The sequence below is a fragment of the Paenibacillus riograndensis SBR5 genome, assembly GCF_000981585.1.
Lineage (GTDB): Bacteria > Bacillota > Bacilli > Paenibacillales > Paenibacillaceae > Paenibacillus_AQ > Paenibacillus_AQ riograndensis.
The window spans coordinates 4,050,867-4,512,239 of the sequence record NZ_LN831776.1 but is presented as its reverse complement, the minus strand read 5'-3'; the positions used below and the strand labels follow the sequence as shown (position 1 = coordinate 4,512,239).

The window sequence follows — 461,373 nt, the reverse complement described above, 5'->3', positions numbered from 1 at the left end:
GGCCAGGAATTGATCCACATATTTCTTCACTGTAGCAGCGCCTGCAGCTTCTTCTGGGGTAGCTTCGTACCCTTGAGCAGCTTTGTAGATCCCGGTAATCAATGTGTTGTCATAGTAAGGAAGCTGTTCAGCGAACAAATCAAGCTCTGTAATTTCATCTTGCGGATGAGTTTCCTTGTAGCTTGCCAGGAAGGTGTTGTAAAGCTGCACACTCACTGCTTGATCTGCCGGGCGGTTGTTAGCCTTAACGAAAAGTACTTTTGACATTATGATTTCTCCTTAAGTATCTAATATTTATTAACTATATTTAATATAGCATTTAATTATTTGTTTGTAAATATCCGTCGGATAAAAAAATTATCCGCTCGACACTGGTGTACTTTTCTTTGCGCAGCTACCATATCTCCGGGCAGTGGGCAGGTTTTTTACTTTGAATGATCAAGATGTAGTACCGCAGGTTTCGCAAGGTTATTTTTGTGTTTTTGGCCCGGGTTTAAGGTCGCAGGGACCCGGTTATATAGGTGTTACAAGGAATAAGGAAAGGATTTCCTCTCCGTTCCGGCTGCAACAGAATCCAATAATAAAAGGAGCGAGTGACATGTCCATTGACCGGTTCATCATTAAAAAATTGGACAGCTGTCAGGAAGAGCATACCCGGCGAAATCTGGTGAAGCTGTTCAAGCTGCGGATTCAAAAGGCGGAAAAGCAAGAGAATAAAACCCCTGAACGAATCAGCTAACCAGCCAGTTAGTGAAGCGGGCATTCGGCAATATATATAATGGGGCATTTTCCTTATGTAAGGGAGATGCTCTTTTTTCTGTGCAAAAAAATATCCCTCTATTAATAGAGGGATAACGCCAATGAATCATTTTCACTGTAACTGTGCAATATAGCTTCAGAGCCTTTAATTTCGATACTGATCAGAGAATTCAAACATTTCTGCAGGGCGCTTTTGCCCTTTTGAATTTTAAGTTCCAGCGTGTTGTTTAGCAATCGAAGCACTTTTTGTGTAGGCTGTTTATTTTCTGTAGTGAAGTACACAGGTACAATCTTGTTCTGAAATGTGATGAGCATTCTCATTTGAAATCACCTCGCTACAAGTATTTCATGATATAGATCATACCCTTACTTTCTTAATTTTACCTTAAAATTAGCTTATGATAACATAAAGATTACAAGTTTTATAGCTTGAAGCCTTTCCGGGAAGGAAACCTTGATGTGAATAACAATGATAAATTATATTTAGCGCATTTTCTGTTCCCTGAAACATCAGGTAATAAAAAAGTTGAAGGGATGCTGCAAAGGGCAGCCTCTGCGGACAGGATTTGCAGGTTGAAATTCAGCGAAGGGGAATATACGCAGGATTTATGCCTGCAGGTTTTTAAAGATACAATACTGTTATCCCACCTGATAGATACGGATGCCTCCGACTGTGAATTGAAGACACCGGAAGAGATCAAGCGTGCGTCCTTTTATCTGCTGAATTGCTTTCAGCTTACATACAGCACCCTTTCGGATTCACCTGCATTGCTGATGTCCAGACGCAAGTATGAAGAGCTCCGGGAGCAGGCGGACGCTTATACTTTGTACGTGTTGACTGAACGGCTGACAGCCGAGACGGGAGATGTTGTAAATTCCCCGCAGCTGGCCAGCGTGATGAAGAGCCCGACTGCAGAGGGAGAGCTTAAGCTCTGTTCCATGCATGAGGGGACCTGGTATTTTCAGCGCGCCTTGTATATGGAGAACAATTCCGGAGGCTGGCTGGTGCGCGTCAGCGGCAAGCCGGCAGAAGACTGGATGATCGCGGTGCCGCTGACCAGACCTCAGCTATGCTCTATCTTTTATAGATGGCTGCTGCAGCCGATAGAGGTATCTAATGGAGAATAACCGTTGAACAAGGTGGAAGTGTGGGTTCGCCTTGATTCATGGAGGCCTTTTTATGTAAGCGCTTTATAATTGTGCGTTTCAGACTGGATATGAGTAAGGTGCGCTGCACTTCATGTCAGTTAACCAATCTTTAGGCAGGAGCATATGCTTTAAGCAAGGGCGAAGACCCGGGAAGAAAGGAGAATGAAGGATGAATCTCAGGAAAAAAATCTCGCTGCCGCTCATGATCCTCACCATGTGCCTGTCTGTCCTTGCCGGTTGCGGCAGCGACTCGGCTGCGGTGAAGGTGAAGATCGGTGAAGTCACCCGTTCGGTCTTTTATGCGCCTGAATATGTGGCATTATCCCAGAATTTTTTTAAGGATGAAGGGCTGGAGGCAGAACTGCAGACGATCCCGGGCGGGGACAAAACGATGACGGCTCTGCTCTCCGGGGCCATTGATGTGGCGCTTGTTGGATCGGAGACTTCAATTTACGTGTACCAGCAGGGGGCAGAAGATCCTGTCATCAATTTCGCCCAGCTGACCCAGCGTGACGGCACATTCCTGTTCGCACGGAAGGCGGATGCGGATTTCAACTGGGACAAATTGAAGGGGAGTACCTTCCTCGGCCAAAGAAAAGGCGGTATGCCGCAGATGGCCGGCGCTTTTACGCTGCTGCAGAAAGGCATTGATGCCGGAAAGGATCTTACGCTGATTCAGAATATTGATTTTGCCAACATTGCCGGCGCTTTTGCCTCCGGCACAGGGGATTATGTGCAGCTTTTTGAACCCACGGCCTCCATCTTTGAGCGTGAACATCGCGGTAGTGTTGTAGCATCTTTTGGCGTGGAAAGCGGCTACCTGCCTTATACGGTGTTTATGTCCAAACAGAGCTATATCAGCAAAAACGGGGATACGGTACAAAAATTCACCAATGCCATCCAGCGCGCCCAGGTTTGGGTGAAGGAGCACAGCCCGGAGGAGATTGCCGATGCAATCCTGCCTTATTTTGAGAATACCGACCGGGATATTGTGATCTCTTCGGTTAAGCGCTACAAAGAGCAGGACACCTATGCAGTAGATCCGGTCATTGACGGCAAAGAATGGAACAATCTGCTGGATGTTATGGATAACGCCGGTGAATTAAAGGCACGTGTTCCGGAAGCCAAAATCGTCGACAACAGCTTTGCCGAGAAAGCAGAAGCCAGCGTGAAATGAGCGGATACCTGTAGTAGAGTTAGGTTCCATAAAACTTAAGCGAATGCTTCCGAAGCGAGTTTTGTACGGAGTGGTTCACTGAAGCGGAAGCTAACAAAACTTAAGCAAATGCTTCCGAAGCGAGTTTTATGACGAAGAGAATCAAGAAGTTATGCTCCATAAAACTTAAGCGAATGCTTCCGAAGCGAGTTTTGTACGGAGTGATTCACTGAAGCGGAAGCTAACAAAACTTTTAGGAGGGGCGATATGCTTCCCATTGTGCAGCTAAAGGAAGTGACGCATGCCTATCTGGGGGACCGCGAGGCGTCGCTTGCCGTCGAGAATTTCAGCCTTTACGTGGAAGCCGGCGAGTTCGTCAGTCTGGTCGGCCCCAGCGGCTGTGGCAAAACCACACTCCTGTCGATCATCGCCGGACTTCTGCAGCCCTCGCGCGGAGAGGTGTTCGTGAGCGGGCACACGGTCAGCGGCCCTTCGCCTGAGGTGGGCTACATGCTGCAGCAGGATTATCTTTTTCCGTGGCGGACGATTCTGGATAATGCCCTGCTCGGGCTGGAGCTCACTGGACGTCTGAACGAAAGCTCGCGGCAGAAAACCATCGGGCTGCTGGGGGAGATGGGGCTGGCCGGCAAAGAGCATGCCTACCCGGCACAGTTGTCCGGGGGCATGCGCCAGCGGGTGGCGCTGGTGCGGACACTATCCACAGATCCGGGCCTGCTGCTGCTGGATGAGCCTTTCTCAGCGCTGGATTACCAGATCAAGCTTCAGCTTGAGGACCTGGTGTCCGAGACGCTGCGCAGACGCGGCACAACGGCAATTCTTGTTACCCATGATCTGTCCGAGGCCATTGCTGTCAGCAGCCGGGTGATTTTACTGCAGCCGAATCCCGGGAAAATCCGGAAAATCTTTACCGTGCCCGAAGCGATCCGGAGCACACCTCCGCTATACGCGCGGGATTTGCCGGGGTTTGCGGAGCTTTTCCATGAGGTGTGGAAGGAAATGGAGCTGGCAGGGAGGGGTGAGTTGTGAAGTCGGTTGAACAAATTGAAACTGCAGCCTCCCGTGCGCTGTGGCTGGAAGAGAAGCATAGTGAACACCAGAAGAAAAAACGGCGCTGGCACAACCGGGTAACCGCTGTCCGCGGCAGTTTGCTGGTACTGTTCTTTGCGCTCTGGGAGGCCGGAGCCCGGCTGGGCTGGATCGATAAGCTGCTGTTCAGTTATCCCACCAAGGTCTTCGGGCAAATTTGGGGCGATATGGCCAGCGGCAGCCTGTGGCCGCATCTTGGCATGACGGTTGGGGAAACGGTTGTGGGTTTTCTGCTCGGGACACTGCTTGGCACCCTTCTTGCCATTGTCATCTGGTGGTCGCCGTTTTTGTCCGCAGTGCTTGATCCGTATATGGTCGTCTTTAACAGTATGCCGAAGGTAGCGCTGGGCCCGATTTTTATTGTGATGTTCGGTGCGGGCTTTACGGCGATTGTGGTGACGACGCTGTCCATCACGGTGATTATAACCACCCTGGTAGTGTACAACAGCTTTTGCAGTGTTGATCCGAATTTGGTGAAAGTGGCAAGGTCGTTCGGAGCTTCACGGGTGCAGGTATTCAACAAGGTAATACTGCCTTCATCTTTTCCCACTGTCGTTTCCACGCTGAAGGTCAATGTAGGCATGTCATGGGTAGGTGTGATTGTAGGCGAATTTTTGGCGGCCAAATCAGGGCTAGGGTATCTGATCATATACGGCTTTCAGGTGTTCAACTTCACACTGGTGATGTCCAGTCTGCTGATTATTGCGGCTGTGGCTACAGCTATGTATCAACTGGTGGTTTATGTGGAAAAGCTGATTTTGTCGCGGCGGTGAGAATGATGTCATATTGTGCCGGTCCGCAAAATCTTGTACCATGTCTATATCTTTACCTGAAAATTATAGACAACATTATAAGCCTGCTTTTCCAACGGGTGTATCGGATGAAGCTGCCGGAGGAGACAGGACTTATCAAGCTCGCAAGGAGAGGTATTACATGGGATTTCGAGTTATCAAAACGGCGGCTGCAACTCTGTTGTCAATCCTGCTGGCAGCCGCTGTGGGCATTCCCAACGCGCAAAGTGCGGGTCTGCTCGCGATTCTGGGGGTGGAAACCACACGAAAAAGGAGTCTGCGCACCATCACGGCGCGTTTTCTGGCCTCCCTTGTAGGACTTTTTTTCGGCTGCATTCTGTTTTTCTTCCTTGGATTTCATTATTGGGTGCTGGGCCTGTATGTGCTGGTCGGATTCCCCATGATTGTAAAATCGGGCTACAAGGAAGGAATCGTGACCAGCTCCGTTATTGTTTTCCGGGTTTTTGGACAAGCCGAGCTGTCTGTACATGTTCTGCTCCAGCAGATAGAGCTGTTGTTCATAGGCCTGGGATCGGCCGGACTGGTCAATCTGATCTATATGCCGCAGACCGGCGGCGTTATTGCCGGAATCCGCAAAGAAGTGGACGGTTATTTTTCGGTGATCTTTACGCAAATGGCGCGTACGCTGCGTGATCCCGGGTATCTCTGGGACGGCAAGGAACTGATTGGCGCAGGGGAGGCGGTCCAGCGGGGACTTACGGCTGCCTCCAGGGAAATGGAGAACCATGTTATTCATCCGGATGAGGCATGGAATGTGTATTTTTACATGCGCAAGGAACAGCTGGAATCGATCCAGAACATGATGCAGCTCCTCTCGCAGGTCTACCGCCAGCTCCCTCACGGGGACATGGTTGCGGATTTGTTCGACCAGCTGAGCAATGACGTGCTGGCTGAGGAATATACCGGCCGGACCGAAAAACTGCTTGAGGGGCTGGAAAAGGAATTTCAGGGGATGGAGCTCCCGGAAACCCGCGAGGAATTTGAGGTCCGTTCGGCTATTTTGCAGCTATGCCGCGAGCTCTCGTTATATCTCAACATAGCCAAGAGGTACAAGATGCCGGTCGATATCAAACCGGTAAAACGGCCTTTGCCGGCAAAAGGAAGTTCGCGTGTCTAGAAAAATTTAGGCGAGGATGGAAAGAAGGAAGAATTAGGTATTCATCTTTTCGTGTGAAATTACGATAAGAGATATATGAACAATATGTGAGTGTTTGTTTTGTGCTGCGTTCATATAGGCTTAAGGAAACCAGGATATACTATATTATCATAATGAATGGATCGGCACATATTCCAATTACAGCAGCTAATTCACGGGGTGTGAATTCTGCACTGGCAGGTGACGAAGGTGAACAACGGCAACGAACAATATATCGGCAAACAGCTAGTAGACAACCTCTTTAATCACAACGGCGTATTTGTACTGCCCGCAATGACGCTTCTGAGCTCGGAGCATGTCCGGTTAATTACCCAGCACCGGATTATCCTTCAGCCCCATGATGTCATTCAATTGGACAGCGAGGCATTCTATCAACTGGCCGTGGATGATTGTACGGCAGCTATGGAGAATATTTTTGATCAGCTGCGCTATACCAAGAGCAAGCGACTGCCGATGCTTGAGCTCAAAAATGAAGTTATTCCTTTTATCCAGCAAGTAAGCGAGAAGAATGACTTCTTCGGAATCCTGGCTGCACTGCAGACCAAAGATGATTATACATACAGACATAACGTTGCTGTAGGCATATTATCAACACTTCTGGGCAAGTGGCTTAAGCTGGACCCGGAGGAGCTGGGCATGCTGACCATTGCTGCAACCCTTCATGATATCGGAAAAATTATGATTCCGGCCGAGATTTTAACCAAGCCGGGGCCACTGACGGATGAAGAATTTGATATCATGAAAAAACACACGACGCATGGCTACGAGCTGGTCAGAGATACACCGGGTACGACGCATATGCAGGCGCTTGTCGCGCTGCAGCATCATGAACGCATGGACGGAAGCGGTTATCCGTTCGGAGTGCTGGGACACCGGATTACGGATTTCAGCAAAATAGTAGCCGTTACAGATATTTTTCATGCGATGACTTCAGACCGGTTCTACAGCGAGGCGGCGCCGCTCTATGAAGTTCTGACTCAGATGGAGGACTACTCCTTCGGAAAGCTTGATCCTTATATTTGCGGTGTTTTTATTAGTAAGCTTATGCAGTCAATGATAGGCAACGAGGTGCTGTTAACAGACGGACGGATGGGCAAAATCATTATGATTCTGGCGCATGATCCGCTTCGTCCTTTGGTGAACATCGGGGAGGATTTCATCGATCTCAGCAAGAACAGACATCTTGGGATTGTGCGTGTAATCCCGCAATAGCCCTGAACCGCAGCAGCCCCTGTAGAGGATCTACAGGGGTTTTTTTTTGCGGCAGGATTAACTGATCTATTCATATCCGGGGAAATTTCACAATAAAATGAACTATGACTCTTGTTAAAAAAGCTCCTCCGAGGGCTTACCCAAATTTATTTCTACTCTAACAATCAACAAATGCCCAGAACGTGCATACACTTGATAGTGAATGATTGTATGGAGGAGGTTCAAAGATGTCATTAAGCCATAAACGTCAAACAAGGGAGATCATTACGAAGGCAATTTGCGGCAAAGGTCGTAAGTTCTCTACAGCAACCCATACCGTGACTCCGCCACACCATCCGACGAGTATTCTGGGGGCTTGGATTATTAACCACCAGTACGAAGCGGTTGCCGCCGGGAACGGAATCGAAGTAATCGGTACTTACGATGTAAACATCTGGTACTCGTACGACAAAAACAAGCAGACGGAGGTTGCCAAGGAAACGGTCTCCTATGTGGAGCTTATTCCGCTGTCGTACCTGGACCCGAGACACCGTGCCGCCACGGTTGAGGTCTCTGCGGAGGCAACGCAGGAACCCAACTGTGTGGAAGCAGGTGTCTCTCCGGGCGGGGGCAGTGTGACGCTTCGGGTGGAACGGGAATTCGAGGCGGAATTGGTGGCTGAGACCAAGGTCCGCGTGTATGTCACCGATCAAAGTGATGATCCGGAAGACAAGGATTATGATTTTGATGGCGAAAGCTTCGATTATGATGATCTGGACCCTGACGCCCTGGATGATGAGTTGTAAGGAAGAGCATCGCCGCCGCCAACTGATACCGGGTGGGTTTTAATCCATTATATGTAGTAGGGGCGGCGGTGAAGAGGGCGAATGCCCTCCTTTTTTATTTTTTTTTATTTTTCCGCCAGGGCAGCGGTGCAATGAAAAAGAAGGTGCTGCCCTGCCCGCGGTACGAATCCGGGAGGAGAAGGAGTTATGAATGAGGGGCTCCCCACATACTTGCTATGGTCTGCAGCCCAGCGGGAAGACAGGCTTCGGCGCAGCGGACTGGAAGCTTTGCTGGTGCCGGCCGAAGGTTCAGGACTGGGGAAGGGGACAACCCGACAGTCTGCGGAGGCCCGTTCGTACAAGCAGTATTACCGGGTCCGTGTATATAACCTGGAGGTGCTGGAAATCCAGCCGCTCGGAACGGGGGCAGCGATGAAGCCGGCTACTTTGCCTCCTGTCATTCGTGCGGGGGCGGCGCGGGGAAATGCAGTGGGTGAGGGAACTGCCTTGGCGGATATCGCCTTGCACGGTCAAGAGCGGATGCCGCGTCCCGCTGGCGGAGGGGAAACCGCTGGAGGGCACAGCCGGTCCGCAAACCCGGCATCTTCCGGCCGCCAGCGCGGAGCGGCGGGGAAAATCCGGGATACAGCGGTGCGGGCGCTGTACACCCTTGGTCTGGACAGCGGCGAGGTGCTGCTGAAGACCCTGGGCGGCCGCCGCTACAGGGTCGACAAGGTCACGCCGCTCCGGGCAGGCTCCGGCGGGGTGCTGCCGGAGCCCTACCGCGCGGCCTCGCTGGCGCTGGCCCGCTCCCTGGCTCTGGAGCAGCCCGGCCGCCCCGGGCTGCTGATGGGCATGGACCCGGAGTTCCTCCTGCTCCGGGAATCCACAGGCCGCGCCGTGCCGGCGTCGCGGTACCTGCCCATGGACGGCGTCGCCGGCTGCGACGCCGGGCCTCCGGGAACGCGCGGCGCGTTCCCGGTCGCCGAGCTGCGCCCTGCGCCGCGCGGGGAACCGCGCGCGCTGCTGGCGCAGCTGATGTCCGCCGCGCGCACGGCGGACCGGCTCATCGCCGATCGCTCGCTGCGCTGGCGGGCGGGAGGTATGCCGCTGCCGGGCTGGGCCCTCGGCGGCCATTTGCACTTCAGCGGCGTGACGCTGTGCGCGCCGCTTCTGCGCGCGCTCGACAACTACCTCGCGCTGCCGCTGCTGCTGCTGGAGGACGCCCGTGCGGCAGCACGGCGTCCGAGATACGGGGTGCTCGGCGATTTCCGGCTTCAGCCGCATGGCGGCTTTGAATACCGGACCCTGCCGAGCTTCCTGGTGTCCCCGGTCATCGCGAAAGGCGCGGTCTTCCTGGCTCACCTGATTGTGAGCCGCTATGAAGACCTTACCCTGCGGCCGCTCGACCGGGAAGACCTGCATGCCGCCTACTATAGCGGCGACAAACCGCCGCTGCGCGCCGCGTTCCCTCCGCTTGCGGCGCAGCTCCGCGCACTGCCTGGCTATGCGCAGGCAGCGCGTTATATAGAGCCGCTGTTCAGCTGTATTGCCGCTGAACAGACCTGGGATGAGTCCCGCGACATCCGCGGGCTGTGGTGCGGCAAATTGCGCCCAAGTGAGCAGCATATGGCGCAATAAGGTGCCCAGACGCCCCGGGTGCAGAGGAATCAAAGGTATTTTTACCTTTGATTGCACCCCAGCGGTAGTGTCAAGAAGGTTGTGTATAGAGAAAAAGTTTCTTTACGACACTTCGTTTGCTGGTTAGGTGGAAAAAGTATCACTAATTTGTCTGAGCATCAAGCAACCCGGGCAGCTAAGTGGAAAAAGGTACACTAATTCACTCTATTTCGCTCCATATAAGGGAAAATTACCGAATTAAGTTCCCTTTTTCCACTTAAACCTCACGACTGTTTATTTCTGAGGAAATTAAGCTCCCTTTTTCCACTTGGCCATCCCTATTGCCGCAATCAAAGGTATTTTTACCTTTGAATGAGCTTTGACGCCCAGAGTGCAGTCGAATCAAAGGTATTTTACCTTTGACGCGTTTCTTCCAGACTATGGTAAGGTTAGAGGCTCCCCGGTATAGGCTGACTTTTGAAGACAGCCCCATTTTTTTAAAAACCAAGATTCACCGGCAATCAAACATAGAGCATCGTCCAGAACCCGATATCCTGATATCCAAGCTTGCGGTAGATCAGGGCGGCCTGCGGATCGTTGTAGAACAGGCAGGGGGTGCGGCCTTCATGCAGCATATCGGCACTTAGGCGGGCAACCAATCGGCTGGCCAATCCCCGCCCTCTGTATGCGGGATGTGTGGCAACGGCTACGACCATAGCCGACATCGAGCTTTCTGCTGCAGTAGAGGCTGTGGCGATTACTTTTCCATCCTGTTCCATATAGTAGGTCCTGCCCGTGCCGGTCTCCAGTGTTTTCCGCAGGCTGCTGCGCGAATCCTCCGGGTTGTTGTCGAACTCCTCAATCTGGTCGGTGAGCGAACAGATTGCATCGACATCGTCTGTGGTTGCTTGGCGGATGGCATGTGCGGATGCTGCGGTTGTGTCCAGTGTGCTGTTCAGCTCCCGCAGCTCGGCGAACCGCATTTGCTTTTCCTTGCGGATGTTCAAATGTTCCGCCACGGCCTGAACAGTTTCTGCTGAACCGGATACCATCTCAAATTTCGGGCCCGCCTGCATCAGCGCCGCGAATCCCGCCGCATCAAAAGGTCCGTCGGCGTAAGGAATAAAGCTTCCATAAAAGCGCAGCAATACAGCAATTAACTGGCCATCCTCCTCACGGAAGTCGCCCCACAGCTCCATAAACTCCTGTTCAAACCCAAAATTCTCCACATCCCCGATGATAAACAAATTCAATGCGGGGTCCTTGCTAACCAGCGTCATCAGCGGCGCATGGTCTGCTTCCCCAAGCTTACGGATCATCCGATCTCCCCCTTGTTTTCTCTGAATTCATTCTGGTTACGTTAAACTTCTGAATTGCACCGGACTTTGACGAGTCCGCCGTACTGCACGATACGCACAGTGGATCAGCACAACGCATGACAGGAGATACTGTGCGCATTGCAAAAAATCGTAAATCTATCCTGTTGAAATGATTTTATACACTAAGTTGAAATGAATTTATCCACTATATAGATTGAACTTGTGACTTTTTGATCTCGGGAAGGACCGTGACTCCAGAGAATGTTTGGACTTCCGGCCGTTGCCCATCTGCAGATTTCTTGATTGTAACCCGCTGTTCGAGGTGGAAAACCGCAGACAGCTTATGCTTCCGATGCTAGCTTTCCTAAGGAAAGCTTTTAGGCGGACGCTGCCGCTCCGTAAGTATCCAAACTTCTCCCCCGCCACTTTTCCCTTCATTGTAATATTTTCAAGTTCAATTTATATAAGTTGAAATGATTTTAGCCACTATATAGATTGAACTTGTGATTTTTCTATTTCGGGAAGGCTTGTGACTCCAGAGAACGTTTGGACTTTCGGCTGCTTCCCATCAGTAGATTTCTGGTGTTTTTTCCGCTGTTCGCGGTGGAAATCCGCAGCCTGCAGATGCTGAAGATAGCGAGTTTTTCTACGGAAAGCTTTTAGGGCAAACGCATCCGCTCCTTTACAGACAAGCTTTAGTGAGAAACGGTAATACGCGGGTTGATATGGAAGATTGCCAGTTCCAGCCTGCTCTTCTGCCGCTTTTCCCTGTTTGGATATTTACAAGTTCAATCTATATATTAGGACGGTGAGGCTGCTTCAGTTGGTCAATTATGGAAGTTTAGCTTACTTAGCGTACATAGTGATTTTACTGCATCCTGAATCAAAAGCACACCTTTAAACCTTAATGCATTGGGCTTCCGTTGATTTCACATGGTTTTCCAGCCGGTCCTTCATTAGGGCATTTCCGTTATGCAGCAAGGCAGCTCTTATGAAGAGCAGGCCGGGGTAACTTTGGCGGACCACTTTCTGCTATAATAGAGAACAGTATGAAGTAGGCATGGAGGTTAACGATGGCAAATTATACGCCGATGATACAGCAATATCTGAAAGTGAAGGAAGGAGCCAAGGATGCTTTCCTTTTCTTCCGTCTGGGCGATTTCTATGAAATGTTTTTTGAGGATGCGATCCTTGCGTCCAAGGAGCTTGAGATTACATTAACCGGCCGCGAGGGTGGGGGCGAAGAGCGCATTCCCATGTGTGGTGTGCCTTACCATGCCGCCGAGGGGTACATACAGCGCCTGATTGAAAAAGGCTACAAGGTCGCCATCTGCGAGCAGCTGGATGATCCGGCAGTAACGAAGGGGATGGTCCGGCGCGATATTGTCCGCGTAGTGACACCGGGAACGGTGATGGACGGGAAGATCATTGCCGACAAAAACAACAATTACCTCGTCTGTGTGACTGAAGTTGACGGGATGATGGCACTCGCTGCCTGTGATTTGACCACAGGTGAGCTGTATGTCACATCTGTGCTATCGGGTGCCGAATGGCTGAGGGATGAAATCGGCATTTATGAGCCGGCCGAGATTATCGGGGATGCCGCGCTGCTGGACATGCTGCGGAGTGAAGCATCGCTGCTGGCGAAGCCGGTTGTCTATACTCCGTGGGAGAAACGCGAAGAAGAGCTGGCCCGCCGCCAGTTCGGTGAAGCCGCCTGGGTGCGTCTTGAGAAAGAGCGCGGCCTGTGCCTGGCGCTGCTGATCTCCTATCTGAGCGAAACCCAGCGGCGCTCCCTGGGGCAGCTGAGCCAGATTTCGCCGTATGAACCGGGAAATTATATGATTCTGGACCCGTTCACCCGGCGCAATCTGGAGCTGACCGAAACCGTGCGCGAGCGTTCCAAAAAAGGCTCGCTGCTCTGGCTGCTTGACCGCACCGAAACATCGATGGGCGGCCGTCTGCTGCGCCGCAGAATTGACAAGCCGCTGCTGCAGCGTGCGCCGATTGAACGGAGGCTGGAGGCGGTCGATTATTTGTACAACCAGTTTATCGTGCGGGAGGATCTGCGCGGAGCGCTCAAAGAGATCTATGATCTGGAGCGGCTGGTTGGACGGATCGCCTTCGGCAGCGCCAACGGGCGTGACATGAATGCGCTGAAGCTGTCGCTCGCCCAGATTCCGGCGCTGAAGGACATGTGTATGGCATCCGGCTCGTCGACGCTGCGGGAGATTGGCGCCAGCATGGATGTATGTGCCGAGCTGCGCGAGGATATCGACCGGGCAATCGTTGAAGAAGCTCCGGTATCGGTGCGGGATGGCGGAATTATCCGGGCAGGCTACCATGAACGTCTGGATGAGCTGAGGGAGGCGAGCAGCAGCGGCAAACGCTGGATTGCCGAGCTGGAAGCCAAGGAGCGCCAGGCTACAGGCATCAAATCCCTGAAGATCGGTTATAACAAAATCTTCGGCTATTATATTGAAATCACCCGCTCCAACCTGTCTTCCCTGCCGGAAGGAAGGTATGAGCGCAAGCAGACGCTGGCGAACGCCGAGCGTTTCGTTACACCGGAGCTGAAAGAGAAAGAAGCCCTGATCCTGGAAGCACAGGACAAGATGACCGATCTGGAATACAGCCTTTTTATCGAGCTGCGTGACCGGATCAGTGCGCAGATCCCCCGGCTTCAGGCATTAGCCGAAAAGGTGGCTGAGATCGATGTGTACCAGTGCCTGGCGGCTGTCAGCGCGGAACACCGCTTTGTGAAGCCCAAGCTGACGGACGGCTACGATCTGCGGCTTGAGGGCGGGCGCCATCCGGTTGTGGAGGCGGTGCTGAAGGATGCGGCTTTTATTGCCAACGGCAGCACGCTCAGCAAGGAAGAAGGCAATATACTCCTGATCACCGGCCCGAACATGGCGGGAAAAAGCACTTACATGCGCCAGGTTGCCCTCATCTGCATCCTGGCCCAGATCGGCTGCTTTGTTCCGGCAGGCAGTGCGGAGGTTCCGCTGATCGACCGCATTTTTACGCGGATCGGTGCTGCGGATGATCTGATCGGCGGACAGAGCACCTTTATGGTGGAGATGGCGGATATCCAGGTCATGACCGAAAAAGCAACAGCGCGCAGTCTGATCATTATCGACGAGCTGGGCCGGGGCACTTCAACAAGCGAAGGGATGGCGATTGCCCAGGCGGTGATCGAATATGTGCATGACACCATCGCCTGCAAGGCCTTGGTCTCGACGCATTTTCATGAGCTGGCCCATCTGGAGCAGAGCCTCCAGGGACTGCGCAACTACTCGATGGCTGTCCAGGAAAGCGGCGACAAAGTCAACTTCCTGCGCAAGCTCGTGCCGGGAGCGGCAGACAGCAGCTACGGGATTTATTGCGCCCGTCTGGCAGGGCTTCCCGAAGGCATTATTGACCGGGCGTACGGGCTGCTTCAGAGTATTGAGCAGGCAGCCCCTCCGGGAACGGTATCGCTCAATTATGGCTCAGGCTATTCTGAACATGCCGGGCAGGGTATTCAGGAGAAGCAGGCACCCGCTGTGCCGCCGAATTCCGCAGAAGGCCCGGCCGCCGGAGGCCAAGCCTATGCCTCCACGCGCAGCGGTTCAGTCCATTTAGGCGGCGGTTCGTCCGATGCTTCCTTGGCGGCTGTCCGGTTAGAAGCAGCCGTTTCACTTGCCTCTTCCGCAGCGGAGGAGGACAATGAGGTTGTCCAGCTCTCCATTTTCGGGGAGGAAGAGCCGCGCAAGAACCGCAAGGGCGGGGCAGCCGCTCCGGCGGCCAAGGAGAATCCGCTGGTGAAAGAGCTGATCTCTGCCGTTCAGGGCGCAGACCTCATGAATATGACGCCGCTGCAGGCGATGGGCCTGCTGAACGAGTTGAAGATGAAGGCGAAGGAGCTTTAGGGCTGCGTGTTCGCTTAAGGGAATACTTGCGTGTTCACTTTGCGTTTCTCTGAGATGCTAACTGTATTTCATACAACTAAAAGGTGCTTTTTTTGCAATGAGACTCGTTTAATTGCAATCCGTGCAATTAATATAGAAAGTTCTTGCGTAAAAAGGCTTTCCACCAATTTTAACTGCATCGAGTACATTTATAACTGAAAATAATCAGTTTAAGCATCCTTTTAATTGCTGAAAATGCAGTTATCAGGTACCGCTGGGTGATACCAAAGAGATTTATAACAGCTTAATTGCGAGGTGAAATGAACATGGCCAAAATTCATGTGCTTGATGAGCATATTGCCAACCAGATTGCTGCGGGGGAAGTGGTGGAGCGGCCTGCTTCGGTCGTTAAGGAGCTTGTGGAGAACGCCATCGACGCCGGAAGCACCCGCATTGAAGTGTCTGTAGAGGAAGGCGGGCTGCAAAGCATCCGGGTGAAGGACAACGGCTCGGGTATTGATCCCGAGGATTGCGAAACGGCTTTCTACCGTCATGCAACGAGCAAAATCGTGAACGGCAGGGATTTGTTTCAAATCACCTCCCTCGGATTCCGCGGGGAAGCCCTGCCCAGTATCGCTTCCGTGTCTAAGCTGTCCCTGCTTACTTCAAGCAATGAGGACGGCAAGGGCAGGGCTTTGGACATCGAAGGAGGCAAGCTGATCCGCAATGAGGACGAGCCAGCGGGCAAGGGCAGTGATCTTGCGGTAAGGGAATTATTTTATAATACTCCGGCAAGGCTGAAATATATGAAAAGCGTACAAACGGAGCTGGGACATATTTCCGACACCATGTACCGCGTGGCGCTGGCGCACCCGTCCATCTCCTTCACGCTGCATCATAACGGCAATCAGCTGCTGCATACGCTTGGCAACGGGGACCTGCTGCAGGTCATTGCCGCCGTGTACGGCACCTCTGCGGCCAAGGCGATGCTGCCGCTTGCTGCGGAAGACCCGGATTACCGGATTTCCGGCTATGTCAGCCGTCCGGAGTGGACCCGTTCGAACCGCAATGCGGTCACTACGATTGTCGGCGGGCGCTACATCCGCAGCAACGGGCTGAATGCAGCGATTATGCGGGCTTATCATACGCTCCTGCCGATCAACCGCTACCCGCTGCTGGTTCTGCAGCTGGAGATGCACCCGTCGCTTGTCGATGTCAATGTTCATCCGGCGAAGCTGGAGGTCCGCTTCAGCAAGGAGGCGGAGCTCTATGCCTTCGTAGAGCAGGAAATCCGCAAGGTTTTGATGGGACAGAGCCTTATTCCCCGGCCAAGCAAAGAAATCATTGGCGCCAAGGGCAGCAGCTCCTTTATCCAGGAGCAGTTTGCTTTTTCCAAGGGCGCGGTTCCGCCTCCGCCTCAGGAAGAGGCCTTGGGCCGGAGCGCCGCAGAGCCCGGCTATCCGCAGACCGGGCAAGCTCCAGCGCCCGGAGGTGCTGTGCCTGTGAGCGGAGCGGGCGGCAGCGGGCCGCTCCGTTCCCCAGGGGCGCTCAGCGGCCTGACGCTGCCGCCCCTGGATGGGGGCCGCAGCGGCGGCAATGACGCGCCGCTGTACGGCGCAGCTGCGGCCGGAGCTGCGCCGTACAGCAGCAGCTCCGGCCTGAGCTCCCAGTCGCGGGAGCGGGCGGCTGCATACAGCGGCAGCGCTCCGCAGGCCGCTGCACAGCGGCGGGAAGGGGCGGGCAGCGAAAGCTACCGCCAATTCCCGTCGGTGAATCCCGCAAAGGGGCAGATGCCCTCGGCGGAGGAACTGTATGCTCCCCCCGGCACAGAGGATGCCGGACTGCCGCAGTTCCCGGAGCTGAACTATATCGGCCAGCATCACGGAACGTATATTATTGCCCAGAATGACAGCGGGCTGTATCTGATTGACCAGCATGCGGCGCATGAACGGGTGAATTACGAGTACTATTATGAGAAATTCGGACGCCCCGAGGACGCTTCGCAGGAGCTGCTGCTGCCGATTACACTGGAGTTCACGCCGTCGGAGAGCAAACAGCTCAGCGAGCGGCTGCACTGGTTCCAGCAGGCGGGGGTGTATCTTGAACATTTCGGGGGACAGACCTTCCTGGTCCGTTCTCTGCCCTACTGGTTCCCGGAGGGGGACGAAAAAGCTGTGATTGAAGAGATGGCGGAATGGGTCCTCAGCGAGCGGTCGATTGACCTTGCGAAGCTGCGCGAGAAATCATCGATTCTCTGCTCCTGCAAGGCTTCGATCAAGGCTAACCAGAAGCTGACAGAGCATGAAGTGGAGTCGCTGCTCTCACGGCTCGCTGCCTGCCGTCAGCCGTATACCTGCCCGCATGGACGGCCGATTGTAGTATCCTTTTCCTCCTACGATTTGGAGAAGCTGTTCAAGCGTGTAATGTAATTGATCTATCTGCGTTTGTTGTGAGCAGGAACGGAGGCAACATGATTATAACAACGGGCTTTGACCCGATCCCGGCCATCGAAATGCGGGCCAAAAGCCTTGCGGAGCGAACCGGCACAATCTATACGCCCCGAGGCAAATTGTCCATGTCCAAAATGGCGGAACGCTACAAAGACGGGGAGATTCTGGTTGTGCTGCAGGACGCAGTGCGGCTGATTACACCGGGCATGCCGCCGATGGAATTTCACCCCAGCATGGGTTTTGTCCGGGCTAAGCGGATTATCCGCGGGGAGCCGGACCCGATGCTGGAGGCCGCCCGGATGGTCCCAGGGGACAGTGTGCTGGACTGTACGGCAGGGCTTGGCAGCGATTCCCTGCTGTTTGCAGTGTACGGCGGAGAGGCATCCACCGTCACTGCGCTGGAGAGCTCCCTGCCGCTCTGTGCGCTGTTACTTGAAGGCATGAGCCACTATATCTCGGGACAGGAGAAGGTGAACGAGGCCCTGCGCCGCGTGCGTGTGGTGCACAGTGACCATCTTGCTTACCTGCGGGAGCAGCCGGACAACAGTATAGATATTGTCTATTTTGATCCCATGTTCCGTGTACCTTTGACGGATTCGGCAGCAATATCGCCGCTGCGCCAGTTCGCGAATGCCGCTGCCTTGAGGGCGGAGAGTGTCGCCGAGGCCGTCCGGGTCGCCCGCAAAACCGTGCTTTTGAAAGAAAAAGCCTTAAGCGGCGAATTCTCCCGGCTTGGTTTTACCGAGCTGCTGCGGGCCAGCGCCAAAACATCGTACGGGGTGATATCCATTGACAACTGAGACAAGACGCAGGGTTCTGGTGCTGCTTGGCCCGACTGCTGTCGGCAAAACCAGGTTAAGCCTTGAATTGGCTGAGGCCTATGACGCAGAGATTATTTCTGGCGACTCAATGCAGGTGTACCGGGGGATGGACATCGGGACAGCCAAAATCAAACCAGAGGAAATGATGGGAATCCCCCATCATCTGATCGATATCCATGATCCTCAGGATGCTTATTCCGCTGCTGAATTTCAGGAGCAGGGGACAAAGCTGATCGAAGAGATCAGCCGCAAAGGCAAGCTTCCTTTTATCGTCGGCGGAACCGGGCTCTATATTGAGTCCCTGTGCTACGGTTTCCGCTTCTCGGAGGCCGTAGCGGATGAAGCCTTCCGCAGCGAGCAGGACGCTTTTGCCGAGGCCCATGGAGCTGAGGCACTGCATGCCAGGCTGGCTGAAGTAGACCCGGAGAGCGCAGCCAGACTGCACCCCAATGACCGCCGCCGGATCATCCGCGCGCTGGAAATTCATCATCAGACCAAGGTAACTCTTTCGGCATCCCATGCAGACCAGAAAAAGGAATCTCCCTATGAACTCTGCCTGATTGGTTTGACAATGGACCGGAAAATACTATATAAACGTATTGAAGACCGAATTGACCAGATGCTGGCGGACGGACTCGTCGCAGAGGTGGAAGGACTGCTGCAACGCGGCTACAGCAGAAGTCTTGTGTCCATGCAGGGACTGGGCTACAAGGAAATTGCCGCTTACCTCGCGGGAGAAATGACGCTGGACGAGGCTGTGACGCTTCTCAAACGCGATACCCGCCGATTCGCCAAAAGACAGTTGTCATGGTTTCGCCACATGAAGGAGATTCAGTGGATCAACGTCGATGAGAGCCAAAACTTTTCAGAGAATTTTGAAAAAATCCGTGCTATAATAGCAGGAAAGTTTCTCTCAGGTCTTGAATATACTTCTGAACAATCTAATTGAACCATTGGGGGTACGTCATATGAACAAGTCCATTAACATCCAAGATACGTTCTTGAATCAACTGCGCAAAGAGAATATCCCTGCTACAGTATATCTGACCAACGGCTTTCAAATCCGGGGAATCATCAAAGCCTTCGACAACTTCACTATTGTCATCGACAGTGACGGCCGCCAGCAGATGGTGTACAAGCATGCGATTTCCACCTTTACACCGCAGCGCAGCGTATCGCTGATGCAGGACAGTGGAAGCGAAGAATAAGATTTACAGTCTTAAAGCGAAACCTTTTTGCTTATAAATCGTTTGAATAGAGAGTGCGAGAGAGCAACCTGTGAAGGTTGTTCTTTTCATTCGTGCACTCAATATCATGAACGTTCCGAAAGGGAGTCAGGAGGCACCATGTCCAGAGACGATATATCCAGGACGAACCGCAACAGAAACAGGGGAACCCAGTCATCAAGTTCGAGTTCAAATTCTAATTCTAATTCCAAAGGGAAGTCCAAGAAAAAGAAATTTCTTACCAAGAAGCGTGTGCTGTGGACGCTGTTTTTTACTACGGCGCTGGCGATTTTTTGCGCGCTGGGCGGTTACCTGTTCATCATGCTGAACGGCGAGAAGCTGCTGGATGAGAACATCGATAAGCTCACGGTTAATGAGACTACGAAAATTTACGACCGGAATGCGAAGCTGATCGGCGAGCTGGCTTTGGAGAAAAGTGAGCCGGTTGAGTATGAAGATATTCCTAAGCTGCTGGTCAACGCTTTTGTAGCTACAGAGGATAAGCGTTTCTTTGAACACAGCGGCGTTGATTTATGGTCGATCGGCCGGGCGGCAGTGAAGGATATTGCAGCGCGAAGCATGGTCGAAGGCGGGAGTACGATTACCCAGCAGCTGGCGAAGAACATTTTCCTTACCCGGGATAAGACCTTCTTCCGCAAAGCGACCGAGGTTTCGATTGCCGTGGCGCTGGAGAACAAATTCACCAAAGAAGAGATTATTACCAAATATCTGAACCGCATCAACTTCGGCGGCACCATTTACGGGATCAAGGCGGCATCCATCCGGTATTTTGGCCAAAGTAATCTGAACGATCTCAAGGTTTGGCAGATAGCCACGCTTGCTGCAATGCCTAAGGGGCCCTCCCGCTACAACCCGCTGCGCAATCCTGAGCTTTCGAAGGAACGGCGCGGTGTGGTGCTCCAGCTGATGTATGAGCAGGGCTACATTACCAAGGATCAGATGGACGAAGCCAAAGTGGTGAACTACAACTATAAGCCGCCGGAAAGCAAACAGCGTTACCAGGCCTTTATTGATTATGCGGTTGATGAAGCGGAAGACAAGTTCGGATTGACCGAGGACGATCTGAATATCGGCGGGTACAAAATCTATACGACCATGGACGCACATGCCCAGGAGACGGTGGAGAAAGCTTTTGCCGACAGCGATAACTTTGAGAAGAGCGCCGACGATGAGCTGGTGCAGGGCTCGATGACGATAATCAACCAGGAGAACGGCAGCATCGTGGCGCTCCTTGGCGGACGGAATTATGAGAAAAAAGGCTACAGCCGCGTGAACGGCAGCAGACGCTCACCGGGTTCATCCTTTAAACCGCTGGTTGCTTACGCACCTGCGCTCGAATCCGGAAAATTCACCAATAATTCCGTACTTAGCAACGAAAAGCAATGCTTCGGCACTTACTGTCCGAACAACCTGCACGGCTATTCGAAAACCATCAGCATGGCAGCGGCCTTGACGAAGTCGGAGAACATCCCGGCCGTATGGCTGCTGAATGAAATCGGGGTCAATACCGGCTTCCAGTTTGCCAAAAAGCTCGGGATCAAACTGAAGGACGAGGACAAAAACCTCTCGCTGGCACTTGGCGGGATGAGTGAAGGTACGAATACTCTGGAAATGGCTCAAGCCTACAGTGCCTTTGCCAATGGCGGTGAATTGCGCGAGGCCTATTCGATCAAATCGATAACCAATAGCGACGGAGATACCGTCTATAAGGCAAATACCAAACCGGAACGGGTTATGAGCGAGAATACAGCTTACCAGATGACAGAGATGATGCAGAAGGTCGTAGAAGACGGCACAGGTAAAAAAGCTAAAATTGACCGTCCAGTAGCCGGTAAAACCGGTACCACGCAAAGCGGATACGAGGGCATCAGCTCGAACCGGGACGTCTGGTTTGTCGGCTATACGCCGGAATGGACAGCTGCGGTCTGGATGGGCTATGACAAGCCAAACAAAAAACATTTGCTCAAAAACAGCAGTCCGCTTGCAGCGGCATTCTGGGGCAAGGTCATGGAGGAAGCTCTGGAAGGCGTTCCGAAGAAGTCATTCCCGCAGCCGGAAGGTACTAACCAGCCGGAACCGACGGCAACACCGGAAGCAGCGGAGCCAGTCAGCGGTCTGAATGCAGCCTATGATGCTTCAACCATGACCGTCAACCTGAGCTGGGAGCCTGCCTCTGCAAAAGGAGTGGAATACCGGATCTACCGCCGCGAAACCTCGGAAGCAGAGTTCAGCCCGCTTCTGAATACCGTTTCCGCAAATGTCGGGGATATCAGTGCAATGCCTGGCTTGACCTATGAATATTATGTCACAGCTTATTACCCGGCATTGGATGTGGAAAGCGAGCCTTCTGCAACCGTCACGGTTGAGGTGCAGGACGAACAACCGACACAGGAGCCGGAGCCAACGGTTGATCCGAATCTTCCAACCGATGGAACGGGTAATGGCGGCAATAATGGAAACGGGCAAAATAATGGAAATCCGGATGGAAACAATGGAAATGGCAACGGGAATGGCAACGGCGGGGAGAACGGAAATCAAGGAAACGGCAACGGGAATGGCAACGGCAACCCTGGTGGTAACGGCAGCGGCGGAGAGTTTCCTTCCGGTACTCCTGAAGCCTCACCGACACCTCCTCCGGCCACTATTCCGCCTACTGATCCGGCTGTCACGACCGGAGCAGGCGGCGGCAACGCGGGTACCGAGGGGGCTACAGATCCCGTCACTGATCCTTCCGCGGGTTTCGTGGATGAAGGCACTGTTACACAGTAGAAAAATCTCTTACTAAACAAATGAAATCCACCTGCCCCGGCAGCTGTGAATCTCCTGGATGATGCGGAGACTGCGGCTGGCGGGGCTTTTTACTTTGTCTTTTTCAAGAACATCATCTGCCGTAATTTACAAGGGATGTTTTGAGTGTATCTGGCAAATGTGTTAAGCTGAATACACCATTTCTTGAGAGGGTCATTCATATGAAACGTAAATTCGGAGACCGGGCCAACTGGCGCCGGATTACGCGCCGCCATTTTGCCTGCCGTTATGTGGAGAGCCGGGAATTCAGCGGATACATCACCCTGTATACCATTTATGGGCTGAAGGAACCGCTGTGGAAGAGCTACGGCAGGCATACATACCGCATAGCGGACAAAGGGTACTCATGGCTGCAGTATTTTCCCAAAGACAGCCACTATATTGTGACGGCAATGTTCGACGAGCGGCAAAACATCGTGCAGTGGTACATTGACACCTGCAAGGTTCAAGGGGTCACCGACCAAGGCGTGCCCTGGTTCGATGATCTGTATCTGGATGTTGTGGTGCTGTGGAATGGAGAGGTATTTCTGCTGGATGAGGACGAGCTGGAGGAAGCCCTGGAACGTGAGGATATTACGGACAGTGACTATAATTTGGCCTGGGCTACAGCAAGCAGTATTCTTCGCAGCATAGATGCTCATGCTTTTCCTTATTTCTCCCTTTCCTTGAAGCATCGTGCCGAATTGTTCCATCACGGAGAATTCAGGAGGAAATAAAAAATGGATTGGTATGTCTATCAAAGAGGTTCATCCCCGATTCGCAAAGTATCGCGCAAAGGCCGTCGTTCCCGGATGAAGCGCAATCTGCTCATTGTACTGGTGGTCTGTATCGCCGCAGGATTGCTCTGGTGCGCGTCAGTCTTTGGCCGGATCAACAGCGCAGCAACGACGAATCCTATGCAGGAAGCGGATGTGGGCATTATTCTTGGTATGGCGATGTGGGGAGACAAGCCCAGCCCCGGACTACAGGAAAGGCTTGACTATGGGCTGGAACTATACCGGGAAGGCAAATTCCCCCGGTTTATTGTATCTGGCGGTCTGGACCGGGTTGATTATAAATATACCGAAGCAGAGGGAATGAAGAACTATCTGGTGGAGCAGGGAGTTCCGGAGAACGCTATCATTCTGGAGGACAAGTCTACCAGCACTTATGAGAATCTCCGGTTTAGTCAAAAGCTGATGAAATCCAAAGACTTAAACACAGCAGTCATTATTACACATACTTTTCACGGACAGCGCGCGCTTGAGATTGCCCGGGAACTCAATTACAACCGTCCTGAGCTGGGGCTTACCGATTCACAGGTGATGTCGATGCTGAAGTACAAGACCCGTGAAATTCTGGCCTATACGAAATGGAAAATGCAGCAGCTTTTTCTGTGAAAAGTCAACACCGGCGCTGCTTTCCTGATTCCTGTGCCTCTATTTGTCCGGAAGTTTCTGAAACTGCTAATAAGACCTTAATTAGCGGAATAGACTTGATATAAGGTATAGATAAAGTCAGCCCTGGATAATGAGGTGAACAAGGTGAACGGACGCGTAGCGGCGGCAAGCGGACGGGAGGAAGGCAGACCGTCACGACAAATCAATATTGTACTGCGGAATCAGGATACACCAGCGGCAAGCCACGCGGCTGCAGACAGTCTTGCTCAGGCCGCACCCCCAAAAAACAACGGACACAGTGAATGGTTTCAGGAGCTTAACCGGGAACTGGATGCACTCGTAGGGTTGGAAAATATCAAGGAGCTGGTATTCGAGATCTATGCCCTGCTGCAGATCGCCAAGATGCGCAGCGATGCGGGACTTGCCAGCGGCGGCCAGGCGTATCATATGGTTTTCAAGGGGAATCCCGGAACCGGCAAGACAACGGTAGCCAGAATTGTCGCCAAGCTGTTCCAGCGGATGGGTGTGCTGACCAAAGGGCATCTGATCGAGGTGGAAAGAGCGGATCTGGTTGGCGAATATATCGGGCATACGGCTCAGAAGACAAGGGACCTGGTGAAAAAGGCGCTCGGGGGCATTCTTTTTATTGATGAAGCTTACAGTCTCGCCCGGGGCGGGGATAAGGATTTTGGCAAAGAGGCCATTGACACGCTTGTCAAATCCATGGAGGACCACCGCAGCCAATTCGTGCTGATTCTGGCGGGATACTCCAGTGAAATTGATTATTTTCTGATGAGCAACCCCGGTTTGCCCTCCCGGTTCCCCATTCAGGTGGAATTTCCCGATTACACCATAGACCAGCTGCTGCAGATTGCGGAGCTGATGGCCAAAGAACGCGATTATATTCTGATGCCGCAGGCCATACTCAAACTAAAGCAGCATCTGCTGCTGGAGAAGACAGAGAGCCTTCATGCCTTCAGCAACGCGCGTTATGTTCGCAACTCTATAGAAAAAGCAGTGCGGGCCCAAGCGGTACGGCTGCTGAATCAATATGAGAGCAACAGCCCGGGCAAGCAGGAGCTGATGACACTCCGCACAGAAGATTTTAAACTGTAGGCAGCTTTACACCACGGACGATACACAACTTAGTGTACAGGACAAGGAGCATGTAATTCATGGCAATCACCACCCACGATACCGAAACAGAAATACAGGACCGGGCGATTCTGGTCAGTCTGGTTACAGACAAAATCAAACGCACCGGCGTTGATCCCGAGCTGTCGCTGCAGGAATTGGTCCAACTGGCCGAGACAGCCGGAGTAATAGTGCTGGATGTCCTCCGCCAGAACAAGGAAACCCCGGATTCCAAGTGGTTCATTGGCAAAGGAAAGGTAGAGGAGCTGCGGATGGCTGCTGACGGACTCGGGGCCAATACGGCTATCTTTGACCAGGAGCTCTCGGGTGCCCAGGTACGGAACCTGGAAGAGGCGCTGGACCTGAAGATTATTGACCGCACTCAGCTGATTCTGGATATTTTCGCAGGCCGGGCCAAAACGCGGGAGGGCATTATTCAGGTGGAGCTGGCGCAGCTGTCCTACCTGCTGCCGCGCTTATCCGGCCATGGCAAGAATCTGTCCAGGCTTGGCGGGGGAATCGGAACCAGAGGTCCGGGGGAGAGCAAGCTGGAAACCGACCGCCGGCATATCCGTGACCGGATCAGCGAACTGAAACGCCAACTGGACGAAGTGGTCAAAACGCGTGAGCTGCACCGGGAACGCCGGCGGAAGAGCGGCGCTGTCCAGGTTGCGCTGGTCGGATATACCAACGCCGGCAAGTCAACGCTGCTTAAGCAGCTTACAGATGCCGATGTTTACATTGAGAACCAGCTGTTCGCTACTCTCGATCCTACTTCGCGTGTGCTGCAGCTGCCCGCAGGCAAAGAAGTAGTCCTGACAGACACCGTAGGATTTATACAGAATCTGCCGCATGACCTGGTAGCCTCCTTCCGTGCAACGCTTGAAGAGGTCAATGAGGCCAATCTGGTGCTGCATGTGGTGGATGCCTCTTCTCCCATGAGGGAGGAGCAGATGGAGGTTGTGCAGTCTATTCTGCAGGATCTCGGGGCCGCGGGGAAACCGCAAATCGTACTTTTTAACAAAAGTGATATTTGCCGGCCTGAGCAGCTGCAGATGCTGCCTTCGGGTCCGGGGTTTCTGAAGATCAGCGCCTTTAACCCGGACGATCTGACCCGGATCACGGAAATGATTGCCGACGAGCTGGCCGGAGATACGCTGACCTTCCGTATTCCCGGAGACCGCGGGGATCTTTCCTCACTGCTTTACCGGGTGGGAGAGGTGCTGGAACAGAATGTGGAAGACAATGATGTTTTATATCAAGTGCGTCTGAATAAAGAGGATTACGGAAAATGGAGCTACAAGCTTGCGGAATATGTGGAGCAGGAATAGATCCGGGCTTGTGTTGAATCAAGGGACTTACTTCAGAAACGGCTGGGTATCCGCCGTTTCTTCTTGCTGGACAGATATTGATTTCCATCGCTAGATAAGTTGAACTAGAAAAATTCATAAAAAGGGTAGAAGTGCGGAGGGGAAGTTTGGAACTGGAAGAGCGGTAGCGTCCGCCTTTGTCACCGGATTTCAACCGCAAAAGGCGGTTCCATTGAAGAAATCTGGGGACAACAGCGGCTGGAAGTCCAAACATTCCCCGCAGTTACGACTATACCCCACAATGTATAACTAAAGTTCAACTTATATAGATGGGTACAGATAAGGAGAGAACATTAGGAATGGCAGTGTTTGCGGAGGATATTTTACAGGCGGCAGAGGCCGCAGAGCAGGAAATTGAAAGTGCGGTGAAATCGCTTGACCGGATTGTGGATCATAATCAGTGGAAGGTCATTGAAGCCTTCCAGCGTCAGCAGGTAAGCGATTTTCATTTTGCCGGCTCCACGGGGTATGCCTACAATGACCGGGGCCGGGAAGTGCTGGATCTCGTCTATGCCGAGGTATTCGGAGCGGAGGCAGCGCTGGTGCGGCCTCATTTTGCTTCGGGCACACATACGATATCAACGGCGCTATTTGGCGTGCTGCGTCCCGGAGATGAGCTGCTGTACATCACTGGAAAACCTTATGATACGCTGCACAAGGTAATCGGTAAACCGGGCGACGGGACAGGCTCCCTGGCTGATTTCGGCATTGGCTACCGCGAAACGGCTTTGACGGCTGAAGGGAAGATCGATTGGGAAGGGGTAGCTCTGGCTGTTAATGACAAGACTAAGGTTATCGGCATTCAGCGCTCGCGCGGCTATGATTGGCGTTCCTCCTTCACGGTTGCTGAAATCGGTGAAATGGTGGAGAGAGTTAAATCCCTGAAACGGGATGTCATTGTTTTTGTGGATAACTGTTATGGCGAATTTACAGAAAAGCTTGAGCCGCCACAGGTGGGGGCCGATCTGGTAGCAGGTTCCCTGATCAAAAATCCCGGTGGCGGTATCGCTGAAACCGGCGGCTACATCCTCGGGCGGCAGGAGCTTGTGGAACTTGCAGCCTACCGGCTTACTGCGCCAGGCATAGGCGGCGAAGTAGGCGCCATGCTGGGAACGACGCGCGGCCTCTACCAGGGGCTGTTCATGGCCCCGCATACGGTCGGGCAGGCAGTGAAAGGCAGCATCTTTGCCGCTGCCGTTTTCCAGCGTTGCGGCTTTACGACTAAGCCGGCCTGGAATGAGCCGCGGACGGATTTGATCCAGGCCGTGTCTTTTGACGGGCCAGAGCACCTGATCGCTTTTGTCCAGGGAATCCAGCGTTCCGCAGCCGTGGACAGCCATGTCGTTCCCGAGCCGTGGGATATGCCGGGTTACGAGCATCCTGTCATCATGGCGGCAGGAACCTTCATCCAGGGCGGCAGCTTGGAGTTATCTGCGGATGCCCCGATCCGCGCACCCTATATCGGTTATATGCAAGGCGGATTAACGTATTCCCACGTTAAATATGGAGTTTTGATGGCGCTGCAGAGCATGAGGGACCGTAAATTGCTGTAATTTGTGCTGAATCGGATTTATATAATGCTTCATCTTTTATATCAAGAAGCATGAAACTTTAACCGCTGCATACAAAACTTTTTTGCGGAGTGACCAGTACATACCATCCCGTAATTTTGCTCACCGGCCAGCCTGGTGGGTACTTTTTTTGTCTTTTGAGTTATTGCTTGAACTAAGGTCATCGAAAGCGCTGTAACTTTTGCTTGTGCATCGCTCTCTGTGATATACTTCGGAGGTCGTGTTATGTTTTAGCTTACACTCACTTTACTTGAATTCTTAAGGTTACATAAAATCCTGTAAGAATATCTTACACACCATTGACACGTCATATAAGGAAATGTACAATGAGATGAGAAAAAGATCATTGGAAGGTTGGATGAGTCATGGGTGATGAAATCCGCAGAAATATGGCATTATTTCCTATAGGGATCGTAATGAAGTTAACTGATTTATCGGCAAGACAAATTCGTTATTATGAGCAGCACAGTCTGATCGTGCCCGCGCGCACATCCGGCAACCAGCGTTTATTTTCGTTTAATGATGTGGAACGCTTACTGGAAATCAAGGCATTGATTGAGAAGGGGGTTAATATTGCCGGCATCAAGCAGGTGATGAATCCCGTCTCGAAGGAATCCGAAGAAGCTACAGTCATTACCCCTGACACAGAGGTTAGACGTAGAGAGTTGTCTGATTCACAGCTGCACCGTTTACTGAAGCAGGAACTGGTTTCCGGTAAAAGACCGGGACAAGTGTCTCTTATTCAAGGCGAGCTATCCCGGTTTTTTAATAAATAATACAAAGAGACGTGAAAGGGAGAGGGTAAAGTGAGCTTCTCAAAAGAAGATATCCTGCGTATCGCTAAGGATGAAAATGTCCGTTTTATTCGTCTGCAATTTACCGATTTGCTCGGTACAATTAAGAATGTTGAAATTCCTGTCAGCCAGCTGGAAAAGGCGCTGGACAACAAAATGATGTTCGATGGCTCTTCCATCGAAGGTTACGTGCGGATCGAAGAATCTGACATGTACCTCTACCCTGATCTGAGCACATGGGTTATTTTCCCTTGGGTAACGGACAGCCGGGTAGCACGTCTGATTTGCGATGTGTACATGCCTGATGGAACACCTTTTGCCGGTGATCCGCGCGGCATTCTGAAGCGTTGTCTGCAGGAAGCCGAAGAAATGGGCTACACTGCAATGAATGTTGGACCGGAGCCGGAATTCTTCCTGTTCAAAACAGACGAAAGAGGCAATCCCACAACTGAATTGAATGATCAGGGCGGATATTTTGATCTGGCGCCGATGGATCTTGGGGAGAACTGCCGCCGTGAAATCGTATTGACTCTGGAGGAGATGGGCTTCGAAATCGAAGCATCTCACCATGAAGTTGCTTCCGGCCAGCATGAGATTGATTTCAAGTATGCTGACGCCATCAAGGCTGCCGACCAAATTCAAACCTTTAAGCTTGTCGTGAAGACGGTTGCCCGCCAGCACGGCCTGCATGCTACTTTTATGCCTAAGCCTCTTTTTGGGATGAACGGGTCCGGTATGCACGCGCACCAATCCTTGTTCAAAGGCAATGAGAATGTATTCTATGACGAAAGCGACACACTGGGTCTGAGCAAAACTGCGCGGTACTACATGGCAGGCATTCTTAAGCACGCACGTGCTTTTGCAGCCATCACTAACCCGACAGTGAACTCCTACAAACGTCTTGTTCCAGGTTATGAGGCGCCTTGCTACGTGGCATGGTCTGCCAGCAACCGCAGTCCAATGATCCGTATTCCAGCTTCCAGAGGACTCAGCACACGCATCGAAGTCCGTAACCCGGACCCTGCGGCTAACCCTTACCTGGCACTTGCTGTCATGTTGAAGGCAGGTCTCGACGGCATCAAGCGCCAGCTCGATCTTCCGGCTCCTATCGACCGCAACATCTATGTGATGTCCGAAGAAGAACGGATCGAAGAAGGTATTCCAAGCTTGCCGTCCGATCTGAAGGAAGCGCTGGGCGAAATGATCCGCAGTCATGTCATTACCGAAGCCCTCGGTGAACATGCCTTGGCTCATTTTTACGAGCTGAAAGAAATTGAATGGGACATCTACCGTACCCAGGTTCATGAGTGGGAAAGAGATCAGTACATGACGCTTTACTAGGATGAATCAGCCCTTGACGCTTTGAGCGTTGAGGGTTTTATTTTAGTTGAAAAGAAAAGCCCCGTGGCCGGGGCTTTTGCTGCGGATTATGAGTTTGCATACTTGATGATTTCGTCAGGAATCGCCGTTTCCCCAAGGATGGATTCTACTGCCTTCCAGGCTTCCCGGAACTGTTTTCCGCTATAATTGGTGCGGCTGCCGGCCGGATTAGACAGTGACATGTCAAAAACGATAAATTCGCCTGCTTCCTCACTCACCCTAAAGCTGACGGCGCGGTCCTTTTTCTGAATTCTTATTTCCTCCAAAGTGCTTCCTCCTTACAATTCAGTCTGTTCTCAACTAAATTAGTCTTACCAAATCCTGCAGGGAAAGGCAAGCCAAGTCATAAAAATGACACTTGCTAAAAAAATTGTTTTCATGCCAGATTCTAAATAATTAACAGAATGCCCTCTTTTTTATGGAAAATAAACAGCTTGACTCGTTTACATATCGTTCCGTACCGCTGTATACTACCTATGTATGGAAATGCTCCTCTCTGAAATGGAGAGTCTGTTAATTGGTTATACATAGATTCCAAAAAAAATCAGGGGATTGCCTGAGCGGGTATCAACCCGCCGATAAGGAGGTGCCTTTTTGAAGTCAACGTATAAAGTTCTGACGAGTGATGCCGATTTGTTCGCCGCTGCGCTTGCTCAAGTGAAGGTATACGTCGTTCAGTTAATCGAAGGCAAGCCGCATGTTATAGCAGACTATGCCGGACCTGTGCAGAGATGGACCCCGGATGATGTGCTAGTAGCCGGAATGTGTTACAGCCGGGATGGATTTGAGTTCAGAGTCCGTGTTCCGAAAAAACAGGAATAATCGATGGCCCGGCCTTGTTTTGGATGGGAGTATTCCCATTCTTCTTATGAGCTGCTGAGTAGCGGCTCTTTTGTTGTCTTCAATTTTGCTGCCTGATCGCACATGCCAATGTGGCATCAATTGCATCTCTTATACTATCAAACGTAAAAGAGGTGTAAAGATGACAGAACGCGAGCGTGCAAGAATCCGCAGAGCGCTGAATTTGCTGCTGACGCAAAGAGCTATTTTGCTGGAGAGACTGGAAGAAATCAATGAAAATTTGCGGCGGGTGCCAAATCCCAGCCGGGCGAGACGCGAGCTGCTGGCTGCGAGAGCTTCCATACGTGAAGCATTGCGCTTAAATACGGCTGCAATCCGGTTACTCCGCAGTGTTCTATAGTTAGCTTGGGGAGTGGCAGCAGAAGTTTCTGCAATTCAAGGCATCCTTCGGGGTGCCTTTTCAAGGTTGCGATGTATCATAACCTACATAACTGGAGGATGACGGGAATGGAAGAGAGTTTGCGGCAGCGATTGGGACTGCCAAAGCAGCAGGAAACTGGTGATATCGCTGTAACGCCTGCACTAAGTGCGGATACGGAAGGGATAACTGTGCTGAATGTGTCCAGGGAAGATGTAGAGAAGGGGCGGCTGGAGAATTATCTCCGGGAGTTCAAAAAGTATGAAAAGAAAAGGCTGCGCGGGAAGGTGACCCTGATCTTTAACGGGTATGAGCTAGACCGGAGAGAAATTTATCAGATCCGTGAGATCACGAACTGGGTGGATCGTTTGCTGAAGAATATCCCTTATTTGTTCTATTTTTTAAGCCGGGAGAATTACAGCATGCGGATTGCATTCTTCTGCTTAGCGGAGGTGGTGGGACGCTCTGGAGTAGAAGTGTCCATTACCAAAGAACAGGGGCGGCGGCTGATCGAAAAAGTGGTTAAAAGCGCAGTGGTTTATGCCAGAAAGCTGAAGGAACCCGAGGAGGTTCAGCTTGCGCAGGCAGAAGGCATATTGGATGAGCTCGGATACGAGCAGACGCAGCAATAAAGCTGAGTGCCTCCGTGATTTTAGTCTGTGGGCCATGGTGATGTTCACAGGAGGCACAAGCCGTTTATTGCTCCAATATGTAGAGATGTACTTGTACAGCTTTACAGGAAGTTAAAGGCCGTAATTTGATCCGCATAGACAATAAGCTGCTTATATTCAATTACAGTCCCATAACTGGCAAAAGGACGTACAATCACGTTGTCCAGGACAACAAAATTGTAGTTGAATGATTTTTCAGGATGCTCAGCACCCAGGTAGGAGATGTATTCGTCTACGATAACATCGTCCATCAGTGATTTGAAATTAAATACATCCTCTTTGCTGCTAGTATTCGTAGCTACATTGCCTTCGATGCTGCCGAACGCGGTAAGCAGATTGACTTTGCGTTCTCCATGATTATTGTTCAGCAAAAGGTTAGAGAGCTTACCCAGTGCTTCGACTTTAAAATCGACGTGGGTTCTGACTTTGGATTGATTCAAACCAGGCACTTCCTTTCAAGATTTAATTTTCCAATGTACAAGTTTCGACATATTACTGCACTTTTCCTGTTAGTGCGCAAAATAAATGTTAGAACATGAAGGACACCCTGCGGGGACGCTGCTGCGCGTCTGGCATAGGTGTCCTTTATGTTTGTTATTCCCGAATGGTGACCCTGGTTCCAACTGGAACAGTAGCTGCGAGCCACAATACATCCTCATTGTACATACGAATACAGCCGTGGGAGACCATTTTGCCGATAGAGGAAGGGTCATTGGTTCCATGAATCCCGTAATGGGGTTTGGACAGGCCCATCCAAAAGGCGCCGAACGGGCCTCCGGGGTTACGCTGTTTGTTGATAATGGTATATTCTCCAACCGGAGAGACCGTTAACATTTTACCAATCCCTACAGGGAAACCTCTAATAACAGTGTCATTGTCGAGCAGATACAGCATCCGTTGTGACAGATCAATAATGATTCGATAGGCAGGCATCGCGATCAGCACTCCTTTATGATCCAGGATATGAGCGGAGAGGAAGGAGTGTTCTGAAATAATTAGTATCGGCGAGCACGATGGAACAAATGTTCCTATCCGGTGAAAAGGGCATATGGAAAGAAACTGAATGGCGAACAAAATAGATTACGCGGGAAGGTCTAATAGGAGAAAAGGAAAAAGACTGTCCACCAATTCCAGTGGAGCAGTCTTAATAGAGGGGGAACTAATGAATATCGCGGAATAGGCCGATAACTCTGCCCAGAATCGTGACACGATTCAGGCGTAGAGGCTCGTATGCCGGATTCTCCGGCTGGAGGCGGATGTGGTCGCGCTCTTTGTAGAAGGTCTTAACGGTTGCTTCATCTTCTTCAGTCATGGCAACCACGATATCGCCGTTATCTGCAGTCTGCTGCTGGCGGACGATCACGTAGTCACCGTTCATAATGCCTGCGTCTATCATACTGTCACCAAGGACGGACAGCATGAACACTTTGTTGTCTCCTACATAATGAGTAGGCAGCGGAAAGTAATCCTCAATATTCTCAGTTGCTGTAATCGGTACCCCGGCAGTAACCTTCCCAACGACAGGAATGCGTGTTACCGTCTGAACGAACTGATGAACATTCTCGGAATCCTCTTGACCCAGCAATTCTATTGCACGCGGTTTCGTCGGATCGCGGCGGATGAGCCCTTTCTTCTCCAGCCGGTCCAGATGGCCATGTACCGTGGAGCTGGAAGCCAGTCCTACAGCTTCGCCGATTTCCCGGACAGAAGGCGGGTAACCCTTGCTGCGGACTTCGTTACGAATAAATTCCAGGATCGCCAGTTGGCGACTCGAAATCTTTGACATCGGAATCAACCCCATATACTATGTTTGGGAAAATTATAACATAGAACTTCCGTTCGTACAAACATAAGTTCTAAAACGTAGGCGGAAATAGCGGTGATTTGTGAATTAAGCGGTCATAATCCGCAAAAAAAGGGTTGTACATAAGAAGGGAACAATTGTTCGAAAAAACTATTGATCAAAACACATGTTCGTGTTATATTGATTTCGAAAGTAAGAACAAGTGTTTGGAGGTCGGTTAATATGTTAAAGTACAGCACATACCGCAGCATTTACGATGAGGTTCATGAAGACCGTACAGCTTCAATGGATAGACTAAATATTAAGAATCTGCTTTTATCTTTAATATCTCGCAATCGTACATTAATCCGGACAGATAATATTATAAAGCTGGCTTTGATTGTTCTGCTGGTGATCTCAGGGTTTACGGTGGTGGGCAATGTGTTTGCAGGATCAGTATCTTCGCCCAAGCAGGAAAAGAGAGTCGTAGTTGAACGTGGGGATACTCTATGGAGCATTGCACTGAAGAATAAACCGGCTGATATGAAAACGGCTGTATATATAGAAGGAATCAAACGAACAAGCGGCCTGGAGAACAGCAATATCCAAGCCGGAGATGTGCTTACTTTACCTGTATATTCATACTGAATCAGTACCTATAGATGGAGCTAAGAGCTTTCAGGGAGCAGACCTTGACAAGCTCTTTTTCTCATGGCACAGTTAGAATGAATTTATAGAGGAGGGAAACACATTGAATATTGATGAATTGGTCGCCCGCATCAATGAATTGGCGCGCAAACAGAAGAGTGACGGCCTGAATGAAGAGGAGCTTGCGGAAAGAGCCAAGCTGCGCGAGATCTACCTGGGCAATATCCGCAGCAACTTCCGCGCCCAGCTCGACAACATTGAGATTGTGGATAAATAAGAGCATGAACAAGGCAACAAGGCAGGAGTTAATGATGCTCTGTTCCTTTTCATAGATATTTTAGGATGACTAGGGGGAACTGACATGGCCCGTTCTTGGGAAAGAATGGTTCAACGCAACACACAGCAAGTAAACAAGCAACGCAAGAAGCAAGGGAAAGAATCCATCTATGCTTCAACCTCTTCTGCCGCTGCCAAGAGCAGCGATGTTTTCAAAGGCCGCAACATCGTATTTCCCGTTGTGTTAATGCTGCTGGGCATTATGTTCTGGGTAGTTGGCTCCATTGATGAAGCTAAGGGAAGCGGCATTCTTGCCAACTGGCTGGGAGTTGTGCTGTATTTTCTGCTTGCGGCACTGCTGTTTTTCCGCCGTCCGTATTTGAAGGTAGAACGCGCCAGACTGTCCACCATTAAATATAACCGGGAGCGTCTGCTGCCGGCGGCAGATATTGAGAAAATTACCGTTACGCGCGGTACAGTCTCTATCAAGTATAAAGGCAAGCGCACACAGTGGGTATTCTCAAGACTGATCAACCGTTATGACATTAAGGCTATGACTGAGCGTCTGGAGCAGTTCGCCAAGCAGAATCATGTGGAACTAGTGAACGAATAGTAAAGATATAGACCAGCATAGGGAGAGGGAGAACTACAATGCCGATTTCAGCCGTACTCTTTGACCTTGATGACACACTGCTCTGGGATGAGCGGAGCGTAGAAGAAGCATTCCGCTATGCCAGTGAAGCAGCAGGAGACTCCGTCGATCCCCGGGAGCTGGAAGCAGCGGTCCGCAGGGAAGCAAGGAATCTGTATGAATCATATGAGACATTTCCGTTCACCAAGCTGATAGGAATCAACCCTTTTGAAGCGTTGTGGGGAAATTTTACGGCCGGTGAACAGCTTGAATTCCGTCAAATGGAGCAGCTTGCCCCTGTCTACCGCAAGGAATCCTGGCGCCGCGGACTGGCCGCGCTGGGTGTGGAGGATGAAGCTCTTGCCGAAACGCTGGCGGCTAAGTTTGCCGCAGAACGCCGCAGCCGTCCGTATATATATGAAGAAACACTGCAAGTGCTGGATGAGCTGAAGGGGAAAGTGAAGCTGCTGCTCCTGACGAACGGTTGTCCGGCATTGCAGCAGGAAAAGCTTGACGGAGTTCCGGAGCTGGTTCCTTACTTTGACCATGTGGTGATTTCGGGGAACTTTGGCAAAGGCAAGCCGGACAAAGGAATCTTCACACATGCCATGAATCTGCTGGATATTACCCCCGAGGAAGGAATTATGGTGGGTGACAAACTGACAACCGATATCCTTGGCGGACTTGGAGCAGGCTTGACAACCGTATGGATTAACCGCACCGGCAAAGCATCCGACCCGGAGATTACACCGGATTATCAGATTGGACATCTCAGCGAGCTCCTGCCGCTTGTAGAAACTTTATAGCACCTCTTCCAAGAAGCCGTATCCTGATTTGGGATGCGGCTATTTTTATCGAAAAAAGATTTGTATGTGATCATTATCACGGTATAGTGCGGAAATATGGGTTTCTTTACTGATAATTCGAATATTATGTGTATAATAGATAAGAATGCTTCACAAGATGTCAGCATTATCATGAAATCTACCATTAACCTGGGAGGACTCCAAATGTTGAAACCAAGGAAACTGACTGCGTTGTTATCGTTAATCATAGCGGCAACTCTTTCTGGCTGCTCTGGTGGCAATGGGGATATGAATCATATGCATGCTGAGTCAAATATGTCCATGGAGCCTATAAAAGTAGAACTGTCCTGGAGTCCTCTGCAGGTTGCAGCGGGCCAGAAGGTGGTCTTTGAGGCGCTGGTTACACAAAACGGCCAACCGGTGGATGATGCGAAAGAAGTTCTTTTTGAAATCGTCAGCAACAATAATACAGAGTCAAAGCTTGAATTCACAGGCGAGTCATCAGGGGATGGTATATATAAAGCTGAAGGAACGATAGATGCCGAGGGGGAGTTTACTGTGACTTCCCATGTAACAGCACGGACACAGCATTCCATGCCCAGCAAAAAGCTAGTGGTTCAGCCCTAATTAGATAGAAACCTGGACGGAATCTGCCGTCAGCAATTACAGATAAAGCAGAGAGGAAAGGAAGGCTTTTCGAAATCCTTTAATTCTGCTAAACTTACTCTAATGTTTTACTGGGGGGATAGAGAGTGGCTAAATTCACACTTGCTGAAAGCTTACAGCAGCGCATACTGATTCTTGACGGAGCAATGGGAACGATGATTCAACAGGTGCCGCTAACCGGTGCCGATTTTGGCGGGGAGGAGCTTGACGGCTGCAATGAAATGCTGGTCCTTACCCGGCCTGAGCTAATACAGGGCATCCACGAGAAATATCTCGAAGCCGGTGCGGATTTAATTGAGACCAACACTTTCGGTGCTACCTCTGTTGTACTGGCTGAATATGATATTCCGCAGCGGGCGCGTGAGATTAATCTCGAAGCAGCCAGACTTGCAAGGAATGCTGTAGACAAATATGACACACCTGACCGGCCCCGCTATGTGATTGGAGCTATGGGCCCGACAACGAAGACCCTCTCAGTAACAGGAGGAGTCACCTTCCAGGAGCTTGTGCAGAGTTATGAGGAGCAGGCAGCTGCGCTGATCGACGGCAAAGTAGACGCACTGCTGCTCGAAACGTCCCAGGACACCCTGAATGTGAAGGCGGGAAGCATAGGTATCCGCAATGCTTTTGAACGTTCGGGTATTACCCTTCCGGTTATGATATCGGGGACAATTGAGCCTATGGGGACTACGCTTGCCGGCCAGAACATTGAAGCCTTTTACATTTCGCTTGAGCACCTGAAGCCGATCTCCATCGGCCTCAATTGTGCGACCGGACCGGAGTTTATGCGCGATCATATCCGTTCCCTCTCGGCGATCTCCTCCGCAGCGGTGAGCTGCTATCCGAATGCGGGACTGCCTGATGAGAACGGCAATTATCATGAGTCGCCGGATTCGCTTGCCCGCAAGCTTGCGGGATTTGCGGAGAAGGGCTGGCTGAATATTGCCGGAGGCTGCTGCGGGACAACGCCGGATCATATCCGCGCAATGGCTGAGGTGTTGGCGGAATATCCGCCCCGGGGACTCGACGGGCAGCATCCGCCTGCGCTTTCGGGGATAGAACCTGTATATATCGAGAGCGACAACCGCCCTTACATGGTCGGTGAACGCACGAATGTGCTCGGCTCGCGGAAGTTCAAACGGCTGATCGTGGAAGGCAAATATGAGGAGGCCTCTGAAATCGCCCGGGCCCAGGTGAAGAACGGTGCGCAGGTGATTGACGTCTGTGTGCAGGACCCTGACCGCGATGAGAGTGCAGATATCACGAAGTTTCTGGAGCTGGTAGTCAAAAAGGTCAAAGTTCCGCTAATGATTGATACCACCGATCCGAAGGTGATTGATCTGGCGCTGCAGTACAGCCAGGGTAAAGCAATCATTAACTCCATTAACCTTGAAGATGGCGAAGAGAAGTTCGAGCTGGTCACACCATTGATTCATAAGTATGGCGCGGCGATTGTTGTGGGGACCATTGACGAGTCAGGGCAGGCTATAAAAGCTGCAGATAAGCTGAATGTTGCCAAACGTTCTTATGAACTGCTGGTTAATAAATATGGACTAGCCCCGGAGGACCTGATTTTTGATACGCTGGTATTCCCGGTAGGTACCGGGGATGAGCAATATATCGGCTCCGCCAAGGAGACAATTGACGGTATCCGGCTGATCAAGGAAGCACTTCCTGAAGTGCATACGATTCTGGGCATCAGCAACGTTTCGTTTGGTCTGCCTGAGGCGGGGCGCGAGGTTCTTAACTCCGTGTTCCTCTATGAATGCACCAAAGCCGGACTGGATTATGCCATTGTGAATACCGAGAAGGTAGAACGCTATGCTTCCATTCCTGAACAAGAACGTTATCTGGCCGAGCAGCTGATCTATAATACGAATGATGATACACTCTCCGCCTTTGTAGCCGCTTTTCGCGGTAAGAAGGTGGAGAAGAAAGAGAAGATCTCCAATCTCTCTCTGGAAGAGCGCCTCGCATCCTATGTGGTGGAGGGGACAAAGGAAGGTTTGATCCCTGATCTCAACGAGGCTCTAACCAAGTCAGGACCGCTTGAGATCATTAACGGTCCGCTGATGGCGGGAATGTCCGAAGTCGGAAGGCTGTTCAACAACAATGAGCTGATTGTAGCGGAGGTGCTGCAAAGCGCTGAAGTGATGAAGGCGTCAGTCAGCCATCTGGAGCAGTTCATGCAGAAAGATGAAACCTCGGTTAAGGGCAAGATCATGCTGGCAACCGTTAAGGGCGATGTACATGACATCGGCAAAAATCTGGTGGAGATCATTCTCTCCAATAATGGTTACGAGATTATCAATTTGGGTATAAAAGTACCACCGGAGAGTATCATCGAAGCATTCCGGCGGGAAAAAGCCGATGCGATCGGGCTGTCCGGCCTGCTTGTGAAGTCGGCCCAGCAGATGGTGCTGACTGCCCAGGATTTGCGCACCGCCGGTATCGATGTGCCGATCATGGTTGGCGGTGCGGCGTTGACCCGCAAGTTCACCAAGACGCGTATCCGTCCGGAATATGACGGGCTGGTGCTCTATGCCAAAGATGCCATGGACGGTCTGGATATCGCCAACCGGCTGATGAATCCGGAGGAACGGGTCAAGATCGAAGAAGAGGTTCGCCTCGAAGCGGAGGCCGCTGTAGCTGTCGCTCCGCAGCAGGAGCTTCCAGTGCTGACCAGAGCCGTCCGTTCGAAGATTTCGCCGGATGCGCCTGTGTTTACACCTCCCGATCTGGAACGGCATGTCCTGCGCAATTATCCGCTCGGGCATATCATCCCCTATGTGAATATGCAGATGCTGCTGGGTCATCATCTTGGACTGAAGGGCTCCGTGGAAGCCCAGCTTGCCGCCGGTGACCCGCGCACAGTCGAACTGAAGGAGACTGTGGATGAAATTCTCCATCATGCCATGCTGGAGGGGACGATGACTCCGCATGCCATGTATCAATTTTTCCCGGCGCAATCCAAGGGGAATGATATTCTTATCTATGATCCGCAGGATACAGCCACGGTACTTCATACCTTCACGTTCCCGCGCCAGAATGTTGAGCCATATCTATGTCTGGCTGACTTCCTGAAATCCGTGGACAGCGGAATTATGGATTATGTCGGCTTCCTGGTAGTGACTGCCGGTCACGGTATACGTGAAATGTCAGCCGAGCTGAGGGATAAAGGCGATTATCTCCGCTCCCATGCCCTGCAGGCGGTGGCGCTGGAGGTCGCAGAAGGTTTGGCGGAACGTGTCCATCATATGATGCGGGATACCTGGGGATTCCCGGACCCGGCGGATATGACGATGAAGCAGAGACACGGAGCCCGCTATCAGGGCATTCGTGTATCCTTTGGGTATCCGGCTTGCCCGGATCTGGAGGATCAGGGGCCGCTGTTCAAGCTGATGTCGCCCGGAGATATCGGTGTCGAGCTTACCGAAGGCTTCATGATGGAGCCGGAGGCTTCGGTGTCGGCGATGGTGTTCGCCCATCCTGAAGCGCAATATTTTAATGTGGAGAAGCAGTAAGCTTCCCTTCCCATACACTCCTTCTGTAGGGACAACATCCTTCAGAGCGGAACCTCCCGTAACCGGGAGGTTTTTTGCTGGAGCTTACAGGGGACCGAAAGATGCTTTTTTGTCCTAAAAAGGGTAAAATTCTCTTCATGAGATTCAGTTGAAGGGAACATGAATGATTCCCGGGTAAAATGAAGAGAGGAGGAGCACTATGGAAATATACTTTTTGGGTACCAATGCCGGGGTACCGACGCTGCAGCGGAATGTAACCTCGGTTGCACTCCGCCTGCTGGAAGAGCGGCGCAGCTTCTGGATGTTCGATTGCGGAGAAGGTACACAGCACCAGGTTCTCCGTTCCCCGCTGCGGCTGGGGAAGCTGGAGAAGCTATTCATTACCCATCTGCACGGTGACCACCTGTTCGGCTTGCCGGGTCTATTGTCCAGCCGCGGGTATCAGGGCGGCACCGGCCCGCTCACTGTGTATGGACCGCCTGGTCTCAAAGCCTATCTGGACATCTCCTTGTCCGTCAGCCAGTCCCGCATTCCTTACCCGCTGGAGATTGTTGAGCATAGCGGGGGACTTATCTTCGAGGATGACGGCTTTAAGGTGGAGGCCGGACTGCTGGAGCACCGGATTGACAGCTACGGCTACCGGGTGACGGAGAAAGACAGCCCCGGCAATCTGAATAAGGAGCTGCTGCTGAGCTTTGGTCTGAAGCCGGGGCCGCTCTATGGCCTTTTGAAAAAAGGGCAGGATGTAACGACCGAGGAAGGCGTTCTGATCCGCGCAGCGGAGGTGGTCAATGCTCCAAAGCGTGGACGGATTGTAACTGTGCTGGGCGATACCAGACCCTGCCAAGGGACCTTGCCGCTTGCATTGGATGCAGATCTGATTATCCATGAGGCGACCTTTGGCCATGATCTGAAGGAGATGGCTCATCAATATCATCACAGCACAGCCCGGCAGGCCGCTGAGCTGGCGCGTGATGCAGGAGGGCGTGAACTGCTGCTTACCCACTTCAGTTCTCGTTATACTACGCAGGAAGAGCTGCTTCCGCTGCTGGCGGAGGCGCAGGAAATCTTTCCGCAGACATTGCTGGCCGAGGAATTCTGCACCTTTCCCGTGTACCGGAGAACGCCGGGAAATGACCCGGGAAAGTGAATTATTTTCCGGGAAAGCGCAGGAAATGACAGGGGCATGCCAAAAAAAGACGGCCCCGTCAGGGGTTCGCTAGCTTTCGACGAAGTGTGTTAAATTTAAAGGATTAGCTGGATGAAAAAGCAACGAAGCAGTAGAGAAATTGGCGAAAAATCAACGGTGTCTGCCCGTCGAGAAATGAGCATGAAGCCGGCAATAATTGATGAGCAGGTCATGGGCATTTTCCTGGGATAACTGCTGGTGAATAAATTTAATATCAATAATAATTAATGTGATTAAAAGAAAATCCGCTGTAATGGGGGCGAACACAATGGACCATGTTGGAGGATTGTTGATCGATTTGGATGGAACTCTATATCATGGAGGCCGGATGATTCAAGGGGCAGATCTGCTTGTCGCCGCACTGCGTACGGCAGGGATTCCTTTTATGTTCGTAACGAACAATTCTTCGCGGACCCCGGCGAGTGTGGCGGCGCATCTGTGCGCAATGGGCATCGAAGCAGAAGCTCAGGAGGTGTGCACTTCATCATTGGCTGCAGCCCGCTACATCGCCGGGGAATCGCCGGGAGCAACCGTGGCGATACTTGGGGAAGAGGGATTGATTCAGGCTTGCCGCGAAGCCGGACTCCGTTTGGTGAGCGAAGCACCGGAATATGTTGTACAAGGCATTGACCGGTCTTTTACATACGATTCCCTGGCAATGGCTTCCCGCTGGGTCCGCGAGGGGGCGAAGTTTGTACTGACGAATCCGGACCTGATGCTTCCTTCCGATGACGGTGTCATGCCAGGAGCAGGTTCACTGGGAGCTGCAATTGAAGCGGCAAGCGGGATTCCGCCCGTTGTCATCGGCAAACCCGAAGCGCATCTCATTGCGTATGCTACATCGCTGATGGGGATTGATCCGGGCGAGGCCGTTGTGGTCGGGGACAACATGCGGACAGACATTTCCGCAGGAGCCCGTGCAGGCTGCCGGACCATTCTGGTATTGACCGGGCTGACTACAAGGGATAATCTGGAGGACTATCAGCGCCTGACCGGAGTGGAGCCGGATGAAATTTGTGCTGATTTAGCTGAACTTATGGTAACACTCGGTGTATAATGTCAAAGGTGTGCTGTTTACTTATCTATGATACCTTCGAAGGGAAGATGCCAATATGCCGGAATTGCCGGAAATGGAGAATTACCGAAAGCTGCTCAGCCAGCATCTTATAAATGTTCCGATTACGGGCGTAACCGTAAACCGGGAGAAAACCATCAACATGGAGACCCCGGAATTCACCCAAGCTCTCCTTGGCGCACGCATTGTATTTGTGGAGCGCCGTGCCAAGCATATCCTGTTCCATCTTCACGATGGCCGCAGGCTGCTGCTGCATCTGATGCTGGGCGGATTGCTGTTTTACGGTACGGAGGCAGAGCGGCCTGAGCGCTCTACACAGGTTGAGCTTGCTTTTGGAGATCATATCCTGTATTTCATGGGATTGCGACTTGGATATCTTCATCTGCTGTCCGTCAAGGAAGGCGAGGCGGCAATGGGCAAGCTGGGACCGGAGCTGCTGGACCGCCGCATGACTCCTGAACGCTTCGCGGGTCTGCTGAAAGGGCGCCGTGGCGCACTGAAGAGCCTGATGGTCAACCAGCAGGTGATGGCGGGGATCGGCAACTGTTATGCGGATGAAATTGCTTTTGAGGCCGGGCTCCTGCCGACGACGCTGGTGCAGAACCTGACGCCGGAAGCAGTGGCACGGCTGTATGACAGTGTCCGCAAGGTGCTGACAGAGGCCACTGAAACCGGCGGGTATATGGAAATGCCGTTCATGACCGGAGATACAGTTACCGGTTCTTATAATGATAAGTGTAAAGTGTACGACCGTGAAGGCGAACCTTGCCTGCGCTGTGGGGGAACGATTGTCAAAATAGAGCTGTCCGGCCGTAAAGTGTTTTATTGCCCGGACTGCCAGCATGACGAGTAGTCCCAAAATCGGGGCACATGTCAGCATTCGCGGCGGATACGGGCAGGCTGCCCGGTTCGCCTGGGAGAGCGGTGCGACATGTTTTCAATATTTTCCAAAGAATCCGCGCAGTTTGCGCGTGAAGCCGCTCGACCGGCGGGATGCCGCCAGTTGTGCCGCTTTTTGCCGGGAGAAGGGAATGGTGTCCATTGCGCATACCCCTTATCCCACTAATCTGGCAGCGGCCAGTGAAGGGGCGACACCCCGGCCGGTAATGGTGGCATCGCTGCTCAACGACCTGGAGATTGCCGAAGCCTGCGGTTCGCTGGGCATTGTGGTTCATTTTGGACATTTCTCCGGGACCGAGCCATTGCAAGGCTACCAAAATATTATACAATGTATAAATGATACGCTGAAAGGCTGGGACGGGCAGGCCAAGCTCCTGATAGAAAACCAGGCCGGCAATCACGGCAAGGAAGGCATGACACTGGAAGAGCTGGTCAAAATCCGTGAGCTCAGCCGTTATCCGGAGAAAATCGGGTTTTGCCTGGACACCTGCCATGCGTTCTCCGCCGGAATATGGAACCCGCAGCATACGGGGGAATTCCTGCAGCGTGGGGAATCGCTTGGCTACTGGCCGCATCTTACGGCCGTACATCTGAACGATTCCATGTATGCGTTCGGCTTGCGCAAGGACAGGCATGCCCAGATCGGCAAAGGCTGTATCGGTGACGCGGGCTTGCGGACGCTGCTGACTGCGAAACCTTTTGGCCGGACGGCTATTGCCTTGGAGACCGGGAAGGGACCCGACGGAACACACCGGCAGGAAATTGCCGCAGTACGCAAATGGTATGAAGCAGAGGTGCAGCTATGATCAGCCTGTTCATATCCGGACTTCTGGAGATTGCCGACAAGGGGGGCAGGCGATGAAGGAGATGAATCAGCAGGAACTGCTGGAGGCGCTGGAGCGGAAGGGGGAGCCGCTGGTGGTATTTTTCTATACTCCGCTGTGCGGAACCTGTAAAGCTGCCCGCCGGATGCTGGAGGTCGCAGAGCATCTGCTGCCGAAAGAGCTGTTGATCGCTGCAGGCAACGTGAACATGCTGCCAATGCTGGTGAATACTTACCGGATCTCCAGTGTGCCTGCATTGCTGGTTGCCCCCGCAGACCGGAGCAAGGCTCCACACATTTATTATTCAATGGGCTCTGTGGAACGGGTGCTGGACTACATAAGGAGTGTGACCTCATAAATGATATCTTTACAACATCTGACCCTTCGCAGGGAGCAAAGCCTGATTCTGGACGATGTGTCGCTGGAAATGAAGCAAGGCGAAAACTGGGTGATTCTGGGCCGCAACGGCTCAGGCAAAACAACATTGCTGGAGATGATGACCGGCTACCTGTTTCCGAGCAAGGGTTCCGTCGAGGTGCTTGGTTATAAATACGGCCAGTGTGATCTGCGCGAAGTGCGCAAGGAGATCGGCTATATCGGACCGTCATTGATGGAAAAGCTATCGCTGACCGATCCCGTTTGGGAGGTTGTCGCTACGGGTGCCTACGCCTACCTGCGTTTCTACCAGGATATTCCGCGTGCCGTTCACGATCAGGCGATCCGGCTGCTGGAGGACATGAATCTTGGGGAGTTGGCTTACCATCCGTTTGGAACCTTGTCTCAAGGGGAACGCAAAAAGGCGATGCTGGCACGCTGCCTGATGGCTGAGCCGAAGCTGCTCATCCTGGATGAGCCCTGCGCCGGACTTGACCTGTATGAACGCGAAAAGATGCTGGCGGAGATTGACAAGCTGAAGCAGCGTGATGTATCTGTTGTATATGTCACACATCATGTTGAAGAGATTGTGCCGCTGTTTACGCATGTGGCTCTGATCCGGGACGGCAAGCTGGCCGGCTCCGGTCCCAAAGAAGAAGTGCTGACGAAAGAAATGATCTTGGCTACCTATGATATTCCAGCTGATATTGAATGGGATAGCGGTCGTCCCTGGATTAAAATAAGACCTGGAGGCTCAATCCTTTGAACGATTTTACTGAAGCAACTCCCGGGCAGGCCTCTGCCCCGGAAGGAAAAGCATATTCGCGGTATATTTGCACCGCTAACCACGGTTTTGCTCCATATGCACAGGAGGAGCTCCGCCGCCTGTTCGGTGCGGTGAAGAGCACGCTATTACTGCCGGGCGAAATTTTCCTGGCCACACTTGAAGCGGAGCCTGAAGAAGTGTCGCGGGTATTGGCCGGCCAGCCGCCGATCTTCCTGCGGCATATTCAGCCGGTGCAGTTTCAGGACCAGGGGGACCTGTCTGCGCTGGACCGGCTGGCTGTCTACCTGAGCCGGCGCAGCGGGCTTGAAGGTGAGAAGGTGGCGCTGCATGTCCGCAAAGGCCACAGCTCCTTCTGGCCGGACAGTCCGGGGGAGCTGCGCGAATGGCTTCAGGAGCGGCTGCAGGACCTGGGCGCTGAGTTCACCGTCCAGGACCCGGCCTGGGTCATTTCCGTTTATGCGGACGGCGGGGCGCTGTATGCGGGTGTATCCCGTCCAGAGGAAAATCTGTCAAGCTGGAATGGAGGCATGATCCGCTTCCGCAAAGAGGATGGACAGATATCCCGGGCGAAGTTCAAGCTGATGGAGGCGGAAAAGGAGTTCGCGATTCCGTTCTGCAGCTTCCGGAATGCTGTGGATATCGGTGCCTCTCCCGGCGGCTGGACCTCGTTTCTGCTGGAGCGGGGGCTTAAGGTGACTGCCGTGGACCCGGCGCTCATGCACGAGTCGCTCCGCAAGAATCCTGGGCTGAAGATCCTGCGCAAAAATGCCGGAGACGTGAAATTCCAGGATAATGAATTTGACCTGCTCGTCTGCGATATGAGCTGGAGCCCCAAGCTGATGGCCAAGCTGGTCACCGGGCTGCTGCACAGTCTGTCGCCCGGTGGAACGGCTATTGTCACTGTGAAGCTGATGCATAAGAAGCCGATGGCGGTAATCAAGGAAATTATCGCTATGTTCGAGAGTGAACGGATGCAAATTCAGCGGGCCAAGCAGTTGTTCCACAACCGGGACGAAATCACCCTTTATATGATTAAATATTAAGTATATAGAACGAAATTTGAAAAACTCAAAAGGGAAAAGGGATGGAGGGGAAGTTTGGAACTGGAGGAGCGAATGCGTCCGCCTTTGTCTGCGGATTTCCACCGCGAAGAGCGGTAATAATCAAGAAATCTGCAGACAACAGCGGCCGGAAGTCCAAACATTCTCCGGAGTCCCGACGAAGTCCCTAATGTAAAGATCTTAAGTTCACTCTTTATATATAAATCTTTGCCGACGGGAAAGCATCCCGTTATCCGCGCAGCCGGTTATGCCGCTGTTTGCATGGATAACGGGGAGCTTTCCCTTTTTTTGTTTGTAGCAGATCAGAGAATGGAGGAGTAGAAAATGAATTTTGAAACAAAGCTCAGGGCTGGAATGATACTAGGGGACAGATACAGAATTGCCCGTAAAATCGGAATAGGGGGAATGAGCCATGTTTTTCTCGCGGAGGATTTGCGTCTGCCGGGGAAATGCTGGGCGGTGAAGGAGAGTATCGATAGAGAGGGGTCCTATGGGGATATCCAAGCGGAGGCCGAGCTGCTGATATCGCTGAGCCATCCGCTGCTGCCGGGAGTTGTTGATTTTTTCCCGCCGGACGGGGAGGGGTATTGCTATCTCGTGATGGATTATATCGAGGGTGTCACGTTAAGCGAATATCTTCTGGCGAACCCCGGGCCGCTGCCGGCGATCCGAATCCTTCGTTATGCCAAGCAGCTGCTGAATGTGCTGCAATACTTGCACGGACATCATCCGCCCATTGTTCACCGCGACATGAAGCCCGGGAATATCATGCTGACCGGCTGCGATGAGCTGAAGCTGATTGATCTGGGCATCGCGCGCAGGCTTCGAAAAGGCGGGAATGAGGACACCGAAAAACTCGGGACAGCAGGGTTTGCCGCTCCGGAGCAGTATGGAGGAGGGCAAAGCGAGCCTGCCTCCGATCTCTATGGTTTGGGAGCTCTGCTGCTGTATATGGCAACAGGGGGCCAATTCAGCCGCTGGCAGCCCGGACTGGAGGATAAGCTGCGGCGAACCGGACTGCCGGATGCGCTGATTCCTGTGATCCGGCGCTTGCTGCGGCAGCATCCTGAAGAGAGGTATCCAAGTGCGGAAGCTGTCCTGCTTGCATTGGAGCCGATTGAAGTACAAGCTGAGCGGATATCCGGCACCAAATATAAGCTGAGCCCTTCTGCCGCACACCCTCCCAAACGGAAACCGGCGGTGGTTGCCCTGCTTGGGACGGCTCCGGGTCTGGGCACAACCCATACTTCTTTGGCCGCGGGCAGCTGCCTGTCCCGGTCCGGTGCTGCCGCCTGGGTGGATTATAATCCTGCTTCCGCTGTATATGATCGAATCTGCAATCTGCTGGACAGGCCAGAAGAAGTCCGTGCCCATGGAGCCGGCGGGAGCCCCGTGGCGTGGAAAGGGGTCCACTACTATAAGCGACCGCCTGAAGGGGATATTAGCTCCCTGCTGAGAGAATCGTACCGTTATGTGATTCTTGATTTAGGTACAGGCGGCTATGCGGGGGCGGTTGATGAGTTTGCGGCCAGTGATATCCCGCTGCTCGTGGCTTCCGGCGCAGACTGGCGGCTGGAGGACACCCTGCATTGGCTAGCCCGCAGCGGGCTGGCGCCCCAGCCGAACTGGAGGATCTGCCTGCCGCTCTCCGGCCAGGCCGCTGCCGGTCTGCTGGGAGCCGCCTTGGGTGGCATTACGGTACATATCTTGCCGTATCAGCAGGACCCATTTCAGCAAAAGGGCAGGCTGACTGAAACACTTGAACGGCTGCTGAAGGAACAAACAACGGGACGGATGTTTGCAAAGCGTAGTGTTTTTTTTCAGAAAAAGCTGAAAAACTAACCGTTTTTTCGCCGGGTCTGGCTTTTTTAAGCATATTCCTGTTTCAGGGTGGCGCTTACATGTGCTAGAATGAATCATTGTATGTGCATGTAGGAATGATTACCGCTACATTTAGAATATAGACAGGAGCCTATGGAGAATTTATGAGTTTACTTACAGTAGAAGACGTTTCGCATAACTTCGGAGACCGGCAGCTGTTCAAGAATGTATCCTTCCGGCTGTTGGCCGGAGAACATGTAGGACTGGTAGGAGCGAATGGCGTCGGCAAGTCTACGCTGATGAATATTTTGACCGGCAAGCTGCTTAAGGACAGCGGCAGAGTGGAATGGACCCCGAAAGTCCGCTATGGCTATCTGGATCAGCATACGCTTCTTACCCCCGGCAAAACTATACGAGACGTACTGAAGGATGCCTTCCTGCCGCTGCTTGAGCTTGAGAATGAAATGATGGCCATTACCGGGAAAATGGGTGAGGCTGATCCTGAGGAGCTTGAGCTGCTGCTGGAGCAGATGGGTGAAATCCAGGAACAGCTGGATATCGGTGATTTCTATCTGATTGATGTCAAGGTAGAAGAAATGGGCAACGGCCTCGGTTTGTCGGCGATTGGACTAGACCGTGATGTATCGACATTAAGCGGCGGACAGCGCACAAAAGTCCTGCTGGCCAAGCTGCTGCTGGAGAAGCCCAATGTATTGCTGCTGGATGAGCCTACTAACTATCTCGATGTGGAGCATTTTGACTGGCTGACGAACTATCTGAAGCAGTATCCGTATGCCTTCATCCTGATTTCCCATGATACTGAATTTATGAATAAAGTCGTCGGTGTGGTCTATCATCTGGAGTTTGCCAAGCTGACCCGTTATACAGCGAACTATGAGCGGTTCCTGGAAATGGCTGATATGAACAAAATTCAGCATATCGACGCTTATGAAAAACAGCAGGAGTTCATCAAAAAGCAGGAGGATTTCATCCAGCGCAACAAAGCGCGTGCCTCCACATCAGGGCGGGCCAAGAGCCGTGAAAAGCAGCTTGACCGGATGGAGCGGATTGACCGGCCTGAGGAAGCTGCGAAGCCTTCTTTCTCGTTCAAGGAAAGCCGGGCCAGCGGCAAAACGGTGTTTGAAGGCCTGGACTTCGAGATTGGCTATGACCGGCCGCTGCTGCCGAAGCTGAATATGACGATTGAGCGCGGCGAGAAAATTGCCATTGTCGGCTGCAACGGGATAGGCAAATCCACTTTGCTGAAGACCATTCTTGGTGTAATCCCTGCTTACAGCGGTAAAACCTATCTTGGCGACTACCTGAATGCCGCCTACTTCCAGCAGGAGGTTAAGGCTGCGAATCTCACGCCCATCGACGATGTATGGAATGAGTTCTCCAGTCTGAACCAGCATGAGGTGCGTGCCCATCTGGCCCGCTGCGGCCTAAAAAACGAGCATATCACCCGTCCGCTGAGCATGCTGAGCGGGGGCGAACAGGCCAAAGTGCGCCTCTGCAAGCTGATGATGCGCGAGAGCAACTGGATTCTGTTCGATGAGCCTACCAACCACTTGGACGTAGTGGCCAAGGCGGAGTTGAAACGGGCGCTGCAGGCATACAAAGGCACGATTCTGCTGGTTTCCCACGAACCCGATTTCTATGAAGATTGGGTCACCAAGGTGTGGGATGTGGAGCAGTGGTCGGCACAGACCGTTTAGTATGGGCTGAAGCCGGAGAAGAGCGGCCCCATGCCTCTCCTCTCGGGCTTTAAATATATGGGGGTGCCTTGAAATGAGCCAGATGGAAAAGGAAGAAGCTGCAGCTGCCCGGGAGCGCGGGCGGGACGGCCGCTATTCGCGCCAGGTAAGATTCACCCCGTTTGGAGCGGAAGGGCAGGCCGGGCTTGCCCAATCGACCGTGCTCATCATCGGAGTGGGGGCCCTGGGGACAGGGATTGCCGAGACGCTGGCCCGCTGCGGCACAGGTCGCATTATCCTGGCGGACCGCGATTATGTGGAGTGGAGCAATCTCCAGCGCCAGCAGCTTTATACGGAAGAGGACGCCCGGCAGCGCATGCCGAAGGCCGCAGCGGCCAAGGCGAGGCTGGAGAGCATCAACTCGGAAATTACGATTGAAGCCCGGGTGCTGGATGTGCGCGCCGAAGAACTGGAGAGCCTTCTTCCGGGTGTGGATCTTATCATGGATGGCACAGATAATTTTGACACCCGGCTGATTATTAACGATATGGCCCAGAAGCACGGCATACCCTGGATATATGGAGCCTGTGTCGGAAGTTATGGCATAACCTTTACGATTCTGCCGGGCGAAACGCCATGTCTGAACTGTCTGCTCGGTGCTGTGCCGCTTGGCGGAGACACCTGTGACACAGCAGGCATCCTGCCCCAGGCTGTGCAGCTGGTGACTGCGAATGCTACTGCAGAGGCGCTCAAGCTGCTTGGGGGCCGCCCGGAGCAGCTCAGGGGCAAGCTGCTGTCGTTCGATGTATGGCGCAATGAGCATCAGGAGATCGGCGTCAAGGCCGCCAAAAAGGACAGCTGTCCTTCCTGCGGCAGCCATCCGGTTTATCCGTATCTGACGGCGGCCAATACAGAGCGCAGTGATGTATTGTGCGGCAGGGATACCGTGCAAATCCGTCCCGCGCAGCGCCGCCAGCTGAATCTGCAGGAAACGGCTGCAAGGCTTGCAGGGCTCGGCAGCGGCAAGGTCGAGAGCAACCCGTATTTAGTATCTTTTACGGAAGAGCCTTACCGGATGGTCGTTTTTGGAGATGGACGGGCCTTGATTCATGGAACCAGTGATATTGCAGCTGCCCGCAGCTTTTATCACCGGTATTTTGGCTAATATAAATCATTCAAAATGTTTCAGGCCAATTGGGACCATTCCCCGGAATGGTCTTTTTGCATTAGGGGAACAATAAGCCCATTCTGCAGCAGCATGGCTGCAAGGCTGATTGGATGCGGGGGATCACCGTGAATGAGATTATTGCTTGGTTTATACCCCGGCAGCCCGCCGATGTCCGTGAAACCCTGGAAGCGAGCCGGGAAAGGGAAGAACGAATGAAGCTGCAACAGGCGCTGCAGGAGCTTGGCGTCCAAACGGCAATAAGCGAAGATCTCGAGGATCTTCGCTTACTGCTGTCCAGAGTGGAGCCTGCACTGCTGATTGCGGACCTGAATCATGCTGCAGCGTGGGCTGGATGGAGTTTGGTATCGGATCTGAGGGAACAGGGGAAACGGCTTACCGTAATGGTGCTCTCGGATGGCAGGTATGGCGAGGAGGCGGCAGCGGCTTTTGAGGCGGGTGGCAATGAGTATATGGTAAAGCCCGTACATACCGGTGAGTTCAAATGCAGAGTGGATAATCTAATGAGACTTACAGGCCGCCGCCGCGGCCTTTCATCTCTGCTGAAGGTAGATGGCCTGGTCCTTGATCCTACGCGCAGGCTGGTCCAGCGGGATGGGAACGAGCTGAAGATGACGCCCAAAGAGTTTGACCTGCTCTATTATCTGGCAATGCATCTGGGGGAGGTCTGTCCCCGGGAAGAGATTCTAAAGCAGGTTTGGGATTATCATTTTCATCCGGACACCAATGTAGTCGATGTCTATATCAGACATATCCGGCTAAAGGTGGACAAAGGCCATAAGAATAAATTGATTCATACGGTACGCGGAATCGGGTATGTACTGCGCGCGCCCGAAGGCGCGCCACATGCTGACACTATACTCTGAACCATGCAGGCCGCTTTTTTGAACCGCTGTAAAAGATCTGAAAGGGGTCTCTTACGAGCTGTTACAGTACGCGGCGTGCTTTCAGATAGGTTCTTTTCCAGTTGCCGGAGTTAAGATCGGAGATGGTTACACCCGGCGAGCCGTAAGTGTGAAGAATTTTACCATTTCCAATATAGACGGCCACGTGAGTTACATTTGAACCGTTAGCTCTGCTGCCGCTGGAGAAGAATACCAGATCGCCGACCTTCAAATTCGCTTTGGACACGGATTTTCCGACTTTGGATTGTGCTGAAGAAGTGCGGGGCAGGTTCACACCGTATTTGCCGAAAATATATTTGGTGAATGAGGAGCAGTCAAAAGTACGGGTTGATGAAGTAGGTGCCCCGAACTCATAACGCACGCCCATATATTTTTTACCGAGATTCACAATTTGTTGTCCTGTAGAGGAGGACACGGATGCGGCAGCAACCGGTGTTGTGCCGGCTCCAGTAGCCATCAGAGTGCTCAGGCCGATCGTGGTGCACATCCCTACTACAATTGCCTGCTTAAACCATTGCTGTTTCTTCATGTTGTAATTCCTCCTAATTAATATCTAAATGTCTATCTTCTTGCCTGTTCGTAGTATAGCAGGTTATGAATCTCCTATATTTTGGAGCATAGGGCTTAAAGCCGGGCGGGGACTGAACTGGAAACGCTTTATTAAAATCTCATTAAAAGTTACAAAATATTAATATTTTTAAGCATTTGCAAGTCAAAAAAAGCCGGAAAAGCCCCGTGGAGCAAGGGGATTCCCGGCTTTACACTTTTGAAACAAAGGTTACAGTGCTGTCTTCAAATGTATGTATCAATCCTTGCTTTGAATAATCAGGAGCAGTCCGCTTTCGATAGAGACCGTTCCTCGTTCTGCCGTCAGAATGTTGCTCACGCCGAGAGATTGCCCCAGTTTCAGAGTGGCACCTGTCAGCGGATATTGAAAGCCTTCAAGCGTAATGCCAGTCACTTCGGGTGTCAGCGGCAGCAGGGAAACATAGGTATATCCCAAGTCATGAATCTCTGTTTGGGAGCCGGTCAGTGTAATGTAGTTATGTGTATCCATCACCGAGCAGTGTACCTGGCGCTGAAGCGCTCTTGTCATCATTTGAATACTGGCGAGGGTGTGGTCAATCCGTGTTCCCGTCACTCCGAACAGCAGAATGGATTCCGGCTGGGTTCCGAGTGCCAGATCCAGCGCCATTTCACTGTCTGTTAAATCCTTGTCAACGGGATCGCAGGTGATGGTTTTTTTACTTCCCGCCTCGATTTGGTGAAGAGCCTCCGGAGGGACGGAATCGAAATCACCCACTGAAATATCCGGCTCAACCCCATGCGTAATCAGGAATAATGCTCCCCGGTCTGCTCCGATTACAAAATCCTCTTCATCTAATAGAGACAAGTACTCCGCCGACAGGTCTCCCCCGGCAAAAATAACAACCCGTTTGGTTGGCATTGGAACCTCCTTAATTGGTGACTGTATAGTTAGTTTTCCAAAGACCAAGTATAATGCAGATCGAAAAGTTGTACAATTGCGCCCCGCCGCGCTAAAATAAACACAGTACATATTATGTACATATAGGAAAAATAAAAAACGTTGCCGGAGGTGAGAAGAATCGTTAACGTGCTGTTTGTATGTCTGGGCAATATTTGCCGCTCGCCGATGGCTGAGGCTGTTCTTCGCCATAAGATCCTGAAGCTGGGATTGTCAGAACAAATCGCTGTAGATTCGGCGGGTACCGGGGACTGGCATGTTGGCAAAGGGCCGCATGAGGGAACCCGGCGTATTCTTGATCAGCAGGGAATCAGCTACGAGAATATGAAGGCGCGTCTTGTGAGCAGTGATGATTTCAGGGACTTTGATTATATAATCTGTATGGACCAGTCCAACGGAGAGAATGTGCGCAAAATTCCCGGCGGCCGGAACGCGGACCTGCTGTTTTTCATGGACCTGCTGCCTGAGGAGGAGCTGAGGGAAGTGCCTGACCCTTATTTTACCGGGAATTTCGAGGAAGTCTACCGGCTGATCTCTGCCGGCTGTGATGTGCTGCTGAATCGGATCATTAAGGAAAAGCTCTAGAAGAATACTTGTGGTCGTGCAAGGCGGATAAGAAGCCGTCCTTAAAAATAAAGGACGGGCACCTTGTGCCCATCCGTTATGAAAGCGCGAACATGCAGGAAAGATACATACGTCCTTAGGATGTTCACTTTTTTTATCTTTCAAAGCTGTTTTATTTGTTTAAGAAATAGAGTAGCGATTCCGGCAGCTCCTTCTGCCAGAATCCCCAGAGATGGCGGCCGTCTTTCTCCCGGTAAGAAACGGTTGCCCCGCGTGACTCCAGCAGCGACCTGGTATCCCGGTTCATCTGCACAAAATCGTAGACGTCTGTATCGGTGGTATATTCAGTTTCCTGCAGTCCAACCACCATGTTGATATCCAGCCAGGAGAGATCTTCTTCCTGTGCAAGGATTTCGCGTGTCTGCGGATAATAGGCGCCAGAAAGGCTCAGTACACGGCTGAACAGGTTGGGGTAGGCCAACGCGAGATGCAGCGAGACACTGCCGCCAAGCGAATCCCCTGCGATAATCCGTTCCTCCCGTGTGCGGCGGACCGGATAATTATGTTCAATGAAGGGAATAATCTCTTCGGCAAAGCATGAAAGGTACTGCTTGAACCGGTTCCCGAAGGGGGCGTATTCTTGAGTGCGCACAGCTACATTTACTTCAACGCCTACTATAATGAAGGGTTCAATATCCTGCTCCAGGATCAGCTGGCCGGCAAGGGTTGCGATCCGGCCGAAGTTGAAAAATTCTTCTCCGTCCTGGCAGTAGACCACAGGGTAACTCAGAACCTCATTATAACCGGGCGGAAGATAAATTCGCAGTTTGCGCTCTTCCTGGAGATGCTCGCTCCACAAAGTTTGTTTCACAATTGTACGTTTCAGAAAAACAGGCTCGTTCATCGCTCAATCGTCACCTTTCTTGTCGGATTTTGCATTAGTCTTCGGGTTGCGTTAAAATTACCCAAGCAGTAGATGTGTTAAATATCATTTACTTGCTGAATAAATGCCTATCTGTTATAGGATATTTCTAATCCTGTTATACATACAAAATTTATGGAAACATAAATTTTATGCGTATTTCTTTGACGAAACAGATAAAACAGGTGTATAATAATTCTATAACAGAGGACACTGATATTCAAATTTTTTTATTGAGGTGAAGATGATGACTAAAGTTCCTTACGAAGTGTACACAGAGGACGTGGAGGCCCTTTCGGTGCTTTCCCCCGACGGAGAAGTTATCAATAAGGATAAAATGCCTGCACTTACCGACGATCAACTGAAAGAACTTATGTATCGTATGGTGTTTACCCGGACTTGGGATGACCGGGCCGTTAATCTGGGCCGTCAAGGCCGCCTGGGTTTCTATGCGCCGGTGTCCGGCCAGGAAGCCACTATGATCGGCAGTGAATTTGCGCTTCAGAAGGAAGATTTTGTCTGCCCGGGTTACCGTGATATTCCACAGCTGGTGTGGCATGGACTTCCATTATACCAGGCTTTCCTATATTCACGCGGCCATCAGCATGGCGGACAGATTCCAGAAGGTGTTAATGTGCTTATGCCGCAGATTATCATCGGCGCGCAGATTTTGCACGCTACAGGGATTGCAATGGGCTTCAAGCTGAAGAAACAGCAGAATGTTGCCATCACCTACACTGGTGACGGGGGTTCCTCCGAAGGCGACTTCTACGAAGGCCTGAACTTTGCCGGACGCTTCAAACTGCCGGTAATCTTCTTCGTACAAAATAATGGCTATGCCATTACTACACCGTTTGCGAAACAGACCGCTGCCAAGTCGATCGCCCACAAAGCGGTTGCAGCAGGTATTCCCGGCATCAAGATTGACGGCATGGACGTTTTCGCTGTTATCTCCGCTGTTCAAGAAGCTGCAGAACGCGCCCGCAAAGGTGAAGGCGCTACGCTGATTGAAGCTGTAACTTACCGTTTCCGTCCGCATTCCCTGTCCGATGACGCCAGCAAATACCGTTCTAAGGAAGAAGAAGGCCAGTGGAACGAGAAGGACCCGATTGCCCGTCTTGCCAAGTATTTGGAGAAGAAGGGCCTCTGGACCGAGGAAGACACGCTGCGTGTCAGAGAAGAAGCGAAGGCTACTGTGAACGAACAGATCAAGAAAGCAGAGCAAACCGAAAAAATGACCGTTCCCGGCTTGATCGACAGCATGTTTGAGGTAACTCCGAAACATCTGGAAGAACAAAAAGCCGATTTTGAATAAGGGGGATATCAGGCAATGGCACAAATGAATATGAAAGAAGCAATTCGTGACGCAATGCGCGTTGAACTGAACCGTGACCCGGGCGTTCTGATCTTCGGGGAAGACGTTGGTAACGTTGGTGGCGTATTCCGTGTAACGGAAGGCCTGCAGAAAGAATTTGGCGAGGATCGCGTATTTGATACTCCGCTGGCTGAATCCGCAATCGGCGGTCTGGCTTTTGGTCTGGGGGTTCAAGGCTTCCGTCCAATTGCCGAAATCCAGTTCGTTGGTTTTATCTTTGAGGCACTTGACCAAATCGTCGTTCAGGCAGCCCGTCTGCGCTGGCGTTCCGGGGGCAGATTCAATGCTCCTGTAGTGTTCCGCACTCCATTTGGCGGCGGCGTCAAAGCGGCTGAGCTTCACACTGATTCCCTGGAAGGGCTAATCGCCCAAAGCCCGGGGATCAAGGTAGTCATTCCTTCCAATCCATACGATGCCAAGGGACTGCTGATCGCGTCAATCCGTGACAATGACCCTGTATTCTTTATGGAGCATTTGAACCTCTATCATGCATTCCGCGCAGAAGTGCCGGAAGGTGAATATACCGTTGAGCTGGGCAAAGCCAATGTGGTCCGCGAAGGCTCCGACGTCTCGATCATCACTTACGGTCTGATGGTACATACTGCTACCAAAGCGGCCGAACAGCTTGAGAAAGACGGCATCAAAGCCGAAATTATCGACCTGCGCACGGTCAGCCCGATTGACATCGACACCATTGTCGCTTCCGTGAAGAAGACGAACCGCGCCATTGTGGTTCAGGAAGCGCAGAAGAGCTCCGGTGTAGCCGCTGAGGTTATCGCACAAATCAATGAAAAGGCTATTCTCCATCTCGAAGCTCCGGTGCTTCGCGTTGCAGGTCCTGATACCGTTTATCCGTTCGCGCAAATCGAGGATACCTGGATTCCTACCCCTGCACGTGTAATCGCAGCTGTGAAGAAAGTAATGGAATTCTAAGAATACTTCTGCAGCCGTCCTTATGTAAGGGCGGCAGTGCTCATAAACTTTTAGGAGGTCATTAAGGTGGCAAAATTTGAGTACCGGTTCCCTGAGCTGGGCGAAGGTTTGCATGAAGGCGAAATTATCAAAATGCATATCAAAGCCGGCGACAAAGTAACCGATGACGATATCGTAATGGAAGTACAGAATGACAAGGCAGTAGTGGAAGTTCCTTGTCCGGTCAACGGCACAGTCCTGGAAGTGTTCACCAAAGACGGCCAAGTCTGCCGCGTAGGTGAAGTTGTAGCCATCATTGATGCTGAAGGCGACATTCCTGAGCAGGAAGGCGGCCATGCTGCAGCCCAGTCCACGCAAGAAGCAGATGCAGCCAAAGGCGGAGCAGACACTGCTTCTTCTCCAGCTACAAGCAGCCCGGCGAACTTTGAATATAAGTTCCCTGAGCTTGGCGAAGGTCTGCATGAAGGCGAAATTATCAAGATGCATATCAAAGCAGGGGACAAAATTACCGATGATGATATCATCATGGAAGTGCAGAATGACAAGGCAGTAGTGGAAGTTCCTTCCCCGGTCAACGGCACGGTGCTGGAAGTATTCGCCAAGGACGGACAGGTCTGCCGTGTAGGCGAAGTTGTAGCGATCATTGCCGCAGAAGGCGATGTGCCACAGCAGGAAGGCGGCCATGCTGAAGCTCCTGCTGCCCAGACAGCAGCTCCGGCAGCAGCTGCAGCACCAGCAGCAGTTCCAGCGCCTAACCGCGATGTGCTGGCTACACCAAGTGTACGCAAGTTTGCCCGTGATCAAAGCGTTGACATCTCCAAGGTGAACGGCACCGGCAAAAACGGCAAGATTACCCATGAAGATGTGGAAGCCTTCCTGAAGGGCGGCGCTGCAGCGCCGGCGGCGGATCCGGCAGCAGCGGCTTCTGCTCCAGCAGCAGCACCTGCAGCTGAAGCTCCAAAAGCCAAGACACCAGCGGCAGCAGCAGCTTCCGGCAACGTTAGCCTGGAAGAAGAACGCGTTCCGTTCAAAGGCATCCGCAAAGCGATTGCCAACGCCATGGTTAAATCGGCATACACTGCACCTCATGTTACCATTATGGACGAAGTGGATGTTACCGAGCTGGTAGCTTTCCGTGCCCGCATGAAACCAGTTGCCGAGAAGAAAGGCGTGAAGGTCACTTACCTTCCGTTCATCGTGAAGGCACTTGTTGCAGCTTCCCGTCAGTTCCCTGCGCTTAATGCCACTATTGACGAAGCGGCCAATGAAATTGTCTACAAGAAATACTACAACATCGGTATCGCAACTGATACAGACAACGGCCTGATCGTGCCTGTAATCAAAGACGCTGACCGCAAGAGCATCTGGATGATCGCCAGCGCGATTACGGATCTGGCTCTGCGCGGACGTGACGGCAAGCTTGCACCGAACGAGATGAAAGGCAGCACGATTTCGATCACTAACATCGGTTCTGCCGGCGGCATGTTCTTCACTCCGATCATCAACTTCCCTGAAGTGGCGATCCTGGGTACCGGACGCATCACCGAGAAGCCGGTTGTTAAGAATGGCGAGATCGTAGCAGCTCCTGTAATGGCACTGTCCTTGAGCTTTGACCACCGGATCATCGATGGCGCAACAGCACAGAACTTTATGAATTACATTAAGACCCTGCTTGCAAATCCTGATATGTTAGTTATGGAGGTGTAATAAATGGTAGTCGGAGACGCTTCAATCGAAATCGACACATTGGTTATTGGTGCAGGTCCCGGCGGGTATGTGGCGGCAATCCGTGCCGCCCAGCTCGGCCAAAAGGTCCTGATCGTGGACAAATCGGAACTCGGCGGCGTATGCTTGAACCGCGGCTGTATCCCTTCCAAGGCGCTGATCTCAGCAGCACATCAGTATGAAGCAGCACAGCACGGCGAGGTTTTCGGGGTTACTGCCGAGAACGTCAAAGTGGACTGGGCGAAAACGCAGGAGTTCAAAAACGGCGTGGTCAAAAGAATGACCACCGGCGTGACCAGCCTGATGAAAGGCAACAAAATTGAGGTGTTCAGTGGTGAAGCCATGTTCATCAGCGCAAACGAAGCCCGTTTGTTCAACGAGCATGAATCCCCGCGCTACAAGTTCAACAACTGCATCATCGCTACAGGTTCGCGCCCGATTGAGCTGAAGCCTTTCCCGTTCGGCGGACGTATTCTGTCTTCAACCGAAGCGCTTGAGCTGCCGGAAATTCCGAAGAGCATGATCGTGATCGGCGGCGGTTATATCGGTGCAGAGCTTGGTCAAATGTACTCGAAATTCGGCACTAAGGTAACTATCATTGAAGGTCTGGACACCGTTCTGCCAGGCTTTGACAAGGATATGACCCGTCTGGTTGCCAAAAACATGGCAAAAACAGGCATCGAGATCGTAACCAATGCCAAAGCTGAAAGTGCGGTTCAGAACGACAAAGAAGTTACTGTGAAGTACTCCGTAGGCGGGGAGTCCAAAGAAGTTACTGCAGATTACCTGCTGGTAACGGTTGGCCGCCGTCCGAACACGGACGGAGAACTGGGTCTGGATCTGATCGGCATTGAGCTGGACGAACGCGGACTGATCAAGGTTGACCATCAGGGCCGTACCAACATCCCTAACATTTATGCGATCGGCGATATTGTTCCAGGTCTGGCTCTGGCACACAAAGCCTCCTACGAAGGTAAAATTGCTGCAGAAGCCATCTCCGGACACAAATCCGTTGTGGACTACAAAGTAATTCCGGCCGTCGTGTTCACAGATCCTGAATGCTCCAGCGTAGGCCTGACTGAGAAAGAAGCGAAGGACAAAGGCTACACCGTAAAGAGCGGCAAGTTCCCGTTCGCAGGCAACGGCCGTGCGGTATCCCTGAACAGTCCGGAAGGCTTCATTAAGATTGTGGCTAACAGCGAGAACAACCTTGTACTCGGCGCGCAAATCGTCGGTATTGAAGCATCCAACCTGATTGCTGAGCTGGGGCTGGCGATTGAAATGGGCGCTACGCTCGAAGATATCGCACTCACCATCCATGCGCACCCGACCCTTGGCGAAATCGTCATGGAAGCTGCTGAACTGGTAGAAGGCCACCCGATTCACGTCGTAAAATAATAGTTTAACGCTTGTTCTGCAAGCATATTAAAGAGGATGTTCTCAAGAGCCGTGATTGGGCTGTTGGGAGCATCCTTTTTGTCAGGCGCACTCCATTCGCACCAGGCTAACCTTTTGGCGAAGAAGACTCATAACGATGAATAAACTGCCGGATTAACCCGTTCACTTTACCTGCTGCTTTTGTGGGGATCTGGTGTTTGGTTTTTTTGATAAAAACCAGCTCACTCTTTGGCAGCCGCTCTTGCAGCAGCTTGGCGTATGGATGGAACAGGGTGTCCTTTTCTCCGTAAACCAGTAAGACAGGGTGATGAATCCTGTCCAATTGAGCGGTACAGTTATATTGCATACTGTAATGATAATACTGTTCAGCGTTTTCAGCGTTTGCTCTTTTAGCACCGGTAAACAATGTCCGGAACAAGGACAGCCTGGCTTTTGCTTGACTCCACGAAATGGAAAGGGCAATGGCACCGATTGCGCCGATACGGGACAAGAAACGTCCTCGTGCTATTTTGTTTCTTAACTTTTTGTCGTTTACTTCCGACATCCCGCTGATCACAATTCCGCCGAATGCGCGCTCGGGACAGGTTAACAAAAAATCAAGGACAATCGAGCCGCCGGTGGAGTATCCGCACAAAAAAGCTTTTTCGATCTTCAACTGATCCATCAACTGCCTGATATCCTCAACAATTAACGGATAGGTAATCTCTTCCCTGGAAGATTTGCTGCTGCCGTGACCCCGGATGTCAAAAGAAATTGTCCGAAAATCCGCCGACAATGGCTTCATCTGATATAGAAAATTCAAGCTTGTCAGCACTGGAGGATGGATGAAAATTATCGTTGTTCCTTGTCCGCAGTCTGTGTAATGCATGCTGTATCCATTGATAAAGGCTTGCGGCATGGGATATCACCTTCTTTACATTTACGGGTTTGTCTTTATTTTGCGGATGATCCAATTCCCTCATACAGGGAAATAATGCCTGTTTTGTACCGAATGTATAAAGGAATTTGTATTTTCTAAGTGTTAACAAGTTACAAGGACCGTTAGGTCATGGTAAACTGATAAAAGAAAAAATAGTGGAGAGGGGTGCTGGACAATTGCGTAAATATTTGGATTTGCTTCAGGATATCTTAGACCACGGCGCCTCCAAAAGCGACCGGACAGGAACTGGCACATTATCTGTATTTGGACGCCAGCTCCGGTTCGATCTGGCCGAAGGGTTTCCGCTGGTAACCACCAAGCGTATCCATCTGAAGTCGGTAATACATGAGCTCCTTTGGTTTTTGAAGGGGGATACCAATACCTCCTATTTGAAAGAACATGGAGTTTCGATCTGGGATGAATGGGCCGACCCCAATGGCGAGCTTGGACCTGTCTACGGCTCTCAGTGGCGGGCGTGGGAGAGTGCGGATGGCCGCCACATTGACCAGATCGCCGCTGTGATCGATTCGATTAAGAACAACCCGGATTCGCGCCGCCATATCGTCAGCGCCTGGAATGTGGGTGAAATAGAGCAGATGAAGCTGCCGCCCTGCCATTTTGTATTTCAGTTCTACGTGGCAGACGGCAAGCTTTCCTGCATGCTGACCATGCGTTCCGTGGATACTTTCCTGGGATTGCCCTTCAACATAGCCAGCTATGCGCTGCTGACGCATATGGTAGCCCAGCAGACCGGGCTTGAGGTGGGAGAATTCATCTGGTCCGGGGGAGATGTGCATATATATACAAATCATCTGGAACAGGTGGCCACCCAGTTGGCGAGAGAGCCTTATCCGTTGCCGAAGCTGGTGATCCGCAGACAGCCTGAGAGTATTTTTGACTATACCTTCGAGGATTTCGAATTTGTCGGTTATGAGCATCATCCGGGAATTAAAGCCCCGGTTGCGATATAACCCTTTGCGGTGGGAAAAGAGATTCTTGAGTAGAGGAGGAGCTGCATGAGCATTAGCCTGATTTGGGCCATGGCAGCCAACGGTGTCATCGGCAAGGACAATGATATGCCCTGGCATCTGCCGCGTGACTTTGACTATTTCAAGTCGCAGACGCTGGGAAAGAGAATGCTGATGGGCCGCAAAACCTGGGATTCACTGGGCGGCAAGCCGTTAAAAGGCCGAACAAGCATTGTCCTCACACGAGACCGCAGCTTTGCTCCCGAGGGGGCTGAAATTGTCCACTCCCTGGAAGAAGCGGTGGCCGAAGGCCGCCGGGATGATGAACTGATGGTTATAGGCGGTGCAGAGATTTACAAAATGATGCTGCCCTATGCCGACAAGCTGCTGGTAACCCGGATTGCCCAGGACTTTGAAGGGGATACGAGGTTTCCGGAGGTCGACTGGAGCGGGTGGAGAGAAATCTCTAACAGCCCGGGAATCCGGGATGAAAAGAATCCGTATGATTACCGGTTCTATGTTTATGAACGTCCGGTTTGAAAAAAAGCGTTTTCTCTAACACAACATGTGAAATAGTACAAATAATCAGCAAATTAGTCCATTACAGTGCGAAAGTGTTGGATGCTACTATAATTATTAAAATTAGAAATGCTAAACGTTTAAGTAATATAGAATGTGCAGGTACTTCATTGCGCTGAAAAACATATGGATGCCGCAATATGCTACAATGTACTATACAATCAACACGAAGAGATCGGATGGGGGAATCGTAAATATGTCTACACCTACTGGATTTATGGAGTATAAACGCCAGCTCCCAGGTGATCGGGATCCTGCGCAGCGCGTAAAAGACTGGGAAGAGTTCCACCATCATTTAACCGAGGACGAGCTTCGGACACAGGGTGCACGGTGTATGGACTGCGGAACTCCTTACTGCCATACCGGCATTGATATGAGCGGCGGCACTTCGGGATGTCCGGTTCACAATCTTATACCGGAGTGGAACAATCTGGTATACCGGGGATTGTGGAAGGAAGCGCTGGAGCGGCTGCACAAGACGAACAATTTCCCCGAATTCACCGGCAGCATCTGTCCTGCGCCTTGTGAAGGCTCCTGTACCGTCGGTCTGATCGGGCAGCCGGTGACGATCAAGACCATTGAGCTGGCGATTATCGATAAAGGGTTCGAGGAAGGCTGGGTTGTGCCGAATCCGCCGGAGAAACGGACAGGTAAAACGGTTGCCATCGTCGGCTCCGGACCTGCCGGTCTTGCTGCTGCTGCACAGCTGAACAAAGCCGGGCATACCGTAACGGTATTTGAACGCAGCGACCGCATTGGCGGATTGCTCACTTACGGTATTCCAACGATGAAGCTGGATAAACGTGTGGTTCAGCGCCGGGTGGATCTGCTGGCTGCTGAAGGTGTGAAGTTTGTTGTGAACACCGAAATCGGCAAGGATATTCCCGCACAGCAGCTCGTCGATGAATATGACGCTGTGGTTCTATGCGGTGGAGCGACCAAGGCCCGCCGTTTCAATGTAGAAGGCAGTGAACTGAATGGCGTTATGTACGCAATGGATTATTTGAACGGAACGATCAAGAGCTACCTTAATTCCAAGCTGGAAGATGGAAATTATGTGTCTGCGGCAGGTAAGGACGTAATTGTGCTTGGCGGGGGCGACACCGGCTCTGACTGTGTAGCGACTGCGCTGCGTCACGGCTGCAGCAGCATCACCCAGTTCGGAACCCATGACAAGGCTCCGCTGGAGCGTGATCCCATCGCGAATCCGTGGCCGCAATTCCCGAATGTATATACCCTGGATTATGCGCAGCAGGAAGCCAAGGCTGTCTTTGGTGATGATCCCCGTGAGTTCTCTATCATGACTACCAAATTCGTTGGTGACGAAGAAGGGAATCTGAAGGAGCTTCACACCGTGCAAATCCAGCGTATGGTCGATGAGACCGGACGGAAGATCTATCAGCCGATTCCTGGAACTGAGGCTGTGTATCCGGCTCAGCTTGCGCTGATCGCCATTGGCTTCGACGGACCGGAGCAGGATATTATTGAAGAGCTGAAGCTTGACACGGACCGCCGCAGCAACGTGAAAGCCCGCTATGGAAAGTTCAACACCAATGTGGATAAAGTGTTTGCTGCCGGAGATATGCGCCGTGGGCAAAGTCTGGTGGTATGGGCAATCAATGAAGGGCGCGAAGCCGCCCGTGAAGTGGATAAATATTTGATGGGCTCGACTGTTCTGGTCTAAGCCGGATGCTGTAAACCAAAAGCCGTCTCCCCCGCTATACGCGGTTGAGACGGCTTTTTTAGGCGTGCATCTATTCTTCAAGCTTGAAACGCTCGATTTTGTGCTGCAGGTCGGCAGCCATTTTGGACAGCTCGGTTGAGGAAGCGGAGATTTCCTCCATCGAGGCCAGCTGCTGTTCCGTCGCTGCCGTAACGTTCTGGAAGGCATCGGAGGTCGAACGGGAGATGTTGGAGATCTCCTGTACAGAAGCTGCTACCTCTTGCGCTCCGGCCGACATTTGTTCGGTGATGGCTGAGATGTCATGGATCTGGCCGTTGATTTTTGCGGTCGACTGTTCAATGCTGATAAAAGCCTCTTTGGCTTCAGTCGTGGCCTGGATGCCAAGCTCCACATCGGCAGCCACGGTGACGTGAATGGCCTGATACGTGCGGTCAATGAGCTCGGTCATCTGCTCAATGGTATCCTGGATATTTCCGGCCGTTGTCTTCGACTGATCCGCCAGCTTGCGAACCTCAGAAGCTACCACTGCGAAGCCCCGGCCGTGTTCACCGGCCCGGGCAGCTTCGATGCCAGCGTTCAATGAGAGCAGATTGGTCTGGACGGCAATATTGGAAATGGCGCTGCTCATCTCCGAAACCTGGCTGTTCAGTCCGTTCAACTGGCTGATCAGCTCAGAGGATTGATGGGTAGATTGGCGGATCGCATCCATTTGAAGACTCATCTGTGCGATTTTCCGGCTGCCTGTCGATACATCGGCGTCGGTGTCTGCGGACGAATCAACGATAGAGGCGGCAGCCTCGGCAATTTTTTGAATGCCGGAAGACATTTCTTCCATCGCCCGGGCAGTTTCTGCCATCGCAGCGGTCTGGGTCTCGGCTTCCATTGAGGAATTCTGCACCAGCTCGGCAACATAGCCTGTCGCCCTGGAGTTTTCTTCGGTTGTAGCGGTCAATTGCTGGCTTGAAGAGGCTAGTACGCCGGAGGTATCCGAGATATCTACAACGATATTGCGGAGTGAGCCAACCATGAGATTATAATTCTGGGCCAGCTGGCCGATCTCGTCGGTACGGTTAATCCGGATCTCTTCGTTCAGATAACCTTCGCTGACCCGGCGGGCGGACCGGTTCAAGCTCAAAATAGGTTTTGTGATAGCCTTGATAATAAAGAACATCATGAGCAGGGCGATAACCAGAGCTGCACCCAATACGATCAGACCATTGTACAGAACCGGGAGGGAAGCATCCGAAAACTCTTTTGTGGAGAGTACTCCGACAATTTTGAACCCGGTGGTCTTGTCGGTGGTATAGTAACCGCGCATTTGCAGACCCGTATCCGGACTGGTGTATGACAAGTCTCCGCTGTCTTTGTCCAGCAGTTGGATTACGTCCTCAGCAACCTCATCTCCCGCTTTTTTAACCGGATGGGAGACGAACTTCTTGTTGCGGTCCACTACGAAAATATAACCGTCTCTGCCAAGCTTGACCTTGTTGATCATCTCACCCATATGCTTAAGTGCAAGACTTGTGGTTAAAGCTCCTTTGCCGTCCTTAAGCGACTCGGAAATGAACAGGTTGTAATTGCCTGTAGTCAGGGAGACAAAAGGATCAATAATAGTTACATTACCGGCATTAGCCATGGAGGCTTTGAACCAGTCGCGGGTCCGGGGGTCATAATCCTGCTGCCCGATATTGGGTGATTTCATCCATGCGCCGCTGCTGCTTCCCAGTGTTATGACTTCCAGCTCCGGGTGCTCCTTCATGAATAATTCAATCAGTGCCTTGGTCTCCGGGTTCTTGGCTTCAATGTCAGCGGTGGTTACCTGTTGGCTGAGCTGCCGGACATTCCGTTCGGCGGCGCTGATGGTTTCATTGATCGTTCCTTGCAGCATCTCTACGCTGGAATGCGTAGATTCCTGCATCTTCAGTTCCAATTGCTTCTTCGAACTGGAATAGGAGAAATAACTCACAAGGAGGATGGGGATAACCAGCATCAGGGTGAAGATTAGCATCATTCGCTTCTGGAGTGATCTGGATGCGGCTTTTTGGAATAGTCGTTGAATAATGTTCATAGTAGTGTCTCCCCCTTGGATACGGAGAAAATGATCGCTCCATCTTCTTCGCAGCCTTTCTTTGATAAACTCTACTGATATATTCGGTTGATTGACACAATAATTTCATATCTAATGCGGTAGATGAAAAATATTTAATTTGCGCATTGCTTTTTATGAAAACTATAGAAACTTGACGCAGCCCTGAAAATCGTATAGATTAAAAACACTATTTATACCGAACAGCATTGACCGAGGATCTATGTTTCAAGGATCGTTAGTACAGAGAAGGGATTCACCGGCTGAAAGGTCCCTCACAGAACGAGAGAAGCATATCCTGCCTTGGAAGCTGCAGCATTACGTGCTGCCGGAATCGGCCGTTATCCGAATGAGGACTGCCGGGTTTGGAGCGGCGGTTGAAACAGGGTGGTAACACGGCACATTCGTCCCTGGCGGATGTGTCTTTTTTGTGTTCATTCCAGGCACTGTCTTTCACTTGAATTTACTTAAGAGAGGTTGAAGAATATGCGCCAAAGTCATTTGTTAGCAACTACCCTGCGGGAAGCGCCTGCGGAGGCGGAGACCGTTAACCACCAGCTGCTGCTGCGTGCCGGTTATATCCGCCAGCTGGCAGCGGGAATTTATACTTATCTGCCTCTGGGGCGGAAGGTGCTGCGCAAGATTGAAGCTATCGTGCGAGAGGAAATGGACGCCGCCGGTGCGCAGGAACTGCTGATGCCATCGATGCAGCCTGCAGAGCTGTGGAAGGAGTCAGAACGTTACGAGGTCTACGGCAAGGAGCTTATGAAGCTGAGCGACCGTCATGACCGTGAATTTGTGCTGGGGCCGACACATGAAGAGGTGATTACTTCGCTAATGCGGGGGGAAATCAGCTCGTACCGGAAATTGCCAATTACCGTCTATCAGATCGGGACCAAATTCCGCGATGAGCGCCGTCCCCGTTCCGGGTTGATGCGGGGCAGAGAGTTTCTGATGAAGGACGCTTACTCTTTTGATACCGGCTGGGAAGGGCTGGATGACACGTATAGCAGAATGTACAAGGCGTATCAGCGGATTTTTGAACGCTGCGGTCTTGTCTACCGGGCTGTGCACGCCGATGCCGGGGCGATAGGCGGGCAAGGGGAAACCCATGAATTCATGGCTATATCGGGCATAGGCGAGGATACGGTTGCGGTATGTTCGGCTTGTGATTATGCCGCTAACCTGGAGCAGGCTGAAGTCCATACTGAGGCGGAGGCGGTGCAGCGGAACGTCAGCAATCTGCCTGCTGCTGAGAAATTCCACACCCCTGGCCTCCGGACGATTGATCAACTGGAGCAGGAACTGCAGATTGCACCGGACCAGGTGATGAAGACACTGATCTATCAGGGCGGCGGCAAAACCTTTGCCGTGCTCGTTCGCGGGGATCATGAGGTGAATGAGGTTAAGGTCCGGAATTATATCGGAGCCAGCGAGATTGCTCTGGCGGATTCGGAGACGGTACAGGCGGCGGCCTTTGTTGAGAGCGGTTATGTCGGGCCGGTTGGACTTCCTGTGACTTTACTGGTTGACCGGGCGGTGGCTGCAATGACTTCCGGGATTACCGGAGCCGGAGAACGGGATTTCCACCTGAGGGATGTCGTGCCTGGCCGGGATTTCGCTCTGGAACACGTGGCTGATTTCCGCACAGCAGAGGAAGGGGAGACCTGTCCTGTATGCGGAAAAGGCGTCCTGCATTTTCAACAGGGGATTGAGATCGGGCATATTTTCAAGCTGGGGACGAAATACAGCGAGAAGCTTGGGGCTTCGGTTCTGGACGCCAACGGCCGGAGCAAGCTGATGATAATGGGCTGCTACGGTATCGGAATTTCGCGGCTGCTGGCTGCAGTGGCTGAGCAGAACAACGATGGGCAGGGGCTTATCTGGCCTGCGGCACTGGCCCCTTACCGGGTTCATATCCTGCTGATGTCTATCCAAGACGAGGTGCAGACAGCGGCTGCGGAAGCTCTGTATGAACAGCTTGCCCAGCTTGGAATTGAAGTCTTGCTGGACGACAGGGATGAACGCGCAGGCGTGAAGTTCAAAGACTCGATCCTCATGGGGATACCCGTAACCATTGTTGTGGGCAAGGCTGCGGCCGAAGGGAAGGTGGAATTTATGGACCGGGGCTCGAACAGCAAAGAGGTTATTGGCATAGCAGAAGCGGTATCGCGGATTACTTCCGGGGGAACTGCTGAGGGGGTAAAGTTTCCGGGAATGCGTTAAAAAGTGGCGGAGTTGATGGTATAATAGACTACTGGACGTATTTTGGAAGATTGAGGCTAAGGAGCGATACTTTTTGAAGACACTTATTATTGCGGAGAAACCGGATATGGGGCGGAATATCGCCGCCGCAATAGAACCGAAGGCCAAAAACTACCGTTCTTATCTGGAAGGCGAGCAGTATATTATTACCTGGGCCATCGGCCATCTGATCGGTCTGGCCGAACCGGAAGCATATGATTCAAAGTACAAAAAATGGAACATTAACGACCTGCCGATCATTCCCGAGGAGTTCAAGCTGGTGCCGAATGCGCGTACGCTGGATCAGCTGAAGGTGATCGGCGAGCTGGCGAAACGCAGCGACCTGCTGGTGAATTCCTGTGATGCCGGGCGTGAGGGGCAGCATATCTTCTCGCTGATTCAGCGGCATCTGAAGCTCAGCCAGCCCGTGAAGCGCCTGTGGATCTCCGACCTGACGCCGGAAACCATCCGCAAAGGGTTTCAGGAGCTGAAGGACGGCTCGGAATATGAGAATTTGACCAAGGCCGCCAAGGCGCGCAGTGAGGCGGATTGGCTGATTGGGATGAATGGCTCGCGTGCGTTCACGACCAAGCATAATGTGCTGCTCTCGGTAGGCCGGGTGCAGACCCCTGTGCTTGCGCTGATCTATGACCGGCAGAAGACGATTGAAGCCTTCTCTTCGCTGAAATTTTTTGAAGTTGAAGGGCATTTTACCCAGAATGAAGTGGTCTACAAAGGGATGTGGCAGGGGGAGCGGATGACCGACGGAGCCAAGGCTGAAGCGCTCGCGGCCAAGGTCAAGGGCAAACCGGCCAGAATCGCATCCTATGAGGTGAAGGAGACCAAGGAATACCCGAACAAGCTGTATGACTTGACGCTGCTGCAGCGGGAAGCGAACGGCAAATATGCTTTTTCGGCTAAAAAAACGCTTGATCTTGCCCAGGCGCTTTACGAGAAGCATAAGGTGATTTCTTATCCGCGTACCAACTCGAACTATGTCACCGAACAGAATATTCCGGAAATGCATAAGACGCTCTCTGCGCTCCAGGGGACAACCTATGACGAGTGGGTCAAAGGGGCGAACCGGAATCTGGTGCACAAAGGAAACAAATTTGTCTGCAACCCCTCCAAGGTTGAGGATCACCATGCCATCCTGCCGACGAACCGCAAGGCTTCCGGACTGAGCACCGATGAGGCCAAGCTCTATGATCTGATTGTCCGCCGATTTCTCTCACAGTTCTATCCGGCTGCAGAGTATAAGGTGCATACAGTCATTACTGAGGTGGAAGGCGAAAATTTCAAGACAACGGTCAAGGAACTTCTGAGTCTGGGCTGGAAGGTCATTTACGGCGATCAGAAGAAGGATAAGAAGCCCGCCAAAGGCAAAGGCAAGGAGGAAGACGAAGAAGAGGAAATTGAGGTCAATGAGCCGTTCTCCATAGATCCGCATGCCGGTGTGCTCTGCAGCGATGCCGTGGTCAAAGAAAAGGACACCCAGCCGCCCAAGCATTATACCGAGGGTACCCTCTTGAAAGCCATGGAGAGTGCCGGCAAGCAGATTGAAGATGAAGAGCTGCGCGATGCCATGAAGGATTCAGGGCTGGGCACACCGGCTACCCGGGCGGCAACCATTGAACGGCTGAAGAATGTCGGTTATGTGGAGATGCAGGGTAAAAAAATAGCCATTACACAAAAGGGCCGCACGGCGATTGAACTGATCCGCGGTGCCGGCGTCGAGCTGCTGACCTCGCCGGAAATGACCGGGCAGTGGGAGCGGCGCCTGAATGAAATCGCCAGAGGAACAGCGGCAGACAGCCAGTTCATGGCGAATGTGAAACGCTTCGCTTCTATGATTGTGGATAAGGTCCGGGTGCAGTCCAGGGCGGACAGAACCTCCTTCGAAGGAGAGACGCCTTCACTCCGCGGCGGAGCCAAAGGCCGGAGTACCGCTGGTTCCAGCAAGCCGGCCGGAAAAGCGGCGCCGGGGAAGCGCAGCGGGGAAGGGGGGAAGACGGCTGCCGTGAAGCCTGCCCGCAGCAGGCAGGCTTCAGCCGGAAGCGCAGCGGATGCCGGACCCAAAATCATTGGAGCCTGCCCGCGTCCGGGCTGCGGCGGCATGATTTTTATGGGCCGCAAAGGTTATGGCTGCTCCCATTACAAGGAAGGCTGCAAATTCGTCATCTGGAAAGAAACGTATGGCCGGACGCTTACCGATGCCCAGGTGAAGGCGCTGATCGAGAAGGGGAAGACCGGCAAGCTGAAGCTTACTGCAGAGGATGGCTCACCGCTGGAGGGCAAGCTGGTGCTGAAGAGCAGCGACACCGGACAGCTCGGCATCGAGTAAGGGGATCTTCAGCTCTCCCTGTCTTGTCCTGGGCAGGCTGCCGATGCCATGACAAAAGAGGATGTGCCTGGCCATCAATATGAAGGCCGGGCACATCCTCTTTCATTTTGAATAATCTGACACATTCACTTGTCCTGCTCAGGCTGCTAGCGGGCTTTAGCCAGCCCGGCTTCAATCGCAGCGGTCAGCCCCTCATAAGAGGAGTCAGGCAGCAATACGCCGTCAACCATGAACTTAGGCGTGCCGTTCACACCATAGGAGCCGGCGATTTTGAAGTCTTCCTTCACATCATACATATAGGTCTGGTTCTTAAGATCCTGCTCGAACTTGGCGTAATCAATACCGTCAATGTTCTTTTTTACAAAGTTCAGGATGAATTTCCGGGTGGCCCATATTTTGCTCTCATCCCCTTGGTTCTCGTACAGCTTATGCAGATACTCCCAGAACTTCTCATTGCTCTGTTTGTAGATGGCTTCACCGGCACTGGCGGCAAGATAGGAGTCACGGTCGAGAAAGGCGAAATTCATGAAGTACAACTGCACTTTACCGGTATCCACATAATCCTTGATGAAGGTATCCAGATAGGCTTCGGTCCATTTTTTGCAGGCAGGGCATTTGAAATCAGCGAATTCGATGACCTTCACCTTGGCATTTTCACTGCCCAGATGCGGCTGCTTCTCGTATTTCAGCCCGTCAACAACGATGGTTCCTTTGACATCCGTGTAGTTCGGGAGATCGTCGAGTTCGGCAGTTTCACTGGCCGTGCCTCTGGTTGTGACAAAGACAAGGACTCCAATGAGCAGAACGACAACGGCGCCGAGCAGCATCGGCAATAATCGTCTGTTGCCTGCTGGGGTGTGGGGATTTGCTTTCTTATTCATTGCGGACCTCCTGCGTGATATGAAAATCTACTCAATAAAGTATAATCACACCCGCAGCAGGCTGCATATGTCATTTGTAACAAGCCATGAAGATGCGCATCACCCGTGATTTTTGTACAGGGCAGCGGAGCGGATGACCGGCGGCACCTCGCTAATGGAGGTGATCGTCTGGACGGACTGCTGCATCTCGCGCTGCAGCTCAATGAGGTTGTAGAGCCATTCATTTTGCTGCTTCAGGTAGATGCTGTTGATGCCCGCAGTCAAAGCTGGAAGCACATCCGTACGCAGGGAATTGCCGATCATCCATGTGTTTTTGCGGTCAAAGCTATGCGTGTTCAGGATATTCTCCAGTGCCTCCACATTTTTGTGCTGGCGGATGTAGATCCGGTCATCGAAATATACATCAAGCTTCATTTGTTCGATTTTGCGCTGCTGGATGGTATCGTCCCCGCCGGTGTAGAGGTACAGCGCATGTCCGTCCTGCTTCAAAGTGTCCAGCGTCTCCACCATGCCGGGGTAGGCCTCAACCTCCTGATCATAGACGCTCATTCCGAGTTTCATCAGCTGTTGTTCCTGATAAGGATCAGCCGGCCGGTTGTATTTGATGCAAAAGTAACGGTACGTCGCAATGAGGGATTTCGGAAAATTATCGCTGGCGAGTCCGCTTGTGCTTACGGTTTGCACATCAATTTCTACCTGTTTGCTGCGGAATTCGGCGGTTGTCCCGCCATATTCGCCAAACCATTCGGACATCAGCTCGAAATATTGCCCCAGAATGAGGTCAAAATATTTGTTGCAATGCACCAGGGTGTCATCAAGATCGAAAATCACTTGCTGTGTCAAATATTTCATAACGCTCACTCCTAATAAGTATCTATATCTGAATCATTATTATATACGAATATAAGACTCCAGGAACATCTGAAGTTCCGAGGCGCCGTCGGGTCTGATGCTGTAGCGCTCCGTGCCTTCTCCCCGCAAATGCACCCGCAGCAGGCCGGCGACGCGCAGAATGAGCAGGTGGTGCATCAGCATTTCCCGCGTTTGGCTCAGCTCCGACTGCATCTCCCACATCGTCTTGGGCTCATGGGCGATAAAACGCAGCATACGCAGCCGGGTCGGGTCGGAGAGGGCCTTGGTTAAGCGGAGCAGCACGATAGGCGGTTCATCTTCACTGTCCTGCGGCACATCGACGGGATATTGCACCAGCATCAATTTTTTATAGAAGCAATAGGTATTGATCGGCCGGTTGTGGACGGTTGGCAGCAGTACTATGGTCTCCAGCTCTGGAATATCCTCGATGACCATGCCGCCGGAGGCATATTCAATGAGGGCGACGATATCCATTTTGCTCTCCAGCATTTTTTTCTCCGAGGCGTCTTCGATCATCAGCGTCAGCATCTTTTGCTCCGTATGGCGGAAATACTGGTCGTACCACAGCCGCAGCAGCGGAGTGTAGCTGTATTTGATCCGGGCGCATTCTTCCAGGGTGAACGATTCGAAAAAAGGTGCAGTCCGCTCAAAGCATTCCTCCAGCGAGCAGGCCTCCAGCTCATCCAGGAATTGGGTGACTTTGGAAGCAGGGCCTCTGCTGTACGCCCAGGCGTAGAGCACATCATAGTCTTCAAAAGGCCACTCGGCAGCCTGGCGCAGTGCAGAAATCTGCTGCGGGGCGATGCGGCTGTCGACATCGCGGATCCAATCGGGTCCGATGTCCAGATTGGAGTTCCATTTTTTGGTTACATATAACATAAAACTGTCCAGCAGTTCGTATACGGGCGATACATCAATTTCTAATTTATAGTTCACGAGCTTGCACCCCCAGGAAATCGGTCACTTCTATATATTATCTCTTGTTTTGAAGAGGGTTGTCCACTATAATGTTCGGTGTTTGCCAGGGCGGTGTAAGTTTTCGTAATCTTAGAAATACATAGGAGGATTCATCCGTGCCAGATAGTACCGCTGCAACTGTGACTCAAAGCAGTAAACTGAATTACTTCATTCTGATTACCGTTATTATTGCCGCGGGGCTCAGCCAAGGCTTGCTGCTTCCGGTATTATCCATTCTTCTGGAGCAAAAGGGGATTTCGTCCTCGCTTAACGGCTTGAATGCCGCCGCACTGTACGTAGGCTCCTTCGCGATGACGCTGGTGGCGGAACGGATTCTCAGCAGGATCGGTTTTAAACAATTGATCGCAGCCGGAATTAGCCTTGTACTGGTATCGCTCATTTTATTTCCGCTGCTTCCTGGAGTCAAAGCCTGGTTCCTGCTGCGCCTGCTCGTTGGCGCGGGGGATTCGGCCATCAATTATGCTGCCCAGCTCTGGGTGCTGCTGATGACGCCTGCCGCGCACCGTGGCCGCAATCTCTCCCTGTACGGGATGTCGTACGGGCTTGGCTTCAGTCTAGGGCCGCTTGGCATAAGCCTGCTCCGGTTCGGGCAGGCGGCGCCATTTGCGGCCATTGCACTGCTGTTTCTCCTCGTGCTGCTCCTCGTCTTGCTCAAGCTCCCGGATTCCCGTCCGGACAAGGCAGAGCATGGGGAGGGCCAGGCCCGCCGCTTTGTCCGCAGCTACAGTCTGGCATGGTATGCGCTGATCCCGGCTCTTTTATACGGGTATATGGAAGCAAGCCTGAACAGCAACTTCCCGGTATACGGTCTGCGCATCGGCTTCAGTGCCAATGAGATCGCAGCGCTGCTGCCGTTCGCAGGGATTGGCGGACTGCTGCTGCAGATGCCGTTAGGCATATGGAGCGACCGCTACGGCCGAAAGAAAATTCTGATTGTCTCCGGGGTGGGCGGAGGTTTGGCGTTTGCGCTGCTGCCGCTGGCGGAAGACCGGTTCCTGTGGACCCTGGTTTTGCTCATGGCAGCCGGCGGGCTTGTAGGCTCTTTTTTCTCGCTCGGACTCAGCTATGCTGCAGATATCCTGCCGCGTAACCTGCTGCCTGCCGCCAATGTAGTTTCTTCTTTTCACTACAGCATCGGCAGTATTACCGGACCGGGCCTCGGCGGCCTGCTCCTGCAATTCGGCTGGGGCGGCGGGGTTTTTCTGCTAATGGGAATTTTATATATTTTGTTCGGCCTGGCCGGGTTATTATTCTCGCCACGGCAGACGATTTGAGGTAAGATAAGAACGAGTGCTCGCATGGAATTTGATCCCGCTTTCAGAGTACACTATAGAGTAGAGATGAAGACAGGGAGAGGCTGAACAATGATCACAGTTGAACATTTGGCCAAAGCAGTCGGGGAAGACAAAATTCCGGTGCTGCAGGATATTGGCTTTCAATTAGAAGAAGGCGAACTGGTAGTGCTGCTCGGAGCGAGCGGAAGCGGCAAGTCGACGCTGCTGCGCTGCCTGGCGCTTAAGGAGAAATGGGACCGGGGCAACTTCAGGGTAGATGGAATGGATATTATGAAAAGCGCCTTTGCCGGCAAACGCAAGATCAGCCGCGAATGGGCATACCTGGAACAGAATGCGGAGCTGAATCCGAACCGGACGGCGCTTAAGAACGTGCTGATTGGTCAGTCATCGCAGACTCCGCTGTGGCGGATGGTGACCGGCATGGTGCGGTCGGATGATTACATGGGCGCTATGGACCAGCTGGATTTGCTCGGCCTGCTCGACAAGGCTAAGCTAAAGACCAGCCAGCTCAGCGGGGGAGAACGCCAGCGTGTGGCCATTGCCCGCGCATTAGTGCATGGCGCCAAGGTTATACTGGCAGATGAGCCGGTCACCGGCCTTGATCCCAAAACAGCGGAGAATGTGCTGGAGACCCTGCGCAAACTGTGCAAGGAAACCGGGCTTACGGTGATTACCGTGATCCCGATTGAGCTGGCGGAGCGTTATGCGACCCGGATCTGGGTGCTCGAAGACGGAAGAATCAAACATGATGTGAAGGGCCGCAGACTGACCTCGCAGGAGCGGGCCCGGCTGTAATGAACCGAACTGAAGGCAACCGGGAAAGAGTGATGAAGTTGAATAGACAAGTTCTGAAGCGCCTGGCGGCGGTGTCATTGTCACTGTCTGTGCTGTCGGGCTGCACCTTCATCAGCGATCCTGTTTCGAAGATGAGGGCGCCGCAGCTGTCCGCCGATAAGGCGTCATTGAAGACAGCGATCAATACGCTGAAGCCTGCCGGCTCCACGCTGATTCGTCCGGCCAATAATGATGACAGCGCCATTTTTACAGAGGACCTGGACAAGGACGGCATCATGGAGACACTTGTTTTCTATCTGACGAAGAATGAAACGGTGCAGATTCACGGCATGATCCTGGAGAAGCACGATAAAGCCTGGGTGAAGAAGCTGGTGTTTGACGGCAACGGAACCGGGCTGGACTCTGTGAATATTCAGGATGTTACCGGTGACGGCAAGCTGGATATCATTGCAGGCTACTCGCGCGGTGAAGAAAAAGGCATGGTAGTATACAGTTATTCTAACGGGGTTCTGGAGGAAATGCTGACACAGCCGTACACCAAATATTTGCTGGACGATCTGAACGAAGATGGAATTCAGGACATTACCGTTGTAAATTTCAAACGCAATGAATTTGCCACGATTGCAACCTATCAGTACAGCGACGGGTTCAAGGTTCTGGATGAACTTGATGATCTGGATCCGTACTTTAATAATTATTACAATATTGTCTCAGGAAAAGTAGCCGAACATAAAGAAGGTATCATCTTGGATGCCGCGATTGATTCCCATTCGGCCTATTCAACCATGGTGGTGATGGAGAACAACAAGCTGCGTGTGGTTGTTCCGGGGGACGCCAGAACCTTCAAGGAGCGTAAGATTGTCAGTGAAGACATCGACGGGGACGGCATTTTGGAGATCGGTCTGCTTGAGCCTCCCAAGGGCTGGGAATACTTCGATCCGCAGACCATTCCGTATTTTAATTCATACTATAAGTGGGATGGCAAGAACGGGCTTACCTTCTCCGCTCAGCTGTACCAGGACCCGTCGGACCGGTTCACTCTTAACATTTTACCGAAATGGTATGAGAAGGTGACGGTTGACACCAAGTCTGTCCAGGATAAATATTTAAGATTCATTATGCTGGACACCGGGGAGACGGTTGCTGAGGTTTCTTTCTTTACTCCTGCGGAATGGGACCGGGAGAAAAATGAAGGCTGGGAGATGCTCGGAAGCGATTTGGACAAAATTATCGGCTACCGGGGAGAACTGGAGCAGAATACAAGCGGGGGAGACAGCAATAAAATCACCTCGCCTATTGAAAGGAAGGGAATCGATGAGTAAAGTACTGATCCTGGAGGATGAAGAATCCATCCGGAGTTTTATTGTGATTAACCTCAAGCGCAACGGGTTTGAGGTGCTGGAGGCCGCAGACGGGAATGAGGCGCTGCACAAGCTGACAACCGTGCCCGATATTGACATCGCGCTGCTGGATGTAATGGTGCCGGGGATCGACGGATTTGAGGTATGCAGACGAATCAGAGAGACCAATGAGCGGCTGGGGATTATTTTTCTGACCGCGAAGGTCCAGGAGCAGGACAAAGTCTATGCACTTTCAGTAGGAGCGGATGACCATGTAAGCAAACCGTTCAGCCCTACAGAGCTGATTGCCCGCATCCAATCCCTGCTCCGCCGGGTCAATGTGCACCGCGAGCAGTCAGCCAAGGTTTCTTTTCAATCCGGGCCGTTTACGCTCGACCTGATTTCCAAGCAGTTTAAGCGCAGCGGAGAGGCGATTGAGCTGACCCCGACTGAATTTTCACTGGTGCAATATTTCCTGGAGATGGAGAACACCCCGCTCAGCCGTGATTCGCTGCTCGATCATGTCTGGGGCAAGGAATATATGGGCGATCCCAAAATAGTGGATGTTAACATCCGCCGGCTGCGGCAAAAAATTGAAAATAATCCGTCGGAGCCGGAATATCTTCAGACCGTGTGGGGCCACGGCTATAAGTGGAAAGGCCAAGGACAATGATCAAGAAGGGGATGCGCAGACAGATTGTTTTGCACTATATTTTTGTCGTCTTTGTGGCGCTTCTCCTCGTTGAGGTTATATTCCTGCTGGCGATCCGGACGTATTATTACGACAGTGTCTACAGTAAAATCACAACGCATATCGGGACGGCAGAGGATTTCCTGAAATATGAGATTTCCGGAGAGCGTTCACCCAATCAACTGCAAAAGCTGCTCGATTTCTTCGAAATGGACTATACGGAACTGCAGGTGCTGACGCAGGATGGAAATATGCTGATCAGTTCCACCGGATTTCAGCCCGACCGCACCATTACGACCAGTGATGTTCCAGAAGCGGTGGGGGGAAGTGTCGGCCGCTGGGTAGGCCGCCAGCCGGGGACGAACGAAAGTGTAATGGCCGTCTCCAAGCTGGTGCATATCAACGGGCGCGAGACATATGTTATCCGTTACGTCACCTCGATGGAAAGAATCGACAGTGATCTGCTGAACCTGACGCTGGTATCCATTGGGATTGGCTCAGCGGTTATGGCGATTGTCGTTTTGTTCAGCTTCGGTCTGGCGAATTCTATTGTCAAACCGCTGAAGAATATCACCGCTGTCTCCGCGCAGATGGCGAAGGGCAAATTCACTACCCGCATCAAAGGCGATTACCGCTACGAAATCGGTGATCTGGCTTCGACGCTGAATTATATGGCAGATGAGATTATCCGCAGCAACCAGATCAAGGATGATTTCATTTCCTCCATCTCGCATGAGCTGCGGACTCCGCTTACCAGCATCAAGGGCTGGAGCGAAACGCTCGTTTCCGGGGGATATGATCCGGAGGAAACCAAGCTGGGCATGGGGATCATCTCCAAGGAAAGTGACCGGCTGATCGGGCTGGTGGAGGAAATACTCGATTTCTCCAAACTGCAGCAGAATGAAATGAAGCTGTCCATGGGACGTGTGGATATCAAAGTGCTGCTGCAGGAGACCATTCTGAATATCTGGGCCAAAGCAGAGAAAAAACGGATTCATTTGCTGTTGGAATGTGAAGAGACGTTCTTTATCAAGGGCGATGCCAACCGGTTGAAGCAAGTGTTCCTTAATCTGGTGGACAACGCTGTGAAATTTTCTCCCGAGGATTCAAGCATCGTCCTGTCTGCACAGCGGCTGACAGGCAGTGAATTGGCGGTCATTGTGCGGGACAGCGGGATCGGCATCAGTGAGGCCCATCTCGGAAGAGTACGCGACCGCTTCTTTCAGGTGGATGCCCTGAATGGGGGGACAGGTTTGGGGCTTGCGATCTCGCAGCAAATTGTCGAGCTCCACGGGGGCAAGCTGGAAATGGACAGTGAGCTTGGCAAGGGGACGCAGGTGACCGTAATCTTGCCGATGACAGAAGAGCTTCCGCCGGAGGCTCCGCAGGCAGAGAATCTGCTCTAGCTCTGGTGCAGGAATAAAGTGAGGGTAGGGGATGAAAGGATGGGAGAGGAAGAACAGAGACCGGAGCATTTCCCTGCTCTACAACACGGTTTTAGGATCCATAAGGGGACTTTCTCAAACAGTGGGCCGGCCCTTCATTCACCTATCCGCTGGACCATAAGCAGCTTACGAATGATTTGGAAGGTGCCCATCATCCGGCGGAATCTGACAAGCTGATCTATTGTGCGGTTGAAGGGGAAGAACATCAGGTTGTAGGGCATATCAGCCTGTCAATTCAACGTGAAGCGGCGTTGTTCGGGGAGAACTACACCGATTGTATACAACTGAGTATATTGGACAGGGAATGGCGGGCCAGAAAGGCCTAGAGAAAAAGGGATGCGCGCTATCCATAACAGCGCAGCATCCCTTTTTTGAAAGAATTTATATATTTTGGGAGAAGCGAAGCTTACCCCCTTCTTTGGCCGGTTTTGTAACGAGTAACGGCAGAAATACCGTTGTTGGAGTGCCGAAGGCCAGCTTGCCCGGAAACAACTAGCACTTACCTACCGGCTTCTTCGCAGGTGCTAGTTGGAAAAAGGGAACTTATTTTTCCGGAAATTAAGAAATCCTGAGAGTTAAGTGGAAAAAGTAAACCAAATTGGGCTACTTTTCCTGAATAATTGCGAAATGAGCTGAATTAGTGTCCCTTTTTCCACTTATATCTGCCGAGAATAGGGAACTCCGGCAAATTAGTTAACCTTTTTCCACTTAAAGAGTTGCCGTAGGGTTCACGGGAGGCCGTTCCCCAGACAACGCTAGAATCAAGACGGCTGCGCTGTCCCGTGGAGGACGGCACAGCCGTTTTGTTCCTTACAGCTTCCTTTAGGAAGGAAGCCCCTCCGCACGCAGGCGTCCGGTTTTCTCATAGACCTCCTGCAGCAGACGGGAAGGCTGGGTTTTAATGACCGGTTTGGCGGCAACGATCTCATGCGGGCCGACAACTACAATGTTGTCCGGACTGCCCTTGATCACGGCCCCGTCCTTAATGACAGCCCCTTCGCCTATAATGGCATTCTCAATCAGCACGCCCCGTCCGATTCTTACTCCGGGCATAATGACACTTTGTTTCACCAGGCTCAGCTTGCCGACTTCAACCCCGCCGAAGACGACCGAACGGTTCAGGCTGCCCTCCAGCAGGCAGGAATCATTCACAAGGCTGTCGGCAGAAGGCAGCTGTATGCGCGGTTTATGCGCAACCGGCTTTGTCCGGCGGGCCCGGCTGTACATCGGCCAGCGGGAGTTGTCGAGCTTGAAGCCGTTGCCTTCGTGCAGCAGATCCATATGCGCTTCCCACAGACTGCCAACCGTACCTACATCCCGCCAATACCCGTTGAAACGGTAGGCGAACAAATCTTCGTTGCCATCCAGCATCTTTGGAATGACATCTTTGCCAAAGTCATGGCTGGAGGCTGAATCGGCTGCATCCTGCAGCAGATGCTCTTTGAGGTATTTCCATTCGAATAAGTAAATCCCCATAGAAGCAAGGTTGCTCTTCGGAACCTTGGGTTTTTCGGCAAATTCTGAGATTTTAAGCTCATCATTCACGTTCATTACCCCGAAACGGCTGGCCTCCTCCCAAGGCACTTCCATCACAGAGATGGTGGCTTTTGCATTTTTGCTGAGATGATAATCGAGCATTTTCCGGTAATTCATATGGTAAATATGATCCGCCGACAGAATAAGAACATGTTCTGGGTGGTGGCTGTCAATAAATTCAATGTTTTTATAAATGGCATCGGCTGTTCCTGTGTAGCTGTCTCTGCCTTCAACGCCGGAGGGAAGCAGCTTTACCCCTTTGTTTGACTGAGTATGGAGCCCCCATGGCTCACCTTCGCCAATATGGTTATGCAAAGAATCGGCTTCATACTGGGTCAGTACCCCTACAGTATCAATATTGGAATTTACACAATTGCTGAGGGGAAAGTCAATGATTCTATATTGTCCTCCGAAAGGGACTGCAGGCTTAGCCATGGTGGAAGTCAAGGGGGCGAGTCTGCGGCCTTCCCCGCCTGCCAGCAGCATGGCGATACATTCTTTTTTACTCATTTGTTATCCCTCCCATTTTTTTGTCAATGCTTGTAATATACACGCTGCGCAAGCACTTGAAACGCATAGGTGAAATATATTGCCCCGCTTCTGTAAAAATTACATTAATTATTTTCTTTGTTTTTCAAAACCCGGAAATCTGCCCGAAATCATTTTCAAAACCTCCACATTCGGGTAATGTTAAAGGTGCATCCTATATAATAAGGTGGTGATGATTTGGCCAATACATCAACAACAGTTAACCTCCCGTCATCTGATGATATTTATCTGTTCCATGAGGGCACGAATTATCGCAGCTATACGATGCTGGGCGCGCACATTGCCGCTGAAGAAGGAATACCTGGCGTACGCTTTACCGTGTGGGCTCCTCATGCGACATATGTAGGACTGGCTGGTAATCATAACGGCTGGGATGGGACCGAAGACGTGGACTCGTTATATAAGATACCCGATTCAGGATTTTGGAGTCGTTTTTTTCCGGGAATGAAAGCGGGAACTTTTTACAAATACAGGATTGTGGGCCCAGACGGCTCAAACTTTCTCAAAGCAGACCCTTATGCCTTCCAGGCAGAGGTACGTCCGGCAACGGCATCCATTGTTGCTGATCTGGACGGCTATGTGTGGGGGGATGCGGCTTGGCGGCGGCGGAGCAGGGCTCCTTATAATGCACCTTTGAACATTTATGAAATGCATTTTGGAACTTGGCGCCAAAAGGAAGATGGCGGATTATACACTTATCGGGAGATGAGTGAGCTGCTGATACCCTACCTGGTGGAAATGAGCTATACCCATGTGGAGTTCATGCCGCTTGCCGAGCATCCCTACGATTTATCCTGGGGATATCAAGGCACGGGTTATTTTGCCGCAACCAGCCGCTATGGGGAACCGAAGGATTTGATGTTTCTGATCGACAAGCTGCATCAGGCAGGAATCGGCGTGCTGCTGGACTGGGTACCGGCTCATTTTGCCAAAGATGCCCATGGTCTGAGAATGTTCGACGGAACGCCGCTGTATGAATATGCCGACCCCATGCTGGCGGAGAAGCCGGGCTGGGGAACATTGTCTTTTGATTTCAGCAAACCGGAAATTTCCTCATTTCTGATCTCAAATGCGCTGTTTTGGTTCGAGATGTTCCATATTGACGGAATGCGTGTAGATGCGGTCACCAGTATGCTCAGATTGGATTTTGAGAAAAAAGGGCATGAATTCCGCAGAAATGCCAACGGGGGTCTGGAAAATCTGGAGGCCATCCGGTTTATCCAGCGTCTCAATAAGACCATTTTTCATTATTATCCCAAAGCGTTGATGATGGCAGAGGAATCCAGTGCCTGGCCGGGGGTTACAGCTCCGGTGCATGAGGGGGGACTGGGGTTCAACTACAAATGGAACATGGGCTGGATGAATGACACATTAGGTTACATAGAACATGATTTTGGGGCAAGACCCTACCATCACAATTTGCTGACCTTTCCCATCTGTTACGCCTATTCAGAAAATTACACCCTCCCGCTGTCCCATGACGAGGTGGTGCATGGCAAGAAGTCGCTGCTGGACAAAATGCCTGGCACCTATGAGCAGAAATTCGCCGGACTTCGCCTGCTTCTGGGCTACCATATCAGCCATCCCGGCAAAAAGCTGCTGTTCATGGGAGGAGAGTTTGGCCAGTTTATCGAATGGAAGGATCAGGAACAGCTGGATTGGCTGCTGCTCGATTATGAGAGCCACCGCCGGATGCTGGCGTTCACGGCAGCGCTAAACAAGCTCTACGTGAATGAAAGAGCGCTCTGGGAGCTTGACCATGAGATGGAAGGGTACCAATGGATCGATGCCGACGACAGCGGCCAGAGCATCGTTTCCTATATCCGCAGGGGCAAAAGGCCGGTCGATACCCTGCTGATTATCATCAACTTCCAGCCGGTGGAGCGTCACATGTACCGGGTCGGAGTCCCGCGGCCGGGGACGTATGAAGAGCTGTTCAGTTCCGAAAATACGGAATTCGGCGGCTCCGGTGTGCATAATGCCCCGATGAAGAGCAGCAAAAAAGAATGGCACAACCAGGTGAACAGCATTGAACTGACCATTCCTCCGCTTAGCTTCCTGGTGCTGAAAAAAGCAGGCCGCAAGGCGGTAAAATAGGAATCGCAGTCCATACACATAAGGGGGATTTCGAGAGATGAAGGTTTTATTTGCTGCAGCCGAAGCTCATCCGTTCGTCAAAACAGGAGGGCTCGCCGATGTCATTGGAGCTTTGCCCAAGGCGCTGAAAGGCGTTGGTGTGGATGTGCGGGTGATTCTGCCGAAATACAGGGGAATCCCGGAGAAATTTGTTTCGCAAATGGAGCATGTTGCTGCTCTGAGTGTGCCGGTTGGCTGGCGCAACCAATATTGCGGCATTGAACGGATTATATATGACGGCATTCCCGTTTACTTTATCGATAACGAATATTATTTTGGGCGGGACGGGATTTACGGCTACATGGACGATGGAGAGCGCTTTTCGTTTTTCAACCGGGCGGTGCTGGAGTGTCTGGAGACGCTTGATTTCCAGCCGGATGTGCTGCATTGCCATGACTGGCATGCCGCAGTGATTCCGATGCTGCTGCAGGCCCATTACCGCCATAACCCGTTTTACGCTGAAATCCGGACCGTATTTACCATTCATAATCTGCTGTATCAGGGAGTATTCCCTTATTCCGTGCTTGGTGAGCTGCTGGGACTGGATGACAGCTATTTCCTGGGTGTGGAGTATTACGGCAATGTGAATTTTATGAAGGCGGGCATCGTCTACAGCGATCACATCACTACCGTCAGCCCGACCTATTCTGAAGAAATCCGTACAGCCTATTATGGCTATGGACTGGATGGTCTGCTCTCTTCACGGGCGGACAGTCTGAGCGGGATTGTTAACGGGATAGACACGAAGATTTACAACCCGGCCAGCGATCCGCAGATCTATACCCGCTACCGTACCAATCTGGCCAAAAAAGCGGAGAATAAAATTGCACTGCAGCAGGAGCTTGGACTGCCGGTGGCTCCATACATTCCGCTGATAGCGATGGTCACACGTCTCGTCGATTCCAAAGGGCTGGACCTGCTAACCCGTGTGCTGGATGAGCTGCTCTATTATGATGATATTCAATTTGTCCTGCTGGGGACCGGTGATGAAGTCTATGAACGCTGGTTCCGTGAAGCCCAGTGGCGTTACCCGACCAAGCTTTCTTCGCAGATTCTGTTCAGTGACGCGTTGTCCCGCAAAATTTATGCGGCCAGCGACCTGTTCCTCATGCCGTCCAAATTCGAGCCTTGCGGAATCGGCCAGCTCCTGGCCCTGCGTTACGGCAGCATTCCGGTCGTCCGGGAAACCGGGGGGCTGAATGATACCGTTCATTCCTACAATGAAGAAACCGGAGAGGGCAATGGCTTCACCTTTAAGGATTACAACGCCCACGACATGATGTACACGCTCCGCCGGGCGGTGTCCTTCTACCACAAGCCCGAGCACTGGAAAAAAGTGACCAAAAACGCGTTTGCCGGTGATTACAGCTGGAATGTATCGGCACAGCAGTACATGGATATCTATAACCGCATTTTGGAACAGTCATAAAACAGCAGGATACAGGCAGCGAAAAAGGACGTTCGGCAGATCGGAGGATCTTGCAGAACGTCCTTTGTTCAAATATAAGAATTTATATGCTTCACGCTATAAATTTTCCTTCTATTTCTCGCTGAAACGGTACCGTCCTTAAAAAGGACGGCAAAGCCGTTTCTACTTGGATTTAACCCAGGTCCCGGCTGAGAATCCGGTATCCGTACGGGTCGAGCGAGATATGCATCATCCCGTCTTCGGGTGCAACCGGGTCTCCGGTCAAGGCATCCTGCCAATCATCCGTTTCCATCGGGTGGCTGAGGATGCGGGGCTCCGGCGAATTATTCATCCACACCGTAAAATGAATCACATCATCCGCACGCTCATAGACGATGCACGGATCATTCTCACAGGCCTGCAGAATACGGAAGCGGCCTTCACGCAGCGCTTTGTTGTGCTTGCGCAGGGCAATCATCATCTTATAGAAGTCATACAGCTCGCGGTCCTGGCTTGCTTCATCCCATTCCATACACTTGCGGCAATCGGGATCTTCATGGCCTGTCAGGCCGATTTCATCACCATAATAAATACAAGGAGTCCCCATAAAAGTAAAAAGAAAAACAACAGCCAGCTTAAGCCTCCGCTTGTCTTCACCCACCACCGTCAACAGCCGGGGGGTATCATGGCTGCCCAGCATATTGAAGACCACTTCATTGGTCTGCTGCGGATAACGCATGAGCAGGGCGCCGATCCGGTGTCCGAAGGTAATGCCATCCATCCCTCCGTTAAAGAATTCCAATACGGTCCCGGAAAAAGGATAATTCATCACGGAATCGAACTGGTCGCCCAGCAGCCAGGTTAAGGAATCACTCCATACTTCACCCACAATATAGGCTTCCGGATTGGCTGCTTTGACCACCTTGCGGAAATCGCGCCAGAAATGGTGATCTACCTCATTGGCAACGTCCAGCCGCCAGCCGTCCGCCTTGATTTCCCTGATCCAGTATTCGGCCACCTCCAGCAGGTAGGTTTTTACCTCATGATTGGCGGTGTTGAACTTCGGCATATTGCCAAAAAAACCGAAGGTGTCATACGTAGGAATACCGCCGACAATTTCGGCTGGAAAGGAGTTGACATGGAACCAGTCCTTATATACAGAGTACTCTCCCTTCTCCAGAACATCCTGAAATGGCGGAAACTTGTCGCTGCAATGATTGAACACGGCGTCCAGCATCACGCGGATTCCTCTTAAGTGGCATTCCTCGATAACGGTTTTGAGCAGCTCATTATCGCCAAAATGGGGATCGACTCTTTTATAATCCACGATATCGTATTTATGGTTGGAAGGGGAGACGAACAGCGGGGTAAAATAAATGGCATTGATCCCGAGCTCCTGCAGATCGTCCAAATGGTCCAGCACGCCTTGCAGATCTCCGCCAAAAAAATTATCCAGCTTCGGCGTTCCGCCCCATGGCTCCGTCCCCTCCGGGTCATTCGCCGGATCGCCGTTGGCGAACCGCTCCGTCATGATCTGGTAGAACACCGCATCCTTGGCCCAGTTCGGCACCTGGAACAAATCGATTTGGTGTATGTAGGGGAACTCATAGTAATGGTTGGGGGGAGCCGGATATTCCGTCTGGATACCGTTGTCCAGCAGATATACACTTTCATTGCCTTTGCTCACACGGAAGGTGTAGCTGAGGCGTTTATATTTGGGCCGGACCGCAGCCTCCCAGTAATCGAACTTGTCGTCCGAAGCCGCTTTGTCCATCATGATATCGTATGAGGTGTCTTGCCAATTGTATTTATCCCCGGTGAGCGCGACGACACAGTCCACATCATCCCGTTTGGTGCGAACACGCAGATGTATAGTCTTTGCATCGTAGGCATAAGCCCATTTGTCACGGGGAACGTGGTACATAGCTTCCAAAAGCATGATTGCACCTCCTAAAAGTGTAGTGGAGCATCACGTGAACGACTGCGAAATAAAATCCGCAACGTAAGCATAGGCTAATTTTTGTGAGCCCGTTAGCAAGTTAATACCACCCGAAGAGACAGCATGAACCATTTCTGCTATTCCGGGATCAATTGGAGATAGTACCTAGTATATACTTCTTTTAAAAGGATGTGCAAAATGAAGCGGCCCAAGCAGTCAAGCATCGGCGTGGATTTCTTCCGCATTTTTACAGTCTTTGTCACAAATTTGTCTTTGCATATTCATACGTGTTGATTTATAATAAATCGGTCAATGGAACAACTGGAGAACATGAACAGAACAGGGGAGATATACAGATGAACAAATGGGGTAAACTTTCATTAGGAATGCTGCTCGTGGCAGGTCTTATGACCGGATGCGGCAACAATAACAAGGAAAATAACGCAGCTACCGGCAACAGTGCGCCTACGAATAGCACCACTGCGACAAAGACACTTACACTGGGAACCAGTGCCGATTTTCCTCCGTATGAATTCCACAAAGTGGTGGACGGCAAGGATACCATCGTGGGCTTTGACATTGAGATCGCCAAGGAAATTGCAGCGGATATGGGAGCTAAGCTGGAGATCAAGGATCTGTCCTTCGATTCCCTGCTGAATGAGCTCTCAAGCGGCAGAGTGGATATGGTGATTTCGGGCCTGAGTCCAACACCGGAACGGGCAAAGGCGGTAGGGCTGTCCGATATTTACTACAAAGCCGAACAAGCGGTGGTTGTGCGTGAAGCCGACAAGGATAAGTTTGCGACCATGGATTCCCTGAAGGGCATCAAGCTGGGCGTGCAGACCGGATCGATTCAGGAAGACATCGCCAAGGGGATAGAAGGCGCGCAGCTGACTTCGCTGGGCAAAATTTCCGAAATCGTGCTGCAGCTGCAGTCGAACCGTGTGGATGCCTCGATCATGGAAGGTCCGGTAGCCAAATCCTTCGTAAAGAATGTCAAGGGGCTGGCCATCACTGATGCCAAACCTGAGGTAGAGGATGACGGATATGTGATCGGTGTGAAAAAGGGCAACGACGAATTGCTGGGTCAGGTGAACAAGACCCTGGCCCGTCTGAACTCCGAAGGCAAAATCGATGAGTATGTTGCAGCCGCAAGCGAGCTGGCCGAGAAGTAATTCTCAGGACCTGAAGTAGTCATAAGTAGTCCAATCCCTGCAGCCGCTGCTGCAGGGAAGACATAAATCATTGGGAATGATCTGAAAATGGCGGTGCTCCGCTGTTTTCTATTTTTTTGCAGACAGGAGGTTATGCCAAAAATGAATGTATTCGATATCGCTTATGAGTACCGCAATTTTTTTCTTTCCGGTTTGAAGTACACATTGCTGTTGGCAGTGCTGGGGGTATTCTTCGGTTTTGTGCTTGGGATCATTGTGTCCCTGCTTCGGATGTCCAAATTGTGGATTCTGCGTTTTATTGCGACGGCCTGGGTGGAATTCCTGCGCGGTACACCTATGCTGGTGCAGCTGTTCCTAATTCATTACGGGCTGCCGGAATTTGGCCTGGAGTTTACACCGATCCAATCCGGCGCTATCACTTTGACCATTAACAGCTCCGCTTATCTGGCTGAGATCTTCCGTGCCGGTATCCAGGGGGTGGACCGCGGACAGGTCGAAGCAGCGCGTTCGCTCGGCATGCGGCAGGGGATGACCATGCGCTATATTGTTCTCCCCCAAGCGATCAAAAACGTGCTGCCCGCCATCGGCAATGAGTTCATTACGATCATTAAAGAGTCTTCGATTGTGTCCATGATCGGGGTGGCAGATCTGCTTTTCGAGGCAAGATCCGTAACAACCATAACCTATGAGGGGCTGAATCCCTTAATTGTGATCGCCGTTATGTATTTTGTTCTTACCTTCACCTTGTCGAAGGTGCTGGGCTTATTGGAAAGGAGGCTGAACACGGATGATCGCCGTTAAGAACCTGCAAAAAAGTTTTGGCAAGCTGGAAATTCTGAAGGGGATTGATCTGCAGATTCACAAAGGGGAAGTTGTCGTCGTTATCGGCCCTAGCGGCTCGGGCAAAAGCACCTTCCTGCGCTGCCTCAATCTGCTGGAGCAGCCTACAGGCGGCGAAATTACCTTTGAAGGGGCATCCATTACAGACAAGAGGCATGATATCAACGTGACCCGGGAAAAAATGGGCATGGTCTTCCAGCAGTTCAACCTGTTTCCGCACAAAACCGTGCTGCAGAATATTATGCTGGCCCCGCTGAAAGTGAAAAAGCAGCAGCCAGCGGAAGCGGAAAAAATCGCCCTTGAGCTGCTGCAGACCGTCGGCCTTGCCGACAAACGCGATGCTTATCCGGCCCAGCTCTCCGGCGGACAAAAGCAGCGGATTGCCATCGCCCGGGCGCTTGCCATGCAGCCGCATGTGATGTTGTTCGACGAGCCCACCTCGGCCCTGGACCCGGAAATGGTCGGCGAGGTTCTGGAGGTCATGAAGAAGCTGGCGGAAGACGGCATGACGATGGTGATTGTTACCCATGAGATGGGCTTTGCCCGTGAAGTGGGCGACCGCATTCTGTTCATGGATGGCGGCATTATCGTGGAGGAAGGCGATCCTTCACAGGTATTCGGCAATCCGCAGCATGCACGGACCAAGGATTTTTTAAGCAAAGTCCTATAAGAACAGCCCTTTTACGGCCCCGGACCTGATTCGGCGGCCGTTTTGCTTTTGCCTGGGGGGAAATGGGTGATATAGTATATAGATGGCCAATCAACTTGAAAAGGAGTACATACAGATGAGAGATGATCTTCGCCGGATTGGCATCATTGATATTGGTTCCAACTCCATTCGCCTTGTGATCTATGATACGACGCCGGAAGGAGGCTACAAAATCATCAAGGAGTGCAAATACTCCGCTCGTCTGAGCGAGAAAATTACCAAGGACGGCAGGCTGGAGCGGAGGGACATGGATACGATTGTGCCTGTCCTGCATCAGTTCAAGGAGATTTGCAGCGAGTTTGAGGTCGACAGCATCCGTGCCGGCGCCACTGCGGCCATCCGCAATGCGGCGAATTCAGCGGAGATCGTCGCCTACCTTTCGGAGGCATCGGAGATTCATATTGAAGTCATCAGCGGACACCAGGAGGCCTACTTTGGATTTCTGGGCGTCATCAACGCCTTTGATATTCAGGATGGCTTTGTGATAGATATCGGGGGCGGAAGCACGGAGATCACCTTGTTCCGGGGACGGCGCTACCAGCAGAGCATCTCCTTCCCGTTTGGTGCGGTGAATACGAATCTGATGTTCGGCCACCATGGCAATTGGAACAGTGATCAGGTACGCAAGCTTCAGGCCTATGTGACCGGGAGGCTGGTGGAGCATGATTGGCTGAACAGCGGGCCGGGATTGCCGCTCTACGGGCTTGGCGGGACACTGCGCTCCCTCGGGAAGCTGGACCAGAAGCTGCGGGATTATTCACTGCCGAATTCACACGGCTACACACTTTCCGGCGAGACCATTGATAAATTCATGGAGACGCTGCCTGCCATACCGTATGAGAAACGCAAGGATTTGGACGGGCTCTCCAAGAGCCGGGGGGATATCATCGTCTCCGGCCTGATTATCTTTCACACGGTGTACCGGTATCTCGGGGCAAGCCAGGCCGTAATCAGCGGAGAAGGCCTGCGGGAAGGCATGCTGCATGATCTGCTTGATCCCGGGCAGCCTGTGCGCGACAGTGCCCTGGAATTCAGCCTGAACACGATTGTCCGCTTTGACATCCGTACCTCGAAGCGGCATCTGGACCACATCTACAAGCTGGCGCTGAGCCTGTTTGACGCCTTTGATGCTGAAGGGGACCGGGACGAACAGCGGATGCTGATCTATGTGTCCGTCATGCTGCACCGGACCGGCTCCAATATCAATTATTATCAGTCCAAGCGGCATACCCGCTACTGGCTGATGAATTCCCCGATCCGCGGGCTTACCCACCGCCAGCTGATTCTGGGCGCTTTGATTGCCTCTTACAGCACAAAAAGCCGGAAGCAGAAATTGTCCCAGACGCACAAGGACATTTTGCTGGCTTCCGACGAGGAATGGATTCATAAGCTCGGTACGCTGGTACAGCTGAGCATTGCTCTGGACAGTACCGAGATTGGCATTGTAAGCGGGCTGGAAGCCCGCCTGCACGGCAATACGCTTGATCTGGAGCTGCAGGGTGCAGGCGAGCTCCTTATCGGGCTGGAGGACATCGAGAACGCCCTCAAGGCGTTCAGGAATGTTTGGGGGCTGAAGGTAAAGCTCGGCTTCCCTTCCAACGCGTAACCTCCATAGCAGCGAACTGGCTCCGGAAAGGGGCCTTTTTGTCGTCAGCACGTTCATAATATCCGTTTGGCTGCAAAAAGCTGGATTTCACATTATCCTTGAGGGTGATCTCAAGAATTTTGACAATCTGCTTGCGGATTACCGGGTCCTTCACCGGGCACATCAGTTCAATGCGCCGCGTCAGATTGCGTGTCATCCAATCGGCACTGGACAGGTAGACCTCAGGATTGCCGCCATTCTCGAAATAATAGATCCGGGAATGCTCCAGGAAACGGTCTACAATACTGCGGACCGTGATCCGCTCGCTAAGGCCTTCTATCCCCGGCCGCAGGCAGCAGACGCCGCGCACTATCAGGTCAATCGGCACTCCTGCCTGGGCGGCGCTGTACAGATTGTCAATGACCTCCTGGTTCGACAAAGAGTTCATTTTGGCAATGATCCGTGATGGACGCCCGGCAGCGGCATGCTCGGCTTCGCGCAGAATCAGCTTTTGCAGCGACAGGCTCATGTTGGTCGGGGCCACAACGAAGGCGTTCCAGTCATAATTGGCCGAATAGCCTGTCATCTGGTTGAACAGCTCTGAAGCATCCAGACCAATCTCGCTGTTCGCCGTGAACAGGCTGAGGTCCGTGTAGGCCTTGGCAGTGCTGTCGTTGTAGTTGCCTGTTCCCACATGTACATAGCGGCGCAGTTCAGGCCCTTCCTGGCGGACAATAAGCGTGATCTTCGCATGGGTCTTCAGGCCAACCAGCCCGTACACGACATGGCAGCCGGACTGCTCCAGCTTGCGCGCCCAGGCGATATTGCGCTCCTCGTCGAAGCGTGCCTTCAGCTCGACAACGACAGTGACCTGCTTGCCGGATTCAGCGGCGACGGCGAGGGCACTGATGAGCGGAGAGTTTCCGCTGACACGGTACAGCGTCATTTTTATTGCCATGACCTGCTCATCCTCAGAGGCCTGCGTAATGAAATCGGTCATCGCATCAAAGGATTCATAAGGATGGTACACCAGCACATCGCGTTCGCGCAGCACCTCGAAGAAATCCTCATTCTCATCAAACTCAGCAGGGTAGAGCGGTTCAATCGGCGCATCATGCAGGTAGCTGAAGCCCTTCAGGCTGCCGGCGAAGCCGCGCAGGAAACCAAGATCCAGCGGTCCGTCGATCTCAAAGACAAAATCCTCTAGCTCAAATTCAGCCTGCAGCTGCTCCAAGGCATAAGGGTGGATTCCTTTTTGGACCTCCAGACGGGCAGGGACGCCCCGCCGGCGTTTGCGCAGCTCTTTTTCAATCTCCTCAAGCAGGTCCTCCGCACCTTCCTCATCAATCGTCAGGTCGGAGTTGCGGGTTAACCGGAATTCGCTTACGGCAACGGGATCATATCCGCTGAACAGAGTCTGGATATGATGGCGGATTACGTCTTCTATAAAGACAAACTGCCGTTTTTTGCTGTTGGAACGATGGGGAAGGGGAATGCATCTCGGCAGATTGGAAGGGATCTGCAGAATCGCAAAATATGGCTCTTCCTCTTGGCTGTCCTTGCGTGTCAGCACGACGGCAAGATAGATGAACTGGCTGTGCACCAGCGGAAAGGGACGGCTCTGGTCTACCGCCATCGGTGTCAGAACAGGGAATATAATGTCCCGGTAATACTGTTCAATGGACAACTCCTGTGCCGGTGTCAGGTCCTCATAATCCACAAACACGATGCCTTCCTTGTGCAGACTGCGGGAGATGTCACGGAATGTCCGGTATTGATCGGCAATAATTTTGCTGACCCGCTTGATGAGGCGTTTATAGAGACCGGAGGGGGTATAGCCGGTAAAATCCTTTTTGGTATAGCCGGCCCGGATCTGATCCTGAATTCCTGCCACGCGGACACTGATGAATTCATCCAGATTGCTGGACACAATCGCCAGGAACTTGGCCCGCTCCATCAGCGGGTTGTCCGGGTCCTGCGCCTCCTGGAGTACGCGGCGGTTAAACTCGATCCAGCTCAAGTCACGGTTCAGATAGGCGGTAGCCGGGCTGGTATGGTTATTCTTTTTTTCTTCTTCGTTCACGTTCATGGACCCTCCAAGTGCTTCAATGTCTTTGTGTTCTTATATCATTCTACTATTTGCTAATGAGAGAAATGTTAAATCTGTGTAAAATCTGCCGGGGATTTGTCCCGGTTTTTTGCAAAATGATGAAGGATTGAAATGATTCATTAAAAATATGTAATCATTTTCCCGGTTGGTAACGCTTCAAAATGCCATTTCTGTCAGTTTGGTAACAATTTCATAGGCATTGGTTACAAAATTGTGATATATTCATTACTGTTAGTTTTACAAAACAACACATCAGGGCAAATACAAGGTACATACGTCCGGAGTTACTGTGTAGCAGGAAGAGCGGGACACCCCCATCGGATTGCGATAATAATGAAGGAGGATTTTATGAAAATCAAATTTGGAGCGGTTGCAGCATTGGCTGCAGCCCTGGGAATCAGCACATTGGTGCAGGCCGCACCTGTTCAGGCTGACAGCGTACATATCGCAGGAGAAACTACTACCTATTATACCTTATCCAATCATTATGGCATAAGCATGGATAAGATTATGAACGCCAATCCCAATATTGCAGCCAATAATATTTATCCGGGCCTGAAGCTGGCCATTCCGGGCATTATGAAGACACAGGCCTTGGCTTCTGTCGAACCCGCAGCCAAGGCATCCGGAGAAGCCTCCCTTTTAAGTGTAGAGCCGCAGACCAACACTGTTCAAGCCTGGGGTAAGGAATACAGCTATGACAGAGTGCTTCAGGTCAAAGCAACGGCGTATTCTTCAGCGGCCAGCGAGAACGGCAAATGGGGGGCTGTGGATTATTTTGGCAACCCGCTGAAGCTGGGCACCATTGCAGTCGATCCCAGTGTGATCCCGCTGGGCACGAAAGTGCTCGTAACCGGCTATTCCCATCCGGGTTTGCCCAAGCAGGCGTTCATCGCAACTGCAACCGACATGGGCAGCGCGATCAAAGGGAACCGGATTGACATCTTTATCCCCGGCAGCCAAAGCTATGTTGCGGACTTCGGGTTCCAATATGTGCAGCTGTACATGATCGAATAGGCTATAGACTGAAAAGGAAACGAAGCATGCCGGTGTACGGCAGTCTCCGTTTCCTTTTTTTGAAAGATAAGAATTTAAAGGCTTCGCACTATAAATTATCCTTCTATTTCTCTTTGTTGATCTGAAGCAGCTGCGGGACGGTAACGAAGGTATAACCTCTATTACGCATGATGCTGATCACTTCCGGCAGTGCTTGTATAGTTCCCCGCAAATCGCTGCCCCGGCCGCCTCCGCCATGCTGCAGAATGATGGCCCCTTGGCCGGCATTGGCAATGATATTATTCCGCACCTGTGATTTGGACAGCCCCTTCCAGTCGAGCGAGTCCACATTCCAGTTCACCAGTTTGTAGCCGTGGGCTTTAGCCCATTTCAGCTGCGGTTCGCTGATGTCCCCATAGGGCGGGCGGATCAGCCGCGGTTTATAACCGGCCGTTGTCTTGATGATATTTTCCGTGCGGATAATCTGTGTGCGGAACGCATTTACGCTGATTTTGCCGAACTGCGGATGGTTGTAGGAATGATTGCCGACAGTGTGGCCTTCCCTGATCATCCTTGCCACAAGCCCCGGGTGCTTCTCTGCCCGGCTGCCTACAATAAAAAACGTGGCATGCACATGATACCTGCGCAGCACGTCCAGCACCTGCGGGGTGAACCGGGGGTCCGGCACATCATCGAACGTAAGGGCGATTTGTTTCCTATGAGGCCCCCGGGTCTTGATCGTTTCAGGATATTTGCGCAGCAATTGGCTGAGGGTAAGTGTTTTGGAGCGTTTTTGCGATTGTGCTGCGCTGCGGGAAGAAGAACCTGCCGGGATGGCCCGCTCATCCTTGGGATTGGCCTCCGGTTTTTGGCTGCTGCCCAGTCGGAGAATCGGCCCTGGAATCTCCGGAGAGGCGGCGGCAGGCTGAGCGGAGGACACAGGAATGTGCAGTGTTATACAGATACTCCCCAGAATGAGCAGCTTTAGGCTCATCTGCAGACATTTCATCAAGTTTCTCCTCCTTATTAATCTGAATGACTCCGCTGACTTCTTACTTTTATTGTTATCCCCTGACGCAGGGAGAATTATGCTGAATCTCCATGCCTCCAACGCCGAAAATACGTGTATACTACATTTGACGGGGAAAAAGCCCTGTCTATTATGAGAACGCAGCGGGAAGGAAGGAATGAAAATGCCGGATTTGTTTGCACCCTATGAATTGAAGGCCCTGTCCTTAAAAAATCGAGTGGTAATGCCCCCTATGTGCCAATACGCTGTAGACAAGCAGGATGGAATCCCGAATGATTGGCATTTCGTTCATTATGTCAGCCGGGCTGTGGGCGGTACAGGATTCATTATTGTAGAGATGACCGGAATCCATCCGGATGGCCGCATCACCAATCAGGATACGGGGATCTGGAGCGATGAGCATATTGCAGCTTACCGGAGGCTGACCGATGCAGTACATACTCAAGGTGCCAGAATTGCCATCCAGCTTGGTCATGCCGGCCGCAAGGCCCAGGATGCGGAGCCTCCCGTTGCACCGTCAGCCATTCCATTCGACGCCAACTCCAAAACGCCCCGGGAGCTCCGCACAGAAGAAATTGCCGGGCTGGTTGAGGCCTACCGTGAAGGGGCGCGGCGGGCAGTTGAAGCTGGCTTTGATACTGTTGAGCTGCACGGAGCACACGGGTATCTGATACACCAGTTCCATTCTCCGCTGACCAATGTCAGAGAGGACGAATACGGGGCAGACCCGGTTCTGTTCGGGGAACAGGTAACCCGTGCCGTACGTGAGGTTCTTCCTGTTGAAATGCCGCTGCTTATGAGAGTATCCGCCAAAGAATACGTCGAAGGCGGATATAATGAAGACTATGCGCTTGAATTCTGCCGCCGCTATAAGGCCGCTGGAGTGGATATGTTCCATGTGTCTTCAGGAGGCGAAGGACCTATTGGATCAAATGGCGGACCTGGTGCAGGACCGGCTTACCAGGTCGCTCTTGCCGAGTACATCCGCAGCGGACTTCAGGTTCCTGTGATTGCAGTAGGGCGCCTGGAATCCTATGAGGAGGCACAGTCGATTGTCACCGGGGAGAAGGCGGAGCTTGTCGCTGTGGGCCGCGGAATGCTGAGCGACCCCTATTGGGCGCTGCACGCCGAAGAGGCGCTTGGCGGCATAGATAAGGCGAATGTGCCAAAGCCATATGAACGCGGGGTCTGGAAGCGAAAATAGACAAAGAGGAATGTGAACTTTATCACAGATTTTAAGTTCCTTCTAAGGCATGGTTAATAAGATTAAATTTGAAGGAGCTTGATAACGTGGCGACGGTGATAAGTAACGAGCGGCTGGCAGATGGAGTGTATCACCTCCGGGTCGAAGGGGATTACGGTGGTGCAATGGGGCAATTCTACATGTTGCGGGCATGGGGAGCCTTTCCGCTGCTGTCCAGACCGCTAAGCATACATCAAGTGAACGATAACGGTGTGGAATTTCTGTATCATGTGGTGGGTGAGGGCACGAAGATTTTGGCTGAACTGGAGCCCGGGGATTCCCTGGAGCTCGAAGGTCCTTTTGGCAGCGGATTTCCGGTTGTAGACGGCAAGGTTGCATTGGTAGGCGGGGGAATCGGGATCGCCCCTTTGTACTATTGTGCGCAGGAACTGCCGGGCAGCGATATTTATCTGGGCTTCAGCCGTGAGGCGTTCCGCACTGAGGCTTTTCGTCCTCTGGCTGCTGAATTGACAGTCAACGTGGGCGGCCTGGTGCTTGACAGTGTCGATTTTACCAGCTATGACCATATCTTTGTCTGCGGCCCGCATCCGATGCTGAAAGCTGCGCAGCTGAAAGGGATAGCTGCACAGGCGGCTGGCAAAAGACCCAATGTGTATCTGTCCCTGGAGAACCGCATGGCTTGCGGAATCGGCGCCTGTCTCGTGTGCAGTGTCTCCTGCCGTGACGGACAGCGCAAGGCTTGCGCGGATGGTCCGGTATTCCTCGCGGAAGAGGTGATCTTCCATGATTAATATGACGGCTAATATAGCGGGTGTTCATTTCAAGAACCCGGTCATCATGGCCTCCGGAACCTTCGGGTTCGGCCGTGAATACAGCAAGCTGTACGATGTTTCACTGCTGGGGGGCATCTCCGGCAAAGGCCTGACCCTTCACCCCAAGGCCGGCAACCCCGGTGTGCGTGTCTATGAGACAGCTTCCGGCATGCTGAATAGCGTAGGGCTGGAGAATCCGGGGGTAGAAGCCTTTCTCGCCAAAGAGCTTCCTTATTGGGAGATGCTGGATACCGCACGTTTGGTGAACCTCGGCGGGAACACGCTGCCGGATTATGTGCTGGGGGCCGAGCTGATTCAGCGGGATGCCGATGCGCGCAGCGCTGCCGGCAAACCTGCGGTGGATATGATTGAGCTGAATATTTCCTGTCCCAACGTCAAGGAAGGCGGCATCGCCTTTGGTGTAAAAACGCCTGCCGCACAGGAAGTAGTGCGTGCTGTAAGAGCGGCAACCAAGCTTCCGCTAGCGGTGAAACTGTCCCCGAACGCCGAGGATATCGCGGAAATGGCCGTAATGTGCCAGGAGGAAGGCGCTGACGCCATCTCGCTGATCAATACAATCTCCGGCATGAAGATCGATGTCCGCCGCCGCCGCAGTGTATTTAATAATTTGTATGCCGGATTGTCCGGTCCTGCAATCAAACCGGTGGCGCTCCGGATGGTGCACCAGGTGGCGAAGCGGGTATCCATACCGGTGATTGGCATGGGGGGAATTACCTCCGCTACAGACATCATTGAATTCATTATGGCTGGTGCAACGGTGATTCAGGTAGGCACATATAACTTCATGAATTTGCGGGCAGGCAGTACGCTTGTAGATGAGCTGCAGCAGTTCATGATTGAAGAGAACATATCGTCGCTGGAGGAAATCCGCGGCATCATCTGAATCTGGTGGAGGATTTAGGCCCAGGTCTTCTCTTCCTGAGATATCTTCGTGTACTATGGTTAATATAATGGGAAAGGGGAGTATCTGATGTCTTCTTCACAGCTTCATCCGGCTGACATTGAATTCTCAGCAATCGAGGTAGGCCGGGACCTGCTGCTGGTGATTGGCGGAGGAGTCCGGCACATTGGCGCAGCCAGCACGGCTTATATGGAGGAAGGGAACGTTAAGGTATCAACGTCGGCGGTTCCTCACCATAAGGAGCATACGGTCTCCGAGTCAATTGCCACGCGGGTTGCCGAAGCGCTTGACCGGACGGTTACGGTGGTGATGGGCATTCATTACGACAATTTAAGCAAGGAAGGCATAGCCCGGGTTGTGGAAATTGTGAATCTCAAAGTAGATCAATATTTATTTGGGCAAAATTTGAAACGATGATGCCACTCCTTGCGTAGAAGATAACAAATAAGCAACTAACTTTTATTTTGGAGGAATGAACCAATGTCTATCTTTAAAAGATTACGTGATTTGACCATGTCCAATGTGAATGCGATCATCGACAAAGCGGAAGACCCGGTCAAAATGACGGACCAATACATTCGTGACATGACTGAAGATTTGGAGGATGCGGAAAAAGCTGTTGCAGCCCAGATCGCCATTGAGAAAAAATTCAAGCAGCTCTATGAAGAACAGGAAGCGCTGGTAAGCAAACGCAATCAGCAGGCGCATACCGCTGCTCAGGCAGGCAATGCCGATCTGGCCCGCCGTGCTCTGGAAGAGAAGAAGGCTGCGGAAGCCAAGCTGGTAGAATACAAAGCAAGCTTTGACCAGAATAAGGCATCTGCGGATAATCTGCGCGGCAAGCTGGAGGAAATGCGCAAACAGCTTACCCAGATGAAAAACAAACGTGAGACGCTGGTTGCCCGTTACAATGCCGCCAAGGCCCAGACGGAAATCAACAAAGCCATGAGCGGATTCAGCTCCGATTCCGCCTCCGCAGGACTGAAACGGATGGAGGACAAAATGCTGGCCGCGGAAGCACAGGCTGAAGCCAGCAACGAGATGAGCTCCGGCAACAAATCGCTGGATGACGAATTTGAGAAGCTGGGCAAGGATCAGGCGGTAGAGGATGAATTGGCCGCACTGATGAAGCAATACGACAAACAATAACATATTGGCATAGGCCCAGGCTTCAAGGCTAATGTCCACAGGCGAAGGGGAGACAGATCGGACGTTTCTTCTTCGCCTTCTCTATGCTGCCCGCAGCGGGCAGGCAAACTGATTATCGGGGGCTAAGCAATGGATTTCCATATTCTGGTGTCCATGGTGGTATGGACGGTGAGCGGCTCGGTACTGCTATGTGTGCTGATGTACGTGGATTCGCTTTTTACCCGTTATAACGACTTGGAAGAGATCAAAGCAGGCAATATGGCGGTTACCATGCGGTTTGTGCTTAAGCTGCTGGCGCAAGGCTATATTCTATCGTCCTCCATTGCTTCTTCCAACAGTTTGGGGGATGCACTGGTGGTCTCCATAGTTTCCTTTGTTCTTTTATTCTTCCTGGAAAAAATAGTACGTCTGCTCCTGTTCACCTGGGCGAAGCTGGATCTGGACCATGGCACCCAACTGGGCAAAATCGGCTACGGTGTACTGGCAGGCTCCCTTCATGTGACCGGAGCATTGATTATTGCGGCTTTTATTCGAGGTTAGAAAACCTTTAAAAGGAATGATGAGTTTGAGTATCTGGAAACGAATTGGTAATATTTTCTCCAAACCTGAGGCTCCGGCTGCACCCAAAAGCATGCTGGACCTGTCTCCGGGCGATATTTGCGAGGTGTCTCTGGTAACCTACGAGGTAACCGGGCGAACGCAAACCAGCGGCCGCAATGCTGTGGTATTGACTTTGCGCGACGGCAGCAGCATTGGGTATCTGTATATAGAACAAAGAGAGCAGCTCCAGTACGCATTGTATCAGCCGATTGACGGGCGTCTGGATAATCCTGCCGAGGTGCCGGCTACCCTGGAGCTGGATGATTACACGTATTATCTGGAAGAGGAATATGAAGGATATGCCTCCGTCACCGGACAGACTCCTTATATGAACGGCGGGCAGCAGCATGTCTGGCAATACCAGTCCGATGAGTCCCGGCTGCTTCGCGTAGAGTGGCAGAATGGCCGGTTTATGCTGTATGAAGGTGAAAAGGTCATTCCGGGAGACGTAAAAGTCATCCGGGCCTAGCAGGTACAGGAGCTTTGCGGCACGGCTGTATGGTCCTTGAAAGGGACGGTGCAGCCGTTTTTTGTGCCAAATATCTTTTATATGCTTCACGCAATAAATGTTTCTTATATTGCTGAAGTGATACAACGTTGTTAGAGTGCCTGAGGCCGGCCTGCCCGGAAACAACGGCAGAAATGCCGTTGTTGGAGCGTCGAAGTCCGACTTCCACTTATCTTGGAAACTATAAAGAGGTTTAAATGGAAAAAGTAAACCTCATTGGGGCACATTTCTTGTCTAATGGCGAAATGAGCTGAATTAGTGTCCCTTTTTTCACCCATGGAAAAATATTGAAACGGCCAGCGGAAATAAGCGTATACTGGTGATAAGACGTCTGAAGGAGGAACGGTTATGAAAGACAAGAACGGTAAGGCTGTAGAAGTCACGGCATTTTGCGGCAACGTCCTTAAGGGGTTCTTCTGCAGTTCAGTTTTTGACCCGGATATGACGGAGAAAAAAGCCGCGGGCACTCCTGAATTTTCGGCGAAGCAGCTTTTGGACCATGTTACAGGCAAAAAAAGTTTGCCTGCACCGGTGATTCAGCAGGCACAACGCACAGCCAAATACTGCCGTTTTATTTGAACTCAGCGGTCTTGTGAATTTTATAATGATAGATGCTTTCGCTTGATTGCGTGGCATCTATTTTTTTGAACTCTTTAAGGTCTGCCATGTTAAAATAGTCCTGTATGGCCAATGGATCAACTCAGAATAATTGATGACAAAACGAGATGAAGAGGTTGGGTACACATGAACAGTAAAGAGGAAGCAAAAGATTCTAAATTTCACCGTAAAGCGCTCCAGGTTGCAGAAGCCCAGTCGCGGATTATGGAATATGCCAAGCTGCTCCAGATGGAAAAGGTGCCTCTGGACCAGAGTGTGGGACGTTATTTGGCGGAGCCCGTCTATGCGCCTCATCCGTTTCCGGCCTTTAACCGTTCAGGTATGGACGGCTATGCGCTTATGGCCGCCGACACGGAGGAGGCGGGGGAAGGCAAGCGGGTCTGGCTGGACGTGGTGGACAACATTCCTTGCGGCGCCGTACCTAGCGTTGATATCCGGAGAGGGACGGCAGCCCGCATTATGACAGGAGCCCAGGTGCCGGCAGGCGCGGATACGGTGGTGATGCTGGAAGCTACGGAGAGCAGGGAAGAAGGCGGAAGACTTCAGGTGGGTATCCGCAAGCCGCAGGCAGCTGGCAAAAATGTGACACCGCGCGGCTTTGAGCTGAAGGAGGGGGAGCTGGTGCTTCCCGCCGGAAGGATGATTAAGGCTGGCGATATTGCAGTCCTGGCTGCTTTCGGAATCCCTTTGGTCCAAGTCATACGCAGACCGAGGGTAGGTATCTTTGCAACCGGAACTGAGCTGTTGGACGTTCACGAACCGCTTGTTCCCGGCAAAATAAGAAACAGCAATTCTCCCATGCTGGAAGCGCTGGTGCGTGAGTGTGGCGGGGAACCGGTGATGCTTGGGGCAATTGTGGATGATATTGAACAGGCGCGAAGTAAGGTGCAGATCGCTCTGGAAAGTTATGATGTGGTGATTACCACCGGAGGGGTGTCGGTCGGGGATTATGACATCATGGGAGATCTGATCCGCGAGAACAGCGGGGACATGCTGTTCAACAAGGTGACGATGCGTCCCGGAAGTGTGACAACGGCTGCTGTCCGGGGAGGAACGCTTTTACTGGCGTTGTCGGGCAATCCGGGTGCCTGTTTTGTTGGATTCCATCTGTTCGCCCGGCCTGCCATTCTGCAGATGCAAGGGGCTGACCAGCCATTCCTGCCGGAATGGACAGCGGTGCTGGGAGCAGATTATAACAAAGTGAATAATTACACCCGCTTTGTCCGTGCCCGGCTGGAGATTCATGAAGGGCAGCTTCATGCCTACCCGGCCGTCATTGATGAATCCTCTGTGATGGTTACGATTAAGGATAGTGACTGCCTAATCGTGATTCCACCGGAGGAACGGGGGGTATCTGCGGGAAATTCTGCGAAAGTACTCAAGCTGCCTGGTGAAATTCGGGGCTAAATCGGCCGGAGACAGGTAATGCTGGATGGGAGGCTGCTGGAATGAGGCGGCGCAGACAACAAAAGATGACAAGTAGAAACGGCTTTGCCGTCCTTTTTAAGGACGGTACCGTTTCAGCGAGAAATAGAAGGAAAATTTATAGCGTGAGGCATATAAATTCTCATATTTTAAAAAAAGGGAGCAGCAGACCTGCCGTGTGCCAGATCGTGGGTTATAAAAACAGCGGCAAAACAACCCTGCTTTGCGAATTGATTCCGCTGTTGCGAAAAAAAGGCTGCACAGTAGCGGTCATCAAGCATGACGGCCATGATTTTGAGATGGACCATGAGGGAACGGATACCTGGAAGCAGCGGCAGGCCGGTGCTTCAGCGGTTGCCATCACCAGCGCTGCCCGGACGTCGGTGATTCAGGAACGGACAAGCAGTCTGGCGGAGCTGATTGAAGCTTTTGCCGGCTATGATTATGTACTGGTAGAGGGCTTCAAACAGGAACCTTACCCCAAAATCGTCCTGCTCCGCCGTGAAGAGGATATCCCGCTGCTGGAAGAGGCAAGCAATATAGTCGCAACGGCATTCTGGGACTCCATACGGGGAATGGAATTGCCGGAGATCCCGGGCATTCACCGGTTTGCCGTTAACGATAGCCTGGAAATAGCCAACCTTTTGTGGCAGCAACGATTTTATTTTCAAAATTTCAATATATGAAAAATTCACAATAGAAATTCCAGAGTGTAACAATTCCCGTTAAAGTTACTTTATAATACCCCCCGTCACAAAGAACAGCGGCTCCGCTCTCCAGATGAAGGAGTGCGGAGCCGCTGTTCTGCTGCTGTATGGGCTTCCGGGAACGAAGAGCAGCAATTGCGGCGGTGCTTCTACACCACCATCCAGTGCTCAGGATGTACAAATCTATCGGGAAGCTTGGTTGAAGCATCGCCCTTCGCCGCATTAAGCTGCGATTGGGTCAGAAACAAGGTGCCTCTAAGGTCAGCGCCGCAAAGATTGGTGTCGCGGAAATCAGCCCCGATCAGATCGGCTCCCCTCAGATCTGCACCGCTGAGGTCTGCAGCAATCAGGTAAGCCCCACGCAGACTGACACAGCGCAGATCTGCCTTTTTGAGCTTGGCACCGATCAGGTCGGCGCCCCGATAGACTTTGGGGCGTTTGGGGACGTTGTGCAGCTGACGCCGTGCAGCTTCGCGTGCCAGCTCGCTGGTCCGCAGCAGCAGTTCATTGATCTCTGCACGGGTTGCATGGACGTCCACCTGGAGCAGTGCTTCAGCCGGCAACAGGGTGAGCCGCTCAGTCTGCTCAAGTGCGGAATGGAGCTGGCTGTGAATCGGCTGGGCAGCAGGCAGCAGCAGTGCCTCGGTCAGATAACACAGCAGCTCATGAAGATGACGCATCACCGGGAAGACCTCGAACATTGAAGCAGCGGTTTCCGGAGCCTCGCGCCAGTCCCTGCCGTTGAAGGTAATATGGGAAACCTTAGGACCAGCACCAAAGCATTCATACACAGTACAACCCTTGAAGCCCTTGGCTCTCAGTTCCGTATGAATCCCGCAGCGGAAGTCATTCCGCAGGTTAGGACAAGGCTGGCCGGCATTTTTATCGATGGCAAAGTCTGATGATACGGCAAAGGGCAATGCGGCACAGCATAGGCCGAAGCAGCTTTCACAATTGGACTGTAAATGCATGTGTTTTTGATCAGGTGAAGCAGACAGTAATTCTTGTGGGTAAGACATTTAAGACAATTACTCCTTTCAGGACAAGGGGATCAGCTCTCCAGACGCCGCTCAATCGCCTCAGACATCGTTTTGTCTGTAAGATGCGCATAAACTTCGGTAGTTTCTGTTGAAGCGTGTCCGAGCTGTTCCTTCGTTTTGTAGATATCATTTTGCAGATAATAGTCTGTAGCAAAAGAGTGGCGCAGCTTATGCACGGTAAGATAGGGCTTGCCGAACCGTTTGGCGTATTTGATAATCATCTCCTGAATCGCCCGCTTGGTCATCCTTTTGCCTTCATGGCTGCCGTTCGGCAGTGCAATGAACAGCGCTTTTTCTTTCTTGGGCGTTTTGTAGCGGGACTGCCGCAGGCTCAGATAGAGCGAGAGGTCATCCTTGGCTTGTTCCCTGAAGTAGACCGGGGTTTTGAACGTTTCATCGTTATTCCCCTTGCGGTAGACATACAGCAGCTTATTGTTCACATCCAGATCATCCACGTTCAGATTGACCACTTCTGAGACACGCAGGCCGGAGTTCAGAATGAGGCTGGCAATGCAGGCGTCGCGTTCACGGTTAAGCTGGAAGGAATAATAGGCCTGCTTGTTCGCTTCAACATCCCGCCCATACCCATCGTAAATATATCCTACGAACTCCAGCAGCTCTTCGTCTTCCAGAATTTTGCCTTTAAGCTTGGCCGCTGTATCCTTGGGCTTGTGAATGCGTTTGATCTCTACCTTGGCCATGATGTTGCGTTTGAGCAAAGGATAGAAATTCTCGTCTTCAGCAATCTGGCTTAAATAGTGGAATAATGAACGAAGTGCCGAAAGCTTGCGGGAGACCGTAACCCTGGTATTGGTTCCCTCAGCACGGGTGGTCAGGTGCAGACGGTAACCGACAATGCTGTCCATATGCAGCGTCTCCAGATCCAGTAAAGTAATCTCCGCCAGACTGGCGGCCTGGGTAAGACCCTCAGCACGAAGCCAGCCGAAGAACGATTCATAATCGCGAATGTACTCCAGCAGAGTAGAGGGGGAGAGGTCTGGGCGTTTGAAGTCAATGAACTGCTGTACGAACCAGGGCATGAGCAGCACTTTTTCGTCTAAAAGCTTGCGGTCGCTGTTTTTTTGAATACTCAAAAACTTGTTCACCTGCCTTATGGTTGCTGATCATCTGCGGAGTTGTCTTCCTTGCTGCTTCCTATTTTATCATGTTTCATGGCTTTTGGCCGGATTTCACAGTGGCATACAGGGTTGCCTTGCTCCTGAAGTGGCAAAGTTATAGAATGTGTAATAAAAGTGAATCCAAGAGGTGACCTAATGGAACTTGGAATCGAGCTGGTTCCCAAAGAGCAGCGCCATATCATCAGCAGGCTGATGCAGTTTTATTTATATGACTTTACCCGCTACCTGGAGCTTGAGGTGGACCGTGACGGCGCCTTTCCGGCCTATCCCGGTCTGGAGGCTTACTGGAACAGCGGTACTAATAAATTCGCCTATTTGTTTACCGTCGACGATAATATTGCCGGATTTGCGCTGGTGGACAGGCTGCTTCGCAGTTCAGAGGGACAATTCTATATGACCGAGTTTTTTGTGATGCAAAAATACCGCCGCAGCGGAGTAGGCACATGGGCGGCTCACCGGCTGTTCGATATGTTCCCCGGCGACTGGAAGGTTTCGCAGATCCGGGCCAACACCCCTGCACGCAATTTTTGGCACCGGGTCATTGGTGCGTATACGGGCGGAGAATTCAAAGAACGCTTTAATCCCAAGCAAGGCAATCCCAGTCAATATTTCAGTACATTAAGTATTAACAGAGTGAATAAATAAAAAAATCCAGCTGAATCAGGGACGGAGCTTTATTTTTTCTTTAGATTTATGCCGCTTTTTTCTCCATATTGCCGCTGTATCATGGACCCATAAGGCGTTGAAAGAGACAGGAGTGGGAGCATGAGAATGAGACAATGGATGAAAATGGGGCTGGCGGTGGCAATTGTGGCGCAAGCGGCGGTGATGCAGCCAGAGCCTGCACAGGCACAAGCGGTGAAGGTACAGCCGGAGCAAACGGTGGTGCAGGCAGCGAAGCTCCTGTCAAAGGGGGGGCAGTCGCTGCCGCACGCAGCGGACACCCCGCCGGAGAAGCACGAAGAAGCAGCCGCTATGCGGGAACGTGAGCGGTTAGAGCAGCTGACCGATGAGTTTATGAAGACAGCGATGGACAAGTACCATGTGCCGGGCGTAACTTTGGCGGTGGTCAAAGATGGTGCAATCCTGCTGGAGAAGGGCTACGGATATGCGGATGTGGAGGCCAAGGTGCCGGTAGACCCGCACAAGACCCGCTTCAGCATCGCTTCGGTGTCCAAAGTTTTTACGGCTACAGCTGCCTTGCAGCTGGCGGAGCAGGGAAAACTGAACCTGGATGCGGATGTGAACCGCTATTTGCCGGATTCGCTGCAAGTGGCCAACCCGTACAAAACTCAGCTGACCATGAAACGTTTGCTGACAAATACCGGAGGATTCGGCAATGCCGAACAACGCGAAGGGGCCTGGTCGGACACAGTGCCGGAGCAGCGGGTTCCGCTTGAGCAGACCCTGCAGAAGCTGCTGCCGCCGCTGGTGAGGGCACCGGGAGATGCGGTGCAGTATAGCAATGAAGGATTTACACTCGCCGGATATATTGTGGAAAGAGCAAGCGGCCTGTCTTACGATGAGTATATACGCCAGCATATTTTTGCTCCTCTGCATATGGACAACAGCTTGACCTATCTTACACCGGAGCGTTTGCACCGGCAATTGGCCCAGGGATATTCTTACGATAAAGGGTTTGTCAAAATGAAGCAGGGGGAGGTTCTGACCTACCCCGCCGGCTCCATCTGGTCAACCGCTGACGATATGGGCAAGTTTGTTTTGGCCCATCTGCAGGGTGGAGGGCAAGGAGAAAGCGCGATTTTACAACAAGATACCGCCAAGCAGATGCACTCGCTGCAATATTCCGCGCATCCCCTAATGCCCGGTTATGCCTACGGCTTTTTTCAAAACTATAAAAACCCCGCCATTCTGGTTCATCCCGGAGATACTGAGGCTTTTTCCAGCCTGGTATCGATCATGCCCTCCAAAGGAATCGGGTTTTTCATCGGCTGCAACTCCCAATACGAAGGAGACGGCGGAACCCTGCGGGATGCTTTTGAGGAACAGTTCTACTCCTTCTTCGGAGTAAGTATGGACCAACCGCTGGCCGCATCGGCCGGGGAGGCACCGGAACCCGCTGCAAGCATTCAATCCTACGCCGGTACATATGCCATGGTGATCAGCGAAGGTCTGGGCCCGGGGGTTTCCAAGCTGCGGTACCGGATGATGACACCCGGAGTGACCGTCAGTGCGCAGGGGGAGGTTACCCTGAAATCCGCGGGTGAGGAGCTGAACGGGCAATACACACAGATTGGCAAGCAGATTTTCTACAATCCAAAGGTCAATAAATATCTTGTGCTTAAAGAAGGGGAGAGCGGCAGCAAATATCTTGTGCTGGACACTACAGTACCCTACCAGGCGTTTGTTAAGCTGGATTCTTGGGAAGCAGGGGCCGGAGGACTGGCTTGGAAAATAGCGCTGGCCGGTGCATTGCTGGGCCTTATAGCCGGAGTGGTAGCCGTTTGCAGACGCAAAAAAAAGGGAGACGAGCGAATGCGTCTGCGGCACAGGCTTCCTGCCTATCTTATCGCTCCGCTTATTCTTGGCACGGCAGCAGTCACCCTGCTCGGCGTTTTCTCTGAAAGCCGTGCGGTACAGGGCCATTGGCTGCTTGCAGCCAACATTTTTGCAGCGGGGATTGCAGCAGGCATAGCGTGCTCGGCGGGATTTGCGGTAAAATATGGACGAAGCAAAAAACTGCATCTCTATGACGCAGCGGTTATTCTGGGATTGGTACTGGCCGGAGCCAGTGCGATCCTCTACATGTATCTGATGAAGCTGCTGCTCTTTATTTAGAGAGACAGGGACGAAAGGCGGCTGGCCGAGATGTGCACCCGGATTTTAATTGTGGATGACGACCGGACGATTGTGGACTTTTTATCCATATTTCTGGAACGGGAAGGGTACAGCATTTCATCCTGCTATGATGGGGTGACGGCGCTGGACTACATTCGGGCGGAGGCATTTCAGCTCATTTTGCTGGATATTATGATGCCGGCCATGAATGGTTTTGATCTGATCAGCCGGATTCGGGAAATCTCGGAGATTCCGGTGATTTTCCTGACAGCCAAGGATCAGCAGGAGGATAAAATCAGGGGCTTCATTGCCGGCTGCGATGATTATGTGACGAAGCCCTTTGATCTGACGGAGCTTTCTTTACGGATTTCGGCGATCCTAAAACGCAGGCCGGCAGCCGCTGAACAGCCGGCTGCAGCTCCGGGAGAGCTGCAGATTAAGGATATTACGCTGTTGCCGGAGGAACATGCCGTGTCCAAAAATGGCGTTGAAATCAACATGACGCCCAAAGAATATGGAATATTGCTGCTGCTGGCCAGGAACAAGGGCCGGGTGTTTACCTCACGCGATATTTATGAGCTCGTCTGGGAGGATACCTATCTGGAGAGCGACAACACCGTGCTTACCCATATCCGCAATCTGCGGGAAAAGCTGGGTGATACCGTCAAAAATTCCAAGTACATCAGAACGGTCTGGGGTGTTGGTTATAAAGTGGACAAGGAAGTTTAAAACAGGACTGGTCGGGGAGCTGGTCCTGATTTTTATTCTGTCGCTGGCCGCCACGCTGGCTGCAGTTTCATTGACAGCTCATTTTCTGATAGGCTCGGCGTTGTTTTATCCGGTGCAGACCGATGCGGAACGGATTATGAACTACCGGGAGAAGGTTGGCAACCCGCTGGCGGCCTGGCTGGATGCCAGGGCAGGCGAGGCCGTTATTCCCCGTCAGCTGGAGCAGGAGCTGCGGGAGAAGTTTCCCCCCGGCTACAGCAAAAGCTTTAGGGCGGCTGAGGAAGTAGTCGTGTCTGTGGTAAATGAGCAGGGGGAACTGCTGCAAGCCAATTCAAATGTTGTCATTGTCCGCTCCGGGGAGTCACTGCCGGGGGGCAAGGCGCTGCATTCTGCCACAGAATATCCCCCTGCGCCGGAAGCTGGTGGTTTCGTGATCGGCAATCCGGAGGAGGAGCAGGTCTACAATATCATTTTTTTTACACCCAAAGAAGGCATCAACATCAGCTATAACAACAGCTCCGGCACAAAGCTGCAGGAAACCCGGAAGCTGGGGAACGGGCTATATCTGGTGGCTGCAAGCACGATTACTTATACTGAGAATCCCGTATCTGCGCTGGGTCTTGTTGTGTTTCTGCTGCTTTTTTATCTTGGTGTCCGGGGGAGAATCCGGTATATGCGTACTCTCGAACAGGGCACGCATACGCTTTACGCAACAGACTTTGAGGCCCGCATTCCGCTAAAATACAACAACGAGCTTTCTACAATGGCTGCTGCGCTGAATGATATGGCGGAACAAATTGTAGTAAGCCGGAGCAAGGAGAAGGATTTTCTGCTCAATATTTCCCATGATCTGCGCACGCCGCTAACTTCCATCATGGGCTTTCTCAGTCTGCTCAAAGAAAAATCGTATGACAGTGAGCCGGAAAAGGAGAGGTACATAGAGGTTCTGGAGGAGCGGACAGGTTACTTAAAGAAGCTGATTGACGAGTTTTTTGAAATTTCGCAGCTGAAATGGAAGCCCGCGGTGTTGAACAAGAGCAGAGTGAACATGCAGGAGCTGCTGCGCCAGGTTGTGGAGGGGTATCATCCCCAAAGCAGGGACAGGCGTATTGAGACGGTTCTGCTGCTGCCGGATCAGTCGGTGCATGTGGAGATTGACGCTGACCTATTCGTCCGGGTGCTGGAAAATCTGCTCTCCAACGCCTTCAAATACAGCCGTGCAGATACGGAGCTTACCATCCGCCTCCGGGAACCGGTGGCGGAGAACCGCCGTCAATGTCTGCTGCGGCTGGAAATGTGGAGCACACCAGCCCAAGCGATGGAGAACGGGGAGCTGAACAGGCTGTTTGATCGGTTCTACAAAGGGGATTCGTCGCGGACTGGAGAAGGTGCAGGCTTAGGCTTGTCCATTGCTGCGGAGATCATCAGGCTGCATGGCGGCAGGCTGGACGCGCAGATTGAAGGAGAACGCCTCGGAATGATGATCGAGCTTTTTATGGAGAAATAACAGCAGTATGAAAAAAAGTGCAACTTGTAGAGTTTTCCAGCGTCTGAACTTAGAGGTGATTGATCATGCTCCATATCCAAAAAATCGTCTGGATTGGTTGTTTATCTGCAATGGCCGCCATTAGTGCAGGCTGCAGCAACGTCACAGATTCTAATGTTCCGGGAGCAAAAAGCAGTCCGGCACAGTCGGCAGCGGTCTCTGCCGCTGCGCCAACAACTGCAGCCCCGGCAGCTTCACCTACTGCTGAATCCTCCCCTTTGCCTGCTGCAAAGTCTGTTGCTTTGATTCAGGGTGAAGTCCCTGAATATGATGGGAGCGGGCGGTCATATCTGGTTACAGGCACGGAGCTGCAGGCGAAATATTCTGCCGACCAGAGCTTGCCGCTGGCCGTTTTTATGCCGGAGAATATGAGCCGTTTTGAACAGAACGGCCGGACCGCATGGGGGACCAGCAACAAAGAAAATTGGATATCATTTCGTGTGTCAAGTGAAGGCGGTTCCGCCCAAGCCGGGGAGGACAAGCCTGAAATAGCCGGCAGCGATGCTGTCCTGCAACAGTATAAAGAATACCAAGGCGGTTATTCCGAGGGAAACAGCAGGGTGGACGTGTTCAAAATCCAAGCCCAAAAACAAGTCTACCAGGCAGAAATCCGAACCACTGCAGAGCAGCGGGAAGAGCTTTTGCCTCTGTTCGTGAATGTTCTGAGAGAAGTGCAGTACATGAAGAAGCAGCCGCCGCTGGTGGCCGGAGTTTTTGTTCAGGAGCCCGATGTCGGGAAGAGCAAAGAGAACCGGCAGATGCTAAAGGAGGTAATGAACTGTCTTGAAGCTATTGTGGCGCATGACAAAGAGAAGTTTCTGAGCACGATGCAATCACCCGAAATCGGGGAGTATTTGCTGTTTTTCGTTGAGAATTCAACAGCTTACCGTTTTACAGAGTTGACGTATGAGGGAATTGCTGCGGAAGGCACGCAGCGGGCAACCTTTAATGTGAGCTATCAGTTCATGACAGATGAAGGCTACCAGGCGGATCAGAGCTATGGAATCTATTTACTGCGCAACAAGCAAGGCGAATGGAAGGTAGCCAATATTGATTGATATTAATCTAGTTACGTAATAAATATTATGTAAACTTAAGTGAAACATTCGTATGGAACACTTACGGGAAGTTAACATTAGTTAGGCGGGGAAATCACTTAAGCCTGAATAAACCCATCAATAGCATGGGTTATTCAGGCTTTTCGCTGTACTATTTGCGGGCAGTGGAGACAGCGGCGTCACCCAGATTTTGTAGTGTATGTCTTCACTGGTAAGATCATAATCCGCATGGACAAGGAACTGGGGAACAGAAATCGTATTCAGCCGGGTGAGTTCAAATACAAGAACATGAGCCAGCATCCAGTCGGTCGTCTGATAGCCGGAATAAAGGTAGCGGATTTCCAAAAGCGGACCGCTTGTAATCCATTCATATGCTTCATGAAGACTGCCGACGCTCATGGTTTCTTTGTGCCAGACGATATTTTCCGGCGCTATACCATGACAAGAGTGGGGGAGACCTGCATTATTAGAATCTGGGCTTATTATGATTTCCGCAAATCTTACCTCTTTTTGGTGATTATCTTCTTTCAATCAACATACCTCCCAACCATACAATTACCTTATTATAGCAAAAAACGATTGGAATTCTGCCTGAATATCCATGATTCTCTAAATCCGTTATTCAACATTCAAAATGCTAGTTAACATAATAATAACTATGTATACATATTGCCGGGTTAATACAGCCTATACGCCTAAAGAATCCAGCTCGAAACAGACATACAATGAATATAGCAACATATGAAAAATTCACAATAACAAAACAAAACCGGACACCTCCCACCAACGTCGCGTAAATACAGCATATGACGGTCCTTTTAAACTAAAAGACAGAAAAAGGTGAGGGTGCCCGGCTCTCCAAACTGCTATGTAATGTCAAGCCAATTTTCGGGTGATCTCAAAAGCAGCTTCAGCAGCGTTTGCAGCATGCTCCAGTGAAATAATGGAGGGGGTGCCATCGGTGAAGCTTTGGAGCGCGTAGCGCAAGCTTTTTTCATAAGGGTTGCCTTGATCCAGTACAATCTCCTGCTTACCGGCCGGTCCATATTCGTACAACGTGGCTTCCACCTTGCCGTCCGGATAATCTACTTCATGGAACACAAGCTTAGCTTGTTCAAAATAGGCTTCATACCCCACCGTGAACGGATAAGCTTCTGGCATTTGCGAGGAAACAAGGATTTCGGCAGAAAATTGTGGTGTGTCAAAATCCGCATGAACCAGCGCTTGGCCGTCTTTGCTGCTGCTTCCCCAGATGGAGGAGATTGGAGGATTGCCAAGCAGCCAGGTTACCATGTCCAGTTCATGGATCATGAGGTTTGCCGCAATTTTACTCAGACCCAGATCGCCCCATAAGGGTGCGGTTTCTCTTTTCAGGGTTACGTGCAGCAGCTTGCCGTATTGTCCGCTGTTTACGGATTCATACAAACGGGTATAGGCATGATCAAATTTGATGAACTGATTGACCATGATCCGCTGTCCATAACGTTCCTCTGCTTGCCGCAGAGCCAATGCATCCGCTCTGCTCAGGCAAACCGGAGTTTCGCAAAATACATGTTTTCCGGCTTTCAGCGCCTGGATGGCGTATTGACTGTGCAGATGAGAGGGCAGGCAAATATCGATCAGATCCAGCGAGGGATCGGATATAATCTCTTCAATAGAGGTTGTAATTTCAACTCCCAGTTCCTCCTTCAGCTTGCCCAGCTTGGCTTCATTTCTGCCAAAGATGACGATGCGTGTGACACCTTCCATTTTTGCCAATAGGCTTGCATGATAGGCTCCAAAGCCTGTTCCCAGTATGCCAATATTCATTTACAGCAGCTCCTCTCCTTGATACATTCATCATACACAAGTAATGTTGACAACAGAGTGGCGAGAATAGTGTGACTATGGCGGAATTTTTTTACTATCGCATGAGGGGGCTAAAATATGAGGCTGCATCGCTTGATTGCAATCCTTCTGCTGATTGAATCCAGAGGGAAAATGAAGGCAAATGAGCTGGCGGAGGCGCTTGAAACCTCAGTTCGCTCCATATACAGAGACATTGATGTCTTGGCAGAATCCGGGATTCCTATGGTTACAACCCCTGGTCCGGGAGGCGGGATCTCTCTAATGGAAGGCTACTCAGTCAACCTGCAGAAGCTGCACGGTGAAGAGGTGGTCAATCTGTACTTGACGGGGATGGGTATCCCTTTTGATGCTCAGTCCGAATCCGGGCTGAAGCTAAAAAATGCGCTGCTGAAGCTCGAAAATACTTTGCCCGCTGCCTATCAGGAGGATATTCACAAAGCCAAAAACCGGTTTTATTACGATAACACCCCGTGGTGGGAGGAACGGGCCGAGCTTCCTTGCCTGGAGCACCTTCGCTCAGCCGTCTGGAGATGCCGGTTGCTCCGCATTCAGTACCGTAAGGTTAATGGGGAGCTGACCTCCCGCATTCTGCATCCCTATGGAATGATTGTGAAGCAGGGAGAGTGGTATTTGGCCGCTTTTTGTGAGGCAGCGGAAGAGGTTCGTACGTTCAAATGTGAGCGGATTGTATCCGTTGAAGTGATGGATGGGCAATATACAGTCCCGGCAGATTTCTCCCTGGAGGAATACTGGCTGCGCGGGAATGATGTTTTTAAGCAAAACTGTAAGCAAGATGAGTTCTATCCTGTGGTGGTGCGGGCAGCCAAGGAACGGCAGCAGGGCTTGAGACAGTATGAGATCGCCGAAGTCAAAGAAACCGAAGAATACCTGGAGTTTACACTGAATCTGTACAGCTATGAATCGGCATGCAGGCAGGTAATGAATCTGCTGAATGATGCGGAAATCATGCAGCCTCCTGAGATCAGGGAATACATTAAAGAGCAGCTTGTATTACTGCAAAAGGTGTATGTGTAACAAAGCCAATGGAGTTGGGTTACATATTAAATATTATGTCAACTAAATCGAATTAACTTAATCTATTTATCCTTATCTATTTAAGGCAAAATCCCGCCCAACAAAGACCCGCCAAAGCTTCGGCTGCTGGGGGTCTTAATGGTGAGCTTCAAGCTAGAGCATTTTCTGCATCAGGCGCTTTGAGAAGCTGTTGTTGCTTCAGCACGTTCTCTGGCATGCAGTCGTTTATGTGCGGTAATGAGAAAGGGAAGGCCCAGTGCCGTGCTTAGAGCCAGCGGTACAAATACAGCCGGGCCATTCGTAGCTCCAAATTGATCAAGCAGCAGCCCTCCGAGAACCGGGGCCATCACGTTACCCAGATTATTGAAGCCTATCGTGCCAAAATACGTGCCTTTCCATTCCGGCTTGGCAATCCGGTCAATCAGCATATCCATCATGGTAAAGAGCAGGACCTCTCCGATGGTGAACAGCACCACACTGAACATCAGCAGGGCCACTCCGCCAGCAACTCCGAACAGGACCAGACTGAGCGCCACGCAAATATTCCCCAGAATTAACGGAACAAGCGGCGGAAATTTGCTGGCTGTACGGACGATCGGGTATTGGACCACCAGTACGGTGACTGCGTTAAGCGACAGCATGTAGGAAAAAACCTGGCTGCCATTCGCGAAATGAGTGTCAACCGCCAGATACTGGGCCAGCGTGGAGCTGAAATGCCCATAACCCAGCACACAAAAGACAGTCCCCACCAGCACCGGCAAAAATACCCGGTCCCGCCCGGTGACGGCCAGCGCTTCACGCAGCTTGGGAGCACGTGCTTCCGATCGTACAGGCAGACTGGCGCGATGAGCCGAGAACTGCATAAAGAGTACGATTCCGTAAGCAATATATACAACTCCGGCGATCACGAACGGAAAGGTGGATTTAGCCGAACCCAGCTGCAAACCGATGATCGGGCCAAACACAACACCCAGATTAACTGCTGCATACCGCAGATTGAAGACCAGCAGTTTATGATCCGGAGGGGTAATATCCGAGAGCAGCGCACGCGAAGTGGGTTCAAACACGGCCCGGCACAAGCCATTTAGCGTATTCACCAGGAAAAAGACCCAGATGTGCTGCGCTGAGGAAAAACCGAAAAACACACATGCCCAGCCGAATACGGAGACCAGCATGACGATTTTGCGGCCGAAGACATCGGAAATGTATCCGCCATAGAAGCTGATCAGCACGCCTGCCAATGAGCTGACTGCAACGGTTATACCAGTCTGTGAATGTGATGCGCCAAGAACCTGGGTTAAATAAATGGATAAAAAAGGAATGCTCATCGAGGTTACCAGACGGCCGAACATGGTGCCGATGATAATCGTCCAGGCCAAGGGATGGATTTGCTGCAAATGCTGTTTCATGTAATTGCGGATCTCCTAATCTGATTGCTGAATTTTGGGGTGAAAGCTTACCGGTACTGTTCAAAACATACGGATGGATATGACACAGCCGTGTCTGCATGTGTATAATTGTACAGATAAAAGGGGGAAATAAAAGTGTAAGCTTTACCTCCTCTCTTTCACCTTTAAAGGAGAACTCAATATGGATAACAATATCGTGCATTTTCTGCGGTTGGCTTCGGCCTTGAATCCCGCTTCCAGACTCCAGGAGCCGATTCCGGTGACTATAGAGCTGCTGGCTTCGGTCCTGTGCTGCACTCCCCGCAATGTAAAATTCATTCTGCGCAAGCTGGAAGACAAAGGCTGTATAGAGTGGCAGCCGGGGCGGGGGAGAGGACATAAATCCGGGATGGCCTTTATGCGGAGCGTGGAAGAGGTATTGGAAGAGCATCTTCAAGAGCTTACCGGCAAGGGGAAAATCAAACAGGGGATCGAGCTGATTGGATTGCCCGAGGTGAACGGTCCGCTGCAGGAGCGCCTCTTGTCGCTTTTAAATATGCATATGGGCTACCACAGTGAGACTGAATCCCTTACCGGGCTGGATACGCTGCGCATCATCCGCAACCGGCGAATGGAGAAGCTGGACCCCGCTACAGTGTATAGAGCCTTTGAATCCTACCTGATCGAACAGATCTGCAGCACGCTCGTCATCTATGATGCCAAGAACAACAGCTTTTTGCCGGGACTGGCCCATATGTGGGAGGCCAATCCGGAGCATACCAGCTATATTTTCTACCTGCGCAAGAGAGTGCGTTTTCATCACGGCAGGTTTCTGACCTCCAAAGATGTGAAAGAGACGCTGCTGCGGCTGACAGATAGACAAAGTCCGGTCTCTTGGCATTACCGGGATATTGTGTCGGTCGAGCTTCAGGGGGATCACCGTATCCGCATCGATCTGGCGCGCCCTAACCTGTTCTTTCTGCATTTATTCAGCTGTGTGCACATGTCCATAGTGCCATACGATGTGGATTTCCTGCATCAGCCGATTGGTACAGGCCCTTACCGCCTATTGGATTACAACGAGAAGGTTCTGGTGCTGGCAGCTTTTGATGATTATTATGCGATACGGCCGCTGCTCGACCGGGTTGAAATCTGGTATGTGCCGGAGCTGGGCTATAATGACCGTACTTATCAGCTGCCGGACACGGAACCGGGTGGGACCGGCGCCGGAGAGGGAGAGTGTGCCAATCTTAGCATTGACTATCCGGCACTGGGCTGCAGGTATATTATGATGAACTTCCGCCGGAATGGGTGGCAGCATCACCCGTTGTTCCGGCAGATGCTGCGGATGCTGTACCATCCGGAAGCGCTGGTGCGTGAATTGGGGGGCAACCGGATCACACCGGCGGACAGTTTTTTGCCCTGGATAAGCCGCCGCACCCTGTGGAACCGGCCTTCCTTTGAAGAAGCGGAAAAGCTGCTGCGTTCCAGCGGCTATCAGGGAGAAGAGATCACGCTTGCCTATGCATCCAGGCGGGAAGAAGAACGGGAAGAAGCGGAGTGGCTGCAGCAGCGCGGAGCACGAATTGGTCTGAACCTCCGTCTTGCACCCTATTCCCATTTTAATATGGGAGAGCTTTTGCGGCAGGCCGATCTATTGCTTGCGGAGGAGGTGCTGGAGGACGACTGGCAGTGGGGAATGATTAACTATTTCATGAACCGGTCCAATCACTTTTATTCGCTGCTGCAGCAGAGCCAGCGGGACGAGATCGAAGCGCAGCTGCAGGATTTTGCCGGGGTGCCGGAGGCGGCTGGAATTCTGCTGTTGGAGCGTGCGGAATCCTTGATCCGTGACAACTGCTGGGTTCTGTACGGCTCCCATCTGAACAAAAGAGCGCAGCTCAACCAGAGCCTGTTCGGCCTGCACACCGGTTCTTTTGGTTTTCTGGATATCTCCAGGCTGTGGATCAAAACGGGATTTGCAGAGACAACGCAAGGAGGCGGCATTGGCACTGGCATGTCCAATTCCGATTCGGTAGAATAAGATAGGCAAGCACAATTACTAAAGGGAGCTGAGGGCAAATGAGCGATACACAACCAGGGATCAGCACATTTCTGATGTTTGAAGGACAGGCTGAAGAGGCGATGAATTTCTATGTTTCATTGTTCGACCGTTCGGAAGTAACCAGCATTAAGCGTTATGGCCCAGGTGAAGCCGGAGCTGAGGGAACGGTGATGCATGCTTCATTTACGATCAAGGGGGCTTCCTTCATGTGCATTGACAGCCACGTGAAGCACGGCTTTTCTTTCACACCATCTATTTCACTGTATGTCAATTGCACAAGTGAAGCAGAGCTTGATACTGTTTTTGAACAATTATCTCAGGGGGGCAATGTTCTGATGCCATTAGGCGAATATCCCTTCAGCCGCAAATTCGGATGGGTTGCCGACCGGTTCGGTGTGACCTGGCAGCTCAACCTGCCGGACCCGGAGTAAATTAACAGGTGCTTCCTATTCCCGCATGTGATAGAAACCGGCTGCAAAGGGTAAATACATACATGGACCCGCAGCAATGGCAAACCGCAGCGTGAGGAGGCATTCATACCAATGGAACAAACCAGTGAATCGCTTGGAAGCTTAATCCGTAAAGGAAACAAATCGTCAGGCTCGGCCGCGATCGGCAATACCTGTATTGCCGTCGTCAAAGCCGTCGCGTTTGCGCTCACCGGCAGTGGTTCGATGTTCGCCACGATGATGCATTCGATTGCCGATGCAGTGAACCAGCTGTTTGTGTTTACCGGAAGTGTGCTCGCTGAGAAAAGACCGACCCGCCGCTTCCCGGACGGCTTCGGCCGGGTCATTAATCTGTTCTGTATGGTGGCCGTAATTGTCGTGACCATAATGGCTTATGAAACGATGCTGGAGGGCTTCCATTTGCTGAAGCATCCGGCGGAGGAATCGGGCGGCTATTGGATCAATGTGATCGTACTGCTGCTTTCCATCGGTGCAGATGGCTTTGTCTGGGTGAAGGCGATGAATGAAGTGCTGCATGAATCGAGAATCGAAGCCAAAGGATTGAGGAAATTCACCGCATCACTTAAAAATGTCAAAAGAGCCGCACCGCCGACCCGCCTGGTGTTCTATGAAGATCTGGTAGCCACCAGCGGCGGGGCACTGGCGATGCTCGCCGTGCTGGTGACCGCCTTTACCAGCTTCAAGCTGCTTGACGGTGTGTCCAGCATTCTGATTGCTTTTATGATGATCGGGGTTGCTTTTCGCGTGGGATATGACAATATGGTCGGGCTGATCGGTGTAGCTGCCCCTCCGGAGATTGAAGAACGGGTCGCCCGGATCATCTTCGACGAACCGCAGGTGACGGATATTTATCAAATGCGTATTTTGCAGGAGGGGCGATATTATCACGTCGAAGGGCTGATCGAGCTGAAGAAGGGGATGACCCTGGCCGATGCGGATGATATCAAATTCAAGGTCAGAGACAAACTGCTGGCAGACCCGCACATCTCGGATGTTACGCTCGGAATTCTGGAGGATAATGGCATCCGCAACTGGGAGTCGCAGACGGATGGTTAACTTTTTCAATAGGTACTAGGAGGATAGGGCTCCATCCGCGGACTGAAGCGGACCGAGGAGCCCTTATTTTGCCAAAAATCTTACTTTTTCAGCAGTTACGGACTCAGGAACCGTTATAACGTTCAATTGAGCCTGGAATAAAGGGGAAAGGGAGAAATAAAGGCATCTCAGTCCGTCCTGCGAAATAGCCGAATCTTCTATCCATAACGGCTCTCCTGTCCGTAACGGCTGCGGATCGATCGCAAAGGAATAGGGCGATCCGTCTTTACCGGCTTCTTCGCAGGTGCTAGTTGGAAAAAGGGAACTTATTTTTCCGGAAATTAAGAAATTATGAGAGTGAAGTGGAAAAAGTATACCTAATCACCCATGGCCTGGCGGCCACCGTCGGTCATGAAAATCAGGTGAAGTCAGAGTATATATTTGGTAAAATCGTGCTGTGGATCAGAGGTCGATTCAATATTGGTGAAACATCCCGTAACCTAATCTGACCAACTGCAACGACGAGGATCGCCGAGTGTTGCCACGAGCACGTGTATAAAATTTCACCTCTTTAGGTTGCATGATCCACGCATACTTTTAGCTTGGAGGTAGGGAATATGGATGCCATTCGTGAACGCTGTGCCGGGTTGGATATTCATCAGGAGACGGTGGTGGTTTGTCTACTGAGTGGCCCCCTGGAGAAGAAACCCAAGTCCGTGATCGAGACGTTTGGAACCACGACCCGCGAGCTTTTGAGATTACAGGAGTGGCTGGAGCAGCAGGGATGTACCGAGATTGCCATGGAAAGTACAGGGGTCTTTTGGAAACCCGTGTGGAACATTCTAGAAAGCACCTGTACGATCACGCTGGCCAACCCGCAACGCATCCGCAATATGCCCGGGAAGAAGACCGACGTCAAGGATGCCGAGTGGATCGCCAAGCTCCACCGCTGCGGCTTGATTGAGGGAAGCTTTGTCCCGGACGAGCCCATCCGCGATTTGCGTGACCTTACCCGGTATCTGCGCAAGCTTAAGCAAAACGCGACGCAAGAAAAGAACCGGATTCACAAAATTCTACAAGATGCCAACATTAAACTGACCACGTATGTCTCCGATCTTTTTGGCGTTTTGGTCGTGCGCTACTGGACTCGATTGTGAATGGCGAAGTGCTGGAGGTGCATGAGGTCCGCAAGCTGGTGCATACCCGGCTGAAGATGAAGGTGCCTTCTCTTGTTGAGGCATTGAACGGCCGACTGCGCCTGCATCACCGGAAGATGATCCGGCGTCATTGGGATCATTTGCAGTATCTGGAGAGTGAAATGCAGACGTTGGAAGCTGAAATTGAGGAACTGGTGCAACCCTACATGAAGGAAATTGAACTGCTGGATACCATTCCAGGCGTGAGCACGGATGCCGCGGCGAGCATCGTGGCGGAACTGGGTACCGACATGTCTCCTTTTCCAAGTGAAGCCCATCTGGCCTCTTGGGTCGGGGTGTGTCCGGCCAATCATGAGAGTGCGGTAAAAAAAAAGTAAAAAGAACCAACGCGGGAATCGAGGTCTGAAAGCCGTACTCGTCCAGTGCGCTTGGGCAGCGAGCAAGACCAAGAATAATCGGCTTTCCGCTATGTACAGTCGGATCGTGAAACGGGCAGGAAAACAGAAAGCCATCGTCGCTTTAGCCCATGCAATGATCCGAATCATGTATGTGATGCTTCGGGATAAAGTCCCCTATACCGAGCTGGGGACGGAATATCTGAACACCCCAGAGCAGACCGCAAATTACCTGATTAAAAAACTTCAAAAGCTAGGCTACCAAGTGGAACTGACACCTATTACATGATACCCACTTTTTAAAAAAATGAAGTTCCGATATAGGGGATCTTTAAAGCAAAATTTACTTTCGAGCTGTGAAGCGACAAAGTTATTTTCGTATAAAATTGGGCCACATTTCTGCTCCAATGGCGAAATGAGCTGAATTAGTGTACCTTTTTCCACTTCATCTGCCTGAGGGTAGGGTACTCCGGCAAATTAGTATCCCTTTTTCCACTTAAAGAGTTGCCGTAGGATTCATGGGAAGCCGTTCTCCAAGTAATGCTAGAACCAGGACGGGCTGCGCTGTCCCGTGGAGGACCGCACAGCCGTTTTTGTTCCAAGGTTCTTTTGTCAGCTCTTACCCTACTTGTTTCCCATCGCATTTTTTGCAGACCGCAAGCTTGCCGCCGGAGGGATCTTTGCCAAAATACAAAAGCTTGATTCTTGTGCTGCCGCAGATCGGGCAGGTGCCTCTGCTCCGGGAGGGAGTCCGCCATAAGGCTTTGCCGCGTTTGTTCTTAGACATATTCTGTTCCACCTTCGCGCTTGATACCCTATCCTATGCCCAAATTGAGGGCAGCGTGAAAGGAGATAAAGGGAGAATGGAGGTGTCTAATAGGTGGATCAATGAATCTTTGGAGGTTGAGACCTCATCGAATCGTTAAACTGGGTCACAAAAACACCTTCGTTCGGGCCAGGGTTATTTCGAAACATTTTTGCTTCTTCAACCACAACTTCGTCTGTATCCGTACCAAGTACCTTTATCGTTGCTTCAATGAATGACGCAAGTGGCATCGCACGCGGTTCATTGTTGTTGCTTTGAACCCATGGCGGCACAATTTCTAATACTTTTACCGATGTGTCTTTAAGCATGTACCGTTGGGACAGTGTATAGGTATGAAGTGCTGCCTTCGTCGCGGAATATACAGCAGTCGCCGCTAATGGCATAAATCCAAGTATAGAAGTCGTGTTGATGACAACCGCTTCTTCTTTGGACTTCAAATGCTCGATCAATGCAGAAGTCATACGAATTGGGCCTAGCAAGTTTGTCTTGACAGTCGAAACCAAAACATCCTCATCAATCACGCCTCCCGCATTATCGGGCTGGATGATGCCGGCATTGTTAATCAAGACATTTAAATCCGGGTGTTCTTCGATTAACTGCTTAGCGGCCGCCTGTATGCTGGCAGGATCTTGTACATTCAATTCCACTGCGGATATGCCGGGATTCGCTTGGATTGTCTCCTCCAGACGCTCTTTACTCCGGCCAGAGATAATAACTTTATTCCCAAGCTTGTGGAGAGCTTCTGCTAACGCACGTCCAATTCCCGAACCGCCCCCTGTAATGAAAATCGTGTTTCCTGTTAGTTTCATTTTGTAAACCCTCCTGATTTAATATAAATTATCGATTTTTTGTATACCTCCTCTTAAATTAAACATATGTTGAATTAATAACATACGTTTTATATAGTGAATGTACCAGAGCGAAAAATGGTGTTCAATGGTTAAAACAAGCTCCGTTGTTGATTTTTCAACAGAGGGCTTCGGTTTGTTCATTCTGTATAGGATAAAGGGGAGAAGGATATGGACAGGCGTATTCAAAAATCGAGGCAAGCGATTATTGATGCTTTTATGAGGCTGATGTCAGAAAAGGAATTCGAGAGCATAACGGTCAATCAAATTGCTGAGGAAGCGAATGTCAATCGGGGAACGGTGTATTTGCATTTCAAAGACAAGTACGATTTGCGCGATCAACACATGGAAGCTCAAATTAACCAGTTACTACATGAATGTATGTCTGAAGATAACATGGTTCATCTCCCTTCCAAAACCGCGCTATTACGCACGTTTGAATATTTGGAGCAGCATGCTTCTTTCTATTCCTTAATGCTGAAGAGCAAGGGAAACACGGTTTTTCGAAACCAAGTGGAGACAATGTTCCGGCAAAGACTAAGCGAGCATCTGGATTCGATCAACCTCGATGGGGAGTTGAACAAGGATATTACGGTGCAATTTTTGATTTCAGCGGCAGTAGGTGTATTGGAATGGTGGATTATCCGTTCGATGCCGTATCCGGCATCGGTCATGGTTGAACAATTTTGGATTTTGCTGAATCAAGGTGTCGGATCAGAGAAATCCAAATGATTGCCGGCGATTGGAGATTTAGAGAGTAGGTGCAAATAGTCTATTTAACGCCGAAAAAACAGCGTATAACATAAATTATACGCTGTTTTGCATGAGAGCGATTTTATTTTAGAAAAAGGGACTTATACGACCCGAATCAAGTGATCAAAAAGGGTAAATATAATTATTTAGTTAAAAAATACCTATTGTATTGAACTTATTGACTTCCGTCTAAAGTTTCAAAATCAACTACTGCTGCACCGTGCTATAATTATTCAAAAAACAAGTAGGTGGACTCGTTGACGTATAGCAGTTCCAAACGAAACTGGAGATCGGACAAGTTATCCCGGCTCGGTTCCTCGATATTTGCCGAAGTGGCAGCATGGAAAGGGGAGGCGGCCAAATCCGGCCTGGATGTGATCGATCTGGGGATCGGCAGTCCGGATCAGGCACCCGCTCCAGAAATCCGGCGGGTTCTAAGTGAAGCCGTACTCAGAGAGAATAGCTATTCCTATCCGTCGTCCAAGGGAAGCGCGGCATTCCGCAGACAGGCAGCGGCCTGGATGGAAGCAAGGTTTGGTGTAAGGATAGACTCAGAAGATGAAATCGTGGCCCTAATGGGCTCACAGGATGGACTTGCACACTTGGCGCTTGCCGTCTGCAATCCGGGTGATCTGGCGATCGTGCCTGACCCCGGTTATCCGATTTACTCCGGTTCGCTCGCAATAGCCGGTGTGAGAGCGTGGACGCTGCCTCTGCTGGAGCGGAATGCCTTTATCCCTGATCTGGATAGCATTCCTGATGAAATTTGGCAAGAAGCGGTATTTATTCTCCTCAGCTTTCCCGGCAATCCCATCTCAACAACGGTGGATCTGGCTTATATGGAGAAATTAATTACGCTGGCCCGCAAATGGAACGTGCTGGTTATTCACGACCTGGCCTATTCGGAAATGGGTTTTGACGGGTATAAGCCGGTTAGCATATTGCAGGTGCCGGGGGCCTTGGATACCGCAGTTGAATTCCATTCCTTCTCCAAAAGCTTCAACATGGCCGGCTGCCGTATCGGCTTTATGACTGGCAACCGCGAGGCGGTAAACGCGCTGCGGGAGCTTAAGAGCAATGTGGATTATGGCGTATTTGACCCGATCCAGGAGGCAGCCGTGGCTGCGCTGGAGCTGGCGATGGCCGGAGCGGATGGGGGCGTCGCCCCGCTGTATGAACGGCGCCGGGATGTGTTCATTACGGAGTTAGCCCGGCAAGGCTGGGCGGTTCCGAAACCCAAAGCGACAATGTTTATCTGGGCACCGCTGCCTGAAGCTTACCCTGCCGGAAAGGAAGAGGGAAGATCGCGCAGCTTCGCACGTGACCTTTTACTGAAGACAGGGGTAGCAGTTATTCCTGGAGATGCTTTCGGGGAACAAGGGAACGGATTCGTCCGGATTGCGCTGGTAGAAGAAGAAAGGCGGCTCTTGGAAGCCGCCCGGAGAATAGGGGAATATATGCGAAGAATAGGCTAATCTTTTGGAGCGTTATTTCCATTCTTTTGGCAAGGCTACCGCAAGTAGATTGTGCTCCGTCGGAATCAGTGCCGTTCCGTCAACAATGCTGATATTTCCAAAATAGGGGGTGGAGGCTCCGCTCTTAATCATCCCCAGCAATGCTCCGGTATCGGAATGATTAATGGAGATGTACCCGTTCTCGTAAATAGCGAATACAGCCTTGCCAACCCGCTCCAGATGTTCTACCTTGCTTGCCGGATTGTCGAATGTAACCACACTGTCGTCGGAAAGATGAACGCCGGTAATTTGGGTGCCTTTTTGAAAAAATGCCATTCCATCTGCAGGACCGGCCAGCCATTTTCCGAAGCTTTCATAGCTTTTTGGGGCAGTGCCGGCATTCGCTCCGCGTGTAAAGCGCGTTAGGATATATTCATCCTTATCCAGATTACCGTCTACTGAATAAACATAAGGTTTCTGAAGGGAAGTGGAGAAATTTCCCTGTCTGGAGATGTCGTCCAGAGCTTGGTAGTTTTCCTTGTTGGTCACTTTGCCTGTAACGGGATCCATGCTCACCAGTGTCAATAGATGGCCCGGTACAGGAGCTTTTCCATTTTCATATGTGGCCTTCGCCTGTTCCCGCAGCACAAAATGCCCATCCTGGTAAGCAACCATGCTGTAGATCCCTTCGGTTCTCCAGAGCTGCTTGCCGGTAGCGGGGTCAAGGCCAAAAAATTGTCTGCGAATATTATCGACTGTACTGGAAACTACGAGTACGCCCTTGTATTCTCCATGCAGGGTGCCGGCGTACATGGGGATTTTTTTATTCTCCCATAATTTCTTGCCGGTAGCCGGATGGTAGGCGGCCACGCCGCCGCTCTCATTGGCGAAATAGACTTTGCCGTTCATCAGTTGGGCTTGCCCGCCAATCTCCATAGGGCGCTCCGATACTTTTACCTTCCAGAGCAGCTTACCGGTTGAAGCGGAGACTTTTACTAGTTGTTCCTTATTGTCAATGAAGAAAACGGAATTATTCGTAACAATTTGCGGATGTTCGCCCGTTTTGTACGACCACCGGATTTGGCCGGAAGCAATATTTTTGGCATAAAGCGTATTTTTGGCAGAGAAATAGAGTATTCCATTCATAACCGGTTGTGTGGTGTCATACATACCGATGCCATCCGTTGCGACTTGCCACTTCAGAGGCAGTAGGGAATCTTTGGAGTCTTTTGCGGCAGTGCTGCTTGCGGATGCTGCGTGTGCTGTACCGGTATGGATAGCTTGCAATGAAAGGCCGATACCGGAAGACAACAGGGAAAGGGAGAGAAAGGCAGAAAGTATAGGTGTAATAGGTTTAACTTTTGGCAAAGGTTTCCACTCCTTGAGTTTATTCTAACTGGTTAGACGCATGAAGCGGTATTTAGTTTCTAAAATAAGTAAATTGATTAAGTTTACATAATAATTAATATGGTAACTTATAAGTTGAATGGCTTTTTTATTTTAGAGTCAAGATCAACGACTTATAGGTCTCCTCGCAGGCGGATCTATGATGTATGGTGAAATGGATGAGTATAGTGATCTGGATTTAATAATCGTCTACAAACCTGCTTTTCGAAGCGAGATCATGGAACAACGCCTCCTAATTGCTGAAAAGCTCGGCAACTTACTTTCTGCATTCACAGGCGAGCATGTCGGGGAACCCAGATTGCTTATTTGCTTATATGGCCCAACGCCTCTTCATGTCGACCTTAAATTTGTACAACTGGAAGAGCTCGCATCCCGAATTGAGAATCCACTGATTCTATGGGAGAGAGGTTCTGATATTACAAGGATAATCAGTAAAACAAGTCCGTTTCTCCCTTCCCCTCATCCTCAATGGATTGAAGACCGCTTCTGGGTATGGGTGCATTACTGCGCTACAAAATTAGGGAGAGGCGAATTATTCGAATTAATCGATACTTTAACATTTATGAGGAATGTAGTGTTGGGCCCGTTGGTACTCATTTGCAACGGCCAACTCCCGAGAGGGGGTCGAAAGCTCGAGAAATACGCTCTCAAGGAACTGGAGGAACTAAAGGGAACGATTCCCATCCACAGCTTTGATAGTTGCTACCACGCGCTAAAAAATACAATCAAGATGTACCAACGTCTACGCCAAGTTTCGGAAATTTCACCTAGGAAGGAAGCAGAACGCGTCTCAATCGAGTTCCTTGACGGTATATATTCAGAACAATTCCAATAGCAACTTGTTCAACTAGAGGAGATGATAGTTTAAATACTGAGCAAAGCAGTGGGCAACAATACTTTAGAAAAGAGCCTCATAGGTAAGGACCCTGCTGATTCGGCAGGGTCCTTACCTATGAGCATAGAGCAAACGGGTGAAGATTTGGTACAGCAGGGTATCAATGACGATTTTGGGCTCGGAAAACTGAGGGAAATGTCCGCTATTTGGAGCGGAGACATGTTTACTGTACCTGGACAATGAGAGCAATTCCATTTGATGCTGCATCCGTTTTTTTTTGGACGATCTCCTGGATCATGCGATTTTCTTTCCCGCCAGTGATCACATATACAGGGATGTCGGGGAACTCAGCGCCTGCCTCGATTTGTTCCACTGTTTCTTTAACATTATAGGAAAAAACAGAGCAGAACTCTGAAATTTCCGGCAGGATCTTCATCCAACCTTCTATAGGCCCAGAACCGCCGTTGATTAATACAATTTATACGAAAATAACTTTGTCGCTTCACAGCTCGAAAGTAAATTTTGCTTTAAAGATCCCCTATATCGGAACTTCATTTTTTTAAAAAGTGGGTATCATGTAATAGGTGTCAGTTCCACTTGGTAGCCTAGCTTTTGAAGTTTTTTAATCAGGTAATTTGCGGTCTGCTCTGGGGTGTTCAGATATTCCGTCCCCAGCTCGGTATAGGGGACTTTATCCCGAAGCATCACATACATGATTCGGATCATCGCATGGGCTAAAGCGACGATGGCTTTCTGTTTTCCTGCCCGTTTCACGATCCGACTGTACATAGCGGAAAGCCGATTATTCTTGGACTTGCTCGCTGCCCAAGCGCACTGGACGAGTACGGCTTTCAGACCTCGGTTCCCGCGTTGGTTCTTTTTACTTTTTTTTTACCGGCGCTCTCATGGTTGGCTGGACACACCCCGACCCAAGAGGCCAGATGAGCTTCACTTGGAAAAGGAGACACGTCGGTACCCAGTTCCGCCACGATGCTCGCCGCGGCATCCGTGCTCACGCCTGGAATGGTATCCAGCAGTTCAATTTCCTTCCTGTATGGTTGCACCAGTTCCTCAATTTCAGCTTCCAACGTCTGCATTTCACTCTCCAGATACTGCAAATGATCCCAATGACGCCGGATCATCTTCCGGTGATGCAGACGTAGTCGGCCGTTCATCGCTTCGACCAGTGAAGGCACCTTCATCTTCAGCCGGGTATGCACCAGCTTGCGGACCTCATGCACCTCCAGCACTTCGCCATTCACAATCGAGTCCAGTAGCGCACGACCGGAAACGCCAAAAAGATCGGAGACATACGTGGTCAGTTTAATGTTGGCATCTTGTAGAATTTTGTGAATCCGGTTCTTTTCTTGCGTCGCGTTTTGCTTAAGCTTGCGCAGATACCGGGTAAGGTCACGCAAATCGCGGATGGGCTCGTCCGGGACAAAGCTTCCCTCAATCAAGCCGCAGCGGTGGAGCTTGGCGATCCACTCGGCATCCTTGACGTCGGTCTTCTTCCCGGGCATATTGCGGATGCGTTGCGGGTTGGCCAGCGTGATCGTACAGGTGCTTTCTAGAATGTTCCACACGGGTTTCCAAAAGACCCCTGTACTTTCCATGGCAATCTCGGTACATCCCTGCTGCTCCAGCCACTCCTGTAATCTCAAAAGCTCGCGGGTCGTGGTTCCAAACGTCTCGATCACGGACTTGGGTTTCTTCTCCAGGGGGCCACTCAGTAGACAAACCACCACCGTCTCCTGATGAATATCCAACCCGGCACAGCGTTCACGAATGGCATCCATATTCCCTACCTCCAAGCTAAAAGTATGCGTGGATCATGCAACCTAAAGAGGTGAAATTTTATACACGTGCTCGTGGCAACACTCGGCGATCCTCGTCGTTGCAGTTGGTCAGATTAGGTTACGGGATGTTTCACCAATATTGAATCGACCTCTGATCCACAGCACGATTTTACCAAATATATACTCTGACTTCACCTGATTTTCATGACCGACGGTGGCCGCCAGGCCATGGGTGATTAGGTTTGTGGTTCCCGCTTATATTGTATTGCAGCTTCCCGCGTGATGTATTCAGATTTAATAACTTTAGAGCCAACGCCTCTCACCTCAAATTTGTAATCTCAGCATTATGGGGTAATACGATGGTCTTAAGTTAACATAATATAAAATATGTGAACTAAATGTTTGCCTCAGGATCAAACAGGCCCGCATCGGACAATATCCAATGCAGGCCTGTTTTCTATATCATATGAAGTAAATGCTAAAACAAACCTATTGACGGAGCCAGTTGGTAGCCAGCAGCAGTGCTCCTTTTTTGGCGTTGGTCTCAGCCAGGGCATTCAGCATCACAAAGTCATGAATAATCCCCTGGAACCGGACTGCGGTCACAGCGACTCCGGCTTCACGCAGTTTATTGGCATAGGCTTCACCTTCATCCCGGAGGACATCGGCTTCGGCGGTTATAATCAAAGCTTCGGGTAAGCCGCTTAGCTGCTCTAGACTGGCCCGCAGCGGGGAGGCAGTGATCTGGGCGCGCTCTTCCTCGCTGGTGGTATATTGGTCCCAGAACCATTTCATCCCGGTCCGCTGCAGGAAGTAGCCTTCTGCAAAAAGATGGTAGGATTCGGTATCAAAAGAAGCATCCGTTACCGGATAGAACAGTAGCTGCTTGGAAATTGCCGGGCCGCCCCGCTCCTTAGCCATCAGGGTAATGGCAGCAGTCATGTTGCCGCCGACACTGTCGCCAGCTACGGTTAATTTGCTTGTGTCCAAGCCATATTCAGAGCCATGCTCAGCAATCCATGTCAGCACCGCATAAATTTCTTCAAGGGCTGTAGGGTATTTGGCTTCCGGCGAGAGGCTGTATTCCGGGAATACGACTGCTGATCCGGCACCGGTTGCCAGTTCCCGGATCAGCCGGTCATGGGTGTGGCTGTTGCCAAAAACCTAGCCTGCCCCGTGGATATACAGAATGACAGGCAGAGTTTCGCCTGAAGTGTTCACCGGGCGGACAATCCGCACCCGGACCTCTCCGGCTGGTCCACCAGGGACCGTGAGGTCCTGAAGGTCCGCTTCCGGTTTGTAAATCTCACTGGACTGTACGGTGTTCACCGTTTCGCGTCCTTTTTCAGGTCCCAGGTCAGGCAGAAATGGAGGTTCGGCATTGTCGTCGGCAAACTTCCGGGCTGCCGCTTCAAGAATGATTTCATTATCTTTTGACATGGTTAATCGTCTCCTTCTATCCCAATTTGGGCAGTCTCCTATCATTCATAACCAGGTTTGCCTTTTCTGAAACGTCAGAATCGCTAATTTGCCGATAGCCGTGCATATACGTAATATGGATAGCCTATAATAGTTCACAGAAGGAGGAGCCACATGCCAAATAACCAGGAATCCCATAGAAAAGAAACCGGCTGGAGTGACGTTCGTGCAAATTATGATTTACCTCGCAGCTGTTTTAAATATCGTTAACGGTGTCTTATCTTTTGGGAGTGCGGGAATCCTCAAGAAAATACTTTGCATGACCATGATTATCTTTGGTCTTGCTGCCGTTTGGGCAGCCTCTCGTCTGAACATTCCCAATGTAACCAGCCGTTACGCGGCGATCGTCCTTTCGGGCATTCTTATCGTCCTGAGAATAGTTGAATTCACTGTTTGGCACAATATCGGATTTTTGTTAGGCGTTGTCCTGCCGATCATCGTGATCTGGAGATTAAATAGCACAGAAGTTAGAGATTGGTTCGTTAAGCTCTAGGACGACTACTATATCGAGGCGCAGATGGTTTCAGCTTCAATACAAGTGGTACCACCTCTGACTGAGCTGAATCCTCTTCCAAAGTATGCAACATTAACTTAATAGTGGCTATACTTATAGATTCGTACACTGCGCCGAAGTTAAATTAATCGTCGCTTAGCCTTTTTTGGCTCACCAGGGACTGGCTCAAGACGGACATTCTGGCGCCCAGTTCTGGTATACATAATCAGTAAAAAGAGGGCAGTAATGACCAGCGGATAGCCAATCGCCCAGCCGGTAAAAGGAAACACAGCCGCAGTTGCGGTGAAGGAAATCCAGCTGATTACAACACCCAGCCGGTTGCCTTTCAGGAGCCGGATTCCTGCCGCACAGCCCCCGATATATGTCAAAATGAAGGTGGCATTGGGAAACTGGATCAAAGTGGTAATCGACAGCAAGCCGCTTCCGTAAAGAAACAGCACAGCGGCAAAACACAGCAGCAGGAAGCCGATGGCACCTGTCGGTGTCTGATAGCGGCTGGACAAGCGGCCCATCCATTTGGGGGCGTAGCCCTGCCGGGATAGGGCGAACGCTACCCGTGAAGCCGCTCCGGTATATGCGATAATGGTCGCGGTGCAGATGAAGAGTCCGGTCAGTCCGGCAATGAAGCCGCCCCAGGAGCCCAGCGGCTGGCTGATGATCCAGACGAGGGAGGAATCCGCTCCGCCTCGCAGATAGCTCTGGGTACCGACGGTGGCAAGAGCGGACAGGAAGTACAGGACACCGACAATAATGGCCGCGATGGTGACGCCCCGGACCGCAGCCCGCTGCGGGTCTTTGAATTCTTCAGACAGGTGGGACACGGCTTCCCAGCCGATAAAACACCAAAACAATATTGCTGCTGCCTGGCCGACGCTCATCCAGCCGTGCGGTGCGAAAGGCGTGAAGTGCGCACTTTCCATCCGGGGAAGCGCGGCGGCGAAGGAGAATACCAATACGGCGACAATGGCGATTACCACAGCTATCTGTACCTTCCCGGCTACCTGCATTCCAATCCAGTTCGTAACCAGACCAATTCCCAGCATGGCTGCAGCCATGGCAATTCTGGCATTGTCGCCCCAGCCCATAGCTGCGGTCATGTAGCCGGCACCGGTTAATGCGGCGACGGGACCGCCAATCGGTACTGACATCAGGAAGAACCAGCCGACCAGGGCTCCGGCCTTCGGGCCAAAAGCCAGCGTAACGAAGTGGGAGACGCCTCCCGCATTCGGAAACCGGGCGGAGAGAAGTCCCATCGACAGAGCCAGGGGAAGAATCAGGAGGGTCATGAATCCCCAGGCGAGCAGGGAGGCCGGACCGGCCATCTCTGCTGCAAGTCCGGGAACGATCAGCACCCCTGACCCCAGCACGGCTCCAATGTACAGGGCAATGGCCTGCGGCATTCCGATATTGCGTTGTAAAGTTTCTTTCATAGTGAACATGGCCCGCTTTCCTTGTATTTACGTATAGATTATCAGATAATAGATCCATTGGAAAAACGGAATTATCAGATGATATCCATTCAAAAAACCGATGATACAGCTTAGCAAAGGGGGAAGTCAAGTGGAATCACGCCACCTGTTCACGTTTCTAGTCGTAGTGGAAACCGGAAGCTTTACGCGTGCCGCTCAGAAGCTGGATTATGCGCAGTCCAGCATTACTGCGCAGATTCAGGCGCTTGAAGCAGAGCTGGGCCAGCCGCTGTTTGACCGGATCAGCAAAAAGATCATTCTCACCGACGCCGGACGCCGTCTGCTCCCTTACGCCCAGGAAATCTCCCGGATGCATACCCTGGCTGAGGTTGCGCTGCGTTCGGATACTGAACTGTCCGGAGCACTGCGCATTGGCGCACCGGAGTCGCTGGCCGCATTCCGTCTGCCGGGCATTATTAAGGAATTCCGCGGGCGTTATCCTCAGGTGCAAATTACCCTGAAGCCGGGTGCCTGCTGGGAACTTACCGAATTCGTCCGTTCCGGAGAGCTGGATCTGGTGTTTCTGCTGCAGCCGGAGACGGAGTATAAGGATCTTCACACGGAGACGCTCATTCAGGAGGCGATGGCGCTGGTTGCTCCGCTGGGCCATCCGCTTCTGGAGCTCGCTGAGGTACTGCCGCATCATCTGAAAGACGAGACCATTCTGCATACCGAAACCGGCTGCACCTACCGGACCTTGTTCGAGCGCCATTTGAACAGTCACGGCGTATTCCCCGATCCGAAACTGGAATTCTGGAGTGTTGAAGCGATCAAGCAGTGCGTGACCGCCGGTCTGGGCCTGTCATTTTTACCGATGATTACGGTCCAGAGTGAGCTGGCTGAAGGCAAGCTGGCCCGGCTCCATTGGAATGACGAGTCGCAGCGGGTAGCTACCCAAATCGCTTACCACCACAAAAAGTGGAAATCGCCCGCGCTTGCAGAATTCCTGTCCACTATCCAGAAACATGCGGCAGAGTGGAGAAATGGGGCAACGTTCACTGCACAAACGAACCTGTTATCCAGTTAATTCTATGAACTTATTCTATGGTAATCGTAAAATAGACCGTTATGATCCCGGGGAGGAGACAGGACATGAATGATTCTGAGCCTGACTATGAGGAAGAGCTGGAGGCTTTTGTCATCTGGATGAAGGATGCCGGATTTACCCCCTATACCCAGAAGTCCTATCTCGCCGATGTGCGGGAATTCCTGGGGAGTCTGAACGGCAAAAGCCTGGAGAACGTCAAGAAGCTGCATATCATCTCCTATCTTACCTCGGTCCGTGAGCGGGGGGTCAGTGATGCCACGCGTAACCGCAAGCATGCTTCGGTCAACTGCCTGTTCAAGGCGCTGATGGAGTTGGAGCTGCTGGCCGCCAATCCTGCAGCGGGAATCAAGAAATCCAAGACCGAAAAAAACCGTGAGCCCGTTTATCTGGAGGAACATGAATTGCAGCGGTTTTTGTCTGCGGTTGAAGGCAAGTACAGAAGCAGGAATCTGGCGGTTTTTCTGCTCATGTCCTACATGGGATTGCGGGTAGGGGAGGTGCATACCCTGAACTTAAGCGATTATAATGCGGAACGCCTTACGCTCCGTGTTTTCGGAAAAGGCCGCAAATGGCGGAATATTCCGGTGCCTGCGGAGCTGGCCCCTTTTTTGGAGCAAGCCCTGTCTGAGCGGCTGGAGCCTTGGCGCAGCAAGGAGGAAGCTATGTTCATTTCGCAAAAAGGGCGCAGGCTCTCCATCCGGGCCATCCAGGGGATTGCAGCTGACACCTTTGGCCGTTTCCAGGCGGAAGTACCCGCTGCCCGCCGCAGGCCATACTCCAGCCATAAGCTGCGCCATTCCTTCGCCACCATGCTGCTGCGCAAAGGGGCAGATTTGCGGACCGTGCAGGAGCTGCTGGGCCACTCGTCCATCCAGACCACCACCGTGTATACGCATATCACCAACCGGGAGAAGGAGGAAGCGATGGCCCGGCTGCAGATCAGCATGCCGGAGTAATTATTGCATTTTATATACGGTAGACCGTTCAGTGGGACCTTTAATGCGGGGACAGCATAAAGCCGGAAAGCTGTAACGGGGCAAGGACCTATTTCATTGGCAGACATGACGATTCATGTTATATTTGTTGAGTTCAGAAGCTCCGTCCTTTCAGTATGGGGGTTATTCTCCATAACTTGAAGGGCGTTTTCTTTGTTTGCCACTTTTCAGAAGTACGGCAAAAAGACTATCCCTCCCTCGATATGAGGGGGAGACAGTCTCTGTTCTTGCTGAGCTTGTCCTACAGCTCCAGCTTAGAGATTTCACTCTTCAGCTTCTCAGCCGATTTCTGGAACAGGGTTTTCTCATCTTCACTCAGCGGAAGATCCAGCACTTCACGGACACCGGAACGGTCAACCACGCATGGGGCACCCAGGAATACATCGGATACTCCATTATAGTTGTTCAGCAGAGTAGAGACGTTCAGCACGGCGCCTTCATTATGCAGAATGGAAACCACGATCCGGTCCAGTGCAAGTGCGATCGCATAGGAGGTTGAACCTTTGGCATCAATGATTTCGTAAGCGGCATTTTTGGTATCCTCGAAGATTTCCTTACGTTCCGCATCGTCAAAGCCAAGATCGATTCCGGCAACGTTGGCGAGACTCCATACCGGAAGCTCGGAATCTCCGTGCTCGCCTATAATCTGACCGTGAATGCTGCGCGGGTCGATTTCTTTGTGGAGACCGATCAGGTAGCGGAATCTGGCGCTGTCAAGCACTGTACCCGAGCCGATGACACGTCTGCGGTCGAAACCGCTGATCTTCAAGGTGGCATAAGCCAGAATGTCCACCGGATTGGTAGCGATCAGGAGGATCGCGTGATGGTTGTATTTCGTGATTTTTTGGATGATGTCTTTAAAAATGGAAATGTTTTTACGGAGCAGATCAATCCGGGTTTCGCCCGGTTTCTGGGAGGCGCCAGCGGTCACAATGATAATATCTGCTTCGCGGCAATCTTCATAGGTTCCTGCCCAGAGCTTCACACCACCGACAAAAGGCATGCCATGATTCATATCAAGTGCTTCACCAAGTGCTTTCTGATGATTGACGTCAATAAGTACCAGTTCCTGCATGCGTCTGCGCAGCAGCAAAGTATAGGCAGTTGTCGTACCGACAGCACCTGTGCCGATCACTACGACACGATTTGGTTTGAATGGGGGGGCCATTGCTACATCTCCTCCTGAGTTATTGAAGTTTTTGTGTCCAATCTTATCCATCATAATCGCTAAGGTTAGTGTTTTCAAGCGGTCTGCTTTTAATCCATTACCCGAAACTGGGCAAGTTAACAAGGATTTTGGAAGAAGGGAGCAAGTATTGTTTAGTATTTCCAAGTTTCTTGTAATTATCGGTGCGGGGTCCTAAAAGGCCGGCCGCTTCTCAATAGCATTATCTATTTATTTAGAAGACAGGGGAGAATTTACGAATGGATTTATTCCGCAAAAAACCTTTGACCGCTCCAGTAAGCGCCGGAGGCGAGAAGCTAAGCAAGACACTTGGTGCACTGGATCTGACCATGCTTGGTGTGGGCGCGATCATCGGTACCGGTATATTTGTAATGACGGGAGTAGCAGCGGCAGAGCATGCAGGACCAGCGCTGGTGCTCTCTTTTGTGCTGGCCGGTATAGCCTGTGTGCTGTCGGCGCTCTGCTATTCCGAATTTGCTTCCACACTACCGGTGTCCGGCAGTGCGTATGCTTACAGCTATGTGGCTTTTGGCGAATTGTTAGCCTGGATTCTGGGCTGGGATCTCGTGCTGGAATACGGGGTGGCTGCAGCTGCAGTGAGCAGCGGGTGGTCTGGTTATTTCCAGGGTCTGCTCGAAGGCTTTGGCTTGCATTTGCCCACAGCACTCTCCGGGGCGTATAATGCGGACAAAGGAACGTTTATCAACCTCCCCGCGATTATCATCATTTTGCTGATTTCCTACTTGCTGACCAGGGGGGTCAAGGAAACGGCCCGTTTTAATGCCATTATGGTTGTAATCAAGCTGTCGGTCGTCATTCTCTTTATTGTCACTGGCTTTTTTTATGTGAAACCGGAGAATTGGACACCTTTTATGCCCTTCGGGTTTCATGGTGTAGTTAATGGGGCGGCTACTGTATTTTTTGCCTATATCGGATTTGATGCCCTGTCTACTGCAGCAGAAGAAGTCAAGCGCCCACAGCGTGATCTGCCGATCGGGATTATTTCCTCCCTTGCCATCTGTACGGTGCTCTATATCGTCGTATCGCTGGTACTTACCGGGATCGTTCCTTACCAGAGCCTGAATGTCAGTGATCCGGTTTCCTTTGCGCTCCGTTTTGTGGATCAGAATATGGTCGCCGGGCTGATCTCCGTAGGTGCCATTGCTGGAATGACTACGGTTCTGCTCGTTTTGCTGTTTGGGCAGACACGGCTCTTGTTCGCAATATCACGGGACGGGCTTTTGCCGGAAGCCTGGTCCAAGGTCAGCAGGAAGACGCATACCCCTGTACGCAGCACGTGGCTGGTAGGCGGTATTATTGCCGTGCTCACCGGCTTTGTCCCGCTGGACCGTCTGGCCAACCTGACCAGTATCGGCACACTGTTCGCCTTTCTTGTCGTTTCGCTCGGTGTTATCCTTCTCCGGTATACCCATCCGAATCTGAAGCGGGGCTTCACAGTGCCATGGGTTCCGGTTGTGCCCTTGCTGAGTGCGGCGGCCTGCGGCTATTTGATGTATAATCTGGGGAGAGAGACTTGGATTGGCTTCCTGATCTGGCTGGCCATCGGTTTGCTCATTTACGGGTTATATGGCTACAAGCACAGCAAGCTGAATAATAACCAATAATTAATGAAGGAAGAGGAGAGAGCTTTGTCATATAAACTTACGGGGTTCAGGGTTCTGGGGGCTATATTCACGGTTTTCTTGAGCCTGCTTATACTCTCGGCCTGCTCTTCTTCTCCTCCGGAGCCTTCCCAGCCCCCGCAGCCGACGGAAGCGCCGGAAGAGGGGCAGACCATTACGTTGATTACACCGGACGCCAAGAATGTTAACAACGAGAAAACCGCGAAATATCAGATTCAGACCCGGCTTACAGATTTCAGACTGTTAAATGATTCCATGGGGCTGGCTTGGGGCGTGACCAAAAATGAACTGCGGATCTACATGACCAAGGATAACGGCGAAACGTGGAGCAATATTTCCCCGTCAGCAAATGTTCAATTTTTATCCAACCCTGTCTATGGAAAAGACATATTGTTCACCGATCCCAGCAATGGCTGGATTATCCGCAGCGCCTCAGGGCTTACAGAAACAGTGGTATTGCGTACAACAGATGGAGGAAGCAGCTGGAAGGTCTCTTCTTTTCCTGATGCGAACGCTATTTCTTCCATCTATTTCAACTCCCCTGAGGATGGCTGGCTGATGACTTCCTGGGATGCCAAAGCTACCAAAGAGAGCAAAGCGCTGTATGCAACAAGCGACGGCGGCGCTACATGGAGCCTGGTGATGCAAAATGAACAATATAATCCGAATTTGCCGAATAATACGATCCCGATATCGGGTGTCATTACAGGGATGATATTCAAGGACATTAGCCATGGCTTTGTGACTATGCAGACCGGGGCACTGCCCAAGATCTATATGACCAAGGACGGAGCGGCTACCTGGAATCCGGGTCCGGAGTTTCTTGTGAATGATCAATTAAGGGATTGTGACAAGGTGATTACTGGGGAGCCTGATTTTTTTGATAAAGGCAGTTTGAACGGCTGGATGTCCGTTGGATGCCAAAAAGACAAAGAAGGCAGTATCACCTATAATGGTTATTTCACGGCCAATGGGGGAGAGAACTGGAAATTTGTATCCTTCGGGCTGGGACCCCTGACGGGGATCAACCGCCATATTCCCCCAACCTTCTTGAACTCCCAAGTGGGCTGGGCCCTTAAGCAGGATGTGTTATATAAGACTACCAACCAGGGCAAGACCTGGACGGCGCTTCCGGCCAGCAGTGTGCTGCGATCCAAACTTGTGGATTATCCGGAAATTGTGAAGCTGCAATTCATATCCGGTGAAGTAGGCTGGCTGCTGATCGAGAAAAAAGAAGACCGCAAGTCGATTCTGCTGCAGACCACTAACGGTGGAGTAAGCTGGCGGGTGATGTAAACCTGAAACGGATACCGTCCCTTTAAGGATGACGTAGCCGCTTCTACTTGGATTGACAATACTGAGCAGATAAAGGGAGTAACGCTGTTGCGTAAATATTGAACGGCATTCTAAAAGTATGGCTGTTGAGAAAAGATAAGAAGCCTATGAAAAGGACCGAATTTCTTCGGGCCTTTTCTTTTTTTTGCAAAAATAACATTAAAAATTGAATTATTCCTGCCGATGTATATGTAAATTCATACAATATCATATAATATGACATGAAAAGGAAGGGATTACTATGAAACGTAATATTCGTCTTTCATTTTTTGCCAGGAATTTACTTGTCGCTTTTGCCAGTATTCTCATTATCGGGTTTGTGATTTCATTTGCCGGGGTTGAGATTCAGCGCAGGCTGGCCTTGGAGAATCTGAATAATCAGTCGCTGGGAGTGGCTGCAATGGCGCTTGGGACGCTCGATAAGACAGATGTGGCGGGGGCGGCAGCTGCTCCTGACAATAACTCGCCTGAAGTGAAGAGGATTATGGCTAAGCTTGATGCAGTGTCGGATGCCAATAAGAATGTGGCACAAGTGTATGTATTCGCTCCGGAGATTAAGGACGGCAAGAACCTGATTGTCGCTATGCCTACCCATCTGGTGGAACAAGGGCTTAAAGCAGGAGATATCTATGAGAACCCGCCGAAGACGCTGCAGGCGCTTGAGCAAGCAGTCGCAACCAGACAGCCGGTCATAACGGATGCGTATACCGACGATTTCGGGACCTGGATTAGTGTGATGGAACCTGTATTGGATAACAGCGGCCGGGTAATCGCCGTTATGGGGATGGATGTGACTGCCAGCCTGCTTAGTGAAAATATCCAAAAAGTGTGGATGCGCTCACTTATAGTGCTGTTGATTTCTCTTGTCATTATGCTGGCCGTTCAGTATTGGCTGACCCGGTGGACGCTTGCTCCCGTTAAAGAATTGTTCAAGGCGATTGATGAGGTGAGCTCCGGCAATCTGCATGTCCGTTTGAGCACAGAACGGTCCGATGACTTTGGAGAGTTGAACCGAAAATTCACGAAGATGGCCGCAGAGCTGCGGAACATGATCTCGGGTGTCAAAGATAAAGCAGTGCAGGCAGCGGCTTCCTCTCAGGAAATGGCCGACACGGTAGCGCGTAATGTGGATGAGCACAAGATTGTGGGAGCTGCGGTAGAACGGGTAAGCAGCGGAGCTGCGGCCCAGGAGCATTCGGCTTCCGAAAGTGCCCGGGTGATGGAAGAGATGTCGAAGGGAATTCAGAGCATTGCAGAAACCGCGTACAGAGTTTCCGAAGCTGCTGCCGACATGGACCGCGAAGCAGAGGCGGGCGGAGCTGCTATTCGGAAAATTGTCGATCAGATGTCGGCGATCAGCGAATCTGTCAACCTGTCTGCCGAGAAAATAAAAGTGCTTGAATCCAGCTCCAGCGAAATTATTGGCATTGCGGAATTGATTACGGGGCTGGCTTCCCAGACCAATCTGCTGGCATTGAATGCGGCGATTGAAGCGGCGAGGGCAGGGGATGCAGGCAGGGGGTTTGCGGTTGTGGCTGAAGAAGTGCGTAAGCTGGCTGACCAGTCGGGACAAGCGGCGTACCGGATTTCAGGCATCATCGAGAACATTCACAGGGATACGCGTCAATCCGCAGAGCTGATGCAGGCAGGATTGCTGGAAGTAGGAGCTGGTATGGAATTGTCGAAGCAGACGGATGAAGTTTTTAGGCGTATTACAGAGGTTATCCGCAGTGTCTCGGCGCAGACAGAGGATATGTCTTCGGTTACTGAGCAGATGTCGGCCAGTTCGGAAGAGGTCTCGGCTTCGGTGCATGAGTTGTCATCTATTGCCCGTGCTTCGGCAGTAGGTGCTGCTGAACTGAGTAAATCCTCGACGTATCAGCTAGCTTCGCTTAACGACATCTCCGAGTCAGCTGAACATTTAAGCCGGATGTCTAGTGAGCTGGAGGCATTGACATCTAAATTTAAAATATAGTATATGTCATATATTATAACATTAATAATGTTTTTTTATTGACAGTTATCGACGATTCCCTTAATTTTATTAATAATAAGTCACATAAAGTTACACTTAATGTTGCTTGTTTGCTGGTTAAAGGAGGGGAAGCGAAATGGCAGTAAAGTTAAGGCTGATGCAATCCCAATCGCAACAGATGTCCTTAAGCAGAGAAATGCGGCAAGGTCTGGAGATTCTGCAGCTGTCCATCACCGATTTATCCACATATCTCGAGCGGCAGTGTGAAGAAAATCCGATGCTTGAACGCCTTGAATCGCTCGAACAGCCCGAAGGGCTGGAGAACGCTTTTGAAACAACGTCATGGGCAGCCAAGGGTAATCCATTCTCCGGCGAGCTCAAGGCTGTCAGGCAGGACACGCTTGAGGAAGTCCTGCTTGAGCAGCTCAATTGTCTCTCCGGTCTGCCGGAGTCGGTAATTGCAGCGGCCCGATATCTGATTGGCAACATTAATGACCGGGGGTATCTGGAGCTTCCCTTAGAGGAGCTGGAAGCGGAACGGGGTCTTGCCGGAGCAGTGCTCCGGGAGGCGCTTGATGTGGTACAGGGATTTGAGCCTGCCGGTGTGGGGGCGGCTACTCTATCGGAATGCCTACTACTGCAGCTTCGGAGGATGGTGCCGCGCCAGCCGCTGGCTGAAGCGCTGGCAGCCGGATACCTGGAGGTCCTGGCCGCCAGGAAGTTGAAGAATGCAGCGGCCCGGCTGTTTGTCACGAATGAGGAGATCGCCTGTGCATACCGGACCATTCAAAGTCTGAATCCTTATCCCGGAGCTTGTTACGGGGGAGGGACTGACAGCTATGTGATCCCGGACTTATACATTCGTAGCGGGCTGAGGGGGTACGAGATATTTTGCAATGAGAGTGCCTTGCCGGCTGTGACGATTAACCGTTATTACGATGGAATGATGAACTCAATGTCCAGGACAAGCCCGGAGCTGCAATTTCTCAAAGGGTACCACCGCTCTGCCAAGTGGCTTGTGAAATGTATCGAGGAGCGCAAGAAGACGCTGCTGCTGGTGGGGCGGGCGATGCTGGAGCACCAATTCGATTTTGTGGTCAAAGGCAAAGCCTCGCTCAAACCATTGACCCTGCGAATGGTCTCGGATTGCATCGGACTTCATGAATCAACCGTCAGCCGGGCGGTTAACGGCAAGTATGTGCAGACTCCCGGCGGGCTCTATGAATTAAAGGACCTGCTGTGCTCCGCCGTTAACAGCGCCGGTGGCGAAGTCTCCTCCGTCCCTTATATCCAATCCAGAATCCGTGAACTGATCCGGGAGGAAGACCCTGGTAAGCCGCTCTCCGACCAGCGCCTGTCAGAGCAGCTTGCCGAAGAAGGGTTGACGGTTGCCCGTCGCACGGTAGCCAAATACCGGGAAGAGCTGGGGCTGTCAAGCGCAGCGCTTCGCCGCAGCCGACAGTAAAGGAGCTGGGAAGATGGTGCGAATAGCAATCGCAGTGATCGCAGGAGCGGAAACGACCAGCACGCTGCTGTGCAGGCAGCTTACTTCGCTGCTGGGAGAATATATGAGCTTCCATCCCTTTTCTGTAAACGGATGGACGGGGGAAGCCGAAGTAGATCTGGTGATCATCAGCTCGCACATTCTGTTCATCAAACATTCACCGTTTGTTCTGCGTAAGCAGACCGATGTCTTTATCATGAAGCGCACCTTGTCCAGGAAAGGCTGGGAACAGATTAAGGATCTCCCGGCTGGGAACCGGTATTTGGTTGTGAATGACGAGCGTGACTCTGTGGTTGAGACTATATCTCTTTTATATGAGCTTGGGCTGCGTCATGTGGACCTGGTTCCCTGTTATCCCGGCTTGCTGGAGAACGGAAGCGTATTGCAAGCCATCACACCCGGGGAAGCCCATTTGGCCCCGGCTAGTGTGGAGCATATTATTGACATTGGCCCACGGGTGATAGATATCGGCACGATCGTAGAGATTCTGACCCGATTTAATCTTGTGAATTCCAAAACCCGCCGCATTCTTGACCGGTATGCCAGTGAGATTATGACGTCTAGCCAAGGGCTGCAATTCACGATGCAGGAGATGCTCGACACCAAGAATTTGTTTGAAGAGACGCTGAATATGGTTCAGGACGGAGTTGTGACCTACGATGAACTCGGCCGGGTGACCTTTATTAACCGGACTGCCGAGGAGATTCTGGGCGAGGCCTGGGACGGGAGCAGACTGAAGGTGGGACAACTGTTCAGCAGGCATGGTATTGAGCTGGAATGGCAGGAGGGGGAGATCCGCGACCGGCTGGTGACGATACGCAAGCAAAATGTGATTTTGAGCAAAATGGCTATCCTCGGCCGCGGCAATGCCAAAGAACGTGTGCTGATCTTCAACATTGCCCGGAAAATCGAAGAGCTGGAACTGAAACTTCGGAAGCAGCTCCGGGACAAAGGGCACACCTCCAGGTTTACTTTTGAGGATATTGTGACCGATGCGGAACCCATGAAGCGCATCATTGAGAAGGCCAAGAAAATGGCTAAAAATGACCTGAGTGTTCTTATTCTTGGCGAAAACGGTACGGGAAAGGAGCTGTTTGCCCATTCGATTCATGATTATTCACACCGTTCGCCGTTTGCATTTATTGCTGTGAATTGCAGTGCGCTGCCGGAGAATTTGCTGGAAAGTGAATTGTTCGGCTATGAGGAAGGGGCGTTCACCGGAGCACGCAAAGGCGGGAAGCCGGGATTGTTCGAGCAGGCGCATAAAGGAACGATCTTCCTGGATGAGATCGGCGATATCTCGCCGCATCTTCAGGCCAGGCTGCTGCGGGTGATTCAGCAAAAGGAGATTCTGAAGGTCGGCGGCACCCGGCTTCTGCCGGTGGATGTGAGGGTCATTGCAGCGACCAACCGCAATCTGGCCGAACTGGTGAAGAGTGGAGGGTTCCGGGAAGATCTCTATTATCGGCTAAAAGTGCTTCAGATTGAGATTGTTCCGTTACGCGAGCGCAAAGAGGATATTCCAAGATTGATCCGCTACTTTCTGGCGCGTAGGGGAATCACCCGGAAACTGCCCCCTGAATTGAGTGTGGCACTGGCTGCGCATGACTGGCCGGGCAATATCCGCGAGCTGGAGAACACGGTGGAATACATTGCTATTATGAATGGAGAGGATTTCAGTGTGGAGGATCTTCCTTTTGAGACCAACAGCCCACCCGTTGCGGAGGTTAACAAGGTGGAGCCGCCACTTCTCCCGCTAAGCCCGCTCCCGGTGGAGTGTCTGGATATCGACGTCGGGCGCTTGCTGCTCACCACTCTTGTGGAAGCCAAGGCGGACGGCAAGCCTACCGGCCGCCGCAATCTGACCACACTTCTCAGAGCACAGGGAGTGGTGATGACTGAAAACCAAATCCGCAAATGGCTCGACCGCTTAAGGGATCAAGGCTGGATTGAGATTAAAGCGGGCCGCTCCGGATGTCTGGTGACCGGGGAAGGATACCGGCATTTAACTACATCAAGCGCGGGAGAGCTGTCGTGAAAATAGGAGACGCCTTTTTGTCCATGAAGAAGGCGTTTTTTATTTTATCTTTCAATGGGATAAATGGGACAAATAACGGGGGTAAAGGGTGTTTCGGGTGGCTGCAGTGCCGCTTGAAGCCAGGGATTTCAGACGTGAAGGGCAGACTTGCCCGGATAGGATCCAGTTTTCGGCAAGGTAAGGGGTTTCATTCGTTATACTTCTGTTTTTCAACAAAAAATAATAAAAAAAAGGGCTGGATTTCAAAAGTTGGCATGAAACTTGCTACTTATTAAGGTGTAACCCACTTTACCGGGAAGAGGTGAATGTCCATTCTGACGAGTCCACATTTCAGAAATGCGAGTGCCGATGCGATCGTCTCGCTGGCCCGCAGACTTATTGCATTTCAGAATACGAGTGCGGAGAGAATCAACTGCTGCACCGATTATTGCACCGATTGGCTCCGTCAGCACGGGCTTGCTGTCCGGTGCTATGAGCACGGAGGGCTGAAGAGCCTGGTGGCTGAACTGGGGACAGGCGATCCGGTCGTTGTGCTTAACGGCCATCTCGATGTGGTTCCTGCCTCTCCGGAGGAGTTCATTCCCTACGTGGAGGATGGGCGTCTATTTGGCCGGGGGAGCTACGATATGCTTGGTTCCGTCGCTGCGATGATGGTGCTGATGAGTGAGCTTGCAACGCGGCCTCCGGATTGCCGGGTGGTGCTAAAGCTCGTTCCCGACGAGGAGAGCGGCGGGGAGCTCGGAACAGGGCATCTTGTCCGGCAATTGGGACTGGTGGGCGATGTAGCCATTTGCGGGGAACCGACTAATCTGAATATTGCGGTTCAGGCGAAAGGGATTTTGCAGGTGACCATTGACGTGCCCGGACTTGCTGCCCATGGCAGCCGCCCCTGGCTGGGCAAGAATGCTATTCTGGAGGCCTTGCGGCATTTTCAGGCGATTGCGTCTTTGAGATTTTTTCAGGAGAGCACTCCGTTCTTCCCACAGCCCTCATTGAATCTCGCGAAGATTCAGGCGGGGACGGTGTTCAATCAGGTTCCCGACCTGTGCAGGCTCAGCATTGATATCCGCTACTTGCCGGGACAAGACCCGGCAGCGATTCTGGCTGCAATCCGCGAGGCAGTTCCGCAAAGTGAAGTTAACGTGCATTTTGAAGGCTCGCCTGTCAATACGCAGATCAGCGACAGATGGGTCAAGAAGCTGCGCCACCATGCCGGTTCGCATTTTTTTGGCCAGGATGGATCGGCGGATACCCGCTTCTATGCAGAGCAAGGGATTCCCGCTGTAGAGTTCGGGCCTTCCGGGGCGAACCATCATGGACCGGGTGAATATGTGCTGATCGACTCCATGCTAAGGTACAAGGAGATTCTTAAGGAATTCATTACTCATATCAGGGAGGAAGAACAATGAGATTTGCAGATAAAGTTGTGATTGTAACCGGAGCCGGTTCAGGGAACGGGCGCTCCATTGCTATGAAATTTGCTGAGGAGGGGGCTAAGGTAGTCGCCGCTGATCTCAACCTTGCTGGCGCGGAGGAAACGGTGGCGCTAATTGGCAAGGGCAAGGAAGCATTGGCGTTAAAGAGCGATGTTACATTGAAAAGCGATGTCGAGCACATGGTCGCACAGACGATTGAAACCTACGGCACGTTGGACGTGCTGGTCAACAACGCGGGAATTGTCGCATTTACTGAATTTCTGGAGCTTTCGGAAGAGGAGTGGGACAAGGTGCACAACGTTAATCTTAAAGCTCCGTTCCTCTGCTCCCAGGCTGCAGCCAAACAGATGATCGCCTCCGGCACCAAAGGCCGCATCATTAACATTACCTCTGTGGAGGCCCACCGGATTGTGTCCAGCAGCGGTCATTGTCAACCGCATTATAACTCTTCCAAGGGAGGGCTCAACCTGTTGACCAAAGCAGTGGCGCTTGAACTTGCCCCTTATGGAATTACAGTGAACAGTGTAGCCCCGGGAGTGGTTGAGACGCCTTTCACTGCGGGAGGCCTGCAGAATCCGGAGGTTCGGGAATGGGTGCTGGGCCGTATCCCCGCAGGCCGAATTGCCTCCCCAGGCGATATCGCCAATGCGGTATTGTTCTTGGCCACGCCGGAATCAGAGTACATCACAGGCTCGACAGTATTTGTAGACGGAGGCTGGACCATTCATTAGCAGGGCAGCGTTAGCGTCTGACAACAAGAAGGGAATCGCGAAAGGAGAATGACATGGCCTATCTGGAGTGGAATAAACTGAGGCGGCAAGTGGAGAGCGGTGAGGTGACCTCGGTCATCATTGCCGGAGTGGATATGCAGGGTAAGTTGTTCGGCAAGCGGGTGCCTGGCCATCATTTTATCGAAGATGCCAAGGACGGAATTCATACTTGTGCGCTTAATCTGGCCTGGGATGTCAGCCTGAATTTCGGGGCTTTTGATTTTTGCAATTGGGATACCGGTGTGCATGACATGGTGACTCTGCCTGACTTGTCTACCCTGCGGCCCTATCCGTGGTCTCCCAAGACGGCTTTTGTACTGTCCGATCTTAAGAGCAAGGACGGGACGGACATCTCTATCGCTCCGCGCAACATGCTGAAACGGCAGATTGCCAAAGCCGCCGGTCTGGGGCTGAAGCCTTACGCAGCTTCGGAAATTGAATTCTATATTTTCAAGGAGACCTCGGAGACGGTCAGAGAGAAGAATTATACCGGACTTAAGCCGCTGTTCGAATATCCGGTCGATTATTCCATTTACCGTCTGACCGTGGACCATTGGTTCCTTGGACAGCTGACCGACAATCTGGAAGCGGCGGGTGTGCCGATTGAAGCGCTGAAGGGCGAATGGGGCAATGGCCAGATCGAACTGAATGTGCGCTATGCCGAAGCGCTGGAGATGGCCGACCGGACAGCGATCTACAAGAACGGTATTAAGGAAATGGCTGCGCTGAACGGGCTGATGGCCACCTTCATGGCGAAGCAGGATACGAATGATTCGGGCAGCAGCGGGCATACACATATCAGCCTGTGGGATCTGGAAAACGGCAATAACGTGCTGTACGATCCGGAGCAGGAGTATGGACTCTCCGAGACCGGGCGCTACTTTCTGGCAGGAATGCTGGAGCTGGCTCCGGAACTGATGGTCTTCTATGCGCCTTATATCAACTCTTACAAAAGAATTATGGATTTCGGCTCAGGGGCTCCCAATACGGTGAGCTGGGGCATTGACAACCGCAGCACTTCCTTCCGGTTCGACGGAAAAGGAAAATCCTGCCGTTTTGAGAACCGGGTGCCCGGGGCGGATGCGAATCACTATCTGGTGCTGTCGGCAATGATCGCTTCAGGACTCTATGGGATTGAGAACCGCTTAGAGTTGCCTGCGCCGATAACCGGTAATGCGGGGAAGCTGGAAATTCCGCGGCTGCCGACCAATCTATATGATGCGGTGAAAATATTAGAGAACAGCAAGACAGTCAGAGAGCTGCTGGGAGAAGAGGTTGTACATCATTATTTGCAGGCTGCGCAGCTTGAGCTGCGGGACTTCTTCAGCTCCGTAACGGACTGGGAACGCAAAAAATACTTTGAGTTTATTTAGGAGGTGTCTTCCAACCTGAAATTGGGTTTGAAGACACGCTCTAAAGCACCTGGACAGGAGGAGAAGCAAAATGCAAAAGACTGTGCTGGAGGAGTGGAATTACAACTGGGTGAATGGCAGTAAGGTCCAAGCCGCAGCCCATCTTGAAGTATGGAATCCTGCGAGCGGTGAGATGATCGCGCGGGTCCCGGATCTGGATCCGGCAGAAGTTGTCAAAGCTATTGACGCCGCCAGCCAGGCTTTTCCAATATGGTCGGCCAAGCCCGCACCGGAACGCTCGGCCGTGCTCGAAGACTGGGCAGCCCGCCTGCTCGCGGACCGTACGGCCCTCGCCAGGCTGATGACCCTTGAGCAGGGTAAGCCGCTGAGTGAATCGCTCGGGGAGATAGAAGGTGCGGCGGCTATTATCAAGTGGTATGCAGAGGAAGCGAAGCGTTCTTGCGGAGAGATTATTCCCGCCTCGAATCCGAACCAGCAACTGCTGGTCTACCGGGAACCTGTAGGCGTAGCCGCATTAATCACCCCGATGAATTTCCCGGCTGCCACTGTAGCCCGCAAAGTGGCCCCGGCACTGGCGGCGGGCTGTTCCCTGATTCTCAAGCCTGCGGAGACTACGCCTCTGACCGCGATCGCCATGTTCGGGCATCTGATGCAGACTGCGCTTCCTGCGGGAACGGCTAACCTAGTCACGGGCCAACCGGCCCGCACCGGCGAGGTGCTGCTGGCGGATCAACGGGTGAGTAAAATATCATTCACCGGTTCCACCCGCACAGGGAAGCATCTGATGCAGCAAGCGGCTTCGACGGTGAAGCGGATGTCCATGGAACTTGGGGGCAATTCGCCAGTCATCATATTCCCAGATGCGGATCTGGACAAGGCGGCACAGGCCGTCGCTGCCAATAAATTTGAGAACTGCGGACAGGTCTGCAATGGGATTAATGTGGTTTATTTGCACCGGGACATCAAGGAGCGCTTTGTGCAAAAGCTGCTGCCGCTGGTACAGGGCTTGAGGGTAGGGCCCGGAATGCAACCGGGAACGGATGTGGGTCCTCTCATCGATGAGAAGGCACTGGCCAAAGTAGAGCGCCTGGTGAGAAATGCAGAGCGAGAGGGAGCCAAGGTACTCCTTGGCGGAAAAAGTCTGAAAGGGGCCAAATACGCCGGAGGCAACTTCTATGCACCGACCCTTCTCGATGAGGTGACGGATGATATGGACATTGCGCAGGAAGAGATTTTTGGTCCCGTTGCTCCGGTACTCACTTTCGACAACGAAGAGGAGGTATTGGCCAGAGTCAATGTTACCCGTTACGGGCTGGCCGCGTATGTCTTCACCGGAGATTTTAGGAGGATACACCGCATGATTTCTGGACTTGAGGCTGGAAATATCGGAATTAACGGAACATCACTGGCCTACCTGCAATCACCGTTCGGGGGGGTTAAGGAGAGCGGGATTGGCAGGGAAGGCGGCAGACAGGGACTCGAGGAATACACGGTTCTAAAGTATGTAGCCATGACGATTTCTTAATTGTTAGAGAAAGGGGGGAGCCGCCAATGAAGAAACGGTGCACCGGATGAGGACTCATGTCCTGTCCATTCTGCTGGAGCGGCGTCCGCAAGCACTGCAGCGGGTGACGGGACTGCTGAGCCGGGGCAATGTTGATGTGGAACGCTGGGTTCTGGGTATGGGAGACGAAAAAGATGAATGGCAGGTGGTTCTGGCTATCCGAGCGGATAATACCGGTCTGAACTGGCTGATCCAAAGGCTGGATAGACAGCTTGAAGTGACTACAGTTACGTGCTGCGACTGGAAGGATCCTGAAATCAGGGAATGGGTGAGCAGGGTGACAGGCCTGCCGTGTGAAAGGGAGGATTGATATGCCCGCCAAAACGGTGATCTGGGTTATCGCAAGTAACAGGCCTGGCGTTCTGGCCCGTGTCTCGCAATCCTTTGCCGGATGCGAGACCAATATCGAGCGGGTCAGCTTCGGGAGAAGCCGGGACAAGACGGTGGCCCGGATGAGAATTGCATTCTATGTCGAAGACAAGACGCTGGAAGCTATCCTGCACAGCCTGGGACAGCTGAAAGAGGTGATCCAGGTCCGTACCGGCAGCAGTACGATGCGGGCGCTCTCATACTGGGCTGTGGCTTACGGTTTGTTCGTGACCATACTTGGCCTCAACTTGGCCGCGCCGCTGTATTCCGTATATCGGACGCAGTGGGATTTAAGTCCCGCGATGGTGGTTCTGGTTTTTGCCGCTTACGCGCTGGTTGTGATTCCTTCCATCGTATTGTTCGGACAAGTGTCGGACCGGATCGGTCCGGTCCGTATCCTGCTCTGCGGCATTGCCGCCACTTTGTCCGGTTCCCTGTGCTTTCTGTTTGCGAACGGGCTGTCCATGCTCCTGCTGGCCAGAGTGCTGCAGGGATTGGCGGTGGGTATGTTCAATGGTGTGGCCGTTTCAGCCATGACGGAGCTGCACAAGGCGAACTCCAAGCGCCAAGCAGCCTACCTGGCCGCCCTGCTAGTGACAGCCGGTAATGCCCTTGGTCCCGTGCTCTCTGGGATCTTGGCCGAATATACTCCGTGGCCGACCCGGATGCCGTTCCTGGTTCATCTGCTGCTCGTTGTACCAGCAGTCATCGGCCTTCTGCTGGTGCGGATAAGAAGCGAGCCTGCCGGCACGGCGTCCTTGCATTGGCCAAGGGTGCCCGCGGGCATCCGAGGGGCATTCTACACGGCTTCCTTGACTTCCTTTCTGGTCTGGGGTGTGGTCAGCCTGTTTATGTCGGTCGTTCCCACCTATTTAGGGGTATGGGTCGACCGCACCGGTTTTCTCCTTTCTGGATTGTTGGCGGCTGGAGTACTGGGTTTCTCGGCCCTTGGACAATTCACACTGGGCAAGCTCCCGCTGCTGCGGATGATGACGGCAGGGTACGCCTGTCTGCTCCTTGGTCTTGCAGGCCTTGTGCTCGCCCTGCGCTTCCATTCACTTATCATCCTGTTCGCTTCCATCTTGCTGGTGGGGATGGGGCATGGCCCGCTGTATGCAGGGAGCCTTGCCTATGTGAATGCTATTGCTCCATCAGAGGCGCGCGGGGATACGGTTTCTTTTTTTTATACAGGCACTTATATCGGTGTGGCTGTTCCGGTGCTTGGCTTGGGGCTGTTGTCCGGAGCTTTCGGGCTGGAGCGGGCGATAGAGGGTTTCGCCGGTTGGATGGGATTATGCGCATGCGCCGGTTACTTAGGCTGGAGAAGGATAATTAATGGGGGAATCAGCAATGAATTTACTGGAAACGATGCAGCAAAGTGATTATGAGGAGGTGGTCTTCTGCCAGGACCGGCAGTCAGGGCTCAAGGCCATCATTGCCATCCATGACACGACGCTTGGTCCTGCGCTTGGTGGAACAAGGATGTGGGCCTACGCTTCTGAGGAGGCAGCGCTGACGGATGTGCTCCGGCTGTCCCGGGGCATGACGTACAAGAACGCCGTATCCGGCCTGAATCTGGGCGGCGGCAAAGCCGTCATTATCGGGAATCCCAAGGCGGATAAAAATGAAGCGATGTTCCGTGCCTTTGGCCGCTATATTCAAGGACTGAATGGCCGCTATATCACGGCTGAGGATGTAGGCACAACGGAAGATGACATGAATCTGATTCATGAAGAGACTGAGTATGTTACTGGAGTCTCGGAAACGTATGGTTCCTCAGGCAATCCGTCCCCGGCGACTGCCTATGGAGTCTATCAGGGGATGAAGGCAGCCGCACTGGAAGCCTTCGGTACCGACAGTCTGGAGGGACGCACCGTTGCGGTTCAGGGAGTCGGTAATGTGGCCTATCATCTATGCAGTTATTTGCATCAGGAAGGAGCAAGGCTGATTGTCACGGATATTGATAAGGAAGCGGTCCGGCGTGCTTTGGAAGCTTATGGAGCTAAAGCGGTGAGTCCTGATGATATCTACAGCGTAGCATGCGACATCTATGCTCCTTGCGCGCTCGGAGCAACTGTGAATGACCAGACGATTTCACAGCTGAAGGCCAGGGTGATTGCAGGAGCTGCTAATAATCAGCTGCAGGAAGCCCGGCATGGTGATCTTCTGCACGAGCTGGGGATTGTATATGCGCCGGATTATGTCCTTAATGCCGGCGGTGTCATCCATATTGCAGATGAGTTGAACGGGTATAACCGGGAACGTGCTTACAAGAAGGTGGGAGAGATCTACCGGAATATCCGGCGTGTCTTCGAGATCTCCGCAGAACAAGGCATTCCTTCATACTTGGCAGCGGACCGTCTGGCGGAGGAGAGGATTGCAGGCCTTCATGCTTCGCGCCGTACCTTCTTGCAGAATGAACAGCATGCACTGAGCCGCCGCGCTGTTAGCCGCGGTTGAATCAAGTTTCTTCTATTATTATGAATTAAGAAAGCGGGGGCGCTGAGAGATGACAAATGCTGAGGTTCAAAAAGTGGAGAGCGGATCACCGGAGCGGTTGTCAGGCATGCCGCAGGGCGATAAAAAAACGGGTTATGCCCAGGAATTAAAACGGACCTTAACGTTCAAGGATCTGGTAACCTTTGGTTTGATAACCATGCTGCCAATTGCACCCACCCAGGTATATGCTACTGCCTCCATTGAGAGCTACGGCATGGCGCCGCTTGTGTATCTGGTAGGGGTTATCGCTATGGTTTTTACCGCACTCAGCTACAGCGCGATGAGCAGAGAATTTCCCATCGCCGGATCTGCCTATTCTTATGTGCAGAGAGGTATGAACCCGCATGTCGGTTTTCTGACCGGTTGGGTCATCATCATGGATTACCTGATTATACCGGGGATGCTAATTGCTTTCTCGAATCTATGGCTCTCGGCTATTCTGCCCGGCGTTCCTTCTCTTCTGATCATCGTCCTCTTCGCGGCAATTATTACGATCGTGAACGTTAAGGGAATTTCATTAACCAAAGGGGCCAGCTATCTGTTCCTGTTCTGCCAGCTGGCGCTAATCGCCATCTTCATTATCTGCGGGATCAAGTTTGTGCTGATGGACGGCCATGGCATGGGCAGCCTATCGCTGGAGCCATTTTATCAGCCTGGCAAAATTGACTTCGGCTTCATCGCCACAGCTGCTTCCATCGCAGTACTTGGATTCATCGGTTTTGACAGCATCAGCACGCTGTCTGAAGAGACGAAGAATCCGACGCGAACGGTCGGTCCCTCGGTGGTGGCCAGCCTTGTTCTAATCGGCCTGCTCTTTCTGGGACAATCCTATACCGCATCGCTGGCTCATCCGGATTACAGCAACCTGGACCCCGGCATGGGTTACTTTGATATTATCCGTGAAGTAGGCGGGGATGCCCTATATTACGCATTTATAATTGTAGGTGTGGTGTCCGTGGGGATCGCCAATGCACTGACGGTCCAATCGGCAATCTCGCGCGTAATCTTCTCAATGAGCCGCGACAGGCTGCTGCCGCTGTCCGGTTTCCTGTCCAAGATTCATCCCAGGTATCAGACACCGGCGAACGCAACCATTTTTGTAGGCTTTACTTCTATAGTGGTAGCCCTGTTCCTATCCCTTGATTTCTTGGCTAAGCTGGTAAACTTCGGTGCTATGACAACATATATGCTGTTGAACTTGTCAGTCATTACGTATTTCTTCATCCGCAAAAAACAGCGTGGACTCAAGGGGATCATCCGTTATCTGATTTCGCCGCTTATTGGCTTTGGCGTGGTGGCCTTTATCTGGAGCGGGTTCGATCCGATGACCTACTACATTGGCTTCACCTGGCTGTTTATTGGAATTATAATTGGCGCAATTAAATCCAAGGGCTACAAAGAAGTTCCGCCGGTCCTTGGAGATGTCTAATGAATGGGGGGGATCAGGCTATGCGCTTAACAGGCAAAAAAGCAATTGTTACCGGAGCGGCCCGCGGTATTGGCTATGAGGTGGCACGGAGGTTCGCGGAAGAGGGAGCCGCTGTGGTGATGGCGGACATTGATGCAGAGGGAAATCATTCGGCACAGCAATTGCAGCGTGCTGGGCTTGCCGTCACCTTCTGCCGGACGGATGTGGCGTCCAATGACTCTGTGGTGCAATTGGTTGATACAGCGATGGAGTTGCATGGAGGGATAGACATCCTTGTCAATAATGCTGCGGTGAACATCCCCGGATCTATTCTTGAACTGTCAGAAGAAATCTGGGACCGCACCTACCAGGTGAACGTGAAGTCCATGTTCCTGCTTTCGCGTGCGGTCATACCGATCATGCAGCGCAGCGGCAGCGGGGCGATAGTCAACATGGGATCAGCGAACAGCTACGTGGCTGAACCGCGCCTCAGCGCCTATGTCTCATCCAAAGGAGCCATTCTGATGCTGTCCAAAGCAATGGCTCTAGATTTTGCGGCCGATGGTATCCGTGTGAATTGTATTTGCCCTGGCTGGGTGGATACTGCGTTTAATGACAGTCACGCCGCTCTGTTTGGAGGACGGGAAGAGATTCTGAAGAGTATTCACGATATTCATCCAATTGGACGCACTATCCAGCCTGTGGAAATTGCTAATACCGCATTGTTTCTTGTCTCCGATGAAGCAAGCGCCATTACCGGTGCTGGCATTCTGGTCGATGGAGGGTATACCATCAAATAGCTTTCTACTGAAATCGGGCAGCCGCCGGGAACGCCTCTTTGCCGTTCCGGCGGCTATTCTTGTTGCGTGCTGTTATGGAGCCGTACAAGCTTAAGTTGGAAGGTACAAAAATAAAAAAAATCCATAACCGAACCGGTTATCTTTTAAATTTCTGATGAAGGCAAGCAGGGCTAAAACGTATTTCAAAAAAAGTATAACGTATAGTTTAAATTTAATTTAAAAATGTGAAAAAAATCACATGACAAATGAATCTCCCTGTGATATATTTAACACATAGAGAACATGTTCATTTTTTCACAAACTTTCATCCCGAATAGGAGAGATTATAATGAAAACTTTCGAAACGGATTATGTAACCAGAAACCTGCTGCAACTGTGCTACAACTGTGATGACGCACATCTCTGTGAAACAGAAGAACAATGCAGAGCCTGCTGGGCAGACAATGGAATGCTGCCTGAAGAAAATGATGAAACTAAGCAATTATTAGACCTCGTACACGCTTAATAGGACCGCTGTATAGATGTTAATGAAGGCCACCCTGATCTCTGCCCCCAGAGAATAGGGTGGTTTTTTGTCAATACTGCCCTAGGAAGGATGAATCCCGTATCTCCTTGTGCTGTATGGAATAGACGGGGCATATACATGTACAGAAGTGCCTGTATCACTGCAGGAAGCAGGATAACATGGGAAATAAGGGGGAAAAGTCATGGGAATGGGCCCGGATCCATCTTGGATGTTTGATCTAACGGGGACGGTAATACCGATCTTTCTTGCCGTTGTTATTGGCATAATTGCTGTATCTGCGGGCCGGGGGCTGCTGCAGTGGAACCGGAACAACAAATCGCCCATCATGACCATCCCCGCACGCATCGTCAGCAAACGCAGTGAGGTCCGGCAGCAGCAGCTGCAGGATGACAGCAATAACAGCCGCACCAGCACAACCTACTATTTAACCTATGAGTCGGACCGTGGAGAGAGGATGGAATTCAAAGTGGACGGCAATGAGTATGGCATGAGCGCTGAAGGGGACCGGGGAATTCTTACGTATCAGGGCACAAGGTACCACGGTTTTCGGAGGCAGCCTCATTACTCAACGGCAGAGTAGATTAAAAGTATACGTTGTTTATATTATATTTTGCATTTTCTACAATCCCCGTGTTTCCCGTTAGTGGAGCAAGGGGATTTTTGTATAATGGGAAACCTGAACGCTGTTGGTGAAGGATGGCGGGATGACGCGTAAATCATCTGCGAACCATAATCAGATTTTAACCGGGATGGGCCGGAAATTAGGCGTGGACTGTCACCTCTTGGGCGAATGCACATACAATACAGCGAGCAATTGAGAAGATGTAGGTGAAGGAGGAGAAAGCGTGGCCGTAATTAAAGCAAACACGGCAGATGTAAGGACGCTTGCACGGCTGATGCGGGCCGAAGCCGAAGGAGAGGGGGAGCTAGGCATGCTGATGGTCGGAAATGTCGGCGTCAACCGGATCCTTGGTAACTGCCTGGATTTCCGAAACATCCGTAATGTCAACGACATGGTATTTCAAAGTCCGGGCGGGTTCGAAGCACCGCAGAAGAGCTATTTCTACCAGCGTGCCAGGGAATCCGATATCCGCCTCGCCAGACGCGCCATCGGGGGGGAGAAAACCTGGCCGGCATCCAATGCCCTCTGGTTTTTCCGGCCGGTCGGAGAGTGTCCGGCAACCTGGTTCGACCAGCAGAATACCGGCCGGTTCAAAGCCCATTGCTTTTTTACCCCGTCTAGCGAGGATTGTCCTGCCGTTTTCTAAACTGTATGGGTGACGGATGCGGGTGCAGCCCGAAAAGTCTGGCAGCCCGCTTCCACAGCCCACTGCGGTCCTTCTCCGGTCAGAATCTCTCAGCGACCTTTAGCTTGGAAACCAGTCACATTGCCTAAGGCTGGCAACAGCCTGCATACTAATTATCAGGAGGTTTTTAACAGATGATCGCTCAACCTTACCGCCCCGTGACCTATACGATCGGCAGCAACCCTTCAGGTGCAATGAACAACATGAACAACGTAAACAGCTTGAGTAATATGAATAATATGAACGCCATGCACAGCATGAGCCCTATGGGTATGGGCAGCATGAGCCCTACGGGTATGGGCGGTATGACTCCTACCGGTATGGGCAGTATGAGCCCTATGGGTATGGGCAATATGGGAACCATGGGTACAATGGGGGGAACGCCTCCCCAAGTCAGCAGCGGCAGCCCAATGACTCCAACAGGCGGCGTCGTAACGACTACCGCTCCAGTATTTGAACAATCATACATCGAAAACATTTTCCGGCTGAATCTTGGCAAAGTCGGCACCTTTTACTTCACATACGAGAACAACAAAGATTGGAATGCCAAGGTCTACACAGGTGTACTGGAAGCTGCGGGCCGCGACCACATAATTATCAGCGACAAGGCTACCGGACAACGCATTGTATTGTTGATGGTGAACTTCGATTATGCCACCTTCGATGAACCGCTTATTTATCAATATCCAGGCACCATTGGCAATCCGCCGACAACACGAAACTGTCGGTAATAGCTGTTGTAGATTCGCCGGATTCGTCAGGATTCATCATCCAAATGTATCTGGCATTGGACAATCAACTTGAAGCATATGGGTTATATAAAAAACCTTCAAAGGCGGATGATATAGCCCATGCTTCATAATCAGGAGTTTAAAGTTTACATTATTACCACCGGAGATATTATGCGGTTCTTTGTTGTAGAGGTCATAATCGGGACAATGACATACTCTCTGGCTATGAAGATTTTTCATAATGTGATCCTGGCAAGTGCAGGCGGATGGATTGGCACAGAAACAATAAAACGACTGAACGCCGCTGTGAAAGTTTTGCTGAAATAGAATCGCAGGCGCCAAAAAACCGCCGCCCTGACAGGCGGCTTTTTGGGTTGCCGGGGAGCGTCATTTAGTAGGATTCCCGTTAACAATTGATTCGAAATCCGTCTAAAGTTGACGAAGAGGGTGCCTTCGATTTAACCTTATTACACAGGAATAGAAGAAAAAAGGTTTCTTTTCTCTCTAATGTTTATTCGCCAAAAACAAAGATCATATTTTTACGCTTGTTCGCATCTGTTTTTATGTGCAAAGAAATATTATAATAATGTGTATATTTATATTCGTGATTCCAGTCAGGAGATGAAAGCATTGGGAAATTGATTTGGAAAGGAACAGCTGCTGCACAAGCCGACATTTTGAACAAACGAAGGAGGTGGGCCTATCCGCCTGAATCGTGGAGACGGTGGATAGGAGTATAAATTGAGCGACCCTTTACCCGGTATATTACATGTAGGTCTTATTATTTTGCTGGTGCTGTTGAATGGCTTTTTTGTTTCGGTTGAATATGCGATGGTAAAAGTACGAAGCGGCCGCATAGATTCCCTGATAGAGGAAGGCAGTAAACGAGCAGTGGCAGCAGGTAATATCGTACACAATCTGGACGGATATCTGTCCGCCTGCCAGCTGGGCATCACCCTTGCTTCACTGGCGCTTGGCTGGCTGGGGGAACCGGCTGTCGCAACGATTGTGGGGCCGATTGTAACAAGCCTAGGATTTGGCGAAACCTCGGTTTATGTAATTTCGCTAATTATTGCGTTTATGTTCATCACCGTTCTGCATATCGTACTCGGAGAGCTTGCTCCCAAGACGATCGCTGTGAACAAAGCCGAAGCGGTACTTCTGCTAACCGCGGGTGCGATGAATGTTTTTTTCCGGATTATGTATCCGATTATCTGGATCGTAAAAGGCCTGGCCAGCGGGCTGCTGCGGATTTTCCGCTTAGCGCCTGCCTCGGAGCTGGCTACAGCACATACGGAAGAAGAAATCCGCATCATTATGCAGGAAAGCAACAAGAGCGGACTTATCGACAACACGGAAATGACTTTGGTGGACAATATTTTTGAATTTGCCGACACCATGGCCCGTGAAATTATGATCCCGCGCACTGAAATGATCTGTCTGAACAATCATCTGACGGTTGAAGAGAACATGGAGGTTGCGTTCGACGGGATGCGCACCCGGTATCCGGTATGTGACGGTGACAAGGACCACATTCTCGGCTTCATTCATATCAAGGATCTGATCCGGGATAATGCGCCCAAATACAGTGAACTGATTCGTCCCATTCTTACCGTTCCAGAGTCGATCCAGATTAGCGCCCTGCTTAAGGTCATGCAGCGTGCCAAGACGCAGATTGCCATTCTGATCGATGAATACGGCGGGACCTCCGGTATGGTTACGCTCGAAGATATTATGGAAGAGATCGTCGGTGAGATTCAGGACGAATTCGACGAAGAGCGGCCGGGTGTGGAGAAACTGGGGGAGGATGAATTCTCCATTGATGGTCTGATGCTGATTGAAGAAATCAACGACCGGCTTGGATTGAATATGGAGACAGATGATTATGATACCATCGGCGGCTGGTTATACTCCAAGCTAGAGGTGAATCCGCCGCAAAAAGGCCAGACCGTAGAATTTGACAGCCACCTATTCGTGGTGGAAGAAACCGACAACAAACGGATATCCCGTATTAAAGTGATGAAGGTGCAGTTTTTGACTGAAGAAGCGGGAGCCTGACAATAACATAAGGATGTTTCCAGACATGGCGTCAGGTTCGGCGCTATGTCTTTTTTTATACAAAGATTACCTCAGCCGTATGGTCGGGATTCCGGATTCGGGGCGTTTCATGGCGGGTAAATGGAGTGTATCTGGCAGCAGTAGTTCATTCAAAAAAAGAAAGGAGAGAGGCCGATGTCTGATCACCCATTTTATATGGATTTGCTGGTCCTCTTTTCTATCGTCATAGCATGTTTATCCAGCTTCATAGCCGTGGATCTTGCGGAAAGAATGGTACGTTATAAAAGAAGTGTGTTTTTTGTCCTGTTCAGCTCCTGTGCCCTGGGAACAGGGATGTGGAGTATGCATTATATCAGCATGATCGCGATGAAGCATGAGAGCGCGGCGTCCTATTATATCCCGATGTTGTTACTCTCACTGTTTGTACCCATTGCGGCTTCCTACGTGCTGCTACTGCTGTTCAATAACCCCCGTACGCGGAGCAGCAAGGCTACTCTTGGATTTGGCGGGCTGCTGTTCAGCTGCGGCCTACTGATCATGCATTGCAGCGGGATGATGAGCGTGCGGTATACGGCAGCTTTTGAACAAAGCGCGGGTTCGATTCTGGGGGCCTTGGTACTCTCATTAGCGGTCCCTGCGATTACAGCCTCCTATCACCCTAATTGGACAGCGAAGCGTTATAATATGTTTTCCGCCAAAAAATTATTGCTTATCCTTGTACTGACTGCTGTGCTGTCGGGAACAAATTATATAGCTATGGCCGGAGCCTCATATGTAGATACGGGACCTTATATCTATATGGGCAGGACTCCGCTCCTGAATGATTCAATGCTGGGAATGATTCTAGCCTGCACGTTCCTGCTGGTAGTGGCCGTTGTGCTTGGGCTTATGTACAAGGACCGGAAGCAGGTGCTGTTCACGGCACAATTTAATGAGCAGCGCTACACCGCTTTATTTGAGTTCAGCCCCGATATGGTAGTATGTATCGACCCTGTGCGCAAAAAAGTGATCAGCGCCAATCCATCACTCCGGCAGACAACAGGATACGGACAAGAGGAACTGAGCGACTATAAAAGTATATTATTCAGCACCGGGGATGAACAGGCCCTCAAAGCAGCCGTTAAACGCGCTGCGCAAGGACAGTCCGGAAAGCTGGAAATAATCGTCAAAACCAAAAGCGGAGCCAGGCTGATTTGCAGTACTACCGTTTTTCCGCTGGTAAATGACAAAGAAAATTATGTGTACATCATCGCTGAAGACATCACGGCACTGGCGGAACAACAGCAGGAGCTCCTGATCGCCAAAAATGCGGCCGAAAGTGCAGCGCGGATGAAAAGTGAGTTCCTGGCGACGATGAGCCATGAAATCCGGACCCCGCTTAACGGCATTATTGGCATTAACCAACTGCTCGCTGAGGAAATCACGGCACCGGATCATCAGGAATTGTTGAAGCTGCAGAATACGAGCAGTCTTGCATTGCTGAGTGTGATGAACGATGTGCTCGACATTTCACGCCTTGAAGCTGAGAACATGCTGCTGGTAAAAGCACCGTTCAAGCTTCCTGCACTGCTGCGGGAATGCATAAACCTGTTTGCGGTTGCGGCCGGCCACAAAGGGCTTGCATTGAACCTTGAGATCGCCCCGTCCATTCCTGAACAATTAATCGGGGACAGTGCGCGAATCCGCCAGATCCTGGTGAATCTGATTGGCAATGCAGTCAAGTTTACCCACGAGGGGAGCATAACAGTTACAATTGAGCCCTGCAGCAAAGAAGGGACTTCCCTGGGACTGCTGTTCCGAGTCAGTGACACAGGAATCGGGATTGCGCCGGACAAGCTGGAGCTGTTGTTCCAGCCCTTCTCACAGGTGGATGCCTCCCATAACCGGAAATATCAAGGCACTGGGTTGGGGCTGGCGATCTGCAAAAAGCTTGTTGAGCTAATGGATGGCAGCATCTGGACGGAAAAGGCCAGGGAAGGCGGGACGGACTTCTTTTTTAAGATCCCGCTGCAGCTTATGGATACTATCCCGCGGCAAGAGTATTCCAATGAACAGGGAGTCCGGGAGAAGCGGGAAAAGTCGGAAGTGGGTTGAACTGAGGTTTGCCAAGCGAAGAGTTTTAATTATATAATTTTAAAGAATATGATATCCTCACAACAGTCCTTCCAGGACAGAAAGGAACTCTCTTTTGGGCAAATCTAAAACAAACAATGGCACGGTTTCCGGTTTAAATAAAGCCGAGAAACGCAGGGCTGAGCTGGAGCAGCAGAAACAGAAAACGAGAATTCTAATTATTAGTGCGGTCGCAATCGTAGTGATTATTTTTGTCGGACTCTTCTTGCTGGCATCGAAGGATTCCTCTTCAACGGCAGGTTCAGGCAAGGCGGTTGATTTCAATTACAGCGGGTTCCCAAGACTCGGGAAAGAGGATGCACCGGTCAAAATCGTCGAGTTCGGTGATTTCAAATGTCCGGCCTGCGCCCAGTTTACAGGTGCCATCAAGCCGCAGATTGTGCAGGAGTATGTGAATCAGGATAAAGCAGCCTTCTACTTCGTAAATATGGCTTTTATCGGCCCGGATTCCGAAACGGCTTCGCTGGCGGCATTATCCGTCTATCATCAGAACAATGACGCTTTCTGGACCTACTACGATGCGCTTTACGCCAATCAGGGGGATGAGAATGCAGAGTGGGCCACAGAGGACTTCCTGGTGAGTCTCGCGGAGAAGGAGAAGCTGCCTGTTGATCTGGAGCTTTTACGCAAAGACATCAAGGAACGAACCTATGAAAGTGAGCTGCAAAATGATATCAGCATCGCCAAAGATACCGGTGTAACCTCTACGCCTACTGTTTTCATTAATGGACACAAAGTAGATAAGCCTTTCGACATGGAAGCTATTGACGCTCAGATTAAATCCGCTTCCGAAGCTGTGAGTGCTGAATGATGAAGATCGCTGCTTTCTGCAGACGCCACTGTCTCTATTTGGCCTGGTTTGTGTCTGTTATCGCAGTAGCGGGAAGTTTGTACCTAAGTGAGGTATTGAAGTACGAGCCCTGCAAGTTATGCTGGTTCCAGCGGATATTCATGTACCCGCAGCTTATTCTGCTGGGCATTGCCACCTACTGGAATGACAAAAAGATCATTCCCTATGTGCTGCCCCTAAGTCTCATTGGCGGCTGCATCTCTATCTATCATTATGCGGAACAGAAAATACCGGCACTCAGCAAGGTGCTTCCCTGCACGATTGGCGTACCCTGTAACAAGGATTATCTGAATTATTTCGGGTTTATTACGATCCCTCTACTGGCCTTGATTGCCTTTGCGTTAATCGCGATTTTGCTCTGGACCGGACGCAAAGAGGACATCTCTAACCATTCCTGAAATTTCTGACACAATTAGGGTTCAAAACCTTGAAAAAACAAGCGTTAAGAGGATAATCGCAGAGAATGAAAGATCCATATATCCCTCATCGTGGTTTTGCGTAAAATGGATCATTTTTCAATCTTTTTTCATTTTTTTCACCGCTTTACGGAAGGGCCATTGTAGACTATCATTAGACCTTGTGAGAAGTTGAATATGCGCTGAATTTTCCGTATGGAAAAACGGGGGAACCAACATTGGCCTAAGTGCCAACGGGGTGAATCGGGACGGTCCGCAAGGGCTGCAACCGTAGGGCTACCACAGCCCGAATCCGCCAGCTAACCTCGTAAGCAATGGTGGGATAATGACGATGCGTAAGCATGCGGATCATTTCCGTATGCTTATTTTTGTGCCTGCATTTATGAAAATCCACCTATGAAAACAGCGCACGGTATTACCGTTTCAACCTAAACAAGAGAGGAACTGTTACTACAATGGTAAGCAAGGTAAAACGACTATTGATCGGGCGTCCGATGAAGTCGAACGAACTCGATCATGAAAAGTTATCCAAGGTGAAAGCACTGGCTGTCCTGTCTTCTGATGCGCTCTCGTCTGTAGCCTACGGAACGGAACAAATCCTGATTGTGCTGGTGGCCGCAGGCTTCACAGCTATCTGGTACTCATTGCCAATCGCATTAGCCGTATTGGGCCTGCTGGCTATACTGATTTTATCCTACCGTCAGACCATCTTTGCTTATCCGCAGGGCGGTGGCGCGTATATCGTAGCCAAAAGCAATCTGGGTGTTCCAACCGGACTCCTCGCCGGGGGATCTTTGCTGGTGGATTATATTTTGACCGTTGCGGTTAGTGCATCGGCGGGCACAGATGCGATCACATCCGCTTTTCCAAGTCTCCATAATCATAGCGTACTTATCGCTGTTACCGTGATTTTGCTCTTAACGATTATCAATCTGCGCGGGGTAACAGAATCTGCTTCATTCATTGCTATTCCCGTGTATCTCTTCGTAGCATCGATCTTTATATTGATCATTGCGGGGGTATTCAAATATGCAACCGGCGGAGCACATGCCAATGTTCCTGAAATCGGGTCTGCGGTGTCGAATGTCAGCTTGTTTCTGCTGCTTAAGGCTTTCAGCTCCGGCTGTTCGGCTCTGACCGGGGTAGAGGCTGTATCGAATGCCATTCCGAACTTCAAGGCGCCTGCGGAAAAAAATGCGGCCAAAACCCTCATGATGATGGGGCTTATCCTGGGGATTATGTTTACCGGTATTACGCTGCTGGCTTACTGGTATGGAATTACGCCGGATGAAAAAGCTACAGTGGTATCACAAATTGCCGAATCTACTTTTGGGCGCGGCGGTTTGTACTTTTTCATACAAGGTATCACAGCGGTCATTTTGTTCCTGGCTGCCAATACAGCCTACTCGGCATTCCCGCTGCTGGCGTTTATGTTTGCCAAAGACAAGTATCTGCCCCATGCATTTATGGTCCGTGGGGACCGCTTGGGCTTCTCGAACGGCATTATCTTTTTGGGTGTATTATCCGCTCTGCTGGTCACGGCTTTTCACGGAAATACGGAAAGCCTGATTCCGTTATATGCGGTGGGCGTTTTCATTCCGTTTACGCTGTCCCAGCTAGGTATGATGGTGCATTGGTGCAAGACCAAACCTAAAGCGTGGCAAAATAAATTTGCCGTGAACACGGTGGGGATGCTTACGACTCTGACCATAACCTTAATCTTCATTATCACCAAATTCTCCAGCGTCTGGATGGCCTTTATCTTCCTGCCGGTAGTAATGTTCGTGTTCCACAGGATTCACCACCATTACCTGAATACTGCGGATCAGCTGCGGATATGTCCGGCAACGGATAAACCCTGCATCAAGGGAAGTACAGTGGTCGTACCTGTTGCCGGTGTAACACGTGCGGTGCTGCATTCGATCAGCTATGCCAAGTCCTTAACGGATAATGTGGTGGCTGTGTATGTAGGTTTTGATGAAGAAGAGATCAGCAAAATGGAGCAGAAATGGGAGGAATGGAATCCGGGCGTGCGCCTGATTGTCCTCCGCTCCCGTTACCGCAGCATTCTCCGTCCGCTGGTCAAATTCATAGATACAGTAGAGTGGAAGACTGCTTCAACCGATCATATTACTGTACTCATCCCGCAGTTTATCACTAAGCATTGGTGGCAGGCCGTCCTGCACAATCAGACCAGCTTGTTCATCCGTTCCTATCTAATGAATCAAAAAGACATCGTCGTTGCAACCGTACCTTATCATTTGCATAAATAGACAGATGGCTGCCAACATGAAGACTGTTTCCGGATTCCGGGAGCAGTCTTTTTACATATATAAATGGGTTCGTTAGCCAAAACGTGAAAGTTGCAAAAGCAAAATATTTATATTGACATAGAGAATGAGAATCAATATCATTTAATAAGGTGAGGCCAAGGTAACCAGACCTTTGACCATTTCAGATTGTACATATACAGGAGGGGTATTCATGTATTCGATTAACTTAAAGAGAGCAGGCCACAGGAAGCTGGCCTCAATCGGGCTTTTGACGCTGACGCTTATTTTGTCCGCCTGCGGCAATAACAGCAGCGCAAATTCAACAGGGAGTGCGGCCAATGCACCCGCAGCTTCAGCAGACGCTACAACAGCACCTGCATCAGAAGCTCCGGCAGCAACAACTGCTCCTGCGGTAGAGAAAACAGTAACTGATGCCATGGGGCACAAGGTAACCGTTCCGGCTAATCCGCAGCGCGTGCTGGCTTCATACCTGGAGGACTATCTGGTAACGCTTGGGGTAACTCCGGTAGCACAATGGTCGGTAACCAACGGAGTTCAGGATTATCTGGCAGATGAATTGAAGGATGTTCCAACGATCAGCTTTGATCTTCCCCTTGAGGCTGTGATGGGCTTTGCGCCGGATTTTCATATTGTACAATCGGAAGCCAGCGTGCAAAATGGCCTCTATGACCAGTTGAACAAAATCGCACCTACCTATGTGCTGGGCGATGAGATCAGCAAAGACTGGCGAAAGTCTCTGCTCAAGATCGGTGAACTGCTGAACAAGAGCGCCGAAGCTGAGCAGGCGATAGCCGCTTATGATCAAAAAGCTGCCGATGCCAAAGCAAAAATCTCCACTGTAATTGGAGATGATTCTGTTGCAATCTTGTGGCTTATTAAAAAGAACTTCTATATTGTAGACGAAACACGCAGCAGCGGGGCGGTAGTGTACGGTGACCTCGGTCTAAAGCTGCCTAATCTTGTAACAGAGATTCCTGCAGCTTCCAGAGCAACCTGGAATCCGATTTCTCTTGAGAAGCTGGCCGAGCTCACTGCAGACCATATCTTCCTGGTTAACAGCGACAAGACTGAAGGTTCAGAAATTTTGAACAGTCCGATTTGGAAGGGCATTCCTGCTGTTAAGGCGGGTAATGTTCATGAATTTGCCTCCAACCACAGCTGGCTGTACAGCGGAGCGATAGCCAATTCCAAAACCATTGACGATGTCTTGAACAGTCTTGTGAAATAAGAAATCCTCATCAAAAGGGTGAAACTCCCGGACATGTGGAAGGTGCAGGACGTTGTATCCCCGGATACTCGATCCCTGCACCTTTTTTAGAGAATTGAATGCTTGTGCATCATTCACAGATTTGCGATAATGAGAATGATAGTTGTTATCATTTAGATTATCAGTAATTATCCTGGTAAGGGGACGGCTTATGGTCACATCCACACACTCACAACCCCGTACTCATCCGGAAGGGGAAAAACAACTGAAAACCCGCCCTGCTGCAGCAGTAGTTATATTGATTGCAGGGCTTGGGGCTATACTGTTCGGCCTGGCGCTTTCCGTTTCGGTAGGTGCGGCGGATATTCGGCTGGCATCTGTATGGGAAGCGGTATTTCGCTTCAATCCCGAACTGCCGCAGCATCAGGTGATCCGGGAACTGAGAATTCCCCGTGCATTGGCCGGAGCGCTGGTCGGTGCTTGCTTTGCAGTCGCAGGAGCGATTATGCAGGGCATGACACGCAATCCGCTGGCGGATTCGGGACTGCTTGGCCTGAATGCCGGCGCAAGCGTTGGACTGGCATTGGCTTTTGCCTTTGCACCTTCAATGTCATTCATATATATCATGCTCTATTGCTTCATTGGAGCCGCAGCGGCTTCTCTTCTCGTCTTCGGGATTGGTTCGCTGTCGCATAGCGGACTGACTCCACTGCGGCTGACACTCGCCGGAGCTGCAGTGAGCGCTCTGCTGCTCGCCATCAGCCAGGGGATTGCGATTCTCTTCCATCTCTCGCAGGATATCGCTTTTTGGATGGCGGGAGGGATTGGGGGTACAAGCTGGACACAGCTGCGGATCATGTTTCCTTGGGTTGCTGCAGCTCTTATAGGATCACTGATGATATCGCGTTCCATCACACTACTCAGTCTGGGACGGGATGTGGCAGCTGGTCTCGGGCAGAGAACCCGTCTAGTGCAGACTGCCGGAATCCTTATAGTTGTCGTGCTTGCCGGAGCAGCGGTATCCGCGGTGGGGCCAATTGCTTTTATCGGATTAATCATCCCGCATGTTACACGATTTCTCGTCGGGGTGGATTACCGCTGGATTATTCCGTGCTCGGCAGTGCTTGGAAGCGTACTGATCATCTTTGCGGACATTGCTGCCAGAATGATCAATGCTCCTTATGAGACGCCGCTGGGTGCATTGATTGCTGTAATCGGGGTGCCGTTCTTTATCTATTTGGCCAGTAAGCGTAAGGGAGGATTGACATGAGCCGCAGCCAGCTGTCCTCCACACCGAAAAAGCGACGGACCCGTGAAAACGCCATATTATCTCTCCTGGCAGTTCTGATCGTTGTCATGTTCATCATCAGTATGAACACCGGACTTATCCGGCTGTCGCCAACGGAAGTTATACATACTCTGCTGGGAGAAGGCAGCCAGCAACAAAAGCTGATTCTCTTTGACTTCCGTCTGCCGCGGATCGTCATTTCCTTGCTCGTTGGAGCCGGATTTGCGGTTGCAGGCTGTATTCTGCAGAGTCTGTCGCGCAATGCGCTGGCGGAGCCTTCAACCCTTGGCATTAATGCCGGAGCAGGCTTTGCTGTACTTATCTTTATTTCCTTTGTCCCGGCAACAACTGCAGCTCCAATCTTTATGCTGCCGCTGATGGCGCTGGCCGGGGCCGGTCTTACCGCAGCGCTGATTTATGTTCTGGCCTACCGCCGTGAAGACGGTCTGTCACCGACAAGACTGATTCTCATCGGGATTGCCGTTGGCGCAGGCATCTATGCGTTTCAGCTGATTTTATCCTTAAGGCTGGACCCGGAAAATTATCAATTTGTTGCCACCTGGCTGGCAGGGAAGATCTGGGGCGGCGACTGGCGGTTTGTTATGGCGCTCCTGCCCTGGATCTTGATCCTGGTGCCGTTTGCCTTCTACAAGGCACGGGTTCTTAATGTCCTTAACCTGGGCGATGAAATCCCTGCGGGACTGGGGCTGCCTGTGGAGAGAGAACGGGTTCTGCTGATGGCCGCTGCAGTTGCACTAGCCGGTTCCTGTGTCGCAGTCAGCGGGGGCATCGGCTTTGTGGGACTGATCGCCCCCCATCTGGCCCGCCGGATTGTAGGACCGAGGCATCAGATTTTGCTGCCTGCCTGCGCCTTGGTCGGCGCATTGCTGCTGTTGACTGCCGATACGATGGCCCGCTGGATTCTCCAGCCTTCCGAGATTCCGACAGGAATTGTGGTAGCTATCATCGGGGCTCCGTACTTTTTATATTTGCTGGCCAGATCCAAGGCCTGATTCCCTATTGGAGCATTAGCTCCATGAAACTCAAGACATGCTTACGAAGCAAGTTTTATTACGAAGTAAATTCAGAGGAGCAAAAGCTCCGTAAAACTTTTGAGGAGTGAAGATCATGTCGGAACGTTTGAATACAGAACAGTTAAGTATCGGGTATGCTGAGGCGATGATAGTCAAAGGGCTGAACCTGTCGCTTCCTACTGGAAAAATCACTGCGCTGGTCGGGGCTAACGGCTCCGGGAAATCGACCATTCTCAAGACTATGGCGCGGATCATGAAGCCCAAAAGCGGCAGCGTCATGCTCGACGGAAAGTCGATCCACAACCTGTCGACCAAGGAGGTAGCCCGGCAGCTGGCGATTTTGCCGCAGAATCCTACCGCTCCCGACGGGCTTACTGTCTCCGAGCTGGTCGGCTACGGACGTTATCCGCATCAGAAGGGTTTCGGTACACTGACTCCGGAAGACCGCAGCATTATTGCCAATGCGATTACGGTAACGGGGATGGAAGCATTCCACGACCGCCCGATTGACCGCCTGTCCGGGGGGCAGCGCCAGCGGGCATGGATCGCTATGGCTCTGGCTCAGCAGACCGATATTCTGTTCTTGGACGAACCAACAACTTTTCTCGATATGGCTCACCAGCTGGAAGTTCTCCAGCTCCTGCAGAAGTTGAATCAGGAAGAAGGCCGCACAATCATTATGGTTGTGCATGATTTGAATCATGCTTCCCGGTATGCACAGCATATGGTAGCCATTAAGTCCGGAAGCGTGATCAGTGAAGGCGCTCCTTCTGAGGTTATGACATCCGGTGTACTGCGTGAGGTATTCGGAATCGAAGCGGATATTGTTCCTGATCCGCGTACGGGTGTGCCGCTCTGTCTTCCTTATGAATTGGCGGCTTATTCAGCCGTCGGAATGTAAGGAGTCTGGGAAAGGTTATAATCATGAAATTAGACTCATAAAGATGATATATGCAGCAAGCTGCAGGCTCCCGTCATTGACAAGGGAGCCTGTTCGTTGTTAAAGTTGTGGTTGCCCTGGTTAAATTCCTTCTTATTTCATTGCATATAAACAACGGAGCATGATTAAATCGGCAAATCAAGGATAATTATTTTTATAGAATCAAAGGAGCAAAGAAGATGAATATCAGCAAAATATATGAGGATCTGCAGCAGTTGGTTCCCACTGGAATGGTTAAGCGTGGTGAGGTGCTGGAGAGCCATGTGTTTACCCGCATCGGCGGCCGGGCCGACATCCTGGCGGCGCCTGCGACATATGAAGAGCTTCAATCTATTGTTACATATGCCCGTGTAAATGAAATTCCGTTGACCGTTCTGGGGAACGGCTCGAACGTCATTATCCGTGACGGAGGAATCCGCGGCATTGTTCTCCAGACCTCCGATTTGACTGAAATGGGACTCAGGGACAATGTGCTTTATGCCCAGTGCGGTGCAAAAATTATCGATGTCTCCAGATTTGCCTTGGAGAAGCAGCTTGCGGGTCTTGAATTCGCCTGTGGAATTCCGGGGACAGTCGGAGGGGCCTTATACATGAATGCCGGCGCATACGGCGGAGAAATCAAGGATGTGCTGGAAAGTGCGCTTGCGATCAGTAAAGCCGGGCGGATAGTGACGCTTCAAGGAGAGGAACTGGAATGGGGCTACCGCAAAAGCGTCTTTGCCAGCAGTGAATTTATTGTTCTGGAGGCCAGATTTGCCTTGCAGCCGGGTGATCCGGCGGCAATCAAAGCAGCTATGGATGATTTGACCCATCAGCGTGAGTCTAAGCAGCCACTGGAGTATCCTTCATGCGGGAGTGTATTTAAGCGGCCTCCCGGAAGGTTCGCCGGGCAGCTGATCCAAGAGAGCGGGCTGCAGGGAACCCGGATCGGCGGAGCTGAAGTATCCCGTAAACACGCAGGCTTCATCGTGAACACAGATCACGCGACGGCGAAGGACTACATCGGGCTGATACAGCATGTTCAGGCTACGGTAAAGAATAAGTTCGGTGTGGAATTGGAGACGGAAGTAGAGATTATAGGCGAAGAATGACAGCACAGGATAGGACGCAGCCACATATGCCGCGTCCTGTTTTTTTGTGAGAGATGTTCACTCAGGCTTTGGAGATGGAGTATTTGGCCCGCTCTGTTCGAAGTTCCACTTGCCCGTCGTCCGCATTATCCAGTTGAAGCCCGCTGACAGCAATTTCATAATTCTGTTGAGGAAGAGGTACTAGCTCGCCGTCCCTGTTCAGGGTATTGCCCGTGCCCCGGAGGATCAGCGCGCTGTCCAAATATTCATCAATCACATCCTCGGTGTTACGGTAATCCACGGTTTCCAGATTAAAGTGGACGGTGTCCAGGTCATTCATCTCCTGTTTCTTAATCATAATCGTTTCGCCAGCTTGGGCGGTCAGCCAATCCATAAGTTTCAATACGTTTTGATCCATTAGATGATCCCACCCTTATCAAGGAGATTATAGACATTAAGTTACCCTTTTCTTCGGAATTGAATCCATGCTGTGTTCTCTGATTTTGGATCAGCTGCGAGGGTTGTCAACCTGCCGCCGGACATGGTATAGTTCAATTCGCAAAGGCATAAAGAAGAATTCTGCGCGCTAAAGCCGCAGGAGAGGTTCGCAAACTCCCTCTATAAAAAACTAAGACCGCCCTGGCATAATCGTCCCTGGAGACTAAGGGATTGCGGGAAAGTATAGGCTGGCGCATGTGCTTATTCCTGTTATGCTTGTTTCTTCTTAGTAGAGCCAAGTTTTCGGAACTCGTTCTTCTTTCCATTTCCGGCAGCAAGCCGGGGGAAAAGAGAGGGGTTTTTTGTCATGTCAGAAGGCAGATTGAAAGAGGAAATGCAAGAGGTTACCCTGCTGGGGAACCAAGGCACAACGTATACATTCGGTTATGACCCGGATATTCTGGAGGTGTTTGACAACAAGCACCCCGGACGTGATTATTTTGTGAAATTCAACTGTCCGGAGTTTACCAGCCTGTGTCCCGTTACCGGCCAGCCGGATTTTGGCGCGATGTACATCTCGTATATTCCTGATCACAAGATGGTCGAGTCCAAGTCACTGAAGCTCTACCTGTTCAGCTTCCGCAATCATGGGGATTTTCACGAAGACTGTGTAAACATTATTATGAACGATCTCATCTCCTTGATGGAGCCGCGGTATATTGAGGTCTGGGGCAAATTCACCCCGCGCGGCGGCATTTCCATCGATCCTTACTGCAACTGGGGGCGTCCGGGAACCAAATATGAAGCGATGGCCGAGCACCGGCTGATCAATCATGACCTGTATCCTGAAAAAGTGGACAACCGTTAATCCGGAGGAACTGAGAGGAGACTCATGACAATGAACAACAAAGCCCTTGTGGTCTTCAGCGGCGGCCAAGACAGCACAACCTGTCTGGTATGGGCATTGAAGAACTACGAAGAGGTCCAGGCAGTTACCTTCAATTACAATCAGCGCCATGCGGCTGAGATTGAAGTCGCCAAGGAAATCGCCAAAAAATTCAACGTGAAGCAGCATATTCTCGATTTGGGTCTGCTCCATCAGCTGGCGCCCAACGCGCTGACCCGCGATGATATAGAGATTGCCGCCGGTGAAGGGGAGGAGCTTCCGAGTACGTTCGTAGATGGCCGGAATCTGCTGTTCTTGTCCTTTGCGGCGATTCTTGCCAAACAGCTTGAGTTCACCAATATCGTTACCGGAGTCTGCCAGACGGACTTTAGCGGATATCCGGACTGCCGGGATGTATTCGTGAAATCGCTGAATGTTACCCTTAATCTGTCAATGGATTATGAGTTTGTTATTCATACGCCGCTGATGTGGCTGGATAAAAAAGAAACCTGGAAGCTGGCCGACGAGCTCGGCTGCTTTGAATATATCCGTGAGCATACGCTGACCTGCTACAACGGAATTATTGGCAGCGGCTGCGGTACCTGCCCGGCCTGCCTGCTGCGCCAGCGGGGACTGGACCAGTATGAAGCGGAACGAAATGAGGTCGGTTCCTGATGCTGGGCGAGGTATCCGTATGTAAAATTTTTACCTTTGACTCGGCTCATCAACTGGTCGGACATAAAGGGAAGTGCAGCAACCTCCATGGCCACACCTATAAGCTGGAGGTTGTGTTGAAAGGCAAGCCTCTGGCAGAGGAAGGCCATTCTGACGAAGGGTTTGTAGCAGATTTCAGCGATATCAAGGCAACGGTGCAGGAGAGCCTGTTGGATCATCTGGATCACGCTTTTCTGGCCATGGGCAATGAGCCTGTTCTGGAAACCCTGAAGAACACCGGTTCAAAGATTGCTCTGCTCTCGTTCCGGACAACAGTGGAGAATATGTCGGCATATATTGCCTACAAGCTGATACAGGCTTCGCTGCCGCTATATTCCGTCAAGCTGTGGGAAACGCCAACCTCCTGGGCGGAGGTGCTGGCTGCGGATATTCCTGCCGAGGGTCCTGCCTACCGCCTGTATGGGGGTTGTGACTGTGAGTAAGCTGCCGGTAATAGAAATCTTCGGGCCGACGATCCAGGGTGAAGGCGCGGTAATCGGCGTCAAAACGATGTTCGTCCGCACCTACGGCTGTGATTACCGCTGCAGCTGGTGTGATTCCGCTTTTACTTGGGATGGCTCGGCGAAGGATAAGGTGCGGATGCTGGCCCCGGAGGAAATTATGGATGAACTGGCTGCGCTGGCCGGAGGCAATTTTGATTGTGTGACCCTCTCTGGGGGCAACCCGGCACTGATTGGCGAGGGAATGGGCAGATTGATACAGCTGCTGCATGAACGCGGCATTCAGGCAGCCGTTGAGACGCAGGGCAGCAGATGGCAGAACTGGTTCTATGCTGTCGATGTGTTGACGGTCAGCCCCAAACCGCCAAGCTCCGGGATGGAGACGGATTGGAACATGCTTGACGGTATTATGGACAAGATGAAGGCGCATGGCAGAGCTACCCACAGCCTGAAGGTGGTCGTGTTCAACGATGAGGACTACCAGTATGCCAAACGAGTACACAGCCGCTATCCGGGAGTGCCGTTCTTCCTGCAGCCGGGCAACGAGGATGTAACTGAAGAGGGGGATATCTCGGTGCGCCTGCTGGCGCGGCTGGAATGGCTGTTCAATCTGGTCATCGCTGACCCGGAGATGAACAAGGCGAGGGTACTGCCGCAGCTGCATGCACTCATTTGGCACAATAAACGGGGGAAATAAACGGAGCTGAAGAACGGGCCTCTGCTATGATGCAGAGGTTCGTTTTTTCTGGAAATATAAGCATTTATATGTTTTGGGGAAAGCGAAGCTTTATTGTATAGGAAACCTCCGCAAGTGGATAAAATTATGCTTAAAGTTGTAGAATAAATACTTTGGGCGAATTTGTAACGAGCAACGGCAGAAATGCCGTTGCTGTGGCTGTGAATGCCGAGTTCTGAGGGGAGGAGTCGGTCTAAATACTCTAATTCCAACTAGCAATTACTTACCGGTTTCTTCGCAGGTGCTAGTTGGAAAAAGGGAACTTATTTTTCCGAAAATTAAAAAATCCTGAGATTTAAGTGGAAAAAGTAAACTTAATTGGACTACTTTTCTTGAATAATGGCGAAATGAGCTGAATTAGTTTCCCTTTTTCCACTTAGACCTGCCCGAGGGTGGGTATTCCGGCAAATTAGTTAACCATTTTCCACTTAAAGGGTTGCCGTAGGATTCATGGAGCGTGGTTCTCCCGGTAGCGCTAGAACTAAGACGGCTGCACTGTCCCGTGGAGGACGGTACAGCGTTTTTTGTTCCCAAATGGACGGCACAAAAAAGGAATTCTCACTGGGCGCTGATCTGGTATACTTTAGCTTAGAGAATAAGCTGTGGGACGAAATCTGAGTGCAAAGGAGAAAATATAAAGTGGCTGAACCTTCAACTGCATTAATTATTATTGATGTACAAGAGGCTATGTTCTCTTATCCTGACATGAGGCTTCATGATGAAGAGGGTGTGATGGACAGAATTATTTCACTTCTGCACAAGGCCCGTACAGCAGGCACACCTGTTGTGTATATTCAGCATACCGAGGATCAGGAATACACCAAAGGGACTCCCACCTGGGAGATCAGCAGCCATGTCACACCACAGGAAGGTGAGCTGATCATCGAAAAGCCAACCTGGGACGCGTTCCATCTGACAAGGCTGCATGATGAGCTCCAGAAGCGGGGCATCACAGATCTGGTGATCTGCGGCATGCAAAGCGAGTTCTGTGTGGATACGACCACTAGACGTGCGTTCAGTATGGGCTACTCCAGTGTGCTGGTGGAGGATGCGCACAGCACCTTTGACAATGGTTCCTTAAGCGGCGGTGAGATTGTGAAGTATCACAACTCGGTACTCGGAGGAAGGTTTGCCAAGCTGCGCACAGCCCAAGAGGTGGAATTCTAACCTATGAAGACCGCCAAAGGCCTGCTGCATGGATAGGCCTAAAGGATTTGGGGGTATAACATAAAGGTGGAGACCACGCTCATGCTGCAAGGCGGCTCTCTTGGGGCTTTCCGGATTGCATTAAGGTTGTGCTTAAACCGTAGATTAATATGAGATTGGAGTCTGCGGGCAAAAGGCAGCATGAATCTTCGCCGGTTATGCGGGTTCATGCTGTTGTTGTATGATTGAATCAAAGCAAGAAAGGAAGCTTATCCGTGAATGCTACAAAACCGCCCGTTCCTGTCCCGCTGCTGATGGTGGTTGGAATTGTGGCTATCTCGTTTTCTGCGATCTTCATTAAATGGTCGGCAGCGCCGGCTTCCGTTCAGGGGATGTACCGGCTGCTCTTCACCTCGCTGCTGATGCTGCCTTTTGCCCGGCCATACAGCGGAGCCGCCTTTGCCCTGCGCCGTAAAGACTGGCTGCTGCTTGGGGCCTCAGGCGTATTGCTGGCCCTGCATTTTCTGCTGTGGATGGGCTCACTGAAATATACCTCTGTTGCCAGCTCGACCATGATTATGGCACTGGAGCCGGTATTTATTATGCTTGGAGCCTACATACTGTATAAGGATAGAAGTACCGGAGCAGCTATATTGGGTTTAGCAATCGCCATCTTTGGCGTTGTATTGATCGGATGGGGGGACATCGGCCTCTCTTCGGATAACCTGAAGGGTGACTTGCTGTCAGTTGGCGGAACTGTCACGGTTGCCGGCCATTTGCTGATCGGACAGAAGCTTGTGGCACGTATGCCTTCGTATCTCTACAGCCTGATCGTATTTATTACCGCAGCCGTGGTTTTTGCAATTTATAATCTGCTGGCCGGCATTCCTTTCTTGGATTATCCTCCGCGGGAGTGGGGCATCTTTGTTTTGTTGGCTGTGGTGCCAACTGTATTCGGACATATCCTGTTCAATTGGCTGCTGCAGTTTACTTCGGCCACTACCGTTTCGATGAATATCCTGGGGGAGCCTGTGGGGGCTAGCATTCTGGCCTTTTTGCTGCTGGGTGAGCAGCTGACCGGATTGCAATGGACCGGCGGGGTGCTGGTGTTGGGCGGACTTGCCGTATACTTATTGTCAGGACGTAAAAAAGCGGTGAAGGTTAATGAATCCCTTCAGAGCGCATCTTGAGACATGATATAAGAAAAAGGGGTTCTATTGAATGAACGAACATGAACAAGCTTCAAATGCTTCACTTCCAGCTGACCAGGCAGAAAAACAACCAGTTGTCCCATCCAGTGAAGAGCTGTGGAATGAGGATACCTATACGGCCTGGACTACCCGCTTTGGCAGTCCTGCTGAAGCGGCGGCAAAGCTTATGAAAGACCCTGCTGCGAAACTTTATCCCTTGCTGAACTATCTGGGTGAGATTCGCGGTAAAAAAATAATGAATCTCATGGGCTCGAACGGCATGAAAGCCGTGGCACTCGGGCTGTTGGGGGCAGAGGCAAGTGTGGCCGATTTCTCGGAAGCCAATGCCCGCTATGCCGGCGAACTGGCGGAAGCAGCGGGTGTTCCACTGGCCTATACTGTGTCCGACGTGCTGAAGCTGCCGGAGGAGCTGCTGAACCATACATATGATATTGTTTTTGCCGAAATGGGGATTGTGCATTACTTTACGGATCTGGCACCTTTTATGGATACGGTATGCCAGCTGCTCACTCCCGGCGGCCGGTTCGTCCTGCGGGATTTCCATCCGGTGACGACGAAGCTGATTTCCTCGAAAGGGTCTACTGCCAAAGTCCGTAAGCATAAGGTGAGCGGCGATTATTTTGACACGGCGCTGGAAGAAAAGAAGGTATCCTATTCGAAGTATCTCCCTTCTTCGGGGGGAGCAGAGGGAGCCGGCAGGCACAGTGTTGTTCACTGGCGGCGCTGGACGCTGGGTGAGATTGTGACCGCAGCAGCCGGAAGCGGCCTGGTCATCCGTGAATTAGCCGAAGAGCCAAATTTATCTTCCGATATATATGACAAAGGCATTCCCAAGACCTTCGCTTTGGTGGCGGAGACCGTGTAGCGGATTCCACGAAAATACCGGTATAGCCCTGGCGCTCCTGAAGAGCGGACCCAGGCGGCTGTACCGGTTTTTTGTGCTATTTTTCTTCGGCGGGAGCGGCAGCCAGCTCTACAAAAGCCTGCTGCAAAGGGGTTAACGGATGATCCTTCCGCCAAGCCAGCACGAATTCGCCATGATCCGGCTGGATACCCGGTAGTGGCAGATAACGCAAGCTCCCTGAAGCGGCCTCGGCCTTGATTCCCGCCTTTGGGAACAGCCCGACACCGCTGCCTTCGCGGATCATTCCTTTGATGGCCTCCGGCGAATTCAGCACCGCATGCCCCCACACCCTGACCCCGTTCAGCTGGGCCCACTCATCAGCGATACCGCGCAGGAACGAGGCGGGTTCATGCTGTATCCATGGCTCCAGCACAAGCAGCTCCGCCGATAAATTCTTGATCTCTCCGAATGAATGCCCTGGGGCGAACACCAGCACAGCTTCATTGCGGGCGAGGCTTCGCGTCTCAAAAGAACTGTCCTGCCCCTCTGTACTATGCAGAACCGCCAGTTGAATTTCCCGGCTCCGCAGCCGCTCGCGAATCGCAGTCTCGGGCTGCACAGTCAGTGAAATATCAAGATCCGGATATTGGCGGACGAATTGCGAAACCGTTTTGGGCAAAAGATATGTACCAGGCACATAACCTGCTTCCACCTGCAGGTGACCGGAAGCGAGGGTGGAATACTGCTTCATGCTGCGCTCTGCGTCAGCCGTTAACGCGACAATTCTGGCTGCATATTGGTAAAGCGTGCGCCCGGCATCGGTCAGCAGCACCCGTCCACTCCGGTATTGAAAGAGCGGGGTGCCCAGCTCACTTTCCAGGCTTTTCATATGAAAAGATACCGTAGGCTGCTTCAATCCCATCTCGGCAGCGACATCTGTGACTTTTTTATATTTTTCAATTAGCACTACAATTTGAAGTTTAACAATATTCATGATGAACCCCCGTTAATGATAGCGTTTTATTAGTTTTGTAATTCATATTATAGATTATATCTATGAGGATATTCAATTTCTATTATGTTTTTTATCCTTCGTTTTACATACTTAAGACTTTACCCTGACGAACGGGCTCTAGAATAAGAAATGTCAGATGTGACACGGACACCGTCTGATGCTTCCAAAGGTGAGTTTTGTACGAAGAGATTACATGTAGCAGACACTCACAAAACATAGCATTGCTAAGTAAGGACAGCATACAGCTGTCACTACAGCACATGTTATACAAAACACTCAGGAGGAGACAAAAAAATGCAATTTAGAAAAACGTGGGTCATGGCTTTGGCATTAACAAGTGTAGTAGCACTTTCGGCATGCGGCAGCAACAACGGAGGAAACAATGCAGCAACCAATAATGGGGGAGCTAACGCAACCGCCACAACCGCACCAACAGAAACAAGCAGCGGCGCAGATTTGAGCGGATCTATTCTGGCTTCGGGCTCCACAGCACTTCAGCCGCTGGTTGAGCAGGTAGCTGAGAAATTCATGGAAACCAACAAAGATGTAGACATTCAGGTGCAAGGCGGAGGCAGCGGTACGGGTCTGACTCAGGTCGCCGAGAAGCAAGTGGATATCGGGAACTCCGATGTGTTTGCTGAAGAAAAGCTGAAGGATGCCGATGCGGAAAAAGCGAAAGCTCTCGTTGACCACCAGGTAGCGGTTGTAGCGATTGCAGCTGTTTCTCATCCGGATGCAGGTGTGGATTCTTTGACCAAACAACAGCTTGTCGACATCTTCACCGGCAAAGTAACGAACTGGAAAGAGGTTGGCGGTAAGGACCAAAAAATCCAGATCATTAACCGTCCTAGCAGCTCCGGCACACGTGCTACTTTTGAAGGTTTTGCGCTCGGAACCAAGACAGAAGATCTTCAAGGTTCGATCCAGGAGGATTCCTCCGGTACTGTTAAGAAAATGATCGGCGAAACTCCGGGAGCCATTGGTTATCTGGCATTGTCTTACTTGGATGATTCAGTTAAAACACTGAAATATGACGGCGTTGAACCTTCCGTTGATAACGTAGTCTCCGGCAAATATCCGGTATGGGCTTACGAGCATATGTACACTAACGGAGAGCCGAATGAAATTGTAAAAGCATTCCTCGATTATATCATGACCCCTGAAGTGCAAACAGGCGATGTAGTGGAACTGGGATACATCCCGGCTTCGCAAATGCAGGTTTCCCGTGATGTGGCAGGAACGGTTACTAAGAAGTAATCGAATACACACATTCAAAGGTATCATCCATTAGAACTTCATGTGAACAGAGGCGGATTTCTTCTGCCTCTCTTTTCACTTTAGAAAGAGGGAGCAGCTTGAGGGTAGAACCAAAGAAAAACAAGATCGAAAAACATCATCTGGAAGATTTTGTAGGGCGGGCTTACATGTCCTTTTGTGTACTGCTGTTAATCGTAATTATTGTTTCAATGGTGTATTTTGTAGCTTCCAAGGGTATTTCTACTTTCACCAGCGGAGATGTCAAAATCACGGAATTCCTGTTCGGCACCAAATGGTCGCCTGAAGGGGACGCGCCTTCATATGGAGCATTCCCGTTCATCGCCGGTTCCTTTCTGGTTACGCTGATTGCGGCATTGATTGCAAGTCCGCTAAGCATCTGTGCCGCATTGTTCATGACCGAGATTGTCCCGGGCTGGGGCAAAAAGCTGCTGCAGCCGGTTATCGAGCTGCTGTCCGGCATTCCGTCAGTCGTATATGGCTTCGTGGGCTTAAGTGTCATCGTTCCTTTTCTGCGTAATACGTTCCCTGGTCAGGGCATCGGGGTTGCTGCAGGCGCGCTTGTCCTGTCGGTTATGATCCTGCCGACGATTACAAGCGTGGCTGCAGACGCGCTGGCTTCATTGCCGCAAAACCTGAAAGAATCTTCTTTTGCGCTCGGTGCCACCCGCTGGCAGACGATTGCCCGCGTGATTCTCCCGACTACATTCCCGGCGATTATGACGGGGGTGGTGCTGGGGATGGCCCGTGCGTTCGGTGAAGCCCTTGCTGTACAAATGGTGATCGGGAATGCGCCTTTCGTACCGAAATCGCTTTTTGAATCTGCTTCGACCCTGACCAGTGTAATTACACTGAGCATGGGCAACACCACGATGGGTTCACCGCAAAATAACGCGCTGTGGAGTATGGCGCTGGTTCTTATGCTGATGACATTTGTCTTTGTCCTCCTCGTAAGAATGCTTGAAAGGAGAAATAAAATTTGAAGCCGAGAACCGCAGACAAAATTGCCACAGCGCTTATCGTATTCTTTGCATTGCTCATAGTAGCCATCCTGATCGGACTGCTTGGATACATTCTCGTTCGTGGCCTGAACCACATCAGCTGGGATTTCTTAACCTCGGCACCTCAAAAGATCCGCGCAGGCGGGGGCGTAGGACCGCAGCTGTTCAATTCCATCTACCTGCTGGTGCTGACACTGATCATTACCGTCCCGCTTGGCCTTGGCGCCGGAATCTTCATGGCGGAATATGCCCGCCCCGGCAAGCTGACCAACTTCATCCGTCTAATCGTGGAGGTATTGTCTTCTTTTCCTTCGATCGTTGTCGGCTTGTTCGGACTCTTGCTGATCGTTAACACGTTTGACCTTGGCTTCTCCCTGGTCTCCGGCGCATTGGCGCTGACCTTCTTCAACCTGCCGCTGATGGTCCGAATTACGGAGCAGGCCTTCCGCACAGTTCCCAAGCAGCAGAAGGAGGCAGGTTTTGCCCTTGGGTTATCCAAGTGGAAGATCGTAACCAATGTGCTGTTCCCGGTCGCACTGCCGACCATTATCACCGGAACCATCCTGTCGGCGGGGCGTGTCTTTGGTGAAGCGGCAGCGCTGATGTTCACCGCAGGTATGAGCAGTCCGCGTCTGGATTTCTCCAATTGGAATCCGTCCAGCCCGACTTCACCGCTGAATCCTTTCCGCCCGGCCGAAACGCTGGCTGTGCACATTTGGAAGATCAACAGTGAAGGCCTGGCCCCGGATGCTGCACAGATTGCAGCCGGAGCTTCGGCTGTACTCGTCATTACGGTGCTTATATTCAATCTGGCGGCGCGTTACTTCGGCCGCGTAATTTACCGCAAGCTTACAGCTTCCAAAAGAATGAGCTAAAAGCAAGTATACGATGGACTATTAGGAGGAGTACAAGATGGGTATAGCAGAACCGGTGGTGCGCGAATCCTTTCAAACGGAAGATTTGAGCATATTTTACGGCACATATGAGGCAGTTAAGGGGATTAGCCTTCCCTTTGCACAGAATACAGTTACAGCACTGATCGGCCCTTCAGGCTGCGGCAAATCGACCTTTCTCCGCTCATTGAACCGGATGAACGATGAAATCTCCGGATCGACAACGAAAGGGAGCATCTGGATCGACGGTGTGGACATCAATGCTCCCGGCACGGATGTCATCAAGCTTCGTCAAAAAATCGGCATGGTCTGGCAGAAGCCCAATCCGTTTTATAAGTCGATTTACGACAACATCGCGTTTGGTCCCAAATATCACGGCATCAAAGGCAAAGCGGCTTTGGATGAAATCGTGGAGAGCAGTTTGCGCCGCGCCGCGCTGTGGGACGAAGTTAAGGATCGGCTGAAGGATTCGGCGCTCGCTTTGTCCGGCGGGCAGCAGCAGCGTCTCTGCATTGCGCGTGCCTTGTCGGTTAATCCGCAGATTCTTCTGCTGGACGAACCCGCTTCTGCGCTCGATCCGGTATCTACCGGCAAAGTGGAAGAATTGATTAAGGAGCTGAAGGAGGAACTGCGGATCGTTATTGTGACGCACAATATGCAGCAGGCCGCGCGGATCTCTGATTTTACAGCTTACTTCTATCTGGGTTCACTTGTGGAGTATGACAAAACAGAAAAGGTATTCAGCAATCCGGAGAATCAAATGACCCAGGAATATATTATGGGCCGCTTTGGCTGATTACAGGATTTATCAGAAACAGGTAAAGCTCCTTGGTGGTAAGGAGCTTTACCTGTTTTTTATTGTATAAGAAATTATACAGTGTAACTCGGGTTGCTATTCCCGTCAGGGTGGTTGGACGAATTTGTAACGAGCAACGGCAGAAATACCGTTGTTGGGGCGGTGAAGGCCGAGTTCTGAGGGGGTGGCCGGTCTAGATATCCTCATTCCAGCCAGTATTCGCTTACCGGGATCTTCATCAGGCGGCGCTAGTTGGAAAAAGGGAACTAATTTTTCCGAAAATTAAGAAATCCTGAGATTGAAGTGGAAAAAGTATACCTAATCACCCATGGCCTGGCGGCCACCGTCGGTCATGAAAATCAGGTGAAGTCAGAGTATATATTTGGTAAAATCGTGCTGTGGATCAGAGGTCGATTCAATATTGGTGAAACATCCCGTAACCTAATCTGACCAACTGCAACGACGAGGATCGCCGAGTGTTGCCACGAGCACGTGTATAAAATTTCACCTCTTTAGGTTGCATGATCCACGCATACTTTTAGCTTGGAGGTAGGGAATATGGATGCCATTCGTGAACGCTGTGCCGGGTTGGATATTCATCAGGAGACGGTGGTGGTTTGTCTACTGAGTGGCCCCCTGGAGAAGAAACCCAAGTCCGTGATCGAGACGTTTGGAACCACGACCCGCGAGCTTTTGAGATTACAGGAGTGGCTGGAGCAGCAGGGATGTACCGAGATTGCCATGGAAAGTACAGGGGTCTTTTGGAAACCCGTGTGGAACATTCTAGAAAGCACCTGTACGATCACGCTGGCCAACCCGCAACGCATCCGCAATATGCCCGGGAAGAAGACCGACGTCAAGGATGCCGAGTGGATCGCCAAGCTCCACCGCTGCGGCTTGATTGAGGGAAGCTTTGTCCCGGACGAGCCCATCCGCGATTTGCGTGACCTTACCCGGTATCTGCGCAAGCTTAAGCAAAACGCGACGCAAGAAAAGAACCGGATTCACAAAATTCTACAAGATGCCAACATTAAACTGACCACGTATGTCTCCGATCTTTTTGGCGTTTCCGGTCGTGCGCTACTGGACTCGATTGTGAATGGCGAAGTGCTGGAGGTGCATGAGGTCCGCAAGCTGGTGCATACCCGGCTGAAGATGAAGGTGCCTTCACTGGTCGAAGCGATGAACGGCCGACTACGTCTGCATCACCGGAAGATGATCCGGCGTCATTGGGATCATTTGCAGTATCTGGAGAGTGAAATGCAGACGTTGGAAGCTGAAATTGAGGAACTGGTGCAACCATACAGGAAGGAAATTGAACTGCTGGATACCATTCCAGGCGTGAGCACGGATGCCGCGGCGAGCATCGTGGCGGAACTGGGTACCGACGTGTCTCCTTTTCCAAGTGAAGCTCATCTGGCCTCTTGGGTCGGGGTGTGTCCAGCCAACCATGAGAGCGCCGGTAAAAAAAAAGTAAAAAGAACCAACGCGGGAACCGAGGTCTGAAAGCCGTACTCGTCCAGTGCGCTTGGGCAGCGAGCAAGTCCAAGAATAATCGGCTTTCCGCTATGTACAGTCGGATCGTGAAACGGGCAGGAAAACAGAAAGCCATCGTCGCTTTAGCCCATGCGATGATCCGAATCATGTATGTGATGCTTCGGGATAAAGTCCCCTATACCGAGCTGGGGACGGAATATCTGAACACCCCAGAGCAGACCGCAAATTACCTGATTAAAAAACTTCAAAAGCTAGGCTACCAAGTGGAACTGACACCTATTACATGATACCCACTTTTTAAAAAAATGAAGTTCCGATATAGGGGATCTTTAAAGCAAAATTTACTTTCGAGCTGTGAAGCGACAAAGTTATTTTCGTATAAATTGGGCCACATTTCTTGTCCGATGGTGAAATGGGCTGAATTAGTGTCCCTTTTTCCACTTCATCTGCCCGAGGGTAGGGTACTTCGGCAAATTAGTGTCCCTTATTCCACTTAAAGAGTTGCCGTAGGATTCATAGGGAGTCGTTCTCCAGGTAACGCTAGAACCAAGACGGCTGCGCTGTCCCGTGGAGGACGGTACAGCCGTTTTGGTTCTGCAGGAAATAAGAAATCCCGCAAAACAGTTTTTTTACATAATCTGTCTACGAGGAAAGTTATCTCCGGAGTGCGTTGTCCAGCTGGGCGCTGACTTCCGGTATGGAGCTGCACTCCTATGAGCAGCATCCGCTGGAGAGAGCCAGCTACAGCAGCTGCGGCGATTGCAGCGCCAGGAGAATTATGTCTGATAAAAGCTATGTAGGTGGAGACCTGAATGTGCTGAATTTTGAACGGGTCAAATGGGGCGGCATTCGGCTCAACCACCTTTTATATTGCATGCTGGATCTGGAGCTGCTGAGCAGAGAGGAAGAATTCAGTGTCAGCAGAGAGGACCTGGCCATCCTTGAACGAATGGTAGCAGCGGTGGAGTCGTGTGGCCCTGACAATACAGCGCGGAAGCTGGAGAAACGCTGGAGGGACCTGCTCCCGGCAAATCAGCATGAACGGGATGTAATCATGGAGATTTGGGGATATGCAGGGATCCTGGTCCCACAGGAAGAGCCCCGGAAGGGGCGCGGTAGGGTGGCGATTATAACTCCGTTGCCAACTGATTATTTCTGTTTCAATAAGCTGAGTATTGTCTCGATCACCAGCTCCGGCTGGTCATGAATTATCATATGGCCGCTTTTTTCGGCAATAGTGAGCTTACTGTCAGTAGAGAGCTGCAGCATGCTTCGCTGTCCGGCCTGCCAAATTGCTTCAAGCTGCTTGCCGCCTGCTTCGGAGAATCCGAATGAAGCATAGTCCTGCGGAAGTCCCCGGGCAATGATGCGTACCGGAAGAGCGCCGAAGTTTTGCCCGCGGATCGCATCCTCGGTGGAGGTGGCCAATTTTCCTTCTTGCTCCTTGGCGGTAAAATAGCTTGGTGTAGAAATGACGTTAATGAATTTGCCCCGGTCTTCCTTCGCGACCATACCTTCCAGCAGGCTGTCCTGGAACAAGCGCATAACTCCAGAGCGCTTCAGAATGGCGAGGATGGCAGCGGATGGATTCCCGGCGAATTTCTCTGCCTTCAGAATGGCTGCCGTCTCCCGTTCGTCATTCTCCGGTCTGGCATCAACCAGTACTAGACCCATGACATCATCCCTGTAAGTCTGAGTGAAGAGGCGGGCGTACATTCCGCCCAGGGAATGGCCTACAACCAGATAAGGGCCGGGTAATCCTTCGTTCATAAGTGCGTTATGCAGCTCACGGACGATATTAGCGCCGGTGCGTTCGTTAGGGGATGACTCGCTCCAGGCATAACCAGCCCGGTCATAACTGACCACAGTAGCGGATTTAGCCAGCTGATCAGGGATATCTCTCCAAGATAAGCTGGTCTCACCGCTCCCCGATTCGAGAATAATGGTGGGGCTCCCGGTACCCTGTTTATGGATATGCAGTTTGAAGCCCCCTGCATCTACCAGTTTTCCTGGCGCTGGATATTGCTTTTTGGCGGCATTTGAGGCTATAGCTTCGTACAGAAATCCTGATCCGATAAGGAGGATTATGGCTGACAAAACAATTAGCAGCAGCTTTTTCCATATTCGTTTTGATGATTTTTTCTCAGATTTGACTTGGTTCATGATACAGCATGTCTCCTTTTTTAATACAAGTGTATTATATAAAATGTATGATAACACGTTATGATTGGAAAGAGTAGGACTTAAAATAACAATCAAACCAATATATGGATTATGATCGCAAAACGGGAATATCAATACTTAAAAATCCTAATTTCAATAGTGAACTCTTGAAAAACTAATGTAATTAGTTTATATTAAAACTAACGATATTAGTTTTGGAGGGGTTTCTATGAGATTGACACAAGAAGGCCAATTGCTGCAGCTTACCTGGCTGCCAAGATTGTTTCCCGTAAATTGTTACCTGGTTGAAGAAAAAGAAGGCCTGACATTGATCGATGCTGCGATGTCATTCAGTGTGCAAGGAATTCTGGATACGGCGGCCAAGCTGAATAAGCCCATTAACCGCATTATACTGACGCATGCCCATGGTGATCATGTCGGAGCGCTGGATGAACTGAAGCAGCGGCTTCCTTCAGCCCAGGTATACATTTCGGAACGGGATGCGGCATTGCTTCGAGGGGACCGTTCCCTGAGAGAGGGCGAGCCGCAGACACCCATTAAAGGCAGTGTGCCAACCAAAATCACCACTGTACCGGATATCCTGCTGCAGGAAGGCGATGCTGTAGGTTCCTTAACAGCAATTGCTACGCCAGGGCATACACCGGGTTCGATGTCTTTTCTGGATGAGCGTACAGGAGCGCTAATTGCCGGAGATGCTTTGCAGACTTTCCGTAGAACAGCTGTCGCGGGGACTGTAGTGCCGTTTTTTCCTTTCCCTGCTATGGCTACCTGGAATAAGGCCAGTGCTTTGGAAAGTGCGGTTAAGCTTCTCAAGCTGTCACCGAAGGTGCTTGCTGTGGGACATGGCAATCTGCTGCATGCCCCGATTGAACATATGAAATACGCGGTAGAACAAGCCGAACAGCTTCAGAAGAAAGCGGGGAATTGAGATGTCGCCACGAGAAGGATTGGATACACACACATTAGTGCTGGCAGCAGCAGAAATTGCCGATGAGCAAGGCATTGAAGAAGTAACCCTGGCTGCGATCGCAGCCAGACTAGGCGTCCGCTCACCGTCGTTATATAATCACATTAACGGTCTTCAGGGGCTGCGCTCGCTGCTTGCCGTACACGGTCTTGAGCTGCTGAATGCAGCAATAGCCGCCGCTTCGGAGGGGCTGAAGGGGGATGCAGCAATACATGCCATGGGACAGGCCTATGTGGATTTTGCCAGGAAACATCCGGGTCTGTATGAAACTACGCTGCGGGCACCGGAGGAAGGCAATTCAGAGCTGGTGAGGGCAAGCGAACAGGTGCTGTCCTTAATTATTAGGCTGTTGTCCTGTTATGAGCTGGATGCAGAAGATGAATTGCATGCGGTCCGGGGCCTGCGCAGCTTGCTGCACGGATTCGCTGCCTTGGAGAACAAGGGGGGGTTCGGGATGCCTTTGGACACGAATATCAGCTTGAACTGGCTGATCAGCGCATTCATTGCCGGTATCCGCAGCAAGAGTTCAAGCACCGGAACTGGGTAGTAGAGGATCAAGAATATGAACCGCAGGAGGGAAAGTTGATGAGCAGCATGGAAGAGCACGGGATGGTAACGACTTATGAAGAAATGAAAGCGGTGATTGACCAATTGGGCATTGTCCCGCTGGCTGTACTCATACCTGGGCATCCGTCTGTGAACGGATTGACCAAAGCCGAGAACTGGCATACCGATACAGAGCTTGACCCCTGGGCCTGGCGTGCCCGGTTTCCCGGTGAAGGTCTGGCTGCGTACGGGAAATTTATCCGCAAAAAAGCAGTCCTGGTCGCCAGAGAATGGTTCCCGGCATATGCGGCTGCTGCGGGCAGCACACAATCCCTGGAGGAACGCTACGATAGTGGACTCTGCAGCAGAGAAGCACTAACCTTGCTTCAGATCATCCGTGATAATCAAGGCATTGAGACACGTGAACTACGTAAGCTGGCTGACATGAAGGCGAAGGAGAAGAAAACTGCTTTTGACAATGCGGTAACGGAACTGCAAGGCACTCTGGATATTGTGATCTCAGGAGTGAAGGAACGCCATAATGCCGAGGGAGAGAAAAACGGCTGGAACAGCACCTCATTTGAAACCGCCGGCCACTGGATGGCAGAGAATCATATTCCGGAATTTAAGGGAACGAGAGATGAGGCTATAGTGTGGCTGCGCAACCGGATGGAAGGGAAATGGAGTCCTGCGTCTGTAAGCTGGCTGGGCAAAGTTTTATCCTGGTAAGCTGCACCGGTTTTGCCATCCCCAATAAGACGGAATAACGAATAAACGGCTGACCCGTACCGTAAGAGTAGGCGTCAGCCGTAAGCGCTTTCCATAGTGTATATCATTGAATGAGCCTCTTACAGCATGGGGGCCAGGTAAGCAATCAGAAAATACAGAAATCCGAACAGCAGCATGATATAGGCCGTATACTTGATGGCATTGGAAGCGGCGATACTGGAGTCGGTAGGGGCATCGGTTTCTTTACGATCCGGTTTAACTGTGTCCAGGTCGTGGGAGAATGATTCTTTCATCGGAATGACCTCCTTGGGAATAGAATCCTTAACTGTATTGTGACATATTTGTGAATGAAATTCAACAATATTGTGAATTAATTTTGAACAAATCTTCAAATTTGGGCGATTAATTTACTGAATTATTGCTAAGTAGCCAAAAAAACACCCTGAGACGCTCTTTTTTAAGAGAATCTACAGGGTGTTTAGTGTGTTAATGAAATTTGTCAAGCTATCAAGATAGTAAAGTTAAGCCCAGTTTCCGTTGCGGAAAATAGGTTCGGCCAGGCCTTCATCCGTAATCCCGTCGATATTCATATCCGCGGAGCCCATCATGAAATCCACGTGAGTCAGGCTTTGATTCATCCCGTGCTCGGCAAGCTGCTCTTTGGTCATCGCCGTACCTTGCTCCAGAGTGAAAGCGTAAGCTGCTCCCAGAGCCAGGTGACAGGAAGCATTCTCATCATAAAGTGTAGTGAAGTACAGAATGCCGCTTTCCGAGATCGGAGAGTGGTAGGGAACGAGGGCGACTTCCCCAAAATAAGCAGAGCCTTCGTCCATCGCCAGCAGAGATGCTAACGCATCCTGGCCCACTTCTGCAGTGAAATCTGTAACTTTCCCATTCTCCAGGGTAAGGGTGAAACGGTCAATGATGTTGCCGCTATAGCTTAGCGGTTTCGTGCTGCTGACTGTACCGTTTGCACCTGTCTTAAGCGGTGCCGTGAAGACCTCTTCGGTTGGGATATTCGCCAGAAAAGGTACTCCGCGTCCGTTCACAGCCCCCGCTTGACACCAAATATGGCCTTCCGGCAGCTCAAGCATGAGATCAGTGCCTGGTGCGGTATAGTGGAGCTTGCGGTATTTTTTCGCATTCAAAATATCACAGCGCTGCTTCAGGCCGGCCAGGTGGAGGCTCCAGGCTTCAACCGGATTCTCCTGGTCTGCTCTGACAGCCTTGAAGATGGCATCCCACAGCAGTTCTACCTGCTGTTCTGGCGGAGCGTCCGGGAATACCTTGGCCGCCCACACAGGCGAGGGGTAGGCCACCAGGCTCCAGCTGACATGGTTGCCCATCAGCAGTTCCCGGTATGGCATCATAGCTTGACCGGCTGTGCGCTGATTATCGGCAATACGTACGGGATCGATCCCGTTCAGCAGATCCGGATTGGTCGAAATGACCGACAGGAAGGCTGCTCCGTTTTTAGCCAGGTCCTCCAGCTCATCGGCCTGCCATTTTGGCGGTTCGAGGAAGCTTTCGGACGGCGCCAGCTCGTAACGTGTGCGGGTGACAAGTTCATCCGTATAATTCACCTTAACCAGTTTTGCCCCGGCTTCATAGGCCTTGCGCACTACCAGCCGCACCAGTTCTGCCGAAGCTATATCAGCGTTGACCACAAGGGTCTGTCCAGGCTGAATGTTAATTCCGATTTTGACCGTCAGCAGTGCGTAATTCTCCAGCTTTTGCGTAAAACTCAGCATAGTACCACTCCTCTTAATATCTCTGTCCAGCCTGCTTTAGAACGCCCAGTTCCCCTTGAGGAATACAGGCTCTCTGGTGCCGTCAACGGTGATACCGTAAATGTCCATCTCCGCTGAGCCGATCATAAAATCGACATGCGTAACGCTTGTGTTCAGGCCGTGGGCAATCAGTTCGTCCTTATTCATTTCTTTGCCGCCTTCGAGACAGAAGGCATAAGCTGTGCCAATGGCCAGATGGTTGGAGGCATTCTCATCGAACAAAGTATTGAAATACAGGATATTGGATTCCGAAATTGGAGATTTATGCGGGACAAGCGCCACTTCGCCGAGATATTTTGCACCTTCATCCAGCCCGATGAGATATTCCAGCGCCTCCTGGCCCTGTTCGGCTGCTACACTAACGATCCGGCCTTGTTCAAAAGTAATGGAGAAGCCGTCAATAATGTTCCCGCCGTAGCTAAGCGGCTTCGTGGCTTTGACCGTTCCGTTGACACCGGTTTTGAGTGGGGCTGTGAACACTTCTTCAGTCGGCATATTGGCGACAAAAGAATGGCCCTTGGCATTGATGCTGTCGCCTTGCGCCCACAAGTGTCCTTCAGGCAGCTCAATGCTAAGATCAGTACCGGGTGCTATGTAATGGAGGCTTTTATATTTCTTGGCGTTCAGGACATTGGCTTTTTGTTCAAGGGTATCCAAATGTTCCTGCCAGGCGGCTACAGGATCTTCGCGGTCCAGGCGTACGGTGTGGAAAATTGCTTCCCAAAGCTTGTCTACGCGTTCATCTGCCGGAACATCCGGGAATACCTTATCGGCCCAAGCCTGCGACGGAATGGCAACAATGCTCCAGCTGACTTTATCAGACATTTGCAGCTCGCGGTATTTGGTCAGAGCTTCTCCGCGGGTTTTCTGGTAGTTCGCAATCCGCTCGGAGTCAATGCCTTTGAGCGCATCCGGGTCTTCGGCGATAACATGAAGGAAAGCTGCGCCATTCTCGGCGAACTCGGTTATTTCACCCGCAAACCAGGTAGGCGGCTTAGTGAACACTTCCGGTGCGGCATGCTCAAATAGCTGGCGGGTAATGAATTCATCGCTCCAATTGACCTTGACCTGGCTCGCGCCGATGGCATAGGCCTTAGCTGTAATGAGCCGTACAAATTCTGCAGCTGAAATAGGCGCGCTCACGATCAGGGTCTGTCCGGGCTGAACATTAACTCCGATTCGAACCGCCAAATCCGCATATTTACTAAGCTGTGCTTGCAGTTGGGGCATTAGAATTCCTCCATTTTCAATTGATTTATTAAATTATTAACCGCCGGATGAAAAAAGTCAATTGGCTTGCCTACAGGTAGGGAATTGCTCATATCTCATGATATACTAAGAAATAGCCAGGATATGATGAAGGGAAGGACAGAACATGAACGTAGAAATTATAAAAGCAGAAATGAAACGCGAGGAGGATAGAAGCTTTATCGGGAGAACGGTTTTTACCCTTGAGAATCATAACTCCCCTTATGAAATCACATTTTTCAGCAAACGCGGTACGGAATGGGATTACAGCCTGAGCTTTGCCGGCGAGCCGGGGAGTGAGGAGCAGTTCCTGGAAACCGATTCGCTGCTGGAAAATGATGACGATGTCTACAATCTGCTGCTGGATGCTGCATTGGATACCCAAGAGCTTACGGAAGAGGTTGAGGAAGAGTAGAAAGATAAATGCGACCGTTTTTGGCAGGGATGCCGGAAAAGGGTCGCATTTTTGCTGTGAATATTTGTTACAGGGTAGGGTGAAGCCGTTTTCCTCTTGTATCAGCCTATAGTAATGTTGCCTTCAGGATAGCGGTAAAGCTCCTTGCTGTTCTTCGGCTTGAGCGCGTAGGCCAGGGTCAGCGGCCCGGTACGGCCGACGAACATCAGGATAATCACAAGTACCTTGCCTATTGTGGTTAGATTAGGCGTCAACCCCATCGTGATGCCTGAGGTGCCGAAGGCAGAGACTGCTTCGAAGAGCACGGTGAGAAAATCGGCGCTTTCGGTGACCGACAGCAGCATCGTCGCGGACACTACAAGCATCAGTGAGAGCAGGGTCATGGTTATCGCCCGGTACACATTTTCTTTGGAAATCCGGTGGCGGAACATGACGATGTCCTCCTTGCCCCGGATTTTGGTGTAGGCGGTAACGACCAGGATGGCGAAAGTGGTGATCTTGATTCCCCCTCCGGTTGAACCGGGAGCTGCGCCGATGAACATAAGCAGGATCATGAGGAACTGGGTTGATTCGCGCAGAAGCGGGATCTCGATAGTTGTAACACCGCCGGAGCGCGGGGTGATCGCTTGCAGGAAAGACGCCATGACTTTGCCTCCGGCATGCAGCGGCTTCAGGGTAGCATTCAGTTCAAGCCAGAAAAAGACTGCAGCCCCGCCCAGAATCAGAACGGCAGATGCTGAGAGCACGACTTTGGAATGCAGGGTCAAGCGTTTGCGTTTGGGATAGTCAATCAGATCCGACAATACAATAAAACCGATTCCGCCAAGGAAAATCAGCAGCATGGAAGTAATATTTACAATCGGGTCTTCGGCATACCGTGTGAGGCCGCTGAAGGGACCGTGTATATCCCCAAAAAGGTCAAAGCCCGCATTGTTGAAGATCGAAATGCTATGAAATAGCCCGTAATACACCGCTTTGCCGAAAGACATATCCACTGTGAATCTGGCGGCAAGGAGGATGGCTCCGCTGAGCTGGATGACCAGCGAATAAATAAGTACCCGCTGTATCAGCCGGACAATACCCTGCATCGAATTCTGGTTCATGGATTCCTGCAACAGCAGCCGTTCCTTGAGTGAGATCCGCTTGTTGAGCACAAGTGTAATCAAAGTAGCCATCGTAACGAAACCCAGACCGCCGAATTGAAACAATACCAGCAGCACGATCTGTCCGAATACAGTAAGCTGAGTTCCTGTATCTATGACTGCAAGCCCAGTCACACAGGTGGCTGAAGTAGCCATGAACAATGCATCAATAAAAGAGATTCTCGCTCCGGTGGACGCAGCAGGAAGGCATAAAAGAATCGTTCCGGCTGCAATCAGCACCATGAACCCCAAAGATAGTATTTTGGGTGGTGTCAGTTTTTGATGCGCGAAGGGTACAATAGCCAATTCTCATTCTCCTGACGTCTGAAGATAATCTGACAAGATTATACCATATCTTTAGATCTGTCCACTAAATAGGGAGGGAATTGACATATTTTATCGAAATGGTAAAGAGGCTCGATTATTTACAAGATATATAGAGGAGGCATACTGGCTGTGACAAGTCCGATTCTGAATCAGATTGGCGCTGTTTTTATTCCGGTTAGTGATATTGAAAGGTCGAAAAACTGGTATTGCCGTTTGCTGGGGCTTCCCCTTGACGGTGAAGTGCTGTTCGGACATCTATACGTGATTCCGATGCAAGGACCCGGCATTGTGCTGGACAGCAGAATTTTCACAGCGTCGGCTGTACTGAAGGTTCCGTCTTTCCATCTGAACACTGAGGATATTGATGCCGCCTATGATTTTGTCAAAGAATCCGGAGCGGAGCTGCTGACCGATATTGAGCATGACCACTGGTTCAACTTCAAGGACCCGGATGGGAATGTACTGATGATCTGCCGATGTTAGACGATGTGAAAATTAATTAATTTAATTAATCATCCCTTTTTAATTAACGCAATTAATCTTTCTTTGTAATTAACTGCATTAACTATAAGATGGAGGACATTTATTATGATTAGAGAAGCTGTGCCTGAAGATGCTTCTTTCATTGATCAGCTCTATCGTATGCTGCTGCCTGAACAGAAGGATATTATGGTAATGCCAGAGCGAATCCGACAAATCAGGAACCATCCCGACAGCTTCCTGTTTGTGTATGAGGAGGAAGGAGCCGTTGTTGCAACGGTACATCTTCATTTATGTATGGATGCACTTAGCTGCGAGCGGCCTTTTGCTGTAATTGAACGGGTAGTTACTGCACCGGAAGCACGTGGAAGGGGATATGGAGCCGCACTGATGAGGCATGCCGAGGAAACGGCTGCAGCCAGGGGAGCGCTTAAGGTGATGCTGTCCAGTAACAGGAATCGGGCGGATGCCCACCGTTTCTATGAAATGCTTGGCTATGACGGGGATGGCAGCAGACTGTTCAAACGGTACCTATAGCCATCTATGAAAAAATAAGCAGGAGGATTAGCAATGAAAGTAACAATAAGGGAACTGGTGCCGGAGGACGCCGCTGAACTGATCAGTCTGCAGTACCGCCTGGACGAAGAATCTGCGTTTATGCTGCTGGAGCCGGGTGAACGCCAGACAGGAATCAAGCAGGCAGAAGACATGATCCGGAGCTTTGCGAGTGCCGAAAATTCCGCGCTGATCGGAGCCGCAGCCAGCGGCCGATTAGCCGGGTTCCTCTCGGTCAGGGGCGGAAGTGCAAGGCGCAACAGGCATAGTGCGTATATTGTCACCGGCATCCTGAAGGAATTCCAGGGAATGGGGCTTGGCAGCGCTTTGTTCAAGGAATTGGAGAAATGGGCCAAAGAAACGGGGATCATTCGTCTGGAGCTTACCATTATGGTCCATAATGAACGTGCGTTGGCGTTGTATACCAAAAACGGTTTTGAGATTGAAGGAATCAAGAAAAAGTCATTGAAGGTTGAAGGCAATTGGGTAGATGAGTATTACATGAGCAGAATTTTCCCAGACGGACCTGAGGTTATGTAATTTATTCAAGAACAAAAGGCGCTCCAAATGCGGAGCGCCTTTTGTTCTATATATACGATTATTCCGGCAGCGATTTCGAATCTTCAGATCCCGGCTGTGCAAGTTCAAACTCCACTCTGCGGATGCGGTGGCGGTTCATTTCGCGGACGGTAAGGGTCACATTTTCATGGGTTATACTTTTACCGATAGCGGGTTCTTCCAGGTGACTGTACAGCCATCCACCGATTGTAGTCACTTCATCATCATGCAGATCAAAGCCTGTCAGCTCCTTGACTTCCAGGACAGAGACATTCCCGTCGAATAAATAATGGGAATCACTCAGCTTCTCGATATTGCGGCGCTCGTCTTCGTCAAACTCATCGCGGATTTCACCGACAATCTCTTCAAGGATGTCCTCGATGGTAATCAGGCCGGAGGTTCCGCCGTATTCATCAAGCAGCAGGGCGATATGCACACGCTCTTTCTGCATCCGGGTCAGCAGTGTTTTGACCGGAGTGACTTCGGATACAGTGAGGAGCGGCAGAATCAGGCTTTTGAAATCGAAATCCGGATTGTTGTCATATTGCAAATACAGCTGTTTGGTATTAATCATTCCGATAATGTTGTCCTTACTGCCATCGGCAACCGGGAAGCGGGTGTATTGCTCCTTGCGGATGATCTCCAGATTTTCTTTCAGAGAATGGTTGGTGAACAGGCATACCATATCCGTCCGCGGGACCATAATCTCCTTGGCCAGCATTTCATCGAAAGTGAAGATACGGTTCACATAGCCATATTCGGCTTTGTTGATTTTACCGCTCTCATAGCTCTCGGAGAGGATCAGGCGAATCTCATCTTCGCTGTGCGCATCACCGTGCTCGCTTGCCGGCTTCATCCCGAACATGCGGACCAGCAGATTAGCGGAACCGTTCATCAGCCAAATCAGAGGGTACAAAATTTTGTAGAACCAAATAATCAGCGGTGAGGTAATTTGACCAATTTTCTCCGGAATATTGATAGCGGCCGTCTTCGGGGCAAGTTCACCGACTACGACATGCAGGAATGTGGCAATAATGAATGCCAAGGCAAAAGCAATAGGCTCACTCACACTGTGGCTGATATTCCCAAGGTCGAACAATGGAATCAGGAGCTGCTCAAAAGCCGGCTCCGCCAAGGCTCCAATCCCCAGTGCTGTAATGGTGATCCCCAGCTGGCAGGCAGACAAATAGCCGTCAAGGTTGGCTGCAACCCTTTGAACCGCCAGGGCGTTTTTTTTGCCCTCAAGCACCATCTGGCTAATCTGGCTGCCTCTCAGCCGTACCAATGCAAATTCCGTTGCTACAAAAAATGCGGTTAAAATGATCAAAATTGCCACAAGCGTCAAACTAAGTCCTATACCCATATAATCTTTACCATCCCTCTCGTCGTTAAAATAGGTTATACTCATATTATGAGTTCACATGAACTCATTGTACGAACTTTTCAATAGAAAATCAAATGGCGAAGGGGTGCCATATATGGAAGCTTTTACACTCAGCCGGATCGAAATGTCCGAACTGCTGCTGTCCCTGAACAGTACTATTGAACGAAAGCCGCTGCATATCCTGCAGGATGCATGGTCAAAATTTCATTATGAAGAGGTGGAAAAGGGTGCTTCTCTCCCGGCTTTTCTGTCCACCGAGATTCCTCCGATCCTGCAAAAGCTGATTAAAGGCAGCCCTGTAAAGGGGTTGTCGCTTGGAGAAATCGCCACCCTGGGCCACCTGATTGAGTATTCTACACTTTCTGCCACTTCTATGCAGAATTGGGTAAAACGCGACTTCAAAGAATATCTGGGCTCCCCCCGAGAGGGGAAAAAATATTCCGTCAATCAGGCTGCGCTTTTATTTATGATCGATGATTTGAAGGCTGCCCTCGATTTCGGGAGTATCCGCCAGCTGTTCCGGCTGCTCTTCCTGGCACCGGAGCGGGACGATGATGATCTGGTCGAACCCGCCCAGCTGTATCACGCGTATGCAGAGTTGTTCGAAGAGATCAAGAGCAGTCCTGTGATGCCGGTTCAGGGACTCGCAGACCTCAGCGCACAGCAGATGTATTCATCAAGAGCTGATAAGGTGCTAAAGGTTTCGCTCGAAAATATGATGCAGCGTTTGAACCATCTGACCAGGTCCCAGCGGCATGCCGTGCGGAATATGCTGATGATTGCCGCCATCTCGGTACAGACCTGCTATTTCCAGGCTTTGGCCCGCCAATATTGCAATGCGGCGTTATTCCTTGATTTTTGATTCCCGCAACCATAGAATGTGTAAGTAAAACAGGCAATATAAACCAGGTTGGACATCCGGAGTTAGGGAAGAGGTGTTTGATGTATGAAAGATATTTCGCTGCTGCGGAATCCGAAGCAAAGAAAGTTGCTGTTCAGTGCAGGGCTTAGCTGGATGTTCGACGCGATGGATGTGGGAATGATTTCTTTTGTGGTAGCGGCGCTTGCCAAGGAATGGGGCCTCGGACCGGAAAGAATCGGATATTTGACCAGTATCAACTCCATAGGCATGGCTGTGGGCGCGGCGGCTGCAGGCATTCTGGCGGACCGTTTCGGCCGCAAATCGGTGCTGCTGTGGACGCTCCTGATCTTCTCGCTGGCCAGCGGATTATCGGCTTTTGCCGCCGGGTATGCCATGCTGTGTGTCCTGCGCTTTGTCGCCGGGTTCGGGCTTGGGGGAGAGCTTCCTGTGGCCTCAACGCTGGTTTCGGAGAGCATGCCTGTCAAGGAGAGAGGCCGGGCGGTCGTGCTGCTGGAAAGCTTTTGGGCGGTCGGCTGGATCGTCTCGGCATTAATTGCTTATTTTGTGATTCCGGATTACGGCTGGAGAGTAGCGTTTGCCATTGGTGCGGTTCCTGCCCTGTATGCACTGTACTTGCGGCGGGCGATCGATGACTCTCCGAGATTCGCAGAAATCCGGAAGAAAGCGCCTGTACCTTTGCGGAGCCGTATTGCCACGGTCTGGTCCGGGGAATACCGCCGGTCGACAATCATGCTCTGGATTTTGTGGTTTACGGTCGTTTTTTCTTATTACGGCATGTTTCTGTGGCTGCCTACAGTAATGGTGATCAAAGGCTTCAGTCTTGTCAAAAGCTTTGAATACGTGCTGATCATGACGCTGGCACAACTCCCCGGCTACTTCACCGCTGCTTATTTCATTGAGAAATTCGGCCGCAAGTTTGTGCTGGTAATCTATCTGCTGCTCACAGCCGCCAGCGCTGCCTGGTTCGGGAATTCCACGACGGAGGGCATGCTGATGGCTGCCGGAATCTGCCTGTCGTTCTTCAATCTTGGGGCATGGGGCGGAATGTACGCTTATACGCCGGAGCTGTATCCTACAGCTATCCGTTCAACGGGAGCCGGTCTTGCGACTTCTTTTGGCCGGATTGGCGGGATTATCGCACCTACGCTGGTAGGGGTCATGGTAGGGAACGCGGTAGGGATTGGCACGATATTTATGCTGTTTTTTGTGACGATTATTATCGGGGCTTTAGCCGTGCTGTTCTTGGGCAAAGAGACGAAAGGGCTTGAACTGGGTTAGAGATCAATCTCCACCTGAGGCTTGATGTTGGTCAGGCAAGAATGCTAATATTAGTAGTAGATTATAGACAGCGTTATTTCATACCGGAAGAACACAAACGGTTCCTTCACTTCTGTGAACAGGACCGTTTTTTCGTAAGATTGTAATCGGGGTGAGAGACTTGAGCAGAGACGGAAAAGAGCCGCATTTTACAGAGCTGGTGTGGGAGAGCACGGAGCAGAATCTGCCGATTCCTCCGCGTGCTTCGGCTGACCTCAAGGTTCCCAAGCCCCCGGCAGCCGCACCGAAGAAAAAAGCTCCTGAAGAAGCCACTGTACAGCTTCAGTTATGGGATATGGAGGAAACACAGGAGCCGGTAACGACGACGGAGAGCCAGTTCGTGGTCCGGGCCAGGGAGTTAGTGGATCACAAAGAGACAGCGTCGCTGTTTGTTCCTTTCAAAAGTTACTGGCCCACCTATGGTCACATGACCGGGGCGCAGAGCAGATGGTATTTCTTTTGGCGGGATGAGGTCAGACAGGGCAGATATCCAAAAACGGATCTGTCCTATATCTTTCTGCATGTCTATGAGCTGATCAACGGTGTAGGGTGGGACGAGCCTCAGGATGGATACCGGCAGCTGAATCTGTTATGGGAAGCCTACCGGGATCAATATAAAAGACTGGACCAGTATCTGGGCGGCTGGATTGCGGATTTCTCCTTTGTCCATCATCTGGACGTTCCGCTGTCGGGGATTGTCGCCCGTTCACGCGGACTTGCCGGCGATCTGGCTGAGCTTGAGCTGATGCGCTGCCTGACCGCTGCACCGGAGCAGCTTACGTTTGAAGTGCTGACCGTCATGTCGGATTACGATATCAGCAAGTCCAAATTCTATACCGGTGAAGGCAAAACGGCGGCGGAACGCTATATCCCGCAGGTAGTGGCGCTGATTGACGCTTATGTGGCCCGCAAGCATGGCTCGAATCTGATCGGCATGTTTCCCCCGGGTCCAGCGGTGGTCCGGGAGCGTTACCTGTTCCGCAGTGCGGTGTACGACATCTCATTGTATGGCTACTCCGTGCTTGTCCCTGTGGTGCGGATCAGCAAATCTCCACCGCTGCGCAGTCTGATCACCCGCCTGTTCCGGCTGACGGAGAACAAGCTGCGGGAGCTGCTGGGCTACCGGGGCAGATTGAAGGATATTAAGGTTGATGCAGATATGGAAGATTTGATCACCAGGTTCCTGCAGCGCGAATTCCGCAAAGCGGAGCAGCTGGAAAAGGGGCCGGCGGTTGTCATTGATGCTAAGAAGGTGGAACAGCTTCAGAACGATTCCGACATTGTGAGGACGCTGCTTACGGTTGAAGAGACCGAAGAGTTAGAGGGACGGCCTGCCGTTGCAGAGGCTGACGGTGATGTGACGGGACGGACGGGGGTACCGGCTGCAGATGAGCCTGATATGCAAGTTCAGCACGCTGATCCGGCGGGAGCTGAAGATGATGGAGTACCGTCAGCCGAGGCTGGGCATGAAGCTGTGAAGCGGTTTGCCGGTTCCGAAGCGGCTTCAACTCTGGAAACAAGCGGCATTGTGGCTGAGGCTCAGCAGGATTCCGGCAATAGCGCTGCTGCGCTGTGGCATTCTTTTGCCGCTGCGCTGACTCCGCTGGAGTGGGAGACGGTTCGTGCGCTGGCGGAAGGCAGGGGAATGGCAGCGGTACAGCATTTGGCTTCAGCAGGCGGAACAATGGCAGAGCTGTTATTCGACGGGATTAATGAGACTGCCATGAATCTGCTAGGCGATCTGCTTATAGATGAAGAAGAGTTAAACGAGGAATTTATGCCGATGCTGCAATACTTGGGTGGGGTGAATGATCGATGAGTGAGCTTAAAATACCAAAACGGATGACGACCGCGCTCGTGAACTCTCTGACTGCGGGAGTAGTGCCGCGTATTGGCCTGGAGCATATTGCGGTTGGCCGCAGACCCGAGGTCGAGTCCATACTCCGGGATATGGAGAACATCGCGGAAGGCGGAGCTGCCTTCAAGCTGATCACCGGCAAATTCGGCAGCGGCAAAAGCTTCCTGCTTCAGATTATCCGCAACTATGCCATGGACCGGGATTTTGTGGTCGCGGATGCCGACCTGTCCCCGGAACGGCGGCTGGTTGGAACCAAAGGGCAGGGCCTGGCCACCTACCGGGAGCTGATGAGCCATCTCTCCACGCGCACACGCCCGGACGGCGGAGCGCTGGAGATGATCCTCCAGAAATGGATCATCAGTCTTCAGCAAGCCGTAATGCAGGAGAAAGGCTGCGGCCCCGACGCTCCGCAGCTTGGGCAAGAGGTGGAGCAGCGGATCTATTCGGTAGCTTCCGAAATGCGCGGGCTTGTGCACGGATTTGATTTTGCCAAGGTGCTGGCGACATACTGGAACGGCCACAAGCTTGCCGATGACGGGCTGAAGCAGGATGCCCTGCGCTGGCTGCGCGGGGAGTTCGCTACCCGCACCGAAGCGCGCAAGGCGCTGGGGGTAGGGGTCATCATCGACGATGATAACTGGTACGATTATATGAAGCTATGGGCCGAGTTCATAGGGAGCATCGGCTATAAAGGGCTGCTGCTGTTTATTGATGAAGGCGTGAACCTGTATAAGATCACCAACAGCATCTCACGCCAGAGCAACTATGAGAAGCTGCTGACCATGTTCAATGATACGATGCAAGGCAAGGCAGAGCGGCTGGGGATCTTTATCGGCGGGACACCGCAGTTTGTCGAAGACAACCGGCGAGGTCTGTTCAGTTATGAAGCCTTGCGTTCAAGGCTCGTCGCCGGACGTTACGGCGGGACGGGGCTGAATAATTTTACCGGGCCGATTATTGCCCTGGAGATGCTCTCCCATGAGGAAATACTGGTGCTGCTGCAAAAGCTGCGGGATATCCATGCCCTTCACTACGGCTATGAAGCCAAGCTGACACAGGAGCAGCTGGTGCATTTCATGGAGGAAGCTGTAGGCCGGCTGGGCGCAGACGAACTGCTCACCGCACGTGAGGTCGTGCGGGACTTCATGGACCTGCTGCATACCCTGCATCAGCACCCGGATATGTCGTTCGAGAAGCTTGTAGGCGAGCGGACGGCCAAGCCTGCCGAGGCAGAGACGAACGAGCTGGACGGATTCCTGGCGGAGTTTGATCTATGAGCAGCAATCCGTTTTACAGGCTGGCTCCGTTTATCAAAGAGTTTATCTATAAGAACCGCTGGGAGACGCTGCGCGAAGCCCAGGTGGATGCCTGCCGGGTGCTGTTCGATACGCCGCATCATCTGCTCATTGCTTCCGGAACGGCTTCCGGCAAGACAGAAGCCGCTTTCTTTCCGGCGCTTACCCAGCTGTACGAAGATCCGTCCGCCTCAGTGGGCATCCTTTACATTGCGCCGCTTAAGGCGCTGATCAATGACCAGTTCACCCGGTTGAATGACCTGCTGCGTGAAGGGAATATTCCGGTCTGGCATTGGCATGGAGATGTGCCGCAGGCGGACAAGACGAAGCTGATGCAAAACCCCTCCGGCGTGCTGCAGATTACCCCGGAATCGCTGGAAGGGCTGCTGATGAACCGCCCTAATGCCATTCCGGCGCTGTTCCATGATCTTCGCTTCATTATAGTGGATGAAGTGCATGCCTTCATGGGGGCGGACCGCGGCATTCAGGTGCTTAGCCAGCTGGCGCGGATCTCGCGTATGGCCGGCTGCCATCCGCGGCGGATCGGACTGTCGGCCACGCTGAGCGACTACGCATCCGTGACGGAATGGCTGGCCGCCGGTACCCGCGAAAGCGTAGAGGTCTCTGCTCCGCAGGGCGGGCGCAAGCTGCGCCTCAGCGTGGAGCACTTTTCTTTCCCGGATGCACGGGACGAAGTGCAGGCTGAGCATCTGGAGCGGGCGCGGCAGGCGTATTATGGCTTCATCTATGACCATACGCATCTGAAGAAGGCGCTCATTTTCACCAACAGCCGCACGGATGCCGAGGAGGCAATCCTGGAGATGCGGCGGCTTGCTGCGAAGCGCGGGGAGCGCGACGTGTTCCATGTCCATCACGGCAGCATCTCCGCGATGCTGCGTGAAGAGACGGAGGCTGCGCTCCGTCAGGGACCCGGCCCGGCGGTGGCAGCGGCCACGCTGACGCTGGAGCTGGGCATTGACCTGGGCGAGCTGGAGCGCGTGCTGCAGCTCGGTGCACCATACAGCTGCGCGAGCTTCGTGCAGCGGCTGGGGCGCTCCGGGCGGCGGGGCGACGCCGCTTCAGAGATGATCTTCGTCACGCCGGAGGAAGAGGACGAAGAAGCCCAGCTTCCCGCGCGGATGCCGTGGACGCTGCTGCGGGCTATCGCCGTCATCGAGCTCTACGTGCGCGAGAAGTGGGTCGAGCCGCTGGCTGTGCGGCAGCTTCCGGTGGGGCTGCTCTACCATCAGACGATGAGCATCCTGAAAAGTATGGGCGAAGCGGAGCCGGAGGATCTGAAGGCGGCCGTGCTGAGCCTCCCGTCCTTTAGCAGCATCGAGCCCGGCGATTATGATGCGTTCATGGAATATATGATCGGCATGGGCCATATTGAGTGCATGGATGAGGGCAGCCTGCTGGTTGGGCTGGCAGGGGAGAAGATCGTCAATAACTTCCGTTTCTATGCGGTATTCAAAGACGACGAGGAACATGTGGTATATAACGGCACCGAAGAGATTGGTTCAATAACCACTGTCCCGCCGCCGGGGTACTGCTTCACTCTTGCAGGCAAGCTGTGGAAGGTCGAAGAGGTGGATAACCGCCATAAAGCCGTATATGTCAAAGGCTCGCGCGGCAAAGTAGATACCTTATGGCTGGGCGCAGGCGGGGATGTGCATACCCGCATTATGAACAAAATTCGTGAGGTGCTGGGAGCTACGGCACTATATCCCTATCTGGCGCCCAGCGCGGCAGCAAGACTGGAACGGGCCCGCCGTCTGGCCAAGGAAAGCGGATTGCTCACGCATTCGGTGCTTCCGGCCGGAGGCGATTCGATGTTCATTCTGCCCTGGGCCGGGAGCCGGCAGTTCCGGACTCTGGAACGGCTGCTGAAGAATAATCTCAAGGGCCCGCTGGGACTGCGTTCCGTAACCCCCATGGAGCCGTATTATATGGTCGTTTCCGGGAAGACAGATGCAGAAACGCTGGAGCAGGAGATTATCGCCGAAGCCGCTGCTGTATCTGATCCGATTGCTCTCCTGGGGCCGGATGAAGCGCCTTACCTTGGCAAATACGATGAATTCATCCCCCACGACCTGCTGCGCAAAGCCTTTTCCCTCGACGGCCTCGACGTTCCGGGGCTGGTAGAGGTGCTGAAGCAGTGGGTGAGGGTGGAATAAGCGGACATGCTGAACACTAAGAAAGGCTGTATATGCAGTATTGAATAATTGAGGCGCCAAAAAAGTCTGTTTGTGCGTATTGAATCATTGCGAGAGCTCCCGATGTCCGGGAGTTCTTTTTTTGTGTTATAACTTGATGCTGTATTCGTCGCAAGAGCATTCGGCCCAGCGGCCAGCCCTTTTCCATATACTCCTAGAAAAAACAAACCTTATTTCTGTAGTTCGCACCTTGTTGGAAGCGCTTAATCAGAAGATAATAAACCTATCACGAACACAGGGGGCATTGATTCATGGTCAACAGAAAAATGAAGACAACATTCACCGTCGCACTTACAGCTGCAATGGCATTAAGCGTTGCGGCATGCGGCAACTCCAACGACAACAGCAAGAATAATGCAGCGTCAAGCGCAGCACCTGACAAAACCAACAGCGGTACAGCAACGAACACAACGAAGAGTGACAAGAAGGTAACCATCACCTTCCAGAACATCTATCCCGATCCTACAACACCGTCCTACAAAATGGTGCATGAGCTGAGTGAGCAGTACGAGAAAGAGCATCCGAACATCAAGATCGAACTGGATACGCTGAACACCGACCAGCAAAAGGTGAAGCTCAAAACCCAGGCGGCTTCCAAAGAGGTCCCGGACATTACCATCGTGAACCCGGCTGCACAAATGAAACCGTTTGTAGATGCCGGATTGTTCGCTCCGCTGAACGACATGCTGGACCAGAACGGACTGAAAGACACCTACCAAACAGGACTGCTGGATTACTACAGCTTTGACGGCAATGTATACGCGCTGCCGGACGGCAACAATATCGAAGTGGTGTTCTACAACAAAGATTTGTTCGCTCAGGCTGGAATCGCCAATACACCAACCACCTTTGAAGAAATGCTCAAAGATGTGAAGATCCTCAAAGACAAAGGCATTACGCCATTGGCCATCGGTGAAAAAGATTCCTGGACGGGCTCCTTCCTGTTCATGAACATCCTGCTTCGCACCAACGGCGGCCCCGGCTTCCTGCAGGATGTCATGGATGGTAAGAAAACCTTTGAAGATCCTGCTTTCGTAGAAGCAGTAGACGCTTTCCAGCAGCTGGTTCAAGCAGGCGCATTCCCTGATGGCGCAACCTCCATCGACGCCAATGCCGGCGGTAACATCTTCAAATCCGGTAAAGCGGCAATGTGGGTCATCGGTTCATGGGAAACAGGCGCAGTTGATGCTTCTTCCGTAGCCGGCAAAGTAGGAGCTTTCCAATTCCCTACTGTGAACGGCAAAGGCGACCCTAACGAATTCATGCTGGCACCAGGCAGCGCATTCGCGGTGTCCGCTAACAGTGAGCATCTGCAGGAAACCAAAGATTTCCTCAATTTCTTCGCCAGCAATCTGCCTAAGAAACAATTTGAATTGAAAAACGCTGTAGGTTTGGGTCAAAAAGTAGACGGCGACCTCAAAGCAGCCGGTTACTCCGATCTGGCGATCACCATCGCAGGCCTGTTCAACCAGGTGAAAGGCGGCGACCTTTCGTTCGACAACACCATGAACCCGGCAACCTCGCAGGTGCACCTCAGCAGCATCCAGAACCTGTTCGTGCAGAAAATGGATTCCGCTGCAGTCGCCAAAGAACATCAAACCGCTTTTGAAGCTAATAAATAAGCAGACCTAAACGTTCACCTTCGGTGCGAAGCAAGCTGATTCCGGCTTCTTCGCACCAAATTTATCACAAAAAATCACATCTGTTATAGACAAAGAATCTGCTTGTTTAGGAGGCGGGAACGATGAAAGTACTTAAGGTGCCAGCACGGACAATAGCCGTCTTCGTATTGCCATGTCTGCTTTTGTATGTGTGCCTAGTGTTTATCCCCATACTGGTTTCACTGTATACCGGTTTATTGAAATGGGACGGACTAACGTCTGCCCAGTTTGTCGGATTCGGCAACTTCAAAGATATGTTCTTCAATGACCCTGTGTTCTGGCCGTCGGTAAGAAGAACCTTGCTCTACGCTGTAGCATCTATGCTCGAAATCCCCCTTTGCCTGGGAATGGCTATTCTGCTTAACCGTTATGTCAGAAGAGGAAACACCCTGGTTTCGATCTACTTCACACCGGTCATTCTGTCTGTCGTCATTATTGGACAGCTGTGGAAAACGGTCTACAACCCCGCGTCCATGGGCGGTATGCTTAACGGCGTTCTGATCTCGCTGGGACTGGACAGCTGGACACATAACTGGCTTACCGAACCCAAAATTGCCATGTTTGCGCTATATTTCGTCTCCTTGTGGCAGTTCTTCGGCTACCATCTGCTGATCCAGTACACCGGCGTGCAGAATATTCCGGACGAGCTTTATGAAGCGGCAAAAATCGACGGGGCGGACGGATTCAAAGCGGACCGCTACATCACCCTTCCGCTGATTGTCCCGATCTTCAAAATATCGATTGTACTGGCGTTTATCGGTTCCCTGCAGGCCTTCGATCTGGTCATGGTTATGACCGCCGGGGGGCCGGCTCATGCAACCGACGTCATCTCTACGCATATGTACAACAGCTCATTTATGTCATTGAAGTATGGATACGGCAGTGCGATTGCCAGCTTCCTGGTTATAGTCTGTCTGGTCTTTACCGGATTCATCAATACGATATTCAATAGAATCGAACGCAAATTCAATTAGAAAAGGAGTGCGCGATTATGCGAAAATTCAAAAAAGGAATCGTGTATCTTCTTTTCGCAATTCCTGTAGTGACCCAGTTGTATCCTTTGCTCTGGCTGGTGCTGTATTCACTGAAGACCAACGAAGAGATTATGGACGGCAGCTTTTTCTCCTTCCCCAAATCCTTTCAATGGCATAACTACAGTGAAGCTTATACTTCCGGCAGCTATCTGAAATACTTGTCCAACAGCGTGTTTGTCACCGGCGTTACAATGATTTGCGTCATTGTGCTGGCCTCCATGGTGGCTTATGCCATTTCGCGTTTCCGCTGGAAATACGGCAATGTTGTCATGACCATCTTCCTGATGGGCATGATGATTCCGATGCAGGCGACCCTGCTGCCGCTGATGATTATTTTCAAAAACATTCACGTGCTGAACACGCATTTATCGCTGATTCTGCCTTACATTGCCTTCTCCACACCGATTGCTGTATTTATCCTTTCCGGGTTCATGAGGGATATCCCGCATGAAATTGAGGAATCGGCGTTTATCGATGGAGCGAGCGTATACCGGATTTTCCGCAGCATTATTTTGCCGGTGTCGATCCCGCCGGTGATGACGGTATGCATTCTGACCTTCATCAACATCTGGAATGAATATATCCTGGCGGCAACCTTTATTTCTTCCGAGAAGCTCAAGACACTGCCATTTGGAGTGTACACATTTGTCAGCCAATATTCAGTCAATTACGGCAACATCGGGGCATTCCTGGTCATGGGCGCACTGCCGGTTATCCTGATCTACTTCTTCCTGTCGAACAAAATTACCAAAGGGATGGTAGCAGGTGCGGTCAAAGGTTAATCACCATTGCAAATGAAATTATCATGGATTTATAATAAGGAACGGCAGGACAGGGTGTTGAAAGGAGAGAGTCCATTGAAGAGCGGCTTTCATTCCATCCATCATCGGTTGTTCTTGCTGTTTCTTTTTTGCATGTCCAGTATTCTGCTTATCGTCAGCTTGCTGTACTATAACCGGACTACTGTGCAGCTGCATGAGAAGATCAGTGATTTGTCGCAAAAAAATGTCTCCCAGACAGCCGGGCTGTTCAGCCTGCTCTATAAAGGGTATGACTCACTCTCCAAATCACTCAGCAACAACTTCGAGATGATTCGTTTGATTAATGAAACAACGGATGAACCGGCGGTAGCCTACATCAACGAGCAGACCATTACCAATATAATCGGCTCGATTTTTTATTCTCGGGACGACCTGGTAGGTATTCATGTCATTACAGACAAGGGCAAAATCTATAATTATGGGAATTACATGAATGTAGTCGACCCCAATTACCACAGTCAGGACTGGTACAAGCAGCTTCAAGCCTCATCCGGAAAAATGGTCTGGCTCGGCGTATACCAGCATTCGCTGATCGACCAGGTGGAGGATAGCCCGGTGTTTGCTTTTGGCCGGCAGATCTATGATCTGAATGAACACAAGCCGATCGGCATTGTTCTCTACGAAACCAACCCCCAGCCTGTGCTGGACGCTTTGGAGAACCTCAAGCTGGGTGCGCACAGCCAGGTGTATCTAATGTCGGAGGATGGACGGTTTGTGACTTCGGCAACGGACCCGGCACCTGTGCTGGAAACACTGCCTTCCCTGAAGAACTTCCAGCATCAGATTGTCCGGCAGGAAGCGGGCCGTCTGGCGGTGGCCTCGAAGCTGTCCTTTTCGGGATGGTGGGTTATGAGTATTACACCGGATCAGGATCTCAACGTTGAGTTGAACGAGATGAAGCGCTATCTGCTGATCGTGATCTCGATTCTGATCATTGTTTCAACGCTAATCGCTTCCATGGTTTCCAAGACCATCTCCTCGCCGCTGAAGAAGCTGATCCGCGAGATGAGGCAGGTGGAGATCGGGAATTTCCGGGGGATGGTCAATGTGTCGTCCTCTCGTCGCGTCCTTTAACCGGATGGTCCGGCGGATTGAGGAATTGATCGAACGCGTGAAGCTGTCTTCCGTCAGTGAAAAAAATGCCGAGCTGCACGCGCTGCAGTCCCAGGTCAATCCGCATTTCCTCTATAACACGCTGGATATGATCTACTGGATGCTGGATGAGGAGGGGAATGAGCAGCTGGGCGAGCTGGTGCTCTCCCTGTCCTCCATGTTCCGTTACAGCAGCCAGTGGGAGGATGCCGCAGCGGTTACGCTGCGCGAAGAGCTGGAGCAGATCGGCCATTATCTGAAGATTATTTCCATCCGTCTGGAAGGAAGACTGAAGATTGTCATGGACATCGACGAGCGCTGGTTAAATATCCGCGTTCCGAAGATGACCGTCCAGCCGGTTATTGAGAACGCCGTCAAGCATGGGCTCGAATCCCTCAGCCGCCAAGGGATACTGAAGGTCTACACCCGTGAAGAGGAATCCATCCTCAAATTGATTGTTGAGGACAATGGAGAAGGGATGAGCACCGGTGAGCTGGAGCGCCTGCTGCTGTCTCTAAGCGGGGACAGTCCCAAAGAAGGCGGCAAAGGCGGCATCGGCCTGCAAAATCTGCACCGCCGCCTGCAGCATATGTTCGGAGAGGAATACGGCCTGCAAATCCAGAGCTTTCCCGGAGAAGGGACTCAGGTGGCCATTGTGCTGCCGATTAGGCTGGAAGGAGATACATTTACGTGAATATTCTCGTAGCCGATGACGAACGGGTAATACGTGAAGGCATCAGACGTACTATCGGACAGATTAGTCCGGATCATCAGGTTTTTGTGGCGGCCAAAGCCGAAGAAGCGGTCCGAATTATGGAAGAACAGCGGATTCACATTGTTCTAACCGATATTCTGATGCCGGGGATGAGCGGCCTTGAATTCATGAAAATATCAAAGCGCCGTTATCCTTATGTGAAATGGGTTGTGATCTCGGCGCATAGCGAATTCTCTTATGCCCAGGAAGCGGTACGTCTCGGGGCAAGGGATTACCTGCTTAAGCCCATCGGCAAAAATAAGCTGCTGGAATTGATCAATAACCTGACTGCTGAAATTGAGCAGGACAACGATATATCCAGGCAGGGCGAGAGGCTGAAGGCGAGTCTGCGGTTTTTGAGGGAAGGCGTATTTCAGCGTTTGGCTTCAGGGCTGGATATCGGCAATCTGGACATTGAGCCTTTCATTGAAGATTACAAGCATTTCTATATGGTGATGGTGCAGCTGGATGCCGAGGACAGAAGCATCCGGCTGGAGCATTTCATTGTCGAGAATGTGCTGTCCGAACTCATTGAGCTGCACGGGCGCGGGTTCGTCGTCAGCTATGACCGGCAGAGTCTGCTGGGCCTCATTACCCTGCGGGAGGATGCGGCGATTCAGCAGTTCCAGAGTGAGGTCAAGGAGCATCTTACCCACTATCTAAAAATTCCTTTTCAAGTGATCCACTCTGGTCTTAGCCACGATTTCAGCACGGTTCCGCAGGTCGTCAAGCGGATGAGAGAAGCCTCAGCATCACAGGTGCTGGAACTTGAGCCGATGAAGGGGAGCGGTGAAAAAGCGATAGATGTTGCCCTGCATTATATCAAGGAGCATTTCTATGAAGACCTGTCGCTGGAGAAAATGGCTTCCGTGGTGTTCCTGAATCCGGCATATTTCAGCCAGCTGTTCAAGCAAAAGACCGGGCAGGGCTACAAGGAGTATGTGACTTCGCTGCGGCTGGAACAGGCCAAGCTGCTGCTGCTTAATCCGCGGCTGAAGCTGGCGGAGATCGCTGAGCGGGTGGGGTACCAGGACATGAAGCATTTCACCCAGATGTTCCGCAAACGATACCAGTTAACGCCCACAGAGTACCGCCAGCAGCAGAATATCAATATTTTGCTGAGCAAAGGAACGCCGCCGCAATAGAGCGCTCAGGGGCATATAAAAAAGGAAGCAGCTGCCGGTTTCGAAACCGGTTTCTGCTTCCTTTTGTAAAGATAAGAATTACTAGATGTTGTTGAAGCTGTTGAAGGTATTGAAGCCACCGTCGTAGTCGTTCAAGAAAATAACAGCAACGATGATGAGCGCAATAATAACCGCATAGATAATGGTGCCTACAATCCCGCAGACCAGACCGGCGATAGCCATGCCTTTGCCTTGCTCGTAACGGGTGCGGATCTCCTTGAGAGAAATCGCGGAGAGGATAATGGCAATAATTCCGAATAATAGGCCGATATAAGGGGTGACTACCGACAAAATCCCGAGCACCAGCGCGGCAATCGACTTGCCGTTCGTCTTGGCGGGCGGGGGTGGCGGTGTGTAATACTCCTGATTTCCAAATGGCGGCGGTTGATAACTCATGTAATAGCTCCTTTTAAAAAATTTGTGTGAACCCATGCTCCAGTGTATTATATAATATTTTCCAACCGGAGATGCTTATTTTGTCTTTACTTTATATCGGCTGTTCTATGTAGTTAATCCAGTGGGTAAGCTTTACCGCAAGCTGCAGTCCCAGGGACTCCGCCAGGCGAATGGAAGGGACATTGGTGTCCTGTACCTGGTATCTGGGAACATAGCCCCTTTGCAGAGTATGAAATAAAGCTGTGCGGACCACGCGCTGCGCCAATCCTTGTCTTCTGCCTTCCTCCGCCGTGTGCACACCTCCAATTTCCCATATTTGTTCTTCATTGCGGAAAACGAAGCAGGTACTCAGCGGAATATTGCCTTCAAACAGAGACACGGAAAAAGCACCCGCCTCAAAATAATGCATGATTTCCTCCCGGGAATAGCCATTCGCTGCCCATAGCGGAAGCAGTCTTTCGTCCAACTGTTCACTTAGCACTGTATCCCCATCACTGGTAAAGATCATCCCGGGTTTAGCACTATAGGAATAAAAACGGCGGACTTTATGCAGAGGATAAAGCTCCGATAGGCCGAGAATGCTTGGCTCTTCCTGAAGTTTGAAGACCAGACGTGTATTCTTCGGCAGCCGTTCAATCAGAGCCGGAAGAACCTCCAGACTGTTGTAGTCCATGAGCACAATTGTATCAGCATCAGGATAAGTTCTAAGATCATATCCAAAAGCATCGGCCGGCAGCAGCAGCAGAATACCCCAATTGTCCTTCTGCTGGATAAGATAGCTGTCCATTACTTGGTGATATGCAGTCAGCATTTTGAGCAGGGTGATATTTTTCAGCGGATTCCTGCGCAGTTTCTCCATAATGATATCGTACTGGATCATTCGTATTCACCTCCTGTTAGAGGATCCAGAAACGGATATTTCTTCAATTTTACTACAAAATCCTGCTTATGACCTCAATAATATTGTCGAATATGATCTAACCCGCGCATCTATGAAAAAAACTGCACCTGCGTCATTGCCGGACGAAAGTGCAGCTTATTGTTAACTACGTTTCATTTTTAGTAACTCCGTTTAAGCTTGGCACATAGTCAGCGGCTTTATTGTTGGTCACCATTTGAGGCTCCTCGGTGAGATGATCGTGATTCTGCTGATTGTTTTTCTTATCCGCACGGTTATTGGCGCGGTCGTACTTGGAATCTGCACTGTTTTTGGGCATGACGTTCACCTCCATCTCTGAAACTTAGTATGAGACGGTGTTTTGTATTTTATCCTAAGCTTCCAGTCCATCTTGAACAGGGGGCTTTGCGGTATTATCCATGTGAATGATGCTGCTATAATATATTTACGAATACAACCTGGGCGATTTGAGAAATAAACGCAAGGAGGGTGAAGAACATCGCTGAAAAAACTAAAATTGTCGAGGTGGTTCCATATGATCCTGCATGGAAAAAGGAATTCATCAGGCTGCGCGACTTTTTACTGGAAATCACCGGAGATTTAATCATCGCTGCTGAACATGTCGGCAGCACCTCCGTCGAGGGATTGTCGGCGAAACCCATCATCGATATTGACTTGGTAATGGAGAGCTACGAGGTTTTCCCGGAGATTGTTCAAAGGTTAAGCCAATATGGATATGTTCATCAGGGCGATCTTGGAATTGAGGGCAGGGAAGCTTTCCGGCGTGAACAGGAAGACGGCTTCATGAAATATCATCTGTATGTATGCCCCAAGGATGGCAAAGGGTATCTGGAGCATATCGCATTGCGGGACTATATGAGGCTCAACCCGGCAGCAGCCAGGGAATATGAGGAAGTCAAGCTGAAGCTGGCCGATCAGTTCCGCTATGACATCGATGCTTACTGCGAGGGGAAAACAGAGGTAGTGCATTCTATTCTGAGGAAGGCTGGATATATTATTTGAATAATCCAGCATCCCATACTGAAAATGCACCAGTTAACCATTTTCATTCCATGGATAGGAATTACTTGTATTTATGTGAGTTTGATGGTAAATTATAGATATAAGTTTGGGCTTCAATTTGAGCCCAAGGATCACCTCAACCGACTGAAGTTGCAAGGCAAAAAGGAGCATTTCCCCCGATGCTCCTTTTTGTATGCGTTTTGTTGATCTTAGTGAGATAGGTCCCTGGATGGGTTGACCTAGTGAAGAAGAGCCGACCGCTATGGGTTGGCTCTATTTTTATTTTTTTCACTGCAATGGTTTTAATGCCTTTATCTCATCCTCTGATAAACCTGAAGCTTCTGCGATTACAGATAGATCGACATTGAGAGCAAGCAGTTTTCTGGCTACTTCTTTTTTTGCTTCAGCTTCTCCCTCAGCCTTTCCTTCAGCCATTCCCTTAGCCATTCCCTTAGCCATTCCCTTAGCCATTCCCTGGGCTTCACCCTCAGCACGCCCACGTCTTGCTGCTGTCTCAGCTGCTTCATACATGGACGCTTCGTCATGCAGATACTTCTGTCGGTCTTCATACTGTCTGCGTGCTTCCAAATTCTGACTTAGAAATTCTAACGTATTCATTGCCTTCTTTAATACAGGTTCATTCATTGTCAGCACCTCCCACTTAGATTGATCAGCTCCCTTTAGGAACAGCAGCCAATTCACTAACCCGCCTTCTTCGATGGAAACGGCTTGCTCATCCAGCTTTGGAAGCTCCAGAAAGTGAACCTCAATGTCATCAATCAGCTCTATTCCAGTCCGGTCTTCCCTTAAATGAAAAACACTATGATACAGATCGTTTGGCAGAAAAGCATAATTCAAAATGTTGATGGTTACGCATCTTTTTAGTCTGCTGTAAGCCTGTCCTTCCTGTAATTGTCCAGAGTACTGCTTACTCCAGTAAAATAACGTCCTTTTTTCAGTATCGTATTTATTAAACAACTGCATTTCTACATTGATGATCTCACCCTCTGTAGTTCTGGCCCGTATATCCAGTATGGACTGTTTATCTCGGGGGGAGTCTTTCTCGGTGTAGGGGTTAAGCAGGATAATCTCACTTAGCGGCGGCTTTCCGGCTTCAGCAAAAGTACGATTCAGAAAAGCAAGCAAAACATCGCGGTTCTCTTCACTGCCAAAGATGCGTTTAAATAGAAAATCATTTCTTGGGTTAAGAAGCTCCATGAAAGATCAACTCCGTTTCATTATTCATTATATCATCATCCTTTCTTTGTTGTGTAATACAAAACGCCACTCTCAGTAGGCTTTTTCTAGCCATCATCCATAAATTAATGATTCTTTAAGGATCGGGAGTTACACTTAGTTGTACCTGTATGCAAGGGAACGGAATGAATGGAATTACCCGGAGGGGATTGGCTTATGAACAGAATATTATTGATTGAGGACGAAAAGAATCTGGCCCGTTTCATTGAGCTGGAGCTGCAGCATGTGTCTTATTCGGTAACACTGGTGCAGGACGGGCTAGCTGGTCTGAGGCTTGCTCTGGAGGAAGCCTGGGATTTGATTTTGCTTGATCTGATGCTTCCTGGGCTGAACGGAATAGAGCTATGCCGGCGTCTTCGCCAGGAGAAGCAAACTCCGGTCATTATAATTACAGCCCGGGACGGATTGTCTGATAAAATCAACGGACTGGACAGCGGAGCGGATGATTACATTGCCAAACCCTTTGCGATAGAGGAACTGCTTGCACGTATGAGATCGCTTTTGCGGAGAACAGGTTCACTGTGCCAGGGGCAACTGCTGGTATGTCAGGATCTTCAGTTGGATCCCCTGGGCCGGACGCTTACCAAAAGCGGAGAAGCGCTTGAACTGACCAAACGCGAGTTTGATATCCTGCTGGTACTGATGCAGAATATGGGACGAGTGATGACCCGTGAGAAGCTAATGGAGTCGGTATGGGGCTATGAAACAGAGGTGGATATGAAAGTAGTTGACGTGTATATCAGCTATTTGAGGGGCAAAATCGACACGCCCGGAGAGCCGAGCATCGTACAGACCCTGCGCGGCTTGGGATACGTGATCCGCAAATGAACAGGCTTACTGGGCTGCTATCACGGCTGTCGGTCCGCTGGAAGCTGGCCATCTGGTCCTCCGTATTGCTGTGCGTGCTGTTTCTCGGTTATAACGGGGTGCAATATTTTGTGATTAACCACTGGATGTTCCATCAGGAGCAGAAGGCTGTCCATAAGAATGTGGAGGAAATCCAAGAGTATTTCAGGGCAGAGAGCGGAACGGATAGAAAGATTGCGGGCAGCCGCTCTTTTATTGAAAGCATCAATGTGAGCCATCAGATGATCCGTATACTGAATGCTAATGGAACCCCGATATTAACGGTATCAGATCAGCTGCCGGAGGATTGGGTCCAGCCACAGACAGCTGTTAAAACCGATACAACCAGTGTCTGGCACGAGGAAGAACATCTGTTGCTGATCCGAAGTCCGCTGCGGACAGCCAGCTTCACCGGCACGATTGAGATTGTGAACAACCTGGAAAGCTCTGATCAACTAAGCGATATGCTGTTGGGTGTTATGATTGCCGGCTGGCTTGGGGCCATTGTCATTAGCGCAGCCGGCGGCGTCTTTCTGTCCAGGCTGCTGCTGCGGCCGATACAATCGTTAAGCGACACCATGATGAGGATTAAGCAGAACGGCCTGCAGGAAAGGGTGGGCGTCCCGGGCAGCAATAATGATGAGCTGGCACAGCTGGCGAGAGTGTTTAATGATCTGATGGAGCAGCTCGAAACCTCTTTTTACAACCAGAAACAGTTCGCCCAGGATGCCTCCCATGAATTGCGGACACCGATTTCCATTATCGAGGGTCATATTTCACTGCTTAGCCGCTGGGGCAAACATGATCCGGAGATTCTTGAAGAGTCGCTGAAAGTATCGCTACAGGAATTAGGCAGGCTGAAAGCAATTGTCAATGAATTGCTGGAGCTTACCCGGGCTGAAGAGAAGAGCAGGGATCCGCATGACTTTCCATGTGAAGTTCAGGACACTCTTCAATACACCCTGCGGAATTTTGCCCTGCTGCATCCCGATTTCGAGTTCACACAGAATTTGAATAAGCTGGATGGAGTAGTTATTCACATTTTACCGAATCATCTGGAGCAAATTCTGCTGATCCTTCTGGACAACGCTGTAAAATATTCCGGATCGCTGAGGGCTATCCGATTGAATGGAATGGTGGTGCGGTCACAGGTTCAGATCCGTGTTGAAGACAGCGGAATTGGGGTGCCTGAGAAGGATTTGCCTTTGGTATTCCAACGCTTCTATCGTGTGGACAAGTCCAGAAGCCGGGAACAAGGGGGGAGCGGCCTGGGGCTGGCTATCGCTGAGCGCCTGGTTGCAAAATACGGCGGCAGCATTGCAATAGCCAGCAAGCCCGGGCAAGGAACGGCGGTAACACTCACTTTTCCCATTGTACAGAGGCTTAAGCCCAATTGATGGTTCTGAAGTGGGAGATGAGCAATAAGGTAGGATAAGGAGGGATAGCATGCACCAATTATTGAACGCTATAACTGATGCTGCTCTAAATCTTGTTAGTTCGCTGGGAATCTGGGGGATCTGGATCGGGATGGTGCTGGAGAGCGCCTGTATTCCCATTCCCAGCGAGGTCATCATGCTCAGCGGGGGGCTGCTGATTGCCAGAGGAACGTTATCCTTTCCAGAGGTGGTGGCTGCTGGAGTGCTGGGGAATCTGATGGGTTCGATTGCAGCTTTCTATGTAGGGATGCATGGCGGCAGAAAATTGCTGGAGAAGTACGGGAAATATATTCTTTTTAACTCCCGTCACCTGGAGCAGTCCCAGCGCTGGTTCGACCGCTACGGGGAGAGCACGGTATTCTTCACCCGAATGCTGCCCTTTATTCGCACCTTCATCTCTTTGCCCGCAGGAATCGCCGGGATGAAGACCGGGAAATTTATCTTTTTTACCGCACTTGGCTCTCTGCCCTGGAATATCGCGCTGGTCTATCTGGGATACCGGCTGGGAGACAATTGGACAATCGTTGAAAAATACATGCGCCCGGTAAGCTATGCCATTTGCGGAGCTGTCGTTATCCTGATCATTCTATGGCTGGTGCGGCGGAAGAAAGAACGCACGGTATAAACAGGCTAGCCCAGTCTATTCCTGCCGCAGCATCGCGCGGTATTCACTGGGCGACATGCCGCTGAATTTGCGGAACTGCCTGGAGAAATACAAGGCATCGTTGAAGCCGACGGATGAAGCCACCTGATCAATTGTGAGCGTGCCGGAGAGCAGGCTTTTAGCTTTGTCCAGCCGCATTTTCAGCAGATACTGCTTAGGGGACAGACCTGTCTTCTGTTTAAAAGCTTTGGAAAGATGCGCCCGATGGTAACCGAGCGTAGCCGCCATATGATCAATGCTGATCTGCTGATGGAACTGCAGCGAGATCCAGCGGATAGCCTGGTCAATCTGGCGGTCGATGATTTCCGGCAGTTCCTTTGGCCTGGCGGGCAGGAGGGCAAGGTTGTCCTGACCGAAATGGTGGAGCAGGAGCCTTGTCCAGCCCGAGGCCTCCAGACTTTCCAGGCGGGGATATGCAGACTGCTTGAAGCATATACGGATTCGTTCGTACAAGCTGTGCAGCTCGGATGTATTCTCTGTGTACAACAGCGGCCGCTCCCGCGTAATGCCGATATCGGAGAGAAGTCCGGATACAGCTGTGCCTTGGAGCGCCACCCAAACATAATGCCAGGGGTTATGCTCATCCGCCTGATAGCTGAAAAGCGAACCGGGGAAGATCACAAAGGTATCGCCCTTCCGGCACTGCTGCGTGACCGTGCTGCTCTGAAAGCTGCCCCCGCCATCCAAAACGGTATGGATCAGATAATAATCATGCACGGAGGGGCCGATTTTATGGCCGGGATAAGGTTTGCCTTCGCCGCTGAACAGAACGGCAAGGTCCTGCTCCTCCGGCAGCAGATTGAATCCGGCTTTAAAGTCATAATGTTCAGGAGTCATGGACAGCCCACCTTATTATTAGCTTGTGACGCACTATTGTCAGGCTACAACAGGAAAATCAAAAATGCAACAATTATCCATGCTTCTCTTGTCTTTCTCCATATTCATTGTATACGCTAGAATCTATATTTATTAATGAATAGTGCAACTAATGAGGAGGAGAAACAGGAATGAACAAAATTACATTTATCGGTGCGGGGAGTACGGTTTTTGCTAAAAATGTGCTGGGTGACTGCATGGGGACAGCAGCATTGCAGGGCTTTGAGCCTGCTCTGTTCGACATAGATTTGGAGCGGCTTGAGGATTCCAGAAGGATGCTGAATAATATCAAGGCCAGTACGGGCAGCACATGTATTGTGAAGGCCTACACGGACCGGAAGGAAGCACTGCGCGGCGCCAAGTACGTGATCAATGCGATTCAGGTAGGCGGTTATGATCCGTGTACGATTACAGATTTTGAGATTCCTAAGAAATACGGACTTCGGCAGACGATCGCGGACACAGTCGGCATTGGCGGCATATTCCGCAACCTGCGCACGATACCGGTTATGCTTGATTTTGCCGCAGATATCCGCGAGGTATGCCCGGATGCGCTTTTCTTGAACTATACCAACCCGATGGCAGTGCTGACCAATGTAATGAACACCTATGGCGGAGTGCAGACGGTCGGGTTGTGCCACAGCGTGCAGCACTGTATTCCCGGCTTATTCGAAGCGCTAGGAATGGACCAGACAGGTGTGCAGGCGAAGATCGCCGGCATCAATCACATGGCCTGGCTGCTGGAAGTTACGAAGGATGGAGAGGATCTGTATCCGGAAATTAAGCGCCGTGCCGCTGAGAAGCAAAAAGAACACCATCATGATATGGTGCGGTACGAAATGATGCTGAAATTCGGATATTACATTACGGAATCTTCAGAGCACAATGCGGAATACCATCCTTATTTTATCAAACGGAACTATCCTGAACTGATCGAACGGTTTCAAATTCCGCTGGACGAATATCCGCGCCGGTGTGTGGAGCAGATCAGCAAGTGGAAGCAGATGCGCGAGGAGCTGGTTCATGATACAACACTGCATCATGAACGCTCGCATGAGTATGCTTCGTACATTCTGGAAGCCATCGAAACCAATGTGCCTTTCAAAATCGGCGGCAATGTACTGAACACCGGACTGATCACGAATCTCCCGCGGGAAGCCTGTGTAGAAGTGCCTTGTCTAGTCGATGCCAGCGGAGTCACGCCTACCTATGTTGGTGATCTGCCGCCGCAATGCGCTGCACTGAACCGCACGAATATTAATACGCAGCTGCTGACCATTGAAGCGGCTACAACCGGTAAGAAGGAGCATATCTATCACGCGGCGATGCTGGACCCGCATACATCCGCCGAGCTGTCGATGGATGACATTGTAGCCATGTGCGACGAATTGATCGCTGCCCATGGCCAATGGCTTCCGGATTTTAAATAGAACTGGACAATAGATTTGAAGTGATGAAAGCCTGAGAAATCAGGCTTTTTTGGTATGTGGGGTTATGGGTTTAATCTTGACAAGCAAATGAATAGTGTATATATTAAGTATATACAATAAATACAGTAAGTACAGAAGGTGCTGATGCCGCAACATGAACATTTTGATCTCGAGTACTTCCGGCGAGCCGATCTATGCGCAGATTACAGGACAGGTCCGCCAACTGATTCTTCAAGGTGAACTGGTCTCCGGGACGCCGTTGCCATCCATCCGCCAGCTTGCCAAAGAGCTGCAGATCAGCGTCATCACTACCAAACGTGCATATGAAGAGCTGGAACGGGAAGGGCTCATTAACTCTATCGTCGGCAAGGGATCGTTCGTATCCGGGGCAGATCAGGAATTCATCCGGGAACAACGGCTGCGGATTATGGAGGGGAAGCTGAAGGAGATTATCGACGAGAGCAGGCTTTTGGGAATGGAATATACCGAGCTTGCGGAAATGCTTAAACTGCTCTATGAGGAGGAAAAAGAATGAGCGACGTCATTAAGCTGCAGGGCTTAAGCAAAAGCTATGACCGTTTTGAACTGCGCGATATTTCGCTTGGTATTAAGGAGGGTTATATTACGGGGCTGATCGGCCCGAATGGGGCGGGCAAAACAAGCCTGATCAAAATGATTATGGGCATGGTCTATCCGGACCAGGGTGAAATCCAGCTGTTCGGGCAAAACCATCTGCAGCATCAGGCAGCGAACAAGGATCGGATTGGCTATGTGTCCGATGAAAATATCTATTACGAGCACCTCACAGTCAAAGACATGAAACGGGTCATCGTCCCATTTTATACACGCTGGGATGAGAATACATACCTGAAGTACCAGGAGAAATTCAAGCTTCCGCCGGGCAAGAAGATCAAGGATCTGTCTAAAGGGATGAAAATCAAGTTCTCGATTGCGGTTGCCCTGTCGCATGGAGCGGATCTGCTGATTATGGATGAGCCCACTTCAGGGCTGGACCCGATTTTCCGCAGGGAGCTGCTGGAACTGCTCAGTGAGCATATCCAGGATGAGAAGAAGTCGATTGTGTTCTCCACACATAACACTGCGGATCTGGACCGGATTGCAGATTATATTGTTTTTATTAATGAGGGACGCCTTGTCTTTAACGAAATGAGGGAGACGCTCACAGAGAAGTACCTGCTGGTTAAAGGCGGGAAGGAACTGCTTGACCGGGATGTCCGGCGCTGGTTCATCGGCCTCCGCGAGAGCGGAGTAGGTTTTGAAGGGCTGATCGGCAACAGGGTGGAAGGGGAGCGCTACTTCAAGGATACTGCCATTTGCGAGACTCCAACGCTGGAGGAGATCATGTATTTTACCGTAAAAGGAAGTGAAGCTCATGTCTAGCTCGTTCTATCTGATCCGCAAGGATTTTATCCTGACGCGCAAATATCTGTTGCTGCTGCTGCTCTTTTATATGGCTATAGGCTATTCGAATCTGGATTCTTATGTAGTCTCTGCACTGTTCCCCTCCATGCTGATGCTGATGAATGCCTGCTCCCTGGATGTGCAGCATAATAACCAGCGGTTCCTTGTCAGTCTTCCATTGCCCCGTCATCAGCTCGTGTTGGCCAAATACTTGAGTCTGCTGCCGTATGCTGCAATCAGTCTGATCTGTACGGTGCTTATTTATCTGGCCGGGGTTGCAACAGGGAGAGCTATTGAACCGATTGCCTGGAGAAATTTATTGCTTTTGACCGCATGTTTCCCGCTTCTTGCTGCATTTTATTTACCACTATACTTCTGGCTGGGGCAAAAAGGAATACAAATTGTAAATATGATCTTCATGCTGCTGGTCATGGTCGGCTTCACTGCATTGTCCAGTGTAACCCTCAAATTACCCGGACTGCTTGGCTGGATAAACACGGAAAACACAGACAACTTCGTATTGTGGGCTATCGGCGGTGTGGCCTACCTATTCTTGCTCTACTGCTCTTATCTCATTTCGTTACGGATTTTTGTTAAAAAAGATATTTAACTTGAAATTCTAGGAGGTGCTTTTGCTTTGCTTTGGACAATAGGGGTGATGAATATCTGCTATTGATCCTGCACACCGCCCGTGAAGCCTACCAATAGAGCTATAATGAAGAATGTCATATCCCTCCGGTTGCGAACGTGATACTTTGTTCAAAAGTTTTGAATGAACCAGAGGGGGCTTGAATATGATTACGCCACAGACGCTTGAAGAGTACTATATTAGGATTGGCCGGCTGAAACAGAGATATTTACAGCAGCGTTTTGCGGATGACCTGCCTGTGTTTACCTCCCACGAAGAGGCCGCTGCCTGGTTCCGCAGTCTGTTTGCAGACGATTTCATCTTCGTTGAAGAAATGGATGCTGCCAATTCTGAGAAACACTATCTCTATGATATTATTCATGACAGGGAGATCTGGGAGCACCGGCAAAAAGATTTGATAGAAAAGGGCACCGCCAACGGGAGGGGTATGCTGCTCTGCACCCAGCGGGTTGATATCTATGCGGACGGATCGGTGGACATGGCATTTTGATCATTGATCGGCACCATTCATTGGACTATAAACATAACATCGTATTCACAAGGTCTGCTTCCTGCCGGAAAAGCTTTAGCATATAAAAAAACAAAACAGGCCAGTGATCATTTCTGATCATTTGGCCTGTTCTTTTAGCGATTAATACACCCCAACCGCATTATACGCTTGAGTCACAGCCGTAACCTGAGCCGAGCCTGCTCCAAACAGCTCAGTGGCAGATTGGATGACTGCTGCGCGGGCAGCGGAGAAGTCAGAAGAGGTGGTAAGATAATAGACCAGTGCATTGTAATAGATTTGAACAGCGTCCTCGCGGCCAATTCCCGCTACTGTCACTCCGTTGAACGTACCACCCTGGGCAACCAGATAAAAGGCCTTGTTATTGATGCCGCTGTTCGTATGCACACCGCCGTTATCACTGCTTCCGGTATACCGGTCGCTGTATTTGTCAGGCTGTCCGTAGAGCGTTGGATTGGCCAGTGAACGCAGTGCGTCACCTGGTATACCCGGTGTATAGACCTTATCACCTACCAGCCAGTTTTCCCCTTCGATGGAGTTTCCGATGATGTCGGAGAAGGATTCATTCAGAGCTCCCGGTTCGCCGTAGTATTCAAGATTGGCTGTGTTCTCGGTCACGCCATGTGTAAGCTCATGTCCCACAACATCCAAGTCCCCGGATAAAAGAGTAAATGTAGTACCGTCCCCATCCCCAAAGACGATCTGCGAACCATTCCAAAATGCGTTGTTATAGGAAGTATAATAATGGACACTGGATCGAATCTGCAGCCCCTTGTTGTCTAGGCTGTTGCGCCCAAAATGCTGGAGATAATAATCGTAGGTTCTTTCCGCATACGTATGGGCATCGACACCGGCTCTATCCGACCATACATTTGTAGAACTGGTCAGCAATGTACCCGGAAGAGTGGTACGGTTCTTGGCCGTGTAGGTAACGATGCCTTTGCCCCGCGTGTTGTCATACAGCTGATAGGTTGAGCCGGAGAGCCGCGTCTCGAAAGTTTTAGTATCGCCATTGACCCCTGTGCCCGTACCGGTCAGATCTTCCAGAATATTGTATTTGAACAGCACGGTTCCGTCTTCTGCAGAGATGAAGTACCGGATCCGCAGCGGCTCGGGTTCGAGCACATTAACTTCTGTCTTGTAAGCCAGTTTCGGTTCACCACCCACGATAAAATAATACAAATCCGCTTCAGGCGCAATTTGCGCTTCGCCAAGAGGACCATACTGCTGGGTAGCATCAGTTACGGCAGCGGAGATAGCCTCGGTGTCGGATATGGTTTTGAGCTGAACAAGCGGCTGCGGAATGGTCTGATATACATCCTCAACTACAGTTCCGAGCAGTGAAGTAACGTTGCCGCTTTTGTCGATATGAAGTGTCTGATCCGCTCCATACACCGGGATTCCGTTAATATATTGGCTTAACCGATAGTGCTGGCTGCCTGTTTTGCTGTTTGTCTGCTGCTCCTTAATTTGAAATTTTCCACGGATGTTATCCTTGGAGGACAGATGCAGGTTGCCTTTGACACTTTCCAGGTATTTATATACCTGTTCCTCTGAACCATCACCCGCTGGAGTTTTCAACGACTGGCCCGTAATTGATATAGGGGTAGAACCAGTGAATAGCTCAGCGGGTTGACTGCGTTCAGTGCTCTCGGCTGCGATACCAACGGATGCAAATGAACCTAACGCTACAATGCCAGAAAGAAGGGAAGCTAAACTTTTTTTCATAATAAATACTCCTCCGATCTAAAAAGTTGGTTTTAATCAATGCCGAGTTCCTGCATTCATTTTTTATCTGGCCTCTACTCAAGCTGCGATCTGGGATGTAAAGAAGAGCGGACACAACCCCTTTCGTTTTTCGTGAAACTAATAACTACATTCTTAATCTGCCAATAAGAAATTTGTAGATATAGTAAAAAATGTAATTATAGTATTTACATTATATTTACAGAGTTTCATATCAACTGTGATTAAAATCATAAGAAATGAAAAAATATATCAAAAAAAATAATATTTATGGAATCATTAGTAAATTGAAATTGACTGTTAGATTGGTGAAGTGTAAGATTTCCATAGAATTAGATATCTAATTTTTTTCAGTAAAGGAGCAGCTGCATGAGCAAACGAATGCCGAATACGCCTTTTTCTGATCTGATCCGGGAAATCGGGCTAAAAAAGAAAAAAGACGCTGATGACAGATTAGCCGAGCTGGGCCTTAATGCACAGCAGGGACAAATGATCGGCTACATTGCAGAGCATGAGGACAAGGGCCTGATTCAAAAGGATCTGGCGGAGCATTTCAACCGCAAGGAAGCCAGCATCACCAGCATGCTTCAGGGTCTGGAGAAAAAAGGGTATATCAAACGCGTGATTCCGAAAGAAAACGAGCGGCAGAAAAAAATATACCTGTTGGACAAAGCAGAGGTTCTCGTGGAAGAGTTCAATGAGATTTTTGCAGAAGTGGAAAAAAGCATCACCGATAGCCTTACGGCAGAGGAAGCGGAAACGCTCATGAAATTATTGCACAAGGTGAATTCGAATCTGTAGCACAGTGACAACAGGCGGGAGGCTCACTGATGTTGGGCGGCTCGCTTTTTTGTTATGGAAACTGGCCCGCTTGACATGAAATGCATTTCATCATTTACAGTAAAGGAGACACTATAAATAGAGATGGGGAGAACATATTATGAACATCAAGTTAATCGCGGTTGATATGGACGGTACATTTTTAGATGATAAAAAGAACTATCATCAAAAATGGTTCGAACAGCTATACGCCGTAATGAAGGCTAAAGGCGTTCATTTTGTGGTGGCGAGCGGGAACCAGTACTATAAGCTGAAAACGATTTTTGAAGATATCCAGGATGAGCTCGCATATGTTGCGGAGAATGGCGCCTATGTCATCGACGGGACCGAAGTCTTGTTCACCGGTGAAATTACACCGGAGCAGGTGAAGCTAATCGTGGAGAAGCTGAGTCAATATGAGGAAATTTCTGCAGTCATGTGCGGTGTGAATGGAGCGTATGTGCTCGAAAGCGCCAGCAAGGAATTCTATGAGCTCATGTGCCATTATTATCCGAGGCTGGAGAAGGTAAGCGCATTTGAACAGGTCAACGACCAGATTTTCAAATTTTCTCTAATTACTCCTGACTTGGCTGCCGGCGGAGTTGATAAATATCTGCCTCTGTTAATGGAAGAACTGAAGGGAGTGGTTGACCCGGTGACCAGCGGACATCAATGTATTGATCTGATCATCCCTGGCTGCCATAAGGCCTCGGGGCTTGAACGCCTGCTGAAGCGCTATGGTGTGCGGCCGGATGAATGCGCAGCATTTGGAGACAGCAGCAATGATATTGAAATGCTAAAGCTGTGCAAATACAGTTACGCGATGGAGAACGCTTCGCCGGAAGTCAAGGCTGTCGTCAATTATCATACGGTGAGCAATAATCAGCATGGGGTGCTGCATGAAATTTCCCTGCTTTTGGGGGAACCTTCCTTGCTGGAAAAAATAGAAGAGGGAAGCGGTATGCGGGAAAACAGAATTGAAGCGAATTCATTTCCTGTACTGGAATAATTAGAACTAAGAAGAGTCCAGTGATGATTTTTTGTTTGACAGATAGTGTCGAGTAATCCATAATTCAATCCATACTAAACATATATGATTTATATGAAGGAGTGGGTCCTAGGTGTCAAATTTTAAAAAGGCATTAAGAAAATCGGTGGGGTTAGGGACATTGGCAGTACTGTTTTTGGTATTGCTTGCAGGATGCTCCGGGTCGGGCAACAAAGCTGATTCGGCGAATACTGCTAAGGAAAGTGCCAGTCCGGCACCGGTTCAGAGTGCCGCTGCGGCGGAACCGGCAACGGGAGGAACTTTTGTATATGGACGGCCTGCTGCGGTAACCTCGTTCGATCTTCATAATGAAATTACGTCGAACAATGCGTTTGCTATTGATAAAGTGTTTGAATCTCTGGTTGCTTTTGACAGCAAAGGCGAAATTGTGGACTGGCTTGCCAAGTCGCACAGCATCAGTGAAGACGGCTTGACGTATACGTTCGTACTCCGCGACGGTTTGAAATTTTCGAACGGGACGGAGGTAACGGCTGAAGATGCAGTATTTTCACTGAATCGTCATCTGAAGGTGGGCGGCCCGCTGGAGATTTCCGCCAAGGTTGATACCATCAAAGCGCAGGATAAGCAAACGCTGGTCATTACGCTTAAAGAGCCATACACACCGTTTATCTCGGAGCTGTCCAACTTCTCCAACGGCATTCTTCCGAACAATTTCGGCGGAGTGACCGAAGCAGAATTTTTCAAAAAACCTGTAGGTACCGGTCCTTTCGTTGTGGAGTCCTGGGACCCGGCAGGCGATCTGACGTTTACCAAGAATCCGAACTATTGGCAGGAAGGCAAGCCGTATATCGACAAGCTTGTGTACAAGCTGATCGAAGATGACAGCCAGGCCATCAACCAGTTAAAAGCTGGGGAAGTGAACGCGATTGAATCCCTGGCGCTGCAAAATGCCAATGAAATCAAAAATGGTACTGACACTGCAGTACTGACGAATGGCAGCTGGGTAACCGAGCAGCTGTTCTTCAATACACTGGACGAGCATTTCAAGGATGTCCATGTCCGCCGTGCTCTGGCTCTGGCATTGGATCGTGACGGGCTGACCAAGGCGCTTACCTTTGGTTACGCACAGACGGCAAATTCTTTGCTGCCGACAACGATTCCCTATAACGGCAATGATACGATCAAGCCGTTGAATTTCAATGTGGATGAAGCTAAAGCAGAGCTTGCCAAATCCGCTTTTCCTAACGGGTTCAGCACGAAATTGCTCGTAGCTTCCGGCAACAGCACCAGAGCGCAAGAGGCGCAGATCATTCAAGCGGCAGGCCAGACGATTGGCATCAAGATTGAGATTGAATCGGTTGAACTAGCAGCCTTCCGGGAACGGTTTTTCGCTTACGATTTTGCAGCAATGCTGAACAGCGGCCAGGCAGACTCTCCGGAAGCGAACTCGATCCTTGCTTTCCAGACAGACCCTAAAGGCTTCAGCAAATCGTACTGGACCCATTATACTAACGATGAAGTAACCAAGCTTCTATATGAAGGACAAAAAACAGCGGACGGCGATGGCCGTGCAGAGATCTACTCCAAGCTGCTGCAGACCCTGGCCGATGAAGTACCGTACATTCCGCTGTACTATCCTGATATCCTGATCGGTGCCCGTTCTTCCGTTCAGGACCTGACAGTTCTGCCGAACGGCAGCGTACGCCTAGAAGCGGTTAGCATCAGCAAATGATGAAATCCAAGCTGGTGCCGACGGAGCGGACAGAAGGCAATGCTTCTCGCAAGTGGCTCGTGATAGCCCTTATAAGAGCATTGGCCGTGATCCTTTGCGTAATGACGGCGGTCTTTTTCATCATCCGCATTGTTCCGGGAGACCCCGCAAAAATGATTTTAGGAGAATACAGCACACCTGAGGCGCTCGAGAGCATGCATCATGCTCTCGGGCTTGACCTCCCTTTATGGGATCAATTCCTCCGGTTTATGAACACTCTCTTTACCCAAGGGGATACCGGAAATTCCATCATTACGGGGACCTCGGCCAGAGAGCTAATTGCACAGCGCGCCCCCATTACTTTGCTGCTTATTCTGCTCGCTTGTGTGCTGGCAATCATCATAGCGCTGCTGCTTGCTACGCTTGCAGCCACGCATAAGGATAAGCTGCTCGATCATTTGATCCGTATATTTCCTGCAATCACTCTGGGAATGCCAATCTTTTGGGTTGGCCTTCTTTTGATTCTGCTCTTCAGTGTCCGGCTGGGCTGGTTTCCGGTTGGCGGTGTAGGAGAAGGATGGAGCGGAACCCTGCATAGTCTTGCGCTTCCGGCGGTAACCGTCGCTTTTTCACAAATCCCGACGCTTGTCCGGTCGTTAAGAGCGCAAATGCTTGAAGTGCTGGAGTCCGATTTTGTAGTGACCCTGAGGGCTGCAAGAATTCCGAACAGGGTTATTTTGTTTAAGCATGTGCTGCGCAACTCGGCGCTTCCCACACTGATGCTGCTTGGAGTCAATATATCTTATCTGATTGGGGGCACACTGGTTGTTGAGCAGGTGTATGGCATCAAGGGCATTGGCAGCCTGCTGTTCACCTCCATCTCCAAGCGGGATTTCCCGGTTATTCAAGGCATAGCCCTGTACTGTGCACTTTCAGTGGTGATCATCAGTTTAGTGATTGAAATCATTTCCTGGTGGCTTGATCCCAGAACGAAAGGAAAACAATGAACACTATACCATTAGATCCAGACTTGCATAAAGGCAGCAGAATGGCCTACCGCTTGAAACGAATATGGAATACACCTTCACTGCTTGTGGGAACCCTTATGTTTCTTGTGCTGATTATTCTGGCTGTATTCATTCCTTACTTAAGTCCTTATTCGCCTACCGAGCAGAATCTGAGCGCTTTTTTACAGCCTCCGTCTGCAGCACATTGGCTGGGAACCGATCAGCTGGGCCGTGATTTATTTACAAGACTGATCTATGCAGCGCGTACAGACTTGAAAATCATGGTTTTGGCGGAGATCATCCCTTTCTGCACAGGCATATTTTTGGGAATGCTGGCAGGGTATTACGGAAAATGGCTCGATGCCGCTATTTCATTGCTGACGGACACATTAATTGCCTTTCCTTTTTATCTGATTGTAATTATCGTGGCTTTTGCCAGCGGAGCAGGAGAACGGGGGATTTATATCACCTTTATGCTGGTTGGATGGATCGTGTTTGCCCGTGTCGTCAGAGGTCTAAGCGCTTCGTTCCGCAAGCAGGAATGGGTTGCTTCTGCGCAGACTTTGGGTCTGCCCGGCGTAAGAATTATCCTGCGTCATCTGCTGCCCAATGTGCTGCCTCAAGCGGTTGTTGTCCTGATGACCGATATGATCGGTCTGCTTGTCGCCATTGTTACACTCGGTTATCTCGGCATAGGCATTGCACCGCCCACTCCGGACTGGGGAACCATGATCTCAGATGGACAACCCTTCATTACAACAGCCTGGTGGCTCTCGGCAGTGCCGGGATTTGCGGTAGTATATACAGGGATCGCTTTGTCTCTCGTAGGGGACGGATTGGCCGATATTTGGAGGAAAAAATGATGTCTACACAACCGGTTTTGGAAATAGAGGCACTCTCGCTGGCGGCAAAGTCCAATGAGCCATTAGTCCATAATGTCAGCTTTTCGCTTGAAAAAGGGGAGAGTCTTGGGCTGGTCGGGGAGTCGGGTTCCGGCAAATCGCTTACGCTGCGGGCTATTCTCGGCCTGCTGCCGCGCGGTGTCACACAGACAGGTGGCGTCATTAAAAGCGAGGTAAGCAGCGCGATGGTGTTCCAGGATCCGAGAGGTGCGCTTGACCCGCTTTGCCCGGTGGTGAAGCAGCTGGCGGAAGTGGTGTATTACAGACAGCAGGTGAGCCGGAAGGCTTCCCGCCGGATCGCGCTGGAGCTGCTCGAACGGCTCGGCCTGCCGGAAGCTCTGAAGCGGTCGGACCGGTATCCCAGCCAGCTCTCAGGCGGTCAGTGCCAGCGGATTGTCATCGCCATGGCGCTGGCCTGCAAACCGGGTATTCTGCTCTGTGATGAACCGACAACGGCGCTGGATGTAACCGTTCAGCGGCAAATTATTGAGACGATCACCAGCCTGCAGCAGGAACTCGGGTTCGCCATGGTCTTTGTCACCCATAACCTGGCGATTGCCGCCAACCTGTGCTCCAGACTATATGTGATGAAAGCGGGAGAGATTGTGGAGCACGGAGATACGATTGATCTTTTGCAGCATCCGTCAGATCCTTATACGCAAATGCTCATTGATTCAGTGCTTCCTTTGCCGGAGTTGGAAGGGGGCATAAGGAATGGGTAGTGCGCTGCAAGTTCAAAATTTAACGGTCCGGTACGGCGGGTTCACTGCGTTGGATGATATTAGCCTTCAACTGGAGGAGCATACTACCCTCGGGCTTGTAGGGGAGTCTGGCTCAGGGAAATCGACGCTGGCGCGGGTTATAGCCGGATTGATCGCTCCAGACGGCGGAAAGATTCTGCTGGGATCACAGGAATTGCGGAAAAAGAGAAGCCGGGAGCAGCATAAAAAGATCCAGATGATCTTTCAGAATCCGGATGCTTCGCTGAATCCCAAGCATTCCATCCGGCAGATTCTATCCGAAGCGCTGTTGTTCCATAAACTTGTGCACCGGCCGCAGGTGGAGCAGCGATGCAAAGAGCTTTTGGCCCGTGTTCACCTGGAGGCGAAGGCGCTCGACAGGTACCCTCACGAATTCTCCGGCGGACAGCGCCAACGGATTGCGATTGCCCGTGCATTAAGTGTAGAGCCCAGCCTGCTGATTGCGGATGAACCGACGAGCGCACTCGATGTGTCCGTACAGCTTAGTGTGCTTGAACTGTTCAAGAGTCTCAAAACCGAGCTAAATCTTACCATGCTGTTCATCTCCCATGACCTGGGAGTTATCCATGCCATCAGCGATACGGTAGCCGTTATGCGGCAGGGCAAGCTTGTAGAGAAGAGCTCCAGGGACCAATTTTTTACCCGTCCGGAGCATGATTACAGCCGCGAGCTGTTGTCCGCGGTTCCCAAAATGCCGAATACCACTACAGCAGGAGGTTATTATGAACCCAGAACATAAAGGATTTGTGCCGTTGTCACTGGCAGAGTTCAACACACTTACCGGTTTGCTCTCCAAACTTTTGTACACACAGCAGCCCCCGGTTATTATCCCGGGTGAGGCGATTTTGGGGATTGAGGCCGTTGCTGCCGGGATAGCTGCACCTGGCCGTACTTTTGTAAATGTGGTGACAGGCCCATACGGCAGATTGTTTGGACAATGGCTGGAGCGGGGCGGGGCAACGGTTGTGGAGGTTAAAGTCCCTTTTGATGAAGTTGCTAAGCCGGATGTGATCGCATCAGCAATTGAACAATATCAGCCGGATGCGTTATCCTTTGTTCACGCTGAAGTAGTTACCGGCGGCTCAAATCCCGCTCAAGACATATTTAAGCTTGCACAGAAATATAAGCTCATTACCGTATCGGATTCTGTCTCAGCAGTCGGGGGAGAAGCGCTGAATGTGGATGAATGGGGAGTAGACTTTGCGGTGATCGGAGCACAAAAAGCCTTGGCTGGACCGAATGGCGTCAGTTCGGTGAGTATTTCACCGCGCGGCTGGGAATTTCTTGAGTCCAATCCTGCGGCCCCGCGCAATTCCATTCTGTCTTTGCTGGATTTGAAACCGTCCCCGGACGGGGCTGCGCCGCTGCGGGTTCCACCCAACATTCCTACTCTCGAAGCCAGAGCACTGATTGCGGCCCTGACAGAGGTGGAGGAAGAGGGATTGCAGCAGGTTATCAAGCGCCATGAACGCGCCGCAGCTTCAGCTGTTGCAGGGATCAGAGCCTTGAATCTTGAGCCGTGGCAGAAGGACAGCAGGCATTATTCTACACTGACTACGACCATCCGGATCTCCGGGAAAGAAGGCTTGCTGATCCGTCAGCCGACCGGGATTGTTGCGCCCGGGGACGGCGAGCTGTTCGGCCAGCTTCTGCGGATCAATCATTTTGGGGCAAATGCATCCCGGGACAGCGTAGAAAAAGCCATTGCGGCGCTGGCCCGATTATTGGGGCAAGAACCAGGGGAGGCTTTGCAGGCTGTCCGGGAGGTGTGGGGGGAATGAGCATAATCCATAAACGGCCCACCCTTCAGACCTTTAGCGGTATTCATATCACCGGTATTCAGGGCAAACGGTTCGATATTGTAATCCAGGACGGGCGTTTCACATCCATTATTGAAGCGGAGCCGCAGCTGGAGGAGCCTGCTCACCCGGATCAACGGTTATGGATAAGTCCGGGGATCATTGATCTTCACACGCATCTGGCCTGGACGGACTTTGACCATGACGATCAATTGAAACGCGACAGCCGCGAGGTCGAAGCGATGCAGGCTGACGCTTTTGCAGCTACTTTGCGGACGGGGGTCACGACGGCACGCGATGCAGGCGGGATTCTGCCCAGCACCATCCGGCATCTTGTTCAGCACTATCAGCAGCCCCTGCGGGTGCAGACCAGCAGCGATATGCTGGGAGCAGCCGATGCCCGCGGGGTTCAGCATTTGGGTGAACGGATGGCGCAAATTTTCGGTACCGGAGCAGGCTGGATCAAAATTATGGCTACAGGCGGCCTCGGTGCACCTACCGAGAAAGTGCTTGAACCGAATTTTTCGGAAGAAGAGTTTGCCTTCATCGTCCGTAATGCACATTCGAATCATAAAAAGGTTCTGGTGCACACCTGGGGCGGAGTAACGATAGACTGGTCTATCGTGGCCGGTGTGGAATCCATCGAGCACGGCATGTTCCTGAGTGAGGAGCAGGCCGGCAGACTTGCTGAATCTGCAGTGGCCTTTGTACCCACCACCTCGATCTACCGCATTGCAGCCGATCCGAAGGGGGTGCTGGAACTGAATCCGGTGATTTGCGACCGGGCTGCGCGTGCTGCCGAAGCCCACTCGGCAGCCATCGGCTACGCCAAAAAAGCAGGCGTCCGCATAGGATTCGGTACGGATTATGCCACACCTGCGCTGCACGGATACAACCTGCAAGAGCTGGATACGTTAATGGATTACGGTCTGACCCGGGCAGAAGCGTGGAAATCTGCTACAGAGAGTGCTGCCGGGATTCTGGGCAGCGGCAGCGAATTGGGGCGGATTGCCGAAGGCTATATCGCGGATGCTGTGATTTACAATGCTGACCCTTATCAGGCACGAAATGCGGAGCAGCTTCGGAACAGCATTGTTTCCGTCCTGACCGGAGCGCAGGAAGCGGATTTGATTAAATGATTTCAAGCTCAGGCTTGAGCTTGAAATCTGTTGTGTTCATATCCGCTGGCTCCTATGCTATATTTCGCAGCAAATTTGCTGCCTGATCGTCATCATTTTTCAAAAGTAAATTGCTTTATACGGAACGGGGTTGTCCCAGTGGTAGTTTTTTCTACGGCTGGGACAGCCTTTTTTTCAAAATATAAGAATTTATATGCTTCACGCTATAAATTATCCTTCTATTTCTCGCTGAAACGGGTACCGTCCTAATAAGGACGGCGTAGCCGTTTCTACTTGTATGCTTGTGCCAAAGTTGTTGAAACTCCGAAGGCGTTGTTAAGCGAACGAGCAGGATAATGCGATAATTTCAGGAATACTTATTGATAGTAGAAATATCAAAGTTATAGAAGGAGGCTGCTCCCATGTTGAAGTTATTCGAGTATAACTGGCAAGTACGCAAAGAATGGTTTGACTGGTGCGACTCGGTGGACGAGACAGAGCTGATAAAGAGACGCACAGGCGGTCCGGGCAGCATTTACTATACGCTGTTTCACATTGTAGAATGCGAGTACAGTTGGATAAGCGCTTTGCAGGGAAAGCCGATGCCTGAAGAGCCTCCGTTCGAGGACTATATCGGTGTGCAAAAGATAAGAGATTATTCAGCGCGTTGCCATGCGGAAATCGCTCCATTCATCTACTCTTGGGATAGCAGCATGGAAACTCGTATTTTATCCGACCAGAACGCAGCGGGCGAATGGGAGAGCTTCAAATATGGGGAGATTATGCGACATGTTCTCGCCCATGAGATTCACCATTTCGGCCAATTGTCGATTTGGTCGCGGGAACTGGGTAAGCAGCCGGTTACCGCAAACTTGATTCGAAGAGGATTGTTCGATAATTAATGTAGCTAAATAGAGTGAACTTAAGATATTTACATTAGGGACTTCGTCGGGACTCCGGAGAATGTTTGGACTTCCGGCCGCTGCCCATCTGCAGATTTCTTGATTTGTAACGCTGTTCGCGGTGGAAATCCGCAGACAAAGGCGGACGCTACCGCTCCTCCAGTTCCAAACTTCCCCTCCATCCCCTTTCCCTTTTGTTAGTTTTTCAAGTTCGCTCTATATTGAGATCCTCCGCTAACCCGGCATCCTTTTTTAGGAAAAATAATGCCCTTCTTCGAGATCGGCGATCAGTCCGGGCTGCACCGGTTTCCAGCCCAGAAGCTCCCGTGTTGCCAGACTCGCTTGCGTAGTGTTGTACAAGCCCGTGATGTCGAATGACGCAATGGTGCCAAGAAAGCCGAAATGGGCGGCAGCTTCTTCAGGTGGTATGCTGACCGCCGGCACGTTCAATTGCCGCCCGATGACAGCAGCGATCTCGCGGAGTGAAATGCCTTCATCGCCGGCGCCAAGCAGCCGTGAGCCCGCCGGAGCAGATTCCAGCGCCAGACGGTACAAAACTGCCGCATCCAGGCGGTGAACCGCCGGCCAGCGGTTTGTTCCGTCGCCGATGTAAGCGGCAAAGCCCTTTGCCCGGGCGATGTTGATCATCATTGGCACAAAGCCCTTATCGCCTTGACCGTGCACGGACGGAGCAAGCATGACGATGGATGTCCGAATCCCCCGCTCTGCCATGGCGAGCACTGTTTGATCCACGGTTTGCCCATTTGCGTGAGCCGTGATAATGAACGGCTTTCCGGAGCCTTCGAGCGCCGCTCCCATGACTTCAACGGCCCGCAAATCCAGCGCCAGCGCGCCATCAAAGTCAGAAAAATCGTTGGTGAACGCCAAATGAATCACGCCGTCCGCAGCCGCGGCCCCGCTGCGCAGGATGTCGAGATCGTCCAGCGTGCCGTACAGTGCTTCGGCTCCCGCCGTTTTTAATCCTGCAGCTTTCTCTTCAGAACGGCAAAGACCCGTCACCGTATGTCCCGCGCTGATCAGTTCCCGGACGACCGCGGAACCGACATACCCTGTTGCTCCTGTAACAAAAACATGCATAATGATATCCTCCTTCATGAATTGACTGCTTGAGCATGTTAAGTATAAACTATGAAGTGAACTCTAGGGCAAGCTGTCCAAAGGAGAAATAATTATGAAAATCCAGGAACTGGCGGACAAGATGGGATTAACGATCCATACGATCCGCTTTTATGAAAAGGAAGGCTTGCTTGATGATCGGCATGTCCGGCGGGAAAGCAACAATTACCGCAACTATTCGGAAGAGGCAGTCGGGCGGTTGAAGCTCATCAAGAAGTTCCAGTCTATCGGCTGTTCGCTGGCTGAACTGAAAGAAGTTCTGCAGGACCACGACACTAATGCGCACACTAACCTGCAGATTATTGATTGGATTCGCGGCAAGAAAAAGGAGATCGAAAACAAGAAGAAAGAATACGATCAAATGCTGGACACCCTTAACAAGATGCTGGAGTATCGGACCCTGCTTATGGACGATCCGCAAAAAGCTCAAGAGATGCTAAATACATGGCATGCCGGCTCATCCGGTTGAGCTGTTTATTTTCTGCCTGATTGAACGTTTAATAGCCCAGAAATCTAGAAATACTATAGGAAATATCTTCTTGTCTACTTTTCAAACGAAAATTGTTAAGGTAGGGGGTAGCAATGAATAAGAGGTGAAGAGTTGTTATGACGAAGAAACACTGTTTGTTCTGCGATGAGATTGTCCCCATTGTAGCGGAGGGCGATTACGATAGATATCTCGGTTGTTCTTGTTCGCCCGGCGGGTACTATAATCTGCTGAGAGACAGCTACGAATCTATCAATGCACTCCCGCACCCCAAGAAACGCGACGTACTCCATTTGATATCGGGCTATATCCGGGAGCTGACCGATTGTGAAGAAAAGGTTACGCTAACGTTCAGCGATTTGGAGACCATCGCAAATTCCCCCAAAATTCCAGTGACGATTGAGGATAAAGGGAACCGCCTGCTGCAATATTTGTACAGGCATTCCGGGAGTGCAGGAGATCCTGTTGTTATTCAGCCGCTCTCCGGCAGCTATAATCTGACGTATTCCCCCAATTTGCAGGAGCTGGTATATATCATCGATAAGCTCATTAATGAGCAGCTGCTTATACGGGAAGGCATGACCTTTAAGCTTACGGATAAAGGCTGGAGTGAGGCTGCGGCGGGCGCCGGAGGCAAAAAACTGAAGCCGTGCCTCATTCTGACCGCAGAGAAAAAGGAACTGCGCCTGGAGTGGCAGGAAATGCTTTTGCCAAAAATAGAGCAGTTCGGTTATCTGCCGCGCTTGCTTACCCAAGACAGCAGGCATAATCATGATCACGATACTTTTGGGCTAATAGCGGACAGCAGACTAATTATCGCGGATTTAACCGGACAATCCCCTGAGGTGTATTTTGCGGCGGGTTATGCGCTCGGCTTGAGCATCCCGGTAATCTGGACTGTGAACAGCAGCGCAGCAGATGAACTAAATGTACATGTCCAGGCTATCCGTCCCATTGTATGGGACACGGCTGAAGAACTGGCAGTATTACTTCGGCAGAAGCTGAGTTATGACCGTATAGAAAAGGCCGAGGGTACAGCCCAATAAATGTGTCAACATAAAAAGCAGGCGCTTCCGCAAGTCAGGGGGGTCTGCTTTTTATGTGACCATACACAGATGGCGTATCCAACGATTATACAATGGGAAGAGAGAGTTTTTTCTGCTAGAATGGTTGTATACATTTTTTAGTAAAAGATGGATCAATAATCTGCGATCTGCGTTTGATCACCCGTTAAGGAGTTATTGTAGATGACAAATTCAACCTTCCGCATACGCCGCCCCTCATTAAAAGACGCTCAGGCGGTATGCGACTTGGTGGCTGCCTGTGATACCGAAGACCTCGGAGCACCCGACATCGTTCTCGACGACGTCCTGGACATGTGGTCCGGCTTCGATCTGGACCACAACGTCTGGGTCGTTGAAGATACGGACTTATCATTAATAGGTTATGCTTTTCTTGAGGAGGATAGTGAAGAAAAGCTGTTCAGCTACGGCTGCGTGCTGCCTGCGGCCCGCGGCCGGGGTGTGGGCGCATCGCTCGTCAAGTCGCTGGAAGCACGAGCCTCAGAATTACGGAATACAACAGGTGTTCCGAAGCGTCTGCAAGGCATGATCCCGACATTATGCGAAGATGCTGTCCGGCTGTTTGAGGCGCAAGGTTTTGCACCGGTCCGTTACTTCAAGCGAATGGGAATCCGGCTGGACACCGAACCGGCTGCGGCCATTCTGCCTGAAGGCTTAACCATTGAGCCGTTTATGAAGGGTCGCGACGAACAAGCCGTGTATGATGCTTATGTAGAGTCGTTTGCCGATCACTGGGATTTTGCGGTGCCTCCTTTCGAGAAATGGACCGAAAAGACACAGCTGCCTACCTTTGAGGAACGCTGGTGGTTGATCGCCCGGGACCCGAACGGGGAGGTTGCGGGGTTTGCGCTCGGACGCATGCGTGAAGACCTGCTCTTCATCGAGCAGATTGGAGTGCGCCGGCCTTTCCCTGGCACTGCTGCAGTGCCTGTTCAGGGCATCCTATCACGCGGGTCAAATGCTCGTTTCGCTGGGTGTCGATGCAGCCAACCCTTCGGGTGCCTACCGCCTCTATGAAAAAGCCGGAATGAAATCTGAATATGCAATCAGCATTTATGAAAAACCGTTCACACTTTTATCTGAATGAAAACAGCAGGTAAGCACTCTTACTTCAAAAAAGAAAGGCCCTGGTTTATAAAGTTTATAAACCTGGCCTTTCTTTTTTTGCAGAAGGATGGAAGTATGATAGGAGTGCCAAAAGGTAACCAAAAAGATTTTTGTCCGTATTAGGGATATGATTATGATACGTACACAAAAATTCGAGCAGAGGTAAACGAATGCATATGAATGAGAACTTTACAGAGCAGGGCGACACAGTGTACCGGTTGGCGGAGCATAAGGCAGCCCAGTATTTTGCAGCCCTGAATATGCAGGTCATGGACAAAACTTATGTCCCCATATTGACAAAAGATATCCAGTCGTGGAAGAAGAACCATATCCGTCAATGGTCATGGCTGTCTTTTTTTACACGGAGGAAGAGAGCAGGGGATACACGGGATGATCAGAAGTATCTGGAATGGCTGAACTATACAGGCAGACTGGATAACTATTTAGACCGGAGTGTGTCCTATATCTACATGAGGGACCTGGGCAAAGCGCTGGATGATCCCCGCACCAAGACCCGGATTCAGCGCGTAGTCACGGACTTGAAAAGACACTTGATGCATTCCGGCGCAAATGAGCAGGAGGACCAGACCGGATTAACCGGATTGTCCAGTATAGCCGGATTTTACCGCTGGGCCCAGAAGGAAGGAATCGAAGCTGCGGCGATTTGGGTGATAGATAAACTTAAGGCTGTCTCTTCCCATATACCGGAGGAAATGGATGCCGAGCAAGCCGAACGTAAACTCATCAAAATCATCGTCGGGGTTATTCTGCATGTGGTAGAAGAAATGGATGAACAGACCACGCCCGCTGAACGTACCCGTAGACTGGATGAAGCCATCCGGATCGGGTATTCCTATGGTTTGACTTACCCTTTTATAGACGATCTTCTGGATTCCCGGGTCTTAACGGCTCCCGAAAAAGAACAATATTCTGCAATGATACGGACGGCCCTTCTGACGGGAAAGGTGCCGGAGCTGAGCGAGTGGCCTGGAGTCCATATGGAAATCATTCAATACGTCCATACAGAGCTGCGGACTGCTTTTGAATATATCCAAAGCCTGCAGAAGCCCGAAACCGGGGCAACCTTTTTTGAACAGTCTTATGTGTTTTTTCATTCCCAGGACATCGACCGTAACAAGGAGCCGGCTAATGCGGATTACACCAACGAAGAGCTGTATATCCCGGTTATTTTAAAATCTTCATCGTCGAGATTAATCGTCCGTTCGGTGATTAGTGCTGCTGAGGATAAAGGTTTTGAGGAGCGGACCTTCTTTTATGGAATCTATAACCAGCTGGCTGATGATTTTGCGGATATGTACGACGATATGAAGGATGGGGCCGTCACCCCATATACCTATTATTTAAAATACCGGAAGCAGTGTCCCGATCTGATCAATCCTTATGAATTATACTGGACGGTAATCTCCCATCTGATCCATAATGTATATCATTCCGATGCCAAGACCCTTGAGGTGATTATGGACCGGGCAATCAACGGACTGAAACGCTGCAAAGAACGCGTAGGTACAGAGCGGTATAACGAAATCATGGAGATTTTTGCGTCCGGGAACCCGGAGTTCAACCGCCTTATACAACAGATGGTCCGAAAAGCAGACGATGTGGATTTTTTCGACAAGCTGCTCCGGGATCAGATCAATACCCAATTGCAAAACGACCGGAAGGAAAAGGAGAAGTTTCAGACGACCGTCCGCACTGTCCGCGAGCAAATCAACGGTCTGCTGAAGATTCCCAGGCCGGATGGAATCCCTCCGATGAAAGAATCACTGATTGAGGCGGCGAATTATAGTCTGACCGGGGACGGGAAGCGGATACGGCCAATTTTAACCTGGGTGCTGGGTGTTGAGGTGTATGGACTGCAGGCAGCTGCGATCGAGCCGCTTCTGAGATCATTGGAATTTATGCATACCGCATCCCTGATTTTTGACGATCTGCCTTCCCAGGATAATGCATCCACCCGCAGAGGACGGCCGACCTTGCATCAGGTGCATAATAGCGCTACGGCAGAATTAACCGGCCTGTACCTGATCCAAAAGGCGATTCAGGAGCAGGCGTCGCTTAGAGCTTTTGATCCTGCAGCTGTGCTGGCTCTGATGCATTATTCGGCCGAAAAGGCAGAGGATATGTGCATGGGGCAGGCGATGGATTTGCACTCCAAAGGAAAAGCGATGACCCTGGAGCAATTGAATATGATGTGTTTTTACAAAACCGGGTTAGCGTTTGAAGCTTCTCTGGTGATGCCAGCCATATTGGCCGGGGTACCACAAGCCGAAATCAACGCGTTGAAGAAATACGCCTACCATGCGGGCATTGCCTTTCAGATCAAAGATGATCTGCTGGATTTGGAAGGGGATCAACAGGTACTGGGCAAAAACACCCGGATGGATGCGGAAAATAACAATTCGACCTTTGTCTCTGTCCTTGGTGCAGAAGCCGCCAGATTCGAAATGTGGGATCACTACTGTCATGCCGTGGAAGCGCTGAATGCGGTTCCCCGCAAAATTGCTTTTCTGAACCATTTATTGGACTATATTATTAACCGGAACCGCTAAAACGAAGGAAAATATTATATAGGTTAAACATGAAAAAATAACAAGGGGCTGAAGTGACGAAGGGGAAGTTTGGATACTTACGGAGCGAATGCGTCCGCCTTTGTCTGCGGATTTCCACCGTGAACAGCGGTATAAATCAAGAAATCTGCAGACAACAGCGGCCGGAAGTCCAAACATTCACCGTAGTTACGTCCATTGCCCCATACAAAAACCTAAAGTTCAACTTATACAGAAAGGAAAGCTGCTGCTATGAAAAATATGAAACAAAACATAATAGACTTTTGCCTGGAAAAGAAGGGAGCGGTCCCAACGCATCCCTTCGGACCGGATTGGCTGGTGATCAAGGTCGAAGGGAAAATGTTCGCACTTATTTTTGAGAATATAGCCAGCCAACCGGTTATCAATCTAAAATGCGATCCTGTAATTGCGGCAAATTTGCGGGAGCAATATGATAATGTGCGGCCAGGGTACCATATGAACAAAAAACACTGGAATTCTATCACACTGGATGGTTCCGTGCCGGAGCAGGATATTTTTTTGATGATCGGTCATTCGTATGATTTGGTAGTCAAAAAGCTTCCAAAAAGCCTCCGTGAATCCATTGCGGAGAGCAGTTAAGCAGACTCATGAGCTCATTGATTTGGAGAGATAAAGAATTTATCTGTCTTAGGGGAAGTGACTTCCCCCTTATTTAACTGTAATACGGTGTGAAAAAATGTGGATATCTTGGAAGCCTCACAGGGAATATACTCGATGCAGGAGGAAAGGGACAAATAAAGGCATCTGAGTCCGTAGTCCTGCGGAATAGACGAATCTTCTATCCATATCGGCTCTCCTGTCCGTAACGGCTGCGGATCGATCGCGAAGGAATAGGGCGATCCGTCTTTACTGGCTTCTTCGCAGGTGCTAGTTGGAAAAAGGGAACTTATTTTTCCGAAAATCAAGAAATCCTGAGTGTTAAGTGGAAAAAGTAAACTTAATTGGGCTAATTTTCTTGTCTAATGGCGAAATGAGCCGAATTAGTGTCCCTTTTTCCACTTAAAAAGTTGCCGTAGGATTCACGGGGAGTCGTTCTCCAGGTAACGCTAGAACTAAGACGGCTGCGCTGTCCCGTGGAGGGCAGCACAGCCGTTTTTGTTAGGCTTTAGCCAGTTGAGTGCGTGAAACGCGCGAAACAAAAAACCACCCGCTATGCGGGTGGAGGGATGTAGGGTTTGACCACCAAGACCATTCCGATAAAATTGAGATGTTCAGGCTCAATTGGAAAGGAATGGTCTTAGATGGCAAACAAGAGCTACAGTTTGGCTCACACAAAGTGGATGTGCAAATACCACATTGTATTCACCCCGAAGTATAGACGGAAAGAGATCTATAATCAAGTGAGAAAAGACTTGATCGAAATCTTCAAACGTTTATGTAAATACAAGGGAGTTGATATTATCGAAGGTCACATGATGCCAGATCATGTACATATGCTCGTAGCGATCCCACCCAAAATCTCAGTATCCTCGTTTATGGGCTATCTGAAGGGGAAGAGCTCCCTGATGATATTTGAGAAGCATGCCAGCTTAAAGTATAAGTATGGCAATCGCAAATTTTGGGCGGAGGGATACTACGTCAGCACGGTAGGCCTAAATGAAGCCACAGTAGCAAAATATATACGTGAACAAGAAGCACATGACCAAGCGATTGATAAATTGAGTGTGAAAGAATACGAAGACCCGTTCAGTAGAAACAGTAGCAAGAAGAAGTAAACCAGTTTAACTGGTAAGTGAAAGGGACAACAACACTGAGCCTGAACGATTTATTGTCAGGCTAGCGTCTTTAGGCGCAGTTTGGCAACAAGGGGTTATACCCCAAGAGCAAACCACCCGTTGGACGGGTGGTTCTGATTCTTTGTTAAAAGTGCTTCCGAGGCTCTTTCAGGTCTATAACCGTATCAGAAACTTTAATATGTCCAGCTTATCTTTAATTTCTCCACTATTTGTAAGGGAAGATTCGGGATAGATTTGGGGGGATAGCAAAATGCCAAAAAAGGGGTGAGGGATGGCAGCACTTGCAGGAAACAGGCTTGACTTTGAAGGATGCATGGATGAAATGTAAGCGAAACCACAGAAGACGAGGAGGATGGAAGGATGAATATTCCCACCGGTACCAAATCACTTCCTAAGCTGACATCTGCATTGTTGGCTGCTGCTTTGCTAGTTTCAGGTCTTCCCATGACGGCGTATGCCGGCGACACATGGCCTTTTAAAGGAGACAGTGCTCCTGGTGCCAACCAGCCCAATGTTCATGGTTATACCAGCAGCCATATTGCCAACTGGAGTCCCCAGACTGATCCGGATGCCGAGCTGCTTAGATCACGCGTGCCGCTGCAGGAGCGGATCGCCCCTTTTGCTGCGACTCAGGCGAACCCGGCGCTCAGTCCGCAGACGCGGATGATGAATGTGGCAGGCGACTACGGCAACGCATTTATTGAGAATGCCCCGTATACGAACAAGTTTGCGCAGTACCATTTTAACTTCTGGCAGTATATCGATTATTACTCCTACTGGCATGGCACGGCAACCGCGTATACCCCGCCGGAATATTATGATGAGCTGGCCCAGAAGGACTGGCAGCAGAAATGGTTCGAATTCGGGATGCTGAATATCCCCAACCCGACTTATACGGATGCGGCGCATAAAAATGGCGTGATGTCCTTAGCCGGCATTTTCTTTTCCAACAACGACCGCGGCCAGCAGACCTACCAGCAGATGATCGTCCGGGATGAGCAGGGAAATTTCCCGGTCGCTGAAAAGCTGATTGAAATGGCACAGTATTTTGGTTTTGACGGTTATTTTATCAATCAGGAAGAAATGAGCCCGAATGTGGCAGTAGCCGATATCCCGGATTACATCGCATTTATGAAAGCGCTGCAAAAAGGCGGGCTGTATGTCCAATGGTACGATTCGCTGAATACTCAGACCGGCGCGAACACGTTCGCGCGGACGTTGAATGATTCCAACATCTCTATGCTGGTCGATAAAAGCACAAAGGAGCCGGTGTCCAATTCCTTTTTCTTTGATTATGGAGCCGGCAACACCCAGATTACGGGTGCCAACAATTATTTGGCCAATCTGAATAGCAGCCTGGGCACCAGCTACAGCTTGTATGATGTGGGGTATGCAGGCCTGGAAGCAGGACGGGACCGGTTTAAGCCGGTTAATGGTTCAGCTCTTGCTGCCAAGCTGGATGCGGCCAGTCTGCCGAGACTTAGTCTGGCTACGCTTGGTGCCGATTTTGTACACGCCGGTCTGGATGAAGACATGGGGCTGTCCTATCCCGTCTCCCACAGGTCGGAGAATGATTACCAGTGGATGACGCATTTGCGTGAGCAGCTGTGGTGGTCGGGACCTAATGTGAATCCCAAGAATACTGCGAAGCCAGCCGCCAACACCGTCTCAGATGTCTATGCCGACAACCGCTATTGGCCGGGGATTTCTTCTGTGATTGCAGAACGTTCGGTCATTAAGGATAATAACTTTTATACCAACTTCAATACCGGGCACGGGTTGTCGTATTATGTGAACGGTGCGGTCTCCAGCAATGAGGAATGGTCCAACATGAGCCTGCAGGACATCCCTGTTACCTGGCAATGGTGGCAGGAGACAACAGGCAACAGGCTTACTGTGGATTTCGACTATGGACCCGGATACAATCTCTCGGGCACAGAGCGCTATAAGTATAAGCAGCTCGGCGGGTTTAACGGCGGCAGCTCGCTGGTGGTGAACGGAAATCTGAATGCAGAGAACTTCCTGCGTTTATACAAAACAGAGCTTAGCCTGAAGGCAGGCTCCAAGCTGTCCATTAGCTACAATAAGCCGTCGGCTGCGAATTCATCGTCGATGTCGGTGGGCATCATTCTGGCAGATGATCCGAATACTGTGGTCAAAGTGCCGGTTCCGGACAGCGGCCGCAAGACGAGCGGCTGGGTAACGAAGGAGCTGGATCTAAGCGCTTATGCAGGCCGGACGGCCGCTGCGTTTGGACTTGTCTTTAATCCAGGCCAAGGGGTTGTGAACAATTATCAGATGAATATTGGACAGATCCGGATTACCGATGGTACTGCCGTGAAACCTGCGGCTCCGGCTGGACTTACAATTGCCAAGGCATTCCGCGATACGAACGAAATGGTTGTAGAGTGGAAGCTGGACCCTGATTACAATAAGGTTAAGCAATATAATGTCTATGTCAATGATGTATATATGGGCGGAAAATATGATGAGGTGTTCTACCTCAAGCGGCTTCCGGCTAAATCCGGGAGGCTCAAAGTTGTGGCCGTCGGTGCAGATGGGCGGGAAGGCGATGCCGCAACCCTGAATTTTAATCTGAATGCGGCTGTCTCCAATCTAAAAGTGAACTCCCAAGCAGACGGGAAATTTGACGTTAGCTGGTCAAATACCGGCAGTACGGCAGGGGGCGTTACCGTCCGCGTGCAGTCCGTGAACTGGATTACTACGGCGGAGCCGGTGCAGCAGCAAATGGTTGTTCCTGCAGGTTCCACCTCGGCAGAATTCACCGGTATGCCGGTGAATGGCGATGATTACATCGTTACTGTTACCGCAGGCCCTGCCGATCCGGTCTCGGTGAGCGGGCATTTTATTGACACCATCGCCGAACCCTATGCGGAAGCCTGGTCCTGGAATCAGGACATCCTGAATCTGCCGATGCCAAACACCAGAGACTGGCGGTATCTGTATGTGTATGAGGATGGGGTGGCGAAATCTTTTGCAACCACCTACAGCTCCGGCAATAAGCCGATGATTGTCCGGGGACGGACCACCAAAGCTTCTCTCAGCTTCCGCTCGACAGCTAATGTTGTGTATGTCGTGATGGAGGACTATGCAGGCAACCGCTCTGAGCCGGTGTATCTGAAAGGCAGCCATTAAGCATTCTCAAGATATTAAATGATGTCCGTTAATTTTACATTTCACCCATACAGCCTGTCCAAGGGCGGATTTTCCCTGGACAGGCTGTTTTTTTCGAAATATAAGAATTTATATGTTTCACGCTATAAATTATCCTTCTATTTCTCGCTGAAACACCCCGTCCTTTAAAAGGACGGCGTAGCCGTTTCCACTTGCAGAATAGTGTTCCATACCCAGAGTGTAGGCGGCATTCTCCGCATCTAGCCGTATGGATTTGTCCGCCCGCCGTTTTTAGTATAAGATGTAACAGACTTTACAGCAGCGGGGGAAAAGAAGATGAACAAAACCGAACGGCAGCTTGCCATTACGCTTGAGCTTCAGCGGAGCAAGATGCACAGAGCGGAAGATTTGGCCGCTCAATTCGAGACTAGCGTGCGGACGATCTACCGCGATATCCAGGCCCTGAGCGAAGCGGGAGTTCCGATTATAGGAGCTCCCGGGCAGGGATATTCGTTGATGGAAGGGTATTTCCTGCCGCCGGTAGGCTTCACGGCCGAAGAAGCAGTAGCCCTGCTGATGGGCACGGATTTCATTGAACAAAGGCTGGATGCGGAATACGGCAGCGTGTCAAAGTCTGCCAGGCGCAAAATAGAAGCGGTTCTGCCGGAGCCGGTACGTGCCGAATCGGCACGCGTACGGGATACAATGCGGCTTCTTCATGCGGGAGAACCGGTAACCGGCCGGAAGGAAAAGGACTATCTCGGACAAATCCGGCGCGCGATCCTGGAACGGCACAGGTTAAGCTTCACCTATCTGAAAAAAATGCCGGAAGCGGACGGCAGCCGCAAGAGCAGCCGTGAGGCTGACCCCTATGGCCTGGCGCTCGTCCAGGGGAACTGGACGCTGGTCGCCCGCTGCGGTCTCCGGCAGGATATCCGCCATTTCCGGTTGTCGCGGATGACAGAGCTTGCGGTGCTGGAAGAGCGCTTTTCCATTCCGGCCGGATTTAACCTGAGCCGTTATCGTCCGCCCGACGACCGCAACTTACACGTAGTGGTTCGGGTGAATCTGAATATTGCCGACAAAATGATTGAGACCGTTAATTATTATCTGGAGACTACTGAAGAGCGGGAGGATGGTCTTCTGGTTACTTTTCGCATAAGGCAGCTGGAGGAGCTGCTGCCTTATATCCTCTCATGGGGCGGAGAGGCCGAAGTGCTGGAACCGGTGTCTCTCCGCCGCCGGGTCCGGGAAGAGGCGGAAAAGATGTTCAAACGGTACTGAAAGGTAATGCCCCACGAAATCCGAAGCTGGAAAGGAAGAATCACAGGAAGTGACAGAAAGTTGGCAGGGAGGGGCAGGAAACTGAAGTGGAATAAGTATCGTTAAGTGTGCTCAAATGACTTCTGCAGAGGGAATAGTGGGAATTAGTAGAGTTAATTTTAGCGATTTCACCTGCAAAGCCGCGAATCACTCGGATTAGGTCTACTTTTTCCAACTAACATTAGCAGAGAAGCCGGTTCGTGGGGATTTAAGTTCCGTTTTTCCACTTAGGCATGCTTCCCCGCTGACTTGGTGAGGGCGGACACCTTCATAAGCTGAACAGACAGCGATGAATAAAAAAAATGAGCTATATAGATTGAACTTGAAAAATTAAGAATAAGGGGAAAAGTGACGGAGGAGAAGTTTGGAACTGGAAGAGCGAATGCGTCCGCCTTTGTCACCGGATTTCAACCGCTAAAGGCGGTTCCAATCAGGAAATCTGGGGACAACAGCGGCTGGAAGTCCAAACATTCTCTGGAGTCACGGCCAATCCCAAATCGAAAAATCTCGAGTTTAGATTATATAATCATATCTCAAAAGTGATCCAACGCATAATCCTTTGGCGATAACGGTGTATATTCAAAGTATAAATATGGTTTGAAACTTTTAAGCTGTGCTTTGGAAATTTTCAAAATGTGATTGTAATCCTCCTTTTCGCTTAGCCTCCATTATAGAATGAGGTTGTTGATAAACATTATCATTCAGGAGGCTGAGCTTATGAACACAGAATATAAGATTGCACAAGATACGTATTGGGTCGGTAAAATTGACAACCGTGAAGTCCCGTTTCATCGTCTGATTCTGGCGAAGGGAACAACCTATAATTCCTACCTGCTGAAAACCGGCAAACCGACCGTGATTGACACCGTGGATATGGAATTTGGACGTGAGTATGCGGAGCGGCTCAGCCAGTTCATGGATCCCATGGATATTGAATATATCGTCATCAACCATACTGAGCCTGACCATTCCGGGGGATTGGCTGCGCTGGCTTCACGGGCAGTGAACGCCACCATTGTCTGCACCGCGATTGCAGTGCCGGAACTGCAGGAAATGTACAAGCTCCAAAGCCGGAATTTTCTCATTGTAAAAGACGGGGATACGCTGGATATCGGTGGTAAAACGCTGCTGTTCAAAGAGACACCATATCTTCATACCGCTGAGACGATGATCACCTATTGTGTGGAAGATAAAATCCTCTTCCCTTGCGATATCTTCAGCACCCATGTTGCGGTGGAGAAGCTGTTCAGCGATGAAGCCGGCTTTGACATTACGGAGGATTTCAAGGGGTATTACAGTGCGATCATTCACCCTCACCGCAGATATGTCAGAACGCTGATCGAAGCCGTCCAAGATCTGGATATTGAGATGATCGCACCTTCCCACGGGTTCCTGATCCGCGAGAATGTCCGGAAATATATTGATCTCTACGATGTCCTCAGCCGTGAAACGACTGAAGGCAAAAAAGCGGCAATTGTCTATACCACGCTCAAGAACAATACCAAAAAAATGGCGAACATCCTCCAGGATTGCCTGAAGGAAAATCATATCGGGACCGAGGTATGGGATGCTGACAAGAGCAGCGCAGCGGAAATTCTGAGCAGCATCGCTTCAGCCGATGCCGTATTTGTCGGAAGCTCCACCAGATATGCGGATATGATCGGCAACCTGGAGCCTATTCTGCAGGAAATGAAAAATATGAATCTGGAAGGCAAACTCGCCGCTGCTTTTGGTTCCTACGGATGGAGCGGGGAAGCCATAGAGGTCATTCAGGATTACCTGAACGCTACCAACATGACGGTACAGAGTACATCCGAAGTCATCAAATCAACAGGGATGATCCATGTGGAATTTCCGATCCGGGTGCGTTTCTCACCGAAGGATGCCGAGAAAGTTCAAAAAATTAAAAATGCTGCGGAATTTGTTTCGGATCTGCTGCTCAGCGCTTACTAAGGGGGGCGAACGTTCATGTCCAAACATTATGTGATTGTAGGCAGCGGAGTGGCAGCCGTTCATGCCGCCAAGGCGATTCGTGATCAGGACCCGGATACCGAAATCTCCATCTTCGGGGAGGAAGCGCATCTTCCGTATAACCGGATTAAGCTGACCAAGGGGTTGTTCACCGATTTACACAGCGATAAAGTCTTGATCAAAAAGGAAAAGTGGTACAAGGACAACCGTATCACCGTCCACACTTCTACCCGGGTCACGCATGTCAATACGGACCGTCGGCAGGTGGAAACAGCAGATGGCAGACAGATTGCGTATCATAAGCTTCTGCTCTGCATGGGGGCAAGAAACCGTGCGCTCCCTGTAGAAGGGGCGGAGCTGAAGAACGTCCATACCCTCCGCGATTTACAAGATGCCGACCGGCTGAAAGCCAGCCTCGAAAGCGGCAACCGTATCGTTGTTATCGGCGGTGGGGTGCAGGGGCTGGAAACCGCATGGGCCTTACATGAAGCCGGATACGAAGTGACTGTTGTTGAAGCGGCTCCACGGTTAATGATCAGACAACTGGATGAAACCTCATCACAGATGCTTAAAGAAACCCTGGAGCAGGCTGGGGTAAAAGTCATTCTTCATTCCGGCGTAACCTCGATCACGGGAGAAGAGGCCGTCACTGGAGTTACACTTGACGATGAAACTACAGTTGCCTGTGATCATGTGGTTTACTCGATTGGCATCGTACCGAACACAACACTTGTGAAGGATACGCCGATTGATACCCGCTCAGGTATTATCGTTAACCCCAATATGGAGACCAGCGCTCCGCATGTATATGCTGCCGGGGATATCGCCGAAATGAATGGACAGGTTGAAGGCTTGTGGGGAGGAGCTATGGAGCAAGGGCGGGTCGCCGGCAACAATATGGCAGCGAGTGAGCCTGCCGCTTACCGCAAGGCCGTTCCGGTTACTTTCTTCAATGCGTTTGGAATATCGCTTTTTTCCATTGGAATGACCGTTGAATCACAGTGCGACCTGAGTGTATCCGCGCAAGAGAACGGCATTTACACACAGATATTTGTGAAAGATCACACAATAACCGGTGCTATTTCCTGGGAAGGTGCCGCTGCATCACTGGTATATAAATCTGCAATTGAGACGGGCTGCAGCCTGGAAGGCATTGATCTTTCACGCAGTCTCTCAGCGATCATGTCGGAAGTTCAAACGAGATTGCCCAACTAACCTTAACGAAACAGGAGATGAACCTGATGAAAAAATATGTATGTGAACCCTGCGGTTATATTTATGATCCTGCGCTTGGCGACCCCGATGAGGATGTGGCACCGGGCACTGCTTTTGAAGATTTGCCGGAGGATTGGGTCTGCCCGGTCTGCGGAGAAGACACCAGCCATTTTTCACCCATTTCTTAAAAAACACGAAAAAGGAGAGATGCGAGATGCCGGAACATTCCTGTCAAAATGCCGCAGAGCCCTGTACCCGCAAGGTGCCGATCTTTGCTTCATTGTCTGGTGCCGACCTCTCCCGGATCAGCGCCATGATTATCCACCGGAAATATGCCAAGGGACAGGCGCTGATTCTGGAAGAGCAGCCGACCGATACCTTGTTCATTATCCAGCAGGGGCAAGTGAAATTGTCCAAAATGACGCCGCAGGGGAAGGAGCAGATCCTGCACATTTTAACCGCAGGCGATTTTTTTGGTGAGCTTAGCATCTTTAACAGCGATGAGCTCAGCAACTTCAGCGCTTATGCATTGAAAGACACCAGCATCTGCATGCTGACCAGAGCGGATATGGAGCGGATCATGCTGGACAATCCGGACATCGCCTTCAAGCTGTTAAAGACGGTTACCAAAAGACTGGCCCATACTGAAAATCTGGCGCAAAGTCTGGCAACCAAGGACCCGGAAATCCGCATCGCCTACATGATTCTGGAGCTTAGCGATATCTATGGTAAAATGCGCGGCGGCCGTATTCATATCGATCTCCCGCTGTCCCGTGAAGAGCTGGCAAATTATGCAGGGGTCACCCGGGAAACGATCAGCAGGAAATTTGCTATCTTTGAAGACTTGGGGCTGATTGAACTGATCGGCAACAAACGGATGGTTATACGGAACCGGCCCTCCTTGGAGAAATACATGGATTGAACTGTAATCCTAAAAAAACGGGTACACCGTCCATCACCGGACAGTGTACCCGTTTTGTGTTATCGTGTAACTACGCATGTTCTAATTGCAGGGCCGGACCAAAAAACTCATAATGAATTTGTTCTTCTTTCATCCCCATCGCCAGGAGGTTGCGGATCATAGCTTCCATGAAGGGAACCGGTCCGCACACATAGGCATCGCCTGTAGGATCAACATACGCTTCTAGTGCTTCACGGGTGATTTGACCATCGGGGCCGTCCGAGAAATAGGTTTTATATTGAATGTTGCTCATGTTCAAAGCATGTTTTTCAATATCCTCACCAAAAGCGGCAAGCGATTCATTGCGCGCAGCGTGCAGGAAAACCGTAGGACGGTCCGGTGTGGACACGGCCACCGTTTCGAGCATGCTCATCATCGGCGTGATTCCTACACCGCCCGAAATAAACGCGACAGGTGTGGTTTTGGCCGTATCCAGCAGGAATTCACCGGCAGGCGGGCTTACTTCCACCGTATCCCCTTCGTTCACCTGTGTGTGAAGGTAGACAGAGACTACACCATTTGGATCATTGTCGGCTTCCCGCTTTACGGAGATGCGGAACTCATCCGGCTTTGACGCCTGGGACAGGCTGTACTGGCGGATCATGGTGTATTGTTCACCCGGAATCAGAACACGCACAGAGATATACTGCCCCGGCTTGAACGCCGGTACGCCGGAACCGTCTGCCGGTTTCAGATAGAAGGATGTAATACTTTCGCTTTCCTGTTCCTTGCGGACAACCGTAAACGGTTTGAAGAAGTTCCAGCCGTTTTCCTGCTCCCGGGCTTCCTTATACATTTGCGCTTCAACACCGATGAAGGCATCGGCAATCACGCCATAGGCTTCTTCCCAGGCCTTCAGGATGTCGTCCGTTGCTGCGTCGCCTAGCACTTCCTTGATGGCTTTCAGCAAAAACTCGCCGACAATCGGATACTGCTCCGGCTTAATGCCAAGGCTGACATGCTTGTGGGCGATCTGAACAACCGCCGGCAAAATATTTTCCAGGTTGTCAATGTGAACTGCTGCGGCATACACCGCATTCGCGAGTGCTGCCTGCTGCCGGCCTTGGGCCTGATTGGCATGATTAAATACATTCAGAAGTTCTGGATGGGCCGCAAACAGGTTCCGGTAGAACACCGATGTAATGGCTGTGCCGTGTTCCGCTAATACAGGGGCTGTGGATTTGACAATATCGCGTGTTTGTTTGGATAAGATAACCGTTCACTCCTCTCATTATTACAAATTTAATATATACTCTTTTATAGTTAAAAGATATATTTAAAATACCACTTTAACAAAATCGACAATTTTTATGGTATCATTTGTAACAAAGATCACATACTGCAATCAAGGGATGGTGAATCGAATGAGACTAACCCTGTACACAGATTTCTCTTTGCGGGTCCTCATGTATCTCGGGACGAAGGAGCAGAGTGAGCTGTCAACCATACAAGACATTTCAAACGCCTATCATATCTCCAAAAATCATTTGATGAAGGTATCCCATGAACTTGGGCAAGCAGGGTATATTGAAACGGTAAGAGGCAGAGGAGGGGGAATCCGGCTGGCCAAGGCGCCTGAGCTGATTAACATTGGAGAAGTTGTGCGCCGGATGGAAGATGATTTTCATCTGGTAGAATGCTTTGACCCTTCCGGCAACAACTGTCCGATCTCTCCGGCGTGCGGATTAAAGGGAGTGCTTGGCAGAGCATTGGCTGCTTATTTGCAGGTGCTCAGTGAATATACGTTACAGGATTTATTGCTGAATAAGCATGATCTGCAGGCTATTTTTCAAAGAGAATCAAGTAACGATTATACTGACGGCTCCTCCAGCAGCAGCCTTTCCTCATCCCGGCTATGAATAGCGTTCACCACTAAAAGGGCATGAAACTGCTGAATAACCTCCGGTGTAAGGCCGTCTTCATTAAGCATACTTTTGATATCCGCAACGATTGTGCGAAGCAGCTCATGATCACGGGTTAGCTTCGTTACAGCATCCTGCAGGCTCGGGTGATTAGCTGCCATCTCCGGGTAGAATCCTTCTTCCTCTGCTTCCGCGTGGCTGAGTATCCTGGTTTCCCAGTACTCGACGAGGTGATCAGCCGCTTGGCGCGCGACCTCTAATTCGTGAATCTCCAGCAGGTTCTCAACTTCTTCCGTCTTGGCAACTGCTCCGGACAGCCCGCCTTGATGAATCGCATGATGGGCGTTCAGCTGGCGTAATGAGGGTCCTGTCATTGTTCATCCTCCCCAATTTTTTCTGAATATATTCAGTATAGCATATAGAAAAGCAGTGAAAATTCCGGTTAGGACATCCCCCGTGCAAAAAGAGGGAACTCCCTAACGGCTTAGCGGATATCCTTTCTGACGATAACATGCGAGAAGCTCACCTCTTGAAGAGGCGGGCTTTTTTGCTTTTGGCGGAATCAAGGGATTTCCCGCGGGACTATAGGACATTCCCTAATGGGAACTCATGCCCCGGACCTCCATAATGAAATTATTCAAATGAAAAGTGAGTGTGACTCTTCCATGTCCTTCATTCTGCAAAGGAGTGTTCGTAAGCAATGAAGAAAAAATACGGTCTTAACTTTTTTAAACCGGTCGAAAGTTATTCCGGGAACTGGTCCATTCTGGAGGAAAAAAACAGGGATTGGGAAGATATGTACCGCCAGCGCTGGTCCCATGATAAGGTAGTCCGCACTACACACGGGGTCAACTGTACAGGTTCCTGCAGCTGGAAGGTTTTTGTGAAGAACGGGATCATCACCTGGGAGAACCAGCAGATTGACTACCCGTCCTGCGGACCCGATATGCCGGAGTTTGAACCCAGGGGCTGTCCCAGAGGGGCGACCTTTTCCTGGTACGAATACAGCCCGCTCCGGGTGAAATATCCCTACATGAGAGGGAAGCTGTGGCGGCTCTGGAAGGCTGCATTACTTGAGCATGATAATCCTGTGGATGCATGGGCAAGCATCGTGGAAGACCCCGCGAAAGCCGGTTCCTACAAAAAAGCCCGCGGCAAAGGCGGCCATATCCGTGTAGCCTGGGAGGATGCGCTCCGTCTGATCTCAGCCCAGCTGATCTATACGATCCGCAAATACGGGCCGGACCGGATTGCAGGCTTCACTCCGATTCCGGCCATGTCCATGGTCAGCTATGCTTCGGGTGCGCGGTTCATCTCGCTGCTTGGCGGGCAGATGCTCAGCTTCTACGACTGGTATGCGGATCTGCCTCCGGCTTCACCGCAGATTTGGGGCGAGCAGACGGATGTTCCTGAATCCTCCGACTGGTATAATGCCGGCTATCTGATGATGTGGGGCTCCAATGTGCCGCTTACCCGTACACCGGATGCCCACTTTATGACCGAAGTGCGCTATAAAGGAACCAAAGTGGTGTCGGTGGCGCCGGATTTGGCCGAAAATGTCAAATTCGCTGACAACTGGCTCGCCCCGAATCCCGGAACGGATGCCGCCTTGGCGCAAGCGATGACACATGTAATTCTGAAGGAGTTCTACAATGAGCGTGAAGAACCCATGTTCATTAATTATGCCAAGCAGTTTACGGACATGCCGTTTATCATCCTGCTGGACCCGCATGAGTCCAGCCTAAAGGGCGGCCGGTTCCTGCGGGCAAGCGATCTTGGCGAAGCCTCTCCGCATGCAGACTGGAAACCGGTGATTTATGACACGGTATCCGGTGAGCTGATAGTGCCTAACGGAACGATGGGGCAGCGCTGGGAAACGGACAAGAAATGGAACCTTATTCTCGAACAGGAAGACGGGACGAAGATTGATCCGGCACTTTCTGTAGAAAGCCTTGGCGGGCAGTGGGAAGAAATCGTCTTCCCTTATTTTGATCAGGCGGGGAACGGAACGTTCAAACGTATCATCCCGGCGATGAAAATACGGCTGGCCGATGGTACGGAACGATACGCCGCAACGGTGTATGACTTGATGCTGAGCCAATACGGCATTGCCAGAACGGAAAGTCCCTGGAATGCCAAGGGATACGACGACAGCAGCTCCCATTATACCCCTGCCTGGCAGGAAAAGATTACAAGTGTGAAATCCAGCGTAGTGGTCCAGATTGCCCGTGAATTTGCCCAGAATTCCCTCGATACCGGCGGACGCTCCATGATTATTATGGGTGCCGGAATTAATCACTGGTTCAATAGCGATACCATCTACCGCTCGATCCTGAACCTTGTTGTACTGACGGCATCCCAGGGGGTGAACGGAGGCGGCTGGGCGCATTATGTCGGACAAGAGAAATGCCGCCCTATTGAAGGCTGGTCTACCATCGCATTTGCTAAGGACTGGCAAGGGCCGGCACGGCAGCAGAATGCCACGTCATTCTTCTATTTCGCAACGGAACAGTGGCGCTATGAGGAGAGCGGTACCGATTCGCTGAAGTCGCCGACAGCAGGAGAGGTAGCTTACCAGCACCCGGCTGACTACAATGTGCTTGCTGCAAGGCTAGGCTGGCTGCCTTCCTTCCCGCAGTTCAACAAGAACAGTCTCCTGTTCGCGGAAGAAGCTGCACAACAGGGCAAGAAGTCGAATGCAGACATCATTGCCCATTCGCTGGAGGAGATCAAATCAAGAAAGACGCGTTTTGCGGTGGAAGACCCCGGAGCACCTGAGAACTTTCCGCGCTCACTGTTTATTTGGCGCTCCAATCTGATTTCCAGCTCCGCCAAAGGACAGGAGTATTTCATGAAGCATCTGCTGGGCGCATCCGACGGGCTCCTTGCCCAGCCGAATGAAGAGCAGAAGCCCGAAGAAATCGTCTGGCGGGAGGATGTGGAAGGCAAGCTCGACCTCATGGTTGCGCTGGATTTCCGGATGACAACTACTCCGCTGTATGCGGACATCGTACTCCCGGCTGCGACCTGGTATGAAAAGACGGATCTGTCCTCCACAGATATGCATCCATTTGTGCATCCGTTTAATCCTGCGGTGAACCCGCTGTGGGAATCCCGTTCGGATTGGGATATCTACCGCCAGCTGGCGGAGGTTTTCTCGGAAATGGCGAAATCAGAGCTGCCGGGAGTCTACAAGGATCTTGTCGCTTCCCCGCTTGCACATGATTCGATCAGTGAGATCTCCCAGCCGATGGGGCTGGTCAAAGATTGGGCCAAAGGGGAAGTGGAAGCTGTTCCCGGCAAAACGATGCCGAACCTGAGCATTGTTGAGCGGGATTACACCAAGATCCACGATAAATACATCTCCCTTGGACCCAATCTGGTCGTTGGCAAGGCGGGCGCTCATGGCATCAGCTTCTCTGTGGCTGAAGAATACGAAGAGCTCAAGCGGCTCAACGGGGTCTTTTATGATGAATCCATCAAAAACGGGCTTCCCAAAATCCAAACTGCCCGCCAGGTGGCTGATACCATACTTCATCTGTCATCAGCAACCAACGGCCGTGTGTCACAGAAAGCTTACGAGCAGGCAGAGAAGGATTCCGGTGTTGTGCTGAGGGATATCTCAGCGGACCGGGCAGCAGAGAAAATTACGTTCCAGAGCATCACGGCACAGCCCCGGGAAGTGATTCCGACTCCGGTGTTCAGCGGTTCCAATAAACAAGGCCGCCGTTATTCACCGTTTACAACCAATATTGAACGGCTGGTCCCGTTCCGTACCCTGACGGGAAGGCAGCATTTCTACATTGACCACGAGATCTTCCAGCAGTTTGGCGAGGCGTTGCCGGTCTATAAACCTACCTTGCCGCCAATGGTTTTCGGTCCGCGCGACAGGGAAGTGAAAGGCGGTCAGGATGCGCTGGTGCTGCGGTATTTAACGCCGCATGGCAAGTGGAATATCCACTCGACCTACCAGGATAACCAGCATATGCTGACCTTGTTCCGCGGCGGCCCAACCGTGTGGATCAACAACGAGGACGCGGAGCAGCACGGCATCTCAGATAACGACTGGCTGGAGGTCTATAACCGCAACGGCGTGGTTACGGCCCGCGCTGTCGTCAGCCACCGGATGCCAAGAGGCACTATGTTCATGTACCATGCGCAAGACAAGCATATCCAAGTGCCTGGCTCCGAGATTACAGATACCCGCGGAGGCAGTCATAATGCACCCACCCGGATTCATCTGAAGCCTACCCAGATGGTCGGCGGTTATGCACAGCTCAGCTATGGTTTTAACTACTACGGTCCTATCGGCAACCAGCGTGATGTTTACGTAGCCGTGCGATTAAAGAAGGAGGTCAACTGGCTTGAAGATTAAAGCTCAAGTGGCAATGGTGATGAATCTGGATAAGTGCATAGGCTGTCATACCTGCAGTGTTACCTGCAAAACGACCTGGACGAACCGCAAAGGCGCGGAATACATGTGGTTCAACAACGTAGAAACGAAACCCGGCATCGGATATCCGAAGCGCTGGGAAGACCAGGAGCTGTACAAAGGGGGCTGGCAGCTCCGCAAAGGCAAGCTTGAGCTGAAGTCCGGCAACAAGCTGTCCAAGGTAGCGCTCGGGAAGATTTTTTATAACCCTGACATGCCGGAAATGAAGGATTATTACGAGCCGTGGACTTATAATTATGAGCATTTGACCGAAGCCGGGGAACAAAAACATTCCCCGGTGGCCCGCGCTCATTCGGCAGTAACCGGAGAGAAAATGGATCTGGAATGGGGGCCGAACTGGGAGGATGATTTGGCCGGCGCACATGTAACGGGACCCCTTGATCCGAACATCCAGAAGATCGAAGAGGAAATCAAATTCAACTTCGAGCAGTCGTTTATGATGTATCTGCCCCGTCTCTGTGAACATTGCCTGAATCCGAGCTGTGTTGCTTCCTGTCCCTCGGGAGCGATGTACAAGCGGGAGGAGGACGGCATTGTCCTCGTAGACCAGGAGGCTTGCCGGGGCTGGAGATATTGCATGACGGGCTGTCCTTACAAAAAAGTGTACTTCAACTGGCAGACCAACAAAGCGGAAAAATGCACCTTCTGTTTCCCCCGCGTGGAAGCCGGGCTGCCAACCGTCTGCTCTGAGACTTGTACAGGACGTATCCGGTATCTGGGTGTGCTGCTGTATGACGCAGACAAGGTGCTTGATGCCGCTTCAACACCGGACGTTAAGGATTTGTATCAAGCACAATGTGATCTGTTTATGAATCCCCATGATCCTGAAGTCATCGCTCAGGCCAGAAAAGACGGCATTTCAGAAGACTGGCTGGAAGCGGCACAGAATTCACCGGTCTACAAGCTTGCGATTGAGCATAAGCTGGCGTTCCCGCTGCACCCGGAATACCGGACACTGCCGATGGTCTGGTATGTGCCGCCGCTCAGCCCGATTATGAACTATTTTGAAGGCAAGGATTCTCTGAAGAACCCGGATATGATCTTCCCGGCCGTTGAAGAAATGCGGACACCGATTCAGTATTTAGCCAATATGCTGACCTCAGGCGATACGCAGACTGTAAAAGAAGCCCTGCAGCGGATGGCGATGATGCGTTCCTATATGCGGGCGAAATCAGCAGATCAGCCTTTTGATCTTTCCCGTCTTGACCGGGTTGGCATGACGGCACACCAGACTGAGGAGATGTACCGGCTGCTGGCCATTGCCAAATATGAGGACCGTTTCGTGATTCCGACCTCGCATAAGGAACAGACCATGAATCCTTACCGCGCCCAAGGCTCCGCCGGATACGGCAACCGGATGGGGGACATGGGTTCCGGTTTCGGCTCCGGCTGCTCCGGCTGCGGACCGGCAAGCTCTGCCGGCGGAGACACGAAGACCGCTAAAGAGATTTACGAAGAGAATTTCTACGGGGGGATCTGGCGTGATTGATCTAAGCAAGCTCCATAATTTCAAGCAATCCTTCGGATATTTTGCCCCGCAGCTGATGTATCCGGAAAAGCTGGATTTTCATCCGGCCTTTCTGGAAGAGGCATTTGAAGCCGGACATCCGGCTTACCCTCATGTGCATGCTTATTGGTCGCTCATGCAGACCTTCAGCTTGGATGAGATTCAGGAGAACTATGCCGCAACCTTTGATTTTCAGCGGGACTGCGCCCTTTATATGACCTATTTTAAGTTTGAGGATGCCAAAGAGCGCGGACAAATCCTGGCCAAACTGAAAATCCTGTATGAAATGTACGGTCTTGAAATGCCTGAAGGCGAGCTTCCGGATTACCTGCCGCTTATGTGTGAATTCCTGTATGCTGCGGAGTGGCTGAACGACCCGGCTGCGCCGGAGAATTTCCGGATGCTGACCGCCATTTTTGAAGACGGCACGTATCATTTGCTTCAGGCACTGAACAAACATGAAAGTCCCTATTTCCATCTGATAAAAGGACTGCGGGAAACACTCAAAGCTTGCATCGAACAGGAGGCTCTCAGTCAATGAATATGTTCGATCAATTTTTATGGGTCATCTTCCCATACATCTGCCTCGCTGTTTTTATCGTTGGGCATATTTACCGCTACCGGAGGGATCAGTTCAACTGGACGGCCAAATCCAGCGAATTCATTGAGAAAAAGCAGCTGAAATATGGCAGTATTCTCTTTCACCTCGGGATTATTCCGGTCATCTTCGGACATATCGGCGGTCTGGCGGTCCCGAAGTCATGGATGGAGGCATTGGGTGTTAACGATCATTTGTACCATATCGGTGCTGTATATATCGGGGGGATATTCGGAATGGCTACACTGGCCGGGATGCTGATTCTCACCTCGCGGCGGTTTACGATAAAGAATGTCCGCCGTCTCAGCAGCGCCTCCGATTTGATTGTCAATTCTCTGCTTTTGTTCATCGTATTTATGGGAATGTACTCCACCCTGGTTACGAATGCAGTGCAGCCCGAATTTGATTACCGGGAGACGATCTCGATATGGTTCCGCGGCTTGTTTATGTTCAGTCCTGATCCGTCTCTCATGAAAGAGGTGCCGGTTTCCTTTAAAATCCATGTCCTGTCCGGCTTTGCCATCTTTGCGTTTTGGCCGTTCACCCGGCTAGTTCATGTATGGAGTGTTCCGTTGAATTATGTAGGCAGAAGTTATATTCTATACAGAAGACATAAATCGAATTAAAGGAAAGCGGAGAGGAAACGATGAAAAATCAGGTCGATTACCAGCGGGAGCTTGACCAGATCCGGCAAGCCCTTGGATATGATTTCATGTCATTGGCACTAGCGGACCCTGCGGAATATGACTATGTGATCCGATGGAAATACGCCTCCGGCAACTCGAATTCACGGTATAAGCGGATTGTGCTGCAGTCCGGAAGAGGAATAGCGGGGATCGTATTCAAAACCGGAAAGCCGTTTTTACTCTACTCTGTGCAAGAACAGGTAAAGCAGGATATGCTGTTTAGTTATCCGATTATCAACTCAGAGAAGCTAAAGAGCATCGGGGCTGTGCCGCTGTGGAATGACGCACGCGTGGCAGGGGTCCTTCTCGGCGGGTTTAGAGGTGACCAGCAGGTGAACGATACGATGCTGCGGGAGCTGCAAAATACAGCACGCCTTGGAATCGGAGACTTGAACGGAAAGGAACTGTTGCTGAGTTGAAGCTGCGAGCGGGGATGGATTCATTAAATACGCTGATGCTGAAGCTGTTTGAGAACAGCACGGAGGCTATTTTCTTTTTTGACCGTGAAGGAAGGACGCTGGCGATGAATCCGGCAGCCGCCCATATTGTCGACACCGACTTTCTGAAGCAGCTGGAGCAAGGGAATTCCCTTGCCCTTTGCAGTACATGCAGAGGGTATACCAGCGACATGGAGCTGCGCACCTGCCTCAATTGCTTTTTTCATGTGCCGGACTCTGAGGACTTTACCTCCTATCAGGTATATCTTGAGACCAAAAATAAAGGCGTGATCCCTTTTGCCGCCAGCTTTCATACGATCGATTCAGAGAATGGAATACGGGTACTTATGCTGCGGGATTTAACGAGACAGTTTAAGACGCAGGAGAAATTTTATCAGAATAAAATGATGAAGCATGTCATCGAGGCCCAGGAGAATGAACGGAAACGGATTTCCCGGGAGCTGCATGACAGTGTTGCCCAAGAGCTTATGAGCGCTGTGGTGGATCTGCGGGTGCTTAAATATATGACCGGAGATGAACAGCTGCTCAAAAAGGTGAAGCAAACTGAAGTCTCTATGACACGGCTCTTAAGTGACATCCGCAACCTCTCTGTGGAACTTCGTCCGGCTGCTCTCGACGATTTCGGCCTGGAGGCTGCATTCCGGTCACACTTTAAACGGATGGAGCAAATCTACGGGCTCATGATAGAATTTGAATCCGATCTATCAGAGAAACGTTACGGCAGTGAGATTGAAACGGTGGTCTACCGGGTCTGCCAGGAAGCTTTACTTAATGCTTTGAAATATGCGCAGGTAGACTTGGTTCATGTAAAGCTTACCGAGCGGGACCGGCTGCTGAAGCTTACTATTGAAGATGAGGGCGTCGGTTTCAACCTGGGCGATGAGCCGGATGGTACCGGACTGGGCTTATACGGCATGCAGGAGCGTGCAGAATTAGTAGGAGGCATCTTCAGTGTTGAGTCAGGCATTGGCCTGGGAACCCGAATCATCATTCAAGTTCCTGTTGCCGATGGAAATGGAAAGGAATGATCCCCGGATGAAGATCGTCATCGCAGACGACCACGCCATGGTGCGCAGCGGTTTTTCCATGATCCTGAATTTTCAGGACGACATTGAGGTTATCGGGGCGGCGGCAGACGGGATAGAAGCCTATGCCATGGTAGCGAAACGGAGACCGGATATTCTGATCATGGATCTGAGCATGCCGCCCGGAGAAAGCGGACTGATCGCCACAGGTAAAATCAAAGAAGATTATCCCGATACCAAAATATTGATCCTGACCATGCATGATGATGAAGAATATTTGTTTCATGTCCTGAAGAACGGAGCTTCCGGATATGTGCTGAAAAGCGCACCGGATGAGGAACTGCTGCTCGCCATCCGCACCATCTATGAGGGAGGCACCTATATTCATCCCAAGATGGCAACCTCTCTGGTGCGTGAATTTATCAAGAAGGACAAAACGGCCTCTACAGAAGATTTGTTTGAGCTGCTCTCTAAGCGGGAGCTGGAAATCCTGCCGCTAATCGCTAAGGGATACGGCAACAAGGAAATTGCGGAAAGGCTGTTCATCTCCGTGAAGACAGTGGAAGCCCATAAATCCAAAATCATGGAGAAATTAAACCTGAAAAGCCGGCCGGAGCTGGTCGAATATGCCTTGAAAAAAAAGCTGCTGGATTTCTAGCTTGAATGAATACCCTTATCACGCAATAACTGCAAACGGCTTTCACTGTCCATATCGGGGCGGGGAAGCCGTTTTCGTTTTTTTTCAGGGATTCCCCTCTAAGGGAAAGGGTACTCCCCTATATCTCAAGCAGAGTAAGGACAGATACAATAGGGACAGGAAGTGAAATATACATTTCAGCAGACAAAACTGGCGGAAAAGGTGAGTTATATGATTAAAAAACTGCAATTGCCGTTACAAACATTGAACTTGATTGTTGGCTTCATGGTATGGGTAATTATCTCCTCTCTGATGCCTTTTATTTCCGAGGATATTTCGATTCCTTCGGGAAAACTGGCAATGGTTACGGCGATTCCCGTAGTGCTTGGTTCCATACTCCGAATCCCTATTGGCTATTATGCGAATATTTTCGGGGCACGTATCATCTTTCTCGTCAGCTTCGTGCTGCTGCTGTTTCCGGTTTTCTATATTAGCGAAGCGTCCACGTATACAGACTTGATTATCGGCGGCTTGTTTCTTGGCATTGGCGGAGCTGTTTTTTCGGTAGGGGTTACCTCGCTGCCTAAGTATTTTCCAAAAGAAAAGCATGGGTTCGTTAACGGGATTTATGGCGTCGGGAATCTTGGCACGGCCCTTACGACGTTTACGGCCCCGATCATTGCTGCGCGTTTCGGCTGGGCAACGGCGGTGAAGCTGTACCTGATTCTTCTTCTGGTGTTTATTGTCCTGAATTTCTTTTTCGGAGACCGTCATGAACCAAAGGTAAAAACACCGATTATTGAACAAATCAAAGGCGTTATTAAAAATGAGAAGCTATGGCTGTTCTCGCTCTTTTATTTCATTACATTCGGATCGTTCGTCGCATTCACAATTTATTTGCCAAACTTCCTCGTTTCTAATTTCGGACTGGAGAAGGTAGATGCAGGGATGCGCACAGCCGGTTTTATTGCCGTTGCCACGTTTTTCCGGCCTGTTGGCGGCTGGCTCGCAGACAAATTCCAGTCTCTGATTCTGCTGATCGGAACCTTCAGCATCTATACGGTTGCTGCAATACTCCTGGCTTTCCTGCCCTCCATTGGCCTGTACACGGTGGGGTGCCTCGCCATTGCCGTCAGTGCCGGAATAGGGAATGGCGTGATTTTTAAATTAGTTCCGTTCTATTTCAACAAGCAGGCGGGGATTGCCAACGGAATTGTCTCCATGATGGGCGGACTTGGCGGCTTCTTCCCGCCGATCATGCTCTCGATTATTTTTTCCATCACAGGCCAATATTCAATCGGGTTCATGCTGCTGTCGCAAGTGGCTCTTGCCAGCCTTGTTCTTGTGGTATGGCTCTTGTATCATGACCGCCTGGCGCTTACTTCTGAAGTGTTCAACTCCACAGCCCAGGGGATTCTGGTCACGGATGCGGCGGGTGTCATTAAGAGTGTCAATCCTGCATTTACGAGGCTTACAGGCTTCACTGAAGCAGAAGTGCTCGGCAAACAGCCAAACGTACTGAAGTCAGGCAGACAATCTCAGGATTTCTACCGCAGCATGTGGAGCGAGATCCGGGCAAAGGGTGTGTGGCAGGGAGAGATCTGGAACAGAAGGAAGAATGGTGAAGAGTATCTGCAGCTACTGAATATCAGTGCCGTCAAGGATGAGACAGGGGTAGACATCCGTTATGTCGGTACATTCAGCGATATTACGCGGAAGTAGAGAGAGGGCATTCAAATGCCAAAAGGGGAGGGGCGCATGAACACTACATCCATACAAGATCAGCTAAAGCGGCCCATCCGTGATTTAAGGCTTTCCCTGACAGACCGGTGCAATTTCCGCTGCTCCTACTGCATGCCGAAGGAAATATTCGGTGAGGATTACGCCTTTTTACCTGCCCGGGAGCTGTTGTCCTTTGCTGAAATTCTGCGGCTGACCAGGCTGTTTGTATCCTTAGGGGTAGTCAAAATCAGGCTGACCGGAGGAGAGCCGCTGCTGAGGAAAGATCTTCCGGAGCTTGTGGCAGGAATCCGGTCGCTTAACGGGGTTGAGGACATCGGCCTGACGACCAACGGCGTTTTGCTGGGGCAGCAGGCTAAAGGATTGTACGCAGCAGGACTGCGGCGGCTTAATATCAGTCTGGATGCGCTGCATCCGGAGATTTTTGGGACAATGAATGGAAGAGGGCTCAAGCCGTCTCTTATCCTGAAACATATCGATCAAGCCCGGGAGATGGGTTATGAGATCAAAGTCAATATGGTCGTGCAAAAAGGCGTAAATGAATCGGAGATCCTGCCGATGGCTGCCTATTTCAAGGAACGCAAAATCACCCTCCGTTTCATTGAGTTCATGGATGCGGGAAATGACAATGGCTGGAGTTTGGCAAAAGTGGTTACCAAAAAAGAAATTCTCCAAAGTCTCCGGGAAGTTTATGAGCTGGAGGCTTTGGAGCAGGATTTTTATGGGGAAGTCGCACAGCGCTACCGGTACAAAGACAGTGATGCAGAGATCGGGTTTATTACTTCGGTATCAGAATCCTTTTGCTCATCCTGTACGCGGGCCCGGTTATCTTCTGACGGTAAATTCTACACCTGCCTTTTTGCTTCCGGCGGTACGGATTTGCGGTCACTGCTCCGCAGCGGGGCTGACGACAGCAGCCTGTTGAATGTGATCAAAGACGTCTGGGAGAAACGTACGGACCGGTATTCCGATGAGCGTCAGGAGCACACGGCAGCGGGCCGGAAAAAGATAAGCATGTCCTATATAGGCGGATAGGGGTGTACTAACTATTGATTGATCCGGTTTGAAGATCGTTTTTCGCCGCTTCAAAGTTTCCCGAGCCTACTCTCCGGCGAATTTCTTCTTCTGAGAGATCTTGAGCCACAGGTCCTGTCGGGATGCCGCCGGCGTTTGCTTCAACTTCTGTCTTTTCCACACGGGCGAAGCCGGCATTGGTCCGGCGGCCTATTTCTTCACGCTCTTCGCGGCTTGAGAAGGAGGTTGGTTCAGTTTCCTTTGCCATCGTTAGTATCCCCTTTCGGATTAGTTTACCTAGGAATAATACCCCTTATTATCCGCAAAGAACCATAGTTTACCTGTTGATTTGCATATCCTGTTCCACTGCCTCAAATCCTTCCTGAATCCAATCCGGGTCCCCGGACTCCAAGCCCTCCAACAGATAGCGGACCTGATCGAATGTGACGAACAAGGAGATTTTTTGCAGGCGGGCGTCCAGGTCAGCTTCGCCTCTGTGCGCCATCACTTGACGAGTAAATGGCTCGCCGCAATCCTCAAGCAAATACAAGTAATCGTAATCCGGGTCACTTATCGCGGCGTCGCCGAAGTCGATAATACCTGTCAGAACGGACCGGTGCGAATCCGTCAAAAAGTGATCCGGCGACAAATCGGCGTGAATCAGCGCCGGTATATAACGGGGATATTCTGTATTCTCCAGATAGGCTTGAAACCGCCGGTGGAGATAGCCGCGCGAAGACGGTTCAAGATGAGGAAAAACCTGCCTCTCCGCAGCATCTTTCAGCAACTGGATTTCATCTGCAAGTTGTTGTACGGGGACACCGGCCTGAATAGCCGTTTCAACCGGGAATGCGTTCAGGTCACTCATGAAATCCCCAAGTTGTATGGCCAGTCGTTCTCTTGCGTCACCGGAGACAGAGGCGATTCCGTCTTCCCCCAGGATTTCCCCCTCGACCTTCCGGTAGCCTGCAAAGAGACGGCCATCCTCCTGTGTTCCTCTGTATACAAACTTCGGAATCCCGACCTTGACGCGTTCAGACAACAGAGGCAGCAAATGCATTTCTTTGTTCAATTCATCCGCACCTTGCTGACTTTTGGGAAAGCGAAATACCCATTCCCCGTTCACGAGTACCGCAAAATTCCGATAACCTTCGCCAAGCGACTCCACGGTTCGAATGTTCAATTCCGGGAATTGGTCCGCAATCAGTGCGGAATAACGCCGTTCCTGCTCTTTCAATAGGGCAGCTCCTTTCTATGAACTCAGGCCAATCCGCCTGCTGCCTATATTCTCACCCAACCGGCATATTTTTTCATGACTCAAAAGTACTATAAGAATGGCTTTAATTAACTGGCCAAAGAGGTAAAAGTACCTCTGAGTTCGCCGAAAGCAGGCTGCCCGACTAAATGAGAGGTAAAAGTACCTCTGATTCCGCCGAAAGCAGGCGTCCGGGCCAAATGAGAGGTAAAAGTACCTTAGATTCCGCCGAAAGCAGGCTGCTGAGCCAAATGAGAGGTAAAAGTACCTCTGATTCCGCCGAAAGTGGGCCGCTGGGCCAAATGAGAGGTAAAAGTACCTCTGATTCCGCCGAAAGCAGGCTGCTGGTCCAAATGAGAGGTAAAAGTACCTCTGATTTCGCCGAAAGCGGGCCGCTGGGCCAAATGAGAGGTAAAAGTACCTCCGATTCCACCGAAAGCAGGCGTCCGGGCCAAATGAGAGGTAAAAGTACCTCTCAAGAGGACGGACGGGGATTATCTGTGTGGGATACATTTTCCCGCATTCCGGGTCTGTCACTGCAAAATCAAGCAGTGGTGAACGATAACGAGTCCTGTACCCTTATGATGCGTTAGATTTTGATTCCACAAAGGATGGTTAGAAAAATTGTCAACCATAAAAAAGCGGGTTCCGATAATCGGACACCCGCTTTTTTTGAACCGCCCTATTCCTGATATTAGAAATACAAGACGCATACAGATATGTACAGCATCACAGAAAAGCCGATTTCCAGTATTCCTGTACGTTTGGCTGTAATTTTTGTTTTGGGTAGACTTGCTGCGCGCGCCAGCAGGATTATCAGAGGGACCGTTAACGATGGGAACAGCACCACTCCCGCCAGCAGGAATAATCCATGATAAATCACAGATGCGTAATAATACCGGGGATTGTTTTTTTCACGAATAATCGTTTTTACATACAAGGCAGTCCCCACAAAATACAGCAAAGCCAGTATAAATAATTCACCAGCTATTCCCCAGTCTGTTCCTCCGCCGATATAAAAAACGGGAAAGACCATCAGGCAAAACAGCAGAATTCCCGCGATATCATTGAGCAGGGCCCGCTCATTCTTCGTTCTGGCATAATACAGATTAACCGCAAACAGCGGGAGTGCCGGTAAGGCAAACCAAAGCAGCTTAGGTTCGGTAACAATCAGATAAGCTGCAAAAGGCAAAAGCAGCAGTCCATACATTTTGAGCGGCGGACCATACCGGTCAAAACGCCTCGTTTTGACCCCTTGAAGGAGCGGAAAGATGAACAAATAAATCAGCAGCCAGCACAAGAACAGGGGAATATGCAGAAGTTTTGCCTGGGAGGCCGCCATCCCTAACAAAAAGGGGAGAACCAGCATGGACCAGGCTCCGTGCTGATTGGGAATAAACCTCTTCATTGTAATACACCTCTGTATAGGTAGTTAGATTTATCCTCTAATCAAGTGGACTATTTAAATATATGATCTTCTGCTGTCTCCAATAGTGATTTCAAGCACATGCTGCTCTTGGCACCGTTTTTTTTTGTCAGGACCTGATCCACGCTACCCCTATGCGTTCCAGCTCTTCCTTCCAGCCCCCCGGCAGCTCCTGATCGGAGATGATCACATCGGCAGTGTGCAGCGGAGCGATCTGGCAAAAAGCCGTGCTGCCGATTTTGCTGTGGTCTGCCAGCAGAATCACTTCACTGGCCTGCCCGGCGGCCAGCCGTGACACCAGCGATTCGTTCATATCGTAATCTGTGATGCCTTGGGCAGGCGAAATTCCGCCCACGGACAAAAAGGCTTTGTCCAGTGTGAATTGTTTCAGCAGCTCATGGGCGAGAATCCCGCTCACCGATTGCTGTTGAACGGAGATTTCCCCGCCAAGCAAAATGACTTTGCCCGTAAATTGCTCAAGGGACAAGGCCTGGAGCAAGGCGGACGCTGCTGGCAGGGAGTTCGTCACAATAGTGATGTTCTTTTTTCCGGCCAGCCAGCGGGTCATCTCCAGCACAGTCGTCCCTGTATCCATGAACACAGTGTCCCCATCCTGCAGCAGTCTGGCAGCTTCCCGGCCAATTGCCTGCTTGCCTTCCTGGTTCAGCTTTCGCCTCATCGTATACGAAGGCTCTCCGTCGAAATGGGTGAGCTTCACTGCGCCCCCATACACGCGCTTTAACTTCCGTTGTTCCTCCAAAGCATCCAGATCGCGGCGGATCGTCTCATTGGACACCTCAAGCTGCTGCGCGAGCGGGATAACTTTTACCTTTCCGGTTTCCTCCAATTGCTGCAAGATCAGCTGCTGCCGTTCTTCTGCGAGTAATGTCATCGTGCAACCCCCTTATGTAAAATTAACGCTTGCATCCTTTTGACTGTTAGTGCTATTTTAAAGTAAAAGGACACAAAAAACAACGCAATTACACAAAGAACAACATGAATATCACAAAACAATGAGTTTTACTTTGAGGAGGTTCAAGATGAATAAGCAACGTCTTTCTTTTCATGCAGATGGCACTTTTAAAATTGTACAGTTTACCGATATCCATCTGAAGGATGGAATCGAACCGGAGCGTGATACCCGGACGCTGGCCCTGATGGAGCGTATTCTGATCAGCGAGCAACCGGATCTGGTAGTGTTCAGCGGTGACCTGGTTTACAGCGAAGAGACCGTGGACCCTAAGGCAACGTTCCGGCGGGTGATTGAGGTTGCCGTACAGGCAGGCACGCCTTTTGCTGTGATCTATGGCAACCACGATACAGAGAAGGGGGTTACACGGGAAGAGCTGCAGGCGATTTTGACAGAATATGAGCTGTGTATGGCTGAAGCCGGACCGGGAGAGATCCACGGCACGGGCAATTATGTGCTGCCGCTTTTCAACCACTCTGCAGACCGGGAGTCGGCGGCACTGTATTTCGTGGATTCGGGTGAATATGCGCCTGCAGCCATCGGCGGGTATGCCTGGATTCATTCCGATCAAGTGGCCTGGTATTTGCAGGAATCGGCCAAGAACAGAGAGAGAAACGGCGGGGTGCTGCCTGCTCTGGCTTTTATGCATATTCCTATCCCTGAGTATCAGGAGGTATGGCAGTCCGGGAGTGTAGCCGGGAGAAAAGGCGAAATGGTCTGCTGCTCCAAAGTGAACAGCGGCTGGTTCGCGGCCATGCTGGAAGCAGGGGATGTGATGGCAACCTTCGCCGGGCACGATCATGACAATGATTACATAGGTGTGCTGCACGGGATAACACTGGCCTATGGCCGGGTGACCGGGCATAACACGTATGGGTCACTGCAGCGCGGGGCCAGGGTCATTCAACTGAAGGAAGGGGAACGGCGCTTCGAAACCTGGATCAGGCAGGAGGATGGAAGCGTAATTTAGCGCAGAGGTGGAGCAGGTACCGCAAAAGGAGAGGATACGTAATGAAGATAGATTTTCACCTCCATCTGGAAGAAGGACCTTATTCGCCTAGATGGCTGCAGCGTACGATGGAAAGTCTAACCGCGATGACGGACAGCAGCGAGCAGATCCATACGCAGGCTTGGATGCAGGAGAGCTTCGGTCGGCTGGAGCGGCGCATGACGGGTGGAGCTTTTACAGAGGAATGGCTGGACCTGTATCTGAAACAGGCCAAGCAGCGCGGCATTCACACGGTGGGCATCGTCGATCATCTGTACCGTTTCACGAAATATAAAGCCTATTATGAAAAACACATGCTATTGGATGATACCTTGATAGGCCGTCTGCAGCGGGAGTGGCTGGATCAGGTGTGTATGGCGGATACAGAGCATTTTGTTGCTTGCATTCAGGCCCAAAAGGAAAAATGGCAGCGTGAAGGGGTGCAGCTGCGGCTCGGCATCGAAGCCGATTATTTCCCGGGCTGCGAACAGGAGCTAGCCGGAATATTGAAGGAACAGCCGTACGACTATGTTATCGGTTCAGTCCATTTTGTAGATGGCTGGGGCTTCGACAATCCGGCGACCCAGATGTATTTTGAACAATTTGATCTGGAAGTCCTGTATGCCCGGTTCTTCGAGATCGTCGGCCAAGCGGTGTCTTCACGCCTGTTCGATATTGTCGCCCACCTCGACAACCTCAAAGCCTTCAACTACCGCCCGGATGAACAACGCCTGCTGCCGATGTATGAGCGGATTGCGGATTTGCTGATCGCGCATGATACGGCCACGGAGATTAACGCGGGAATGGTGTACCGCTATCCGATCCGGGAAATGTGCCCGGGCCCGGCTTTCCTGGCCGTACTGGCGGCCAAAGGCGTGCTGCTCACCACCTCTACCGATGCCCATTTTCCTGACGATCTCGGCGGGTATACAGATCAACAGCTGGAGATGCTGAAGCAGGCGGGAGTGCGGGAAATTGTAACCTTCCAGAACCGGCGGCGAAGCCGGCACTGGCTGGAATAATAACTACATTTGCGCAGGCGGGTAGAAAAGTTGATCAGGCCCGCCGCCATGGCAATGCAGGCAAAGAAACGTACACGCATAACGCTTAACCAGACCGGGAGATTAAGCTCACGCTTAAGCCCGGTTTTTTTGGTGTGAAAAACCTTCTGCTCCCGGATCGGGCATAAGAGGCCCGCATTAGTTCCTGCAAAAAAATGATAAACTGGGATGCAAGGGTGAGGTTTTCATGAATGCATTAACCACGGTCTCGTAGTAGACTGTGTGATGGAAACCAAAACGAAAATAAAGCTAAAGGAGGCCCGGGTGTATGAAGTCTTCTGACTCTATTAAAATCCCGCCGGGATTCTGGGCAGGATTACGTCATTTAGGGATTGCTGCCCACGATGTAGCTCGTAAAGCAGGGCAGCCGCTCACAATTATTGCTGAACCTGCAGTCACCACCGCCCAATATTTCGCGGTCTGGCAGGCTTATTCCGATCTCATTGGTGACACTGCCAAAGGGATCATCGAGCTTGCGGCAGGTTTTGAAACCGCGAAGTACCCGCCGACTGTCTTAGCAACATACCACGCCCGTGACTACCGGGATGCTCTAAACCGAATGGCCCGCTACAAACAACTGTGTCCTCCAGAAAACTTGCGTATCACCGAGGAGGGGGAGAGCTGTACCATCGCACTGGAATGGCTGTGCACCGAGCAACCCGGTCCGCCGATGTTGATGGGTATTACACTAGCCTATCTTTTGGAGCTTGGGCGACGGGGGACAGGTCTGCCTTTGACAGCGCGCATCGTCGAATTCTCGGATGATATGGGCGATGTACAGACCCTTGAAGCATACTTCGGCTGTCCTGTCCGGATGGGTGCACCATGCAACCGGTTGACACTGCACCGAAAAGATCTGGACCGTCCCTTTGTCTCATACAACGAAGAGTTGCTGGAGATTCTGACTCCGGCTCTGGACCGGTCGCTGGGTGAACAGCAGCGCAATCGCTCAATTTCCGGGATGGTTAAATGGATCATGAAACGCAGCCTTACCGGAGGACGGCCCGATATTCAGGCTGTTGCGAAAGAGCTGGGAATAAGCGACCGCACCTTGCAGCGCCGGCTTTCTGACGAAAATACGACCTTTAAGCATTTGTTAACACAAGCCAGACATGAGCAGGCACTGGAGTACTTGGCAGACTCTTCGCTCGATATTAAAGAAGTTGCGTTTATGATTGGATATGCAGACCAGAACTCGTTTTACCGCGCCTTCCGGCTTTGGGAAGGTGATACTCCGTCGAATTGGCGTGTAAAACAAGAATTTTGGCGCAATGCGCTAGTTACTGAATCAACCTGACAAGGTAACATAATCACTTGTAATGGGCGATTTCGAAGAGGAGCTGATCATTACATATTTCCAATGATGAAGGAGAAATAAATTATGGATATGGGTTTAAACAATAAAACAGCTTTAGTTACAGGATCAACGAAAGGTATAGGTAAAGCAATTGCCGTTGAACTTGCTAAAGAAGGTGTTAATGTACTAATTAACGGACGGAGTTATGAAGAGGCAGAACGGACGGTAAATGAAATGAAGTCCAATTTCCCGGCTACCTCTCCTCAAAATGCTGCAGCTGATATAGTGGATACCCGGCAAAGAGAAGCTTTATTTGAAAAATACCCGGATATTGATATTTTGGTTAACAACACGGGGATTTATGAAATTATGCAGTATGAGGACGTTGACGATGAAATATGGGAAAAATATTTTCGCATTAATGTTCTGGCGGCAAATGGATTATCCAAATTTTATTTACCTAAAATGTTGAAAAAAGATTATGGCCGCATTATCTTTATTGCGAGTGAAGAAGCCATTATGCCTTCAGGGCAAATGCCGCAGTACACCATGACCAAATCGATGCTCTTATCTTTGTCAAAAAGCTTGTCCAAATTAACAAGAGGAACAGAAGTTACAGTCAATACGATCATGCCCGGACCAACACTCTCTGAAAATGTGCGGCAAATCATTGATGGTGTGTACGCTAATGAAGATATGACTTTTTCCGAAAAAGAGAAAAAATTTATGACTGCCAACCTGCCACAATCTGAAATTCAGCGGTTTATTAAGCCGATTGAAATAGGACGGCTGGCTGCATTTGTATGCAGCCCTTATGCTTCCGCATTTAAAGGTTCTCCTATCCGTATGGATGGGGGAATGGTGCCGACGATATTTTGAGGACAAAGGGGAGGGGAAGAACGCAGCCTGATGCTGCTTGCGGCAGAGCAGCTTCAGGCAGGTGGTGCGGAGCTTGCAATTCCCGCTGAAGGCGTTTTGTACAACGGCCGGAGGAAGGCATTAAGCAGAGAGACGGACGACGTTGCTTATCCGCAGACCATTTCTTTTGCTGCTGGCGGGGGTTATGCCGAAGTCCGGGTGACCGGAGTCATGGATCGTTATGCGATGAATTGCGGTTTACGCGGCCTCCAGCTTGTCGTTCCTGAAGCGACGGTAAGGGCTATCCGCAGACAGATGCAGGGTTTCTCCAATATGGAAGCCTTTCGCATCCACATCTATCAGCTTGCGGACCCCTGCTGAACCTGCTGCTATTGCAACGGCTTCGACTCTCTTTGCCGCCAGTTCATAAATACTAAGACCAAGGCGATTGCCGAGAGAATAACCCCAAGCAGCCGAAACCCTCCAGCGCTGAAGGTATCGCCCATCACGATGCCCAGCAGCAATGAGGATAGTATAGTTCCCAAGTATCTTGAGGTCATAAATACTCCCGAAGCTACTCCGATGATTTCTTTTGGAGCGCTTTTGAACAAGGCTGCCTGCATACCGACACTATTCAATCCGTTGCCAATACCGAATGCGCCTAAAGCCACACAGACGCTGATTACCGGCGAGCTTTGATTCATTGTCACGATCCATACGGACCCCAAGGCCATTAATATCGCGGACAGAAACAATGCCGGCCCTGGTCCCGATCTATCGATCCATCGCCCTGCTATGGGAGAAGCAATGAGCGAGCATAGTCCCAGACTCAGCATGAGAATTCCTGTATGGAATTCGCTGACATGGCGCACTATCTGCAGGTAGGAAGGAAGCCCGAAAAACAGTGAGTAATATAGTACGTTAACGAGTATAAATTCGACATTGACCCGGGCCATCTCCGGATATTTGGCGAACGTACGCACCGGAATAAAGGGTGAGGACGCTTTTAACTCATGCCGTACGAAAGCAACCAATGCGATCAGGCCAATCCCTCCGGTCAGAACATGTCCAAATGAAATATGGCCGGAGGATTTTGCTGACAGCAACCCGGCGAGCAGGGCAACCAGACCCGCTGCAAAAAGCAGGATACCCGGCGCATCTATCATGGTTATCCATTGACGGAAGGACATGTTGCGCAGAGCGGCCACGGGCGGTTCGTCCTTAGGAATGGCCCTCCAAGCTAATAGAAAGCTTGCCGCTGCAAATGGAATATTGACGAAGAAGATACCATGCCAATCCCACCAGTGGATAACCACCCCGCCAATAAAGGGTCCGATTGCTGCCGCTCCCGATAGGAAAATGGACATCACTGACAGCGCAGACGCTTGTTTCTCCGTAATATGAACCCGCACAATAGCCATTCCTACAGAAACCATCATGCTTGTTCCGATGGATTGCACAATCCGGAACACGATGAGCCACCCGAAGCCTGGAGCCAGCGGAGCTGCTAATGACGCGACGAAAGCTACAACAAGGCCTGCCAGAAATATTTTTCTGCGTCCAAATAAATCACTGGCCTTCCCCATAATAGGCTGGGCGACCGCACTTGCAATGTAGAAAGAAAAAATAATCCAGGATACCTCAGTAAAATCGAGACGGTACACATTTTGCAGCCTTGCTATAGCAACGGAAATCATCGAAGAATTTAAAGGGTTCAACAGTACCCCGAGACCCACGGAAATCAGCAACCACCTGCTGCGAGCATTCATTTTTAGTCCTCCCTAAGTTGTATTGATGTCATCGTACTTGAAATTGATCATTTATTCCAACGCCTTTTATGTTATGATTTCATGGACTTGAAGGAATGAATGGAGGGTGTGAATTGGAACTTCTTCAACTGCAATATTTTCTCGTAGTAGCCCGATTGGAGCATGTGACCGAAGCCGCACGAAGCCTGCACGTGACCCAATCCTCACTAAGCAAAACGATTGGACGCCTGGAGGAAGATCTGGGAGTCCCTCTGTTCGACCGGGTAGGGAGGAAGCTGCGGCTCAATGAGTACGGGAACAAATTCCTCCACAGGGCAGAAAGGGCTTTGTTTGAACTGGAGCAGGGAAAGCAGGAACTAAGGGATCTATCCTCCCCGGAACAAGGTACGCTCGAACTGGCGGTGACTGCCGCGAGCGCGTTGCCCCATATCCTTCGGGAGTTCCGTAAAAAGCGGCCCCATGTACAATTTCATGTGCAAATGCTGGCCACGCAGGAAATGGTTAAGCTGCTTCACCAAGGAGATGTTGATGTCTGCTTGTCATCCCCCGCCGTCGAAGAGGAGGACATTGAATGTCAAGTCGTTTACAATGACCCCATTCTTGTTGCTGTTCCCAAAGGGCACCGGCTGGCTGAACGAACCAGCGTATCTTTGACAGAGCTTAAGGATGAATCGTTTATCGGTGTAAAAAGAGGTTATGGCACCCGCGATTTAGCAGACAGGATATGTAAATCGGTTGGTTTTGAACCCAAATATGTATATGAGGGGGATGAACCTGCAAGGCTGAGCGCTCTGGTGGAGGCGGAAATCGGCATCGCTTTTATACCAAGCACGGCAAGAAACTCACGTGACCAAATCCAATATCTTCAAGTAGAGAACCACGAATTGGTGCGGGAGATTGCATTATTATGGCACAAGAGACGCTACATCTCGCAGACTGCCCTGGAGTTCCGGGAGGTCGTTGCGGACTATTTCAAGCCACTGACCTGAAAATACAGGCGCTGGCTTTTTTTAAAATATAAGAATTCTTATGTTTTGGGGGAACTGACTTCCCCTTTAACTGTAATACAGTGTGAAAAAATGTGGATATCTTGGAAGCCTCACAGGATATAAGCGATGCAGGAGGATAGGGCTCCATCCGTGGACTGAAGCGGACAGAGGAGCCCTTATTTTGCCAAAAACCTTACTTTTTCAGCAGTTACGGACACAGGAGCCGTTATATCGTTCGATGGAGCCTGGAATAAAGGGGAAAGGGACAAATAAAGGCATCTCAGTCTGTCCCTGCGGAATAGACGAATCTTCTATCCATAACGGCTCTCCTGTCCGTAACGGCTGCGGATCGATCGCGAAGGAATAGGCGATCCGTCCTTACCGGCTTCTTCGCAGGTGCTAGTTGGAAAAAGGGAACTTATTTTTCCGAAAATTAAGAAATTTTGAGAGTTAAGTGGAAAAAGTAAACCTAATCACCCATGGCCTGGCGGCCACCGTCGGTCATGAAAATCAGGTGAAGTCAGAGTATATATTTGGTAAAATCGTGCTGTGGATCAGAGGTCGATTCAATATTGGTGAAACATCCCGTAACCTAATCTGACCAACTGCAACGACGAGGATCGCCGAGTGTTGCCACGAGCACGTGTATAAAATTTCACCTCTTTAGGTTGCATGATCCACGCATACTTTTAGCTTGGAGGTAGGGAATATGGATGCCATTCGTGAACGCTGTGCCGGGTTGGATATTCATCAGGAGACGGTGGTGGTTTGTCTACTGAGTGGCCCCCTGGAGAAGAAACCCAAGTCCGTGATCGAGACGTTTGGAACCACGACCCGCGAGCTTTTGAGATTACAGGAGTGGCTGGAGCAGCAGGGATGTACCGAGATTGCCATGGAAAGTACAGGGGTCTTTTGGAAACCCGTGTGGAACATTCTAGAAAGCACCTGTACGATCACGCTGGCCAACCCGCAACGCATCCGCAATATGCCCGGGAAGAAGACCGACGTCAAGGATGCCGAGTGGATCGCCAAGCTCCACCGCTGCGGCTTGATTGAGGGAAGCTTTGTCCCGGACGAGCCCATCCGCGATTTGCGTGACCTTACCCGGTATCTGCGCAAGCTTAAGCAAAACGCGACGCAAGAAAAGAACCGGATTCACAAAATTCTACAAGATGCCAACATTAAACTGACCACGTATGTCTCCGATCTTTTTGGCGTTTCCGGTCGTGCGCTACTGGACTCGATTGTGAATGGCGAAGTGCTGGAGGTGCATGAGGTCCGCAAGCTGGTGCATACCCGGCTGAAGATGAAGGTGCCTTCACTGGTCGAAGCGATGAACGGCCGACTACGTCTGCATCACCGGAAGATGATCCGGCGTCATTGGGATCATTTGCAGTATCTGGAGAGTGAAATGCAGACGTTGGAAGCTGAAATTGAGGAACTGGTGCAACCATACAGGAAGGAAATTGAACTGCTGGATACCATTCCAGGCGTGAGCACGGATGCCGCGGCGAGCATCGTGGCGGAACTGGGTACCGACGTGTCTCCTTTTCCAAGTGAAGCTCATCTGGCCTCTTGGGTCGGGGTGTGTCCAGCCAACCATGAGAGCGCCGGTAAAAAAAAAGTAAAAAGAACCAACGCGGGAACCGAGGTCTGAAAGCCGTACTCGTCCAGTGCGCTTGGGCAGCGAGCAAGTCCAAGAATAATCGGCTTTCCGCTATGTACAGTCGGATCGTGAAACGGGCAGGAAAACAGAAAGCCATCGTCGCTTTAGCCCATGCGATGATCCGAATCATGTATGTGATGCTTCGGGATAAAGTCCCCTATACCGAGCTGGGGACGGAATATCTGAACACCCCAGAGCAGACCGCAAATTACCTGATTAAAAAACTTCAAAAGCTAGGCTACCAAGTGGAACTGACACCTATTACATGATACCCACTTTTTAAAAAAATGAAGTTCCGATATAGGGGATCTTTAAAGCAAAATTTACTTTCGAGCTGTGAAGCGACAAAGTTATTTTCGTATAAATTGGGCTACATTTTTGGTCCAATGGCGAAATGAGCTGAATTAGTGACCCTTTTTCCACTTCATCTGCCCGAGGGTAGGGTACTTCGGCAAATTAGTGTCCCTTATTCCACTTAAAGAGTTGCCGTAGGATTTATGGGGAGTCGTTCTCTAGGTAGCGCTAGAACCAAGACGCTGCGCTGTCCCGTGGAGGACGGCACAGCCGTTTTGTTCTTAATTGACACAGAAGTGTTTCTCTTCTCTATCGACGACGCTCACATCATATGTTATTATGATAAACTGATAACGTGTTAACGAACTAAAGTGATTGATGCATTTGTTGTTATTTACTAGGGGGAGTAGAGAGATGAAGCGAAAAGGGTTATTGGTTCTGTTGGTAGTTATGGCAATTGCAGCGATAGCAGGCTGCTCCGGTTCAAAGGGGGATGATGGCAAACTGGTGATCGGTATAGATGATAAGTTTGCTCCGATGGGCTTCAGGGATGACAACAATGAAATTGTCGGTTTTGACATTGATTATGCGAAAGCGGCGGCGGCAAAAATGGGCAAAGAAGTTACCTTCCAGCCGATTGACTGGTCGGCCAAGGAATCGGAGCTGAACAGCGGACGCATTGATATGATATGGAACGGGTACACCATCACGGACGAGCGCAAGGAAAAGGTGCTGTTTACCAAGCCTTATCTGGAGAACAGCCAGGTTGTCGTCGTGCTGGCGGATTCGGCACTGGTGAAGCTGGATGATCTGGCCGGAAAAGAAGTCGGACTGCAGAGCCTGTCGTCCGCTGCCGATGCCCTGGATGCCAGTCCGCTCAAAGCAAAGATTGCCAATGTATCCGAATTTCCGGACAATGTGCTTGCCTTGACGGATCTGAAGTCCAAACGGCTGGATGGAGTGGTCATTGACGAAGTGGTGGCAAGATATTATATGTCCAAGGAGAAGGGCACTTATAAGCTGCTGGATGAGTCGCTGGCTCCTGAGCAATACGGCATCGGCATTAAGAAAGGCAATGAAGCGCTGCTGGCAGAGCTGCAAAAGGCTCTGGATGAATTAAGCAGTGATGGAACGGCTGCTGAAATTTCAACAAAGTGGTTTGGAGAGAATAAAGTACTGAACTAGATAGATTGAACTTGAGAATATACAAATAGGGATAAGTGGCGAAAGAGAAGTTTGGAACTGTAGGAGCGAATGCGTCCGCCTTTGTCTGCGGATTTCCACCGCGAACAGCGGTACAAATCAAGAAATCTGCAGACAACAGTGGCCGGAAGTCCAAACATTCTCTGTAGTAACTACCCATCCCGAAATAGAAAAATCACAAGTTCAATTTATAGATAGTTACCTTTAGGAGTCGGTTGAAGAAATGAATATAGATTATATTATAAAAATTGCCGGGCCGATGCTGGAAGGCGCGCGGACAACCGTCCTGCTGTTCCTGATTGTCATCGTGCTGTCCATTCCGCTCGGGATGCTGGTCACGCTGATGGCCAAAAGCTCCATTAAGCCGCTGGCGTGGATTGCACACACGTATATTTACGTCATGCGCGGAACTCCGCTTCTGCTGCAGCTGCTGTTCTTCTGCTTCGGCCTGCCGCAGATTCCGGTCATTGGACAGTACCTTGTTTTGGACCGCTTCGTCGCGGCCAGCCTTGGTTTTATTCTTAATTATGGGGCATATTTTGCCGAGATTTTCCGCGGCGGGCTGCTGTCGATTGACAAAGGGCAACACGAGGCCGCCCAGGTGCTCGGGCTCAGCAAATGGCAAACCCTGCGCAAGGTCATTCTTGCCCAAATGTTCCGGGTTGCTCTGCCTGCGGTAGCCAATGAGTCCATCACCCTGGTCAAGGACACCGCTTTGCTCTACGCTGTAGCCGTACCGGAGCTGCTGAATTACGCGAAGACGGCGGTGAACCGTGATTTTACGGTAACCCCATTTGTAGTAGCCGGTGTTATTTATTTGCTGATGACATTGATACTAACGCTGTTCTTCAAGGCACTGGAGAAACGTTTCAAATTTGAGTAGAAGGGCTGTCCAACTATGAGTAGTATGATTGAAGTTAGGCAATTGCAGAAATCTTTTGGCAGCCTTGATGTGCTGAAAAAGATTACCTTTGCTGTGAACCCGGGAGAAGTCGTGGCGGTGATCGGGCCTTCCGGTTCAGGAAAAAGCACAATGCTGCGCAGTCTTGTTCATCTGGAGGAAGTTACCGGAGGAAGCATCTATATCCACGGCAAGCCGCTTATAGAGAACGGCAAATATGCCGGTAATACAGACATAAGAGAGATTACCGCGACCATGGGCATGGTGTTTCAGCACTTTAATCTGTTCCCTCACCTCAGCGTACGGGGAAATCTGGAGCTTGCTCCCAGAACACTGAAGCGGGGGAACCCTCAGGAGATTGCCGCCAAAAGCAAGGAGCTGCTCTCCAAGGTGGGCCTCGCCGATAAGGCGGATGTATATCCATCCATGCTGTCGGGCGGGCAGAAGCAGCGGGTAGCTATCGCCAGAGCGCTGATGTTGAACCCGGACATCCTGCTGTTTGACGAGCCGACGTCGGCGCTTGATCCCGAGCTGACCGGCGAGGTGCTGCGTGTCATTCGCCAGCTTGCGGAAGAGAACATGACGATGATTATCGTCACGCATGAGATGAGTTTTGCCCGCGATGTGGCGGATCGTGTATTCTTCATGGACAACGGGGAAATTGCCGAATCGGGACCACCGGAGCAGATTTTTGGCAGCCCAAGGCTGGAGCGGACCCGGACGTTTTTGAATCGAGACTAATAAGTGATTTAGGAAAGGGTCTGCCCCAAAGCCATGAAGTGGCTGCTTGGGACAGACCCTTTTAATGTTCAGTGGTAAATGAAGTCCGTGGAGTATGAAATATGAAAGCAAACTTATACGTATGAATCAACGCAATATTCAGCATCCTATTTACTGTAGTATACATGATGCATTTCCAGAGGAGGCTACCGAGATGAGCCAGCCGAAGCAAAGAAAAGAAGCTGAGTGGAAGTCCCGCAAGCAGGATCAGCAGCCCCATGGTAAAATCAAGTCGCTGAAAGAGCTTTCCAGCGAGTATGGTGCGGAACATACTACGTCGTAACCAGTCTCAAGGAGGTAGGCTGCCGTCCCCATTCGGCAGCCTATATTGGCTTTATTCCAGCCGCATGTATGCGGCTTTTTTTGCTTTGAGCACATAGTATTAGTTCACGAGTCTTCAATGGGAGGAGGTCAAGGCTCTGTTTGATTCAAATTACATTTCGTTCCAGATCACGTACCCTTTACCGCAGCAAAATTAGATTTGTTCATGCAGGACACAAGATTTGATGATTATTGCGGAAGGCTGCTTTTGTTAAGATTCAAGGTGAATCCAGGGGATGACGGTTTGCCGCAACATTTATGGAAAGCGCTTTATTTCCTGGCAAACAGCAATAGGGGGGAATCATTTGAAAATAATACGGAGAAGGCAGAAACTTAGCAAGCTGCTCGTTTGGGCAATGGTGATTACTTTGGTGTGGGGCCCGGGAACGGGCCGGGCTGCCGAACTACCGGGAGACGCGGGAGCAGCGATAGCAGCAGAGCCGTATGCGTGGAGTAATGTTCCCATTGGCGGGGGAGGCTATGTGACTGGGCTGCTGGTGCATCCCGCCGAGAAGAATCTGGCCTACATACGGACTGATGTAGGCGGCATTTACCGCTGGGAGGAAGCCGGCAAGCGCTGGAAGCAACTTGTGGGCTTTGCCGACCGCAGCGAAGTGAATTTGTACGGCGGGGAAAGCATAGCTATTGACCCGTCCAACCCCGATATTGTATATGCCGCGCTCGGCAAATACGATTACTGGAAGCCTAGTGACATCTACAAATCAATTGACCGTGGGGAAACGTGGACCCGCACCAACCTGAAGGCGGATGGAGCAGATGTGCCGATGTTCGCCAACGGGCCGGCCCGTACGGCTGAACGGCTTGCCGTAGACCCCAATGACGGCAATATGGTGTATTTCGGCTCCCGGACCAAGGGGCTGTTCCGCAGCAGCCGCGCGGCAGAGAGCGGCTCGTGGGTCAAGGTAAGCTCATTCCCGTCCTTCGCCGACACAAGCAAAAGCGGGATTACCTTCATCGCTTTTGATCAAGCCAGCGGAAGCAAAGGATCTCCAAGCAAGACCCTTTATGCAGGCGCTTATAATTCAGGGGTGTACGTAAGCAAGGACGCCGGGGCTACCTGGTCACTGCTGAAAGGCAGTCCAGCCAAGCCGCTCCGGGCTGCACTTGATCGCGGCGGGCGGCTGTACATTACCCATGACGGCGGTTTGGCCAGACTGACCGGAAACGCCTGGGAGGATATTACACCTGCGGCCGACAAAGGCAAGGCCTTTGGTCCGGTGACGATCGATCCGGCCAATCCAAACGTTATCATGACTTCACGCAAACTGGATGACCACAAAAATCCGATTTACCGTTCGGAGGACGGCGGAGCCACCTGGAAAACTTTTTCTCTGGATCAGGGGAACATTAAGCGGGAGATTACGACACCCTGGATTCCGGACTGGCACTGGTCTTCAGCTACCTCATCGCTGGTCATTGACCCGTTTAATCCCCAGCGTGTCTGGATGGGCGACTGGTATTATGTGTGGCGGACAGACAATATCGGAGCAGCGTCTTCCGTCTGGACTAATTATGCTTCAGGACTGGAAACGACAGTAAACGTAGGTAATCTGGTCAGTCCGCCCGGCGGAAAAGCACTTCTCCACAGCGGTATTGCCGATAACGGAGGTTTTGACCATTTTTCGTTGACGGAGTTTCCGGTGTCTACTTATTTTACCGGAAGCGGGGACATCCGTTTGCTGACCACTACAGGTATTGATGTGCAGGAGACGCAGCCGGATTTTACGGTCAGAGTGGGCACATATGGCTGGAACGGCGACTCATTGCCTGATCCCGGGAACGGGGGATATTCACTGGACGGCGGGATAACTTACAAAGCGTTCCCGTCCTTGCCCTTCAAAGGCGTCCAAGGCGGCAAAGTGGCTGTGTCAGCAACCGACGGGAACAGCATGGTGTGGATTCCGCAAAAAAGCGCCGCTTATTATTCGCGGGACCGCGGCGCAAATTGGGTAAAAAGCAGCGGCCTGCCCACGGAGCTGCAAGCCGGAAGTGATGTCTTCGGCAACTATTACCAGCCATTATCCTCAGATAAGGTCAATGGCCAGTATTTTTACGCTTACGACAAATCTGGCAAGTTTTACCGCAGCACCAATGGGGGAGCCTCCTGGACACAGGTATCTTCGCTGCCCGGACAGTCTGTCGCCTGGCATACCGTGCAAGCCGCTCCCGGTGCCATGGGTGAGGTATGGGTCGGCCTGGGGGATCAAGGGCTGTACCGCTCCGGCGATGCCGGCGCTTCCTTCAGCAAAATCGCCAACGTAGAACGGGCGTTCCTGTTCAGCTTTGGCAAAAATGCTCCCGGCCGTCTTAACCCTGCCGTCTTCGTATACGGCAAAGTAGCGGGATATGCCGAAGAGGCGATTTTCCGCTCGGACGATATGGGTGTAACCTGGATAAAGATAAGCGATGACGATTTTTTTCCCGGCAATGATCCAAACGCGATGACAGGGGACCGGCAAGTGCACGGTAGAGTGTACATTGGCACCAACGGCACAGGGCTTTTGTACGGCGCCAAATCGGCAGAGACAGAAGCACCCGTATACGAGAACGACAAAGAAGCGCCTTCCACACCGGCAGGTTTAGAAGTTGCGATTGAACGCCGCACCAGTGTGGATCTGCGCTGGAACCAGGCCACGGATGCCGGATCGGGCATCAAAGGATACCGGGTGTCGTATGCAGATGGTACCTTCATCGCTGATACGTTTGGCACTTCCTACAGCATTTCGGGTTTAACACCGGAGACGGAGTACGCCTTTCAAGTGCAGGCGCTGGATTATGCCGGTAATGTTTCCGCTGCCAGTGCCCACGTCCGGGCGGTGACCAAAGGAGAGGACCGGGAGGCTCCGGCCCTTCCGCAGGGCCTCCGGGTGACAGATACCTCCGCATCCCGTATTATGCTGGAATGGCAAGCCAATACCGAACCCGATCTGATGGGATATAATCTGTACCGCGGCACTGCGGCCGATTTCACCCCTGATGCCTCCAATAAAATCGCCTCGCTGCTTACCTCCAATTCCTATGCGGACCGGTCAGGCATCGAGGAGAAACGCACTTATTATTACAAACTTGAGGCTGTGGACAGCTCGGGAAATTCCTCGGGCAGCACGGCGCCAGTCCAGGCAGTTACCCCTGCGGACGAGCGGCTGGATATTATCGTGGACAACCGGGACAGCGGGTTTGCTTCGGATGGACAGTGGACCAGCAGCAGCTGGTCGGCGTCACGGTTTGGCACAGATTATTTGCACGACGGCAATGTGGCCGGCAAATGGGCGAAGTGGACACCGTATGTCACGGTACCCGGGCAATACAACGTTTATATGCTGTGGAACGCCAGCCCGAACCGGGGCTATAATCTTCCGCTGGAGATTACCCATGAGGGAGGAAAAGATACAGCCCCCAGAATCCACCAGACTAACAATGACAACATGTGGGTGTATATCGGTACCTATACGCTCGCCGCAGGCACTGGCAACTCTGTCAAATTGACAACTAACGGGACAAATACGACGGTTGCCGATGCTGTGAAATTTTCGCTGGCCGCAACCGATCCTTACGGAGCTACACATGCGAATACTGCCAAGACCGTATCGGATACACCGCCTCCGGTGCTGCAACTGGATCAGTCCGGCGGGAACTCAACGGGGCCGGAATATGAGATAACAGGGCGAACGGGTGAAGGCGTCATCCTAAAGGTAAAGCATAACGGAAAAGACCTGGAGACCCCGTACAGTGTTCATTATTTGAACGTTTTCCGGCTCACCGTTCCGCTCGCGGAAGGCATGAACCGGATTGAACTGACGGCGGAAGACCGTTTCGGCCGTCAGGTGCAGACCTCGGTTACGGTGCGGCTGGTTCCGCAGATGGAAGATGCAAGTGTCACAATGGACACCTATCAGCTGCCGCCTGTGCTGTATCCCGGCGATTCTTTCCAGGTGACCGCTGCGGTACATCCAGCGGAAGCCGCGGCAGGTCCGGTCCGCTTCATTGTCAGTGATCCTAAGGTTGCCACTGTGTCGGAAGCGGTATATCACCCGGAGAATGGATCATCCAGCGTGTGGCTGACCGCAGTGAACCCGGGGACTGCCGAACTGCAAGCGCACAGTGAAGCAGCTAAGGAGGCTGCCGTGTACGGCTTCAAAGTGGAGGAGCGGGAGGAAGTGCCGGAATCTCCGGGCACAGATGCGGGGTCGCCTGAGGAAGAAAAGCCGGGGGAGGATCCGAAAACGGGCGGAATGCCGTTCACCTGGCGCGATGCAATAGCCGCCTCGGCCTCAGGTGTTAAAGTGGAGCCGGGCCGATTGAAGGCGATACCTGAGGTTAATGCAGAAGGAGAAGCGGTAATCCGTTTCACCGAAGGGGAGATTGCTGCTGCGCTCAGCCCAATGTCTGGCCGCATTCTTACTTTAGAGGCCGTGCTGCCGCCGGAACCAGCTTCAATCCGCCTGGAAATTCCGCTGCGGACACTGCAGACTGCGCTACATGAAAAGTCGGGCGACTTGGACGTCTTACGTCTTGCGGCAGGAGAAGCCGACATTTTGCTTAGGGCAGATACACTTCGAGAATTTGGAAACGCATCCATGCTGGAGCTGTTTTTTGGCAAGGCGTCACAAGTGAAGCAGTCCGGGATTGGAGATGCTGCTGCCGGATGGGCGTATAGCCCGGCGTATCAGCTTCTGCTGAAGCTGGATGGCCAACCAGTAAGCACGGTGAAGAACGGTGTACTGCTGGAACTTGGGTATGCACTGAAGCCGGATCAACAGCCCGGCAAAGTGGTGGCCTATACTCTCCTGGATGACGGAACCCCTCAGATTGTCCGGTACGGGCGGTATGATCCCTCTTTTGACAAGCTTACTTTTCAATTGCAAACTCTTCAGCCCTTCGGTGCGGCGTACCATGAACTTAGCTTTAGCGACATTGGTACGGTGCCATGGGCAAAAGAAAGTATTGAAGAGCTGGCGGCAAAAGGTATGCTGCGCGGGCCGGGAAACGGACGTTTTGCCCCAGAGGCGGAAATTACCAGGGCGGAATTTGCAATGTTGCTGATGAATATCTTTGACCTCGCCGACGCCATTCCTGGCGGACAGTTGGCACTGGCTGGCAGGGAAGCAGCAGGTGAGAGGGGGAGCGGGAAACAGACCGCTGAAAAGCTTGGCCATCGCAAGCTGACCGATATGGACAACAGTGCCTGGTATTATCAGGCGGTGACGGCTGCGCAATTGCTGGGCATTGCCGAAGGCCGGACAGACGGTTCGTTTGGGGTCAACGATCCAATCAGCAGGCAGGAATTGGCCGTGATGGTGTACCGCTTAATCCCGGTAGCCGGGCTGAACGGTATGTACATGCAGAAGGCGCCGGAGGAAGTCTTCAGTGATGAAAGCTCAATTGCGGGTTATGCAAGGGAGAGCGTGATAAGCTTGCAGCGAGCCGGGCTTCTGCAAGGCACGGCTCAAGGCATGTTCAAGCCCCGTTCCGGTACGACCCGAGCCGAGGCGGCAGTGCTGCTGCACCGGTTGTATAAGCTGGATTCAACGAGAACAGCCGGTGAACGGCAACCGACGATTTCAATATACTGAAGTTATATCGGCAAAAGTGTACAAGGTCAATAAAGGATAGACCGGCCGGTCAGACCGAAGCTGCCCCTGATCGAAACGATTTGAAGCTCAGAGTGGGCTAGCCGGCATTCAATTGCACTTTATACAATTGATGATCCCTAAATCAGCGGGAAAATCGAATCTGTTGCACTCTGTACAGCAGATTCGGGCAGAAAAGGCGCTTTTGGCTCAAAATCAAGAAATCTGCTGCACGAGATACAGCAGAATGCGATTCGCCGCTGAACTCACAGCTTTCTATTGTACAAAGTGCAATCACTCAGAAAGTGTAATCCTTCAAAAATACTCGGCGGCTCTCCGGCCTCATGGTAATCGGACATACACGCTGAAGATTTCAAATCCCGCCAGAAATTTACTGGCGGGATGTTTGGATTTGAATGAAGCCAGTCTGCTAGATATATTAGTTTTTACTCAACATAGCAAAAAATAAGAAATATCAGGTATTTAAATATAATATAATTGACAAAAATGACTTAGATCAAACGAAAAGGTGAGACTATGAAGGGAGAGTCATACCGTTAATCAAAATGGCATCTTTGCAGACAATGGGAGGTTGAATAAAATTGAATAGGCAAGAAAAAAGCACCACTGCACCAAGCCTGCTCCGCAATCGGTTCCTGCAGACAATTCTATTATCAAGCGTGCTGCTGCAGATCGGCATTTGGGTCCGTAATTTTGCTATTCTCCTGTATGTTGCAGATAGAACAAACAATGATCCCTACGCCATCTCGCTAATCAGCGTAGCAGAATTCGCACCGATTTTTGTTTTTTCGTTCATCGGAGGAACATTTGCCGACCGCTGGAGGCCGAAGCGGACGATGATCTGGTGCGATTTATTATCTGCGGTATCGGTATTCGCAGTGCTTCTGACTGTACATTACGGTTCTTGGCATTCCGTCTACCTTGTCGCCTTCATCTCGGCGATTCTCTCGCAATTCTCCCAGCCCTCAAGCATGCGATTGTTTAAATATCATGTGGCGGAAGAACAGCTGCAGCAAGGGATGGCTCTATTCCAATCGCTCATGGCCATCTTTATGGTGCTTGGCCCTATGCTCGGCACCTTCGTTTACAGCACGTTTGGCCTTGAAACCTCGATTGCCATAATGGGCGTAGTCTTTCTGCTGTCAGCACTCGTTCTGATTCGCCTCCCAGAGGATAATTTGAAACCCAAAACGGACGCTGCAAAGGGGCAGTTCCGCAAAGAGTTCATTGAAGGCTTCCGCTATGTCTGGAATAGCAAAGTGCTGCGTATGCTCGGACTCGCCTTTATCCTCGCGGGACTCGCTGTTGGGGTAGCCCAAGCTCTCAACCTGTTCATCGTCACGGAGCGTCTGGGCAAAAGCAAGGAGTTCCTGCAATATCTGCTGATGGTGAACGGCGCTGCCATGCTTATTGGTGGCGGAGTCGTAGCCGTCTTCGCAAAACGGGTTCCGCCGCAGCTTCTTCTGGCGATTGGTATGCTGGCTGGCGCGGTCTGCACAATTATTGTCGGGTATTCGACAAGTGTTCCGGTCACGCTGACCGTTCAATTTCTGAATGGGCTTGTGTTCCCTTGCATTCATATCGGGATCAGTACAATGATTCTGAAATGGTCACACAGCTCCATTGTCGGCCGGGTGAATGGGGTTCTGAATCCGATGTTCGTTGGCATGATGGTCATTTCCATGTCTTTCGCCGGCGCGCTGAAGGATGCCTTTTCGCTGGGTACGATCTATAGCGGGGCAGGACTATTATTTTTCCTTGGCGCACTGGTCATGGTGCCGATCATGAACCAAAAAGCGCCGGATCACGCACATGCGGTACAAGAGACATAATATTGAGATCTCTATAAGGTAATAATGAAGAAGAACCGGCCATCAAAAAGTGGTCGGTTCTTCTTCATTCCCTGGTGGTTAACCTCCAGATTAATACCGGCAAGAATCGGGATGGTTGTTACAGCTGCCGAATAATAGATGTTATTTATCTTTTGGATTCTGTTCTTTTCTTTGACCATAGTTTTCGTACCATATGAATACAGAGCAGCAGTAAAGGCAAAAGAAGCCCTATAGATAACGTATAAGATAACCATACTGTCCCATCCCACGTTTGTTGGTAAGGAACATTCGGATATATGACGACCGACATGACAACCAAGATCATTCCGAGAGGTAAAATTAGAGGCCGATAATCTTTCAAATTAAAAATTTGAGCTATGGCCAACACAATTACGTATATATATATAGTGGCCCTAAAATAGAGCGATATAAACCACATGACGGCCATGATGGCTTCAATACGCTGCAGAAAATTGCCGATGCTGATTTTTTGGGCTAACGAATAGCTTGGAAATATACTTCTTGCCGTTAAATCAGGTCCTAAAACCAAAATCGACAATGCAACAATCAGGACCATCATCAGCCCGCCAAACATGCTTCCGTTGAAAAAAGCTTTACGGGCGTTATCGATACGATTCACAGTTGGAAAAATCATTAACAAAATGATATGGGGTAGAAACAAAACACTAATAAAGGATAGCGCAGCAGGCCAGATCGGTCCTATTCCTGTCTCCAACACGGGCTGGACATTTTCAAGTTTGATCTCAGGCGCAATTAAAACAACCAAAGAAATATAAAGAAGAATAAATAAGGGGAACAATAGTTCGGCAGAACGGGCGAACGTTTCAATTCCAAGCCGTGCCCCCATGACTATAATGACCGCAAAAAGAATATTCACGGATTGAGCCGGCGTTTCCGGCATGATTTGGGTGGTTAGAAAATTTCCTACATCATACAAGACTGCGGCAGGCCCACTCAAGAAAAGAGTAACGATAAACAGAAGAGAAATGGTTTTGCCTAACCATTTTCCGAGAAGGGTTTCAATGATCTCAACCAATGTCATCCGTGGATAAAGGGTCGCTATCGTGTTGTAAATCCATACGAGGAGAAAACCAGCTCCTACGCCAACGAGCGCGGCGATCCATGCATCCTGTTTGGCCAGGAAGGCCATACCTGAGGGAATGATCAGGATTGCGCTGCCGATCGTAAATAAAGTCGTTAAGACCATAAATTGACGTCCGGAGATTTTAACTTGCTTAGACACTACTTTCACCTCGTCTTTATTTTATTAGGCCGATACGGGTTAGAAACTCGGTGAATGGTTTATACACGGCTGTAATCCAATCTAAAGGGGTGGGAATAGTCCATTGCAATGCCTTGGCGCTGCTGATCCCCACCCCAAGGAGGAGCAGGATGGAAAACACCCATAGCTCCTTTTTTAACCTCTTTCTCAACATGTAGGGGACTTCGAGAATCATGATCACAGCAGCGGACAGCATTATTCCCAGTATGCCCGCCATACGGGTTAGCATCATTAATCACCTCCTTTCGCATGGTAAAATGATACGATGTGGCAGCCTACTTCTTAATTTCATTCAGGAATGAGCTTCCATTCGTACCCAAGCGTCGAATCTTGAAATCGACTTTGATGTTCACCTGCAGTTCTGGAAAGTACTCATCATCCCAATTTTGTTTCAGTGACTTCCAAGCCTTCGGGTTACTGCGGTGAATGGCTTCACCGAATCCGAAAATGTCAGCTTTGTACGATTTTTGAGCCTTTCTGATCGCCGACTCCATAACTCCTGCTATCTTTTCTTCGCCTCTCTTCTGAAGGTCATAAATCGTGCTCACCTTAGTCAGATCCAGATCGCTACACTCGACTTCCCCCACGTTGGCCTCAATCTGGAGGTTAATATTGATCCGGGGCTCCCCCCTATAAACGTTCCCTTTCATAGAGGTATGGTTCCGGATCATCTCCATGGCAACTTTGCCACCTTTGGGACAGTCTACAAATCCCACAGAGCTTTGCACTTTATCGAGGATGAAGTTGTAACCCTTACTTTCAATTTCATTTAACCAGCCGATCAATCTGTCTTTTTTGAATACAGCAATCCCAGAAAATTGTAGGCGAGTAGGGGGGGAGATCTTTTCGACATTCTTTTTTGTATCTCCAGAGTTTTGATCTCCAACGATCTGAAGTCCAGTCAAGATGGGCTGCTTTCCTTCACTTATGAGATCGGCCATTAATTGGTCTAAGGTTACCGTTGTACTGGGGGACCAGTTTTTTTTCGACGATTCCAGGGATGAGAATAGCTGGTCTGCTGGAATAGGATCCAAAGGCGTCATGATTTTGAGCGTATCCTCCGCACTTGCGCCTTTCGTAATTACAAGGTAAAAATCGGAGCGAAATTCATGGTCCCTGGACAGGAAGTCTAGGGGCTTTGCTATTCCTTCCATAGCCATCGACTCGCTGATCACGCATATGCGAAGGTGGGGAAAATAGATTTTTCTAGGGCTTAGTGTTGTTATTTTTCGGACCGCTTCAAATACGGTATCGGCTTCCGATGTATACAACGTGGCGGGGGCCCGCCCGCCTGTCCCTTTCTTGGTAGATACTTCTCCAGGATCTACGACTTGGACAGAAACCCGGAATTGATCTCCTTGTTTATCGATTCCCATACCAACAGCAATTGCAAGCTCATTCAACTCTTTGCGGTTCCAACAGCCAGTCAGAAGCGAGACCAGTGTAAGAATTAGAAGCAGAAAGGAAGCCTTCCGTTTCATGCTTGTCCACTCCTTTCCAACCGTACCTGCCTCCTCTGGTTTATTCCCGTGATTTTCGGGAAGCGAAGTTTCGGCGATTCACGTTCTTCTGATTAAGTAACCGGGGACGGGAGACCATCATCCAGTGCGGGAGCCGTATTAACGTATCCTTGCTGTCCGCCGGGATTAGGGGCGCAAGCGGACTCATATACGGAACGCCAAACGAACGAAGGCTGCACAGATGCAGGATGAGGGCAATGCCTCCGACGATAATCCCGAACAATCCGAATGAAGCGGCAAGCCCCATTAAGGGGAATCGCAGCATCCGAAAAGCGATGGACATATTATAGGCAGGAAGGACGAAGCTGGAGATCGCGGTAATAGATACGACAATCACCATCACCGCCGATATGATGCCCGCCTCGACAGCAGCTTGCCCGATGACAAGCGTACCCACGATGGAGACGGCTGCCCCGATATACTTCGGCATGCGGACGCCGGCTTCCCTCAATATTTCAAAGGTCAATTCCATCATGAGCGCTTCGATAAAGGCGGGGAAGGGAACGGCTTCCCGCTGTGCCGCCAGACCGATCAGCAGTGAGGTTGGCAGCATTTCCTGATGAAACGTAGTTATGGCAATATATAAGGATGGACTAAAAAGAGAAATAAAGACCCCAATGTAACGAAGAAGTCGAATGAAGCTGCTAATGTCCGCACGCTGATAATAATCCTCCGCCGCATGCAGGAAGGAAACAAACAGCGCAGGTACGATAAGCACATAGGGGGTCCCATCCACCAATATGGCAATCTTCCCTTCCAAGAGATTGGCGGCGATGACGTCCGGGCGTTCGGAGTTGTACACTGTCGGAAAAGGGGTAAATGTTTCGTCCTGAATTAACTCCTCGATATACCCGGTTTCGAGAATGCTATCTACATCAATGCGATTCAGCCGCTCATGCACTTCTTCGACCAATTTGTCGTTCACGATTCCCTTAATGTACATGACAGCGACATCGGTCTTGGTCACGCGGCCGATTTGTTTTGTTTCCAGCCACAAATTTGGATCTTTAATCTTACGCCGGATCAAGGCCGTATTCGTGCGCAGCGTTTCAGAAAATCCTTCTCGCGGCCCGCGGACGACATTTTCCGAGGCAGGCTCGGTGACCCCGCGATCTTTCCATCCTCCTGCGCTGGCCACGATTCCCTGCGTCTCACCGTCAACCAAAAGGATTGCATTTCCGGACAACAGAGCGTTATATAAGGTTTCAAAGTCGGTAACATCCCGGATGTCACCGATGGTCAGAGCGTAATCTTTCAAAATCTGCAAGACATTGGAGGAAATTTGAATCCTGCGGTTCACGTCCTCGGACAGGCTGCTATCGAGCATCATCGACTTCATCATGAAGTCGGAGACTATATTTTTATCCACCAAACCGTCGATATAGAGGATCGCGATAATTTGGCTCCTGTCCTTGCCAATGTGAACTTCTCTGATGATAATGTCGGTGCTGTTACCGACAGTTTGTCTGATCTGCTGAAGGTTTTGTCCAAGACTTGCACTGATCGGTTCCTCTGAATGTGCAGGTTGACTCTCGCTGTGCTGGACCTGGGGCTTTTTAACTTTGTTAAGGGGGTTGCTTTTACGAAAACGCATGAACGTTCTCCCTCTCCTTAAGGATTCTTTTAATCCAGTATGGGCGCAGAGGGCTCCTAATAAACTAATTGTTGGAATTTCATTTTAGAAGGCGGGTATAAATAGTTGGGTGATGGCGATTATCATATAAAACCATTTATTTTTGCTGCTGTGGATGATACACCCCTTCAATATGTTTTCCTATATAGCAGTCCTCAGCAAGGGACTTATGGAAATTGAAGAGATTTTTTCTGCTATCCGCACTCATCCTTATTCGCCCCTGAGGATAATTTGAAACCTCAAACGGCCGCAACAAAAGGGCAGTTCCGAAAAGACTTCGTTGAAGGTTACCGCTCGGTCTGCACAGCCATTGTCGGGTATTCGACGAGCGTTCCCGTCACGCTGACCGTTCAATTTCTAAATGGGCTTGTTTTCCCTTACATTCATATCGGGATCAGCACCATGATTCTGAAATGGTCGCATACTTCCATTGTCGGCCGGGTAAATGGGGTTCTGAACCCGATGTTCGTCGGCACATACTGCACAAGAGACATAATATTGAGATCTCCATAAAAATTCCAGACATGGAAGAGGGAAGGATTCATGGGGATTAACGCATAAATAGACCGCTCCCCAAGGGCGGTCTATTTATTGTTTCGAACCTCTATTTCTTCATATTAATCTGAAAAACATCCCCTGCCTCTCCGCCGAAAACAATCATTCCGCCTTCCGGGAGGACAACGGATTTGTCTTTATTCACGATAGAGGAGTACACAGGCATTCCTTTGCCATCGTAAACGATAACCCCTCCACTTGATGGAACTTCAACGCGCATGGTTTTGGCAGCCGATTTGGCATCGATCTTGAACCATACGGCGTGACCGTTATCCTCAATCGTACAGATCGATGTACCTCCGCCGTAGATCGGATTCACGGCATCTTCACTAAGGTATGCCTGCCCATCGATTGTCAAATACTCTTTGTTGTCCTCGGTATGGAAGCTCAAATCGAAGGCATCCCTTCCGCTCATCACCGGAATTTCGGCGGCATTTACGGCTGTATGCTCATCAACAATTCTGGTGCCTGACGCATAGCCGTTTGCACTATCCACAGTGATATTCCGGATTAAAATGACAGGGGAGAGATAGAACAGCGAGTTGATCTTTTCATCCAATCCATAGTAATTTTTATGGTTCCTTTGCTCCCACGCTGCTTTTGTTGCCGGCTGTAAGGGATTGGCATCCAGTTTCTGATATTCATAGGTGACCATAACCGCTTGCCCGATTCCGGGAAAATCCACATATGCTTTCAGCTTAAAATAGATCTTTCCGTTTGATTGTTTGTCAAAGCTTATCGCCGCTTTACCATCGTTGCCTTTGAATTGCCCATTGCCCGTATACACATAGGTTTGTGGAGGGATAATTCCCCCTTCCAGTGCGGGCAGCTTCATCTCACCGTTCTTCATCTCCACATTTAGTGTTGTGCCGACGGCGCCGTATAATCCGGAATACGCGAGCTGCTCCGCCGGCATGTTGACCTTTACGGAAGGTTCAAAGGTGCGGTCCGGTACAATCTCTTTGATCTTGCCTTTGTCCTGCAAATATTCCAATAGAACTTTAGATGCAAAAACAGTATTATACAGCGAGCTCCCGCCTGATGACAGGACAGCGACCGAAATATTATGTTCAGGCAATGTAGTCAAAGCCGCATGATACATAACGGTATCCCCGCCTTTGGATAATGCCTTGATGCCGTAATCATCAAACGGGGCCAAGCTGACGGCATCCCAGCCAAGACCATAGTTAAAGCTGTTTGTCTCCTCTGGCACCCAAATGCCTTTTCTGTATTCAGGGCTTTGCATTGCGGCAGCTGATTTCTCTGATAAAATATCGGTTCGGTTTCCGATCAGTACATCTCCGAAAGCGGCCAGCTCTTCAGCAGTGGAGTAAAGCCCGCCTGTACCAATAATGTTGGCATTCTCAACGGGCAAGGCCAGTTCCGTTACAGGGGAATAGGTTTTTGCCAGCTTTTCTCTGTCAAAAGCACTAAGCGGCGTTTTGGTGGAGGTTAATTTCAGAGGCTGGTTAACCTTCTGATCCAGAAATTCGGTATAGCTTAAGCCGCTTACCCGTTCAACCAGGATTTCCAGCAGTTGAAATCCATCGTTGCAATACACCGAATATTCGCCCGGCTTGGACTTTAAGTGCTCTGATTGCAGCCTCATCAATAATTCATCACGGTTCCGGGTGTCGTTGTCATCGAACAGCATGCTGTTGGCATAATGACTGCCGTACAGTCCTGAGGAATGATTCATGAGCATACGCGGCGTAATTTCCTTATATCTTTCATCCGCCATGCTGAAATCCTTAATATAGGTGACAAGCGGCTGATCGATATCAATCTTGCCGGCATCAGCCAGCATCATCGCGGCAGCCGTTACATACATTTTGCTGACCGAGCCGATGCCGAACATCGTGTCTTTCGTAATGGGAGCGTTGGCCGCTTTATCGCGGACACCCGTGCTGTCGGATAATACAATCTTCCCTTTATCCATAATGGCGTACTGCAAGCCGGTTACCCCATAGTCGGACACGATCGTCGAAGCCAGCTTGTGGGCTTTCTCCTGTACGGTATCGTTATGGGGCTGTGCCGAGGCCTGATTCCCGGATATGGGGATGGCTATGAGCATGGCACTCATCACAACAGCAATGATTTTTTTCATTCTAACTTCCTCCTTTGCATCCTTTAGCGTATTTAACTGGCTGGTATTCAGCATACAAGAGAGGAGGCGGGTAATATGCAGAAACACCCCGAAACGCCAAAAAACAATCCCTAAACAACAGCTTGTCTAGGGATTGCTCGTCCAAAAGGGCAGCATGACCATATTGTGAAAGGTTTTTTGCTTGGTTTCAATAGTCATATGTCCGCCGTATTTGTCGCATATTCTGGCGATGTTTGTCAGTCCGATGCCGTGATTCTCCGGGTTTGGTTTTTGGCTGCGCAAATAGGCGACATCCTGTTCCATATAATTAACAATGTGGATGAACAGGGCGGTGTCATTGGAAAAGATAGTGATTACCACGTACCGGTCCTCTGCGATTTTCACCTGTTTGGAGGCTTCTATCGCATTATCCAGCATATTTCCGAGTACGACACATAGGTCATAGCGGTCTATAGAGAGCTCAGGAGAATACAGGTTCAGCTTCGTATCTATCCGTATGCCATTCGCTTGTCCGATGTTAAGCGTGTTTGTCACGAGGGCATCGATCACCAAATGGCCTGTATTCACCCTCTGATAGGCGCCTTCGACTTTATTTAACGTCGTTCGGATATGCTCCAGTGCTGCCGCCGGCTCATTTCGTTTAATGCATTCCTCGATATAAAGTAACTGCTGGTTCGTGTCGTGGATGATCCTTTTGATCGATTTAAAGCTGTGTACAGTTTTTTCGTAATTTGCGTCCTGATAGTCCATCTGCTGCTCCAGCCGGGCATTCTCATGCTTGAACTGGAATTTATCTACAATCGTATCAAAAATATAGATGATCATCACGTTTATAAACAGAAAGCCGATAGCGGAAATAAAATAATGGATGTTCATCTCATTGTAATTTGTGAGTACATTAAGCTGGTAGATACTGATGATAGGAATGAGTATAAGCAATATATAGTAACGGTAGTGCAGGGAGAAGCTCCTGCGTTTGGCAATCAGCCGTATAATCTGAATAACGGCAAACATCATCGTAAAGCTGAGCAGAGTTGCCTTGAATAAGAGGAACTGGTTCTGCTCATCTACTGTATCAAGCCTGTTAAGGTCAACCGAATCCAATACATAAAAAAAATAGATCGAAATCATATTAACGATAGACATTAACACGCCATAAAGCACGGTAAAAATAATCTTTGTCTTGATTTCCACGTTATAGGCTTCCGCCAAACAGAAAATGACCACTAAAGCCAGGATCGAAGAGATCTGAAAGGGAACCGGAACAGAGAAGTACACGAAATCAAGCACTCCGAAAACCAGAAAGTACATCCACCGTTTCTGTTTTTGGGCAGACTTGCCGAACACCGAGTTAAAGAAATATAGGATCTGAAGGCCCATGACCACCTCAACACAAAGCACAACCAACCAATTGTCAGCGATCATATCCATGGACCTTCATAATCATAAATTTGGTGTAGTAGTCTTTTACCTCTTTCAATTTAGAGCGGCCAATCGGGAATTCCATCCCACCCGTCATAAGCACTACTCCGCTGGAGAACTTTCGCACATGAAGCAGATTAATGATCACCGAACGGTGGATTTGCAGGAAATGATTGTCTTTGAGTGCCAGCGCATACTCGGCAAGAATGCCTTTGCTTTCATAGAGTTGATTAAGGGTAATAAAATTCAGTTTGTTTTTAATGGTTAAGCTTTTGGCAGCCTCGATGGCAATGATATCATCATACTTCAGCACAACCTCTTCATAGGCCGACTTGATGATCATAAACTTTTTCTCAAGGGCCTGGAAGTATTGGCATAACTTAATGACCTTTTCCTCAAAGATCTGGGGAGCAATGGGCTTGATTAAATACTGGAAAGTCATCACATCAAAGCTTTCCACCATATATTCCGGGTAATTTGTCAGAAAAATAATTTGCTCATCCAGATGTTTTAACCCTCTTATCCGCTGGGCAGTCTGGATCCCGTTGATCCCTGCCATTTCAACATCCAATATTAAAATGTGAAAGGGAGGTTCATTATGCTCATAATGAGCTGCAAGCTGCTCCCCCGAATTGAATTCCTCCATTTCAAAATTGATATTTGCCTTGATAGACAAAGCTATCAGCATACCTTTAACTAACTCCCGCTGTTTGTCCTCATCATCGCAAATGGCCACCCGATACATAGGGGTTACACCTCTCATTTCTAACGCCGTCATTCTGGAACCCTTAATAACTATCATACAAGCTTTTCGGCGGGAATAAATCGCTTTTGGCTGAAATGCACATTTAAATCCCTTAACTGCATTAAGGATATAGGAGGAAATTATTGGTCAGCCGTCGAAATTTCTTTCTAATGAACTGTTCCGGCATTCGGCGGGACGTTCTACATATAATGGGGGAAGGAATTAGAACATCCATGAAAAAAATTGTAATGCCGCTTATCGCTGTGCTGCTTTTGATCGGACTGTGTTATACTGCGGACACCGGGCATGCAGCGGCTGCCAATGCACCGTCGTATAAGGAAATTTCAACGTTTGCCGACGGCAAGCTTATCATCTCGCCTTCCAAATCAGTACTCGTTAACGGTTCTGCTTACGTGCCGGTGAAGTTTTTGAATCAGATTCCGGGCTTTACCATCGCCTCTTCAGCTTCGGGAATAACCCTTACGGGATCCAAGGGGAGCGGCAAGCTGAACAAAGACAACTCCGTGCTGTACAACAACTCTAACTATGTCGCCTTCAAAACGCTGCTTAAGCTTGGAGCCATAGATGGCAAATATGCCTCAAGCGCGGACTCGCTCTTTATCTGGAGCACAGAGGAAGGGAAAACCAAGAGCAACAGCATGCTGTTTGCGATCAGTAAGCTGCCCGGAACCATGGGCCTGGCCGTTGGCAAAAAGGTCTACATGTACGGACATCCGGGAAGCCATTGGGTGACGGACGTCCAGTATTCAGATAATGCCAGCCTGTCCTTAATCATGCAGAACGAAGCAGGAATAATATGGACACTGGATTTGGACAGCTACGAAAACCATACCCTGTATTCTCCGGAAATACTTCAAGGTCTGAGGGATATCTATAACGGTCTTCCTGTATGGGCCAGTAACCCGGAAATTCCGGACAGCCCTTTTAAGAATATGGAGAAGGTTACGGTCAAAGACTTCCGGTCCAATCCCAACAACGGAAATTTAGAGGTCATTATTCGCCGGGCGAACGGCCAGGACGTCAATATGACCATAGCTCCCGGCGCCAGACCCGGTGAATACGTTAATAGAATTTTTTATTTCAAAAACCCGCGTGTTGCCTTTGCCATCAATGATAAAATCTGGGCGGCTATCCGTGAAGAGCGGGTTATTGTCGGCATGAGGCCGGAGGAGGTCCTTCTTTCCTGGGGAGAGCCGGACAGCATTAACGACGATTTGGATTATGTCGTTTACGGTAAGGTGTATTTGTACTTCAATAACAACAAAGTCCAATATATTTATAAGTTTTAGCATCTCCCCATGCGGCGTGAAGAACGCTTAATTACGGAATGAGAAAGACTGCCGCAATGGTCCGGCAGTCTTTTTGATGAAATATTTAGTGTAGATGATTATACGTATTAATAGTATTCACAGCTGAAATCTGTAAACTCCGCATGGGAATCGGGACTTTCACCAGTGGCATACATCCCGATCAGTACACCGGTGAACCCTCCTGCTACTTCTGAGGAGAGATATTTCGTGTGCGCTGCTCCAAGTAAAATCTCGGAATCATCGATTTGAGCATAGAAGCGATAGTGAGTAGGAGCAGATTTGATAACCAGGGTTGCAGAGTTGCAGTGGCCCAGCTCTACAGCTTTTTCAATTGATTTAATATCGCCGACATTCAGCCGTTCAATAATCTCGTATCCGTGATCATGGTTACGCAAGGCCAGATCATAATGGTGATTTTCGTCCATATAGAGAGTGATACCGGCTTCGCCGTTAGTAAGGCTGATACGGCATGAAATCACTCCATTGAAGTCTTTTTGGCGAATCCCGACAAAGGTCGGGGAGAATGGAGCATCGAGCGTCACTCCAGTTCCTTTGAGCCGGACTTTATCAGGTTCTAGCAGATAATTTCCTGGGACCGGATGACGCAGATAACACCAGTCCAGATTCCAGTCAGTGTTCTCAAACGTGAAGACTTTTTTCTCTTGTTGAATGATGGTGTCTGCGATACGTTCTGTCTCGAAGCTCATAAGAGTGGTGCCATGATGACCTGCCGTAAACCAGCCGTCATCACCAAAAGTAACTGGGGTCAGAAATACCTCGCGTCCCAAGTGATGATACGTAAGGTACTGTCCGGTCTGCCGGAATCCGAGATGAATAAGCCACCAATTCTTATCTGAGTCTTGAACCAGATCCCCGTGTCCAACCCCTTGCAGTTCATAACCGCCTAAATTACGATTGGTCAGTACGGGATTATTCGAATAGGCTTCAAACGGGCCGGAAGGAGAATCCCCCCGTGCATATGTGATCATATGTCCATATTCGGTTCCTCCCTCAGCTGCCAAGAGGTAATATCGTCCGTGAATTTTGTACAAATGAGGGCTTTCCAGATATCTTCCGCCCGATCCCTGCCATACTGAGCGGCTTGGTGTCAGCTTGCGTCCGGTTTCAATTTCGATTTCGCACTGGATAATACCTCCAACTCCATAATCATCTGTCCCATTGCTCATGAAGTATGTTTTGCTATCTTCAAAATATAAATCCGGATCGATTCCCCCTTGATCCACATGAATGGGTTCAGACCATTCACCGTAAATATCATCAGTCCAGACATAGAAATTCTGGCGTGTAGTATCATTGGTAGTTGTCATGTAGAATCGGCCGTTGTTGTAACGCAGGGTGGGAGCAAAGACACCGCCGGAACTGTCCACAGTGTCTAGCTGAACCTGGCTTGTCCGGGTTAGGCAATGACCGATTTGTACCCAATTGATCAGGTCTTTGCTTTCAAAAATCGGAACACCAGGGAAATACTGAAAGGAACTGCAGACCAAATAATAGGTGTTGGCCACTTGGCAAACGCTTGGGTCGGGGTAGAACCCTTTAATGACCGGGTTATTATATTTCAATTGTCCACCTCTTTTTTTTAAATTAATATAGATAAGAATCCAATAGGCTGGGGATTAAGAAAATTAAACACTATTAGCCCGCAAAATTCAATGGAACCGGACTTGAGTTTCGTGTTAAATTAACATATATGTGATTTCAATTTATGACGGTCAGGAGATTATGTTAATGATAAAAGCGAATGGGGACCCGAAGTTCCTGCTATTGTATGAAGCGCTGGCCAGCGAAGTCAGGTGGAGAATTATGGGATTCATCGCTGACCGTGAAATTAATGTGAAGGATATTGCGGCAAAGCTTGACCTTAGTCCGTCCATCGTCACCATGCACATCCGAAAACTCGAACAAGCCGGATTAATCGGCTGCCGCAGAGTGCGTATAAATGGAGGGACACATAAGCTGTGTTTTCTCAAACAAAAAAACATCGAGATCGAGCTGCCATCCGCCAACCATTCCACGAGGATAAAGGAGCAAACGATTTCAGTCGGCCATTATACCGCTTTTGAAGTTCATCCTACTTGCGGGCTGGGAACTCTGGAAAAAGAAATCGGAATTTGGGACGACCCCCGTTACTTTCTCGATCCCGAGCGTGTTCACGCTGCTATTTTGTGGTTCGGAAGGGGCTACGTTGAGTATAAAACACCTAACTACCTGCTTCCGGATCAAACTCCGGAGGCCATTGAAATTTCGATGGAGCTGGCTTCGGAAGCGCCCGGATTAAGAGATCATTGGCCATCGGATATCCAATTCACATTTAACGGTGTCCGGCTTGGAACTTGGACAAGCCCGGCAGACTTCGGAAGAGCGGCGCGCGGCAAATATACACCGGAATGGTGGCATCGGAATGTGAATCAATACGGATTGTTGAAGACGATACGCATTGACGCACAAGGAACATTTATGGATGGAGAGCGCATGTCGGATGTGAAGGTTGAGGATATCAAGCTAAAGGAGCAATTCTGGACACTTCGTTTTACGGTGGACGAAAATTCCGTTAACATTGGAGGATTGACGCTATATGGGGCTGGATTCGGCAATCATGACCAGGATATCGTGATCCGCATGTATCTGGGCGATAGCACGCACACACAGGAGTAGCCTGATTTCACAATTTAGTGATATTTTCGTACGAGACACATTTGAACATTTACACCACCTCTTTCATAGCATGTAGCAGTTGATAAGGAGAGGTGGTTACTAATGGAAATACCAATAACCGGCTTTGTTATGCATTCCGGTGATTCCGATTCCGAACATTCGCACAAGCTTTTTATTAATTCGTGGGACGGAAGACCCGTAAATCTTCATGTTCATCCGTTTAAAGGAAATACTACGGTTGATGATGGGCATTATCACCATTACGCCGGAGTAACAGAGCCGGCTCCAAGCGGTGTTCCGCATGTTCATAATTATTATGCAGAAACATCATTTAACGATCATCATACGCACTTAATTAGGGGAACTACTGGACCAGCAATTCCCTTGCCGGGTGGGCATTACCACCGCTTTGAAGGGTATACAACAATAAACGGCAGAACTCCCCACGCCCACAGGTACAGCGGAAATACTGGGGATGAGAAAGAATACCGGCAGTAATCAAATCAGCCACAGGTGAGGATTCAGCTCTTCCGAAGACATTGAGATTATTCATGCTAATCAGATTGATGAAGCTTGGGAGCGGGTACTAGCTTCAGATGTCCGGTATCGGTTTGTGATCGACATCAGCACGATGGGGAATGAATAAGTTTGAGCATAGCAAAAAATCAAGAAGCACGCCTACATTGGTGTGCTTCTTTTACTTGAAATTTATCTTAAAAGATTTTCTCAGACTTGCGGAATTGGGGTATAACAGGCCCTTAATTAAGGGCAGTATAAGCGTATTCTCTCTTGTAACCCTTCTAAGATTTCTTCCGGCACTTCCCTAACCCTGATATCCCCGCCCAGGAACAGCAGCCAATTTGTGATTTCGGCCACTTCTTTGGGCTTATCAACATTGATACAAGTCCTTAGAATCGCTGTGGTCTGGTAAGGATTCGTATAGGAAATTGAGACATGTATAGGATGGTATTTTTTGAATTGGGCAATCGCCTCTGGACCAAGCTCAAGGATAAGGTTGATGACTTCTTCCTGCTTGCTTAGCTTTTCTTGAATCTTTTTTTTGCTTAATCTTTTTTTCGACGGGTAGGGGATGACATTGGTGAGATCGTCGACAGGATAGATCTGTTTCTTTTCTTCCTGTAAGTCAAAGCCTTCAATCAGCCAGAGGCTTTTTTCACGATAAAGGTGCAAGAGATAAATGGGAATAGACTTGATCTCCTTCTTTTCTTCGATGGTGATCAATAAATAGCTATCCATAAGAAGGATTTGGATCAGCTGTTCTAACATAGGATGGGGGAGGTCTGAAAGATCAAGCAGGTCGGGATTGTTCGGATTGGTCCCTTCAAAAAGCAGGATTTGATTCAAATGAAAAAGGTCATCTTGCTGGTTTTCGGAGATGAGGCCCAGTAATTTTTCCGCTAAAGACTGGCGGCTTTTCAAATAGGGGAGCTGCTGATTTCTTGTCGCCATAAACGCAATAAAAAGGGCTTTGACCTCATTGCCGGTAAAGCGGACTTCGGGAAGAACAGAGTTGCGCATGACAAAATATCCGCCATCCCTTCCAACTTCAGCGTCAAGCGGCATCCCCAAGGCCTCAATTTCCCGGATATCCCTAATAGCTGTAGAACGGGAGATGTTGAACTCCTGCATAATTTCCGAAATGGTAAAATGGGCACGATTGTTGATATACCGCATAATGACGTTAATCCGTTCAACTTTTTTCATCGGCACTCCTAAACAGTATCATTTTTTGACATGATTTAAGGTTATTATATAATCATCAAGTGATGAAGACAAATCATTTGATGAATCCAAGAAAAGAGGAGTTTTGGAAAATGGCAGAGTATACCTTGGAGCAAAAAGACAGCTTTACCGTTATTGGTTTAGGAACTGAGCTTAAGAGTGATTATACAGACTTCGTTGGCATCAACAAGGAAAAAACAGATTTTTGGCAGAACGTAAGCCAAGATGGAAGGCTTGAGCATTTAAAATCCATATCCACCAATGACTACGTATTTGCTGTGAGCGAAGCGGTGAACGGCAAAATGATGTATTATGCCGGCGTCATGACCGAGGCAGCGGCACCGGAAGAGGCCAGAGTAATTCATTTTCCAAAGGGAGAATACCTGGTTGTTAAAGGGGAAGCGCAGACAGCCGATGAATTAAATAATAGGCTTGCAGGCGTTGCTTTTGGCCAAGCCTTGGGGGAAGCAAAGAATGTTGCCTATGTCGGGGGCCCTAACACAACGGTTGAGATGGGACATCGCAACGGCATGGTTTATGGGGAAATGTGGATTCCAGTTGTAAGGAAATAAGGAGAGAAGAGGAGCGAGGGAATGTCCTATATCGTTGATTTTAAAAATGTGTCTACAGTTGGTTTGGAGTCTTCACCCGTAGCAGAAGCACTTGCCGGTTTGCGTGCCAATGAAGCCCGCTACTTTATGAACAAATACAAACATGAATTTACGGTGGTGCCTGCCAGCGAAAGCCAGGAGACCCTTGCTTATGTGAACCGGATTTTAAAAGAAGAACGTGACATTGAGTTTTCGGCCAAGCCTTTAGAAACCTCGCGTTTTCAAGTGGAAAATATCCAATTTACCTACGTCTTTTACGAAGATGGCCTTTCGATAAACGTCATGTATACGGTGGATGACCCTAAGAAGCGTGCTGTTGGTTTGAAGCTTTCTGAGGGGATGGAGGTCCCTAAGGAGTTAGAAACAAAGTTTAAGTTTGCCAGACAGAAGTCCAAGCTGGCTGGAACGATCCGGGGCTCGTTTTTTGTAATCAAAGGAGAATATTAAAATAAGCAAAGGCGCAAGCGGAGTGGGTTAGGGATGGAGGCTACAGTTCCATCCCTAATTTTTTGATAAATCAAAAAAAGAACCTGAGTAAAAAACTCAGGTTCTTCTGTATTGCATATATCCAGGCACGGTGATATAATCTATCTGCCACTTTTACGCTTTGTTAAGACGGAAATATCTTATCTTACATTTTAAGTGTAACATGCCGGCGAAATCCTTGTCAACAGTTTTTTTCTCAATTTAATGGTTAGGGGAGATTATGAATGAATGCTTTGGTTCTCGGTTTTCAGGAAGTGGAACATTCGCAGCTATTGCTTGTTGGCGGAAAAGGGCTGAATTTGGGGAAGTTATCAAATATTGAAGGAGTACAAGTACCCGAAGGATTTTGTGTTACGACAGCGGGATATCAACAAGCCATCGGGAACAACGAAACGTACCATGCTTTGTTGAACCGGCTAACCATGTTAAACGTAGAAGATTGGGATCAAATTCGTGAAATCAGCGGAAAGATTCGCCAGCTCATTATGGAAGCCGAAATTCCTCCCGGGGTTGTCACAGCAGTCACTCACTATCTCTCCCGGCTTGGTGATGAACTTGGTTTTGCAGTGCGTTCTAGTGCGACTGCTGAAGATTTACCGCATGCCTCTTTTGCAGGCCAACAAGACACCTATTTGAACATCATCGGCGCCGAGGCAATCCTGCAGCATATCAGCAAATGTTGGGCTTCCCTGTTTACAGACCGCGCGGTAATCTACCGTATGCAAAATGGAATTGACCACAGACAAGTATATTTATCCGTTATCGTCCAAAAAATGGTTTTCCCTCAGGCCTCAGGGATTGTATTTACCGCTGATCCGATGACTTCGAACCGGAAGCTGCTGTCGATCGATGCCAGTTTTGGGCTTGGAGAAGCACTGGTTTCCGGCCTGGTAACTGCCGATTATTATAAGGTACGGGAAGAGGAAATCGTCGAGAAGAGGATTGCAACCAAAAAACTGGCTATCTATGGACGACAAGAAGGCGGAACAGAGACCCGGCAGCTCGATTCCGGCCAGCAAACGGCTCAAACCCTTAGCGATGGGCAAATTTTACAGCTGGCACGTATTGGAAGACAACTTGAAGCTCATTTTGGCTGCCCGCAAGACATCGAATGGTGTTTAGCTGATGGTACTTTTTATATTGTCCAGAGCCGGCCGATCACTACCTTATATCCGATCCCCGAAGCGAATGATCAGGACAAACACATCTATCTATCTGTTGGCCATCAACAAATGATGACAGATCCCATAAAGCCTTTGGGATTGTCTTTTCACCTTTTATTGACTCCAGCGCCGATGCGTAAAGCCGGCGGGAGGTTGTTTGTTGATATTACACATAGTCTGGCTTCACCTGACAGCAGAGAAAATTTATTAAAAGCCATGGAACAACACGATCCGCTCACAAAAGATGCAATTATGACCATAATCGAGCGGGAGGATTTTGTACAATCGTTACCAGATGATAAAAAAGAACAGAGTCCTGGTAAAAACAATAAAGGTGCGTCGTCTGCAGGAAATCAAGCACAATTCGAAAACGATCCGGCCATCGTTTCAGAGCTGATCAAGCGTAGTCAAACTTCGATAGAAGAGCTGCAGCACAACATCCGGACAAAATCAGGATCGGATTTGTTTGATTTTATCCTGGAGGATATCCCGCAATTAAAGAAGATCGTATTTGACCCGCGAAGTACGGTAGTGTTTATGACTGCTATGGATGCTTCAGCATGGATCAATGAAAACATGAAGAAATGGTTAGGGGAAATCAACGCAGCCGATACGCTTTCTCAATCGGTACCAAACAATATTACTTCGGAAATGGGCTTGGCACTATTGGATGTCGCAGATGTGATTCGTCCTTATCCGCAAGTCATTGATTATTTAACACATGTAAAAGAGGATCATTTTTTGGATGAACTGCTTAAGTTGGAGGGAGGACCGGAGACCCGGAACGCTATCCAAGCTTATCTCGATAAATACGGAATGCGCTGCGCTGGGGAGATCGATATTACCAGGACGCGTTGGAGCGAGAAACCAATTACCCTTGTCCCGTTGATTCTCAGCAATATCAAAAACTTGGCGCCTGGGGCCAGTAAGCAGAAATTTGAGCAGGGCAGACTGGAAGCTTTGAATAAAGAACAAGAGATATTGGACCGATTAAAGCAATTACCGGATGGCGAACAAAAAGCCAAAGAAACCAAGCGAATGATCGACCTCGTCCGGAATTTCATCGGTTATCGTGAATATCCCAAATACGGCATCGTCAGCCGCTACTTTGTTTATAAGCAGGCTATAATGAAAGAAGCCGAGCAACTCGTACAAGCAGGCGTTATTTATGAAAAAGAAGATATCTACTATCTCACTTTTGATGAACTTCACGAAGCCGTACGCACACACAAACTGGATTACCAGATCATCAGCAAACGAAAAGAAGAGTATAAAGTATATGACAAACTAACCCCGCCTCGCGTGATCACATCTGATGGTGAAATCATAGCTGGTAAGTATAAACGGGAAAACCTGCCGTCCGAAGCTATTGCAGGTCTGCCTGTTTCTTCCGGAATTATAGAGGGACGGGCGCGTGTCATCTTAAATATGGAAGATGCTGATCTGGAAGACGGGGATATATTGGTCACCTCTTTTACTGACCCAAGCTGGACGCCATTATTTGTATCCGTAAAAGGCCTGGTTACCGAGGTCGGTGGACTGATGACCCATGGAGCCGTTATCGCACGTGAATATGGCTTGCCGGCAGTTGTCGGAGTGGTAAACGCTACCGGACTGATCAAAGACGGGCAACGAATTCGCGTGAATGGAACAGAAGGGTACATTGAAATATTGTAAGGTCTGAATACGTCAAGTAAGTGATTGATATCTCTAGCCGGTACACTGAATATCAGCGTTCCGGTTAGGATTCATTATTCTACTTAATGTAACATATTACATAATATTGTAATTGACCATTGTATGGTTAAGGTATATTCTGGATATATATGTCATTTAAAGGAGGACTTGAGGTGAGGAAATTAGATTTGGGCTGTATTGATGATATTGATGCTTTATCAAAAATGCTGAAACTAGCGTTTTCCAATGAAGATTGGACCAATATGATTAGACTAGCGGACAGGCTTTATGAAGAGTCTGCTATCCTGTACCATTACCAGCTGCAACAACCAACTAAAAAGAACTCCCATAGCAGACCTTTGATATATTACATTGGATACTCACAACTCTGTAAGGGGGTTGCTTATCAAAAATTGAAAAAATTTAATTCATCAAGAGACTGCATTGAAAAGTACACGGATCTTTCTTGGATGAAAGGGGTTGAGGAAAATGAGAAGTATATCATAGAAGACTTCAGGATCTTTGCTTCAGGCAATACATTTACAGTGGATTTGATGGAAGGCAGGCATTCGGTTCTTGGCGATTACGTTCAGTATTTAAAGCAGTATCGAAGAGAGCTTGTTCCTGGGATGATCACTATACTTGAATATGCAATCAAAAATGATCTGTCTATTGATTGGGTATTAGCCGATCTTTCTAAGGAACTAGGGGAAATCGAACGCAATCCGGACAATAGTACGACAGCTAGATACTATACAGAATACTTGTATCTATTATCACTTTATAAGTATAAACAAGGTGATTATCATGATGCAGCAGAGAAAAATTTGGTAGCTTTGACAACAAGTGTTAAACTTGAAGATAATACAGCGTTCAAAAAACTGACAGCGCTCTTCGAGGCATTTAGGGAGTTCGCAAGCAATCAACAAGAACAGGTTTATAAATTGCAGTTAAAATCCATTTTAGAAAGGGTGTTAATGAATGAAAAAGACATTTCTTTCAGTACTATTCACAGTGGTTCTAATTAGTAGTTTTACAGCAACAGCCTTTGCAGCGGATCAGCAGACCAAGGGATCAACGGCAACCCATGTTAACATAGCAGTGGTTCCGCTGAATCACGGTGTCGATTACTAATTCATTGTTGTTGAAATACAAAAAAAGCCTTGCATCTCTGCAAGGCTTTTTTTGTTACTTCGATGCAGCATTCCAGTATATTACGAATCAGAAGGGTACAGAGTTAGAATAATTAATCATATAACCATGCTTTTTCGACCAGTCCATTAGACCATTCCAAAAGTGTTCACATGCATCAAGTATCCTTTGAGAGTCATAGAGGCGGCCCGACATCACAAGTTGACAAAGTTCATCAAACCCACTCGGCTGATCCGAGAATAGTAAAGCTTCAGGCAATACTTGAGCTGCTGTCGTATAATATCGTTTATGGTGCAAACCTAAAATCATCGCACCCCCGGTTGCTATTTTTATAGCCAAAGCAGGTAAAAATGTTTCGGGTCCTTGGATTTTTATATTTCTCAATTTACCAATGTATTCGTACATTTCCTCAACTAATGTTTTACAAACCGCTTCTTTAAAAATGGGGTTATCCACGGAACCTGCCTTTTGTCTTAGTTCTTCAAAGAAACCCTTCGGATCATGAATGGGGAGTATAGTGAAGAATTGTCCATGAGTAAGGGGCCAATCTTCTTCTACTGTCGTGGCTTCTTCCACAATATTTTCCTTATTATCAAGATTTATTTCTGCTTTCCAGTCACCTGATGTCCATTCATAACTAAAACCGTCTTCTAGAGAATTTAATACACATTTAATTTCAATATCTGAAAAGGGACCATCTGTTTTTCTGGCTAAAGAACCATAGATACCTATAGCTTCAACATCTGCACCGTATTTCTCCAACAATTGATTTGCTAGTACATTGGCGATATTTATTTTTTCTTCTCTAGTAACTTCTCTTGGACCATACATATACATTTCTCCTTTTTAATTAAAAAATCGAATGAGATTATATATAAATGGCCAAGGTGGACCACGGGCTTAACGGGGGACTTTTTCTGCCGTCATTTAATCACACCTCTCATTATAGGTAATTTTATCTCAAAAAGGGAAATCGGTGCAACTTTCCACCCAGTCTGCCATTTTCACAAAAGGGTGCTACTCATTTTCCAACAAATGTCATGTTTCCATTTATGCGCATCTGGATTTAAAATAGAGTTGAACTACAAGACAGGCAGAGGGAGTGCGGCAATGATTTATTTGAGAAGCTTTAAGCTCTCTGATTATACGGACCGAAATCCAAATATATACCCTGATTATGTATTTAAGCACGTGGCTGGAGAGGTGTTATTGTTTGATCGGATTACTGTGTTGTATGGCAATAACGGCAGCGGAAAATCCACTTTACTCAATGTAATCTCTAACAAGCTGGAAATCCCGGGGGCTGAAAAGATGACAAGCTATGGGCATAGTATTTATGCTCAGCGATTTCTTGATCTAAGCAGCTATCAGCTCGGGCATGATGAGCAGGAGCATGAAATCAGGCAGCTTCCAAAGGGAAGCCGATATATGAAATCAGAGGATATTTTATATGAAATCAAGAAGATACAGCAATCTTCCGTATTGCGTGAGGGAATCATGTATGAGCAGATTAACAAAGGAATGAGCAAGGCTCAGGCGGAACAATATGAGGCTACGTATGCGTTTAAGAAGAAGCTGGATGACATTCAATTCTCACAGGAAAAATACTCTAATGGAGAAACGTCCATGCAGTTTTTTGAGGAATACCTGCAACCCGGCCAATTGTATTTATTGGACGAGCCGGAAACGTCACTTTCTCCCGCAAATCAAATACGGATGGCAGAACAAATCAATGAGCTGGCACGATATTTTGATAGTCAATTTATTATTGCCACGCATTCTCCCTTTGTTTTAGGCACGTTGCATGCAAAAATATATAATCTGGATGCCAGGCCTCTTCAGACAGCAGAATGGTTTGAGCTAGACAATGTACAATTTTTTTATCAATTTTTCAATAAGCATAAGCAGTTGTTTGAATAAGGGTTGGACTAACACAGGGTAGAATTACCAATTGAGGAGGAAGACAAAATGGACCTCTTTTACGAAATCGAAGGGGATGGATCCCCAATAGTAATGATTCACTCGGGAGGCGTCGATTCAAGGGTGTGGAGGTATATGGTGCCGGAACTAGCGCGATCCTTCAAGGTTATTACCTTTGATGGCCGGGGAACCGGCCGCTCGCCTGCAATGCTGGAGCCGACTTCACTTGTGGAGGATTTGCGCAAACTTCTCGAACATCTCGGGCTTGAGCGTGTTACACTTGTAGGCCATTCCATGGGTGGGCAGGTCGCGACTGATTTTACGTTGTCATATCCTTCCATGGTTGAGCAACTTGTGGTGCTTGCCCCTTCATTGACGGGATATGTATATTCGCAGGAGTTTACCAATTATATGACATCGGTGAATGCGGCCGCTCCCGATATTTCAAAGCTTGTGGAGTTGTCCTTAGCCGGACCGGTCTATCAGGCTACGATGGCCAGCCCCCATCGGAGTTTTCTGCGTGAAATGCATGTTCACTATATGAATAGGGTGTTTACGGAGTGGAGAAGCTTTGAGGTTCTGTGGCCAGAGCCGCCTTCCATTGAACGTTTAGAGACAATTGCCGCAAGTACATTATTTATTCAAGGAACGATCGAATGGCCGGATATGTATAATATCGCCGAGCACTTCAAGCGTGTACCTGCGATTAGATTTGCCGAAATCAAAGGGGCCGATCATATGCTTGTCCTTACTCATGCGGAGCAACTGGCGAATTGCATCCAGCAATTTGTACTGGGAGAGCAAGATAAGACTGCTGATCCAAAAAGTGAATGAACGTATTCGTCAAACCGCCAATCCATTCAAATAAGATAGTCCCCTTAAAAGTCGCTATGTTAGCGGCTTTTTTTGTTTTAAGGGCTCAGACTTTCTTTGTTATTGAAGAGGATCAAAATTGGGAATCACCGCTTTAACAAAAGCGGCAAGTATACTTCGTCCACAATCTCAGCTATCGTCTGCTCAGACATGGGCTTATTATAAAGGATTATCTCATTGCGGGCCAAATCTGATGGTAAAGTAAGCATCCGCGGGGTAACGGCTTCGGCCGATATCTCTCCCCGGTCTACGGCCCGCTGCAGCACTATTGTCATTGTCCTGTTATTACGTCCTTCAGGGAATATTAAGGAGGCAAGCGGCATGGCCCCGATTTCCGTTACGAGCCCGTAGAAAGCCTTCATCATCACTTCGATATTGTTCTGATTCATCGATCTAAGCACTCCGCAAACATCATCCCGCAGATTCCCGTAATCGGGTACCTCCTCCAGCGGCAGGGGCACGCGTTCCCGGATTGCCGCAAGTACAATCTCAGCACGGTTGGCCCATCGCCGGTAAAGTACGGCTTTGCTTGTTCCCGACCGTTCCGCCACTCCGTCCATCGTAAGATTAGAATATCCCCGTTCTTTCAATTCTTCCCGCACCGCTTGTAGTATAGCGGCTTCCAGTTCTTTGCCTCTGCGTCTGGTTTTCAATTTATCCTGTTCTTGAGAAGTGGACATATTGTTCTCATACTCCTTAAAAAATTTCGTTGCGTTTCATATAGCGATAGTATATCATAAATGCAAATAAGAAACTCAAAGTTTCTTATTTGTGCAATCAAAGGGAGGTTTTCAACTTGCAGAAGCAAAGCTCTGAAACGTTTGAAGCGGTTGAACAGCAGGCGGCCGCAAAAAAAATGATGTGGATTCTAATGGTCGGGATGCTGGCCCCGCTATTCGACACGACGATAACCAATGTTGCTATTGATACCTTGGTTCGGGAATTTAGTACCTCGGTGTCGACCATTCAATGGGTTATGACCAGTTATCTGCTTGCGCTTGGCATGGTCATTCCCATCAGCGGCTGGGCGGTGGAGCGATTTGGAGGCAAGCCTATGTGGCTATTTTCACTTGGCATGTTCCTGCTTGGTTCTGTTCTATGCAGCCTGGCGTGGAACGTGGAGAGCCTGATTTTTTTCCGTACGATACAGGGGATCGGTGGGGGATTGCTGATGCCGATTATGCAGACCTTGGGAGTACGCGCCTTCAAAGGGGAGAACATGGGTAAAATGATGGCAACGGTCGGTTTGCCGGCGCTGCTTGGACCGATTCTGGGGCCAGTATTGGGAGGCCTTATCATTAATCATCTGAGCTGGAGATGGATTTTCCTGGTGAATATTCCGATCTGCATCGTTGCCATCATTATGGCGTGGAGGGGGCTGCCTAATGAAGAACGCGGAACCCGAACGCTGCGGCTGGACCTGCCGGGACTGATGCTGCTTTCCCCGGCCATCGTTCTCATTATTTACGGTCTTGGAGAAGTAAGCTCCAACCACGGTTTCGGCCATTCCGCCGTTCTTGTTCCTGTTCTAGCGGGTTTAGCGCTTTTGGCTGTGTTTGTCGTGTATGCGTTTCGTAAAGGAAAAGAAGCATTGCTTGATATTAGGCTGTTCCGTGTGCGATCTTTAGCCGTATCGTCGATTCTGCTCTTTTTATCCGGCCTGACCACCTACGGGGCAATGCTTCTGCTGCCGTTATACTTCCAGCAAGTCCGCGGCGAATCTGTGCTTATCTCCGGCCTGCTGCTCGTGCCGCAAGGGATCGGGATGCTGCTGACAAGATCGCTTGCCGGCAAACTGACGGACCAGATCGGTTCGAGGCCCGTCGTTCTTGCCGGAACCTTGCTCACCTTGCTTGGAACATGGCCATTTACACAGCTTGGCGCAGATACGAGCTATTATTATTTGGGCGCAGCTTTGATCGTGCGGGGAGCAGGATTAGGGGCAGTGTTTCTGCCGGTCATGGCTTCCGCCTACATTGGCCTGTCTTCACAACAAATCCCGCATGCCAGCAGCACCACCCGGATTATGCAGCAAATCGGCGGCGCCTTTGGCGCATCGGTTATCGCGATTATTTTGCAGAACGAATATAATTCGGTCATGTCACAAAACCCTGCTGCTATAGCTGTAGCGTTCGATCATGCGTTTATCTGGTCGGTTGCCTTTTCTGCACTGGCGCTAATACCAGCGGCACTTCTGCCGAGAATAAAAAAATAAATTCGAGAATTATTGCCCAACATCAGATTTTTCCCTGTATTCACTTGGAGTTATTCCTACGAACTTTTTGAATTGCCGCATAAAATGTACATCGTTCTCATAACCGCAAATTCCGGAAATATGGCTGATCGCATATGATGTGTTCTTCAGCAAATAGGAGGCATATCCTAATCTGTTCAGGATGATATCGTTAATTACCGGAATGCCAAAGATTTGTTTGTACATGTGCTGAAAATATGACCGGCTCATATTCATTTTATCCGCCAGGAACTCGACAGTATACCAGGTAGAAGGAGTACTGAAAACCTCATTTCTCAGGTTCAGGAACTGATCGTAGTATTTACTGATCTGGTTGTGCGGCTCCAGATGATTTCGGATATCGCTAAGCTTCATGAACAGGCAGCGAAGGGTGTAATCGATGATCTCATTGCGGAAGGTTCCGTTCTGCAGGTTCTCCCAATGAATCTCATTCACTTTTCTGGAAATATAGAAGGGGTCATATGCTTTGATTAAGGTATCCAGAGGGAGATTCAGCCGGTCAAAAAAAGCATCTGCAGCCTCCATTTCAAAATGGAACCAGTCATGGACCAGAGGCCATTCGGCATCCCGGTAGAAATAGGGGCTGTTTTTGTTAAAAATAATGAAGGTATTAGGTTCAACAAACACAGTTTGCGATTGAATCCTAAGCTCCATTTGGCTCCGGAAGAATAAAAAAACGTAATCCCCGGAGCCGTCCGGGCGGTCGACAGTAAAACCCTCCGGATGAATCACATTATATCCGCACCGCTTTAGATGTATCAGTGAATTTCACTCCCCAAAAGGATAATAGATCAGTCATTAGATAGGATAAATCATTTTCTTTCTCTACACAAGATAGTAATCTGTGATAGAAATTACAGAGTATACTTCAGTGAGCAGAGAGAGGACAGGTGCTAAGGTGACCACAGTTGCTACAAAATTTTATATGAAAAATTATCCGCGGCCCCAATTTGTACGGAGCGAGTGGCTGGATCTGAACGGGGAGTGGGATTTCAGTTTCGATGATGACGAAGCCGGTGTTGCAGAACGGTGGATGGAGCATTTTCCGGCTGCACAAAAAATCAACGTTCCCTTTACCTATGAAACCCGGGCGAGCGGGATCGGCGAGGAGAAATTCCATGCGCAGATCTGGTACCGCAGAAAATGGATACTTTCTCCAGAGGCGGAAGGGAAACAGACGATCCTGCATTTCGAAGGTGTGGATTACAAAGCCACCTGCTATGTAAACGGCAGTTTTGCGGGGGAGCATGAGGGGGCGTATGCCCGGTTTTCCTTGGATATTTCCGGTCTGCTTAAGCAAGACGCTGAAAATGAAATTGTGCTGAAAGTGGAAGACAGCGATAGCTGTCTGCAGCCCCGGGGCAAGCAGCGCTGGGCCGGACGGAATCATGATTCATTTTATGTGCAGACGACAGGCATTTGGAAAAGCGTCTGGCTCGAACATGTCCATGAAACCCGTTTGGATACGGTGAAAATGACGCCGGACATCGACCGCCAAATGATCCGGTTTGATTTCCGCATGCACGGTACGAAAAACAAAAAAGATCTCCGGCTGGAGACGGAAATTACATTTAAGGGTGAAACGGTAAGAAAGCTGAGCTTATCGGTGGACAGAGCCTGGCTGACGGCGGAAACCGGCATGATGAGCGGCATCAACGGACCTTGGCTGCAAAACCTGTGGTCTCCGGACCATCCCAATCTGTTTGATGTGGAGTTTGTGCTGTATGAAGGAGATCGGGAGCTCGACCGGGTGGGCTCCTATTTCGGCATGCGTAAAATCTCGATCAGAGACGGACAAATCCTGCTGAACAATATTCCCCTGTACCAAAGATTGATTCTGGATCAGGGCTACTGGACTGAAAGTCACCTGACGCCTCCGTCCGAAGAAGCGCTGATAGAAGATATCGAGGCGATCGCCGGGATGGGCTACAACGGTTTGCGCAAGCATATGAAAATTGAAGACGCGCGGTTCCTATACTGGTGTGATGTCAAAGGTATGCTGGTCTGGTCCGAAATGGCGGCTGCATTTGAATATAACGATGAGGCTGTGGAGCGTTTTACCAAGGAGTGGATTGAGGTTGTGCAGCAGCAGTACAATCATCCCTGTATTATTACCTGGGTGCCTTTTAATGAATCCTGGGGCATTCAGAATATTAGCCATGACGACCGGCAGCAAAAATTTACGGAAGGTATTTATTATTTGACCAAATCTATCGATCCACATCGTCCGGTCATCACTAATGACGGCTGGGAGCACACCATTTCAGATATTTTGACTCTTCATGATTATGTGGAGCGGGGCGAAGATTTGTATAAAACCTACAAGGATAAAGACTCGATTACGGGCAGCAGCGGTACGTACAACGAATGGAAATTTGCGTTCGCTCACGGCTACAGTTATAAAGGCCAGCCGATTATCATCAGCGAGTTCGGAGGGATTGCCTTCAGGAGTGAGCATGGCTGGGGTTACGGCAACCAGGTGGATAATGAGGAAGCTTTCCTGGAGCGGTTCGGCAGCATAACCGGTGCGATTAAAGCCATTCCGTTTATTTCCGGCTACTGTTATACGCAGATTACGGACGTGCAGCATGAGGTTAACGGTCTGCTGACCGAAGGCCGAAAACCGAAAGTAGCACTGGAAAAGATCCGGGAGATTAATTTGGGATAGCTAAGTGCGATTAACATTAATTGACTATCTCTGAATATCGCAATTATAATAAACAAATGAGCATTCATTCATATATTCTACTTAGGGGGATACATATGAAAACCAGTTTTGAAAAAGAGAGGCGTAAGAAATGAAAAAAGAACCGGTGATTACATGAACAATAGCTGGAACAGAATCATTTATAAGCTTTGGGCACCTCTGTATGATCGGGTATTTAATTCAGGTGCTTTTGCCGGGGCGCGGAAGAAAGCTTTATCGGGTCTTGATTTGAAACCTGGTCAGCAGGTATTGCTGGTCGGAGCCGGAACGGGAGCGGATTTGCCTCTAATCTCAGGCCGCGGCCTATCGATCACTGCCATCGATCTTTCTCCGGCAATGCTGGCTGAAGCCCGTTCCAAAATCAAGGAAGGCGAGAAAATTACCTTTTTGGAGATGGACGCGCAGGATCTCCGTTTCGGGGACGAGACATTCGATGTGGTAATCGCAAACCTTATCTTGTCGGTAGTACCAGATGCGGAACGCTGCATGCAGGAAATCGTTCGCGTAACGAGCCATGGCGGTAAAATTGTTATATTCGATAAATTTGCGTCTAATGGACGTGTATCACCGGTAATGAAAGTAATGCGTCCGCTAATTTCAGTTCTCGGAACGGATATTGGCCGGGACTTTAATCTGCTCTTTCTTCCCTATAATGAGCAGTTGTCCATGAAGGAGGAAAGTCCACTCCTAATGCGCGGGATGTATCGTAAAATTGTGCTCAAAAAAAACTGATTGGATTCAAATCTGATATTTGGCTCAAAAAAAAGAACCTGGAAAACCTCCAGGTTCTTTTATATTGCACATGAACAAACACGATGATATAATCAAATCACGACCGTCTATAGTCATATTTTCAAAGATAACGCATCCTACACTCTAAGTGTACCATGCCGATTAACTCCTGTCAAATGTTTTTTCTCAATTTCATGGTTAGGAGAGGATGTTGAATGAGTTCTTTGGTTCTCGGTTTTCAGGAAATGGATAAAACGCAGCTTTGGCTCGTTGGCGGAAAGGGGCTCCATTTAGGGGAATTATCCAAAATTCAGGGGATACAAGTACCGGAAGGATTTTGTGTTACAACAGCGGGGTACCAAAAAGCCATCGAACAAAACGAAACATACCATGCTTTGCTGGATCAGCTAACCAGGCTAAAAGTAGAGGATCGGGCCCAAATTGGTGAGATCAGCAGGCAGATCAGGCAGATCATAACGGAAGCAGAAATCCCTTCCGATGTTGTGAAAGCAGTTGCTCAATATCTCTCCTTATTTGGCGAGAAATATGCTTATGCCGTACGTTCCAGCGCGACTGCTGAAGATTTGCCGCATGCTTCTTTTGCCGGCCAACAAGATACCTATTTAAATATCATCGGCAAAGATGCGATCCTGCAGCATATCAGCAAATGCTGGGCATCCCTGTTCACGGAGCGCGCGGTAATCTACCGTATGCAGAATGGATTCGACCACAGGCAAGTTTATTTGTCCGTTGTCATTCAAAAGATGGTTTTTCCGCAGGCTTCAGGGATTGTGTTTACCGCTGATCCCATGACTTCTAACCGGAAGTTGTTATCCATCGATGCCAGTTTTGGGCTTGGAGAAGCTCTGGTCTCCGGCTTGGTCTCAGCCGATTGTTATAAAGTGCGGGAAGAAGAAATCGTCGAGAAGAGGATTGCAGCCAAAAAACTGGCTATCTTTGGACGACAAGAAGGCGGAACTGAGACCCGGCAGCTCGATCCCGGTCAGCAAACGGCTCAAACACTTACGGATGGGGAAATTTTAGAGCTGGCACGCATCGGAAGACAGATCGAGGCTTATTTCGGCCAGCCACAAGATATCGAATGGTGTCTGGCTGATGGTACATTTTATATTGTCCAGAGCCGGCCGATCACTACTTTATATCCGATCCCTGAAGCGGATGATCAAGAGAATCACGTGTACGTGTCTGTCGGCCACCAACAAATGATGACCGATCCCATCAAACCGCTCGGATTGTCATTTTATCTATTAATGACTCCAGCGCTGATGCGAAAAGCTGGCGGGAGGTTGTTCCTTGATGTTGCACCGATGCTGGCTTCGCCTGCCGGCAGAGAAACGATATTGAATACGCTGGGCCGATCTGATCTGCTTATCAAAGACGCGCTTATGACCCTCATAGAGCGAGGGGATTTTGTAAAAAGTGTACCGGATGATCAACCCGCACCTGACACCATCAGAAGCAATCCAGATCCGCTGGCACAATTCCATAACGATCCGGCAATCGTCTCGGATTTAATTAAGCACAGTCAAGCGTTGATCGGACAGTTGAAACAAAACATTCAAACGAAGTCGGGACCGGCGTTATTCGATTTTATTCGGGAAGATCTCCAGCAATTAATGAAATTCTTGACTGACCCGCAAAGTTTGAGTGCCATTATGGCCGTTATGAATGCTTCAAGATGGATCAATGAAAACATGAACGAGTGGTTAGGTGAAAAAAATGCGGCGGATACGCTTTCTCAATCTGTGCGGGACAACGTTACTTCAGAAATGGGGCTGGAGCTAATGGATGTCGCGGATGTGATTCGTCCCTATCCGGAGGTCATTGATTATTTGCAATATGTAAAAGCGGATAACTTTTTGGATGAACTCCATAAGTTTGACGGCGGACAGGAGACCCGTGATGCGATCTATGCTTTTCTCCAAAAATACGGAATGCACTGCACCGGAGAAATCGATATAACAAGAACGCGATGGAGCGAAAAACCGAGTATGCTTGTCCCCATGATCCTGGGCAACATTAGAAACTTTGAACCTCATGCCGGCGGATTGAAATTCGAACATGGGCGACAGGAAGCTATGGCCAAGGAACAAGAGCTCTTGGAACGATTGAAGGGCCTTCCGGACGGCGAGACAAAAGCCAAAGAAACCAAACGAATGATCGACATCGTCCGGAATTTCAGCGGTTACCGGGAATATCCCAAATACGCTTGGATGAATCACTACTTCATTTATAAGCAGGCTTTGCTGAAAGAAGCCGCACGGCTTGTACAAGCGGGCGTGATCCATGAAAAAGAAGATATCTACCATCTCTCTTTTGAAGAGCTTCACGAAGCCGTACGCACCCACAAACTGGATTATCAGATCATCAGCAAGCGAAAAGAGGAATACAAATTATATGATAAACTAACTCCCCCGCGTGTCATCACGTCTGATGGCGAAATTATTGCAGGCGAGTACAAACGGGAAAATCTCCCGGCGGGAGCTATTGTGGGTCTGGCTGTTTCTTCCGGAGTGATTGAGGGGCGGGCGCGTGTCATTGTAAATATGGAAGCTGCTGATCTTGAAGAGGGAGATATATTAGTCACGACGTTTACTGACCCTAGCTGGACACCATTGTTCGTTTCCATAAAAGGTCTGGTCACCGAAGTTGGCGGACTGATGACCCATGGAGCCGTTATCGCGCGTGAATATGGCTTGCCGGCAGTTGTCGGAGTGGAGAATGCGACCAGACTGATCGCAGACGGGCAACGAATTCGCGTGAATGGAACAGAAGGGTACATTGAAATATTGTAATCAATCTGTGTGTACACATACAGGATTGACGATGGGGGTGTTTACATCTTTCGGATGTAACGCCTCCTTTTTTGTGCTTGTTCATATTCCGTTCATATTGCCGTCACGAAGGGGACATCTTGCTTGATTACACTTGAAACAAGTCGCCAAGGCGGCTCTACAGATATAGGGACAGGAGAAGATGAACGTGACAAAAACGGTGGAAATCAAAAAAGCCGGGACTAAAAACCGCAAAAAACGGAACTTATGGTTAAAAATATTTGGAGGTATTCTCGGGGCGCTTGTGCTGTTCATGGGCATCGTGTTTATCGTTAATGTAATCAGTAACGGGGTCGAGAAAAAGAAAATCGAATCGTATGGCCAGTATGTTAATGTGGATGGAAAAAAAATGAATGTGCTCATTCAAGGCAGTGGCGAACAGACTGTCGTTCTCCTTCCGGGACAAGGAACCCCGTCGCCTGCGCTTGATTTCAAATTGTTGATCGATGAATTGTCTCCGGATTACAAGGTCGTAGCGATCGAGCCTTTCGGTTATGGGCTCAGCGACGAAACCGAGAAAGAGAGAACAACAGAGAATATCATCAGCGAAATTCACGAAGCTGTGCAGCAGCTGGGAATTGACCATTACGTTCTGATGGGACATTCTATCACTGGACTTTACGGAGTGTCCTATGTGAATGCCTATCCGGATGAAGTTCTTGCTTTTGTCGGCATCGATAGCAGCGTTCCTAATCAACCCGGCATGGATGTCAAATTGCCTTTGAAATCCATGCAGTTTCTTCAAAAATCAGGCCTGATGAGATTGTTCCAAAAAGTAAGCGGAGATCCATATAAGTCGCTTGCATTCGATGAGCATACCAAAGAACAGATGCGTTTGATTTCGAATCAAGTCGCGGTCAATTCAACGATGATGGATGAGCTCAGACACCTCGGTTCCAATTTCAAAAATGGGGAACAGCTCACCTACCCTCATGAATTGCCGTTGCTTCTCTTCGTGCAAGCGAATAACGAGGACATTAAGCAATGGATTCCGCTGCATGAGGAGCAGGTCAAACATTCCGCACAGGGCAAAATGATCCTGATGGATGGTTCCCATTACCTGCATCATACGAAATTCAAGGAAATCGCCGAAGCATTCAAAGCGTTCATGAAGCAAATCCAATAGTATGATTGAACTGCGGTGCCAAACTCGGTGCCGCGGTTTCTTTGTTTAGCCTGGAATTGTAGAAAATAAAGCAGGCTAACTTAGCTGCGAAAGTTTATACTTACATTGGAGAGAAGCGTATAATAAGACTTTCAAATTTTTTGAATAATAAATTTAATCCAATCGTAAGGATGATCTGCATATGAACATTTTATTAGTCGAAGATGATAAGACGATCGCATCGGGTCTCGAATATTCACTGCAGCAAGACGGTTTTCCAACCGTTCTCTGCCATGATGTCGCCTCAGCCAAAAAGGTGCTCACCGAGGACATCGATCAGTTCGCTTTATGCTTGTTCGATTTACAGCTTCCGGACGGAAGCGGCTATGAATTGTGTAAGATGGTGAAAGAGCGGCGGGACATTCCGGTCATCTTCTTAACGGTGATCGACGATGAGGTCAATGTCGTGATGGGGCTTGACATGGGAGCCGACGATTATATTACAAAGCCTTTTCGGGTTCGTGAGCTGCTCTCCCGGATCAAGACCGTCTTGCGGAGATACCAGAAGCCGCCCTACACCATAGCGATCATAGACATCGGCAATGTCCGAATCAATACACTGGAAGGCAAAGTGCATAAAAACGGCGCTGAAATTTCGTTGACCGCATTAGAGTATCGCTTATTGCTGATCTTTGGCAGCCACATTGGACAGGTTCTCACAAGGAATCAGCTTCTGGAGCAAATCTGGGACGTGGCCGGAGACTTCGTGAACGACAATACGTTAACGGTTTATATCAAAAGGCTCAGGGAAAAGCTTGAGGATGATCCAGGGCATCCGGTTTTGATCAAAACGATACGCGGTTTAGGCTATAAGGCCGGTGATTAGATGCTGCGTAATCGGGAAATTCAGATTTTATTGCTCATCATGGGCTCGATTAGCTTAACGGCGATCGTTGCGGCTGCTTTCATTTCGTCTGTCGCGGCGGTGTTCGTTACCATTCTATCCATTCTGCTTATTGGCAGCAGTTTATTATTCATGAGATGGAGATACCGCGAGCTAGAGAAGCTGTCCGTCTATCTGCGGGATATTAGCAACGGTAATGATTCCCTTGACGTTCGCGATAATCAAGAAGGCGAGCTTAGCATACTAAAAAATGATATTTACAAAGTGACGCTCATGCTATCGGAGCACAGGTTGTTATTGCACCGGGACAAACTTCAACTGACGGATGCCATATCCGATATATCGCATCAGCTCAAAACGCCGCTCACCTCCATGAAGGTTATGGCGGATTTGTTAAGCTCCCCTGACCTGCCTCCTGCCAAAAGAACGGAGTTCACCCATCATATCCGCATTCAGCTTGAACGCATCGATTGGCTTGTTTCTTCCTTATTAAAACTATCGAAAATGGACGCGAAGACTATCCAATTCAAAAAAGACCGAATCCCCGTGAAAAACCTTATCCAGAAGGCATTAGAGCCGGTTATGATTCCGATGGATATTAAGGGACAAACGGTTTCCATCGCAGGCGATGACGACGTTTCTTTTGCAGGCGATTTCAATTGGACTGTCGAAGCGGTCATTAATATTTTGAAAAACGGCGTGGAGCACACGCATGAAGGCGGAGCAATCACCATCACCTTTTCCGAAAACACGTTATTTACAGAAATCGTCATTGCTGACAACGGAAAAGGCATTCCGAAAGAGGATCTGCCTTATATTTTCAAACGTTTTTATAAAGGGAAAAACGCAGGCGAAGGGAGCATCGGCATAGGACTTGCGATGGCTCACAGCATCATTGCCAGCCAAAATGGAGTGATCGATGTGACAAGCGGCAGCGGGAAGGGTACGCAGTTTCGGATTAAATTTTATAAGCAAGTGATTTAGCGGTACTCCGAAAGTGACTGAATTGTCACCTCCATCGTCACTTGAAAGTCATTTTAGACAGATAAAATGATATTCATCAGCTAAACTATGGAGGTATGACAATGCATTTGAAGCAACAGCGGAAGATTATTTTTACCATTACCCTATTCTATACCCTTTTTATTCTTTATTTTATGTTTCTCGCTTTCGGCAGAGCAGGTACTGTAGAGTACAATACCGAATACACCTTTATTTTTTTACCGGAAGATTTTTTTAGGCTGCCGGGCCTATCGGATCTTCTACACCCTACAGTGATGGATCTTGTGGGTTTTGGGAACATCGCAGCTTTCATCCCTTTTGGCATATTGATTCCATTGTTATACCGGACCAGCTTTATTCGATTCATGACATTGTTTATCCTTTCCATACTTGTACTGGAGACTCTTCAGGCATTAACTTTGCTCGGCAGCTTTGATATGAATGACGTTATTCAGAACTCATTGGGCGCAGCAGTCGGATTCGGGGCGTACAAAATAGGCTTTCGTTCAAAAAATATATGGCGAAACATTGCTGCTGCTGGCATTTCTGTTGTTGTCCTTATGATCGGGATTTGGGGAAGCTTCGGGCTGGTTGACAAAGCGCTCACCAAAGAAAAAGGCCCCTTTGTGGCGATAAACGAATTGAAAGACAGCACCGGAAATCCTTCGGCGGGGACCAAACGATACCGTCTCAAAATTGGCGGTCAAGACGTAGAACCACAATATAATTTGTATAGCGCCGAAGGCAAAAACAAGAAAACGTACAAATATACGTTAGACAATAAGGAGGAGATGTATTTCTCCTTGAATTATGGAATTCCCGATCAAAAGGATTTCCATGGCAGCATCAGGGTTGCCGTCGATGGACATGAGTTCCTGTCCGCAGCTGCAGATTATCTACGCCATGAGTCGTATATGTCTGAAATTTTTCTCCAACAGGCAAATGAGCTTACGATAACCATTGAGGGAAATGTAGCCATGTGGGATGTTGGACTTAGAGAGATGAAATATTTCTGGAACTGAGCATCAGGGCAAGGAGTTATGATCATGGAAATTTTAAGAATCGAACATTTATCTAAAATATACGGCACAGGCGAATCGGCGGTGAAGGCGCTCGACGAGGTTTCTTTTTCGGTTCAAAAAGGCGAATTCATTGCGATTATCGGCCCGTCCGGTTCGGGGAAATCCACGCTTCTCCATATGCTGGGCGGCGTGGACCGGCCGTCTGGGGGTAAAGTTTTTGTTGAGGATACGGACATGTATGCCTTAAACGAAACGCAGTTGGCCATCTTCAGACGCAGGCAAATCGGCCTGATCTACCAGTTTTTTAATCTGCTTCCCGTCCTGACGGTGGAGGAGAATATGACGCTGCCGCTCTTGCTGGATAACCAGAAGGTAGATCAAAAGCAGTTGGATGGCCTTGTGCATACGCTCCATTTGCAGCATCGGTTAAACCACCTGCCCAATCAGTTATCCGGAGGACAGCAGCAGCGGGTCTCGATTGGCAGAGCGCTTATCGGCAATCCTGCGATCATGCTGGCAGACGAACCGACCGGGAATTTGGACAGCAAGAATAGCAACGAGATCATCGACTTGTTAAAAATGTTGAATAAAACCTATCATCAGACGCTGATCGTGATTACGCATGACGAACGAATCGCCTTGCAAGCCGACAGGATCATTTCGATTGAAGACGGGAGGATTGCCAAAGACGAGGTGATCCGGCGATGAACATTGTCAATACACTAACCATCCGGCATCTGAAGCAAAATAAAAAACGAACGCTATTAACCATCATCGGCGTCATCATTTCGGTTGCCATGGTGACTGCTGTCACTACGCTTGTTTTTTCCTTTTCCGATTTAATGATCAGGCAAACCATTGCGGAAACAGGGGAGTGGCATGTCCAATATCAAGATGTAACCAAAGAACAGCTCGCGGCGATACAGGGCGATAACGCAGCCAAAACCGTTGCGATCACAAAAGATCTTGGCTATGCCCCATTAGAAGGGGGACAGAATCCCAATAAACCGTACTTGTTCATCAAGGAATATAATGCACAAGGTTTCACGCAATTTCCAATTGAATTAAGCAAGGGGCGTCTTCCGCACACGGACAAGGAAGTCGTTATGTCTGAAGCCGTTGCAACGAACTCTAAAGTGAAGGTTGAAATCGGCGATCGTCTAACCCTTCGTGTAGGTGAACGATTCGAGCAAGGGGGCGATCATCCCCTGGATCAGACGGAACCGCTGCGTAGGGAAGACGGCATATTGACCGAAACATTGCAGCATTTAATGACAAAGGATTATACGGTGGTAGGCTTCATCAAACGTCCCGTATGGGAAACAGCTTGGGCCCCGGGTTACACGCTTCTTAGCTATATCGATGAAAACATCATCGGTGCAAACGATCGGGTCAATGCGGCGGTGGTCTTGCAGAAAGTTAATCCGTCCTTATTCGCTCATGCGGAAAATTTGGCTAAGAGGAACCATATCGAGACAGTCCAATATAATAACGATTTGCTTCATTATTACGGCTTGTCCAAAAGCAAAGCCTCGTACAGCATGATGTACTCCTTAGCGGTGATCCTGATGGCGGTCATTATGATCGGCTCGGTGTCGCTCATCTATAATGCTTTTGCGATATCCGTCTCGGAACGTTCCCGCCATTTAGGGATGCTCGCGAGCGTGGGGGCTACGAAAAGGCAGAAGAGGAATTCAGTGCTTTTTGAAGGAGTGGTCATCGGCTTGATCGGCATTCCCATTGGCATCCTGTGCGGTCTTGCCGGGATTGGGATCACCTTTTGGTTCATGAACGCTAAGATTCAAGGGGCATTATGGACCAATGAACAGCTGGTGCTCACCGTCACGCCATTATCGCTCTTGATTATCTGTGTTGTCTCGATGCTGACGATCTTCATTTCGGCGTATCTCCCGGCGATCTGGGCATCCAAGGTATCCGCCATGGACGCGATTCGCCAAACAACCGACTTAAAGCTTACGGCCAAAGCTGTAAAAACGTCAAAGTTCATTCGCCGGCTCTTCGGCATTGAAGCGGAAATCGGGCTGAAAAATTTAAAAAGGAACAAACGGAGATATCATGCCATCGTATTTTCGCTTGTCATCAGCATCGTTTTGTTTTTAACGGTATCGTTTTTTACCACCGGCATGAAACAATCCTTGGATCTTTCGCAGGAAGGCGTCAATTTCGATATTGAAGTATCGTACAGCAATGGAAAAAGAATAGACGACCGGTTGATACAATCGATTGTCTCCCTGGATGGCGTAAAGGAATACAGCCTGATTCACGAGCTGTCTAAGAACGCTTGGGTTGATGAAGCGTTCATCGCCGATGAATTGCAAGAGAAGGTTAAGAAGGATAAGAGTTTACTGCAAGACGGAAAATATCCTTACGAAATTAAGATCCATGCATTGAACGATTCGGGTCTGCAAGCCTATGCCAAAGCGGTCGGCGCAGATTACGAACAGCTCACGGATCCGGATCATCCCGCCGCGATCGTGATGGATACGATCCATTACAAAGAGATGGATACGGGAAAATATGTCCGGACGAAGGCCATGTATACGAATGTCGGCCAAAGCATCGAATTAATGAATTTCTATAATGGGAGAAAAGCGGAAATAAATAAAGTTTCCGTTGCCGTTTTGACGGATCAAGCTCCTATGGGGATGAACACGATAGGAGTAGGCGGGTTAAATATCATCGTTTCGGAGCGCGTCATGAATCGATTGGCAGACGACGAGGACATAGCTAGCGTTCAGACATACCTCCATTTGAAAAGTACGGAACCGATGACAACTCAGCAGGAAATCGAAGAGATGCATGAGACCAATCTGAATGCCACCAATTCATATCAATCCAGAAAAAGCGAAGAACAACAGATTCTATTGATGTCTGTCTTTTCTTATGGTTTTATCGTATTGATTTCAGCGATTTCCATTGCGAACATTTTTAATACGGTCTCAACGGGCATATCCCTTCGAAAACGGGAATTTGCGATGCTGAAATCCGTTGGCATGACCCCAAAAGGCTTTGCGAAAATGATGAATTTTGAAAATATTTTTTATGGGATCAAGTCGCTGCTCTTCGGTCTCCCCGTCAGTTTCGTCGTGATGTATCTGATCTATAGGGCATTTGCGAACAAATTTAGCTACGGGTTCACCCTCCCTTGGATGAGCATTCTTTCGGTCATTGTTGCCGTATTTGTCATTGTTGGTTCCGCGATTGTTTATTCCGGTGCGAAAGCAAAAAAGGAAAACATTATTGATGCATTAAAGAAAGAGAGTATATGATTGGCCATCGGCCCTGAATTATGGACACCTCCGGAACGATGATGGCCGCGCCAGCACTTAAGCCGTTCGCTAAGTCTTCGATTAGACAAAGCACCACGATGCGCCTTATAGTAGGGATATAATCGGACAGAGGAGTAGAGAACTGTGGGGAAAGCAACAATCGGGGATGTGGCGGCGCGCGCCGGCGTGTCCAAAAGCACCGTATCCCAATTTCTGAACAAAAGATACCAGCATATGGGCCAGGAGACGCGGATCAAGATCGAAGAAGCGATCGAGGCCCTCGACTACCGGCCCAATGTGCTTGCCCGGGGGCTGAAGCAGAAGCGGACCGGTGCGGTCGGCGTCATCGTGGCCAACATTATGCACCGGCTGTCCACGGAAATCTGCCGGGGCATCGAGGACTATTGCCAGGAGCAGAACGTCAACGTCATACTGTGCAACAGCGACGAGGATGGGGAGAAGGAGAAGAAATATGCCGAAATGCTGCAGGCCAAGCAGGTTGACGGTATAATTCTCTTGCCTACGGGCAAGAACGGGGCATTATACGAAAGCCTCGCCGGGCAGGGATATCCGATCCTCTTCATGGACCGTCGCGTAGATAACGTCAAGGCGGATACAATTGTGGTCAATAACCGGGAGGCAGTCACCCAGGCAGTGAAGCATCTGGCGTCGCTCGGGCATCGGAGCATCGCCTTGGCTACGGGACCGCTGACGATCAGCACGCGAACCGAGCGGACGGAGGGGTTCCGGACGGCCATGAGTATGCTCGGTCTGGACTACGGGAGTTGTAACATCATCAATGTGGAGATTTCCTCGCTGAAAGACCGCTTACGCAAGCGCTTTGAGGGGCAGGAGCCGCCGACAGCGCTTATTGCGGGTAATGATCTGGTGCTGCTCGAAGCGCTTGCTTTTGTTAAGGAACAGGGGCTGCGGGTGCCAGAGGATTTGGCGCTGGTCGCATTCGACAACATTCCGTTTGCCCACCTGCTGACGCCGACGCTGACGACGATCAACCAGCCTTCGCTGGAGATGGGCAGAAAAGCGGCCGAGCGCTTGATCACCCGCATCCGGTCGGAGGAGGCGCCGGAGGCGGCCGAGTTCGTCTTTGAATGCGAGCTTGCCGTGCGGGAATCGTCCGGCCAGGCCCGGTGAAGGTGCGGCGGAGGGCATAATTCAATATTAACAAAAACAGCTTCAGGTCCAGGACCGGGAGCTGTTTTTGTTGTAGTCATCTCTAGGGTGAAAGGGAGGCGGAAACTGAGGGAAGCAGGAGACAAAAGTGCGGGCCAAGGAACAAGATTTACTCCCAATCAGAATTATGACAACGCTTAAAAGAAAGGGCTTGCAAAATGAAGAGGCCGGAATTATAATGAACCCATAAGCGTTGTAAACCGGTTTACTAAATCGATTTACATATGAAAGGGGATGACAGTATGAAGGCGGTCTTTGTTCCAACCTCGGCATTTGGCAATACTCCCGGCCTGCAGCATGAATGGACGCAGACGGTTCACGCCGCCGGAGCAGACGGCATCGAAATCAGGCGGGAATTGTTCCCGCCGGGGAAGCTGCCGCTTGCGGAATGCCGCGAAGCCAACCGAAACAGCGGCTTGCGCTGCATATATTCGGTTCCGATGGAACTGTGGGACGAAGCCGGAAGGCTGAATGAAACACAGCTGTCAGAGGTTCTGGAGGAAGCGGGGATTCTAAGGCCGGAGATGGTGAAGGTGTCGCTTGGGCATTTCATCGCGGCGGCCGGGGGCGAAACAGAGGAAGGCGTGACGAAAGTAGCCGGAGTCCGGAAGGCTTCGGATGACCAGGTAAGCCGGAACAGCGAAGAGCGGCTGACCCGTCTGGGCGGACTGCTTCAGCAGTACCGGGCCTTGCATGGGCCGCTGACCCTGCTGGTCGAGAACGACCAGACGCCGCATGGCGGTGATGCCGGAAATTTGAAAGCGTTTTTCCAGGCGGTGGAGCGTTCCGGGTTCGGCGGAGTGCGCATGACGTTCGATACCGGCAACTGGATATATGCCGGAGAGGAGCCCATGAGGGCGGCACTGGATTTGGCTCCTTACACCGCCTACATCCACTGCAAGCATGTTGTATATTCTGAGAACAATACTTTGCAGACGGTTCCCATTCCCGGGGAAGAAGACGCACTCTGGCGAGAGCTGCTGGCTTATTTGCCGGACCGCGCGTCCCGGGCGATTGAGTTTACGATTCCCGGACCGGAGAGTCTTTCAGGATATCTAATGATGCTGCGGCAAGCTCAAGGCATGCCGGGAAAGGAACGAAAGTGAAGAAATGAAGGAGGGATGGCAGCCATGTTGAAAGATTCGGTAACTTTTGGAGAGGCTATGGTCATGTTCGTCGCAGGCAGACCCGGCGCCTTAAAAGACATTGATACCTTTAGCCGCCGCCTCGCCGGGGCAGAGGTCAATGTTGCCATCGGCCTCGCGAGACTTGGACTATCTTCCGGTTGGATCAGCCGGTTGGGCGAGGATGCCTTCGGCGATTATACCGCGGAGTATCTCGCCAGGGAGCAGGTGGACACCCACGGGATTACCCGCGATTCCCGTTACCCGACCGGATTCCAGCTGAAGTCGAAGGTGCTGGAGGGCGATCCGCAAGTGCAGTATTTCCGCAAAGGTTCCGCCGCAAATACGCTTGGTGAGGCCGATGTGGACGCAAGCTATCTGACCGGTTTCCGGCATCTGCACATGACCGGCATTCCGCCCGCGCTGACGAAGAGCACCCGCGCATTCGCCTATGCTGCGCTGGAGACAATGAAGGGTGCGGGCAGGACTGTTTCATTTGACCCCAATCTGCGTCCTTCGCTCTGGTCTTCGAAAGAGGAAATGAGGGAGGTCATCAACGACCTGGCCTACCGGGCGGATTGGGTGCTGCCGGGGATCGAAGAGGGGGAGTTCCTGACCGGCTCAACGGACCCCAAGGAAATCGCCGAATTTTATCTGCACCGGGGCGTTTCACTTGTTGCCGTCAAGCTGGGGCCGGAGGGAGCATATTTCCGCACCCCGAATGAAGAGGGGACGGTTCAGGGCTTCAAGGTGGAGAAGGTTGTGGATACGGTCGGGGCCGGGGACGGCTTTGCCACAGGCTTGATCGAGGGACTTCTGAGGGGTTTAAGCATCACTGAGGCGGTGCGGCAGGGAAACGCAATCGGCTCGATAGCGGTCCAGTCCGCAGGCGACCACGACGGATACCCGACTAAGGAAGAGCTTAAGGCATATCTTCATTATCATCTGACAGGAGTGAGAACGAGATGAACAACTCGAACAAAGGCGGCTTCGTCGCTTCGCGCTGGCTGCGTCTGATGCCGATTGTCTTCGTAACGTACAGTCTTGCCTACCTGGACCGGGCGAACTACAGCTTCGGCGCGGCCGCCGGCATGGCCAAGGATTTGCATATTTCGGCGGGAATGTCTTCGCTGCTGGGCGCACTCTTCTTCCTGGGGTACTTCTTCTTCCAGGTGCCGGGCGCCCATTACGCGGAGAACAAGAGCGCCAAGAAGCTCGTGTTCGGTTCGCTGATTTTGTGGGGACTGCTGGCTACGGCTACCGGTATCGTCCATAACGTTCATTTTCTCATCATCATCCGTTTCTGTCTCGGTGTTGTTGAAAGCGCAGTTATGCCTGCGATGCTGGTCTTTCTGAGCCATTGGTTTACCAAAAAAGAGCGCTCACGCGCCAACACCTTTCTCATCCTCGGCAATCCCGTAACCGTGCTGTGGATGTCGATCGTCTCCGGTTATCTTGTATCCGCTGTCGGCTGGAGATGGATGTTCATTATTGAAGGTCTGCCTCCGATTATTTGGGCGTTCTTCTGGTGGAAGCTCGTCAACGACAAGCCTTCGGAAACGAACTGGCTGACCTCACAGGAGAAAAAGGAGCTTGAGAGCGCCCTGCATGAAGAGCAGAAGGGACTGAAGCCCGTCAAGAACTACGGTGAAGCGTTCCGGTCGCCGCTTGTCATCCGGCTGTGCCTGCAGTATTTCTTCTGGAGCATTGGCGTCTACGGCTTTGTAATGTGGCTTCCTTCGATTATCAAGGCCGCTCCGGACATGAGCATGGTTGCCACCGGGTGGCTGACCTCTGTACCTTATGTGCTCGCGGTTATCGGCATGCTGACAGCGTCATACTTCTCGGATAAGACGCAGAACCGGAAAGCCTTTGTCTGGCCGTTCCTGATGGTCGGCGCCGTCGCCTTCTACGCTTCTTATTTACTGGGAGCGGATCATTTCTGGATTTCCTTTATTCTGCTGATCATCGCCGGCGGCGCTATGTATGCCCCTTACGGACCGTTCTTCGCCATCATGCCGGAAATTTTGCCCCGGAACGTCTCGGGCGGCGCCATGGCGTTGATTAACAGTATGGGAGCGCTCGGTTCTTTTGCCGGATCGTACATCGTTGGCTACCTGAACAGCTTCACTGGCGGCTTCGGCGCCTCATATATCTTCATGGCTGGTTCGCTTCTGCTGTCTGCAATTCTGACTATGACCGTGGGCAGATCCCGGAAACCGGCGGAATCGTCTACGGAGGGAAAGCTTGAGGTGTCTACAAGATGAACATTCAACTGGCGCTGGACCGGATGAGCATACAGGAGGCCATCGATATGGCGAGATTGACGGAGCCTTATATCGATTGGATCGAAGTCGGCACTTCCCTGATCAAAGAATTCGGCATGGCGTCCGTGGAAGCGATGAAGCGCGAGTTCCCCCACAAGGTAATCGTAGCGGATGTCAAAACCTTCGATAACGCCAAATACGAGTTCGAGCTATGTTATAAGGCAGGGGCAGACGTAGCGACCGTCATGGGCGCCGCTCCGCTGGTCACCGTTGATCTCAGCATGAAGACGGCGCGGATATGGGACAGGCAGGTCATGATCGACCTGCTCCATACGATGCCGGAGGAACAGGCGGCGCTTGCCCGGTACTGGGAGGCGGTCCATTGCCTGCATGTCAGCAAGGACCAGCAGGAGGGCGGCGGCTCCCGCCTGGCCGGGCCGGGCGCATATGGAGCCGCTCTGGATGGTGCCCCCGGTTCTGCAGGCGAAAGTCCGGCGGAACTTCGGATCGCTGCTGCGGGCGGGATCACGCTGGAGTCGCTGCCGGGGCTGATGGCGATGAAGCCGGAGGTTTTAATTGTCGGCTCCGCTATCACGAAAGCCCCGGACCCCGCCGCCGCAGCCCGCGCGTTTCAGGACCGTATCCGGGAGCTAGGAAGAAGGTAGCGGGTCCTGCCTGCGGTGGGCAGATTATAAGTACAGACCAAAGAAGTACCGTCCGAGTTGCGGAATTGATTACAGCCGAATGGTTTCGAATCCGGATGAATTCCGTATGATCACGAACAGAGAAGGAGAGACTGAACGAATATGAATAAGCTGATGACAATACTCGCGGAAGCCCATGCTGTGCTGGAGCAGGTAGACGAGGGCGCCGTTAACAAGACGGCCGCCCTTCTGGCAGGCGCCCCCCGGATCTTCGTTGTAGGCGAAGGCCGCTCGGGCCTGATGGCCAAATCCTTTGCCATGCGGCTGATGCACCTCGGCGCGACCTCGTTTGTGATCGGAGAGACGATCACCCCTTCGATCGCCGGGGGCGATTATGTAGTCGCCGTCTCCGGCTCCGGAACGACGCATGGCGTCGTCTGGACTGCAGAGAAAGCGCGGGAGCTTGGCGCGTCGGTCATCGCCCTGACGACCGATGCCGAATCCCCGCTCGCCCGGTCGGCCGTGCAGGTGCTCGCCATACCGGCGGCAACGAAGCACCGCCGCGATGGCGAAGGCGCAAGCGTGCAGCCGCTAGGCTCGCTGTTTGACCAATGCGTCCACCTTGTGCTGGACGCGGTCTGCCTGTGCTACGCGGAATCCCACGGCGTCGACAACGCCGCGGCGTTCAGGCAGCACAGCAACGTGGAATAGCGGCGGCCGTACTTCCACCGCCGCTCTAGAGTCAAGCCGCCCCGGCGTTTAACAGCCGGGGCGGCTTATTGTGTGTTCAGCTTCCTCCGCTCCGAAAGCCGAAACTGGAATCTGCCTTCAGCAGCCAATAGATGAATCCGAACACGCTCTAATTTTTCTATTGCGCGGTCAGGATCTGTGGACCTTCAGCCGTGATGGCGATCGTATGCTCGTATTGGGCGGCAAGCTTACGGTCCAGCGTCCGCGCAGTCCAGCCGTCCGGATCAATTGTCATGTAGTAGGTGCCTTCGGTGATCATGGGCTCAATCGTAAACACCATTCCTTCCTTGATGCGTGGGCCTTTGCCGGGCTTGCCGACATGCATATAAGTCGGCTCCTCGTGCAGGTCGCGGCCGATGCCATGGGCGAGAAGGTCGCGCACGACGCCGAAGCCGTGCGATTCCGCATGCTGCTGAATCGCGCTCGTCACGTCGCCGAGCCGATTGCCGGGCAGCGCCTGCGCGATGCCGAGGTCAAGGCATTCCTTCGTGACGCGGATCAGCTTCTTGGCCATCGGCGAAATCTCCCCGACCGCATAGCTCCAGGCCGAATCACCGAGCCAGCCATCGAGCTCCGCGACCGTGTCGATCGTCACGATATCGCCTTCCTCAAGTGGCTTATTGCTGGGGAAGCCATGTGCGATTACGTCGTTGACGGAGGCACAGGTCGCATATTGATAGCCCTTGTAGCCCCTCTGGTACGGCTTTGCGCCGTGCTTCAACATAATGTCCTCGAATATACGTTCAATCTCATTAGTTGTAATGCCCGGTTTGATGAGCGGGGCGATTGTACGATGGCATTCAGCCACCACCTGGCAGGCCTTGCGGATAGCCTCAATTTCATGCTTGCTTTTTAAAATGACCATGTTTGCATCAGGACTCCTTCATAATAGCTTGCATTGCGAGTCGGGCGATTCGATCGACGTCCAGGTCAAAATTGCCCGCATAGTAGTACAACCCACAGCAGCCGACCAGCACGGCAAGCATATGGTCGACGCCGTCGTCTTCGCACTGGGCGATTGCTTGAAGTGGAACGTACAACCGTTCCATAAATCGTCTCTTAGCATGGTGCCGGTCCTTCTCAGGTAAGCCAGCATAATGTTCTGCCGCCATTTTGTAGACGAGATATGCGCGGGCGTCCGACTGCCATAACTGGAGCAGCGCTTTGCAATACGTCAACAACTGCCTGTCTTCCGGGTGGCTGCCGCTGATGTCCGCCCATTCAGCGATAACATGCTCGCAGCGCTCGAAGCCGCTGTCCAACACATCTTCTATTAATAAATGCCGGTTGGGGTAATAATGGTATACCGTGCCGTAACCAAGCCCTGCCTCGCGGGCAACGTCGCGAATATCAAAGCTGCCGCCAGTGCGAAAGTAGGAGCGTGCGGCGACGTCCAGGATCTGTTCTCTGCGCTGTATGCGTATGAGCTCATTTTGTTCTTTGGTACGGGGACACATGGGCGTGTGCACCTCCTTTTATAGACCTGCAAATTTGTCAATATAAAGATAGTAACGCATGGGGTGGAGAAATGCAATGATCTGTTGGCCTTAATTGCACCAGCGCGTTTTTTCTATTTTATACCAAAAAATCCGGTGTAATCATTTATCAATGAACCCTCACCCTTGTGAAAAGCCATCCGCCTGCCGCAAATAGAAGATAAAGCAAGAGGTTGAATCCGACGCCTAACAGAAGTGAATCATTCAACAGCAGAATTTTAAAAAAAGAGGCGATATGAATCCTCAGCGAAGGAATTGCCGTTCCGACCGGGATGGCCGTGAGAATCAACGCGGATAACAGCCAGCCTACAGGGTTGGAAAACCCTGATACCAGCGTGCTCAGAAGTGCCATGGACATCAGGTAAAAGGCTGTCTGATAGAGGAATGAGCCTGCAAAACCAAAGTCATTCCAATGAAAGGCATCGACTAAATCAACGGCACTGGCATAGTTGTGAAAAACATGGATTTGCAGCGTGATCCACAGGGAATTGATCAAAGCAACGGCTGCAGCCCAGACGGCAAATACTGCATGCAGACCTTGAAAATATTGCTTTCGGCTAGCACCCAGATGAACGATCCGTTTGAAATAACTAAGCGGCAGCGCGATGGCCATCAGCGGCAATAGCAGAATGAGCATGTTGGTCTCCGAAAGACGGGAAACTCCTCTGCTGTCTGTAAGTGTAGTAACGATAAGTTCAGCAGTTCTGCCAAGCACGATGATCATCAGGATGAACCAGATATACATTTTGAGTTGTCTGTAAGTTGCCACTAAGTGAACGGTCAAAGTACCCAATTCAAAGCCCTCCTTCGATCAAATACAGGAATAACTTTTGAAGACTCAATGTTTCGATCGAAATGTCCTGCTCGCGGGCTTGCCGCATGTCTCTGTCATCCAGTTTTTCATAAATAGCCGCAAGCGTACCCCTTCCATAGGCCTCATGATATAAAACGCGCTTACCTGCCATAAATGAAAACACAGTCTCCGAATTTCCCCGAACGAGATAAGCGGACATCCGTATTTGCTCCATATCATCCTGAAGCAGGAGAGAGCCTGATTCAAGGATGAAGATTTTTTCGGCAATCGGTGCAATTTCGTCAATCAAATGCGTAGACAGCAGAATTGTGCGCGGATGGTTGGCGTAATCCTCAAGCACCGTCTTGTAGAAGCGTTCCCTCATCAAAACATCCAGCCCCAGAACCGGCTCATCGTATAAGGTGAGCTGCGCCCGGCTGGCAAGACCGATAATATTGCCGATAAGCGACCGGGTGCCGCTTGAAAGTTGGCGAATCTTTTTGTCCGGATCGATTAGAAAAAGGTTGAGCAGCTCGCGGGCGTAGGTCCAATCCCATCGGGGATGGAAAGACGCGGCAAGCTGCAAAGTCTCCATCACCCGCGCACTCCCGAAGTGCCGATATTGATCGCGGACATAACAAAAATCCTTCGGCGGTTCCCCTCTGCCTAGCTTCTTTCCGCTAACTTCAATCGTACCAGAATCCGCCGTAATTCCGCCCGCAATGGTGTTCAGTAAAGTGGTTTTTCCGGCGCCATTTCGTCCTAGCAAGCCGTATATCACATTTTCTTCCAACTGCAAATCCAAATTTCGCAATGCGAGGGTAGGGCCGTAGGATTTGGTTAAGTTGCCGCAAGCCAAAGCTATACTCACGGATTTCAGTCCTTTCTCAACTGTTTGATCATGTCAATGATTTCTTCGGTTGTCAGCCCGAGCTTGTCAGCCTCGTTCAGCAGATCGGACAACAGCTCCTTATAAAAACGATCTCTTCGCTTAAGCTGAATCTTTTTTTTGGCATCGGCAGCAACAAACATACCCAGTCCTCTTTTTTTGTACAAAATTTCTTCATTGACGAGCAAGCCGATCCCTTTAACCACAGTTGCCGGATTGATCTGAAACAGTTGGGAAAACTGGGCAACGGACAGGATCTGCTCGTCCACGCGGAAGGTGCCGTTCAGAATATCATCCTCGATGATATGAGCGACTTGTTGGAAAATCGGTAAATTATCTTCGAAAGTGATGGTCATGGCTTCACCATTCGTCCTATTAGTATGTTACTCATCCAACATACCATAAGGGATGGTAAAAAGAATGTCAATTGTTACGATTTTTCATACCTTTTAAAGCGTTCGCCTTATAGGAACGCACGATTGCATGTTGACAGTTAAATATTTGTCCATTACAGTATGCTACATGAGTAACATACTAACATACCATACATCAAAATAATAGTCTGAGAATTGTACGGATGAACATCCGTATAGACAATCGAAGGAGATGGAAGAAGTGAAAAAGTTGATTGAATTCAAAAATGTCACAAAAGAGTACAAGGTAGGGGAGGTGCCGATCAGAGCGTTGGACGGTGTTGACTTTTCCATAGCGGATGGAGAGTTTGTAGTCGTCCTGGGGGCAAGCGGAGCAGGCAAAAGCACGATACTCAATATATTGGGTGGCATGGATACGGCTACCTCAGGCCAAGTATTTGTCGGCGGTCAGGAAATCACAAAATTGAACGAAAAGAGATTAACCCGGTATCGCGGCGAGAAGGTTGGTTTTGTTTTTCAGTTCTACAATTTAATCCCGAATTTAAATGCTTTGGAAAATGTCGAATTTGCCGTTGAGATTTGCAAGGACCCTCTGGATGCCAAAGATATTTTACGGAAGGTGGGATTAAGCAACCGGATCAAAAACTTCCCTTCCCAGCTCTCCGGAGGCGAGCAACAGCGGGTGGCGATAGCTAGAGCGGTTGCCAAAAATCCGCTGCTTCTGCTCTGCGACGAACCCACCGGCGCACTGGATTATATGACAGGCAAGTCCGTATTAAAGCTTCTTGAAGACTTAAACAAAGAGACGAAAAAATGCGTTGTTCTGGTCACGCACAATTCAGCGTTTGCGCTGATGGCGGACAAAGTGATAAGGGTGAAAAGCGGAAAAATTGAAAGTATTACAATCAATGAAAACAGGCAAAGCGCCGAAGGGATTGAGTGGTGAGCATGAAGCTTTTATTCAAATTATTGCGGGATATCAAACAGTCGGCAGGACAGTTTCTCTCCTTCGTGCTGGTTGTCGCAGTAGGGGCTTTTTTCTATACGGGACTGGCCGCCTTAAGCAATAACTTGGGCACTTATACGGAGGCTTATTTCAAAGAGTATAATTTAAGCGACCTGAATATATATTACAGCCAGCTTACTCAAAAGGAGATAGCAGAGTTAAGCAAAGTGGAAGGCATTCGTAAACTTGAAGGGCGTTATACCTTTGACGCTACGGAATCGTTTGACGGTTATCGTGCAGCATTGAAAATTCACTCCATCCCTGAAAACAATGAAATCAACAGGCCCGCCATGACGAAGGGCAGCCTTCCATCTACCAAAGACGGGATAGTATTGGATTCCAGCTATGCTAAAGAACATCACTATTCGGTTGGCGACAAAATTATCATCCGCGTCAATAACAAGGAGCTGGCGTTTATAATCAGCGGTTTGGGTGAAAATGTGGAGCATGCGAAAAAAAATGAAACACAGGATCATAAAAACTATGGAATTGCTTACGTTGGAGAAGAGGCCATACCGGAGATTGCAGGAAGTTTTTTCTTTAATGAACTGTTGGTGGATGCCAAAGAGGGCTACGATACCGGGCAAATAGGGAAGTCTCTCGAGGCACAGTCCAAAGGGCTTTCATACCTGGGACAGGAGAGCAAAGAACGGTCGTTCAGCTATTCACGTCTGATGGCCACGCTACATAATAATAGGCTCATGAGCAAGGTTATTCCACTCGTTCTTTTCTTGATCGAAGCTATTATATTGTTCCTGGCCATGTCCAGAATAATTGATTCTCAACGCAATCAAATCGGCATCATGAAGGCTCTGGGCATAAAAAATAACAGCATCATGTTACATTATATGGGTTATCCCGTGTTGATCGGCATTGTGGGAGCGCTGCTGGGTTATGTGATTTCTGTCGCTGTGTTTGTTCCCTTGATCTCGGTATCGAATGCAAGGTCCTATTCGCTCCCGGGCATACAATTCGCTCTCTCGTTTGATTTAATTCTGCCGCCGGTTATTGTCTCCAGCCTTTTCGGGATGCTTGCCTGCTATTTGAGCGGCAGAAATCTGTTGAAGGAACGCGCGGCCCAGGCAATGCGCCCCAAACCTTCAAAATCGATGAAAGCCATACTCGTAGAAAGAATTCCCGGCCTCTGGAACCGAATTCCGTTCGACTATAAGCTCATCTTGCGAAATATCTTTTTGAATAAGAAAAAAGTGTTGGCAAGTTCAGTCGGCGTCATGGTCAGCACCGTGTTGTTAATCACGGCTTTTGGCACCCAGGCATCCCTTCAAAAGGTAGCGGGCCAGTTCGAGCAGGTGTATACCTACGATCTTAAGGTTGATTTTAAGTCGGGCGAAACCTTGGATGAAATCACACTCCCGGCCGGCGTTAAAAGCCATCATGTCTTGTCCGCAATGCCCATTGAATTGAAGAACGAAAACCAAACTACCGAAAAAGCTTCGTTGCTGGTAACAGAAAAGGATAATAATCTCATTCATTTCTATGACGAAAAAGACAATCCGCTGTATTTGGACCATAATGGCGTGCTAGTGCCGAAATCTTATGCCGATCACTACGGTATTGCGAAAGGGGATACTGTCCAAATTGCGTTTACTGGCTCCGGGATGGGCAACAAGGTGGTGGAGATGAAGGTGCTAAACATCTCTACGCAGTATTCAAGTCCGTCTTTTTACATCACGCCGGAGTATTTGACCAGCTTTGGGCTGACATACAAGCCAACCTCACTTTTGGTGGAAACCGATCCGTCGGCAGATCAGGCCGGCATTCGGAGCTATTTTGAGCAAGATCATAGAGTGGATGCCATTTACGATAAGGCGGATCTCCGGAAGGAGGCACGATACATTTTGCAGCAAAACAGCTTTGTCTTTATCATGTTTATTATTTGTGCCGTCATCCTCTCCTTTGGCGCGATCTACACCATATCGTCGATCAACATCTACGAGAGGAACCGCGAGCTTGCAACGCTAAAAGTGTTGGGCTATTACAAAAACAAAATCAACCGGCTTATCTTTTTTGAAAATATAATGATTACAACGTTGGCAGTGCTGGCAGCCTTACCGGTTTGCGGATATGTCTATAAAATGGTTGTAGAAGCGTTGTCCAGCACCCATCAGCAAATCCCGGATCAGTTAAATATATGGTTTGTATTAATGTCGGCACTGGTTGCCTTCGCGCTCACTCTGTTGGCCAACCTTCCGCTCAGACGTAAAGTGAACCGAATCAATATGATAGAATCCTTGAAAGGCTTGGAATAAGTTTCCCGCTTGGCAAATAACTTTGCTCATGCTCCGTTCATACAGCTTTAAAATATTTCGCCTTGCTTGTCAGTTAAATAGCGGCTTTTCTTATAATATAGCTTGCTCAGTATGGATCAAGTTTATATTAGTATTAATCATTGGAATGAAGGAAACGCTGTCTTATAATTTCATTGTAAAATCAAAGTGATCTTAAGGCACACGGAGGAATCAACCTAATGAAGATAAATCCGAGTAAGATTGAAGGGGCTGCAGGCGATGATAGAACTGAAGGGCAAACATGTCGTTGTTCATGACGGTGATTTGAAACGCAGGGAAGAAGCAAACAGGCGGTATTTAATGAAATTGACGAACGATAATCTCCTGTTTAACTACAAAATAGAAGCAGGAAGATATCATGGTAGAGATATTCCACATGATGCACATGGGGGATGGGAGACCCCAGTCTGTCAGATCCGGGGACATTTCCTTGGACATTGGCTGTCTGCCGCGGCTATGCGGTTTCATGAGACGGGTGATTTGGAACTAAAGGTAAAAGCAGATCTCATAATAGACGAGCTTGCCGAATGTCAGAAAGATAATGGCGGACAATGGGTTGGGCCTATTCCAGAGAAATATTTACATTGGATTGCGAAAGGAAAAGGGATTTGGGCTCCACAGTATAATATTCATAAGTTATTTATGGGACTTGTTGATATGTACCAATTTACCGGCAGTCAAAAGGCGCTCGATGTGGCAGATCGTTTTGCAGACTGGTTCGTCGAGTGGAGCAGCACCTTCACAAGAGAGAACTTCGATGACATTCTGGACATGGAGACAGGCGGAATGCTTGAAGCTTGGGCTGACCTGCTCCATTTTACAGGGAATGATAAATACTCTACCTTGCTGGAGCGTTATTTCCGCAGCAGACTTTTTCATCCTTTGCTGGAGAACAAAGATCCGCTGACCAACATGCATGCCAACACAACCATTCCTGAAGTATTCGGTTGTGCCAGAGCTTACGAAGTAACCGGCGAACCAAGATGGATGGACATTGTCACTGCCTACTGGAAATGTGCTGTCACAGAGCGGGGAACTCTGGCAACTGGCGGGAATACTGCCGGTGAAGTGTGGATGCCGAAAATGAAGATCAAGGCACGCCTCGGTGACAAGAACCAGGAGCATTGCACTGTATATAATATGATCCGTCTGGCAGAGTTTCTCTTCCGGCATACATCAGATCCGGCATATGCGCAGTATATCGAATATAATATGTACAACGGTATAATGGCTCAGGCCTACTATCAAGAATATCATCTGACCGGAAATAAGCACGGAAACCCCTCATCAGGGCTGCTCACTTATTTCCTGCCGATGAAGGCAGGCCTCAGGAAGGATTGGAGTTCGGAGACCGATAGCTTCTTCTGCTGTCACGGAACTATGGTACAAGCTAATGCTGCATTAAACAGAGGCATTTATTATCAGGATCACAATGATGTATTTGTATGCCAGTATTTCCATTCTGAGCTGACAACAGAGATCAACGGAGAGAACGTCCGAATTAATCAATCTCAGGATCATATGAGCGGGAGCATGCTGAACTCTTCGAATACTGCAGGACAGCAGGAATTGAATGAGATTACAGCTCTACACGAGAATCTGCCCAATTATAAAAAGTATGATTTCGTCGTCCATACCGGTGCTCCTAATGAGTTTGCAATCCATTTCCGGATCCCGGACTGGATCATGTCGGAAGCCGTCATCTATGTGAACGATCAGTTGCACGGCAAATCAGCGGATCACACGGCATTCTACACCATACTGCGGAATTGGCAGGACGGCGACCGGATCAGCATTATTCTGCCGGTCGGCATCCGTTTCATTCCTCTTCCGGACGACGAGCAGACAGGAGCGTTTCGTTTTGGCCCTGAAGTGCTGGCTGGTATTTGTGAGAATGAAAGAATTCTCTTTACACAAAAAGATGATGTTGCCTCTGAATTGATTATGGAAAATGAACGGGAGTGGGGCACCTGGCGCTATTTCTTCAAGACGGCAAATCAGGATCCGGGAATTCAGCTGAGAAGAATTCGTGATATCGGTTATGAACCCTATCAAGTTTACTTCACGGTAAAAAAAGCTTAGGCACTTAAATTGTAATAACCACCTGCATGCAGTTCTTGAATGTCCCATTAGAACCCGCGCCCCGCGCGGGTTTTCTGTGTCAAATCCAACAATTCTCTTTTCCTTATTGTATTTTATTCTTTGGATTGTGTTAGTCTGTCTAATAGTGAACTCCATTTAGAGAGAAGGATGTTATTTGAAAAGAAACGTATTATACATTGAAGATAATGAGAAAATAGGCAGCTGGGTCAAAGTAGAATTGGAACAGCGGGGATATTCAGTTCAGTGGCTGCTATCTGGTGAAGGGGCAGAAAAAGAAGTAAATCAGCATGAAATCGTTATTTTGGATATCATGTTACCCGGTTTAGACGGATTTACTGTGGGGAAACGCTTAAAAAAGGCAGCCCCTGCTGTTCCTATTTTGCTATTATCTGCCCGGACATCGGTAGATGATAAGGTAGATGGTTTACAATTTGCTGATGACTATTTAACGAAACCATTCCATTCGGATGAATTAGTTGCAAGATTAGAAGTATTAATCCGCCGAAGTGGAGGATCATATTCCGGACGCATTTCATTGGGCAATCATATTGAAGTCGATCCGGAAGCTCAGATGGTGTTTGACAAACGCACAGGAGAAGAAATCATATTGACAGGGAAACAACATCAAATCTTAATGTACTTCTTACGCCACCCTAATAAAGTTTTGCCGAAAGAACAAATCTATGAAGCCATTTGGGAAGAAGCTTATATCACTGGTGACAAAACATTAATGGTGCATATCCGCCGATTGCGTCAAAAGCTGGAACGTAACCCGGATTCCCCGGAGATTATTGAAACGTTAAAGGGAATAGGTTACCGGGTAAAGCTATGAAACAGACCAGATCATTATTTCGCCATTTTCTAAAAGGACATTTTCTATTTATCTTTTCTCCTCTAATTATGCTTATTTTCTTCTCGGCGTTCTTTGGGTCTTCGATCCATGGAGCGAAACTCAATACGTTAAAGCTGTTTTACGTTACACTGTTTGTGTTTGGTTTTATTATTATCGCTTTTGTTGTAATGTCCTGGGTGTTCTTCCTGAGGCTTCGCTCACGTCTTACCCGTTTGCAGGAATCCATGTCATTTTCAGCTAACCATAATTCATTTCCTCAACCGGTATCTGTTCAAACGGATCGTATGGATGAAATTGACCAGTTAGGAAGTTCTTTTAATTGGATGATTCAGCAGCTTGAAGACAGCCGCAAGCGGGAGCACGAAGAGGAATTATTACGGCATCGGCTTATTGCGAATTTATCTCACGACTTACGGACGCCGCTTACCATTTTGAGAGGACATGTCACCAGATTAAATAAAGAATCAATGAGTGTTGAAGGACAAAACTCATTAACAGAGATGAACCATACGATTACAAGAGTCGGAGATTTAATGGATGATTTACTTTCCTATACATTGCTTACATCAGGGAAACATCCTTTTAGGCCCACTTCAACAGATATTGTACGTTTAGTAAGAGCAGCTGTTGCTGCGTGGTATGATGCATTTGAAGAAAAAGAAATTCAGCTCGATGTTGATTTACCGGCAGAGAAGACTTTTTACTGGGAAGCAGATCCTAAATGGATAACCCGGGTTCTGGATAATTTATTTCAGAATATTCTTCGCCATGCAGCAGGGGGGAAATATGCACACATTGGGGTTGATGTAGACAAAGAACAGATCATTATTGCAGACAAAGGTCCAGGTATGGATCACTCTTCCTATGGGCGAGGGGCGGGGATTGGTTTATCGGCTTCAAATTATATGTTGAACAAAATGAGGCTGAAAGCTGACTTTACCTCTGATGAAAATGGTACAAGAGTAGCAATAGGTAGAGCTTAACCTAAAGTTAACCCGGAAGTAAACAGCAGGATAACCGGGATGTAACTTTGCTTCTCTATAATTAGAGCCATAACAGAAAGGAAGTGTTATGGTTGCTTACCATTAATAACTTAGTCAAACACCGCGGAAATCAAGAAATCTTATCAGGTATTAGTTTTAAGGCCAGACCAGGTAAGGTAACTGGTTTTTTAGGTCCCAATGGGGCAGGTAAAAGTTCTACCCTTCGCATCCTGCTTGGATTAGATCATGCCACCTCAGGGAGTGCACTGATTAATGGAAAGCCATTTGCAGAATTACATAATCCTCTGGCAACAGTAGGCGCCGCACTTGATGGATCTGGAGCTCATCGTATGCGGACAGGAAGGGCCCATTTACGTTGGATTGCTCGTGCCGCAGGCTTGCCCCGCTCACGTGTCGAGGAAGTTCTGGAAATCGCAGGTCTTACAAATGCAGCCGGCAAAAGAGTCGGGAGTTATTCCCTTGGGATGGGGAGAAGACTTGGGATGGCAGCTGCACTGCTTGGCGATCCCCAAATATTGATTTTAGATGAACCCGTAAACGGGCTCGACCCGGAGGGAATTCGTTGGATCCGGACATTTTTACGTAAACGTGCTGAGTCTGGAAATACGGTGTTACTCTCCAGTCATCTAATGGGAGAGCTTGCAGAGACGGTTGATGATGTGGTGATTATTAAGCATGGAACAATCGTTGCAGATGGAACATTGGAAGAAGTCATAGGTAATCATTCCACGCTGGAGGAAGCCTTTTTTGCCCTGACATCTGAAATTGCTGGTGATGTTGTATGAGAGCATTCAACGCGGAGCTGTCTAAGCTGTTCTCCCTGCCGGGCATTTGGCTTGCTTTTCTTATTGGAGCATTTGCCCCGGCTGTAATTGCTGCCTTGGACAGTACAGCACAAAAAGAGGAGATTATAGCTGGAGTTAGCACACGGCTGCCGGAAGTTGGTTATATTGGATTAGCTCTTGGTGTGCAAGGTGTCATTATTCTTGGTGTGCTTGCTGTCAGCAGTGAGTTTTTAACAGAGAGCAGTGAATCTGGTGGAGGAAAACAGATTACAACAAGTTTAACTGTTGTTTCATCCCGGCTTCATTTTTTGCTGGCAAAAGCTGGCGCTGTGACCGTGATCAGCATACTGCTGTGTATTGTTGCTATTATGACAACTGTGTCCGCAACGCATCTTATTCTTGGTGAATATGCCCCCGCATTTGAATGGTCTAGACTTACCGGTGCAGTATGTTACTGGACATTCACTGCTCTTTTGGCATTTGGGATTACTGTTCTGACTAAGAATGGCATTATCCCGCTTGCTGTGCTCATTACAAATACATCTTTTGTGTCATTTAGCTTCCTGCTGTCTAAGGTTTCAACGTTGGCGTTTTACTTACCAGATAGGGCTGGCATTGATATGTTTATGTCTATGAGCGACAGCTTTCACACCCCGTTCACTGGCGGCTTAGTCATGTTTGTCTGGGTAGCCGTTCTTTTCGTTGTTGCAGTTATGGTATTCCGTAGGAGGGACGTTGCATCATGAGTGTCTCATCCAGTAGAAAGATATCACAAATCCTTGGCGCTGAACTGGATAAATTAGTTACATTACCATGGATATGGCTCACTCTTATGGGTACATTCATTTTTAATTTAGTTTTAGCCGCAGCTTTTACTTCTGCTGGTCTACAAGGGGCGGCAGGAACGCAAAGTATACTAAATATAGGACTTGCTTCTATGGAATATCTTCAAGCAGGATTCATTATTCTTGGGATCTTAGCTGCGTGTTCCGAGTATAGTGGTGGACAGATTCGCACTACTTTAACGGCGATCCCTTGGCGCGGGCTCCAATTATCTGCGAAGCACTTGGCATTGGCCATTATAACCTTTCTTGCGGCATTTATTATTGCTGCATCTGGTGTACTATATACTTTTATTAAGATGAGGGACACAGCAGCAGGGGTAGAAATAGACACAATGATAGAAACGTTAATAGGTGCAGCTGGCTATCTAACATTAACCACAGTTCTCAGTGCAGCTATAGGTAGTTTACTAAGACGGACCACTCCGGCTTTAGTGGTAGTGCTTGGATATTATTTCATTATCAGTCCATTATCGAGAGATATTCTGCCTGATATTAGAAATTATTTTCCGGATATGGCAGGATATTATATGTATATGACGCCTTCCTCTAATGAAATAAATGTCCTTACACCCCTGCAAGGGGCAGGTATTTCAATGTTATGGACACTGGTCTTTATTACAGCAGCTATTGTATTCTATTGTAAAAGAGATGCCTAAGTTTAGGTTACAACCCATGCTCTTCGATCAACTCATTGAGAATGGGTTGATTTTTTTTGGCAGCATTAACCCAGATTGCCCAGTCCAGCCATAGCCATTGCAATAAGGAAATAAGCAGCTTTCATAACTGCAGAAAATACTGGACTTATCGTTCCGGAAAAGTATATACTGTACCTACGGAAACGGAGGGAGAGCCATGGGACGCTACAAAGAGTTTGATAAAGAAGCGGTGCTTCATAAAGCGATGCTCGTTTTTTGGAAGAAGGGCTACGAAGCGGCAAGCATTCCCGATTTGCTGGAAGCTATGGATCTTAGCAGATCAAGTCTGTACGAAACGTTCGGGGACAAACAAACGCTTTATATCGAGGCGATCAACTGGTACAAGAAGTGGAAGCAAGCCAAACGGGACATTCTCGTCAATGCGACATCCGCAAAATCGGGAATCCGGCAATACTTCGAGATACACATCGATTCCGCCTTGGACGGCGAGTCGCCGAAGGGCTGTCTCATTACTAATGCAGCAGTCGGCATGGATTCGCCAGATGAGCAACTGAATGCGTTGATCAGGGAGCGGTTTGACGAGTTGGAGAAATCCTTCTACGAGCTGCTGCGCAAAGGTCAGAAGACGGGAGAAATCATGCCTGAGAAAGATATCAAGACTTTATCTTATCTGCTCTCAAACCTGAATCATAGTATAAATATCGTTTCGAAGGTGCAGGGTGACCGCAGCAAGATGCAGCAGATGATAGACATGGTAATGGAAATGCTATAAAACATTTTTTTTTGCACATTCCGGAACGAATGTTCCAGAAAATTTCTGATGAGCAAAGGGGACTTTCTATGCATTCAGCTTCCATTCCAACGGAAAAATCGGTTTCGCCATCGCTGATTTTTATCCTGGCAGCCGCTTGCGGTATCATAGCGGCAAATCTTTATTATGCTCAACCATTGATAGGCTCGATCGGTTCGACCATCGGGCTCTCCTCCGGGACTGCCGCACTCATCGTTACATTGACTCAAGTCGGCTACGGGATCGGCTTGTTATTTATCGTACCGCTCGGAGACATCCTGGAAAATCGTAAGTTGATCCTTTCATCATTGCTCCTTACAGCCGCCGTTTTGGCAATTGCCGCTGTAATCAAAAGCGCCATCCTGTTCCTCACCGCTTCACTCGTGATCGGAGTAGGCTCTGTAGCAGCACAAATCCTTGTGCCGTATGCGGCTCATCTTTCGCCTGAAGCCGTGCGCGGCCGCAATGTGGGCAACGTCATGAGCGGGCTGCTTCTGGGGATTATGCTCGCGCGTCCCATATCAAGCTTGGTGGCGGAATATATGGGCTGGCGCGCCATATATTTCATCTCCGCAGCATTGATTTTCGCGCTGGCTCTTGTATTGGCAAAGGCACTACCCTCAAGGAAGCCTTCGACCGCTACAGCTTACCCGGCGCTGCTGAACTCCATGCTGCATCTGCTGAAGGCGACACCGGCATTGCGCCGGAGGGCAATTTATCATGCTTGTGTATTCGGAACGTTCAGTTTGTTTTGGACTACAATTCCGTTGGTATTGACAAGTCCGCCGTTCCATTTCACTCAGAAGGAGGTCGCTCTGTTCGCATTAGTCGGGGTAATGGGGGCAATTGTGGCGCCAGCGGCGGGCCGTATGGCAGACCGTGGATGGGTTCGCCCGGCTACGGGATGGGCATTGGCCATCGTCATCTTTTCCGGGCTGCTTCCCTTGCTGGTTCCATCAAGTTCTGCACTCGCAGTCCCCATCCTCGTAGTTGCGGCGATTTTACTTGACATGGGGGTTTCAGCCAACATGGTTCTCGGGCAGCGGGTGATTTTCTCTTTAGGAGCGGAATTCCGCAGTAGGCTTAACGGTTTGTATATGGCCATTTTCTTTTTAGGGGGCGCTATCGGCTCAGCGGCAGGGGGATGGGCTTACGCAACGGGGGGCTGGGAGGCGGCACTACTGATCGGAATCGCCTTACCGGCCATCGCCATGGCGTATTATGCTACGGAGTTTTCGAGATTAAGGAAGAAAAATCTCATTGATTGAGGAGCACAGTTACAGGCTGATTTCATAAAATTAACCTTATTCATAAATAAGGTTAATTTTATGTCATTCATCGCTTCAGCTGCTCTGATATAATTTCTGAAAGGTAGATGAAAGGGGATATAAAAACGAAAAAAACACTATTGGCTTGTATTATGATAATGATGATGCTAGCATCGGCTTGTGGAAATGCTGAAACGACATCGAATCCAAATACTTCCAGTGAGCCTAAACCTGAAACGGAAGAGTCTATTATTCCAAAAAACACCTCCGAATATTGTGATTCAGAAAGTATAAATTTGGATAGTGAAACTGAAACATATTTCTATGGTACTTGGAAAGTTGAGAAGCTTTTAGGATTTGCAAATTCATATAATGATGCTTCTGAATATCCAACAGGGCAAAAATTTATTGGAGATGAAATTATAATCAAAAAAGACTTTTTTTCATCAAAAGGACTTAAAAACTATAAGAAATATCAATATGAACTAAAAAATCCATTATATCAGATTACAGCGGCATGCTATAACTCTGACTCTTTTTATAGATTTTATAAAATAGATATCCCAGACTTAAAGATAAATGATGAAGTAAAAGCGATAGATATAAGTGACCCTTCTACAAAACTTAGCATACCAGTAAGTGTAAGTTTTTTAGTTGTTAATAACGATAGGCTTCTCTTGTTATCAGAGGCAACTATTTTTGAGCTTAAAAAAATGGGTTGAGACGCTCCAATTAGGGTGAGTGAAGCCGCCGGAGCTTGTAAAAGTGAACAACCGGACCACAAAATAACGTAAGCTATTTGGGCAGCCGATCAAGAAGATCGGCTTTTTTTAATGAACAGAAAAGTACAATTAGGTGAATTGCATCAATTGAACTTCCTATAGAAGTAAAAAGGTTTCGTGGGTTATGTCATCCGAAAATAAAATACACTGCCATACTGTCCTTTATATACGGGCTGCCCAAACTTTTTCACCCATTCCCCAAACAGCTTATGGGAAGTCCCGTTGGCGACAATGACATAATCGGGATGATCATAGTCTACAATCTCGGGAAGGTATTCGGAAAACCCGTACATGGAGCGTTCAAAAGCAGTCCAATCAAATACGCCAAGAGAAGCCTTTGTAATGAAGGGGTCCTGTCTTCCATCACACAACACATCTCCACCGCGGAACATGACATAACCGGATGAACCGTAACTGGCGAGAACTTTGGGCCGGATTCCCTCAGGGGTATGCTGTAAAATATAGTTCATCTCAGCTACCGGATAATTACGGGCATCAATGATTGGCGGAAATATAAAAATAAATACAACATTCAGAAGTAGACCTGCAGCAAGAAGCAGCCGTAGCGTGCCTTTCCGGAATACCTGGACGGGTATGCGTAAATTAGCGGTGGGAATGGCTTCAAAAAATATGGCCGCAAAATAGGGAATGAAGAGCCACATAAACAAGTTCTGCTTGAAGTTCGACACCCCTAAATACAAAATTCCCAGCATGAACAAGTAGCGGAACGGGTTACGTCGCAGTGCGTAGGGCAAAGTGCAGGCAAAGAACAGAAGCAACAGCATTATCGGGAGATTCTCCAGAGAGCTGTATTGAATCGGCTTCCATTCGTTGATAAGTAAATTGAAGTTTTTTTTCGTCACGGTCAGGATGAACAAAAGACTTTTTATTCCGCCGGGGTTCAGCATGCCGATCAGCCAGACCAGGACAAAGACGGCTGTTTTACGCAGCGTCATGGTTTTGTTATATAAGGACTCCAAGAATGCCATCCCTGTAAATACAGCAATGACAAGCCATACCCCTGCGTGGAAATTCGCGATTGCCAAAGAAAGTATGAGCATCGCTGCTGCATATCTGCTTTTGGAGGAATACTGGTATTCCCTTAAATATATGAAGTACCAGACAATCATAAATGACGAAATCATCTGCGGACGGCCTTTAAAATAATTGTAATAAATCCAGCAGGAAATCAGCAGGACAAAAGGGAGCAAAAGAACATGATCCTCCACAAGTCCCAGCTCTTTACGCGATGATTTGCCCAGCCGGAGCAGACCCAGTATTAAAAAGAAGAGACATCCCGCTGTCAATATGTATACTCCCGGCCAGCCGAAGACTTTATACAGCGGTGCCACAAGGATTTGAAATCCGAATTCATGGGGTACATAAGGCAGCTTGTCTCCATAAAAGGTATGGATGGCATGATGCAGGACTTGCCCGTGATCGATCATATATTGGCCCACTTCAATATGCCAGAAGGTGTCGGGGTCATTATAAGAAAATTTAGGGATCATTAACAGAAGAGTCCCAATGATTAATAAAGCGTACAGCCATTTGGATAATTTGGACGTTGTCATTGCCTAACTCCCCGCGTTTTTAATAACACTATACCCAAGTATTCTTAAAATAAAGTAAGGAACGAACCCGCACGTGAACTTAATAAATGCTTAAGAATGGTTTCATGACCACCATATATAATCCCCTCTTTTCGAAAACCCTAATCTCTATAAATGATCTGGAGATTGAAACTAGGAGCTAAATGAACAAGTTGTTTGAGCTTTTCAGCAAAGTATTCTCGCGGGTTTCCAGTTATACTAAACGTATAAGTGTTGAAACGTTTGTTAAGAAACATAGGGGACTGGCATAACCGAGAGGGTGATAATGAAATGGAAACTAGAGCAATCGCAGGAACAAGTAAGGCAGGAACGTCCATGACTATGCGATCAGGCAAAATGGTCAAGGCGCCTCATGATCTGGTTAAGTCTCCGGAGAAAAAAGGGAGCTTGAAGCTGGATGGGATGTCCGTTATCGAATTCTGTTTTTACACGCAAGGCAGAAAAGGAACCTTTTTTTTGCAGGATCATCTTCTGCTAATCGTCAAGTCGGGTGTCTATACCGTTCGCTTCGGTGATCAAAAATATATGATGCGGAGCAACGAAATGATGTTTATTCATAAATCAACTGGAGTCGAGTACGAGAAGACGGGTGAACCCGATTCCGATTACATCCTCGACTATATGATGTTTTTCCTGAACGAGAAGATAGTAGATGAATTCCTCCAATTCGCCGGTTTAAAACCCATCAGTATTAAAATAAGTATGAAGGAGAGATTCCGAATGAAAACACTGGTTAGTATTTAAAATTTCACTAATCTAGAAAGGTGTTGAAACAAATGAAAAAGGTAAAATTGCAAAATGAAATGATTCCTTCGATCGCTCTTGGTACCTGGTCATGGGGGACCGGTCAAGGCGGCGGGGATGCTGTTTTCGGGAATAATCTTACCGTGGAAGACTTAAAACCGGTTTTTGATTCGGCGATGAAAGCCGGACTCAATTTATGGGACACTGCGACTGTGTACGGAATGGGAGCCTCCGAAAGCATTCTGGGCGAGTTTACAAAAGGCCGAGACGATGTGCTGCTCTCAACGAAATTCACTCCGCAACTTGGCGGGCCTGTTGAAGACCGCTTGAATAGTAGCCTGAACCGGCTCGGCACAGACCATACGGATATATATTGGATCCATAATCCTCTTGATGTAAAAAGATGGACTCCAGAGCTGATTCCGTTGATAAAAAGCGGAAAAGTAAAATATGCAGGCGTCTCCAACCACAATCTGGAGGAAATCAAACTAGCGCAAAGTATTCTGGCTGAAGAAGGGCTGAAAATCTCTGCTGTACAAAATCATTACAGCTTGCTGTACCGTTCGTCCGAAGAAGCCGGAGTTATTGATTACTGCAACGAAAACAACATTGTGTTTTTCTCCTATATGGTGTTGGAACAAGGCGCATTAACCGACAAATACAATGTGAAAAATCCTCTCCCAAGCGGCACCAGAAGAGGAGAGGCGTTTAATGAAGACGTACTTGCGAAACTGGAAGGCTTGATCCATGTTATGAAGGAAATCGGCGATAAGCACAATGCAACTTCTGCACAAGTTGCAATCACTTGGGCCATTGCGAAAGGAACCGTTCCGATAATCGGCGTTACGAGAACTTCCCATATTGCTGATGCTGTAAAAGCCGCTGAAATCATGCTGACAGCAAAGGATATCCGTGATCTTGAAGCAGCGGCGAAAGAGACAGGAATAGTAATCAAAGGTGACTGGGAAAAGCCGATGCATTAATCACTATCCAAAAGCAAAGCTTAGTACAATCTGTATGAGAATCTCTAAAGAATATAAAGTTGCAGACTGAGAAAATAATGTATTAGACTTACGATACTTCATTAAACTAACGGATAGGTTTTGGGATTAGCAATCCATAAGAAACAACCCAAGTTGAATTCTGCTAAAATGTAGTCAATGTATAAGGTAGATATCCCACATGAACAAAGGAGAACTGAAAATGAGAAAACTCGTTCTATTTCTTCACGCATCGCTTGACGGTTTTGTAGAGGGGCCGAATGGTGAAATGGATATTGGCTGGGTTTCCTACGATGCTGATTTGGCGAAACATGCGAAAGAAATTCTGAGTACTGCCGACACTGTCATTTGGGGTCGTGGGACTTATCAGATGATGCACGGTTACTGGCCATCGGTGCTTTCGAACCCGTCAGCTTCGCAGCATGAACGGAATCATGCCGAGTGGATCGAAAAGACAGCAAAAATCGTTTTTTCCACGACGCTGGAGAACGTCGAGTGGAATAATTCCAGGCTCGTGAAAGAAGGTGTCGAGGAAGAGATCAATAACCTCAAACAGCAGCCAGGCGAGGATATGGTCATCCTCGGCAGTCCTAGGTTCGCACACCACCTTATGCAGCTTGATTTAATTGATGAGTATAAAATTACGGTTTCTCCCGTCCTGATTGGTAAGGGATTGCCGTTATTCCAAGGTCTCAAGGAGAAGATCAATCTTAAGCTGATCGAAAACAAGACCTTTGATTCTGGAGCCATAGGTCTCGTTTACCAGACGGTAAGATGACCTTGTCACTTATGAATAAAAAGAAGCCTGTCAACCATTATGGTCGGCAGGCTTCTTTTTTAATTAATTTCCGTAAATAACGGACTCGTCCTAAGGGGATTCTCTAGAAGAGAGACATCTCATTAAATCAAGTAATATAACCCATTAATTTTTTACACCTGTCTTTAGATTTTGGAGTTTAAGCACGCCCCCCTGTAATTTATCATATAAATATGAAGCGCTTCAAATATCTTAATAGTTTATAGCAATCATTTAAATCATCGAGAGGGCGGAAGAATTGCATGAGAAAAGGATGGACGTCACTGCTGGCTTGTGTTATGACCATGACCATCGTGTCAGGCTGCGGGTCGGATAGTACGGATGGAAATGGAAGCGCTGTAACGGATCCTCCGAATGTAGTAAAGAATAACGCTTCAGCGTCTGCGGGAGCGGAGAAGGTCAAGCTAGTATTATGGCATTATTATGAGAAGGATATCGAAGACTTCGTTACAAAATTCAATGAATCTCAGGATGAAGTGGAGGTTACGCCGAGTTTCGTTCCGTTCAGTGATTTCAAGAAGCAGCTGACCATCGGACTTTCGGCAGGTAATCTGCCGGATCTGGTGCTAGTCGATAATCCGGATGTGGCCGCTTTTGCCGCAATGGGCCTGTTTGAAGACATCACTGATAAGGTAAACGCCTGGGCGGACAAGGATCAATTCTTCGAAGGCCCGATGAAGTCTGGAATTTATGAAGGCAAGAACTATTCGCTCCCGTTCGTGAGCAATTGCCTGGGCTTATTCTATAACAAAGAGCTGCTGGACCAAGCTGGTGTGAACCCGCCGCGAACCTGGGATGAACTTAAGACTACAGCGAAGGTATTAACCAAGGATGGTGTACACGGCTTTGCAACCTCGCTGCTCAAAGGGGAAGAAGGCACCTTCAATTTCTATCCATGGTTAATCGCCGCCGGCGGAAGCCCCGAGAAGCTGAATAGTCCAGAGGTTGCAAGCGCCGTAGATTTCTTATCCGGACTGCTGGAAGACGGCTCGATGAGCAAGGAAGTGATCAACATCGGGATGTCGGACATTGAAAAGCAATTTGCCGCCGGCAAAATAGCGATGATGGTGAACGGTCCTTGGCAGACAACATCCATTGAGAAGGATAACCCTGAACTCGATTTTGGAATCGCTCTAATTCCACAAGGCAAGCAGAATGCCTCCGTATTAGGCGGAGAGAACATCGGAATGATCCAGGGCAAGAACAAGGAAGCCGCATGGAAATTCATCTCTTGGGCGCTTAGTGCTGACTCTGTCAGATCGTATGCGGAAGTATCGGGAGCATTCCCGCCAAGAAAAGATGTTGCTGCCGACAAGAAATATACTGAAGACCCGTCGCTCAAAGTCTGGATGAAACAGATGGAGTCTGCGATGCCAAGAGGTCCGCATGCGAAATGGCCGGAATTGTCTACTGCTATGTCTACGGCCGTACAGGCAGCAGTGACTGGAGCAGCCTCGACCACTGATGCCCTCGCCGCAGCCCAGGCCACTGTCGATGAGATGATGAAATAAACGTTCCACCTCTGCAACTCCCTACTAACATAAGGTGGTCTTATTGATGAAATTTGCTTCCCGGCTCATGAAAGGGGATCGTGTAGGCCTGCTCTTTGTATTACCGGCAGTTGCCTTCATGTTATTCTTTACCGGGTACCCGATAATCCGGAACATTATCATGAGTTTTCAGAACGTTGATGTTATGACCTTGAATCTTCCGCACAAAGAGTTTGTTGGACTGGGCAACTATAAGGGGCTGTTCGCTGATCCTCTGCTTGGTACGTCTTTGTATAACACCCTGTATTACACGGTATTCAGTATTGCAATCCAGTTCGTAATCGGCTTCATGCTGGCGCTGTTCTTCAACAAGAACTTTGTACTGTCGAAGAAAGTAAGAGGGCTGATTCTCATCCCATGGATGATCCCGGCAACCATAACCGCCCTTGTCTTCAAATACATGTTCAGTGCTTCCGGGGGAATCGTCGATCAGATTCTTATGGATCTGCACATTACGAACGGGCCGGTTGAGTGGTTGCTACATCCCGTCAGTGCCATGTGGTCTTTAATTCTGACCAACTCCTGGATTGGCGTTCCGTTCACGATGATTATGCTGCTAACCGGTTTAACAACGATTCCAAGTGAGCTTTATGAGAGTGCGTCCATTGATGGGGCCAGCCGGTGGGGGAAGCTGCGGCATATCACGCTTCCTCTTCTGCGGCCTTCCATTGAGGCAGTACTTATTCTTGGATTTATCTCCACCTTCAAGGTGTTCGATCTCGTCTATGTAATGACGAAGGGCGGACCTGTAGATGCAACAGAAACGTTATCGACACTTTCCTACAAGCTTTCCTTCTCTGAATTCAATTTCAGCCAGGGTGCGGCTGTGGCCAATATTCTATTCGCGATCTTGTTCGTAGTCAGTCTTGCCTACCTGAAGCTTGTGAAGGAAGATGAGGTGATGTGAAGGTGAGTGAGATCCGAAGCTTAAGAGGACGAATGTTATATAACCTTGCGGCTGCATTGATCTGTATCGTCTTTCTCTTTCCGCTCTACTGGATGATCATCACTTCGTTCAAGACAGAGCTGGAGATTTTCCAGACGCCGATCTCATTCTTTCCGAAGAGTATCAATTTCAATGCCTATTTCGAGCAGGTGAGAGAGGATTATAACATCTTCCGGAACTTTCTGAACAGTATCATCATTTCAGGCGCGGCAATGGTCATTGCAGTGGCACTAAGTATTCCTGCTGCCTATGCACTGGCGAGATTCAGGTTTAAGGGCAGGAAGCTGGTCATTTTATCGTTCCTGATCACCCAGATGCTTCCCACTTCGCTAACGTTAACGCCATTATTTATTATTTTCAAAAATATGGGGCTGTATAATACGTATCTGGCCCCGGCAATTGCTGATGCAACGATTGCGATCCCGTTCTCTGTTCTGATCTTGCGGACATACTTTGTTACCATTCCGCGGGAGCTGGACGAAGCAGCCAAGGTTGACGGATGCAATGTGTTCACCGCATTTGTCCGGATTATGATTCCAATCTCGATTTCCGGTGTCGTTGTCAGCATTATTTTCTCAACCCTGTTTGCCTGGGCGGACCTGATGTACGCCTTCACATTCATTAATAAACAGAATATGTGGCCGGTCACTTCAGGGGTGTTCAATTTCATGCAGCGCTACGGGACACAGTGGAATAACGTCATGGCCTTCGGCGTAGTTTCCGTGCTACCGATCATTCTTCTATTTACGTTTCTGCAAAAGTACATTATTAGCGGTTTAACAAACGGTGCAATCAAAGGCTGATATTACTGCTCTAAGAAAATTTTGAGTAGAAAGGTTGATAACCGATGAAATTTTCCCGTAAAATGCTGGCGGCTTCTATGGTTCTGTTTCTGCTCACGGCAGTCTTTAACCAGGCGTTCGCCTTTGGTCCGGTAACCCTCTGGGGGAGCAGTGCAACGCAGAGTGCGAGCTACGCCCGGGCGCTGATTCTTCAGAATAGCGGAGCGGACAACGGCAAGATGTACGCTACACATGAGACATGGACCGCCAATCAGCTGCCGCATCCGGCGGGTCCTAATTTTCCAATCTATGAAAGCACCAATGGCGGACAAAACTGGACAAAGGTGGGGGAAGTTGCCGATATTCATCCGGGAGAAGGTCTAAGAGAACAAGGCTTCCTCTATGAGCTTCCCCAGCAGGTCGGCAATATGCCGAAGGGGACGATGCTGCTCGCGGTCAATGCTTTTCCTGAAGGCGAGCTGGTGCATAACATCGAACTCTATAAGAGCAACAATCTGGGCAGATCCTGGACCTATGTCGCAACCATCGCCACCGGAGGGGCTTATGGAGGAGGCATGAACTGGGAGAGCCAGGGAATCTGGGAGCCGTTCCTCCTCGTAGCTGGCGGCAAGCTGCTGTGCTTCTATGCGGATGAGCAGGACGCGAATCACAATCAGATGATTGTCCACCGCTCATCAGCAGACGGCGTAACCTGGAGTCAGACCAAGGTGGATGTGGCGCTCGGAAATTCCCGTCCGGGCATGCCGACGGTTACGCAAATGGGTAATGGACAGTATATGCTGGTATATGAAATCGTTAATATGTATGACGACCAGATTCACTATAAGATATCCAATGATCCCGAGAATTGGGGCAATACCGCCGATGCAGGCATGAAGGTTAATTATTATAATGGCCAGACCCCGGGTTCGCAGCCGTATGTGGTCTGGGTTCCTGGCGGAAGTCCGAACGGAACGGTTATCATCTCCGGAGGACGTTCGGACAAGCTGTTCCTGAATTATAATTACGGGCAAGGTCATTGGACAACGCAAGATAGCGTAATTACATTGGGATATAGCCGAAGCCTGGTTCCTGTGAGCAACAATAAGCTTTTTATCATCTCTACAGTCAAGAATGCCTCAACCGGCAATAGCGATGTCATGGCTGGAACCAGCGATATCGTCCCAGCCAGCAACAATTACAGCGACAACCAGATGATGCTGGTCAATAAGAACGGAAAAGCAATGGATTTGATCGGGGGAAATCAGAATAACGGCGCTGTGATTAACCAGTGGGCCTATGATTACAACGGGCCTAACCAGAGATGGTCAGTCATTCCTGCCGGAAACGGTCATTTCCGGATTGCGAGCAGCGTCAGCGGTAAATATGCAGCGGTGCAGGGCAATTCAACGAGCGATGGAGCACAGCTTGTCAGTGCACCATATGAGGAAGGGAATGCCTTCCAGCAATGGGACTTTGTCGACGCCGGCAACGGCTGGTTCAAGATTGTCAATGTTGGCAGCGGAAAGGTGCTTGATGTAGACAAGAACTCGCTGGCTAATGAGGCCAAAATGCAGCAGTGGGCCTGGACCGGTGCCGAGTGCCAGTACTGGAGAATCCAGCCGCAGGGTGACTATTATATTCAAGCAGAGCATAGCGGCAAATATTTGAATGCGGGTGGTGCCGGGACGGCTAATGAAACTCCAGTGATCCAGTTTACTTTCGAGAACAATATCTGGTTTAAATGGAGATTTGAGAGTACGGGTGAAGGTTATTATAAAGTGCTCAATTTGAACGCCTCCAATAAGGTGGCTGACGTATCGAACGTTTCTACAGCTGATGGTGCCAAAGTGCATTTGTGGGATGATGTGAATGCAGGGAATCAGCAGGTAAGACTGGTGCCACAGCAGGACGGAAGCTTTAAGCTGTTCTTCAAGCATTCCAATAAGGCCTGGGATATCGAAGAGTTCTCGCGCAACAATGAAGCCAGACTGACCCAATACACTGAGGTAACTGCAGACAACCAGAAGTTTTATCTGGAAAGAAGCAACTAACTTCATAGTTAATCAACATTCAGGTTGAGTAGACTATATGTATGTTCAAACATACATATGGTCTACTATCATTTGTATTCAGACTAATATTACGATACCGCGCTGAGGGATATTAATGAACAGAATGATTGGTTTAATAAGAGGCATGTTCAAAGGCTACAAGCGGAGTCTGAAAGGTAAACTGATTCTCTCCTTCCTGTTCACAGCCATTCTGCCGCTCATGGTGGTGCAGTTTATTGTATATACCAGCACTGCCAGATCGATGCAGCACAAAATAAATGAGCTGCTGGAAGGAAATCTGATTCAGGCCGCCCGCAGTGTAGACAGGGAGATTGCCTCGTATAATGACCTGCTATATCAAATTTTCACAGACGAGGATATCACTCAGCTGACTCTGAAGATGACACATGGTTCAGACAATGAACAGATCATCTCTTTTGGCAAGCTGCGGGAGAAACTGGGGGTTCTGGCCAATTCCAAGGATGGAATCTCAAACATTTCCATTCTCATGCCGAATGATTTAGTCGTATGCTATGACAAGATAACTGGACTTGCCACTCAGCATTATTGGGCCAAATTCGGAGGGCAGATTACGGACACAGAATTCTATAAGCAGGCGGGGCAGACCGATCAAACGGTGATCCTCCCGACCGAATATGCTGATCAGTACGGGGAGAAGTCCACACATTTATTCCATCTGGCCAAGAGAATGTTCGACATAGGAAGGCAGAATAAGAATACAATCGGCGTAATCGTGATTAGCCTGAAAGAAGAAGTACTGTCCGAGGCTGTAAATTATGCGAATATGCATCTAAATGGCAGCGGGTTCAATTACATTGTTGACCACAATCAGACCATAATCTCCTTCCCGGAGAAAACATTGATCGGTGAGCCGGAGACAAATTTCTTGAATCAACATGCCATTAAGCTCACCAGCGGAAGTACCGTATCAAGTGTATGGGCTGAGCGCTGGAACAAAAAACCTGTGCTGGTGAACAAACAAACGGACAGCACACTCGGCTGGAGCTTCGTCAACATTACCGATAAAAAGGAGATGTTCCGTGAAATGCAATCCCACCAACGTCTGTATCTGATGATCGGTGTACTGACGATTGTATTCTCGCTGCTGTTGGCCGTTTATTTCTCCGGAAAATTCACTCATTCGCTCCGAACGATTGTCCGTGCCATGACTTCTGCCAAAAGGGGGAATCTGGATGTGCAGCTTAACTTCCATACGGAGGACGAAATCGCCATAATCTCCTCAAGCTTTAACAGCATGATCGGCCAGATTAAGGAATTGGTGGAAGATGTCAAGTCTGCAGCAAGGCAGCAGAAAGATGCTGAGATTAAAGCGCTAGAGGCGCAGATTAATCCTCATTTCCTATACAACACTCTGGATACGATTAACTGGATCGCCATTGAGAATGAGCAATATAAGATCAGCCACATGCTCAAGAATCTGGCGCAAATACTCCGGTACACGATTAGCCCAAGCAATGAAATCGTCCCTATACGGAAGGAAATGGAGTGGCTGCGGCAATATATTTACTTACAACAAATTCGCTTTGAGCATTCCTTCGAGTGTGTCCTGGAAGTAGAGGAGGCAGTGGTGGATTGCAAAATCTACAAGCTGCTGCTTCAGCCCTTTATTGAGAATGCCATCCTGCATGGACTGGAGGGCTGCCGTACTGGTGGGCTTATTACGGTCACTGTCGGCGGGTACAAGAGTAGCTGCATTCAGGTTCGAATCACAGACAATGGCCGGGGGATGACTCCTGAGCAGCTTGCCCAAATCTTGAATCGCAAAGAACAGACGGTAAAAAAGAAGGGAGGCGGGCTGGGAATACATAATGTGTTTACCCGTCTAAGACTCTATTACGGGCAGGACTGCCGCTGGAATATTACCAGTCAATTAGGGGAAGGAACGCAAGTTCTGTTAGAAATCCCGCAATGTCCTGAAGAGGGAGGACTAACGAAATGAGGATTGTTGTTGTTGAGGATGAGGCAACTCTTCGCAGGGGAATTATTCAATTCATCGAACAGATGAATGAGCGGTATCAAGTGGTCGGCGAAGCGGACAATGGCGCGGACGGGGAGCGGATCATTCTGGAGCTGCAGCCGGACTTAATTATTACCGACATTAAGATGCCGGATATGAGCGGTCTGGAAATGCTCGAGAAGCTAAAGGCGCAGCATTTCGAGTACCGCTCTATCATTCTAAGCGGCTATTCGGAGTTCGAGTACGCAAAGCGGGCAATCAGTGCAGGTGTTCAGGAGTATTTATTGAAACCGTTTACGGAAAATGAGCTGCGCAGAGTGCTGGCAGAACTTTCGTTGTCCATTGAATTGCAGAGAAGTCTCGATCCAGCCCATAAGGAGGGAGCCGCATCCTTCGATTATTACTTCAACAGCCTTCTGCTCGGAGCCCCTGTGAATCTGGAAGTCCTTGCAGAACGACTGCTCAAGGAATACAACCTAAATATCCGCCAGCCGTTCTACCTTGCGGCTATATATTTGCATGAGAACTGTAATGAGGCTGAACAATCGTGGGAGAAACTGCTGTACAGCCAGCTGGATAAGACGATGAAGGGGCCGGTTTGTACTTTTGCTTTGCCAGCTGATCATCTGCATCTACTGTTATTAACAGATCAGCAGAGTATTGATCAATTCTACAGAGTAATCAAGCAGATGTTAATGGCAGAAGAGAAGCCGCCGAATATGGCCAGCGGATTTATTAAATGCGAGGACATGACCAGCTTCAGGATGCAGCTAACTGAGCTGAAGAATGACCTCCAATGGTCGATTGTGCTGGGCGATCAAATTGTAATTGATCATGAGCGCATCCAGACACTGGTGACGCAGATTGTCCGCTATCCGGTTGAGCTGGAGCGGCAAATTATTCTGGAGATCCATGCTATAGATTTAAATACAATGTACTCCACTTGCCAGGAGTTTCTGCATTACTGGAGATCAAAGCTATACCATCCGGAAGATGTCATTCATGCATTCGTGCAGTTTTGCTCCGCGATAGTCAACGCAGCTCACAAAGCTTCTCTCAAGTGGGAACAGACGCTGAATCTCAGAAGGGTATATCTCAAGCTGATGGATTCTCTGACCTGGTCCGAATTAAGCGGCACCCTGCTGGAGCTGTATGCAGAAATGCAGGATTCAGTCCGTGATTACAAGCTTGAATATAGCCCTGTAATTAAGAGGGTGATCCATTACATTGATCTGCACCTGCATGAGCGGATTACACAATTGGAGGTGGCGGATAAGCTTCGTATTACCCCAGAGTACTTAAGCCTGCTGTTTGCCAAGGAGGTCGGCAACAACTTCAATGCCTATGTCCGGGAGAAGAAGATGAACCGGGCCAAAGAGTTGCTGATAGAGAGCGAATTGAGCGGATATGAAATTTCGTCACTGCTGGGGTTCACGGATCCTAAGTATTTCTACAAGGTGTTCAAGAATGTGACGGGCCTCTCCACTAGTGATTTCATCAAGATCCACCGGAGATAATACCTGATATTGATATTTTTACAAGGCCCGTCCCAAAAGCCACGAAACGGCTGATTGGGACAGGCTTTGTTTGTTATTGAGTACTTAAGTGAAAAACAATCGAGGAAAAAGAATTGGCTCAAAAATATAGGAAGCAAGCAGAAGAAGTAGCTTTCTTAAACATACTTTAATTACGTAAAATAACAATTTGACGAATAAATAGTAATGAGATATATTGGATGTACGGAGGTTCGTACATATATGGATAAACAAATGAAAATGCACTACATGCAACGGATTGATGAAAAACTGTCTGATTTACCTTGGTATGTTACAGAATTTATCGATAGCAAAAAACGAACGTTATCTCCAACGACACTTCTTAACTACTGCCATGATTACATTATCTTTTTCGATTGGCTGATCGCTGAGAATCTAACTTCATCAATCCGGAAAGAAATACACTTAGAAACGCTGGAACGGTTAACCATTCGAGAAGTGGAAAATTTCCTGTCATTCCTGGATTATCAGCTTGGAAACAAGAAGCTTACGATTAACCGCAAATTGTCCTCGCTGAAATCGTTGTTTGATTACCTTCAGAATAAGGCTGAAACCAGCGACCTTAAACCATATATTCAACGAAATGTAATGGCCAAAATGGATTTAAATGCCGTCAAAGAAAGCCAGGAAACCATTGCAAACCGTATTGAAGGTAAAATTCTCAGAGAAGACGATTTTGAATTATTCAGGCAATTTGTAGCGTATGATTTTGGCGAAAAGTATAAGGATAACAAGCGGATTTATACGTTTCATCAGTTTAATCGTGAGCGCGACACAGCAATCGTTTCGCTGATATTAGGCTCAGGACTCCGATTGTCCGAGGTTGCAGGCATTAATATGGATGATCTGGATATGAATAAAGCTCTGGTACGCGTAATACGTAAAGGCGATAAAGAACAATATGTTTATTTTAGCAAACAGGCTTTACTGGATTTAGAAAGTTATCTGCAGATCAGAGAAACCAGATATGTACCAGAAAAACTTGAAAATTATCTGTTCATTGCAGCTCCTGTAGGCCGCAAAGGTAAAAGCCGGCGTTTGACACAGCGCTCAATTGAAAAACTGATTGAAAAGTATGCCGCAGCCTTTGGGAAACCTTCACTTACAGTTCATTCCCTGAGACATTCTTTTGCAACACGATATCATCTAGAGAATAACGATGTCCCGAAACTGAAAAATCAATTAGGGCATTCATCCATACAAACAACAATGATATACACACACTTAACAGATGAAGAGATGCGTAACGCTGTAAATAATATGGATCGTTAAACCCGCGGTGTTACGCGGTTTCTTAAACACATATTCACAAAACCCGTATTTTGTACATATGTCTTTGGCCTTGGCATGTGAACTTGCCTCCGGTCCGTTCGTCTGTTGATGTCGGAGGACAAGAACATAGTCCCTTGTAGGACAAGAACTTGGTCCCATTGCCGATAAATCCCCTATTTCGGCCACAAAAAAACAACTCACTCGAGTTGTTTTAATAATCATGCTTCTTTATATATGAACTAACGTAATTAATCAGTTCATAATTTTTTGGATATTCGATGGATATCGGTGCCGGTACGTAGGATTTCATATTTGAAATAGCTCTCTTTTTTCTTAAGCTATAATTTGGGCATTCATATTCAATGTTTTTTTGGTCGATTGTATTCTCATCTAGTACATCATGAGGTTTATTCTTTTAGCACTCAAAACATTAACCTCTTGATATCTAAATGCAATTTTGAAGTTAGCTTTTGTGTCCATGAGTATCTTATCCCAGTTGGTATTTTTCTTATCATTAACTAAAATATCTTCTGAATATTTTAGACACTCGTAAAAAAATATTAGACTAAATCGATATGTCCATTGTTCTTGGATCCACTCCAATGTATCCTTATTTATCTTTTCCCCATTATTCTTTAGTACATATTCTTCCAATAATAATTTTATGTCATCAGTTATTGCACTTGTAAGCAGCTCGTAACCATATCGTCCTCCACTTCGGGCTACATCATTTATTCGAATATCTGAAGATAAAAACGTTCAGTTTTTAAAAGGGTTTTACGCCAGTTGACATTGGCATAAGCGTATGGACAAATATCAGGGAAGTCTTCCCCATCATTTTTTAGTAGCTGCCAAAATTGTTTTATGCAATTAGAGTGTTTCCATAATACGTTCTTTCTTATGTGTCGATCCACAGTCTGGAAGGTATCAACATTATTATAGTAAAGCTCTTTATTAAATTGAGTTGAATAATAAAAATCATCAATAGATATTTTATTATTTTCTTTTGTGAAAGTTTTTTTAGCTAGATAAGGATGAAAAACAGATAGTATATTTAGATTCCCGAATTCAGGTAGAATCAAAATTCTTCCGTCCTCCTGATTGGTGTTTGATAACGATAACCAATGTAATGTTGCAGAATCCACTATCTTAAATTTTGTGTCCCAATTTTCCCAGAGTGTACTAGAAAAATCAGCGAATTCAAAGCCGCATTTACAGGAAAAAGCGTTTCCGAAAAATCTGTTGGAAAATACAAACGGTATATTTTTTTTACACCGTGCACAGGTATCTTCTAATTTTACATTGTGAAAAGGACAATGTTCCAAGAGTTTAAATTGATGTAACCAACTATGATGTCCGTAAGATATGCATTGGTTACACCAGCGTAAGTGTTTCGAAAACCAAGATGTATTTGGGAATCTATTACTGTGTAGAGGTTTAGTTAGTGATTGTATTGATTATTGAGTAAGCTTAACTAAGTGGAACGGATCGAGTCCATACGCTGGCTTAACAGTGAATTGACCTGCTCCAGCTCTGACAACGAGGCTTCGCTAAGCTTCGCTGAGATCAGCCGGGAGGTGGAGTAATACATAACGATGCTGAGCATACTCATCAGCAATAAAATAAACAAACTTAGCAGCACAACTAGTGTAGGCTGTAATTTACGTCTCTTAAACCATCCAATACGCATAAGCTCCTCCTCCGTTTTCAAAAATGATGGTATATAGAATAACAACTCTATATCAGAACATCTAATTTTAATTGATTACATAAAAAATAAAGCACCCCACCCTGCAAAGGGAAGAATGCATTAGTTGTCAGTGCTTATATCTCTTTCATTATAAAGTAGAACGATTCAAATACATATAATACACTTCAATGAAATAAACATACTTCACGGTTGATTAGTACTCCCTCAACATATTTTCAATTTCTAGCTTTACCCTCAAACGAAATGATTTCGGTTCCAGCACTTGAGCCTGTGTACGGTGTTCCAAGTCTGGAAGTATACGTATGCTTCTAAGTATTCTTTTTGCTTCGCTTCGGATCTTTTCGGGTAAAATAGCTTCAATTTTATTATGAGACAGTTGAGCATTTCTGGCATAATGATTATCAAAGCGAAGCTCTATAAAATGGATCCAATGGATGGGCAGTGATATAAAGTCTTTTCATAGACTATTTCCTCCAGCATTTATTATTCAGGTCAACAACTAGTACGACTCTCGCTGCAATTGGTATTTCATTCATCTAACCTGAAATAAGAATACTAGAGCACTGCTGACAACGTAATGTCAGTAGTGTTTTGAGTAAAACTGCTTAATTAAGAAGATTCCAAGTCTGTCGTTCCCAAATAATAAAGGAGCAGTACTCTTATGGAATACTGCTCCAAGTTTTTAATTTTCTTTTTTACAACTGACTTAATTTTTGCTGATCCGTCTTGCCTCCAGTTCCGCTACAATCTCAGCATGCGGCTTTTCCCACTTATAAACGAATACCATCACAAGAATCGCTACTGCACCTAGGATAACAGGCAGCCAGATATAACTTAAAGCGATCATCCGAAGGGCTTCAGGGGTTTGCTGCTGCTTGGCTACGTAACCTCCCGCAGCAAGCAGCCATACCGGAATGGCGCTACCAAGACCCGAGCCTAGCTTGTTGGCCACCCCGGAAGCGGACATCAGAATGCCTGGCGCCCGGACACCGGATTTCCACTCCCCGTAATCAACAGTATCCGCCTTCAAAACAAACAGCAAGCCTGAAGGCAAACCCATTCCGACTGAACCGACAATGGTCCCAATAATGATCAGGGCTACATTTGACCCAGCCATGAAGATTATTAACTGACCCACAATATTAATGGCAAGTCCGGTAATCACAAGTGACTTCTTGCTAAACTTCTTGGTTAAGAAAGGCACCGCCAGTATACCTAAAAGTGAGCTCATCGCAATGGTATTAACGGTAGATATAATCTCCGGCTTTTCAATGTAATATGTCATGTAATAAATAGCTGCCGATAGTCTCATGATGAACATCGTGTACATCGTAATCCCGAATAGGCAGATTCCAATCCACGGAAGGTTACCTTTAATCGCTTTAATACCCTCTTTTACTGGGATAGCCTCATTTCCAGACACGCCCTGTACACGCTCTCTAGTATTGAAAAAGGTGATAAAGAACAGTACCAGAGCAGTAAGCGAGAATATAATCATCGCATAGAAAAAGCCTTTTCGGTCATCACCAGCACCCAGATATGCAACAAGCGGCAGAAGTGTCAGGTTCACAATTAATCCGCCAATCTGTCCTCCGAACATCCGGAATGTGTTGGCTACCGTTTTTTCTTGGATGTTGCTGGTCATGCTTGGCAGCATCGTCTGCAGAGGGTTGTTTACCGCCGCATATAACACGTTGGCTGCAATATAGAAGATGTATGCATAAGCCATTTTACCGGAAGCACTGAGCTCAGGTCCCATAAACAACAGGATGGACACGATTGAGAACGGTATACATGACCATAAAATCCAGGGACGGGACTTGCCCCATCGGGTGTTCGTTTTATCAATCAGAATTCCGAGAATCGGGCTATCAATCATATCCACCAGCCGGGCAATCAGCATCAGCGTACCAACAGCAGCCGCTCCGATTCCGTAAATATCTGTAAAGTAAAAGGTCAGATACGTAGTGATTACTGTGTAGATCAAGTTTGAGCCGGTATCACCAAGACCGTAGCTGATTTTTTCTAGGAGGGGGATTTTTTGATTACTGTTCATAGTCTGTGATCCGGCCAGCCCGTCATTTACCTTTACTCCCATTGCTTTCACTCCCTGAATTGTAGTTAAAGCGTTTACATTTTCAATAAATACGAACGCCTCGAAAAAGCATCCGTTACAGGAAAATTTTTCTTAAATAGTACATCTATATTGTTGTTATATGACGTTTAAAAGAATTCTTCTCTGGCATTTGTTGCCTGCAGACTTTTCCCTTAATAACGGTTAATTTAAGAAAGCTGCAGACAACAGCGGCCGGAAACCAAGTTTCGCTGAAATTAAAAATGAATAGAAGAATCTCCTGATCTCAGGACAGCAATCGTAGCTCGGATATGATTTCTCATTAATTCCTCGGCCAGGTCGCCGTCACGCTTCTCAATTGCATCAATAATCGCCATATGCTCGGGATAGGTCTCATCCGGTGAACGGTAGAGGCCCTGTGTGAGACTAGTCTGGATCACCTTGAAAGACTCCAGCGACTTGGAAAGATGAAAGTCCTGAATTTCGGAGGCAATCAAGTTATGAAATTTCTTATCGGCCAGATAGTAGGCATCCTTGTCCTGATCCTGTCTTTTCTGGTATGCGCTTTGGAAAATAGCCCGCATGTAGATGATTTTCTCCTCTTCAATTACCGGTGCAATCAGCCGGCAGGCCAGGCCTTCCAGTACAGCACGCAGCTCAAATACAGAGATCATATCGTCCAGTGTAAAGCTTTTTGCATACCAGCCCTTTGAGGTTCTATACAGGAGTCCTTCCATTTCAAGCTCTGCCATTGCCTTGCGCAAAGGAGTACGGCTCACGCCAAGCGTCTCCGTCAGCTGGTTCTGAATAATCAGCTGATCCGGCTGAAATTCTCCGTTGATAATCATTTCACGCAGCCGCAGGTAAACGGCCTGATCCAGAGTATCCTTTACTATCCCTAAGTTGTTCATGCTCTCATCCTTCTGTTTTAAATGGTTGCCCTCATATTACCATAAACGGCTGGGCTTGTATCCGGAATGCTGGAGAAAATCCTGTTGAGTCTCCGGTTTTAAAACAGTTGGGGTTAAGCCGGTCATTTGCATAGTGGCAGCCATCCTGCAGGTCATTTCGATCGTTTCAAGACCCATCCGCGCTTCCTTCATTGAAGAATCGAATACAATAATACCGTGATTTTTTAGAATAATAACATTTGCTTCCTTGGCCTTCTCCCGGACGGCTTCTCCCAGCTCCCGGCTGCCCGGATGGTAATAATCCACATAAGCAATACGCTCCGCGTAATACATGCTCTCGACAAACAGCTTGCTTTCAATCTGCAGGTCTGAGCATGCAGCAAGCGTCGTCCAGAACGGAGAAGCATGAATAATAAATCCGGCATCGGGACGTGCCTCATAGATTGCGGCATGCATCGGAATTTCTTTGGAAGGCCGCTTTCCGGCGGCATCATATTCCCCGGAGGAAATGTTCACCCGGACCAGATCACCATCCTCCAGATGTCCCATGTAGGTGCCGGACCCTGTAATCAGCATGGAATCAGCATCCACACGACTGCTTATATTCCCCGAGTTTCCCCAAGCCAGTCCGTAATGCATCATATACTGCCCGACATCGATAACTTCTTGCCCTTGTTCTGACGTACTAATCGTTATCCCTCCTTTTTATCTGTTCTTGGGTCACCATTTGCTTTTTTACTCTTAAAAAGTAATCCTCTTGTCCGAGCTGTCCTCCCTTGAGGGCCAGCTCAAGTCCGTTAACAAGGGAATCACTGGAGTAACACAGGTTGAGCGGTGCCCCTGGTGCAACCGGTACGGCGATCTCCATAGCAGATATGCCAAGCTCCTTGGTCGCGAAACCTGATGTGTCTCCGCCGGCAACAACAAATCTTCTGGTTCTGCTACGCATGATGATTTCCTTCATGATGCGCCCCAGCAGTTGTCCGAGCAGTTGCCCGCTCATATCCGGCAGGATGCCGGCTGCAGCCAGCTTCTCCTTCATGGCTGAAATTGCAGGATCTTTCGGGCCTTTAGCTGTATAAAAAATAATGTCACAGCCATTCTGCAGTGCTTCATCGGCTGAGCCCAACAGCTTCTCCATTGCCGCTTCTGCAGTGTCTGGATTTAAAAACTCCGGAAGTGGAAGCCGGACCGATATGAAGCCTTCCTGCTCTGCCACTTCAATCTGCCGTCTCGTAGTGTCGGAAGCGCTGCCGGAAAGGACAACAATCGGCTCAGCTGCTTCCGCTATTACATGGTTAGCAGTATAATCCGGGAGCTCACGCTTTAAACCGGATGTTGATTGCCACACCTCAGCCAGTGCAAATTCCACTCCGGAGGAACCGACTACAAAGAGCGGAGTATCCGCCGCCTGGGCCATTACCCATAGCAGCTTTCCGGAAGCCAATGTATCCCTGCGGCCCAGTGAATCGAACAATACGACCGGTTCCTCTTTACCGGAAAAAGTCTGCCAGACTTCTTCTTCATCACCTTCAAGCTCAAGCACCGACATTAAGCCTACCGGCAGCTCAGTCTGCCGGCCGAGATGCAGCCGGAGATCGGCTTCATCCATTGGAGTTGCCGGATGGACAGACATAATGGGATGACGGTCCAGGCGGTGAATGGTCCCACCGGCAGCCGCAAAGTGCTGGCCAAAGACAGTGTACCGGGATAATGGAGGAGCACCCGCCAGAACAGGTATCACTTGCTGGTTGCTGAACATTCTTTTCCCGATATCAATAACGCGTCCTATGCTGCCAATCTCCGGTGCTGAGTCGAACGTGGAGCACACTTTGTAATGAATAACAGACGGCTGATAAGCAAGTAGCTGCTCAAAAATCGGAGCAAGCTCCTCCTCCAGCTTCCCGCTTGGCAGAGACCGGCTGATTCCGGCTATGCCGATGCAGTCCACATCCGGATAATTCCGCTTTAGCTCCTCCGGATTAGGAGGCTCGAGGAATAATACCGTTCGGTACCCGCGCGTGGCCAGCATTTCCATCGCATCCGTGGAACCGGTGAAATCGTCGCCGTAAAAAGCCAGCCGGAGATGCTTCATATAAGATCACCAGCCTTTGGGGACCGGGTCTCAACGGCTTGAAGCGCTTTAAGCAGTGTCCGCTTTGCACCGGCAATCAGCAGACCCGGATCTTCATCCACCGCTGTGATGATTTCAATGCCGAGACCGGCTATACGGTCAGATGACAAATAACCGGCTGATATGAGAGCTTGCAGGAAACGGGCAACCTCAGGCACATCGTGGCAGCCGCCGGGATAACCGAAGTACGGATGTTTGTCTCCGTACCGCTCGTCCTCGGGGTTAGTACAGCAATTCCCGATGTGCACATGCCCTAACCAGGCTTGCGTATTAGATACCGTATCTTCGATGGTTTCTCCCAGCAGCGGTACATGGCTCAAATCGGCAAGCAGAGCAAGATGTGTAGTTCTCCCTGCAAGCTGCTGCATTAGTTTGTCAGCCATTCTGCTGTCTCCGAATAACCGTTTTTTGTCTACGGCCGTATCGAATAATTCCAGATCAAGCTTCAGCTTACGTTCTGCTGCCGCCTGGTCCAGCAGCAGCAGTGAATCGCTGAGCCGGTCAAGCTGCGGCTGCAGCTGGGCCTGAGGATCTTCCGGGCCGCTGATTACAGTGACCCGGTCTGCTCCTGATTCGAGCGCATCATCCATCGCCGCGATAAGAGCTTTTATCGCAAGCTCCCGCTCTGCTTGATCAGCAGACTGAAGATTATAGCCCTGACCAAAAATCAGCGGCTGAAGCAGATAGCTTGCTTTCATATTCGTTACACGCAGCCATTCCGCAAACCGCCGTCTGCGCTGCGGATTAGCAATCGGGGCGACTTCGATCCGTCCGAAGAATGAATCTTCCAGTACCAGACGGACGGAACGCTCCCATACCTGCTCATCAGTAGCGGCAGCCGGCCAGAGCCCGGGATGCACCAGACTTATCTCCAGCTGTTCTCTCCAGTTGATCATAGGCACCTCCTGCTCCTCCTATACAATAGATATGGCTTTTTGTTCCTTGGCCGATTGGTAACAGGCGTATACGATCCGCTGGGAGATCATATACTTCTCTCCTTCAGTCTCGAAATAGTTGCTGTCACCTGAATGCAGCCCGTCAATGAAATGCTGATGGGTGGAAATAACACTGCCGCCTTTCCAGCCGTCTGGAATAGTGTAGATATGTTCCTGCTCGGTTCCTCCGCGCAAAGTAATGAAGATTCGTCCGTCTTCATCCAGCCGCAGATTGCCAAGCTCAGCTTCCAGCGTCATTTTTCCATAAGCCGGCGGGCGGATCTCAGCGTTATACACGGTGCGGTTGGCATCATAAATACCTGTCATCCCGCTGACGAAGGTGAACAGCACCGTTGCCGCATCCTCTCCCTTGACGAGCGGATTCCATGTTCTCAGCTGGCAGTACACGCTTGCAATTTCGCCGAATAAGTACCGGAACGTATCAATCCAGTGTATTCCAGTTTCATAGAGCAGAAACTTCTCCATATCTTTGAAGTAAGGCTGCAGCGGATATGGGGAGTCGCCATATCCGTCACCTGGACGCATTGCAAAATATACCTGAAACAGGCGCCCCAGCCGACCTGAGTCGATAATACTTCGGATTTCTCTATACCAGCCCTGCCAGCGCCAGTTCTCGTTGATCATAACTGGCACGCCCTTATCTCTGCAGTAGCGAACGAGTTCCTCACTTTCCTCCTGTGTAGGCGCAACAGGCTTCTGGCACAGGACAGCAATCCCCCGGTCTGCAGCAATCCGGGCGTATTCTAAGTGTGAATCAGGCGGAGTACAAATATCAAGGAAGTCCGGGTTTAAGCTGTCGATCAGCTGATGGATCTCAGTATCTGCCCCCCAGCTCTGGATCTGATAAGCCTCGGCCAGCTTTCTGGCTCCTTCAACATCCCTGCTGACGACCGCTATAATCCCGCCGCCCTGAACCTCTGCCCACGCCTCCAGCTGGATGTGGGCAAAATGGCCCGAGCCGACAATTATTCCTTGGAGCTGCTCCATGCTTCTGCCCCCTCATGCTGCTTGGTCAATGCCTGCACTACTGCATCTCCCACCTCTGATGTGGAAGATTTGCCGCCGATATCTCCGGTGCGGATGGTGCCTTCTTTCAAGACTGCTGCTACTGCCGCTTCGATGTCCTTGCCTGCCTGAATCAGGGCGTTATCCTGATGCTGTTCACCTAACCAATCGAGCATCATGCCGCCGGAGAGGATTGTTGCAATCGGATTGGCAATCTGTTTGCCGGCAATTCCCGGCGCCGAGCCGTGCGATGGCTGGAACATAGCGTGACGGTCACCGATATCGCCGGAAGGCGCCAGCCCAAGTCCGCCGATAGTGGCGGAAGAGAGGTCGGACAGGATATCCGCGAACATATTTTCCGCAACAAGCACATCGTATTGGGCAGGCTGAATGACCTGGTAGAAGGCCATCGCATCTACATAAGCATAATCCTTTGCGATATCAGGATAGTTGGCTGCTACTTCATCATAGATTTTACGGAAATAAGCATAAGAGCTTAATACATTGGCTTTATCAACACAGGTGACCATTGATTTACCGTCAGCAGCACGGCCTTTGCGCTTCGCTGCCAGCCTAAAGGCATAGTCAACAATTTTCTGCGTACCAGTTCTGGTGATGATAATCGTATCGGTTGCAATCTCATCACGGACATTACAGCCACCGGTTCGCGAGGCATACAGGCCTTCGATATTTTCCCGGACGACTACATAATCGATACCTTTTTCCTGTTCCCGGAGCGGTCCCGGAACCCCTTCATACAGCTTCACCGGACGCACACCCGCATACAGATCAAGGTCAAACCGCAGCCGGAAAATAACATCTCCATTCACTTCACGACCGTCAGGATGGCGGGCTTCAAACAGGCCGATGGCCCCCATTAGCATAGCGTCAGCCGCTTTAGCCTGACCGAACTGCTCCTCGGTCATCGCCTTTCCCATCTGCAGAAATTGGCCGGAGCTTGCACCGTTCTGTTCAAAGTCAAGATCAAACGAGCCATAGTTCCGCTGTACAGCGCGTAATACTTTTAATGCTTCCTCAGTAACCTCAGGTCCGATTCCGTCTCCAGCCAGTACAGAAATATTGTATCTGCTCATTATCCAGTTCTCCTCGTCTCCAAATATAGTCGTTATTTATTCTATATAGATAATTCTCATCTATTAAAGGTGTACGATCTTCTCCAGCACCTCTCCGGATTTCAGGTGAATGACTGCTTTCCACTCCTTGTCTCCCGGCTGTTCAAGCACCGGACTCTGATACCAGTTGAATACAAAGTTAATGAAGAAAGGCTCATCATAGCCCAGATGCTCCAACTCATCGTTACGGTAGAACTCTACATAATCAATCGTCTCCGGATATACACTGGCGAGCCGTATCCATCTTTTGCCGTCAACGGTAATTTCCTTTTCCAGACCCTGTAAATAATATTGTTCTTCAAAAGGAATCTCCGGCAGCGTAATACCAATCGTTTTGGCCATTCGGTAGGCGAAAAACCGGTCTTCCCCTTCCGTAATCCCCCAGTCTGTAGGCGGCTCCTGCTTGGTCAGGTTGTTGTAATAACCCCAGGAGGTATGCTCACGGAAGGCTACCTCCAGATTGCCCAGCGCCTGTGAATCCTCATTGCAGAGGATCGGCTTATCCGGAGCCAAGCTCCGCAGCTGACGGACATCGTTGTAATACTGCTGACGGGTCCGTCCGTTCCCGTGATAAAAGACAATATCGCTCTCCTCCGCAATCTGCTCACTGATCCCCGGTGCAGTGGAGCTGCAGCCGACCAGCATACCGCCAGATTCCTGCTTCGCCATTTCCATCAGCGTCACAATGCCTTCCGGAAACTCCAGAAGAGAATGCTTTTTGGTCAGATCATGCTCATTGGCGATTTCGATAATAACGTTGGTGTATCCGCCTTGTTTGAGGAACCGTGAAGCTGCACGGGTTGCCTCCAGCACTGCCCGCCCGTTACGCAGCCGCTCTGCCTGAAAGAAATAGAAGAAGCACACGATAACGACCATGCCAATTTCATCCGCCGCACGGATCAAGCGGTCCAGCCGGGCTGCATAGGCCGGATCGAAGACCGTGCCATCCTCATCGAAAGGATTATTGTTCAGCTTCTCATTGAATAATGTAAAACAAGGTCCGCCGCCCTGAAGTCCTACCGTAAAGGCGCGCAGGCCGTGCGCGTACCATTCCGGGAGCGCTGCGATCAGATCATCGGTGTTCTGCTCTGGATCAAAGGTTCGCCCGAACCGGTTGAACCGCTCCGGCTGCTCGCTGTCATCGAAAATTCCTTGAATAAATCTTGCGTTCATCAGCAAGCCGTGGGCTTCAGGTCGGCTGTCCTGAATTTCTTCATATACTTTTTTACCGTTAATATAAAAATCTGTGCCTGCGATGCTTAGTACGGTTTTGCCCATTACGTACACTCCCTGCTGCCGGAACCGGCATTAGTATGGATGAATCGATTTGCACACTGCTTTTAAAGCTCTTCCAGCTTGAAAATCCGCTTTGGATTGTTATAAAAAATCGCTTCCAATTGTTCGTCGCTCAAGCCAATGTTGTTATACTTCGCCAGCTCCACCGGAAGATTGCTGATGTGATCGGAGCCCATAATGATTTTCTCCAGCCCCACCTGATCGATCATCTTCCGTGTCATATAAGTCTGGCACCAGGAAGGCTCAAGATAAATGTTATCACAGTGCTTGGCTGCGACTATCGCCTCATCCGCATATACTGCAAAGCCTGCATGACACAGTATAAAGGATACTCCGGGATAACGCTTGGCCGGGTCAATCATCAATGATGGCAGTGAGAACGGATTTCCCGTCCCGGTATGCACCAGTACCGGAACCTGATGCAGCTCAGCCAGCTCATAGATTTTGTTGCAGAGCTTGGATAACGGGCTGATATTGTGCCCCAGCGGATGCAGCTTGATCGCTACGAACCCGAGCTCTTTAATACAGCGCTCTACTTCTGCCACATAAATATCTTCGGCCAGCCATGGGTCCAGACTGGTCATCCCGTAAATCCGCTGCGGATACTTCGTCATCATGTCGCCGATTCGGCTATGAACCTCAAAGACATTATCCAATGTCGGCTGCGGCATGACCAGCCCGGCTGCAATTCCAAACCTATCCATTGCCTGCATCAAATCCTCTTCCGTTGTACTGACTCCCGAAAATTTAGAAACACCTAGATGCATGTGAGTATCGATGATTTTAATGAGTAATCACCTCTTCGATGTTAACTGTATACGTTGTATACAGTGTATACAACGTATATTAATCGCTTACAAGACGATTGTCAAACGTTTTTGTGCAATAAAAAAGAAGATTGTCGTTACCCAGTCTTCTCGACTTGGGTAACGACAATCTTCTGGCGGCTATGCTTATGCGGTTACTGCCTGGATTTTATCCCGTAAAACTCATCCTTCCATTTCACGGTCAACAAACCCTTTTCAGACGTAACCGGTAAGATACTATAACCTGATCCCTGCAGATTATGAGGCACCCAATGATCCAGCATCAGGTACGGCTGACCATTCACATAAAATATATAAGTGCTTTGTCCGAAAAAGGTCTGCCGGTAATTCGGGCCTTCGCAGGGATTATCAATAAGCCTCCATGAATTGAACAAATATTCCGATTCCGCATACAAGGCGCTATTAGGTTCCCACCCCGTACAACCGGAGGTGATCATATAATACTTCTCGTCCCTCTTCATCAATGCAGGTGCCTCTCGCATCTGATCCTCCAGAACGGGAAACGTCAATCCGGTCACATCACAATAGTCATCTGTTAATTCGGAAATATAGAGGGTCCGGTTATAGTTGGCGCTGTGCACTAAATACACCTTACCATCCGTATCCTGAAAAAGTGTCATATCCCGGCTGTCCAGACGGTTCGGCTTTTTGGCGTGCAGGAATGAGAAAGGGCCCTGCGGGGTGTCTGATACGGCAACTCCGGCTCCCGCATAGGTCCGGGTAGGATTGTCCAAATGCATCCACATGACAAATTTGCCCGTCCGCTCACAGTAAATAACCTTTGGGCGTTCACAAATCTGACTCGGATCCAGATAAGGATGATCCTATACAGCCGAAAGCGCAAGTCCTTCATAAGTCCAGTCCACTAAATCAGCAGAGGAATAGCTATATCAGAAATTTTCATATCCGTTTCCAGCAGCCAGCGCTTGGCAATTCCAAGCCGGTAATTGGATACGTATTCGCTGAAGTTTACCCCTGCTTCTTTCCGGAAAACCGTCTTCAGATAATTGGGGTGGTAATTCAGACGCGAGGCGCACACATCCAAGGTCAGCTCCACATCATATTCCTTATGGATAATTTCCATCATCCGTTCAGAGATATTCTTGTTCTGGCTCTCCAGCTTCTCATGAAAAGCACTGGCCATAGGGGCGATGACCCTTTCCATCAAACAGTCTTCAATCTCGCTGACCGTTTTCAGCCGGGATATTTCATCAAAGAGATGAAACTGCCCATAAGCAGCCCGGCTATCCCCCGCCTGCTGCAACTCTCTGACCAGATTAATGAGCAACTAGCCGGGTTCCTTTGAGTGTATCAATCTGAACGGTTAGAACACAGTTCCATTCTCCGGAAGAGACATACTGCAGCTGGTCCAGCTTTTCATTAATCTCACTTGGCTTCAATTGTCCAAGGAGCAGCTTTCTGATGAAATATTCCTTTAACTGGCGGGTTTGTCCCTGAAGCTGAACAGTCAGCCGGGTTCGCGAGGTACGGAGGATATCCAAATGGTCACCGATGATCTGAAATTCATCATCCCTGCCGCCGGCGGCGGGCTTGTCCTTAGACACCTCTGCTTTGGCTGCTTCAATAATCCGCCGCACCGGCACATACACCCGGTTAGAGAAAATAAGCTAAAACACGATCATAAATGCAAAAATGCCAATAGATATGTAGACGGTGTACCAGCGGATTGCTTTAACTTCCCTCGTAATATCGTTAATAGATACAACTGACAGATATGTCCAGCCATTATAGGAGGATTTCCGATAGGTCACTCCGGTCAGCACATCGTCAAGATGCAGAGCGAATTTACCGTTCAGTTCTGTTTCTAGTTGGAGAAAGTCTACTACATTCTGCAGTCCCCCTGTGCTATAACCTTCCAGTTGAATAAGCGGGTTACCCTGGTTATCCAGAATAACAGTCCGGCCGTCATCCGTTACAGGCATCAGATTCTTCAGCCGGGCAGCAGGCAATTTGACTATAGCCAGCCCCACATTATTCGCCAGTGTATTAATCGGCAGCTTCTTGAGCAAGGCTATACTATCCGTTGCTGCGGTTACGCCATTCTGAACAGGTACTTCCCGGCTCATGCTAACCCACTTTGAAACAGAAGAGATGGCTTCCAGCTCTTCCAGCCCCGGGTATTCCTCCCATCCGGTAAAGCCGCTGTTGGATATTTTCCATTAATACCCGGTCTGCAACAGTTCAACCTCCTGGATGCCGAGATCATAGGTTTGCAGGCAGTGCAATGACTCTGTCAAATCCGCAATACCCATGTAATCCATGGTGGATAAATTCATATGAATGGATTCTTTTACAAGCGGAGAATTGATAAATTGGATAATCGAATTGTCTATCATCTGCAGAATCTGTTCTACCTTCAATTGAGTCTGGGTCATCGTCTGCATAGAGCCTTCATTCACTTTTTCCTGAACAATGCTCCCCGTTTTCAGATAGGACAAGCTCCCCAGAACGATGACGGGGATGGTGCCCAGGAGAATACTGAAGAGCATCAGCCTGGCCAGAAATGCTGACTTAAATATGTGCATAAGATTCCCTTCCTCATGTCCGTCATTTTCGCTTCCTACATCTTAACAAGGTCCAAATTTCCGGACAAGCGCTTTCATCAAAAAGGAAAAAACCACTCCTGTTAAGTGGTCTCCCCCCCTTTATTCACTTACCGCTGCTACTTCTTGTACTGTACCATGAATTCTTCAATAATTTTATCCCCTCCGCGCTCTCTCCATGTGCTGACCGCATTTTCAAATGCCGCTTCGTCAATTTCACCCATAATGTACTTTACAGAAGCATCGGTGATCAGTTTTTGCAGCTCCTTACCCAGTTGTTCAAAGAAAATAATGTATTAGACTGAAAAATAAAGTGTTAGACCAGGAAAATAAAGTTGTAGACTGAGAAAATAAAGTATTAGACTGGCGGGCACTTCATTAAGCTATACTGGCAGGATAGTTGATGAATGAATTGAAAGGATGTTATAACCAAGCCCGCAGAACAAACTCAAGGGAGAAAATATTAACCATTTACTTTATACTTACTTCATGATAAGGTTATTTCGAATTAAATCGAAATACCTGATGGTAAAACATTTTATTTAGAAAGGAGGCACACCAAATATGGATATCAACCAAATCGTTAAAGTTCGTAGCAAAAATAAACATAATTCTCTTTTTCATCGTCGATTGCTGCAGGTAATTTAATATGAGCTTAAGCGTTCCCAAGAACATGTCCCCTTTTCTGCATAATGCTCTAATCTATTATCGCATCGATTATCGGGCAATAGAAAGATTGTCATGCAAGCGCTTTTATTAAATGAAGTTGAATTCTTGTTTTCATAAATTCAAGTCCCGTTTAGCCCAGTTTAGCGCAACAAAAAGACCCTTGCAGGGCAAGGATCTGCTGTGAAGATACTCAAGTTAATTCTCAGTAAAGACTTTACTGAAATATAGGCCGCATTCCACAGTTGGTTTCCTGACTAGTGCCCCATCAGAGATCATAGTTGGGAAAACGGGTAATGATACGTAAATCCAACTTCTCGAGGTGAGCGGTATGACTATTTTTGTTCGTGACTTGACTCAGGAAGAAGGCAACCGACTCAAGCGAATTGCACGAAAAGGAGCCGACCCTGTTCAGGTTCGTCGAGCTCTGCTTATTCTGGCTTCTGCCCAAAAAATGAAAGTACCGGAAATCAGTCGGCTTTATCATATCTCAGGCGAGCATATTAGACACACGATTCATCGGTTTAATCAGGAAGGGTTGCCTTCTCTTAAACCGAAATACTGCGGGGGACGTCCGCCCACCTTCACTCCAGAAGAACGCAGTGAGATCATTGAACTTGCCCAAATTCCTCCCAAAGTGGCCGGCTATCCGTTTACGAATTGGTCGCTTTCTAAATTGAAACAAGCCGTGGAGGAACGCAAGATCGTCTCTTCCATCTCCATTGAAACGCTCCGGGTCATTCTAGGCGAAGCTAAGATTACGTACCAAAACACAAAAACATGGAAGGATTCAAACGATCCGGACTTTGCGTCTAAAAAAAACGAATCGAAGACCTCTACCAGAACCCACCAATGGTCGGGCGTGTAATTTGTATGGATGAATTTGGCCCGCTTTCTCTTCAACCTTACCGCGGGAAGGGTTGGTTTCAACAACGCAGACCCGTCCGGCTGCGGGCGACCTACAACCGTCCGCATGGAGTCAAGCATCTGCTTGCGGCATTGGATTTGAAAACAGACCAACTCTACGGCCATGCTTCAAAAACGAAGAAGCATCAGGATATTATTCGTTTCCTCCATGTGCTTCGGCGCCGGTTTCATCGGTCGGAACGCTTATATATCTACTGGACAATTTTTCTCCGCATGTACACCACAAAGTGAAAGAATGGGCCGCAGCGAACAATGTAGAATTCGTCTATACTCCAACGTACGCATCGTGGCTTAACCGAATCGAATGTCACTTTGGGCCCCTACGAAAATTCGTCCTCGAAGGTAGTGATTTTGCCAAACATCAAGATTTAGGGTTGGCCATTCAAGCGTATCTGCGCTGGCGAAACAAGAATAAACGTAAAGCCATTATTCTACGCGAGCAAAATAAGATCAAGGTTGTCTGATGGGGCACTAGCTGCTCATAGGTCAACTTCATGACGACCTCATGATTAAGTCAGAAGTCAAGGTTATTTACCAAGATGACAGGCATCTTATCCATGCCGTTCAAACGAAAAAAGGACATCATTTTGATACGGATATCGTCATGCTGGTAACGGGAGTTTGTTCTATCGTAACCTTAGCTCACCAAGCCGTATGATGGATTTATTTTAAACCCACCCATTAATTCACACTCCGGAGAGCATCTACAATACTAACTTTATTTAGCCTGTACATTGGCCCAATCGTTGCGAGGATCGTTGTGATCATCGAACCCGCGAAAGCGATGCCGATACTGTACCACGGGAATACCCAATCTGCATCCAAAGCACCCATGAAGAGAAGATGTATACCGTAATCCAGCGCAGTTCCTAGAATAATTCCAATTACAGCGGAAAACAATCCATAAAATACGCCTTCTAAAATAATCATTTTCCTCACTTCCTTCTGGGTCATGCCGATGGCCTTGAGGGTTGCAAATTCATTCGTACGAAGAATTAAATTCGTACTTACTGTATTGATAATGTTCAAAAAAGCAATTAGAACAATGACACCGATAAAACCGTAAAAGAAGATACTAAAAGTCTTTGCATCATTTTTAGCCTTGGCTAGCTCTTCCACTTTATCAGTGTAATTAAATCCGGCGTCTTTCTCAGGTAATGATTTCAAATAGTCTGTTATCATATGGTTCGATATGTCGGGATTAGCAAGGATAAATATTCTAGAATAAATATCGCTACCCATAATATTAGAGTATACTTTCGGCGTTGTAATGAATGAAACAACATGACTACTGGTATATTCTTTCGACAACAAATCCTGATCGACGATTCCTACCACTGTCACGGTTTGGTATCCTTTTTGACCTCTGTCAAATGTTCGAATTTTGATGTGATCTCCAACTTTAAAATGAGTTTGATCGAGAATTAGCTGTTTGCCTTTATCCGTGGTCATACTTATTTTTTGTTGAACGATAACGCCGTTCTCTTGGTTCATTTTCTCTTTGTCGATCTTACCAGTGATGAGTTTGGATTTCAGAGCATCCAAGCCATTGTCCCCGTAAGACGTAAGATAGTTATTATCAGTTCGGTACCCCTCCCCTTCAGAAACGACATACCTGTTTTTGTTTAATTCGTAATATTTGGGATTGATCTTATCTTTAGGGATAATGGCCATCACTTGATTATTGTAAAATTTATAGGCTTGCTCCACAGCATTTAGCTTGGCAATATGCTTATACACAGTATCATCTATTCGTCCTGAAGGACCATTGTAGGAAAGCGAATAAGAATACTGCATACCTGAGATTGGTGTTGTTTGCTGAATAAAACCAACCAAACCACTAAAGACAATAAATAAAATAATACTAATAATCATGGAAAAGGCTGTAATCCGGAAACGTTTCTTGTTCCGATGTAAATTTCTGCTTGCAAATTGCCCTACGATGCCAAATAGCGTTTTAACGAGCAGAGACTTTTTGATCTTTGTGATTCTTTCAACCTTCGTGCTTCCCACATTTTTCAGGGCTTCGAGAGGCGATACGCGAGCTGCTTGTTTAGCTGGTCCAATAGCGGAAAGGAATACGCTCAGCAAGCCCAATAAACCGGCAGTGATTAGAACCGGTGCAGAAATGACCATTCTCATATCATTTAAGAAACCTAACGTTAACAAGCTGATATTGTAAAACAATACCTTCATAAAAAGGGTTCCCGTAAGAATCCCGATGGGGATTCCGATCAAACTCAGTAGGGCCGCTTCTTGCAGTACAATTTTGCGAATTTGGGCTGGTGTAGCTCCAATGCATCTTAACATGCCGAATTGTGAAATCCGCTCCAGTACAGATATATGAAAAATATTATAAATCATGGCAATCGTACAAATCATTATAATCGTAATGACAGCAGTGAATGCTAGGGTCAAGCTGTTATTTACACCTTCATAAGTGCTTTTGCCATACAATTTAAGCAATTCATTATTGTACTCAATTCTTACATTTTCAATATAGCTCTCCCTATCCAGTTGCATAGCGGAACCTTGTTCGACATTACTCAGCTGTAAAGAGGACATCAAATCTTCCGTCTTCTTTTTGATGTTATTCAATGATTTCATTTTGACGTAAATAAAGTAATTTTTGTTGTTATCGATACTTTTGTTATCGTTGAAAGTAATTGCAGGAAAGATGTATCTGGAAGACCAGCCCCCTGTGCTTGACGGCTTCATAAAGCCTACAACAGTATATTCTTTTTGGGATTGAGCCTGGAAAGTCTCGTCAAGATCCCAACCATAATCGCCAAGTCCGTAAATCTTTTTGTTTTCACCTGTTGACGCCACCTTCCGGATTCCAAGGTTCAGCGTTATCGTTTCGCCAAGCTTTGGTTTTTCAGAAAAATAACTCAAACTGGATGAGGGAAGGATAATTTCATTCGGATTTTCCGGGTACCTGCCCGAGTCTAACTGTGACTGAAGCATGTTCATTGCACTCGCATCATATTCCTTGACATTCAAGTAGCGGTAGGGTGCGGCAAACGGATCTTCCTTCTTTTCCTTCTCATTTGCCTCCTTAATGACAGCATAGCCTTCTCTACTGATGACGCCGGCACTTTTTACGGTTGCATTGTTTTTGACTTTCGGAACCGCTTCTCCTGAAATACCATTGAGAGAGACGTGGTAATCTCCGAAGTCCCGCAGGGTCTGCCTGACCGATTTATCCCAATAGCTCATCCCGATTGTACCAATGGACGTAAGCAGCGTAACGGACAGGATTATGCCGAAGATCGTAAGCAGCGATCTTTTTTTCTGTCCCTTTATATATTTTCCAGTAAGATCTGTGTAGCTTTTCAAAACTGACTCACCTCATTTGGCTGTAGAAGGACTCCGTCTTCGATTCTTACGACCCGATCTGCAACTTTAGCAATATTCATATCGTGCGTGATCATAATCAACGTCTGATTATATTTTTTAACGGAAAACGTAAGTAAATCCATAATTTCCTTACTGTTTTTACTGTCCAGATTTCCGGTAGGTTCATCCGCCAGAATAATCGACGGTTTATTAATTAACGCACGGCCAATCGCCGTTCTTTGCTGTTGTCCGCCTGACAATTCGGATGGAAGATGTTGTCTTCGCTCGGTCAGACCTAATAACCCCATTAATTCCAGGACATACTTATCCTCTCCCCTTTTGTTCTCCAATAGCATGGGTAATTTGATGTTTTCCTCTGTAGATAGGACTGGGATCAGGTTATATGACTGAAAAATAAATCCTATCTTCCTTCTCCGGAATACAGCGAGCTCCTCTTCACTTCTGGAATATATATCCATACCATCGATGATGACTCGTCCACTAGACGGGCGGTCCACTCCACCTAGAAGATGCATTAAGGTGCTTTTTCCTGATCCACTGGCTCCTACGATAGCAACAAATTCTCCCTGCTGGACGGAGAAATTTACATTTTTTAAAGCTTCAACCTTTGCCTCTGCGTTTCCATAGTTTTTGCATAAATTATCAGTTTTTAGTATTTCCACTTGTTTACCTCCTGAGCTAATGTTTTACTTTGTATGTTTGTTATTATAAAGATCGAAGCTTACAACAAAGTGAAGAGGAAGCTTACGTTATTGTAAGCTTCCTCTTCTTTCCCCTTTATTAAACGAAATCCTAAATTCTGTTCCTATCCCTAACTGACTTACAACGGTGATCATACCGCCTTGCTCTTCAATAATGGACTTAGATAAGGACAAGCCGATACCAAGACTTTGCGGCTTTTCCGTACTTCTCCCGCTATAAAATCGTTCAAAAATGTGAGGCAAATCTTCTGAGGAAATGCCTTCTCCCCGATCTCGAATGATTACAGTCTGGAATACCGAATTTTCTTCTAAAATAACGTCGATTGCGCCCTCTAGCGGCGTGTGCTCCAGTGCATTTTTAATCAAATTAATTATGGCTTCTGTTAGCCATTCTTCATCCGCCCAAACATACATAGCTTCTCCACCATGAATGTGAATTTGCTGCTTCCTTTGCTCGGATAACATTCGCAACGAATGTACAGCATGATCGATCATTTCTCTTACTCTCACACGTTCTTTCTGGAACGTTATTGCTCCAGCTTCGACCCGTGCCAGCTTCAGTAAACTGATAATCAGCCATTCCATTCGCTCTAGTTGTAGGCGGCTTCGATCCAGAAATTTCGTCCTCATTTCTTCCTTCATATGAGGATCATTCAGCAAATTCTCATTAAAAACGATGAGAGCTGCCAGCGGCGTTTTGAGCTGATGCGAAATATCGGAAAGCAGGTTGCGTAGAAATGTTTTCTCTTGCTGGAGTTGCCGAAGACTGTTATGTAACCTTTCGGCCATGGCGTTAAAGTTTCGTCCTAACGTGCCAAAGTCACCTTCATCATTCTCCGGAAGCGGCTGATCAAACTGATGTTCAACAACTTGCTCTGCTGCAAAGGTTATGGCCCGAATCTTGTCAAATATTTTGCGGTATTCCCATCCCAATAACAACAGAAATGGAATACTAAAAAGCAAAACCTGAGCCGCTGTTTTGAAGGGTAAGGCGTTATCCGAGAGTATAGGCTGATCGTTTACAAGCATATCTTCCGTGTATGCATATTGAGCCAGGCTGCGTTTTCCTGCTACGATTTCATCTTCTTGTGCACCCTGAGTGATAAAGTGGATAATTTCATTTTCTAGCTGGGGAGCTTGCTTCAAAACATAACCAATCAATGCAGCATTTTGATTAACCACGGCCTTATTGATCTGACTGACTTGATAATTCATAAAAAAGAACATGAGTAACGCTAACATAACTTGTAATACAATCGCTTTAACAGTAATAGACTTCCACTCTGGATTACGAACGAATTCATTCATGGTTTATCTTCCTATAACATCTGCATTCCATTTATATCCGACTCCTCGAACGGTAATTATATATCTCGGTACAGCAGGAACATCCTCGATCTTCTCTCTTAACCTTCTGATGTGAACCGAAAGGGTGTTGTTATCAATGAATTCTCCTGACATATCCCACAAACTGTTAAGAATGATACTTCTGCTGCAAATTTGCTTGGGGTGAGTCATTAACATCAAGAGCAACCGGTATTCCAGCCCTGTCAATAAAAGTTCCTGATTGTATTTAAGTACAATTCCTTCTAGAACTCGAACTTCAATATCGTCGGATATCCATCTATTTGGTTCATCCGCGGGCTTATGATTGCGCCTTAATACGGCTTTCATCCTAGAGAGAAGTTCTTTGGTACGCAGTGGTTTGGTCATATAATCATCTGCTCCCAAATCAAGACCAGCAACAACATTTGTCTCCTCATCCAAAGCTGTCAAGAAAATGATGGGCACCTGGGATAATGCACGGATTTCCCTGCACAGATCATACCCTGAACCATCAGGTAAATTTATATCCAGCAAGATTAAATCGACTTCGTCCGTCTTTAATGCCTTTCTGGCTTGTTCTAAGCTATCGGCAAGAACAACGGTATATCCTTCACTCGTTAAAGTATATTCAATACCGAACACCAAATTATCATCATCTTCAACCAGTAAAATTCGATTCATTGAGCACCTCAGTTAATTCAAGAAAGTTTTTAAAATACTTACTCATAAAATTACACCACTTTTAAACTGTATCATGAAAGACTGATTAGTGGTTAATGTAATAGTTCTGGTATTTAACCATTGGAATGAACTTATGGGTTTTATGTGCTTATCATAAATGACATGTGAACTCTCCTTTTGTTCCAAGTTGCTTATGCTCCTTCTCTTGCTTCTTTTCCTCCATATAATCGTTAGCACCTTCAAGGTTTCGAGGATACCCATAAGCATTGCAACAATCTTATAGACAAATGGCACGAAGAAAGACAAGTTGAATAATTCCCATTAAAATGATATCCCATTAGAGGCTCCATCGCTTCTCTTTGTTCACGAAGCAAATCAGATTGTACTTTGAGCCCCTTGTTTTGTTGTTGCATAAAGGCTTTTACATATTTTCCGTCTTTATCTAAGATTTTTGCTAGACTCCGGATGAATACTATTCAGGAAGCGTGTGTCAATTGCGATGAGCCGTTCGCTTTATACCATCAGCCGTTACATTGCACAGTTGTGCGGCAGATCGTGTCCCATGCCGTCAACCAACATTAGCTCCACGCCCTGGATGGCAGAAGCCGTACCCTCGCCACACGCCGGGACGAACAGGGGATCATCCACCCCATGAATTACAGGTGCTGGTACTTTTATGTTCGCCAACCGCGGACGACGGGCACCGGAGACAGCGATCGCAGTAATTTGTCGTCCGACACTTCGTAGGTTCGCTGGACTTCTTCCAGAATGAGTGCCCTATAGGCTTCTTCTTCAAACGGATAGCCATCCTGCGATGCGTGTGGCAAAAGAGAGGCTGTTCGCCAAAAATCCTACTTCATCCTCAAAGGGGTTTGGCCCAGGTTTAGTCATCATAGCCATGACATCGAAACTAGACATAATAGAGTTGAGTGATTAAACTCGTTTAGGGTACTCACTGTAATTTTGAAAATTTTTGGGTTCCAGCTCTGTTAATCAGCCATAATTTATCGGAAACAAATTGATTAGCGTACTCCATCATATTAGAACTCAACGCGTAAATATCCTGTAAAATAGGCCAGCCCAGAATACTACTTCCGTACAAGGATATTATATTCTCTTAACTCCATTCCGAGAAAGGATGGAGTTTTATAATGTTTTGGTTATAATTCTAATCAAAAATTATTAATTATCGGTTAACCGTACACATTCTTGGCCTATTCGACGATCGGTCCATATTCTTGTCATCCGCTTTTGACAAGAATATGGACCGAAAAAAGAGGAACTTGCAATTATATGCGGGTTCTATGCGGAACACATTCTTGTCCACCGACGTTAAGGGACATGAACTTTTACCGATTGCCATTTACGTTTTTATAACATGTGGTCTAGACTGTTTTTTTAATGTCTTGGATATTTGCTTTCAGCTGGGACAAGAACTTAAACCGATTGCCGTTTTTCCCCTTTTCATTTCAAATTTATCCGGTTAGAATTAAACACAAAAAACCGTCAATCTTTTTAGATTAACGGCGGCTTCAAATATTCAATTTTTTCACGTATGTCTCGACTATTTTATGGAGGATCTTATGTCCGTCACTTGGATTACTCATGTTCAGGATCACAATTTTTTGTGGTGTATACGATATCATTGATTGGATAACTTGTTTAACGGATTCATGTTGATTTGGGCAATTGCATTTGTTAGTTAGTGACGGTTCTCTGTTTTGCAAATGAAAATACTCAATGCTGCTCGATGAGCTGTTCTCATGAAAGTTGTATTTGAAAGCAACATTGGGGAATGAGTGATCCCTCATATTCTCGAGTCATAATAAACAACAAAAACTGATTTAGCGTATCATTCGCTTCAAGCATTCGATTAAAAAGGCGCAATTTATCACAAGACAAAGCTACCCTCTCATTTTGCAGAACAGACTTAATTTAATAAACTCATAATACCCTTTGGAAAAGTCTCTTCTGATTGTTCTCTTTTTTCGTATAGATTAAACCACGCCTCAGCCACCTCATCTGGTTCAAAGCTACTACCTTTCTTAATGAGAGGACTGATAGAAAGATGCCCAACAAAAACGCCTAGAGGTAACAAACGTTCCTGTAAATTAAGAATGTAGTTTCGTAACGCCGACATAGCAATTCCGGTGTTTCCGAACAATGGGTTTGATCTTATGGCGGTCAGATCCGTAGTGAACAGGAGGGCTCCATGACCACGTTCAACCATTTCAGGAATAACTTGTCTTGCTGTATTGATTGCCCCGATGACTACATTATTAAATATATGAAAAACACTCTCATCAGTAGTTTCTAGAATAGGAGTTATTGGCACATTTCCGCTATGTGGACTAAACTCCACCACATCAATTGTACCGAATGTATTTTTGATTTGTTGAAAGGCAGCTGCCAATTGCATTTTGTTAGTAATATCAGCAGAAAACCCTCTGGCTTCAATCCCCATTTGATTTAATTGGTCTGAATAGTGATTGAGCTTCTCCTGTGATCGGGATACCAAAGCTACACGAAATCCATGTTTTCCAAACGTCTTTGCTAAGGAGAAGCCTAGCCCGGGCCCAGCACCGATAATTGCGATAGTTTTCAAAAGCGGTACTCCTTCAGACTCTCATAGTCAGATTATAAATTTACTATCAAATATTATAGATCTTGAGGTCAGGAATTTCATTTATAAAAAATTTGATCCGTACTTAAGTTAAAGTTCGGATCAAATTTCCTTGATTAATTTTTTTCATAATTCATAAAACTATACACGCAAAACATAAGAGCCTATACTTTCAAAATCAGTTTTCCAACTGTGTTTTTTTGCTCTAAAAGTGCAAGGGCTTCTCCTGCCTTTTCCATAGGGAGCACTTCGTGAATTTCAGCATGAATCTCTTTTCTTGCCAGCATGGCTAGTGCTTCTCGTGCTGCTTTACCGGTCACTACAGGTTTATCTTCTGCATACTGACCTATTGTAAAACCAGCAAACTGCTTGTTGGAAAACCAAAGTTGGTTAAAGGAGAGTGGCGTACCTTCTTCTCCGCTGGCATTTCCCAGTATAACTAATTTGCCTAAGGGATTTAGCAAATCTATACTTTGTTGTCTCACGTTTCCTCCAACCGGGTCTAAAACAGCGTCAATACCTTTTTCTCCTGCAGCCTTTAGTACTTGCTCAGTAAATTCTGACCGAATAAACAATTCGTCATATCCAAAGGAGGCAGCTAGCTTGGTCTTCTCTAGGTTCCCGACAGTGCCTAACACTTTACCTGCTCCTAAACGTTTAGCGACTTGTCCAAGAAAACTGCCCAAACCACCTACGGCAGCATGAATAAGTACGTTGTCACCTTTATTCATTTTATAAACTTCTGTAAGGGTCAGGTAAGCTGTGGTTAAATTTACGATGGCTGCAGCTGCTGTCGCAAGATCCATCTCTGCACCTAATTGGTCAAGTGGAATCGTCATTTCTGGGCGCACGTTCGCCATAGTAGCAAACCCGTTATGATCTTTTAGCATCATAGAAGCTACAGGCTGACCAATGTGAAATCCTTCTACGCCTTCTCCAATGGCACGTACATATCCTGATACCTCTAAGCCAGGAGTGATTGGAAATGGCATAACTGACATAAATTCGCCACGGCTCAGTAACACTTCATAATACCCAACTCCGGCATAGGCAACATCTATAGTAAGCATACCAGGAGCCGGCTGCAAATCCGGTTTTTCGACCCATTTTAAGCTTTCTGGCCCACCCGGTTGATCGATAACAATAGCTTTCATATTAAATTGACCTCCTAATCTGGTAATACACTTATTATATTTCCCATCAAAGGAGGTAACCAGTTGACCGTTATACAGGTAACCTGACTAATAGGATACTTGTTGCAAGTCCACTAATTTTTCTGCGGTACCGCTATTTTCAATCGGAATAAATATGCAACAGTGAAGGTCTTCATCTCCGTTAATTTTTGAAAAAGTGTTTAATTGAAAAAACATTCTTCCAACTACACAATGATCAAACGTATAGAGGATGGCTTTCTTTTGCTGAATATTGTGCATTCGCCAGAGTTTCTTAAAATCCACAGACTCCATGCACATTTGCTGAACGAAGGATTCAAACCAAGGATCACCAGGTTTTTGATCATAATATATCCGAAACGCCCCTATCGTATAATTAGCTAGTTCATTCCAGTTAACTAACTGTTCTCGTAAACTTGGCTCTGTGAATGTTAGTCGAGTCAGTATGCGTTCATTTGGGGTAATAGCATTGAAATCGGTAATAATTTCAGTTGCCATCCGATTATAGGCCAGCACCTCTGTTCGATTATTTGCTATAAAAGCAGGGTAGTTAACTTGATCAATTATGGTTTGAAGTTCGGGATGAGTTTCTCCAGTACTTGCGCTCGCATTACTTTCTTCTCCATAGTCTGCCAATCTAAGTAAATGAGACTGCTCATCCGAAGTTAATTGCAAAGCTCGGGCGACACTTTCAAGGACTTCCCTTGACACTGTACCAACTCTTCCTTGCTCCAACCAGGTATAGTAAGTGATACTTACACCTGCAAGCTGAGCAACCTCTTCTCTGCGCAATCCAGGTGTTCTTCTTTTACCATAACGACTAGCAATTTCGATGTGATCCGGTTTAATTCGTTCACGCCGCGATTTTATAAAATCTCCAAGTATTTTGATTTTATTATTTTGCACTTTCACACCTCATTAAGTGTAATTTATCTTTCTTTGTAATGGAAAAGGTAAAGAACTTATTTGATTAAAAGGAAAATAAATAACTGTAATTTTATTTTCAAATGAAACTTTTTAGGCTTTATTCAACTTTGAGCTTAACGCTGGTTGATCTCATTTCTATAGGACTGTCTTCAACAAATTAATAGTTTGCTTATAAAGTTGATCAGCATTACCTTTATCAAAAGTCTCTCTCGCAAGATTCACTTCTTTTCGTTTAATATACGCTGTCAAATTATCCTTTGAAGGATTCTCCAATAGTTCAATAAGTGGGAGGATGGCCTGATTTATAGGCTTACCAACCAATTTAAAAATAACCTTAGTAAATATTTTATACACTGGGTTTTCTACTGCATCTATGATACCTGTGGTTCGTACTGCCCATGGGTTGAAAAGAATGTATTTAATTTTTTTGATCGTATCAGCTTCTGTATAGGCAACACCAAGCAGATCATTCAACCGACTATTATGATAACGAGCTTTTGAACCCTTGTAGTTATTTTTATTTTGGATGTCATTTAAATCAATTCTCCCTTTCATACCAGGTGCGCAAATGTTTGCAATAATGGGATTTTCTGAGTTTTCCAAGCGTTCTTTTAAGCCGAATCCAAGAATAAATCTGCTGAGATAAGACAGTCCAAAGTTGATCTCCAAACCCTCTGTTGTTGTCGTATATTCTTTATATATTTTGTGACTGGTTGCTGAGAAAATTAACATATCAAGAGATTGAAAATTATTTTTAACTATATCAATTATCCTATGGTTTTCTCTTACACAACTTAGATCTGCTTGTAAAAATATAGCTCTTTCTTCAGCGCCTAATTTCTTAGACTCATCTAAAAAACGTTTACCTTTATCTGCTGAGCTACCAATAGCAATTATACGATCACCCTTCTTGATAAAAAGTAACGCTATCCCTTTTCCTATTCCGTCTGTCCCGCCAGTTATCAAGATTGTTCTCATTTTTATTCTCCTATTCCCTTGTTAGTTGCGAACTTAATCAATTATGATCTATAAAAGAGGTTACAGAAGATACTGTATTAAAATTACCAGATTACCACTATAATTACCGCTTAACAGCTTTACGTATCTCTACAATTAATAGATAATGATTTTAAGTAATAAGATCTGTCCGTTAATTCATGAAAGTTAAGGCAGGTAAGTATACGATCCTTTTAGCATGTACGTTATTTCCAAAGTAAATCTAGTGTCTCATATCAAAAAAATATCCCTCTAAATAAAGCCTTCTTTTGTTTTGTAATAGACAATTGTATCATCAAATTGAGACGAAAGTATCAAATTTCAACTTCACATTGGGGCCTGGAAAATTGAAATAATTATGAAGTTGTTTATCATGAAAACGGAAGATAATTCGACTTATGTATAGTCTTTTAATTTTGATTGTTGGTATTTCTTCTTCCGTAGATGTGAATATTTTGAAGTCTGCATCAACTTTCAGCTTGTAAAAAGCTAACGTAGGTTTAGTAGATGCAATGAGTTGGTTAATGTTGATTTTAACAGAAACTATAAAAATAATAATCAATGATAATAGGCTGAACTACCTCAGCTTGATTCCGCTTCCGTTTTGATCTAATTGCCTCCCCGTGCTTCCGTAGCCACAGGCAACTTCCGTAAACATGTGAGTACAAGCAGATTTAATATAGTGTTTTGTAACACACGGATCACTAGCTTGTGATGGTATCTCCTATGTAACCCGGGAGTTTGTTTCAAAGGAGCTAGAGGAGGGATCACTATTTGAGGTTCCCCTGAATATTGAGATTCACCCGGTTCAAGTAGGTGTTATGACTATGCGGAATATGCCATTAACATCTGCAGCAAGTAAGTTCGTTGAGCTCACCAGAGAAAATCCATGTTAGACTTTGTGGGATTTAAAAAAATTAATACAACTGGAATAGTTTTAGTTAAACAAGTTCTTAGATGTTCATCAAATCGGCAATAGTAACATGTTCTTGTCCATTATCGGCAATGGGACCAAGTTCTTGTCCTGAGAAAAGGACAAGAACTTGGTCCCATAAAACAGAAAACCCGCGCTGGGCGCGGGCTCTTATGGGACTATGTTCTTGTCCACCGACAGTTGACAAAAATGTTCCTACATAAATGACAAGAATTTACCTACATTTTATACCTATTTCTCATGAGTTCCTTAACAAAACAAAAAGCTCACTGGGTTTTCCAGGTCCAGTGCGACTTTCCATAGATTGAAATTATTTGTTTATGGTTTGACTCCTCTTAAGCCGGCCGCTGTGTAGCGACATAAACATACTTGAATACGCGACAAGAACTTACTTGAATTAACACTGCGACATGAACTTGCTTGAATTAGTTCTCGTCCCCACTCAATAAATATGCAAAAATAATGATTGGAGTATGCAAAGCCATCCTATGGATCTTTATCATCAAATCAATCCAAGCCAATAGTAATGGCAGCCTGATGGCTGCCGTTACTATTGGCTTGCGCTTTTATCACTCAAAGTTTGTTATATTCATCGTCGGACACAGGCTCCAGCCATTCTGGCCTTCCCGCCGTAATAGCAATATGCTCAAACCAGCTGTCTTTTGAGGCACCGTGCCAGTGCTTTACCCCATCTTGCGTAACAACAACATCGCCGGCCTTTAAGAACTGAGCAGGCTTACCTTCTTCTTGGTACCAGCCTTCGCCGCCCGTTACCATTAGAAGCTGAAACCCGTTTCGATGGATATGCCAGTTGTTCCGGCAGCCCGGTTCAAAGGTCACGTTCCCGACCCCAACATTAACGTTTGGATCGGCAACCAGCGTACTCAAATAACTTTGTCCCACAAAATACTGCGCAAAGGCTTCATTCTTCTCCCCCACTGGGAAAATGATGCCGTTTTTAACTTCATCATGTTTTGCCACTTTGGGTTCTCCTCCTATTTACGTCAATTTCCCGCCAAACACCGGGAAGAAGCTGTGCTCACCATAGTCCTGTATGTGCGCTGTATTTAATAGCGTCTCCATGTCGGCATCGCTGATCATAAAATCAAGCGTTGCATTCGTTCTCATGTGATCGGGATTTGCCGTCTTCGAAAGTACGACAAGCCCCAGCTGGATCCCCTATCGCAAGCAGAGCTGAGCAACCGATACGCCATACTGATCCGCGATTGCCTTCACCTCTGCATGATCAAGGATGGCACCGTGTACAATCGGTGAATAGGCCTCCACTAGGATGTCATGCTTCCGGCAGAATTCAATGAGTGGCATCGGCGTGTTGCTCACATGGGCCAGGATCTGATTGACCATCGGCTTGACCTCACAGCTTGAAAGAATATCCTCCACGTCATCCTCAAGAAAGTTGGAAAGACCGATTGCTTTTACTTTTCCTGCCTTATAAGCGGCCTCCATGGCTTTCCATACTTCTTTGTTTTCCTCGAAGTAACGGTTCTCCCCACGGAACTCCTTCCAAGGCTGCGGGCTGTGGATGATCAGCAGATCGATATACTCCAGCCCCAGTTTTGCTAAAGACTCATCAATGGACTGCGTAACGGCGTCGAACTTCTTCAATTCTGCCGCGACCTTTGTCGTGATGAAAAGCTCTTCCCTGGCGATACCACAGATTCGGATGGCTTCGCCGACACCTGCCTCATTTCCATAAGCCTGAGCCGTATCAATATGGCGATAGCCGATCGATACCGCATCTCGCACGGCCTGTGCGGCCTGTTAATCGTCAAGCAGCCAGGTGCCAAGGCCCAATTTCGGAATTTCCACACCGTTAGATAATACGAACGTCTCGTTGAACATGGTGTTGCCTCCTAATGTAAGGTTGGTTCATTCCTGCTTCTCCATCACGATGGTAAAGTCTCCTTGCATCATGGCCAAATGTTCCTTACCAGATTCAATCTCGCCCAATATAAAAAGTCCATTCCCCCCAGCAGCCGTACCTTTGTAAAAGAGGGCCAAGGTTCCCCCACGGCGCTTAGTAGGCCACGTCACCGACAACAGGACCGCAATCAGAGGGTGCCGCATCGATATTCAGCTTTCGTGGTAGATAGCTGATTTTTTCCTTCCCGACGTAGTCTTCGAACGAAGCAGTCAACGGAAGCAGGGAAAGAAAGTCCTTGCTTATCGGATAATCGCACAGACTGACCACGATTTGCTTGTCGTTAATCCGAAGTCTTAACGTTTGAGGATTTATTTTCAACCTGGTCCCCCCTGCGTGCTTGCCTTGTTAGTTCCCAGCATTTGACCCTGCTTTCTCCTGACGGACAGCGCATTCAGCGTACGAGGAAAGCCCATGTAGGGCAGGCAGTGTGTGATGGCGGCGATCAGTGTTTCTTTATCGTTGCCGACATTGTAATTCCCGAGAACATGCGCCTTGACTTGGCCTTCCGCACCACCCAGCGCGCTAATAATGCAGAGCGTGAGCAGCTCCCGGGTTTTCAACTCGAGACCGCCGCACGTATAGAAGTCTCCAAAGTAAAAGGACGAAAGATAGTCCTGGATATGGAGTTGATTGGCCGGAGCCTTGTTGGCTCTCAATGGCAATGCAATGTCCCTCGTTTTAAAACCTCATTAGCTTCGGCGATCGCATTCAGAGTTTTCGGGAACCCCAGGTATGGCGCATAATTTTTTCATCTTTATCCTCCACTAAAGCGAAGCTAATGTCGGCTTTTTAACCAGGAACACGAACGCGATAACAGCCAATATACTAGTCATAAAAATTGTAATTCCGAAAGGTATTGCGGAATTATCCCCACCGAGTCCTACTAGTGGGGAAGTTACAGCTCCCAAGGCAAATTGCAACGTGCCCAATATAGCTGCAGCGCTTCCGGCGATATGCCCTTGGGATTCCATAGCCAGCGTAAAAGATACTGGACCAATAATACCGATAGAGGCTGCGAATAAAAAGACGGAAATAAACAAAGCAAAGAATGGCCCGTGAGCTAAAACAATCATCAGGATGGCAGCAGTAGTGATAAACGCTAACTGCAATCCGATCTGAAAAATACGGCGCTCATCCATCCGTCCAGCCAACCGTTTGACGAACTGCGAGCCTAATATGATCCCGAGTCCGTTCAAGGCAAACAAAATGGAAAACAGTTGAGGCGAGATGCCGTACATATTTTGATAAATAAACGGAGTGCCGGCGACATAGGCAAACACACCGGAGAATAAAATGCCATTCACAAGCGCATAGCCCATAAAACTACGATCCCGAAGCAAGGAGTCATAATTTCTTAACACCTCCCTAAAGTTGCTTGAGATACGCCTTTCTGCAGGCAAGCTTTCTTTAATTCCCCATACCGTCACACCCGTCAGGAAAAGTCCCAGAAATCCCAAAAAGATAAACACGCCGATCCAGGATGTGAATGTTGTCACCGTACTGCCGGCAGTTGGGGAAATCAACGGAGCGATATTGCTGATCATTGTCAAAAGGGACATGAATTTGGTCATTTCTATGCCGTTATACCGATCACGAACAATCGCACGGGAAATGACAAGCCCCGCGGAAGCGACAAAGCCCTGGATGAAGCGCAAAGCGATAAAAAGTCCAATATTCGGCGAAAAAGCACAAGCCAGGGAGGTCAGCAAATACAGAATCATGGAAATCAACAATGGTTTTCGTCTGCCATGAACGTCGCTTATGGGGCCGGTGACAAGCTGCCCTAACCCGAGCCCTAATAAGCTGGCCGTTAAGCTTGCCTGGATCATGGATGTATTCGTGCCAAAATAACTCATCAATTGTGGAAGCGATGAAAGGTACATATCTACAGTGAACGGCCCCAATGCAGAAAAAGCGGATAACATCAGGGCAAATAGAAGAGAATGATTGTTGGTTTTTGCCTTCATCTCATAACTCCTTGTTTTAGAAAACTAACTAGCGGCCGGCTCCAACGAAAGAGGCACACCGTTTAGGCGTGCCTTCCTGTTTTCCCGGAGGAATCGTCATTCATTCTCCATCGTGCTAATGTCGATTACAAAACGATAGCGGACATCCGACGCCAGCACGCGTTCCCACGCTTGATCAATTTGGTTGGCGGAAATAACCTCGATCTCGGGAGTAATATGGTGCTTGGCACAGAAGTCCAGCATTTCCTGCGTTTCACGAATGCCTCCGATGGCCGATCCGGCAAATGACCGACGATGGCCGATAAGAGAAAATACTTGTATAGGCAATGCCTCCGGCGGCGCACCGACGTTGACCAATGTACCGTTCACTGCCAACAGCGAAAGGTAGGCATCCAGATCAATTTTCGCACTTACCGTATTCACAATGAGGTCGAACTTGCCCGTCAGCTTCTTAAAAGTTTCTGGATCACTGGTGGCATAATAATGGTCCGCGCCAAGCTTTAAACCGTCCTCTTTCTTTTTCAAGGTCTGAGATAAAACCGTTACTTCTGCCCCCATAGCATGAGCGAGCTTTACGGCCATATGTCCAAGCCCGCCAAGTCCAACAACAGCTATCTTCTTGCCGGGCGCCGCTCCCCAATGGCGCAGCGGCGAGTACGTCGTAATACCGGCACACAAGAGCGGTGCGGCAACGTCAAGCTCAATGCCGTCAGGAATCCGGACGACGAAGTCTTCCGTTACGACGATGTGAGTGGAATAACCGCCCTGCGTATATTGCCCATACCTATCGATGGCGGCGTAGGTCCCCGTATGCCCATTAAGGCAATACTGCTCCTCTCCCTTTCGGCAGCTCTCGCATTCCCCGCAGGAATCAACCATGCAGCCAACTCCTACTCGACCCCCAACTTCATATTTGGTGACTTCCGATCCAACCTGGGTGACTACGCCCGCGATCTCATGCCCCGGAACGAGCGGATATTGGATTGGCCCCCATTCACCGCGAGCCGTATGAATGTCCGAGTGGCAAATGCCCGCGTACTTGATTTCAATAAGGACATCATGCGGTTTAAGATCCCTGCGCTCTATCGTGGTCAATTTAAATGGCCCTTCCGGGCCGAATACGGCGCGTGCGTTAGCAGCTATCATAGTTCTTATCCCCCTGCAATGAATATAAATGAAAGCGTCTTGCGGCGACCAGAAGCGGCAAACTTACATCTGCCGTTTCCTGGTTTGGTTATGATTCCGGAATCACTTCATTGATGTTAGCTATGGCGTTCAGCGTTCTAGGAAAGCCCATATAGGGCAAACAGTGAGTAATGGCAGCAATCAAGGTTTCCTTATCGTTGCCCACATTTTTGTTGCCCTGCACATGGGCCTTTACTTGCCCTTCCGCGCCACCGAGCGCACTTATGATGCACAGTGTCAGCAATTCCCGTGTTTGTAAATCAAGGCCGTTGCGGGTATAGAAGTCACCAAAACAGAAAGCAGAAAGATAGTCCTGAATGTGTTTTTGGTTATCTGGAGCACTGCCGTGCATTTTGGCGACGTTATCGCCAAAAATCTCAGTCTGAACAGCAAGTCCCTTTTCAAGACGAGTATCATCCGTAACTTGCGTCTGGCTTTCCAGCGGTAATTCGATATTTCTTGCTTTAAAAACCTCATTGACCTTGTTTGCCGCGTTTAGCGTTTTGGGGAATCCAAGGTATGGCGCGCACTGGTAAATAGCTTCTTTAATTTCCACTGGCGTAAGTCCAACGTTCAGCGCGGCGTTGGCATGTGCTTTGAGCTGAGGCAAGGTTTGGTTAGCAGCAAGCACTACCAGGGTGATTAACTCGCGCTGTTTATCGTCCAGCTTGCCTTGATCGAAAACTTCCCCAAATATGAAGCGGCTCAGGATTTCCTGAAGGTCAGGATCGGTGGCATAGGCTGTGGGTACTCCGTCGCCAAATAGACGTTTATACGTTTCTTTGCTCTTTTCAATTCGATTCATAACAAACCTCCCCAACTTAACTATTATTGCTACGATCATGAACTGCGTTAATGCATCGGTTTTTCCCACGAACCCCTGATCTCGACCCCGTTCTCTTTGGCGACTGCTTCCAGATCACTTATCTCCTGCGCTGTTAAACTCAGTTTGGAAGCTTTTACAGCATCCTCTATGTGGGTCGTCTTCGTAACGCCAATAATGGGTACGGTTCCTTTGGCAATGGACCAAGCTATTGCAACTTGTGCGGTAGTCGCATTGTATTTCGTGCCGATATCTCTCATTACCTGAATTAATCCTTCCAGTTTTACGAACACGTCTATATTGAATGCTTCACCTCTTCTCGTATCGCTGGGAAAAGGATGCTGCGCATTGTACTTGTCCGTTAGAGCGCCTTGCTCCAACACCATGTAAGAGAAGAAAATCATGCCGTTTTCTTTGCAGTAATCAAGAATTCCTGCTTCTTCAGATGAGCGATACAGGAGGCTGTAATGGTTCTGTACAGCCGAGATTTTCAGGCCTTCTTCCGCGAAAATGCTAGCTGCCCACTTAATTTCTTCCAGGTTATGATTGGAGACACCTACGTATTTTACTTTTCCGCTTTTCATCAAAGGAATCAATTTTGGCGTCCATCTTTGCACATCTGCCGGGTTGTGTATCCAATAAATATCTGCATGGTCCACGCCAAGCCGTTTTAAGCTTCCATCCAGAAGTTCCTCGACAGCGTTCTCGCTGTCCCCGGCGATTTGTGGAGTGAATTTCGTGGAGATGAGCACATCTTTACGACCTTTGGTAAAGTTGCCTAGAATCGTTTCCGAGGCGCCAATGCCATATACTGCCGCTGTATCCCATAAATTGAATCCAGCCTCCATCGCCTTGTCGAATACAGGCTTTAAGTCGGATGCCGTCAAGTAGTTCCCGAAAACGGCATCCCCGCCTGCTCCTCCTCCAGTACCCCACGACCACGTGCCCAAAGCAATCGAAGGAATGGTTTCATTTTGTAATCGAACTGTTTTCATCCCTTTCGAAAAAGAATGATTTCTTACCGTGCGGCAAGCAGTGCAAGTTCAGGATTCAATGCGTACGCCACGTATTCTTTGGCACTTTGCTCTAGCTCCTCGTCAGACAGGTGCTGCATAACTCCGTACACGATAAACGGCTCCAAATAGCGGGTTCCAATCAAATTGCTGGTTGCCTGAAATGGTCGCAGCAATTCTGGAACGGTGTACTTAAAGTTACCATCTGGACGATAGTTTTCTTGTGCTGCACCGGTAGAAACGGCTATTAGCAGTTCTTTGCCGTGTAACTTGTTTCCCTTGCTTCCATATGCCCATCCGTAGGTGAGCACTGCATCTTCCCACTTTTTTAACAATGAAGGTGTACTGTACCAATAGAAAGGGAATTGTAAAACGATGCGATCATGTTGCTCCAAAAGTCTATGCTCAGCCGACACATCGATTTTCTCATCGGGGTAAACTTCATAGACACGATGAACGGTAACGCCATCCTGCTTCTCCATTTCATCCGTCAAGCGTCGATTTACACGGGAAGCAATTAGATCAGGGTGAAAAACAAGTACAAGTGTTTTCATTGTGTGCTCTCCTTGTTGTATGCAAGTATGACTCCTCACTTCTCAGTGAAGTGTGTTATCCTCTGTCAGCTATTAGCTGACCTGCAACGCCAATATTTTCTGCTTCATTTTCTTTAATGAACACATAAAAGGCTTGTTCCGATACATTCATGATTTTAGAAGCTGACGCGGTAAGTTCATTTGCTAAACTTCTTTTTGTTCCATCGTCAATTTAGCTGCTTCAATGGTGATCACAGGCATATTGGTGCTCCTTTCTTGACTTAAAAATGCCCAACGACTCGGTGAGGAACATACGGTTCTTCCAAAAACGAAATTTCTTCCTGAGTTAATTTAAGGGAAAGAGCAGCTTCCGCGTCCTCGAGTTGGGTGATCTTCGTTGCGCCAACAATGGGGGCGGTCACTGGTTCTTTATGCAGCAGCCACGCAAGTGCGATGTGAACGCGGCGGACGCCATGTTTCTCCGCAAGATTCACAACCCGGTCGACCACCGCTTGATCCAAGTCTACTGCGGCATCGTATTTCTGTTTGGCGATCTCATCGGTTTCGGCACGAGGCGTGGATGCCTCCCGCGCCAACCTACCTCCTGCGAGCGGGCTGTAAGGAATGACGCCGATCTTTTCTTCTTTGCAAAGCGGCAGCATCTCCCGTTCCTCTTCGCGGTAAATAAGGTTCAAATGATTCTGCATCGATACGAATCGGGTCCACCCGTTTTTCTCGGCTGCATGCAACGCCTTCTGGAACTGCCATGCCCACATGGCCGATGCGCCGATATATCGCGCTTTGCCAGCCTTGACCACGTCGTGCAGCGCCTCTATCGTCTCTTCGATGGGCGTGTTGTAATCCCAACGATGAATTTGGTACAAATCGACGTAGTCGGTTTTCAACCTCTTCAGGCTCTTGTCGATTTCGCTCATTATCGCTTTGCGGGAAAGTCCGGCACCGTTGGGTCCTTGATGCATGCGACCATGGATCTTCGTCGCAATGACGATTTCGTCCCTGTCAGCAAGCTCCTTCAGGACATTTCCGACAATTTCCTCGCTTGTGCCTTCGGCATAAACGTTTGCGGTATCGAAAAAATTGATTCCGATATCCAACGCTTTTTGAATGATCGGGCGAGCACTTTTCTCATCGAGCACCCAACGATGATGACCTTTGTCTGGGTCGCCAAAGCCCATGCAACCCAGACAAATCCGGGATACATCCAAGCCAGTATTCCCAAGTTTCGTATAATCCATTTTTTGTTCCTCCCTTTGCCTCATTAAGGATCAAACGAGAAATTGAATTGTGTCAATCAAGTTCTGGTCATTCGAGGTAAAACCTTGACGGTCGCAGAACGGGCTCTCGTGCTGATCATCGCATCAAGATAGGGACTGCCTTTATATTTCGTACGGTACGCATTGTCGATGACGTCGCTCATCTGTCCTTCGATCGGTTCAAAAGAAACCTCAAACGCCATGCCGGCGACAGTGATTCGTCCTGCCTTCTGCCGAACTGCTGCTTGGTACCAACGGGAGTTCTGTCCGTAATAGGCTCGCACATAAATGGAACTTTCAACCACAACAGACCAAATCCAAGTCGGAGTGCCGTAGGTTACGCCGTCTTCACGGAAAGGTGAGATGTGCAGGTCATCAGCATCCCTAATCTTGCGCAGCTCTTCATTCGACCATGTACCCATGAATTGCCTCCTCTTTAAATGTTGTGCCAAGCTCGACCAAAATATTTCTGGACAACTCCAAACTAAATGGGCATTGATTGTTTAATCAACTCATGTTTATAATTTTAAACGGAAGCCCAATGGTTGCAATAATCACTTCTCCGCGATGTGTGCGTTACTCAACAACCCAACCAAAATTGCCTATTATCTCCGAAGGAGCTATTAAAAATGATGAAAGTGGATCGAAGGGTACTCAAATCTCAAGAAGCAATCAAGAAAGCCATTATTGAGCTGATGTCTGAAAAAAGCTTTGATGATATAACCATTCGGGATATTTCCGACAGGGCCAATGTAAATCGAGGAACCATCTATCTCCATTACATGGATAAGTATGATTTGCTTGATAAGCTTATCGAAGAACATATCAGCAATCTCCGTGAGCTTTGCCATTCTGCATCCGAGATGACCTTCCAAGAGGGAAATTATGTCTGGTTCGAATACTTTGCGGAGAATCATTTGTTCTTTACAACCATGCTAAACACGAAAAGCGCAGCTTATTTTCGCAGTCGATTCCTTGATTTAGTTGTCCAAGAGTATAAGCCCGAGGTCGATGTAACCGAAGGGAAAAATCAAGGTTTAAGTGAAGAGGTTTTTCTTCAATTTTTTGGGGCAGCGGTCGTGGGTGCAGTGGAATGGTGGTTCAGGAACGGAATGCTGGTACCACCTCGTGTCATGGCAGAACAAACAGGAATATTGTTAGATCGGAATTTTTAATCGCGCTGCTGCATCCGATTGGCAGACACTCCCTATTGGGAATAAACATACTGGGTAAGCTTATAAATAAGGAAAGGAGATCGGCGCTTTTATCCGATCTCCTTTCTGCTTTCTTGATCTGTGACATTCATGTCGATGCATGCTTATCCTGCACCTTTAGCATCCTCCAATCGGCTGTACAGATAAATTCTTGGATATATCGTTGCAGGAACAGATTCACCCAAGTACGTCGTATGGCATACCGATTCTATACAATCCCCCAAGTACAAGAACTTGACCCTATATTGAGGGTGGTTAGCATGGCTGCGCCGGACGCATCCCCACGGCCCTGGTTAATCAATCAGCATAGCAACAGCTGTAGGCGTCCTTCCGGGCCGGCTGCCTGCAGAGCTGGAGGGTGAATTGCCAGGCTTCTGGTTTGCGGGCCCAGCCCCAAGAGTACCGATCTCCGCAGCGCCGGTCGATTGATCTACGGATTATCTGCTGTAGGAGTTCTTCCGAATCCGCCTGCCAGCGCTCAGTCGGCGCGCTTTAAGATGGTTAGCCTGACTGCGCCGGACGGATCTCCTGTCGTTTGCACCTGAAATACCTTCACTCATTTGAGCCGCAGGGAGCCCACTGGCAGGTAAGGATCAGCTCCACCGCCGAACTGACCGTATCTTGGAGAGCTCCTACAAGCCAAGGATTTGCTTTTCTTTTGAAACATGTATTGGTACCATGTTTTTGTCCATTATCGGCAATGGGATCAAGTTCTTGTCCTGAGCAAAGGACAAGAACTTGATCCCATAAAAAAGAAAACCCGCGCCTGGCGCGGGTTCTAATGGGACTATGTTCTTGTCCACCGACACTATCCGGCGTTCATTCATATTGAGGAACCGGTCTGCACCCGGACCATCGGCCTGTCCTCTATGTCCGAAACCGCCATCTCCCGGAAGCCACGCGCCAATTTATTATCTATGTTGTCGATTATTTCAGGGAATAAAAATAAAATGAGTAGGACTCCGGATAAGGAAAAGCCCCGATCTAATCGGAGCCTTCTCATAGCCGTCCTTATTTTTATCGTTGCTATCCCTAACCTCCACCTTAACCATCCGTTCGCCGCGTTTTAAGCGGTCCGCATACTCCATTCCGGAGACTGAATCCCCTTGTAGTTCGTTGCCAACAGTTTCTCCCAGTCCCCTGCATTGATGGACGGAACGGCAAGCCGGAGCGTAACCCTCTTTTTTCGTTTGCTATAATCTGTATCATGGCTAAACCTAGTTCTCAATAATATTATAGTTTCTCTATTAAAGTATCCCATGTTAGTTCAAGAACCCCTGTCATATTTTGTGGTTCATCTGAAATATATGTTATAACTGCATTCTTCTCTGGTAGCATTACAACATATTGACCATATAAACCATCCATACGATATGAATTAGAATATGAGTTCATCCATATTTGATAACCGTAACCTTGATGATGGTCTGCCGTAGCAAAATACGGGGTAAAATCATTGGTTTTTATTTGGACAGATGTTGCTTGTTCAATATAACTTGAAGGAATAAGTTGCTTACCCTTCCAAATTCCTTTATCAAGAATCAATTGACCAAATCTTGATAATTGCTCCGCTGTTAAATATAGCCCTGAAAATCCTTGAGAAATTCCTTTTGGACATGTATCCCATTTAGGTTTCGGTATATCTAAATGTCTGAATATTTTTTCATCCAAATATTCATTTAGGTTACTCCCCGTAGTACTGCTTATGATTTTTGAAAGCATATATGTTGAAGCATTGTTATATGTAAAGTGAGTACCCGGTTTGAATATAATCGGTTCATAAAAGAACAATTGAGAAATATCCCATTCTTTACCGTTACTCCAATCTGCCTTCATAACTGGGCATTCTGCATGTCCAGTTCCCATACAGAGCAAATCATGAATAGTCATCTCTTTTAGATATTCATTTATTGGTACATGTTGAATATCTGGAAAAAAATCTATAACGAGGTCACTAATTTTAAAGTAACCTTCACTAATAGCAATACCGACTGCCATTGATGTAAACGTCTTACTTACTGAATACAAGAGAGTAGGCTTTTCTTCTTTAAAATCATGTTTAGCAATTATATTACCATCTTGTCTAACAATTACATTCAGCACATGAAGATTCTGACTTTTTACGGACAACACTAAATCATTCAATAATTCATTATTCATTTTGTAACCTCTCCATCGTTTTTTTTGACGAACCTTAATTCATATAATCTTCGTACTGCGTAAAAATTTTACAGAATGACACCGCTAATGATCCTAGACATTTGGTGCAAAGTTGCTGAACACTTTGGGTGTAAGAGTCGTCAGTGCGCACCCTTTTTTTTAATAATTCTTCTTTCGTATAATTTCAATTGTCACTCGTTTGCTATTGCACAAGGGGCAGACAATACGCCATTTTACTCGTGTATCCACGTTTCCACCTTTCTTTTCTTTTCCTAAGCTATATGCGTCTACAATTCATTAAGTCCAGCTGATCGACTCGACAGATATCTCCTTCCCCAATTATATAACACGACGAAAAAATCCGCTCTTATCAAACGGTGGAATGCGGCTTTCACTAGAAGACGACGAAACGGTTTAAACGTAGTTTGATTGGACTTAGCCCCGTTTTATATCTGAAATGCTGACAAGAACTATGGATGTCAAAAATTTGGTCCCATTAGTGACAAGAACTTCATCCCATTCCCTACATTCGTAATAAAACCAAAAAACAAAAAGTCCGCTTACGCGGACAATATTTTCAGCGATTCAGTTAGATCAGCCTCTATACGTACTGTTCGACATATTGCCGAAGTCGTTTATTTTCTTCGGTCTTGATTGTTCTTATCCAATGTATCGAGTAAATGTACCAAAATGGTATTCGAATGAGCCAGAAAAGACGTCTGATCCATCATTTGATCCGGAAGTTGGACATACGTGCCTGGTTCAATTTCATCACCGCAGTGTTCAATCAGCTTTAAGATGCTGTCATTGCTGCTCTCCAGGTGAAATTGCAGCCCGATCACGTGCCCGTTGTATTCGAACGCCTGATTAGCGCAGCCAAGACTGATTGCAGCCGTCTTGACTCCATCCGGTAAAGCAAACGTATCTCCATGCCAATGAAAAGGAACATACTCCCCCGGAAATCGTTTGAAAAATACAGAACTCCGAGACTCTTCTGTCATTTTTACAGGATGCCACCCAATCTCCTTGTACTGATTTCTGTATACTTTTCCGCCAAGCGCTTCAGCAATCAGTTGCGCGCCCAAGCATATGCCGAGTACCATCTTCCGCTGCCGGATTGTTTCTTTGATAAATGTCTTCTCGCGGACAAGCCATGGAAACTTCTCCTCATCGTACACCCCCATCGGGCCACCCAGAATGACTAGTAGATCGAACTCCGACTGAAGTGGAAAATGCGTGCTTTCGTATAATAAAGTCCCCTTTAACTCATAGCCTTTGTCCTTAACCCAATCCGATATTCGTTCAGGCGATTCGAATGGAACATGCTGCAAGTAATGAATTCTCATCTTATTCCACTTCCCTAAAGTATTTTTTCGTTTTGTTCAGTGCAAAAAGAAGTTGCTCTACATCCTCTTCCGTACTATATAAATAAAAGCTGGCACGGGCCGTAGCACTGGTCCGCGCGTAAAAATAATTTCCTCCACCCATTCCGCATGGATAAAACGAGCTGCTTTCGCCCGCGCTCCTTCATAAGCATCTGTTGCGCGCGAACCTAACGTGTGAACCCCTCGATGAACGTTCGCGTTATTTCGTTCATAATAGTGTTTCAATGCCTCAATGACCTGGATCGGTTTTTGAGCCAATGCTGCGCTATCCAGGTAAGCGAGCGGATGACCGTTAACTTTTTGGCCCAATATGGGGAACAGTTTTCTTATGTTAGAAGTATCCAGAATTATCACCCCTTATTGCTGATTCTAATCAATGCTTGATAATAAGCGCTGATCGACCTTTCGATATCCTCGTCTGAATGGGCTGTTGATACGAAATTCACCTCGTATGGTGTAGGAGCAGTTAAAATACCAAGCTCTAGCATAGCTGCATAATACGCCTTAAATATCTGCATATTCGAACGTTTGGCGGTATCGTAGTCAACAACCTCCTGCTCCGAAAAAAAAGCTGAGAACATCGAGCCCACCCTGTTTATTTTGAGCGGTATGCCTGCCAGTTTGGCAATTTGTAAGAAACCTTCTGTCAAACTGGCCGCTTTTCTATCCAACTCCTCATACACTCCCGGCCCTTCCAGTAATCGTAAGGTTCGATATCCTGCTGCCATAGCAAGCGGATTGCCTGATAATGTGCCCGCCTGATAGATTGACCCGACAGGAGCAACCTGCTCCATAATCTCGCGTTTACCGCCGTATGCGCCGACGGGCAACCCGCCTCCGATGATCTTACCAAGACAGGTGAGATCCGGATCGATTCCATATAGCCCTTGCGCCCCATGAAAACCTACGCGATATCCCGTCATCACTTCATCAAAAATAAGCAAGCTGCCGTACTGCTTCGTAATCTCGCGCAACCCGTGGAGAAATCCTGGAACTGGCGGGATAACCCCCATGTTGCCCGCAACAGGCTCGACGATAACAGCAGCAATTTGTTCTCCATATTGTTCAAATAGGAAGCGGACGCTGTCCATGCTATTATAGGGCGCTGTAAGTGTATGGGCAGCAACACTATCGGGTACTCCCGGACTATCCGGCAATCCCAGGGTAGCGGCGCCTGAGCCTGACTTGATCAATAGCGCATCGGCATGTCCATGGTACCCACCTTGAAACTTTACGATTTTTTGCCGCTTTGTATATCCTCTTGCCAATCGTAATGCGCTCATCGAAGCTTCCGTACCGGAGTTCACCATACGCACCATTTCAATAGACGGCATACTCCTGCATATCCATTCAGCCATTTTGATTTCAATTTCCGTAGACAAGCCAAAGCTTGTTCCTTGAAACGCTGCTTCCCTGATCGCCTCCACCACTTCAGGATGAGCGTGTCCAAGTATCAAAGGTCCCCACGATCCGATATAATCGATAAATTCGTTACCGTCGATATCGAACAAGTGAGCTCCTTGGCCTCTTGCCGCAAAAACAGGTGGTAAGTTTACTGTTGAAAATGCACGAACAGGGCTATTTACCCCACCAGGTATCACTCTTTTGGCTCGCTCGAATGCTGCTATGGAACAGGAATCCATTCTTTTTGCACTGAGATTCATAGTTGCCCCCTTTAGCTAAATCTCCTTATCGCAGTCCGCGTCAAAAGTATGGGCAGCCATGCGTTGAGATTGGTCATTCATATGCCCATCAACTCTTTAATTAACTGTTGTGCTTCATGATGAATGGCTTCGTATACTTTGCTTCGATGGGAGATTTCCAGAATGGATGCGCCAATCCCTCGATAATCTCGCAATTCTTCTTGCGCTTCCTGCAATACTTCCGCAGGCAACGCCCCCGGACCGGCATTAAAATTATAAGTATTGACCATAGCTCATCACTCCTGTAGACCTTCATATAAAGGAAATTGCGACGTGATTTCCTGCACACTTCTTCGTAATTGCTCCTTGGCAACTGAACTCTCAGGTTTTTTAAGTGCAAGTCCAATAAGCCGAGCAATTTCTTTCATTTCTTGGGGTCCCATTCCTCTTGTTGTCATAGCTGGAGTCCCGAAGCGAATGCCGCTCGTTATGAGCGGGCTTGCCGTATCATGAGGAATCGCATTTTTATTCGCCGTAATCCCCACCTCATCAAGTATGCTTTCAGCTTCTTTCCCGTTTAATCCGATCGGGCGCAGGTCGAGCAAAGTAATATGATTGTCGGTACCTCCCGACACAACGGTTAACCCTTCATTTAATAAGGCCTCCGCCAATACTTTGGCGTTAACCAGCACTTTTTCGATATAAGATTTGAATTCCGGTTGCAACGCTTCGCCGAACGCAACTGTTTTTGCCGCAATGGCATGCATAAGAGGACCGCCTTGGACTCCAGGGAAAATCGCTTTATCCATCGCTTGCGCCCACGGCTTGCGGCACATGATGATACCGCCTCTTGGACCTCGCAGCGTTTTATGCGTTGTCGTCGTAACAAAGTGCGCGTGAGGAATGGGACTAGGATGGAATCCTGCCGCGACAATTCCTGCAATATGCGCCATATCTACAAAGAATAGCGCTCCTACTTCGGCTGCGATTTGAGCAAACGGCTCAAATTCGATCGTTCGAGGATAAGCACTGGCACCAGCAACGATCATACGCGGGCGGTGCTTAAGCGCAAGTTTTCGTACAAATTCAATGTCAATACGCGCCGATTTTTCATCAACACCATAAGGCACAAGTTACTCCAGTTCCTGTTGATGAGCACGGCCTTGTCATAGAGAAGGTGCCCGCTGACGCGAAGCTCATACTTGTGACCCCTGCTCATCAGTGTGCCGTAGGTGTAATGTTATCAGAACCACGCAGGCAACAGCTTTTGCATAGAGCCGTTCAGCAACGTGCATGGATTGCTAGGCATTCGCATATCCGCTATTGTTGGCCCTGCCGAAGCCATTGCACAACTGGCTAACGTGCAAGCATTCACCTATCGCCACCTCCCGTTCTTGGAACAAATGGCACTAGCACACTTCATCGAGCATGGGTATTTTATGCGCCATATGCGACGAGCCAAAAATATTTATAGACGTCGTCATGAAGTCATGCAAAAGGCGATTACAGCCAGTGGTCTCGGAAATAAATTCACCTTGCGAGGGATTGAAACCGGCTTGCATGTACTACTGGAAGCGGATGAATCGTTTGACGAGGAAACGATGACCTTTCGGGCGCTTCAGGGCGGGGTTCGGGTACATCAGCTTCATTCCTATTGTTTGGAGAGTAGACGCAAAGGGTGGGTATTGGGCTTTGCCAAGGTAGACGAAAGGTTTATTGAGGAAGGCATGTATCGACTTGCTGAAACGGTCTTGTAGCATGCTCTGGATATAACACATCATCCTGTGATGTAACGTGCAGCAGAACAACAACAAAAAAGGAGCGAAAAAACGCCCCTTCTGTTCCCGTATGCCTTTCGGTTTCCCTACTCGACGGTACCAAGCCTTATCTGTCTTGAGAATGAATTATCCGTTGGTGAGTCTCGTTACTAATGGTACGGTTTCCCGTGCTGTGCAACGGCAAGTTTGAAGGCTATGCTTTGGGGGATGCGCTATTCCTCAGCAGAAGCAATCCGGTTTTTGCTTCGGTTGCACCTCATTTGACATTTGCTGCTCCTGGGTCCTGTCTTCTTCATAGGCAACCAAGGAATGGGTCGCATGACTCAGCACGGCACCCGCACGTGTGCAAGTTGCGACAAGAACCGCTTCGAATATCTCCTCTCGTGTTCCGCCAAGGGATTGAAATTTTTTGACGTGCGTGTCTATGCAGTAAGGACAGCCCGTTACATGGGCGACGGCCAACGCAATAAGTTCTTTCGTTCGTAAGGGTATTGCCTTAAGCTCCTCATACACTTCATGCTCGAAGGTTAAGTACGATTGGGCCGCTTCCGGTGCAAGACGAATAAGGTCAGGGATCTTTTTTAAGTTATTGCTATCATAGTAGTTCATTTGTGATGCGCCCCCCTGTTACTGCGGTAAGTGTTGATGCCAAACCACCTGTAGACAATGCAAGACCCTAAAATAGATGTCAGTAAGGGGAACACTCCCAGCAAACCGACATACCGCCAGACGGAATCAGCTTGAAAGAACACCACAAGCATACCGATACCGAGCAAGGCCCGCAAGGATCGATCGAAACCGCTAAGATTTCTCATCTCATATCACCTCAATAGAAGTTTAGATTTGAACCTATCTTAGCAGCATCCTGCAGCGTATTCCGTGACTAAGTCACAAGACCTCATCTTGAAGAACTTGGATCAGCCGGTCCCGGTCCAAGACTTCTATGTATCCTCTGCCCTGGGAGATTAGACGGTTATCCGTTAACACTTTCAGAGCGCGGCTGACGACCTCCCTGGCGGTACCAAGCTCAATCGCAGCTTGTTCGTGCGTAATGCGGAGAGTCGCGTGATTCTCGTCGGTGCGTCCCAGCAGGAACTGAGCAATTCTATAGTTTATCGGCCGGAAAGCAACATTGTCGAGCAAGGTCATGACGGACGTAATTCGCTCAACCATTTGACCAAAAATAAATTGCTTCAGCGGTTGACAGATTTCAATCCATTTCTTGAAAAGTGGGATCGGTACGAGTAAAAGCTCCGTTTCGGCCTCAACCTCCACTGATGCTTCATAAGGGGTATCCCCTAAAATACTAGCCATCATGAGGACGCAATTTTGGCCATCCTGCACGCGATAAAGGGTAATTTCTCTGCCCTGTTCATTCCCCTTAAAGATGCGAACCGTGCCGCACAGAACAAAAACGGCATGCTGAAATATATGACCCTCGCGGATAGATAGGGACGTGCTTGGCGAGACGGTCCTAATTTCGCACTGCATCCAATACGAGTCGGGAATAGAGGTCAAGCAGGGGAACGTTACGGATGCCTTGTTTTTAATGGTAGGGTACATAATAGATACCTCCGTTTCTTCAACGTGACTAGCGGTAGGTGACCGCTGCTTCTTTGAATAAAGATTTGCTCTACTTATGATAAGGCTCACCATAATGTATCTAAGCACAACTTAAAGTTTGACCACAAAATCTAGATCAGTATATAAAAAGCCACTCCTGACAAATGGAGTGGCTTTTTATATACTGAATATCTTGCCCCAACGGTCATTTAAACTCTGCTATTATACGATGCAATATATTTTTGCTATCTTCATCCTTCGGTAATCGCTGTATACCCTTCTGAAATTTGTTCTCCATAAGGGTATCAATGCTGCTGATTCGCTCATACAATACCAGTTTCATTGTGATTATATTCTTATTTGTATTGTTTGAGGAGTATAATCACTCTTTCTTATCTTAACCAACAATCTCTTCTCTAGTCTGTCTTATATTATCATAGTTCAGGTAAATTTAAAGTTGCATATCCGCTGACTATAACTAACGAAAGTTTTTAACAGCCCCTTTTAATAACGGCATTCAATGTTCAGTCTCTGCCGTTAGACGATCATCACATCGGCAATAGTACCATTTTCTTGTCCATTGCCGAATCCCCCGCTATTTCTGCAAAAAAATCAACTCATTCTAAGGATCAATTTATAGTCGGTATTAAACCCTCATCTACAACAAGGGAAAATGGTAGTAAAGGGAAACTGTCTAAATACGTCTGCTTCTCTTCTTCGCTCATGTTTTGTTCAATTTCCACAGTCAGCCCAAGAACATGCTTCTTGTTCACCAAAAAGTCGAATGTCATAACGCCAGACTGAAGATATAGAGTCTTTAAAAGACCTGGGTTTCTCGACAATCTGAGAAATCCGTTTGGTGTTCTTTCCATGCAGTGAAGTTCAGGCGGGGAATTGCCACGTCTCTGGAATCAGTGGGTTTCCCCGCGGTGCAGAAATTCATCAATCATCGCTTTGTATTTGTCCAGACTGTACCCGTTATACATTCGGGAAGTAAGCGTACGGGTGTTTCCAAAGAAAAAGCGCTCAAACTGTTTCTGTCTGCCGCCGAAGGGACCGACACCCAGTTCCCAGGTCAGCCGGAAAAGAGAAATCCGGTCGCAGGCTGATGTATCCTGTCCTTTAAGATAAAGACGGATAAAGTCGCCGGCATCAGATTCCAGGTCTGTCTCGGAAGGAAGCATAACAAGGCTGCTGGAACTGATGTCCTGGAGCATACCCAGCATCTCCTGATAAAAAGAGGAATACTGCATCGTAGCAGCAATCAGCGGCTTTTGGGCCGGCACATAATAGCCCTTGGAATCCGGTTCTGCCATAATTTCCGAAGCCAGGCGAAGGGATCTCAAATTTTCAAGCATGGTCAAAATCCGAGATATCCGTTCTATAGTAACCGCTTCGAGAGCGATATTCTGTTCATCCGACAATTTAGAGATCAGGCCGAGAAGAAATTCCGTCTTGCCAATGTAGCGTGTAAGCACCTGATGACCGGCATGGCTGTGAAAATTCCCTTCGCTGAACAGCCGCTCTCCAATCTCTTCATTCCCTAAGTAAAAGATACGGTAGCGTGGTATGAACACGTGATCGAAGATAACCATGGCGTCCATTTCTTCAAATCTGCTGCTCAGCGGATGATCATAATGAGATGAGCCTGAATAACTCTCACGACATATGAAGGTCATCCCTTCCAGATCATTGGGAACGGCAAATGCAAAGGCATATGGATTATCCTGTTCCTGCATGGAAGGGAAAGGTGAAGGGAACACCAGTATTTCATCACAGGTTGCTGCCTGCGTAGCCATCATAAAAGCACCGTTTACCACAATTCCGTTCTCTTTGCGATTGATAACTTTAGCTGTAATGGAAACATCAACCTCGTCTACCAGCTCGGACAATCGGCTGGCAAACGGCTGAATGAATGCATGGGATAATGTGATGTCCTGACTGCGGCAGTATTCATAGTACTTTTTGAGATTATCTTCATATTCCGGATTGTACTCTTGTAACAGATGAGCCGCGGTATATAAAGACATCAGCGTCGTGTTCATATAATCTGGTGATCTCCCTAAAAACCCATGGTGCTTCTCTACCCACAATTCCATCATGATTCTCCTGCGAACCAGGTCTTCCTTGCTTCTCGGTGCCAGGAAGGAAAGTCCGTAACGCTCCCCGTCAGTCCCGCTCTGAAAGGTCATTTGTTCCATGAATTTCTTCTGATGCTGCATATCATACATTTCAGCTTGGGTCTTCATTAATCCGTTGAAAGCGGGATGGCTGGATAAAGGCGTTTTGATGATTTTACCCTGATACCATATATTGATTTGCTGGCGGTTGATACGCTCGGTATATTCTTTGCCGTTCTTAACTGCCATGGCCCACCACCCCATTCATGAAGATTCAACGGTTCAGCCAATTTGACTAATCCAGTTTCTCTAAAATACGTTGTACCTTTAAAAGCAGTACATTGTCCATGTTCAAACATTTACTTTCCATATAAAAGAGGATTATCGGATATTATAATTACATCCAGGGAATCAAGGTACAGTCTCGTCATTACTCTGAGATATTACCTTTATGTTCATAATAGCCTTCTTCATCCGACCTCGAGTCAAACATATTACTTAGCACAAATAACTTTAGATAATTATCAAATTGGCAATAGTACCATGTTCTTGAGAGCTGCTCCCATCAAAGTTATATTTGAATGCGACATTTGGAAACGAACGATCCCTCATATTCTCAATTTCCTTCCAAGAAGGAATACTAATTTCTTTACTTCTCTTCCCTGCGGTCTCCATCCAAGCACAGAAGAAATTCTCACAGAACTGTAAGACCAGTTTTTCAAGAATCCAGGAAAGCCCCCCTATATCAATACTTCTACGGATTTTCATTTGATAATTGACGACCTGATCAGAGAAATACTCCAGAAGCTCCCTGATTAGAAGTGGCGCTACATCCATATGCATAGGGACAAATTTCAAGGAATTCAATCGTTTCATTCGATTTTCTAAGCTCCATAGCATTAGAAGTAACTTGCAGTAAATCTTTTTGGAAACGGTTAGAGAAGTAATCCTGTCTGTGCGCGGATTCTTCCATATCAAATACTTTTATCTCTGCAGGATCATCCGTAACTAAACGCTTTAAATTGCAATGTTGTGCATTAATAATCCATTTGGAATGCATATTTGATATCTTCATGTTTGCCTGGTTTGCTTGAACCCAACGAAGGACAGCAGGATTCATTTGATCAGGCGCTCTCCATTCGTTCCAACTGGACATATGAAAAGTAGCAAAGGCAAAATACGGACCAAGGCGATTCATATTCATTTATCCATTCTTTCCTCCAAACGACATTCATTTTCTAATCACCATTACCTGCTAAAGCCATATAAATTTCAGATTCAATATAGCCTGTAGGTTTAATGGAATCTAACCAATTTTGGGCTGAGATCCATTCAAGTTTCTCTCCATGGGCTCCATTTATTTTCTGAGCGTTTTCAACAGTATACGTAAAATACTCCATAGGAATCTCAAGTTTTGAGTTAACTCCGTGCTCCCTTCGAAGATTTTGAAATTGTTAATATATTAAAGCAGCATCCTTTTCCAACCGATGACCTTTCTCATATCCTTCCCGAAAAAAATATCTAGTGAAGCTCCAATCACTGTTCTCAGGATAAGCAGAGATTTCAGGTGAATCGTAGCAACGAAGAACTGCTTTAAAATCATCTAAGGAAGTAATAACGAAAAAACGAAGCTCATGAGTCATAAAGCGTCCAATGATCTGAGACTTACGTTGTCCTAAAAAGAACGTTCTCCTAGTGAGCAATTCTTCTTGACCTACGCAAATTACAGACATACTGATTTTCTCACGATCTAGTTGATTATTTTACTGGCAAAATTTCGATAGATGCCCCCCTTCTTAATTCCTGTGTCGGCATTAATATCGTTTAGCGATGTACCGGCATATCCTCTCTGGTTAAAAATTTCAGCCGATTTCATAATGATATGTTCCCGTGTTCTGTCCCCTTTTTTCATGAGCTCCTCCGTATGAACCGTATTTTATTTCAATTGTTTTAAACGAATTATTCAATTCGTCCTTGCAATTCACTAATATCATGCTAATATAAAAGGTACCGATCGGTATCTTTTTTGCGTTATACAACAAGCCATTCAAGAATGAAATAGCGCTGGGTCATTTTTATCTCATTGCAGGCATTCACTTGTTGGAATAAATAAAACTTATAGGGGGATTTTTCAATGACTGTAAAAGTAGGTATAAACGGTTTTGGACGAATCGGACGACTCGCTTTTCGCCGAATTCAAGATGTGGAAGGCGTCGAGGTTGTAGCGATTAACGACCTTACGAACGCTAAAATGTTAGCTCATCTGCTCAAATATGATACGACGCAAGGCACTTTTCACGGTGATATTGAAGTTCATGACGGATCCTTCAAAGTAAACGGCAAAGAGGTTAAGGTTTTGGCTAAGCGGAATCCTGAAGAGCTTCCTTGGGGAGAGCTTGGCGTTGATATTGTTCTCGAATGTACAGGCTTCTTCACCACGAAAGAAAAGGCCGAACTTCACCTGAAAGGCGGAGCGAAGAAAGTCGTCATTTCCGCCCCTGCTGCAGGTGATATGAAAACGATCGTATACAACGTGAACCATGACACACTGGACGGAACGGAAACCGTCATTTCCGGCGCTTCCTGCACAACCAACTGCCTGGCCCCTATGGCTAAAACTCTGCACGACAAGTTCGGTATCCAATCCGGGCTGATGACGACCGTTCACGCTTACACGGGTAACCAAAACACGCTTGACGCTCCGGATCCAAAAGACAATTTCCGAGCTGCGCGCGCCTCAGCGGAGAACATCGTTCCATACTCCACCGGTGCCGCAAAAGCCATTGGCCTGGTTCTTCCGGAATTGAAGGGCAAACTGGATGGGGCATCTCAACGTGTACCTGTACCAACAGGTTCCGTGACTGAACTCGTTGCCGTTTTGAATACCAAGGTAACGGTTGAGCAAGTTAACGCTGCTATGAAAGAAGCTTCCGATCCAGAAACTTTCGGTTACACGGAAGACGAAATTGTATCTTCCGATATCAAAGGCATCACATTCGGTTCGCTCTTCGACGCCACGCAGACGAAAGTTCTGACAGTCGGTGACCAGCAATTGGTGAAAACCGTAGCTTGGTACGATAACGAAATGTCTTATACAGCCCAATTGGTTCGTACTCTGAAGCATTTCGCTAAGATCGCTAGATAAATAATCAAAAGATGGAGAGAAGGAAAATTCTATGAAGGATGCACTCCACAATACGATGATCGATTGTTCGGCATTAGTCTGGTTTTGACGGGAGGCGCGTCGGTTGACGCTGTAGCATCAATCCGTGGCGGCGCCATGCGGTCTGTCCTGAATTCCGAACCGAAAGGAAGATTACAATGAAAATTCTCGTCACGGGAGGCACCGGCCTGCTCGGCGGCCGCCTGATCCCGAAGCTAGTGGAGGATGGTCACCAGATTTTCGCCCTCACACGCTCCGTATCATCTCACGCCAAACTCAAGGCCATGGGTGCGACGCCGGTCGATGCCGATCTGGAAAGCAGCATGCCATTCGTGTTACCGATGATCGATGCGGTTGTGCATGCGGCCGCCCTTTTCCGCTTTTCAGGGCCTCGCGAACCCTTCTTCCGTACCAACGTCGATGGCACCGCAGCCTTGCTGAAGGCAGCCGAGTCCGCCTGTGCGAAGACATTCGTTTACATCAGCGCGGCGGGGATCCACATGGATAACAGCGGTACGCTCATCCGCGACGCTGATGAAAGCGCGCCGACTTTCCCGAACCACTTCTCCGCCTACCTGGCGAGCAAGGCACGGGCTGATTCATTGGTTCTTGCAGCCAACAAACCCGGCTTTCGAACGATCGCGCTTCGCCCACCGGCTATCTGGGGGCCTGGTGATCCGTTTAGCCGAGCGCTTCCCGAAGCAGTCAGATCTGGACAGTTCGCGTTCATCGACCACGGCGATTACCCTTTTTCAACCTGCCATGTGGACAATGTGGTTGAAGCCATACAATGCGCTCTTGAACGCGGAGAAGGCGGTCATGCCTTCTTCATCAAAGACCAGGAAGGGCAGACTTTCCGTGAGTTCGCCGCCTCGCTTGCGAATTTGCAGGGCCTGTCCATCGATAAGATGCGTTCGATGTCCTACTGGCTCGTCTCTGCCATTGGCCGGCTGTTCGACACGATCTGGGCCGTCACGCGGAAAGACGGCGATCCGCCGATCTCACGCTCGATGATACGCATGATTGGGCGTGAGTTCACCGTCAACGATGCCGCTGCACGTCGAGAGTTGGGCTATGTCGGAAGAACTTTGCGCGACGCTGGCTTGCAAAGCTATGAGGAACCATCTGCTCGACGATAGGGCTTTAGAGGGCAAACGACGGCAATCGATGGTAAGTTGTTCTCTGGACTGGATCTTTTGGCCAATTTGGAAGGCATAAGCACTACAGGATCATCAGAAGCCTATTAGCGTAATCAAAAATGGAGCAGTTCGCCTGCTGGAGCAAGACTTTGGACACATAACTGAAATGGACGGTTAATCAACTGGCGGGAACTTGTTTTATTAATGAGTGTATGAGTAGGCATTAACGGTTTTGAACGAATCGGACGGCTCGCTTTTAGGCGAATTCAAGATGTGGAATGCATAGAGGTAGTAGCGATTAATGACCTTGCGAACGCTAAAATGTTAGCTCATCTGCGCAAATATGAAACGACGCAAGGCACTTTTCAAGGTGATATTGAAGTCCATGACGGAGCTTTTAAAGTAAAAAGGTTTTGGCAAGCGGAATCCTGAAGAGCTTTCCTTGGGGAGAGCTTGGCGTTGATATTGTTCTCGAATGTACAGACTTTTTCATCAAGAAAGAAAAGGCCGAGTTTCCCTGAAAGGCGGAGCGAAGAAAGTCGTCATTTCCGGCGCTTCCTGCAAAACAACTGCCTGTCCCCTATGGCTAAAGCTCTACAAGACAAGTTTGGTATCCAATCCGGGCTGATGACGACCGTTCACGTTTACACGGGTAACCAAAACAAATGTATGCAAACCTATTCTGGGGACTGGCTGTGATGGCGGTTATAGCCAATTTGTGTGCCTTTCTGTACCTAAGACGAATAGCCAAAAAAGCCACATAGTCATCTTCATCTCAGCAAAGTTTATATGAAGTCATTAATTGATAACACATATCAAATACGGTTAACCATAAATGTTCTTGTCGTCTTACAATAATAATATGTTTTATGGTTAATGCAACTACTGTGATCAACTTAAGAGATAATTTTTCATAATTTCCACTAATCTATAATTCAACACACTATGTTCAAAAAGCCTAGATTCATGCAGGCGCCTACAGCTAATTAAAACACTTCGTGAACTAAGATTCGGAATTGATGATATTAGAAAACTGCTTTCTGGCGAAATACCTATGGGGACATCCTTGGGTTGGCAAATCGAAACGTTACAAATCAAATTAAGGTCCAAGCACTAAATGGTAGGATTGCAATATTGAATAATGCTAGGAGTAAAGTTGATGATCATAGTACCGATTCTATAGCAGACTGAACATCAGTGATTAACTTTTCATTACTAGTAACATAGGCAATTCCTATTCCATCCGCATTAATTTTTCTAATGTTCATTCATAAACAAGAACCCAATATCTCGCCCCAGGCTCTCCTTCCTCCACAACGGCTTTCCAGCCCCGCTTGTTATAGAAACTGAGCGCTTTATGATTCTCGGAGACACATTTTAACGTGACTGGCGTTCCCAGTTCGGCCACAGCGCGTTTGAGTAGCAGATCGCCAACACCTTTGCCTGAAGCAGTCGGGTGTACAAACAAATTATGAATAAAGCGGTTAGGTACATATAATGAGGCGAATCCGAGAACCTGGGCATTCTCCTCTGCCAGAAGAATTTGTTCTTCCGATGTATCTTGGTCAAAATCATCAAGCGTCATCTCATCAGCATTGGCCCAATGAAAACTTCCACGACGGGAATCCAGATAAATTTGTCTCAATTGTGGATAGTCTTTCATACTCGCTTCTCTGGTTATCATCAGATCAATCCCCCTATTCTCTATGCAAAGATTTAGCTTTAACCTATAGAAGCCTCTATGATTCGCTTTGCCTGGTTTTTGCCTGCCAGTAATAAATCATCACTGAGCTTCGGATCACTGACCGCGCGTGCCAAAGCAACTGTACCGACCATACTGTTTACCAGAGCATAACCGGTAGAGGCATCGACTCCTGCCATATCACTAATAAACTTCATGAATCGCTGCAACTCACGGGTGTACGCTTGTCGAACTTCTTCCGATAATTGGGAAATCTCCCCTGACAGCGTAGGTAGTATACAGCCGATCTCCGTCTGATCCCGATGAACAGAGCTTAAATAAAATTCAATAACGGACTGAATTTGCGGCTGGTCTTCGTTCTTGTCAGCTACCTTTTGTAAAAGTTCTATCGTATCGTCAATGGCAAAATGAAAAGCCTCAATAACCAGCTGCTCTTTGTTCTCAAAATGGGAGTAAAATCCCCCATGTGTCAGTCCTGCACCTTTCATGATGTATGGCAGGCTGATGTTACGAACGCCTTTGGTTCGGAAAGCTTTTGCGGCACTCGTAATGATATGTTTTCTGACTTTTAACTTATGCCCTTCCGGATAAGGCAAGCCTCTTCCCCTCCTTCACCTTTATCTTGTGCATCTGTTTAACTCATTCAAACCGCATCTGTTAAAATATTATAATCATCATATTATTCGATGTCAATTCGCCGAACAGCATTTTTCCCAAATCGTGATTGAACAGCAACAACCAATTATTGAATACTAATAAAATGTCATCGTCACAGATTAGTTCGGTTTTAAAATAAACGCTCAATTGTTTCGCTAATAACAGGAAAAGCCACCCTACCCCCATAAGCTATAGCTGCGTCCGCCCGTAGAAAAAGGAGTACCCGTCCACTTTACCAAGTTCCTCGGTTGGGGTCCCGTCCACAAGGTTAACTGCCTTCAGCAAGGATTCCACTTGAGCATGCATGAGATCCAAGTCGAATTTGTCCATTTCCCGGTTCTCGCTGTTCACGGTCAGATAATCGGGCATGGGAATAAATCCAATCACCGGGATTCCCGCCTCAAACAGGGGTTGGCTCTCCCCAAATTCAAGCATGTTGTGTCCGCGTAAAATAACGGTACGCGTGGCGCTCCTATGCTCCACGGCTTTTAGCCAGATTGTTTCCATCATGGCATTGCCTGCATAGGTAAATTCCGTGGTCATCTGCCCCGTCGGTCCGTAATGCCCCGAGGCGTCGTCCTTCCATTCCAGGCTTCCAAGATGTTCTACAGTAATTCCAGCCACGGCCTTCATATGACCACTACCTCCGTCCCACAACTCGGAGTGAGCTTCCATCCAGGTGGACGTAGCCTGTGAGGTGCCCTTAAAATCAGGCAGTCTAAAATGCCCCGTGACAAAAGCGAAAACCATCGTCCGCTCCGGCTGCTCCTGTTGCAGATAACGAATCATCTACAGCATGCCTATGGCCCCGTCTTCCTCAATCACGTTCACACCGTCCGTATGGGTGTTTACGATGATGGATTCATTTTTATTTCTGCCTTCAATTTTCACGTAAAAAGATTCCGTCGGCGCGTCCTTCTGCACATCCGCCTCCAAAATCACTGTACCTTCTTGGTGTACCTTAGCTGCATGAATCACCTTTTGTCCATCTGTTCCGTTTATCCAAACCGCAGGAATGCCGGCGTAATCTGTAGTAAAAGGCAAATACTGCTGTTCAACCTTCTCGTCAGATACCCCTTCCCAGACTAAAATAACGGCTTTGACACCCATTGCTTTTGCTTCGTCCAAATGAGCCTCTTTTAAACCTGTGGTCAGTACAAGGTCACCTTCGCTAGATGGAATTTTACTCCGTGCGGGAAAAGCTTTCCGTACGTTCATTACCAGACCAATAGGAAAATGCTTCAGGTTTTTCACTTCCACCACGGCAATTTTGCCTTTGGCTTTGGCGTAATCCCCGCGTTTGGTATACACCAGCTCGCCCGCCACTCCGTTTGCATCGGTTTCTCCAGAGTAAGGATACGCCGAGGACACATGGATTTCCTGGTTGTCGATGATTATCGAGCTTTTCTTCTCTTCCCAGCGGTCAAAGGTATAATTGTCCCGGTTTATGGACAGCCCCATATCCGCCACCTGCTGCTCCAGCCATGCAATAAATTGATTGTGCCCTTCCGAGCCTGTTGTCCGGCTGCCGAAGGCATTCATCGTCTCAATGTTTTTCAGCATCACTGCCGGAGGATCCAGTTTCGCTGGATCTATCTCAGACTTCCTATCGGCAGGGAGTTCAATTGATTTCACAATCGGCTGTGCATAGAGATTAATCACCCACAAGACGCTTACGGTCAGAGCCGCCAGACTGAATAACGCTTTCCGTACCACGAGAATAAACATCGCCCTTTTGCGTCCCATACCTTGGAAAAACTCATTCCAGATACCCGAGACCAATAGCAGTACAATTGAAACCGCAAGCGCCCAAAAAGACCCGGTCATTACAAATAAAACTTCCACAGTCACAGCACCCATATATATCCAATGTAATGCAGTACGCTTCTTCAAAAGAAAATAAGAGATCCCTAGCTCGGCTAATAAAAATATGATGGCAACGATAGAAATTAGGGTCTCTTCTCCGATAAATACAGAGGCACAGAATGCCAATAGCAAACACAAAGCTACCGTCAACGATCTATTTAAATTCTCTACCATCTCTCTCCACTCCCTCCGTTCGCCATTCAATCCATTTGGACATTACTTATGTATAACCGCATGATAAAGTATAGGGAAAAGCGCAGCGAATCACAATAAACCGAAGGTCATGTTGTACAAATAGGGGGAAAATGTCATGTCCTATATGAACTTACTCCATCGTATTGGAGCGGAAAAAGCATATGACGATCTATTTAAAGTGAATGCATAAGCAATTGAATCATCGCTCCGGTAATAATCAGCTCTTTGTTTCCATCTCTGCGGTGGCTTCTGTTTAGTAAATTCATGTGTAAAAGAAATCGACGCTTACTCCAACAACTAAGCACTATTACTGAGAAAATAAACATCGGTTTAGGAGCTCTCAAGTGCTGGAATAACGAACGGGAAAATACATTTTACCCGGGTAATATTGATTTTTTATTTTTACCCGGGTATAATTGAGGCGAGCAGAAAGGAGGTCAGCATGAGTAATGCCCTAACACGCTTTTCCTGCACGGCATTTTTGGGTGTGGGAGTCGTCGCCAGTGGTTCGTTACAGCACGTTGTTACTACAGTGAAGGATGCTCTGAGTGACAGAGAACTCACACAGCTGCTTATATTTAACGATTCCACGGGGAAGCCAATAGACGTTGATTTTCGTGGGAAGACAGATGATGTGCTTAAACGATTAGGAGAACAGTTTGGTGACTCATCCAGTACAGAAGTGAATCACCAGACTACACGGCGGGTCGGTCGGCCCAAGCTGGGTGTTGTATCCGGTGAGGTTACGTTATTGCCCCGGCATTGGGAATGGCTCAAGTGTCAACCTGGAGGGGCGTCGGTAACATTACGAAAACTCATTGATGAAGCTCGCCGTACTGGAGAACAGCAGAGCACAATCCGGGAGTCACAAGAAGCAACATATAACTTTATGACAGCTATGGCCGGGGACTTCCATCAATACGAAGAAGCTCTGCGGGCACTGTATGCTGGTGATTCGGATCGTTTTTATCACTTCATCGATGACTGGGCACCTGATATCAGAAACCATGTTAAGAGATTAGCCGCCAATGCATTTCCTGAAGAGAACTTATGAATGAGGAGCATATGATGGTGAAATCGTGTTTCTTGGCGATGGCGGAGAGTTTCTGATCGGACCCGAAGATGAGAAATGGGATCTTGTCATGCTGATCCGCCAGAGTAGCGCGCAGTCATTTCTAGCTTTTTCAAACAATCAAGACTACCTGGCTGGTATCGGTCATCGGACTGCAGCGATAGAAGATTCACGCCTTCTGCCTATGGCGGAACTTCCGAAACCAAATTAATTGAAGGAGAACATGACCATGAACATTCTAAAAGTTAACGGTGTTGAGTTGGCCTATGATAGTTTCGGTAACGAAAACGACGAGGCTATTATCCTAATCTCCGGACTTGGAACCCAGATGATCCGCTGGACGGTTCCGTTTTGTGAACTATTGGCAGCGCGGGGCTTTCGGGTGATCCGCTTTGACAATCGCGACGTAGGTTGCTCAACACACTTTAGCCAATATCGGACGCTGGATTTTGACGCATTAGCGACTGCTCTCATGTCGGGACAGCGACCGGACATCCCTTACACTCTCGATGACATGGCAGGCGACGCTATCGGACTGCTCGACGCCCTTTCAATTGACCGGGCACATCTCGTTGGCAGGTCAATGGGCGGAATGATCGCCCAGATTGCAGCCAGTGAGTACCCTGAACGGGTTGTATCACTCACCTCCATTATGTCTAGTTCCGGTAATCCTACGCTTCCGCAAGCTTCCCCGGAAGTCATGGGGATGATGACTAAACCGGCGCCGAACCCATTCGAGGATGAAGCAGGATTTTTGGGGCACAGCCTCTCTTTTGCCAAACGCATCGCCGGTACCGGCTATCCGTTTGAAGAAGACGCTTATCGGGCACTCATTCTGGAGGAAGTCCAGCGAGCCTACGATCCAGGCAGTGTCGGACGACAAATTGCTGCGATCGCTGTCTCCGGTGACCGTCGTCCGCGGCTAGCGACCATAAAAGTACCAGCACTCGTCATTCATGGGATGGACGATCCCCTGTTCGTCCCGGCGTGTGGCGAGGACACAGCTTCTGCCATCCCGGGCGCTGAGCTAATGCTGGTTGACGGCATGGGACACGACTTGCCGCACCAACTGTACAAAGTAACCGCTGATGGCATAGAGCGAACGGCTCGTCGCAATTGACACGTGCTTCCTGAATAGCAGCCAGCCGGAGTCGAGCAGTGCCCAATAGACGAGTAGACCCAAGGGTGCTGCTCTGATCAATTACACCCTACGGGGTGGAAGCGGCGGTGCTCTTGGAACGGTTGTTAAAGTAGCTCCATTTGTACGTATATATTTCTTTATGACGGTGTAATGAGCGGTGCTTTCAGCTGAGACCGGAAGCGGGTTGCCAAAGAAAAAAACCGACAGTTGGCGACTTGATTAATGAGTATAGCATATTTTCGTTGGCCAACCCTCATCGGCTATCATTAGTTGATTTTTTCACTTTACCGGATACCTTCTAACCCGTCTCTCTCAAAAATTGTTTGGGGAGAATCGCTTAATCCAGATGACAATAAAGCGATGATGGTAGCATTATTATTACTTCAGCGATGCTCCTGTACTTCAGTATCTTTCTTGCCCATGGTCATAGACACCTGCACTCCGATCATCACCATGATAATAATGAGCATAGCGAAAATGGAAGAATTGAAATTTCCGCTCTGATCAGAGATCCAGCCTATCAATAGCGGACCGAAAGCACCCATAACATAACCACCCATTTGCGACATTGCCGACCAAGTTCCTGCTTCCTCTGCTGTCTTGGTCTCGCTAATCGGGAGCATCAGCGCAAGAGGGAATAATCCACCCGCACCAATCCCTAAAAAAAGTACCGCTAGAAGCATGGGAAACTGAAATAACAACAAGCCAACACCTATAAGCTCTGATAAGCTGCATAAAACAAGCAACAATTTTGGTTTTCCGGAACGTTTAACGCTACCCGGAACAAGAAATGCAATGGGAATCTGAATCAAGGTAAAAATAGTAAGAAACATAGCCGAACTTTCTCGGCTGTATCCGAAACTGAGGGCAATTGGCGAGATCCATGATGTAATCGAGTAAAACATGCTGGCCATTAAACCGAAAAAAATGGTGAACTGAATCGCTTTTTTATTAGCAATCGGGAGTCTCTGACGTATGGTTGCGTTTGTTTGATGATGCTTGTTTCGAACAAATGCAATCCAAGCCAAAAGTGCGATAAAACCTAGAATGGCCCAGCATGACAAGGCTATTGGCAAGTTATATTCGCTGTGAGTATATACCGGAATCGTGAAGCCTGAAGCCAGTGCAGCTCCTATCGTCATCGATATCGAGTAGATGCTGACGATGTCAGGTTTCTCCGGGAAATACTTTTTGATAAAGCTGGACAGCATAGGCCCGGCCAAGCTAATACCGATCCCTCCTACCAAAGCAGTAACTAGAAGCAGCATGACAGAACTATCGCTTCCCCGCAGTACAGTAGCTAAAGTAATGAGAAATAGCGAGAAAAAAATGGTGCGTTCTAGTCCAATTCGATGGCTTAAAACTGTCGCGACCGGAGAAAATATTCCCATGCATAAAACAGGCAGTGTCGTGAGAAGACTTGCTGTCAAAGCGTTGATCCCAAGATGGGATTGAATCGTACCTAACAAAGAGGCTACTGATGTAATCATGGGTCGTAAATTCATTGCTGCAATACATAAAGCAAATAAACTAAATAGTTTCTTCATTGCTACGCTTCCCCCTAATCTACTTGAAGTAAGTATGAGTATAGGTTTTCCATGATCATTGATCAATACAATAAATTATATTATTATGATAGTAAAATACTATTAATAAGAAGGTAAATGCATGGATACTCGAAATATAATGTATTTCATGGCTGTATTTGAGCATCTTCATTTTACAAAAGCTGCTGAGGTTCTCGGAATTTCTCAGCCTACGTTGAGCCAACAGATTCGCCTGCTTGAAGCAGATTTCGGTATACCGCTCTTCGATCGTATCGGCAAAAAAGTGATAGTGACTGAGGCAGGCAAATTGCTGCATCAATACGGTATGAAGATGCTACAAGCTGAAATGGATGCGAAAAATGCGATTAGAGAACTTAGATCTGAGAAACGGGGTACCGTTCGGCTAGCGGTATTGCCATCAGATCTGGATTTCCGGTTAGTTCCGCTCTTCATCGAATTCAAGACTCAATATCCCGAAACCCAGCTTCAAGTTTTTTCGACGATCTTTGTACGGGATGAAGTGCTTGCTCATAAAGTAGATATAGGGATTGGACTTTGTAGTCCCTTGGATAAAAGACTGGTTCAAGTCCCTCTTGGAAGTGAGCCCTACTACCTGTTTGTCCATACAGCAAGTGAGCTGGCCAAGAGGGATGAGATTACACTGGAAGAAATAAAGCAGCATTCGCTTGTGATGTACCCGAAGGGTTATTTGGGTCGGGATTTGGTGGATGAAGTATGCAGAAAACAAGGTTTTGAATTACCGACTGTAATGGAGGTCGACTCAGCGTCCTCATTGCTGCAATTAGTTTCCGCTGGAGTTGGTGTCACAATACAACCGAGAGACTTGCTGAAACAACATTTGGAATGGTCAAATATCGTATCCATCCCAATCTCAGAGCCTGCGCCCATTCGTCACCTGGAGCTAACGTACTATGCAGACCGATTTATCAGCAAGGCACAACAGAAGTTATCAGAAAGGCTAATTAATTTTTTTCAATCAAGAACAGTCTGAAGGGACTTTGCAGTACATTTCAAATAGAGGTGAAAAACATGGAAAAATCAAGCCATGTATATATGGTTACAGATCGTCTCGTTATCAGACAATTTGGCTTGCAAGATACGGAATCTTTTTATAAATACCGAGCGAATCCCGCCGTTGCCCAGTTTCAATCCTGGGAGAATTACACATACGAAGACGCGGAATCATTTGTTAGCAAGCAAATGGATCATACGCCCGGCCAACCAGGTACCTGGTTTCAATTCGCTATTGTCTCAGCTGATTCGGACCAATTGATTGGGGATTGTGCTCTCCATACACTGCTTGATGAACCCAGAATTGTGGAACTCGGTTTCACTCTCGCACCGGATCATCAAGGGAATGGATACATTCACGAGGCCCTTGAGGCCATACTCAATTATATTTTTCGAATGCTGGGGAAGCACAAGGCCATTGCTTTTACGGATGTGCGAAACGAAAAATCCATTCGAGTTCTAGAACGTTTAGGTATGAGGCGCGAAGGACACTTGTTGCAAAATTACATGTCAAAAGGAAAATGGGTGGATGAGTATCAGTATGCCGTTCTCCAGTCGGAGTGGTTGTCCCGACACAGAACTAACAAGAACTTAAGGAACGGATTGAATTAAATCTGGAGCAAATGGGGGCACCTTCGGTATAGACACAGTAAGTGTTAATTTACCGCCTAACGAAGAGTTTCACCTATAAATTTAAAAAAATTAAGAAAGCTTCACTTCAATGCCTGGTCCATTAGTTTATATTATTGGCTTTCGGTACAAGTTCTTGTCCTTAGCTTTGGGCAACTTCTTCTATCGGTATTCCCGGATAATGCGGTGCTCGTTAGGCAAATTGAAATAGTCCGTTCTCAGCCCCTTCAAAGAGTCTTCCAAGGCATAGCGGGTATCCAAGACTGCACTATTACGACGTGATATTTCATGTAATGTAAAGTTCATCAATTTATGCTGCGGCTTAATGTGAACCAGGACTATAAGCAGAGTCATACTTAACTCGCGCCTCTACAACTTGAGTGTAATTTTCTCTTCCCCACTGCCTTAACTCTTTCATCGGCTGAAGCAATGTTTCCCCTAATATTGTTAGTGAATACTCGACACTTAGAGGTACAGTAGGAGTAATGTGTCGTTGAACCACTCCATCACGTTCCAGCTTGCGTACCGTCTGGGTAAGCATTTTTTTAGATATCCCCTCAACCCTCCGAAGCATTTCTCCATATCTGATTTTACCGTCTTCCATGGTATATATAACAAGTGCTGACCACTTGTTAGAGATAATGTCAAGAACTTTGCTATAGCCGCAATTAGATAACGAAATATCAGATTGTTTAGTTGTTGATGAATGTGCCAAACAGTTCCCCTCCTATGCACTATGAAGTTCCCAGGACACTTTAAAGTGCCTACTTATATCATTTTATTTTTTGTATTACTGTATGTCTATACCAGTACTGAGCAGTTTAAGCTAAATCTGCCATAGCAAGGACACCTCTTAAGGGCGAATCCGGGTGTTCCAAGAGCAAGAAGATGCGCTCCCGAAAGGGGTTTCCTTGTACTGGATTACTTCGATGGGTGGGTAATAAACATGACAAATATAATTAAGGTGCATCCCAAGCTATATGTATTGGATAACGGTCGAATGAGCATGGATAAAAATTGGATCATCCCCATGCATAATCCAGCAACAATTAATAATCCGAATGCCCAGACACAATTTGTTGAATTTCCAATTTATACGGTATTGATTGATCATCCTGAGGGGAAAATCTTATTTGATACAGCCTGCAACCCAAACTCAATGGGCGCTCAAGGGCGCTGGGCACAGTCGACCCAACTGTCGTCTCCATGGGTGGCAAGCGAGGAATGTTACCTGCATAACCGATTGGAACAGCTTAAGATTAGACCTGAGGAAATCAAGTATGTTGTTGCCTCCCACTTACATCTGGATCATGCAGGATGCCTCGAATTGTTCACGAACGCGACCATTATCGTCCATGAGGATGAGTTTAATGGAGCACTGCAGACCTACGCCCGCAATGAAAAAGAAGGAGCCTATGTGTGGGCTGATATTGATGCATGGATCAAAAACCAGCTGCAATGGAAAACGATCAAACCGGGAGAAGACAATTTGGATCTGGTGGATGGTATCAAAATCTTGAATTTCGGAAGCGGTCATGCATGGGGAATGTTAGGTCTTCAGATCGAAATGCCAGAAACCGGCGGAATCATTTTAGCTTCCGATGCCATTTATACCGCGGAAAGTTTTGGTCCTCCGGTCAAGCCGCCTGGTATTATTTATGATCTGATCGGCTATCGAAACGCAGTAGAGAAAATTCGTACTTTGGCTGCCCGCACGAATTCCCAAGTGTGGTTCGGGCATGATACGGATCAATTCAAAACTTTGAGAAAATCTACTGAAGGATATTATGAATAACTCAACTTTCGCATACGGACGGAAAATCTTCCATGCCACCATTAACCGCACGCGAGCTTCCGAAATTTGAGTAACAATCTGTGGTCGCATAGCTCATGAGCAATTGAACCATTAGTTTATCTTATATGAAACCTTTCAATAGAACTACCCTTTGAAGTAATTTAAAAAGTAGCCGGTCATTCTGACCGGCTACCATCTTGTTATGAGTGAACTATCGTTTCACGTTAGTACACTCCAAGCACACGTCCCGTTCGGAACCGGCCAGCTCCTGAGCCGTTACCTTGTGCCTTATTCTCCTCCTCTTAACTATCGGAGCCAGCGGCTTCCCTTCGAGCCCAGGTCCCCAGAATCAAATGAGCTTCGCGCCTACTTTCTCCTTCAGACTTTCGGCAAGCTGGCGCCATTTCCGGCCAGCATCAGGTTTGTATTTTGGTTTTCATAATTTTCCTCACAGCGTTCTGCGCAGCCTCCATAATCACCTCTCCCAATGTAGGATGCGGATGGATGGTCAACGCTAAATCTTCAACAGTCGCTCCCATCTCGATTGCAAGACCAAGCTCCGATATGAGAGTTGAAGCTTCTGCTCCCACAATTTGCGCGCCTAAGATGATCCCCGATTCCGAATGGGCAATTATTTTGACGAATCCTTCTGCCGATTTGAGTGCCAATGCTCTACCGTTTATCGCGAATGAAGATCTTCCGACGATAGCCGGCATCGCTATTGCTTTGCACTCTGTTTCACTCATACCGACGCTGGACAACTCTGGCCCAGAAAATACGACAAGTGGGATTGCCTTATAATCAATGATCGTTTGCAGTCCCGCAATAGCTTCGGCTGCAACATTAGCTTCGAAAGAGGCTTTATGTGCAAGCGCAGGACCGCTGGTAATATCCCCGATAGCGAAAATATTCGAAACTTCTGTTCTACATTGTTTGTCAGTGTCAATCAAACCTTTACTCGTAGGATGTAAACCAATACGTTCTAGTCCCAGGCCGCCATCTGTGTTGGGCTTTCTTCCGACAGTTATTAATGCATATTCTGCTCTGATCGAGTAGGGGACGTCATTTTTGATATAATTGAGGGTTAAGCCATCCAAATCTTGCTTCGCGCTAACCGCAGTTGCTTCGGTTACAATAGTGATCCCGTCGGCGCTCATATGCTTGATTACAGGAGCGACCAGATCTGCCTCAAACCCGGGCAAAACTCGCTGTCCTCCCTCCAAAATGGTAACTTTGCTGCCAAATTTGGCATACATTTGTCCCAGTTCAACACCTATATATCCGCCCCCGATCACAATCAAGCTTTCAGGAATGCTGGCAAGCGACAACGCTTCCGTTGAAGACAAAATGCGATTACCGAAGGGTAAGGCCTGCAACTCAATCGGACGAGAACCTGTCGCCAGTATCGCATGTTTGAAAGATACCAACAGCTCCGTTCCCGGTTGCTCGATCCGGACAGTGTGTCTATCAATAAAACTTGCCTCCCCTTCCAAAATCGTTGCACCAGCAGTTTGTAGCAGGTACTTCACACCACCAGATTGCTTGGTGACAATGGATTCTTTAAAAGCCTGTGCCTCCAAGAAGGCATCTATGGAACCAGAACGACTCCATGTCTTGTGCGAATGGAAGCGGTGAGCCTCTGCGATTAACGCTTTGGAGGGGATACATCCCACATTCGTACACACTCCACCTATTTGACCTCGTTCAACCACGATCGTTTTCTTTCCAAGCTGTGCGGATCTTACCGCTGCTGCATAACCTCCTGGACCTGAACCAATGACTAAAGTTTCTGTTCCCATTTGGTTGGTCATATCCAAAAATCCCTCCCAATCCTTAAAATATGATTATCATAATATATTATAACCATCATATTTTAAAACGGTCAACCTCATTGAGACAGCCTGGGTTCATTTAAGATAATCATGCGAGGATGATGTGGTGCCTTTCTTCGGCCAATCCTTCATAGGTGTAGCGTATGGTCTCTCTCCCCATGGACACCATACACGAAAGCATCCTCTCTCTGCCGATTCAGATAGCTGTTGTCGTCTCAAAATCCCAAAGATTCACCAACGAGGATAACCTTTATTCTCCCCGCCGGTTTACACATTCTTGTTTGGACGATGTAAGAACAGATACAATCATCTGTTTTACAATCTCCGCAAGCACCATTGATCAGGCAGGGCGTTTTTTGCGGCGAATGTAAAAATGGGCTGGACGAACACGAACAGCGGTATACATTAATGGGAGCCGCATATGTTCTGGCTCTTATAACTGCGTCTTCAGCGGCCTTGCAAACCTTATTCATCCCAACGATAGCAATAACACTTTTCGGTCCAAAGGTAATCGCCGCTGTTCGATTGCCCACACTATCTATATTGACCAATATGCCATCTTCGCTAACGGCGTTAAAGCTCGTTAAATAGGTGTCGCACAAAAGAGATTGGCGCATGAGGTCATAACGTTCCTCCATTGTTTGCGCTTTATCACGATCAGTGATCATATAGCTGCCTTGACGTATTCGATTAAGAAGCCCGATTTCCTCAAGCGTGACTGACCCGCCCCATGATACCGAAGAATGTTCCGGAATAAATGATAGTGCCTTTTCTACAGCTTCTATGGCGTTATCACAGTAATAAGCCTCAAACTTTCTGCTTTGCAGATTTTTAATAACCTTTGAGGCTAAAAGTCTATTTCTCGCTTTTATTGAATTTTCTTTCCCTTGCATTGTTTTTCCTCCATTCTGACGTTAGAAAAGGTGACTAACTTCTTTTTTATTTATGATTATTTTAGTATAGTAAAAAGAAAAAATATGTTGCACATGCAACGAGGAGCCTCTCATGAACAACTTAGATTCCCTATGTCAATCACGTTTATTTTCGGGGATTTCCCCAAATGATATTCCCCAAATGCTTAAATGTCTGTCAGCCACACGGAAAGAATATGCAAAAGATGAGATGGTTGTCCGTGAGGGCGATTTAGTGGATGATGTCGGCATCATATTGCAGGGTAGCGCTCAAAGTACGAAATTGAGCGTCAAGGGAAAACAAATTATTGTATCCCTCCATTATCCGGGTGGATATACCGCAGTTTTAACAGCGGCTAGCCGTGGAAGAAGATGCCCTATGTCAGTACAGGCGATAGAACCACTTGAAATTCTGTTTATTCCTATCAAAAGCATATTGAGCCGTTGTACGAAGTTATGTATGGCACACGAACAATTACTTGGCAATCTTTTTGATAGTATCGCAGAACGGGCGTTAGAACTGCATGACCGAAATGATTGTCTGATTATGCCTACTATTCGGGATAAGGTCTTAACTTATTTAACAAGAGTTATGCGTGAAACTGGAACAGAAACTTTTACTATTCCTTTTGATAGAGAAGCGATGGCCGAGTATTTAGATGTAGATCGAAGTGCTTTATCCAGAGAGCTTGCATGGATGAAGCGGGACGGCTTGATTGACTTTTATAGAAACGAATTTAAGCTATTGCAAAAAGCAGTAGAATAAGCCTGCAGTTGTGGACCTAAAGACCTCCCGTTCACGCGCAATCGAGATTTACGGCCTCCTGCTCAAGTCCAGATATCCCGTTTTTGCATGGATATCCCAGGTAATTCGAATCGATAGACCCATCGCTCCGGGGCTATGCCTTTTGTTATACTTCCAAGTGAGGTTTCAAACCTTTTAGAATCAGAAATTTAATCGCAGCATCCTTCATTTCGCACGTAAATTCAAAACCCGCACAGAGGAGTGCAAAGACATGAACTTTTTCAAAAAACTGTTTGGCGGCAATGAAATAGGTAAATCGGAAGACGGTACCACAATTTACGGCTATGACGCTCCGGATGAGCGGCAGGTTACGCCTCCCTCCGAAATTTTGTACATGGAAGAATTAAACGAACATTTTAATAAAGTCTTTCCAAACCGAGAAACCGGCGTGTTCCATGAACTGATTTCAGACATCGTACATATTGATGTGAACATTATGGAAGCTACACCTGATGAGCCATACCGAGTGCTGTACACCAATGGGATGAGCGATCTGCCGATGACACTCCCACAGGAGATCCGTAAAGAGTACAAGCATCTTGAACGCACGGAGCTGATGATGTTTTTGCCGGCAGACTGGCCGCTTACGCAGAAGGATTTTGAAGCGGAGGAGAACTACTGGCCGATCCGCCTGATGAAGATGCTTGCCCGGTTCCCGCATATGTATCAGACGTGGCTTGGATACGGCCATACCATCCCCAACACGGAGGATTACGAGCCATATGCGCCTAACACTGAGCTGTCCGGCGCGATCCTGTTTGCTCTGCCGGAAGAGGTTAGCACAGTCCATACGAAAGATGGCAATCAGGTTCAGGTTTATTTCCTGGTTCCGCTTTACCGGGAGGAAATGGAATTCAAACTGGAGTCCGGTATGGATGAACTGGTTGCCAAGCTGTCCGAGCTTCCCGGTGATTTCCTCGTTCTGAATCCGAATAGGCCCAATGCTTGTAAATAACTTCCAGGATTAACGGGTTTGAAACAGCCTTAAAAGGCTGAGCCTAAGTAATGGATATGACTTTAGGTTCAGCCTTTTTATTAGAATGTAAATCCCACGTGCAGCTCTAGTGTAGCAGAGCAGTCACTGCGGCAAATTTGGGCTTCCGGCATTTTCACCAGACTGTTGCCAAATATTTCAAATGGTCCGGGTGTTACATTTTTTTCAGGGCGCAGCTTATGAAAAAAGTCGTGGTCGAAACGGTAAGGAGATCCATCCGGTTTCTCATAGTGCATCTCGGCGTGATAGCTTCTGCCGAGAAGATTAGTTGTGACTACCGTAGGAGCTGCACCACGTATTATTTCAGGACTGTGAACATGAACTTGTACCCTGCAAGTCGCCGGATCGATTTCGATCTCGATCCCGTTGTTGACATAAACCTTTGCATTTGATTCATGAGCACTGGGCACTGCGGCCTTCAAATACAGATTGCCCTGTATCGTAACGGGGAGTGCCATCTTATCGGGCTGCCATTGCTTTCCGGATTCCTTTAAAGCCGCAATTTCTTCCTTGGTATATTCCCACCACTGCTTTTGATGAGCACTCGGGTAATCGTTGTAGCCGCCCAATCCGGCAGGATGAAGATAACAGCGGGAGTTATCCGGTACACCATCCATCACCGCGGCATCTCCGTAATCCATATCCTCCCTTGGGGTGAGCGGCAGGTGCTCAAAAAAGGTCATAGGCAGCGGCTCTTTGCCCGGATCGTCATCACCTATAAATATGTTATTGTAATACCTGTCGTCGCCGCCCGTGATGTTGCTGTACCCGGCAACCGCTGTCTCATGAGGCATATGGTAGGGAGTATAGCGGGTAAGTTCGGACCGCACCACAAATCTGCCGGTAAACAGATTGTGAACAAACGCACCGCCTTGGGCCATATTGCGGAAGTTCATAGGCGACAGGAACAGGTTATGATCCACCATATAAGGCCCGTGGCAGACCTCCACAAAGAGATCCTCGGACAGATTGTCATAAAAGATATTTCGGCTGATGCGGGTGCCTTGCGCCTGCCAATCCAGCCAAAGTGCCCGATAGGAGCTATAGATGACATTCCCGCAAATCTGGGTATCCAGAGCGGCATGGAGTTTGATTCCCCCCACTTCTGCGCCGTGAAAGATGCGCTTGTGGTGAATATTATAAATGCGGTTCTGGTAGATCCGGCTAAAAGCAGCACCTAAATGTCCAACGATTCCAGCCTGTTCACAATCATGAATTACGTTGTTGCGGACAATATGGCTTCCGATATGATCCTTATGCCAATCCTTGCGCAATGCACGGAAAATAACCTCCTGCTCCCGTTGCGTTCCGCCTTTGCTGCGATTGTTCGAGTATTCGTTCGGCCCGGCAGTTATATCTTTACCTAGGCTGATACCTGTACATTTGGACTCATTGATCACGTTATTCTCAATAATCCAGCCTTTACTCCAATGGGGACCTATAAGCCCTTCTTGCAAAGCCGTTGGCGGGGCCCACTGGGGGGATGCCTGCTGGAGAGTAAAACCCCTGACGGTAATATAGTTGCGGCCGGTCTTCTCAGGCCAGAAGCAATAAGGGCGCACATTAATTTCCACATTCTCTTGGCGGGGGTCCTTGCCTCCAAAGTTCGCCCATATGGTAGTGGTAGTTGAGCTTGCTTCCGCGTACCATTGCATCAAAGAGTCCTCCGCACATTTGGCCTGCGGCCAAATCTGGGGATTGTGCAGTTTGTTAGCGCTGTCACTTTCATATAGGGATTTTCCGTCAAGATACACTTCCCCCAGATGCGGCTCGAACGCACCTTCAAACAACCAATCACCGTGCAATTTAGTCTGATAAGGGTTGCGGATGACAAACAGACTGTTTGGTACCTCCGTCCTCCAGACACCGTCCCCTTCGTCTTTCCAGTCAGCCACAGGCTCAGCACCCGTGATAACCACTTCTCCATCCCCGGCAGATTGGTATACAATCCTCTGTTCCTTTGTTCCTCCATTGGCCGGGTTGACCCATTCCCTGTAAACACCGGCATGCACGGTTATGTTATCTCCCGGCTCCGCTATAGCCGCAGCACGGGAAATAGTGCGGAAAGGTTGTGCCTCCGTACCCGGCGCTTGATCGCTTCCTTGAATTGCAACATGATATTCCACTAGATAACCACCCTTTCCTTTTATGTCCTTTATAATCATTTTAAGTTAACCATAAATATGTATTTAATTACCAAATACGACTGCTGCGTGCGGAATAACTCCAGAGCGTCTTCCACGTTATCTACTGCACCACCTATAGTTTATAATACAACACTGAAGCAGCGCATTGATATTTACAAAACTTTTGTTGATATATCCAAAGAGGAAGGAGACTATGATGCCTCAGGAACTTTTTACGCGGAAAACCCTACCACAAGTAACGGCAAGTTTTTTTGATGTTTCAATCCACGCAACAAAACGAGTTCTCATATAACTCATAGACAGTGAGCAGTTGCTCCGCAAGGCCCTTCTCTGCGCTTTTAATCCATTTCATAAATGCCATGTGAAAAATTCCAACCGCAAATCGTGCGGCAAGCTCCGACAGATCGCTATCATAGGTGGCCGCTAACGAGTTTGTGACAGACGCAATGAGCCGTTGCCCCTTCAACAGCTCCCGTTCCTGCAGATCAGGGTTGCTTTGAATAATTTGATTCCGCGCCAGCACCCTCTCCCGCGAGCCTTCGAAGAACCCGGAAGTCGACACAAAGCCTTCAACCGCAAGCTTCAGCGGTTTTTTCTCGACGTCAACATTGTCCGTGATAAAAGCCGCGACCCGCTGCCCCAGCTCATTGTTTGTGTCAAAAAGCACATCCGACTTGTCCTTGAACTGCCGGAAAAAGGTTCGTTCTGTCACACCCGCAAGACTCGCAATCTCCTGCACAGTCGTGTTTTCATAGCCTTTTTCCATAAATAATTTGGTGGCCGCCGCCTGTAATTTTTCTTTGCTTTTCAATTTTATCATCCCTAATTATGGTATTAATGTTATAAATAAGAAAAGGTCAGTATCTGACATTTTTTCTTGACAATAAAAAACCCGAGGGTATACAATGATTGCAAATGTCAGTTTGTGACACTATTTTATCAAAAAGAAGGAGAATACACAATGAAAATCTTAGTACTTGGCTCACTTGGCAATATTAATCGTTACTATCTTCCACGCCTTATCGCTGATGGACACGACGTCACGGTCATCACAAGCTCTAGTGACCGTATCGCCGACATCGAAGCGCTCGGTGCCAAATCAGCAGTCGGCTCAAACCGGGACGCCGACTTCCTTACCCGGGCTTTCAAAGGTAGCGACGTTGTTTATCTCATGATTTCAGGCATCAATCCTGCCTCCGGCATCGACATGTGGCAGAGCGCCATCGAGCTCGCTGAAAATTATAAGACCGCCGTGCAAAATTCGGGCGTGAAAAACGTCGTCAACCTCAGCTCAGTCGGTGCTGACAACCCTAACGCTGGCATCCTTTACATGTATCATTTTGCAGAAGACGCGCTTAACTCGCTTGAAGACGTGAACGTTGCTCATATTCGTCCTGTCGGCTTTTACAGCAATCTTTTTGCCGACATGCAAAGCCTCAAAACGATGCAAACCCTCTTTAGTCCAGTTTCGGCTAATATAGAGCACAGTTGGGTCAGCCCCATTGATATTGCGGATGTCGCTTACGACCTGATTGATCACACCCCAGCGGGCAAAAGTACGAAATTCGTCGTTAGCGACTGGGCCACAGGCAACGACTGGCTCAAGGCTCTTGCCGAGAATGGTATCGAAGCCAAATACCAACAAATCCCTATCGAAGCCCTCGTTGAAAATATGATAAAACTAGGCTTCCACGAAGACACCGCTAACCGCTTCGCCCAGATGAGCCGCGCCGGTGAGAGCCCTGATGAATTTTACGCCAGTCTGCGCGCCACCGACTACCACCTGGGCAAAGTCAAGCTCGAAGACTTCGCGAAAATTTTTGCTGCTATATATAAGGAGGAAAGATGATGAACGAAACACGTACGGATATTGAAAACAGAGTATTTTTGATTTCAGGGGGAACATCCGGAGTAGGAAAAGCCATCGCAACGGGACTAGCCAGACTTGGCGCCAAGGTCGTGATCATCAGCAGAAGTGCGGAGAGTGGACAAGCTGCATTAAAGGATATTTCGGAAGCCACAGGCAACAACAGGGGAGATTGGGTGGTGGCGGATCTTTCCCTACAGTCATCGATCCGGGAAGTCAGCGATGTGATCAAGCGGAAATACGATCAATTGCATGTGCTTGTTAATGCTTGTGGTGCAATCTATTTTAAGAAGGAACTGACGGCTGAGGGGATTGATCGTACGTTCGCGGTCAATGTGCTTAGCCATTATCTGCTGACTAACCGGATGCTCGACATCCTCCAGGAAAGCGGGCCTGCACGCGTCATCACAGTGTCGGGTAACCCTAGATTTTTTAAGAATCCCGTCATTAACTTCGATGATATTCAAATGGAGCGCCAGTATAGCGGGATGAGTGCAGCCAACCAGTCGCTGTTCGCCAAGACGCTGTTTGCTTTCGAATTGGCACGGCGTTTGGAAGGAACGGGAGTGACCTCCAACGCTTTTTATCCGGGGTTTGTGAAATCCAATCTTTCGAGGAACGCGCCTTGGTATTTAAGAGCCGCTGCACCTCTCATGAACGCATGGGTCAAAGCAGAATGCGAGATCGGGGTTTATCTGGCATCCGCGAAAGAATTAGAACGCACAAATGGCGTGTTCTTCGATGATAAGAAGCAGACCGTACCGATTTACACCAAGTTTGATGATGGGGCGGGCAACAAACTGTGGACCTTGTGCGAAGGGCTGACAAGCTAACTGAGCCGCTTGTCTAGCGATTGAGGATGGATCAATCTCCAACTATGACCAGGCTGCCGACATGGATCAAACCTTCAGATTTTCTTCAGAATTATCCCCTTAATTTCCTCAGCTTTTTTCATTAAAGTTTCTGTATCAGACAAATAATAAGGGGCGATATGTAGCGGTGTATTGAATTCCGGGATGATCTGCCTTTCGATTCTCTCCGGATTTCTTACCGCCATCACCTTCTTTCTCTGCTTGATTAAAAAAGTGTATAATAAGCTACTAAGTTCATGTAGAAAGGGCCCTCGCGAATGAATACTGTTCTGGTTGTAGATGATGATTCCGAGATCCGGGACATCATTCATGTCTATCTACGAAATGAAGGATACCATGTGATCGAAGCGGCTGACGGCGAAGAAGCGCTGAAGGTTATCGAATCCACACCGGTTCAGCTGGTGATCCTGGATGTCATGATGCCGCGTATGGATGGAATCAAGACCTGCCTAAAAATCAGGGAAGTATCAGACACTCCCCTTATTATGCTGTCTGCAAAAGAAGAAGATATTGATAAAATTACGGGGCTAACCACCGGTGCCGATGATTACATGACCAAGCCGTTTAATCCGCTGGAATTACTCGCCCGTGTAAAAGCCCAATTCCGGCGGCAAGCGTTGATTGGGAAGGCGGATTTCAATTCACTTCTATTGATTAAAGACCTTGTAATTGACAAGAGTAAGCATTCCGTGAAAGTAAAGGGAATCGATATCCCCGTAACGCCTCTGGAGTTTGCCATTCTGGTGCTGCTGGCCAGCCACCCGGGACAGGTGTTTAGTTCAGAGCATATTTATGAAAGTGTATGGAAAGAGCCCTTTGGCAACTCCGATAATACAGTAATGGTCCATATCCGTAACCTGCGTGAGAAATTAGATGATGACCCCCGTAATCCTCAATATATAAAAACAGTCTGGGGGGTTGGCTATAAAATTGAATAAACCCGTACGGCAACCCAAAAGAAAAAAGTTGATACAGGTTAACATCTTATTCAGCATGCTGTTAAGTCTAATTATTTCCGTGTCCTTGAACAATTTGCTCATTTACTTCGTGTACCAGGCAGGGACAGGTATGGACTGGCTGAAAAAGGCATTCCCATATTTTATTACCCCCTTCTTTCTGCTTGTGTTTACTATTACTTTTTTTGGGCTGACACGCCGAATCGTCAAGGACCTGATGACATTGGAACGTGGTCTTCAAATGATCACTGAAGGGGATTTGAATCACCGGGTACCCGTTCACCGGCAAGATGAACTTGGGCGGGTCGCTTATAATATCAATCAGATGACAGAACGTTTGCAGCTGCAGATTGCGAAGGAACGTGAAAACGAGAGATCCAAGATGGAGCTGATTACCGGAATTTCGCATGACCTGCGCACACCACTTACCAGTATCATCGGATACATTGAGCTTTTAAGAACAAAATCGTTCCAGGATCAGGAGGAATACACCCGCTTTGTGCAAAATACGTACAACAAATCCATTCATCTGAAGAAACTGCTGGATGATCTATTCGAGTACACTAGGCTCAATTCCATTGACACCCGGCAAAATGTACACCGGATTGATTTGTTCCAGTTACTGAAGCAATTGCTTTTTGAATTTGAACCGATCGCTCATGATAATGCGATTCATATTATAAAGGATATTGGCAGCTCTCCTGTGTTGATTTTTGTGGACAGTGATAAAATCGCCAGAGCGATTGATAATTTGCTGATGAACGCTCTGAAGTATTCGGTTAAACCCGGAGCGATCCACGTTCGAATGATAACAGATCCTAAACAGGCCGCAATCGAGGTCGAAAACAGGGGAATTCCTCTAACTCGTGAACAACAGGAAAAGCTATTTGAACGTTTTTATAAGGTTGACCACTCCAGAAGCAGCGAAGGCATTCAAACCGGTGCCGGACTGGGTCTTTCCATTGCGAGGAACATCGCTGAACGACATGGGGGTACTCTGACGCTGGATCATGTAAATGATGTGTTTACGTTTAGGCTCACAATACCAATTAAAGATCGCGATGCCTTGTTAGAATCTGAGATGCAGAACCTGTAAAAGACCTTAGCCCGCCTTTGTTTATGCGGCGCCAAGGTCTTTTTCATTTTGTTATTCCTCAGGCATCTCGTTAAAGAATGCTACATCATCGACTGCCAGCCTCATTGTCGGATGACCGGATTTCGCCGCCTTGCCGATGGCAATCAGCATAATCGGAACGTAGCGTTCTGATATACGGAAAGCTTCCATGAACTTTTGTTTGTCGTAGCCGCCCATCGGTACTGTGTCGTAGCCTTTAGCGCGGGCGACAAGCATAAGTTGCATCGAGACTAGTCCGCCGTCGGTATAAACTTTTTGGTGGATGGCCTCGGACGACATGTTCGAATACATGCCGGTATAGCGTTCCACAAACGATTTAGCCGTCTCTGCAGGCATGTAATCCGCATCGACCGCCATTCCGTAAATTTTCTCTGCCCATTTATAACACTCCAAATCTCCGAGTACCGCAATGACAGCCGAAGCCTCGACCACTTGCTGTTGATTGAATGCGATCGGAAGCAGCTTCTGTTTCAGCTCCGGCGAGTCGATAACGAGAAACCGCCACGGCTGCAGGTTAGCGGCTGAAGGGGCCAGCGTGGCTTGACGCAACATTTCGGTCAATTCCTCCCGTGAAATTTTGCTCTTGGGATCAAAGCTGCGAACCGACCGGCGTGCTTGGATAACATCGAAAAAAAGTTGGTGCTCCGCCGTTTTCGACGGTTGTGAAACCGACATGGTCCTCTCCTCCTTTGTGATAAGCTGCATTCAGCATTTTGTTTCAATGCAACACTATATAGAGTGAACATAAGAAATTTACATTAGGGACTTCGTCGGGACTCCGGAGAATGTTTGGACTTCCGGCCGCTGTTGTCTGCAGATTTCTTGATTTGTACCGCTGTTCGCGGTGGAAATCCGCAGACAAAGGCGGACGCTACCGCTCCTCCAGTTCCAAACTTCCCCTCCATCCCTTTTCCCTTTTGTTAGTTTTTCAAGTTCACTCTGTATAGTTGTTTGAACAGCACCTGCTGTATTTGTATGTTATAATAACAACCGATTGATTCACAATCATCAATAACCTTAAGGCGTTGGATAGACAACACCATCTCTATAATGTCTTTTTTGTTGAGGAGATCTAACGATGACAATTAAAAAGAATGAAGCTGATCCTCGTGTGATTCGTACACGGCGGCTCCTTCAAGACGCTTTTGCTGCATTACTTCAAGAAAAAGACTTTGAGTCGATAACCGTTAGGGATATTGCGGAGCGGGCTACTGTTAACAGGACGACCTTTTACGCGCACTTTGTAGATAAATTCGAAATGCTTGAGGCCAAACTAATGGAGTCATTTATGACAATCATTAATCGTAGAATAAGCGGTCACGAAGTATTAAATGAGGAAACCCTTCAGAGTATTTTTCTGGGGGTATGCGATTTTCATAAGGGTCTAAGCATTATGTGCAAGAGAAGGTATACATCGCTTGGACTTGTTTTCGAAAATCAAATAAAGGAAAAAATTCAAACCCTAATTCTTTCTTTTATAGATAAAGACAAGATGCAATCGGGTCCAAATGCGCAATTCTTAATAAATACAGCTTCTATTATGTTAAGTTGGGGGATGTATGGGGCGGCTTACGTTTGGAACAATGAGGGGTGTCCAATAAGTGCGGAATCCTTCGTTAAACAGACTATGCCCTTATTGATGAACGGAGCCAAAGAACTGCTGGGATAAGTCCGATCGCTAACGATTAAGCCGCCGCATAGGGCGGGCAGTGTTCAGCAATAGAATTAGATTAGCTGCTGACACTGGCCAACTTACGGGAAGCCGTCCGATAGGTCGTCGGTGACATCCCTCTTCTGGCGGTAAACTGTTTGATAAAGTAGGTATCGTACTCAAATCCAGTCGCACGTGCAACTTCATTGAGGCTCATATCTGTATGTACCAGAAGTTCACCCGCAACTTTTAAACGATGTGAAAGCAGGTAACCCATCGCTGTCTTCCCGCATCTTTCCTGAAATCTCTTATTTAGAGTCACACGGTTCAAATGGCCGCATTTTGTTAAATCCTCCAATGAAATCTTTTGCGGATAATTCGTGTGAATATAGTCCAGCACTGCATCGACAGGCGAGTGTTCACGGGTCCGGTTCAATTCCTCCAACAACCCCAAAATTTGAATAAGGTACTTTTTTATTCTGCACACCCAAAGTTCATCACTTTGCGCCTTCACTTCCATACCCAGTATAAAAAACCATTCGAGCAATAGCGGATATGCTTTTTCCGTTACACGAGGTACTTCATTACTGTAAAAAAGGGAAAGTCCTGTTTGGATTCTAGGCTGTGCAGGAAAATACTCCTTCGTTTCGGACGTTTCGGAAAGCTTAACGCTTTTAAGAAATTCGCGGTGAAAATGAAAGGATTGTGCCGATACGTTAATCTTTTCAATCACTTGCACTTGAGCGTCTTCAGCCAAACAAAGAACACCAGGAGCACTGACAGAGATTGGACGTTGGTTCAGCATCCCCTTTATACTTCCAGACGTTATAAAAATCAGCGTAAACCGTTCCGGATATGGAAGAATACTAAAATCCTCCACTGCTGCAAATTCTATATTCACGGTTCGTTTTTTGTGCCGGTCTGCTTGTGGCATAAGGAATCACCTGTCAAATAGTATAGTTGATTGCTTCACTTCATTCAGTGTAACATACAAGCTCCATGTATATAATAATGTTGTAAAAAGAAAAAAGGAGGAACCATAATGGCTGTTGAACCGTTTCATATTCATGTCTCCGATGAGATTCTTGACGATCTGCAATATAAGCTGCATCATATCCGTTGGCCCGATGAACTGGAAAACTCAGGCTGGGACAGAGGGACGGATTTAAGTTTTTTAAAATCACTAGTTTCCTATTGGAGGGATCATTACGACTGGCGTGCCCAAGAATCCATGCTGAACCGCTTTTCCCAGTTTCGTTCCAATATTGATGGGATAGATGTGCACTTCGTGCACGAGCGCGGCAAAGGCCCTAACCCTCTCCCCATTATCCTTACCCATGGCTGGCCCGACAGTTACCTTCGTTATCAAAAAATTATTCCTCTCCTTTCGGACCCTGCCAGTTATGGCGGGAATCCGGAGGACTCCTTTGACGTTATTGTCCCTTCCCTGCCGGGATTCGGATTTTCCGGTCACCCTGATCGGCCGGGCGTCAACAATTTTCGGGTCTCCCAAATGTGGGCCGAACTGATGACAAAGGAATTGGGGTTCCCCAAATTTGCCGCTGCAGGCGGAGATATGGGCTCCGGTGTTACGCGGTATCTGGCCGCAAACCGTCCTGAACTTTTATATGGAATCCATCTAACGGATGTTGGGATTATAAGAAGTCTCTTAACTCTACAGGACGAGTCGGAATGTATGGAAGAAGAACGGCAATATAAGAAAAACGCTTCTGAATGGATCTCCCAGGAGGGGGGCTATATGGCCATTCAATCGACAAAACCCCAGACGCTTGCTTATGGACTTTCCGATTCGCCGGTAGGTTTGGCAGCCTGGATCATCGAGAAATTCCGCACCTGGAGCGATTGTAAGGGAGACCTCAGCCAGAAATACAGCAAGGACGAGTTGTTGACTCATATAATGATCTACTGGGTGACTAACACCATAGGCTCAACAGCACATATGTATTATGAAAATACGCATTCCTTGCCGCCATTGGGCCGCATAGAAGTTCCGACAGGAATAGCCATCTTTCCCGGGGATGTATTACAGCCGCCTAAATCCTGGGCGGTGCGCAATCTGAATGTAACCCGTTGGACCACCATGCCCGCCGGCGGGCATTTTACCGCTATGGAAGAACCGGAAGCGCTGGCCAATGACATTCGTGCATTCTACAGATCTTTTAGACAATAACATCTCCTCCCCAAAAAACCGCCTGCATGGCGGCTTTTTTGTCGTGCTATATTCTTCTCTCCCAACTGTACTTTTTGAGATAAAAGCCATAACAGAAAAAAATATATTGTAATTATTTAGAGAGTGGTATATCATCGGCAAAAATGGATATTTCAACCTTCACTTTCGTCTTGACCATAATACTTTGGGAGGTTATCACGATGAAAAGCTCTTTATCGGATTGCCGCGCTTTAGTTACAGGAGCTTCCGGATTTGTAGGTGCCTGGCTAACTCATCATCTCATTGAACAAGGTGCTGAAGTAACCTCTGTCTTGAGTGAGTTCAACCCGCGAAGCCAGTTTGCAAAACTGGGATTGGACAAGAAGATTCGCTGCTATTATGGTTCGATTGCCGATTACAACTTGATTGAACGCGCAATTACAGACGGAAAAATCAACACTATCTTTCACCTCGCTGCTGTTTCCCTTCAAGATTTAGCCTACCAGATCCCCTGGCAAACTTTTGAAACAAATGTAAAAGGTACATATAATCTGCTGGAGGTTTGCCGTATTCACCAGGACCAGATATCGAAAATAATAGTCGCATCCAGTGACAAGGTTTACGGTGACAGTCCCGATCTCCCTTATGATGAAGGGATGCCCATTCAAGGCAGAAATCCCTATGATGCCTCCAAGTCTTGTTCCGATCTTATTTCTCAGAGTTATAGACATAGCTTTAACTTGCCTATAGTGATAGGCCGTTTCGGCAATATTTTCGGGGGAGGCGACTTGAATTTCCGCCGGTTAATTCCAGGAACCATACAGCGGTTGTATGCACAACTTCCGCCAATTATTAGAATCCCTTCCAACGGGATATACATGAGAGATTTCTTATATATTCAAGACTTAATGGCCGCCTATATGGCTATGTACCATTATGTAAATAATGAGGGGACGGGTAATGTTTTTAATTTTGGAACAGGCAAGCTTTGGGACATAAAAAAAGTCATTGAAATCATTCAACGTGTCATGAACCTTGAACATATTGAACCGCTTTATGAACATCAAAAAAACAGCGAGATTTTGCACCAATACCTGTCAACGGAAAAAGCAAAATCTGCGCTCAATTGGTCTGCAGAGACTTCTCTCGAAGAAGGAATCAGAAAAACGGTGGATTGGTATCACAATTATTGGAATTCCGATTCCCAAAACTATGAAAGCGCATTAAATTGAACAATCGAATAGATAGTATAGAATATGGCTTCCAGCAAAACAGGCTGCCTCTAGAGGCAGCCTGTTACAGTTATTGTTATTTACGAACGGAGTCAATGAACTTCTCCAGCGAGGTTGTATTGGTAATGCTCTGATTACAAGCATGGCCGTCCATACATACGTATTGGCCAATGGAAGAATATTGATCAGGCAACGCATTGGCTGGCTTGGTCTTGACCGTTATGAACGCAAGCTCCTGATGCCGGTTGCAGAACATGCAGTACCCTTTTTTGTGGGTCGGCGTGATTCTTCCTTCGATGCCGATGAATTGTCCTTCGAACGTATAGACTATGAACAATTTGTTCGTAGCTATATCTACCCAGCTCAGATAGGTCACATATCTAAAGTCAATCGATTGCAGATCAGGCATTTTGAGCTTTTTATTCTTCGGGAACAGCTTCTGGATCTGCTTCAGAGTAATCGGCGGAAATGGCTCCAGGTATGGCTCTAACGCGTAAAGATAACTCTGGAATTCATGTGCTGTCTCTAAGCCCGATACTTGTTCCAGCATCCGTTCCTGCTCAGTTGTCAGAGAAGGGAACGCTTCGATGATATTCACAGCTGTACGGTATCTTACCGTCTTCAAGACGCTCTGATCCGCAACGGACCGCAGTGTCTTCTGGAGAAAATCCGTTTGTTTCTTAATTACATTGTATTGATGGTTTCTAATAAATGGTGTATTCATAGCTTTCAGCCCCTTATTTATTATAAAAAACATAAGGTGCAAAGCCATTATTAGAAACGATATTGTCAAGCATGGGCGATTGAATCCACTCTCCCGCCCTCACGCAAAGTATCGCCCCTAGATCAGGCTTTGCATGAGGACTTCCTAGCTAATGAGCAATTCGGCATTGCCATCAGTAAAACCCCCTATCAAGATGAACATAAAAAAAGTATAGCAGGAACACCGGAAAGGTGCAATAATTGGCAGGCTCCTTGTTTATATCTGATTTCTGCAAGCATCAGCCTTCATCTACTGCATTCCGGATATCATAATCAGTAATATCTATTTCCAATTCCATTCCCAGGGCCAGTTGTGCCAGCTGCCTTCCTATATACGGGCCCATCGTCAATCCCGACGCGCCGAGTCCATTTGCCGCAATCAGCCCTTCCCAACCGGGGACAGCCCCCATCACCGGAAGAAATCCGGGTGTAAAGGGACGGAAGCCCACTCTTGTCTCCAGATACGTGCAGTTCGCTAAACCTGGCGCCAGGTCTATCCCTTTATGAAGAACCTCCTGCATCCCGCCGGCAGTGACTCGCGTATCGTAGCCCGTAATTTCATTTTCGTGAGTCGAGCCGATAACGATCCTTTGCTGATCCAATGCCAGCAGATATTGATCATTAGGCGGAATAATTACAGGCCAGACGTCTGCGTCTTGGCGGTCCGGAATCTCCAAATGGATGATTTGCGCCTTTTGGAAACGCACCTTAAAATCAATGCCTAATGGCTGCAGCAGCGCACTTGCCCAAGCACCCGCACATACAATGATGCTGTCAGCCGAAAAGGTTGTACTCCCGGCAGTTACGCCGGTTACACGGTTGGCATGAACCTGAAGCGATGCCTCCCCGTGGATAACAACAGCCCCGCTCCGCTGTGCGGACCGGATGAGCGCATCACGCAGCGCGCGCCCGTCTACCCTGGCGGCACCGCTGATGCGAACGGAAGCCCATCCTTCGGCCAGCAGCGGGAAAAGCCCGCGTGTTTGAGATTCCGTAAGCTCTGTAATTTCTCCAATTTCCGGGGCATCCGTCTTGCGCAACGCGGCCCGTTCCTTCATCTGCCCGATTTTTACCGGATCATGATGAACACTTAAGGCACCTACCCGGGCATATCCGGTTTCGGTTTCTCCTTCTTCTTGAAGCTGCGCAATCAATTCAGGGTAATAACGGGCCCCCGCTGTGGCTAGACGATACCAAGCCTGATTGCGCCGCTGGGACAGCCACGGGCAGATGATTCCGGCAGCGGCATCGGTTGCTTGCCCTATATCCTTGCGGTCTACCACAAGGACATCTGCACCTGCTTTGGCTAAGTGATAGGCGGTTGATGCCCCGAGAATTCCTGATCCGATTACAATGACTTTCTTCATGAAAGCTTCCCTTTCCTGAACGGGTTCAAAGTTCAATGGTCTTCGTAGCTACGTTGCTGCAGAACTCGCGGTCATGCTCCACAAAAAGGATAGTCGGCGTATATTCCAGCAGCAGCTCCTCAATCTGCATCCGGGAAATGACATCGATAAAATTCAGCGGCTCATCCCAAATGTGCAGATGCACTTGTTCACTCAGGCTTTTGGCAATCAGGACCTTCTTCTTCTGACCGCCGCTGTAAGTGGACAGATCCTTCTCAAATTGATTTCTGGAAAAATCAAGCTTACGCAAAATCGATTTGAACAGGGTCTCGTCAATACCGTTGTCCCGGATGTAATCGGCTAAGCTGCCCTGCAAATGCGAAGTGTCTTGGGACACATAGGATATTTTCAATTGGCTATCCTTCATAAAGCTGCCCGTATAAGGGATAACCTCGCCGCAGATTAATTTGAGGATGCTTGATTTTCCGGAGCCGTTTTTACCCGAAAGCGCGATCCGCTCCCCTTGTTCAATCGTAAAATTCACATTAGCGCAAACCTGCTTCTCTCCATAAAAAATAGAGACCTGTTCCAGCTCCGCCAGTATGTTCTTATGGTAAGCAAGCTGCGTTATCTCCAGGGTGTCTGAGCTCTCAATATTTTTCAGCAGCTTGGACTTTTCGGTAATGGCCGACTGCTGCCTTTGCTCAATAGATTTGGAGCGCTTCATCATTTTGGCTGCCTTATGGCCAACGTAGCCCTTGTCTATCTTGGAGCCGGAATTCCGGGTGCCGTTTTTGGATTTCTCCACTTCATGGGACCAGTTCCCCGTGCGTTTGGAAGAGTCAGACAGCCGTTTGATGTCTTTTCTAAGCTTCTCATTTTGGGCAAGCTCAAAGTTATCCTGTCTCCGCTTATTCTCCCACCAGCTGGAGAAATTTCCTTTTTGAATCTCGATGTTAGTTTTGTTGATGGACAGAATGTGGTCTACACAGTGATCCAGAAAGGATCGGTCGTGAGAGACCAGAATATATCCGCTTTTGGTATTCAGATATTCACTGACCAGCGTCCGGGCATGCATGTCCAAATGGTTCGTGGGTTCATCGATCAACAGAAAGCTGTTTTCCTTAATGAACAATGCAGCCAGCAGCACCTTCGTCTGCTCCCCATTGGATAAGGAGGCAAAGGGCCGGTACAGAACGTCTTCGTCCACCTGCAATAGCGACAGCTCACGCATGAATTGCCAGTGAACATAGTCTGGAAACATGTCGCTGATCACATCAAGCGTATGGTACTCTTTGTTAGGCACCGGATACGGGAAATATTCAAAGTTAACCTTAGCCGAAATGGTTCCGCTATATTCATGTTTGCCGAGAAGCAGTTGAAGAAAAGTAGTCTTTCCCCTTCCGTTCCTTCCCGTAAACCCCAATTTCCAATCGGTATCGATCTGAAAATTCACGTTCTCGAAGATGTTATCGTAGGTGCCCTCATAGGCAAAAGTAAGGCCGGTAACATTAATTAATGACATTGCGTGGTCCTCCTGTATACAAAAATAAAAGCCGCAAGAAAGTTCATTTCTCGCAGCTCAAATAGATACAGCAAATCAAGCCCATATAAGGGCAGATTAAGGACCTATCGTATGAGAGAAAAGAAAATGGAACTTTCTTGCTTAAAACATAATAAAACATGCGAAACCTATCGCATTGTAACGTTTTATTCGTTTCTGGATCAGCAAGAAAATCCTACATTATCCTTTTCAACCCCAATCATTAAATTAAGTGCATTTTATCATACCGGTTGATTAAAAACAACTCTAACCCTTAGTGTATGCTGATTCCTGTGATGTACTGGACTAGAGCTGCTGTTATAACGGGTTACCTTCCATTTGCGCCCGGCGGGCAAAATCTACGAACTGAAATTTATCCAGCCGGTGGCGGGACTCGGTATACTGAAACAGCTGGGTATCGACGAGATGCACGTAGTTGCGCACAACGACGATATGCTGGTAATCATGCAGGTCGAGCAGCTGCCGATCTTCGGAGGTCACTTCTTCCACCGAAATTTCCTTTTTGGCGTAGCTGATCCGCAGATGCAGCTGGCCTTCCAGGTATTCATATATGGAATCCTCAGCGGCAGCAGCCGGTATGGAAGGAACGACGGACGGCAGGAAATAATCCTTGTCGAGGATAATCTTCTCGCCTTCGATCTCCCTTGCCCGGATCACTTTCCACACGGGTTCATTCTCCCTGATAGGCAGACGCTGTGACACACTGCTTGAACAAGGAACAAGGCTGTTCTCATAGACAATGGTGCGGATCGAACGCCCCAGCTGATCTGCAACCTCCTTGAAGCTGATCAGGCCGGAGACCGGAAAGTTCAGGCGCTGCGTATCCAGCACAAATGATCCCTTGCCTTTGATCTTGTGAATGTACCCGTTCTCCGAGAGCATTTGCAGCGCTTTGCGCACCGTTTCTCTTGAAGTGCTGTAAGCGGCGGCAAGCTGGCTCTCGGAAGGGATTTTCTTCCCCGCCTGAAGCTGTCCCGATTGAATCCGTGCGGAGTAATCATTATAGATGTGCGAATAAATATTTTTGTTCACTAGAATCACCATGCTCATCTTATCATGAAAGTTATCCTTGCAGATAGATCTTTAATACGGCATCCCGGTGAGCCTCATCTCCGCCGGTGAGTTCTTCCACCCGCTCAATGACATCTTGTCCGTCCGGGACAATAATAGGTGAGATCAGCGGGTAACCAGCCGCCGCTATGGCGTCGCGGTCAAATTCGAGCAACAGCTGCCCGGCTTTCACTTTATCACCTGCGGCGACATGTGAAGTGAATCCGTTGCCCTTAAGGGATACGGTATTGATTCCAATATGAATCAGCAGCTGCACACCGGAGGCATGCTCCAGAATGACGGCATGTTTACTCTTAATCACATGGGCAACTGTAGCATCAAAAGGTGCGGTTACCTTTCCTTCGAATGGCTCCACAGCTACGCCTTTGCCCATCTGCCGCTCCGCGAAGGCCGGGTCAGGCACTTGCTCCAAAGGCACAATTCTGCCCCGGACAGGTGACAGGACTTCCAGCACGTTAACGGCTGTAGCCGGACTGGATACCGGAACGGAATCTGTATGAACCTGTGCGTGTGATGGAGCAGATGGCTCAGTTTTGCTTGAGGTTTTTGCAGTAGTATCGTCCGTACGCTCAGCCTCATCCGTTCCCCGGCTGCGGACCTTTCCGAACAGCACGGTGGCTGTGAAAGGCACAATCAGCACGATTGCCATGCCGATGAAGAACACTCCCCACTGGCTTGGGAAGATGGACAGGAATCCGGGAATACCGCCTACCCCGATGGAAGAGGCAAGCACATTATTCATAGCCAATAGCACACCGGCAATGGCTGAACCCAGCATCCCGAAGATAAAAGGATATTTGAAGCGCACGTTCACCCCGAAGATGGCAGGCTCCGTAACTCCCAAGAAAGCGGAGATCGAGGAGGTGACGGCCAGCCCCTTGGTTTTTTCCTGTTTGGCGACAAACATCATCCCGAGTGCGGCAGCCCCCTGGGCAATGTTCGACAATGCAAGCATCGGCCACAGGAAGGTCCCGCCTTCCGAGCCAATCAGCTGGATATCGACGGCCAGGAAGGTATGATGCATTCCTGTAATAACCAGAAGCGCATACAATCCTCCATAGATCAATCCGCCCAGCGCCGGAAAACCGCCAAAGATGCTGACCAGTCCGGATGTGATTGCATTAGCGATGACGAAGGTAATGGGTCCAATAACCGTGAAGGCCAAAAATCCGGTAATCAGCAGAGCCACTGGCGCTACAATCAGCAGTTTGAAGGAGTCGGGCACCTTTTGATTCAGCCACCGTTCCAGACGGGCGAGTAAATAAGCGGACACCAGCACGGGCAGCACCTGCCCCTGATAGCCGATTTTGTTGACATGCCAGCCGAACAGATCCCATACCGGGACGGTGCCTTCCACCTTGGCATCTGCATAACCATAAGCGCTAAGCAAATCAGGATGAACCAGAATAAGTCCGAGAACGATCCCCAGCAGCGGACTGCCTCCGAAGCGTGTTACCGCCGACCAGCCGATTAGAGCCGGAAGGAAGGTGAAGGCGGTGCTGGCAATCGTATTAATAATGGAAGCGAAATCCTTCCACTGCGGATAGACCTCGACCAGAGACTTGCTGTCAAAAAAGATGCCAGGACCCGTAAGAATGTTATTAATCCCCAGCAGCAGACCCGCCATGACGATGGCCGGCAGAATCGGGATGAAAATATCTGCCAGCGTCTTGATCGCCTGCTGCAGCGGATTTTGCTTTTTGCTGGCCGCCGTTTTCACTTCGTCCTTGGTTGCCCTGCTCCCTCCAGTAATGCTGAGCATTTCGTCATATACCTTGTCCACCAGCCCCGGGCCGATGATCACCTGGAATTGCCCTTGCGAGGAGAAATGGCCCTTGACCAGGTCGTTTTTCTCCAGAGCGTCTGTATCCACTTGGCTCTCATCATGCAAGGCAAAGCGCAGCCGTGTTACACAGTGTGTAGCGGCTTCAATATTTTCTTTTCCTCCGACGGCCTTTACGATTTCTTCTACATTCTGCCTGTTAATAGCCATATCTGCTCCCCCTTTTTCATCGTTGTTTTAGCGGATAATCCACATATAAGAGCCGTAAGGCGGAATCTCAAGGGACTGGCTCCACACGGGTGTCTGTTCCGTATTGCCGATCAGCAGTTCAGCGGCTTGGCTGTTGATGCGGCTGGACCAGAATTCGTCTGCAAAACTAAAGCCGGCCTGCGTACCGCTGAAGCTGGACACGACTATAAGCGTCTCCGTGTTACCCACTCTGGCATAGGCAAAAATCTGCGGATGTCCTTCATCCAATCTTTTGAATATCCCGTCTGTTATGACCGGTTCTTGCTTCCGCAAACGAATTAACTGCTTGTAATGGGCAAAAATGGAGTCTGGATCAATTTGCTCGGCTTGAACATTGATTTCTTTGTATCGTCTGTCCACTTTCAGCCAGGGGGTCCCGCTGGTGAATCCGGCATGCCCGGAAGCATCCCACTGCATCGGCGTCCGCGAATTATCCCGGGAGCGTTCCCGGATAATGTCCAGCGCCTGCTCCCCTGACAATCCCCGCTCTTGCAGAATCCGGTACATGTTCTTCGATTCAATGTCATTGAATTCCGAGATATCATGCCAGTCGGGATTGGGCATCCCCAGCTCCTCACCTTGGTAGACATAGGGCGTGCCCTGCATGCCGTGAAGTGTTGTAGCCAGCATTTTAGCGCTTTCCTTGCGGTATTTCCCGTCATCTGCGAAGCGGGACAAGGCACGGGGCTGGTCATGATTATTCCAAAAGAGGGCATTCCACCCGCCGGCCTGCTGCATTCCGGTTTGCCACCGGGTGAACAGCTCTTTCAGTTCGGCAAAATCATAGGGCTGCAGTTCCCACTTCTGACCATTCTTATAATCAACCTTGAGGTGATGGAAATTGAAGGTCATGGAAAACTCCCGTTCTTCGGGTGCGGAATAGCGGATGCAGTGCTCCAGGGTGGTTGAGGACATCTCTCCCACGGTCACCAGATTGTAAGGCCCAAAGACCTTAGCATAAAGTTCTTTGATATATTCATGGACCCGGGGGCCATCGGTATAGAATCTTCGCCCATCCCCCGGAACGGCCGCTGGATCATCGTCAGGAAAGCTCTGATCTTTGGAGATCAGATTGATGACGTCCATCCGGAAGCCGTCCACTCCTTTTTCCGCCCAAAAAATCATCAGGTCAGCGACTTCCTGTCTAACCTGCTCATTTTCCCAGTTTAGGTCTGCCTGTGTCTTGTCAAACAGGGTGAGGAAATACTGGCCGGTAATCTCATCGAATTGCCAAGCCGGTCCGCCGAACTTCGACTGCCAGTTATTGGGTACCCCTCCGTCCGGTGCAGGGTCCCGCCAGATGTAATAATTCCTGTAAGGATTGTCCTTGGATTTCCTCGCCTCCTGAAACCACGGATGCTCTGTAGAAGAATGGTTGACAACGATATCGGTCATCAGATGCATGCCGCGTTTCTTCAGCTCCCGGATCAATTCTTCAAAATCCTCCATGGTTCCAAAGGCGGGGTCAATTTGCCGGTAATCTGCGACATCGTAACCGTTATCATTTTGTGGAGATACGTAAACCGGCTGCAGCCACACTATGTCGATCCCCAGCTCCTGCAAATAGTCAAGCTTGCCGGTTAGCCCCTGGATATCACCTGTCCCGCTGCCTGTACTGTCCTTGAAGCTCTTGGGATAAACCTGATATACCGTAGACTTGCGCCACCAGTCAGCTTGCGGTGTTGTTTCCATGTGTAAGTCCCTCCCCGTATGCGGTATCTATTTATCTATTCGTTTTACCTGTATATACAAGTATGGATTTTACACTTGTATATACAGGTTGTCAAACCGAAAAATTCCCTGTTCCGCTCTTTTTCTTGCAAATCCAAACTGGTCTTGGAAAAAGCTGTTACGTCACTTACTTAAACTATATTAGTAGGTTACTAACACCGAAATAGACAAAAATCTATGAGATGATCAACATTCTGCCCGGCGTCTGATACTTTAGAATCTCATCGCTGCAGGTACGCCTTTGATCTCGAGAATACCATCATAAACCCGCCGCAGTGATTGTCATCGCCTCCGGTATTGCTTTCCCAAGATATAAAATCATCCCGCTTTGGATAAACCCATGGTGTGATATGCATAATATGCGTAATCAAAAAAAGGAGGAATGAGCATGAAGATGACTGGTGAGCGTCTGTGGATTGCGGCTTTGGGAGGGGTGTACGAAATTGGCAAAAATATGTATCTTCTGCAATACGCCGATGACATCATCGTTATAGATTGCGGATCCAAATTTCCGGATGAAAGTTTACTGGGGATTGACCTTATCATTCCTGATATTTCCTACCTGCTCAGCAATACAGACAAAGTCAAAGCCCTTGTGGTGACACATGGACATGAAGATCACATTGGGGGAATTCCCTATTTTCTCAAACAGCTGAATATTCCGGTATATGCCTCCCGCCTGACCCTCGGGTTGATTCAGACGAAACTGAAGGAACACGGCCTCTTGCGCCAGACCCAGCTAAATTGCATTGATACAGAGTCCACACTGAATTTCGGCTCTATTACGATTACCTTTTTCCGGACAAACCACAGTATTCCGGATTGCCTAGGCATTGTATTCGATACCCCTGAGGGGACTGTGGTTCATACCGGCGATTTCAAGTTCGATATGACCCCCGTCAACAAGCAGTATCCCGATATACATAAAATGGCGGCGATCGGTGAAAAAGGAGTCAAGTTTCTGTTGTCCGAGAGCACGAATGCCGAGCGGCCGGGCTTCACCCCTTCTGAAAGGCTAGTAGGCGCCCATCTGGAGGAAGCCTTTCATAAGGCGGAGAACAGGATTTTTATCTCCACCTTTGCGTCGAATGTGCACCGCCTGCAGCAGATCGTAGACGCTGCCGGGCATACCGGCCGCAAGCTCGCCCTGCTGGGCAGGAGCATGGTCAATGTCGTCGGGGTTGCCCAGGAGCTGGGCTATCTGAACATCCCCGAAGGCATGCTGGTAGAACCTGCGGAAGCGGGCAAAATGGATCGCGGCAGGATCGCTGTGTTATGCACCGGCAGCCAGGGCGAACCCATGGCGGCGTTATCCCGGCTGGCCAATTCCAGCCATAGACAGCTTGAGATCAGTGAAGGTGATACGGTCCTGCTCGCAGCGAATCCAATCCCAGGCAATGAGCGGAACGTTTCCAGAATTGTGGACAATCTGTACATGCTGGGGGCACGTGTAATCTATGGTTCCCGCAGTGAGCTTCATGTATCGGGGCATGGCAGCCAGGAGGAGCTGAAGCTGATGCTTACCTTGATGAAGCCTGAATATTTCATCCCGATTCACGGGGAATACCGGATGCTTCATCATCACTCCATGCTGGCCGAAGCCGTGGGGGTCAAGAATGAGAACATCTTTATCCTGAAAAACGGGGATATCGTGGAATCAAATGCCGGGGATGTTCGCCAAAGCGGACGGATTACGGCCGGACAAATCTACGTCGATGGACTCGGCATTGGTGATATCGGCAACGTTGTACTGCGCGACCGGAGGCAGCTGTCTGCCGACGGAATCCTCATTACAGTGATTACATTAAGCCAAAATGACGGACGAATCCTGAACGACCCCGATACCATCTCCCGCGGATTTGTATATGTGCGCAACTCCGACACACTGATGGAAGAGATCAATCAGCTGATTACCTCTACCTTGCAGAAAATGAGCGCGGCTGACCTGGGCCAATGGAATATCATCAAGGAGACGATCAAGGAAACGCTGGGTAAGTTCCTATATGAACGCACGAAACGCAGACCGATGATTCTTCCTATCATTATTGAGGTCTAGACCGAATTAAAAAATCCGCAGAACAAGGACGATAGCATCCTGTCTGCGGATTTTTGGGATTGATTGGGATGGATTTGGTGTTATTGAATAATGGAATTGATGAATTTAGCCATCTCCCCGCTGGTCTTGTTCAGCCGTTCAATGACATCACTGAACTCGGTGACCAGTTCGGCCTGCTCGGAGGAAGACGCGGCAATGGCCTCGATTTCTTTTTCCATCTGCCGGATAGAGCGCTGAACTGTGTTCAATGAATCTTCGATTGTTTTAGTCGCTTCCTTGGTGTGCACGGACAGCTTGCGCACTTCCGTGGCCACTACGCCGAAGCCTGCGCCTTCCTGCCCCACACGCGCTGCCTCAATGGCCGCATTCAAGCCAAGCAGATTCGTCTGTTCGGAGATTTCCCGGATGAATCCGGTCACTTTGCTTACTTGATTGGACTCTTCTACCGTTTTGCGTGAATTATCAAGAATCTGGGCGGTGGTAGCCGACAGCTCTTCGGACTGTGCAGCGACGTTCTGGACCATATCAACCAGCTGGCCGCTGATCTGTTCAATGCTGCTCGTCAACTGCTCCATTTTATCCTCGTTTTCCAGGGTGTAGGCAATCGCAAATGCGCCGATAATTTCTCCGGCAGCATCATAAACCGGCACTGCCGAGGAGATGACTGTCGCTCCATAAAGCTCGGGTGCCAGCCGGTTGGTCGTGGCGCGTCCGGCGAGCGCATTGCTCAAGGAAGGGTCATCCGGAGGAATTGGGCTTCCTTTGGTCAACCCGAAATCCAGTACCTTGCTGGGGGCATAGTAATGGAATATTTCTTTGTCTGTAACTCCAATCATAATATCCTGGGAATGAATTTGTTTGAAGAATGGTGCAGCTAACACTAATGCATTTAAATTGTCCATGATGTCGCTCTCCTAATTCATGCATGTTTTTGATTATTATCGTCACAATCCAGCCATAAATTAAGAGAGAGAAGTTCATTGCCGCCTCGTTTCTCAGCTTTTTCCGTTTCATCCACGCCCGGCAGGAAGCCTCCTGAACCATTTCCAGCTCATCTGCATCAGAACGCATATAGCTTAGGGCGATGGAATACAATTTGCGTGTTCGACATACAGCCGTTCAAAAAAGCTTCTTCGTCAAACAGTAAGGCCTCCCTTGCCATGACCTCTTCCATAGATTTTCCCAATATATCCCTCCCCTTTCTTCAAAAATATCCATTGATTAAGCTGAAAGTCATAATGATGTTGCTGATTCTCCATATTTGCAGCCTGGCTCATACGAATACGTTAACATCCCGGTCGTATGCTATAAAGTCTGACCTCATTGAAATCACTAAGAGGAGGAAAATGAATGTCGTTTGGGTTCAGGAAACTGGGAGTATTGTTCGTTGCTTTTGTATTGCTGGCAGGTGCTTATTCGTATCCGGGTAATGAAGTAAAGGCTGAAGGTGCAGCAGGCTATTATCACACCTCAGGTAACAGAATCGTGGATGCCGCAGGCAAACCTGCCGTATTCAACGGGCTCAACTGGTTCGGCTTCGAAACCGCGAATTACTCTCCGCACGGGTTGTGGACTCGTTCCATGGATAATGTACTTGATCAAATCAAAGCGGAAGGGTATAACCTGATCCGGCTGCCATACTGCAACCAAATGTTCGATTCAGGTTCTGCGGCCAACAGTATCGACTATGCCAAAAACCCCGATCTTGCCGGTCTGAAGCCGGTTCAGATCATGGATAAACTGATTGAAAAAGCCGGAAAGCGCGGCATTCGGATCTTCCTCGACCGGCACCGGCCGGATTCCGGCGGACAATCGGCGCTGTGGTACACTGCGGCCTATCCCGAAACCCGCTGGATCAGTGACTGGGTGATGCTTGCTCAGCGATATGCGGATAACCCTACAGTCATTGGAGCCGATCTGCATAATGAACCGCACGGTACGGCAAGCTGGGGAACAGGTAATCCTGCCACAGACTGGCGGCTGGCCAGCGAACGGGCCGGAAATGCGATTCTCGCCGTGAATCCGAACTGGCTGATCATAGTTGAAGGTATCGAAACCAATGTTCAAGGCAACTCCAGCAGCTATTGGTGGGGCGGTAATCTGACAGGTGTGCGCAATAATCCGGTTACGCTTACAGTACCGGATCGGGTGGTCTATTCCCCGCATGATTACGGTCCTGGCGTCGCTTCACAGCCTTGGTTCAGTGCTGCCGATTTCCCGAACAATCTGCCGAAGCTGTGGGATGATACCTGGGGATACATCAGCAAGGAACAAATTGCCCCCATCCTTGCAGGGGAATTCGGCGGACGCAGCGTGGATACTCTCTCGGTGGAAGGTAAATGGCAGCATGCGCTCGTTAGCTACATCGGCCAGAATAATCTCTACTGGACGTACTGGAGTCTTAATCCGAATAGCGGGGATACCGGGGGGCTATTGCTGGATGACTGGACATCTTGGAATGAGCCGAAGCAGGTTATGCTGGACCTTATTATGAAGCCGGTCACCTTTCCGCCTGTCGGCGGTCCCGGGGAAGAACCAGAACCGGGAGACACTCAAGTAACCCCACTCTACCTTGCAGGTGAAACGGGGACTGCTGTGAACTCGATCAGGGCCAGCCTGCAGCTCAGGAACGAGACCAGCAGCCCTATTCCGCTACATGAACTCACGATACGTTATTGGTACACAAGGGATGGAAGTGCGGAGCAGACCCTGGAGTTTGATTATGTTGCGTTAGGAAATGAAAAACTGCTGACAGCGATCGTCCCCCTGACTACGCCTTTGGCAGGTGCAGATACCTATGCGGAGATCGGTTTTACGGCAGGTGCAGGCCCGCTCGCAGCTTCCGGTTCAACCGGAGACATCCAGTTCCGCATTCACCACAAGGATTGGTCGAATTACAATCAGGCCGATGACTACTCGTTTCAACCGGCCATCACCAGCTATGCCGCGAATGATCATATCACAGTCTATTATAAAGGAAAGCTGATTTATGGGATTGAACCTTAATTCCCAACCACTCCAAAATCAACGGGGTCATGCTGAAGACGGATCGTAGTATTCCTTCACGATTTCTCCGCAGCCGTTACGGACGAACATATCCACATTTTTTTACACTGGATCGTTCCCTATACAAGAACATAACGGCTGCGCCGTCCTCCACTGGACAGCAGCCGTTTTTGTTCTAGCGTTTTACCTGGAGAACGATTCCCCCGTGAATCCTACGGCAACTTTTTAAGTGGAAAAAGTTTAACTAATTTGCCGGAGTACCCTACCCTCGGGAAGATGAAGTGGAAAAAGGGACACTAATTCAGCCCATTTCGCCATTGGACAAGAAAAGTAGCCCAATTAAGTTTACTTTTTCCACTTCACTCTCAGGATTTCTTAATTTCCGGAAAAATAAGTTCCCTTTTTCCAACTAGCACCTGCGAAGAAACCGGTAAGCAAGTGCTAGTTAAAATTAGAATATCTAGACCGACTAATTCCTCAGAACTCGGCCTTCGATGCTCCAACAACGGCATTTCTGTCGTTGTTCGTTACAAATTCATACAAAGTATTTATTCCACAACTTTAAGCATCATTTTATCCACATGCGGAAGTAGCCATAGTTTCCTATACAAGAACATAACGGCTGCGCGTCCTCCACTGAACAGCGTAGCCGTTTAAAGTTAGGGTTGCCTATCTGTCCGAAGGCCTGGTAGGACTGTTTATAACCGTTCCCTTTCCTCTTTTAATTTGAAAATCTCATCAACGGCTTTTGGATACCCCCCTGCCTCTTGAAAGGACTTGCTAATCTGCTGGATATGTTCACGGTAGGCGGGATCGGCAAGAACCTTTTCCACGGAAGCTCTTAGCAGCCCAGGGGTAACCGTCATGAAATCCAGAGCAATAGCCGCCCCTAATTCTTGAGCTCTTCTGGCCATATAAGGCTGGTCCGCGGTAATCGGAATCGCTACAAAAGGCACATTGCTGTACATCAAGTCACTGGTGCTGTTCATTCCTGCATGAGTAATAGCTACATCCGTATATTTTAATACCTCCAGTTGCGGAACATAGTTGCGGACAATAAAGTTATCAGGAATGGAGAATTGGGAAATGTCCACATCGTAAGCGGTCATGACCACAACGGCATCGAAACCGGCAAAGCTTTTGAAGAAAAGGTCGTATAATTCCATTATGGTGCTCACACGGGTTCCCATGGAAATATAGATGACTGTTTTTCCTTCCAATTGCTCAAACGGAAAATCCACCTTCTCTTGTCTGTCAAAAATAGGCGGGCCTATGAACTTGAAGCTGTCATCGTAGTATTCGGGATGGGCGATAAAAGTTTTGGAGGTATAAATGATACTAATATCGCCCTTGCAATAGAAGCAGTCTAGTATGTCCGGCGGCATCTCCACATCAAAGCTTTCCTTCAGCTCCTGTACGATTGCCTGATAACTGTCCAGACTAGAGGCTTTTGAAGATTCTTCGCCTGTAGGCATGAATTCTGCCGGTGTCGCTAAGATAGCCATCGAGGCAACCGCAGGAATGTTTAGAATCTGGGCGATTGCATTTCCAAATGGAAAAGCGGCTGTATAGACCACATAATCAAACTGCAAGCCTCTGATCTGGCCCAATACATCCTCAATAATCCGCTTGCCGGGCCGGAGCGTATCCGTCAGCATTTCCAGAAAATCCTCAGCACTTGCTTCCAGCACATCTTCATTAGTCTCTGCAAAGTCGTCTTGAAAGAGCAGCAGATTTTCTTTATACGTTTTGAATACCGCTCCTGTTTGTTCGATTTTAGCTCTAAATTTTTCGAACCCGAAATAGGTGACCGTTTCCCCCCGCTGAATTAATTCATGCACAAGTCCAACAGTCGGATTGACATGACCATGAGCCGAAACACTCAAAAACAGTACGTTTGACATCATCATTACACTCCTTATTAAGTTTATAGTGGTTGAGGCTGAATCTAATGTACACCTCATTTATAAACTCAAATTAAACCAGCCTGCGGCATCTTTTTTTAAAATTCACGTATCGCTTTATACTGTAGAGCCAAATGACTGCGATTCCTGTCAAAGTCAGATATGACCGGATTGACCGGATTGACCATAGCCGTCGGGCTGTCCAACAGATACGCTTAAGGTCTAAGAGTTCGTTAAGGAGGATGAAAAAGATGTATACACATCACAGACAGACGCTGGAGAAGCTGGCGGGAAAGCTTGAAAAGGACCCTTCCTGTCTGGCTGTAATTACCAGTGGTTCGGTAGCTCAGGGAACAGCTAAGGAAACCTCTGATGTGGATGTTCACCTGCTGTTAACCGATGAGGCCTATGAAACCTATAACCGGAACAATACTCTATCCTATGTGGACCGTGAAGTCAGCACGTATGAAGGCGGATACGCCGATATAAAAGTCATCAACCTCCGGTTTCTGGAGCTTGCGTCCGAGCGGGGCAATGAGCCGACGAGGTATGCTTTTACCGGTTCGGAGGTTTTGTTCTCCAGAATCCCGGAGCTGGGTGAGCTGGTAGCCCGGATTCCCGTCTATCCTGAAGAGAACCGGGAGCGCAATCTGCGGGATTTTTGTGCCCAGATCTTCTTGTACGCTTTCTATTTTGCCAAAGAGGCGGCCAAAACGAATGACGCCTATCTGCTTGCCCACACCGCCAGCAATCTGGTGTTCTACAGCGGGAGGATGATCCTGGCGTATAACCGGAGGCTTTTTCCAAGCCACAAGGCTCTGCTGGATGCCGTAGATGCTGCGGAACATAAGCCGAAGGACTTCCGGAGGCTGGCTGCAGAGCTGCTGCAGGCGCCCGGTGCAGATAAGAGCATCCGCTTTGCTGCCAAGATACTGGCTTTTTACAATCACGGTCTTTCCTTCGAGCAGGCGCTGGGAATTTATGTGCGGAACAATGAGCGATCCTGGGCAGAACAGCCTCCTTCATTGCAGGACCGGTAATACAAAACAGCGACTCTCCAGGTAGTGGGAATCGCTGTTTTAAGTCAATGACGTTTTGCTTCACGATAAACCCGGTGCTGCCGGGCCTCAGCCATTATTAGGGAGTGCATCTGCACCCGTTCCCATACAGCTTCCAGCTTTTCCGCCCTTTGCCCGCTCATGATTTCCGCAAAAGCCTCCAGCTGGCTGACATAATAGTTCATCGGCTCGAATTCGCAAAGGGTACTGTGGTTATCCGGAAGGTCATGCCGTATTTTGATTTTGTAGAACCCTTTGACCGGGCGGAAGAAATCCGGGATCGTCAGCACCGTATGATCAAAATACAGGGTATGCGAAGCCCGGAATGGCTGCTCAAAGGAAGTGAGACATTCGGCCTCCAGTCCATCCGCATATTTTAACACCGCCTGAAAGGTCCAGTCACAGCCCTCCGGCCCGTCAAACGATGACTGTGCCGCAATCTCTCTGGGCTGAAGACTCACAATGGCCTGCAGGAACTGCAGCCAGTAGCAGCCCAGATCGGCAAAAGCGCCTCCGCCCTTCGCTTTGACACTGCGGTAATTCCCGGCATGCCTGTCCTTGGCAGGTACGGTAATACGTGTCCTGATTCTGTGCAATTGGCCGAATTGTCCGGAATCGACAATGGATTTCAGTGCCTGCTGCCACGGATGAAACGCGATCATCAGGCCTTCGGCGAGCTTCGGGGAGCCGGGTTTTTCCTTGGCCATCCCTAACCGTTCAGCTTCTTCGGCATTCAAGGCAATCGGCTTCTCTGCCAATACATGCTTACCTGCATTCAATGCCCGGACTGCCCACTCCGTATGAAGCTCATTGCTGAGTGCAATATATACGCCATCCAGACCGCTTAGCTCCAGCAACTCCTCCAGACTGCCCGCCACATATGGAATCTGGTAAGTTTCCGCCAGCTTTGCCGCTTTTTCAAAGGTCCGGTTTGCAATTGCGGC

The 461,373-nt window shown here is 49.2% G+C and carries 415 protein-coding genes, 13 pseudogenes and 2 riboswitches (2 of these 430 running past the window's edge); of the genes and pseudogenes, 283 read left to right on the top strand and 145 right to left on the bottom strand.

The window, feature by feature from the left end:
- On the bottom strand, positions 1–267 hold the start of the coding sequence (locus PRIO_RS19025; RefSeq protein WP_020430781.1) for an FMN-dependent NADH-azoreductase. Its footprint begins 360 nt before the window's first position; 267 of the gene's 627 nt are visible here — the first part of the coding sequence; the start codon lies at positions 265–267; its stop codon lies beyond the left edge, outside the window.
- Positions 268–598: 331 nt separating this feature from the next.
- On the opposite strand from PRIO_RS19025, the gene PRIO_RS36130 reads away from it, so the two are divergent.
- Complete coding sequence (locus PRIO_RS36130) at positions 599–739, top strand: hypothetical protein (RefSeq protein WP_020430780.1); 141 nt, start codon at positions 599–601, stop codon at positions 737–739.
- Between the two features lie 101 nt (positions 740–840).
- Here PRIO_RS36130 and PRIO_RS19020 read toward each other — a convergent pair whose 3' ends face one another.
- On the bottom strand, positions 841–1,080 hold the full coding sequence (locus PRIO_RS19020) for a hypothetical protein (protein ID WP_039835001.1): 240 nt from the start codon (positions 1,078–1,080) through the stop codon (positions 841–843).
- Positions 1,081–1,332: 252 nt separating this feature from the next.
- Between PRIO_RS19020 and PRIO_RS19015 the strand changes: the two genes are divergently transcribed.
- From PRIO_RS19015 to PRIO_RS18980, 8 genes are all read left to right on the top strand, one after another.
- Positions 1,333–1,887: a hypothetical protein gene (locus PRIO_RS19015; protein WP_020430778.1), complete on the top strand. Its 555-nt coding sequence runs from the start codon at positions 1,333–1,335 to the stop codon at positions 1,885–1,887.
- Between the two features lie 190 nt (positions 1,888–2,077).
- Positions 2,078–3,085 carry an ABC transporter substrate-binding protein gene (locus PRIO_RS19010; protein ID WP_020430777.1) on the top strand — a complete coding sequence of 336 codons (1,008 nt, stop codon included), beginning with the start codon at positions 2,078–2,080 and terminating at the stop codon, positions 3,083–3,085.
- 246 nt (positions 3,086–3,331) lie between these two features.
- On the top strand, positions 3,332–4,111 hold the full coding sequence (locus tag PRIO_RS19005) for an ABC transporter ATP-binding protein (protein WP_020430776.1): 780 nt from the start codon (positions 3,332–3,334) through the stop codon (positions 4,109–4,111).
- On the top strand, positions 4,108–4,944 hold the full coding sequence (locus PRIO_RS19000; protein ID WP_046504133.1) for an ABC transporter permease: 837 nt from the start codon (positions 4,108–4,110) through the stop codon (positions 4,942–4,944). Before PRIO_RS19005 ends, PRIO_RS19000 begins: the two co-directional genes overlap by 4 nt.
- Positions 4,945–5,104: 160 nt before the next feature.
- The gene (locus PRIO_RS18995) at positions 5,105–6,100 is read left to right on the top strand and encodes an aromatic acid exporter family protein (protein ID WP_020430774.1); all 996 of its coding nucleotides are present in this window, start codon (positions 5,105–5,107) and stop codon (positions 6,098–6,100) included.
- A 219-nt stretch (positions 6,101–6,319) separates the two neighbouring features.
- Entirely contained in the window at positions 6,320–7,351 is a 1,032-nt protein-coding gene (locus tag PRIO_RS18990; RefSeq protein ID WP_231869718.1) for an HD-GYP domain-containing protein, read from the top strand.
- Positions 7,352–7,578: 227 nt separating this feature from the next.
- Entirely contained in the window at positions 7,579–8,136 is a 558-nt protein-coding gene (locus PRIO_RS18985) for an outer spore coat protein CotE (RefSeq protein ID WP_020430772.1), read from the top strand.
- A 630-nt stretch (positions 8,137–8,766) separates the two neighbouring features.
- A complete protein-coding gene (locus PRIO_RS18980) occupies positions 8,767–9,756 on the top strand; it encodes a putative amidoligase domain-containing protein (RefSeq protein WP_167345640.1) in 990 nt (329 codons plus the stop codon).
- A 500-nt stretch (positions 9,757–10,256) separates the two neighbouring features.
- Here PRIO_RS18980 and PRIO_RS18975 read toward each other — a convergent pair whose 3' ends face one another.
- A complete protein-coding gene (locus tag PRIO_RS18975; protein WP_020426577.1) occupies positions 10,257–11,054 on the bottom strand; it encodes a GNAT family N-acetyltransferase in 798 nt (265 codons plus the stop codon).
- Positions 11,055–12,127: 1,073 nt separating this feature from the next.
- Between PRIO_RS18975 and mutS the strand changes: the two genes are divergently transcribed.
- The 13 genes from mutS to glnA all read left to right on the top strand — a co-directional run bounded on the left by mutS (position 12,128) and on the right by glnA (position 29,862).
- Positions 12,128–14,968: a DNA mismatch repair protein MutS gene (gene mutS, locus PRIO_RS18970; RefSeq protein WP_020431814.1), complete on the top strand. Its 2,841-nt coding sequence runs from the start codon at positions 12,128–12,130 to the stop codon at positions 14,966–14,968.
- Positions 14,969–15,273: 305 nt separating this feature from the next.
- Positions 15,274–17,376, top strand: a complete 2,103-nt coding sequence (gene mutL / locus PRIO_RS18965; RefSeq protein WP_046504127.1) for a DNA mismatch repair endonuclease MutL — start codon at positions 15,274–15,276, stop codon at positions 17,374–17,376.
- 41 nt (positions 17,377–17,417) lie between these two features.
- Positions 17,418–18,197, top strand: coding sequence for a class I SAM-dependent methyltransferase (locus PRIO_RS18960; RefSeq protein WP_046504123.1), 780 nt, complete (start codon positions 17,418–17,420; stop codon positions 18,195–18,197).
- Positions 18,187–19,167, top strand: a complete 981-nt coding sequence (gene miaA / locus PRIO_RS18955) for a tRNA (adenosine(37)-N6)-dimethylallyltransferase MiaA (protein ID WP_046504120.1) — start codon at positions 18,187–18,189, stop codon at positions 19,165–19,167. The genes PRIO_RS18960 and miaA overlap by 11 nt, the downstream gene beginning before the upstream one ends.
- A gap of 19 nt (positions 19,168–19,186) precedes the next feature.
- Entirely contained in the window at positions 19,187–19,426 is a 240-nt protein-coding gene (gene hfq, locus PRIO_RS18950) for an RNA chaperone Hfq (protein ID WP_019910673.1), read from the top strand.
- Positions 19,427–19,564: 138 nt separating this feature from the next.
- Positions 19,565–22,234: a transglycosylase domain-containing protein gene (locus tag PRIO_RS18945; RefSeq protein WP_046504117.1), complete on the top strand. Its 2,670-nt coding sequence runs from the start codon at positions 19,565–19,567 to the stop codon at positions 22,232–22,234.
- Between the two features lie 200 nt (positions 22,235–22,434).
- The gene (locus PRIO_RS18940; protein WP_020431125.1) at positions 22,435–22,989 is read left to right on the top strand and encodes a ribonuclease FAU-1 family protein; all 555 of its coding nucleotides are present in this window, start codon (positions 22,435–22,437) and stop codon (positions 22,987–22,989) included.
- Between the two features lie 3 nt (positions 22,990–22,992).
- Positions 22,993–23,652, top strand: coding sequence for a YdcF family protein (locus PRIO_RS18935; protein ID WP_052741488.1), 660 nt, complete (start codon positions 22,993–22,995; stop codon positions 23,650–23,652).
- A gap of 144 nt (positions 23,653–23,796) precedes the next feature.
- A complete protein-coding gene (locus tag PRIO_RS18930; RefSeq protein WP_046504114.1) occupies positions 23,797–24,768 on the top strand; it encodes an AAA family ATPase in 972 nt (323 codons plus the stop codon).
- 59 nt (positions 24,769–24,827) lie between these two features.
- On the top strand, positions 24,828–26,117 hold the full coding sequence (gene hflX, locus PRIO_RS18925; RefSeq protein ID WP_020431133.1) for a GTPase HflX: 1,290 nt from the start codon (positions 24,828–24,830) through the stop codon (positions 26,115–26,117).
- Positions 26,118–26,455: 338 nt separating this feature from the next.
- Positions 26,456–27,709: a methionine gamma-lyase family protein gene (locus PRIO_RS18920; protein ID WP_046504112.1), complete on the top strand. Its 1,254-nt coding sequence runs from the start codon at positions 26,456–26,458 to the stop codon at positions 27,707–27,709.
- 383 nt (positions 27,710–28,092) lie between these two features.
- Positions 28,093–28,503, top strand: a complete 411-nt coding sequence (locus PRIO_RS18915; protein WP_019910684.1) for a MerR family transcriptional regulator — start codon at positions 28,093–28,095, stop codon at positions 28,501–28,503.
- Positions 28,504–28,533: 30 nt separating this feature from the next.
- Entirely contained in the window at positions 28,534–29,862 is a 1,329-nt protein-coding gene (gene glnA, locus PRIO_RS18910) for a type I glutamate--ammonia ligase (protein ID WP_020431139.1), read from the top strand.
- Positions 29,863–29,948: 86 nt separating this feature from the next.
- Here glnA and PRIO_RS18905 read toward each other — a convergent pair whose 3' ends face one another.
- A complete protein-coding gene (locus PRIO_RS18905) occupies positions 29,949–30,167 on the bottom strand; it encodes a hypothetical protein (RefSeq protein WP_020431140.1) in 219 nt (72 codons plus the stop codon).
- Between the two features lie 328 nt (positions 30,168–30,495).
- Between PRIO_RS18905 and PRIO_RS18900 the strand changes: the two genes are divergently transcribed.
- The 3 genes from PRIO_RS18900 to PRIO_RS18890 all read left to right on the top strand — a co-directional run bounded on the left by PRIO_RS18900 (position 30,496) and on the right by PRIO_RS18890 (position 31,752).
- Positions 30,496–30,723 (top strand): hypothetical protein, encoded by a 228-nt coding sequence (locus PRIO_RS18900; RefSeq protein WP_020431142.1) that lies wholly within the window; start codon positions 30,496–30,498, stop codon positions 30,721–30,723.
- A gap of 160 nt (positions 30,724–30,883) precedes the next feature.
- Positions 30,884–31,102 carry a hypothetical protein gene (locus PRIO_RS18895; protein WP_046504105.1) on the top strand — a complete coding sequence of 73 codons (219 nt, stop codon included), beginning with the start codon at positions 30,884–30,886 and terminating at the stop codon, positions 31,100–31,102.
- A 107-nt stretch (positions 31,103–31,209) separates the two neighbouring features.
- Entirely contained in the window at positions 31,210–31,752 is a 543-nt protein-coding gene (locus PRIO_RS18890; protein ID WP_020431145.1) for a hypothetical protein, read from the top strand.
- A gap of 101 nt (positions 31,753–31,853) precedes the next feature.
- Here PRIO_RS18890 and PRIO_RS18885 read toward each other — a convergent pair whose 3' ends face one another.
- From PRIO_RS18885 to lexA, 3 genes are all read right to left on the bottom strand, one after another.
- Positions 31,854–32,231, bottom strand: a complete 378-nt coding sequence (locus PRIO_RS18885) for a hypothetical protein (RefSeq protein WP_020431147.1) — start codon at positions 32,229–32,231, stop codon at positions 31,854–31,856.
- Positions 32,232–32,385: 154 nt separating this feature from the next.
- Entirely contained in the window at positions 32,386–32,724 is a 339-nt protein-coding gene (locus PRIO_RS18880) for a L,D-transpeptidase (RefSeq protein WP_020431148.1), read from the bottom strand.
- A 226-nt stretch (positions 32,725–32,950) separates the two neighbouring features.
- Positions 32,951–33,577 (bottom strand): transcriptional repressor LexA, encoded by a 627-nt coding sequence (lexA, locus tag PRIO_RS18875; RefSeq protein WP_020431149.1) that lies wholly within the window; start codon positions 33,575–33,577, stop codon positions 32,951–32,953.
- 240 nt (positions 33,578–33,817) lie between these two features.
- Here lexA and PRIO_RS18870 point away from each other — a divergent pair, with 240 nt between their 5' ends.
- The 17 genes from PRIO_RS18870 (at position 33,818) to PRIO_RS18795 (ending at position 51,906) form a co-directional block, all read left to right on the top strand.
- Positions 33,818–34,222 carry a LysM peptidoglycan-binding domain-containing protein gene (locus PRIO_RS18870; protein WP_046504100.1) on the top strand — a complete coding sequence of 135 codons (405 nt, stop codon included), beginning with the start codon at positions 33,818–33,820 and terminating at the stop codon, positions 34,220–34,222.
- Positions 34,223–34,325: 103 nt separating this feature from the next.
- The gene (locus tag PRIO_RS34960) at positions 34,326–34,499 is read left to right on the top strand and encodes a DUF896 domain-containing protein (RefSeq protein ID WP_082118126.1); all 174 of its coding nucleotides are present in this window, start codon (positions 34,326–34,328) and stop codon (positions 34,497–34,499) included.
- Positions 34,500–34,583: 84 nt separating this feature from the next.
- On the top strand, positions 34,584–35,111 hold the full coding sequence (locus PRIO_RS18865; protein WP_020431159.1) for a hypothetical protein: 528 nt from the start codon (positions 34,584–34,586) through the stop codon (positions 35,109–35,111).
- Between the two features lie 38 nt (positions 35,112–35,149).
- Positions 35,150–35,935: an HAD family hydrolase gene (locus PRIO_RS18860; RefSeq protein WP_020431161.1), complete on the top strand. Its 786-nt coding sequence runs from the start codon at positions 35,150–35,152 to the stop codon at positions 35,933–35,935.
- Between the two features lie 204 nt (positions 35,936–36,139).
- Entirely contained in the window at positions 36,140–36,562 is a 423-nt protein-coding gene (locus tag PRIO_RS18855; RefSeq protein WP_231869717.1) for a FixH family protein, read from the top strand.
- Positions 36,563–36,747: 185 nt separating this feature from the next.
- Positions 36,748–40,125 (top strand): methionine synthase, encoded by a 3,378-nt coding sequence (metH, locus tag PRIO_RS18850; RefSeq protein WP_407944499.1) that lies wholly within the window; start codon positions 36,748–36,750, stop codon positions 40,123–40,125.
- 199 nt (positions 40,126–40,324) lie between these two features.
- A complete protein-coding gene (gene rnz, locus PRIO_RS18845; protein ID WP_020431166.1) occupies positions 40,325–41,275 on the top strand; it encodes a ribonuclease Z in 951 nt (316 codons plus the stop codon).
- Positions 41,276–41,582: 307 nt separating this feature from the next.
- Positions 41,583–42,371, top strand: coding sequence for a TIGR01457 family HAD-type hydrolase (locus tag PRIO_RS18840; RefSeq protein ID WP_020431168.1), 789 nt, complete (start codon positions 41,583–41,585; stop codon positions 42,369–42,371).
- A gap of 55 nt (positions 42,372–42,426) precedes the next feature.
- A complete protein-coding gene (locus PRIO_RS18835) occupies positions 42,427–43,242 on the top strand; it encodes an Fpg/Nei family DNA glycosylase (protein WP_020431170.1) in 816 nt (271 codons plus the stop codon).
- Entirely contained in the window at positions 43,232–44,095 is an 864-nt protein-coding gene (locus PRIO_RS18830; protein WP_046504096.1) for a deoxyribonuclease IV, read from the top strand. The genes PRIO_RS18835 and PRIO_RS18830 overlap by 11 nt, the downstream gene beginning before the upstream one ends.
- A gap of 52 nt (positions 44,096–44,147) precedes the next feature.
- Positions 44,148–44,471 carry a thioredoxin family protein gene (locus tag PRIO_RS18825; RefSeq protein ID WP_020431174.1) on the top strand — a complete coding sequence of 108 codons (324 nt, stop codon included), beginning with the start codon at positions 44,148–44,150 and terminating at the stop codon, positions 44,469–44,471.
- Positions 44,472–45,254 carry an ABC transporter ATP-binding protein gene (locus tag PRIO_RS18820; RefSeq protein WP_020431175.1) on the top strand — a complete coding sequence of 261 codons (783 nt, stop codon included), beginning with the start codon at positions 44,472–44,474 and terminating at the stop codon, positions 45,252–45,254.
- On the top strand, positions 45,251–46,318 hold the full coding sequence (locus tag PRIO_RS18815; protein WP_020431177.1) for an SAM-dependent methyltransferase: 1,068 nt from the start codon (positions 45,251–45,253) through the stop codon (positions 46,316–46,318). Before PRIO_RS18820 ends, PRIO_RS18815 begins: the two co-directional genes overlap by 4 nt.
- A 342-nt stretch (positions 46,319–46,660) precedes the next feature.
- Complete coding sequence (locus PRIO_RS18810; protein ID WP_020431178.1) at positions 46,661–48,178, top strand: serine/threonine protein kinase; 1,518 nt, start codon at positions 46,661–46,663, stop codon at positions 48,176–48,178.
- A gap of 143 nt (positions 48,179–48,321) precedes the next feature.
- A complete protein-coding gene (locus tag PRIO_RS18805) occupies positions 48,322–49,875 on the top strand; it encodes an ABC-F family ATP-binding cassette domain-containing protein (protein WP_046504093.1) in 1,554 nt (517 codons plus the stop codon).
- Between the two features lie 82 nt (positions 49,876–49,957).
- The gene (locus PRIO_RS18800; protein WP_039790438.1) at positions 49,958–51,019 is read left to right on the top strand and encodes a ThiF family adenylyltransferase; all 1,062 of its coding nucleotides are present in this window, start codon (positions 49,958–49,960) and stop codon (positions 51,017–51,019) included.
- Positions 51,020–51,147: 128 nt separating this feature from the next.
- Positions 51,148–51,906, top strand: a complete 759-nt coding sequence (locus PRIO_RS18795; RefSeq protein ID WP_020431181.1) for a response regulator transcription factor — start codon at positions 51,148–51,150, stop codon at positions 51,904–51,906.
- Positions 51,907–51,967: 61 nt separating this feature from the next.
- On the opposite strand, the gene PRIO_RS18790 is transcribed toward PRIO_RS18795, so the two are convergent.
- Both PRIO_RS18790 and PRIO_RS18785 read right to left on the bottom strand, forming a co-directional pair.
- Positions 51,968–52,474 carry a C40 family peptidase gene (locus PRIO_RS18790; protein WP_020431182.1) on the bottom strand — a complete coding sequence of 169 codons (507 nt, stop codon included), beginning with the start codon at positions 52,472–52,474 and terminating at the stop codon, positions 51,968–51,970.
- Between the two features lie 276 nt (positions 52,475–52,750).
- On the bottom strand, positions 52,751–53,392 hold the full coding sequence (locus PRIO_RS18785) for a thiamine diphosphokinase (protein WP_020431183.1): 642 nt from the start codon (positions 53,390–53,392) through the stop codon (positions 52,751–52,753).
- Positions 53,393–53,551: 159 nt separating this feature from the next.
- On the opposite strand from PRIO_RS18785, the gene PRIO_RS18780 reads away from it, so the two are divergent.
- Positions 53,552–54,016 carry a low molecular weight protein-tyrosine-phosphatase gene (locus PRIO_RS18780; protein ID WP_046507136.1) on the top strand — a complete coding sequence of 155 codons (465 nt, stop codon included), beginning with the start codon at positions 53,552–53,554 and terminating at the stop codon, positions 54,014–54,016.
- Between the two features lie 151 nt (positions 54,017–54,167).
- Here the strand turns inward: PRIO_RS18780 and PRIO_RS18775 are convergent, their stop codons facing one another.
- Positions 54,168–54,899 carry an alpha/beta hydrolase gene (locus tag PRIO_RS18775; RefSeq protein WP_020431185.1) on the bottom strand — a complete coding sequence of 244 codons (732 nt, stop codon included), beginning with the start codon at positions 54,897–54,899 and terminating at the stop codon, positions 54,168–54,170.
- 265 nt (positions 54,900–55,164) lie between these two features.
- On the opposite strand from PRIO_RS18775, the gene pdhA reads away from it, so the two are divergent.
- From pdhA to lpdA (PRIO_RS18755), 4 genes are all read left to right on the top strand, one after another.
- Positions 55,165–56,232 (top strand): pyruvate dehydrogenase (acetyl-transferring) E1 component subunit alpha, encoded by a 1,068-nt coding sequence (gene pdhA, locus PRIO_RS18770; RefSeq protein WP_020431186.1) that lies wholly within the window; start codon positions 55,165–55,167, stop codon positions 56,230–56,232.
- 15 nt (positions 56,233–56,247) lie between these two features.
- A complete protein-coding gene (locus PRIO_RS18765) occupies positions 56,248–57,225 on the top strand; it encodes an alpha-ketoacid dehydrogenase subunit beta (protein ID WP_039836761.1) in 978 nt (325 codons plus the stop codon).
- Positions 57,226–57,291: 66 nt separating this feature from the next.
- Positions 57,292–58,932 (top strand): 2-oxo acid dehydrogenase subunit E2, encoded by a 1,641-nt coding sequence (locus PRIO_RS18760; RefSeq protein WP_046504087.1) that lies wholly within the window; start codon positions 57,292–57,294, stop codon positions 58,930–58,932.
- 3 nt (positions 58,933–58,935) lie between these two features.
- Positions 58,936–60,348, top strand: a complete 1,413-nt coding sequence (gene lpdA / locus PRIO_RS18755) for a dihydrolipoyl dehydrogenase (protein WP_020431194.1) — start codon at positions 58,936–58,938, stop codon at positions 60,346–60,348.
- 106 nt (positions 60,349–60,454) lie between these two features.
- Here lpdA (PRIO_RS18755) and PRIO_RS18750 read toward each other — a convergent pair whose 3' ends face one another.
- Positions 60,455–61,246 carry an alpha/beta fold hydrolase gene (locus PRIO_RS18750; protein WP_020431196.1) on the bottom strand — a complete coding sequence of 264 codons (792 nt, stop codon included), beginning with the start codon at positions 61,244–61,246 and terminating at the stop codon, positions 60,455–60,457.
- 197 nt (positions 61,247–61,443) lie between these two features.
- On the opposite strand from PRIO_RS18750, the gene thyA reads away from it, so the two are divergent.
- The 3 genes from thyA to PRIO_RS18735 all read left to right on the top strand — a co-directional run bounded on the left by thyA (position 61,444) and on the right by PRIO_RS18735 (position 64,498).
- Positions 61,444–62,238: a thymidylate synthase gene (gene thyA / locus PRIO_RS18745; RefSeq protein WP_046504083.1), complete on the top strand. Its 795-nt coding sequence runs from the start codon at positions 61,444–61,446 to the stop codon at positions 62,236–62,238.
- A gap of 45 nt (positions 62,239–62,283) precedes the next feature.
- Positions 62,284–62,775: a dihydrofolate reductase gene (locus PRIO_RS18740; protein WP_020431202.1), complete on the top strand. Its 492-nt coding sequence runs from the start codon at positions 62,284–62,286 to the stop codon at positions 62,773–62,775.
- A 235-nt stretch (positions 62,776–63,010) separates the two neighbouring features.
- Positions 63,011–64,498: a glutamate synthase subunit beta gene (locus tag PRIO_RS18735; RefSeq protein ID WP_046504079.1), complete on the top strand. Its 1,488-nt coding sequence runs from the start codon at positions 63,011–63,013 to the stop codon at positions 64,496–64,498.
- A gap of 70 nt (positions 64,499–64,568) precedes the next feature.
- Here PRIO_RS18735 and PRIO_RS18730 read toward each other — a convergent pair whose 3' ends face one another.
- Complete coding sequence (locus PRIO_RS18730; protein WP_020431206.1) at positions 64,569–66,566, bottom strand: methyl-accepting chemotaxis protein; 1,998 nt, start codon at positions 66,564–66,566, stop codon at positions 64,569–64,571.
- 504 nt (positions 66,567–67,070) lie between these two features.
- On the opposite strand from PRIO_RS18730, the gene PRIO_RS18725 reads away from it, so the two are divergent.
- On the top strand, positions 67,071–68,810 hold the full coding sequence (locus PRIO_RS18725) for a proline--tRNA ligase (protein WP_046504076.1): 1,740 nt from the start codon (positions 67,071–67,073) through the stop codon (positions 68,808–68,810).
- A gap of 73 nt (positions 68,811–68,883) precedes the next feature.
- On the top strand, positions 68,884–71,172 hold the full coding sequence (locus tag PRIO_RS18720; protein ID WP_046504073.1) for a type IA DNA topoisomerase: 2,289 nt from the start codon (positions 68,884–68,886) through the stop codon (positions 71,170–71,172).
- Positions 71,173–71,318: 146 nt separating this feature from the next.
- Here the strand turns inward: PRIO_RS18720 and PRIO_RS18715 are convergent, their stop codons facing one another.
- The 3 genes from PRIO_RS18715 to PRIO_RS18705 form a co-directional block, all read right to left on the bottom strand.
- Positions 71,319–72,053 (bottom strand): DsbA family protein, encoded by a 735-nt coding sequence (locus tag PRIO_RS18715; protein ID WP_020431210.1) that lies wholly within the window; start codon positions 72,051–72,053, stop codon positions 71,319–71,321.
- Between the two features lie 99 nt (positions 72,054–72,152).
- Positions 72,153–72,905, bottom strand: a complete 753-nt coding sequence (locus tag PRIO_RS18710; RefSeq protein WP_020431211.1) for an HAD family hydrolase — start codon at positions 72,903–72,905, stop codon at positions 72,153–72,155.
- Positions 72,906–72,944: 39 nt separating this feature from the next.
- Positions 72,945–73,862 (bottom strand): ArsR/SmtB family transcription factor, encoded by a 918-nt coding sequence (locus tag PRIO_RS18705; RefSeq protein ID WP_020431212.1) that lies wholly within the window; start codon positions 73,860–73,862, stop codon positions 72,945–72,947.
- A gap of 137 nt (positions 73,863–73,999) precedes the next feature.
- On the opposite strand from PRIO_RS18705, the gene PRIO_RS18700 reads away from it, so the two are divergent.
- From PRIO_RS18700 to PRIO_RS18675, 6 genes are all read left to right on the top strand, one after another.
- Entirely contained in the window at positions 74,000–75,178 is a 1,179-nt protein-coding gene (locus PRIO_RS18700) for an MFS transporter (protein ID WP_231869716.1), read from the top strand.
- 90 nt (positions 75,179–75,268) lie between these two features.
- Entirely contained in the window at positions 75,269–75,994 is a 726-nt protein-coding gene (locus tag PRIO_RS18695) for a phosphonate ABC transporter ATP-binding protein (RefSeq protein ID WP_046504070.1), read from the top strand.
- On the top strand, positions 75,994–77,316 hold the full coding sequence (locus tag PRIO_RS18690) for a hypothetical protein (protein ID WP_020431215.1): 1,323 nt from the start codon (positions 75,994–75,996) through the stop codon (positions 77,314–77,316). Before PRIO_RS18695 ends, PRIO_RS18690 begins: the two co-directional genes overlap by 1 nt.
- A complete protein-coding gene (locus tag PRIO_RS18685; protein ID WP_020431216.1) occupies positions 77,309–78,007 on the top strand; it encodes a response regulator transcription factor in 699 nt (232 codons plus the stop codon). Before PRIO_RS18690 ends, PRIO_RS18685 begins: the two co-directional genes overlap by 8 nt.
- Entirely contained in the window at positions 78,004–79,431 is a 1,428-nt protein-coding gene (locus PRIO_RS18680) for a sensor histidine kinase (RefSeq protein ID WP_020431217.1), read from the top strand. The genes PRIO_RS18685 and PRIO_RS18680 overlap by 4 nt, the downstream gene beginning before the upstream one ends.
- Before the next feature lie 176 nt (positions 79,432–79,607).
- On the top strand, positions 79,608–79,796 hold the full coding sequence (locus PRIO_RS18675; protein WP_020431218.1) for a hypothetical protein: 189 nt from the start codon (positions 79,608–79,610) through the stop codon (positions 79,794–79,796).
- A 496-nt stretch (positions 79,797–80,292) separates the two neighbouring features.
- Here the strand turns inward: PRIO_RS18675 and PRIO_RS18670 are convergent, their stop codons facing one another.
- Positions 80,293–81,516 (bottom strand): glucose-1-phosphate adenylyltransferase, encoded by a 1,224-nt coding sequence (locus PRIO_RS18670; RefSeq protein ID WP_020429874.1) that lies wholly within the window; start codon positions 81,514–81,516, stop codon positions 80,293–80,295.
- A 216-nt stretch (positions 81,517–81,732) separates the two neighbouring features.
- On the opposite strand from PRIO_RS18670, the gene glgB reads away from it, so the two are divergent.
- Together glgB and glgA are read left to right on the top strand one after the other, a co-directional pair.
- Positions 81,733–83,652 carry a 1,4-alpha-glucan branching protein GlgB gene (glgB, locus tag PRIO_RS18665; protein WP_046504066.1) on the top strand — a complete coding sequence of 640 codons (1,920 nt, stop codon included), beginning with the start codon at positions 81,733–81,735 and terminating at the stop codon, positions 83,650–83,652.
- A gap of 37 nt (positions 83,653–83,689) precedes the next feature.
- Positions 83,690–85,120 carry a glycogen synthase GlgA gene (glgA, locus tag PRIO_RS18660; protein WP_046504063.1) on the top strand — a complete coding sequence of 477 codons (1,431 nt, stop codon included), beginning with the start codon at positions 83,690–83,692 and terminating at the stop codon, positions 85,118–85,120.
- Positions 85,121–85,292: 172 nt separating this feature from the next.
- Here glgA and PRIO_RS18655 read toward each other — a convergent pair whose 3' ends face one another.
- A complete protein-coding gene (locus PRIO_RS18655) occupies positions 85,293–87,038 on the bottom strand; it encodes an alpha-glycosidase (protein WP_046504060.1) in 1,746 nt (581 codons plus the stop codon).
- A 356-nt stretch (positions 87,039–87,394) separates the two neighbouring features.
- Between PRIO_RS18655 and PRIO_RS18650 the strand changes: the two genes are divergently transcribed.
- The 4 genes from PRIO_RS18650 (at position 87,395) to PRIO_RS18635 (ending at position 91,368) form a co-directional block, all read left to right on the top strand.
- On the top strand, positions 87,395–88,213 hold the full coding sequence (locus PRIO_RS18650; protein ID WP_020429882.1) for a transporter substrate-binding domain-containing protein: 819 nt from the start codon (positions 87,395–87,397) through the stop codon (positions 88,211–88,213).
- A 141-nt stretch (positions 88,214–88,354) separates the two neighbouring features.
- Complete coding sequence (locus PRIO_RS18645) at positions 88,355–89,014, top strand: amino acid ABC transporter permease (protein ID WP_020429883.1); 660 nt, start codon at positions 88,355–88,357, stop codon at positions 89,012–89,014.
- Positions 89,001–89,723, top strand: coding sequence for an amino acid ABC transporter ATP-binding protein (locus PRIO_RS18640; protein ID WP_046504055.1), 723 nt, complete (start codon positions 89,001–89,003; stop codon positions 89,721–89,723). The genes PRIO_RS18645 and PRIO_RS18640 overlap by 14 nt, the downstream gene beginning before the upstream one ends.
- A gap of 115 nt (positions 89,724–89,838) precedes the next feature.
- Entirely contained in the window at positions 89,839–91,368 is a 1,530-nt protein-coding gene (locus PRIO_RS18635) for a Ppx/GppA phosphatase family protein (RefSeq protein ID WP_020429888.1), read from the top strand.
- Here the strand turns inward: PRIO_RS18635 and ppk1 are convergent.
- A complete protein-coding gene (gene ppk1, locus PRIO_RS18630; protein WP_046504052.1) occupies positions 91,316–93,436 on the bottom strand; it encodes a polyphosphate kinase 1 in 2,121 nt (706 codons plus the stop codon). The genes PRIO_RS18635 and ppk1 overlap by 53 nt on opposite strands.
- A 369-nt stretch (positions 93,437–93,805) precedes the next feature.
- Between ppk1 and PRIO_RS18625 the strand changes: the two genes are divergently transcribed.
- Positions 93,806–94,474, top strand: coding sequence for a 3D domain-containing protein (locus PRIO_RS18625; protein WP_020429892.1), 669 nt, complete (start codon positions 93,806–93,808; stop codon positions 94,472–94,474).
- Positions 94,475–94,577: 103 nt separating this feature from the next.
- On the opposite strand, the gene PRIO_RS18620 is transcribed toward PRIO_RS18625, so the two are convergent.
- On the bottom strand, positions 94,578–95,462 hold the full coding sequence (locus tag PRIO_RS18620; protein ID WP_020429894.1) for a polysaccharide deacetylase family protein: 885 nt from the start codon (positions 95,460–95,462) through the stop codon (positions 94,578–94,580).
- 184 nt (positions 95,463–95,646) lie between these two features.
- Here PRIO_RS18620 and PRIO_RS18615 point away from each other — a divergent pair, with 184 nt between their 5' ends.
- The 10 genes from PRIO_RS18615 to mobB all read left to right on the top strand — a co-directional run bounded on the left by PRIO_RS18615 (position 95,647) and on the right by mobB (position 103,407).
- Positions 95,647–96,687 carry an NADH:flavin oxidoreductase/NADH oxidase gene (locus PRIO_RS18615; protein ID WP_046504046.1) on the top strand — a complete coding sequence of 347 codons (1,041 nt, stop codon included), beginning with the start codon at positions 95,647–95,649 and terminating at the stop codon, positions 96,685–96,687.
- Between the two features lie 86 nt (positions 96,688–96,773).
- The gene (locus tag PRIO_RS18610) at positions 96,774–97,478 is read left to right on the top strand and encodes a dihydroorotate dehydrogenase electron transfer subunit (RefSeq protein ID WP_020429898.1); all 705 of its coding nucleotides are present in this window, start codon (positions 96,774–96,776) and stop codon (positions 97,476–97,478) included.
- Positions 97,471–98,403, top strand: coding sequence for a dihydroorotate dehydrogenase (locus PRIO_RS18605; protein WP_020429899.1), 933 nt, complete (start codon positions 97,471–97,473; stop codon positions 98,401–98,403). Before PRIO_RS18610 ends, PRIO_RS18605 begins: the two co-directional genes overlap by 8 nt.
- A gap of 87 nt (positions 98,404–98,490) precedes the next feature.
- Positions 98,491–98,838, top strand: coding sequence for a prenylated flavin chaperone LpdD (lpdD, locus tag PRIO_RS18600; RefSeq protein WP_020429901.1), 348 nt, complete (start codon positions 98,491–98,493; stop codon positions 98,836–98,838).
- Between the two features lie 63 nt (positions 98,839–98,901).
- On the top strand, positions 98,902–99,570 hold the full coding sequence (locus PRIO_RS18595) for a PspA/IM30 family protein (RefSeq protein ID WP_020429902.1): 669 nt from the start codon (positions 98,902–98,904) through the stop codon (positions 99,568–99,570).
- Between the two features lie 129 nt (positions 99,571–99,699).
- The gene (locus PRIO_RS18590) at positions 99,700–100,110 is read left to right on the top strand and encodes a DUF350 domain-containing protein (protein WP_020429904.1); all 411 of its coding nucleotides are present in this window, start codon (positions 99,700–99,702) and stop codon (positions 100,108–100,110) included.
- A 25-nt stretch (positions 100,111–100,135) separates the two neighbouring features.
- Positions 100,136–100,639 (top strand): DUF4178 domain-containing protein, encoded by a 504-nt coding sequence (locus PRIO_RS18585; RefSeq protein WP_020429905.1) that lies wholly within the window; start codon positions 100,136–100,138, stop codon positions 100,637–100,639.
- Between the two features lie 387 nt (positions 100,640–101,026).
- The gene (locus tag PRIO_RS18580) at positions 101,027–101,257 is read left to right on the top strand and encodes a hypothetical protein (RefSeq protein ID WP_020429907.1); all 231 of its coding nucleotides are present in this window, start codon (positions 101,027–101,029) and stop codon (positions 101,255–101,257) included.
- A 165-nt stretch (positions 101,258–101,422) separates the two neighbouring features.
- Entirely contained in the window at positions 101,423–102,703 is a 1,281-nt protein-coding gene (locus PRIO_RS18575; protein ID WP_046504040.1) for a molybdopterin molybdotransferase MoeA, read from the top strand.
- Positions 102,704–102,909: 206 nt separating this feature from the next.
- Positions 102,910–103,407 (top strand): molybdopterin-guanine dinucleotide biosynthesis protein B, encoded by a 498-nt coding sequence (gene mobB, locus PRIO_RS18570; protein ID WP_231869715.1) that lies wholly within the window; start codon positions 102,910–102,912, stop codon positions 103,405–103,407.
- A gap of 170 nt (positions 103,408–103,577) precedes the next feature.
- Here mobB and PRIO_RS18565 read toward each other — a convergent pair whose 3' ends face one another.
- Both PRIO_RS18565 and xerS (PRIO_RS18560) read right to left on the bottom strand, forming a co-directional pair.
- Positions 103,578–104,447 carry a pentapeptide repeat-containing protein gene (locus tag PRIO_RS18565; RefSeq protein ID WP_046504036.1) on the bottom strand — a complete coding sequence of 290 codons (870 nt, stop codon included), beginning with the start codon at positions 104,445–104,447 and terminating at the stop codon, positions 103,578–103,580.
- 32 nt (positions 104,448–104,479) lie between these two features.
- Positions 104,480–105,562 carry a tyrosine recombinase XerS gene (gene xerS, locus PRIO_RS18560; RefSeq protein WP_046504033.1) on the bottom strand — a complete coding sequence of 361 codons (1,083 nt, stop codon included), beginning with the start codon at positions 105,560–105,562 and terminating at the stop codon, positions 104,480–104,482.
- 180 nt (positions 105,563–105,742) lie between these two features.
- Here xerS (PRIO_RS18560) and PRIO_RS18555 point away from each other — a divergent pair, with 180 nt between their 5' ends.
- The 5 genes from PRIO_RS18555 (at position 105,743) to PRIO_RS18535 (ending at position 111,739) form a co-directional block, all read left to right on the top strand.
- Positions 105,743–106,252 carry a GNAT family N-acetyltransferase gene (locus PRIO_RS18555; protein ID WP_020429917.1) on the top strand — a complete coding sequence of 170 codons (510 nt, stop codon included), beginning with the start codon at positions 105,743–105,745 and terminating at the stop codon, positions 106,250–106,252.
- A 120-nt stretch (positions 106,253–106,372) separates the two neighbouring features.
- Positions 106,373–108,406, top strand: a complete 2,034-nt coding sequence (locus tag PRIO_RS33985) for a serine hydrolase domain-containing protein (RefSeq protein WP_020429918.1) — start codon at positions 106,373–106,375, stop codon at positions 108,404–108,406.
- 30 nt (positions 108,407–108,436) lie between these two features.
- Complete coding sequence (locus tag PRIO_RS18545) at positions 108,437–109,135, top strand: response regulator transcription factor (protein WP_046504029.1); 699 nt, start codon at positions 108,437–108,439, stop codon at positions 109,133–109,135.
- Positions 109,107–110,642 carry a sensor histidine kinase gene (locus tag PRIO_RS18540; RefSeq protein WP_020429921.1) on the top strand — a complete coding sequence of 512 codons (1,536 nt, stop codon included), beginning with the start codon at positions 109,107–109,109 and terminating at the stop codon, positions 110,640–110,642. The genes PRIO_RS18545 and PRIO_RS18540 overlap by 29 nt, the downstream gene beginning before the upstream one ends.
- A 65-nt stretch (positions 110,643–110,707) precedes the next feature.
- Positions 110,708–111,739 (top strand): hypothetical protein, encoded by a 1,032-nt coding sequence (locus PRIO_RS18535; RefSeq protein ID WP_020429922.1) that lies wholly within the window; start codon positions 110,708–110,710, stop codon positions 111,737–111,739.
- 117 nt (positions 111,740–111,856) lie between these two features.
- On the opposite strand, the gene PRIO_RS18530 is transcribed toward PRIO_RS18535, so the two are convergent.
- Complete coding sequence (locus PRIO_RS18530; protein WP_231869714.1) at positions 111,857–112,270, bottom strand: hypothetical protein; 414 nt, start codon at positions 112,268–112,270, stop codon at positions 111,857–111,859.
- A 345-nt stretch (positions 112,271–112,615) separates the two neighbouring features.
- On the bottom strand, positions 112,616–113,548 hold the full coding sequence (locus PRIO_RS18525; RefSeq protein WP_046504025.1) for a Gfo/Idh/MocA family protein: 933 nt from the start codon (positions 113,546–113,548) through the stop codon (positions 112,616–112,618).
- A gap of 117 nt (positions 113,549–113,665) precedes the next feature.
- Here PRIO_RS18525 and PRIO_RS18520 point away from each other — a divergent pair, with 117 nt between their 5' ends.
- A complete protein-coding gene (locus PRIO_RS18520; protein ID WP_039789626.1) occupies positions 113,666–114,622 on the top strand; it encodes a helix-turn-helix transcriptional regulator in 957 nt (318 codons plus the stop codon).
- 170 nt (positions 114,623–114,792) lie between these two features.
- Here PRIO_RS18520 and PRIO_RS18515 read toward each other — a convergent pair whose 3' ends face one another.
- Positions 114,793–116,031: an MDR family MFS transporter gene (locus tag PRIO_RS18515; RefSeq protein WP_020429931.1), complete on the bottom strand. Its 1,239-nt coding sequence runs from the start codon at positions 116,029–116,031 to the stop codon at positions 114,793–114,795.
- 181 nt (positions 116,032–116,212) lie between these two features.
- Between PRIO_RS18515 and PRIO_RS18510 the strand changes: the two genes are divergently transcribed.
- The 6 genes from PRIO_RS18510 to PRIO_RS36895 all read left to right on the top strand — a co-directional run bounded on the left by PRIO_RS18510 (position 116,213) and on the right by PRIO_RS36895 (position 121,421).
- Positions 116,213–118,054, top strand: a complete 1,842-nt coding sequence (locus tag PRIO_RS18510; protein ID WP_046504021.1) for an ABC transporter substrate-binding protein — start codon at positions 116,213–116,215, stop codon at positions 118,052–118,054.
- A gap of 38 nt (positions 118,055–118,092) precedes the next feature.
- Positions 118,093–118,506 carry a VOC family protein gene (locus tag PRIO_RS18505; RefSeq protein WP_020429945.1) on the top strand — a complete coding sequence of 138 codons (414 nt, stop codon included), beginning with the start codon at positions 118,093–118,095 and terminating at the stop codon, positions 118,504–118,506.
- A 111-nt stretch (positions 118,507–118,617) separates the two neighbouring features.
- A complete protein-coding gene (locus PRIO_RS18500) occupies positions 118,618–119,601 on the top strand; it encodes a cation diffusion facilitator family transporter (RefSeq protein ID WP_020429947.1) in 984 nt (327 codons plus the stop codon).
- Between the two features lie 596 nt (positions 119,602–120,197).
- Positions 120,198–120,737 (top strand): IS110 family transposase, encoded by a 540-nt coding sequence (locus tag PRIO_RS36905; protein WP_231869713.1) that lies wholly within the window; start codon positions 120,198–120,200, stop codon positions 120,735–120,737.
- A complete protein-coding gene (locus tag PRIO_RS36900; RefSeq protein ID WP_231869712.1) occupies positions 120,734–121,114 on the top strand; it encodes a transposase in 381 nt (126 codons plus the stop codon). The genes PRIO_RS36905 and PRIO_RS36900 overlap by 4 nt, the downstream gene beginning before the upstream one ends.
- A gap of 91 nt (positions 121,115–121,205) precedes the next feature.
- A complete protein-coding gene (locus PRIO_RS36895; RefSeq protein ID WP_052741404.1) occupies positions 121,206–121,421 on the top strand; it encodes a hypothetical protein in 216 nt (71 codons plus the stop codon).
- Positions 121,422–121,751: 330 nt separating this feature from the next.
- On the opposite strand, the gene PRIO_RS36125 is transcribed toward PRIO_RS36895, so the two are convergent.
- Both PRIO_RS36125 and PRIO_RS18485 read right to left on the bottom strand, forming a co-directional pair.
- Positions 121,752–121,919, bottom strand: a complete 168-nt coding sequence (locus PRIO_RS36125) for a hypothetical protein (RefSeq protein ID WP_020427147.1) — start codon at positions 121,917–121,919, stop codon at positions 121,752–121,754.
- Positions 121,920–122,017: 98 nt separating this feature from the next.
- The gene (locus PRIO_RS18485; RefSeq protein WP_020427148.1) at positions 122,018–122,767 is read right to left on the bottom strand and encodes an SDR family oxidoreductase; all 750 of its coding nucleotides are present in this window, start codon (positions 122,765–122,767) and stop codon (positions 122,018–122,020) included.
- 210 nt (positions 122,768–122,977) lie between these two features.
- Between PRIO_RS18485 and PRIO_RS18480 the strand changes: the two genes are divergently transcribed.
- Both PRIO_RS18480 and PRIO_RS18475 read left to right on the top strand, forming a co-directional pair.
- Positions 122,978–123,538: a TetR/AcrR family transcriptional regulator gene (locus PRIO_RS18480; RefSeq protein WP_020427149.1), complete on the top strand. Its 561-nt coding sequence runs from the start codon at positions 122,978–122,980 to the stop codon at positions 123,536–123,538.
- A 269-nt stretch (positions 123,539–123,807) separates the two neighbouring features.
- Positions 123,808–125,034, top strand: coding sequence for an aminotransferase class I/II-fold pyridoxal phosphate-dependent enzyme (locus PRIO_RS18475; protein WP_046504017.1), 1,227 nt, complete (start codon positions 123,808–123,810; stop codon positions 125,032–125,034).
- Positions 125,035–125,046: 12 nt separating this feature from the next.
- Here the strand turns inward: PRIO_RS18475 and PRIO_RS18470 are convergent, their stop codons facing one another.
- Positions 125,047–126,381, bottom strand: a complete 1,335-nt coding sequence (locus PRIO_RS18470) for an outer membrane protein assembly factor BamB family protein (RefSeq protein WP_046504015.1) — start codon at positions 126,379–126,381, stop codon at positions 125,047–125,049.
- Between the two features lie 178 nt (positions 126,382–126,559).
- Here PRIO_RS18470 and PRIO_RS18465 point away from each other — a divergent pair, with 178 nt between their 5' ends.
- Positions 126,560–127,255, top strand: a complete 696-nt coding sequence (locus PRIO_RS18465; protein ID WP_231869711.1) for an oxalate:formate antiporter — start codon at positions 126,560–126,562, stop codon at positions 127,253–127,255.
- 223 nt (positions 127,256–127,478) lie between these two features.
- Here the strand turns inward: PRIO_RS18465 and PRIO_RS36890 are convergent, their stop codons facing one another.
- From PRIO_RS36890 to PRIO_RS18440, 4 genes and pseudogenes are all read right to left on the bottom strand, one after another.
- On the bottom strand, positions 127,479–127,691 hold the full coding sequence (locus PRIO_RS36890; RefSeq protein WP_020427153.1) for a hypothetical protein: 213 nt from the start codon (positions 127,689–127,691) through the stop codon (positions 127,479–127,481).
- 137 nt (positions 127,692–127,828) lie between these two features.
- A complete protein-coding gene (locus PRIO_RS36885; RefSeq protein ID WP_052741404.1) occupies positions 127,829–128,044 on the bottom strand; it encodes a hypothetical protein in 216 nt (71 codons plus the stop codon).
- Positions 128,045–128,106: 62 nt separating this feature from the next.
- Positions 128,107–129,054, bottom strand: a complete 948-nt coding sequence (locus tag PRIO_RS18445) for an IS110 family RNA-guided transposase (RefSeq protein WP_046501296.1) — start codon at positions 129,052–129,054, stop codon at positions 128,107–128,109.
- Positions 129,055–129,543: 489 nt separating this feature from the next.
- Positions 129,544–130,494, bottom strand: a pseudogene (locus tag PRIO_RS18440) (alpha/beta hydrolase).
- A gap of 214 nt (positions 130,495–130,708) precedes the next feature.
- On the opposite strand from PRIO_RS18440, the gene PRIO_RS18435 reads away from it, so the two are divergent.
- The gene (locus tag PRIO_RS18435) at positions 130,709–131,026 is read left to right on the top strand and encodes a hypothetical protein (protein WP_046507124.1); all 318 of its coding nucleotides are present in this window, start codon (positions 130,709–130,711) and stop codon (positions 131,024–131,026) included.
- A gap of 140 nt (positions 131,027–131,166) precedes the next feature.
- On the opposite strand, the gene PRIO_RS18430 is transcribed toward PRIO_RS18435, so the two are convergent.
- Positions 131,167–132,477: an APC family permease gene (locus PRIO_RS18430; protein ID WP_039790696.1), complete on the bottom strand. Its 1,311-nt coding sequence runs from the start codon at positions 132,475–132,477 to the stop codon at positions 131,167–131,169.
- 130 nt (positions 132,478–132,607) lie between these two features.
- Here PRIO_RS18430 and PRIO_RS18425 point away from each other — a divergent pair, with 130 nt between their 5' ends.
- Together PRIO_RS18425 and PRIO_RS18420 are read left to right on the top strand one after the other, a co-directional pair.
- Complete coding sequence (locus tag PRIO_RS18425; protein WP_020432188.1) at positions 132,608–133,543, top strand: LysR family transcriptional regulator; 936 nt, start codon at positions 132,608–132,610, stop codon at positions 133,541–133,543.
- Positions 133,544–133,608: 65 nt separating this feature from the next.
- Positions 133,609–134,520: a tyrosine-type recombinase/integrase gene (locus PRIO_RS18420; protein ID WP_020432190.1), complete on the top strand. Its 912-nt coding sequence runs from the start codon at positions 133,609–133,611 to the stop codon at positions 134,518–134,520.
- Between the two features lie 280 nt (positions 134,521–134,800).
- Here the strand turns inward: PRIO_RS18420 and PRIO_RS18415 are convergent, their stop codons facing one another.
- Positions 134,801–135,727: an L-lactate dehydrogenase gene (locus PRIO_RS18415; RefSeq protein ID WP_020432193.1), complete on the bottom strand. Its 927-nt coding sequence runs from the start codon at positions 135,725–135,727 to the stop codon at positions 134,801–134,803.
- Between the two features lie 257 nt (positions 135,728–135,984).
- Here PRIO_RS18415 and PRIO_RS18410 point away from each other — a divergent pair, with 257 nt between their 5' ends.
- From PRIO_RS18410 to murB, 28 genes are all read left to right on the top strand, one after another.
- Complete coding sequence (locus PRIO_RS18410; RefSeq protein ID WP_046504010.1) at positions 135,985–137,370, top strand: branched-chain amino acid transporter BcaP; 1,386 nt, start codon at positions 135,985–135,987, stop codon at positions 137,368–137,370.
- A gap of 24 nt (positions 137,371–137,394) precedes the next feature.
- A complete protein-coding gene (locus PRIO_RS18405; protein WP_020432198.1) occupies positions 137,395–138,684 on the top strand; it encodes a WD40/YVTN/BNR-like repeat-containing protein in 1,290 nt (429 codons plus the stop codon).
- A gap of 280 nt (positions 138,685–138,964) precedes the next feature.
- The gene (locus PRIO_RS18400) at positions 138,965–140,698 is read left to right on the top strand and encodes a methyl-accepting chemotaxis protein (RefSeq protein WP_046504004.1); all 1,734 of its coding nucleotides are present in this window, start codon (positions 138,965–138,967) and stop codon (positions 140,696–140,698) included.
- Positions 140,699–140,834: 136 nt separating this feature from the next.
- Complete coding sequence (rpoN, locus tag PRIO_RS18395) at positions 140,835–142,163, top strand: RNA polymerase factor sigma-54 (RefSeq protein WP_020432203.1); 1,329 nt, start codon at positions 140,835–140,837, stop codon at positions 142,161–142,163.
- A 13-nt stretch (positions 142,164–142,176) separates the two neighbouring features.
- Positions 142,177–144,240: a sigma-54 interaction domain-containing protein gene (locus PRIO_RS18390; protein WP_046504000.1), complete on the top strand. Its 2,064-nt coding sequence runs from the start codon at positions 142,177–142,179 to the stop codon at positions 144,238–144,240.
- Positions 144,241–144,545: 305 nt separating this feature from the next.
- Entirely contained in the window at positions 144,546–145,649 is a 1,104-nt protein-coding gene (locus PRIO_RS18380) for a M20 family metallopeptidase (RefSeq protein ID WP_020432212.1), read from the top strand.
- A complete protein-coding gene (locus PRIO_RS18375; protein WP_020432213.1) occupies positions 145,646–146,407 on the top strand; it encodes an SDR family NAD(P)-dependent oxidoreductase in 762 nt (253 codons plus the stop codon). The genes PRIO_RS18380 and PRIO_RS18375 overlap by 4 nt, the downstream gene beginning before the upstream one ends.
- 53 nt (positions 146,408–146,460) lie before the next feature.
- A complete protein-coding gene (locus PRIO_RS18370; protein ID WP_046503995.1) occupies positions 146,461–147,819 on the top strand; it encodes a glutamine synthetase family protein in 1,359 nt (452 codons plus the stop codon).
- A 70-nt stretch (positions 147,820–147,889) separates the two neighbouring features.
- Positions 147,890–149,344: an NAD-dependent succinate-semialdehyde dehydrogenase gene (locus tag PRIO_RS18365; protein ID WP_046503992.1), complete on the top strand. Its 1,455-nt coding sequence runs from the start codon at positions 147,890–147,892 to the stop codon at positions 149,342–149,344.
- A gap of 46 nt (positions 149,345–149,390) precedes the next feature.
- Positions 149,391–149,693 (top strand): hypothetical protein, encoded by a 303-nt coding sequence (locus PRIO_RS18360; protein ID WP_020432217.1) that lies wholly within the window; start codon positions 149,391–149,393, stop codon positions 149,691–149,693.
- Between the two features lies 1 nt (position 149,694).
- Positions 149,695–151,134 (top strand): MFS transporter, encoded by a 1,440-nt coding sequence (locus tag PRIO_RS33980; protein WP_052741487.1) that lies wholly within the window; start codon positions 149,695–149,697, stop codon positions 151,132–151,134.
- Positions 151,103–152,212, top strand: coding sequence for a Glu/Leu/Phe/Val family dehydrogenase (locus PRIO_RS18350; RefSeq protein WP_039790706.1), 1,110 nt, complete (start codon positions 151,103–151,105; stop codon positions 152,210–152,212). The genes PRIO_RS33980 and PRIO_RS18350 overlap by 32 nt, the downstream gene beginning before the upstream one ends.
- 49 nt (positions 152,213–152,261) lie before the next feature.
- Positions 152,262–153,680 carry an APC family permease gene (locus PRIO_RS18345; protein ID WP_020432220.1) on the top strand — a complete coding sequence of 473 codons (1,419 nt, stop codon included), beginning with the start codon at positions 152,262–152,264 and terminating at the stop codon, positions 153,678–153,680.
- Positions 153,680–154,459, top strand: a complete 780-nt coding sequence (locus tag PRIO_RS18340; protein WP_020432221.1) for an SDR family NAD(P)-dependent oxidoreductase — start codon at positions 153,680–153,682, stop codon at positions 154,457–154,459. Before PRIO_RS18345 ends, PRIO_RS18340 begins: the two co-directional genes overlap by 1 nt.
- A gap of 328 nt (positions 154,460–154,787) precedes the next feature.
- Entirely contained in the window at positions 154,788–154,964 is a 177-nt protein-coding gene (locus PRIO_RS36120; protein ID WP_020432222.1) for a hypothetical protein, read from the top strand.
- A 202-nt stretch (positions 154,965–155,166) separates the two neighbouring features.
- Positions 155,167–155,565: a DUF2500 domain-containing protein gene (locus tag PRIO_RS18335; protein WP_020432223.1), complete on the top strand. Its 399-nt coding sequence runs from the start codon at positions 155,167–155,169 to the stop codon at positions 155,563–155,565.
- Between the two features lie 265 nt (positions 155,566–155,830).
- Positions 155,831–156,253, top strand: a complete 423-nt coding sequence (locus PRIO_RS18330) for a cell wall hydrolase (protein ID WP_020432224.1) — start codon at positions 155,831–155,833, stop codon at positions 156,251–156,253.
- A gap of 335 nt (positions 156,254–156,588) precedes the next feature.
- Positions 156,589–157,023: a spore coat protein GerQ gene (gerQ, locus tag PRIO_RS18325; protein WP_085981646.1), complete on the top strand. Its 435-nt coding sequence runs from the start codon at positions 156,589–156,591 to the stop codon at positions 157,021–157,023.
- 741 nt (positions 157,024–157,764) lie between these two features.
- Positions 157,765–159,081 (top strand): hemolysin family protein, encoded by a 1,317-nt coding sequence (locus tag PRIO_RS18315; RefSeq protein WP_046503988.1) that lies wholly within the window; start codon positions 157,765–157,767, stop codon positions 159,079–159,081.
- Positions 159,082–159,255: 174 nt separating this feature from the next.
- Positions 159,256–161,175, top strand: a complete 1,920-nt coding sequence (locus PRIO_RS18310; RefSeq protein WP_052741486.1) for an ATP-binding protein — start codon at positions 159,256–159,258, stop codon at positions 161,173–161,175.
- 94 nt (positions 161,176–161,269) lie between these two features.
- Positions 161,270–162,025, top strand: a complete 756-nt coding sequence (locus tag PRIO_RS18305; RefSeq protein WP_046503985.1) for a DsbA family protein — start codon at positions 161,270–161,272, stop codon at positions 162,023–162,025.
- A complete protein-coding gene (locus PRIO_RS18300) occupies positions 162,025–162,462 on the top strand; it encodes a disulfide oxidoreductase (RefSeq protein ID WP_020432239.1) in 438 nt (145 codons plus the stop codon). Before PRIO_RS18305 ends, PRIO_RS18300 begins: the two co-directional genes overlap by 1 nt.
- Before the next feature lie 188 nt (positions 162,463–162,650).
- Positions 162,651–162,809, top strand: a riboswitch (cyclic di-AMP (ydaO/yuaA leader).
- A 126-nt stretch (positions 162,810–162,935) separates the two neighbouring features.
- Complete coding sequence (locus PRIO_RS18295; protein WP_020432241.1) at positions 162,936–164,753, top strand: APC family permease; 1,818 nt, start codon at positions 162,936–162,938, stop codon at positions 164,751–164,753.
- A gap of 211 nt (positions 164,754–164,964) precedes the next feature.
- A complete protein-coding gene (locus PRIO_RS18290; protein ID WP_020432242.1) occupies positions 164,965–166,002 on the top strand; it encodes an iron-hydroxamate ABC transporter substrate-binding protein in 1,038 nt (345 codons plus the stop codon).
- A gap of 190 nt (positions 166,003–166,192) precedes the next feature.
- The gene (locus tag PRIO_RS18285; RefSeq protein ID WP_020432243.1) at positions 166,193–167,251 is read left to right on the top strand and encodes a FecCD family ABC transporter permease; all 1,059 of its coding nucleotides are present in this window, start codon (positions 166,193–166,195) and stop codon (positions 167,249–167,251) included.
- Positions 167,248–168,282: a FecCD family ABC transporter permease gene (locus PRIO_RS18280; RefSeq protein WP_020432244.1), complete on the top strand. Its 1,035-nt coding sequence runs from the start codon at positions 167,248–167,250 to the stop codon at positions 168,280–168,282. The genes PRIO_RS18285 and PRIO_RS18280 overlap by 4 nt, the downstream gene beginning before the upstream one ends.
- 115 nt (positions 168,283–168,397) lie before the next feature.
- Complete coding sequence (locus PRIO_RS18275; protein ID WP_039832465.1) at positions 168,398–169,204, top strand: ABC transporter ATP-binding protein; 807 nt, start codon at positions 168,398–168,400, stop codon at positions 169,202–169,204.
- A 218-nt stretch (positions 169,205–169,422) separates the two neighbouring features.
- The gene (gene murB / locus PRIO_RS18270) at positions 169,423–170,334 is read left to right on the top strand and encodes a UDP-N-acetylmuramate dehydrogenase (protein WP_020432250.1); all 912 of its coding nucleotides are present in this window, start codon (positions 169,423–169,425) and stop codon (positions 170,332–170,334) included.
- A gap of 61 nt (positions 170,335–170,395) precedes the next feature.
- Here murB and PRIO_RS18265 read toward each other — a convergent pair whose 3' ends face one another.
- The gene (locus PRIO_RS18265; RefSeq protein WP_020432252.1) at positions 170,396–170,731 is read right to left on the bottom strand and encodes a protein YmzB; all 336 of its coding nucleotides are present in this window, start codon (positions 170,729–170,731) and stop codon (positions 170,396–170,398) included.
- A 176-nt stretch (positions 170,732–170,907) separates the two neighbouring features.
- Positions 170,908–170,951, top strand: a riboswitch (PreQ1 riboswitch).
- Positions 170,952–171,118: 167 nt separating this feature from the next.
- Between PRIO_RS18265 and queF the strand changes: the two genes are divergently transcribed.
- From queF to PRIO_RS18230, 7 genes are all read left to right on the top strand, one after another.
- Positions 171,119–171,619, top strand: a complete 501-nt coding sequence (gene queF / locus PRIO_RS18260; RefSeq protein ID WP_020432253.1) for a preQ(1) synthase — start codon at positions 171,119–171,121, stop codon at positions 171,617–171,619.
- Positions 171,620–171,643: 24 nt separating this feature from the next.
- The gene (gene queC, locus PRIO_RS18255) at positions 171,644–172,312 is read left to right on the top strand and encodes a 7-cyano-7-deazaguanine synthase QueC (protein ID WP_197545353.1); all 669 of its coding nucleotides are present in this window, start codon (positions 171,644–171,646) and stop codon (positions 172,310–172,312) included.
- Positions 172,312–172,794, top strand: coding sequence for a 6-pyruvoyl trahydropterin synthase family protein (locus tag PRIO_RS18250; protein ID WP_020432257.1), 483 nt, complete (start codon positions 172,312–172,314; stop codon positions 172,792–172,794). Before queC ends, PRIO_RS18250 begins: the two co-directional genes overlap by 1 nt.
- Positions 172,787–173,509, top strand: a complete 723-nt coding sequence (queE, locus tag PRIO_RS18245) for a 7-carboxy-7-deazaguanine synthase QueE (protein WP_020432259.1) — start codon at positions 172,787–172,789, stop codon at positions 173,507–173,509. Before PRIO_RS18250 ends, queE begins: the two co-directional genes overlap by 8 nt.
- 678 nt (positions 173,510–174,187) lie before the next feature.
- Positions 174,188–174,715 carry a cysteine hydrolase family protein gene (locus PRIO_RS18240; protein ID WP_052741485.1) on the top strand — a complete coding sequence of 176 codons (528 nt, stop codon included), beginning with the start codon at positions 174,188–174,190 and terminating at the stop codon, positions 174,713–174,715.
- A gap of 254 nt (positions 174,716–174,969) precedes the next feature.
- Positions 174,970–175,884 carry a DMT family transporter gene (locus tag PRIO_RS18235; RefSeq protein WP_020432263.1) on the top strand — a complete coding sequence of 305 codons (915 nt, stop codon included), beginning with the start codon at positions 174,970–174,972 and terminating at the stop codon, positions 175,882–175,884.
- Between the two features lie 31 nt (positions 175,885–175,915).
- Positions 175,916–176,770 (top strand): class I SAM-dependent methyltransferase, encoded by an 855-nt coding sequence (locus PRIO_RS18230; RefSeq protein ID WP_020432265.1) that lies wholly within the window; start codon positions 175,916–175,918, stop codon positions 176,768–176,770.
- Positions 176,771–176,846: 76 nt separating this feature from the next.
- Here PRIO_RS18230 and PRIO_RS18225 read toward each other — a convergent pair whose 3' ends face one another.
- Positions 176,847–177,743, bottom strand: coding sequence for a LysR family transcriptional regulator (locus tag PRIO_RS18225; RefSeq protein WP_052741484.1), 897 nt, complete (start codon positions 177,741–177,743; stop codon positions 176,847–176,849).
- A gap of 315 nt (positions 177,744–178,058) precedes the next feature.
- Here PRIO_RS18225 and PRIO_RS18220 point away from each other — a divergent pair, with 315 nt between their 5' ends.
- The 7 genes from PRIO_RS18220 (at position 178,059) to PRIO_RS18190 (ending at position 184,433) form a co-directional block, all read left to right on the top strand.
- Positions 178,059–179,021 carry a phosphate ABC transporter substrate-binding protein gene (locus tag PRIO_RS18220; protein ID WP_046503980.1) on the top strand — a complete coding sequence of 321 codons (963 nt, stop codon included), beginning with the start codon at positions 178,059–178,061 and terminating at the stop codon, positions 179,019–179,021.
- A 98-nt stretch (positions 179,022–179,119) separates the two neighbouring features.
- Positions 179,120–180,022 (top strand): phosphate ABC transporter permease subunit PstC, encoded by a 903-nt coding sequence (gene pstC, locus PRIO_RS18215; RefSeq protein WP_020432274.1) that lies wholly within the window; start codon positions 179,120–179,122, stop codon positions 180,020–180,022.
- Complete coding sequence (pstA, locus tag PRIO_RS18210; protein WP_020432276.1) at positions 180,019–180,915, top strand: phosphate ABC transporter permease PstA; 897 nt, start codon at positions 180,019–180,021, stop codon at positions 180,913–180,915. The genes pstC and pstA overlap by 4 nt, the downstream gene beginning before the upstream one ends.
- A gap of 37 nt (positions 180,916–180,952) precedes the next feature.
- Positions 180,953–181,729, top strand: a complete 777-nt coding sequence (pstB, locus tag PRIO_RS18205) for a phosphate ABC transporter ATP-binding protein PstB (RefSeq protein WP_020432278.1) — start codon at positions 180,953–180,955, stop codon at positions 181,727–181,729.
- Positions 181,730–182,287: 558 nt separating this feature from the next.
- Positions 182,288–183,235, top strand: coding sequence for an IS110 family RNA-guided transposase (locus PRIO_RS18200; protein ID WP_046501296.1), 948 nt, complete (start codon positions 182,288–182,290; stop codon positions 183,233–183,235).
- Positions 183,236–183,297: 62 nt separating this feature from the next.
- Positions 183,298–183,513, top strand: coding sequence for a hypothetical protein (locus PRIO_RS36880; protein ID WP_052741404.1), 216 nt, complete (start codon positions 183,298–183,300; stop codon positions 183,511–183,513).
- 383 nt (positions 183,514–183,896) lie between these two features.
- Positions 183,897–184,433 (top strand): hypothetical protein, encoded by a 537-nt coding sequence (locus tag PRIO_RS18190; RefSeq protein ID WP_020431090.1) that lies wholly within the window; start codon positions 183,897–183,899, stop codon positions 184,431–184,433.
- Here PRIO_RS18190 and PRIO_RS18185 read toward each other — a convergent pair.
- Positions 184,376–185,389, bottom strand: a complete 1,014-nt coding sequence (locus PRIO_RS18185) for an alpha/beta fold hydrolase (protein ID WP_020431088.1) — start codon at positions 185,387–185,389, stop codon at positions 184,376–184,378. The genes PRIO_RS18190 and PRIO_RS18185 overlap by 58 nt on opposite strands.
- Positions 185,390–185,618: 229 nt before the next feature.
- Between PRIO_RS18185 and PRIO_RS18180 the strand changes: the two genes are divergently transcribed.
- From PRIO_RS18180 to PRIO_RS18170, 3 genes are read left to right on the top strand one after another with little or no spacing between them, the layout of a single operon-like run.
- A complete protein-coding gene (locus PRIO_RS18180; protein WP_020431085.1) occupies positions 185,619–186,338 on the top strand; it encodes an MBL fold metallo-hydrolase in 720 nt (239 codons plus the stop codon).
- A 1-nt stretch (position 186,339) separates the two neighbouring features.
- Positions 186,340–186,924: a TetR/AcrR family transcriptional regulator gene (locus PRIO_RS18175; RefSeq protein WP_039790394.1), complete on the top strand. Its 585-nt coding sequence runs from the start codon at positions 186,340–186,342 to the stop codon at positions 186,922–186,924.
- Positions 186,925–186,962: 38 nt separating this feature from the next.
- Positions 186,963–187,652, top strand: a complete 690-nt coding sequence (locus tag PRIO_RS18170) for an AlkZ-related protein (RefSeq protein WP_020431081.1) — start codon at positions 186,963–186,965, stop codon at positions 187,650–187,652.
- A gap of 119 nt (positions 187,653–187,771) precedes the next feature.
- Here the strand turns inward: PRIO_RS18170 and PRIO_RS36115 are convergent, their stop codons facing one another.
- The 3 genes from PRIO_RS36115 to PRIO_RS18160 form a co-directional block, all read right to left on the bottom strand.
- Positions 187,772–187,945, bottom strand: a complete 174-nt coding sequence (locus PRIO_RS36115) for a hypothetical protein (protein ID WP_020431079.1) — start codon at positions 187,943–187,945, stop codon at positions 187,772–187,774.
- A 228-nt stretch (positions 187,946–188,173) separates the two neighbouring features.
- Positions 188,174–189,403 carry an aminopeptidase gene (locus PRIO_RS18165; protein ID WP_020431078.1) on the bottom strand — a complete coding sequence of 410 codons (1,230 nt, stop codon included), beginning with the start codon at positions 189,401–189,403 and terminating at the stop codon, positions 188,174–188,176.
- Positions 189,404–189,439: 36 nt separating this feature from the next.
- Positions 189,440–190,672: an aminopeptidase gene (locus PRIO_RS18160; RefSeq protein ID WP_046503974.1), complete on the bottom strand. Its 1,233-nt coding sequence runs from the start codon at positions 190,670–190,672 to the stop codon at positions 189,440–189,442.
- A gap of 145 nt (positions 190,673–190,817) precedes the next feature.
- Here PRIO_RS18160 and PRIO_RS18155 point away from each other — a divergent pair, with 145 nt between their 5' ends.
- Complete coding sequence (locus PRIO_RS18155; RefSeq protein ID WP_039836816.1) at positions 190,818–191,105, top strand: hypothetical protein; 288 nt, start codon at positions 190,818–190,820, stop codon at positions 191,103–191,105.
- Positions 191,106–191,206: 101 nt separating this feature from the next.
- On the opposite strand, the gene PRIO_RS18150 is transcribed toward PRIO_RS18155, so the two are convergent.
- Entirely contained in the window at positions 191,207–192,490 is a 1,284-nt protein-coding gene (locus tag PRIO_RS18150; protein ID WP_046507097.1) for a TrkH family potassium uptake protein, read from the bottom strand.
- 213 nt (positions 192,491–192,703) lie between these two features.
- On the opposite strand from PRIO_RS18150, the gene PRIO_RS18145 reads away from it, so the two are divergent.
- From PRIO_RS18145 to PRIO_RS18135, 3 genes are all read left to right on the top strand, one after another.
- Complete coding sequence (locus PRIO_RS18145; RefSeq protein WP_039790383.1) at positions 192,704–193,057, top strand: VOC family protein; 354 nt, start codon at positions 192,704–192,706, stop codon at positions 193,055–193,057.
- Between the two features lie 105 nt (positions 193,058–193,162).
- Positions 193,163–193,591 carry a GNAT family N-acetyltransferase gene (locus PRIO_RS18140; protein ID WP_020431069.1) on the top strand — a complete coding sequence of 143 codons (429 nt, stop codon included), beginning with the start codon at positions 193,163–193,165 and terminating at the stop codon, positions 193,589–193,591.
- 33 nt (positions 193,592–193,624) lie between these two features.
- Positions 193,625–194,149: a GNAT family N-acetyltransferase gene (locus tag PRIO_RS18135; RefSeq protein WP_020431068.1), complete on the top strand. Its 525-nt coding sequence runs from the start codon at positions 193,625–193,627 to the stop codon at positions 194,147–194,149.
- Positions 194,150–194,207: 58 nt separating this feature from the next.
- Here the strand turns inward: PRIO_RS18135 and PRIO_RS18130 are convergent, their stop codons facing one another.
- Positions 194,208–195,530 (bottom strand): hemolysin family protein, encoded by a 1,323-nt coding sequence (locus tag PRIO_RS18130; RefSeq protein ID WP_046503966.1) that lies wholly within the window; start codon positions 195,528–195,530, stop codon positions 194,208–194,210.
- 115 nt (positions 195,531–195,645) lie between these two features.
- Between PRIO_RS18130 and PRIO_RS18125 the strand changes: the two genes are divergently transcribed.
- The 10 genes and pseudogenes from PRIO_RS18125 to PRIO_RS18080 all read left to right on the top strand — a co-directional run bounded on the left by PRIO_RS18125 (position 195,646) and on the right by PRIO_RS18080 (position 209,627).
- Positions 195,646–196,413: a DUF1836 domain-containing protein gene (locus PRIO_RS18125; RefSeq protein ID WP_046503963.1), complete on the top strand. Its 768-nt coding sequence runs from the start codon at positions 195,646–195,648 to the stop codon at positions 196,411–196,413.
- A gap of 84 nt (positions 196,414–196,497) precedes the next feature.
- Complete coding sequence (locus PRIO_RS18120) at positions 196,498–197,712, top strand: MFS transporter (protein ID WP_046503960.1); 1,215 nt, start codon at positions 196,498–196,500, stop codon at positions 197,710–197,712.
- A 160-nt stretch (positions 197,713–197,872) separates the two neighbouring features.
- Positions 197,873–199,570: a TerB N-terminal domain-containing protein gene (locus tag PRIO_RS18115; protein WP_020431053.1), complete on the top strand. Its 1,698-nt coding sequence runs from the start codon at positions 197,873–197,875 to the stop codon at positions 199,568–199,570.
- The gene (locus PRIO_RS18110) at positions 199,567–200,886 is read left to right on the top strand and encodes an ATP-binding protein (protein WP_020431051.1); all 1,320 of its coding nucleotides are present in this window, start codon (positions 199,567–199,569) and stop codon (positions 200,884–200,886) included. The genes PRIO_RS18115 and PRIO_RS18110 overlap by 4 nt, the downstream gene beginning before the upstream one ends.
- The gene (locus PRIO_RS18105; protein ID WP_046503957.1) at positions 200,883–203,081 is read left to right on the top strand and encodes a DEAD/DEAH box helicase; all 2,199 of its coding nucleotides are present in this window, start codon (positions 200,883–200,885) and stop codon (positions 203,079–203,081) included. Before PRIO_RS18110 ends, PRIO_RS18105 begins: the two co-directional genes overlap by 4 nt.
- Positions 203,082–203,371: 290 nt before the next feature.
- Positions 203,372–204,742, top strand: coding sequence for a sugar ABC transporter substrate-binding protein (locus PRIO_RS18100; RefSeq protein ID WP_020431044.1), 1,371 nt, complete (start codon positions 203,372–203,374; stop codon positions 204,740–204,742).
- 122 nt (positions 204,743–204,864) lie between these two features.
- A complete protein-coding gene (locus PRIO_RS18095) occupies positions 204,865–205,755 on the top strand; it encodes a carbohydrate ABC transporter permease (protein WP_020431037.1) in 891 nt (296 codons plus the stop codon).
- A 17-nt stretch (positions 205,756–205,772) separates the two neighbouring features.
- Complete coding sequence (locus PRIO_RS18090) at positions 205,773–206,597, top strand: carbohydrate ABC transporter permease (RefSeq protein ID WP_020431035.1); 825 nt, start codon at positions 205,773–205,775, stop codon at positions 206,595–206,597.
- 132 nt (positions 206,598–206,729) lie between these two features.
- Positions 206,730–208,422: pseudogene (locus PRIO_RS18085) on the top strand (cache domain-containing sensor histidine kinase).
- Positions 208,419–209,627, top strand: a complete 1,209-nt coding sequence (locus tag PRIO_RS18080) for a response regulator (protein ID WP_020431033.1) — start codon at positions 208,419–208,421, stop codon at positions 209,625–209,627. Before PRIO_RS18085 ends, PRIO_RS18080 begins: the two are co-directional and overlap by 4 nt.
- A gap of 81 nt (positions 209,628–209,708) precedes the next feature.
- Here PRIO_RS18080 and PRIO_RS18075 read toward each other — a convergent pair whose 3' ends face one another.
- The 3 genes from PRIO_RS18075 to PRIO_RS36110 form a co-directional block, all read right to left on the bottom strand.
- Positions 209,709–210,062 (bottom strand): DUF4190 domain-containing protein, encoded by a 354-nt coding sequence (locus PRIO_RS18075; RefSeq protein ID WP_020431032.1) that lies wholly within the window; start codon positions 210,060–210,062, stop codon positions 209,709–209,711.
- Between the two features lie 91 nt (positions 210,063–210,153).
- On the bottom strand, positions 210,154–210,942 hold the full coding sequence (locus tag PRIO_RS18070; protein WP_020431031.1) for a GNAT family N-acetyltransferase: 789 nt from the start codon (positions 210,940–210,942) through the stop codon (positions 210,154–210,156).
- A 166-nt stretch (positions 210,943–211,108) separates the two neighbouring features.
- Positions 211,109–211,279, bottom strand: a complete 171-nt coding sequence (locus PRIO_RS36110; RefSeq protein ID WP_020431030.1) for a hypothetical protein — start codon at positions 211,277–211,279, stop codon at positions 211,109–211,111.
- A 170-nt stretch (positions 211,280–211,449) separates the two neighbouring features.
- On the opposite strand from PRIO_RS36110, the gene PRIO_RS18065 reads away from it, so the two are divergent.
- On the top strand, positions 211,450–211,983 hold the full coding sequence (locus PRIO_RS18065; RefSeq protein ID WP_020431029.1) for a GrpB family protein: 534 nt from the start codon (positions 211,450–211,452) through the stop codon (positions 211,981–211,983).
- A 288-nt stretch (positions 211,984–212,271) separates the two neighbouring features.
- Here PRIO_RS18065 and PRIO_RS18060 read toward each other — a convergent pair whose 3' ends face one another.
- The gene (locus PRIO_RS18060) at positions 212,272–213,201 is read right to left on the bottom strand and encodes an Rpn family recombination-promoting nuclease/putative transposase (RefSeq protein WP_046503950.1); all 930 of its coding nucleotides are present in this window, start codon (positions 213,199–213,201) and stop codon (positions 212,272–212,274) included.
- Between the two features lie 195 nt (positions 213,202–213,396).
- Between PRIO_RS18060 and PRIO_RS18055 the strand changes: the two genes are divergently transcribed.
- From PRIO_RS18055 to PRIO_RS18045, 3 genes are read left to right on the top strand one after another with little or no spacing between them, the layout of a single operon-like run.
- On the top strand, positions 213,397–214,068 hold the full coding sequence (locus tag PRIO_RS18055; RefSeq protein WP_020431026.1) for a response regulator transcription factor: 672 nt from the start codon (positions 213,397–213,399) through the stop codon (positions 214,066–214,068).
- A complete protein-coding gene (locus PRIO_RS18050; protein WP_020431025.1) occupies positions 214,065–215,483 on the top strand; it encodes a HAMP domain-containing sensor histidine kinase in 1,419 nt (472 codons plus the stop codon). Before PRIO_RS18055 ends, PRIO_RS18050 begins: the two co-directional genes overlap by 4 nt.
- Positions 215,484–215,532: 49 nt before the next feature.
- Entirely contained in the window at positions 215,533–216,147 is a 615-nt protein-coding gene (locus PRIO_RS18045) for a DedA family protein (RefSeq protein WP_020431024.1), read from the top strand.
- A 15-nt stretch (positions 216,148–216,162) separates the two neighbouring features.
- On the opposite strand, the gene PRIO_RS18040 is transcribed toward PRIO_RS18045, so the two are convergent.
- A complete protein-coding gene (locus tag PRIO_RS18040) occupies positions 216,163–217,023 on the bottom strand; it encodes an AraC family transcriptional regulator (protein WP_144412117.1) in 861 nt (286 codons plus the stop codon).
- 170 nt (positions 217,024–217,193) lie between these two features.
- Here PRIO_RS18040 and melA point away from each other — a divergent pair, with 170 nt between their 5' ends.
- The 5 genes from melA (at position 217,194) to PRIO_RS18015 (ending at position 221,053) form a co-directional block, all read left to right on the top strand.
- Positions 217,194–218,492, top strand: coding sequence for an alpha-glucosidase/alpha-galactosidase (gene melA, locus PRIO_RS18035; RefSeq protein ID WP_020431020.1), 1,299 nt, complete (start codon positions 217,194–217,196; stop codon positions 218,490–218,492).
- A 154-nt stretch (positions 218,493–218,646) separates the two neighbouring features.
- Entirely contained in the window at positions 218,647–219,027 is a 381-nt protein-coding gene (locus tag PRIO_RS18030) for a GntR family transcriptional regulator (RefSeq protein WP_020431018.1), read from the top strand.
- Positions 219,024–219,893, top strand: coding sequence for an ABC transporter ATP-binding protein (locus PRIO_RS18025; protein ID WP_020431016.1), 870 nt, complete (start codon positions 219,024–219,026; stop codon positions 219,891–219,893). Before PRIO_RS18030 ends, PRIO_RS18025 begins: the two co-directional genes overlap by 4 nt.
- Positions 219,886–220,524: an ABC-2 transporter permease gene (locus PRIO_RS18020; protein WP_020431014.1), complete on the top strand. Its 639-nt coding sequence runs from the start codon at positions 219,886–219,888 to the stop codon at positions 220,522–220,524. The genes PRIO_RS18025 and PRIO_RS18020 overlap by 8 nt, the downstream gene beginning before the upstream one ends.
- A gap of 184 nt (positions 220,525–220,708) precedes the next feature.
- A complete protein-coding gene (locus PRIO_RS18015; RefSeq protein ID WP_020431013.1) occupies positions 220,709–221,053 on the top strand; it encodes a hypothetical protein in 345 nt (114 codons plus the stop codon).
- A 141-nt stretch (positions 221,054–221,194) separates the two neighbouring features.
- Here PRIO_RS18015 and PRIO_RS18010 read toward each other — a convergent pair whose 3' ends face one another.
- Positions 221,195–222,799, bottom strand: coding sequence for a M4 family metallopeptidase (locus tag PRIO_RS18010; RefSeq protein ID WP_020431012.1), 1,605 nt, complete (start codon positions 222,797–222,799; stop codon positions 221,195–221,197).
- Between the two features lie 387 nt (positions 222,800–223,186).
- Between PRIO_RS18010 and PRIO_RS18005 the strand changes: the two genes are divergently transcribed.
- The 10 genes from PRIO_RS18005 to PRIO_RS17960 all read left to right on the top strand — a co-directional run bounded on the left by PRIO_RS18005 (position 223,187) and on the right by PRIO_RS17960 (position 232,845).
- Positions 223,187–223,618, top strand: a complete 432-nt coding sequence (locus PRIO_RS18005; protein WP_020431009.1) for a MarR family winged helix-turn-helix transcriptional regulator — start codon at positions 223,187–223,189, stop codon at positions 223,616–223,618.
- Positions 223,619–223,757: 139 nt separating this feature from the next.
- A complete protein-coding gene (locus PRIO_RS18000) occupies positions 223,758–224,645 on the top strand; it encodes a Cof-type HAD-IIB family hydrolase (protein ID WP_020431008.1) in 888 nt (295 codons plus the stop codon).
- 112 nt (positions 224,646–224,757) lie between these two features.
- Complete coding sequence (locus tag PRIO_RS17995; protein ID WP_020431007.1) at positions 224,758–226,377, top strand: ABC transporter substrate-binding protein; 1,620 nt, start codon at positions 224,758–224,760, stop codon at positions 226,375–226,377.
- Positions 226,374–227,363, top strand: coding sequence for an ABC transporter permease (locus PRIO_RS17990; RefSeq protein ID WP_020431005.1), 990 nt, complete (start codon positions 226,374–226,376; stop codon positions 227,361–227,363). Before PRIO_RS17995 ends, PRIO_RS17990 begins: the two co-directional genes overlap by 4 nt.
- Before the next feature lie 53 nt (positions 227,364–227,416).
- Positions 227,417–228,226 (top strand): ABC transporter permease, encoded by an 810-nt coding sequence (locus PRIO_RS17985; protein WP_231869710.1) that lies wholly within the window; start codon positions 227,417–227,419, stop codon positions 228,224–228,226.
- Positions 228,223–228,987 carry an ABC transporter ATP-binding protein gene (locus PRIO_RS17980; protein WP_231869709.1) on the top strand — a complete coding sequence of 255 codons (765 nt, stop codon included), beginning with the start codon at positions 228,223–228,225 and terminating at the stop codon, positions 228,985–228,987. The genes PRIO_RS17985 and PRIO_RS17980 overlap by 4 nt, the downstream gene beginning before the upstream one ends.
- On the top strand, positions 228,980–229,765 hold the full coding sequence (locus PRIO_RS17975) for an ABC transporter ATP-binding protein (protein ID WP_046503940.1): 786 nt from the start codon (positions 228,980–228,982) through the stop codon (positions 229,763–229,765). Before PRIO_RS17980 ends, PRIO_RS17975 begins: the two co-directional genes overlap by 8 nt.
- Positions 229,749–230,807, top strand: coding sequence for a pyridoxal-phosphate-dependent aminotransferase family protein (locus PRIO_RS17970; RefSeq protein ID WP_020430996.1), 1,059 nt, complete (start codon positions 229,749–229,751; stop codon positions 230,805–230,807). The genes PRIO_RS17975 and PRIO_RS17970 overlap by 17 nt, the downstream gene beginning before the upstream one ends.
- A complete protein-coding gene (locus tag PRIO_RS17965; protein ID WP_231869708.1) occupies positions 230,804–231,964 on the top strand; it encodes an amidohydrolase family protein in 1,161 nt (386 codons plus the stop codon). The genes PRIO_RS17970 and PRIO_RS17965 overlap by 4 nt, the downstream gene beginning before the upstream one ends.
- Before the next feature lie 401 nt (positions 231,965–232,365).
- Entirely contained in the window at positions 232,366–232,845 is a 480-nt protein-coding gene (locus PRIO_RS17960; RefSeq protein WP_020429654.1) for a DinB family protein, read from the top strand.
- A gap of 252 nt (positions 232,846–233,097) precedes the next feature.
- On the opposite strand, the gene PRIO_RS17955 is transcribed toward PRIO_RS17960, so the two are convergent.
- Positions 233,098–233,943, bottom strand: a complete 846-nt coding sequence (locus tag PRIO_RS17955) for an SDR family oxidoreductase (protein ID WP_020428194.1) — start codon at positions 233,941–233,943, stop codon at positions 233,098–233,100.
- Positions 233,944–234,037: 94 nt separating this feature from the next.
- Between PRIO_RS17955 and PRIO_RS17950 the strand changes: the two genes are divergently transcribed.
- The 12 genes from PRIO_RS17950 to PRIO_RS17895 all read left to right on the top strand — a co-directional run bounded on the left by PRIO_RS17950 (position 234,038) and on the right by PRIO_RS17895 (position 249,569).
- Positions 234,038–234,451, top strand: coding sequence for a MerR family transcriptional regulator (locus PRIO_RS17950; protein WP_020428193.1), 414 nt, complete (start codon positions 234,038–234,040; stop codon positions 234,449–234,451).
- Between the two features lie 137 nt (positions 234,452–234,588).
- A complete protein-coding gene (locus PRIO_RS17945) occupies positions 234,589–235,515 on the top strand; it encodes a hypothetical protein (protein ID WP_020428192.1) in 927 nt (308 codons plus the stop codon).
- Between the two features lie 267 nt (positions 235,516–235,782).
- On the top strand, positions 235,783–236,568 hold the full coding sequence (locus PRIO_RS17940; protein ID WP_331709851.1) for a GNAT family N-acetyltransferase: 786 nt from the start codon (positions 235,783–235,785) through the stop codon (positions 236,566–236,568).
- Between the two features lie 266 nt (positions 236,569–236,834).
- On the top strand, positions 236,835–239,228 hold the full coding sequence (locus PRIO_RS17935) for a polyprenyl synthetase family protein (RefSeq protein ID WP_081487176.1): 2,394 nt from the start codon (positions 236,835–236,837) through the stop codon (positions 239,226–239,228).
- A 258-nt stretch (positions 239,229–239,486) separates the two neighbouring features.
- Positions 239,487–239,846: an MmcQ/YjbR family DNA-binding protein gene (locus tag PRIO_RS17930; RefSeq protein WP_039787928.1), complete on the top strand. Its 360-nt coding sequence runs from the start codon at positions 239,487–239,489 to the stop codon at positions 239,844–239,846.
- Positions 239,847–240,508: 662 nt separating this feature from the next.
- Positions 240,509–240,982: an IS200/IS605 family transposase gene (gene tnpA / locus PRIO_RS17925; protein WP_020426871.1), complete on the top strand. Its 474-nt coding sequence runs from the start codon at positions 240,509–240,511 to the stop codon at positions 240,980–240,982.
- 381 nt (positions 240,983–241,363) lie between these two features.
- Positions 241,364–244,159, top strand: coding sequence for an endo-beta-N-acetylglucosaminidase (locus PRIO_RS17920; protein ID WP_046503935.1), 2,796 nt, complete (start codon positions 241,364–241,366; stop codon positions 244,157–244,159).
- Between the two features lie 315 nt (positions 244,160–244,474).
- Positions 244,475–245,422: a helix-turn-helix transcriptional regulator gene (locus tag PRIO_RS17915; RefSeq protein ID WP_020429259.1), complete on the top strand. Its 948-nt coding sequence runs from the start codon at positions 244,475–244,477 to the stop codon at positions 245,420–245,422.
- A 756-nt stretch (positions 245,423–246,178) separates the two neighbouring features.
- On the top strand, positions 246,179–247,414 hold the full coding sequence (locus PRIO_RS17910; RefSeq protein ID WP_020429258.1) for an FprA family A-type flavoprotein: 1,236 nt from the start codon (positions 246,179–246,181) through the stop codon (positions 247,412–247,414).
- A 15-nt stretch (positions 247,415–247,429) separates the two neighbouring features.
- Entirely contained in the window at positions 247,430–248,647 is a 1,218-nt protein-coding gene (locus PRIO_RS17905) for an NAD(P)/FAD-dependent oxidoreductase (protein WP_046503931.1), read from the top strand.
- Positions 248,648–248,673: 26 nt separating this feature from the next.
- Complete coding sequence (rd, locus tag PRIO_RS17900; protein ID WP_046503928.1) at positions 248,674–248,835, top strand: rubredoxin; 162 nt, start codon at positions 248,674–248,676, stop codon at positions 248,833–248,835.
- A 26-nt stretch (positions 248,836–248,861) separates the two neighbouring features.
- Entirely contained in the window at positions 248,862–249,569 is a 708-nt protein-coding gene (locus PRIO_RS17895) for a Crp/Fnr family transcriptional regulator (RefSeq protein WP_020429256.1), read from the top strand.
- Positions 249,570–249,639: 70 nt separating this feature from the next.
- Here the strand turns inward: PRIO_RS17895 and hmpA are convergent, their stop codons facing one another.
- Positions 249,640–250,821 (bottom strand): NO-inducible flavohemoprotein, encoded by a 1,182-nt coding sequence (gene hmpA / locus PRIO_RS17890; protein WP_046503924.1) that lies wholly within the window; start codon positions 250,819–250,821, stop codon positions 249,640–249,642.
- A 151-nt stretch (positions 250,822–250,972) separates the two neighbouring features.
- Here hmpA and PRIO_RS17885 point away from each other — a divergent pair, with 151 nt between their 5' ends.
- Positions 250,973–251,467: an RrF2 family transcriptional regulator gene (locus tag PRIO_RS17885; RefSeq protein ID WP_020429254.1), complete on the top strand. Its 495-nt coding sequence runs from the start codon at positions 250,973–250,975 to the stop codon at positions 251,465–251,467.
- Here the strand turns inward: PRIO_RS17885 and PRIO_RS17880 are convergent.
- Positions 251,419–251,844 carry a hemerythrin domain-containing protein gene (locus PRIO_RS17880; RefSeq protein ID WP_020429253.1) on the bottom strand — a complete coding sequence of 142 codons (426 nt, stop codon included), beginning with the start codon at positions 251,842–251,844 and terminating at the stop codon, positions 251,419–251,421. The two genes, PRIO_RS17885 and PRIO_RS17880, sit on opposite strands and share 49 nt — an antisense overlap.
- Before the next feature lie 326 nt (positions 251,845–252,170).
- Here PRIO_RS17880 and PRIO_RS17875 point away from each other — a divergent pair, with 326 nt between their 5' ends.
- From PRIO_RS17875 to moaA, 9 genes are all read left to right on the top strand, one after another.
- On the top strand, positions 252,171–255,845 hold the full coding sequence (locus tag PRIO_RS17875; RefSeq protein WP_046503921.1) for a nitrate reductase subunit alpha: 3,675 nt from the start codon (positions 252,171–252,173) through the stop codon (positions 255,843–255,845).
- On the top strand, positions 255,835–257,412 hold the full coding sequence (narH, locus tag PRIO_RS17870; RefSeq protein ID WP_020429249.1) for a nitrate reductase subunit beta: 1,578 nt from the start codon (positions 255,835–255,837) through the stop codon (positions 257,410–257,412). Before PRIO_RS17875 ends, narH begins: the two co-directional genes overlap by 11 nt.
- Positions 257,405–257,971 (top strand): nitrate reductase molybdenum cofactor assembly chaperone, encoded by a 567-nt coding sequence (gene narJ, locus PRIO_RS17865; RefSeq protein WP_046503918.1) that lies wholly within the window; start codon positions 257,405–257,407, stop codon positions 257,969–257,971. Before narH ends, narJ begins: the two co-directional genes overlap by 8 nt.
- Positions 257,968–258,654: a respiratory nitrate reductase subunit gamma gene (gene narI, locus PRIO_RS17860; RefSeq protein WP_020429247.1), complete on the top strand. Its 687-nt coding sequence runs from the start codon at positions 257,968–257,970 to the stop codon at positions 258,652–258,654. Before narJ ends, narI begins: the two co-directional genes overlap by 4 nt.
- A gap of 20 nt (positions 258,655–258,674) precedes the next feature.
- Positions 258,675–259,133: a GAF domain-containing protein gene (locus tag PRIO_RS17855; RefSeq protein ID WP_020429246.1), complete on the top strand. Its 459-nt coding sequence runs from the start codon at positions 258,675–258,677 to the stop codon at positions 259,131–259,133.
- A gap of 14 nt (positions 259,134–259,147) precedes the next feature.
- Entirely contained in the window at positions 259,148–260,200 is a 1,053-nt protein-coding gene (locus tag PRIO_RS17850; protein ID WP_231869706.1) for a sensor histidine kinase, read from the top strand.
- 7 nt (positions 260,201–260,207) lie between these two features.
- Positions 260,208–260,855 (top strand): response regulator transcription factor, encoded by a 648-nt coding sequence (locus PRIO_RS17845; protein ID WP_039836904.1) that lies wholly within the window; start codon positions 260,208–260,210, stop codon positions 260,853–260,855.
- A 210-nt stretch (positions 260,856–261,065) separates the two neighbouring features.
- Positions 261,066–262,556 carry a nitrate/nitrite transporter gene (locus tag PRIO_RS17840; RefSeq protein ID WP_046507088.1) on the top strand — a complete coding sequence of 497 codons (1,491 nt, stop codon included), beginning with the start codon at positions 261,066–261,068 and terminating at the stop codon, positions 262,554–262,556.
- A 36-nt stretch (positions 262,557–262,592) separates the two neighbouring features.
- Positions 262,593–263,609 (top strand): GTP 3',8-cyclase MoaA, encoded by a 1,017-nt coding sequence (gene moaA / locus PRIO_RS17835; protein ID WP_039788959.1) that lies wholly within the window; start codon positions 262,593–262,595, stop codon positions 263,607–263,609.
- A 7-nt stretch (positions 263,610–263,616) separates the two neighbouring features.
- On the opposite strand, the gene PRIO_RS17830 is transcribed toward moaA, so the two are convergent.
- Together PRIO_RS17830 and PRIO_RS17825 are read right to left on the bottom strand one after the other, a co-directional pair.
- On the bottom strand, positions 263,617–263,856 hold the full coding sequence (locus PRIO_RS17830; protein WP_039836908.1) for a hypothetical protein: 240 nt from the start codon (positions 263,854–263,856) through the stop codon (positions 263,617–263,619).
- Positions 263,857–263,925: 69 nt separating this feature from the next.
- Positions 263,926–264,825 (bottom strand): phosphotransferase family protein, encoded by a 900-nt coding sequence (locus PRIO_RS17825; protein ID WP_046503909.1) that lies wholly within the window; start codon positions 264,823–264,825, stop codon positions 263,926–263,928.
- Positions 264,826–264,992: 167 nt separating this feature from the next.
- On the opposite strand from PRIO_RS17825, the gene PRIO_RS35625 reads away from it, so the two are divergent.
- On the top strand, positions 264,993–265,436 hold the full coding sequence (locus PRIO_RS35625; RefSeq protein ID WP_144412116.1) for a hypothetical protein: 444 nt from the start codon (positions 264,993–264,995) through the stop codon (positions 265,434–265,436).
- 101 nt (positions 265,437–265,537) lie between these two features.
- On the opposite strand, the gene PRIO_RS17815 is transcribed toward PRIO_RS35625, so the two are convergent.
- Positions 265,538–266,251, bottom strand: coding sequence for a YwiC-like family protein (locus tag PRIO_RS17815; protein ID WP_020427932.1), 714 nt, complete (start codon positions 266,249–266,251; stop codon positions 265,538–265,540).
- Between the two features lie 127 nt (positions 266,252–266,378).
- On the bottom strand, positions 266,379–267,161 hold the full coding sequence (locus tag PRIO_RS17810; protein WP_046503899.1) for a DeoR/GlpR family DNA-binding transcription regulator: 783 nt from the start codon (positions 267,159–267,161) through the stop codon (positions 266,379–266,381).
- Between the two features lie 148 nt (positions 267,162–267,309).
- Here PRIO_RS17810 and PRIO_RS17805 point away from each other — a divergent pair, with 148 nt between their 5' ends.
- The gene (locus PRIO_RS17805) at positions 267,310–268,209 is read left to right on the top strand and encodes a metallophosphoesterase family protein (protein WP_020427934.1); all 900 of its coding nucleotides are present in this window, start codon (positions 267,310–267,312) and stop codon (positions 268,207–268,209) included.
- 41 nt (positions 268,210–268,250) lie between these two features.
- Complete coding sequence (locus PRIO_RS17800) at positions 268,251–269,249, top strand: histidinol phosphate phosphatase domain-containing protein (protein WP_020427935.1); 999 nt, start codon at positions 268,251–268,253, stop codon at positions 269,247–269,249.
- A gap of 14 nt (positions 269,250–269,263) precedes the next feature.
- Here the strand turns inward: PRIO_RS17800 and PRIO_RS37480 are convergent.
- A pseudogene (locus tag PRIO_RS37480) lies at positions 269,264–269,408 on the bottom strand (DUF2306 domain-containing protein); the annotation flags it as partial.
- A gap of 148 nt (positions 269,409–269,556) precedes the next feature.
- On the opposite strand from PRIO_RS37480, the gene PRIO_RS17795 reads away from it, so the two are divergent.
- From PRIO_RS17795 to PRIO_RS17785, 3 genes are all read left to right on the top strand, one after another.
- Positions 269,557–270,585, top strand: coding sequence for an AraC family transcriptional regulator (locus tag PRIO_RS17795; protein ID WP_046503896.1), 1,029 nt, complete (start codon positions 269,557–269,559; stop codon positions 270,583–270,585).
- Between the two features lie 84 nt (positions 270,586–270,669).
- On the top strand, positions 270,670–271,464 hold the full coding sequence (locus PRIO_RS17790) for an SDR family NAD(P)-dependent oxidoreductase (RefSeq protein ID WP_046503893.1): 795 nt from the start codon (positions 270,670–270,672) through the stop codon (positions 271,462–271,464).
- A 30-nt stretch (positions 271,465–271,494) separates the two neighbouring features.
- The gene (locus PRIO_RS17785; protein WP_020427939.1) at positions 271,495–271,824 is read left to right on the top strand and encodes a hypothetical protein; all 330 of its coding nucleotides are present in this window, start codon (positions 271,495–271,497) and stop codon (positions 271,822–271,824) included.
- 8 nt (positions 271,825–271,832) lie between these two features.
- Here PRIO_RS17785 and PRIO_RS17780 read toward each other — a convergent pair whose 3' ends face one another.
- Positions 271,833–273,212: an MFS transporter gene (locus tag PRIO_RS17780; protein WP_020427940.1), complete on the bottom strand. Its 1,380-nt coding sequence runs from the start codon at positions 273,210–273,212 to the stop codon at positions 271,833–271,835.
- Positions 273,213–273,325: 113 nt separating this feature from the next.
- Here PRIO_RS17780 and PRIO_RS17775 point away from each other — a divergent pair, with 113 nt between their 5' ends.
- The 9 genes from PRIO_RS17775 to PRIO_RS17740 all read left to right on the top strand — a co-directional run bounded on the left by PRIO_RS17775 (position 273,326) and on the right by PRIO_RS17740 (position 286,810).
- Positions 273,326–274,201 (top strand): LysR family transcriptional regulator, encoded by an 876-nt coding sequence (locus PRIO_RS17775; protein WP_020427941.1) that lies wholly within the window; start codon positions 273,326–273,328, stop codon positions 274,199–274,201.
- Positions 274,202–274,910: 709 nt separating this feature from the next.
- A complete protein-coding gene (locus PRIO_RS17770) occupies positions 274,911–275,858 on the top strand; it encodes an IS110 family RNA-guided transposase (protein WP_046501296.1) in 948 nt (315 codons plus the stop codon).
- A gap of 62 nt (positions 275,859–275,920) precedes the next feature.
- Positions 275,921–276,136: a hypothetical protein gene (locus PRIO_RS36870; RefSeq protein ID WP_052741404.1), complete on the top strand. Its 216-nt coding sequence runs from the start codon at positions 275,921–275,923 to the stop codon at positions 276,134–276,136.
- 439 nt (positions 276,137–276,575) lie between these two features.
- Complete coding sequence (locus tag PRIO_RS17760) at positions 276,576–277,346, top strand: amino acid ABC transporter substrate-binding protein (protein ID WP_046503889.1); 771 nt, start codon at positions 276,576–276,578, stop codon at positions 277,344–277,346.
- Between the two features lie 241 nt (positions 277,347–277,587).
- A complete protein-coding gene (locus tag PRIO_RS17755; protein WP_046503887.1) occupies positions 277,588–278,247 on the top strand; it encodes an amino acid ABC transporter permease in 660 nt (219 codons plus the stop codon).
- A 15-nt stretch (positions 278,248–278,262) separates the two neighbouring features.
- Positions 278,263–279,006, top strand: coding sequence for an amino acid ABC transporter ATP-binding protein (locus tag PRIO_RS17750; protein WP_039791169.1), 744 nt, complete (start codon positions 278,263–278,265; stop codon positions 279,004–279,006).
- Positions 279,007–279,199: 193 nt separating this feature from the next.
- Positions 279,200–279,328: a DUF6254 family protein gene (locus tag PRIO_RS36865; RefSeq protein WP_020433949.1), complete on the top strand. Its 129-nt coding sequence runs from the start codon at positions 279,200–279,202 to the stop codon at positions 279,326–279,328.
- 343 nt (positions 279,329–279,671) lie between these two features.
- Entirely contained in the window at positions 279,672–284,960 is a 5,289-nt protein-coding gene (locus tag PRIO_RS33975; RefSeq protein WP_167345638.1) for an S-layer homology domain-containing protein, read from the top strand.
- A gap of 599 nt (positions 284,961–285,559) precedes the next feature.
- The gene (locus PRIO_RS17740; protein ID WP_020433946.1) at positions 285,560–286,810 is read left to right on the top strand and encodes an MFS transporter; all 1,251 of its coding nucleotides are present in this window, start codon (positions 285,560–285,562) and stop codon (positions 286,808–286,810) included.
- A 145-nt stretch (positions 286,811–286,955) separates the two neighbouring features.
- Here PRIO_RS17740 and PRIO_RS17735 read toward each other — a convergent pair whose 3' ends face one another.
- Genes PRIO_RS17735 through PRIO_RS17720 form a run of 4 tightly spaced genes read right to left on the bottom strand, consistent with a single transcriptional unit; the run spans position 286,956 to position 291,227 of the window.
- Positions 286,956–288,074: a GerAB/ArcD/ProY family transporter gene (locus tag PRIO_RS17735; RefSeq protein WP_020433945.1), complete on the bottom strand. Its 1,119-nt coding sequence runs from the start codon at positions 288,072–288,074 to the stop codon at positions 286,956–286,958.
- 16 nt (positions 288,075–288,090) lie between these two features.
- Entirely contained in the window at positions 288,091–288,345 is a 255-nt protein-coding gene (locus PRIO_RS17730; RefSeq protein ID WP_020433944.1) for a hypothetical protein, read from the bottom strand.
- A 43-nt stretch (positions 288,346–288,388) separates the two neighbouring features.
- A complete protein-coding gene (locus tag PRIO_RS17725; protein WP_046503884.1) occupies positions 288,389–289,594 on the bottom strand; it encodes a Ger(x)C family spore germination protein in 1,206 nt (401 codons plus the stop codon).
- 40 nt (positions 289,595–289,634) lie between these two features.
- The gene (locus tag PRIO_RS17720) at positions 289,635–291,227 is read right to left on the bottom strand and encodes a spore germination protein (RefSeq protein ID WP_020433942.1); all 1,593 of its coding nucleotides are present in this window, start codon (positions 291,225–291,227) and stop codon (positions 289,635–289,637) included.
- Positions 291,228–291,454: 227 nt separating this feature from the next.
- Here PRIO_RS17720 and PRIO_RS35615 point away from each other — a divergent pair.
- Positions 291,455–291,740: pseudogene (locus tag PRIO_RS35615) on the top strand (hypothetical protein); the annotation flags it as partial.
- Between the two features lie 130 nt (positions 291,741–291,870).
- Here the strand turns inward: PRIO_RS35615 and PRIO_RS17715 are convergent.
- From PRIO_RS17715 to PRIO_RS17705, 3 genes are all read right to left on the bottom strand, one after another.
- Entirely contained in the window at positions 291,871–293,928 is a 2,058-nt protein-coding gene (locus PRIO_RS17715; RefSeq protein ID WP_046503881.1) for a serine hydrolase domain-containing protein, read from the bottom strand.
- A gap of 126 nt (positions 293,929–294,054) precedes the next feature.
- Complete coding sequence (locus PRIO_RS17710; protein ID WP_046503878.1) at positions 294,055–295,353, bottom strand: ATP-binding protein; 1,299 nt, start codon at positions 295,351–295,353, stop codon at positions 294,055–294,057.
- On the bottom strand, positions 295,343–296,095 hold the full coding sequence (locus tag PRIO_RS17705; RefSeq protein ID WP_046503875.1) for a LytR/AlgR family response regulator transcription factor: 753 nt from the start codon (positions 296,093–296,095) through the stop codon (positions 295,343–295,345). The genes PRIO_RS17710 and PRIO_RS17705 overlap by 11 nt, the downstream gene beginning before the upstream one ends.
- Positions 296,096–296,328: 233 nt before the next feature.
- Here PRIO_RS17705 and PRIO_RS17700 point away from each other — a divergent pair, with 233 nt between their 5' ends.
- Positions 296,329–297,405, top strand: a complete 1,077-nt coding sequence (locus tag PRIO_RS17700) for a hypothetical protein (RefSeq protein ID WP_141639235.1) — start codon at positions 296,329–296,331, stop codon at positions 297,403–297,405.
- Positions 297,406–297,512: 107 nt separating this feature from the next.
- On the opposite strand, the gene PRIO_RS17695 is transcribed toward PRIO_RS17700, so the two are convergent.
- Positions 297,513–299,009 (bottom strand): glycoside hydrolase family 43 protein, encoded by a 1,497-nt coding sequence (locus PRIO_RS17695; protein ID WP_020433934.1) that lies wholly within the window; start codon positions 299,007–299,009, stop codon positions 297,513–297,515.
- Positions 299,010–299,175: 166 nt separating this feature from the next.
- Here PRIO_RS17695 and PRIO_RS17690 point away from each other — a divergent pair, with 166 nt between their 5' ends.
- The 3 genes and pseudogenes from PRIO_RS17690 to PRIO_RS36860 form a co-directional block, all read left to right on the top strand.
- Positions 299,176–300,102 carry an ArsR/SmtB family transcription factor gene (locus PRIO_RS17690; protein WP_020433933.1) on the top strand — a complete coding sequence of 309 codons (927 nt, stop codon included), beginning with the start codon at positions 299,176–299,178 and terminating at the stop codon, positions 300,100–300,102.
- Between the two features lie 102 nt (positions 300,103–300,204).
- The gene (locus PRIO_RS17685; RefSeq protein ID WP_020433932.1) at positions 300,205–300,600 is read left to right on the top strand and encodes a YmaF family protein; all 396 of its coding nucleotides are present in this window, start codon (positions 300,205–300,207) and stop codon (positions 300,598–300,600) included.
- 37 nt (positions 300,601–300,637) lie between these two features.
- Positions 300,638–300,748 (top strand): annotated as a pseudogene (locus tag PRIO_RS36860) (alcohol dehydrogenase); the annotation flags it as partial.
- Between the two features lie 116 nt (positions 300,749–300,864).
- On the opposite strand, the gene PRIO_RS17680 reads toward PRIO_RS36860, so the two are convergent.
- The gene (locus PRIO_RS17680; RefSeq protein ID WP_046503871.1) at positions 300,865–301,827 is read right to left on the bottom strand and encodes a helix-turn-helix transcriptional regulator; all 963 of its coding nucleotides are present in this window, start codon (positions 301,825–301,827) and stop codon (positions 300,865–300,867) included.
- 110 nt (positions 301,828–301,937) lie between these two features.
- Here PRIO_RS17680 and PRIO_RS17675 point away from each other — a divergent pair, with 110 nt between their 5' ends.
- The 4 genes from PRIO_RS17675 to PRIO_RS17660 all read left to right on the top strand — a co-directional run bounded on the left by PRIO_RS17675 (position 301,938) and on the right by PRIO_RS17660 (position 306,810).
- A complete protein-coding gene (locus PRIO_RS17675) occupies positions 301,938–302,417 on the top strand; it encodes a GyrI-like domain-containing protein (protein ID WP_046503868.1) in 480 nt (159 codons plus the stop codon).
- Positions 302,418–302,438: 21 nt separating this feature from the next.
- Positions 302,439–302,903 carry a hypothetical protein gene (locus tag PRIO_RS17670; protein WP_020433929.1) on the top strand — a complete coding sequence of 155 codons (465 nt, stop codon included), beginning with the start codon at positions 302,439–302,441 and terminating at the stop codon, positions 302,901–302,903.
- A gap of 263 nt (positions 302,904–303,166) precedes the next feature.
- The gene (ppsA, locus tag PRIO_RS17665; protein WP_046503866.1) at positions 303,167–305,782 is read left to right on the top strand and encodes a phosphoenolpyruvate synthase; all 2,616 of its coding nucleotides are present in this window, start codon (positions 303,167–303,169) and stop codon (positions 305,780–305,782) included.
- A 173-nt stretch (positions 305,783–305,955) separates the two neighbouring features.
- The gene (locus tag PRIO_RS17660) at positions 305,956–306,810 is read left to right on the top strand and encodes a hypothetical protein (protein ID WP_052741482.1); all 855 of its coding nucleotides are present in this window, start codon (positions 305,956–305,958) and stop codon (positions 306,808–306,810) included.
- A gap of 193 nt (positions 306,811–307,003) precedes the next feature.
- Here the strand turns inward: PRIO_RS17660 and PRIO_RS17655 are convergent, their stop codons facing one another.
- Entirely contained in the window at positions 307,004–307,765 is a 762-nt protein-coding gene (locus PRIO_RS17655; RefSeq protein WP_082118124.1) for an ANT(4')-I family aminoglycoside nucleotidyltransferase, read from the bottom strand.
- 279 nt (positions 307,766–308,044) lie between these two features.
- Here PRIO_RS17655 and PRIO_RS17650 point away from each other — a divergent pair, with 279 nt between their 5' ends.
- Both PRIO_RS17650 and PRIO_RS17645 read left to right on the top strand, forming a co-directional pair.
- On the top strand, positions 308,045–308,854 hold the full coding sequence (locus tag PRIO_RS17650; protein ID WP_046503857.1) for an AAA family ATPase: 810 nt from the start codon (positions 308,045–308,047) through the stop codon (positions 308,852–308,854).
- A gap of 48 nt (positions 308,855–308,902) precedes the next feature.
- A complete protein-coding gene (locus PRIO_RS17645) occupies positions 308,903–309,688 on the top strand; it encodes an alpha/beta fold hydrolase (protein WP_046503854.1) in 786 nt (261 codons plus the stop codon).
- A gap of 125 nt (positions 309,689–309,813) precedes the next feature.
- Here PRIO_RS17645 and PRIO_RS17640 read toward each other — a convergent pair whose 3' ends face one another.
- Complete coding sequence (locus tag PRIO_RS17640) at positions 309,814–310,407, bottom strand: TetR/AcrR family transcriptional regulator (protein ID WP_046503852.1); 594 nt, start codon at positions 310,405–310,407, stop codon at positions 309,814–309,816.
- A gap of 116 nt (positions 310,408–310,523) precedes the next feature.
- On the opposite strand from PRIO_RS17640, the gene PRIO_RS17635 reads away from it, so the two are divergent.
- Complete coding sequence (locus PRIO_RS17635; protein WP_063850480.1) at positions 310,524–311,942, top strand: MDR family MFS transporter; 1,419 nt, start codon at positions 310,524–310,526, stop codon at positions 311,940–311,942.
- A 9-nt stretch (positions 311,943–311,951) separates the two neighbouring features.
- On the opposite strand, the gene PRIO_RS17630 is transcribed toward PRIO_RS17635, so the two are convergent.
- The gene (locus PRIO_RS17630) at positions 311,952–312,608 is read right to left on the bottom strand and encodes a helix-turn-helix domain-containing protein (protein ID WP_231869705.1); all 657 of its coding nucleotides are present in this window, start codon (positions 312,606–312,608) and stop codon (positions 311,952–311,954) included.
- Between the two features lie 298 nt (positions 312,609–312,906).
- Here PRIO_RS17630 and PRIO_RS17625 point away from each other — a divergent pair, with 298 nt between their 5' ends.
- The 15 genes from PRIO_RS17625 to hxlB all read left to right on the top strand — a co-directional run bounded on the left by PRIO_RS17625 (position 312,907) and on the right by hxlB (position 331,535).
- Positions 312,907–314,649 carry a glycoside hydrolase family 2 protein gene (locus PRIO_RS17625; RefSeq protein ID WP_046507076.1) on the top strand — a complete coding sequence of 581 codons (1,743 nt, stop codon included), beginning with the start codon at positions 312,907–312,909 and terminating at the stop codon, positions 314,647–314,649.
- Positions 314,650–314,802: 153 nt separating this feature from the next.
- Positions 314,803–315,420 (top strand): class I SAM-dependent methyltransferase, encoded by a 618-nt coding sequence (locus PRIO_RS17620; protein ID WP_039790953.1) that lies wholly within the window; start codon positions 314,803–314,805, stop codon positions 315,418–315,420.
- Between the two features lie 215 nt (positions 315,421–315,635).
- Positions 315,636–318,236: a phosphoenolpyruvate synthase gene (gene ppsA / locus PRIO_RS17615; protein ID WP_046503846.1), complete on the top strand. Its 2,601-nt coding sequence runs from the start codon at positions 315,636–315,638 to the stop codon at positions 318,234–318,236.
- 187 nt (positions 318,237–318,423) lie between these two features.
- On the top strand, positions 318,424–319,401 hold the full coding sequence (locus PRIO_RS17610; RefSeq protein ID WP_020433924.1) for an alpha/beta hydrolase: 978 nt from the start codon (positions 318,424–318,426) through the stop codon (positions 319,399–319,401).
- Between the two features lie 181 nt (positions 319,402–319,582).
- On the top strand, positions 319,583–320,266 hold the full coding sequence (locus PRIO_RS17605; RefSeq protein WP_020433923.1) for a response regulator transcription factor: 684 nt from the start codon (positions 319,583–319,585) through the stop codon (positions 320,264–320,266).
- On the top strand, positions 320,267–321,268 hold the full coding sequence (locus PRIO_RS17600; RefSeq protein WP_046503843.1) for a sensor histidine kinase: 1,002 nt from the start codon (positions 320,267–320,269) through the stop codon (positions 321,266–321,268).
- 101 nt (positions 321,269–321,369) lie between these two features.
- Positions 321,370–322,308 (top strand): VanZ family protein, encoded by a 939-nt coding sequence (locus PRIO_RS17595; protein WP_046503840.1) that lies wholly within the window; start codon positions 321,370–321,372, stop codon positions 322,306–322,308.
- 24 nt (positions 322,309–322,332) lie between these two features.
- Positions 322,333–323,016, top strand: a complete 684-nt coding sequence (locus tag PRIO_RS17590) for an ABC transporter ATP-binding protein (protein WP_046503837.1) — start codon at positions 322,333–322,335, stop codon at positions 323,014–323,016.
- Positions 323,013–325,598, top strand: coding sequence for an ABC transporter permease (locus PRIO_RS17585; RefSeq protein ID WP_046503834.1), 2,586 nt, complete (start codon positions 323,013–323,015; stop codon positions 325,596–325,598). Before PRIO_RS17590 ends, PRIO_RS17585 begins: the two co-directional genes overlap by 4 nt.
- Before the next feature lie 144 nt (positions 325,599–325,742).
- A complete protein-coding gene (locus PRIO_RS17580; RefSeq protein ID WP_020433915.1) occupies positions 325,743–326,750 on the top strand; it encodes a LacI family DNA-binding transcriptional regulator in 1,008 nt (335 codons plus the stop codon).
- 281 nt (positions 326,751–327,031) lie between these two features.
- Positions 327,032–327,895 (top strand): sugar phosphate isomerase/epimerase family protein, encoded by an 864-nt coding sequence (locus PRIO_RS33970; protein WP_020433913.1) that lies wholly within the window; start codon positions 327,032–327,034, stop codon positions 327,893–327,895.
- A 24-nt stretch (positions 327,896–327,919) separates the two neighbouring features.
- Positions 327,920–328,882, top strand: a complete 963-nt coding sequence (locus tag PRIO_RS17570; RefSeq protein WP_197545352.1) for a sugar kinase — start codon at positions 327,920–327,922, stop codon at positions 328,880–328,882.
- The gene (locus PRIO_RS17565; RefSeq protein WP_020433909.1) at positions 328,879–330,180 is read left to right on the top strand and encodes an MFS transporter; all 1,302 of its coding nucleotides are present in this window, start codon (positions 328,879–328,881) and stop codon (positions 330,178–330,180) included. Before PRIO_RS17570 ends, PRIO_RS17565 begins: the two co-directional genes overlap by 4 nt.
- Positions 330,177–330,845 (top strand): orotidine 5'-phosphate decarboxylase / HUMPS family protein, encoded by a 669-nt coding sequence (locus PRIO_RS17560; RefSeq protein WP_020433908.1) that lies wholly within the window; start codon positions 330,177–330,179, stop codon positions 330,843–330,845. Before PRIO_RS17565 ends, PRIO_RS17560 begins: the two co-directional genes overlap by 4 nt.
- 141 nt (positions 330,846–330,986) lie before the next feature.
- Positions 330,987–331,535, top strand: a complete 549-nt coding sequence (gene hxlB, locus PRIO_RS17555) for a 6-phospho-3-hexuloisomerase (protein ID WP_020433907.1) — start codon at positions 330,987–330,989, stop codon at positions 331,533–331,535.
- A 157-nt stretch (positions 331,536–331,692) separates the two neighbouring features.
- Here the strand turns inward: hxlB and map are convergent, their stop codons facing one another.
- The 5 genes from map to PRIO_RS17530 all read right to left on the bottom strand — a co-directional run bounded on the left by map (position 331,693) and on the right by PRIO_RS17530 (position 335,108).
- Positions 331,693–332,439 carry a type I methionyl aminopeptidase gene (gene map, locus PRIO_RS17550; RefSeq protein ID WP_020433906.1) on the bottom strand — a complete coding sequence of 249 codons (747 nt, stop codon included), beginning with the start codon at positions 332,437–332,439 and terminating at the stop codon, positions 331,693–331,695.
- A gap of 7 nt (positions 332,440–332,446) precedes the next feature.
- Positions 332,447–333,031 carry a TetR/AcrR family transcriptional regulator gene (locus PRIO_RS17545; RefSeq protein WP_020433905.1) on the bottom strand — a complete coding sequence of 195 codons (585 nt, stop codon included), beginning with the start codon at positions 333,029–333,031 and terminating at the stop codon, positions 332,447–332,449.
- Positions 333,032–333,179: 148 nt separating this feature from the next.
- Complete coding sequence (locus PRIO_RS17540; RefSeq protein WP_046503827.1) at positions 333,180–333,863, bottom strand: hypothetical protein; 684 nt, start codon at positions 333,861–333,863, stop codon at positions 333,180–333,182.
- Position 333,864: 1 nt separating this feature from the next.
- Positions 333,865–334,734 (bottom strand): ATP-binding cassette domain-containing protein, encoded by an 870-nt coding sequence (locus PRIO_RS17535; RefSeq protein WP_046503825.1) that lies wholly within the window; start codon positions 334,732–334,734, stop codon positions 333,865–333,867.
- Positions 334,735–334,739: 5 nt separating this feature from the next.
- Positions 334,740–335,108: a GntR family transcriptional regulator gene (locus PRIO_RS17530; protein WP_046503822.1), complete on the bottom strand. Its 369-nt coding sequence runs from the start codon at positions 335,106–335,108 to the stop codon at positions 334,740–334,742.
- Positions 335,109–335,367: 259 nt separating this feature from the next.
- Between PRIO_RS17530 and PRIO_RS17525 the strand changes: the two genes are divergently transcribed.
- The 11 genes from PRIO_RS17525 (at position 335,368) to PRIO_RS17475 (ending at position 347,467) form a co-directional block, all read left to right on the top strand.
- Positions 335,368–336,072: an ABC transporter ATP-binding protein gene (locus tag PRIO_RS17525; protein ID WP_046503819.1), complete on the top strand. Its 705-nt coding sequence runs from the start codon at positions 335,368–335,370 to the stop codon at positions 336,070–336,072.
- 2 nt (positions 336,073–336,074) lie between these two features.
- Positions 336,075–338,402 carry an ABC transporter permease gene (locus PRIO_RS17520; RefSeq protein ID WP_046507070.1) on the top strand — a complete coding sequence of 776 codons (2,328 nt, stop codon included), beginning with the start codon at positions 336,075–336,077 and terminating at the stop codon, positions 338,400–338,402.
- 258 nt (positions 338,403–338,660) lie between these two features.
- Positions 338,661–340,523: a beta-L-arabinofuranosidase domain-containing protein gene (locus PRIO_RS17515; RefSeq protein ID WP_020433897.1), complete on the top strand. Its 1,863-nt coding sequence runs from the start codon at positions 338,661–338,663 to the stop codon at positions 340,521–340,523.
- A gap of 175 nt (positions 340,524–340,698) precedes the next feature.
- Entirely contained in the window at positions 340,699–341,376 is a 678-nt protein-coding gene (locus PRIO_RS17510) for a response regulator transcription factor (protein ID WP_039791110.1), read from the top strand.
- Positions 341,373–342,380, top strand: coding sequence for a sensor histidine kinase (locus PRIO_RS17505; protein WP_046503816.1), 1,008 nt, complete (start codon positions 341,373–341,375; stop codon positions 342,378–342,380). The genes PRIO_RS17510 and PRIO_RS17505 overlap by 4 nt, the downstream gene beginning before the upstream one ends.
- A 92-nt stretch (positions 342,381–342,472) precedes the next feature.
- Positions 342,473–343,186, top strand: a complete 714-nt coding sequence (locus PRIO_RS17500; protein ID WP_020433893.1) for an ABC transporter ATP-binding protein — start codon at positions 342,473–342,475, stop codon at positions 343,184–343,186.
- Entirely contained in the window at positions 343,183–343,932 is a 750-nt protein-coding gene (locus tag PRIO_RS17495) for an ABC transporter permease (RefSeq protein WP_046503813.1), read from the top strand. Before PRIO_RS17500 ends, PRIO_RS17495 begins: the two co-directional genes overlap by 4 nt.
- A complete protein-coding gene (locus PRIO_RS17490; protein ID WP_046503810.1) occupies positions 343,929–344,687 on the top strand; it encodes an ABC transporter permease in 759 nt (252 codons plus the stop codon). Before PRIO_RS17495 ends, PRIO_RS17490 begins: the two co-directional genes overlap by 4 nt.
- A 196-nt stretch (positions 344,688–344,883) precedes the next feature.
- Positions 344,884–345,459, top strand: a complete 576-nt coding sequence (locus tag PRIO_RS17485; protein ID WP_020433886.1) for a TetR/AcrR family transcriptional regulator — start codon at positions 344,884–344,886, stop codon at positions 345,457–345,459.
- 68 nt (positions 345,460–345,527) lie between these two features.
- A complete protein-coding gene (locus PRIO_RS17480; protein WP_046503807.1) occupies positions 345,528–346,745 on the top strand; it encodes an MFS transporter in 1,218 nt (405 codons plus the stop codon).
- A 158-nt stretch (positions 346,746–346,903) separates the two neighbouring features.
- Complete coding sequence (locus PRIO_RS17475; RefSeq protein ID WP_231869704.1) at positions 346,904–347,467, top strand: hypothetical protein; 564 nt, start codon at positions 346,904–346,906, stop codon at positions 347,465–347,467.
- Positions 347,468–347,649: 182 nt separating this feature from the next.
- On the opposite strand, the gene PRIO_RS17470 is transcribed toward PRIO_RS17475, so the two are convergent.
- Positions 347,650–349,101, bottom strand: a complete 1,452-nt coding sequence (locus PRIO_RS17470; protein ID WP_046503801.1) for a hypothetical protein — start codon at positions 349,099–349,101, stop codon at positions 347,650–347,652.
- 354 nt (positions 349,102–349,455) lie between these two features.
- Here PRIO_RS17470 and PRIO_RS17465 point away from each other — a divergent pair, with 354 nt between their 5' ends.
- The 10 genes from PRIO_RS17465 (at position 349,456) to xerS (PRIO_RS17420) (ending at position 361,861) form a co-directional block, all read left to right on the top strand.
- Positions 349,456–349,884 carry a hypothetical protein gene (locus tag PRIO_RS17465; protein ID WP_141639242.1) on the top strand — a complete coding sequence of 143 codons (429 nt, stop codon included), beginning with the start codon at positions 349,456–349,458 and terminating at the stop codon, positions 349,882–349,884.
- A gap of 32 nt (positions 349,885–349,916) precedes the next feature.
- Positions 349,917–350,867 carry an aldo/keto reductase gene (locus PRIO_RS17460; protein ID WP_020434221.1) on the top strand — a complete coding sequence of 317 codons (951 nt, stop codon included), beginning with the start codon at positions 349,917–349,919 and terminating at the stop codon, positions 350,865–350,867.
- Positions 350,868–351,087: 220 nt separating this feature from the next.
- Complete coding sequence (locus tag PRIO_RS17455) at positions 351,088–351,663, top strand: dihydrofolate reductase family protein (protein ID WP_046503798.1); 576 nt, start codon at positions 351,088–351,090, stop codon at positions 351,661–351,663.
- Positions 351,664–351,944: 281 nt separating this feature from the next.
- A complete protein-coding gene (locus PRIO_RS17450; protein ID WP_046503795.1) occupies positions 351,945–353,213 on the top strand; it encodes an ABC transporter substrate-binding protein in 1,269 nt (422 codons plus the stop codon).
- A 46-nt stretch (positions 353,214–353,259) separates the two neighbouring features.
- Positions 353,260–354,159 carry a carbohydrate ABC transporter permease gene (locus PRIO_RS17445; protein ID WP_020434257.1) on the top strand — a complete coding sequence of 300 codons (900 nt, stop codon included), beginning with the start codon at positions 353,260–353,262 and terminating at the stop codon, positions 354,157–354,159.
- A 32-nt stretch (positions 354,160–354,191) separates the two neighbouring features.
- A complete protein-coding gene (locus PRIO_RS17440; protein WP_020434256.1) occupies positions 354,192–355,001 on the top strand; it encodes a carbohydrate ABC transporter permease in 810 nt (269 codons plus the stop codon).
- 44 nt (positions 355,002–355,045) lie between these two features.
- Complete coding sequence (locus tag PRIO_RS17435) at positions 355,046–357,034, top strand: RICIN domain-containing protein (protein ID WP_020434255.1); 1,989 nt, start codon at positions 355,046–355,048, stop codon at positions 357,032–357,034.
- Positions 357,035–357,149: 115 nt separating this feature from the next.
- Complete coding sequence (locus PRIO_RS17430) at positions 357,150–359,015, top strand: cache domain-containing sensor histidine kinase (RefSeq protein WP_082118122.1); 1,866 nt, start codon at positions 357,150–357,152, stop codon at positions 359,013–359,015.
- The gene (locus PRIO_RS17425; protein ID WP_020434253.1) at positions 359,012–360,550 is read left to right on the top strand and encodes a response regulator; all 1,539 of its coding nucleotides are present in this window, start codon (positions 359,012–359,014) and stop codon (positions 360,548–360,550) included. The genes PRIO_RS17430 and PRIO_RS17425 overlap by 4 nt, the downstream gene beginning before the upstream one ends.
- A gap of 240 nt (positions 360,551–360,790) precedes the next feature.
- On the top strand, positions 360,791–361,861 hold the full coding sequence (gene xerS, locus PRIO_RS17420) for a tyrosine recombinase XerS (protein ID WP_046503787.1): 1,071 nt from the start codon (positions 360,791–360,793) through the stop codon (positions 361,859–361,861).
- Positions 361,862–362,592: 731 nt separating this feature from the next.
- Here xerS (PRIO_RS17420) and PRIO_RS17410 read toward each other — a convergent pair.
- From PRIO_RS17410 to PRIO_RS17335, 16 genes are all read right to left on the bottom strand, one after another.
- Positions 362,593–362,943 (bottom strand): hypothetical protein, encoded by a 351-nt coding sequence (locus PRIO_RS17410; protein WP_046503782.1) that lies wholly within the window; start codon positions 362,941–362,943, stop codon positions 362,593–362,595.
- Between the two features lie 392 nt (positions 362,944–363,335).
- Positions 363,336–363,551 carry a hypothetical protein gene (locus PRIO_RS17405; protein ID WP_046503780.1) on the bottom strand — a complete coding sequence of 72 codons (216 nt, stop codon included), beginning with the start codon at positions 363,549–363,551 and terminating at the stop codon, positions 363,336–363,338.
- Positions 363,552–364,278: 727 nt separating this feature from the next.
- On the bottom strand, positions 364,279–365,670 hold the full coding sequence (locus PRIO_RS17400) for a glycoside-pentoside-hexuronide (GPH):cation symporter (RefSeq protein WP_052741480.1): 1,392 nt from the start codon (positions 365,668–365,670) through the stop codon (positions 364,279–364,281).
- Between the two features lie 233 nt (positions 365,671–365,903).
- Positions 365,904–366,557: a GntR family transcriptional regulator gene (locus PRIO_RS17395; RefSeq protein ID WP_020434274.1), complete on the bottom strand. Its 654-nt coding sequence runs from the start codon at positions 366,555–366,557 to the stop codon at positions 365,904–365,906.
- Positions 366,558–366,593: 36 nt separating this feature from the next.
- Positions 366,594–367,217: a class II aldolase/adducin family protein gene (locus PRIO_RS17390; protein ID WP_282705090.1), complete on the bottom strand. Its 624-nt coding sequence runs from the start codon at positions 367,215–367,217 to the stop codon at positions 366,594–366,596.
- 25 nt (positions 367,218–367,242) lie between these two features.
- A complete protein-coding gene (locus PRIO_RS17385; protein ID WP_020434272.1) occupies positions 367,243–368,652 on the bottom strand; it encodes a four-carbon acid sugar kinase family protein in 1,410 nt (469 codons plus the stop codon).
- Positions 368,649–369,587 (bottom strand): TIM barrel protein, encoded by a 939-nt coding sequence (locus PRIO_RS17380; protein WP_020434271.1) that lies wholly within the window; start codon positions 369,585–369,587, stop codon positions 368,649–368,651. The genes PRIO_RS17385 and PRIO_RS17380 overlap by 4 nt, the downstream gene beginning before the upstream one ends.
- 18 nt (positions 369,588–369,605) lie before the next feature.
- Complete coding sequence (locus tag PRIO_RS17375; RefSeq protein WP_020434270.1) at positions 369,606–370,634, bottom strand: Gfo/Idh/MocA family protein; 1,029 nt, start codon at positions 370,632–370,634, stop codon at positions 369,606–369,608.
- Positions 370,613–371,746, bottom strand: a complete 1,134-nt coding sequence (locus PRIO_RS17370) for an isocitrate/isopropylmalate dehydrogenase family protein (protein WP_046503774.1) — start codon at positions 371,744–371,746, stop codon at positions 370,613–370,615. The genes PRIO_RS17375 and PRIO_RS17370 overlap by 22 nt, the downstream gene beginning before the upstream one ends.
- A 63-nt stretch (positions 371,747–371,809) precedes the next feature.
- Positions 371,810–373,063, bottom strand: coding sequence for a hypothetical protein (locus PRIO_RS33965; RefSeq protein WP_052741479.1), 1,254 nt, complete (start codon positions 373,061–373,063; stop codon positions 371,810–371,812).
- 62 nt (positions 373,064–373,125) lie between these two features.
- Entirely contained in the window at positions 373,126–373,785 is a 660-nt protein-coding gene (locus PRIO_RS17360) for an amidohydrolase family protein (protein ID WP_167345637.1), read from the bottom strand.
- Positions 373,786–374,042: 257 nt separating this feature from the next.
- The gene (locus tag PRIO_RS17355) at positions 374,043–374,684 is read right to left on the bottom strand and encodes a family 43 glycosylhydrolase (protein ID WP_282705089.1); all 642 of its coding nucleotides are present in this window, start codon (positions 374,682–374,684) and stop codon (positions 374,043–374,045) included.
- 89 nt (positions 374,685–374,773) lie between these two features.
- Entirely contained in the window at positions 374,774–375,196 is a 423-nt protein-coding gene (locus PRIO_RS17350) for a helix-turn-helix transcriptional regulator (protein ID WP_020434265.1), read from the bottom strand.
- Complete coding sequence (locus tag PRIO_RS17345; protein WP_020434264.1) at positions 375,186–375,506, bottom strand: hypothetical protein; 321 nt, start codon at positions 375,504–375,506, stop codon at positions 375,186–375,188. Before PRIO_RS17345 ends, PRIO_RS17350 begins: the two co-directional genes overlap by 11 nt.
- Before the next feature lie 30 nt (positions 375,507–375,536).
- A complete protein-coding gene (locus tag PRIO_RS17340; protein ID WP_020434263.1) occupies positions 375,537–375,995 on the bottom strand; it encodes a hypothetical protein in 459 nt (152 codons plus the stop codon).
- Positions 375,996–376,088: 93 nt separating this feature from the next.
- Positions 376,089–376,454 (bottom strand): hypothetical protein, encoded by a 366-nt coding sequence (locus PRIO_RS17335; RefSeq protein WP_020434261.1) that lies wholly within the window; start codon positions 376,452–376,454, stop codon positions 376,089–376,091.
- A gap of 1,015 nt (positions 376,455–377,469) precedes the next feature.
- On the opposite strand from PRIO_RS17335, the gene PRIO_RS36420 reads away from it, so the two are divergent.
- From PRIO_RS36420 to PRIO_RS37475, 3 genes are read left to right on the top strand one after another with little or no spacing between them, the layout of a single operon-like run.
- Positions 377,470–378,006 (top strand): helix-turn-helix domain-containing protein, encoded by a 537-nt coding sequence (locus tag PRIO_RS36420; protein ID WP_052741478.1) that lies wholly within the window; start codon positions 377,470–377,472, stop codon positions 378,004–378,006.
- Positions 378,007–378,011: 5 nt separating this feature from the next.
- Complete coding sequence (locus PRIO_RS36855; RefSeq protein ID WP_051010706.1) at positions 378,012–378,296, top strand: hypothetical protein; 285 nt, start codon at positions 378,012–378,014, stop codon at positions 378,294–378,296.
- Entirely contained in the window at positions 378,293–378,529 is a 237-nt protein-coding gene (locus PRIO_RS37475) for a hypothetical protein (protein ID WP_407944498.1), read from the top strand. The genes PRIO_RS36855 and PRIO_RS37475 overlap by 4 nt, the downstream gene beginning before the upstream one ends.
- Positions 378,530–378,746: 217 nt before the next feature.
- Here PRIO_RS37475 and PRIO_RS17325 read toward each other — a convergent pair whose 3' ends face one another.
- The 8 genes from PRIO_RS17325 to PRIO_RS17290 form a co-directional block, all read right to left on the bottom strand.
- Positions 378,747–381,404, bottom strand: coding sequence for an ABC transporter permease (locus PRIO_RS17325; protein ID WP_046503768.1), 2,658 nt, complete (start codon positions 381,402–381,404; stop codon positions 378,747–378,749).
- Positions 381,401–382,087, bottom strand: a complete 687-nt coding sequence (locus tag PRIO_RS17320) for an ABC transporter ATP-binding protein (protein ID WP_046503765.1) — start codon at positions 382,085–382,087, stop codon at positions 381,401–381,403. Before PRIO_RS17320 ends, PRIO_RS17325 begins: the two co-directional genes overlap by 4 nt.
- A gap of 87 nt (positions 382,088–382,174) precedes the next feature.
- Entirely contained in the window at positions 382,175–383,434 is a 1,260-nt protein-coding gene (locus PRIO_RS17315; RefSeq protein ID WP_046503763.1) for a HAMP domain-containing sensor histidine kinase, read from the bottom strand.
- A 3-nt stretch (positions 383,435–383,437) separates the two neighbouring features.
- Positions 383,438–384,133: a response regulator transcription factor gene (locus tag PRIO_RS17310; protein WP_046503760.1), complete on the bottom strand. Its 696-nt coding sequence runs from the start codon at positions 384,131–384,133 to the stop codon at positions 383,438–383,440.
- Between the two features lie 1,930 nt (positions 384,134–386,063).
- Positions 386,064–386,738, bottom strand: coding sequence for an SDR family NAD(P)-dependent oxidoreductase (locus tag PRIO_RS17305; protein WP_046503757.1), 675 nt, complete (start codon positions 386,736–386,738; stop codon positions 386,064–386,066).
- Positions 386,739–386,920: 182 nt separating this feature from the next.
- Entirely contained in the window at positions 386,921–387,910 is a 990-nt protein-coding gene (locus tag PRIO_RS17300; protein ID WP_046503755.1) for a quinone oxidoreductase family protein, read from the bottom strand.
- 87 nt (positions 387,911–387,997) lie between these two features.
- The gene (locus PRIO_RS17295) at positions 387,998–388,834 is read right to left on the bottom strand and encodes a helix-turn-helix transcriptional regulator (RefSeq protein ID WP_046503751.1); all 837 of its coding nucleotides are present in this window, start codon (positions 388,832–388,834) and stop codon (positions 387,998–388,000) included.
- A gap of 156 nt (positions 388,835–388,990) precedes the next feature.
- Positions 388,991–389,833, bottom strand: coding sequence for an SDR family NAD(P)-dependent oxidoreductase (locus PRIO_RS17290; RefSeq protein ID WP_046503747.1), 843 nt, complete (start codon positions 389,831–389,833; stop codon positions 388,991–388,993).
- 734 nt (positions 389,834–390,567) lie between these two features.
- On the opposite strand from PRIO_RS17290, the pseudogene PRIO_RS37470 reads away from it, so the two are divergent.
- Positions 390,568–390,747 (top strand): annotated as a pseudogene (locus PRIO_RS37470) (LysR family transcriptional regulator); the annotation flags it as partial.
- Positions 390,748–391,358: 611 nt separating this feature from the next.
- Here the strand turns inward: PRIO_RS37470 and PRIO_RS17280 are convergent.
- The 13 genes and pseudogenes from PRIO_RS17280 to PRIO_RS17230 all read right to left on the bottom strand — a co-directional run bounded on the left by PRIO_RS17280 (position 391,359) and on the right by PRIO_RS17230 (position 399,947).
- Positions 391,359–391,766: a cupin domain-containing protein gene (locus PRIO_RS17280; RefSeq protein WP_046503741.1), complete on the bottom strand. Its 408-nt coding sequence runs from the start codon at positions 391,764–391,766 to the stop codon at positions 391,359–391,361.
- 18 nt (positions 391,767–391,784) lie between these two features.
- Positions 391,785–391,913 carry a hypothetical protein gene (locus tag PRIO_RS37215; RefSeq protein ID WP_269451252.1) on the bottom strand — a complete coding sequence of 43 codons (129 nt, stop codon included), beginning with the start codon at positions 391,911–391,913 and terminating at the stop codon, positions 391,785–391,787.
- 51 nt (positions 391,914–391,964) lie between these two features.
- A pseudogene (locus tag PRIO_RS17275) lies at positions 391,965–392,555 on the bottom strand (aldo/keto reductase); the annotation flags it as partial.
- A 268-nt stretch (positions 392,556–392,823) separates the two neighbouring features.
- Positions 392,824–393,048, bottom strand: a complete 225-nt coding sequence (locus PRIO_RS36410) for a cyclophilin-like fold protein (protein ID WP_020430434.1) — start codon at positions 393,046–393,048, stop codon at positions 392,824–392,826.
- Positions 393,045–393,386 carry a carboxymuconolactone decarboxylase family protein gene (locus PRIO_RS17265; protein ID WP_020430432.1) on the bottom strand — a complete coding sequence of 114 codons (342 nt, stop codon included), beginning with the start codon at positions 393,384–393,386 and terminating at the stop codon, positions 393,045–393,047. Before PRIO_RS17265 ends, PRIO_RS36410 begins: the two co-directional genes overlap by 4 nt.
- A 108-nt stretch (positions 393,387–393,494) precedes the next feature.
- Positions 393,495–394,697, bottom strand: coding sequence for a multidrug effflux MFS transporter (locus PRIO_RS17260; RefSeq protein ID WP_020430431.1), 1,203 nt, complete (start codon positions 394,695–394,697; stop codon positions 393,495–393,497).
- A 96-nt stretch (positions 394,698–394,793) separates the two neighbouring features.
- A complete protein-coding gene (locus PRIO_RS17255; RefSeq protein ID WP_020430429.1) occupies positions 394,794–395,843 on the bottom strand; it encodes an NAD(P)-dependent alcohol dehydrogenase in 1,050 nt (349 codons plus the stop codon).
- Between the two features lie 88 nt (positions 395,844–395,931).
- Positions 395,932–396,687 (bottom strand): carboxymuconolactone decarboxylase family protein, encoded by a 756-nt coding sequence (locus PRIO_RS17250; protein WP_020430427.1) that lies wholly within the window; start codon positions 396,685–396,687, stop codon positions 395,932–395,934.
- 47 nt (positions 396,688–396,734) lie between these two features.
- A complete protein-coding gene (locus tag PRIO_RS17245; protein ID WP_039789958.1) occupies positions 396,735–397,700 on the bottom strand; it encodes an aldo/keto reductase in 966 nt (321 codons plus the stop codon).
- 23 nt (positions 397,701–397,723) lie between these two features.
- A complete protein-coding gene (locus tag PRIO_RS17240) occupies positions 397,724–398,272 on the bottom strand; it encodes an NAD(P)H-dependent oxidoreductase (protein WP_020430423.1) in 549 nt (182 codons plus the stop codon).
- Positions 398,273–398,327: 55 nt separating this feature from the next.
- Entirely contained in the window at positions 398,328–398,423 is a 96-nt protein-coding gene (locus PRIO_RS36845) for a tautomerase family protein (protein WP_231869703.1), read from the bottom strand.
- A 109-nt stretch (positions 398,424–398,532) separates the two neighbouring features.
- Positions 398,533–399,507 (bottom strand): aldo/keto reductase, encoded by a 975-nt coding sequence (locus tag PRIO_RS17235; RefSeq protein ID WP_046503737.1) that lies wholly within the window; start codon positions 399,505–399,507, stop codon positions 398,533–398,535.
- A 56-nt stretch (positions 399,508–399,563) separates the two neighbouring features.
- On the bottom strand, positions 399,564–399,947 hold the full coding sequence (locus PRIO_RS17230; RefSeq protein WP_020430420.1) for a DUF2255 family protein: 384 nt from the start codon (positions 399,945–399,947) through the stop codon (positions 399,564–399,566).
- A 207-nt stretch (positions 399,948–400,154) separates the two neighbouring features.
- Here PRIO_RS17230 and PRIO_RS17225 point away from each other — a divergent pair, with 207 nt between their 5' ends.
- A complete protein-coding gene (locus tag PRIO_RS17225; RefSeq protein WP_020430417.1) occupies positions 400,155–400,700 on the top strand; it encodes a TetR/AcrR family transcriptional regulator in 546 nt (181 codons plus the stop codon).
- Positions 400,701–401,972: 1,272 nt separating this feature from the next.
- On the opposite strand, the gene PRIO_RS17215 is transcribed toward PRIO_RS17225, so the two are convergent.
- The 6 genes and pseudogenes from PRIO_RS17215 to PRIO_RS17195 form a co-directional block, all read right to left on the bottom strand.
- Positions 401,973–402,899: a serine hydrolase domain-containing protein gene (locus PRIO_RS17215; protein WP_046503730.1), complete on the bottom strand. Its 927-nt coding sequence runs from the start codon at positions 402,897–402,899 to the stop codon at positions 401,973–401,975.
- A gap of 635 nt (positions 402,900–403,534) precedes the next feature.
- Entirely contained in the window at positions 403,535–404,245 is a 711-nt protein-coding gene (locus tag PRIO_RS17210) for a type 1 glutamine amidotransferase (RefSeq protein ID WP_046503727.1), read from the bottom strand.
- A gap of 111 nt (positions 404,246–404,356) precedes the next feature.
- Positions 404,357–404,629, bottom strand: a pseudogene (locus tag PRIO_RS34920) (aminotransferase class V-fold PLP-dependent enzyme); the annotation flags it as partial.
- Positions 404,630–404,634: 5 nt separating this feature from the next.
- Positions 404,635–405,948 (bottom strand): glutamate-1-semialdehyde 2,1-aminomutase, encoded by a 1,314-nt coding sequence (gene hemL / locus PRIO_RS17205; protein ID WP_020430099.1) that lies wholly within the window; start codon positions 405,946–405,948, stop codon positions 404,635–404,637.
- A gap of 80 nt (positions 405,949–406,028) precedes the next feature.
- Positions 406,029–406,217: pseudogene (locus PRIO_RS17200) on the bottom strand (aminotransferase class V-fold PLP-dependent enzyme); the annotation flags it as partial.
- Positions 406,218–406,223: 6 nt separating this feature from the next.
- Positions 406,224–407,057, bottom strand: a pseudogene (locus tag PRIO_RS17195) (serine hydroxymethyltransferase); the annotation flags it as partial.
- Between PRIO_RS17195 and PRIO_RS17190 the strand changes: the two are divergent.
- Positions 407,042–407,684 (top strand): annotated as a pseudogene (locus tag PRIO_RS17190) (PLP-dependent aminotransferase family protein); the annotation flags it as partial. The pseudogenes PRIO_RS17195 and PRIO_RS17190 overlap by 16 nt on opposite strands.
- A 240-nt stretch (positions 407,685–407,924) precedes the next feature.
- Here the strand turns inward: PRIO_RS17190 and PRIO_RS17185 are convergent.
- The 6 genes and pseudogenes from PRIO_RS17185 to PRIO_RS34910 all read right to left on the bottom strand — a co-directional run.
- Complete coding sequence (locus PRIO_RS17185; RefSeq protein ID WP_020430095.1) at positions 407,925–408,314, bottom strand: carboxymuconolactone decarboxylase family protein; 390 nt, start codon at positions 408,312–408,314, stop codon at positions 407,925–407,927.
- Positions 408,311–408,520: a YgaP family membrane protein gene (locus PRIO_RS34915; protein WP_081487238.1), complete on the bottom strand. Its 210-nt coding sequence runs from the start codon at positions 408,518–408,520 to the stop codon at positions 408,311–408,313. Before PRIO_RS34915 ends, PRIO_RS17185 begins: the two co-directional genes overlap by 4 nt.
- 73 nt (positions 408,521–408,593) lie before the next feature.
- The gene (locus PRIO_RS17180) at positions 408,594–409,268 is read right to left on the bottom strand and encodes a Crp/Fnr family transcriptional regulator (RefSeq protein WP_020430094.1); all 675 of its coding nucleotides are present in this window, start codon (positions 409,266–409,268) and stop codon (positions 408,594–408,596) included.
- A gap of 911 nt (positions 409,269–410,179) precedes the next feature.
- A complete protein-coding gene (locus PRIO_RS17175) occupies positions 410,180–411,637 on the bottom strand; it encodes a 4-hydroxyphenylacetate 3-hydroxylase family protein (RefSeq protein WP_046503719.1) in 1,458 nt (485 codons plus the stop codon).
- 538 nt (positions 411,638–412,175) lie between these two features.
- A complete protein-coding gene (locus PRIO_RS35595) occupies positions 412,176–412,592 on the bottom strand; it encodes a hypothetical protein (RefSeq protein ID WP_144412115.1) in 417 nt (138 codons plus the stop codon).
- Positions 412,593–413,150: 558 nt separating this feature from the next.
- Positions 413,151–413,300, bottom strand: a pseudogene (locus PRIO_RS34910) (TetR/AcrR family transcriptional regulator); the annotation flags it as partial.
- A 222-nt stretch (positions 413,301–413,522) separates the two neighbouring features.
- Between PRIO_RS34910 and gap the strand changes: the two are divergent.
- The 3 genes and pseudogenes from gap to PRIO_RS34905 all read left to right on the top strand — a co-directional run.
- A complete protein-coding gene (gap, locus tag PRIO_RS17165; RefSeq protein ID WP_046503713.1) occupies positions 413,523–414,533 on the top strand; it encodes a type I glyceraldehyde-3-phosphate dehydrogenase in 1,011 nt (336 codons plus the stop codon).
- 176 nt (positions 414,534–414,709) lie between these two features.
- Positions 414,710–415,690 carry an NAD-dependent epimerase/dehydratase family protein gene (locus PRIO_RS17160; protein ID WP_046503710.1) on the top strand — a complete coding sequence of 327 codons (981 nt, stop codon included), beginning with the start codon at positions 414,710–414,712 and terminating at the stop codon, positions 415,688–415,690.
- A 222-nt stretch (positions 415,691–415,912) separates the two neighbouring features.
- Positions 415,913–416,350: pseudogene (locus PRIO_RS34905) on the top strand (glyceraldehyde 3-phosphate dehydrogenase NAD-binding domain-containing protein); the annotation flags it as partial.
- Positions 416,351–416,954: 604 nt separating this feature from the next.
- Here the strand turns inward: PRIO_RS34905 and PRIO_RS17150 are convergent.
- The 4 genes from PRIO_RS17150 to PRIO_RS33940 form a co-directional block, all read right to left on the bottom strand.
- Complete coding sequence (locus PRIO_RS17150) at positions 416,955–417,374, bottom strand: GNAT family N-acetyltransferase (RefSeq protein ID WP_046503707.1); 420 nt, start codon at positions 417,372–417,374, stop codon at positions 416,955–416,957.
- Positions 417,375–417,412: 38 nt separating this feature from the next.
- Positions 417,413–417,988: a TetR/AcrR family transcriptional regulator gene (locus PRIO_RS17145; RefSeq protein WP_020432874.1), complete on the bottom strand. Its 576-nt coding sequence runs from the start codon at positions 417,986–417,988 to the stop codon at positions 417,413–417,415.
- Positions 417,989–418,238: 250 nt separating this feature from the next.
- Entirely contained in the window at positions 418,239–418,838 is a 600-nt protein-coding gene (locus PRIO_RS33945) for a hypothetical protein (protein ID WP_020432872.1), read from the bottom strand.
- The gene (locus PRIO_RS33940) at positions 418,839–420,089 is read right to left on the bottom strand and encodes a cytochrome b family protein (RefSeq protein WP_144412114.1); all 1,251 of its coding nucleotides are present in this window, start codon (positions 420,087–420,089) and stop codon (positions 418,839–418,841) included. It abuts the gene before it with no gap.
- Between the two features lie 463 nt (positions 420,090–420,552).
- Here PRIO_RS33940 and PRIO_RS17130 point away from each other — a divergent pair, with 463 nt between their 5' ends.
- The 3 genes from PRIO_RS17130 to PRIO_RS17120 are packed head-to-tail and all read left to right on the top strand — an operon-like array spanning position 420,553 to position 422,302.
- Positions 420,553–421,164, top strand: a complete 612-nt coding sequence (locus tag PRIO_RS17130; protein WP_046503704.1) for a DUF2239 family protein — start codon at positions 420,553–420,555, stop codon at positions 421,162–421,164.
- A 25-nt stretch (positions 421,165–421,189) separates the two neighbouring features.
- Positions 421,190–421,393: a hypothetical protein gene (locus PRIO_RS17125; RefSeq protein WP_020432869.1), complete on the top strand. Its 204-nt coding sequence runs from the start codon at positions 421,190–421,192 to the stop codon at positions 421,391–421,393.
- Between the two features lie 18 nt (positions 421,394–421,411).
- Positions 421,412–422,302 carry an alpha/beta fold hydrolase gene (locus tag PRIO_RS17120; RefSeq protein ID WP_046503701.1) on the top strand — a complete coding sequence of 297 codons (891 nt, stop codon included), beginning with the start codon at positions 421,412–421,414 and terminating at the stop codon, positions 422,300–422,302.
- A gap of 404 nt (positions 422,303–422,706) precedes the next feature.
- On the opposite strand, the gene PRIO_RS17115 is transcribed toward PRIO_RS17120, so the two are convergent.
- A complete protein-coding gene (locus tag PRIO_RS17115; protein ID WP_039790829.1) occupies positions 422,707–423,870 on the bottom strand; it encodes an MFS transporter in 1,164 nt (387 codons plus the stop codon).
- A gap of 121 nt (positions 423,871–423,991) precedes the next feature.
- On the opposite strand from PRIO_RS17115, the gene PRIO_RS17110 reads away from it, so the two are divergent.
- Entirely contained in the window at positions 423,992–424,882 is an 891-nt protein-coding gene (locus PRIO_RS17110; RefSeq protein WP_020432865.1) for a LysR family transcriptional regulator, read from the top strand.
- Positions 424,883–424,920: 38 nt separating this feature from the next.
- Entirely contained in the window at positions 424,921–425,514 is a 594-nt protein-coding gene (locus PRIO_RS17105; RefSeq protein WP_020432864.1) for a GNAT family N-acetyltransferase, read from the top strand.
- Between the two features lie 340 nt (positions 425,515–425,854).
- Here the strand turns inward: PRIO_RS17105 and PRIO_RS17100 are convergent, their stop codons facing one another.
- Complete coding sequence (locus PRIO_RS17100; RefSeq protein ID WP_046503698.1) at positions 425,855–426,247, bottom strand: winged helix-turn-helix transcriptional regulator; 393 nt, start codon at positions 426,245–426,247, stop codon at positions 425,855–425,857.
- A gap of 231 nt (positions 426,248–426,478) precedes the next feature.
- On the opposite strand from PRIO_RS17100, the gene ahlS reads away from it, so the two are divergent.
- Positions 426,479–427,327, top strand: a complete 849-nt coding sequence (ahlS, locus tag PRIO_RS17095; RefSeq protein ID WP_046503695.1) for an AhlS family quorum-quenching N-acyl homoserine lactonase — start codon at positions 426,479–426,481, stop codon at positions 427,325–427,327.
- Between the two features lie 416 nt (positions 427,328–427,743).
- Here the strand turns inward: ahlS and lpdA (PRIO_RS17090) are convergent, their stop codons facing one another.
- A complete protein-coding gene (gene lpdA, locus PRIO_RS17090) occupies positions 427,744–429,138 on the bottom strand; it encodes a dihydrolipoyl dehydrogenase (RefSeq protein ID WP_046503692.1) in 1,395 nt (464 codons plus the stop codon).
- 236 nt (positions 429,139–429,374) lie between these two features.
- A complete protein-coding gene (locus PRIO_RS17085) occupies positions 429,375–430,052 on the bottom strand; it encodes a lactate utilization protein (RefSeq protein ID WP_046503689.1) in 678 nt (225 codons plus the stop codon).
- 112 nt (positions 430,053–430,164) lie between these two features.
- Here PRIO_RS17085 and PRIO_RS17080 point away from each other — a divergent pair, with 112 nt between their 5' ends.
- Together PRIO_RS17080 and PRIO_RS17075 are read left to right on the top strand one after the other, a co-directional pair.
- On the top strand, positions 430,165–430,836 hold the full coding sequence (locus PRIO_RS17080) for a Crp/Fnr family transcriptional regulator (protein ID WP_020432859.1): 672 nt from the start codon (positions 430,165–430,167) through the stop codon (positions 430,834–430,836).
- 250 nt (positions 430,837–431,086) lie between these two features.
- On the top strand, positions 431,087–431,830 hold the full coding sequence (locus tag PRIO_RS17075; RefSeq protein WP_020432858.1) for a suppressor of fused domain protein: 744 nt from the start codon (positions 431,087–431,089) through the stop codon (positions 431,828–431,830).
- An 80-nt stretch (positions 431,831–431,910) separates the two neighbouring features.
- Here the strand turns inward: PRIO_RS17075 and PRIO_RS17070 are convergent, their stop codons facing one another.
- Positions 431,911–433,995 (bottom strand): right-handed parallel beta-helix repeat-containing protein, encoded by a 2,085-nt coding sequence (locus PRIO_RS17070; protein ID WP_052741476.1) that lies wholly within the window; start codon positions 433,993–433,995, stop codon positions 431,911–431,913.
- 280 nt (positions 433,996–434,275) lie between these two features.
- Entirely contained in the window at positions 434,276–434,836 is a 561-nt protein-coding gene (locus PRIO_RS17065; protein WP_231869702.1) for a TetR/AcrR family transcriptional regulator, read from the bottom strand.
- Positions 434,837–434,977: 141 nt separating this feature from the next.
- Here PRIO_RS17065 and PRIO_RS17060 point away from each other — a divergent pair, with 141 nt between their 5' ends.
- From PRIO_RS17060 to PRIO_RS17045, 4 genes are all read left to right on the top strand, one after another.
- Positions 434,978–435,865, top strand: coding sequence for an NAD(P)H-binding protein (locus tag PRIO_RS17060; protein WP_020432854.1), 888 nt, complete (start codon positions 434,978–434,980; stop codon positions 435,863–435,865).
- The gene (locus tag PRIO_RS17055) at positions 435,862–436,716 is read left to right on the top strand and encodes an SDR family NAD(P)-dependent oxidoreductase (protein ID WP_231869701.1); all 855 of its coding nucleotides are present in this window, start codon (positions 435,862–435,864) and stop codon (positions 436,714–436,716) included. The genes PRIO_RS17060 and PRIO_RS17055 overlap by 4 nt, the downstream gene beginning before the upstream one ends.
- Before the next feature lie 296 nt (positions 436,717–437,012).
- Positions 437,013–437,693, top strand: a complete 681-nt coding sequence (locus tag PRIO_RS17050; RefSeq protein WP_046503681.1) for a response regulator transcription factor — start codon at positions 437,013–437,015, stop codon at positions 437,691–437,693.
- A complete protein-coding gene (locus tag PRIO_RS17045; RefSeq protein ID WP_039790824.1) occupies positions 437,686–438,807 on the top strand; it encodes a sensor histidine kinase in 1,122 nt (373 codons plus the stop codon). The genes PRIO_RS17050 and PRIO_RS17045 overlap by 8 nt, the downstream gene beginning before the upstream one ends.
- A gap of 51 nt (positions 438,808–438,858) precedes the next feature.
- Here the strand turns inward: PRIO_RS17045 and PRIO_RS17040 are convergent, their stop codons facing one another.
- Complete coding sequence (locus PRIO_RS17040; protein WP_020432848.1) at positions 438,859–439,521, bottom strand: nitroreductase family protein; 663 nt, start codon at positions 439,519–439,521, stop codon at positions 438,859–438,861.
- Between the two features lie 403 nt (positions 439,522–439,924).
- Between PRIO_RS17040 and PRIO_RS17035 the strand changes: the two genes are divergently transcribed.
- Positions 439,925–440,515, top strand: coding sequence for a TetR/AcrR family transcriptional regulator (locus tag PRIO_RS17035; RefSeq protein ID WP_020432847.1), 591 nt, complete (start codon positions 439,925–439,927; stop codon positions 440,513–440,515).
- Positions 440,516–440,576: 61 nt separating this feature from the next.
- Here PRIO_RS17035 and PRIO_RS17030 read toward each other — a convergent pair whose 3' ends face one another.
- Entirely contained in the window at positions 440,577–441,431 is an 855-nt protein-coding gene (locus PRIO_RS17030; protein ID WP_046503676.1) for a helix-turn-helix domain-containing protein, read from the bottom strand.
- Positions 441,432–441,539: 108 nt separating this feature from the next.
- Between PRIO_RS17030 and PRIO_RS17025 the strand changes: the two genes are divergently transcribed.
- Both PRIO_RS17025 and PRIO_RS17020 read left to right on the top strand, forming a co-directional pair.
- Positions 441,540–442,688, top strand: a complete 1,149-nt coding sequence (locus tag PRIO_RS17025) for an epoxide hydrolase family protein (protein ID WP_046503673.1) — start codon at positions 441,540–441,542, stop codon at positions 442,686–442,688.
- A 200-nt stretch (positions 442,689–442,888) separates the two neighbouring features.
- Positions 442,889–443,899: a GDP-mannose 4,6-dehydratase gene (locus PRIO_RS17020; RefSeq protein ID WP_046503670.1), complete on the top strand. Its 1,011-nt coding sequence runs from the start codon at positions 442,889–442,891 to the stop codon at positions 443,897–443,899.
- Positions 443,900–443,975: 76 nt separating this feature from the next.
- Here PRIO_RS17020 and PRIO_RS17015 read toward each other — a convergent pair whose 3' ends face one another.
- The 6 genes from PRIO_RS17015 to treC all read right to left on the bottom strand — a co-directional run bounded on the left by PRIO_RS17015 (position 443,976) and on the right by treC (position 452,366).
- Positions 443,976–444,623, bottom strand: a complete 648-nt coding sequence (locus PRIO_RS17015) for a FusB/FusC family EF-G-binding protein (RefSeq protein ID WP_020432841.1) — start codon at positions 444,621–444,623, stop codon at positions 443,976–443,978.
- 277 nt (positions 444,624–444,900) lie between these two features.
- Positions 444,901–446,028: an NAD(P)/FAD-dependent oxidoreductase gene (locus PRIO_RS17010; RefSeq protein WP_046503667.1), complete on the bottom strand. Its 1,128-nt coding sequence runs from the start codon at positions 446,026–446,028 to the stop codon at positions 444,901–444,903.
- 25 nt (positions 446,029–446,053) lie between these two features.
- Complete coding sequence (locus tag PRIO_RS17005) at positions 446,054–447,532, bottom strand: Lsa family ABC-F type ribosomal protection protein (protein WP_046503664.1); 1,479 nt, start codon at positions 447,530–447,532, stop codon at positions 446,054–446,056.
- 336 nt (positions 447,533–447,868) lie between these two features.
- Entirely contained in the window at positions 447,869–448,603 is a 735-nt protein-coding gene (treR, locus tag PRIO_RS17000) for a trehalose operon repressor (RefSeq protein ID WP_082118181.1), read from the bottom strand.
- A 31-nt stretch (positions 448,604–448,634) separates the two neighbouring features.
- Entirely contained in the window at positions 448,635–450,635 is a 2,001-nt protein-coding gene (gene treP / locus PRIO_RS16995) for a PTS system trehalose-specific EIIBC component (RefSeq protein ID WP_046503661.1), read from the bottom strand.
- A 27-nt stretch (positions 450,636–450,662) separates the two neighbouring features.
- Positions 450,663–452,366 (bottom strand): alpha,alpha-phosphotrehalase, encoded by a 1,704-nt coding sequence (gene treC, locus PRIO_RS16990; protein ID WP_046503658.1) that lies wholly within the window; start codon positions 452,364–452,366, stop codon positions 450,663–450,665.
- A 427-nt stretch (positions 452,367–452,793) separates the two neighbouring features.
- Between treC and PRIO_RS16985 the strand changes: the two genes are divergently transcribed.
- Positions 452,794–454,461 (top strand): ribonuclease J, encoded by a 1,668-nt coding sequence (locus PRIO_RS16985; protein WP_046503655.1) that lies wholly within the window; start codon positions 452,794–452,796, stop codon positions 454,459–454,461.
- Positions 454,462–454,541: 80 nt separating this feature from the next.
- Here PRIO_RS16985 and PRIO_RS16980 read toward each other — a convergent pair whose 3' ends face one another.
- Positions 454,542–455,315, bottom strand: a complete 774-nt coding sequence (locus PRIO_RS16980) for a methyl-accepting chemotaxis protein (RefSeq protein ID WP_231869953.1) — start codon at positions 455,313–455,315, stop codon at positions 454,542–454,544.
- Positions 455,200–455,505, bottom strand: a complete 306-nt coding sequence (locus PRIO_RS36840) for a hypothetical protein (protein ID WP_231869952.1) — start codon at positions 455,503–455,505, stop codon at positions 455,200–455,202. Before PRIO_RS36840 ends, PRIO_RS16980 begins: the two co-directional genes overlap by 116 nt.
- Positions 455,506–455,811: 306 nt before the next feature.
- Between PRIO_RS36840 and PRIO_RS16975 the strand changes: the two genes are divergently transcribed.
- Entirely contained in the window at positions 455,812–457,467 is a 1,656-nt protein-coding gene (locus PRIO_RS16975) for a cellulase family glycosylhydrolase (RefSeq protein WP_052741475.1), read from the top strand.
- A gap of 698 nt (positions 457,468–458,165) precedes the next feature.
- Here PRIO_RS16975 and PRIO_RS16970 read toward each other — a convergent pair.
- Positions 458,166–459,377 (bottom strand): macrolide family glycosyltransferase, encoded by a 1,212-nt coding sequence (locus PRIO_RS16970; RefSeq protein WP_197545349.1) that lies wholly within the window; start codon positions 459,375–459,377, stop codon positions 458,166–458,168.
- A gap of 245 nt (positions 459,378–459,622) precedes the next feature.
- On the opposite strand from PRIO_RS16970, the gene PRIO_RS16965 reads away from it, so the two are divergent.
- Complete coding sequence (locus PRIO_RS16965; RefSeq protein WP_020428707.1) at positions 459,623–460,411, top strand: nucleotidyltransferase domain-containing protein; 789 nt, start codon at positions 459,623–459,625, stop codon at positions 460,409–460,411.
- Positions 460,412–460,455: 44 nt separating this feature from the next.
- Here the strand turns inward: PRIO_RS16965 and PRIO_RS16960 are convergent, their stop codons facing one another.
- Positions 460,456–461,373, bottom strand: the 3' portion of a protein-coding gene (locus tag PRIO_RS16960) for a Gfo/Idh/MocA family protein (RefSeq protein ID WP_020428705.1). Its footprint extends 111 nt past the window's final position; the window shows 918 of its 1,029 coding nt (coding positions 112–1,029); the start codon falls outside the window, past its right edge — the gene reads right to left on this strand; it ends in the stop codon at positions 460,456–460,458.

Bases quoted from the DNA above. Each gene is read 5' to 3' on its own strand.
- PRIO_RS36130 (WP_020430780.1), top strand. From the start codon at position 599: ATGTCCATTGACCGGTTCATCATTAAAAAATTGGACAGCTGTCAGGAA.
- PRIO_RS19020 (WP_039835001.1), bottom strand. From the start codon at position 1,080: ATGAGAATGCTCATCACATTTCAGAACAAGATTGTACCTGTGTACTTC.
- PRIO_RS19010 (WP_020430777.1), top strand. From the start codon at position 2,078: ATGAATCTCAGGAAAAAAATCTCGCTGCCGCTCATGATCCTCACCATG.
- PRIO_RS19005 (WP_020430776.1), top strand. From the start codon at position 3,332: ATGCTTCCCATTGTGCAGCTAAAGGAAGTGACGCATGCCTATCTGGGG.
- PRIO_RS18995 (WP_020430774.1), top strand. From the start codon at position 5,105: ATGGGATTTCGAGTTATCAAAACGGCGGCTGCAACTCTGTTGTCAATC.
- PRIO_RS18985 (WP_020430772.1), top strand. From the start codon at position 7,579: ATGTCATTAAGCCATAAACGTCAAACAAGGGAGATCATTACGAAGGCA.
- PRIO_RS18975 (WP_020426577.1), bottom strand. From the start codon at position 11,054: ATGATCCGTAAGCTTGGGGAAGCAGACCATGCGCCGCTGATGACGCTG.
- mutS (WP_020431814.1), top strand. From the start codon at position 12,128: ATGGCAAATTATACGCCGATGATACAGCAATATCTGAAAGTGAAGGAA.
- mutL (WP_046504127.1), top strand. From the start codon at position 15,274: ATGGCCAAAATTCATGTGCTTGATGAGCATATTGCCAACCAGATTGCT.
- PRIO_RS18960 (WP_046504123.1), top strand. From the start codon at position 17,418: ATGATTATAACAACGGGCTTTGACCCGATCCCGGCCATCGAAATGCGG.
- hfq (WP_019910673.1), top strand. From the start codon at position 19,187: ATGAACAAGTCCATTAACATCCAAGATACGTTCTTGAATCAACTGCGC.
- PRIO_RS18945 (WP_046504117.1), top strand. From the start codon at position 19,565: ATGTCCAGAGACGATATATCCAGGACGAACCGCAACAGAAACAGGGGA.
- PRIO_RS18940 (WP_020431125.1), top strand. From the start codon at position 22,435: ATGAAACGTAAATTCGGAGACCGGGCCAACTGGCGCCGGATTACGCGC.
- PRIO_RS18935 (WP_052741488.1), top strand. From the start codon at position 22,993: ATGGATTGGTATGTCTATCAAAGAGGTTCATCCCCGATTCGCAAAGTA.
- hflX (WP_020431133.1), top strand. From the start codon at position 24,828: ATGGCAATCACCACCCACGATACCGAAACAGAAATACAGGACCGGGCG.
- PRIO_RS18920 (WP_046504112.1), top strand. From the start codon at position 26,456: ATGGCAGTGTTTGCGGAGGATATTTTACAGGCGGCAGAGGCCGCAGAG.
- PRIO_RS18915 (WP_019910684.1), top strand. From the start codon at position 28,093: ATGGGTGATGAAATCCGCAGAAATATGGCATTATTTCCTATAGGGATC.
- PRIO_RS18895 (WP_046504105.1), top strand. From the start codon at position 30,884: ATGACAGAACGCGAGCGTGCAAGAATCCGCAGAGCGCTGAATTTGCTG.
- PRIO_RS18890 (WP_020431145.1), top strand. From the start codon at position 31,210: ATGGAAGAGAGTTTGCGGCAGCGATTGGGACTGCCAAAGCAGCAGGAA.
- PRIO_RS18880 (WP_020431148.1), bottom strand. From the start codon at position 32,724: ATGCCTGCCTATCGAATCATTATTGATCTGTCACAACGGATGCTGTAT.
- lexA (WP_020431149.1), bottom strand. From the start codon at position 33,577: ATGTCAAAGATTTCGAGTCGCCAACTGGCGATCCTGGAATTTATTCGT.
- PRIO_RS18870 (WP_046504100.1), top strand. From the start codon at position 33,818: ATGTTAAAGTACAGCACATACCGCAGCATTTACGATGAGGTTCATGAA.
- PRIO_RS18865 (WP_020431159.1), top strand. From the start codon at position 34,584: ATGGCCCGTTCTTGGGAAAGAATGGTTCAACGCAACACACAGCAAGTA.
- PRIO_RS18860 (WP_020431161.1), top strand. From the start codon at position 35,150: ATGCCGATTTCAGCCGTACTCTTTGACCTTGATGACACACTGCTCTGG.
- PRIO_RS18855 (WP_231869717.1), top strand. From the start codon at position 36,140: ATGTTGAAACCAAGGAAACTGACTGCGTTGTTATCGTTAATCATAGCG.
- metH (WP_407944499.1), top strand. From the start codon at position 36,748: ATGGGAACGATGATTCAACAGGTGCCGCTAACCGGTGCCGATTTTGGC.
- rnz (WP_020431166.1), top strand. From the start codon at position 40,325: ATGGAAATATACTTTTTGGGTACCAATGCCGGGGTACCGACGCTGCAG.
- PRIO_RS18840 (WP_020431168.1), top strand. From the start codon at position 41,583: ATGGACCATGTTGGAGGATTGTTGATCGATTTGGATGGAACTCTATAT.
- PRIO_RS18835 (WP_020431170.1), top strand. From the start codon at position 42,427: ATGCCGGAATTGCCGGAAATGGAGAATTACCGAAAGCTGCTCAGCCAG.
- PRIO_RS18830 (WP_046504096.1), top strand. From the start codon at position 43,232: ATGACGAGTAGTCCCAAAATCGGGGCACATGTCAGCATTCGCGGCGGA.
- PRIO_RS18825 (WP_020431174.1), top strand. From the start codon at position 44,148: ATGAAGGAGATGAATCAGCAGGAACTGCTGGAGGCGCTGGAGCGGAAG.
- PRIO_RS18820 (WP_020431175.1), top strand. From the start codon at position 44,472: ATGATATCTTTACAACATCTGACCCTTCGCAGGGAGCAAAGCCTGATT.
- PRIO_RS18810 (WP_020431178.1), top strand. From the start codon at position 46,661: ATGAATTTTGAAACAAAGCTCAGGGCTGGAATGATACTAGGGGACAGA.
- PRIO_RS18805 (WP_046504093.1), top strand. From the start codon at position 48,322: ATGAGTTTACTTACAGTAGAAGACGTTTCGCATAACTTCGGAGACCGG.
- PRIO_RS18800 (WP_039790438.1), top strand. From the start codon at position 49,958: ATGGAAAAGGAAGAAGCTGCAGCTGCCCGGGAGCGCGGGCGGGACGGC.
- PRIO_RS18790 (WP_020431182.1), bottom strand. From the start codon at position 52,474: ATGAAGAAACAGCAATGGTTTAAGCAGGCAATTGTAGTAGGGATGTGC.
- PRIO_RS18785 (WP_020431183.1), bottom strand. From the start codon at position 53,392: ATGCCAACCAAACGGGTTGTTATTTTTGCCGGGGGAGACCTGTCGGCG.
- PRIO_RS18775 (WP_020431185.1), bottom strand. From the start codon at position 54,899: ATGAACGAGCCTGTTTTTCTGAAACGTACAATTGTGAAACAAACTTTG.
- pdhA (WP_020431186.1), top strand. From the start codon at position 55,165: ATGACTAAAGTTCCTTACGAAGTGTACACAGAGGACGTGGAGGCCCTT.
- PRIO_RS18765 (WP_039836761.1), top strand. From the start codon at position 56,248: ATGGCACAAATGAATATGAAAGAAGCAATTCGTGACGCAATGCGCGTT.
- lpdA (WP_020431194.1), top strand. From the start codon at position 58,936: ATGGTAGTCGGAGACGCTTCAATCGAAATCGACACATTGGTTATTGGT.
- PRIO_RS18750 (WP_020431196.1), bottom strand. From the start codon at position 61,246: ATGCCGCAAGCCTTTATCAATGGATACAGCATGCATTACACAGACTGC.
- PRIO_RS18740 (WP_020431202.1), top strand. From the start codon at position 62,284: ATGAGCATTAGCCTGATTTGGGCCATGGCAGCCAACGGTGTCATCGGC.
- PRIO_RS18735 (WP_046504079.1), top strand. From the start codon at position 63,011: ATGTCTACACCTACTGGATTTATGGAGTATAAACGCCAGCTCCCAGGT.
- PRIO_RS18730 (WP_020431206.1), bottom strand. From the start codon at position 66,566: ATGAACATTATTCAACGACTATTCCAAAAAGCCGCATCCAGATCACTC.
- PRIO_RS18725 (WP_046504076.1), top strand. From the start codon at position 67,071: ATGCGCCAAAGTCATTTGTTAGCAACTACCCTGCGGGAAGCGCCTGCG.
- PRIO_RS18715 (WP_020431210.1), bottom strand. From the start codon at position 72,053: ATGAATAAGAAAGCAAATCCCCACACCCCAGCAGGCAACAGACGATTA.
- PRIO_RS18710 (WP_020431211.1), bottom strand. From the start codon at position 72,905: ATGAAATATTTGACACAGCAAGTGATTTTCGATCTTGATGACACCCTG.
- PRIO_RS18695 (WP_046504070.1), top strand. From the start codon at position 75,269: ATGATCACAGTTGAACATTTGGCCAAAGCAGTCGGGGAAGACAAAATT.
- PRIO_RS18690 (WP_020431215.1), top strand. From the start codon at position 75,994: ATGAACCGAACTGAAGGCAACCGGGAAAGAGTGATGAAGTTGAATAGA.
- PRIO_RS18685 (WP_020431216.1), top strand. From the start codon at position 77,309: ATGAGTAAAGTACTGATCCTGGAGGATGAAGAATCCATCCGGAGTTTT.
- PRIO_RS18680 (WP_020431217.1), top strand. From the start codon at position 78,004: ATGATCAAGAAGGGGATGCGCAGACAGATTGTTTTGCACTATATTTTT.
- PRIO_RS18670 (WP_020429874.1), bottom strand. From the start codon at position 81,516: ATGAGTAAAAAAGAATGTATCGCCATGCTGCTGGCAGGCGGGGAAGGC.
- glgA (WP_046504063.1), top strand. From the start codon at position 83,690: ATGAAGGTTTTATTTGCTGCAGCCGAAGCTCATCCGTTCGTCAAAACA.
- PRIO_RS18655 (WP_046504060.1), bottom strand. From the start codon at position 87,038: ATGCTTTTGGAAGCTATGTACCACGTTCCCCGTGACAAATGGGCTTAT.
- PRIO_RS18650 (WP_020429882.1), top strand. From the start codon at position 87,395: ATGAACAAATGGGGTAAACTTTCATTAGGAATGCTGCTCGTGGCAGGT.
- PRIO_RS18645 (WP_020429883.1), top strand. From the start codon at position 88,355: ATGAATGTATTCGATATCGCTTATGAGTACCGCAATTTTTTTCTTTCC.
- PRIO_RS18640 (WP_046504055.1), top strand. From the start codon at position 89,001: ATGATCGCCGTTAAGAACCTGCAAAAAAGTTTTGGCAAGCTGGAAATT.
- PRIO_RS18635 (WP_020429888.1), top strand. From the start codon at position 89,839: ATGAGAGATGATCTTCGCCGGATTGGCATCATTGATATTGGTTCCAAC.
- ppk1 (WP_046504052.1), bottom strand. From the start codon at position 93,436: ATGAACGTGAACGAAGAAGAAAAAAAGAATAACCATACCAGCCCGGCT.
- PRIO_RS18625 (WP_020429892.1), top strand. From the start codon at position 93,806: ATGAAAATCAAATTTGGAGCGGTTGCAGCATTGGCTGCAGCCCTGGGA.
- PRIO_RS18620 (WP_020429894.1), bottom strand. From the start codon at position 95,462: ATGAAATGTCTGCAGATGAGCCTAAAGCTGCTCATTCTGGGGAGTATC.
- PRIO_RS18615 (WP_046504046.1), top strand. From the start codon at position 95,647: ATGCCGGATTTGTTTGCACCCTATGAATTGAAGGCCCTGTCCTTAAAA.
- PRIO_RS18605 (WP_020429899.1), top strand. From the start codon at position 97,471: ATGATTAATATGACGGCTAATATAGCGGGTGTTCATTTCAAGAACCCG.
- lpdD (WP_020429901.1), top strand. From the start codon at position 98,491: ATGTCTTCTTCACAGCTTCATCCGGCTGACATTGAATTCTCAGCAATC.
- PRIO_RS18595 (WP_020429902.1), top strand. From the start codon at position 98,902: ATGTCTATCTTTAAAAGATTACGTGATTTGACCATGTCCAATGTGAAT.
- PRIO_RS18590 (WP_020429904.1), top strand. From the start codon at position 99,700: ATGGATTTCCATATTCTGGTGTCCATGGTGGTATGGACGGTGAGCGGC.
- PRIO_RS18580 (WP_020429907.1), top strand. From the start codon at position 101,027: ATGAAAGACAAGAACGGTAAGGCTGTAGAAGTCACGGCATTTTGCGGC.
- PRIO_RS18575 (WP_046504040.1), top strand. From the start codon at position 101,423: ATGAACAGTAAAGAGGAAGCAAAAGATTCTAAATTTCACCGTAAAGCG.
- PRIO_RS18565 (WP_046504036.1), bottom strand. From the start codon at position 104,447: ATGTCTTACCCACAAGAATTACTGTCTGCTTCACCTGATCAAAAACAC.
- PRIO_RS18555 (WP_020429917.1), top strand. From the start codon at position 105,743: ATGGAACTTGGAATCGAGCTGGTTCCCAAAGAGCAGCGCCATATCATC.
- PRIO_RS33985 (WP_020429918.1), top strand. From the start codon at position 106,373: ATGAGAATGAGACAATGGATGAAAATGGGGCTGGCGGTGGCAATTGTG.
- PRIO_RS18545 (WP_046504029.1), top strand. From the start codon at position 108,437: ATGTGCACCCGGATTTTAATTGTGGATGACGACCGGACGATTGTGGAC.
- PRIO_RS18535 (WP_020429922.1), top strand. From the start codon at position 110,708: ATGCTCCATATCCAAAAAATCGTCTGGATTGGTTGTTTATCTGCAATG.
- PRIO_RS18525 (WP_046504025.1), bottom strand. From the start codon at position 113,548: ATGAATATTGGCATACTGGGAACAGGCTTTGGAGCCTATCATGCAAGC.
- PRIO_RS18520 (WP_039789626.1), top strand. From the start codon at position 113,666: ATGAGGCTGCATCGCTTGATTGCAATCCTTCTGCTGATTGAATCCAGA.
- PRIO_RS18515 (WP_020429931.1), bottom strand. From the start codon at position 116,031: ATGAAACAGCATTTGCAGCAAATCCATCCCTTGGCCTGGACGATTATC.
- PRIO_RS18510 (WP_046504021.1), top strand. From the start codon at position 116,213: ATGGATAACAATATCGTGCATTTTCTGCGGTTGGCTTCGGCCTTGAAT.
- PRIO_RS18505 (WP_020429945.1), top strand. From the start codon at position 118,093: ATGAGCGATACACAACCAGGGATCAGCACATTTCTGATGTTTGAAGGA.
- PRIO_RS18500 (WP_020429947.1), top strand. From the start codon at position 118,618: ATGGAACAAACCAGTGAATCGCTTGGAAGCTTAATCCGTAAAGGAAAC.
- PRIO_RS36905 (WP_231869713.1), top strand. From the start codon at position 120,198: ATGGATGCCATTCGTGAACGCTGTGCCGGGTTGGATATTCATCAGGAG.
- PRIO_RS36895 (WP_052741404.1), top strand. From the start codon at position 121,206: ATGTACAGTCGGATCGTGAAACGGGCAGGAAAACAGAAAGCCATCGTC.
- PRIO_RS36125 (WP_020427147.1), bottom strand. From the start codon at position 121,919: ATGTCTAAGAACAAACGCGGCAAAGCCTTATGGCGGACTCCCTCCCGG.
- PRIO_RS18485 (WP_020427148.1), bottom strand. From the start codon at position 122,767: ATGAAACTAACAGGAAACACGATTTTCATTACAGGGGGCGGTTCGGGA.
- PRIO_RS18480 (WP_020427149.1), top strand. From the start codon at position 122,978: ATGGACAGGCGTATTCAAAAATCGAGGCAAGCGATTATTGATGCTTTT.
- PRIO_RS18465 (WP_231869711.1), top strand. From the start codon at position 126,560: ATGATGTATGGTGAAATGGATGAGTATAGTGATCTGGATTTAATAATC.
- PRIO_RS36890 (WP_020427153.1), bottom strand. From the start codon at position 127,691: ATGAAGATCCTGCCGGAAATTTCAGAGTTCTGCTCTGTTTTTTCCTAT.
- PRIO_RS36885 (WP_052741404.1), bottom strand. From the start codon at position 128,044: ATGTACAGTCGGATCGTGAAACGGGCAGGAAAACAGAAAGCCATCGTC.
- PRIO_RS18445 (WP_046501296.1), bottom strand. From the start codon at position 129,054: ATGGATGCCATTCGTGAACGCTGTGCCGGGTTGGATATTCATCAGGAG.
- PRIO_RS18435 (WP_046507124.1), top strand. From the start codon at position 130,709: ATGATTTACCTCGCAGCTGTTTTAAATATCGTTAACGGTGTCTTATCT.
- PRIO_RS18430 (WP_039790696.1), bottom strand. From the start codon at position 132,477: ATGAAAGAAACTTTACAACGCAATATCGGAATGCCGCAGGCCATTGCC.
- PRIO_RS18420 (WP_020432190.1), top strand. From the start codon at position 133,609: ATGAATGATTCTGAGCCTGACTATGAGGAAGAGCTGGAGGCTTTTGTC.
- PRIO_RS18415 (WP_020432193.1), bottom strand. From the start codon at position 135,727: ATGGCCCCCCCATTCAAACCAAATCGTGTCGTAGTGATCGGCACAGGT.
- PRIO_RS18410 (WP_046504010.1), top strand. From the start codon at position 135,985: ATGGATTTATTCCGCAAAAAACCTTTGACCGCTCCAGTAAGCGCCGGA.
- PRIO_RS18400 (WP_046504004.1), top strand. From the start codon at position 138,965: ATGAAACGTAATATTCGTCTTTCATTTTTTGCCAGGAATTTACTTGTC.
- rpoN (WP_020432203.1), top strand. From the start codon at position 140,835: ATGGCAGTAAAGTTAAGGCTGATGCAATCCCAATCGCAACAGATGTCC.
- PRIO_RS18390 (WP_046504000.1), top strand. From the start codon at position 142,177: ATGGTGCGAATAGCAATCGCAGTGATCGCAGGAGCGGAAACGACCAGC.
- PRIO_RS18380 (WP_020432212.1), top strand. From the start codon at position 144,546: ATGTCCATTCTGACGAGTCCACATTTCAGAAATGCGAGTGCCGATGCG.
- PRIO_RS18375 (WP_020432213.1), top strand. From the start codon at position 145,646: ATGAGATTTGCAGATAAAGTTGTGATTGTAACCGGAGCCGGTTCAGGG.
- PRIO_RS18370 (WP_046503995.1), top strand. From the start codon at position 146,461: ATGGCCTATCTGGAGTGGAATAAACTGAGGCGGCAAGTGGAGAGCGGT.
- PRIO_RS18365 (WP_046503992.1), top strand. From the start codon at position 147,890: ATGCAAAAGACTGTGCTGGAGGAGTGGAATTACAACTGGGTGAATGGC.
- PRIO_RS18360 (WP_020432217.1), top strand. From the start codon at position 149,391: ATGAGGACTCATGTCCTGTCCATTCTGCTGGAGCGGCGTCCGCAAGCA.
- PRIO_RS33980 (WP_052741487.1), top strand. From the start codon at position 149,695: ATGCCCGCCAAAACGGTGATCTGGGTTATCGCAAGTAACAGGCCTGGC.
- PRIO_RS18350 (WP_039790706.1), top strand. From the start codon at position 151,103: ATGAATTTACTGGAAACGATGCAGCAAAGTGATTATGAGGAGGTGGTC.
- PRIO_RS18345 (WP_020432220.1), top strand. From the start codon at position 152,262: ATGACAAATGCTGAGGTTCAAAAAGTGGAGAGCGGATCACCGGAGCGG.
- PRIO_RS18340 (WP_020432221.1), top strand. From the start codon at position 153,680: ATGAATGGGGGGGATCAGGCTATGCGCTTAACAGGCAAAAAAGCAATT.
- PRIO_RS36120 (WP_020432222.1), top strand. From the start codon at position 154,788: ATGAAAACTTTCGAAACGGATTATGTAACCAGAAACCTGCTGCAACTG.
- PRIO_RS18335 (WP_020432223.1), top strand. From the start codon at position 155,167: ATGGGAATGGGCCCGGATCCATCTTGGATGTTTGATCTAACGGGGACG.
- gerQ (WP_085981646.1), top strand. From the start codon at position 156,589: ATGGGCGGTATGACTCCTACCGGTATGGGCAGTATGAGCCCTATGGGT.
- PRIO_RS18310 (WP_052741486.1), top strand. From the start codon at position 159,256: ATGTCTGATCACCCATTTTATATGGATTTGCTGGTCCTCTTTTCTATC.
- PRIO_RS18300 (WP_020432239.1), top strand. From the start codon at position 162,025: ATGAAGATCGCTGCTTTCTGCAGACGCCACTGTCTCTATTTGGCCTGG.
- PRIO_RS18295 (WP_020432241.1), top strand. From the start codon at position 162,936: ATGGTAAGCAAGGTAAAACGACTATTGATCGGGCGTCCGATGAAGTCG.
- PRIO_RS18290 (WP_020432242.1), top strand. From the start codon at position 164,965: ATGTATTCGATTAACTTAAAGAGAGCAGGCCACAGGAAGCTGGCCTCA.
- PRIO_RS18285 (WP_020432243.1), top strand. From the start codon at position 166,193: ATGGTCACATCCACACACTCACAACCCCGTACTCATCCGGAAGGGGAA.
- PRIO_RS18280 (WP_020432244.1), top strand. From the start codon at position 167,248: ATGAGCCGCAGCCAGCTGTCCTCCACACCGAAAAAGCGACGGACCCGT.
- PRIO_RS18275 (WP_039832465.1), top strand. From the start codon at position 168,398: ATGTCGGAACGTTTGAATACAGAACAGTTAAGTATCGGGTATGCTGAG.
- murB (WP_020432250.1), top strand. From the start codon at position 169,423: ATGAATATCAGCAAAATATATGAGGATCTGCAGCAGTTGGTTCCCACT.
- PRIO_RS18265 (WP_020432252.1), bottom strand. From the start codon at position 170,731: ATGGATCAAAACGTATTGAAACTTATGGATTGGCTGACCGCCCAAGCT.
- queF (WP_020432253.1), top strand. From the start codon at position 171,119: ATGTCAGAAGGCAGATTGAAAGAGGAAATGCAAGAGGTTACCCTGCTG.
- queC (WP_197545353.1), top strand. From the start codon at position 171,644: ATGACAATGAACAACAAAGCCCTTGTGGTCTTCAGCGGCGGCCAAGAC.
- PRIO_RS18250 (WP_020432257.1), top strand. From the start codon at position 172,312: ATGCTGGGCGAGGTATCCGTATGTAAAATTTTTACCTTTGACTCGGCT.
- PRIO_RS18230 (WP_020432265.1), top strand. From the start codon at position 175,916: ATGAACGAACATGAACAAGCTTCAAATGCTTCACTTCCAGCTGACCAG.
- PRIO_RS18225 (WP_052741484.1), bottom strand. From the start codon at position 177,743: ATGAATATTGTTAAACTTCAAATTGTAGTGCTAATTGAAAAATATAAA.
- PRIO_RS18220 (WP_046503980.1), top strand. From the start codon at position 178,059: ATGCAATTTAGAAAAACGTGGGTCATGGCTTTGGCATTAACAAGTGTA.
- pstB (WP_020432278.1), top strand. From the start codon at position 180,953: ATGGGTATAGCAGAACCGGTGGTGCGCGAATCCTTTCAAACGGAAGAT.
- PRIO_RS18200 (WP_046501296.1), top strand. From the start codon at position 182,288: ATGGATGCCATTCGTGAACGCTGTGCCGGGTTGGATATTCATCAGGAG.
- PRIO_RS36880 (WP_052741404.1), top strand. From the start codon at position 183,298: ATGTACAGTCGGATCGTGAAACGGGCAGGAAAACAGAAAGCCATCGTC.
- PRIO_RS18185 (WP_020431088.1), bottom strand. From the start codon at position 185,389: ATGAACCAAGTCAAATCTGAGAAAAAATCATCAAAACGAATATGGAAA.
- PRIO_RS18180 (WP_020431085.1), top strand. From the start codon at position 185,619: ATGAGATTGACACAAGAAGGCCAATTGCTGCAGCTTACCTGGCTGCCA.
- PRIO_RS18175 (WP_039790394.1), top strand. From the start codon at position 186,340: ATGTCGCCACGAGAAGGATTGGATACACACACATTAGTGCTGGCAGCA.
- PRIO_RS18170 (WP_020431081.1), top strand. From the start codon at position 186,963: ATGAGCAGCATGGAAGAGCACGGGATGGTAACGACTTATGAAGAAATG.
- PRIO_RS36115 (WP_020431079.1), bottom strand. From the start codon at position 187,945: ATGAAAGAATCATTCTCCCACGACCTGGACACAGTTAAACCGGATCGT.
- PRIO_RS18165 (WP_020431078.1), bottom strand. From the start codon at position 189,403: ATGCTGAGTTTTACGCAAAAGCTGGAGAATTACGCACTGCTGACGGTC.
- PRIO_RS18160 (WP_046503974.1), bottom strand. From the start codon at position 190,672: ATGCCCCAACTGCAAGCACAGCTTAGTAAATATGCGGATTTGGCGGTT.
- PRIO_RS18155 (WP_039836816.1), top strand. From the start codon at position 190,818: ATGAACGTAGAAATTATAAAAGCAGAAATGAAACGCGAGGAGGATAGA.
- PRIO_RS18150 (WP_046507097.1), bottom strand. From the start codon at position 192,490: ATGGTGCTGATTGCAGCCGGAACGATTCTTTTATGCCTTCCTGCTGCG.
- PRIO_RS18140 (WP_020431069.1), top strand. From the start codon at position 193,163: ATGATTAGAGAAGCTGTGCCTGAAGATGCTTCTTTCATTGATCAGCTC.
- PRIO_RS18135 (WP_020431068.1), top strand. From the start codon at position 193,625: ATGAAAGTAACAATAAGGGAACTGGTGCCGGAGGACGCCGCTGAACTG.
- PRIO_RS18130 (WP_046503966.1), bottom strand. From the start codon at position 195,530: ATGGGTATAGGACTTAGTTTGACGCTTGTGGCAATTTTGATCATTTTA.
- PRIO_RS18125 (WP_046503963.1), top strand. From the start codon at position 195,646: ATGGAAGCTTTTACACTCAGCCGGATCGAAATGTCCGAACTGCTGCTG.
- PRIO_RS18120 (WP_046503960.1), top strand. From the start codon at position 196,498: ATGAAAGATATTTCGCTGCTGCGGAATCCGAAGCAAAGAAAGTTGCTG.
- PRIO_RS18110 (WP_020431051.1), top strand. From the start codon at position 199,567: ATGAGTGAGCTTAAAATACCAAAACGGATGACGACCGCGCTCGTGAAC.
- PRIO_RS18105 (WP_046503957.1), top strand. From the start codon at position 200,883: ATGAGCAGCAATCCGTTTTACAGGCTGGCTCCGTTTATCAAAGAGTTT.
- PRIO_RS18100 (WP_020431044.1), top strand. From the start codon at position 203,372: ATGGTCAACAGAAAAATGAAGACAACATTCACCGTCGCACTTACAGCT.
- PRIO_RS18095 (WP_020431037.1), top strand. From the start codon at position 204,865: ATGAAAGTACTTAAGGTGCCAGCACGGACAATAGCCGTCTTCGTATTG.
- PRIO_RS18090 (WP_020431035.1), top strand. From the start codon at position 205,773: ATGCGAAAATTCAAAAAAGGAATCGTGTATCTTCTTTTCGCAATTCCT.
- PRIO_RS18075 (WP_020431032.1), bottom strand. From the start codon at position 210,062: ATGAGTTATCAACCGCCGCCATTTGGAAATCAGGAGTATTACACACCG.
- PRIO_RS18070 (WP_020431031.1), bottom strand. From the start codon at position 210,942: ATGATCCAGTACGATATCATTATGGAGAAACTGCGCAGGAATCCGCTG.
- PRIO_RS36110 (WP_020431030.1), bottom strand. From the start codon at position 211,279: ATGCCCAAAAACAGTGCAGATTCCAAGTACGACCGCGCCAATAACCGT.
- PRIO_RS18060 (WP_046503950.1), bottom strand. From the start codon at position 213,201: ATGGAGCTTCTTAACCCAAGAAATGATTTTCTATTTAAACGCATCTTT.
- PRIO_RS18055 (WP_020431026.1), top strand. From the start codon at position 213,397: ATGAACAGAATATTATTGATTGAGGACGAAAAGAATCTGGCCCGTTTC.
- PRIO_RS18050 (WP_020431025.1), top strand. From the start codon at position 214,065: ATGAACAGGCTTACTGGGCTGCTATCACGGCTGTCGGTCCGCTGGAAG.
- PRIO_RS18045 (WP_020431024.1), top strand. From the start codon at position 215,533: ATGCACCAATTATTGAACGCTATAACTGATGCTGCTCTAAATCTTGTT.
- PRIO_RS18040 (WP_144412117.1), bottom strand. From the start codon at position 217,023: ATGACTCCTGAACATTATGACTTTAAAGCCGGATTCAATCTGCTGCCG.
- melA (WP_020431020.1), top strand. From the start codon at position 217,194: ATGAACAAAATTACATTTATCGGTGCGGGGAGTACGGTTTTTGCTAAA.
- PRIO_RS18030 (WP_020431018.1), top strand. From the start codon at position 218,647: ATGAACATTTTGATCTCGAGTACTTCCGGCGAGCCGATCTATGCGCAG.
- PRIO_RS18025 (WP_020431016.1), top strand. From the start codon at position 219,024: ATGAGCGACGTCATTAAGCTGCAGGGCTTAAGCAAAAGCTATGACCGT.
- PRIO_RS18020 (WP_020431014.1), top strand. From the start codon at position 219,886: ATGTCTAGCTCGTTCTATCTGATCCGCAAGGATTTTATCCTGACGCGC.
- PRIO_RS18015 (WP_020431013.1), top strand. From the start codon at position 220,709: ATGATTACGCCACAGACGCTTGAAGAGTACTATATTAGGATTGGCCGG.
- PRIO_RS18010 (WP_020431012.1), bottom strand. From the start codon at position 222,799: ATGAAAAAAAGTTTAGCTTCCCTTCTTTCTGGCATTGTAGCGTTAGGT.
- PRIO_RS18005 (WP_020431009.1), top strand. From the start codon at position 223,187: ATGAGCAAACGAATGCCGAATACGCCTTTTTCTGATCTGATCCGGGAA.
- PRIO_RS18000 (WP_020431008.1), top strand. From the start codon at position 223,758: ATGAACATCAAGTTAATCGCGGTTGATATGGACGGTACATTTTTAGAT.
- PRIO_RS17990 (WP_020431005.1), top strand. From the start codon at position 226,374: ATGATGAAATCCAAGCTGGTGCCGACGGAGCGGACAGAAGGCAATGCT.
- PRIO_RS17980 (WP_231869709.1), top strand. From the start codon at position 228,223: ATGATGTCTACACAACCGGTTTTGGAAATAGAGGCACTCTCGCTGGCG.
- PRIO_RS17975 (WP_046503940.1), top strand. From the start codon at position 228,980: ATGGGTAGTGCGCTGCAAGTTCAAAATTTAACGGTCCGGTACGGCGGG.
- PRIO_RS17970 (WP_020430996.1), top strand. From the start codon at position 229,749: ATGAACCCAGAACATAAAGGATTTGTGCCGTTGTCACTGGCAGAGTTC.
- PRIO_RS17965 (WP_231869708.1), top strand. From the start codon at position 230,804: ATGAGCATAATCCATAAACGGCCCACCCTTCAGACCTTTAGCGGTATT.
- PRIO_RS17960 (WP_020429654.1), top strand. From the start codon at position 232,366: ATGTTGAAGTTATTCGAGTATAACTGGCAAGTACGCAAAGAATGGTTT.
- PRIO_RS17955 (WP_020428194.1), bottom strand. From the start codon at position 233,943: ATGCATGTTTTTGTTACAGGAGCAACAGGGTATGTCGGTTCCGCGGTC.
- PRIO_RS17950 (WP_020428193.1), top strand. From the start codon at position 234,038: ATGAAAATCCAGGAACTGGCGGACAAGATGGGATTAACGATCCATACG.
- PRIO_RS17945 (WP_020428192.1), top strand. From the start codon at position 234,589: ATGACGAAGAAACACTGTTTGTTCTGCGATGAGATTGTCCCCATTGTA.
- PRIO_RS17935 (WP_081487176.1), top strand. From the start codon at position 236,835: ATGAATGAGAACTTTACAGAGCAGGGCGACACAGTGTACCGGTTGGCG.
- PRIO_RS17930 (WP_039787928.1), top strand. From the start codon at position 239,487: ATGAAACAAAACATAATAGACTTTTGCCTGGAAAAGAAGGGAGCGGTC.
- tnpA (WP_020426871.1), top strand. From the start codon at position 240,509: ATGGCAAACAAGAGCTACAGTTTGGCTCACACAAAGTGGATGTGCAAA.
- PRIO_RS17920 (WP_046503935.1), top strand. From the start codon at position 241,364: ATGAATATTCCCACCGGTACCAAATCACTTCCTAAGCTGACATCTGCA.
- PRIO_RS17915 (WP_020429259.1), top strand. From the start codon at position 244,475: ATGAACAAAACCGAACGGCAGCTTGCCATTACGCTTGAGCTTCAGCGG.
- PRIO_RS17910 (WP_020429258.1), top strand. From the start codon at position 246,179: ATGAACACAGAATATAAGATTGCACAAGATACGTATTGGGTCGGTAAA.
- PRIO_RS17905 (WP_046503931.1), top strand. From the start codon at position 247,430: ATGTCCAAACATTATGTGATTGTAGGCAGCGGAGTGGCAGCCGTTCAT.
- rd (WP_046503928.1), top strand. From the start codon at position 248,674: ATGAAAAAATATGTATGTGAACCCTGCGGTTATATTTATGATCCTGCG.
- PRIO_RS17895 (WP_020429256.1), top strand. From the start codon at position 248,862: ATGCCGGAACATTCCTGTCAAAATGCCGCAGAGCCCTGTACCCGCAAG.
- PRIO_RS17885 (WP_020429254.1), top strand. From the start codon at position 250,973: ATGAGACTAACCCTGTACACAGATTTCTCTTTGCGGGTCCTCATGTAT.
- PRIO_RS17880 (WP_020429253.1), bottom strand. From the start codon at position 251,844: ATGACAGGACCCTCATTACGCCAGCTGAACGCCCATCATGCGATTCAT.
- PRIO_RS17875 (WP_046503921.1), top strand. From the start codon at position 252,171: ATGAAGAAAAAATACGGTCTTAACTTTTTTAAACCGGTCGAAAGTTAT.
- narI (WP_020429247.1), top strand. From the start codon at position 257,968: ATGAATATGTTCGATCAATTTTTATGGGTCATCTTCCCATACATCTGC.
- PRIO_RS17855 (WP_020429246.1), top strand. From the start codon at position 258,675: ATGAAAAATCAGGTCGATTACCAGCGGGAGCTTGACCAGATCCGGCAA.
- PRIO_RS17850 (WP_231869706.1), top strand. From the start codon at position 259,148: ATGGATTCATTAAATACGCTGATGCTGAAGCTGTTTGAGAACAGCACG.
- PRIO_RS17845 (WP_039836904.1), top strand. From the start codon at position 260,208: ATGAAGATCGTCATCGCAGACGACCACGCCATGGTGCGCAGCGGTTTT.
- PRIO_RS17840 (WP_046507088.1), top strand. From the start codon at position 261,066: ATGATTAAAAAACTGCAATTGCCGTTACAAACATTGAACTTGATTGTT.
- moaA (WP_039788959.1), top strand. From the start codon at position 262,593: ATGAACACTACATCCATACAAGATCAGCTAAAGCGGCCCATCCGTGAT.
- PRIO_RS17830 (WP_039836908.1), bottom strand. From the start codon at position 263,856: ATGGCAAAGGAAACTGAACCAACCTCCTTCTCAAGCCGCGAAGAGCGT.
- PRIO_RS35625 (WP_144412116.1), top strand. From the start codon at position 264,993: ATGAGAGGTAAAAGTACCTCTGATTCCGCCGAAAGCAGGCGTCCGGGC.
- PRIO_RS17815 (WP_020427932.1), bottom strand. From the start codon at position 266,251: ATGAAGAGGTTTATTCCCAATCAGCACGGAGCCTGGTCCATGCTGGTT.
- PRIO_RS17810 (WP_046503899.1), bottom strand. From the start codon at position 267,161: ATGACATTACTCGCAGAAGAACGGCAGCAGCTGATCTTGCAGCAATTG.
- PRIO_RS17805 (WP_020427934.1), top strand. From the start codon at position 267,310: ATGAATAAGCAACGTCTTTCTTTTCATGCAGATGGCACTTTTAAAATT.
- PRIO_RS17800 (WP_020427935.1), top strand. From the start codon at position 268,251: ATGAAGATAGATTTTCACCTCCATCTGGAAGAAGGACCTTATTCGCCT.
- PRIO_RS17795 (WP_046503896.1), top strand. From the start codon at position 269,557: ATGAAGTCTTCTGACTCTATTAAAATCCCGCCGGGATTCTGGGCAGGA.
- PRIO_RS17790 (WP_046503893.1), top strand. From the start codon at position 270,670: ATGGATATGGGTTTAAACAATAAAACAGCTTTAGTTACAGGATCAACG.
- PRIO_RS17785 (WP_020427939.1), top strand. From the start codon at position 271,495: ATGCTGCTTGCGGCAGAGCAGCTTCAGGCAGGTGGTGCGGAGCTTGCA.
- PRIO_RS17780 (WP_020427940.1), bottom strand. From the start codon at position 273,212: ATGAATGCTCGCAGCAGGTGGTTGCTGATTTCCGTGGGTCTCGGGGTA.
- PRIO_RS17770 (WP_046501296.1), top strand. From the start codon at position 274,911: ATGGATGCCATTCGTGAACGCTGTGCCGGGTTGGATATTCATCAGGAG.
- PRIO_RS36870 (WP_052741404.1), top strand. From the start codon at position 275,921: ATGTACAGTCGGATCGTGAAACGGGCAGGAAAACAGAAAGCCATCGTC.
- PRIO_RS17760 (WP_046503889.1), top strand. From the start codon at position 276,576: ATGAAGCGAAAAGGGTTATTGGTTCTGTTGGTAGTTATGGCAATTGCA.
- PRIO_RS17755 (WP_046503887.1), top strand. From the start codon at position 277,588: ATGAATATAGATTATATTATAAAAATTGCCGGGCCGATGCTGGAAGGC.
- PRIO_RS17750 (WP_039791169.1), top strand. From the start codon at position 278,263: ATGAGTAGTATGATTGAAGTTAGGCAATTGCAGAAATCTTTTGGCAGC.
- PRIO_RS36865 (WP_020433949.1), top strand. From the start codon at position 279,200: ATGAGCCAGCCGAAGCAAAGAAAAGAAGCTGAGTGGAAGTCCCGCAAG.
- PRIO_RS17730 (WP_020433944.1), bottom strand. From the start codon at position 288,345: ATGATGCTAACCCGTATGGCGGGCATACTGGGAATAATGCTGTCCGCT.
- PRIO_RS17725 (WP_046503884.1), bottom strand. From the start codon at position 289,594: ATGAAACGGAAGGCTTCCTTTCTGCTTCTAATTCTTACACTGGTCTCG.
- PRIO_RS17720 (WP_020433942.1), bottom strand. From the start codon at position 291,227: ATGCGTTTTCGTAAAAGCAACCCCCTTAACAAAGTTAAAAAGCCCCAG.
- PRIO_RS17715 (WP_046503881.1), bottom strand. From the start codon at position 293,928: ATGAAAAAAATCATTGCTGTTGTGATGAGTGCCATGCTCATAGCCATC.
- PRIO_RS17710 (WP_046503878.1), bottom strand. From the start codon at position 295,353: ATGATCGCTGACAATTGGTTGGTTGTGCTTTGTGTTGAGGTGGTCATG.
- PRIO_RS17705 (WP_046503875.1), bottom strand. From the start codon at position 296,095: ATGTATCGGGTGGCCATTTGCGATGATGAGGACAAACAGCGGGAGTTA.
- PRIO_RS17700 (WP_141639235.1), top strand. From the start codon at position 296,329: ATGAAAAAAATTGTAATGCCGCTTATCGCTGTGCTGCTTTTGATCGGA.
- PRIO_RS17690 (WP_020433933.1), top strand. From the start codon at position 299,176: ATGATAAAAGCGAATGGGGACCCGAAGTTCCTGCTATTGTATGAAGCG.
- PRIO_RS17685 (WP_020433932.1), top strand. From the start codon at position 300,205: ATGGAAATACCAATAACCGGCTTTGTTATGCATTCCGGTGATTCCGAT.
- PRIO_RS17680 (WP_046503871.1), bottom strand. From the start codon at position 301,827: ATGAAAAAAGTTGAACGGATTAACGTCATTATGCGGTATATCAACAAT.
- PRIO_RS17675 (WP_046503868.1), top strand. From the start codon at position 301,938: ATGGCAGAGTATACCTTGGAGCAAAAAGACAGCTTTACCGTTATTGGT.
- PRIO_RS17670 (WP_020433929.1), top strand. From the start codon at position 302,439: ATGTCCTATATCGTTGATTTTAAAAATGTGTCTACAGTTGGTTTGGAG.
- ppsA (WP_046503866.1), top strand. From the start codon at position 303,167: ATGAATGCTTTGGTTCTCGGTTTTCAGGAAGTGGAACATTCGCAGCTA.
- PRIO_RS17655 (WP_082118124.1), bottom strand. From the start codon at position 307,765: ATGTATGGTCCAAGAGAAGTTACTAGAGAAGAAAAAATAAATATCGCC.
- PRIO_RS17650 (WP_046503857.1), top strand. From the start codon at position 308,045: ATGATTTATTTGAGAAGCTTTAAGCTCTCTGATTATACGGACCGAAAT.
- PRIO_RS17645 (WP_046503854.1), top strand. From the start codon at position 308,903: ATGGACCTCTTTTACGAAATCGAAGGGGATGGATCCCCAATAGTAATG.
- PRIO_RS17640 (WP_046503852.1), bottom strand. From the start codon at position 310,407: ATGTCCACTTCTCAAGAACAGGATAAATTGAAAACCAGACGCAGAGGC.
- PRIO_RS17625 (WP_046507076.1), top strand. From the start codon at position 312,907: ATGAAAAATTATCCGCGGCCCCAATTTGTACGGAGCGAGTGGCTGGAT.
- PRIO_RS17620 (WP_039790953.1), top strand. From the start codon at position 314,803: ATGAACAATAGCTGGAACAGAATCATTTATAAGCTTTGGGCACCTCTG.
- ppsA (WP_046503846.1), top strand. From the start codon at position 315,636: ATGAGTTCTTTGGTTCTCGGTTTTCAGGAAATGGATAAAACGCAGCTT.
- PRIO_RS17605 (WP_020433923.1), top strand. From the start codon at position 319,583: ATGAACATTTTATTAGTCGAAGATGATAAGACGATCGCATCGGGTCTC.
- PRIO_RS17600 (WP_046503843.1), top strand. From the start codon at position 320,267: ATGCTGCGTAATCGGGAAATTCAGATTTTATTGCTCATCATGGGCTCG.
- PRIO_RS17595 (WP_046503840.1), top strand. From the start codon at position 321,370: ATGCATTTGAAGCAACAGCGGAAGATTATTTTTACCATTACCCTATTC.
- PRIO_RS17590 (WP_046503837.1), top strand. From the start codon at position 322,333: ATGGAAATTTTAAGAATCGAACATTTATCTAAAATATACGGCACAGGC.
- PRIO_RS17585 (WP_046503834.1), top strand. From the start codon at position 323,013: ATGAACATTGTCAATACACTAACCATCCGGCATCTGAAGCAAAATAAA.
- PRIO_RS33970 (WP_020433913.1), top strand. From the start codon at position 327,032: ATGAAGGCGGTCTTTGTTCCAACCTCGGCATTTGGCAATACTCCCGGC.
- PRIO_RS17570 (WP_197545352.1), top strand. From the start codon at position 327,920: ATGTTGAAAGATTCGGTAACTTTTGGAGAGGCTATGGTCATGTTCGTC.
- PRIO_RS17565 (WP_020433909.1), top strand. From the start codon at position 328,879: ATGAACAACTCGAACAAAGGCGGCTTCGTCGCTTCGCGCTGGCTGCGT.
- PRIO_RS17560 (WP_020433908.1), top strand. From the start codon at position 330,177: ATGAACATTCAACTGGCGCTGGACCGGATGAGCATACAGGAGGCCATC.
- hxlB (WP_020433907.1), top strand. From the start codon at position 330,987: ATGAATAAGCTGATGACAATACTCGCGGAAGCCCATGCTGTGCTGGAG.
- map (WP_020433906.1), bottom strand. From the start codon at position 332,439: ATGGTCATTTTAAAAAGCAAGCATGAAATTGAGGCTATCCGCAAGGCC.
- PRIO_RS17545 (WP_020433905.1), bottom strand. From the start codon at position 333,031: ATGTGTCCCCGTACCAAAGAACAAAATGAGCTCATACGCATACAGCGC.
- PRIO_RS17530 (WP_046503822.1), bottom strand. From the start codon at position 335,108: ATGACCATCACTTTCGAAGATAATTTACCGATTTTCCAACAAGTCGCT.
- PRIO_RS17520 (WP_046507070.1), top strand. From the start codon at position 336,075: ATGAAGCTTTTATTCAAATTATTGCGGGATATCAAACAGTCGGCAGGA.
- PRIO_RS17515 (WP_020433897.1), top strand. From the start codon at position 338,661: ATGATAGAACTGAAGGGCAAACATGTCGTTGTTCATGACGGTGATTTG.
- PRIO_RS17505 (WP_046503816.1), top strand. From the start codon at position 341,373: ATGAAACAGACCAGATCATTATTTCGCCATTTTCTAAAAGGACATTTT.
- PRIO_RS17495 (WP_046503813.1), top strand. From the start codon at position 343,183: ATGAGAGCATTCAACGCGGAGCTGTCTAAGCTGTTCTCCCTGCCGGGC.
- PRIO_RS17490 (WP_046503810.1), top strand. From the start codon at position 343,929: ATGAGTGTCTCATCCAGTAGAAAGATATCACAAATCCTTGGCGCTGAA.
- PRIO_RS17485 (WP_020433886.1), top strand. From the start codon at position 344,884: ATGGGACGCTACAAAGAGTTTGATAAAGAAGCGGTGCTTCATAAAGCG.
- PRIO_RS17480 (WP_046503807.1), top strand. From the start codon at position 345,528: ATGCATTCAGCTTCCATTCCAACGGAAAAATCGGTTTCGCCATCGCTG.
- PRIO_RS17475 (WP_231869704.1), top strand. From the start codon at position 346,904: ATGATGATGCTAGCATCGGCTTGTGGAAATGCTGAAACGACATCGAAT.
- PRIO_RS17470 (WP_046503801.1), bottom strand. From the start codon at position 349,101: ATGACAACGTCCAAATTATCCAAATGGCTGTACGCTTTATTAATCATT.
- PRIO_RS17465 (WP_141639242.1), top strand. From the start codon at position 349,456: ATGACTATGCGATCAGGCAAAATGGTCAAGGCGCCTCATGATCTGGTT.
- PRIO_RS17460 (WP_020434221.1), top strand. From the start codon at position 349,917: ATGAAAAAGGTAAAATTGCAAAATGAAATGATTCCTTCGATCGCTCTT.
- PRIO_RS17455 (WP_046503798.1), top strand. From the start codon at position 351,088: ATGAGAAAACTCGTTCTATTTCTTCACGCATCGCTTGACGGTTTTGTA.
- PRIO_RS17450 (WP_046503795.1), top strand. From the start codon at position 351,945: ATGAGAAAAGGATGGACGTCACTGCTGGCTTGTGTTATGACCATGACC.
- PRIO_RS17445 (WP_020434257.1), top strand. From the start codon at position 353,260: ATGAAATTTGCTTCCCGGCTCATGAAAGGGGATCGTGTAGGCCTGCTC.
- PRIO_RS17440 (WP_020434256.1), top strand. From the start codon at position 354,192: ATGTTATATAACCTTGCGGCTGCATTGATCTGTATCGTCTTTCTCTTT.
- PRIO_RS17435 (WP_020434255.1), top strand. From the start codon at position 355,046: ATGAAATTTTCCCGTAAAATGCTGGCGGCTTCTATGGTTCTGTTTCTG.
- PRIO_RS17430 (WP_082118122.1), top strand. From the start codon at position 357,150: ATGAACAGAATGATTGGTTTAATAAGAGGCATGTTCAAAGGCTACAAG.
- PRIO_RS17425 (WP_020434253.1), top strand. From the start codon at position 359,012: ATGAGGATTGTTGTTGTTGAGGATGAGGCAACTCTTCGCAGGGGAATT.
- xerS (WP_046503787.1), top strand. From the start codon at position 360,791: ATGGATAAACAAATGAAAATGCACTACATGCAACGGATTGATGAAAAA.
- PRIO_RS17405 (WP_046503780.1), bottom strand. From the start codon at position 363,551: ATGCGTATTGGATGGTTTAAGAGACGTAAATTACAGCCTACACTAGTT.
- PRIO_RS17400 (WP_052741480.1), bottom strand. From the start codon at position 365,670: ATGGGAGTAAAGGTAAATGACGGGCTGGCCGGATCACAGACTATGAAC.
- PRIO_RS17395 (WP_020434274.1), bottom strand. From the start codon at position 366,557: ATGAACAACTTAGGGATAGTAAAGGATACTCTGGATCAGGCCGTTTAC.
- PRIO_RS17385 (WP_020434272.1), bottom strand. From the start codon at position 368,652: ATGAAGCATCTCCGGCTGGCTTTTTACGGCGACGATTTCACCGGTTCC.
- PRIO_RS17380 (WP_020434271.1), bottom strand. From the start codon at position 369,587: ATGATCAACTGGAGAGAACAGCTGGAGATAAGTCTGGTGCATCCCGGG.
- PRIO_RS17375 (WP_020434270.1), bottom strand. From the start codon at position 370,634: ATGGAGCAGCTCCAAGGAATAATTGTCGGCTCGGGCCATTTTGCCCAC.
- PRIO_RS17370 (WP_046503774.1), bottom strand. From the start codon at position 371,746: ATGAGCAGATACAATATTTCTGTACTGGCTGGAGACGGAATCGGACCT.
- PRIO_RS33965 (WP_052741479.1), bottom strand. From the start codon at position 373,063: ATGGGCAAAACCGTACTAAGCATCGCAGGCACAGATTTTTATATTAAC.
- PRIO_RS17360 (WP_167345637.1), bottom strand. From the start codon at position 373,785: ATGGATAGGTTTGGAATTGCAGCCGGGCTGGTCATGCCGCAGCCGACA.
- PRIO_RS17340 (WP_020434263.1), bottom strand. From the start codon at position 375,995: ATGAGCCGGGAAGTACCTGTTCAGAATGGCGTAACCGCAGCAACGGAT.
- PRIO_RS17335 (WP_020434261.1), bottom strand. From the start codon at position 376,454: ATGCACATATTTAAGTCAGCATTTCTGGCCAGGCTGATGCTCTTCAGT.
- PRIO_RS36420 (WP_052741478.1), top strand. From the start codon at position 377,470: ATGACTATTTTTGTTCGTGACTTGACTCAGGAAGAAGGCAACCGACTC.
- PRIO_RS36855 (WP_051010706.1), top strand. From the start codon at position 378,012: ATGGATGAATTTGGCCCGCTTTCTCTTCAACCTTACCGCGGGAAGGGT.
- PRIO_RS17315 (WP_046503763.1), bottom strand. From the start codon at position 383,434: ATGAATGAATTCGTTCGTAATCCAGAGTGGAAGTCTATTACTGTTAAA.
- PRIO_RS17310 (WP_046503760.1), bottom strand. From the start codon at position 384,133: ATGAATCGAATTTTACTGGTTGAAGATGATGATAATTTGGTGTTCGGT.
- PRIO_RS17300 (WP_046503755.1), bottom strand. From the start codon at position 387,910: ATGAAAGCTATTGTTATCGATCAACCGGGTGGGCCAGAAAGCTTAAAA.
- PRIO_RS17290 (WP_046503747.1), bottom strand. From the start codon at position 389,833: ATGAGAACAATCTTGATAACTGGCGGGACAGACGGAATAGGAAAAGGG.
- PRIO_RS37215 (WP_269451252.1), bottom strand. From the start codon at position 391,913: ATGAGAACGAATGCAACGCTTGATTTTATGATCAGCGATGCCGACATG.
- PRIO_RS17260 (WP_020430431.1), bottom strand. From the start codon at position 394,697: ATGAAGGCAAAAACCAACAATCATTCTCTTCTATTTGCCCTGATGTTA.
- PRIO_RS17255 (WP_020430429.1), bottom strand. From the start codon at position 395,843: ATGATAGCTGCTAACGCACGCGCCGTATTCGGCCCGGAAGGGCCATTT.
- PRIO_RS17250 (WP_020430427.1), bottom strand. From the start codon at position 396,687: ATGAATCGAATTGAAAAGAGCAAAGAAACGTATAAACGTCTATTTGGC.
- PRIO_RS17245 (WP_039789958.1), bottom strand. From the start codon at position 397,700: ATGAAAACAGTTCGATTACAAAATGAAACCATTCCTTCGATTGCTTTG.
- PRIO_RS17240 (WP_020430423.1), bottom strand. From the start codon at position 398,272: ATGAAAACACTTGTACTTGTTTTTCACCCTGATCTAATTGCTTCCCGT.
- PRIO_RS36845 (WP_231869703.1), bottom strand. From the start codon at position 398,423: ATGAATGTATCGGAACAAGCCTTTTATGTGTTCATTAAAGAAAATGAA.
- PRIO_RS17235 (WP_046503737.1), bottom strand. From the start codon at position 399,507: ATGGATTATACGAAACTTGGGAATACTGGCTTGGATGTATCCCGGATT.
- PRIO_RS17230 (WP_020430420.1), bottom strand. From the start codon at position 399,947: ATGGGTACATGGTCGAATGAAGAGCTGCGCAAGATTAGGGATGCTGAT.
- PRIO_RS17225 (WP_020430417.1), top strand. From the start codon at position 400,155: ATGATGAAAGTGGATCGAAGGGTACTCAAATCTCAAGAAGCAATCAAG.
- PRIO_RS17215 (WP_046503730.1), bottom strand. From the start codon at position 402,899: ATGAATAATGAATTATTGAATGATTTAGTGTTGTCCGTAAAAAGTCAG.
- PRIO_RS17210 (WP_046503727.1), bottom strand. From the start codon at position 404,245: ATGAGAATTCATTACTTGCAGCATGTTCCATTCGAATCGCCTGAACGA.
- hemL (WP_020430099.1), bottom strand. From the start codon at position 405,948: ATGAATCTCAGTGCAAAAAGAATGGATTCCTGTTCCATAGCAGCATTC.
- PRIO_RS17185 (WP_020430095.1), bottom strand. From the start codon at position 408,314: ATGAACTACTATGATAGCAATAACTTAAAAAAGATCCCTGACCTTATT.
- PRIO_RS34915 (WP_081487238.1), bottom strand. From the start codon at position 408,520: ATGAGAAATCTTAGCGGTTTCGATCGATCCTTGCGGGCCTTGCTCGGT.
- PRIO_RS17180 (WP_020430094.1), bottom strand. From the start codon at position 409,268: ATGTACCCTACCATTAAAAACAAGGCATCCGTAACGTTCCCCTGCTTG.
- PRIO_RS17175 (WP_046503719.1), bottom strand. From the start codon at position 411,637: ATGGCAGTTAAGAACGGCAAAGAATATACCGAGCGTATCAACCGCCAG.
- PRIO_RS35595 (WP_144412115.1), bottom strand. From the start codon at position 412,592: ATGAATATGAATCGCCTTGGTCCGTATTTTGCCTTTGCTACTTTTCAT.
- gap (WP_046503713.1), top strand. From the start codon at position 413,523: ATGACTGTAAAAGTAGGTATAAACGGTTTTGGACGAATCGGACGACTC.
- PRIO_RS17160 (WP_046503710.1), top strand. From the start codon at position 414,710: ATGAAAATTCTCGTCACGGGAGGCACCGGCCTGCTCGGCGGCCGCCTG.
- PRIO_RS17150 (WP_046503707.1), bottom strand. From the start codon at position 417,374: ATGATAACCAGAGAAGCGAGTATGAAAGACTATCCACAATTGAGACAA.
- PRIO_RS33945 (WP_020432872.1), bottom strand. From the start codon at position 418,838: ATGATTCGTTATCTGCAACAGGAGCAGCCGGAGCGGACGATGGTTTTC.
- PRIO_RS33940 (WP_144412114.1), bottom strand. From the start codon at position 420,089: ATGGTAGAGAATTTAAATAGATCGTTGACGGTAGCTTTGTGTTTGCTA.
- PRIO_RS17130 (WP_046503704.1), top strand. From the start codon at position 420,553: ATGAGTAATGCCCTAACACGCTTTTCCTGCACGGCATTTTTGGGTGTG.
- PRIO_RS17120 (WP_046503701.1), top strand. From the start codon at position 421,412: ATGAACATTCTAAAAGTTAACGGTGTTGAGTTGGCCTATGATAGTTTC.
- PRIO_RS17115 (WP_039790829.1), bottom strand. From the start codon at position 423,870: ATGAAGAAACTATTTAGTTTATTTGCTTTATGTATTGCAGCAATGAAT.
- PRIO_RS17110 (WP_020432865.1), top strand. From the start codon at position 423,992: ATGGATACTCGAAATATAATGTATTTCATGGCTGTATTTGAGCATCTT.
- PRIO_RS17105 (WP_020432864.1), top strand. From the start codon at position 424,921: ATGGAAAAATCAAGCCATGTATATATGGTTACAGATCGTCTCGTTATC.
- ahlS (WP_046503695.1), top strand. From the start codon at position 426,479: ATGACAAATATAATTAAGGTGCATCCCAAGCTATATGTATTGGATAAC.
- lpdA (WP_046503692.1), bottom strand. From the start codon at position 429,138: ATGACCAACCAAATGGGAACAGAAACTTTAGTCATTGGTTCAGGTCCA.
- PRIO_RS17085 (WP_046503689.1), bottom strand. From the start codon at position 430,052: ATGCAAGGGAAAGAAAATTCAATAAAAGCGAGAAATAGACTTTTAGCC.
- PRIO_RS17080 (WP_020432859.1), top strand. From the start codon at position 430,165: ATGAACAACTTAGATTCCCTATGTCAATCACGTTTATTTTCGGGGATT.
- PRIO_RS17075 (WP_020432858.1), top strand. From the start codon at position 431,087: ATGAACTTTTTCAAAAAACTGTTTGGCGGCAATGAAATAGGTAAATCG.
- PRIO_RS17065 (WP_231869702.1), bottom strand. From the start codon at position 434,836: ATGATAAAATTGAAAAGCAAAGAAAAATTACAGGCGGCGGCCACCAAA.
- PRIO_RS17060 (WP_020432854.1), top strand. From the start codon at position 434,978: ATGAAAATCTTAGTACTTGGCTCACTTGGCAATATTAATCGTTACTAT.
- PRIO_RS17055 (WP_231869701.1), top strand. From the start codon at position 435,862: ATGATGAACGAAACACGTACGGATATTGAAAACAGAGTATTTTTGATT.
- PRIO_RS17050 (WP_046503681.1), top strand. From the start codon at position 437,013: ATGAATACTGTTCTGGTTGTAGATGATGATTCCGAGATCCGGGACATC.
- PRIO_RS17040 (WP_020432848.1), bottom strand. From the start codon at position 439,521: ATGTCGGTTTCACAACCGTCGAAAACGGCGGAGCACCAACTTTTTTTC.
- PRIO_RS17035 (WP_020432847.1), top strand. From the start codon at position 439,925: ATGACAATTAAAAAGAATGAAGCTGATCCTCGTGTGATTCGTACACGG.
- PRIO_RS17030 (WP_046503676.1), bottom strand. From the start codon at position 441,431: ATGCCACAAGCAGACCGGCACAAAAAACGAACCGTGAATATAGAATTT.
- PRIO_RS17025 (WP_046503673.1), top strand. From the start codon at position 441,540: ATGGCTGTTGAACCGTTTCATATTCATGTCTCCGATGAGATTCTTGAC.
- PRIO_RS17020 (WP_046503670.1), top strand. From the start codon at position 442,889: ATGAAAAGCTCTTTATCGGATTGCCGCGCTTTAGTTACAGGAGCTTCC.
- PRIO_RS17015 (WP_020432841.1), bottom strand. From the start codon at position 444,623: ATGAATACACCATTTATTAGAAACCATCAATACAATGTAATTAAGAAA.
- PRIO_RS17010 (WP_046503667.1), bottom strand. From the start codon at position 446,028: ATGAAGAAAGTCATTGTAATCGGATCAGGAATTCTCGGGGCATCAACC.
- PRIO_RS17005 (WP_046503664.1), bottom strand. From the start codon at position 447,532: ATGTCATTAATTAATGTTACCGGCCTTACTTTTGCCTATGAGGGCACC.
- treP (WP_046503661.1), bottom strand. From the start codon at position 450,635: ATGGCTATTAACAGGCAGAATGTAGAAGAAATCGTAAAGGCCGTCGGA.
- treC (WP_046503658.1), bottom strand. From the start codon at position 452,366: ATGGAAACAACACCGCAAGCTGACTGGTGGCGCAAGTCTACGGTATAT.
- PRIO_RS16985 (WP_046503655.1), top strand. From the start codon at position 452,794: ATGAAGATGACTGGTGAGCGTCTGTGGATTGCGGCTTTGGGAGGGGTG.
- PRIO_RS36840 (WP_231869952.1), bottom strand. From the start codon at position 455,505: ATGGTTCAGGAGGCTTCCTGCCGGGCGTGGATGAAACGGAAAAAGCTG.
- PRIO_RS16975 (WP_052741475.1), top strand. From the start codon at position 455,812: ATGTCGTTTGGGTTCAGGAAACTGGGAGTATTGTTCGTTGCTTTTGTA.
- PRIO_RS16970 (WP_197545349.1), bottom strand. From the start codon at position 459,377: ATGATGATGTCAAACGTACTGTTTTTGAGTGTTTCGGCTCATGGTCAT.
- PRIO_RS16965 (WP_020428707.1), top strand. From the start codon at position 459,623: ATGTATACACATCACAGACAGACGCTGGAGAAGCTGGCGGGAAAGCTT.